422 protein-coding genes, 1 tRNA gene, 2 other RNA genes, 8 pseudogenes and 1 riboswitch (2 of these 434 cut by a window edge) are annotated in these 458,147 nt (G+C 64.6%); of the genes and pseudogenes, 179 read left to right on the top strand and 254 right to left on the bottom strand.

Translation table 11 applies throughout. The features are described 5' to 3' along the window. From FNV92_RS10340 to FNV92_RS10330, 3 genes are all read right to left on the bottom strand, one after another. Positions 1-33: the 5' end (the start) of a group III truncated hemoglobin gene (locus FNV92_RS10340; RefSeq protein WP_143841069.1), read on the bottom strand. The gene continues 432 nt to the left of window position 1, outside the view; the window shows 33 of its 465 coding nt (coding positions 1-33); the start codon lies at positions 31-33; the stop codon falls past the left edge of the window. Positions 34-170: 137 nt separating this feature from the next. Next, on the bottom strand, positions 171-1,022 hold the full coding sequence (locus FNV92_RS10335) for a 3-hydroxybutyryl-CoA dehydrogenase (protein ID WP_143841070.1): 852 nt from the start codon (positions 1,020-1,022) through the stop codon (positions 171-173). 273 nt (positions 1,023-1,295) lie between these two features. Beyond that, positions 1,296-2,774: an FAD-binding oxidoreductase gene (locus FNV92_RS10330; RefSeq protein ID WP_143841071.1), complete on the bottom strand. Its 1,479-nt coding sequence runs from the start codon at positions 2,772-2,774 to the stop codon at positions 1,296-1,298. A 227-nt stretch (positions 2,775-3,001) separates the two neighbouring features. Here FNV92_RS10330 and hisC point away from each other — a divergent pair, with 227 nt between their 5' ends. From hisC to FNV92_RS10310, 4 genes are all read left to right on the top strand, one after another. Further along, on the top strand, positions 3,002-4,054 hold the full coding sequence (hisC, locus tag FNV92_RS10325; protein WP_143841072.1) for a histidinol-phosphate transaminase: 1,053 nt from the start codon (positions 3,002-3,004) through the stop codon (positions 4,052-4,054). 258 nt (positions 4,055-4,312) lie between these two features. Then, positions 4,313-5,392 (top strand): NAD(P)/FAD-dependent oxidoreductase, encoded by a 1,080-nt coding sequence (locus FNV92_RS10320; RefSeq protein WP_416377757.1) that lies wholly within the window; start codon positions 4,313-4,315, stop codon positions 5,390-5,392. A gap of 86 nt (positions 5,393-5,478) precedes the next feature. Beyond that, positions 5,479-6,789 carry an Nramp family divalent metal transporter gene (locus FNV92_RS10315; protein WP_143841073.1) on the top strand — a complete coding sequence of 437 codons (1,311 nt, stop codon included), beginning with the start codon at positions 5,479-5,481 and terminating at the stop codon, positions 6,787-6,789. A gap of 189 nt (positions 6,790-6,978) precedes the next feature. Beyond that, on the top strand, positions 6,979-7,677 hold the full coding sequence (locus tag FNV92_RS10310; RefSeq protein ID WP_143841074.1) for an ABC transporter permease: 699 nt from the start codon (positions 6,979-6,981) through the stop codon (positions 7,675-7,677). On the opposite strand, the gene FNV92_RS10305 is transcribed toward FNV92_RS10310, so the two are convergent. Next, on the bottom strand, positions 7,651-8,460 hold the full coding sequence (locus FNV92_RS10305; RefSeq protein WP_168213272.1) for an ABC transporter substrate-binding protein: 810 nt from the start codon (positions 8,458-8,460) through the stop codon (positions 7,651-7,653). The two genes, FNV92_RS10310 and FNV92_RS10305, sit on opposite strands and share 27 nt — an antisense overlap. 199 nt (positions 8,461-8,659) lie before the next feature. Here FNV92_RS10305 and FNV92_RS10300 point away from each other — a divergent pair, with 199 nt between their 5' ends. Continuing rightward, the gene (locus FNV92_RS10300) at positions 8,660-9,787 is read left to right on the top strand and encodes a hypothetical protein (protein WP_143841076.1); all 1,128 of its coding nucleotides are present in this window, start codon (positions 8,660-8,662) and stop codon (positions 9,785-9,787) included. Positions 9,788-9,848: 61 nt separating this feature from the next. After that, positions 9,849-10,118 (top strand): TonB-dependent receptor plug domain-containing protein, encoded by a 270-nt coding sequence (locus tag FNV92_RS10295; RefSeq protein ID WP_015684604.1) that lies wholly within the window; start codon positions 9,849-9,851, stop codon positions 10,116-10,118. A gap of 20 nt (positions 10,119-10,138) precedes the next feature. Here FNV92_RS10295 and FNV92_RS10290 read toward each other — a convergent pair whose 3' ends face one another. After that, a complete protein-coding gene (locus FNV92_RS10290) occupies positions 10,139-11,455 on the bottom strand; it encodes an alpha/beta hydrolase (RefSeq protein WP_143841077.1) in 1,317 nt (438 codons plus the stop codon). A gap of 264 nt (positions 11,456-11,719) precedes the next feature. Here FNV92_RS10290 and blaBJP point away from each other — a divergent pair, with 264 nt between their 5' ends. Next, positions 11,720-12,604: a BJP family subclass B3 metallo-beta-lactamase gene (gene blaBJP, locus FNV92_RS10285; RefSeq protein ID WP_143841078.1), complete on the top strand. Its 885-nt coding sequence runs from the start codon at positions 11,720-11,722 to the stop codon at positions 12,602-12,604. 339 nt (positions 12,605-12,943) lie between these two features. After that, the gene (locus tag FNV92_RS10280) at positions 12,944-14,953 is read left to right on the top strand and encodes a putative bifunctional diguanylate cyclase/phosphodiesterase (RefSeq protein WP_143841079.1); all 2,010 of its coding nucleotides are present in this window, start codon (positions 12,944-12,946) and stop codon (positions 14,951-14,953) included. Positions 14,954-14,959: 6 nt separating this feature from the next. Here the strand turns inward: FNV92_RS10280 and FNV92_RS10275 are convergent, their stop codons facing one another. From FNV92_RS10275 to FNV92_RS10240, 8 genes are read right to left on the bottom strand one after another with little or no spacing between them, the layout of a single operon-like run. Beyond that, positions 14,960-15,679, bottom strand: coding sequence for an ABC transporter ATP-binding protein (locus FNV92_RS10275; RefSeq protein WP_015684600.1), 720 nt, complete (start codon positions 15,677-15,679; stop codon positions 14,960-14,962). Continuing rightward, positions 15,672-16,427 (bottom strand): ABC transporter ATP-binding protein, encoded by a 756-nt coding sequence (locus tag FNV92_RS10270; protein WP_143841080.1) that lies wholly within the window; start codon positions 16,425-16,427, stop codon positions 15,672-15,674. Before FNV92_RS10270 ends, FNV92_RS10275 begins: the two co-directional genes overlap by 8 nt. Beyond that, a complete protein-coding gene (locus FNV92_RS10265; RefSeq protein WP_143841081.1) occupies positions 16,424-17,422 on the bottom strand; it encodes a branched-chain amino acid ABC transporter permease in 999 nt (332 codons plus the stop codon). The genes FNV92_RS10270 and FNV92_RS10265 overlap by 4 nt, the downstream gene beginning before the upstream one ends. After that, positions 17,419-18,294: a branched-chain amino acid ABC transporter permease gene (locus FNV92_RS10260; protein ID WP_143841082.1), complete on the bottom strand. Its 876-nt coding sequence runs from the start codon at positions 18,292-18,294 to the stop codon at positions 17,419-17,421. The genes FNV92_RS10265 and FNV92_RS10260 overlap by 4 nt, the downstream gene beginning before the upstream one ends. An 11-nt stretch (positions 18,295-18,305) precedes the next feature. Continuing rightward, complete coding sequence (locus FNV92_RS10255; protein WP_143841083.1) at positions 18,306-19,547, bottom strand: ABC transporter substrate-binding protein; 1,242 nt, start codon at positions 19,545-19,547, stop codon at positions 18,306-18,308. 23 nt (positions 19,548-19,570) lie between these two features. Then, positions 19,571-21,946 carry a xanthine dehydrogenase family protein molybdopterin-binding subunit gene (locus tag FNV92_RS10250; RefSeq protein ID WP_143841084.1) on the bottom strand — a complete coding sequence of 792 codons (2,376 nt, stop codon included), beginning with the start codon at positions 21,944-21,946 and terminating at the stop codon, positions 19,571-19,573. Beyond that, complete coding sequence (locus FNV92_RS10245) at positions 21,943-22,467, bottom strand: (2Fe-2S)-binding protein (protein ID WP_143841085.1); 525 nt, start codon at positions 22,465-22,467, stop codon at positions 21,943-21,945. Before FNV92_RS10245 ends, FNV92_RS10250 begins: the two co-directional genes overlap by 4 nt. Further along, a complete protein-coding gene (locus tag FNV92_RS10240; RefSeq protein ID WP_143846041.1) occupies positions 22,464-23,324 on the bottom strand; it encodes an FAD binding domain-containing protein in 861 nt (286 codons plus the stop codon). Before FNV92_RS10240 ends, FNV92_RS10245 begins: the two co-directional genes overlap by 4 nt. A gap of 252 nt (positions 23,325-23,576) precedes the next feature. On the opposite strand from FNV92_RS10240, the gene FNV92_RS10235 reads away from it, so the two are divergent. Beyond that, positions 23,577-24,197 (top strand): TetR/AcrR family transcriptional regulator, encoded by a 621-nt coding sequence (locus FNV92_RS10235; RefSeq protein ID WP_168213273.1) that lies wholly within the window; start codon positions 23,577-23,579, stop codon positions 24,195-24,197. Here FNV92_RS10235 and hutU read toward each other — a convergent pair whose 3' ends face one another. From hutU to hutI, 3 genes are read right to left on the bottom strand one after another with little or no spacing between them, the layout of a single operon-like run. After that, positions 24,198-25,868 (bottom strand): urocanate hydratase, encoded by a 1,671-nt coding sequence (gene hutU, locus FNV92_RS10230; RefSeq protein WP_143841087.1) that lies wholly within the window; start codon positions 25,866-25,868, stop codon positions 24,198-24,200. It lies immediately after the preceding gene. A gap of 24 nt (positions 25,869-25,892) precedes the next feature. Then, positions 25,893-27,452: a histidine ammonia-lyase gene (gene hutH / locus FNV92_RS10225; protein WP_143841088.1), complete on the bottom strand. Its 1,560-nt coding sequence runs from the start codon at positions 27,450-27,452 to the stop codon at positions 25,893-25,895. Further along, on the bottom strand, positions 27,449-28,663 hold the full coding sequence (gene hutI / locus FNV92_RS10220; RefSeq protein WP_143841089.1) for an imidazolonepropionase: 1,215 nt from the start codon (positions 28,661-28,663) through the stop codon (positions 27,449-27,451). Before hutI ends, hutH begins: the two co-directional genes overlap by 4 nt. Positions 28,664-28,747: 84 nt before the next feature. On the opposite strand from hutI, the gene FNV92_RS10215 reads away from it, so the two are divergent. The 6 genes from FNV92_RS10215 to FNV92_RS10190 all read left to right on the top strand — a co-directional run bounded on the left by FNV92_RS10215 (position 28,748) and on the right by FNV92_RS10190 (position 34,740). Further along, a complete protein-coding gene (locus FNV92_RS10215) occupies positions 28,748-30,106 on the top strand; it encodes a formimidoylglutamate deiminase (RefSeq protein WP_143841090.1) in 1,359 nt (452 codons plus the stop codon). Beyond that, complete coding sequence (gene hutC / locus FNV92_RS10210) at positions 30,103-30,831, top strand: histidine utilization repressor (RefSeq protein ID WP_015684587.1); 729 nt, start codon at positions 30,103-30,105, stop codon at positions 30,829-30,831. Before FNV92_RS10215 ends, hutC begins: the two co-directional genes overlap by 4 nt. A 106-nt stretch (positions 30,832-30,937) precedes the next feature. Further along, the gene (locus FNV92_RS10205; RefSeq protein ID WP_143841091.1) at positions 30,938-31,882 is read left to right on the top strand and encodes an ABC transporter substrate-binding protein; all 945 of its coding nucleotides are present in this window, start codon (positions 30,938-30,940) and stop codon (positions 31,880-31,882) included. A 77-nt stretch (positions 31,883-31,959) separates the two neighbouring features. Beyond that, the gene (locus FNV92_RS10200) at positions 31,960-32,733 is read left to right on the top strand and encodes an ABC transporter permease (RefSeq protein WP_143846042.1); all 774 of its coding nucleotides are present in this window, start codon (positions 31,960-31,962) and stop codon (positions 32,731-32,733) included. Further along, positions 32,730-33,515 carry an ABC transporter ATP-binding protein gene (locus FNV92_RS10195; RefSeq protein WP_168213274.1) on the top strand — a complete coding sequence of 262 codons (786 nt, stop codon included), beginning with the start codon at positions 32,730-32,732 and terminating at the stop codon, positions 33,513-33,515. The genes FNV92_RS10200 and FNV92_RS10195 overlap by 4 nt, the downstream gene beginning before the upstream one ends. Next, entirely contained in the window at positions 33,508-34,740 is a 1,233-nt protein-coding gene (locus FNV92_RS10190; RefSeq protein ID WP_143841093.1) for a Zn-dependent hydrolase, read from the top strand. The genes FNV92_RS10195 and FNV92_RS10190 overlap by 8 nt, the downstream gene beginning before the upstream one ends. Here FNV92_RS10190 and bamA read toward each other — a convergent pair. Beyond that, positions 34,737-37,214 (bottom strand): outer membrane protein assembly factor BamA, encoded by a 2,478-nt coding sequence (gene bamA / locus FNV92_RS10185; protein WP_416377756.1) that lies wholly within the window; start codon positions 37,212-37,214, stop codon positions 34,737-34,739. The two genes, FNV92_RS10190 and bamA, sit on opposite strands and share 4 nt — an antisense overlap. A 332-nt stretch (positions 37,215-37,546) precedes the next feature. Between bamA and FNV92_RS10180 the strand changes: the two genes are divergently transcribed. The 7 genes from FNV92_RS10180 (at position 37,547) to FNV92_RS10150 (ending at position 47,095) form a co-directional block, all read left to right on the top strand. Then, on the top strand, positions 37,547-37,915 hold the full coding sequence (locus FNV92_RS10180; protein ID WP_143841095.1) for a hypothetical protein: 369 nt from the start codon (positions 37,547-37,549) through the stop codon (positions 37,913-37,915). Between the two features lie 1,171 nt (positions 37,916-39,086). Then, complete coding sequence (locus FNV92_RS10175) at positions 39,087-40,562, top strand: efflux transporter outer membrane subunit (RefSeq protein ID WP_143841096.1); 1,476 nt, start codon at positions 39,087-39,089, stop codon at positions 40,560-40,562. Beyond that, the gene (locus tag FNV92_RS10170) at positions 40,559-41,794 is read left to right on the top strand and encodes an efflux RND transporter periplasmic adaptor subunit (protein WP_143841097.1); all 1,236 of its coding nucleotides are present in this window, start codon (positions 40,559-40,561) and stop codon (positions 41,792-41,794) included. The genes FNV92_RS10175 and FNV92_RS10170 overlap by 4 nt, the downstream gene beginning before the upstream one ends. Positions 41,795-41,807: 13 nt before the next feature. Continuing rightward, positions 41,808-43,769 carry a MacB family efflux pump subunit gene (locus FNV92_RS10165; protein ID WP_143846043.1) on the top strand — a complete coding sequence of 654 codons (1,962 nt, stop codon included), beginning with the start codon at positions 41,808-41,810 and terminating at the stop codon, positions 43,767-43,769. 90 nt (positions 43,770-43,859) lie between these two features. Continuing rightward, positions 43,860-44,573: a response regulator gene (locus FNV92_RS10160; RefSeq protein WP_015684577.1), complete on the top strand. Its 714-nt coding sequence runs from the start codon at positions 43,860-43,862 to the stop codon at positions 44,571-44,573. Continuing rightward, entirely contained in the window at positions 44,570-45,898 is a 1,329-nt protein-coding gene (locus FNV92_RS10155) for an ATP-binding protein (protein WP_143841099.1), read from the top strand. The genes FNV92_RS10160 and FNV92_RS10155 overlap by 4 nt, the downstream gene beginning before the upstream one ends. Before the next feature lie 57 nt (positions 45,899-45,955). Beyond that, positions 45,956-47,095: an MFS transporter gene (locus FNV92_RS10150; RefSeq protein ID WP_143841100.1), complete on the top strand. Its 1,140-nt coding sequence runs from the start codon at positions 45,956-45,958 to the stop codon at positions 47,093-47,095. Positions 47,096-47,102: 7 nt separating this feature from the next. On the opposite strand, the gene FNV92_RS10145 is transcribed toward FNV92_RS10150, so the two are convergent. Then, positions 47,103-48,092: a Bug family tripartite tricarboxylate transporter substrate binding protein gene (locus FNV92_RS10145; protein WP_143841101.1), complete on the bottom strand. Its 990-nt coding sequence runs from the start codon at positions 48,090-48,092 to the stop codon at positions 47,103-47,105. 212 nt (positions 48,093-48,304) lie between these two features. Here FNV92_RS10145 and FNV92_RS10140 point away from each other — a divergent pair, with 212 nt between their 5' ends. Beyond that, positions 48,305-51,142, top strand: coding sequence for an ATP-binding protein (locus tag FNV92_RS10140; RefSeq protein ID WP_143841102.1), 2,838 nt, complete (start codon positions 48,305-48,307; stop codon positions 51,140-51,142). A gap of 19 nt (positions 51,143-51,161) precedes the next feature. On the opposite strand, the pseudogene FNV92_RS10135 reads toward FNV92_RS10140, so the two are convergent. The 3 genes and pseudogenes from FNV92_RS10135 to FNV92_RS10125 all read right to left on the bottom strand — a co-directional run bounded on the left by FNV92_RS10135 (position 51,162) and on the right by FNV92_RS10125 (position 54,658). Continuing rightward, positions 51,162-52,087, bottom strand: a pseudogene (locus FNV92_RS10135) (aldo/keto reductase). Positions 52,088-52,181: 94 nt separating this feature from the next. Beyond that, the gene (locus tag FNV92_RS10130) at positions 52,182-53,678 is read right to left on the bottom strand and encodes an MDR family MFS transporter (RefSeq protein WP_143841103.1); all 1,497 of its coding nucleotides are present in this window, start codon (positions 53,676-53,678) and stop codon (positions 52,182-52,184) included. Further along, complete coding sequence (locus FNV92_RS10125) at positions 53,675-54,658, bottom strand: HlyD family secretion protein (RefSeq protein WP_244623729.1); 984 nt, start codon at positions 54,656-54,658, stop codon at positions 53,675-53,677. The genes FNV92_RS10130 and FNV92_RS10125 overlap by 4 nt, the downstream gene beginning before the upstream one ends. A gap of 300 nt (positions 54,659-54,958) precedes the next feature. Between FNV92_RS10125 and FNV92_RS10120 the strand changes: the two genes are divergently transcribed. Continuing rightward, positions 54,959-55,582 carry a TetR/AcrR family transcriptional regulator gene (locus FNV92_RS10120; protein WP_143841105.1) on the top strand — a complete coding sequence of 208 codons (624 nt, stop codon included), beginning with the start codon at positions 54,959-54,961 and terminating at the stop codon, positions 55,580-55,582. Positions 55,583-55,840: 258 nt separating this feature from the next. Here the strand turns inward: FNV92_RS10120 and msrA are convergent, their stop codons facing one another. The 7 genes from msrA to FNV92_RS10085 form a co-directional block, all read right to left on the bottom strand. After that, positions 55,841-56,359 (bottom strand): peptide-methionine (S)-S-oxide reductase MsrA, encoded by a 519-nt coding sequence (gene msrA, locus FNV92_RS10115; RefSeq protein ID WP_041748766.1) that lies wholly within the window; start codon positions 56,357-56,359, stop codon positions 55,841-55,843. 29 nt (positions 56,360-56,388) lie between these two features. Continuing rightward, entirely contained in the window at positions 56,389-56,784 is a 396-nt protein-coding gene (locus FNV92_RS10110) for a cupin domain-containing protein (RefSeq protein WP_244623730.1), read from the bottom strand. Between the two features lie 81 nt (positions 56,785-56,865). Further along, on the bottom strand, positions 56,866-57,288 hold the full coding sequence (locus FNV92_RS10105) for an OsmC family protein (protein WP_015684566.1): 423 nt from the start codon (positions 57,286-57,288) through the stop codon (positions 56,866-56,868). Positions 57,289-57,489: 201 nt separating this feature from the next. Beyond that, positions 57,490-58,338: an enoyl-CoA hydratase/isomerase family protein gene (locus tag FNV92_RS10100; RefSeq protein ID WP_143841106.1), complete on the bottom strand. Its 849-nt coding sequence runs from the start codon at positions 58,336-58,338 to the stop codon at positions 57,490-57,492. Positions 58,339-58,398: 60 nt separating this feature from the next. Further along, positions 58,399-59,712 (bottom strand): epoxide hydrolase family protein, encoded by a 1,314-nt coding sequence (locus FNV92_RS10095; RefSeq protein ID WP_143841107.1) that lies wholly within the window; start codon positions 59,710-59,712, stop codon positions 58,399-58,401. 257 nt (positions 59,713-59,969) lie between these two features. Next, positions 59,970-60,659 (bottom strand): VOC family protein, encoded by a 690-nt coding sequence (locus FNV92_RS10090; protein WP_143841108.1) that lies wholly within the window; start codon positions 60,657-60,659, stop codon positions 59,970-59,972. Positions 60,660-60,791: 132 nt separating this feature from the next. Next, the gene (locus FNV92_RS10085) at positions 60,792-61,460 is read right to left on the bottom strand and encodes a sensor histidine kinase (protein WP_143841109.1); all 669 of its coding nucleotides are present in this window, start codon (positions 61,458-61,460) and stop codon (positions 60,792-60,794) included. Between the two features lie 329 nt (positions 61,461-61,789). Between FNV92_RS10085 and FNV92_RS10080 the strand changes: the two genes are divergently transcribed. The 6 genes from FNV92_RS10080 to FNV92_RS10055 all read left to right on the top strand — a co-directional run bounded on the left by FNV92_RS10080 (position 61,790) and on the right by FNV92_RS10055 (position 69,300). Next, positions 61,790-64,633, top strand: coding sequence for an ATP-binding protein (locus FNV92_RS10080; protein ID WP_143841110.1), 2,844 nt, complete (start codon positions 61,790-61,792; stop codon positions 64,631-64,633). A gap of 118 nt (positions 64,634-64,751) precedes the next feature. Next, entirely contained in the window at positions 64,752-65,459 is a 708-nt protein-coding gene (locus tag FNV92_RS10075; RefSeq protein WP_143841111.1) for a hypothetical protein, read from the top strand. A gap of 195 nt (positions 65,460-65,654) precedes the next feature. Next, the gene (locus tag FNV92_RS10070; protein ID WP_143841112.1) at positions 65,655-66,356 is read left to right on the top strand and encodes a type 1 glutamine amidotransferase domain-containing protein; all 702 of its coding nucleotides are present in this window, start codon (positions 65,655-65,657) and stop codon (positions 66,354-66,356) included. 80 nt (positions 66,357-66,436) lie between these two features. Further along, entirely contained in the window at positions 66,437-67,393 is a 957-nt protein-coding gene (locus FNV92_RS10065) for an alpha/beta fold hydrolase (RefSeq protein ID WP_143841113.1), read from the top strand. A 39-nt stretch (positions 67,394-67,432) separates the two neighbouring features. Continuing rightward, complete coding sequence (locus FNV92_RS10060; RefSeq protein WP_143841114.1) at positions 67,433-68,476, top strand: alpha/beta fold hydrolase; 1,044 nt, start codon at positions 67,433-67,435, stop codon at positions 68,474-68,476. Positions 68,477-68,580: 104 nt separating this feature from the next. After that, positions 68,581-69,300 carry a hypothetical protein gene (locus FNV92_RS10055; RefSeq protein ID WP_143841115.1) on the top strand — a complete coding sequence of 240 codons (720 nt, stop codon included), beginning with the start codon at positions 68,581-68,583 and terminating at the stop codon, positions 69,298-69,300. A 6-nt stretch (positions 69,301-69,306) separates the two neighbouring features. Here FNV92_RS10055 and FNV92_RS10050 read toward each other — a convergent pair whose 3' ends face one another. Beyond that, a complete protein-coding gene (locus tag FNV92_RS10050) occupies positions 69,307-72,183 on the bottom strand; it encodes an ATP-binding protein (RefSeq protein WP_143841116.1) in 2,877 nt (958 codons plus the stop codon). Between the two features lie 350 nt (positions 72,184-72,533). Between FNV92_RS10050 and FNV92_RS10045 the strand changes: the two genes are divergently transcribed. Then, positions 72,534-73,502, top strand: coding sequence for a helix-turn-helix domain-containing protein (locus FNV92_RS10045; protein ID WP_168213277.1), 969 nt, complete (start codon positions 72,534-72,536; stop codon positions 73,500-73,502). A 136-nt stretch (positions 73,503-73,638) separates the two neighbouring features. Here FNV92_RS10045 and FNV92_RS10040 read toward each other — a convergent pair whose 3' ends face one another. Together FNV92_RS10040 and FNV92_RS10035 are read right to left on the bottom strand one after the other, a co-directional pair. After that, on the bottom strand, positions 73,639-74,139 hold the full coding sequence (locus FNV92_RS10040) for a Dps family protein (protein ID WP_015684553.1): 501 nt from the start codon (positions 74,137-74,139) through the stop codon (positions 73,639-73,641). A gap of 229 nt (positions 74,140-74,368) precedes the next feature. Continuing rightward, positions 74,369-76,681: pseudogene (locus FNV92_RS10035) on the bottom strand (molybdopterin guanine dinucleotide-containing S/N-oxide reductase); the annotation flags it as partial. A gap of 213 nt (positions 76,682-76,894) precedes the next feature. Here FNV92_RS10035 and FNV92_RS10030 point away from each other — a divergent pair. Further along, complete coding sequence (locus FNV92_RS10030; RefSeq protein WP_143841118.1) at positions 76,895-77,248, top strand: RidA family protein; 354 nt, start codon at positions 76,895-76,897, stop codon at positions 77,246-77,248. On the opposite strand, the gene FNV92_RS10025 is transcribed toward FNV92_RS10030, so the two are convergent. The 11 genes from FNV92_RS10025 to FNV92_RS09975 all read right to left on the bottom strand — a co-directional run bounded on the left by FNV92_RS10025 (position 77,245) and on the right by FNV92_RS09975 (position 86,650). Beyond that, positions 77,245-78,288, bottom strand: coding sequence for a uroporphyrinogen decarboxylase family protein (locus FNV92_RS10025; RefSeq protein ID WP_210248041.1), 1,044 nt, complete (start codon positions 78,286-78,288; stop codon positions 77,245-77,247). The two genes, FNV92_RS10030 and FNV92_RS10025, sit on opposite strands and share 4 nt — an antisense overlap. Before the next feature lie 38 nt (positions 78,289-78,326). After that, positions 78,327-79,181, bottom strand: a complete 855-nt coding sequence (locus FNV92_RS10020; protein WP_143841119.1) for a fumarylacetoacetate hydrolase family protein — start codon at positions 79,179-79,181, stop codon at positions 78,327-78,329. Between the two features lie 3 nt (positions 79,182-79,184). Further along, positions 79,185-79,844 (bottom strand): polysaccharide deacetylase family protein, encoded by a 660-nt coding sequence (locus FNV92_RS10015; protein WP_143841120.1) that lies wholly within the window; start codon positions 79,842-79,844, stop codon positions 79,185-79,187. A gap of 9 nt (positions 79,845-79,853) precedes the next feature. Further along, entirely contained in the window at positions 79,854-80,675 is an 822-nt protein-coding gene (locus FNV92_RS10010; protein ID WP_015684547.1) for an ABC transporter permease, read from the bottom strand. 7 nt (positions 80,676-80,682) lie between these two features. Continuing rightward, entirely contained in the window at positions 80,683-81,489 is an 807-nt protein-coding gene (locus FNV92_RS10005) for an ABC transporter ATP-binding protein (RefSeq protein ID WP_015684546.1), read from the bottom strand. Next, on the bottom strand, positions 81,468-82,223 hold the full coding sequence (locus FNV92_RS10000) for an ABC transporter permease (RefSeq protein WP_015684545.1): 756 nt from the start codon (positions 82,221-82,223) through the stop codon (positions 81,468-81,470). Before FNV92_RS10000 ends, FNV92_RS10005 begins: the two co-directional genes overlap by 22 nt. 5 nt (positions 82,224-82,228) lie before the next feature. After that, a complete protein-coding gene (locus FNV92_RS09995) occupies positions 82,229-83,191 on the bottom strand; it encodes an ABC transporter substrate-binding protein (RefSeq protein ID WP_143841121.1) in 963 nt (320 codons plus the stop codon). Between the two features lie 47 nt (positions 83,192-83,238). After that, complete coding sequence (locus tag FNV92_RS09990) at positions 83,239-83,967, bottom strand: GntR family transcriptional regulator (RefSeq protein WP_143841122.1); 729 nt, start codon at positions 83,965-83,967, stop codon at positions 83,239-83,241. Positions 83,968-84,060: 93 nt separating this feature from the next. Beyond that, positions 84,061-84,870, bottom strand: coding sequence for an N-acyl homoserine lactonase family protein (locus tag FNV92_RS09985; RefSeq protein WP_143841123.1), 810 nt, complete (start codon positions 84,868-84,870; stop codon positions 84,061-84,063). 9 nt (positions 84,871-84,879) lie between these two features. Continuing rightward, positions 84,880-85,269 carry a carboxymuconolactone decarboxylase family protein gene (locus tag FNV92_RS09980; RefSeq protein WP_008557256.1) on the bottom strand — a complete coding sequence of 130 codons (390 nt, stop codon included), beginning with the start codon at positions 85,267-85,269 and terminating at the stop codon, positions 84,880-84,882. A 28-nt stretch (positions 85,270-85,297) separates the two neighbouring features. Further along, entirely contained in the window at positions 85,298-86,650 is a 1,353-nt protein-coding gene (locus FNV92_RS09975; RefSeq protein ID WP_244623732.1) for an MmgE/PrpD family protein, read from the bottom strand. Positions 86,651-86,928: 278 nt separating this feature from the next. Here FNV92_RS09975 and FNV92_RS09970 point away from each other — a divergent pair, with 278 nt between their 5' ends. The 13 genes from FNV92_RS09970 to FNV92_RS09910 all read left to right on the top strand — a co-directional run bounded on the left by FNV92_RS09970 (position 86,929) and on the right by FNV92_RS09910 (position 100,298). Further along, on the top strand, positions 86,929-87,822 hold the full coding sequence (locus tag FNV92_RS09970) for an NAD(P)-dependent oxidoreductase (RefSeq protein WP_143841125.1): 894 nt from the start codon (positions 86,929-86,931) through the stop codon (positions 87,820-87,822). A 30-nt stretch (positions 87,823-87,852) separates the two neighbouring features. Beyond that, positions 87,853-89,247 (top strand): MmgE/PrpD family protein, encoded by a 1,395-nt coding sequence (locus FNV92_RS09965; protein WP_143841126.1) that lies wholly within the window; start codon positions 87,853-87,855, stop codon positions 89,245-89,247. A gap of 113 nt (positions 89,248-89,360) precedes the next feature. Next, positions 89,361-90,296, top strand: coding sequence for a branched-chain amino acid ABC transporter permease (locus FNV92_RS09960; protein WP_143841127.1), 936 nt, complete (start codon positions 89,361-89,363; stop codon positions 90,294-90,296). A 2-nt stretch (positions 90,297-90,298) separates the two neighbouring features. Further along, positions 90,299-92,071, top strand: a complete 1,773-nt coding sequence (locus FNV92_RS09955; protein WP_186355494.1) for a branched-chain amino acid ABC transporter ATP-binding protein/permease — start codon at positions 90,299-90,301, stop codon at positions 92,069-92,071. Then, positions 92,058-92,765, top strand: coding sequence for an ABC transporter ATP-binding protein (locus tag FNV92_RS09950; protein WP_143841129.1), 708 nt, complete (start codon positions 92,058-92,060; stop codon positions 92,763-92,765). The genes FNV92_RS09955 and FNV92_RS09950 overlap by 14 nt, the downstream gene beginning before the upstream one ends. 32 nt (positions 92,766-92,797) lie before the next feature. After that, positions 92,798-94,048 (top strand): ABC transporter substrate-binding protein, encoded by a 1,251-nt coding sequence (locus FNV92_RS09945; protein WP_015684535.1) that lies wholly within the window; start codon positions 92,798-92,800, stop codon positions 94,046-94,048. A 33-nt stretch (positions 94,049-94,081) separates the two neighbouring features. Then, positions 94,082-95,320, top strand: a complete 1,239-nt coding sequence (locus FNV92_RS09940) for an ABC transporter substrate-binding protein (RefSeq protein WP_015684534.1) — start codon at positions 94,082-94,084, stop codon at positions 95,318-95,320. Positions 95,321-95,338: 18 nt separating this feature from the next. After that, complete coding sequence (locus tag FNV92_RS09935; protein ID WP_143841130.1) at positions 95,339-95,719, top strand: carboxymuconolactone decarboxylase family protein; 381 nt, start codon at positions 95,339-95,341, stop codon at positions 95,717-95,719. 15 nt (positions 95,720-95,734) lie between these two features. After that, complete coding sequence (locus tag FNV92_RS09930; protein WP_143846047.1) at positions 95,735-96,505, top strand: SDR family oxidoreductase; 771 nt, start codon at positions 95,735-95,737, stop codon at positions 96,503-96,505. A 24-nt stretch (positions 96,506-96,529) separates the two neighbouring features. Further along, positions 96,530-97,270: an SDR family oxidoreductase gene (locus tag FNV92_RS09925; protein WP_143841131.1), complete on the top strand. Its 741-nt coding sequence runs from the start codon at positions 96,530-96,532 to the stop codon at positions 97,268-97,270. 23 nt (positions 97,271-97,293) lie between these two features. Then, the gene (locus FNV92_RS09920) at positions 97,294-98,010 is read left to right on the top strand and encodes a GntR family transcriptional regulator (protein ID WP_015684530.1); all 717 of its coding nucleotides are present in this window, start codon (positions 97,294-97,296) and stop codon (positions 98,008-98,010) included. A gap of 26 nt (positions 98,011-98,036) precedes the next feature. Further along, on the top strand, positions 98,037-99,011 hold the full coding sequence (locus tag FNV92_RS09915) for a tripartite tricarboxylate transporter substrate-binding protein (RefSeq protein ID WP_143841132.1): 975 nt from the start codon (positions 98,037-98,039) through the stop codon (positions 99,009-99,011). A gap of 126 nt (positions 99,012-99,137) precedes the next feature. Continuing rightward, positions 99,138-100,298 (top strand): acyl-CoA dehydrogenase family protein, encoded by a 1,161-nt coding sequence (locus FNV92_RS09910; protein WP_143841133.1) that lies wholly within the window; start codon positions 99,138-99,140, stop codon positions 100,296-100,298. A 21-nt stretch (positions 100,299-100,319) separates the two neighbouring features. Here FNV92_RS09910 and FNV92_RS09905 read toward each other — a convergent pair whose 3' ends face one another. Together FNV92_RS09905 and FNV92_RS09900 are read right to left on the bottom strand one after the other, a co-directional pair. After that, positions 100,320-101,888: a GMC family oxidoreductase gene (locus tag FNV92_RS09905; RefSeq protein ID WP_143841134.1), complete on the bottom strand. Its 1,569-nt coding sequence runs from the start codon at positions 101,886-101,888 to the stop codon at positions 100,320-100,322. 32 nt (positions 101,889-101,920) lie between these two features. Further along, a complete protein-coding gene (locus tag FNV92_RS09900) occupies positions 101,921-103,045 on the bottom strand; it encodes a metallophosphoesterase (RefSeq protein ID WP_143841135.1) in 1,125 nt (374 codons plus the stop codon). A 287-nt stretch (positions 103,046-103,332) separates the two neighbouring features. On the opposite strand from FNV92_RS09900, the gene FNV92_RS09895 reads away from it, so the two are divergent. Both FNV92_RS09895 and FNV92_RS09890 read left to right on the top strand, forming a co-directional pair. Beyond that, positions 103,333-104,277, top strand: a complete 945-nt coding sequence (locus FNV92_RS09895; RefSeq protein WP_244623733.1) for a Bug family tripartite tricarboxylate transporter substrate binding protein — start codon at positions 103,333-103,335, stop codon at positions 104,275-104,277. Positions 104,278-104,326: 49 nt separating this feature from the next. Beyond that, positions 104,327-104,563, top strand: a pseudogene (locus tag FNV92_RS09890) (LysR family transcriptional regulator); the annotation flags it as partial. A gap of 405 nt (positions 104,564-104,968) precedes the next feature. On the opposite strand, the gene FNV92_RS09885 reads toward FNV92_RS09890, so the two are convergent. From FNV92_RS09885 to FNV92_RS09860, 6 genes are all read right to left on the bottom strand, one after another. After that, a complete protein-coding gene (locus FNV92_RS09885) occupies positions 104,969-105,427 on the bottom strand; it encodes a hypothetical protein (RefSeq protein ID WP_143841138.1) in 459 nt (152 codons plus the stop codon). Then, positions 105,411-106,325 (bottom strand): DUF2950 domain-containing protein, encoded by a 915-nt coding sequence (locus FNV92_RS09880; protein WP_143841139.1) that lies wholly within the window; start codon positions 106,323-106,325, stop codon positions 105,411-105,413. Before FNV92_RS09880 ends, FNV92_RS09885 begins: the two co-directional genes overlap by 17 nt. After that, entirely contained in the window at positions 106,322-108,016 is a 1,695-nt protein-coding gene (locus FNV92_RS09875; RefSeq protein WP_168213278.1) for a DUF3300 domain-containing protein, read from the bottom strand. Before FNV92_RS09875 ends, FNV92_RS09880 begins: the two co-directional genes overlap by 4 nt. A gap of 134 nt (positions 108,017-108,150) precedes the next feature. Next, positions 108,151-110,046, bottom strand: a complete 1,896-nt coding sequence (locus FNV92_RS09870; RefSeq protein ID WP_143841141.1) for a sensor histidine kinase — start codon at positions 110,044-110,046, stop codon at positions 108,151-108,153. A gap of 95 nt (positions 110,047-110,141) precedes the next feature. Continuing rightward, positions 110,142-111,374, bottom strand: coding sequence for an HlyD family secretion protein (locus tag FNV92_RS09865; protein ID WP_143841142.1), 1,233 nt, complete (start codon positions 111,372-111,374; stop codon positions 110,142-110,144). Continuing rightward, positions 111,367-111,801 carry a hypothetical protein gene (locus FNV92_RS09860; protein ID WP_143846048.1) on the bottom strand — a complete coding sequence of 145 codons (435 nt, stop codon included), beginning with the start codon at positions 111,799-111,801 and terminating at the stop codon, positions 111,367-111,369. The genes FNV92_RS09865 and FNV92_RS09860 overlap by 8 nt, the downstream gene beginning before the upstream one ends. A 174-nt stretch (positions 111,802-111,975) precedes the next feature. Here FNV92_RS09860 and FNV92_RS09855 point away from each other — a divergent pair, with 174 nt between their 5' ends. Both FNV92_RS09855 and ppk2 read left to right on the top strand, forming a co-directional pair. Then, complete coding sequence (locus FNV92_RS09855) at positions 111,976-112,428, top strand: hypothetical protein (protein WP_015686079.1); 453 nt, start codon at positions 111,976-111,978, stop codon at positions 112,426-112,428. Between the two features lie 32 nt (positions 112,429-112,460). Next, the gene (gene ppk2 / locus FNV92_RS09850) at positions 112,461-113,261 is read left to right on the top strand and encodes a polyphosphate kinase 2 (protein ID WP_143841143.1); all 801 of its coding nucleotides are present in this window, start codon (positions 112,461-112,463) and stop codon (positions 113,259-113,261) included. A 45-nt stretch (positions 113,262-113,306) separates the two neighbouring features. Here the strand turns inward: ppk2 and FNV92_RS09845 are convergent, their stop codons facing one another. The 5 genes from FNV92_RS09845 to FNV92_RS09825 form a co-directional block, all read right to left on the bottom strand. Further along, entirely contained in the window at positions 113,307-113,741 is a 435-nt protein-coding gene (locus tag FNV92_RS09845; RefSeq protein ID WP_143841144.1) for a hypothetical protein, read from the bottom strand. A 17-nt stretch (positions 113,742-113,758) separates the two neighbouring features. After that, positions 113,759-115,459, bottom strand: a complete 1,701-nt coding sequence (locus FNV92_RS09840; protein ID WP_143841145.1) for an aspartate:alanine exchanger family transporter — start codon at positions 115,457-115,459, stop codon at positions 113,759-113,761. 17 nt (positions 115,460-115,476) lie between these two features. Continuing rightward, complete coding sequence (locus FNV92_RS09835) at positions 115,477-118,230, bottom strand: decarboxylase (RefSeq protein WP_143841146.1); 2,754 nt, start codon at positions 118,228-118,230, stop codon at positions 115,477-115,479. A 105-nt stretch (positions 118,231-118,335) separates the two neighbouring features. Beyond that, positions 118,336-120,045 carry a SulP family inorganic anion transporter gene (locus tag FNV92_RS09830; protein WP_143841147.1) on the bottom strand — a complete coding sequence of 570 codons (1,710 nt, stop codon included), beginning with the start codon at positions 120,043-120,045 and terminating at the stop codon, positions 118,336-118,338. Beyond that, positions 120,042-120,722 (bottom strand): YoaK family protein, encoded by a 681-nt coding sequence (locus tag FNV92_RS09825; RefSeq protein WP_143841148.1) that lies wholly within the window; start codon positions 120,720-120,722, stop codon positions 120,042-120,044. The genes FNV92_RS09830 and FNV92_RS09825 overlap by 4 nt, the downstream gene beginning before the upstream one ends. 136 nt (positions 120,723-120,858) lie before the next feature. Between FNV92_RS09825 and FNV92_RS09820 the strand changes: the two genes are divergently transcribed. From FNV92_RS09820 to FNV92_RS09810, 3 genes are all read left to right on the top strand, one after another. After that, positions 120,859-122,547, top strand: a complete 1,689-nt coding sequence (locus FNV92_RS09820; RefSeq protein ID WP_143841149.1) for an aspartate:alanine exchanger family transporter — start codon at positions 120,859-120,861, stop codon at positions 122,545-122,547. An 11-nt stretch (positions 122,548-122,558) separates the two neighbouring features. Continuing rightward, on the top strand, positions 122,559-123,437 hold the full coding sequence (locus FNV92_RS09815) for an alpha/beta hydrolase family protein (RefSeq protein WP_143841150.1): 879 nt from the start codon (positions 122,559-122,561) through the stop codon (positions 123,435-123,437). Between the two features lie 131 nt (positions 123,438-123,568). Then, positions 123,569-124,033 carry an invasion associated locus B family protein gene (locus FNV92_RS09810; protein ID WP_416377749.1) on the top strand — a complete coding sequence of 155 codons (465 nt, stop codon included), beginning with the start codon at positions 123,569-123,571 and terminating at the stop codon, positions 124,031-124,033. Positions 124,034-124,069: 36 nt separating this feature from the next. Here the strand turns inward: FNV92_RS09810 and FNV92_RS09805 are convergent, their stop codons facing one another. Further along, the gene (locus FNV92_RS09805) at positions 124,070-124,693 is read right to left on the bottom strand and encodes a response regulator transcription factor (RefSeq protein ID WP_143841152.1); all 624 of its coding nucleotides are present in this window, start codon (positions 124,691-124,693) and stop codon (positions 124,070-124,072) included. 287 nt (positions 124,694-124,980) lie between these two features. Here FNV92_RS09805 and FNV92_RS09800 point away from each other — a divergent pair, with 287 nt between their 5' ends. Continuing rightward, the gene (locus FNV92_RS09800; protein WP_143841153.1) at positions 124,981-125,664 is read left to right on the top strand and encodes a helix-turn-helix domain-containing protein; all 684 of its coding nucleotides are present in this window, start codon (positions 124,981-124,983) and stop codon (positions 125,662-125,664) included. 35 nt (positions 125,665-125,699) lie between these two features. Here the strand turns inward: FNV92_RS09800 and FNV92_RS09795 are convergent, their stop codons facing one another. From FNV92_RS09795 to FNV92_RS09755, 9 genes are all read right to left on the bottom strand, one after another. After that, positions 125,700-126,143 carry a potassium channel family protein gene (locus tag FNV92_RS09795; RefSeq protein ID WP_143841154.1) on the bottom strand — a complete coding sequence of 148 codons (444 nt, stop codon included), beginning with the start codon at positions 126,141-126,143 and terminating at the stop codon, positions 125,700-125,702. A gap of 22 nt (positions 126,144-126,165) precedes the next feature. Further along, positions 126,166-127,248 carry an AI-2E family transporter gene (locus FNV92_RS09790; protein ID WP_143841155.1) on the bottom strand — a complete coding sequence of 361 codons (1,083 nt, stop codon included), beginning with the start codon at positions 127,246-127,248 and terminating at the stop codon, positions 126,166-126,168. A gap of 464 nt (positions 127,249-127,712) precedes the next feature. Next, a complete protein-coding gene (locus FNV92_RS09785) occupies positions 127,713-128,393 on the bottom strand; it encodes a YoaK family protein (RefSeq protein WP_015684524.1) in 681 nt (226 codons plus the stop codon). 1 nt (position 128,394) lies between these two features. Continuing rightward, on the bottom strand, positions 128,395-129,816 hold the full coding sequence (locus FNV92_RS09780; protein ID WP_143841156.1) for an alginate export family protein: 1,422 nt from the start codon (positions 129,814-129,816) through the stop codon (positions 128,395-128,397). 14 nt (positions 129,817-129,830) lie between these two features. After that, on the bottom strand, positions 129,831-130,763 hold the full coding sequence (locus FNV92_RS09775) for a glyoxalase (RefSeq protein ID WP_143841157.1): 933 nt from the start codon (positions 130,761-130,763) through the stop codon (positions 129,831-129,833). Then, complete coding sequence (locus tag FNV92_RS09770; RefSeq protein WP_143841158.1) at positions 130,760-131,227, bottom strand: DoxX family protein; 468 nt, start codon at positions 131,225-131,227, stop codon at positions 130,760-130,762. The genes FNV92_RS09775 and FNV92_RS09770 overlap by 4 nt, the downstream gene beginning before the upstream one ends. Position 131,228: 1 nt before the next feature. Beyond that, entirely contained in the window at positions 131,229-133,115 is a 1,887-nt protein-coding gene (locus tag FNV92_RS09765; RefSeq protein ID WP_143841159.1) for an amidohydrolase, read from the bottom strand. Then, on the bottom strand, positions 133,112-133,402 hold the full coding sequence (locus FNV92_RS09760) for a XapX domain-containing protein (protein WP_143841160.1): 291 nt from the start codon (positions 133,400-133,402) through the stop codon (positions 133,112-133,114). Before FNV92_RS09760 ends, FNV92_RS09765 begins: the two co-directional genes overlap by 4 nt. A gap of 25 nt (positions 133,403-133,427) precedes the next feature. Beyond that, entirely contained in the window at positions 133,428-134,078 is a 651-nt protein-coding gene (locus FNV92_RS09755; RefSeq protein WP_143841161.1) for a hydrolase, read from the bottom strand. Between the two features lie 292 nt (positions 134,079-134,370). Between FNV92_RS09755 and FNV92_RS09750 the strand changes: the two are divergent. Further along, positions 134,371-134,681: pseudogene (locus tag FNV92_RS09750) on the top strand (alpha/beta fold hydrolase); the annotation flags it as partial. 143 nt (positions 134,682-134,824) lie between these two features. Here the strand turns inward: FNV92_RS09750 and FNV92_RS09745 are convergent. Both FNV92_RS09745 and FNV92_RS09740 read right to left on the bottom strand, forming a co-directional pair. Then, the gene (locus FNV92_RS09745) at positions 134,825-135,529 is read right to left on the bottom strand and encodes an alpha/beta fold hydrolase (protein WP_143841162.1); all 705 of its coding nucleotides are present in this window, start codon (positions 135,527-135,529) and stop codon (positions 134,825-134,827) included. 170 nt (positions 135,530-135,699) lie between these two features. Continuing rightward, positions 135,700-136,626, bottom strand: a complete 927-nt coding sequence (locus FNV92_RS09740) for a helix-turn-helix domain-containing protein (protein WP_015684514.1) — start codon at positions 136,624-136,626, stop codon at positions 135,700-135,702. A gap of 261 nt (positions 136,627-136,887) precedes the next feature. Here FNV92_RS09740 and FNV92_RS09735 point away from each other — a divergent pair, with 261 nt between their 5' ends. After that, complete coding sequence (locus FNV92_RS09735) at positions 136,888-137,877, top strand: LysR family transcriptional regulator (protein WP_143841163.1); 990 nt, start codon at positions 136,888-136,890, stop codon at positions 137,875-137,877. Here the strand turns inward: FNV92_RS09735 and FNV92_RS09730 are convergent. Further along, positions 137,811-138,734, bottom strand: coding sequence for a ring-cleaving dioxygenase (locus FNV92_RS09730; protein WP_143841164.1), 924 nt, complete (start codon positions 138,732-138,734; stop codon positions 137,811-137,813). The genes FNV92_RS09735 and FNV92_RS09730 overlap by 67 nt on opposite strands. 291 nt (positions 138,735-139,025) lie before the next feature. Here FNV92_RS09730 and FNV92_RS09725 point away from each other — a divergent pair, with 291 nt between their 5' ends. Continuing rightward, positions 139,026-139,898: an alpha/beta fold hydrolase gene (locus FNV92_RS09725; protein WP_051026514.1), complete on the top strand. Its 873-nt coding sequence runs from the start codon at positions 139,026-139,028 to the stop codon at positions 139,896-139,898. Positions 139,899-140,266: 368 nt separating this feature from the next. Here FNV92_RS09725 and FNV92_RS09720 read toward each other — a convergent pair whose 3' ends face one another. The 3 genes from FNV92_RS09720 to FNV92_RS09710 form a co-directional block, all read right to left on the bottom strand. Then, entirely contained in the window at positions 140,267-140,614 is a 348-nt protein-coding gene (locus tag FNV92_RS09720) for a hypothetical protein (RefSeq protein ID WP_143841165.1), read from the bottom strand. Between the two features lie 358 nt (positions 140,615-140,972). Continuing rightward, entirely contained in the window at positions 140,973-141,344 is a 372-nt protein-coding gene (locus tag FNV92_RS09715) for a hypothetical protein (RefSeq protein ID WP_143841166.1), read from the bottom strand. Between the two features lie 630 nt (positions 141,345-141,974). Further along, on the bottom strand, positions 141,975-143,018 hold the full coding sequence (locus FNV92_RS09710) for a SphA family protein (RefSeq protein WP_143841167.1): 1,044 nt from the start codon (positions 143,016-143,018) through the stop codon (positions 141,975-141,977). A 452-nt stretch (positions 143,019-143,470) separates the two neighbouring features. On the opposite strand from FNV92_RS09710, the gene FNV92_RS09705 reads away from it, so the two are divergent. From FNV92_RS09705 to FNV92_RS09675, 7 genes are all read left to right on the top strand, one after another. Further along, positions 143,471-144,907: a DUF1254 domain-containing protein gene (locus FNV92_RS09705; RefSeq protein ID WP_143841168.1), complete on the top strand. Its 1,437-nt coding sequence runs from the start codon at positions 143,471-143,473 to the stop codon at positions 144,905-144,907. A gap of 635 nt (positions 144,908-145,542) precedes the next feature. Beyond that, a complete protein-coding gene (locus FNV92_RS09700) occupies positions 145,543-148,227 on the top strand; it encodes an arylsulfatase (protein WP_168213279.1) in 2,685 nt (894 codons plus the stop codon). A 92-nt stretch (positions 148,228-148,319) separates the two neighbouring features. Then, complete coding sequence (locus FNV92_RS09695) at positions 148,320-148,583, top strand: hypothetical protein (RefSeq protein WP_015684504.1); 264 nt, start codon at positions 148,320-148,322, stop codon at positions 148,581-148,583. Between the two features lie 32 nt (positions 148,584-148,615). Beyond that, on the top strand, positions 148,616-151,102 hold the full coding sequence (locus tag FNV92_RS09690; RefSeq protein WP_143841170.1) for an arylsulfatase: 2,487 nt from the start codon (positions 148,616-148,618) through the stop codon (positions 151,100-151,102). A gap of 217 nt (positions 151,103-151,319) precedes the next feature. Continuing rightward, the gene (locus FNV92_RS09685) at positions 151,320-152,801 is read left to right on the top strand and encodes a DUF1254 domain-containing protein (protein ID WP_143841171.1); all 1,482 of its coding nucleotides are present in this window, start codon (positions 151,320-151,322) and stop codon (positions 152,799-152,801) included. 26 nt (positions 152,802-152,827) lie between these two features. Then, positions 152,828-153,280 (top strand): DUF2721 domain-containing protein, encoded by a 453-nt coding sequence (locus FNV92_RS09680; protein ID WP_015684501.1) that lies wholly within the window; start codon positions 152,828-152,830, stop codon positions 153,278-153,280. 76 nt (positions 153,281-153,356) lie between these two features. Beyond that, positions 153,357-155,726 carry a cytochrome c3 family protein gene (locus FNV92_RS09675; protein WP_168213280.1) on the top strand — a complete coding sequence of 790 codons (2,370 nt, stop codon included), beginning with the start codon at positions 153,357-153,359 and terminating at the stop codon, positions 155,724-155,726. A gap of 462 nt (positions 155,727-156,188) precedes the next feature. On the opposite strand, the gene FNV92_RS09670 is transcribed toward FNV92_RS09675, so the two are convergent. From FNV92_RS09670 to FNV92_RS09635, 8 genes are all read right to left on the bottom strand, one after another. Then, on the bottom strand, positions 156,189-158,258 hold the full coding sequence (locus FNV92_RS09670; RefSeq protein ID WP_244623734.1) for a hydantoinase/oxoprolinase family protein: 2,070 nt from the start codon (positions 158,256-158,258) through the stop codon (positions 156,189-156,191). Then, on the bottom strand, positions 158,233-159,903 hold the full coding sequence (locus tag FNV92_RS09665; protein ID WP_143841174.1) for a hydantoinase B/oxoprolinase family protein: 1,671 nt from the start codon (positions 159,901-159,903) through the stop codon (positions 158,233-158,235). The genes FNV92_RS09670 and FNV92_RS09665 overlap by 26 nt, the downstream gene beginning before the upstream one ends. A gap of 86 nt (positions 159,904-159,989) precedes the next feature. After that, positions 159,990-161,306, bottom strand: a complete 1,317-nt coding sequence (locus tag FNV92_RS09660) for an aspartate aminotransferase family protein (protein ID WP_143841175.1) — start codon at positions 161,304-161,306, stop codon at positions 159,990-159,992. Positions 161,307-161,326: 20 nt separating this feature from the next. After that, entirely contained in the window at positions 161,327-162,034 is a 708-nt protein-coding gene (locus FNV92_RS09655) for an ABC transporter ATP-binding protein (protein WP_143841176.1), read from the bottom strand. Beyond that, positions 162,021-162,758, bottom strand: coding sequence for an ABC transporter ATP-binding protein (locus FNV92_RS09650; protein WP_143841177.1), 738 nt, complete (start codon positions 162,756-162,758; stop codon positions 162,021-162,023). Before FNV92_RS09650 ends, FNV92_RS09655 begins: the two co-directional genes overlap by 14 nt. After that, positions 162,755-163,729, bottom strand: a complete 975-nt coding sequence (locus tag FNV92_RS09645) for a branched-chain amino acid ABC transporter permease (protein WP_168213281.1) — start codon at positions 163,727-163,729, stop codon at positions 162,755-162,757. Before FNV92_RS09645 ends, FNV92_RS09650 begins: the two co-directional genes overlap by 4 nt. A gap of 11 nt (positions 163,730-163,740) precedes the next feature. Beyond that, a complete protein-coding gene (locus FNV92_RS09640; RefSeq protein ID WP_143841179.1) occupies positions 163,741-164,616 on the bottom strand; it encodes a branched-chain amino acid ABC transporter permease in 876 nt (291 codons plus the stop codon). Between the two features lie 67 nt (positions 164,617-164,683). After that, positions 164,684-165,835, bottom strand: a complete 1,152-nt coding sequence (locus tag FNV92_RS09635; RefSeq protein WP_143841180.1) for an ABC transporter substrate-binding protein — start codon at positions 165,833-165,835, stop codon at positions 164,684-164,686. Positions 165,836-166,058: 223 nt separating this feature from the next. Here FNV92_RS09635 and FNV92_RS09630 point away from each other — a divergent pair, with 223 nt between their 5' ends. Together FNV92_RS09630 and FNV92_RS09625 are read left to right on the top strand one after the other, a co-directional pair. Further along, positions 166,059-166,802 (top strand): IclR family transcriptional regulator, encoded by a 744-nt coding sequence (locus tag FNV92_RS09630; RefSeq protein ID WP_168213282.1) that lies wholly within the window; start codon positions 166,059-166,061, stop codon positions 166,800-166,802. 12 nt (positions 166,803-166,814) lie between these two features. Next, a complete protein-coding gene (locus FNV92_RS09625) occupies positions 166,815-166,952 on the top strand; it encodes a hypothetical protein (protein ID WP_168213283.1) in 138 nt (45 codons plus the stop codon). 45 nt (positions 166,953-166,997) lie between these two features. Here FNV92_RS09625 and FNV92_RS09620 read toward each other — a convergent pair. The 5 genes from FNV92_RS09620 to FNV92_RS09600 form a co-directional block, all read right to left on the bottom strand. After that, positions 166,998-167,073: transfer RNA gene (locus tag FNV92_RS09620), tRNA-Lys, on the bottom strand. Positions 167,074-167,240: 167 nt separating this feature from the next. Continuing rightward, positions 167,241-167,840 (bottom strand): Spy/CpxP family protein refolding chaperone, encoded by a 600-nt coding sequence (locus FNV92_RS09615; RefSeq protein ID WP_143841182.1) that lies wholly within the window; start codon positions 167,838-167,840, stop codon positions 167,241-167,243. 229 nt (positions 167,841-168,069) lie between these two features. Beyond that, positions 168,070-169,068, bottom strand: a complete 999-nt coding sequence (locus FNV92_RS09610; protein WP_015684439.1) for a TRAP transporter substrate-binding protein — start codon at positions 169,066-169,068, stop codon at positions 168,070-168,072. A gap of 226 nt (positions 169,069-169,294) precedes the next feature. Further along, positions 169,295-170,860 carry a 2-isopropylmalate synthase gene (locus tag FNV92_RS09605; RefSeq protein ID WP_143841183.1) on the bottom strand — a complete coding sequence of 522 codons (1,566 nt, stop codon included), beginning with the start codon at positions 170,858-170,860 and terminating at the stop codon, positions 169,295-169,297. A 536-nt stretch (positions 170,861-171,396) separates the two neighbouring features. Then, a complete protein-coding gene (locus FNV92_RS09600) occupies positions 171,397-171,660 on the bottom strand; it encodes a hypothetical protein (RefSeq protein WP_015684437.1) in 264 nt (87 codons plus the stop codon). A 304-nt stretch (positions 171,661-171,964) separates the two neighbouring features. On the opposite strand from FNV92_RS09600, the gene FNV92_RS09595 reads away from it, so the two are divergent. The 5 genes from FNV92_RS09595 (at position 171,965) to FNV92_RS09575 (ending at position 179,194) form a co-directional block, all read left to right on the top strand. Next, positions 171,965-173,197: an SMP-30/gluconolactonase/LRE family protein gene (locus FNV92_RS09595; RefSeq protein ID WP_143841184.1), complete on the top strand. Its 1,233-nt coding sequence runs from the start codon at positions 171,965-171,967 to the stop codon at positions 173,195-173,197. A 167-nt stretch (positions 173,198-173,364) separates the two neighbouring features. Beyond that, a complete protein-coding gene (locus tag FNV92_RS09590) occupies positions 173,365-174,465 on the top strand; it encodes an NAD(P)/FAD-dependent oxidoreductase (RefSeq protein WP_143841185.1) in 1,101 nt (366 codons plus the stop codon). Positions 174,466-174,680: 215 nt separating this feature from the next. Beyond that, the gene (gene uvrA / locus FNV92_RS09585; protein ID WP_143841186.1) at positions 174,681-177,191 is read left to right on the top strand and encodes an excinuclease ABC subunit UvrA; all 2,511 of its coding nucleotides are present in this window, start codon (positions 174,681-174,683) and stop codon (positions 177,189-177,191) included. 152 nt (positions 177,192-177,343) lie between these two features. Beyond that, positions 177,344-178,654, top strand: coding sequence for an ABC transporter substrate-binding protein (locus tag FNV92_RS09580; protein ID WP_143841187.1), 1,311 nt, complete (start codon positions 177,344-177,346; stop codon positions 178,652-178,654). A 354-nt stretch (positions 178,655-179,008) separates the two neighbouring features. After that, positions 179,009-179,194, top strand: a complete 186-nt coding sequence (locus tag FNV92_RS09575; protein WP_168213218.1) for a hypothetical protein — start codon at positions 179,009-179,011, stop codon at positions 179,192-179,194. Positions 179,195-179,350: 156 nt separating this feature from the next. Here FNV92_RS09575 and FNV92_RS09570 read toward each other — a convergent pair whose 3' ends face one another. Together FNV92_RS09570 and FNV92_RS09565 are read right to left on the bottom strand one after the other, a co-directional pair. Then, on the bottom strand, positions 179,351-180,520 hold the full coding sequence (locus tag FNV92_RS09570; protein WP_143841189.1) for a Gfo/Idh/MocA family protein: 1,170 nt from the start codon (positions 180,518-180,520) through the stop codon (positions 179,351-179,353). 48 nt (positions 180,521-180,568) lie between these two features. Then, on the bottom strand, positions 180,569-180,880 hold the full coding sequence (locus FNV92_RS09565; protein ID WP_143841190.1) for a septal ring lytic transglycosylase RlpA family protein: 312 nt from the start codon (positions 180,878-180,880) through the stop codon (positions 180,569-180,571). A 245-nt stretch (positions 180,881-181,125) separates the two neighbouring features. Between FNV92_RS09565 and FNV92_RS09560 the strand changes: the two genes are divergently transcribed. Then, a complete protein-coding gene (locus FNV92_RS09560) occupies positions 181,126-181,401 on the top strand; it encodes a hypothetical protein (RefSeq protein ID WP_143841191.1) in 276 nt (91 codons plus the stop codon). A gap of 78 nt (positions 181,402-181,479) precedes the next feature. Here the strand turns inward: FNV92_RS09560 and FNV92_RS09555 are convergent, their stop codons facing one another. The 7 genes from FNV92_RS09555 to FNV92_RS09525 all read right to left on the bottom strand — a co-directional run bounded on the left by FNV92_RS09555 (position 181,480) and on the right by FNV92_RS09525 (position 188,768). Beyond that, positions 181,480-182,325 carry a CmcJ/NvfI family oxidoreductase gene (locus FNV92_RS09555; protein ID WP_143841192.1) on the bottom strand — a complete coding sequence of 282 codons (846 nt, stop codon included), beginning with the start codon at positions 182,323-182,325 and terminating at the stop codon, positions 181,480-181,482. A 325-nt stretch (positions 182,326-182,650) separates the two neighbouring features. Beyond that, complete coding sequence (locus FNV92_RS09550) at positions 182,651-183,589, bottom strand: ABC transporter substrate-binding protein (RefSeq protein WP_143841193.1); 939 nt, start codon at positions 183,587-183,589, stop codon at positions 182,651-182,653. Then, a complete protein-coding gene (locus FNV92_RS09545; RefSeq protein WP_143841194.1) occupies positions 183,586-184,686 on the bottom strand; it encodes an LLM class flavin-dependent oxidoreductase in 1,101 nt (366 codons plus the stop codon). Before FNV92_RS09545 ends, FNV92_RS09550 begins: the two co-directional genes overlap by 4 nt. 21 nt (positions 184,687-184,707) lie before the next feature. After that, positions 184,708-185,880, bottom strand: coding sequence for an acyl-CoA dehydrogenase family protein (locus tag FNV92_RS09540; RefSeq protein ID WP_143841195.1), 1,173 nt, complete (start codon positions 185,878-185,880; stop codon positions 184,708-184,710). After that, positions 185,874-186,674: an ABC transporter ATP-binding protein gene (locus FNV92_RS09535; protein WP_143841196.1), complete on the bottom strand. Its 801-nt coding sequence runs from the start codon at positions 186,672-186,674 to the stop codon at positions 185,874-185,876. Before FNV92_RS09535 ends, FNV92_RS09540 begins: the two co-directional genes overlap by 7 nt. Then, the gene (locus FNV92_RS09530) at positions 186,668-187,690 is read right to left on the bottom strand and encodes an ABC transporter permease (protein WP_143841197.1); all 1,023 of its coding nucleotides are present in this window, start codon (positions 187,688-187,690) and stop codon (positions 186,668-186,670) included. The genes FNV92_RS09535 and FNV92_RS09530 overlap by 7 nt, the downstream gene beginning before the upstream one ends. Beyond that, positions 187,668-188,768 (bottom strand): ABC transporter substrate-binding protein, encoded by a 1,101-nt coding sequence (locus tag FNV92_RS09525; RefSeq protein ID WP_143841198.1) that lies wholly within the window; start codon positions 188,766-188,768, stop codon positions 187,668-187,670. The genes FNV92_RS09530 and FNV92_RS09525 overlap by 23 nt, the downstream gene beginning before the upstream one ends. 476 nt (positions 188,769-189,244) lie before the next feature. On the opposite strand from FNV92_RS09525, the gene FNV92_RS09520 reads away from it, so the two are divergent. Further along, a complete protein-coding gene (locus FNV92_RS09520) occupies positions 189,245-190,225 on the top strand; it encodes an ABC transporter substrate-binding protein (protein ID WP_143841199.1) in 981 nt (326 codons plus the stop codon). A 126-nt stretch (positions 190,226-190,351) separates the two neighbouring features. Here FNV92_RS09520 and FNV92_RS09515 read toward each other — a convergent pair whose 3' ends face one another. Further along, complete coding sequence (locus FNV92_RS09515; protein ID WP_015684422.1) at positions 190,352-190,801, bottom strand: hypothetical protein; 450 nt, start codon at positions 190,799-190,801, stop codon at positions 190,352-190,354. A 390-nt stretch (positions 190,802-191,191) separates the two neighbouring features. On the opposite strand from FNV92_RS09515, the gene glgC reads away from it, so the two are divergent. Genes glgC through FNV92_RS09500 form a run of 3 tightly spaced genes read left to right on the top strand, consistent with a single transcriptional unit; the run spans position 191,192 to position 194,198 of the window. Further along, complete coding sequence (gene glgC / locus FNV92_RS09510) at positions 191,192-192,454, top strand: glucose-1-phosphate adenylyltransferase (protein ID WP_143841200.1); 1,263 nt, start codon at positions 191,192-191,194, stop codon at positions 192,452-192,454. Further along, positions 192,451-193,908 carry a glycogen synthase GlgA gene (gene glgA, locus FNV92_RS09505; protein ID WP_143841201.1) on the top strand — a complete coding sequence of 486 codons (1,458 nt, stop codon included), beginning with the start codon at positions 192,451-192,453 and terminating at the stop codon, positions 193,906-193,908. The genes glgC and glgA overlap by 4 nt, the downstream gene beginning before the upstream one ends. A 29-nt stretch (positions 193,909-193,937) precedes the next feature. Further along, positions 193,938-194,198 carry a SemiSWEET transporter gene (locus FNV92_RS09500; protein ID WP_015684419.1) on the top strand — a complete coding sequence of 87 codons (261 nt, stop codon included), beginning with the start codon at positions 193,938-193,940 and terminating at the stop codon, positions 194,196-194,198. Positions 194,199-194,389: 191 nt separating this feature from the next. Here the strand turns inward: FNV92_RS09500 and FNV92_RS09495 are convergent, their stop codons facing one another. Then, on the bottom strand, positions 194,390-195,184 hold the full coding sequence (locus FNV92_RS09495) for a DODA-type extradiol aromatic ring-opening family dioxygenase (protein WP_143841202.1): 795 nt from the start codon (positions 195,182-195,184) through the stop codon (positions 194,390-194,392). 157 nt (positions 195,185-195,341) lie between these two features. On the opposite strand from FNV92_RS09495, the gene FNV92_RS09490 reads away from it, so the two are divergent. Then, positions 195,342-195,521 carry a hypothetical protein gene (locus FNV92_RS09490; protein WP_015684417.1) on the top strand — a complete coding sequence of 60 codons (180 nt, stop codon included), beginning with the start codon at positions 195,342-195,344 and terminating at the stop codon, positions 195,519-195,521. 7 nt (positions 195,522-195,528) lie between these two features. On the opposite strand, the gene FNV92_RS09485 is transcribed toward FNV92_RS09490, so the two are convergent. Both FNV92_RS09485 and FNV92_RS09480 read right to left on the bottom strand, forming a co-directional pair. After that, positions 195,529-197,001: a carboxylesterase/lipase family protein gene (locus tag FNV92_RS09485; protein WP_143841203.1), complete on the bottom strand. Its 1,473-nt coding sequence runs from the start codon at positions 196,999-197,001 to the stop codon at positions 195,529-195,531. 80 nt (positions 197,002-197,081) lie between these two features. Further along, on the bottom strand, positions 197,082-197,327 hold the full coding sequence (locus tag FNV92_RS09480; protein WP_015684415.1) for a hypothetical protein: 246 nt from the start codon (positions 197,325-197,327) through the stop codon (positions 197,082-197,084). A 188-nt stretch (positions 197,328-197,515) separates the two neighbouring features. On the opposite strand from FNV92_RS09480, the gene FNV92_RS09475 reads away from it, so the two are divergent. From FNV92_RS09475 to FNV92_RS09465, 3 genes are all read left to right on the top strand, one after another. Beyond that, complete coding sequence (locus FNV92_RS09475; RefSeq protein ID WP_143841204.1) at positions 197,516-200,206, top strand: flavin-containing monooxygenase; 2,691 nt, start codon at positions 197,516-197,518, stop codon at positions 200,204-200,206. 130 nt (positions 200,207-200,336) lie between these two features. Next, entirely contained in the window at positions 200,337-200,609 is a 273-nt protein-coding gene (locus tag FNV92_RS09470) for a hypothetical protein (protein WP_143841205.1), read from the top strand. A gap of 125 nt (positions 200,610-200,734) precedes the next feature. Continuing rightward, the gene (locus FNV92_RS09465; RefSeq protein ID WP_041748130.1) at positions 200,735-201,040 is read left to right on the top strand and encodes a hypothetical protein; all 306 of its coding nucleotides are present in this window, start codon (positions 200,735-200,737) and stop codon (positions 201,038-201,040) included. Positions 201,041-201,169: 129 nt separating this feature from the next. Here FNV92_RS09465 and FNV92_RS09460 read toward each other — a convergent pair whose 3' ends face one another. The 6 genes from FNV92_RS09460 to FNV92_RS09435 form a co-directional block, all read right to left on the bottom strand. Then, positions 201,170-201,334 carry a hypothetical protein gene (locus tag FNV92_RS09460; RefSeq protein ID WP_168213219.1) on the bottom strand — a complete coding sequence of 55 codons (165 nt, stop codon included), beginning with the start codon at positions 201,332-201,334 and terminating at the stop codon, positions 201,170-201,172. A gap of 25 nt (positions 201,335-201,359) precedes the next feature. Further along, the gene (locus FNV92_RS09455; protein WP_015684411.1) at positions 201,360-201,515 is read right to left on the bottom strand and encodes a hypothetical protein; all 156 of its coding nucleotides are present in this window, start codon (positions 201,513-201,515) and stop codon (positions 201,360-201,362) included. A gap of 102 nt (positions 201,516-201,617) precedes the next feature. Next, positions 201,618-202,136, bottom strand: a complete 519-nt coding sequence (locus tag FNV92_RS09450; RefSeq protein ID WP_143841206.1) for a septal ring lytic transglycosylase RlpA family protein — start codon at positions 202,134-202,136, stop codon at positions 201,618-201,620. Between the two features lie 272 nt (positions 202,137-202,408). Beyond that, positions 202,409-204,004, bottom strand: coding sequence for an NAD-dependent malic enzyme (locus FNV92_RS09445; protein WP_244623803.1), 1,596 nt, complete (start codon positions 204,002-204,004; stop codon positions 202,409-202,411). Positions 204,005-204,405: 401 nt separating this feature from the next. Beyond that, the gene (locus FNV92_RS09440; RefSeq protein ID WP_143841208.1) at positions 204,406-205,401 is read right to left on the bottom strand and encodes a tripartite tricarboxylate transporter substrate-binding protein; all 996 of its coding nucleotides are present in this window, start codon (positions 205,399-205,401) and stop codon (positions 204,406-204,408) included. Between the two features lie 103 nt (positions 205,402-205,504). Continuing rightward, a complete protein-coding gene (locus FNV92_RS09435; protein ID WP_143841209.1) occupies positions 205,505-207,892 on the bottom strand; it encodes a mechanosensitive ion channel domain-containing protein in 2,388 nt (795 codons plus the stop codon). Between the two features lie 706 nt (positions 207,893-208,598). Here FNV92_RS09435 and FNV92_RS09430 point away from each other — a divergent pair. Then, positions 208,599-209,489: an MBL fold metallo-hydrolase gene (locus tag FNV92_RS09430; protein ID WP_143841210.1), complete on the top strand. Its 891-nt coding sequence runs from the start codon at positions 208,599-208,601 to the stop codon at positions 209,487-209,489. Between the two features lie 298 nt (positions 209,490-209,787). Here FNV92_RS09430 and FNV92_RS09425 read toward each other — a convergent pair whose 3' ends face one another. The 8 genes from FNV92_RS09425 to FNV92_RS09390 all read right to left on the bottom strand — a co-directional run bounded on the left by FNV92_RS09425 (position 209,788) and on the right by FNV92_RS09390 (position 217,228). Beyond that, entirely contained in the window at positions 209,788-210,711 is a 924-nt protein-coding gene (locus tag FNV92_RS09425; RefSeq protein WP_143841211.1) for a polyphosphate kinase 2 family protein, read from the bottom strand. Next, positions 210,671-211,690 (bottom strand): branched-chain amino acid ABC transporter permease, encoded by a 1,020-nt coding sequence (locus FNV92_RS09420; protein ID WP_143841212.1) that lies wholly within the window; start codon positions 211,688-211,690, stop codon positions 210,671-210,673. The genes FNV92_RS09425 and FNV92_RS09420 overlap by 41 nt, the downstream gene beginning before the upstream one ends. Then, complete coding sequence (locus FNV92_RS09415) at positions 211,687-212,568, bottom strand: branched-chain amino acid ABC transporter permease (protein WP_015684403.1); 882 nt, start codon at positions 212,566-212,568, stop codon at positions 211,687-211,689. Before FNV92_RS09415 ends, FNV92_RS09420 begins: the two co-directional genes overlap by 4 nt. A 5-nt stretch (positions 212,569-212,573) precedes the next feature. Further along, the gene (locus FNV92_RS09410; protein ID WP_143841213.1) at positions 212,574-213,278 is read right to left on the bottom strand and encodes an ABC transporter ATP-binding protein; all 705 of its coding nucleotides are present in this window, start codon (positions 213,276-213,278) and stop codon (positions 212,574-212,576) included. Then, positions 213,278-214,048: an ABC transporter ATP-binding protein gene (locus FNV92_RS09405; protein WP_015684401.1), complete on the bottom strand. Its 771-nt coding sequence runs from the start codon at positions 214,046-214,048 to the stop codon at positions 213,278-213,280. Before FNV92_RS09405 ends, FNV92_RS09410 begins: the two co-directional genes overlap by 1 nt. 15 nt (positions 214,049-214,063) lie before the next feature. After that, a complete protein-coding gene (locus FNV92_RS09400) occupies positions 214,064-215,374 on the bottom strand; it encodes an ABC transporter substrate-binding protein (RefSeq protein ID WP_143841214.1) in 1,311 nt (436 codons plus the stop codon). A 94-nt stretch (positions 215,375-215,468) separates the two neighbouring features. Then, a complete protein-coding gene (locus FNV92_RS09395; protein WP_143841215.1) occupies positions 215,469-216,173 on the bottom strand; it encodes an NUDIX hydrolase in 705 nt (234 codons plus the stop codon). A 29-nt stretch (positions 216,174-216,202) separates the two neighbouring features. Beyond that, positions 216,203-217,228 carry an ABC transporter substrate-binding protein gene (locus FNV92_RS09390; protein ID WP_168213284.1) on the bottom strand — a complete coding sequence of 342 codons (1,026 nt, stop codon included), beginning with the start codon at positions 217,226-217,228 and terminating at the stop codon, positions 216,203-216,205. A 138-nt stretch (positions 217,229-217,366) separates the two neighbouring features. Here FNV92_RS09390 and FNV92_RS09385 point away from each other — a divergent pair, with 138 nt between their 5' ends. Continuing rightward, on the top strand, positions 217,367-217,816 hold the full coding sequence (locus FNV92_RS09385) for a cupin domain-containing protein (protein WP_015684397.1): 450 nt from the start codon (positions 217,367-217,369) through the stop codon (positions 217,814-217,816). 73 nt (positions 217,817-217,889) lie between these two features. On the opposite strand, the gene FNV92_RS09380 is transcribed toward FNV92_RS09385, so the two are convergent. The 6 genes from FNV92_RS09380 to FNV92_RS09355 form a co-directional block, all read right to left on the bottom strand. Beyond that, positions 217,890-218,663, bottom strand: a complete 774-nt coding sequence (locus FNV92_RS09380; RefSeq protein ID WP_143841216.1) for an anti-sigma factor family protein — start codon at positions 218,661-218,663, stop codon at positions 217,890-217,892. Next, a complete protein-coding gene (locus FNV92_RS09375) occupies positions 218,660-219,178 on the bottom strand; it encodes a sigma-70 family RNA polymerase sigma factor (protein ID WP_143841217.1) in 519 nt (172 codons plus the stop codon). Before FNV92_RS09375 ends, FNV92_RS09380 begins: the two co-directional genes overlap by 4 nt. Positions 219,179-219,218: 40 nt before the next feature. Then, a complete protein-coding gene (locus FNV92_RS09370) occupies positions 219,219-220,688 on the bottom strand; it encodes a YncE family protein (protein WP_143841218.1) in 1,470 nt (489 codons plus the stop codon). Between the two features lie 9 nt (positions 220,689-220,697). Next, positions 220,698-221,228, bottom strand: coding sequence for a DUF305 domain-containing protein (locus FNV92_RS09365; RefSeq protein ID WP_168213285.1), 531 nt, complete (start codon positions 221,226-221,228; stop codon positions 220,698-220,700). Positions 221,229-221,334: 106 nt separating this feature from the next. After that, positions 221,335-222,120, bottom strand: coding sequence for an ABC transporter permease (locus tag FNV92_RS09360; protein WP_143841220.1), 786 nt, complete (start codon positions 222,118-222,120; stop codon positions 221,335-221,337). After that, positions 222,120-222,938, bottom strand: coding sequence for an ABC transporter ATP-binding protein (locus FNV92_RS09355; protein ID WP_143841221.1), 819 nt, complete (start codon positions 222,936-222,938; stop codon positions 222,120-222,122). Before FNV92_RS09355 ends, FNV92_RS09360 begins: the two co-directional genes overlap by 1 nt. Before the next feature lie 134 nt (positions 222,939-223,072). On the opposite strand from FNV92_RS09355, the gene FNV92_RS09350 reads away from it, so the two are divergent. Continuing rightward, positions 223,073-223,855, top strand: coding sequence for an ATP-binding cassette domain-containing protein (locus FNV92_RS09350; protein ID WP_041748747.1), 783 nt, complete (start codon positions 223,073-223,075; stop codon positions 223,853-223,855). Next, the gene (locus FNV92_RS09345; protein ID WP_143841223.1) at positions 223,852-225,411 is read left to right on the top strand and encodes a glycine betaine ABC transporter substrate-binding protein; all 1,560 of its coding nucleotides are present in this window, start codon (positions 223,852-223,854) and stop codon (positions 225,409-225,411) included. Before FNV92_RS09350 ends, FNV92_RS09345 begins: the two co-directional genes overlap by 4 nt. Before the next feature lie 5 nt (positions 225,412-225,416). Here the strand turns inward: FNV92_RS09345 and FNV92_RS09340 are convergent, their stop codons facing one another. The 10 genes and pseudogenes from FNV92_RS09340 to miaA all read right to left on the bottom strand — a co-directional run bounded on the left by FNV92_RS09340 (position 225,417) and on the right by miaA (position 236,457). Beyond that, entirely contained in the window at positions 225,417-227,129 is a 1,713-nt protein-coding gene (locus FNV92_RS09340; RefSeq protein WP_143841224.1) for a sulfatase-like hydrolase/transferase, read from the bottom strand. 295 nt (positions 227,130-227,424) lie between these two features. Beyond that, the gene (locus FNV92_RS09335; protein ID WP_143841225.1) at positions 227,425-228,276 is read right to left on the bottom strand and encodes an SDR family oxidoreductase; all 852 of its coding nucleotides are present in this window, start codon (positions 228,274-228,276) and stop codon (positions 227,425-227,427) included. Between the two features lie 533 nt (positions 228,277-228,809). Beyond that, positions 228,810-229,829 carry a ketol-acid reductoisomerase gene (gene ilvC, locus FNV92_RS09330; protein WP_015684386.1) on the bottom strand — a complete coding sequence of 340 codons (1,020 nt, stop codon included), beginning with the start codon at positions 229,827-229,829 and terminating at the stop codon, positions 228,810-228,812. 134 nt (positions 229,830-229,963) lie between these two features. After that, positions 229,964-230,134 (bottom strand): annotated as a pseudogene (locus tag FNV92_RS34605) (LysE family translocator); the annotation flags it as partial. 74 nt (positions 230,135-230,208) lie between these two features. Continuing rightward, on the bottom strand, positions 230,209-231,084 hold the full coding sequence (locus FNV92_RS09320; RefSeq protein WP_143841226.1) for an EamA family transporter: 876 nt from the start codon (positions 231,082-231,084) through the stop codon (positions 230,209-230,211). Between the two features lie 70 nt (positions 231,085-231,154). Beyond that, positions 231,155-231,844 carry a class I SAM-dependent methyltransferase gene (locus FNV92_RS09315; protein WP_143841227.1) on the bottom strand — a complete coding sequence of 230 codons (690 nt, stop codon included), beginning with the start codon at positions 231,842-231,844 and terminating at the stop codon, positions 231,155-231,157. 3 nt (positions 231,845-231,847) lie between these two features. Next, complete coding sequence (ilvN, locus tag FNV92_RS09310; protein WP_015684382.1) at positions 231,848-232,390, bottom strand: acetolactate synthase small subunit; 543 nt, start codon at positions 232,388-232,390, stop codon at positions 231,848-231,850. A gap of 23 nt (positions 232,391-232,413) precedes the next feature. Next, positions 232,414-233,385, bottom strand: a complete 972-nt coding sequence (locus FNV92_RS09305; RefSeq protein ID WP_143841228.1) for a threonine dehydratase — start codon at positions 233,383-233,385, stop codon at positions 232,414-232,416. A 9-nt stretch (positions 233,386-233,394) separates the two neighbouring features. Beyond that, positions 233,395-235,170 (bottom strand): acetolactate synthase 3 large subunit, encoded by a 1,776-nt coding sequence (locus tag FNV92_RS09300; protein ID WP_143841229.1) that lies wholly within the window; start codon positions 235,168-235,170, stop codon positions 233,395-233,397. A 330-nt stretch (positions 235,171-235,500) separates the two neighbouring features. Beyond that, positions 235,501-236,457 carry a tRNA (adenosine(37)-N6)-dimethylallyltransferase MiaA gene (miaA, locus tag FNV92_RS09295; protein ID WP_143841230.1) on the bottom strand — a complete coding sequence of 319 codons (957 nt, stop codon included), beginning with the start codon at positions 236,455-236,457 and terminating at the stop codon, positions 235,501-235,503. 11 nt (positions 236,458-236,468) lie between these two features. Between miaA and serB the strand changes: the two genes are divergently transcribed. Then, positions 236,469-237,374, top strand: coding sequence for a phosphoserine phosphatase SerB (gene serB, locus FNV92_RS09290; protein WP_143841231.1), 906 nt, complete (start codon positions 236,469-236,471; stop codon positions 237,372-237,374). Between the two features lie 95 nt (positions 237,375-237,469). Here serB and FNV92_RS09285 read toward each other — a convergent pair whose 3' ends face one another. From FNV92_RS09285 to FNV92_RS09230, 12 genes are all read right to left on the bottom strand, one after another. Then, positions 237,470-238,966 (bottom strand): Do family serine endopeptidase, encoded by a 1,497-nt coding sequence (locus tag FNV92_RS09285; protein WP_143841232.1) that lies wholly within the window; start codon positions 238,964-238,966, stop codon positions 237,470-237,472. A 171-nt stretch (positions 238,967-239,137) separates the two neighbouring features. Then, positions 239,138-239,344 carry a DUF2065 domain-containing protein gene (locus FNV92_RS09280; protein WP_015684376.1) on the bottom strand — a complete coding sequence of 69 codons (207 nt, stop codon included), beginning with the start codon at positions 239,342-239,344 and terminating at the stop codon, positions 239,138-239,140. A 72-nt stretch (positions 239,345-239,416) separates the two neighbouring features. Next, the gene (hflC, locus tag FNV92_RS09275) at positions 239,417-240,313 is read right to left on the bottom strand and encodes a protease modulator HflC (protein ID WP_015684375.1); all 897 of its coding nucleotides are present in this window, start codon (positions 240,311-240,313) and stop codon (positions 239,417-239,419) included. Beyond that, complete coding sequence (gene hflK / locus FNV92_RS09270; RefSeq protein WP_143841233.1) at positions 240,310-241,446, bottom strand: FtsH protease activity modulator HflK; 1,137 nt, start codon at positions 241,444-241,446, stop codon at positions 240,310-240,312. Before hflK ends, hflC begins: the two co-directional genes overlap by 4 nt. A 159-nt stretch (positions 241,447-241,605) precedes the next feature. Beyond that, on the bottom strand, positions 241,606-242,115 hold the full coding sequence (locus FNV92_RS09265; protein ID WP_143841234.1) for a dihydrofolate reductase: 510 nt from the start codon (positions 242,113-242,115) through the stop codon (positions 241,606-241,608). Next, positions 242,115-242,600 carry a GNAT family N-acetyltransferase gene (locus tag FNV92_RS09260; RefSeq protein WP_143841235.1) on the bottom strand — a complete coding sequence of 162 codons (486 nt, stop codon included), beginning with the start codon at positions 242,598-242,600 and terminating at the stop codon, positions 242,115-242,117. The genes FNV92_RS09265 and FNV92_RS09260 overlap by 1 nt, the downstream gene beginning before the upstream one ends. Positions 242,601-242,605: 5 nt before the next feature. Continuing rightward, entirely contained in the window at positions 242,606-243,400 is a 795-nt protein-coding gene (locus tag FNV92_RS09255) for a thymidylate synthase (RefSeq protein ID WP_143841236.1), read from the bottom strand. A gap of 170 nt (positions 243,401-243,570) precedes the next feature. Further along, complete coding sequence (locus tag FNV92_RS09250; protein WP_143841237.1) at positions 243,571-244,554, bottom strand: tripartite tricarboxylate transporter substrate binding protein BugD; 984 nt, start codon at positions 244,552-244,554, stop codon at positions 243,571-243,573. Positions 244,555-244,671: 117 nt separating this feature from the next. Next, positions 244,672-246,186: a tripartite tricarboxylate transporter permease gene (locus tag FNV92_RS09245; RefSeq protein WP_015684369.1), complete on the bottom strand. Its 1,515-nt coding sequence runs from the start codon at positions 246,184-246,186 to the stop codon at positions 244,672-244,674. Between the two features lie 7 nt (positions 246,187-246,193). Further along, on the bottom strand, positions 246,194-246,955 hold the full coding sequence (locus FNV92_RS09240; protein WP_015684368.1) for a tripartite tricarboxylate transporter TctB family protein: 762 nt from the start codon (positions 246,953-246,955) through the stop codon (positions 246,194-246,196). Positions 246,956-247,051: 96 nt separating this feature from the next. Continuing rightward, positions 247,052-247,582 carry a chromate transporter gene (locus FNV92_RS09235; protein WP_015684367.1) on the bottom strand — a complete coding sequence of 177 codons (531 nt, stop codon included), beginning with the start codon at positions 247,580-247,582 and terminating at the stop codon, positions 247,052-247,054. Then, complete coding sequence (locus tag FNV92_RS09230; protein ID WP_143841238.1) at positions 247,579-248,184, bottom strand: chromate transporter; 606 nt, start codon at positions 248,182-248,184, stop codon at positions 247,579-247,581. Before FNV92_RS09230 ends, FNV92_RS09235 begins: the two co-directional genes overlap by 4 nt. A gap of 96 nt (positions 248,185-248,280) precedes the next feature. Here FNV92_RS09230 and ssrA point away from each other — a divergent pair. From ssrA to feoB, 7 genes are all read left to right on the top strand, one after another. Further along, positions 248,281-248,656: a transfer-messenger RNA gene (gene ssrA, locus FNV92_RS09225) on the top strand. A gap of 114 nt (positions 248,657-248,770) precedes the next feature. After that, complete coding sequence (locus FNV92_RS09220; RefSeq protein WP_143841239.1) at positions 248,771-249,289, top strand: SspB family protein; 519 nt, start codon at positions 248,771-248,773, stop codon at positions 249,287-249,289. Between the two features lie 87 nt (positions 249,290-249,376). Then, a complete protein-coding gene (gene fumC, locus FNV92_RS09215; RefSeq protein ID WP_143841240.1) occupies positions 249,377-250,825 on the top strand; it encodes a class II fumarate hydratase in 1,449 nt (482 codons plus the stop codon). A 278-nt stretch (positions 250,826-251,103) separates the two neighbouring features. Then, positions 251,104-251,292, top strand: a complete 189-nt coding sequence (locus FNV92_RS09210) for a DUF4169 family protein (protein ID WP_015684363.1) — start codon at positions 251,104-251,106, stop codon at positions 251,290-251,292. Continuing rightward, on the top strand, positions 251,289-251,543 hold the full coding sequence (locus FNV92_RS09205) for a ribbon-helix-helix domain-containing protein (protein ID WP_014493044.1): 255 nt from the start codon (positions 251,289-251,291) through the stop codon (positions 251,541-251,543). The genes FNV92_RS09210 and FNV92_RS09205 overlap by 4 nt, the downstream gene beginning before the upstream one ends. Positions 251,544-251,659: 116 nt before the next feature. Next, positions 251,660-251,935, top strand: coding sequence for a FeoA family protein (locus tag FNV92_RS09200; RefSeq protein WP_015684362.1), 276 nt, complete (start codon positions 251,660-251,662; stop codon positions 251,933-251,935). A gap of 21 nt (positions 251,936-251,956) precedes the next feature. Then, a complete protein-coding gene (gene feoB / locus FNV92_RS09195) occupies positions 251,957-253,828 on the top strand; it encodes a ferrous iron transporter B (protein WP_143841241.1) in 1,872 nt (623 codons plus the stop codon). A 236-nt stretch (positions 253,829-254,064) separates the two neighbouring features. On the opposite strand, the gene FNV92_RS09190 is transcribed toward feoB, so the two are convergent. The 13 genes from FNV92_RS09190 to soxC form a co-directional block, all read right to left on the bottom strand. Further along, a complete protein-coding gene (locus FNV92_RS09190; RefSeq protein ID WP_015684360.1) occupies positions 254,065-254,349 on the bottom strand; it encodes a hypothetical protein in 285 nt (94 codons plus the stop codon). A gap of 30 nt (positions 254,350-254,379) precedes the next feature. Next, positions 254,380-255,531, bottom strand: a complete 1,152-nt coding sequence (locus tag FNV92_RS09185) for an FAD-dependent oxidoreductase (protein WP_015684359.1) — start codon at positions 255,529-255,531, stop codon at positions 254,380-254,382. Further along, a complete protein-coding gene (locus tag FNV92_RS09180) occupies positions 255,531-256,049 on the bottom strand; it encodes a cupin domain-containing protein (RefSeq protein WP_168213286.1) in 519 nt (172 codons plus the stop codon). The genes FNV92_RS09185 and FNV92_RS09180 overlap by 1 nt, the downstream gene beginning before the upstream one ends. A 110-nt stretch (positions 256,050-256,159) precedes the next feature. Next, a complete protein-coding gene (locus tag FNV92_RS09175; RefSeq protein ID WP_143841244.1) occupies positions 256,160-256,834 on the bottom strand; it encodes a TetR/AcrR family transcriptional regulator in 675 nt (224 codons plus the stop codon). Continuing rightward, positions 256,815-257,519 carry an ABC transporter ATP-binding protein gene (locus FNV92_RS09170; protein WP_143841245.1) on the bottom strand — a complete coding sequence of 235 codons (705 nt, stop codon included), beginning with the start codon at positions 257,517-257,519 and terminating at the stop codon, positions 256,815-256,817. The genes FNV92_RS09175 and FNV92_RS09170 overlap by 20 nt, the downstream gene beginning before the upstream one ends. 3 nt (positions 257,520-257,522) lie before the next feature. Continuing rightward, positions 257,523-258,254 (bottom strand): ABC transporter ATP-binding protein, encoded by a 732-nt coding sequence (locus FNV92_RS09165; protein ID WP_143841246.1) that lies wholly within the window; start codon positions 258,252-258,254, stop codon positions 257,523-257,525. Beyond that, a complete protein-coding gene (locus tag FNV92_RS09160) occupies positions 258,242-259,216 on the bottom strand; it encodes a branched-chain amino acid ABC transporter permease (RefSeq protein ID WP_143841247.1) in 975 nt (324 codons plus the stop codon). Before FNV92_RS09160 ends, FNV92_RS09165 begins: the two co-directional genes overlap by 13 nt. Continuing rightward, on the bottom strand, positions 259,216-260,100 hold the full coding sequence (locus tag FNV92_RS09155; protein WP_015684353.1) for a branched-chain amino acid ABC transporter permease: 885 nt from the start codon (positions 260,098-260,100) through the stop codon (positions 259,216-259,218). Before FNV92_RS09155 ends, FNV92_RS09160 begins: the two co-directional genes overlap by 1 nt. A gap of 29 nt (positions 260,101-260,129) precedes the next feature. After that, a complete protein-coding gene (locus tag FNV92_RS09150) occupies positions 260,130-261,392 on the bottom strand; it encodes an ABC transporter substrate-binding protein (RefSeq protein ID WP_143841248.1) in 1,263 nt (420 codons plus the stop codon). A 497-nt stretch (positions 261,393-261,889) separates the two neighbouring features. Then, positions 261,890-262,207, bottom strand: coding sequence for a hypothetical protein (locus tag FNV92_RS09145; protein WP_143841249.1), 318 nt, complete (start codon positions 262,205-262,207; stop codon positions 261,890-261,892). Positions 262,208-262,239: 32 nt separating this feature from the next. After that, the gene (locus tag FNV92_RS09140) at positions 262,240-262,710 is read right to left on the bottom strand and encodes a DUF302 domain-containing protein (protein ID WP_143841250.1); all 471 of its coding nucleotides are present in this window, start codon (positions 262,708-262,710) and stop codon (positions 262,240-262,242) included. 11 nt (positions 262,711-262,721) lie between these two features. After that, positions 262,722-263,270 (bottom strand): c-type cytochrome, encoded by a 549-nt coding sequence (locus tag FNV92_RS09135; RefSeq protein WP_143841251.1) that lies wholly within the window; start codon positions 263,268-263,270, stop codon positions 262,722-262,724. Then, positions 263,257-264,528, bottom strand: coding sequence for a sulfite dehydrogenase (gene soxC, locus FNV92_RS09130; protein ID WP_143841252.1), 1,272 nt, complete (start codon positions 264,526-264,528; stop codon positions 263,257-263,259). Before soxC ends, FNV92_RS09135 begins: the two co-directional genes overlap by 14 nt. Before the next feature lie 214 nt (positions 264,529-264,742). Between soxC and FNV92_RS09125 the strand changes: the two genes are divergently transcribed. Together FNV92_RS09125 and FNV92_RS09120 are read left to right on the top strand one after the other, a co-directional pair. After that, positions 264,743-265,249: a GNAT family N-acetyltransferase gene (locus FNV92_RS09125; RefSeq protein WP_168213287.1), complete on the top strand. Its 507-nt coding sequence runs from the start codon at positions 264,743-264,745 to the stop codon at positions 265,247-265,249. A gap of 29 nt (positions 265,250-265,278) precedes the next feature. After that, a complete protein-coding gene (locus FNV92_RS09120) occupies positions 265,279-265,884 on the top strand; it encodes a class I SAM-dependent methyltransferase (RefSeq protein WP_143841253.1) in 606 nt (201 codons plus the stop codon). Positions 265,885-265,899: 15 nt separating this feature from the next. Here the strand turns inward: FNV92_RS09120 and FNV92_RS09115 are convergent, their stop codons facing one another. From FNV92_RS09115 to FNV92_RS09095, 5 genes are all read right to left on the bottom strand, one after another. After that, on the bottom strand, positions 265,900-266,385 hold the full coding sequence (locus tag FNV92_RS09115; protein WP_143841254.1) for a DUF417 family protein: 486 nt from the start codon (positions 266,383-266,385) through the stop codon (positions 265,900-265,902). Between the two features lie 204 nt (positions 266,386-266,589). Beyond that, a complete protein-coding gene (locus tag FNV92_RS09110; protein ID WP_015684345.1) occupies positions 266,590-266,823 on the bottom strand; it encodes a hypothetical protein in 234 nt (77 codons plus the stop codon). A 34-nt stretch (positions 266,824-266,857) separates the two neighbouring features. Next, positions 266,858-267,976 (bottom strand): DUF2336 domain-containing protein, encoded by a 1,119-nt coding sequence (locus tag FNV92_RS09105; protein ID WP_041748127.1) that lies wholly within the window; start codon positions 267,974-267,976, stop codon positions 266,858-266,860. Between the two features lie 352 nt (positions 267,977-268,328). Then, complete coding sequence (locus FNV92_RS09100; RefSeq protein WP_143841256.1) at positions 268,329-272,009, bottom strand: AsmA family protein; 3,681 nt, start codon at positions 272,007-272,009, stop codon at positions 268,329-268,331. Between the two features lie 139 nt (positions 272,010-272,148). Beyond that, entirely contained in the window at positions 272,149-273,381 is a 1,233-nt protein-coding gene (locus FNV92_RS09095; RefSeq protein WP_168213288.1) for a cytochrome P450, read from the bottom strand. A gap of 128 nt (positions 273,382-273,509) precedes the next feature. Between FNV92_RS09095 and FNV92_RS09090 the strand changes: the two genes are divergently transcribed. Beyond that, entirely contained in the window at positions 273,510-274,121 is a 612-nt protein-coding gene (locus FNV92_RS09090) for a TetR/AcrR family transcriptional regulator (RefSeq protein WP_143841258.1), read from the top strand. A gap of 15 nt (positions 274,122-274,136) precedes the next feature. Here the strand turns inward: FNV92_RS09090 and FNV92_RS09085 are convergent, their stop codons facing one another. Beyond that, positions 274,137-275,354 (bottom strand): MFS transporter, encoded by a 1,218-nt coding sequence (locus tag FNV92_RS09085; RefSeq protein WP_244623737.1) that lies wholly within the window; start codon positions 275,352-275,354, stop codon positions 274,137-274,139. Between the two features lie 224 nt (positions 275,355-275,578). Here FNV92_RS09085 and FNV92_RS09080 point away from each other — a divergent pair, with 224 nt between their 5' ends. From FNV92_RS09080 to FNV92_RS09055, 6 genes are all read left to right on the top strand, one after another. After that, positions 275,579-276,496 carry a LysR family transcriptional regulator gene (locus FNV92_RS09080; RefSeq protein WP_143841259.1) on the top strand — a complete coding sequence of 306 codons (918 nt, stop codon included), beginning with the start codon at positions 275,579-275,581 and terminating at the stop codon, positions 276,494-276,496. Positions 276,497-276,670: 174 nt separating this feature from the next. Beyond that, a complete protein-coding gene (locus tag FNV92_RS09075) occupies positions 276,671-277,717 on the top strand; it encodes a carbon-nitrogen hydrolase family protein (protein WP_143841260.1) in 1,047 nt (348 codons plus the stop codon). A gap of 44 nt (positions 277,718-277,761) precedes the next feature. Continuing rightward, positions 277,762-279,450, top strand: a complete 1,689-nt coding sequence (locus FNV92_RS09070; RefSeq protein WP_168213289.1) for an MOSC and FAD-binding oxidoreductase domain-containing protein — start codon at positions 277,762-277,764, stop codon at positions 279,448-279,450. Positions 279,451-279,513: 63 nt separating this feature from the next. After that, entirely contained in the window at positions 279,514-280,485 is a 972-nt protein-coding gene (locus FNV92_RS09065) for an ABC transporter substrate-binding protein (protein WP_168213290.1), read from the top strand. Then, positions 280,482-281,267: an ABC transporter ATP-binding protein gene (locus FNV92_RS09060; RefSeq protein ID WP_143841263.1), complete on the top strand. Its 786-nt coding sequence runs from the start codon at positions 280,482-280,484 to the stop codon at positions 281,265-281,267. Before FNV92_RS09065 ends, FNV92_RS09060 begins: the two co-directional genes overlap by 4 nt. Before the next feature lie 7 nt (positions 281,268-281,274). Continuing rightward, positions 281,275-282,051, top strand: coding sequence for an ABC transporter permease (locus FNV92_RS09055; protein WP_143841264.1), 777 nt, complete (start codon positions 281,275-281,277; stop codon positions 282,049-282,051). 16 nt (positions 282,052-282,067) lie between these two features. On the opposite strand, the gene FNV92_RS09050 is transcribed toward FNV92_RS09055, so the two are convergent. From FNV92_RS09050 to FNV92_RS09040, 3 genes are all read right to left on the bottom strand, one after another. After that, complete coding sequence (locus FNV92_RS09050; protein WP_143841265.1) at positions 282,068-284,653, bottom strand: EAL domain-containing protein; 2,586 nt, start codon at positions 284,651-284,653, stop codon at positions 282,068-282,070. A 157-nt stretch (positions 284,654-284,810) separates the two neighbouring features. Further along, positions 284,811-286,106, bottom strand: coding sequence for an MFS transporter (locus tag FNV92_RS09045; protein ID WP_143841266.1), 1,296 nt, complete (start codon positions 286,104-286,106; stop codon positions 284,811-284,813). A 90-nt stretch (positions 286,107-286,196) separates the two neighbouring features. After that, positions 286,197-288,626: a bifunctional diguanylate cyclase/phosphodiesterase gene (locus FNV92_RS09040; RefSeq protein WP_143841267.1), complete on the bottom strand. Its 2,430-nt coding sequence runs from the start codon at positions 288,624-288,626 to the stop codon at positions 286,197-286,199. A gap of 285 nt (positions 288,627-288,911) precedes the next feature. Between FNV92_RS09040 and FNV92_RS09035 the strand changes: the two genes are divergently transcribed. After that, a complete protein-coding gene (locus FNV92_RS09035; RefSeq protein WP_143841268.1) occupies positions 288,912-290,078 on the top strand; it encodes an ABC transporter substrate-binding protein in 1,167 nt (388 codons plus the stop codon). 389 nt (positions 290,079-290,467) lie between these two features. Here the strand turns inward: FNV92_RS09035 and FNV92_RS09030 are convergent, their stop codons facing one another. The 7 genes and pseudogenes from FNV92_RS09030 to FNV92_RS09000 all read right to left on the bottom strand — a co-directional run bounded on the left by FNV92_RS09030 (position 290,468) and on the right by FNV92_RS09000 (position 297,859). Continuing rightward, positions 290,468-290,734, bottom strand: a complete 267-nt coding sequence (locus FNV92_RS09030; RefSeq protein WP_143841269.1) for a hypothetical protein — start codon at positions 290,732-290,734, stop codon at positions 290,468-290,470. A 236-nt stretch (positions 290,735-290,970) separates the two neighbouring features. Beyond that, a complete protein-coding gene (locus FNV92_RS09025) occupies positions 290,971-291,783 on the bottom strand; it encodes an aminoglycoside phosphotransferase family protein (RefSeq protein WP_143841270.1) in 813 nt (270 codons plus the stop codon). A 112-nt stretch (positions 291,784-291,895) separates the two neighbouring features. Continuing rightward, positions 291,896-292,198, bottom strand: a pseudogene (locus tag FNV92_RS09020) (site-specific integrase); the annotation flags it as partial. 640 nt (positions 292,199-292,838) lie between these two features. Next, positions 292,839-293,741: an alpha/beta fold hydrolase gene (locus FNV92_RS09015; RefSeq protein ID WP_143841271.1), complete on the bottom strand. Its 903-nt coding sequence runs from the start codon at positions 293,739-293,741 to the stop codon at positions 292,839-292,841. Positions 293,742-293,976: 235 nt separating this feature from the next. Further along, a complete protein-coding gene (locus FNV92_RS09010; protein ID WP_143841272.1) occupies positions 293,977-294,954 on the bottom strand; it encodes a hydroxyacid dehydrogenase in 978 nt (325 codons plus the stop codon). Positions 294,955-294,966: 12 nt separating this feature from the next. After that, positions 294,967-296,826: a TRAP transporter large permease gene (locus FNV92_RS09005; protein ID WP_143841273.1), complete on the bottom strand. Its 1,860-nt coding sequence runs from the start codon at positions 296,824-296,826 to the stop codon at positions 294,967-294,969. A gap of 1 nt (position 296,827) precedes the next feature. Continuing rightward, positions 296,828-297,859 (bottom strand): TRAP transporter substrate-binding protein, encoded by a 1,032-nt coding sequence (locus tag FNV92_RS09000; RefSeq protein ID WP_015684327.1) that lies wholly within the window; start codon positions 297,857-297,859, stop codon positions 296,828-296,830. A 440-nt stretch (positions 297,860-298,299) separates the two neighbouring features. Here FNV92_RS09000 and FNV92_RS08995 point away from each other — a divergent pair, with 440 nt between their 5' ends. Together FNV92_RS08995 and FNV92_RS08990 are read left to right on the top strand one after the other, a co-directional pair. Then, the gene (locus FNV92_RS08995; protein ID WP_143841274.1) at positions 298,300-299,796 is read left to right on the top strand and encodes a caspase family protein; all 1,497 of its coding nucleotides are present in this window, start codon (positions 298,300-298,302) and stop codon (positions 299,794-299,796) included. 201 nt (positions 299,797-299,997) lie between these two features. Continuing rightward, on the top strand, positions 299,998-301,665 hold the full coding sequence (locus FNV92_RS08990) for a SulP family inorganic anion transporter (protein ID WP_143841275.1): 1,668 nt from the start codon (positions 299,998-300,000) through the stop codon (positions 301,663-301,665). Between the two features lie 181 nt (positions 301,666-301,846). Here FNV92_RS08990 and FNV92_RS08985 read toward each other — a convergent pair whose 3' ends face one another. After that, the gene (locus FNV92_RS08985) at positions 301,847-302,209 is read right to left on the bottom strand and encodes a hypothetical protein (RefSeq protein WP_143841276.1); all 363 of its coding nucleotides are present in this window, start codon (positions 302,207-302,209) and stop codon (positions 301,847-301,849) included. Positions 302,210-302,258: 49 nt separating this feature from the next. Beyond that, complete coding sequence (locus FNV92_RS08980; protein WP_015684323.1) at positions 302,259-303,683, bottom strand: FAD-binding oxidoreductase; 1,425 nt, start codon at positions 303,681-303,683, stop codon at positions 302,259-302,261. A 134-nt stretch (positions 303,684-303,817) separates the two neighbouring features. Between FNV92_RS08980 and FNV92_RS08975 the strand changes: the two genes are divergently transcribed. After that, the gene (locus FNV92_RS08975) at positions 303,818-304,270 is read left to right on the top strand and encodes a thioesterase family protein (protein ID WP_143846054.1); all 453 of its coding nucleotides are present in this window, start codon (positions 303,818-303,820) and stop codon (positions 304,268-304,270) included. Between the two features lie 28 nt (positions 304,271-304,298). Here the strand turns inward: FNV92_RS08975 and FNV92_RS08970 are convergent, their stop codons facing one another. Then, positions 304,299-304,472, bottom strand: a complete 174-nt coding sequence (locus tag FNV92_RS08970; protein WP_015684321.1) for a DUF1328 domain-containing protein — start codon at positions 304,470-304,472, stop codon at positions 304,299-304,301. Positions 304,473-304,711: 239 nt separating this feature from the next. On the opposite strand from FNV92_RS08970, the gene FNV92_RS08965 reads away from it, so the two are divergent. The 9 genes from FNV92_RS08965 (at position 304,712) to FNV92_RS08925 (ending at position 312,921) form a co-directional block, all read left to right on the top strand. Continuing rightward, positions 304,712-307,294: an ATP-dependent helicase gene (locus tag FNV92_RS08965; protein ID WP_143841277.1), complete on the top strand. Its 2,583-nt coding sequence runs from the start codon at positions 304,712-304,714 to the stop codon at positions 307,292-307,294. Between the two features lie 7 nt (positions 307,295-307,301). Further along, positions 307,302-307,592: a type II toxin-antitoxin system HicB family antitoxin gene (locus FNV92_RS08960; RefSeq protein ID WP_143841278.1), complete on the top strand. Its 291-nt coding sequence runs from the start codon at positions 307,302-307,304 to the stop codon at positions 307,590-307,592. Positions 307,593-307,680: 88 nt separating this feature from the next. Continuing rightward, the gene (locus FNV92_RS08955; protein WP_015684316.1) at positions 307,681-308,097 is read left to right on the top strand and encodes a hypothetical protein; all 417 of its coding nucleotides are present in this window, start codon (positions 307,681-307,683) and stop codon (positions 308,095-308,097) included. Next, a complete protein-coding gene (locus FNV92_RS08950) occupies positions 308,097-308,777 on the top strand; it encodes an OmpA family protein (protein WP_168213291.1) in 681 nt (226 codons plus the stop codon). The genes FNV92_RS08955 and FNV92_RS08950 overlap by 1 nt, the downstream gene beginning before the upstream one ends. Before the next feature lie 167 nt (positions 308,778-308,944). After that, complete coding sequence (locus FNV92_RS08945) at positions 308,945-309,463, top strand: Mpo1 family 2-hydroxy fatty acid dioxygenase (RefSeq protein ID WP_143841280.1); 519 nt, start codon at positions 308,945-308,947, stop codon at positions 309,461-309,463. 28 nt (positions 309,464-309,491) lie between these two features. After that, positions 309,492-310,523: an NAD-dependent epimerase/dehydratase family protein gene (locus FNV92_RS08940; protein WP_143841281.1), complete on the top strand. Its 1,032-nt coding sequence runs from the start codon at positions 309,492-309,494 to the stop codon at positions 310,521-310,523. Positions 310,524-310,554: 31 nt separating this feature from the next. Further along, positions 310,555-311,181 (top strand): methyltransferase family protein, encoded by a 627-nt coding sequence (locus FNV92_RS08935; protein WP_143841282.1) that lies wholly within the window; start codon positions 310,555-310,557, stop codon positions 311,179-311,181. A gap of 107 nt (positions 311,182-311,288) precedes the next feature. Further along, positions 311,289-311,498, top strand: coding sequence for a hypothetical protein (locus FNV92_RS08930; RefSeq protein ID WP_015684310.1), 210 nt, complete (start codon positions 311,289-311,291; stop codon positions 311,496-311,498). A 118-nt stretch (positions 311,499-311,616) separates the two neighbouring features. Further along, positions 311,617-312,921: a PQQ-dependent sugar dehydrogenase gene (locus FNV92_RS08925; RefSeq protein ID WP_143841283.1), complete on the top strand. Its 1,305-nt coding sequence runs from the start codon at positions 311,617-311,619 to the stop codon at positions 312,919-312,921. Between the two features lie 4 nt (positions 312,922-312,925). Here FNV92_RS08925 and FNV92_RS08920 read toward each other — a convergent pair whose 3' ends face one another. Together FNV92_RS08920 and FNV92_RS08915 are read right to left on the bottom strand one after the other, a co-directional pair. Further along, entirely contained in the window at positions 312,926-313,750 is an 825-nt protein-coding gene (locus FNV92_RS08920) for an aspartate dehydrogenase (RefSeq protein WP_168213292.1), read from the bottom strand. Positions 313,751-313,788: 38 nt separating this feature from the next. Beyond that, positions 313,789-314,706 (bottom strand): LysR family transcriptional regulator, encoded by a 918-nt coding sequence (locus FNV92_RS08915; protein ID WP_143841284.1) that lies wholly within the window; start codon positions 314,704-314,706, stop codon positions 313,789-313,791. Between the two features lie 173 nt (positions 314,707-314,879). On the opposite strand from FNV92_RS08915, the gene FNV92_RS08910 reads away from it, so the two are divergent. Next, positions 314,880-315,953: a tartrate dehydrogenase gene (locus FNV92_RS08910; protein ID WP_143841285.1), complete on the top strand. Its 1,074-nt coding sequence runs from the start codon at positions 314,880-314,882 to the stop codon at positions 315,951-315,953. A 124-nt stretch (positions 315,954-316,077) separates the two neighbouring features. Here the strand turns inward: FNV92_RS08910 and FNV92_RS08905 are convergent, their stop codons facing one another. Beyond that, on the bottom strand, positions 316,078-316,605 hold the full coding sequence (locus FNV92_RS08905; protein ID WP_143841286.1) for an Hsp20/alpha crystallin family protein: 528 nt from the start codon (positions 316,603-316,605) through the stop codon (positions 316,078-316,080). Positions 316,606-316,905: 300 nt separating this feature from the next. Here FNV92_RS08905 and FNV92_RS08900 point away from each other — a divergent pair, with 300 nt between their 5' ends. From FNV92_RS08900 to FNV92_RS08890, 3 genes are all read left to right on the top strand, one after another. Beyond that, complete coding sequence (locus tag FNV92_RS08900) at positions 316,906-317,361, top strand: Hsp20 family protein (RefSeq protein WP_143841287.1); 456 nt, start codon at positions 316,906-316,908, stop codon at positions 317,359-317,361. Positions 317,362-317,481: 120 nt separating this feature from the next. Continuing rightward, positions 317,482-317,799 (top strand): hypothetical protein, encoded by a 318-nt coding sequence (locus FNV92_RS08895; RefSeq protein WP_143841288.1) that lies wholly within the window; start codon positions 317,482-317,484, stop codon positions 317,797-317,799. Between the two features lie 23 nt (positions 317,800-317,822). Further along, a complete protein-coding gene (locus FNV92_RS08890; protein WP_143841289.1) occupies positions 317,823-318,062 on the top strand; it encodes a hypothetical protein in 240 nt (79 codons plus the stop codon). Positions 318,063-318,408: 346 nt separating this feature from the next. Here the strand turns inward: FNV92_RS08890 and FNV92_RS08885 are convergent, their stop codons facing one another. The 3 genes from FNV92_RS08885 to FNV92_RS08875 all read right to left on the bottom strand — a co-directional run bounded on the left by FNV92_RS08885 (position 318,409) and on the right by FNV92_RS08875 (position 321,031). Continuing rightward, positions 318,409-319,344 carry a LysM peptidoglycan-binding domain-containing protein gene (locus FNV92_RS08885; protein WP_041748119.1) on the bottom strand — a complete coding sequence of 312 codons (936 nt, stop codon included), beginning with the start codon at positions 319,342-319,344 and terminating at the stop codon, positions 318,409-318,411. Between the two features lie 143 nt (positions 319,345-319,487). Further along, positions 319,488-319,838: a hypothetical protein gene (locus FNV92_RS08880; RefSeq protein WP_244623738.1), complete on the bottom strand. Its 351-nt coding sequence runs from the start codon at positions 319,836-319,838 to the stop codon at positions 319,488-319,490. Positions 319,839-320,173: 335 nt separating this feature from the next. Next, the gene (locus tag FNV92_RS08875) at positions 320,174-321,031 is read right to left on the bottom strand and encodes a DUF3313 domain-containing protein (RefSeq protein ID WP_143841293.1); all 858 of its coding nucleotides are present in this window, start codon (positions 321,029-321,031) and stop codon (positions 320,174-320,176) included. Positions 321,032-321,218: 187 nt separating this feature from the next. Between FNV92_RS08875 and FNV92_RS08870 the strand changes: the two genes are divergently transcribed. Beyond that, the gene (locus FNV92_RS08870; RefSeq protein ID WP_244623739.1) at positions 321,219-321,881 is read left to right on the top strand and encodes a TetR/AcrR family transcriptional regulator; all 663 of its coding nucleotides are present in this window, start codon (positions 321,219-321,221) and stop codon (positions 321,879-321,881) included. A 39-nt stretch (positions 321,882-321,920) separates the two neighbouring features. Here the strand turns inward: FNV92_RS08870 and FNV92_RS08865 are convergent, their stop codons facing one another. Then, a complete protein-coding gene (locus tag FNV92_RS08865) occupies positions 321,921-322,535 on the bottom strand; it encodes a CGNR zinc finger domain-containing protein (protein WP_143841295.1) in 615 nt (204 codons plus the stop codon). 117 nt (positions 322,536-322,652) lie between these two features. Here FNV92_RS08865 and FNV92_RS08860 point away from each other — a divergent pair, with 117 nt between their 5' ends. Further along, positions 322,653-323,501, top strand: a complete 849-nt coding sequence (locus FNV92_RS08860) for an alpha/beta fold hydrolase (protein ID WP_143841296.1) — start codon at positions 322,653-322,655, stop codon at positions 323,499-323,501. Between the two features lie 18 nt (positions 323,502-323,519). Here FNV92_RS08860 and FNV92_RS08855 read toward each other — a convergent pair whose 3' ends face one another. Further along, complete coding sequence (locus FNV92_RS08855) at positions 323,520-324,509, bottom strand: zinc-binding metallopeptidase family protein (RefSeq protein ID WP_041748116.1); 990 nt, start codon at positions 324,507-324,509, stop codon at positions 323,520-323,522. Positions 324,510-324,873: 364 nt separating this feature from the next. Between FNV92_RS08855 and FNV92_RS08850 the strand changes: the two genes are divergently transcribed. Then, entirely contained in the window at positions 324,874-325,266 is a 393-nt protein-coding gene (locus tag FNV92_RS08850; protein ID WP_143841297.1) for a PRC-barrel domain-containing protein, read from the top strand. 152 nt (positions 325,267-325,418) lie between these two features. Here the strand turns inward: FNV92_RS08850 and FNV92_RS08845 are convergent, their stop codons facing one another. Continuing rightward, positions 325,419-326,135 carry a hypothetical protein gene (locus FNV92_RS08845; protein WP_015684292.1) on the bottom strand — a complete coding sequence of 239 codons (717 nt, stop codon included), beginning with the start codon at positions 326,133-326,135 and terminating at the stop codon, positions 325,419-325,421. A 273-nt stretch (positions 326,136-326,408) separates the two neighbouring features. Here FNV92_RS08845 and FNV92_RS08840 point away from each other — a divergent pair, with 273 nt between their 5' ends. Both FNV92_RS08840 and FNV92_RS08835 read left to right on the top strand, forming a co-directional pair. Then, complete coding sequence (locus FNV92_RS08840; RefSeq protein ID WP_143841298.1) at positions 326,409-327,332, top strand: ABC transporter ATP-binding protein; 924 nt, start codon at positions 326,409-326,411, stop codon at positions 327,330-327,332. Further along, the gene (locus FNV92_RS08835) at positions 327,329-328,090 is read left to right on the top strand and encodes an ABC transporter permease (RefSeq protein ID WP_015684290.1); all 762 of its coding nucleotides are present in this window, start codon (positions 327,329-327,331) and stop codon (positions 328,088-328,090) included. The genes FNV92_RS08840 and FNV92_RS08835 overlap by 4 nt, the downstream gene beginning before the upstream one ends. Before the next feature lie 50 nt (positions 328,091-328,140). Here FNV92_RS08835 and FNV92_RS08830 read toward each other — a convergent pair whose 3' ends face one another. After that, the gene (locus tag FNV92_RS08830; protein WP_083850019.1) at positions 328,141-328,464 is read right to left on the bottom strand and encodes a hypothetical protein; all 324 of its coding nucleotides are present in this window, start codon (positions 328,462-328,464) and stop codon (positions 328,141-328,143) included. 304 nt (positions 328,465-328,768) lie between these two features. Here FNV92_RS08830 and FNV92_RS08825 point away from each other — a divergent pair, with 304 nt between their 5' ends. Beyond that, entirely contained in the window at positions 328,769-329,560 is a 792-nt protein-coding gene (locus FNV92_RS08825; RefSeq protein ID WP_186355495.1) for a L,D-transpeptidase, read from the top strand. A gap of 21 nt (positions 329,561-329,581) precedes the next feature. Here the strand turns inward: FNV92_RS08825 and FNV92_RS08820 are convergent, their stop codons facing one another. The 3 genes and pseudogenes from FNV92_RS08820 to FNV92_RS34685 form a co-directional block, all read right to left on the bottom strand. Continuing rightward, entirely contained in the window at positions 329,582-331,294 is a 1,713-nt protein-coding gene (locus tag FNV92_RS08820; protein ID WP_416377755.1) for a CHAT domain-containing protein, read from the bottom strand. After that, positions 331,271-331,846, bottom strand: a pseudogene (locus tag FNV92_RS34600) (tetratricopeptide repeat protein); the annotation flags it as partial. The gene FNV92_RS08820 and the pseudogene FNV92_RS34600, both read right to left, overlap by 24 nt. Beyond that, positions 331,795-332,184: a tetratricopeptide repeat protein gene (locus FNV92_RS34685; protein ID WP_465038564.1), complete on the bottom strand. Its 390-nt coding sequence runs from the start codon at positions 332,182-332,184 to the stop codon at positions 331,795-331,797. The pseudogene FNV92_RS34600 and the gene FNV92_RS34685, both read right to left, overlap by 52 nt. Positions 332,185-333,010: 826 nt before the next feature. On the opposite strand from FNV92_RS34685, the gene FNV92_RS08810 reads away from it, so the two are divergent. After that, the gene (locus FNV92_RS08810) at positions 333,011-333,946 is read left to right on the top strand and encodes a glycerophosphodiester phosphodiesterase (protein ID WP_244623740.1); all 936 of its coding nucleotides are present in this window, start codon (positions 333,011-333,013) and stop codon (positions 333,944-333,946) included. 80 nt (positions 333,947-334,026) lie between these two features. Here the strand turns inward: FNV92_RS08810 and FNV92_RS08805 are convergent, their stop codons facing one another. Continuing rightward, entirely contained in the window at positions 334,027-336,306 is a 2,280-nt protein-coding gene (locus FNV92_RS08805) for a spermidine synthase (RefSeq protein ID WP_143841303.1), read from the bottom strand. Between the two features lie 235 nt (positions 336,307-336,541). Here FNV92_RS08805 and FNV92_RS08800 point away from each other — a divergent pair, with 235 nt between their 5' ends. Together FNV92_RS08800 and FNV92_RS08795 are read left to right on the top strand one after the other, a co-directional pair. Further along, positions 336,542-338,152, top strand: coding sequence for a phytoene desaturase family protein (locus FNV92_RS08800; RefSeq protein ID WP_143841304.1), 1,611 nt, complete (start codon positions 336,542-336,544; stop codon positions 338,150-338,152). A 166-nt stretch (positions 338,153-338,318) separates the two neighbouring features. Further along, positions 338,319-338,618, top strand: coding sequence for a hypothetical protein (locus FNV92_RS08795; RefSeq protein WP_143841305.1), 300 nt, complete (start codon positions 338,319-338,321; stop codon positions 338,616-338,618). Between the two features lie 117 nt (positions 338,619-338,735). On the opposite strand, the gene FNV92_RS08790 is transcribed toward FNV92_RS08795, so the two are convergent. Beyond that, positions 338,736-338,894: a Flp family type IVb pilin gene (locus tag FNV92_RS08790; protein WP_143846056.1), complete on the bottom strand. Its 159-nt coding sequence runs from the start codon at positions 338,892-338,894 to the stop codon at positions 338,736-338,738. Between the two features lie 164 nt (positions 338,895-339,058). Between FNV92_RS08790 and FNV92_RS08785 the strand changes: the two genes are divergently transcribed. Then, positions 339,059-339,946 carry a 50S ribosomal protein L11 methyltransferase gene (locus tag FNV92_RS08785; protein WP_143841306.1) on the top strand — a complete coding sequence of 296 codons (888 nt, stop codon included), beginning with the start codon at positions 339,059-339,061 and terminating at the stop codon, positions 339,944-339,946. A gap of 2 nt (positions 339,947-339,948) precedes the next feature. Here FNV92_RS08785 and FNV92_RS08780 read toward each other — a convergent pair whose 3' ends face one another. Further along, entirely contained in the window at positions 339,949-340,128 is a 180-nt protein-coding gene (locus FNV92_RS08780; protein WP_143841307.1) for a hypothetical protein, read from the bottom strand. 189 nt (positions 340,129-340,317) lie between these two features. Here FNV92_RS08780 and FNV92_RS08775 point away from each other — a divergent pair, with 189 nt between their 5' ends. Together FNV92_RS08775 and FNV92_RS08770 are read left to right on the top strand one after the other, a co-directional pair. Continuing rightward, complete coding sequence (locus tag FNV92_RS08775) at positions 340,318-342,147, top strand: aminopeptidase P family protein (protein ID WP_143841308.1); 1,830 nt, start codon at positions 340,318-340,320, stop codon at positions 342,145-342,147. 304 nt (positions 342,148-342,451) lie between these two features. After that, positions 342,452-343,726 (top strand): multidrug effflux MFS transporter, encoded by a 1,275-nt coding sequence (locus FNV92_RS08770; protein WP_143841309.1) that lies wholly within the window; start codon positions 342,452-342,454, stop codon positions 343,724-343,726. A 111-nt stretch (positions 343,727-343,837) separates the two neighbouring features. Here FNV92_RS08770 and ligA read toward each other — a convergent pair whose 3' ends face one another. From ligA to rsmH, 19 genes are all read right to left on the bottom strand, one after another. After that, positions 343,838-345,985, bottom strand: a complete 2,148-nt coding sequence (ligA, locus tag FNV92_RS08765; RefSeq protein ID WP_143841310.1) for an NAD-dependent DNA ligase LigA — start codon at positions 345,983-345,985, stop codon at positions 343,838-343,840. Positions 345,986-346,141: 156 nt separating this feature from the next. Continuing rightward, positions 346,142-347,812 (bottom strand): DNA repair protein RecN, encoded by a 1,671-nt coding sequence (gene recN, locus FNV92_RS08760; protein ID WP_015684276.1) that lies wholly within the window; start codon positions 347,810-347,812, stop codon positions 346,142-346,144. A gap of 13 nt (positions 347,813-347,825) precedes the next feature. Beyond that, positions 347,826-348,716: an outer membrane protein assembly factor BamD gene (locus FNV92_RS08755; protein ID WP_143841311.1), complete on the bottom strand. Its 891-nt coding sequence runs from the start codon at positions 348,714-348,716 to the stop codon at positions 347,826-347,828. A 258-nt stretch (positions 348,717-348,974) separates the two neighbouring features. After that, on the bottom strand, positions 348,975-349,937 hold the full coding sequence (lpxC, locus tag FNV92_RS08750) for a UDP-3-O-acyl-N-acetylglucosamine deacetylase (RefSeq protein WP_143841312.1): 963 nt from the start codon (positions 349,935-349,937) through the stop codon (positions 348,975-348,977). Between the two features lie 359 nt (positions 349,938-350,296). After that, the gene (gene ftsZ, locus FNV92_RS08745; protein WP_015684273.1) at positions 350,297-352,090 is read right to left on the bottom strand and encodes a cell division protein FtsZ; all 1,794 of its coding nucleotides are present in this window, start codon (positions 352,088-352,090) and stop codon (positions 350,297-350,299) included. An 87-nt stretch (positions 352,091-352,177) separates the two neighbouring features. Then, positions 352,178-353,500, bottom strand: a complete 1,323-nt coding sequence (gene ftsA, locus FNV92_RS08740) for a cell division protein FtsA (RefSeq protein WP_015684272.1) — start codon at positions 353,498-353,500, stop codon at positions 352,178-352,180. Further along, positions 353,497-354,531, bottom strand: a complete 1,035-nt coding sequence (locus tag FNV92_RS08735) for a cell division protein FtsQ/DivIB (protein WP_143841313.1) — start codon at positions 354,529-354,531, stop codon at positions 353,497-353,499. The genes ftsA and FNV92_RS08735 overlap by 4 nt, the downstream gene beginning before the upstream one ends. 349 nt (positions 354,532-354,880) lie before the next feature. Further along, complete coding sequence (locus tag FNV92_RS08730; protein ID WP_143841314.1) at positions 354,881-355,867, bottom strand: D-alanine--D-alanine ligase family protein; 987 nt, start codon at positions 355,865-355,867, stop codon at positions 354,881-354,883. A gap of 22 nt (positions 355,868-355,889) precedes the next feature. Beyond that, positions 355,890-356,810, bottom strand: coding sequence for a UDP-N-acetylmuramate dehydrogenase (gene murB, locus FNV92_RS08725; RefSeq protein WP_143841315.1), 921 nt, complete (start codon positions 356,808-356,810; stop codon positions 355,890-355,892). Positions 356,811-357,083: 273 nt separating this feature from the next. Continuing rightward, positions 357,084-358,487, bottom strand: a complete 1,404-nt coding sequence (murC, locus tag FNV92_RS08720; RefSeq protein ID WP_143841316.1) for a UDP-N-acetylmuramate--L-alanine ligase — start codon at positions 358,485-358,487, stop codon at positions 357,084-357,086. A gap of 136 nt (positions 358,488-358,623) precedes the next feature. Continuing rightward, positions 358,624-359,724 (bottom strand): undecaprenyldiphospho-muramoylpentapeptide beta-N-acetylglucosaminyltransferase, encoded by a 1,101-nt coding sequence (murG, locus tag FNV92_RS08715; protein ID WP_143841317.1) that lies wholly within the window; start codon positions 359,722-359,724, stop codon positions 358,624-358,626. A gap of 114 nt (positions 359,725-359,838) precedes the next feature. Continuing rightward, on the bottom strand, positions 359,839-360,990 hold the full coding sequence (ftsW, locus tag FNV92_RS08710) for a putative lipid II flippase FtsW (RefSeq protein WP_015684266.1): 1,152 nt from the start codon (positions 360,988-360,990) through the stop codon (positions 359,839-359,841). 213 nt (positions 360,991-361,203) lie between these two features. Beyond that, positions 361,204-362,601: a UDP-N-acetylmuramoyl-L-alanine--D-glutamate ligase gene (gene murD / locus FNV92_RS08705; RefSeq protein WP_143841318.1), complete on the bottom strand. Its 1,398-nt coding sequence runs from the start codon at positions 362,599-362,601 to the stop codon at positions 361,204-361,206. A 10-nt stretch (positions 362,602-362,611) separates the two neighbouring features. Continuing rightward, a complete protein-coding gene (mraY, locus tag FNV92_RS08700) occupies positions 362,612-363,715 on the bottom strand; it encodes a phospho-N-acetylmuramoyl-pentapeptide-transferase (RefSeq protein ID WP_015684264.1) in 1,104 nt (367 codons plus the stop codon). A gap of 167 nt (positions 363,716-363,882) precedes the next feature. After that, the gene (locus FNV92_RS08695; protein ID WP_143841319.1) at positions 363,883-365,262 is read right to left on the bottom strand and encodes a UDP-N-acetylmuramoyl-tripeptide--D-alanyl-D-alanine ligase; all 1,380 of its coding nucleotides are present in this window, start codon (positions 365,260-365,262) and stop codon (positions 363,883-363,885) included. Beyond that, the gene (locus FNV92_RS08690; protein WP_143841320.1) at positions 365,259-366,731 is read right to left on the bottom strand and encodes a UDP-N-acetylmuramoyl-L-alanyl-D-glutamate--2,6-diaminopimelate ligase; all 1,473 of its coding nucleotides are present in this window, start codon (positions 366,729-366,731) and stop codon (positions 365,259-365,261) included. Before FNV92_RS08690 ends, FNV92_RS08695 begins: the two co-directional genes overlap by 4 nt. A gap of 83 nt (positions 366,732-366,814) precedes the next feature. After that, a complete protein-coding gene (locus FNV92_RS08685) occupies positions 366,815-368,569 on the bottom strand; it encodes a peptidoglycan D,D-transpeptidase FtsI family protein (protein WP_015684261.1) in 1,755 nt (584 codons plus the stop codon). Then, positions 368,566-368,958, bottom strand: a complete 393-nt coding sequence (ftsL, locus tag FNV92_RS08680) for a cell division protein FtsL (RefSeq protein WP_011089349.1) — start codon at positions 368,956-368,958, stop codon at positions 368,566-368,568. The genes FNV92_RS08685 and ftsL overlap by 4 nt, the downstream gene beginning before the upstream one ends. A gap of 3 nt (positions 368,959-368,961) precedes the next feature. Further along, complete coding sequence (gene rsmH / locus FNV92_RS08675) at positions 368,962-369,951, bottom strand: 16S rRNA (cytosine(1402)-N(4))-methyltransferase RsmH (RefSeq protein WP_168213295.1); 990 nt, start codon at positions 369,949-369,951, stop codon at positions 368,962-368,964. Positions 369,952-370,463: 512 nt separating this feature from the next. On the opposite strand from rsmH, the gene FNV92_RS08670 reads away from it, so the two are divergent. Beyond that, entirely contained in the window at positions 370,464-371,246 is a 783-nt protein-coding gene (locus FNV92_RS08670; protein ID WP_015684259.1) for an N-acetylmuramoyl-L-alanine amidase, read from the top strand. A 123-nt stretch (positions 371,247-371,369) separates the two neighbouring features. On the opposite strand, the gene FNV92_RS08665 is transcribed toward FNV92_RS08670, so the two are convergent. Beyond that, positions 371,370-372,602 (bottom strand): RNA polymerase sigma factor, encoded by a 1,233-nt coding sequence (locus FNV92_RS08665; protein ID WP_143841322.1) that lies wholly within the window; start codon positions 372,600-372,602, stop codon positions 371,370-371,372. 22 nt (positions 372,603-372,624) lie between these two features. Beyond that, positions 372,625-372,978 (bottom strand): YciI family protein, encoded by a 354-nt coding sequence (locus FNV92_RS08660; protein ID WP_143841323.1) that lies wholly within the window; start codon positions 372,976-372,978, stop codon positions 372,625-372,627. Between the two features lie 150 nt (positions 372,979-373,128). On the opposite strand from FNV92_RS08660, the gene rnpB reads away from it, so the two are divergent. Further along, positions 373,129-373,609: RNase P RNA component class A (gene rnpB, locus FNV92_RS08655), an RNA gene on the top strand. Between the two features lie 228 nt (positions 373,610-373,837). On the opposite strand, the gene FNV92_RS08650 is transcribed toward rnpB, so the two are convergent. Then, on the bottom strand, positions 373,838-374,272 hold the full coding sequence (locus tag FNV92_RS08650) for a DUF983 domain-containing protein (protein WP_244623741.1): 435 nt from the start codon (positions 374,270-374,272) through the stop codon (positions 373,838-373,840). Positions 374,273-374,351: 79 nt separating this feature from the next. Here FNV92_RS08650 and FNV92_RS08645 point away from each other — a divergent pair, with 79 nt between their 5' ends. Further along, entirely contained in the window at positions 374,352-375,722 is a 1,371-nt protein-coding gene (locus FNV92_RS08645; RefSeq protein WP_168213297.1) for an aminotransferase-like domain-containing protein, read from the top strand. 1 nt (position 375,723) lies between these two features. On the opposite strand, the gene FNV92_RS08640 is transcribed toward FNV92_RS08645, so the two are convergent. After that, positions 375,724-375,984: a hypothetical protein gene (locus tag FNV92_RS08640; RefSeq protein WP_143841326.1), complete on the bottom strand. Its 261-nt coding sequence runs from the start codon at positions 375,982-375,984 to the stop codon at positions 375,724-375,726. A 225-nt stretch (positions 375,985-376,209) separates the two neighbouring features. On the opposite strand from FNV92_RS08640, the gene FNV92_RS08635 reads away from it, so the two are divergent. Further along, positions 376,210-376,962 carry a sulfite exporter TauE/SafE family protein gene (locus FNV92_RS08635; RefSeq protein ID WP_143841327.1) on the top strand — a complete coding sequence of 251 codons (753 nt, stop codon included), beginning with the start codon at positions 376,210-376,212 and terminating at the stop codon, positions 376,960-376,962. Positions 376,963-377,037: 75 nt separating this feature from the next. Here the strand turns inward: FNV92_RS08635 and FNV92_RS08630 are convergent, their stop codons facing one another. Further along, positions 377,038-377,406: a DsrE family protein gene (locus tag FNV92_RS08630; protein ID WP_244623742.1), complete on the bottom strand. Its 369-nt coding sequence runs from the start codon at positions 377,404-377,406 to the stop codon at positions 377,038-377,040. Between the two features lie 62 nt (positions 377,407-377,468). Here FNV92_RS08630 and FNV92_RS08625 point away from each other — a divergent pair. After that, a pseudogene (locus FNV92_RS08625) lies at positions 377,469-378,389 on the top strand (AraC family transcriptional regulator); the annotation flags it as partial. Between the two features lie 23 nt (positions 378,390-378,412). Here FNV92_RS08625 and FNV92_RS08620 read toward each other — a convergent pair. From FNV92_RS08620 to FNV92_RS08600, 5 genes are all read right to left on the bottom strand, one after another. Continuing rightward, positions 378,413-379,750: an O-antigen ligase family protein gene (locus FNV92_RS08620; protein WP_143841329.1), complete on the bottom strand. Its 1,338-nt coding sequence runs from the start codon at positions 379,748-379,750 to the stop codon at positions 378,413-378,415. A gap of 71 nt (positions 379,751-379,821) precedes the next feature. Then, positions 379,822-381,225: an MATE family efflux transporter gene (locus tag FNV92_RS08615; RefSeq protein ID WP_143841330.1), complete on the bottom strand. Its 1,404-nt coding sequence runs from the start codon at positions 381,223-381,225 to the stop codon at positions 379,822-379,824. Positions 381,226-381,279: 54 nt separating this feature from the next. Further along, positions 381,280-383,079, bottom strand: coding sequence for an ABC transporter ATP-binding protein (locus FNV92_RS08610; protein WP_168213298.1), 1,800 nt, complete (start codon positions 383,077-383,079; stop codon positions 381,280-381,282). 486 nt (positions 383,080-383,565) lie between these two features. After that, positions 383,566-385,149, bottom strand: coding sequence for a DHA2 family efflux MFS transporter permease subunit (locus tag FNV92_RS08605; protein WP_143841332.1), 1,584 nt, complete (start codon positions 385,147-385,149; stop codon positions 383,566-383,568). A gap of 190 nt (positions 385,150-385,339) precedes the next feature. After that, on the bottom strand, positions 385,340-386,659 hold the full coding sequence (locus FNV92_RS08600; RefSeq protein ID WP_143841333.1) for an HlyD family secretion protein: 1,320 nt from the start codon (positions 386,657-386,659) through the stop codon (positions 385,340-385,342). Positions 386,660-386,854: 195 nt separating this feature from the next. Between FNV92_RS08600 and FNV92_RS08595 the strand changes: the two genes are divergently transcribed. From FNV92_RS08595 to FNV92_RS08585, 3 genes are all read left to right on the top strand, one after another. After that, positions 386,855-387,490 carry a TetR/AcrR family transcriptional regulator gene (locus FNV92_RS08595; protein WP_015684243.1) on the top strand — a complete coding sequence of 212 codons (636 nt, stop codon included), beginning with the start codon at positions 386,855-386,857 and terminating at the stop codon, positions 387,488-387,490. 53 nt (positions 387,491-387,543) lie between these two features. Then, positions 387,544-387,885 (top strand): DUF6665 family protein, encoded by a 342-nt coding sequence (locus tag FNV92_RS08590; protein WP_143841334.1) that lies wholly within the window; start codon positions 387,544-387,546, stop codon positions 387,883-387,885. A 183-nt stretch (positions 387,886-388,068) separates the two neighbouring features. After that, complete coding sequence (locus tag FNV92_RS08585) at positions 388,069-388,410, top strand: DUF6984 family protein (protein WP_143841335.1); 342 nt, start codon at positions 388,069-388,071, stop codon at positions 388,408-388,410. 113 nt (positions 388,411-388,523) lie between these two features. On the opposite strand, the gene FNV92_RS08580 is transcribed toward FNV92_RS08585, so the two are convergent. The 8 genes from FNV92_RS08580 to FNV92_RS08545 all read right to left on the bottom strand — a co-directional run bounded on the left by FNV92_RS08580 (position 388,524) and on the right by FNV92_RS08545 (position 397,082). After that, positions 388,524-389,255, bottom strand: a complete 732-nt coding sequence (locus tag FNV92_RS08580) for a Crp/Fnr family transcriptional regulator (protein ID WP_244623743.1) — start codon at positions 389,253-389,255, stop codon at positions 388,524-388,526. Between the two features lie 69 nt (positions 389,256-389,324). Next, the gene (locus FNV92_RS08575; RefSeq protein ID WP_143841336.1) at positions 389,325-390,680 is read right to left on the bottom strand and encodes an amidase family protein; all 1,356 of its coding nucleotides are present in this window, start codon (positions 390,678-390,680) and stop codon (positions 389,325-389,327) included. A gap of 61 nt (positions 390,681-390,741) precedes the next feature. After that, positions 390,742-391,752, bottom strand: coding sequence for a taurine ABC transporter substrate-binding protein (locus tag FNV92_RS08570; RefSeq protein ID WP_143841337.1), 1,011 nt, complete (start codon positions 391,750-391,752; stop codon positions 390,742-390,744). Between the two features lie 22 nt (positions 391,753-391,774). Further along, positions 391,775-392,593 carry an ABC transporter permease gene (locus FNV92_RS08565; protein ID WP_244623744.1) on the bottom strand — a complete coding sequence of 273 codons (819 nt, stop codon included), beginning with the start codon at positions 392,591-392,593 and terminating at the stop codon, positions 391,775-391,777. 17 nt (positions 392,594-392,610) lie between these two features. Continuing rightward, positions 392,611-393,909, bottom strand: a complete 1,299-nt coding sequence (locus tag FNV92_RS08560; RefSeq protein ID WP_143841339.1) for a M20 family metallopeptidase — start codon at positions 393,907-393,909, stop codon at positions 392,611-392,613. Between the two features lie 231 nt (positions 393,910-394,140). Beyond that, positions 394,141-394,728: a histidine phosphatase family protein gene (locus FNV92_RS08555; protein WP_143841340.1), complete on the bottom strand. Its 588-nt coding sequence runs from the start codon at positions 394,726-394,728 to the stop codon at positions 394,141-394,143. A gap of 1 nt (position 394,729) precedes the next feature. Continuing rightward, a complete protein-coding gene (locus FNV92_RS08550) occupies positions 394,730-395,923 on the bottom strand; it encodes an extensin-like domain-containing protein (RefSeq protein WP_041748105.1) in 1,194 nt (397 codons plus the stop codon). A 322-nt stretch (positions 395,924-396,245) separates the two neighbouring features. After that, positions 396,246-397,082 (bottom strand): DUF2147 domain-containing protein, encoded by an 837-nt coding sequence (locus FNV92_RS08545; protein ID WP_143841341.1) that lies wholly within the window; start codon positions 397,080-397,082, stop codon positions 396,246-396,248. 196 nt (positions 397,083-397,278) lie between these two features. Between FNV92_RS08545 and FNV92_RS08540 the strand changes: the two genes are divergently transcribed. Together FNV92_RS08540 and FNV92_RS08535 are read left to right on the top strand one after the other, a co-directional pair. Next, positions 397,279-398,022 (top strand): DUF2147 domain-containing protein, encoded by a 744-nt coding sequence (locus FNV92_RS08540; RefSeq protein ID WP_143841342.1) that lies wholly within the window; start codon positions 397,279-397,281, stop codon positions 398,020-398,022. A gap of 202 nt (positions 398,023-398,224) precedes the next feature. Further along, positions 398,225-399,637 carry a FecR domain-containing protein gene (locus tag FNV92_RS08535; RefSeq protein ID WP_168213750.1) on the top strand — a complete coding sequence of 471 codons (1,413 nt, stop codon included), beginning with the start codon at positions 398,225-398,227 and terminating at the stop codon, positions 399,635-399,637. Between the two features lie 179 nt (positions 399,638-399,816). Here FNV92_RS08535 and FNV92_RS08530 read toward each other — a convergent pair whose 3' ends face one another. After that, entirely contained in the window at positions 399,817-400,380 is a 564-nt protein-coding gene (locus tag FNV92_RS08530; RefSeq protein WP_143841344.1) for an NUDIX hydrolase, read from the bottom strand. A gap of 66 nt (positions 400,381-400,446) precedes the next feature. Further along, on the bottom strand, positions 400,447-401,310 hold the full coding sequence (asd, locus tag FNV92_RS08525; RefSeq protein ID WP_143841345.1) for an archaetidylserine decarboxylase: 864 nt from the start codon (positions 401,308-401,310) through the stop codon (positions 400,447-400,449). A 35-nt stretch (positions 401,311-401,345) separates the two neighbouring features. Here asd and FNV92_RS08520 point away from each other — a divergent pair, with 35 nt between their 5' ends. Continuing rightward, on the top strand, positions 401,346-403,010 hold the full coding sequence (locus tag FNV92_RS08520; protein ID WP_143841346.1) for an aminotransferase class III-fold pyridoxal phosphate-dependent enzyme: 1,665 nt from the start codon (positions 401,346-401,348) through the stop codon (positions 403,008-403,010). Between the two features lie 305 nt (positions 403,011-403,315). On the opposite strand, the gene FNV92_RS08515 is transcribed toward FNV92_RS08520, so the two are convergent. From FNV92_RS08515 to FNV92_RS08505, 3 genes are all read right to left on the bottom strand, one after another. Beyond that, entirely contained in the window at positions 403,316-403,975 is a 660-nt protein-coding gene (locus FNV92_RS08515) for a hypothetical protein (RefSeq protein ID WP_143841347.1), read from the bottom strand. Between the two features lie 270 nt (positions 403,976-404,245). After that, complete coding sequence (locus tag FNV92_RS08510) at positions 404,246-404,935, bottom strand: class I SAM-dependent methyltransferase (protein ID WP_143841348.1); 690 nt, start codon at positions 404,933-404,935, stop codon at positions 404,246-404,248. A gap of 36 nt (positions 404,936-404,971) precedes the next feature. Then, positions 404,972-406,024, bottom strand: coding sequence for a glycosyltransferase family 4 protein (locus FNV92_RS08505; RefSeq protein WP_143841349.1), 1,053 nt, complete (start codon positions 406,022-406,024; stop codon positions 404,972-404,974). Between the two features lie 275 nt (positions 406,025-406,299). On the opposite strand from FNV92_RS08505, the gene FNV92_RS08500 reads away from it, so the two are divergent. Together FNV92_RS08500 and FNV92_RS08495 are read left to right on the top strand one after the other, a co-directional pair. After that, a complete protein-coding gene (locus FNV92_RS08500; protein ID WP_015684223.1) occupies positions 406,300-407,016 on the top strand; it encodes a L,D-transpeptidase in 717 nt (238 codons plus the stop codon). A 113-nt stretch (positions 407,017-407,129) separates the two neighbouring features. Next, positions 407,130-407,552 carry a c-type cytochrome gene (locus FNV92_RS08495; protein ID WP_015684222.1) on the top strand — a complete coding sequence of 141 codons (423 nt, stop codon included), beginning with the start codon at positions 407,130-407,132 and terminating at the stop codon, positions 407,550-407,552. Here FNV92_RS08495 and FNV92_RS08490 read toward each other — a convergent pair. Both FNV92_RS08490 and FNV92_RS08485 read right to left on the bottom strand, forming a co-directional pair. Next, on the bottom strand, positions 407,480-407,773 hold the full coding sequence (locus tag FNV92_RS08490; protein ID WP_143841351.1) for a hypothetical protein: 294 nt from the start codon (positions 407,771-407,773) through the stop codon (positions 407,480-407,482). The two genes, FNV92_RS08495 and FNV92_RS08490, sit on opposite strands and share 73 nt — an antisense overlap. Further along, a complete protein-coding gene (locus FNV92_RS08485) occupies positions 407,766-408,557 on the bottom strand; it encodes a DUF899 domain-containing protein (protein ID WP_143841352.1) in 792 nt (263 codons plus the stop codon). Before FNV92_RS08485 ends, FNV92_RS08490 begins: the two co-directional genes overlap by 8 nt. Positions 408,558-408,647: 90 nt before the next feature. Between FNV92_RS08485 and FNV92_RS08480 the strand changes: the two genes are divergently transcribed. The 8 genes from FNV92_RS08480 (at position 408,648) to FNV92_RS08445 (ending at position 418,430) form a co-directional block, all read left to right on the top strand. Next, complete coding sequence (locus FNV92_RS08480) at positions 408,648-409,868, top strand: helix-turn-helix domain-containing protein (RefSeq protein WP_143841353.1); 1,221 nt, start codon at positions 408,648-408,650, stop codon at positions 409,866-409,868. Positions 409,869-409,897: 29 nt separating this feature from the next. Continuing rightward, positions 409,898-410,536: a Vgb family protein gene (locus FNV92_RS08475; protein ID WP_143841354.1), complete on the top strand. Its 639-nt coding sequence runs from the start codon at positions 409,898-409,900 to the stop codon at positions 410,534-410,536. A gap of 128 nt (positions 410,537-410,664) precedes the next feature. Beyond that, positions 410,665-412,233 carry a DUF4403 family protein gene (locus FNV92_RS08470; protein WP_143841355.1) on the top strand — a complete coding sequence of 523 codons (1,569 nt, stop codon included), beginning with the start codon at positions 410,665-410,667 and terminating at the stop codon, positions 412,231-412,233. A 128-nt stretch (positions 412,234-412,361) separates the two neighbouring features. Then, positions 412,362-413,471 carry an ABC transporter ATP-binding protein gene (locus tag FNV92_RS08465; protein ID WP_143841356.1) on the top strand — a complete coding sequence of 370 codons (1,110 nt, stop codon included), beginning with the start codon at positions 412,362-412,364 and terminating at the stop codon, positions 413,469-413,471. A gap of 56 nt (positions 413,472-413,527) precedes the next feature. After that, positions 413,528-414,586, top strand: coding sequence for an ABC transporter substrate-binding protein (locus tag FNV92_RS08460; protein WP_143841357.1), 1,059 nt, complete (start codon positions 413,528-413,530; stop codon positions 414,584-414,586). A gap of 258 nt (positions 414,587-414,844) precedes the next feature. Beyond that, on the top strand, positions 414,845-416,107 hold the full coding sequence (locus FNV92_RS08455; RefSeq protein WP_143841358.1) for an ABC transporter permease: 1,263 nt from the start codon (positions 414,845-414,847) through the stop codon (positions 416,105-416,107). Next, a complete protein-coding gene (locus tag FNV92_RS08450) occupies positions 416,104-416,934 on the top strand; it encodes an ABC transporter permease (protein ID WP_168213299.1) in 831 nt (276 codons plus the stop codon). Before FNV92_RS08455 ends, FNV92_RS08450 begins: the two co-directional genes overlap by 4 nt. Positions 416,935-417,221: 287 nt before the next feature. Beyond that, positions 417,222-418,430 (top strand): ABC transporter substrate-binding protein, encoded by a 1,209-nt coding sequence (locus FNV92_RS08445; RefSeq protein ID WP_143841359.1) that lies wholly within the window; start codon positions 417,222-417,224, stop codon positions 418,428-418,430. Positions 418,431-418,660: 230 nt separating this feature from the next. On the opposite strand, the gene FNV92_RS08440 is transcribed toward FNV92_RS08445, so the two are convergent. Both FNV92_RS08440 and FNV92_RS08435 read right to left on the bottom strand, forming a co-directional pair. Continuing rightward, positions 418,661-419,191: a PRC-barrel domain-containing protein gene (locus FNV92_RS08440; protein WP_143841360.1), complete on the bottom strand. Its 531-nt coding sequence runs from the start codon at positions 419,189-419,191 to the stop codon at positions 418,661-418,663. Positions 419,192-419,414: 223 nt separating this feature from the next. Next, positions 419,415-419,981: a hypothetical protein gene (locus FNV92_RS08435; RefSeq protein WP_143841361.1), complete on the bottom strand. Its 567-nt coding sequence runs from the start codon at positions 419,979-419,981 to the stop codon at positions 419,415-419,417. Positions 419,982-420,160: 179 nt separating this feature from the next. On the opposite strand from FNV92_RS08435, the gene FNV92_RS08430 reads away from it, so the two are divergent. From FNV92_RS08430 to thiC, 8 genes are all read left to right on the top strand, one after another. Continuing rightward, positions 420,161-420,901: a response regulator gene (locus FNV92_RS08430; RefSeq protein WP_015684209.1), complete on the top strand. Its 741-nt coding sequence runs from the start codon at positions 420,161-420,163 to the stop codon at positions 420,899-420,901. Positions 420,902-420,915: 14 nt separating this feature from the next. Continuing rightward, positions 420,916-422,241 (top strand): ATP-binding protein, encoded by a 1,326-nt coding sequence (locus FNV92_RS08425; RefSeq protein ID WP_015684208.1) that lies wholly within the window; start codon positions 420,916-420,918, stop codon positions 422,239-422,241. 95 nt (positions 422,242-422,336) lie between these two features. Beyond that, positions 422,337-422,888, top strand: a complete 552-nt coding sequence (locus tag FNV92_RS08420; protein WP_015684207.1) for a lytic transglycosylase domain-containing protein — start codon at positions 422,337-422,339, stop codon at positions 422,886-422,888. A gap of 26 nt (positions 422,889-422,914) precedes the next feature. Further along, positions 422,915-423,060: riboswitch (TPP riboswitch) on the top strand. Further along, positions 423,048-424,073 carry an FAD-dependent oxidoreductase gene (locus FNV92_RS08415; protein ID WP_143841362.1) on the top strand — a complete coding sequence of 342 codons (1,026 nt, stop codon included), beginning with the start codon at positions 423,048-423,050 and terminating at the stop codon, positions 424,071-424,073. It overlaps the preceding riboswitch by 13 nt. Further along, positions 424,064-424,261, top strand: a complete 198-nt coding sequence (gene thiS, locus FNV92_RS08410; RefSeq protein ID WP_015684205.1) for a sulfur carrier protein ThiS — start codon at positions 424,064-424,066, stop codon at positions 424,259-424,261. The genes FNV92_RS08415 and thiS overlap by 10 nt, the downstream gene beginning before the upstream one ends. A 196-nt stretch (positions 424,262-424,457) precedes the next feature. Then, complete coding sequence (locus FNV92_RS08405; RefSeq protein WP_143841363.1) at positions 424,458-425,240, top strand: thiazole synthase; 783 nt, start codon at positions 424,458-424,460, stop codon at positions 425,238-425,240. Beyond that, positions 425,227-425,835 carry a thiamine phosphate synthase gene (locus FNV92_RS08400; RefSeq protein ID WP_143841364.1) on the top strand — a complete coding sequence of 203 codons (609 nt, stop codon included), beginning with the start codon at positions 425,227-425,229 and terminating at the stop codon, positions 425,833-425,835. Before FNV92_RS08405 ends, FNV92_RS08400 begins: the two co-directional genes overlap by 14 nt. Positions 425,836-425,995: 160 nt before the next feature. Further along, the gene (thiC, locus tag FNV92_RS08395; RefSeq protein WP_143841365.1) at positions 425,996-427,894 is read left to right on the top strand and encodes a phosphomethylpyrimidine synthase ThiC; all 1,899 of its coding nucleotides are present in this window, start codon (positions 425,996-425,998) and stop codon (positions 427,892-427,894) included. 134 nt (positions 427,895-428,028) lie between these two features. On the opposite strand, the gene FNV92_RS08390 is transcribed toward thiC, so the two are convergent. Next, positions 428,029-428,481, bottom strand: a complete 453-nt coding sequence (locus FNV92_RS08390; protein WP_143841366.1) for a hypothetical protein — start codon at positions 428,479-428,481, stop codon at positions 428,029-428,031. 119 nt (positions 428,482-428,600) lie between these two features. Here FNV92_RS08390 and FNV92_RS08385 point away from each other — a divergent pair, with 119 nt between their 5' ends. Further along, positions 428,601-429,125 (top strand): mismatch-specific DNA-glycosylase, encoded by a 525-nt coding sequence (locus FNV92_RS08385; RefSeq protein WP_168213300.1) that lies wholly within the window; start codon positions 428,601-428,603, stop codon positions 429,123-429,125. Between the two features lie 15 nt (positions 429,126-429,140). Here the strand turns inward: FNV92_RS08385 and FNV92_RS08380 are convergent, their stop codons facing one another. Beyond that, positions 429,141-429,536, bottom strand: a complete 396-nt coding sequence (locus tag FNV92_RS08380; protein ID WP_143841367.1) for a response regulator — start codon at positions 429,534-429,536, stop codon at positions 429,141-429,143. Between the two features lie 341 nt (positions 429,537-429,877). Between FNV92_RS08380 and FNV92_RS08375 the strand changes: the two genes are divergently transcribed. Continuing rightward, the gene (locus tag FNV92_RS08375; RefSeq protein ID WP_143841368.1) at positions 429,878-430,768 is read left to right on the top strand and encodes a hypothetical protein; all 891 of its coding nucleotides are present in this window, start codon (positions 429,878-429,880) and stop codon (positions 430,766-430,768) included. A 167-nt stretch (positions 430,769-430,935) separates the two neighbouring features. Here the strand turns inward: FNV92_RS08375 and FNV92_RS08370 are convergent, their stop codons facing one another. Then, positions 430,936-431,376: a VOC family protein gene (locus tag FNV92_RS08370; RefSeq protein ID WP_168213301.1), complete on the bottom strand. Its 441-nt coding sequence runs from the start codon at positions 431,374-431,376 to the stop codon at positions 430,936-430,938. A 237-nt stretch (positions 431,377-431,613) separates the two neighbouring features. On the opposite strand from FNV92_RS08370, the gene FNV92_RS08365 reads away from it, so the two are divergent. Next, on the top strand, positions 431,614-432,201 hold the full coding sequence (locus FNV92_RS08365) for a glutathione S-transferase family protein (protein ID WP_244623745.1): 588 nt from the start codon (positions 431,614-431,616) through the stop codon (positions 432,199-432,201). Here the strand turns inward: FNV92_RS08365 and FNV92_RS08360 are convergent. Together FNV92_RS08360 and FNV92_RS08355 are read right to left on the bottom strand one after the other, a co-directional pair. Next, positions 432,195-433,781: an outer membrane protein gene (locus FNV92_RS08360; protein WP_244623746.1), complete on the bottom strand. Its 1,587-nt coding sequence runs from the start codon at positions 433,779-433,781 to the stop codon at positions 432,195-432,197. The genes FNV92_RS08365 and FNV92_RS08360 overlap by 7 nt on opposite strands. A gap of 212 nt (positions 433,782-433,993) precedes the next feature. Continuing rightward, positions 433,994-434,428 (bottom strand): hypothetical protein, encoded by a 435-nt coding sequence (locus tag FNV92_RS08355; protein ID WP_015684193.1) that lies wholly within the window; start codon positions 434,426-434,428, stop codon positions 433,994-433,996. 522 nt (positions 434,429-434,950) lie between these two features. On the opposite strand from FNV92_RS08355, the gene FNV92_RS08350 reads away from it, so the two are divergent. The 4 genes from FNV92_RS08350 to FNV92_RS08335 all read left to right on the top strand — a co-directional run bounded on the left by FNV92_RS08350 (position 434,951) and on the right by FNV92_RS08335 (position 436,975). Beyond that, entirely contained in the window at positions 434,951-435,334 is a 384-nt protein-coding gene (locus FNV92_RS08350) for a RidA family protein (protein WP_143841371.1), read from the top strand. A 155-nt stretch (positions 435,335-435,489) separates the two neighbouring features. Then, positions 435,490-435,750 (top strand): hypothetical protein, encoded by a 261-nt coding sequence (locus FNV92_RS08345; RefSeq protein ID WP_168213302.1) that lies wholly within the window; start codon positions 435,490-435,492, stop codon positions 435,748-435,750. Between the two features lie 241 nt (positions 435,751-435,991). Further along, positions 435,992-436,243: a hypothetical protein gene (locus FNV92_RS08340; protein ID WP_143841372.1), complete on the top strand. Its 252-nt coding sequence runs from the start codon at positions 435,992-435,994 to the stop codon at positions 436,241-436,243. Between the two features lie 93 nt (positions 436,244-436,336). Further along, on the top strand, positions 436,337-436,975 hold the full coding sequence (locus tag FNV92_RS08335) for a hypothetical protein (RefSeq protein ID WP_143841373.1): 639 nt from the start codon (positions 436,337-436,339) through the stop codon (positions 436,973-436,975). A gap of 7 nt (positions 436,976-436,982) precedes the next feature. Here the strand turns inward: FNV92_RS08335 and FNV92_RS08330 are convergent, their stop codons facing one another. Then, the gene (locus tag FNV92_RS08330; RefSeq protein WP_143841374.1) at positions 436,983-437,468 is read right to left on the bottom strand and encodes a J domain-containing protein; all 486 of its coding nucleotides are present in this window, start codon (positions 437,466-437,468) and stop codon (positions 436,983-436,985) included. Between the two features lie 111 nt (positions 437,469-437,579). Here FNV92_RS08330 and FNV92_RS08325 point away from each other — a divergent pair, with 111 nt between their 5' ends. After that, positions 437,580-438,347, top strand: a complete 768-nt coding sequence (locus FNV92_RS08325) for an SDR family NAD(P)-dependent oxidoreductase (protein ID WP_143841375.1) — start codon at positions 437,580-437,582, stop codon at positions 438,345-438,347. A gap of 219 nt (positions 438,348-438,566) precedes the next feature. After that, complete coding sequence (locus tag FNV92_RS08320; protein WP_143841376.1) at positions 438,567-438,815, top strand: helix-turn-helix domain-containing protein; 249 nt, start codon at positions 438,567-438,569, stop codon at positions 438,813-438,815. Here the strand turns inward: FNV92_RS08320 and FNV92_RS08315 are convergent. Continuing rightward, positions 438,790-439,053, bottom strand: a complete 264-nt coding sequence (locus FNV92_RS08315; protein WP_143841377.1) for a hypothetical protein — start codon at positions 439,051-439,053, stop codon at positions 438,790-438,792. The genes FNV92_RS08320 and FNV92_RS08315 overlap by 26 nt on opposite strands. A 157-nt stretch (positions 439,054-439,210) precedes the next feature. Here FNV92_RS08315 and FNV92_RS08310 point away from each other — a divergent pair, with 157 nt between their 5' ends. Next, positions 439,211-439,717, top strand: coding sequence for a collagen-like domain-containing protein (locus FNV92_RS08310; protein ID WP_143841378.1), 507 nt, complete (start codon positions 439,211-439,213; stop codon positions 439,715-439,717). Between the two features lie 9 nt (positions 439,718-439,726). On the opposite strand, the gene FNV92_RS08305 is transcribed toward FNV92_RS08310, so the two are convergent. After that, positions 439,727-439,942: a hypothetical protein gene (locus FNV92_RS08305; protein WP_143841379.1), complete on the bottom strand. Its 216-nt coding sequence runs from the start codon at positions 439,940-439,942 to the stop codon at positions 439,727-439,729. A 98-nt stretch (positions 439,943-440,040) separates the two neighbouring features. Continuing rightward, the gene (locus FNV92_RS08300; RefSeq protein ID WP_143841380.1) at positions 440,041-440,307 is read right to left on the bottom strand and encodes a DUF2277 domain-containing protein; all 267 of its coding nucleotides are present in this window, start codon (positions 440,305-440,307) and stop codon (positions 440,041-440,043) included. Between the two features lie 124 nt (positions 440,308-440,431). Here FNV92_RS08300 and FNV92_RS08295 point away from each other — a divergent pair, with 124 nt between their 5' ends. The 4 genes from FNV92_RS08295 to FNV92_RS08280 all read left to right on the top strand — a co-directional run bounded on the left by FNV92_RS08295 (position 440,432) and on the right by FNV92_RS08280 (position 443,098). Continuing rightward, the gene (locus FNV92_RS08295; protein ID WP_041748096.1) at positions 440,432-441,508 is read left to right on the top strand and encodes an alpha/beta fold hydrolase; all 1,077 of its coding nucleotides are present in this window, start codon (positions 440,432-440,434) and stop codon (positions 441,506-441,508) included. 113 nt (positions 441,509-441,621) lie between these two features. Then, positions 441,622-441,975: a hypothetical protein gene (locus tag FNV92_RS08290; RefSeq protein WP_143841381.1), complete on the top strand. Its 354-nt coding sequence runs from the start codon at positions 441,622-441,624 to the stop codon at positions 441,973-441,975. An 87-nt stretch (positions 441,976-442,062) separates the two neighbouring features. Further along, positions 442,063-442,464, top strand: a complete 402-nt coding sequence (locus FNV92_RS08285) for a DoxX family protein (RefSeq protein ID WP_416377753.1) — start codon at positions 442,063-442,065, stop codon at positions 442,462-442,464. A gap of 31 nt (positions 442,465-442,495) precedes the next feature. Next, positions 442,496-443,098 (top strand): MSMEG_1061 family FMN-dependent PPOX-type flavoprotein, encoded by a 603-nt coding sequence (locus FNV92_RS08280; RefSeq protein WP_015684178.1) that lies wholly within the window; start codon positions 442,496-442,498, stop codon positions 443,096-443,098. A gap of 192 nt (positions 443,099-443,290) precedes the next feature. Here FNV92_RS08280 and bfr read toward each other — a convergent pair whose 3' ends face one another. The 3 genes from bfr to FNV92_RS08265 all read right to left on the bottom strand — a co-directional run bounded on the left by bfr (position 443,291) and on the right by FNV92_RS08265 (position 444,638). After that, positions 443,291-443,779, bottom strand: coding sequence for a bacterioferritin (gene bfr / locus FNV92_RS08275; protein ID WP_092021671.1), 489 nt, complete (start codon positions 443,777-443,779; stop codon positions 443,291-443,293). Between the two features lie 125 nt (positions 443,780-443,904). Continuing rightward, positions 443,905-444,177: a (2Fe-2S)-binding protein gene (locus FNV92_RS08270; protein ID WP_143841383.1), complete on the bottom strand. Its 273-nt coding sequence runs from the start codon at positions 444,175-444,177 to the stop codon at positions 443,905-443,907. Positions 444,178-444,338: 161 nt separating this feature from the next. Further along, complete coding sequence (locus FNV92_RS08265) at positions 444,339-444,638, bottom strand: hypothetical protein (protein WP_143841384.1); 300 nt, start codon at positions 444,636-444,638, stop codon at positions 444,339-444,341. Positions 444,639-444,767: 129 nt separating this feature from the next. Between FNV92_RS08265 and FNV92_RS08260 the strand changes: the two genes are divergently transcribed. Both FNV92_RS08260 and FNV92_RS08255 read left to right on the top strand, forming a co-directional pair. Continuing rightward, a complete protein-coding gene (locus tag FNV92_RS08260) occupies positions 444,768-445,106 on the top strand; it encodes a hypothetical protein (protein WP_143841385.1) in 339 nt (112 codons plus the stop codon). A gap of 239 nt (positions 445,107-445,345) precedes the next feature. After that, a complete protein-coding gene (locus tag FNV92_RS08255; RefSeq protein ID WP_015684173.1) occupies positions 445,346-445,630 on the top strand; it encodes a hypothetical protein in 285 nt (94 codons plus the stop codon). 80 nt (positions 445,631-445,710) lie between these two features. On the opposite strand, the gene FNV92_RS08250 is transcribed toward FNV92_RS08255, so the two are convergent. After that, positions 445,711-446,937: a lytic murein transglycosylase gene (locus tag FNV92_RS08250; RefSeq protein WP_143841386.1), complete on the bottom strand. Its 1,227-nt coding sequence runs from the start codon at positions 446,935-446,937 to the stop codon at positions 445,711-445,713. A gap of 7 nt (positions 446,938-446,944) precedes the next feature. Beyond that, entirely contained in the window at positions 446,945-448,594 is a 1,650-nt protein-coding gene (gene ettA / locus FNV92_RS08245; protein WP_143841387.1) for an energy-dependent translational throttle protein EttA, read from the bottom strand. Positions 448,595-448,829: 235 nt separating this feature from the next. On the opposite strand from ettA, the gene FNV92_RS08240 reads away from it, so the two are divergent. Both FNV92_RS08240 and FNV92_RS08235 read left to right on the top strand, forming a co-directional pair. After that, complete coding sequence (locus FNV92_RS08240) at positions 448,830-449,045, top strand: hypothetical protein (RefSeq protein WP_143841388.1); 216 nt, start codon at positions 448,830-448,832, stop codon at positions 449,043-449,045. Positions 449,046-449,177: 132 nt separating this feature from the next. After that, positions 449,178-450,140 carry a D-2-hydroxyacid dehydrogenase family protein gene (locus FNV92_RS08235; RefSeq protein WP_143841389.1) on the top strand — a complete coding sequence of 321 codons (963 nt, stop codon included), beginning with the start codon at positions 449,178-449,180 and terminating at the stop codon, positions 450,138-450,140. Between the two features lie 58 nt (positions 450,141-450,198). On the opposite strand, the gene FNV92_RS08230 is transcribed toward FNV92_RS08235, so the two are convergent. Beyond that, positions 450,199-451,398: a L,D-transpeptidase family protein gene (locus FNV92_RS08230; RefSeq protein ID WP_168213303.1), complete on the bottom strand. Its 1,200-nt coding sequence runs from the start codon at positions 451,396-451,398 to the stop codon at positions 450,199-450,201. Between the two features lie 365 nt (positions 451,399-451,763). Here FNV92_RS08230 and FNV92_RS08225 point away from each other — a divergent pair, with 365 nt between their 5' ends. Continuing rightward, on the top strand, positions 451,764-452,498 hold the full coding sequence (locus FNV92_RS08225; RefSeq protein ID WP_143841391.1) for a hypothetical protein: 735 nt from the start codon (positions 451,764-451,766) through the stop codon (positions 452,496-452,498). A 2-nt stretch (positions 452,499-452,500) separates the two neighbouring features. On the opposite strand, the gene sseA is transcribed toward FNV92_RS08225, so the two are convergent. The 3 genes from sseA to FNV92_RS08210 form a co-directional block, all read right to left on the bottom strand. Beyond that, the gene (gene sseA, locus FNV92_RS08220; protein ID WP_143841392.1) at positions 452,501-453,355 is read right to left on the bottom strand and encodes a 3-mercaptopyruvate sulfurtransferase; all 855 of its coding nucleotides are present in this window, start codon (positions 453,353-453,355) and stop codon (positions 452,501-452,503) included. Between the two features lie 132 nt (positions 453,356-453,487). Continuing rightward, the gene (locus FNV92_RS08215) at positions 453,488-453,901 is read right to left on the bottom strand and encodes a rhodanese-like domain-containing protein (protein WP_143841393.1); all 414 of its coding nucleotides are present in this window, start codon (positions 453,899-453,901) and stop codon (positions 453,488-453,490) included. 128 nt (positions 453,902-454,029) lie between these two features. Further along, positions 454,030-455,205, bottom strand: coding sequence for a vWA domain-containing protein (locus FNV92_RS08210; protein WP_015684164.1), 1,176 nt, complete (start codon positions 455,203-455,205; stop codon positions 454,030-454,032). Between the two features lie 123 nt (positions 455,206-455,328). On the opposite strand from FNV92_RS08210, the gene FNV92_RS08205 reads away from it, so the two are divergent. Beyond that, on the top strand, positions 455,329-455,574 hold the full coding sequence (locus tag FNV92_RS08205) for a GlsB/YeaQ/YmgE family stress response membrane protein (protein ID WP_015684163.1): 246 nt from the start codon (positions 455,329-455,331) through the stop codon (positions 455,572-455,574). Positions 455,575-455,667: 93 nt separating this feature from the next. Continuing rightward, positions 455,668-456,510: an AAA family ATPase gene (locus FNV92_RS08200; protein ID WP_015684162.1), complete on the top strand. Its 843-nt coding sequence runs from the start codon at positions 455,668-455,670 to the stop codon at positions 456,508-456,510. A 925-nt stretch (positions 456,511-457,435) separates the two neighbouring features. Here the strand turns inward: FNV92_RS08200 and FNV92_RS08195 are convergent. From FNV92_RS08195 to FNV92_RS08185, 3 genes are all read right to left on the bottom strand, one after another. Beyond that, entirely contained in the window at positions 457,436-457,729 is a 294-nt protein-coding gene (locus FNV92_RS08195; protein ID WP_143841394.1) for a BrnA antitoxin family protein, read from the bottom strand. Beyond that, a complete protein-coding gene (locus FNV92_RS08190) occupies positions 457,716-457,976 on the bottom strand; it encodes a BrnT family toxin (protein WP_015684160.1) in 261 nt (86 codons plus the stop codon). Before FNV92_RS08190 ends, FNV92_RS08195 begins: the two co-directional genes overlap by 14 nt. Positions 457,977-458,079: 103 nt before the next feature. Continuing rightward, on the bottom strand, positions 458,080-458,147 hold the end of the coding sequence (locus FNV92_RS08185) for a GMC family oxidoreductase (RefSeq protein WP_143841395.1). It continues 1,579 nt past the right edge of the window; only the last 68 of its 1,647 coding nucleotides appear in the window; its start codon lies beyond the right edge, outside the window — the gene reads right to left on this strand; its stop codon occupies positions 458,080-458,082.

Here is a 458,147-nt window from a genome sequence, read left to right as displayed (position 1 = left end):
AGCTTCGCGCTCGGCCTTCAGTCGATCCGACATATCCTTCGTTTTCCGTTCCGTTGGTCCCGCCAGCCGCCCGTTCGACATTGTCAGGCCAATTGCGAGCGGCGTCTTTGTCGCAGCGCAAATGCGGGAATCAGGCGGCGGACGCTGAACGCCCGCCGCTGGCGCATCGATCAGGCGCCGTAAGTGTAAAAGCCCTGCCCGGTCTTGCGGCCGAGATGGCCGGCATCGACCATTTCCCTGAGCAAGGGGGCCGGGCGGTATTTGGGGTCGTTGAAGCCTTTGTAAAAGACCTCCATCACCGACAGCATGGTGTCGAGGCCGACCAGATCGGCGAGTGCCAGCGGCCCGATCGGATGGTTGCAGCCGAGCTTCATGCCGGCGTCGATCTCCTCGGCGGTCGCGATGCCTTCCTGCAGCGCGAAGATCGCCTCGTTGATCATCGGGCAGAGGATGCGGTTGACGGCAAAGCCCGGACTGTTCTTCGCGGTGATCGCCACCTTGCCGACGCGCTGGGCGAAATCGAGCGCCTTGGCATGGGTATCGTCGGAGGTCTGCAAGCCGCGGATCAGCTCGAGCAGCGCCATTACCGGCACCGGGTTGAAGAAGTGCATGCCGATGAAGCGGTCGGGACGATCAGTTGCGGCTGCGAGCTTGGTAATCGAGATCGACGAGGTATTGGTCGCGAGCAGCGTGCGCGGCGACAGAGTGGCGCAGAGGTCCTTCAGGATCTTGACCTTGAGCTCCTCGTTCTCGGTCGCGGCCTCGATGACGAGATCACAACTGGCAAGCTTCGCCCGGTCGGTGGTGCCGGTGATGCGCTTGAGCGTGGCGTCGCGGTCGGCCGCCGACATCTTCTCCTTCTTGACCAGCCGCTCAAGGCTGCCGCCGACGGTGGCGAGGCCGCGGTTCACCGCCGCATCGGAAATGTCGACCATCACGACCGAAAGACCGGCCGCCGCGCAGATCTGCGCGATGCCGTTCCCCATGGTCCCTGCCCCGATGATGCCAACCGTCTGGATCATTGCCTCAAATCCTTCTCATCCTGCGGCCCGTGCCAGCCGGCCAGGCGCCATTTTCCTGCATCAGGATCTAGCACCGCCACCGGGCTGGTGCGACCTGATCCTGCTCCTTTCCTTAAAGCATCCGAGGCTGGAATAAAGCCGCAAACGGCACGATTTGAGGGCCTCGCAGCCTGTTTGGCCCGAGCGATGTGCCGCATGCGCCCCCAATGAAGCCCCAAGGCTGTGGGGAGCTCCCGGCTCAATCCGCCGGGGCGGCTTGCGGCCCTCCCCGCGTCATCCGAGGCGAAGCACCTTGCCCGGATTCATGATGTTCTTGGGATCGAGCGCCCGCTTGATCGTCCGCATGATGTCGAGCTCGGTCCTGGAACGATAGTGCGAGAGCTCGTCGAGCTTCTCGATGCCGATGCCGTGCTCCGCCGAGATCGAGCCGTCCATGGAGGTGATGAGGTCGTTGACGGCCCGGGTGATCGCCGCGGAATACTGGCCGAGGGCGACGCGATCCATGCGCTTCGGACCCATGAAGGAGAAGTGGACATTGCCGTCCCCGATATGGCCGAGCGGATAGGGACGGATCGTCGGCAGGATGTCGAGCGCCGCCTTGAGGCCCTTGTCGATGAACTCGGGAATCCGGGAGACCGCGACCGACACGTCGTAGCTCAAGCCCGGCCCCTCGGCACGCGATGCCTCGGCCACGCTCTCGCGAATGCGCCACATGTTGCGCGACTGCGCCTCGGTTTGCGCGATCACCGCATCCAGCACCCGGCCGGCTTCAAGCTGGTCGGCCAGAAACTGCTCCATCAGCTCCGACATGCCCGCGCCGCCGTCCTCGCGCGGCCGAGCCGACGACCATTCCAGAAGCAGATACCACTCGGTCTCCGCCTTGAGGGGGTCCTGGGTGCCGGGAATGTGGCGCAGCACCATGTCGGTGCAGGCGCGGCTCATCAGCTCGCAGGAGCCGACATTGTCGTCGGACGCCGCGTGCGCCTCCGACAGGAGCTCGATCGCGGCGCTGGGATCACGGATCGCGAGCCATGCCGTGCAGACGTCTTTCGGCGCGGGCCAGAGCTTCAGCACCGCCCTGGTGATGATACCGAGCGTGCCCTCGGCGCCCATGAACAGGTGCTTGAGATCGTAGCCAGTGTTGTCCTTCTTGAGTGCGCGCAGGCCGTTCCAGACCTCGCCATTGGCAAGCACGACCTCGAGACCCAGCACCAGATTTCGCGCATTGCCATAGCGCAGCACCTGCACCCCGCCGGCATTGGTGGACAGATTGCCGCCGATCATGCACGAGCCCTGGGCGCCGAGGCTGAGCGGAAGGAAGCGATCATGGCGCGCGGCGGCGTCCTGAAGCGTCTGGAGGATGCAGCCTGCTTCCACCGTCATGGCATAGCCGACGGGATCGACACTCAGCACCTGGTTCATGCGACCGAGCGACAGCACGATGCCGCAGTGCGTGGGCCACGGCGTGGCGCCGCCCATCAAGCCGGTGTTGCCACCCTGCGGCACGATTGCAATGCCGTTGTCGTGGCAGAGCCTGACGACAGCGGAGACCTCCGCGGTGCTCGCCGGTCGCACGACCGCCGCGGCCTGCCCCGCCAACTCGCCGCGCCAATCGGTCACGAAAGGCTGCTTGTCCTGCTCGTCCAGGATCAGGCCCTTGTCGCCCACGATGGCCCGCAAGCGATCGACGATGGCTGGCGTCACGGGCGCGGTCGGAATCGAGGGAGCGATGGGAAGGGCTGCACCCGGCATGTATTCCTCTCTTTGCGGCTCTTCTGCGCGGCCTGAGGCGCGCCGGCCTTCGTTGTTGTTTTAAGTCCTGGACGTTTGCGCGATGAGCCTAGCATGAAGGTCACGCGTGCGGGAACGTCCCCCGCTGCGACGCTTGTGCAGACCTGCCGCGACGGCCCGTCGGGAAGCGCACTTCCGCCGCCGCCCGGCGTGCCCTACTGTGCCGCCATCAACCTGGATTGGAGATCATGAACCGCTTCTGGAGTCCGGTCGTCCATACGCTGTCGCCCTACGTCCCCGGCGAGCAGCCGAAGCAGGACGGCATCGTCAAGCTCAATACCAACGAGAACCCCTATCCGCCCTCGCCGCACGTGCTGGCGGCGATCGCCTCGGCCGCGGAACGGCTGCGCCTCTATCCCGATCCGCACGCCACACGCCTGCGCGAGGCGATTGCGGCCGGCTGCGACGTCGCGCCCGAGCAGGTGTTCGTTGGCAACGGCTCGGACGAGGTTCTGGCGCACACCTTCCAGGCCCTTCTGAAGCACGACAGGCCGCTGCTGTTTCCCGACGTCACTTACAGCTTCTATCCCGTCTATTGCCGGCTCTATGGCATCGTGCATGAGGAAGTGCCGCTCGATGCCGCGATGAGGATCGCGCTCGGCGACTACCGGCGTCCCTCGAGCGCCATCCTTCTCTGCAATCCGAACGCGCCCACCGGGGTCGCCCTTCCGCGCGAGGCGATCGCATCCCTGCTCGCCGAAAACCCGGATCGGCTGGTGGTGGTGGACGAAGCCTATGTCGATTTCGGCGCTGAGAGCGCCGTGCCGCTCGTCGCGCACCACGACAATCTGCTCGTCATCCAGACCTTCTCGAAGTCGCGCTCGCTCGCCGGCCTGCGGGTTGGCTTTGCGATCGGCCAGCGGCCACTGATCGAGGCGCTGGAGCGGGTGAAGGACAGCTTCAACTCCTATCCCGTCGATTGCCTCGCCATCGCCGGCGCCGTCGCTGCCATCGAGGACGACGCGTGGTTCCAGAAGACCCGCGCCCGCATCATCGCGAGCCGCGAAATCCTGGCTCGCGATCTCGAACAGCTCGGCTTCGAGGTGCTGCCGTCGCTCGCGAACTTCGTCTTCGCGCGCCATCGGAGCCGGAGCGGAGCCGATCTCGCCGCGGCGCTGCGCGAGCGCGGCGTTCTGGTCCGGCATTTCCGAAAACCGCGCATCGACGACTTCCTGCGCGTCACGGTCGGAACGGAGGAGGAGTGCGGGCGGCTGGTCGAGGTGTTGCGCGGATTGATCTGATCCGAAGACTTTAGAAGCCGCGCCGCCGCGGGAACTTTGCGCATTTCAAGGACGTTGGAACTGGTGACCAGGCGCCTCGTGGCCCCGGCGCCAATTCGACGGAGTTTCGCGATCTTTTCCGATGACCAAGACATCGACCATGGCGACCTCAGAAGTTCGACGACGCCATGGCTTACCAGCGGCGGCCCCGAAATTCGTCCCGTGGCAGGGAGCTTCGCATGTGATGTCCTGGTCGTGGGCGCGGGGATCACCGGCGCCATGGTCGCCGAAAGCTTCACGCGCCGCGGGCATGAAGTCGTCATCATCGACCGGGAAACGCCGGGACATGGCAGCACGGGCGCGAGCACCGCGATGCTGCTGTGGGAAATCGATCGTTCACTGTCCGAGCTCACACAGGCTTACGGTTTCGAACGCGCGGCGCGCTGCTACAACGCTAGCCTCCGGGCCGTCCAGGGCTTGCTGGCGTTGACGCGCCACTATCGCATCCCATGCCATATCAGGGATCGGCTGTCGCTCTACCTTGCGGTCGATGACAGCGGCAAATCCCTGAGAGAAGAGTCCGACCTGCGAGCGCGCGCCAACTTGCCCGGCGTGTTTCTCGACCATGCGTCCCTGCTCCGCCGGTTCGAGATTGCGCGCGCCGGTGCGATCCTGTCACCGCTTGTTGCTGATGCCGATCCGGTTGAGCTCACTCATGAGCTTCTGAAAGTTTCCATCGGACGCGGGGCTTCGATCCGGCAAGCCGACGCGACGGCTTTCGAAAGCGCCGGTGCCAAGGTCATCGTCGGGCTCCATGGCGGCTACGAGATCGAGGCCAACCGCGTGGTGCTGTGTACAGGTTACGTCATGCCCAGCATCGTGCGTCCGACCATCCAGCGCCCCACCTCCAGTTGGGCGATCGCCACACAGCCTCAGCCCCAGAACCTCTGGCCGGAAGACGTGCTGATCTGGGAGGCGAGCCACGACTATCATTATGCCCGCAGCACAGCCGACGGCCGGATCATCTTCGGCGGCGAGGATGATGATTCCGCGATCGAACCGCAGGCGCGCGAGGCGCTCACGCCCGCCAAGCGCGAACGCCTGAGGCAACAGCTTCGGGCGCTGTGGCCGCGGTCCTCCGACAGAATCGACTATTGCTGGTCGGGGGCGTTCGACACGACGCAGGACGGCTTGCCGTTGATCGGCCCGGTCCCCGGACAGAAGAATATCTTCGCCGCCTACGGCTATGGCGGCAACGGCATCACATTCAGCTATCTTGCGGCCGAACTGCTCGCGACCTTCTGCTCCGGAGGCAACTCTCCGTTGCTTGACGATTTTGCCATCGATCGTACCGCGTAAGGCTTCGATCGATCAAAGCGTTCCGCAGCTGGAACTCCTGATGCCCCTGCCCGCTTATAAGGCAAGGCTGCATCTGAGGAACCGCGATGGACACGGCGACGCTCGAACCAAAGGTGCAGAAGCGCGCCACCTTCCGCCTGCGGAATTTCTTTTCCACGCTCGGGCCGGGGTTGATCACCGGAGCCTCGGACGACGATCCCTCGGGGATTGGCACCTATAGCCAGGCCGGCGCACAACTCGGCTTCGGCATCGGCTGGACGATGCTGCTGACCTATCCGCTGATGACGGCGATCCAGGAGATCTCGGCGCGGATCGGGCGGGTAACGGGTCATGGCATCGCCGGCAATGTCTGCCGCAATTTCGGTCCTGCCTATGTCTGGGGCCTCGTGGTTCTGCTGTTCGCCGCCAACACGATCAACATCGCGGCCGATCTCGGCGCGATGGCGGACGCCCTCAAGGTGCTGATCGGCGGTCCGGGCATCCTCTATGTCGTGACCTTCGGCGCCGTCTCGGTGCTCGCCCAGATCTTCTTCGACTACAACCGCTACGTCGCAGTGCTGAAATGGCTGACGCTCAGCCTGTTCGCCTATGTCATTGCCCTTGCCGTCGTGAAGGTCCCCTGGACCGAGGCATTGAAGGGCGTACTCATTCCGCACGTCAGCTGGAACGCCGAATTCCTCACCACGCTCGTCGCCATCCTCGGTACGACGATCTCGCCCTACCTCTTTATCTGGCAGTCTTCGCAAGAGGCCGAGGAGCAACGGATCGACGACAACAAGACCCCGCTGAAGAAAGACACCTCGACAGCGGAGGCGGAATTCCGCCGCATCCGGCTCGACACGCTGATCGGGATGGCATTCTCGAATCTCATCGCACTCTCGATCATCATCACCACGGCCGCGACTTTGCACGCACAAGGCAAGACCGACATCCAGAGCTCAGCCCAGGCCGCGGAAGCGCTGAAGCCGATCGCCGGGCCCTTTGCAGAGCTCATCTTCGCGCTCGGCATCATCGGGACGGGCCTGCTGGCAATTCCCGTGCTCGCCGGCTCGACCGCCTACGCCATCGGCGAAGGCCGCCGCTGGAAGGTCGGGCTGTCCCGCAAACCCAAGGAGGCCATCGCCTTCTACACGGTACTCGGCCTCTCCGGCCTTTGCGGCATCGGTTTGAATTTTACGCCGATCGACCCCATCAAGGCGCTGTACTGGAGCGCGGTCGTCAACGGCGTGCTGGCGGCACCGGTCATGGTGATCCTGATGCTGCTGGTGCGGCGACCGAAGGTGATGGGCGATCTCGTGGTCACCGGCCCGCTGTACTGGCTCGGCTGGGCTGCGACGATCGCGATGGCCTTCTGCATCGTCGGCATGGTCGCCACCATGTTCATGGGCGCATCCTAGAATTTCAGCTCGCCGCTGTCGCCGTCCCCATTCTTGTCGTCTTCCGGATGAATCGAGTTCCCAAATCGCTCCTGCCGGGTATTCTGTGACTGTCGGCAAGACTCGCAAGGGATGATCCGTGAAGCGACTTCGCAGCCTCGATAACGACCTCCCGGAGGCCTGCCGTCCGACGCCCAAGCGTCGGGCCGGATGAACGACTTCGCCCGATCCATTGCCGCAGCCTTCCGGCTGATCGGCGACGCCGATTCCGAGCTGCTGGGCATCGTCGCATTGTCGGTGCGCGTCAGCCTGACGGCCAGCATCGTTGCGCTGCTGATCGGCGCGCCGATCGGGGCCTTGCTTGCGATCAACCGTTTCCGCGGGCAGCAGGTCATCATCGTGCTGACCAACGCCCTGCTCGGCCTTCCCCCTGTCGTGGTCGGGCTCGCGCTCTATCTCGTGCTGTCGCGGTCCGGCCCGCTCGGGGCGGCCGGCCTGTTGTTCACACCGGCGGCCATGATGATCGCGCAAACTCTGCTGGCGACGCCGATCGTGGTGGCGCTGGTACACCGGCCGGCGAGCCTGCTATGGGCGGAGTATGGCGACCTCGCGCGGATCGACGGGCTCTCCGCCTTGCGCAGCATCGCGCTGCTGTTCGCCCTCGGCCGGACCTCGCTGCTGACGGCCTTTCTCGCGGCGTTCGGGCGCGCGATCGCCGAGGTCGGCGCCATCATGATCGTCGGCGGCAACATCCGCGGCTTCACGCGCACGATGACGACCGCGATCGCGCTGGAAACCAGCAAGGGCGACCTGCCGCTGGCGCTCGGGCTCGGCCTGATCCTGCTGGCGCTCAGCGTCGCCGTGTCGACCGTGGCCTTCCTGCTAGTGGGACGCGTTGGGGAAAAATAGCTGCTCGCCGCCGACCTTGTAGCCCGCGATCGCGTCCTGCCCCTTCGGCGAGACCAGCCAGTCGATGAAGGCCTGCCCCTCCTTCGCCTTCACGTTTGAATGCTTGGCGGGGTTCACCAGCATGACGCCGTACTGGTTGAACAGCCGCTTGTCGCCCTCGGTCAGGATGGCGAGTTCGCCGCGATTTTTGAACGACAGCCAGGTGCCGCGATCCGACAGAAGATAGGCGTTCGACGACGAAGCCATGTTCAGCGCGGGGCCCATGCCCTGCCCGATCTCGCGATACCAGCTATCTTTGCCGGCTGCGATGTCGACACCCGCCTCCTTCCACAATCGCAGCTCCGCCGCATGTGTTCCGGACTTGTCGCCGCGCGAGATGAATGGCGCCTTCACCTGCGCAATCCTGCGCAGCGCCTCCGCGACGTCCTTGTGGCCTGCGATCTTCGCGGGATCGCTCTTCGGCCCGACGATAACGAAGTCGTTGTACATGACGTCGAAACGCTTCACGCCCTGCCCCTCGGACATGAATTTGTCTTCCGCCGGCCTGTCATGGACGAACACCACGTCGGCATCGCCGCGCCGCCCGATGTCGAGCGCCTGCCCGGTGCCGACGGCGACGACCTTGACCTCGATGCCCTCGGCCTTCGAGAACAGCGGCAGCAGATAGCCGAACAGTCCCGACTGCTCCGTCGACGTCGTCGACGCCACGGTGATGGTGCGGTCCTGCGCGAACGCGATGGTGGACCAGAGCAGAACCGCTCCAATGGCCGCTATTTTTCTCATGGATCGTCCTCCCCTCGGCTCCGCTCGCACTGATGCATCCTGAATGAAGCATATTAGTTCGCCCGCGTCGCGAACGCTGTGCAGATGTTCTGCAATTGGTCCCATCCACATTGACAGCGATGTGACGGCCGGGGCAGTTTTTCGCATTGCTGACGAATCAGCGATTGCCTCACGCCGAGTACCTCTTGGATAACTCCCTGTGCTTTCGAGACTGATATCGTTGCTGCGCCGCATTCCCGCGGTGAAATGGGCGTTCACCCGGCTTCGGCCTTTGCCGCACAGCGGCAGCATCGACGTCGCCTCGAGTGCCGCAACCGATTCCACCGCTGCCGACATCGCAGAAGCAACGCCGGCTCTCGACAGCATCGTCGCCGAGCCGTTGCAGTGCGACGGCGAGACGGTGGCCGTCGAGGAGGTTTCGGTCTCGACGGTCGAGCGCGAGCCCGTTGATGCTCCCGAGCTCGCCAACGATGATCCGGCCGTGGAACTGCCGGCGAACGGTGAACCTGCCGCCGACGAAGAGGCACCGGCACCGCCTGCCGAGACCGAGAGCGAGCCGTTCGATGCTGCTGAGCCCGTCATCAGCAGCCAACCATCGTTCGAAGCCCCGATCGAGGTCGAGCCCGTCGCCGCAGATGAGGTATCAATCTCGTCGGTCGACGTCGCGATCGCTGCGGTTGATGCTCCTGCTCCCATCGTCAACGATGAACCCTGCTCGGGAGTCGTCGTGGATGTTGAACCGATCGTCGTAGCGGACGCCTGTGTTGCTACCACCGTTGGCGAAGTCTCGACGCCGGCTATCGCTGAGGACAGCATCGAGGCCGATCCCTCCACAAGCGTCGCGGCCGAGATCGAGCCGATCTCCATCAACCCTCCCGCGCCGGTTACCGCACTGACCGCGGAGGCCCCTCCGAGCGCCATCACGCCTGTCGCGCCGGAACCGGTCCTCGTGCCCCCAGCCCCGAAGATCTCCAGCGCGCCGAAGGCGCGCGCCAGGATCGCGGACCCCGTCGATCGCGCCACGCTGATCCGGCAGCGCTGGGCGGAGACCGGGATCAGGATGTGGAATCCGCGGCTTCACGGCACCGGCGATGCCACACTGAACATCCAGGGGCGCGTCGAACTGCTGCCGCCTGCGCCCGGCGAAACCATGCCGCGCTACGACAAGCTGGAATTCAGGGTGCTGGGCGGGCAGATCGTCTGCGAGGGCATCATCGTCGAGGCCCCTGCGTATGCGGGCCAGCGGAGTTTCACGCGGCTCGCCGAGCCCGAAAAGACCGACCGGGTCCGCGAACCGGTGCGGGAACGCCAGGCCGTTCTCGCCTGACATTGTTTTCCTGCGGCGACACCACCATGTGCTAGCTGATATCCTGACCATGGGAGATCGCATGCCCGCAAAAGTGTTGCCATTGATCGCGATCGCCGCCCTCTGCGTCTCGCAGGGAGCCTTTGCCGCCTCCGGCAAGCGGCACCACACCTATGTGACCGATCCGGCTGCGCCCTACAAAGCCGACCGGCTTTCCTCCTCGCGCGGCGAGACGATCCTCGACACGCCCGGCCAGACCACCGTCCTGACGCGGCAGGTGCTCGACGACATGAACGCGAGAAGTCTGCGGGATGCCATGCGCTCGACCGCCGGCGTGACGATCGGGCGTTAGGCGTCCAGCGCCGCTTGTTGTCAGGGAATCGGATAGCCCTTCCAGACCCACTCCAGTGCCGACGGCAGTGTTTGCGCGATGGTCGGCCGGTCAACGTGCTTGGCGTTGCGCACGAACAGGAACTGGTAGTGGTAGCCCCTCTCCGCCAGCACCTTCGCCGTCAGCGCGTTCGACAAGGTCCAGTCGTGCATGCCGTCGGGAATGGTGGGATTCGGATAGAACAGGTCCTGGTCGCCGCCGAAGAACCAGAAGCGGATCGGTTTCACCGGCGCAGCGGCGATCAGCGGCACACCGGGCGGCTCGGCCGGCGTCAGCACGCCGGCCTTCGAGATGAGATTGGGTCCGGCCGGCCCCGTCCACGCGCTGTGATATTCCCAGGCGCCGCCGCGCAGCGACGGATCATGCGGCCATTGCTGGTTGACCATCGTTGGCGAGAAGGCCAGCACGCGGCGATAGAGATCAGGATAGAACCACGCCATGGTGAAGGCGGCCACGCCGCTCGAGCTCAGCCCCATGGTCGCTCGCCCGTCGGGATCCTTGGTCAGCTTGACGTCGGCATTCGCCTCGACAAGCGGCAGCACCTCGCGCTCGACGAACTGCGCGTAGGCGCCTGACACCGCGTCATATTCGCGGCCGCGCTGGCTGCCCTGCGCGTCCTGCCCGCCATTGCCGATCTGGATCGCGATCATCGGCGGCACACGGCGCTGCGCGATGAGATTATCGAGCGTGGTGGCGAGGTCCTTGTAGGCGTTGGAGCCGCCGTCGCCGATCACGATGAACGGCGCTTCGGTCCCGCGCACATATTGCGCAGGCACGTAGACGTCGATCGTACGCGACCAGATTCCGGGGTGGCTTGTGGTGACGATCATGTGCGACTTGTCGTCCGGCGCGGTCACGGTGGTCATGATCGAGGAATTGGTGCAGCCGGCAACGTCGTCACGGATCAGGCCTGGATTGTAGATCGTGCTCTGTTTCGACGAGAGCGTGAACGACTTCGTCGTGCCGCGCGGCACGCCCTCCTTCGCGATCGTCTCCGGCGCTGGGTTGTGGGTCGGGCCGATGATGAAATTGCCTTCGGCTCCCGGTGGCGGCAGCGTTCCGTCTGGCAACTCGGTCGCACGCGGATAGTTGGCGCTGAGAGGATCGCGCGTCGGCGGCGAGGTCTTGAAATCAAGCCCTGTCGTGTCGATGAAGAACGGCGCCGCCCTGTCGGTGGTGTTGGCGCCGGGCGGCACGGCCATGTTCTGGGTGACGCAGGCCGGCTGGGCCAGGGCTATCGAACCGCAGGAAACGAGGCAAATCAGCGTCCCCGCGAGGACGGTCCATGAATCGGTCATTTCAGCTCCCGGTACCGACGAGTCTTTCTGGCCCGTCTTGCCGCAAAGTATGACGGGATGCCCGCACGCGGTCAAACGACGAGGGCCGCGCTGCAACGATGGCCGCCATGCTCAAACCGGGCGGCGACCGCTATTCCGCGCATGCCGTGAAAATTTGATGGCACGAGGCCGTTGCTGCCGCACCGTCCACCACGTAGCTTGCGCACCGGCCGCCGCGCGAAAGCCGTCCGGTCAGAATGACAAGAACACTCCGGGAGGCAACCTATGAAGAAGCTCACGGCCGCGCTGTGTGCGCTGGCATTTTTCGCAACCGGCGCGCAGGCGCAGACGGTCAAGGATTTCATTGCGGCGGTCACCAAGAAATGGACTACGCCGTTCGAGCCGTTCCAGCTGATCGACAACATCTATTATGTCGGCACCGACGGCATCGCCGTCTACGTCATCAAGACCTCGCAAGGCCTGATCCTGATGGACACGGCGCTTCCACAGTCGACCGGCATGATCAAGGACAACATCACGAAGCTCGGCCTGAAGGTGGCCGACATCAAGATCATCCTCAATACGCACGCGCATTTCGATCACACCGGCGGCTTCGCCGAGGTCAAGAAGGAGACCGGCGCGCAGCTCATCGCCGGCGAGCGCGACAAGCCGCTGCTCGAAGGCGGCTACTATCCCGGCGACGAGAAGAACGAGGATCTCGCCTTCCCCGCGGTCAAGGTCGATCGCACCGTGAAGGAAGGCGACAAGGTCACGCTTGGCGACACCACGCTGACGGCGCACGCCACTCCCGGCCACTCGCCGGGCTGCACGAGCTGGGAGATGACCGTCAAGGACGGCGGCCAGGACCGCCAGGTGCTGTTCTTTTGCAGCGGCACGGTGGCGCTGAACCGGCTGGTCGGCCAGCCAACCCATGCCGGCATCGTCGACGACTACCGCGCGACCTATGCCAAGGTGAAGGCGATGAAGATCGACGTCCTGCTTGGACCGCATCCCGAGGTCTACGGCATGCAGGCCAAGCGCGCGGCAATGAAGGACGGCGCACCGAACCCGTTCGTCAAGCCCGGCGAGCTCGCGACCTACGCGACCAGCCTGTCGGAGGACTTCGACAAGCAGCTCGCCAAGCAGACAGCGGCGCTAGAGAAGAAATAGTTTACTCTCTCTGCTGCAAGGCCGCCTGTCGCCTCTCCCTGAACGGGAGGCGATAGGCGCGACGGCCGTCAGCCTGGCCGCGCGGCAATACGCTGCACCGCTCCGTCACGTGCATGGTTAGCACGTCGTAGCTACGGTGATTATCGGCAACTGGTGCCCGAGACGGTACGCCTCGGCCGCCGGATATCCTTAACATGGCCTCACCAATGCACGCGGCCGGAAAATCCGCGGTAGCGTGCAACCTGTGCAGGCTCCTCCCGCGAAGCCCGCCTAACGCGACCTTTACTCCCGCCAGGCAAGATCGCCGATGTTTTGAAGGGATCCGGGGCTCGTATTGCAATGCCTGTCGTCGATTTGAAGTCTCACATTGCCGCCGCGGTGCGTCTGTTTCGCGTTCCCGCCGACAACCCGGACCTGACGCGCGCGCAGTTCAACGCCTTCTCCAAGCAGATCCCGCTGCTCTACTTCATCCTCATGAGCAACACGATCGCGGTCGCCTACACCTATGTGAACGTGGCGCCGGACTGGCTGACGATCATCGTCCCCTCCGTGCTGACCGTGCTCGCCGCGCTTCGAACCTTCTGGTGGCTGCGCCAGCGCCACCTCGTGCGCAGCGATGCCGACATCCTGCGCAACCTGCGCTCCACCAACTGGATGACGCTACCGATCGGCGCCGGCTTCACCGCATGGTCGTTCGCGCTCTACCCTTATGGCGATCCCTTCGCCAAGAGCCAGGTCGCCTTCTACATGGCGGTGACCGTGATCGGCTGCATCTTCTCGCTGATGCATCTGCGCTCGGCGGCGCTGATCGTCACCCTGGTCGTCGACGTGCCCTATGTGCTGTTCTTCTGGGCGACGGGGGAGCCGACGCTGAAGGCGATCGCGGTCAACAACCTCCTCGTGTCCGGCGCGATGGTGACGGTGCTGTTCATCTACTATCGCGACTTCGCCGACCTCGTCGCCAGCCGCAAGTCGCTGCTGGCGCAGCAGGCCGCGACACAGGCGCTCTCGGACGAGAATTTCCGCCTCGCCAATCTGGATTCGCTCACCGAGCTGCCGAACCGCCGCCGTTTCTTCGCCGAGCTATCGAGCGCCTTCGCTGACGCCGAGCGCAGAAAGGTTCGCGTCGCGGTCGGGATCATCGACCTCGACGGCTTCAAGCCCATCAATGACAATTACGGGCACTCGGTCGGCGACCGCGTCCTGATCGAGGCGGGCTGTCGTATCCGCGAGGTCTGCGAGGGCTTTGGTCCGCAGCGGGTAGAGTTCGCCCGGCTCGGCGGCGACGAGTTCGGTCTCGTCGTGTGCGGCGACCCCGATGATTCGGACCTGACGCGGCTCGGCGAACGCATCGGCGACCATGTCAAGCTCCCTTACCAGCTCGATACTGCCCATACCGGCCTGTCCTGCTCGATCGGCTTCGCGCTGTTTCCTCAATCGGCAACGACGGCAGAGGCGCTGTACGAGTGCGCCGACTATTCGCTCTATCACGCCAAGCGCCATCTGCGCGGCCGCACCGTGATCTTCTCGAGCGAGCTCGAAGCCGAGATCCGCAGCCGCGGCGTAATCGAGACTTTGCTGCGGACCGCTGATTTCAACACCGAGATGGACCTCGTGTTTCAACCGATCGTGGACGCCATGAGCGAGCATACCGCCGGCTTCGAAGTCCTGGCACGCTGGCGCAGCCCCCGCCTCGGCCTGGTCTCGCCGGCCGACTTCATTCCGGCCGCCGAGCGCATTGGCCTGATCCGACCACTGACGCAGGCGCTGCTCGGGCGCGCGCTGGCGACTGCCAGGACCTGGCCCGACGAGATCCGACTGTCGTTCAATCTCTCCGCCCACGACGTCTGCGCGGCCGAGGGCATCCTGCCGCTGATCTCCATCATCGAGAAAAGCGGCGTGCCGCCCCGCCGGATCGATTTCGAGATCACCGAGACCGCCGTGACCTTCGATTTCGCGCGTGCGCAGCAATCGATCGCGACACTGAAGGCCATGGGCTGCGGCATTTCGCTGGACGATTTCGGGACTGGCTATTCCTCGCTGAGCCACGTGCACCGGCTGCCGCTCGACAAGATCAAGGTCGACCGCAGCTTCGTCGCGGACATCAACGAAAATCCGGTGAGCCACAAGATCATCAAGTCCCTCGCGGGCCTGTGCGACGACATGGAGATTGCCTGCGTCGTCGAGGGCGTCGAGACCCGCGCCCAGCTCGACAGCCTGCGCCGGCTCGGATGCGACTTCATCCAGGGCTATTATTTCGCAAGGCCCATGCCGGGCGACGCGATTGGCGACTATCTCGCGAACGAACGGCAGCGGCTCGACCACGCCGGTGCCAAGGTCGTGGCTTGAGACCCCTCACACCGCGCAGTAGCGCTCCTGGATGTCCTTGTCGGCCAGCAGCGCGGCGGCGCTGCTCTCATGCACCACTTCGCCCTGATCGATGATCACGGCACGGTCGGCGAGCCGCAGCGCCCATTCGACGTTCTGCTCGACCAGCAGCAGCGTCTTGCCTTCGTCGCGCAGGCGGCGGAACAGCACGCCCATCTCCTCGACCAGGACAGGCATGATGCCTTCCGAGGGCTCGTCGAGCAGGATCATTCTTGGCTTGGCGATCAACGCGCGGGCGATCGCCAGCATCTGCTGCTCGCCTCCCGACAGCGTGACGCCGTCCTGATCAAGGCGCTCCCTGAGGCGTGGGAAGGTCTCGGCAATCTCGTCGATCGCGGCGCGCTCCTCGATATCGCTTCCGGCCGCGACGAGGCCGAGACGAAGGTTCTCGCGCACGGAGAGTCCGGGAACGATGCGGCGCTCCTCCGGCACGTATGCCAGACCGAGATGAAAACGCTGATGGGCGCGGAGCGACAGCAGCTCCCTGCCAGCAAAGCGCACGCGACCCGTGGTCTTCGGCATCAGACCCATCATGGCCCGCAGGGTCGTGGTCTTGCCGGCGCCGTTGCGGCCGACGAGAGCGACCACTTCGCCCGGATTCACGTGCAGGGAGATGCCGTGGAGGATGTGACTCGCGCCGTACCAGGCGTGGAGATCATTGATTTCGAGCAGCGCGGTCTCAGCCATAGCCTTCACTCTGTCCGAGGTAGACCCGGCGGACTTCCGGGTTGCTCCTGATCTCGTCGGGCGCGCCGTCGGCCAGCAGCCGGCCGTGGTGCAGCACCACGACGCGCTTGGACAGGCCCAGCACCATCTTCATCTTGTGCTCGACGAGGAGGACGGTGCGCTTCTCGGCCAGACGTTCGAGCAACGCGACCATGTCCTTGGTCTCTTCAGGCCCCATGCCCGCGGTCGGCTCGTCCAGCAACAGTAGCTCGGGCTCGGAGACCAGCGCGATCGCGATCTCCAGCGCACGCTGCTGGCCGTGCGACAGGAACTTTGCAAGTTCGCCGCGCCTGGAGAGCAGCCCGACGGCGTCGAGCGCAGCATCGGCGCGCGCATTCAGCTCGGTCAGCCGGGCGCGGTTGCGCCAGATGTCGTAGCTCACGGTCAGCGCCTGCGCCGCGACGCGGACGTTCTCGTGCACGGACAGGTCCGGGAAGATGTTGGTGATCTGATAGGACCGTGAGATGCCCTGATGCACGAAACGGTGCTGCGGCAAGCCGCTCAGCTCGTGTCCCCTGAAGTGCAGCTTGCCCGATGTTGGGGTCAACGCGCCGGAGAGGATGTTGAAGAACGTGCTCTTGCCGGCGCCGTTCGGCCCGATGATCGAAGTGAGCTGCCCCGCGGCAAAGGACACCGTGATGCCCTCGAGCGCTGTGAATCCGCCAAAGCGCTTGCCGATCCCCTCGACGCGAAGCAGTTCGCCGTTCATGGCCGCGCCTTTCCGATGCCCAGGGCGTCGAGCATCGTGCCCCAGATGCCCTTGGGCAGGAACAGCACGAACAGGACGAAGATCGCGCCGACGAAGATCTGCCAATGCGGCGTCCAGAGCGAGATGACGTCCTCGAGGATCAGGAAGCTCGCCGCCCCAACGAAGGGCCCGAAGAAGCTACGCGCGCCGCCGAGCAGCACCATCATCACGATCATGCCGGAGGTCTGGTAGTGCAGGAGGTCCAGCGGCACGATCGACAGATGCAGCGCCAGCATGCAGCCGCCGAGCGAAGAGATCGCGCCCGACAGCATGAACACGATCAGCTTGCTGCGTTCGACGTCATAGCCGCAGGCCCGCGCCCGCTGCTCGTTCTCGCGGATCGCCTCGATCACGGCGCCGAACGGCGAATTCAGGATGCGGGACTGGAACCACATCGCCAGCGCCGCGAAGGCCATCAGCACGTAATATTTGTTGACGGGGTCGAGGAAGTTGACCTGAAAGCCGAAGAGACTGATGCGGTCGACCGTGAATCCGCGCAGGCCGTTCTCGCCGCCGGTGAAGGAGGAGGCCTGCAGCGCGACGTAATAGACCAGCTGCGCCAGCGCCAGCGTCACCATGGAGAAATAGATGCCCCGGGTGCGAGTCGAGACCATGCCGATCGCGGCGGCGAGGCAGGTGCTGAGAAGGACGGCGATCGGTACCGCGGCAAACCAGGGCATGCCGTAGCGGCCGATTGCAATGCCGGTGAAGTAGGCGCCCGCGCCGAAGAACGCCGCCTGGCCGAACGACAGCAGCCCGGTGTAGCCGAACAGCAGATTGTAGCCCATCACCACGACACCGTAGATCAGGACGTTGACGGCGAGCGCCTGCGACGGCAGTAGCCAGGGCAGCACGGCCAGCACCGCAATCGACAGCAGCACGCGCTGCTCGAGGAGCCAGGTGAGCCCGCTGGACCCCGGTTTGGCGACCGCTTCGCCGCTCGATGGTGACGTCACGCGGTCCTCCCTCTCACGCCGAACAGGCCCTCCGGACGGATCAGCAGCACCACCGCCATCAGCGCGAACATCACGATGGTCGCCATTTCAGGGGCGAACAGCGCGACCAGGCTGATGGAAATGCCGACCATCAGGCCGGCCACGACCGCGCCGACGATCGAGCCGAGGCCGCCGATCACGGTCACCACGAAAGCCTCCGCCAGCACCAGCGAGCCCATCTCCGGATTGACGCTGCGCATGGGCCCCGCGAGCACGCCGCCCAGCGCGGCCAACCCGACCCCCAGCCCGAAGATCGCAAGCCAGACCCGTCCGATATCGACACCGAGCACCTGCATGATGGTGGGATCGCGAGCGCCGGCGCGCACGATCAGGCCGACGCGGGTCTTCTCCAGCGTGAGCCAGAGCGCCAGCAACACCACGGCGACCAGCGCGATGACGAACAACCGGTAGCGCGGGAAGAAGCCGATGCCGAGATCAAGCACGCCGACCAGCTGCGGCGGCGTCGGAAACGGAATACCGTCGCTGCCGAACACGATGCGCACGCCCTCGACCAGGATGTAGCTGAGGCCGAAGGTGAGCAGCAACGGATCGTCGATCGAGCGTCCATAGAGCCTGCGGATCAGGACGAATTCGATCAGCATGCCGAAGGCGCCGATCAAGATGGGCGCGAGCAGCAACCCCCACCAGAAGCTTCCGGTGAGCGATGCCAGATACAGCCCCGCATAGGCCCCGATCATGAACAGCGCGCCATGGGCGAAATTGACCACCCCCAGCATGCCGAACACGATCGTCAGTCCAAGCGCAGTGATCACCAGGACCGCGCCAAGCGCGATCCCGGAGAGAAGCTGCATGATGATCAGCGACAGGTCCATGGTAACAAGCTTCAGGTCGCGTGGCCGAGCTCGCTGCAGCTGCGCAGCATGTCGTCGGAACCTGCGTCATTGGCCAGGATCGCGAACAGATCGTTGTCGTTGGCCATGGCAGACTTCTTCTTGGATTCCAGTACCAGCACCGACTGCACCGACTGATGGTCGCATTTGCGGTAATGCTGAGGCCCCTTGGTCAAATCATATTGCAACTTCTCCAGGGCATCGACGACCTTGTCTGTGTCGGTGCCGCCGGCGGCCTGCATCGCAGCCAGCAACGATCCGACGCCGGAATAGCCATAGGCGCCGTAGTCGGTCGGGATCGCGCCGCCATTGGCGGCCTTGAACGCCGCGTTGAAGCTGGCAGCCGACTTGCTCTGCGTCTCCAGGCCCCAGAAATAGTTGGAGCCGCCGACGACGCCCTCGAACACGTCGGGGCCGACCGCAAGGCGCTGGTTGTGCAGGATGACGGGCACGACGATCTTCATCTGCTGCTTGACGCCGAAATCCACCGCCTGCTTGATCGCGTTGGCCTGGTCGCGGCCGAAATTGGAAATGCAGAGCACGTCAGGCCGCAACGACATCAGGCGCGGCATGAAGGTGGAATAGTCGGCCGCACCGAACGGATGCAGGATCTCGCCGACGGTCTCGGCGCCGATTGCGGTCTGCGCGCGCTTGAAGCCACGCAGCATCTCGTGGCCATAGGCATAGTCGGCGACGAGATGGGCGACCTTCATGCCCTTCTTCAGGGTCTGGCGCGCCACGGCAGCGGTCGTCATGTGCGGATTGAGCGCCTCGTGGAAGGTGTACTTGCTGAAATCCTTGGCCTCGTTAATGGTGTCGGACTGGCTGATCGAGACGTAGATCACGCCGCGGGCGCGCGTGACTTCGTTGACCGCAAGCTGCACGGCGCTGGAGAGCGCGCCGACTACGGCATGAACCTTGTCCTTCTCGATCAACTCGAGGGTACGGGTCGCGGCTTCGCCCGCGTTGAGCTTGTCGTCCCGCACCAGGAGCTCGACCTTGCGGCCACCGACGCCGCCCTTGTCATTGACGAGCTTGACGGCGAGCTCGGCGCACTTGACCTGATCGCGCGCTTCAGCAGCGAATGGGCCGGTGAGCGGCGTCGGAAAGCCGATGCGGATCGTCTCGTCCGCGGCACGGCCGAGGCGAGGCATGGTGAGCAGGGCCGCACCGGCCGACAAGCCGGCGAGCGCGGTGCGGCGGGTGATCTTCGAAGTCGAACCGGATTTGGGCATGAATTCCTCCAATGGTCTTTTTTCTAGAAACGCTTCAGGGCTTTCAGGACTTTTGTCGGCGTGATCGGAATCGAATTGATCGTCGCATCGAACGGCACGAGCGCGTCGTTGACGGCGTTGAGCACACAGGCGGACGCAGCCGCCGTGCCGGCCTCGCCAACCCCCTTGGCGCCGAGCTCAGTGTCTGCGGTCGGCGTCTCGACATGGCCGATGACGATGTCGGGCATCTCCATCGGCATCGGCACGAGGTAGTCGGCCAGCGAGCCGTTCACGAGCTGGCCGGTCTCGCTGTAGCGGCACTCCTCGAACAGCGCCGCGCCCAGCCCCTGCACGATGCCGCCGCGCAACTGCTCGTCCACCAGCATCGGATTGATGACGCGGCCGCAATCCTCGACGATGAAGTGCTTCAGCACCTTGATGAAGCCGGTCTCGACATCGACCTCCAGCGAGCAGCCCTGGATGCCGTTGGTGAAGGCGAAAGGATAGCCCTGCGGGGCGAAATGATGGCTGACGGTGAGCTGCGCCTGCGTGCCAGGCGGCAGCGTATCGGAGCGGAAATAGGCGATACGCGCGATCTCGGAGATCGGCATGCGCTGGTTCCGCGTCACCGCATCGACGACTTCGCCGTCGATGATGTCGAGCGACGACGGCTGCTCCTGGAGGATCAGCGCGGCGATCTCCAGAATGTTGCGCTTGAGCGCGCGCGTGGCCTGCAGCGCGGTCTCGCCGCCGATGCCGGCACCGCGGCAGGCCCAGGTCGCGCCGCCATGCGGAGTCACCTCGGTATCCCCCGTGATGACCTTGACATGCTCCTGCGCGACGCCGAGCTGGTCGGCCACGATCTGGCTGATGATGGCCTCGGTGCCCTGCCCCTGCTCGGTGACCGAGATCAGGCAGCGCACCTCGCCCGACGGCGTCAGGCTGAGGATCGCGCCGTCCTGCGAGGAGATGCGCGCGCCGCCGACGCCATAGAACGCCGGGCTGGGATTGGTGATCTCGACAAAGGCCGCGATGCCGATGCCACGGTGGATCCCACGCTTGCGCAACTCCGCCTGCTCGGCACGCAGCGTGTCATAGTCCATCATCTCGTGCAGGCGCTTCAGGCAGACCTGATGCGACAGCGCCTCGAAGCGGTAGCCGGTCGGCGAGGTCTGCGGATAGGCGTCGTCGGCGATCACGTTCCGCGCACGGATCGCGAAGGGATCGAGGCCTAGTTTCGCCGCGGCCATGTCGACCAGCCGCTCGGTGACGGCGCAGGCGATGGGATGTCCAACGGCGCGGTACTGGCTGGTCTGGACCTTGTTCTGGAAGATCACCTCGAGCGCGGCGCGATAGTTCTTGAAGCGATAGGGCGCGCCCATCAGGCGGATCACCTGGTTGCCCTCGACCACGCTGGTGCGCGGATAGGTCGAGAACGCGCCGATCGCAGTCAGGTCCACGACGTCCATCGCCAGGATCTCGCCCTTGGCATCGAGCGCCATGCGGGCATGGACGCGATGGTCGCGCGCGTGAATGTCGGAGACGAAGGACTCGATGCGGTCGGCGACGTATTTGACGGGACGGCCGAGCAGGATCGAGAGCCCGACCACCGCCATGTCCTCGTGATAGACATGCAGCTTCATCCCGAAGGAGCCGCCGATATCGGTCGCGATGACGCGAACGCGCGCTTCCGGGATGCCATAGTGGCGCGAATAGAGGTCCTGGAATTGATAGGGCGTCTGTGTGGCGTGATGCACCGTGAGCGCGCCGACGGCGGGATCATAATCAGCGACGATCGCGCGCGGCTCCAGCGTCACCGCGGTATGGCGGCCAAAGGAGAGCTCCTCCTCCACCACGTGGGCGGCATGCGCAAAGGCCTCGTCGACCGCGCCACTGTCCAGCTGGCTGCGGAAGCAGACATTATTGACGCTATCGGGATTGACCAGCGGTCCGCCAGGGTCTCGCGCGCCGTCGATGTCGACAACGAGAGGCAACTCCTCGTAGTCGATCTCAATCAATTCCAGAGCGTCTTCCGCGATCGCCCGGCTGTCGGCGACGACGGCGACCACCGCCTGCCCGGCCCAGACCACGCGATCCAGCGGCAGCGGCAATTGCGGTGCCGAGGTCATCCCCTTGAAATGATCGAGCGTGCCGATCCAGGGTGTGCAGATCTTTGCGAGATCAGCGCCGACGGCGACGAGATGCACACCCTCGAGGGCGCCCGCCTGCTCGACATTGATGGCAACGATCTTCGCATGCGCATAGGGGCTGCGCAGGAAGGCGGCATATAGCATGCGCGGCAGCCGGATGTCGCTGATATAGCGCCCGCGCCCGGCGAGGAGCCGCTTCGCGTTGGGCCGCGGCACGGAGCGGCCAATGTAGGAATTCGGCCGATCGAGCGAGGTCAGCGGCGCACTCATGTAGCGCCTCCCTCTTCGCTGCGTGCCTTGGCGACTGCATCGATGGCGTCGATAATTGCCTCATAGCCGGTGCAGCGGCAGTAATTGCCCGACAGCGCGTCGCGGATCTCTTCGCGGCTCGGCCGCGCGATTTGCGTCAGCAGCTCATGGGCGTTGACCAGCATGCCCGGCGTGCAGAAGCCGCATTGCAGCGCGTTACGGCGATGGAATTCGGCCTGGAGATCGGCGATCGCCCCGCTCTCGGTAAGGCCCTCGATCGTGTCGATCTTCGCGCCATCGGCCTGCACCGCGAACATCAGGCAGGCGTGCACGGCCCGGCCGTCGAGCTGCACCAGACAGGCGCCGCAGGCGCCCATCTCGCAGCCGGCATGCGTGCCCGTCAGTTCGAGCGCGTTGCGCAGGCAATCGACCAGCGTCTCCCGAGGCGCGACCTCGCACGCGACCTTGCGGCCATTGACGATGAAGCGGACGCGCACAGTCTCGTCCACATCATCCAGAAGAGTTTCGTCAGAGCCGTTCATGCGCCCTCACCAAGACGCCCGAGCAGGCGGCCGAGCAGCACGCGTGCGAGATGCAGCCGCATGGCGGGCGGCACTTCATCGCTGTCGGGCGGCGCGAGATCGCCTTCGAGCGCGGCCTGCGCGGCGGCGATACGAACCGGATCAAGGCTGGCGCCGATCAGGGTTGCCTCGGTCCCCTTCACCCGCGTCGGCGTATTGCCGACCGAGAAGAAGGAGATGCGGATATCGTCGATGCGATCGCCGGCGCAAGTCGCGAGTATGCCGCATCCGACCAGCGCATAGTCGCCGCGCCGCCGCGCCAGTTCGTCGAACGCAAAGCGCTGGTCCGCCCTGAACAGGGGGACATGGATCGCGGTGACCAATTCGCCGGGCTGCAACGCGGTCTCGAACAGGTCGATGAAGAAGTCGTCGGCCTTGACGCGCCGGTGGCCTGCGGGGCCCGCGATCTCGATCTCGGCATCGATCGCCAGCGTCATCGCGGGAAATTCGGACGCGGGATCGGCGAGCGCAACGCTGCCGCCGAACGTGCCGCGGTTGCGGATCGCGGGATGGGCGACGAACGGCGCGGCAGCTGCAAGCAGCGGCGCGAATTCCGCGATCAGCGGCTCGCTCAGCATCTCGCAATGGCGCGTCAGCGCGCCGATGCGCAGATAGCTGCCTTCGCGCCTGACGCCGCGCAGCGCGTCGATGTGGGTAATGTCGATCAGAAGCCGCGGTGCCTGCAACCGTAGCGACAGGGCCGGCACCAGGCTCTGGCCGCCGGCAATGAAACGCGCATCGTCGCCGGCGCGCGCATGAGCGTCGAGCGCCTGGTCGATCGTCGCCGCACGAAAATAGCTGAAAGCCCTCGCCTTCACTGCCGTTTCCTCGATATCCATCGGCTCATCAGCCGGGATGCCAGATTTGTAACCATCTGGTCTCAAAATCCTGACACGGCGCCAGGGGGCGGTCAACAGGAAATGACCATTTGGTCACAAATGCGCCTTGAGCTATGAAGGCAGCCAGACGTTCGATTCAGCGACGAAATGGCCCGAAAACCGCACAAACCAGCGAAGCGACCGGTCCGGAAGCGGACCCAGACCGGCAAGTCCGCGCCAAAGCGCCGCAACATGCGCGCCGCCGACCGCGAGCGCGCGATCATGGATGAGGCGATCCGCTTCTTTGCCGAGCGCGGCTTCGAGGGCCAGACTCGCGAGCTCGCCAAGCGCATGGGCATCACGCATTCGGCGATCTATCGCCACTTCCCCAGCAAGGAAGCGCTGATCGAGCGCGTCTACCAGGAGGTCTATCTCAGCCGCTGGTCGCCCGATTGGGGTCCGATGATCCGCGACCGTTCGCAATCGCTGGAGGCGCGGCTGACACGCTTCTATCTCGATTACGTCGAGCGCGTGTTCGAGTACAATTGGGTGCGGATCTTCGTCTTCTCCGGCATGAAGTCTTTCGGCATCACCGGCCGCTATCTCGACATCGTCCGCCGCGAGATCATCGAGCCGGCGGCAGCCGAGCTGCGCCACGATCTGAAGCTCCCGGACGCGAAGGCCCATCCGCTGAGCGAGCGCGAGACCGAGCTGTTCTGGGGCCTGCACGGCCGCATCTTCTATCTCGCCATTCGCAAATTCATCTACGAGACGCCGATCCCGTCCGATCTTGATGCGATCGTCCGCGACGCCGTCCAGACCTTCATGGACGGCGCGAAGATGACGATGCCGAACCTGCTGGAGAGCGGCTAGCTATTTCGCCAGGCTCGGCAGATCGAGCCTCTTGTCGTGGGCGCAATCGATCGCGGTCTCATAGCCCGCATCCGCATGGCGCATTACGCCGCTAGCGGGATCGTTCCAGAGCACGCGCTCGATCCGCTTTGCCGCCTCAGGCGTGCCGTCCGCAACGATCACCATGCCTGCATGCTGCGAATAGCCGATGCCGACGCCGCCGCCATGGTGCAGCGACACCCAGGTCGCGCCGCTGGCGCAATTGAGCAGCGCGTTGAGCAACGGCCAGTCGGAGACGGCATCCGATCCGTCCTTCATCGCCTCGGTTTCGCGGTTGGGACTCGCCACCGAGCCGCTGTCGAGATGGTCGCGGCCGATCACGATCGGCGCCTTGAGCTCGCCGCTCGCCACCATCTCGTTGAAGGCAAGGCCGAGGCGATGACGATCGCCAAGACCGACCCAGCAGATCCGCGCCGGCAGGCCCTGGAACTTGATGCGCTCCCTGGCCATGTCGAGCCAATTGTGCAGATGCTTGTCGTCGGGCATCAGCTCCTTGACCTTGGCGTCGGTCCTGAAGATGTCCTCGGGATCGCCCGACAGCGCGGCCCAGCGGAATGGCCCGACGCCGCGGCAGAACAGCGGGCGGATATAGGCGGGTACGAAGCCGGGGAAATCGAAAGCGTTCTTCAGGCCCATGTCCTGCGCCATCTGGCGGATGTTGTTGCCGTAATCGAGCGTCGGAATGCCCTGCGCATGGAAATCGAGCATGGCCTGGACGTGCTCGACCATCGACATCTTCGATGCGCGCTCCACGGCCTTCGGATCGGAGGCGCGCTTGGCTTCCCAATCAGCCAGCGTCCAGCCCTTCGGCAAATAGCCGTTGATCGGATCATGCGCGCTGGTCTGGTCGGTGACGATGTCGGGCTTGACGCCCCGGCGCACCAGTTCCGGGAAAATCTCGGCAGCATTGCCGAGCAGGCCGACCGAGACCGGCTTTTTCGTCTTCGCGGCCTCCGCCATGATTGCAAGCGCCTCATCGAGCGTTGCGGCCTGACGATCAAGATAGCCTGTACGCAAGCGCATCTCGATGCGGCTCGGCTGGCACTCGACCGCGAGCATCGACGCCCCCGCCATCGTCGCCGCCAGCGGCTGCGCGCCGCCCATGCCGCCAAGACCGGCGGTAAGAATCCATTTGCCGGCGAGGCTGCCGCCATAGTGACGACGGCCGACCTCGACAAACGTTTCGTAGGTGCCCTGCACGATGCCCTGGCTGCCGATATAGATCCACGAGCCCGCGGTCATCTGCCCGTACATCATCAGGCCCTTGCGATCGAGCTCGTTGAAATGATCGAGCGTCGCCCAATGCGGCACGATGTTGGAGTTCGCGATCAGCACACGGGGCGCGTCCGCATGGGTGCGGAACACGCCCACCGGCTTGCCGGACTGGACCAGTAACGTCTGGTCGCCTTCGAGATCGCGCAGCGCAGCAACGATCCGGTCAAAACTCTCCCAGTCGCGCGCGGCGCGGCCAATGCCGCCATAGACGACGAGCTCACTCGGGCGCTCCGCCACATCGGGATCGAGATTGTTCATGAGCATGCGCAAGGGCGCTTCCGTCAGCCAGCTCTTGGCGCTGATCTCGCTACCGCGCGGCGAGCGGATGGTGCGGTCGTTGTCCAGTCGGCGGTTCATGAGGACCTCTTGGGCGAGTCTTGTTCAGTCGAGTTTTGGAAACGGATCGGATGATAGCGCAGCGATCGCCGCGGCCGGCAGTGCGTCAGCCTCGATCAACGCGGCAGCTCTAGCGAGATCGCCTGCCATGTAGCGGTCGGCGCCGAGCGCGGGCACCTCCTTGCGCAGCGCGGCGATGACGGCGACGAGCGGCGCGCTGGTCGCATGCGGAGCGCGCAGCGTGATGCCTTGCGCGGCGACGAGAAGCTCGATCCCCAAAATGGCGGCGAGATTGTCGGCCATATCGGACAAGCGTCGCGCGGCATGCGCGGCCATCGAGACGTGATCTTCCTGGTTGGCGCTGGTCGGCGTCGAATCGATCGAGCAGGCGGCCGCACGCTGCTTGTTCTCGGCGTAGAGCGCGGCCGCCGTCACCTCGGCGATCATGAAGCCGGAGTTGATGCCGGGATCGGGCGTCAGGAACGGCGGCAAGCCGAAATTGAGCGCGGGATCGACCAGCGTCGCGATGCGCCGCTCGCTGATCGCGCCGATCTCCGACAACGCCAGTGCAATAGAGTCAGCAGCAAAGGCCACCGGCTCGGCGTGGAAATTGCCGCCGGAGACGATCTCGCCGGTCTCGACCAGCACCAGCGGATTGTCGGTGACCGCATTGGCTTCAACGACGAGCGTGCGTGCGGCCTGCGTGATCAGATCGAGCGCCGCCCCCGTGACCTGCGGCTGGCAGCGCAGGCAATAAGGATCCTGCACGCGCTCGTCGCCTTCGAGATGCGACAGGCGGATATCGCTGCCGTCGAGCAATGCCATCAACGTTGCGGCCGCGGCGATCTGCCCGGGATGACCGCGCAGCGCCTGGATTTCGGGACGGAACGGCGCCGTCGATGCCATCGCTGCATCCACCGACAGCGCGCCAGTCACGAGGGCGGCGCGAGTCAGGCCAAATGCACGCAGCACGCCGGAGATCGCGTAGGCGGTCGAAAACTGCGTGCCGTTGATCAGCGCGAGCCCTTCCTTGGGACCAAGCGTCAGCGGCAGGAGGCCGGCGGCGGCGAGCGCCTCGTGGCCGGGCACGATCCTGCCGCCGACGATCGCCTGCCCCTCTCCGATCATCACAGCCGTCATGTGCGCGAGCGGCGCGAGATCGCCGGATGCGCCGACCGATCCCTGCTGCGGCACCAGCGGATAGACACCGCGCCCGAGCATGGCCTGCAGCTGTTCGACCACCTCGCGGCGTACGCCGGAAGCCCCACGCCCGAGCGATACGATCTTCAGCGCCATCATCAGCCGGATGATCGGCTCCGGCGTCGCCGCACCGACGCCGCAGCAATGCGAGACGATGAGGTTACGCTGGAGCAGCGCGGTCTGGTCAGGCGGAATGCGCTTTGACGCCAGCTTTCCGAAGCCGGTGTTGATGCCATAGACAGGAAGGCTAGCTTGCGCGGCCTTCGCGACGATCTCGGCTGCGGCGTCGACGCGCGGCCAGAACGATGGATCGAGAACGACAGGGGCGCCCTCCAGCACGCACGCGAGATCGTCGAGGCTGACCGTTCCCGGCTTGACGACGATCGCAGCACCCCGCTCCTTCACTGTCCCCTCCACACTCGCCGGTGCAGCGGATTGAAGCCGATGCGGTAAACGAGTTCCGCCGGCCGCTCGATGTCCCAGATTGCGAGGTCGCACCATTTACCGGCTTCCAGCGTGCCGGTCTCAGCGAGCACGCCGAGCGCCCGCGCGCCTTCGCGGGTGACGCCCGCAAGGCATTCGGCCACATTCATCCGGAACAGCGTCGCCCCCATGTTCATTGCCAGCAGCAGCGACGTCAGCGGGGAGCTGCCGGGATTGCAGTCGGTCGCGAGCGCCATGTGGACGCCGTGCTTGCGAAACGCTTCCACAGGCGGCTTCTGCGTCTCGCGAATGAAGTAGAACGCGCCGGGCAGCAGCACGGCCACCGTTCCAGCCGTCGCCATCGCGGCGGCGTCGGTCTCGTCGGTGTGTTCGAGATGATCGGCAGATAGTGCGGAGAATTTTGCGGCGAGCGCCGCGCCGCCGAGGTTCGACAATTGATCCGCGTGAAGCTTGACCGGCAGTCCAAGCGCCGTTGCGGCCTGGAACACGCGCGCGGTCTGCTCACCGGAAAATGCGATGCCTTCCATGAAGGCATCGACGGCATCGGCAAGGCCGGCCTTTGCAACCGCCGGCAGCATCTCGTTGCAGACGAGATCGATGTAGCGATCCTTGTCGCCATCGGCTTCCACAGGCAGCGCATGCGCGCCAAGAAAGGACGTGCGGATCGCAACCGGCCGCTGACGGCCGAGACTGCGCGCGGCCGCGAGCTGACGGATCTCGGTCTCGGTCTCGAGGCCATAGCCGGACTTGATCTCGATCGTGGTGGCGCCCTCGCCGATCAGCGCATCGAGCCGCGGCAGCGCCTGTGCGACAAGCTCGGCCTCGCTCGCCTTGCGCGTCGCGGTAACCGTCGAGACGATGCCGCCGCCGGCGCGGGCGATCTCCTCGTAGCTCGCGCCCTTCAGGCGCAGCTCGAACTCGTGCGCGCGGTTGCCGCCATAGACGAGATGAGTATGGCAATCGACGAGCCCCGGCGTGATCCAGCGCCCCTCGCAATCGACGCGCTTGATCGCGTCCGCATCAACAGGGAAATCCGCCGCGGCACCCGCATAGACGATGTGGCCGCCACGTATGGCGATCACGCCATGCTCGATCTCGCCGAGATCGGGGCGGTCGGCCCGCATCGTGGCGAGCCGGGCGTTGTGCCAGATCCGATCAAAGCGCTCTGCCATGAAGGTCCCCCTTCGCCTGGGATGCTTGACTTATATGTCTAGACATATAATCGTGGGGCGGTTCTGTCCAGCCGGCGTGTAAGCATGACCCGACTGCATTTTGCCTCCGCGCTCCTGCCCTCGGGCTGGGCCAATGACGTGCAGGTGGTGATCACCGCCGGCGCGATCGCGGAGGTGACGCCGGACGTTGCGCCGGCCGCCGGCGACGAGCGCCACGGAGTAGCGCTGCCGGGACTTGCGAGCCTGCATAGCCACGCCTTCCAGCGCGGCATGGCGGGTCTTGCTGAGCTGCGCGGCGACTCCACCGATACGTTCTGGACCTGGCGCGAGACGATGTACCGCTTCGCGCTGGCGATGACGCCGGATGACGTGACTGCCGTTGCGACGCTGCTATATGTCGAGATGCTGGAACAGGGGTTTACCCGCGTCGGCGAATTCCATTACCTGCATCACGATCGCGACGGCTCGCATTACGCCGACATCGGCGAGATGGCGGCGCGCATCGCACAGGCTGCCGAAGCTTCAAGCATTGCCCTGACGCTGCTGCCGAGTTTTTATGCGCATGGCTCGTTCGGAGGCGCCGCCCCGCATGACGGCCAGCGTCGTTTCATCTGCTCCGTCGATCAATTCGCCGAACTCATGAGCGCCTCGCGCAAGGCGATCGCATCATTGCCGGGCGCCAATATCGGCATCGCGCCGCACAGCCTTCGCGCGGTGACGCCGGATGAGCTCGCAGCAATCATTACGCTCGCCGATGGCGGGCCGGTGCATATCCACGCGGCCGAGCAGGTGAAGGAAGTCGAGGATTGCCTGGCCTGGTCGGGCCGACGTCCGGTGCAATGGCTGCTGGAGCACGCGCCTCTCGATCGGCGCTGGTGCCTCATTCACGCCACCCACACGACCGAGGCGGAAGTCGCTGCGTTCGCGAAGACCGGTGCGGTGGCGGGCCTCTGCCCCATCACGGAAGCGAGCCTTGGCGACGGCGTCTTTCCGGCGCGCGAATTCCTCGCCGCCGAAGGCGGGTTCGGCGTCGGCACCGATTCCAACGTGCTGGTCGGCGCAGCCGACGAGTTGCGCCAGCTTGAATATGGCCAGCGGCTCAAGCATCGCGAGCGCAACGTTCTCTCCGGCGGCGCGGGGCGCTCGACCGGGCGCACGCTGTTCGACTACGCGCTCGCGGGCGGTGCACGAGCGCTGGCGCAGCCGACCGTCGGCCTCACGCCGGGAGCGCGCGCCGATATCGTCACGCTCGACATTTCGCATCCATCACTGGCGGGGCGCTCGCGCGACGCCGTCATCGACGGCTGGATCTTTGCCGCCGGCGGCGGCGTGATCGATTGCGTCTGGGCGGGCGGCGACAAGGTCGTCGAAGGCGGCCGGCACAGATTGCGGCAAGCTGCGCGCGAACGCTTCAACGCATCGGTGCGGAGGCTCGTCGCATGAGCCTCGCGACCGATGCCGCCGACCAGCCGACGCTCTACAAGCGCATCCGCGCCGACATCGAGAAGCGGATCCTGACTGGCGAGTGGCCGCCCGGTCACCGCATTCCGTTCGAGCACGAGCTGGTCGCGCGCTATGGCTGCTCGCGCATGACGGTGAACAAGGCGCTGTCGGAGCTAGCACAGGCCGATCTGATCGAGCGACGTCGTCGTGCCGGCTCCTTCGTGCGTCGTCCGCAACATCAGTCGGCAGTGCTGAAGATCGCGGACATGCGCGCAGAGATCATCTCGCTCGGCCGCAGCTATGGCTACGAACTGATGCACCGCAAGCTGCGCACGGCGACGGCCGCTGACCGTGAGCGTCTTGGCGTGAAGAAGGCCGGCAAGGTGGTCGCGATCGCCTGCCGCCATAGCGCCGACAACGTGCCGTTTGCCGTCGAGGACAGGCTGATCGATCTGTCATCCGTGCCGGATGCCGCGACCGCGGATTTCTCGCGAGAGCCTCCCGGCACCTGGCTGCTTCATCATGTCCCATGGACAGAAGCCGAGCATACGATCAGCGCGATCGTTGCGGATGATCGCACCGCGGAAGCGCTCGACATCGCCGTCGGCGCCCCCTGTCTGGTGATCGACCGCTACACTTGGCGCAGCGCGCGCACCATCACCGCGGTGCGACTGCTCTATCCCGGTGACTCTCACCGCCTTGTCGCCCGATTCAAGGGAGGCTGAGAGGACGATGTCGGCACAAATCGTGCAACGCTTCGGGCAACGGTCCGTATGGACCGGCAATGATCAACAGGACGTCAATCCATCGATCGGCAAGAGGACGACAATCATGCGTAATTCAAAAGTTTTTGCGACAATCATTGCTCTTGCGGCCTCCACTCCGGTGCTCGCCGACGACGTCAAGGTCGGCATCGGCATCTCCGGATGGACCGGCTTCGCGCCGCTGACGCTGGCAAAGGAGGCCGGCATCTTCAAGAAGAACGGCCTCGACGTGACGATCAAGAAGATCCCGCAGAAGGATCGCCATCTCGCGATCGCCTCCGGCGACATCCAGTGCGCGGCTACCACGGTCGAGACCTGGATCTCCTGGAACGCCAATGGCGTTGCCACCAAGCAGATCTTTCAGCTCGACAAGAGCTTCGGCGCCGACGGCATGGCGGTGCGCAACGACGTCGCCGCGATCAAGGATCTGAAGGGCAAGACGGTCGCAGCCTCCGCGCCCGGCACGTCGCCGTACTTTGCGCTGGCCTGGATGCTCAAGAAGAACGGTCTCACCACGAAGGACGTCACCATCGTGAACCTCGAGCCGGCCGCCGCCGCACAGGCCTTCGTGTCCGGCCAGAACGACGCCGCGATGACCTATGAACCGTATCTGTCGACCGTGCGCGCCGCGCCCGATAAGGGCAAGATCATCGCCACGACGCTGGACTACCCGATCGTGATGGACACGTTCGGCTGCACGCCGAAATTCCTCAGCGAGAATCCGAAGGCCGCACAGGCGCTCGCCAACAGCTATTTCGAGGCGCTCGACATGATCGCCAAGGACCAGGCCAAAGCCTACGAGATCATGGGCGCCGACGTGAAGCAGACCGGCGAGCAGTTCGGCAACTCCGCAAAGTACCTGCGCTGGCAGGACAAGGCGGCGAACCAGAAATTCTTCGCCGGCGACTTCCTGACCTTCAACAAGGAGGCCGCCGAGCTCCTGCTCGAGATCGGCATCATCAAGGCCGCGCCGAAGGTCGAGGACCTCTACGACGCCAGCTACATCAAGTAACCTCCTCAACAGACATATGCCGGTCCCGTCTTGCGGCGGGGCCGGCAAGCCTGTTCCCCTCCCGGATAGATCGTTTGATGCGTCCCCTGGATCCCGTGACGTCGAAGCAGCGCGTGGTTTACGGCCTTGCGTTCTTCGTGCTGTTCGTTGCCCTGTGGTCGTGGGCGACCTTCGGCGGCCATGTGTCGAAAGTGTTCCTCGCCAATCCGCTGACCATGGTGCAGGAAGGATACGACCTGCTGGCGAAGCAGGGGTTCGTGTACGACATCGGCATGACGATCTGGCGCGTCGTCGGCGGCTTTGCGCTCGCCGCCATCATCGCGGTGCCGTTCGGCGTGCTGATGGGCGCCTACAAGCCGGTCGAGGCGTTCCTCGAACCCTTCGTCTCCTTCGCGCGCTATCTGCCCGCCTCGGCCTTCATTCCGCTTTTGATCCTGTGGGCCGGCATTGGCGAGCTGCAAAAGCTGCTCGTCATCTTCATCGGCTCGGTATTCCAGATCATCCTGATGATCGCCGTGACCGTGGGTGCGACACGGCGCGATCTGGTCGAGGCGGCCTATACGCTCGGGGCCAGCAACCGCGGCATCATCCGCCGCGTGCTGCTGCCCTCCTCCGCGCCCGAGATCGCCGAGATCCTTCGGCTGGTGCTGGGCTGGGCCTGGACCTATGTCATCGTCGCAGAGCTGATCGGCTCGTCCTCGGGCATCGGCCACATGATCACCGACAGCCAGGCGCTGCTCAACACCGGCCAGATCATCTTCGGCATCATCGTGATCGGGCTGATCGGCCTTATCTCGGACTTCCTGTTCAAGGCGTTCAACGCCTGGCTGTTTCCGTGGAAGCTCGCATGACCACGCTGAAGATCGAGCAGGTCTCGCGAACCTTCCCCGCCCGCCACGGCAACGCGCCGACCCGGGCGCTGGAGCCGACCGACCTCACCATCGGCAACAACGACTTCGTCACCATCCTCGGCCCCTCCGGCTGCGGCAAGTCCACGCTGCTTCGCATCGTTGCCGGCCTCGACCGCCCAACCAGCGGACGCGTGGTGCTCGATGGCCGCGAGGTGACCGGCCCGGGCGCCGATCGCGGCATGGTGTTCCAATCCTACACGCTGTTTCCCTGGCTGACGGTGCGCGAGAACATCGCGTTCGGCCTGCGCGAGCGCGGCGTTTCCGAGGCGGAGCGTAACAAGATCGCCGACGCGTTCATCCGCCAGGTCGGCCTGTCCGGCTTCGAAAACCATTGGCCCAAGCAGCTCTCCGGCGGCATGCAGCAGCGCACCGCGATCGCGCGTGCGCTCGCCAACGATCCGAAGATCCTGCTGCTCGACGAGCCCTTCGGCGCGCTCGACAACCAGACGCGTGCGCTCATGCAGGAGATGCTGCTGGGGATCTGGGAACGCGACCAGAAGACCGTGCTGTTCGTCACCCACGACATTGAGGAAGCGATCTTCCTCGGCAGCCGCGTCATCGTGATGAGCGCGCGTCCCGGGCGGATCAAGGCCGACATTGTGATCGACCTGCCGCATCCGCGCTCCTACAAGATCAAGACCACGCCCGAATTCGTCCAACTGAAGGAACGGCTGGTCGAGGAAATCCGCACCGAGGCGCTGAAGGTTGCCGAGCATGCCTGACACCAAATCACTCGCCGACGGCCAGCGCGTGCTCGCCGACCTCAATGCACTCCGTGCCATCGGCGCCTACGAGACGGGCGTGCACAAGCCGACCTTCTCCGAGCCGCACAAGCGCTCGCTGGACTGGCTGGTGCAGAAGCTCCCCGAGGCCGGCCTCGGCGCAGAGATCGACGGCATCGGCAATGTTCTCGGCACGAGCAGCAAATCCGGACCGAAGCTGCTGGCGGGATCGCATCTGGAGAGCCAGAACTACGCCGGCTGGCTCGACGGCCCGCTCGGCGTCGTCTACGCGCTCGAAGCCGCCCGCGTCCTCAACGCCGATCCCTCGTTCAAGGGCGCGGTCGAGGTCGCCGCCTGGTGCGATGAGGAAGGTCATTTCGGCAGCTTTCTCGGTTCGCGCTCCTATGTCGGTCAAGTGACCGAAGCCGAGATCGACGCCGCGCGCGACCGCACCAACGGCCGCACCATGCGCGATGCGCTCGCCGACATGGGTCTCGCCGGACGTGCGCGAATCGCCGTCGAGAAGGGACGGCATATCGGGTATCTCGAGGCGCACATCGAGCAAGGTGATACGCTCGAGAGCGGCAAGCTCGCGATCGGGGTCGTAACCTCGATCGTCGGCATCTGGCAGTATCGCATCAATTTCGTCGGCGAGCAGAACCACGCCGGCACCACCCGCATGGCCGTGCGGAAGGATGCCGGGCTGGCGCTGGCCAAGTTCTGCGTGGCGATCGACCAGCGTTTCCCCGCCGCCTGCGGGCCGCGCACGGTCTGGACCACCGGCCGCATTACGCTCGATCCGGGCGCGCCGAGCATCATTCCGGGCGGGGCCGAAATGCTGTTCCAGATCCGCGACGACGATCCGTCCGTCATCGCACGGCTGGAGGACCTGTTGCGGATGATGGCGGACGAGGCCAGCGCGAAGGGCCCTTGCGCCGTCACTGTGACGAAGCTGCGCACCGGTGCTCCTGCCATGATGGACGCCGGCTTCCAGGACGCAATCGAAGCCGCGAGCAAGGCCATGGCTGACGGACGATCGATCAGGATGCCGAGCGGCGCCGGCCACGATGCGCAGATGCTTGCGACCGTGATGCCGGCAGCCATGCTGTTCGTGCCGTCGATCGGCGGCATCAGCCACCATTGGACCGAGAACACTGCCGACGCCGACATCGTCACCGGCGCGCAGGTGTTCGTCGATGCCTGCCGGCGGATGCTGAATGGCTAGAACGACGTCCCGCCGCCGAACCTGAACTCCTGAACCGTGTCGTATTTGCCCTTCGACAGCGGCACGGCGTAGTCGAAGCGCAGCGGGCCGAACGGCGAGGCCCAGATCAGGCCGACGCCGACCGACGACCGCACGACGTTGCCGTCGTCATATTGCAAGCCGCAGGTCGGGCAGGCCTTGGTGTTGACTTCGCCGGTGGCCGACCACGACGTCGGCCCCTGATAACCCCAGAGTGAGCCGGCATCGGCGTAGACGGCGCCCTTCAACCCGACCTCCTTGGGCAGGAACCAGAACGGCATCTGCAACTCCATGGAGGCGCCCCAGTACTTCGTGCCGCCGAGCGCATCGCCCGTGGCGCCGTAGTTGAGGTAGGTGATGTCGCGCGGACCGATGCCGTTGGAGGCGAAGCCTCGCACGAGGTTCGGGCCCATCTGGAAATGGTCGAGCATACGCAGATCGTTGTTGCCGATCTTGTTGAGGATGCCGCCCTGAAGATGAATCACGTTGACGATGTCGGAGACGAGCGGGGTGTAGTACTTGGTGTCGATCACCGTCTTCAGGTACGTGACGTCTCCACCCACCCCAGCGAAATCCTGCCTGAAGTCGACCAGCAGACCGCCAGTGGGATTCTTGTTGTTGTCGAGCGTGTTGTAGTTCAGCGTGTAGCCGAGCGCCGAGGTCCAGGTCGCGCCGTTCGCCAGCTCCTTCCGGACCGGCAGGCTCGACTCGCCGTCGCCGTAGCAGCCGTAGCCATAGACGCCTGAGCTCGTCGCGTTGGTCGGATCCACACCGCCGAGAACGTTCTTGATGTAGGAAGGCGTCGGGTTGAAGGCCAGCGAGGTGTTGGCCGCGTTGTTGTTACAGTTGTTGTAGGCGCTGGCGAGCGTAATGCTCTGCTGATACAGCGAATAGCGGAGCTGCAGCGAGAGATCCTCACGCAGCGCGAAGCCGAGGCGCGGGGAGAAGCCCAGCGTCGTCACGCCATAGCTCGTATAGCTGTTCGATTTCTGCTCCTTCCAATAAGTGTCGAATCCAAGCGCCAGCCGGTAGTCGAGCAGATAGGGCTCGACGAACGACAGCGATACGCCGCGCGAATACTGCCCGTAACTGACCGACGCCTTGGCATAGAGCCCCTTGCCGAGCAGGTTGCGCTCGGAGACCGAGACTTCGGCCAGTGCGCCGTCGCTCGTGGAGTAGCCGCCCGAGATCGAGAAGTCGCCGGTCGACTTCTCTTCGAGGTCGACGATCAGGATCACGCGGTCGCTGGAAGAGCCGGGCTCCGTGACGATCTTGACGCTCTTGAAGTAGTCGAGGTTCTTCAGCCGGCGCTCGGCACGGTCGACCAGCGCACGGTTGTAGGCGTCGCCCTCGGAGATGTCGAATTCGCGCCGGATCACGTAGTCCCGGGTCCGCGTGTTGCCGCGAAGGTTGATGCGCTCGATGTAAGTGCGCGGGCCCTCGTCGACGTTGAACACCACGGAGACCGTGTGCGCCTCGAAGTTGCGGTCACCACCCGGCCGCACCAGGGCGAACGCATAACCGCGGCGCGACGCCTCGATCTGCATCTCTTCGGTCGACTTCTCAACCGATTCCACGTTGTAGAGCGAGCCGACACTGACGCGCGACAGGCTTCGCAGCGAGTTCGCGTCAAAATTGGCAATGCTGGAGCGGAAGTCGACGGTGCCGACGCGGTACTGCGAGCCTTCCTCGATCTTGAAGGTGACGTTGAAGCCCTTCTTCTCCGGATCGTATTCAGTCAGCGCGGCCACGACCTGGACGTCGGCGAAGCCGTTCTTGAGATAGAAGCGGCGGATCAGGTCGCGATCGGCCTCGACGCGATCGGGATCGTAGATATCGTTGCTGGCGAGGAAGCTGAGCAGGTTGCTCTCATGCGTCTTGATGACGTCGCGCAGGCGCGCGGCCGAGTAGGCGCCGTTGCCGATGAACTCGACCGACTTGACCGCGGTCTTGGCGCCCTCCTCGACCGTGAAGATCAGGTCGACACGGTTGTTCGGCTGTTCGATGATTTCGGGCGTGACGCGCACGTCGTAGCGGCCTGAACGCCGGTAGATCTCGGCGATGCGCAGCGTGTCGGACTGCACCAGCGCCCGCGAGAAGGTTCCGCGCGGCTTGGACTGGATCTCGGCCGAGAGCTGCTCGTCCTTGATCTTCTTGTTGCCCTCGAAGGCGACGCGACCGATCACGGCGTTCTCGACCACCGACACCACGACGCGGCCGCCGGCCTGATTGATCTTCACATCCTGAAACAGGCCGGTACCGATCAGCGCCTTCAGACCGTCGTCGATCGTGGGCTGATCGAGGCGCCCACCGGGACCGGGCCTGAAGTAGGAGCGAACCGTCTCGGCCTCCACGCGGCGGTTACCCTCGACCACGATCGTCTCCGCGACTTGCGCGGCCGCCGGCTGCGGCAGCAGCACGACGGGAATTGAACTCGCAATCGACATACCGCTCATCGCCACCGCGATCAGCCAGGCCCGCAAAACCGACATTCCACACCTCAAGAGCACGCACCTGCTCTGAAACGAAACGGCTGTGGCCGCGGTGTGGCTTTGAGATTGCTGTACTGTTTCCGGTCGTTGAATTTGATTGGCCGATCAGCCGCGTGGGCGGAGCGGCCAGACCGGCCGCACAAAGCTTCAGCGTCGCGTGGCCAGACCAGGCAGCCATCGCACGCGCGCCGCCTATCCTGGCGCGCAGCAACATCGCGCAACGCGCGAATTCTTTACAGGCGCGCGGGCCGGTGCGAGAGGCCACCACATCAGGAACTCGCACCGGGTATTCGCCGATGAGCACGATTGTCATGACCAGAACGGTGTTGCTTGCCTTCCTCGCCTCGACCTTCGCCGCTGATGCCGCAACCTCCGGCAAGCGGGAGCGGCCGCGGGCGACACCGAATGCCGTTTACGACTACGGCCCGCGCGGCCCCAACCGGACCTACCAATCGGGCCCGCGCACCCGCCTCTATGTGAGCAAGCGGTCGTGGCTGGATGGCGGCACCGAGGTGCTGCCCGGCGAACGCAAGTTCACCGACTACGCCTTCCCGCCCGGCACCTCGTTCGCGCGTGGCAACAACAACCGGCCGCTGGACCGCCAGCCACTCTACCCCGACTCGGATCTCGGCGGATTTGCGCAGAGAATTCCGATTTCGTGGTGAGCGGGCCTTCTGGCGCGCACTCCTCGTCATTGCGAGCGCAGCGAAGCAATCCAGAATCCCTCCGCGGAAAGACTCTGGATTGCTTCGCTGCGCTCGCAATGACGGAGTATGAGGCGACAGCTCGCTCTCCAATTACCGCTGTCGTTCCCCGCGAAGGCGGGGAATCCAGTACGCCGCGGCCGCTCGGTTGAACCACAACTGTCTCGGAGTACTGGATCGTCCGGTCGAGCCGGACGATGACAGTGAGTGTGTGGTTGCAGACACGCCTTCTCATTCTCGCGGCGCGTTTCGCCCGAGCTTTGCTTCTTCTCTATACCCTCCAATCCAAGAGGGCGCAGGGAAGACCGGGTGCCGACAGGCACCCGCGGTCCGCTGCGCGAAGATGTAGCGCAAAAGAACCGCACAGCAGCATACAGGTGTCGCCGATCACTCGGCCTTCCCTGCGCGATGGTCGGACGGCTTATGCCGTGCTCTCCCGGGAGCCGAACTTTCCTTCTGGCCTCCCTCGCTCCCGCGAATTGACGATGCTGTCCGCCCGGTTGGGCTCGCACACACCTCCGCGGCAGCTTGACCGTAGCAACGACGGCCAGGACCACACGGTTTTGCCGTACGCACGGCCCGCCATTTCGCCGCAGTTTTCCCGGCCTTGTCGACGGAGCCGGAAACTTGCCGACGAGACGAACCTGACAGCGCCGCTCGTCCGCACGCGGCCGCGAGCTCACAGGGACTACCCGCCCTGCCCGCACCTCTCATGCCGACGCTGCCGCGTCCACCGCAAGCCCGGCTCGCAACTCGTGACGACGTACGATCGCCCCTCAAGGATGAGCCGGGATGGGCGACACATACGCCGTTTCCGAATTTCGGTAAAGTGGAATCTTTTCGCCGGAAAGGCTTGACAGGCCGGCGAAACAGGGCCGATGTCCTGCCCGGCATGCAGCTTGGCGCCGACGTCGAGACGCCCGGCAACATCTGTTTACATCCAGCAACATTTCACCTGCTGAAAGGCCACGATCGCTGGGCTAATCCATGCCTCGCCCCGCCTCTCGGTGGCCGAGAACGCCGCTCCCCCTGCGGGCGAGGCCAATGGATTTCAGCCGATTTGATGCCGTCACACTCGTTCGTTAATCCCGTGCCATCCGCAAAGGAGAACCATCGTCCAACGCCAGTCCTGTTGCGCAACGCCCTGCCGCGCGCCGGAGCGGCCTGCCTCGCGCTGATGCTGGCCGGCTGCGCGGTTGGTCCGGATTACGCCGGGCCGCCCAGGCTCGATATGCCTGCGCACTGGAGCGCCAAATCGGCGTCCAGGCGGCAGACCGGCACGCTTGATCGCTGGTGGCTGCGCCTGCGCGATCCCCTGCTCAACCGGCTGATCGAACAGGCCGTCGAGGCCAACCCCGATGTTGCCAAAGCCAAGGCGGCCGTGCGCGAGGCGCGAGCAACGGTCCAGCAGACCAGCGCGGGCCTGTTCCCCTCCGTCAGCGGCACCGCATCAGTGACCGACAACAAGGCCAGTTCGGGCTCTGCCTCGGCCGTCGTCGACAGCGCGCCCTACACGCTGCACCAGGGAAGTTTCGATTCCAGCTGGGAGCTCGACCTGTTCGGCGGCACGCAGCGGAACATCGAGGCAGCGGTGCGCGGCGCGCAATCGGCCGAGGAGGACTTGCGCGACAGCCTGGTCACGCTGATCGGCGACGTCGCGGCCTATTACGTGGAGGCGCGCGGCTATCAGGCCCGGATCGCGCTGGCGCAGCGGACGTCTGTCTCGCAGCGCGACACCGAAAAGCTGACCCGCAGCAAATACGATGCCGGCAGCGGCAACGCAGTCGATCTCGCCAAGGCGACGGCGCAAGCCGCCAGCACCGAGGCGAATGTTCCGACCTATCAGGCCGCGCTCGCCGCCGACATTCATCGACTCGGCATCCTGCTCGGTCGCCCCCCCGACGGCGTCGCCTCATCGATGGCGCGGTCCGCGCCCGTGCCGGCTCCGCGCATGCCGCTGCCGACGGGACTGCCTGCCGATCTCCTGATGAGCCGTCCTGATGTCGCCAGCGCCGAACGCAAGCTGGCCCAGGCGACCGCCAAGATCGGCGCGGCCGAGGCGGATCGCTATCCGGCGGTGTCGTTGACCGGCTCGGTCGGCACCTCGGCGCTACGTGCCGGCGACCTCGCCAAATATTCCAGCGTGAGCTGGTCGGTCGGCCCATCGGTCACCGTGCCCGTGTTCGACGCCGGCAAGCGCCTTGCGACGGTCAGGATCGCGGAGGCACAACGCGACCAGGCGTTCGCGACGTTCCACTCGACCCTGCTCACCGCGTTCGAGGACGTCGAGAACGCCCTGGTGTCGTTGTCGCAGGAGCGGGTGCGCGCGACCAAGCTGACGGAGGCGGCGAAGAACTACCGCGAGGCGGCAAAGCTGTCGCGATCGCTGTTCGAGACCGGCAGCGCCAGCTTCATCGACGTGCTGGACGCCGAACGCTCGCTCTATTCGGCCGAGGATTCGCTGATCCAGAGCAAGGTGTCGGCGGCCAAGGATTACATCGCGCTGGCAAAGGCGCTCGGCGGCGGTTGGACCGATCCGGTCGACGTCTCGACGCCGATCATCATCGACACCAATACGGGACCGCATTCGCGGGAGGCGCTGAAGTGACCGGGATCATCACCGTCAAGCGCGTGAAGATCGGCGCTGCAATCATCGCGGTGGTCGTGATCGGCGCGGTCGCGGCCACGCGTTTCACGGGGACGTCGAGCAAGTCGCAATCCTATATCACGGCGCCTGTCACGGTCAGCGATCTGCGCGAGGAAGTGCTCGCCAGCGGAACACTCAAGCCGGCGCGGCTGACCGCGGTCGGTGCGCAGGTATCGGGCCGGATCACCGCGCTCAACGTGCGCGTTGGCGACACGGTCAAGGCCGGCGACGTCATCGCCCAGATCGACCCCATCACCAAGCAGAACGATCTGCGCAGCTCGGAGGCCTCGCTCAAGAACTATCGCGCGCAGAAGACCGAGAAGGAGGCCGCGCTGGTGCTGGCCGAAGCGAACCTGGCACGCCAGCAGGCGACATTGGCGCAGCACGCGACGTCCCGCAGCGATTTCGACAGCGCGGATTCGACCGTGCGCCAGACCCGCGCCCAGATCGCCGCGCTGGACGCCCTGATCGTGGGCGCCGAGGCCAGCGTGGAGACCGCCAGGGTCAATCTCGACTACACCCGCATCACCGCGCCGATCGACGGGACAGTGCTCGCCACGGTGGTTCAGGAGGGGCAGACGGTCAACGCGGTGCAGTCCGCGCCGACCATCGTCGTGCTCGGCCAGCTCGAGACGATGACGGTGCGGGCGGAGATCTCCGAGGCCGACATCGTCAAGGTCAAGCCGGGTCAATCGCTCTACTTCACCATCCTCGGCGACCAGGACCATCGTTATGAGGCCCGGCTGGATCAGATCGAGCCGGCGCCCGAATCGATCAAGACGGACGCCAGCTTCTCCTCGACCACCACGTCCAGCTCAAGCTCGAGCTCGTCGAGCTCGACCAGTACGGCGATCTACTACATCGGCGTCTTCAACGTCCCCAACAAGGACTATGCGCTGCGGACCTACATGACCGCCGAGGTGCACATCATCACGGGCGAGGCCAGGCGCGTGAAGGTCATTCCGGCGCTGGCGGTGATGCGGAAGTCGGACGGACGCAGCACGGTGCGAACGCTCACCGCGTCCGGCGACGTCAGCGAACGCGAGGTCAAGACCGGCCTCAACGATCGCACCACCGTGGAGATCAAGTCAGGCCTCGACGAGGGCGAGCGCGTCGTCACCGGAGAGGCGAGCGAGCAGACCGCATCGCGCGGCATGCAAGGCGGCGGTCCGCCCGGAGGGGGAGGTCCCTGACATGATCGCTCAGTTGGCCGATCCGATCATCGCGCTCGAGAATGTCCGGCGGGAGTTCGCGGCCGGCGACACACGCGTGGTTGCGCTCGACGACGTCTCGCTGAGCATCCAGCCCGGCGAGATGGTCGCGATCATCGGCTCGTCGGGATCTGGCAAATCGACTCTGCTCAACATCCTCGGCTGCCTCGACCGCCCGACATCCGGCACCTATCGCGTCGCCGGCAAGAACGTTTCAGAGCTCGACGCCGATGCGCTGGCGGCGCTGCGCCGCGAGCATTTCGGCTTCATCTTCCAGCGCTATCATCTGCTCGGAGACCTTTCCGCCGCCGCCAATGTCGAGATTCCCGCCGTCTATGCCGGCATCAACGCGCGCGAGCGCCGAACCCGCGCGAACGAACTGCTCGAACGACTTGGCGTGGCGACCCGAAGCGGCCATCGCCCGAACCAGCTCTCCGGCGGCCAGCAGCAGCGCGTCTCTATCGCGCGAGCCCTGATCAACGGCGCCGAGGTGATCTTGGCGGACGAGCCGACCGGCGCCCTCGATCGGCGCAGCGGCGAGGAGGTCCTGAAGATCCTGAAGGAGCTGCATCGCGAGGGACGTACGATCATCATCGTCACTCATGATGCCGATGTCGCCGCACGGGCCGAGCGCATCATCGAATTGCGGGACGGCAGAATCGCCTCCGATCGCCGCACTGAAACTGCCGCCACGGCGGAACCTTCCGCCAGGGCCTCCCGATCCGCACGGGACAGCAGTGTCGGCTGGTTCAGCGCGATGGGACGCCTGAGGGAAGCATCGCGCATGGCGTTGGCCGCAATGGCCGCGCACCGGTTGCGCGCGTTCCTGACCATGCTCGGCATCATCATCGGCATCGCCGCGGTGTCGTCCGTCGTCGCGCTCGGCAACGCCTCCCAGCGCAAGGTGCTGTCCGATATCTCCAACCTCGGCACCAACACGATCGAGGTATTCCCGGGCAAGGATTTCGGCGATGCCCGCGCCAGCAAGATCAAGACGCTGGTGGTCGACGATGCCCGCGCGCTCGACCGGCAGAGCTTCATTGCCGGGGTCACGCCGACGGTCTCGACCAGCACGACGGTCCGCTATCGCGGCAACGAATCCAACGTGCTGGTCAACGGCGTCGGCGAGAGCTATTTCCAGGTGAAGGGGGCCAAGCTCGCGAAGGGCCGCCTGTTCGATGCCGACGCCGTCCGCAACATCGAGCGGCAGGCCGTCATCGACGACAACACCCGCAAGACCTTCTTCTCCGACGACCAGACCTCGGGGATCGGCCGCGTGATCTGGCTCGGCAAGGTGCCCTGCCGCATCGTCGGCGTGATCGCCCAGCAGCAGGGCGGATTCGGCTCGAACCAGAACCTCTCGGTCTACCTGCCCTACACCACCGTGCAGGCCCAGTTCACCGGCGACCGCGCGCTGCGCAGCGTCCTGCTCCGGATCAGCGACGAGGTCTCGACCACGCTGGCGCAGGACGCAGTCACCACGCTGCTGACACAGCGGCACAACACCAGGGACTTCGTCATCCTCAACACCGACGATATCCGCCGGACCATTACCAGCACCACGCAGACGCTCGCCTTCCTCGTGGCGGCGATCGCCGTCATCTCGCTGGTCGTCGGCGGCATCGGCGTTATGAACATCATGCTGGTGTCCGTGTCCGAGCGGATCAGCGAGATCGGCGTCCGCATGGCGGTCGGCGCCCGGCGCAGCGACATCCTCCAGCAGTTCCTGGTGGAGGCGACCCTGATCTCGTCGATCGGCGGCATCGCCGGCATCCTGATCGCGATCCTGCTCGGCGTCATCATCAACATCGCGGTGCCGGGGTTCCAGGTTAGCTATTCCATGTTCTCGATCGGCGCGGCGTTCCTGACCTCGACCGGGATCGGGGTCGCCTTCGGCTTTTTCCCCGCCCGCCGCGCCGCCTTCCTCGACCCCGTAGTGGCCTTGAGCCGTGACTGACCGTAGGATTGCACCATGACCGTAGTTCTTCGGACGAGACAATCGCCCGCAAATGGATCAACGATCGGCACCCCCGATGCGATTTCAGTCATGACAAACAGCACACAGACGGTCCTGGTCATCGAAGACGACCAGCAGACCCGCGACCTCATCGCGCGTTATCTGCGCGAGCATTCGTTTTCGGTTGGCGCGGTCACGAACGGCAAGGAGATGGACCGCTATCTGTCGCACAACCGGGTCGACCTGATCGTGCTCGACCTGATGCTGCCCGGCGAGGACGGCCTCAGCCTGTGCCGGCGGCTGCGTGCAGGTTCATCGACCCCGATCATCATTCTCACCGCAAAGGGCGAGGACCTCGACCGGATCCTCGGCCTCGAAATGGGTGCCGACGACTATCTGCCAAAGCCGTTCAACCCGCGCGAGCTTCTCGCCAGAATCAACGCCGTGCTGCGCCGGCAGTCGAGCGGACTCGTGGCCGGATCTGCTGCAACGCGCCTGACGTTCCAGGGTTGGATGGTCGATCTCCGGATGCGCGAATTGCGCGACCCTGAAGGCGCGCAGGTGCCGCTGACCAGCGCCGAGTTCGACCTGCTGCAGGCCTTCTGCGAAAGGGCCGGCCGTATTCTCACCCGCGACAGCCTTCTCAACATGACGCGCGGCCGTCCGGGCGGCGGTTTTGGCCGCAGCATCGACGTGCTGGTCAGTCGGCTGCGCCGCAAGCTCGACCGGACCGAAGGCACATCCGTGATCCGGACAGTCCGCACCGGCGGCTACATCTTCACGCCGGTGGTGAAGGAAGCATGAGCCGCGCCCGGGATATCGTCGCACTGTTCAGCTTCAGGCGGATCAGCGGCCAGATCGCGGCCCTGATCCTGGTCTCGCTGATCCTGATCCATGTGCTGATCGCCGGATACTTCCTGCTCAACCGGCCGCAACTGTTGGCGGACAGACCTCTTGAGCAGTTCGAATTGATCACGCGGATCATCGCCAATACGCCGGAGGCGGAGCGTGCCACCGTCCTGGACAGCATCAGCCGCACCTATCCGGAACTGAAGCTACAATTGCGGGACAACGTCTCCAGCTCCAGTGTGCCGCTGCCGGAGCGGACGCCTCTGAACATCCCGACGCCGCCCGGCGGCAAGATCGATCTCATTCGCGGATCCGCGCCCGAGGACAATCGCGTCTGGTACTACCTCGCCGGCGACGACGTGCTCGAGGCCACGATCGGATCGCCGAAGATGCCGGCCTTCGTCAGCGGCCTCTGGACCTCGACGCTGCTGTTCCTGGTGGCGAGCATGACGCTGCTGGGCATCTGGGCCGGCCGCGCGCTCTCCTCGCCCTTGTCGGGCTTCGCGCGGGCGGCGGAAAACTTCAGCCTGAACCGGTCGTCGGCGCCGCTGCCCGAAAACGGCCCCGAGGAGATCAGGTCCGCGGCCCGGGCGCTCAACCGGATGCGCGAACGTATCACCACGCTGATGAACGACAGGACGCGCATGCTCGCGGCCATCAGCCACGACCTGCGCACCCCGATCACGCGGCTGCGGCTGCGCTCCGAATATATCGAGGATCCGGCGCAGCGCCTGCAGACCGTGCGCGACCTCGACCAGATGCAGTCGATGCTGGAATCGGTGCTGTCGCTGCTGCGCAACGAGAGCCCCGTCAAGCCGACACTGGTGGACGTCGCCGCGCTGCTGCAGATGGTCTGCGAGCAGTTCTCGGATTCCGGATATGCCGTGACCTATACCGGCCCCGACAGGGCCGCCTTCGTGCTGCGGCCAGACGAGATCATCCGCGCGGTGACAAACCTGGTCCAGAACGCAACGCGGTTCGGAACCCGGGTCGATGTCGCACTGTCGATATCGGGGGACCAGCTTGTCATCGACGTCTCCGACGACGGACCTGGCATTCCCGATGACAGGAAGGCGGCGATGCTGGAGCCGTTCGTGCGGGGAGAAGAGGCGCGCACCATGGACGAGACGGCGGGATTTGGCCTTGGTCTGTCAATCGCGCAGGCGATCGTGACCGCGCATGACGGAACGCTCGTGCTGCTCGACAACGCGCCAAAGGGCCTGCGCGTCCGCTTGCAGTTCGCCGCGACCAGCGACGGCCCACGCGCGCCCCGGACATAAAGTCGCGGCAATCGCAGGGCTAGTCGAACGCCCGCCCCTGCTTCCTCCGGAGTTCCCATGCATTCCGCCGACCGGCCGGCGACGCGCCTTGCGACTCGGCTCGCCTTCCTCGTCGCGGGCTTCGGCATCGCGTGCTGGGCGCCGCTGGTGCCGTTCGCGAAGACGCGGCTCGGCGTGGACGACGGCGTGCTCGGGCTGCTGCTGCTCAGCCTCGGCATCGGCTCTGTCGTCGCGATGCTCATGACCGGCGTGATGAGCGCGCGCTACGGCAGCAAGCCGATCATCATCGCGGGCGGGCTCGGTCTGGCGCTGGTGCTGCCGCTGCTGGCTGTCGCGAGCACGCCGGCCACGCTGGCGCTCGCGCTGCTCGCCTTCGGCGCGGCGCTCGGCTCGATCGACGTCGCCATGAACATCCATGCGGTCGAGGTGGAGCGCGACGCGGGCCGTCCGCTGATGTCCGGTTTCCATGCCCTGTTCAGCATCGGCGGCTTCGCCGGATCGGCGCTGATGACCGCGCTGCTGTCACTGCAAACAGGCGCGCTCGCCTCTACGCTGACCTGCTCGGTCCTGATGCTGATCGCGATGCTGATCAGCTGGCCGCGCCTGCTTTCCTCGGTGCAGGTCCAGGACGGGCCGTTGTTCGTGCTGCCGCATGGCTCGGTGCTGCTGCTGGCGCTGCTGGGCGCCATCACCTTCCTCGTCGAAGGCGCGATGCTCGACTGGAGTGCGCTGCTCGTGATCGGCGCGGGCCTCGTCTCCGAGACGCAGGGCGGGATCGGCTACATCGTGTTCTCGATCGCGATGACGGTGGGGCGGCTCGGCGGCGACGCCGTCGTCGCGCGCATCGGGGACCGCGCGACATTGATCTGGGGCAGCCTCATTGCGATCGCGGGTTTCGTGTTGCTGCTCACGGCGCCCGTAGCCGCGGTCGCCGTCGCGGGCTTCCTGCTGATCGGGCTCGGCGCCTCGAATCTCGTGCCGGTGCTGTTCCGCCGGGCGGCGAGGCAAAAGGTGATGCCGACAGGGCTCGCCGTCGCGGCGATCACGACCGCGGGCTATGCCGGCATCCTGGTCGGTCCTGCCGGTGTCGGCTTCGTCGCACGTCTCGGCGGACTGCCGATGGCATTCTGGCTGCTTGCTGCACTGATGGGTCTCGTCACGCTGTCGGCCCGCATCGTCACGCGCCGGCGCGCCTGAGCCAGTCTCACAATTTGCTCAGCCCGATTGACTTGATCACGGGCGCCAGGCTCGCCGTCGTCGCCTCGACGATGCGCTGGAATTTGTCGGGACTCGAATCGCTGTCGGGCTCCAGGCCCTGGGCGCGATAGCCCGCCAGAAGCGCCGGATCGGACATGGCCAGCCGCGTCGCCTGCGCGATCCGGTCGATGATCGCATCGTCGGTGCGCCTTGGTGCGAAGATGCCGAACCATCCCTCATAGCGAAGATCCGGCATGCCGGATTCGACGGCGGTCGGAATCTCCGGCGCACCGCTGAGCCGCTTCTCGGTGGTGACCGCCAGCAGCCTGACTTTGCCAGCCTCGCCGAGCTCCTTCAATTGAACGGACATCACGCCGATGATGAGCGATATCTGGCCGCTGACGAGGTCGTTGGCGGCCTGCGACATCCCGCGATAAGGCACATGGACGATGTCCAACGCACCCGCCTGCTGCTTGAAGCTTTCGCCGACCAGATGGTTGCCGGTGGCGATGCCGGGCGTCCCGTAGGAGAGCTTCCCCGGATTGGCCTTGGCATAGGCGATCAACTCGCGCAGGTCTGTGACCGGCAGCGACGGATGCACGGCGAAAACCAGCGCGGTGCTGATCAAGCGGTAGATGGCGCGGAAATCGTCGACGGAATAGCCGGGATTGGCCGTGGTCAGGGGAATGATGACCTGCGTGGAGCCGTTGCCGAGCAGCAGCGAGTAGCCGTCGGGCGCCTCGCGTGCGACCGCAGCGGTCCCGATCGCGCCGCCGGCACCGCCGATATAGTCGACGAAGGTCGGCCCGAGCAGCGACGACATCTTGTCCACCCAGGGACGCCCGATCTGGTCCCCCGCTCCGCCGGCCCCGTACGGATGCACAAGGCGAATGGGGCGGGACGGATAATCGGCACCATGTGCGCTACGCGACAGTCCTGCCAGCGCCGCCGCGCCCGATAAGGCATGGACGAACTGCCGGCGCGAGAGAGAAGGCATCATCGAGCTCCGGACGTCGGCGGTCATTGTCGAGGCGGTCACGCGAGGCTAACCCATTCCGTTTCAAGCATTATTTCGACGGATCGGCCGACCCAAGCGATGCGCGCAGGGCTGTCAGCCCTGCCCACTGCTTTCCGCCGGTTTACTGTACGCCTCGTTCTGATAGACCAGAAAGTAATACCTTTGGACTCCCGTTGCGGGGGCAATGGCGCGTGCCAGACCATCACGAAGATCCGGCCATTTCCTTTGGGCCATTTCGACTGTTTCCGAAGTCCCGGCTCTTGGAGAAGGAGGGCTCGCCGCTCCATGTCGGCGGCCGCGCGCTCGACATTCTCATCTTCCTCGCCGAGCGCCCCGGCGAAGTGGTCGACAAGCGCGAGCTGGTCAAGCGCATCTGGGCCGACGTCAATGTCGACGAGGGCAGCCTGCGCTTTCATGTCGCAGCTTTGCGCAAGGTTCTGGGCGATACCGGCAAATCGGCCCGCTATGTCGTCAACGTGCCCGGACGCGGCTATTGCTTTGTCGCCTCGTTGGCTCAGCCGGCCGCGGCCGTCGCGCAGCCGACCGTCGACATCCTGCCGCCCCGCTCCCTCCCCGCACAGCTCGCGAAGATGGTCGGGCGGGAGGAGATCGTCGAAAAGATATCGAACGGGCTGTCGCTGCATCGCTTCATGACCGTGGTCGGGCCGGGCGGCATCGGCAAGACCGCCGTCGCCGTCACCGTCGGGCATCGCCGTTCCCAGGATTTCGGCGGGCGCGTCTTCTTCGTCGACTTCGGTCCGCTCAGAGATGCCAGCCACGTCACCACCACCATCGCCTCCGCGCTCGGACTGACCATCAGCGCGGAAGATCCGACGCCGGCCCTGCTGACATTTCTGAAGAGCGGCCCGACCCTGGTGATCTTCGACAGTTGCGAGCATGTGCTGGACGCGCTGGCGCCGCTGGTCGAGCGTATCGTCCGCGATGCGCCGCAGCTTCGCGTGCTCGCGACCAGCCGGGAGTCGTTCCGGAGCGAGGGCGAGCGCATCTTCCGGCTGTTCCCGCTGGACTGCCCGCCCGAGCGCGAGGGCCTGGATGCCGCCGAGGTGCTCGCCTATCCCGCGGCCCAACTGTTCGTCGAGCGCATCGCACAGAGCTCGGGTCCGTTCCAGCTCAGCGCGGAGGAAGCGCCGCTCGTCGCCAGCATCTGCCGGCGCCTCGACGGCATCGCGCTCGCCATCGAGCTTGCGGCAGGCCGCGTCAACGCCTACGGCATCGCCGGAACAGCATCCTTGCTCGACAGCCGTTTCTCGCTGCAATGGCGAGGGCGACGCACCGCCGTGCCGCGTCACCAGACGCTCGCCGCAGCGCTCGACTGGAGCTATGATCTGCTGTCTCCCGCCGAGAGCGCCACCCTGCGGCGCCTTTCGGTGTTCGCCGGACCCTTCGCACCGGAAGCGGCTGCCACGATCGCGGCCGGCGACGGGCTCAGCACAGCGGAAACGCTCGAGGGGATCGATAGCCTGGTCGCCAAATCGCTGATCGCGCCGTCAGGCTCGCGGACGCTGCGCTATCGCCTGCTCGACACCACGCGCACCTACGCACACGCAAAGCTCAACGAACTCGGCGAAACCAGGCAGGTCGCGCGGCGCCATGCGGAGCATTTTCGGGAGTTCTTCGCGCGCGCCGACGCCGACACGTCGACGCCGCTGCCCGAATGGCTCGGCATCTACGGCGCGGAGCTGGACAATGTGCGGGCGGCGCTGGACTGGGCCTTCGCGCCCGACGGCGACACGGCGCTTGGAATCAGGCTGACGGTTGCCGCGGTCACGTTGTGGGTCCGCCTCTCCTTGTTCGCCGAATGCCGCGAGCGCACCCGGACGGCGCTCGCCGCGCTCGGCGACACCGGCGACGACCGGACCCGCATGCAACTGCTGTCGGCACTCGGCTGGTCGCTGATGTATGGCGAGGGCCGCGCCCGTGAGGCGCGCCCGATCCTCGAGACGACATTTGAACTGGCGGAAAAGCTCGACGACAAGGACTTTCGCCTGCGCGCGCTCTGGGGCCTATCGATCGACCAGTTCAACAACGGACAATTCGGCAAGGCACGAGCTCTGGCCGAGCGCTTTGCCGGCGCCGCCGCGAACTCGCCTGATAGCACCGACGTCATGCTGAGCGACCGGCTGATGGCCGTGGCGCTGCACTATCTCGGCGACCAGAACGACGCGCGCGTTCGGATTGACCGCGTGAACGCCTCGCTGCATGTGCTCGCGGAGAAGCCGAAAATCTTCCCGCTGGACTTGAGAATATCGACGCAATATTTCCGCGCCCGCATCCTGTGGCTGCAGGGCCAGGCCGACCAGGCCCAGGCGCTCGCCGCCAGAAACATCGAGGAAGGCCGCGCCAACGGCCACGCGCTGACTTTCAGCAGCGTGCTCGGACAGGCCGCCTGCCCGATCGCGTTCTGGGCCGGCGACTTCGACGCCGCGGAACGCCACGGCGCCGAGTTGCTCGAACACACCGAGCGCCACGCCATCCGGCTGTGGGGTCTGTGGGCGCGGGCCTTCAACGCCGCAGTCATGGCCAGGCGCGGCGATCTCGCGACCGGCCTGCCGCTGCTACGCGAAGAGCTCAATCGCGCCGGCGATGCACGCTTCCTGCCGCGCTTCCTCCCCCTGCTCGGCGAGCTGGCCGCGTGCTCCGGAGAGGCCGACCAGATCGACCGTGGCCTCGACGTGATCGAGGACGTGCTGACCCGCTGCAACGACAGGCAGGAGCTCTGGTATCTGCCGGAGCTGATCCGGATCAAGGGCGAGTTGATGCTGAGGGGCGCGCGGCATGCAGGCGAGGCCGAAGCGCATTTTCGCGAAGCCATGGCCATTGCTGCACAGCAGGGCGCGCGCTTCTGGGAGCTGCGCTGCGCCACCAGCCTCGCGCGGCTGATGAGCGGGGCTGGTCAGAATGCAGAGGCCCTGGCGATTCTGGAACGCACATGCGCCCCGTTTACCGAGGATGCAGACATCGCCGATATCCGCAGCGCGCGGGCCTTGATCGAGCAGCTCCGGACCTGACGGATCTGCCGGCGACGTTTCATCCAACCCGCGGAATGAATCCTGGCACGCCCGTCTCCACGACCGAATTGAACCGGATGTTGGTCGTGATCTTATCGCGCATCTCCCGCATGGCGTCATCAGGCAGCGTCGAGATATCGAAATTCTCCTGGATACGTCGAGGATTGGTCGAAGTCGTCAGAAAAGCCGTGCCACGCTGAACGGCCCATGCCAGCGCAATCTGGGCCGGAGTCTTGTTCAGGCGTTCCGCGATGGACGTGATGACAGGGTCGGCCAGCAGGTTCGGTTTCATCGCGTGTCCCAGCGCGGCAAACGCCTGCAGGACAATTCCGTGCTCACGGCAGAAGTCGACCAACTCCCATTCAGGAAGATACGGATGCGATTCGATCTGCACCATGGCAGGCCTGATCCGCGCGACCGCAACGATTTCGCGCAGCTTCTCCAGGGTAATGTCCGACAAGCCGATCGACTTGCAGTGCCCCTCGTCGACGAGGCGCTCCATCGCGCCCCAAGTCTCAGCCAGCGTAACCCCGCGATCATAGACAACCCGACCGCGCTCATCTCTCGGGTCCTGCTCGTCTCCGGGTTGAAAGTGTGGATGATGTAGCAGTCGATATCGTCGACTTGCAGCCGCCGGCGGCTCGCATCGAAGGCAGGCTTGACCCGATCCGGCCGGTGATTGGTGTTCCATAGCTTCGTCGTCACGAACAGGTCCCGGCGCTGAAGTGTTCCCGCCTTGAACACTTCCTGCACCGCATCGCCGACTGCCTCTTCATTGCGGTAGCGCTCGGCACAATCGAGATGGCGAAATCCCGCCTCCAATGCAGCCTTGGTGGCCTGCCCGGTCACGAGCGGATCCGGAATGAGCGTGCCAAATCCCACAGCGGGGATTGCCCCGGACGCATGTGTAGAAATCCTGGTGAAGCGAAGCGAATCCGTCGTCATGCTGGTGCTCCTTTGTTTGACCTCGGCTCCCCCACAGGGAGGGACGAGGTGATTGAACCTTGACGATACGGCGCTATGTCGCGGCTCGACGGCTTCAACCCGCGGGACGCGGCTTGCGGAGAAAGAAGACGAGCGGGATCACGACGAGCATCGCGAACATCAGGATCTCGAACTGATCGATGACCGCCACCGTGGCCGCCTGGCGCGTGACCATGCCGTTGAGCGCGGCAAGCTCCGGCTTGCCGATCGAACCTCCCATGTAAGCCGCGACGCGGTACGGGGTGAGATTCTTGGCCAGTGCGACATGCACGGCTTGCGTATTGGCGTAGAAGAACAGCTGGACCACCGCAATGCCGATGGTGCTGCCGTAAAGCCGCGACAGGTTGATCAGCGCGCTGCCTTCCGGGCGAAGCTTCGGATCGAGCGTGCCGAAAGCGGCCCTGGCGAGCGCCGGCAACAACATGCCGATACCGGCCCCCTGCAAGAGGCCCGCCTCCACCACCGGCCGCCAATCCATCGCCGGTGAATAACCCAGCATCAGCCAGTTGGCGTAGACGACCAACGTCATTCCACCAATGAGAAATGGCCGATAGTCGACCTGCGCCGGAACCAGGCTCGTCAGCACCAACGCTCCCACCAGCGCGATGCCGCGCGGAATGGTCATGTAGCCGGTGGTGTCGACCGGGTAGTTGAGCAATTCCTCCAGCATCGGGGACGTCAATGCGAGTGTCGGCAAGAGGACGAAGCCGAGCGCGAAGGAGATCACCGTCGACAGCACGAGATTGCGATCCCTGAACAACGCCGTGCGGAGGAAATGTTCTTTTCTCGTCATGACATGGACGACGAAGAGATAGAATCCCACGACCGAGGCAATTGCTTCGACCCAGATCTCCGTCGAGGCGAACCATTCGAGGCGTTCGCCGCGATCGAGCAGCATTTGCAGCCCGATCATTCCGACGGAGAACGTCGTCAGACCGAAGAAGTCGAAGGTCTGGCTCCGCTCCACCCGCTTCTCGCTCAGTTGCCGGGCGATCGTCAGGAAGACGAAACCTGCCATCGGCAGGCTGAAGTAGAAGATCGATGGCCAACCATAATACTCGCTGAGCCAGCCACCTATCGCGGGGCCGCTGCTGATGCCGAGCAGCGAGCAGACGGTCCATGCCAGGCTGACGCGCGCATGTCGCGGCGGCGTTGTCACCTCGAGCAGAATCGCGAGCGAAAGCGGCGCAAGCGGCCCGCTTGCCAATCCCTGAAGGATGCGCGCCAGCACGAACTGGATCGACGTCATCGCCACCGTGTTGAGGGCGAGACCCACCACGAAGATCATAACGGCGTATTGATAGACCACCTTCCGCCCATAGCGTCCCGCCAGCCATTGCGTGATCGACATGGTCACGGCGCTCGCGGCGATATACGAGGAAAACACCCAGCCGACCTCGTCATTGGCCATCGAGAGGCTCGCCTGAATGTGGGGCAGCGCCGCATTCGGTATCGAAATGTTGACGGCCTGCATATAGGTCGCCATGAGCGCAGCCACGGTGAGCGCTTGATGACCACGCGGTGCGGCGACAGATGGGAGCGGCGTACTCATTTGCCCTCCGTCGCGAGCGCGGGCTGGAGCAGATGCGGCCAAGTGCGGCGATAACCGGTATCGACCCGCGCCGTGACGCTGATGCCAGAGAATAGCGGCCGGCTTGGGTCGAGATCGTCCAGTTCGAGGCGCACCGGCAGGCGCTGCACGACCTTGACCCAGTTTCCGGTCGCATTTTCGGGCGGCAAGAGCGAGAAGTCCGACCCGGTGCCCGGACTCATGCTAACGATATGCGCCTTGAACTTGCGATCCGGATAGGCATCGACGTCGATCATCGCCTCCTGACCCGGGCGCATATGGGTCAAACCGGTCTCGCGGAAGTTAGCTTCAATCCAGATATGCCGGCTCGACATCAGTGAGAACGTCGCTGTACCGGCATTGACGAAACCACCGATCTGCAGATCATCCACCTTCGTCACGATCCCGTCCTCGGGCGCAGTCACGGTGGCATAGGAGAGATCGAGCCGCGCACGGTCGAACTGGGCCCGTGCCGCGCGAACGGTCGGATGGCGATCGACATCAATATCGGCATCGCCATTGAGGGCGACGATCGTATTCGCGATCTGCTGTTCGATCGAGCCGATGCGGTGGCGCGCAATCTTCATGTTCGTCTCGGCCCGCTCATAGACCGCGCGCGGCGTGAAGTCGGACGCGACCAGCATCTTCTTGCGGTCGAACTCACGTTCGTCAAAGGCAGCCGATTCCCTGGCCGATTGCAGTTCGGCCTGCTGCTGACGGTAGGTCGCCTTGAGCGAGTCGATCTGAAGGCGCGCGCTGCCGAGCCGCGCTTCCGCCTGATCGACTGCAATCTGGTAAGGCTCCGGATCGATCCGGAACAGGACCTGGCCCTGCCGAACGCGCTGATTGTCCCGAACGGCGATTTCGACGGCCTGACCGGAAACCCGGGCGTTGATCGTCACCTTGGCGGCGCGGACGAACGCGTCGTCGGTCGAAACGTACTGCTCCTCGGCGAGATGCATGGAGGCTCCGACCGCAGCCACGATCATCGGGACCGCAAGCATTAGGGGCCGTCGCAACCGTCCCCCCAGCTCCGATCCGGGCAACGGCCCGGCTGCTTCGCTCCTGCGGAAGCTTCTGCGATCGCCCCACCAGCCGGCGATTGGCGCGAAATTGAAACGCATCGGAAGGCCTCTATCTTCTTTACTAACGCTCGTTACAAATATTGTACTCGGATGCGGTGATCAAGATGGCGCCCATTGATTTTTATAACGATCCATACAAATATATGTGCGGAACATGGCAACCAGGGTTCTCACGATATGGCACGGAAAAAGAACGAAACGAGCCCCGCACGCCGGGGACGGCCGCCCGCCTACGACGCGGACACGGCCCTCAAGCGGGCAACCGAGACCTTCTGGAAGACCGGCTATTCCGGAACGTCCCTCGACAAGGTGGCGGAAGCGACCGGCATGAGTCCCCCGAGCCTCTACGCGGTCTTCGGCAACAAGCACGCGCTCTATCTCGAAGCGCTCGCACGCTATTGGGAGATCAGCCTGACCGCAACGCGCGAGGCGCTCGCGGGAGACCGTCCCCTGGACGAGGCGCTGATGCTCGCCTACGACGCGGCTCTGTCGATCTATTTCTCGGGCAAGGGACACGCGCGCGGCTGCTTCGTGGTCGGGACCGCAGTCACGGAAACTGCGGAAGATGCAGCGATCAGGAAGAGCGTGGCGACGGGGCTTCGCGCGATCGACGCCGATTTCGAGGCGCGGTTTCGGCTCGCGCAGGACAAAGGCGAGTTGAAGCGCGATGCTGATCCCGCGACGCTCGCCATCCTGGCGTCGGCCACGATGCATACGATCGCGATCCGCGCCAGGGCCGGCGCGTCCCGCGCCGAGTTGAAGGAAGTCGCCCGGAAGGCGGTGAATGTGATCTGCGGATGACGAGCGATTCACCGGGCGGCCACGCGTTCTCGAGACTGGACAACTCTTGCCGGACGCGAAGAGGACATTTCGTACATGCTGCTCCCCGCGCTCCGGTGAAAAGTTGACGAACGCCTCCGAACCGAGCCCAGGCGCTTTCGAGCGCCGTCGGCCCGACGATGACAGCATCGCAGGTTGATCGATGATCTCGGAGGCTTCGATGGCAACTCCGCGCCCGGCGGCAGTATGCCTTTGCCTCAATCAGGCCCGCGCTGGGGTCTATCCGCCTGCGGCCGCCGCCGCGCGGCGCGGCAGCTTCCAGTCGGGCCGGATGAAGTGGCACGTGTAGCCGTCAGGATAACGCTCGAGATAATCCTGATGCTCGGGCTCGGCTTCCCAGAACTCGGCAGCGGGCGCGACTTCAGTCACCACCTTGCCGGGCCACAGGCCGGACGCCTCGACGTCGGCGATGGTGTCCTCCGCGATCCGCTTCTGTTCGTCGCTGGTATAGAAGATGGCCGAGCGGTAGCTCGTGCCGAGATCGTTGCCCTGGCGGTTCAGCGTGCTCGGATCATGGATCTGGAAGAAGAACTCCAGCATGGTCCGGAAGCTGGTCTTGGCCGGATCGAAGATGATCTCGATCGCTTCGGCGTGGCCTTCGTGATTGCGATAGGTGGCGTTCTTCACGTGCCCGCCGGTGTAACCGACCCGCGTCGAGATCACGCCGGGCTGCCTGCGGATGAGATCCTGCATGCCCCAGAAACAGCCTCCGGCCAACACTGCGCGCTCTGTCGTCATCTGATGCTCCATTCGTTTGGTCGAGATATTCAGCGCTGCTCTGCGGTTGCATGCAAGCGTGGATCGTCATGCTCATCATGATAGTCGAGGCCGAGCGGACCGATCGCGGAAACCTGCGTGACGTATTCGCCGGATTTCGCCCAGTGAAAGTGCCAGGTCTCGCCGGGCAGGACAATGACGCTACCCGGCGGATAGGCCTTGACCTTGTCGCCGTCAAAACTCTCGCCGAGCCCGATATAAAACACACCTGACATGACCGTGTAGATGCGGTCTTCCGGATGCTCGTGCGGCATCAGCCTGGTGCCGCCGGGCACCTTCACCCGGACCACATAGGGTCCGGGCTCGGCGGGATGGCCGACCATCACGGCCAGCCGCGCGCCCGGCGGAAATGCCGGGAAAGGCTGCCATGCGATCTCCTCGGGCAATATCGCCCTGAACCTGTCTTCATCCGGCTGATGTTGGCGAGGCAAACCTTGACGAGGCATGGCAGCATTCCCCTTTGTCGGTCAGCCCAGCTTGGCGTCCAGCGTGATCGCGGCGTTGAGCACTTTCGACACCGGACAGTTCTTCTCAGCCTCGCCGGCAATCTTGGCAAAACCCGCATCGTCGAGGTTCGGCACCTTGGCACGCAAGGTCAGGGCGGATTTGCTGATCTTGAAACCCTTGCCTTCGGGCTCGAGTGTCACAGCCGCCTCGGTGGAGAGCTCGTCCGGCGTGAAACCGGCCATCTGGAGGCCGAAGGCCAGTGCCATCGTAAAGCAACCGGCATGGGCCGCCGCGATCAACTCCTCGGGATTGGTGCCCTTCTCGTTCTCGAAACGGGTTTTGAACGAATAGGGCGTCCCGGCAAGCACACCGGATTCGCTCGACAAATGGCCGGTGCCATCGCGACCGGTGCCCTTCCAGACTGCTGTTGCCTTGCGGATCATCTTAATTCTCCTTGTTTGATTTCAGCACCGGCGCTCGGTACCGCGGGAAAACGACATTGGCACGACCGGCTGCTACTGTTCCAACCGGCCGAACGCCGCAGCAGTTCCGTCAAGTCCCGTTCCGATGAAATCGGAACAAGACTTGAGTCTTCTTTGAGGCGTTTTCTTCACGCGAACCGGCATCCACTTCGCTCCAAGGCTTTAGGACCCAATCTGTCCGACGTGGAATCCCAGCCGGTTCTCGACGTCACCGGCGCGGTGGAAGCCGCGCGCCATCAGCGCCTTGAGGCGGGTCTGGCTTGCGGGGCGGCCGAGCGCGGCCAGGAAAGCGTCCCATTCCGGCTTGATCTCGTCATCCGGCGGCAGGCTGGCGACGTCGACGAGGCGCTTGGTCTCGGCGATCGCCTCCTTGTCGAACGAGGCAATGCGCATCGCGAGCGCCTCGACGAAGCCGTCGAGCTCGGCATCCGGCATCGACCGGTTCACATAGCCGTAGCGCTCGGCGAGATCGCCGTGGATGTCGTCGGCGCCGAGCAGCACTTCGAGCGCGCGACCGCGGCCCATCAAACGCGGCAACCGCGCCATCGGGCCGCCGCCGGGCACAAGGCCGGCACCGACCTCCCATTGCGACAGGATCGCCTTCTCACGGCTGGCAAATCGCATGTCGCTCGCAAGCGCAAGCTCGCTGCCGACACCGGTTGCGCGGCCCCGGATCGAAGCGATGGAGACGACAGGCGCGCGGCTGAGGCGCACCAGCATATCAGGCAGCGCCTGCAGGCCGGTCGGCCCCGGTGGAATGCTCAGCGAGTCCTCCAGCGGCGCGAGGAAGTCGTAATGGGTGATGAAGAAGCCTTCGACGGCGCTGTCGAACACGACGACCTTCACCTGCGGATCGGTCTCGATCGCGGTGATGACGTCATTGAGGAGGGGAAGCTGCCTCGGACCAAAGATGTTGACCGGCGGCATGTCAAAGGTGACACGCCAGTAGGTCGGCAGCAAGCGTTCCAGGCGAATCTCGTCGGTCGTGAAGGCGCGTTCGGGGCGATTCATGATTGGCTCCTGATGTAGGGGAAATGAAGGGACGCGCGGCACCGCGTATCCATGCCGGTTTCAGATCGATTGGCGCAGTGGGCGGAATGCGGTGCGCATTTCCGCGGTGAACAGCGCGGGCTGCTCCCAGGCAGCGAAGTGGCCGCCCTTGTCGAGGCGGTTGTAGTGCATCAGCTTCGGATAAGCCTTCTCAGCCCAGCTCCGCGGCGCGGCATAGATCTCGTCCGGGAAGACACTGACGGCGACCGGGATCTTGATGTGCTTGGGTTCGAAGAACACCAGCTTGTTCTCCCAGTAGAGCCGCGCCGACGACACCGCTGTGTTGGTGAGCCAATAAAGCGTGACGTTGTCGATCACATCGTCCCGCGACAGCCCCTCCGTCTTGCCGTCGAAGACGCGCGCAATCATCGCGGCGCTGCGCGCGTCGTGATCGAGCATCCAGGACGCGAGGCCGGACGGCGAGTCCACGAGACCGTAGAGCGTCTGCGGCCGGTTCGACATCTCGATCGCATAGCCAAGGCCGTGCTTGTAGAAATCATCGAGCTGATCGTAGGCAACGCGCTCGTCGGCCGAGAGGTTCGCCGGCCGCGATCCGCCGGGCTGGAGCGCCCTGGCGATATCGTCGGGGACGGTGGCGGGCATGTTGGTGTGAATGCCGAGCAATTCCGGCGGCGCGATCACCGCCATCTGCTCGGTGACGGCATTGCCCCAATCGCCGCCCTGCGCGACGTAGCGGCTGTAGCCGAGGCGCTTCATCAGCACGATCCAGGCGCGCGCGATGCGCTGCGGATCCCAGCCGAGCGCCGTCGGCTTGCCGGAAAAACCGTGACCGGGGAGCGAGGGGATCACGAGATCGAAGGCGTCCGCCGCCTTCGCGCCATGCGCGGTCGGATCGGTGAGCGGGCCGACGATCTTCATCTGCTCGATGATCGAACCCGGCCAGCCATGCGTGACGATCATCGGCAGCGCATTCTGGTGCCTGGAACGGACGTGAATGAAGTGGATGTCGATGCCGTCGATCTCGGTGACGAATTGCGGCAGCGCGTTGAGCCGCGCTTCCATCTTGCGCCAGTCATAGTCGTTCTGCCAATAGCGCACGAGCTGCTGCACCGTCTTCAACTGAATACCCTGCGACTGGTCTGCGACGATCTCGCGATCCGGCCAGCGCGTTGCCGCGAGGCGGCGGCGCAGATCGAGCAGATCTTCCTCGGGCACACTGACATGGAACGGGCGGATCGCGCCGCTGGCTGCTGCCTCTGCCCGATGCAGCGGCAGCAGGCTCGCGACGCCGGCGGCAACCGCGGTCATCGCGGCCTGGCTCAACAGTTGACGGCGGTCGGGGTTCAGAACGTCGGTACGTGCTTGCGTGGTCATGCTGGATCTCCCTGGCTTTGATCGGTGATGCCGACCGATTTCAAATCAACGCGTCGTTTCCTCATGCAGGGAGATTGGCGCAGGCACCGACGGTTTGCTCGTTATGCATTGTTAGGGTGCGTTAACCGTTGCGAGTCTGCGCGATGCAACAATGCAGGCAATGGTGAAAACGCACGCGATCCGATGCGACACGGCGCGCAACGACCATGTCATTGCGCGCCGTGTCAGCCCAAGTCGAAAGATGCGTTCGCTGCCGCTCAGGACGGCAACGGCTGCCCCGCCTGCTCGCGAACGATGTAGTCGGCGTACCAATCCGCCCAGTTCTCGTCGTGTCCGCCTATCCGTTTCTCATGCTCGCCATGCGCCGCCGCCGCGCGGCGCATGGCTGCGGCCAGATCGGTCGTTGACGCGAAGTTCGTGCTGCCGCCCTCGATGCGTCCCGGCAGTCGCGTGGTGATCTCCTGGAGCAGCCAGCCGTTGCCGTCGGGATCGCTGAATGACGCAAACGAACCATAGCTGCCGCGCTTCAGATCAACACCGCTGACCCGGAGGCTGCCGGACAGATACGGCTCGTCAGGCCCGGCGTGAACGTCACCGCCACCGTGGAAGGGGCCGCTGACCTCAATGCCGCGATCGAGCAGATCTTTTCGGGCCAGCTCCAGATCGGACACGATCAGGTACAGCCCGCGCGCCGAACCCGGCGCCGCCGCAGTGACGTTCCTGCCGAAGATCACCGAACAGGCCGAGCCCGGCGGCGTGAACTGGATCACACGCCATTCGTCGCCCGAGGCAAAATCGGCGTCCAGTCGCCAGCCGAGGCGCGTGTAGAACGCCTTGGCGCGGTCGACATCCGACACCGGGATGACGACGACTTCGAGCTTGAGATCAACGCTATGCTGTTTGGAAGGCTTAGCCGCAGTGTCGCGGTCGATGTCTGTCGTGGCCATGTCGAACTCCCTGATGTGAAGCGCGGGCTCGGGCCGATCCCGCTGTCTACACGATCACCTTCATGCAGACCGGGGAAGATTGCTCGTTATGGGATGTTATGGCTCGTTAGCGATTGCGAGCAGAAGCGGTCTTCAAGCGGCGGCCGGCATCACGATGGTCACCCGCGTGCCGCCTTGCCCGGCTTCGCCTTGCAACCGTGCGTGGATGCTGCGGGCGAGCCCTTCGAGGATGCGGCTGCCAGTGCCCTGAAGCGGACCGGTCGCGCCGATCCCGTTGTCGGCCACCGTGCAGAACCAGGCGTCATCATGATTGGCGACCTCGATGCGGATCAGTGCACCATTCCTGGTCGGGAAAGCGTGCTTTGCCGCATTGGTGACCAGCTCTGTCAGCATCAGCGCGAGCCGATGACGTTGCGACGCCGACAGCGTGCCGCTTTCGATCGCAGCTTCACAGCGGATGCCCGCCGGCTCCAGCACCGCGTCCGAGAGCGCTGCGCACAGGTTTTCGAAGAAGGCTTCGACATCCACGGCGGACACATCGTCGCTGTCGGACAAAAGCTGATAGAGCCTGCCGAAGGCGACCAGGCGCCGCTCGAAGCGGTCTACCGCGATCGACACGTCCCTGGCGCCGGCCCGCGTGAAATCGCGGCGGACTGACGCACCCAGCAGCGTCAGCGTGTTCTTCATCCGATGGTGGGATTCCCGTAACACGAGTTCCCAATCACGCGACTGTTCATCGAGACTGGCGAGATACTGGGATCGCACGACGTCGTCGTTGGGCCTGGAGCCGATGGCGGACATGATAGCCTCCCCGTTGAACGTAGGACCTAAGTCGAAGGCTATAGTGGATCCACCGCGCGTGTTTTGCTCGTTAGACGTTGCAAGATTTTGTTATGATCGGCTGCAGCGCAATTTGGCGGCGTGACCGTGGTCTCGACGGTCAGCCAAGCTGACAAATTGTCTCACCGGCTCCGTAAGCCGCTCGCGTTTAAGCAAAATTTATGACGGTTATTGCCGGGGCGGTCGGCCGGTTGCCGCGCGATTTCGCCACTTTCGGCCAGTTTACTCCCGACCTCGTTCTGGTAGATCAATCGACAGACACTAGCCCTTCCACCTGGAATCATTGGCGCGTGCCGGACACTCACGATCAGGATTCGGCCATTTCCTTCGGGCCATTCCGGCTGCTGCCAAAGTCGCGCCTGCTCGAGAAGGACGGCGCTCCGCTTCACCTCGGCGGCCGCGCGCTCGATATCCTCATTTTTCTTGCCGAGCACGCCGGCGAGGTCATCGACAAGCGAGAGTTGATCAAACGCGTCTGGGCCGACGTGACGGTCGACGAAGGCAGCCTGCGGTTCCACATCACGACACTGCGCAAGGCCTTGGGGGATGCCGGCGAAGGCTCCCGCTACGTCGTCAACGTCCCCGGGCGCGGCTATTGCCTGGCGGCTCCGCTGCTTCGGACGGAATCGGCGGGGAAAGGGACGAGCCCGCCTGTCCCGGCCCCGCGTTCACTCCCTTCGCCGCTCGCGAAGATGATCGGACGGGACGATGCGGTTGCCAGGATTCGCGCCGAGCTGGCCCAGCATCGCTTCGTCACAATCGTCGGCCCCGGCGGCATCGGCAAGACCTCGGTCGCCCTCGCCGTCGCGCATGGCGAGCTCCAGGCCTTCGACGGCCACGTGAATTTCGTCGACTTCGGCGCGCTGACGGATACAAGGCTGATTCCCGGCACCATCGCGGCCACGCTCGGGCTGACCGTCAATTCAGACGACCCGATGCCGGGCCTGCTGACGGTGCTGCGCAGCCGGCGAACTTTGCTCGTCTTCGACAGTTGCGAGCACATCCTCGACGAGCTCGCGCCATTGGCCGAGCGCATCGTCCAGGAGGCCCCCGAGCTGCATATTCTCGCCACCAGCCGCGAGTCCTTTCGCTCCGAGGGCGAGCGCGTCCACCGGCTGTTTCCGCTGGATTGTCCGCCTCAGGGGGACGGGCTCAGCATTGCCGATATCCTTGCCTATCCCGCAAGCCAGCTATTCGTCGAACGCATTGCCGAGAGTTTGGGCGAATTCGAGCTGAGTGAAGAGGACGCGCCGCTCGTTGGCGAGATCTGCCGGCGGCTGGACGGGATCGCGCTCGCGATCGAGCTCGCGGCCGGCCGCGTGGACGCCTACGGCATTGCCGGGACCGCCTCGCTGCTCGACAGCCGCTTCTCGCTGCTGTGGCGCGGGCGGCGAACCGCGATCCCGCGGCACCAGACCCTGAGCGCGGCGCTCGCCTGGAGCTACGATCTGCTGCCGGCCGCGGAGAGCGCAACGCTGCGCGGATTGTCGGTGTTCGTCGGGCCGTTCACGCTGGAGGCGTCGCTTGCCGTTGCATCCAGCCAGGGCATCAGCGAGCCCGAGGCGGTCGAGGCAATCTCGAATCTGCTCTCCAAATCCCTGATCGCGACCTCGCCAGCGGAGCGTCGGCTGCGCTACCGCCTGCTCGACACCACGCGCGCCTTCGCCGGCAACAAGCTCGTCGAGCACGGCGAAGTGCCCCGCGTGGCACGGGCGCACGCCAACTACTTCCGCGACGTCCTGCGCGACATTGCGCTGAAATCCTCGGGCATGCAGACCGCGGGCGGCTTCCTTCCCTATGCCGACCACCTGCCCAATGTCCGGGCCGCACTGACCTGGAGCTTTTCGGACGGCGGCGACCGGTCGATCGGCGTGGACCTTGCAGCCTCGGCGGCGCAGTTCTTCCTCGAGCTGACATTGCTGACGGAATGCTATCGCTGGACGCAGCAGGCATTGACGTCCCTCGATACGAGCGCAATCGACAGCCGTCAGGAGATGACGCTGCAGGCCGCGCTCGGCGTCTCCGTGATGTTCACGCAGGGCAATACCGAAGCGGTCCGTGCTGCGTTCACGCGCAGCCTCCAGCTCGCGCAGGAGCTCGAGGATCTGCACTGGCAGCTCTGGCTGCTGCGCGGATTGCACATCTACCTGACCAGGGTCGGCGACTTTCACGGTGCGCTCGGGACCGGTACGCAGGGCGAGAGCGTCGCGCGCAAGCTGAACGACCCCGCCGCCGCGCTGAACGTCGAATGGATGCTGGGCGTCGCGCATCATCTGATCGGCAACCAGGACAAGGCCGTGCAGTTCTGCGAGAGCGCGATGGTGCATAATCCCGGCTCGCAGCGGCTGAATATCGGCCATCTCGGCTATGACGACCGCATCGTCGCGCTGGTGGCGCTGGCGCGCGGTCTCTGGCTCACCGGCCGGCCCGATCGCGCGGTCGAGGCGGCGAGATACACGGTGCGCGAGGCCGAACTGCTCGAACAGCCGCTCACCCTCGGCATCTCCCTGATCTGGACGATCTATGTGTTCCTGTGGGTCGGCGACTGGGCCAATGCGGAAATCCTGATCGAGCGGCTGATCGATCATTCGGCGCGGCACTTCCTCGGCCCCTACCACGCCGTCGGCATCGGCCAGAAAGGCGAGCTGCTGCTTCGCCGTGGCGATATCGCCGGCGGGATCGAGCACCTTCGCCGCGGTCAGGCAACGCTGTACGCAACGCGGCACCGGATCATGACGACGGTGTTCGCGACCGCGCTCGCGGAGGGTCTCGCGGCGCAGAACCAGCCCGATGAGGCCTTGCGCACGATCGACGAGGCCATCGCGGAGGTTCCCGATCACGGCGAATCCTTCGACATGCCGGAGATGCTCAGGGTCAGGGGCGACATCCTGGCCCGGTCGGGCAAGGCGGCGGCGGCCGAGAGCTGCTTGCAGACATCGCTCGATCTGTCACGCCGGCAGTGCGCGCTCGGCTGGGAATTGCGCGGCGCCATCAGCCTCGGCCGGGTCTGGCGCGAGGCCGGAAAAGCCGGCGACGCACGCGCCCTGCTCGCCCCGCTCGTCGCGCGATACCAGGAAGGCCTCCAGACCCGCGATCTGGTCGCCGCCAAAGAGCTGCTTGGCGCGCTGAATTGACAGTATCTTCAACGGGATACCGCCAGAATCCCCGCTCGCAACTCCTAACAACTTCTAACACGCCAAGCCGCATCCGCCCCGCCATGGTGGTTGCAATTCATGGTGGATATGGCGGGACATGGCGCTGCTTGACGACGTAATTGATGCCAGCGGCGGAATCGCCCGCTGGAATAGCTTGAGCCGGTTCACGCTCCACCTCTCCGTTGCCGGAACGCTGTTTTCCAGCGCCGGACATGCCAGCGAATTCAAGGATGTGACCGCGGAAGGTTCGACCCGCACGCAGTCAGTCCGCTTCACCGGCATTACGGGCGGCGAACATTCCGGCTCCTTTCAACCCGACGCGATCACCATCGAAAGCCCGGAGGGCGAAGTGTTGCGGAGCTGGCGCGATCCGAGCCTTGCGTTTCCTGAGGCCGGCTCTGCGTCGCTGGCGGACGAACTGCACCTCGTCTTCTTCTGTGGCGTCGCGATCTGGAGTTATCTGACCAATCCATTCCTGCTCGCCCACCCCGATGTGGTGGTGGAGGAACTGGCGCCGTGGCGCGAGAACGCGGAAACATGGCGACGGCTGCGGGCGCAGTTCCCGCCGAGCGTGATCACGCTCGCGCCCGAGCAGATCTTCTATTTCGACGAGAACGGCCTGCAACGGCGGACCGATCACGATCTCTTCGGGATGAAGGTCGCGCATTACTCCTGGGCGCATGACAGTTTCGGCGGCATCGTCGTGCCGACACTTCGACGTGCGCAAACGCTGCGGCCTGACGGAACCGTGATTGCAAAACCCGTGCTGATGGATGTCGAGATCTTCGACGCCGTCTTCGAGTAGCGACGACGCGGCAGGCGCGGACGCCGGATAACGCTCCCTCCCAACGCCTAACAATACATAACGAGCTAACAGCCGGCCTCGAGCGCAGATTGGGCTCGCGGGCAACGAACCACGTTCGATGCTCGCCAAGGCCGGCGCACCTCCATGACACCGGAGTGCGCTATCGCAGCGAACGTACTCAAAGGAGGAACAGTCATGAAAGTATTGATGGTTATCACCTCGCACGACCAGCTTGGCAACACTGGACGCAAGACCGGGTTCTGGCTCGAAGAGCTTGCCGCCCCCTACTACGTCTTCAAGGATTCGGGCGCGGCGATCACGCTGGCTTCGCCGAAGGGCGGCCGTCCGCCGCTCGATCCCAAGAGCAACGAGCCCGAATTCCGCACCGACCTGACGCTGCGCTTCGAGGCGGACGCCGCCGCGGAAGCCCAGCTCGACAAGACGGTTCGCCTCGACGGCGTCAAGCAGGAAGACTTCGACACCGTGTTCTATCCTGGCGGCCATGGCCCGATGTGGGACCTCGCCGAGGACAAGGACTCAGTCAAGCTGATCGAATCGTTCCTCGCCGCCGGCAAGACGATCGCGGTGGTGTGTCACTCGACCGGCGCGCTGCGCCACGTCAAGACGCCGGACGGCAAGCCTGTGGTCGAGGGCAAGGAAGTGACCGGCTTCACCAACGGCGAGGAAGAGGACGTGGGCCTGACCAAGGTCGTGCCCTTCCTTGTCGAGAACGAGATGCTGAAGCTCGGCGCCGTGTTCTCGAAAACAGCGAACTGGGGCGTGCACGTCGTCAAAGACGGCCTGTTGATCACAGGCCAGAACCCTCACTCGTCAGGGCCGGCCGCCGAGGCTCTGCTCGCTGCCCTCAAGGGCCAGCCGCTGGCGCGCGCTTCGTAGTTTCGGATGCGGCCAGATTTCGAGAGGCGCCCAGCGCGGCGGCGCCTCTCGACGCGACACGCCCACAAGGGAGCGATGACATGAACATTCCAGCCACCCTCGCCCTCTCCGCCGCATTGACCTGCACCACCGTGCAGGCTTCGGCAGAAGATCTGCGATCGAGCCGGCGCTCGATCAGCTATCACACCATCGATATCAAGGGCCTTGAGATCTTCTATCGCGAGGCTGGACCTGCCGACGCGCCGACCGTGCTGCTGCTGCACGGCTTTCCCTCCTCGTCGCGGATGTGGGAGCCATTGCTGCCGCTGCTTGCCGACAAATATCACTTGATCGCGCCTGATTATCCCGGCTTTGGCAACAGCAGCGCGCCGCCACCGTCCGACTTTACCTACACGTTCGACAGCATCGCCGGCGTGATGGGCGAACTCACCAACAGGCTCGGCCTCACCAACTACATCCTGTTCATGCAGGACTATGGCGGGCCGGTCGGCTTCCGCATGGCGCTGGCGCATCCCGAGCGCGTACGCGCCATCGTGATCCAGAATGCCGTCTCGCATGAGCAGGGCCTGAGCCCGCTCTGGGCCGCCCGCAGGAAATACTGGGCGGATCCGGCAAACGAACTCGAAGCACTCAAGGCCAACTTCACTTCCCTGGAGGCAACGCGCCAGCGGCATCTCGGCTCAAGCCCGCGCCCGGAGCGCTACGACCCCGACACCTGGAACGACGAATATTCATTCCTGACGCGTCCCGGCCAGCCCGAAATTCAGACCACACTGTTCCTGGATTACCGGACCAACGTCGCCTCCTATCCGAAGTGGCAGGACTGGCTCCGCAAGACACGGCCGCCGACGCTGGTGGTCTGGGGCAAGTACGACCCGTCCTTCACTGTGGCGGGCGCTTCAGCCTACCGCGACGATGTCCCGGAAGCCGAGGTTCACATTCTCGAAGCCGGTCACTTCGCGCTCGACGAAGCGACCGATGAAATCGCCGCGCGCGTCCGCGACTTCCTTGGGCGGCTGGACGGGCACAACGACTGAACAACGATCTGCGCAATGCTACGACCACAGGAGACTGACATGTCCGACACCGTCAATCGTGAACGCCGCCGCTTCTTCTCTGGCGCGGCAATAACTCTTGCAGCGACCCAGCTTCCGCTGAGCACGGCGGCTGATGCCAAGCCGGCGAAAACCGCCGCGATCATCAAGCCGGGAGCCAACACTTCGTTCGCGTCCCTGAAGCAGATCGACGCCGGCCTGCTCAACGTCGGTTATGCCGAGGCAGGTCCCGCCGACGGCCCACCCGTAATCCTGCTGCACGGCTGGCCGTACGACATCTACGCCTTCGTCGATGTCGCGCCGCTGCTCGCTGCGGCCGGCCATCGCGTGATCATTCCCTATCTGCGCGGCTACGGCAGCACGCGCCTCCTGTCCGACGCAACGATGCGGAACGGGCAGCCGGCGGCGATCGCCGCGGACATCGTTGCGCTGATGGACGCACTCAGGATCGACAAGGCCACGATCGCCGGCTTCGACTGGGGCGCAAGGACCGCCAACGTCATTGCAGCGCTGCGGCCAGAGCGGGTCAAGGCGATGGTCTCTGTAAGCGGCTATCTGATCGGTAGCCAGCAGGCCGGCAAGATGCCGCTGCCGCCGAAGGCCGAGCTGCAATGGTGGTACCAGTTTTACTTCGCGACCGAGCGCGGCCAAGAAGGCTACGACAAGTACCGCCATGATTTCTCGAAGTTGATCTGGCAGCTCGCCTCGCCGCAATGGCACTTCGACGACGCCACTTTCGATCGCAGCGCCAGGGCGTTCGACAATCCGGACCATGTCGCGATCGTAATCCATAATTATCGCTGGCGGCTCGGTCTTGCCGAAGGCGAAGCAAGATATGCCGACGACGAGGCGCGGCTGGCGCAGGCGCCCGTCATCACGGTGCCCACCATCACCATGGAGGGTGACGCCAACGGGGCGCCGCACCCCGAGCCGTCCGCCTACGCCAAGAAGTTCACCGGACGCTGTTCGCACCGGACCATCAAGGGCGGCATCGGACACAATCTGCCGCAGGAGGCGCCGAAGGCCTTTGCCGACGCGGTGCTCGACGTCATGGCAGAGGCTTAGCGGCGGGCCAGCCAACGGCCTTTAACAACGCTTAACGGGCGATCGTTTGCGCGCGGCGGTATCTCCATTGGGGCAACACCACCGATGCGAGAGGGAATGGCCGGATGATTCCGCTGCTGGCGAATGCGATCGAGGCCCATGGCGGCCTCGGTCGATGGAATGCTCATCAGCGGCTCACCGCCACGATCGTGACGGGAGGCGATCTCTGGGCGCTGAAGGGCGTCGACCAGGACCAGGCGCCGCGGACGATGCGGATCGAGCTACAGCGCGAGCGGGCATCGATCGAGCCGTTCGTCAAGCCGGGCCAGCGCGCCGAGTTCAGCCCCGAGCGGATCGCCATCGTCGCCGCGGACGGACGGATCGTCGCAATGCGCAACAATCCACGCGCCGCGTTTGCGCGCCACGACATGCGGACACATTGGGACCTGCTGCATCGCGCCTATTTCAACGCCTACGCACTGTGGACCTACGTGACGACGCCTTTCCTGCTCGCCTTGGACGGGTTCGAGGTCCGCGAGATCGAACCGTGGCGCGAGGGCACCGAAGTCTGGCGCGGATTGCGCGCGACGTTCCCGGCCATGATCGCAAGCCATGGCCGCGAGCAGGACTTATATTTTGGCCCCGACATGCTGATCCGCCGGCACGACTACAGGGTCGAGATCGCTGGCAATTTTCCGGTGGCGCAATATGTGTCCGAGCCCGTCAGTGTTGACGGCTTCAGGCTGCCGACGCGCCGGCGTGTCTATTTACGCGGAGACGACCTGATGCCGCTGCGCGATGAGCTGATGGTGTCGATCGATCTTTCAGATTTTCGATTTGACTGAGCCGGCTCATACAGACGGCTCCTCGAGCATGAGCCGCGCCGCCTTCAGGTCGGCTGTCTCGAATCCTTCCGTGAAGCGCGCATAGGTCGCGGCGAGATCCCTGAGCGGGTTGCTGGCGCCGCGCTGACGTCGAAGCGCTGCAAGCGACATCTCGGTCCGCAGTCGCCAGGACAATGCGCCCTGCTTCTCCGCCAGCGCGAGTGACGAAGCAAAACTCGATTCGGCGGCATCGAAATCGCCGGTGAGCGTCTCGATGTCGCCGCGCCTGCGGAGCAGCTCCGGCATGTCAAAACCGCCGCCACCCTGCTCGACGCGCGCGATGGTCTCGTGCAGGACATCGAGGCCTTCCGCCACGCGTCCCAGCGCGGTCAGTCCCAGCGAAAGGTCCGCAGCGAACGCTGAAGCGTAGAGCTCGTAGCGATCCGCGTGCAGGCGCGGCAGCGCGCTCCGCAGCAAGTCGATGCCGCCGGCCACCTCGCCGCGGGCAATCATGATCTGCGCGCGAAAGCCGGTCGCGACGGCCTCGTAAGGCGCAAGCCCATGCACGTTTGCATGCGTCGCGAGGCGCCCCGTCATGGTCTCGACGGCGGCCCAGTCGCCGGTCCAGCCGAACACCGAGGACGACCAGCATAAAGCGATGCAATGCATCACGACGTCGCGCGGCGCGGCGGCGCCGACCAGCGGGCGGACGCAGTCGAGCGCCCGGTCGGGAAGTCCGCGCAGCCATAATACGCGCGCGAGTGGAATCTGCGGCGTGCGCGCATAGGCGAAATGCCCGGGTTGCGTCCCACGCAGCGCGGCATCGTCACGCACGCCTTCGTCAAGATGGGCCTGCGCCTCGGCCTGGTCTCCGGCGAGATGATAGGATACGCCGAGCAATGCCTTGCTGCCGGCAATGCCCGCGGTATCGCCGATCTGGCGCGCGATGCGCTCGGCTTGAAGCGCGGTCGGCACCAGATGCCGGTAGTCGCCGGTGCGGCGATAGAACATGTTCAGCCGCGACAGCAGCCTGAACGCATTGGCGTGATCGGAAAGTGCTTCTGCGATCTCCAGCCCGCGACGGAGCGCCGCCTCGGCCTGCTCGCTGTTGCGCTCCGTGAACATGAAGGTGTGACCGAGCGTCGATTGCAGCTCAAGCTCCCATCGACCACCCTGATTGGCGTCATCGAGCACGGCAAGCGCACGGCCGGACCAGATCCGCGCCTCGTTGAGCAGGTTGAGCTCGACGAACAGCCTTACGGCACTGCCGGCAAGCGGAACACGCAAGGTGGTGCCGTCCTCGCCGGCATAACTCCATTCCAGCGCCGCGCGGGCATCGGCGAGCAGGCTCGCGCGCTCCGGCAGGCGGGCGGCCGGGTCACCGCCCTGCCCGGCCATGCCAGCTTCGAGTGTGCGTTGAATATAGGCTGCGTGACGACGTGCGATCGCGTCCGCCTCGCCACCGTCGGCCAACTTCTGCATGGCGTAGGCGCGCGTGGCGTCCAGCAGGCGATAGCGCCGCGAGGCGCCATCAGGCTGCGCTGACACCAGCGATTTGGCCACCAGTTGCTCCAGAGCATCGACGACACGGTCAGCCGGTGCGCCATCGTCTGTCGCAACCGCGATCGCGCCCTTGAGCGTGAAGGGGCCCGCGAAGACGGCAAGCCGCTGAAACACCGTGCGTTCGCTCTCGCCGATCAGGCCGAAGCTCCAGTCGAGCGTGGCGCCCAACGTCTGCTGCCGCGGCGGTGCCGTCCGCCGTCCGCGCCATTCGAGCTTGAGCCTGGAGTCGAGCAGCGCGGCCATCTCGCGCAATCCGTAGACGCCGACGCGGACGGCGGCGAGTTCGATCGCGAGCGCAATGCCGTCGAGCTTGCCGCAGATTTCGGCGAGAACCTCGGCATCCTCATCCGTGATATCGCCGCGATGACCCGCGGCGGCGGCGCGATCGACGAACAGGCGTACGGCCGGATAGTCCAGCACCTCATCGGCGCTGAGGCGTGCGCCTTGTGGCGGGCCCGGCAGCGGAACCAGCTCAAAAATCTGCTCGCCCTCCACCAGCAGCGACTCGCGGCTGGTGGCGAGGATCGCGATAGCGGGCGCCTCGCGATAGATGTTCTCCGCCAGACGCGCGACCTCGTCGATGACGTGCTCGCAACTGTCGAAGATCAGAAGCAGCCGCCGCCCGCGCAGGAAATTGATGATGCTGCCTGAGGGATCGTCGTGATGCACGACGAGGCCGAGAGCGGCGGCAACCGTGCTCGAGACCAGCGCAGCGTCCTTCAGCGGACCGAATTCAAGGAAATGAATGTTGCCCTCGAAAGCCTGCCACATCTCGTGGGCGAGCGCGGTCGCAACGGTGGTCTTGCCGATTCCGCCCGGCCCGCGCAGCGTGACGAAGCGGTCGGCGAGCAGACGGGCCGACAACTCCGGCAGCACGTCGTCGCGACCGATCATCCGGTCCAGCCTGTGCGGCAAGGCTGCAGCAGGGACCGTTCTTTCAGGTGCACGCGACGCGGGTGCCGGAGCCGCGTTGCGCTCGCCACGTTGCACGGGCGCGACGAAGCAATAGCCCCGGCTCGGAACGTTGGTGATGTAGCGGGCTCCGTCCCTGCCGTCGCCAAGCACCTTGCGCAGCTCCGCGACATGGACGCGCAGGCTGATCTCCTCGACGGCGAGGCCCGACCACGCGTAGCTCAGGATCTCGTTCTTCGGCACCACTTCGCCGGCGCGGCTGACGAGCAGGCGCAGGATATCCATCGCGCGGCTGCCGAGCTTGACCGGAACACCGTCCTTTTCGAGCAGCCGCGACCGCAAGGAAAACGGTCCAAACGAGACGATATCGAGATCAGGGCTCGCTCCGGCGCCATTGCCAGGGGAGCTATGTCCCGAGAGCTCGGTCACTTCTGACACATCCTGATGACCACTTCATTCAAATGCGTGGCGACTATAGTCGCCATCGATGCGCGGTCCAGCAGGGGAACGGCCGCCCTCACATAGGCGCATCAATCGCCATGTGATCCATTGCAGCGTCCTCACACTGCGCCAATCAGCGCAAATAGTTGAAAAGCTACGCAAAATCAAACGCTCTGCGGCGGGCTGTCACACCATCTGCGTTCGCACAAAATCTAACACCTCCTAATCACCACTAACGGGCTTCTTGTCCGGCTCACGCCTATCCTCTGACCATGGACAGCATGGGTCAAAAGCAATCGCCGGTCGCCGCCAGCGGCCACGAAGAGAGGGGACAAGCGATGTTCAACGACTTGCAAGTGGCGCATGCCTGGATTGAACTTCCGGCTCGGCGGAATCGCGAGGTCTCGCACAAGACGTACCAGATCCCCCGGGAGAGACGATGGCGCGAGGTCAACCACCACCCGGGGGCGGACATCACGATCTCTCACTGGGAGGAGTCCCGAGACACTTCGTCGCATGAGGCGACAACGCCTGAAAACCGCTATTTCGTCGGCATCGCCATGAAGACCACGCGCGCGAAGCTCACCCGAGACCGTCAGATCATCTACGACGGCACGATGCCGGCAGGTACGCTGTATGTCAGCGCACCGTCGAAGCCCCTCCGCGTCCAGTTCCAGGGCCCCTGCGCTTTCCTGCACGTCCACATTCCCGCGGATCATTTCGCAGCGCCTGCTGCGGAAGCATTGAATGACCTCGTCTTGCTGCGCGATCCGCTCGCCGCCGAGCTCGCGAAAGCGCTGATCGAGCATGGCGACGCCACGGACCACGAATTCGCGCGCTGCGTCGGCCAGACTCTTGCGATGCATCTCACCCGGCTCGAGCCGCCGCGCGCCAAGGTCAATGCCTTGCCGAAATGGCGGCTGCGGCGCGTCGAGCAATACATCGGAGATCATTTCGACCGCTGCATCAGCCTGTCCGAGCTCGCCAACGTCGCGGGCCTCTCCAGGATGCACTTTGCGGCACAATTCCGCGCCGCGACCGGCTATCGTCCGCGCGAATACCTGCTCAATCACCGCATCGAGCATGCCAAGCGGATGCTCGCGACGACCGGGCGGCCCTTGGCCGAAATCGCACTCGCCGTCGGCTTCAGCACCCAGGCGCATTTTTCCACCGTGTTCAAGCGCATCAGCGGCCAGTCCCCGGCGCGCTGGCGCCTCGCCAGCAAGAACGAACGGCCGGCCACGGACGTTGCGCCGCGACGGCGTCCCGTTTCGGACAACGACTGGATGGCCGGCGCAGCCGCGTAGCTCACCTGCTTGGGCGCAAGTGCCCCCACTTGCGTCGGCTCGAGCCCTGCTCCTCCCGGGCCTGCGAGCCTCTTGGGGCCGCCCTGCACCCACACAGGACGGCCCCTTTTTCTTTCTTTCATCGCGACGCGCGGCGTTACGCGTGCGGGCCGGTGCGGCCGGACTCGTACAGGAACCAGATGCGTCGCTCGGACTCGTCGATCCAGTTCTCGATCAGGCTTGCGGTGGCGACATCGCCATATTCGTCGCAGAGTTCGTGCACGCGCCGCATCTCCCGCGTCAGTTGCTGGTTGTCGCTGCGCAGCTCCGCCAGCATGTCCTGAGGGTCGACGTAGTCCGCATCGTTGTCGAGGATGCGCTGCTCGCGCGCGATTTGGCCGATCGAACGCAGCGTCGTGCCGCCGATCTTGCGCGCGCGCTCGGCGATGTCGTCGGTCATCGCGAAGATCTGATCGGCCTGTTCGTCCAGCAGCAGATGATAGTCGCGGAAATGGCTGCCGGACATGTGCCAGTGGAAGTTCTTGGTCTTCAGATAGAGCGCGAAGACGTCGGCGAGCAGTGCGCGCAGCGCGGCGGGAATGTCCCGGTTCGCATTGGCGCCGAGATCGGTCGGGCTCTGGAGGTCTGCCTTGGTCATGTTCAGTGTCCTTTGATGAGGTCACGAAGCCTTAGCAGTGCGGCGCGGTGGGGTTCTTTCGCCTTGCGAAGAGGATTTCGAATTCGCACGAGAGCGGAGTATACGGCGCCGTCCCTCTCCATCGTCGTTGCGAGCGCAGCGAAGCAATCCAGCATCCCTCCGCGGAAAGACTCTGGATTGCTTCGCTGCGCTCGCAATGACAGGAGAAAGTGGACGCTCCCCTACACCGGTCGAACGCCCGGATCGGCGGCAGATTCCCGGTGAATTTCTCCACCTCGACCGTCGTCAATTGCCCGGTGCAGCCCTGCGCGAAGGACGAGGTGCCGAGGTCGCGGGTCAGCACGTTCGGATTGCCGTGGACGCAGAGCGGCGCGTCATCCTCGGGGTCCATCGGGTCGTACCACGCGCCGGTCGGAAGCTGCACCACGCCGGCCGCGATGCCGTCCGTGACGTGAACCGCGGCAAGGCAGGCGCCACGCCCGTTGAACAGGCGGATGATGTCGCCGTCCTTGATGCCGCGCGCATCGGCATCAATCGGATTCATGCGCGCGACCTCGCGGCCGCGATGTTTGGCGGCGAGCGAATGGCCGCCGAAATCGAGCTGGCTGTGCAGGCGCGTCACCGGCTGGTTGGCGACGAGGAAGCACGGCGCGCCGGGCGTTGGCATATCGGTCTTGTCGAGCCAGACCGGATGACCGGGACAATCGGCATCGCCATGGCTTGCGATCTTCGCGGAAAAGATCTCGATGCGACCGCTCGGCGTCGGCAGCGCATGGTTGACCGGATCATCGCGGAAAGAGCGCAGCCGGCCGCCGTCGTCGGGCTGTTGCGGCACGACCAGGCTGCCGCGCTGCCAGAACTGTTCGAAGCTTGGGGCTTCGAGCCCGCGCGCTTGGAGCGAGGCGCGGGTCGGCTCGTAGAGATGTTCGAGCCACTCCCTCGACGTGCGGCCCTCGGTGAAGGGCTCGCGCGCACCGAGACGTTCGGCGAGATCGGCAAAGATCTCGTAGTCGTCGCGCGAAAGCCCGAACGGCTCGGCGATCCGGTGCATCGCGACCATGAGAGGGTCGTTGCTGGAATAGCCGATGTCCTCGCGCTCCAGCGTCATGGTCGAGGGCAGCACGATGTCGGCGTGCCGCGCCGTCGCGGTCCAGGCGAGCTCGTGCACCACGAACGTGTCCACTTTCGCAAACGCCTTGCGCAGGCGGTTGATGTCCTGGTGGTGGTGGAAGGGATTGCCGCCGGCCCAATAGACCAGACGGATGTCCGGATAGGTGCGCGTCTCGCCGTTGTAGCGATAGGTGCTGCCGGGATTGAGCAGCATGTCGGCGATGCGCGCCACCGGAATGAAGTTGCGCACGCCGTTGCGGCCCTGCCCCAGCGTCGGCCCAGGTACGTCGTTGACGCGGCGGCCATAATAGCCGATCGCTCCGAGCGAGTAGCCATAGCCGCCGCCGGGCAGGCCGATCTGGCCGAGCGCTGCCGCCAGCACCATGCCCATCCACACCGGCTGCTCGCCATGTTCGGCGCGCTGGAGCGAATGGGAGACGGTGATGAGCGCGCGCTTTCCGGCGAGACGGCGCGCGAGCGTGCGGATCGTGTCCGCCTCGACGCCGGAGATCGCGGCGGCCCATTCGGCGCTCTTCGGCTGCCCGTCGCTCTCGCCGGTGAGATAGCGCAGGAAGACGGGCCAGCCCTCGGTATAGCGATCGAGGAAGGCCTGGTCCTGCAGGTTCTCTGCAACCAGCGTGTGAACGATGCCGAGCATCAGCGCGGTGTCGGTGCTGGGCACGCAGGTCATCCATTCGGCACCGGCCTCGATGGGCAGGTCTTCACGCAAAGGACTGACCAGGATGAATTCGCAGCCGCGCCGGCGTGCGGCTGCCATCGCACCGCGCTCGACATGCTTGCTGATCGAGCCGCCGGCCACCATCGAGTTCTTCAACGCCATGCCGCCGAACGCCAGCACGATCTCGGTGTCGGCAGCGATCTGCTCCCAGGTGACGTTGCGCTTGGTGATGTCCTCGTAGCCCGCCAGGATCTGCGGCAGCAGCACCGAGGAGGCGCCGGACGAGTAGGAGTTCACCGAACGCACATAGCCGCCCATCGCGATGTTGAGGAAGCGATGCACCTGGCTCTGCGCATGATGGAAACGGCCCGCGCTCGACCAGCCATAGGAACCGCCGAACACGGCACCGGGCCCGCGGGTGTCGCGGATGCGGCCGAGCTCGTCGCCGAGCAGGTCGAGCGCCTTTTCCCAGCTGACCGGGACGAATTCGTCGCGGCCGCGGCGATCGTCCGGACCGGGACCGCGCTCGAGCCAGCCGCGCCGAATCGCCGGCTGGGCAATGCGCGCCTGGTGGCGGAGCGCACCGGGAAAATTGTCGATGATGCCGTTCGGATCGGGATCGCCCGCATAGGCCCTGACCTCGAGCCCGGCTTCGCCCTGACGCGCGGAAAACACGCCCCAATGCGAGGTGTGCGGCTTGAAGCCGTCCGACAAGTCGAGGCCGGGGTCGGGGAAGCCAATCGTATCGTCCATCGTCTGATCCTGTTCCAGTCCGAGGCTGGCCGTTTTCATGGTGCTCGGGTGGCAATATACCGATCCACATCCCCATGTCATCGCGGCGAGGTTCACGCAAACGCTGGGCTCCCGTGCGTCGTGCGATCAACGCGGCCCGCCGGTTCCCTATTGGCATCGCCGGTGTTACAGCAAGCGGAGCGGGCCCATGCCCCCAGGAACATCGGACTCACCATGATCAAGCGCGCCTTGCCCTACGAAGGACTTCTCCACGAAGTGGTCGAGCATGACGGTGTGCTCTACATCGGCGGAATCGTCCCCGAAGACACCAGCCTCGACATGTCGGGCCAGGCAAACGACGTCCTCGGACAGCTGTCACGTCTGCTGGAGACTCTCGGCTCCGATCTCGCCCACGTCCTGCAGGTGACGATCTACATGACCAACCTGAAGGAGAAGGCGGAGTTCAACGCGGCCTGGAAGGCACATTTCACGGCAGCCCATCTGCCGGCACGCGCCGCAATCGGCGTCGCCGATCTCGGGCCCGGCGTCAAACTTGAGATGACGGCCACCGCTGCTCGCATTCGCTAGCCGATTTCCTGCCGGACCTTGGCCGCCGCGTCGCACATTGCTTTCAGCTTCCCGAACGCGGTTGCGCGCGGCATGTATTTCATGCCGCAGTCGGGTGCGACAACCAGACGGTCCGGTGAGACGTATTTGAGCCCGTTGCGGATGCGGTCGGCCACGGTGTCCACGCTCTCGACGGAGGGATCGCCGAGGTCGAGCACGCCGAGCATGATCTTCTTCGACGACAGATCCCTGAGCACGCCAAGGTCGAGCTTCGGCTGCGCCGCCTCGATCGAAATCTGGTCGGCAATGGTGTCGTCGAGCTCGGCGAGGAACGAATAGCCAGCCGGCTTGTTCGAGCCCGGCACGACCGCCGCATAACCGAAGCACAGATGCACGACGGTCGGCACGGTGATGCCCTTCAGGGCGCGGTTGATCGCCTTGACGGCGTAGCGCTTGGCCAGATCCGGATTGTTGCGCACCCAGGGCTCGTCGAGCTGGATCACGTCCGCGCCAGCCTTTTGCAGGTCGAGCGCCTCGGCGTTGACGGCCTCGGCGAGCGCCATCGCGAGCTCTTCGTCGTCCTTGTAGAACTCGTTCTTGGCCTGCTGGCTCATCGTGAACGGGCCCGGCAGCGTGATTTTCGCGGCGCGATCGGTATTTTCGCGCAGGAACTGCATGTCGTGCAGCTCCACCGGTCCCTTTCGCTTCACGGGACCAACGACGCGAGGCACCGGGGTCTGGGTGTTGCCGGTGCGCGCCACGATCATCGCGGGATTGTCGCCGTCGATGCCGTCGAGCGCGGTCGCGAAGCGGTTGGAGTAGCTCTCGCGACGGATCTCGCCATCCGTCACGATGTCGATGCCCGCGCGCTCCATGTCGCGGATCGCGACGATGGTCGCATCGTCCTGCGCTTCCTCTAGATGCTCCGCCGGCAGCCGCCACATGTCGTGCAGGCGGGTGCGCGGCACCACCTTCGACAGCATGGCGCGATTCACCAGCCACTCCGGCTGCGGATAGCTCCCGACCACCGTGGTCGGGAGGATGTGCTTTGGCATCGGCATGGGAGTTCTCCTTCTTGTTATTGTTGAGCGCGCGCTGTTCAGGCCGCGCGTCCCTCGTCCTTCACCGGGTTGCGCAGAACGCCGATGCCGGAAATCTCGATCTCCACGACGTCGCCGCCCTTCATCCACAGCGGCGGCGTGCGATAGGCGCCGACTCCGCCGGTCGTGCCGGTGACGATGACGTCGCCCGGAACGAGCTCGGTGAAGGTCGAGCAATAGGCGATCAGGGCCTGGACGTCGAAGACGAGATCGGAGATCGGCGCCTTCTGCACCTCGACGCCGTTGAGCCGTGTGATCAAGGTCTGCTTGGTGACGTCGGTCAGTTCGTCGGTCGTGACCATCCAGGGCCCGAAACCGCCGGTGCCGGCAAAGTTCTTGCCCGGCGCGAATTGCGAGGTGTGGCGCTGCCAGTCGCGGATACTGCCGTCGTTGTAGCAGGCATAGCCGGCGACATGGCCGAGCGCGGCTTCGCGCGAGATCCGGCGGCCGGCCTTGCCGATGATGACGGCCATTTCGCCCTCGTAGTCGAAACGCTCGGATTCCAGCGGCCGGATCATCGGCTGACCATGGCCGACCTGGCTGTTGGCGAAACGGGTGAAGATCATCGGATGCGCCGGCGTCGGATGGCCGCTCTCGGCCAGATGCGTGGCGTAGTTGACACCGATGCAGAAGATCTTGTCGGGATCGGGTATGGTCGGCAGCAGCGTGACATCCTGCAGCGCGTAGTCGGGCTTTTCACCGGCGAGCTTCTTCAGTTCGTCGAGCGATCCCTTCGCAAGCAGTGCCTTCAGCGTCGGATAGGCCTTCAAGCGCTTGCCGGCATCGATGACGCCCTTGTCGGTGACGATGCCGTAGCTCGCGGTGCCGGCGGTCGTGAAGCTCGCAACTTTCATCAGTCAAACACTCTCTTCGATGGTGGAAACATAGTCGGTGATCGGAAGCACAATCTCGCCGCCGCGGACCGGAACGCATTGCGGCGGGAAATCCTGACGGAAGCGGGCGCCGGCCGCTGCCGCGCGGTCGAGGAAGCGCTCCAGATGGTCCATCGCACCGGTCGGCAGATCGTGCAGGACCATCAGCGTCCAGGGCTGCTGGCTGCACTGGTCGAGCGCGCGCTCGGTCCAGCCATCGGGATCGTCCCAGTCACGAGGAATGGAATTCCAGAGCACGCAACTGTGCTTGTTGCGGGTGAGATAATCGACGACGGAGCGCTTCAGCAGCCGTGTATCCAGATTGCCGCCGCCCCCAAACGGCCGGAACCAGCGCTGCGGATGCGCGAGGTCGCCGATCGCGTCCTGGGTGCGACCGATCTCCTTCTCGGCTGTCCTGCGATCCGGCTGCTCGCCGAGCGGAATGCTGTGCGTAAAGGTGTGATTGCCGATCCAGTGGCCCTCACCGTGCGCACGCACCACAAGGCTGCGCCGCGCGGGATCGGCGAGCTTCTCGCCGATGACGAAGAATGTCGCCTTGATGCCGCGCTCGGCAAGGACGTCGAGCACGCGCGGCGTCACATCGGGATCGGGGCCGTTGTCGAATGTCAGTGTCAGATCGTACACGCCAATACCTCAGGTCGCCGGCTGCATCGCGTTCACCGCGATCTCGTCATTGGCCTGGCCTGCGCGGGTGCCGGTCTGCCAGATCGCCGCCTTGCGCTCGATCCCCCGGATCGCCGCGTTGAAGGCGATGGCGAGGAACAGCACGAGCAGCACGCCCGCGAACACGTGCGGACTGTCCAGGATGGTACGGTAGCGCGAGATCAGATAGCCGATGCCGGCCGATGAGATCAGCATCTCCGAGACGACGACGCCGACGATGACAAGCGCGCCGCCGACGCGCAGGCCAGACAGCACCGTCGGGATCGCCGCGGGGATGATGACGCGGACCAGCCGCTGGCTCAGCGTGGCGCCCATGCTGCGCGCGGCGAGCAGGAGCTGCGGGTCGATGGTCTGGATGCCGGCGGCGGTGGCGAGCATGGTCGGCAGGAAGCCGTAGATCGAGGCAAACGCGATCTTGGATTCCGAGCCGATGCCGAGCCACACCGTGAAGACGGGATAGAGGATCACCAGCGGCACAGCATAGAGGCTCGATACCATCGGCATGATCAGGACGCGCGGGCGCGGCAGGCTGCCGACGATGGCGCCGAACAGGATGCCGCCGCCGCAGGCGAACGCCATGGAGACCACCACCTCGTACAGCGTCACCGCGAGCGCGTGACCGTATTCGGCGGCGTCGGTCCATCCGGCGATCAGTGTTGACGACAGCGACGGCAGGAACAGTTCGGGAATGAGACCGGTGCGCGGCAACAGCTCCCACAGCGCGATCAGGCCGACCACGATCAGATATCGCAGGGTCTTCGCACTGATCCTGGTACTCGTCCTTGCGCTCATCTCCGCCTCATGCCGTTTTGCGGATGTGCCGCCAGATGCGGTCGCGCAGGCTCCCGAAGGCATCGCCGCTCAGCATCTCGTAGGTGCGGGGCCGCGGCAGCTGGACCTGGAGATGATCGACGATGCGGCCGGGCCGCGCCGACATCACGATGACCTCGTCGGCGAGATAGACCGCTTCGGTGAGGCTGTGCGTGACGAACACGACGGTCTTGCCGGTCGCAGCCCAAATCCGCAGCAGCTCGTCGCCCATGGTCATGCGCGTCTGCTCGTCGAGCGCGGCGAACGGTTCGTCCATCAGCAGCACCGGCGGGTCCTGCACCAGTCCGCGCGCGATGGAGACGCGCTGCTTCATGCCGCCTGACAGCTCATGCGGATGGCGCCTGCCGAAGCCGTCAAGGCCGACCAGCTTCAGCGCATCCTGCGCCTTGGCCCGCCGCTCCGCCTTCGGCACACCGCGCAGCGCCAGCGGGAACTCGACATTGTCCTCGGCCGTCAGCCACGGAAACAGGCTGGCTTCCTGGAACACGACGCCGACCCTGTCAGGATCGGGCTGCAGGATCGGCGCGCCGCTGATGGTGATGGTGCCCGAGGTCTGCTGGCGCAGCCCCGCCATCATCATCAGAAGGGTCGACTTGCCGCAGCCGCTCGGGCCGACCAACACGACGAAGCGGCCGGGTTTGACCTCCAGCGAGACGTCCTCCAGCGCGACGACGTCCTGCGACCTGGTCTTGAAGACCTGGCCGACATTCTTCACCTCGATCGCGCCGGCGCGCGCGGGAGGCTTTAGCGGGGTCACGTTCGCCAATGGCTGCATCGCGTTTCCACCCATCTGACAAGTTCGTTGAAGGTCATGGCGATCGCCGCAACCATCACGACGCCGGCGAGAAGCTGCTTCATCTGGAAATTCTCGCCCCAGGTCGCGATCTGGTGGCCGATGCCGTCGCGCGAGGCGTACATCTCGGCGAGGATCACGCCGGTGAGGTTGAAGATCATGGAGATCCGCAAGGCCTCGAGCAGCACCGGCAGCATGCTCGGCAGATAGACCCGGAACGCGGTCTGCCATGGCGTTGCGCCATAGGAGCGCGCCACCGTCAGATGCTCGACCTTGACCGATTCCACCGCCGTGGTGGTCGACATGATCACGATGAAGATCGTCGAGAAGAAGCCGAAGCCAACCTTCTGGGCGAAGCCGACGCCGAACACCAGGATGAACATCGGCAGGAAGATCGATTTCGGGATGCTGAAGGCGAAGAACAGCAGCGGCTTGGCGACATCCGCGAAGTAGCGGTTCTCCGCGACCAGGAAGCCGATCACCGCGCCGAAGGGCACCGCCAGCGCGAACGCGGCCAGCACCTCGGTCGCCGTCACCATCAGGTCCTTCCGCACGGCCGCGCGCTGCAAGAGGTCGCCGAGCGTCGCAAACGTATCGGACGCCGACGGCAGGAGGCGCGGATTGACGATGCCGGTACGCGACAACACTTCCCACAGCGCCAGGACCGCGATGATGATCGCGATCCGCGCAAGGTTGATGAGGAGCGAGCTCTGCATCGCAGCTACTTGGTCGGGACCGGCTTGAACTTCGCCGAGATCACATCCTCGACCGGCACGATGTCCTTGAGTCCGCCGAGCTTGGCGAGGTCGAGCGAAAGCTGCACCGCGGCGTTCACGTTGGGCGCACCCATGTCGCCGCTGGTTTCGAGCTTCATGATGGTGTTGTCGTATTCGAGGGCGGCGATCTCAGGCGGCATCTCGTAGATTTCGGCGATCAGCTTGACTGTGGCGTCACGGTTGGCGCGCATGAACGCGACCGCGCCATAGAGGGCATTCACCGCCTTCTGCACCAGTTGCGGCTTGGCGTCGGCGAATTTATCGAGCACGATCCAGCCCGCGGTCAGGTTCGGCGGAACCGCGGTCGCGTAATCGAGGATGGTCTTGGCCTCGCCGGACTTCGCGATCTGGAAGCTCAGCGGCGAATAGACCACGGCTGCCTCGACGTTACCGGCCAGCAGGTTGGGCACCAGGCCGCCGCCGCCGACGGGGACGCGGGTGAAGTCGATCTTCTTGTCCTGGATGGTCCACAGCGCGAGCAGGTCCGAGCCGGAGCCGGCTGCGGTGATCGCGACCTTCTTGCCGTTGAGGTCCTTGACCTCGAGCGTCGACTTGGTCGGGACCATCAACTGCCAGCCGAAATTGCCCATCGCGGCATTGGCCACGATCCGCGACATCACACCCTTCTTGCGTCCGGCGGAGACCAGCGACGGCGGATCGAGGATGATGTCGGCCGCGCCCGCCGCCATGCCTTCGAACGTCTCGGCGCCGCTGCGGTAGATCGTCAGCTCGGCCTGGATGCCTTCCTTCTCGAACAGTTTCTGCCGCACCGCCGTCTCGGCGATGGTCGTTGGCCAATAGGTCTTCGTGGGCAGCCCGACGCGGATGGTGTCGGCGGCGCTCGCAGGGCCCGCAAGAATAGCGGCGGCAACGAACGTCATGAACGCGTGACGGCGATTGATCTTCATGGTTTCCTCCCGGTCTTTCTTTTTTTGTGCCGAATTTCTTGGGATCGTCAGGTCGCGCGGCTCACCTCCGCGATGCGAGAGGCGGCGAGCTCGACGAACTCTTTGGTGATACCGAAGTGCTTTGACAAGGCGCGAACTGCCGCATCCGTATCGCGCTTGATCACGGCGGCGACGATGGCCTTGTGTTCGGCCTCGACATCGCGCGGCTTGCCGCCGACCTCGCGGCGGATCGAGAGCCTGCGATACCGCTCGCTCTGCTCATGCAGCACGTCGCGGAAGCCGAGCAGCCATGGCGAACCGCAGGCGTTGACCAGCGCACGATGGAAAATGCGATGTCGGACCACCCATTCCTCGTAATGCACGGTGGGATCGTCGGGATAGCGATAGGGAACGGCCTTCAGGTCCGTCCAGGCGGATTTCACCGACGCAAGCCAAGCATCGTCACCCCGCTCGATCGACCGGCGGAGCGCAAGGCCCTCGATGTCGATCCGCGTCTGCGTCACGTCGGCAAGATCGGCCAGCGAAACGGGGCTCACCCGGAAGCCACGCTGGTCGGACGCCTGCACGAGGCCGTCGGCAACCAGCCGCGACAGCGCCTCGCGCACGGCTGCAAGGCTTACCGAGAACTGTTTGGCGAGGCCCGCGATATGCAGCTTCTGACCCGGCAGCAGCCGCGTCGCCAGAATATCGGCACGGAGGCGCTCATGCAGCGCCGACGTCAGGCTGCGCGGACCATCCCCGGGGCCTCCGGACAACTGGAACTGAAGCGGACCCATGGTCAGATGATTGCAAGGGAGGGCACAGCGGTCAATAGAAAATCGAAAATCGATTTTTTCTAGTCTAGGTTACGCTGCGTCCTTCTCAGCGTCCTACGAATGAGCAGCGCCGGACGGCGGGACGTCGAGGCGTACGGCAACGCCATCCAGGTTCGGGCTCGGCGCCGGATAACGTTTCATCACCAACGGATCGTGGCCGGGAACGATGTGATCCTCGTCCGGCGCCGCAGCACGCAGCTTGTCGAACCCGACCAGCATGTCGCCGACATGAAACGCCGTCGTGAACGGACGCTCGCTCGTCATGTTCTCGTAGAAATGACTGACGTCGGACGCGAGCACGACCGGACCGCGCCGCGTGTTGACGCGCACGAACTGAAGGCCGGCGGAATGCCCGCCGGCCGCGTGCACCGTCAATCCAGGGGCGATCTCGGCATCGCCATCGTAGAACAGCACCCGGCGCGCATAGTTCAGCCGCACGATCCCGCAGACGTCCTCGACCTCGAAGGAATGCGACAATCGCAGATAGTGCATATAGCGCCCGGTGGCATAGGCGAGCTCGCGCTCCTGGAGATGAAACCGCGCGCTCGGAAACCGGTCGAAATTGCCGGCGTGGTCATAATGCAGATGCGTGAGGATCACGTCCTTGACGTCGGCGATGTCGACATCGAACGCGGCAAGCGTCTCCACCGGGCAGCGCAGGAAAGTTCGCCTGCGCTGCCGTGCGATTTCGGCGTTGAACCCGGTGTCGATGACGAAGGTGCGGCCGCCGCCCCGCGCCAGCCACATGAAATAGTCCATCGGCATCGGCCCGTCATGCGGGTCGCCGCCGATGAAGTGCTCGCTCCGCTGCGCATCACGCGTGGCGTAGCGGATGGCGAAGAGCTCGTAGTCCGGGTCAGCCATGGGTCGCGCTCAGGAGCCTGCCGCATCGACCTCGTTGAACGCCTCGCGCGCGTTGCGGAAGGCATCGATGCCGGCGGGTACGCCGCAATAGACCGCGACCTGGAGCAGGATCTCCTTGATCTCCTCCTTGGTCAGCCCGTTCTTCAGGGCACCCTTCACGTGCAGCTTCAGCTCGTGCGGACGGTTCAGCGCGCCGAGCATCGCCAGGTTGACGATCGAACGCGTGCGCCGGTCGACGCCGGGCCGCGTCCACAGCGCGCCCCAGCAGAACTCGGTGGACCACTCCGCCATCGTGCGCGTGAACTCGTCGGCGCCGGCAATGGACTTGTTGACATAGTCTTCGCCGAGCACCTCTTTGCGAACCTTGAGGCCCTTTTCGAACAGTTCGGTCTTGCTCATGATCGTCCCTTTCAAGTCTTGAGAGAGTCTAGTTGGAAGAAGTGAGGCTCGTCGCCGGTGGCGGGCGCAACGATTTCAGGAGATTGCCGACGTCATCGGCCGCGTCGAGCCGCCAGACTGCATCGATGACCCGGTCCGCATCCCAGTCGCTTCGACCGGTTCGCACGCCCTCGCGCAGCTTGGCTTCAAGGTCGCGATCTCCGAGCGGGGCAGCCTGGCTGCCGCGCGGCGAGACGACGGTCTCGGTGAGAATTTCACCGGACGACAGACGCAAAATGACGCACGCAGCGCCGTCGGGCATCTGAGCATCGAGCTCCGCCCTCACCTTCTGCCGCAGCTGCGCGATATCGGGCCGGACCACGGTCTCATGCGAGAATTCAGGCACGCCGGCTGCACCCAGCAACAGCCCGCAGGCCACGCAGTGATGGATGCTGACGCGCGCATCGCGCTCGTTGTTGACCGGACGATCGCCGCGCGCCAGCAGCAGCGCCGAGCCCTGCACCGTCACCGATTCGATCTGATCGACCTGCCGGCCGATGCGTTCGCGCAGCATAAGGCAGGCGTCGATGACCGAATGGAACACGATGCCGGCGGGATAGGGCTTGTAGGTGTTCTTCGCGATCTCCCAGGTCCTGCCGAGGCCGTCGAGGAGACGGGCGAGATCTGGCTCGTCTCCCATGGTGTGGGCCCAGCCGAGCGGACCTTCGATGGCACGCGGCGCGGCCTCGTAACCCTGCTGCGACAGCAGCGCCGCGAACAAGCCGTTGCGCGCCGCGTTGCCGACGCTGACATTCTTGGCGGCGCTCGGCAGGTTCTCGACATTGCCGGCCGACTGGCTCGCCGCAAGACCGATCGCGTTCGCAATCCCGTCCGCCGGCAGCCCCAGCAATTTCGCGCACGCCGCCGCCGCGCCGAAAATTCCGCAGGTCGAGGTGATGTGCCAGCCGCGCGCGTAATGGCGCGGCGAGACTGAATTGCCGATGCGACACTCGACGTCCACGCCGAGGGTGAAGGCCGTCAGCACCTCGCGCCCGGACAGCTTGCCCCTCTCCGCGAGCGCCAATATCGGCGCCGCCACCGGTGCAGCCGGATGAATGATGGTCTCGGGATGGGTGTCGTCGAAATCGAGCAGATTCGCCGAGACGGCATTGAGAAACGAGGCGCACAACGCGTCCATCGGCTGCGAATGACCGATCACCGTGGATGTCGCGGCCCCGCTGAACGGCGACAGCGTCCGCATCGCAGCCATGACCACGGGATCGCGCGCGGAGCCGAGCGCGGTCGCAAAGAAATTGAGGATGGATCGCCGCGCCTCGAGGCTCTGCGCCGCGACGTCCGCCCATGACGATGCCGCGACGAACTCGGCGAGCGTCCTGCTCACGCCTGGAATCGGGGCTTGTCGAACCTGGTCTTGCGGCACGCGGGGCGTCTTCCTCGTTTTCCCGGACCTTATGCCGATCCGCGGCAAACTGTCGACCCCAAATGTTATGCTTGACAGCTTGTCTGACAATCATAACAATCCGGCCCGTTGGCGCGGACCCCGCGGCGGCGACGACGGCGGCCGATGAGGTCGGCCGGCGAAAACGTTCGACCAGACGATATCGACCACAAGATCAAGAAGGCGCGCCCAGCACGGGATCGCGCAACAGGGAGTAGACGATGGCGGGAGAGATTCTCGGCGTAATCGGCACGGGTCGCATGGGCGGCCCCATGGCGGGGCGATTGATCGACGCGGGCTATTCGCTCGTCGTCTATGACACGCAGGCTGAAGCGGCCGAGGCGCTGGTCAAGCGCGGCGCTCAGCTCGGCAAGTCGCCGGCCGACGTCGCCTCGCGCGCCGATATCGTGCTCGCCAGCCTGCCGACTCCCGACATCGTCAAGGCCGTCACGCTCGGCCAGGACGGCATCAGCAGCGGCACCCGCGCCAAGATCGTGATCGATCTGTCGACCTCGGGTCCGGGCGCTGCGAAGTTCGTCGCGGAAGGCCTGAAAGCCAAAGGCATGACGCTGGTCGATGCGCCCGTGAGCGGCGGCATCAAGGGCGCCATCAACGGCACGCTGGCCGTGATGGTGTCGTGCCCGCAGGCGACCTACGAGACCGTGCAACCGATCCTGAAGAATTTCGGCAAGCTGTTCTACACCGGCGACAAGCCCGGCGTGGCGCAGACCGCCAAGCTCGCCAACAATCTGATGGCGGCCGCAGCGCTCGTCATCACGTCGGAGGCGGTCGCGATGGGTGTCAAGGGCGGCGTCAACGCAAAGGTGCTGATCGACATCATCAACGCCAGCAGCGGCCGCAACAGCGCCTCGGAAGACAAGTTTCCCCGCGCGGTGCTGCCCGGGACCTTCGATTTCGGCTTCACCACCGGCCTGTCCTACAAGGATGTCCGGCTCTGCGTGGACGAGGCCGAAGCCATGGGCGTGCCGATGGTCTGCGGCGCGGTGGTGCGGCAGATGCTCGCGATCACCAATGCCAAATACGGTGCGGCGTCCGACTTCACCTCGATCGCCAAGGTGCTCGAGGAGTGGGCCGGCGTCGAGATGCGCGGCTAAGCGCACCAACGTTCAGGGAGAGCGATTGCGATGACGATCGACCCGACCGGATCAGGCAAGGTATCGCTTGCGCGCCAGATGGCGCGGAGCGTGCTTGCACGCGATCTCGGAGATTTCGGGCCGGAGGTCGTCGCGAAAGCAAAGCTCTGCCTGCTCGACTTCCTGTCCTGCGCCTTCGAGGCTGGCCATCACCCGTGGAGCCGTCAGGCGGTCGCGATCGCACAGGCCGGCGGCGGCATCTCAATCATCGGGACTTCGCAGCACTCCTCAGCGGCCGACGCCGCCTTCGCCAATGCCGTGATGGGACACGGCCTGGTGCGGGAAGACATGCATGCCGCCAGCATCGCGCATCATGGCGTCGTGATCTGGCCGACGCTGCTCGCGCTGTCGGGGCAGACGCCGCTGCACGGAACGAAGCTGCTGGCTGCCGCCATCATCGGCTATGAGACCGGCGCGCGGATCGGCCGCGCGCTCCTGACCTCCGATCTCGCGCGGCTTTATCGTCCGACCGGCCTGGTGGCGCCGCTGGGCGCGGCGCTGGCGGGAAGTTTTGCGCTCGGCCTTTCCGAGGACCAAGCAACCAGTGCCATCGCCATCGCGGCCAACACGTCCAGCGGTCTGAACGAATGGCCGCATGCCGGCGGCTCCGATATGTATTTCCATCCGGGCTTTGCGGCCAGCAACGCGATCAAGGCCATCGGCCTTGCCGCAGCCGGCGCCTTCGGCTCGGAAACGATCATCGAAGGCGAAGCCGGCCTGTTCGCCGCCTACCGCCGCCAAGCCGCGCCCGACAGCATCACGCTCTTCCCCGACGGAGAGAGCGAGATCATGGCCGTCTACAACAAGCCGGTCCCGGCCTGTAATTTCGCGCAGACCGCCGCTCAGGCGGCGCTCCGCGTCTCGCACGAGCTTGCCGGCGCCGAGGAGATCGACCGCGTCGACATTCGCGCGCCTGATGCTGCCGTTCGCTATCCCGGCTGCGACTCCATGGGGCCCTACCGCAACGCGCTCCAGGCCAAGATGAGCATTCCCTTCAGCGTCGCGGCGACGCTGGCGCGGGGCGAGATCGCGGAAGAGAACTATGCCGGACTGGATGATGCCGACATCCTCCGCCTGGTTTCGGTCACCGATCTCAAGGCAGACGCCGGCTTCACCGCCGCCTTCCCGGGCAGGCAGGGCGCGGAAGTGACCGTGCATCTGCGCGGCGGCCGGACGATCCGGCATGCCTTGCCCGATGTCATCGCCGCAACGCCGGCGGATATTCGCGCGCGCTTTCGCGCTGCCGCAGCGAAAGCCCTCGGCGAGGACCGCGCGCATCGGCTCGAGCAACTCATCGACGATTGCGAACAGCTCGGCGACGCCGGCGTGATCGCAGCACAATGCCGTCTGGACGTACCGGAACGGGTTTTACGATCGGCATCATAAGAAGTGCCGGAGAGTAACGGGGGAAACATGGTCGACTTCGAGACCAGTCTAGCATCGTCAGCAGCCGGCGATCGCCGGCAAACCGGCGCGACCACCGCGTGGAGGCGGGGCTGATGGAAGGATTTCTGCAAGCGCTCGCCGCGGGCCTGCTGATCGGCGCCGTCTACGGCCTCATGTGCGTCGGGCTCGGCCTGATCTTCGGCGTCATGCGCGTCATCAACTTCGCGCACGGCGATTTCATGATGCTCGGCATGTATGCCGCCTTCTATCTCTTCACCGCCGCCGGCATCCAGACCCTGTTCGGCAACACGGTGGGCCCGTTCGTGGCCATCCTGCTCGCCGGCCCCGTGCTCGCCGTGTTCGGCTATTTCGTCCACCTGGCGCTGATCTCGCGCGTCTCGGGCACGCGCACCGCCGCGCTGGAAGGCGACGGTCACTACGCCCAGCTCATCCTGACGCTCGGCATCGCGCTGATCCTGCAGAATGGCGGCCTCATCGTGTTCGGATCGGTGCTGGCCTCGATCCGCACGCCGCTGTCGAGCTCGGCGTGGGAGCTCGTTCCCTTTCTCGACATCAGCATCTTCCTCAACAAGGCGCGCAGCATCGACGTGATCGTGTCGCTCGCGATCATGGTTCTGCTTTCGCTCCTGATCACGCGCACGCGGATCGGCAAGTCGCTGCGCGCTGCGGCGGACAATCCGACCGCCGCGACCTATATGGGCATCGACGTCGACCGCGCGCACCGCACCGCCTTCGCGCTCGGCTGCGGCATCACCGCGATTGCCGGCGGCCTGCTTGCCACCAACTATCCGTTCCATCCCTTCGTGGGGCTCGAATACGTCATCGTGATGTATGCCGGCGTCGTGCTCGGTGGCATGGGCAGCATCATCGGCGCGTTCTGGGGCGGCATGACGATCGGCCTCGTCCAGCAGATGTCGACGCTGATCCTGCCGACGCAGTTGCAGAACGCCGCGATCTTCGCCGTTTTCCTCCTCATCATCTTCTTCCGCCCGCAAGGTTTCTTCGGGCGCATGGTCGAGAGGACGTGACCATGCTCCGGATGCGTTCGTTCCTGCCTCCCCTGCTCTTCACGCTCGCCTATGCCGGGATCTCGCTCGGTGTCACCAACTCCTACTACCAGCTCATCCTGACGCTGGTGCCGGTGTGGGCGGTGTTCGGGCTGTCCTGGAATCTGCTCAGCGGCTACACTGGGCTGATCTCGTTCGGCCATGCGGCTTTCTTCGGGATCGGCGCCTATGCGACCGCGCTCGGGCAGATCTATTTCGACATCTCGCCGTGGCTGCTGATCCCGGTTGCCGCCATGCTCGGCGGCATCGCCGGGCTCCTGATCGGCTTTCCGACCTTCCGCCTGCAGGGGCACTACTTCGCGCTGGCCATGCTCGCCTACCCGCTCGCCATTCTCTACGTGTTCGAGTGGCTCGGCTTCCAGGAGGTGACGCTTCCGATCAAGCGCGACGCGCCGATCGCCTACATGCAGTTCAGCGATCCGCACATCTACACGCTGCTGGGGCTCGCCATCATGCTGGCCACGATCGTGCTGACGCAGATCATCGAACGCTCACGCTTCGGCATGGCGCTGCTCGCAATCAAGCAGAACGAGGCCGCGGCCGAAGCGGCAGGGATCAACACCCTGGCCTGGAAGCTGCGCGCGATCATTCTGAGCGGCGCAATCGCCGCTGCCATCGGCGGGTTCTACGCGCAGGTGCTGCTGGTCGTCACCCCGGCATCCGTGTTCGGCATGCTGGTGTCGGCGCAGGCGCTCACGGTCGCGATGTTCGGCGGCGTCGGCACGGTCTGGGGGCCGGTCATCGGCTCGGTGATCCTGATCCCGCTCGCCGAAATCCTGCACGCCGAGGCCGGCGCGCGCATCCCCGGCATCCAGGGCGTGATCTTCGGCTTTGCCATCGTTTGCGTCATCCTGGTCGCTCCGGAAGGCTTGTTCTGGAAACTGCGCGATCTCCTGCGCAAGCGTAATGCGTCCACAGCGACGACCGGCGCCACTCCGGAAACGATCGCAGTCAGCGTCACCCCCCTCAAGCCGGACGCACGGCAGCGCGCCGCGACCGGTGAAGTGGTTCTGGAGGTCCGCAATCTCTCGCGCTCCTTCGGCGGCCTCAAGGCCGTGCAGGACGTCAGCTTCAAGCTGCACAAGAACGAGATCCTCGGCATCATCGGACCCAACGGCGCGGGCAAGACCACGCTGTTCAATCTCCTCAACGGCTTTCTGAAGCCGAGCCAGGGTGAGGTGCTGATCGACGGCCGCAACATGTCCGGCCAGCGGCCGCACGTGATCTGCGAGGCCGGCATCGGCCGCACCTTCCAGGTGATGCGGCCGTTCCTGCGCATGTCGATCCTCGACAACGTCGTGGTCGGCGCCTATGTCCGCGCCCGCACCGACGCGGAGGCCCGCAAGCTTGCCGCCGACGCGGTCGCCCGGGTCGGGCTCTCCGCCGTCGCCGACCGTGTCGCCGGCGAGCTCTCGACCAAGGAGCTGCGACTGATGGAGCTGGCGCGCGCCATCGCCGGCCAGCCAAGCATCCTGCTGCTCGACGAGACACTGGCGGGCCTCGGCCACGGCGAGGCGGACGAGGTCGTCGCCGTGATCCAGCAGTTGGCGCGCGACGGAATGACCATTGCCATCATCGAACACACGATGCAGGCGATGGTTCGTCTGGTCGACAGTTTCCTCGTGCTCGACCACGGCGCCGTCATCACCGAGGGGCTTCCGGAAGTGGTGACGCATGACAGCCGCGTGATCGAAGCCTATCTCGGCAAGAAGTGGGTGGCCCATGCTCCGCATTGAGGGATTGCGCGCGGGCTACTCCGCAAAGCCCGTCCTGAACGACGTGTCGATCAACGTCGGCGCAGGCCAGTTCGTCGCGATCGTCGGCCCCAACGGCGCCGGTAAGACCACGCTGTTCAAGACGATCTCCGGCATCGTGAAGCCGAGCGGCGGGAGAATCACGTTCGACGGCGTCGACCTTCTCGCGGTGCCGCCGCCGCAACGTGCCCATCTCGGCATCGCCCATGTCCCGGAAGGACGCCAGGTCTTCCCGTCGCTGACCGTGATGGAGAACCTGGAAATGGGCGCGATGACCGAGAGCGGCCGGCGCGACTGGCAAGCCAATATCGAACGCATCTTCGAATGGCTGCCGGTGCTAAAGGAGCGCCGCAACCAGTTCGCCGGCACCATGTCCGGCGGCCAGCAGCAGATGCTCGCGATCGGCCGCGGCCTCGCCTCCTCGCCAAAGCTCCTGATGCTGGACGAGCCGTCGATGGGCCTCGCGCCGTCGACCGCGGATTTCATCTTCGAGCGGCTGATCGACATCCGGCGGCAGTCCGGCCTGACCATGCTGCTGGTCGAGCAGCGCGTGGCGGAAGCGCTGGAGTCCGCCGATCACGGTTATGTCCTCGAAGCCGGACATGTCGTGCTCGAAGGCAACAACGACACGCTGCGCGCCGACGACCGGGTGCGCAAAGCCTATCTCGGCATGTGACCAATAAAAACAAAGACCAGGGAGACAACAAAATGAACAAGACATCGAAGGGCAGGATATCGAACGGACTGACGCGCCGTACCGTGCTGTCCGGCGCAGCTGCCGTCGGCCTTGCCGGCGTGGCACGCGCGCAGACACCGGCCGAGGTAAAGGTCGGACTGATCGTGCCGCTGTCGGGCATCTACACGCGCCCCGGCCAGGTCATGAAGATGGGCGCCGAGATGGGCATCGAGCACATCAACGCACAGGGCGGCATCAAGGCGCTCGGCGGCGCCAAGCTGAAGCTGGTGGTGATCGACTGCGGCGACACCACCGAGAAGGCCAAGAACGCGGCGCAGCGCATGGTGGCGCAGGAGCCCGATCTCGTCGCCGCCACCGGCTCCTATCTCTCATCCTTCACGCTCGCGGTCACCGAGGTGACCGAACGCGCCGAATTGCCGATGCTGACGCTGTCCTATTCGGACCTGCTGACCGACCGAGGTTTCAAATACATCTTCCAGACCGCCGCGACCGCGAGCCGCCAGTCCGAGCTTGGTCTGCCGACGCTGATGAAGCTCGCCGAAAAGGCCTCCGGCAAGCGGCCGAAGACCGTGGCGATGCTGATGGACAACACCGCGACCTCGGTCGCCACTGCCAAGGCGCTCAAGGAGAGGCTATTCGCGCAGGAAGGTCTCCAGCTCGTCGTCGAGGAAGTCTGGACCCCGCCGCTGTCGGATGCGACGCCGCTGATCCAGAAGGTGCGCTCCGCCAAGCCCGACCTGCTGCTGTTCATGCCCAACGCAGTGTCGGACGCCAAGCTCGGCCTGGAGAAGATCAGCGAGTTCGGCCTCGGCCAGGGCAAGATCCCGACCGTGTCCTTCAGCATCACCATTGCGGAGCCCGACATGCTCCAGAGCGTGAGCCCCGAGATCGTGCAGGGCATCATGACCATCGTCGCCAGTTGGGGCGCGAAGGGCCACGAGGCCCTGATCGCCGAGCTCAAGGCCAAGTACAAGGAGCCCTGGGCGACGCAGAACGTCATCTCGACCTATGGCGACATGTGGGTGATGAAGGAAGCGCTGGAGAAGGCCGGCAAGGCCGACCGCAATGCGGTCGCGCAGGCGCTTCGGACGCTGGATGCCGGAGATTCGAAATACTATCCCGGCGGTCAGCTCAAATTCGACGAGAAGGGCCGTCGCGTCGGCGCCGGCGTCGTCATCGTGCAATGGCAATCGGGCGTGCCTGTCACCGTTTATCCGCCCGAACTCGCGCAGGCAGAACCGTTCTGGCCGAAGAAGCCGTAAGCGCCGCGCGACTTTTCAGGGAGGAGAATTGTCATGACTGCAAAGAACAAGTTTACGATCTCAAGACGAACGTTGCTGGCCGGCGCCTCCGGCACGCTGATCGCATCCCGCGCCGCATGGGCGCAGCAGCCCGCCGAGGTGAAGGTCGGCCTGCTGGTCCCGATCTCCGGGCTCTACGCCCGCCCGGGAACGGTGATGCGCGAGGGCGCCGAAATGGCGGTGGATCACATCAACGCGCAAGGCGGGATCAAGGCACTCGGCGGCGCCAAGCTGAAGCTGGTGGTGCTGGATTCCGGCGACACTACGGAGAAGGCCAAGAACGCCGCACAGCGCATGGTCGCGCAGGAAACCGATCTGGTTGCCGCCAGCGGCGCTTATCTGTCCTCGTTCACGCTCGCGGTGACTGAAGTCACCGAGCGCGCCAACCTGCCAATGCTCACCCTCTCCTACTCCGACCTCATCACCGAGCGCGGATTCAAATACGTGTTCCAGACCGCGGCCACCGCGGGCTCGCAGGCGAAGCAGGCATTGCCCCAGCTCATCAAGCTGGCAGAGACGGCCTCGGGCAAGCGGCCGAAGACGGTCGCGATCCTGACCGACAACACCGGCGCCTCGATCGCCTCCGCCAAGGCCATGCGCGAAGGCCTGCTGGCGGAGAACCAGTTGCAGCTGGTCGTCGACGAGACATTCACGCCGCCGCTGGCGGATGCGACGTCGCTGGTGCAGAAGATCCGCTCGGCCAAGCCCGATCTGCTGTTCTTCCTGCCGACGGTGATCTCCGACGCAAAACTGCTGCTCGAGAAGATGAACGAGTTCGGCCTCGGCCAGGGCAAGGTGCCCACCATCTCCTTCGGCATCGCGATCGCCGAGCCGGACATGCTTCAGACCGTGAGCCCCGAACTGCTCCAGGGCGTGCTGACCTGCGTCGCCAGCTGGGGCGCCAAGGGCCACGAGGCGCTGATCGCCGAATTGAAGACCCGCTACAAGGAGCCGTGGATGACGCAGAACGCGATCTCCACCTATGGCGACATGTGGGTGATCAAGGACGCGCTGGAGAAGGCCGGCAAGGCCGACCGCGTCGCCGTCGGCGAGGCGCTGCGCACCATGGATGGCGGCCCTTCGAAATACTATCCGCTGGGCGAGATCAAGTTCGACGAGAAGGGCCGCCGCGTCGGCGCCGGCATGACCATCGTGCAGTGGCAGGCCGGCGTGCCGGTGACGGTGTTCCCGCCCGAGCTCGCGCTGGCAAAGCCGTTCTGGCCGAAAAACTGACAAGAAACGGAGCATAACATGGACAAGGCGACTTACGACCGCGGTCTTGAAATCCGCAAGAGCGTGCTCGGCAACGAGTTCGTCGACAAGGCGATCGCATCCGCGGACGATTTCAATCGTCCGATGCAGGACCTCACCACCGAGTATTGCTGGGGTTACGTCTGGGGGCGCGAAGGCCTGACGCGCAAGACCCGCAGCTTCCTCAATCTGGCAATGCTCTGTGCGCTCAATCGCCCGCACGAGCTGAAGACCCATGTCCGCGGCGCGCTCGCCAACGGCGCGACCAAGGAGGAAATCCGCGAGGTCTTCATGCAGGTCGCGATCTATTGCGGCGTACCTGCCGGCGTCGATGCGTTCCGGAACGCGAAGGACGTCTTCGCCGAGCTCGACAAGAAGTAAAGACGCGTGACTGCGATGAAGGGCAAATGGGCACTCGTGACCGGCGCGACCGCGGGCCTTGGCTTTGCCGTCGCTGAAGGGCTGGCCGGCGCGGGCGCCAGCATCGTCCTTCACGATCTCGTTGCGCCGAAGCAGGCCGCGGATGATCTCCGCGCCCGCTTCGGCGTCGAGGTGATCACCGCGGGCGTCGATCTGTCCCAGCGCGATGCGATCGAGGCCATGATGGCCGACCTGCTCGATCGCTGCGGCGCCATCGACATCCTCGTCAACAACGCGGTCGTCAGGCACTTCGCCGCGATCGAACAGTTTCCGCCCGAGCGCTGGGAGCAGGCGCTGGCCGTAAACCTCTCCGCGCCGTTCCACCTCATTCGCCTGGCGCTGCCGGCAATGAAGCAGCGCGGCTGGGGCCGGATCATCAACATGGGCTCGATTTATTCGAGCCGCGCGGTCGAGGACCGCATCGACTACGTCACCACCAAGACGGCGATCCTGGGCATGACCCGCGCGGTGGCGATCGAGACGGCGCGCAGCGGCATCACCTGCAATACGCTATGCCCCGGCACGCTGCCGACGCCCGCCATCCTCAACAAGATCGCTACCATGGCAACGAACAGCAGCCGTGCTGTCGAGGACGTGACCCGCGAATATCTCGGCGAGCGTCAGCCGACACAGCGCTTCATCGAGATGAATGCCGTCGCCGCCATGGTCGTCTTTCTCTGCGGCACGGCCGCAAACGACATCACCGGGGCCAGCCTGCCGATCGACGGCGGCTGGTCGGTCGCGTGAGAGCATTGGAATGGGAGTGTTGCGATGACTGAACAATCGGGCCAGACCGCCGTGCTGACGGGTGCCGCCGGCGGCATGGGACGCGCCATCACCAAGGCGCTGCTGGAGAGTGGCCGCCGTGTCGTGCTGGTCGACCGCGACGCCAAGGCGCTTCAGGAACTGGCGGCGACGGCAGGCAATGCCGTGTTTCCGATCCAGCTCGACATCAGCGACGCAAAGGCCGTGGATCGCCTGCCGGACGCCGTTCCGGCCCAGTTCAAGCCGGTCGATATCCTGATCAACAACGCCGGCCACGACATCGGCGGGCGAACGCGGTTCGATGCCGGCTCGGCCGACGACTGGTCCAACATCATCCAGACCAATCTGATCGGCCTGATGCGCGTGACCCGCGCGATCCTCCCCGACATGGTTCGGCGCAATGTCGGCCATGTCGTCAACATCAGCTCGATCAACGCGGTCCGCATTGTCCCGGATATGGCCGCCTACAGCACCAGCAAGGCTGGCGTGCACATGTTCACCGAGACCCTGCGGGGCGAACTGGCGGAGACCGCGATCCGGGTCACCGAGCTCCAGCCCGGCCTGACCAGGACCAACATCATCCTGACCCGCTACCGCGGAGACAAGCAGAAGGAACGGGACTATTTCGACCAGTTCAAGCTGGCGCTCGAACCTGCCGATATTGCCCGGTCGATCGTCTTCGCCCTCGACCAGCCCGCCCACGTTCAAATTGCCGAAATGATGATTCTACCTGTAAACCGGTACTGACTTTTCCCAACCAGGATCCGGACATGGAAAGACGTAGCGAATTGCAGTCGACGCTCCGCATCGAGGACGTCCCGACCGTCCGGGCGATGGTCGCGCAAAAGCTGCGCGAGGCGATCATGTCCGGAACGCTGAAACCGGGCCAGCGCCTGGTCGAGCGCGAGCTTTGCGAGATGATGGGCGTCAGCCGCCCCTCGATCCGCGAAGCGCTCCGTGCCCTCGAGGCAGACGGACTGATCAACATGGTGCCGCATCGCGGCCCCGTGGTCTCCACGATCAGCCTCGAGGAGGCTCGCCAGCTCTACGCGGCGCGCGCGGTCCTCGAAGGATTCGCCGGCCGCGAATGCGCCAGGCTCCACGACCCCGAGGTGGCGCGCCGGATCGGGGAAGCCCTGACCCGGCTGAAGGCTGCCGCGGCCAGGCAGGACCTGGTCGGGTGTCTCGAAGCCAAGACCGATTTCTACGGCGCGCTGATCGGCGGCTGCCGCAATGCCTTCATCGAGCGGATGCTGAGGCCTTTGCACGACCGGATTCAACTGTTGCGGATCACGTCGATGTCGCAACCGAAGCGGATCAACAAGAGCTTGCGTGAGGTCACCGCGATCTGGCGCGCGATCCAGAGCGGCGATGCAGACCTCGCCGAACGTTGCTGTGTCGATCACATCAACGCGGCCGCGGTGGCTGCGCTCGACATGATCGAAAAATCGTCGGCGGCCAAGGAGGCGGCGCCTACCGACGACTAACAAGAACTGCCGCCAGGGAGTGTTCGATGAGGTTTGTTGTACGATCGCTGGTCCTGTTTTTCCTGCTCTATCCCTGCGGCACCGCAATCGCGGACGACTACCCCTCCCGGCCGGTCACGATGATCGTGCCCTTCTCCGCCGGCGGCCCCGGCGACGTCATTGCGCGCATTCTCGGCAACGCCATGAGCGCGACGCTGAAGCAGTCCATGGTCATCGAGAATGTCGTCGGCGCCGGCGGCACGCTCGGCACCAACCGCGTCGCCAAGGCCGCGCCCGACGGCTATACGCTGCTGCTGATGCATGTCGGCCAGGCCACTGCACCCGCGCTCTACGCCAAGCTGCCGTTCGACCCCGTCGGCGACTTTGCCCCGATCGGGCTGGTCACGGATGTCCCGATGCTTCTCGTGACGCGGCCGAATTTTCCAGCCAAGAATCTCAGCGAACTGATCGCGCATATCCGCAACAACGGCGACAAGACCACCTTCGGCAATGTCGGTCTCGGCTCGGCCTCGCAGCTCTGCGGCCTGATGCTGATGAGCACCACCGATACGAAACTCACGCCGATCTACTACAAGGGCGGCGGGCCGGCGCTGAACGACGTCATTGCCGGTCATATCGACGTCTATTGCGATCCCGCGACGGGACCGACGCCCTATATCCAATCCGGCACCATCAAGGGCTATGCCATCACCAGCAAGGCACGTGTCGCGACGCTGCCTGATGTGCCGACCTCGGCGGAGGCTGGCGTTCCCGAATTCGACGTGACGACCTGGTATGGTCTCTACGCACCGCGCGGCACGCCGAAGCCCGTGATCGACCATCTCGTGGGCGCGCTCCAGACCGCGCTGAAGGATCCCGCCCTGATCAGCCGCTTTGCCGAGCTCAGCATGGCGCCGGTCGAGCCCGACCGCGCAACCCCGCAAGCCCTCGAAGCCTTCCTGAAGTCCGAGATCGGCAAATGGGGACGGATCATCAAGGCCGCCGGAATCGAACCACAGTGAGTGAGGACGGCCGCACCGGCGGCTGTTGCTCATGTCTCGTCCTCCCGTCTATATGGTCTCACCCATCACCGTCTTCGCGGCCCCCACATTCCGCCCAGGCGGAGGTCGACCGGAGTATCTGCATCGATGACTGACCGAGCCGAGACCATTGCCGCGAAGATCGAGGCCTTCATCCGCACCGAGGTGATCCCCTATGAGAAGGATCCGCGGACGGGTCCGCATGGTCCGAGCGACGAACTCGTGCAGGAATTGCGCGCCAAAGCGCGCAAGGCCGGTGTTCTGACGCCGCACATTCTGCCGGATGGATCTCATCTGACGCAACGCGAGACCGCGACGGCCTTGATCAAATCCGGCCTGTCGCCGCTCGGACCGCTGGCGTGCAACACCATGGCGCCCGACGAGGGCAACATGTACCTGCTCGGCAAGGTCGGAACCGCCGAGCAGAAGGCGCGCTTCCTGGAGCCCCTGGTGTCGGGCAAGGCGCGTTCGGCGTTCTTCATGACCGAGCCGGCGGATGAGGGCGGCGCGGGATCTGACCCGTCGATGATGCAGACCACATGCAGGCTCGACGGCAATCACTGGGTCATCAACGGACGGAAGAAGTTCATCACCGGGGCTGAAGGCGCTAAAGTCGGCATCGTCATGGCGAAGTCGGCCGACGGCGCCTGCATGTTCCTGGTCGATCTGCCTGATGCCGCGATCCGCACGCTGCGCGTGCTGGATACGATCGACAGTTCGATGCCCGGCGGGCATGCCGAGATCGAAATCGAGAATCTTCGCGTCTCCGCCGACCAGATGCTCGGCGCGTCCGGCGAAGGCTTCAAATATGCGCAGATCCGCCTCAGTCCCGCGCGCTTGTCGCACTGCATGCGCTGGCTGGGTCTGGCAATCCGCGCCAACGAGATCGCCACTGACTATGCCTGCCGCCGTCACGCGTTCGGAAAACCGCTGGTCGACCACGAAGGCGTCGGCTTCATGCTGGCGGAGAACCTGATCGATCTCAAGCAGTCGGAGCTGATGATCGACTGGTGCGCCGGCGTGCTCGACACCGGCTCGCTCGGGACGACCGAGAGTTCCATGGCCAAGGTTGCCGTGTCGGAAGCCTTGATGCGCGTCGCCGATCGCTGCGTCCAGGTGATGGGAGGCACCGGCGTTTCGACCGAAACGATCGTCGAGCAGGCTTTCCGCGAGATCCGCGCCTTCCGCATCTATGATGGTCCAACGGAAGTCCACAAATGGTCGCTGGCCAAGAAAATCAAGCGCGACTGGAAAGCCGGACAGCATTGAGCGGCTGGCGTTGCGGCGCCCTCACCTCGTGCTCTTCAGCCGATCCGCCATGCGCTCGGCGATGGCGACCGTGGTCAGATGAGTGTTGGCGCGCGGGACCTCCGGCATGATCGAAGCATCGATCACCCGTAATCCCGTGCATCCGATCAGCCGGCACTCGTGATCGACGACCGAACGCGCATCGTCCTCCGCACCCATGCGGCAGGTGCCGCTGGCGTGCTGGGCGTCGCTGCACTCGGCGAACAGCCAGTCATCCAGCTCTGCGTCGCCAAGCGCTTCGTCTATCGAGCGTCCGCTGGCGCCGTAGTCGACGCGGTGAGCGATATCGGTCACCGCAGGCTGCAGGCAGATATCACGCAGACGGCGAACGCCATCGCGCAGGCGCGCCAAATCGCGAGAATCGGACAGCATGCGCTCCTCGACGGCCGGATCGACCTCGGGGTCCGTCGTCGTGATGCGGACGTGGCCCTGGCTGAAGGCCTGATAGACGGAGACGGCGATGCGTCCCAGCGTGACTTCCGCCATCGATTGCTGCGAGCGGGCAAGATTGCCGGCGATCATGATCATGTCGTTGTCGCCGGCATCTGCAAGGCCAGATGAATAGCGCAGGCAGCAATTGGTGTGCCGGTGCATCAGCGTATTGACCTGGCTGCCGTCGCGCAAATGCAGCAATGCGTTGACGATGGGGTGGTCGAGCAGGTTCTCGCCCACCGGCAAATTCGCGCGGATCGGGATGCCGAGCCTCTCCAGCAGGGCGGCAGGCCCGATGCCGGAGCGCTGCAGGATGGCCGGCGAATGGATGGCGCCGGCGCAGAGGATAACCTCACGCGTCGCGCGAGGCGTGTAGGATTGGCCGTTCACGCGGACCAGGACGCCGCTGGCGTGCAGCCGGTTGCCTTCAAAGGTGATGGTGTCGACCAGGGCATGACCGACGATGTCGAGGTTGGCCCGACCGCGCGCCGGCTCCAGGTAGCCGTCATTGGTGGAGATCCGCAGCCCGCCCTCGCTGTTGATGGCATAAGGCGAGACGCCGGTACCATCAGGCGCGTTGTGATCTTCGCACCAGCCATAGCCGAGGCTGAGTGCCGACGAGCGCAGTGCCCGGTCGACATTGCCCCAATCCGGGATCGGAGCCCGATACACCGGGATCGGACCGCGATCGCCGTGATAGGGTGCGTCCGGGAAATTCTTGTCGGTTTCGAGCTTGCGGAAATAAGGCAGCATCTCGTCCCACGACCAGCCGGTGCAGCCCGCGGCCGCCCAGCGGTCAAAGTCGTCGGGAACAGCGCGGATCGCGATCTGACCATTAATCGTCGAACTGCCGCCCATGGCGCGGCCACGCCAGAGCAGCAGCGGCTGCTGCCGCTCGGTGCGTCGCGCCAGCAGCTTTGGCCAGCGGAAGTCGTCATCGCCGATGGCGCGCATCGGGTTCGGAATCCGAATGTGCTCCGGCGTGGTCGCGGTTCGCAGATCCTGCCCCGCCTCCAGCAGCAGCACACGGTGACCGGGGTCTTCGCTGAGGCGCGCCGCCAGCGTCGCTCCGGCGGAACCTCCGCCGATGATGATCGTGTCGTATTCCTGTTCAATCACGTCTGGTCACATCCCTTGATCGCTATCGACGGTCAGTTGCCAGCTATGTGGCGCAACGTGATCCGCGTCAACTCGGATGGACGTCCAAGCCGCAGCGCAAAGCCTGGCCACAGCGCGGTGCCATTGTTCACGTAGAGCGTCATCCCGCCGACATCGTAACGGCCCGAGACGAAGCCGGCGTTTTCGCGTGCAGCCAATCGATCGATTCCCCAGATCAGCCCTCCGTGCGTATGCCCCGACAGTTGCAGTGCCACGCCGAGTTTGGCGGCGTGCCGCGCGTCGCTCGGCTGGTGGTCGAGCAGGATGACAGGGCCGTCGCTGGGGACGCCTTGCAGGACCGCGCCAAGGTCGCGTACGGGATGCGTACCGCGGCGCGACGCCCGGTCGGTGATGCCCGCGAGGACCAGCTTGCCGCCGTTTCGCTCGATGACGATATGCCTGTTTTCGAGCGACAGCAGGCCCAACGTCGCGAAGTGCGCCATCCAGCCGTCGTAGCCGAAGATGTATTCGTGATTGCCCGAGATCACGAAGACGCCATCAGGCGCGTTCAAATCCCGCAACGGCTCGATGTCGGTGCGTCGCGCATCGGGCGTTCCGTCGATCAGATCTCCCGTGATCGCGATCAGGTCAACGCCGAGCTTGTTCGATCGCTCGACGACGGTGCGTGCCCAGGACGCGGGAAACAACCGGCTGATGTGAAGATCGGTCAGTTGCAAAATGGTGTAACCGTCGAATTGCCGCGGAAGTCCGGCGATCCCGATTTCGATGTCTTTCAGCGGCGGAATCCGCATGGCCTGATGAACGCCGATCGCGGCCGCGACGGCGGCCAACCCAGCCAGTCCGTAGCGGACGTCGTCGGGCGCGCTCACGACGCCACCATTGAAGGGGATTCCGAGCAGAAGTCCCACATCGAGCGCCAGTTGCAGCAACGCCAGCAGAACGATTGCGCCGAACGCCCAATTGAAGAGGGCAACCACCGGTCGTGGAAACTCGGGGGAAAACACCGAGCCCGACGAGAGCTTGCTCCACCGGTGAAACTGCAATGCGACCAACGCGAGCGCGGCCGCCACGATCTTGGCCCAGAGCGGCAAATCCATCGGCCATAGGAAGCGGGTCAGGATCAGCAGATAGATCAGGCCGAATATGAGTTGGGGAATCGGTCCTCTCCGCAGGAGATTGGTATGCCGCGGCCCCTCTAGACGCTTCTTCTCGCGATCGGGGATCGGACAGCGACAATCATCTATTGACCGCCGCGCATTTGCAACGGGGTTCCATTGCCGCAGGCTCGGCTGAAGAACATCTATTCAGTGCTCTCCATGGCAAGTGACGCCAGCGACGTCCCGGCGAAAGGGACGTGCGGCCGACTTGCCGACATCACCGAGGATTACTGAGGATTCCTGCCGTGCGCTTCGTCCGATCTCTTCGTTTCTTCGCCGCGTCCGTTTTGACCGTATCGTTGCTGATGAGCGCGAGCGGCGCGAGTGCCGGTGCCTGGCCAAGCCGGACGATCAAGCTGGTCGTGCCGTTTCCTCCTGGCGGCGCCGCGGACACCGTTGCCCGCGTTTACGCCGACAAGCTGAGCGAAGCGCTCAAGCAGCCGGTCGTGATCGAGAACAAGGCCGGCGCAGGCACCGCAATTGCAGCCGAAGCCGTCGCCAGCGCGGATCCCGATGGCTATACGTTGTCGCTGGCTCCCGCCGGCCAGCTCACCATCCTGCCGCACATCAACAAGGAGATCAGGTACGATCCCTTCAAGAGCTTCGCGCCGGTCTCGAACCTGGCGACGGTCCCCTACGTGCTGGCAGCCAGCCCGGACACGCCGGTCTCCACCGCCAGGGAACTCGTCGCCGCGGCGAACAAGGATCCCGGCAGGCTGACCTATTCGTCCTGCGGTCCCGGGACGCTGTGCCATCTGAGCGGCGAGCTATTCCAGCGCCAAACCGGAACGAAGCTGCTGCACGTGCCGTTCAAGGGCAGCGCCCCGGCGGTGAATGCCCTGTTGGGCAACGTCGTCAATCTGTCGTTCGACACCCTCACCGTGCTCGCGCCGCAGATCCGCGACGGCAAGGTGAAAGGCCTCCTCGTCACCAGCCGCGAGCGGTCGCCGCAGCTTCCCGACGTCCCCACCGCTGCCGAAGCCGGCGTGTCGGACTTCGTCGTCGATTCCTGGTTCGGCCTGGTCGCGCCCGCAGGTACGCCGGCTGAAATCGTCCAGCGCTTGAATGCCGAGATCGTCCGCATCGGAGCCGAGCCCGATGTTCGTGCTCGGTTGGAGGCTCAGGGACTGCTTGTAACCACCTCAACGCCCGAGGGCTTCACCGACACCATCAAGGCCGACTACGGCCGCTGGGGCAAGGTCATCAGAGATTCGGGCGTCGAAGTCTTTTGAAGTCCGTTGTGACGCCACAGTACGAACCCAGGCAAAGACGCAGGCATCGGTGCGTCTTTGCGGCGCACTCGGCTTCTTCCTTGCCGTCGCGAACACTGGAGGCATTGGTCGCGCCGCAGACGATCTCCACACCGCCCAATCGAACGTGACCCAACGCATCCGTGGGATCGAGCTCGAACTTGGCGTACAGCTTTTCCATAGGTCGAAGCGGGGCGTGACCCTCACGTCGATGGGAAGCCGGCTTCTGCCTTATGCCGAGCGGATCCGCGATCTGCTGCAGGAGGCGCAGCGCGCGTGAAAGACGAGATCGCACCAGGCGCTGGCCGCAGGCGTAGCGGCCGATCGCTCCGAGTGTCGAATTTTATCTAGCGTCTTTCGGACTGATAAGCTTTGTCGGTTTTCCTTATCAGTCCACGAACTGACTCCGTTTGTGGTCGCCAGCTGATTCCACTTGCGACCAAAGCTTATTAGCCCGGGCAATACGGCCTTGTTCAGCCCTGTCGGCGACGGGCTGGAAGCATCCATGCGTTCGGATACAGGGGTGTCTGTCAAACCATTTTGATATCGCACGCTTTTTCGGGCGATGCCGGGCGACATCTACGGCCCTCGCCACGTCACCTTGCGGGGATGGAATGCGCTGTTGCTAGTCCAAAAGCGGAAATCGCCGCGTCCGGAAGCGTGTAAAACGTGCCTACCTCAACGAGATCGTGACCTGGCTGATATTGGCCGCAAGTTCGAGCCCTGCTTTCGGGCCTTGCAGCACGATGGTGATGCCCTTCTCGTTGCGGAGATGGACGCCGTTGAGGCCGCCGACGAGCGCAAAGCCGCCGCCGACGGAGCTGTAGGTGCCGGCGAAGTCACCGACCTCGCGGATATCGGAGGCCCAGCCGTCGAGGCGACCGATCGTAGCGCCGGCCGTGATGCCGAAGCTCAGGCCGGTGATCCTGAATGGGTAGGTCTTGCCGCGATAGGTCAGCACGCCACGGCCGGCGCCGCCGCCGAGCAGGAGGCCGGCCTTGACGATCTTGACCCGGACGTGGCCGGCCGCTTGCGCGAAGGACGGCGTCACCGGCGAGGCGAGCCCGAGGGCCAGCAGGAGGACCGCAAGCAGGCGGAGCCCGCGCCCGCGCCGTTCAGGGTTTTGCCGCATCGACCTTCTTCCAGGTCTCGTCGGGATCGAACAGCGTGGTGCGCTCGGCGATGAACTCGGTGCGCTTGCCGAGATCCTTCTGGTAGACGGTACCGGCATGATTGACCAGGAAGGTCATCACGCCGGAATTGCCGTATTCGGCAGGCCAGGCGATCAGCGCGAAGCCGCCAATCATCTTGCCCTTGACGACATAGTTGAGCGCACCGCCCGGCGCATCCCGGCCCTGCCCCTTGAGGATGCGGAAGTAGTAGCCGTGATAAGGCGCGGGCCCGACATCACCTGATTTGTAGCCCTCCTTCGAGGCTTCGGCCGCGAGCGCCCCGAGCGGACTCGGATCGCTGTCGTCGCGCCAGAACAGCCCGTCTTTTTTGCCGGGCGACGAGACGATACGCTGGGCGTAGACACCGGCGCCTTCACCGCGGTCCTTGTCGGCATATTCGTTTTGCGCGTCGACATAGGCGAGCGCGGTCTGGATCGCGTCGAGCTCGTTGCGGCCGATGCGGCGGCGAAGCACCTCGATGCGTCCCTCGGCGGTGTCGAACTCCCAGCCAGTCCTGGTGTTGACCAGCGGAATCGGGAACGGGAAGTCATCCGGCCCCAGCATGAGGGTCGCGGTCTTGTTGCCCTCCGCCTTGATGCCATGCCTGGCGTCGTACATCGAGGTGAAGCGCGCGCGGATATCGTTGTCGGCGACCTCGTCCCCCGACGAGACGATGTCCTCAGCGGCCCTGCCGAGCACTTTCAGGATGTCGGCGGGTCCGCTCTTGACGGCGGCGGCCAGCGCGGCTGCCGCATCCTCCGGCGACTTGTAGGACTGCTGCGCGTAGGACGGATTTGGCAGTACCAGCGTCAGCAGGCCGAGCAGAGCCGCATGCCGAAGCCATTTCGGTCCGTTCATGGCATCACCTCCGCAGGGATCTTCGCACCGCCAGCGAGCCAGTCGCGGTAGGTCCGGAATGTCAGTCCAAGCTTCTCGTAATGGACGCGCAGATAACCGTCGCCGCCGAGGGTCACGGCACCAGGCATCACCTGCTCGACCTCCTGCGCCATCACGCCGACATAGACTTTCTCGCTCCCGATGTAGCTGAAGCGGTAGTAGCCGAGACCACTGGCGAGATGGCCGAGCAGGACAATGTCGTGCTTCAGCGCGATATCGGAGCGCCGGCCACCGCCGCCGCCACCACGGAAGCCACCACCACCACCGCCACGCGCGGCCATTCCGCCACCGCCGCCGCGCCCGGCGAAACTCGGCCCACCACCGCCCCCCCGCGGCATGCTTGCCATGCTCGATCGTCCGCGGGCGGATGCCGCGGCCGCCGCCCGGCCCGAGGAGACGTTCATCGCGCCGCCACGATTGCCGCCACCAGCGCGGTTGCCTGCGCCTCCGCCGGCCCGGTTCGCAGCCTTGGCCCGGTCGCCGCCGCCCTTGGCGCGATCACCACTGCCCTTGGCGCGATCGCCGGCACCAGCACGATCGCCACCACCCGGTCGATCGCGCGTCCCTGCGCTGGGACGATTGCCTGCACCCGGACGATCTCCGCGATTGCCGGCGCGATCGCCAGCTCCGCCGCGATCACCAGGTCCGCCACGATCACCCGCGCGATCGCCAGCTCGATCTCCCGGGCCGCCCTGATTGGGACGCAGCACCTGGTTGCCGTCACGCCCGCGGAAATCCATGCGGTCCGAGGCCCCCGCGCGGACGTTGTTGTTGCCGAAGCGCTGCTGGACGCTGGTGTTGTTGTAGCGCACGCCCTGGCGATGCGCCGGATTGTGCTGCCAGCCGTTGTTGATGTTGGTGGTGCGATGATTGACGTAGACGTTGCGACTGCCCCAGTTGCAGCCGCCGCCCCAGTAGTTGCCCCAGCGTCCGATCGCCCAGGCCGTGCCGAAGGCGATACCGGCTGCGACCACGCCCGCGCCGATATAGGAGGGATAGCCCCAATAATACGGCGGATATTCCGCATAAGGCCACGTGCCGTAGACGGTGGCGGGATCGTAATAGGGCACGTACATCGTCGAGGGGTCGGCCTGCTGGATCACGATGGCCTGCTTGCCTTCCTGGCTCTGCACGCTGACCTTCTGCTGCTTGGTGGTGACGAGCTTCTTGTTGTCATAGGCCTTGCTGCGCAGACGCTGGATCGCATCCATCACGTCAGGCTGCTGGGCCAGAAAGGCATCACCGAGTTTCTGGGTCCATTCGAGCTTGTCGCTCATCATGGTGAGGACATCGGCCGTGCTTGCGAGCGCCTTGATGCTGTCGTCCCAGCCCTGCTTGTCGACTTCGGTCTTGAGCGCATCGCCCTTCAGGGTCTTGCGCTCCTTCAGAAAGCGGTCAGCCTGAACCACCTCGAGCGGATAGGTCGAGGCCGCCAAGACATTGGCCAGCAGTTCGTCGGGATAGAGCGCGATCGGCGCGACCAGCGCTTCGAGCTGCGCCGGCTTCAAGAGCTCGGCAGTCGGAGCCGGTGGAGTTACGGACTGCGCCTGAGTGCCCGGGCTCGCCGGCGCGGCGGTCTGCGCCGGCGCCGCGACCGGAAGCGCCAACATCAGCGCAAGCGCCATCAGGGTCGTCTTGCCGCAGCGAAACATCACACCCTCCATCGGACTTTGCGTCGGCGAGAATCCGGCCGGTGCGAGGGGGTTTGTTGATCGAGATCAAGGAACGGCAGCTTCGCCCGATTGTTGCGGCGCGAGAGTGCCATGATCGAGCGTGATGTCGGCCGCTATCCGATGATCGGATACCTGATCGTGAAAAGCGCGCCGCCCGACGGCTGGTTCTCGGCAACAATCGTTCCGTGATGGGCCTCGACAATGGTCCTGACGATGGCAAGTCCCATACCCATACCCTGCGGCTTGGTCGTGAAAAACGGCTTGAAGACGTTGGCAAGGTCGCCAGCCGCAATCCCGGAACCGGTATCGGCGATCTTGATCTCGGCCTGATTGCCCACGCGCGATGTCGATACGCTCACCTCGCGCCTCTGCGTGTCGGCATCGGAAACCGCATCCATCGCGTTGATGATCACGTTGAGCACGACCTGCTGGAGCTGTACGGGATCACCCTTGACGCGAAGATCGCTCAGGATGGGCAGATAGATCAACATAGTGCGCCGCCCGTGGGCAACCGCGGCCACGAGGTCGATCGCTTCCCGTACCGTGTTATTCAGTTCGATGTCCTTGATCTCGAACGGCGACTTCCTCAGGACACTGCGCAGCCGGCGGATCACCTCGCTCGCGCGCTGGTCGTCACGTCGGATGTCAGCCAGAATCAGACGGATCTCGTCGATGTCGGGCGAAGCGCCACTGAGCATGAGCTCGGCCGTCTCGGTGTTGGTCAGGATCGACCCCAGCGGCTGATTGAGCTCATGCGCGATCGAGGTCGTCAGTTCGCCGACGGCCGAATAGCGGTTGGCGTGAGCGAGCTCGGCCAGACGTTGGCGCGATTCGACCTCGGCGACCCGTCGGCGTTGACGCTCGTGGAGCAAGCCGCTGATCAGGCCGGCCTGCACCAGAATGATCGCGGCGATCAGCACGATCTCCCGGTGGTAGACCTCCCACATCGTCGGCGTCCGAAATACGACTTCACTGTCGGCAGGCAGACTGCTTTCGCTGATGCCCCAGCGCTGCAATTCCCGCCAATCGTATCGCGGCGGTCCGAACTCGATCGTTTCGTATTTGATGCTGGCCGGCTTTTCGCCGCCAAGGATGCGCGTGACGGCATCGACAGTCCTCCGGCTGGTCTCGCCGGTCAATTGCATCGGGCCACCGACGGTGCCGTCACCGAAGAAGGCCTCCTGATAGGAAAAGATCGGGGCGCTGGCGACCGCGCGCAGCCTGCGCAGCGCGAGGTCGCCTTCGTGAACAATGCCGGCTGCATCGACCGACATCAGGCCCCAGAACAGCACGGTATCGGACGGAAGCTTCGCGGCGTGCTTGAGGATCTCCTCGAACGGCAGGTCCGAATACCAGACGAACTCGACGCGATCGCTCAGCGGCTTCAGCTCCCGCTTCACCTCGTCGATCCAGAATTTCTCCAGCGGCGAGGCGCCGATCACCATGCCGACGGTCTTGGTGTCCGGCCTCACGCGCAGAATATTGCTGAACGCGGCCATGAAATCATTGCGGACCGCGACGACGACGTCGTTGTCAGTGAGATCGTCCCGCTTGAGCAGCCGCTGCTCGACCACGGTCAACACCATGGGCGTATCGGGAAAGAGCTTTGCGCGGTATCGCTGCACGAACCGCGCGGCAGGCGCGCCGATGCTCAGTACGATGTCGGGCGGCGCGCCCTGGTAGAGCGAGTCCAGGTAGTCCACGAAGGGCGCTTCCGGGCCCGGATTGTTGAAGCGTGCGGAGAGCAAGGTGTGCTCCTGGATATCGAGCGGCCAGGGCGATTGGCGCTCGAGCCCGGCCTTGATGCTCCGCGCATATTCGCTCCAGGGCCGAAATTCGCGGCCGAAGGAATGCAGCATCAGCACGCGCTTGAGCTCGCCGCGCGGGTCGCGCTCGACCGCGTCAGCGGGACCGGAAAGGATGCAGGCGGCGAGCAAAAGGCCAAGGCCCAGCCACGCGGCCGCAAGCGGCCACGTCTTCACCGACGCAATGAACATGCGCCCGCTCATCCTCGTCCCCCGACGGCTCTCTTCGGCCGCTTCGAGGCGCAATCCTAGCGGGGGCTGCGCCATTGTGACAGCCCTGAGGACGTCGTTAGGGGCCGTTAATGACCGCTCAGCACCAGCGTCTGAATGGGCAGCAGCAGCGCCTGGATGCGTAGCAGCAGCGCGTGGACCAGACCGACTCCGTCGACGACGTGCAGCGCGATCTTTCGGCTGGTCGGCGTGTCCCTGGCAGCGATCTCCTCGTGATTGCTGGTATAGGCGTTGACAATACAGCTTGACCCCGGTGTCACGCCCTCGAGGCCACCCTTGTAGAGCGGCTCCAGGAACACCAGAATGGTGCCGGGCCGCACCGCGTTCTGCGCCTCGAGCAGTTGCTCGCCGGAACGGAACTGGCCGGCCGCGATGTAGTCCTGCACCGTCGTGATCACCATCGGAATGATGACCCACGGCTTCGAGATGCAGGTCGCCTCCGCCACCATCCCGGTCTTCATCACCTGCGCCTCGATCTGACCGAAGCCAGCCTGAAGGACGGATCGGCCGGCTTCCGCCGGAATCAGGATACCCGCCGGCCGCATCAACTGGTTGACGACGTCGCCGGGACGGACAAGGAACTGCTCGACGCGCCCGTCAATGCCGGCGCGAACCTGTGTCTTGTCGAGATCGACCTGAGCTTGATCAAGCACCGCCTCGGCACTCGCCTTCTGCGCCGGAAGAGAGGTCGAGACCTGTAACGCCGCCGACTGCCGCGCGGCGGTCACGGCATCGATCCCGGACTGACGCTGATCGACCAGCACCTGCAACTTCTCGATGTCGCGCTGCGGCACGATGCCGGGATTGCGGCGCTGCAAATCGATCTTGACGTCGAGCTCGTCCTTGGCCTGCTGGTAATTTGCCTTCGCTTCGCCAATCTGCGCCTCGGCCTTGACCACGTCGGCCTGGGCCGACTGCATGGTGGCATCCACCTCGGCGATCTTGCGCCTGGCGGTCTCGACCGCAGCCTGTTGCTTCGAGGCGTCGAGCGTGAACAGGACGTCGCCCTTCTTCACCTCCGCGCTGAATCCGACCTTGACTTCTGCTACGCGGCCGGAGCCCTCGGGCAGGATCGGCACGGTACGGAAATAGAGCGTCGCGTTCGACGTCGTTGGATGGAAATAGAAGATCATGGTGATCAGGGAGACCGTCAGCATGAGGCAGCCGGTAATGCCCCAGCGCAGCTCATACCAGATCGAGAAGAAAGTGATCTCCTTGCCAAAGCGCTTGCCCTGGACGTAGCGGCGGTAGAGATAGTCTGGCAGGATCGTCAGCAGCGAGCAGAACATCAGCTCAAACATGGCTGTGCTCCTTCTCCTTGGCAGGCCCCGGCTCGTCCGTCGGCGGCGGCGCATCACCGCCCGCGGGCAGCGGGCTGGTCGCCGCCGCGTCGCCGTCTTCGGGCGTCGCATCAGCGATCTTCTCGACGGAATCGGCGATGCTGCGTAGCGGGCCGCCGAAGTCGGGAATGTCGATCATGGCCAGCAGCAGACCTGCGATCCAGAAGATGTGCATGTGCGTGAAAAGCGAGATCAGGCCGAGCACGGCGACGAACTCGAATTGAAGCTTCTGCGATTTGTGCGCCATGCGCTCGGGCAGACTGTGCAGCTTCCAGTACAGCGTGCCGACCCAGAGCACGGTGCCGATGAGGAAGATCCCCATCACCACCATCAGCGTATCGATCCCGCTTCCGGGCGCCAGATAGAACGGCAGGTGATGCGGCGCCATTGGATGAAGCTGTTCGCTCAAGCGTCTCTCCCCATCACGGGCGCAGCCGGTGCTGCGTTGCTGCGCGACTGTGGTCAGGTGGATCGCGGCTTTGCTTGATTTGGATCAAGGGAATGCCCCCGGCCCCGCCTAGCCTTCGGGAAACGCGCAGTCCAGAGATGGGAGCCGTCAGCCATGCCCGGCATCGATAATCTGATCCCCAGCGCCACGCAGCTCCGGAAAGAGTCCGCGCTCAAGGAGGCCGAAAAGGCCGATGAGTATGTGCGCCTGGCCGCCGCCGCCGACGCCGAGAAGCGCGCGCTGATCGAGCGGCTGAGCAAGCCCTCCGGCAAGAGCGAGGAGGAGAAGATCAAGCTCGCCGCGACCATCATTCAGCGCGCCGTGCGAAACGGCCTCACCGAGGTCATGGTCTATCGCTTTCCCAATTCGCTCTGCACCGACAAGGGGCGCGCCATCAACCAGATGGAAAAGGGCTGGGAGGCCACGCTGACCGGAATACCGAAGGAAATCTTCCAGCTCTGGACTGACTATCTGAAGCCGCGCGGCTATCGCATAGCCTATCAAGTGATCGATTTCCCGGGCGGCGTGCCCGGCGATATCGGCGTGACCATCTCGTGGGACGAGTGATTGCCGACGGACGCAACGGTGAATGGACGAGCATGGCCAGGAACGCGTCTGCAGAAAAGATGAAGCGGAAGGACTACGAGAAGGAGCTCCAGAAGCTCCAGGTCGAGCTGTGTCATCTCCAGGAGTGGGTCAAGGCCCACAAGCTCAAGGTGATCATCATCTTCGAGGGGCGCGATGCCGCCGGCAAGGGCGGCACCATCAAGGCATTGACCGAAAAAGTGAGCCCGCGGGTCTTCCGCGTCTGCGCCCTGCCCGCACCATCGGACCGGCAGAAATCCCAGCTGTTCCTGCAACGCTACATCGAGCAATTCCCGGCCGGCGGCGAAATCGTGATCTTCGACCGCAGCTGGTACAACCGCGCGGGCGTCGAATATGTCATGGGCTTCTGCTCGCCGGCCGACCACGAGCGCTTCCTGGAATTGTGCCCGCTGGTCGAGAAATTCGCCGTCGACGCAGGCATCATCCTGATCAAGCTGTGGCTCGAGGTCGGGATGGAGGAACAGGAACTCCGCTTCAGAGCGCGGATCGAGGATCCGCTGCGGCAATGGAAGCTCAGCCCGATGGACACCGAGTCGTTCGGGCGCTGGTACGACTACTCGCGCGCCCGCGACATGATGTTCGAGGCCACAGATACCAAGCATGCGCCATGGCGGCTGATCCGTTCCGACGACAAGCGGCGCGCGCGACTCAATGTCATTGCGCACATCCTCAAGACCATCCCCTTCAAGACGATCGCGCGGCCCAAGGTCAAAATGCCGAAGCGCTCCAGCAAGGGACGCTACGACGATCAGGCCAGCCTGCGCAGGATGAAGTTCGTCGAGGAGCGATATTAGGTCTCATCAGGCCCGCCGGGAGCGCGGGCCTGATGAACTCAGCGTTCATTTCAGGCGGATCGTCACGCCACCGACCGCGGCCGACACCTCCGCGCCGACCTTCGGGCCACTGAGCTGCAGGATGACGCCATTGCCGTTCTGCAACTGGACGGCGCCGGCACCTGCCGCAACGGCACCACCCGCCCCGCCGGCTGCATAGGATCCTTCGATCGACTGCGGCCCCTTCAGATTGAGAGCGCGGCCGACCAGCTTGGTCGTCGATGCGCCAATCGTAAAGCCGACGCTCATGCCTGAGACCGTGAAGGGATATTTGTGGCCGCGGTAGAGCAGAACACCCTCCCCGCCGCCCACGCCGACGATGAATCCGCCCTTGGTGAAGACGACGGCCACCTGGCCGGTGTCGGCGCGCGAGGACGTACTGAAGCCGGTCACGGCTGCAAGCGAAGCCGCCAGGGCCGCTCCGATGGTCAATCTTCTCATGGCGTTGTCCCCTCTGTTTATTGTGCCAGCAGCATGGCGAAGTAGCCGAAGATCGTGAGCAGGATGCCCGAGACGGCATAACCGACCGGGAATCCGATCCAGGGCACGGAGCTCTGGATTTCGACCGCGGCCTCGCGGCACGGGCCGGAATGCGACCGCGCACCGGCAACGCCCCCCATCAGCACGGCCGGGTTGATCTTGAAGATGTGGAAGCCGATCGCCCAGACGATGAACGGCGGGATCGTGCAGGCGATGAAGCCGACGATGAAGATCTTCAGCGCAATGGCTCCGGTGAGTTGCGACAGCAGTCCGGCGCCGGCATTGACGCCGACGATGGCGACGAAGACGACGAGGCCGAGATCCTCGAGCACGTTGCGGGCGGCATTCGGCGTGTTGCCGAAGAACCGCAGACGCGACACGATCGAGGATACGATCACGCCCGACAGCAACAGCCCGCCGGCGTTGCCGAGGCCGACCCTGGCGCCGAACGCGGGGAAGTCGACCATGCCGATCAGGAAGCCGAGGATCATGCCGACAGCGAGCGTCAGCAGGTCGGTCGACGTGTTGGTCCGCGCAATGCGGCCCCACATCTCGCCGAGCTCGTTGACAGCTCCTTTGAGGCCGACCACGGAGACGATGTCCATCCGCTCCAGCTTGGTCTTGAGACCAGCCGGGATCTGCACGCCGCCACGTTCGACCTTGGTCACCTGCAACTGGCCGGCGATCGCGGTATCGCGGAAGGACTCGAAGGTGCGCCCCACGATCTCCTTATTAGTTACAAGGATATCGGCCTGGTCCATGGGAATGCCAAGCGTCTTGTGGTCAGCGACTTCGGGGCCGATCAGGCCCATCTTGTCGGTGAGATGCTCGGTCGAGCCGCCGAGCGCAACGATGTCGCCTCTTTGCAGCACGAGGTCGGGATCGGCGCCTTGCGGCTCACCGCTACGTCCGACATTGACGATGCGGTATTCCGGATTCATCGCGCGGAACTTGCCGATGGTCGTGCCGATCTGTGCCGGATTTTCCAGCCGGTAGGCGCGCAGGCCGAACTGGCGATAGCCAGTCAGGCCGCCACCCTCAAGATCCTTCACGCCGAACTCCTGCTCGTACGCTCGGGCAGCGGCCTTGGCATCGACGCCCCACCAGCGCGGCAGATATTTGCAGATCAGGATGATGCCGACGGTGCCCCAGATGTAGGTGATGCCATAGGACAGCGCGATCATGCCCGAGGCCTGCTCGGGCTTCATGCCTTCCGGCAGCTTGACGACGCCCGACGTGATCGCCTGCTCGGCCGACCCGATCGCCGCCGACATGGTCTGCGAGCCCGCCAGCATGCCGCCGGCGGCACCAACCGGCAGATCGAATAGCTTCGCGCCGAGCACGACCAGCCCGAGGCCGAGCACGCTCGACACCAGCGCCAGGATGCAGAACTTCAGACCATCGCCCTTCAGGCTGTTGATGAAGGACGGACCGACACGCAGGCCCACGCCGTACATGAAGAGATAGTAGAACAGGCTCTTGGCGAAATTGTTCAGCTCGAGCTTCACGCCATAGGTCGATGCCCATACCGACAGGCCCGCACCGACCACGATGGCGCCGGCGACCATACCGAGGCCATAACCCTTGATGCTGGCCCGGCCGATATAGACGGCGAGGCCGACGACGAAGAACAGCAGCAGATACGGGTTCTGCTGCAGGAACGTGAAAAAGCCCTGCATGTTCGTCCCCTCTCGCCTTATGACGCGGCCTTGAGCTTCGGTTGAGCACCCGGCTTGGGCCGCCCGAGCTTCGCCAGGGCTTCGGCGCGCACGAGCTTCAGCCCCTCCTTGGCGTCGTATCCGTGGATCTCTTTCACATCGAGCTTGCGCATGAAGTCGATGGTTTCCTGGGTGATGACCTGGCCGGGCACCATGATCGGGAAGCCAGGCGGATACGGGATCACGAAATTGGCAGAGACGAGCTCAGGCCCAGCCTTCAGCCGCCGGTCGATCTCGGGATCGCCAAGGCGGATGTGTTCGCAACCCGCCACGTCATAGGCCGCGTAGAAGCCGGTGCGGATGTCGCCCTCGTTGGTCTTGGCACCGGCATCGCCGCGGAAGCTCGGGTGGAAATGCGAGAAGTTCGGCAGGTCGGGGACGTCCTTCATCAAGCTCGTCACCCGCGCTTCAAAGGTTTTCTTCGCGTTGGCGCCGCCTTGCGACAGCCCGCGATCGACTTCACCCGCAATTTCGGCGAGCACGCGGATCAGATGGGCAACGTCGCTGCGGGTGTTGTTGATGTTGGATTGGAGCAGGACCGAATTGCGCGAGGTCTTGTTGACCTGGATGTTGTAGTCGTTGGCCAGGATCCCCTTGAACTGGGTGCCGTCGTAGCCCGCCGTGCCGCAGACCAGCGTCATCCGGCTCGGATCGAGGCAGAACTCGTCCTCGTCGAGGCTCTTGAGCGTATTGGCCCAGTTCACGCCGGCCGCGAGATAATCGGTGAAGCCGCTCTGGCGATATTGCGCCGGCACCATGGCATCGGCGCCGAGGACGCGGAAATATTTCGAGATCAGAGGATTGGAGTTGACCGCGTGGCGAATTGCGAGCGCGATCTCCATGGCGTTGGCGACGAGCCCATAGCCTTCCAGCTCCATCTGGCGTCGTGAGACGTCGAGACTGGCGATCAGCTGCTGGTTCGGGCTGGTGGAGGCGTGCGTAAACACGGCCTCCTTGAACTGCTGCTCGACCGTGTGGAAGTCGACGTCCTTGACCGACAGCATGGAGCCCTGCCGGATCGCCGACATCGATTTGTGGGTCGAGTTGGTCTGATAGACGCGCAGACGGATCTGGCGCGGATCGGGCATCAGCCGGGTCTTGAGGAGCAATTCGTCGGTCGGGTTCTTGCCCAGCTCAGCCTGCTGCTTCTCGTAGGCTGCGACCGACTTGGGATCGTGCATCCAGGCCTCGATCTCGTTGGCGGCGCCCATCGCGGTCCGCCGCCGCAGGAACGGCGAGAAGCGCGCGAAGCCGAACCAGGCCTCGTCCCACAGGAAGATCAGGTCCGGCTTGATCGCGAGACATTCCTCCATGACCCGGCGGGTGTTGTAGATGTGGCCGTCAAAGGTGCAGTTGGTGAGATCGACCATCTTGACGCGGTCGAGCCGGCCGTCGGCCTTGGCGCCAAGCAGCGCCTGCTTGATCGTCTTCAGCGGCACCGCGCCATACATCGAATATTCCGTCATCGGAAAGGCTTCGACATAGAGCGGCTGGGCGCCGGCGAGCACCATGCCGTAATGATGCGATTTGTGGCAGTTGCGATCGACGATCGCGATGTCGCCGGGCGCGAGCAGCGCCTGCACCGCCATCTTGTTCGAGGTCGAGGTGCCGTTGGTGACGAAGAAGACACGATCGGCACCGAGCGCCCTCGCCGCCTTGTCCTGCGCCTTCTTGATGTTCCCGGTCGGCTCCAGCAGGCTGTCGAGCCCGCCGGTGGTGGCGCTGCTCTCGGCCAGGAACAGGTTCAGGCCGTAGAATTCGCCCATGTCACGGATCCAGTCCGACTTGAAGACGGACTTGCCGCGGGCGATCGGCAGCGCGTGGAACGTCCCGATCGGACGCTGGGCATATTTCTTGAGATTGTCGAAGAAGGGCGTGTCGTAGCGATCCTGTACGCCTTCGAGGATCGACAGATGCAGCTCCAGCAGGTCCTCGACCGAATAGAAGATGCGGCGAGCGACATTGGCCTCGGGATTGCCGGCCATCTCCTCCACATTGCGATTGGACATCAGATAGAGGTCGAGCTCCGGGCGAACCTTCTTGATGATGTGGGCGAGCCGCAGCGCAGAGGCATCGGATTCGTCATTCAATCCGGCCGACGACGTCATCGTACGCAGCACGGGTGCATCATGGCGGGAACGCAGCACAAAACCTTCGTTGATGACGACGGCGGCGAGATTGGGATTGAGGATGGTGGCGCAGAATGCGTCCTCGAGGCTGCCGACGATCACCGGCTCGTAGATGAACTGATCGACCGGCCGCCGCAGCTTGCGCCATTCGGCGGCGAGCGCCGGCCAGCTCCCGCCGGAGAGGCCCGTGACGATCAGAGTCTCGAAATAAGGACGACGCGCGGTGTGCTGCCCGAACATTTGAGGCACCAGATCTGGTGCCTCACCACTGCCTTCATCGTTCACGTTCCAGTCGCCGGCGTGCTGGCGGAAAGACCGCGTGGTCAGTGCATGCGCAATCCGCGTGGCGAGGGCCAGTGACCCTGCCGCATCGCCGGCCGACGCAGCCTCGCGCAGGGCCGCCATCAATTGCAGGCCGGGATAGCCGTGATATTCCTCCGTGACGGACAAATCGGCGAGCGCGGCGTCATATTTCGCGCGGTCCCCGCCCCGGTCCCACAGCTTTGCGGCCTCCACCAGGTCGCGCCAGTCATCAGCTCGCCCTCCGGGCCCGGAAAAGAACTGATCGATGCGCTTCTGAGCGGGCTTCGTATCCTTGGACATATGTCTCTCCCGATCCCCGTCCGCCGATGGCATGGCTGATTGGCGGATCGTGGGTGGGGTACCGGGCGCTCCATTGATCCAAGTCAACGGTCGGGTGCATTCTGATCAGGCCGACGCCGACCGGTTGGTCGGGTCGGGATGATGTTCCCCGAGCACGCTATCGAGTGACCGCAGCCACTGGCCGCTGTCGGTCTTCTCCGCCAATCCCTCCGCCCGCAGCAGATCGCGCAACTGCGCGTGCGCGCCGACGATGCAGAGCGTGATCCGGCGCGAAGCAAGCTCGTCATGGAGATCATGCAGCATGCGCGCGCCGGCAAGATCGATATAGGGCGACGCCGACAGATCGCAGGCAACGAGACGGACATCCGCCGATGTCCGGAGCGAAGCCAGCACCGTATCGAGAATCGTCTCGGCATTGATGTAGAGCAGCGAGGCTTCGGGACGGAATGCAATGACACCGGCGAGCGGCTCGACATCCTTATGCCTCGCGCTGTCGGAATAGCGGCCGGTCCCTGGCAGACGACCCAGGAATGCTACGTTCGGCTTCGAGGCCCGCGCCAGCAGCAGCAAGATCGAGGCGATCGAGGCGAGCAGAATGCCCTGGAGGATGCCCAGCAGCAGCACCGACACAAGCGCGATCGCGGCCGCGTAGAAATCGATCCGGCTGACCTGCCACATCCGCATCAGCGCCCGGATATCGACCAGCCTGTAGACCGCGGCAAAGACGACGGCTGCGAGCACCGCTTTGGGCAAATTGGTCAACAGTCCCGTAAAGAACAGCAGGGACAGCCCAAGCGCTGCGGAGCAGATCACCAGGGCCAGCGGTGTCCGTGCGCCGGCGCTGTCGTTGACCGCCGATTGCGACAGGCCACCGGCGACGGGGTAGCCGTGACCCAAAGCGGCAGCCAGGTTTGCGGCGCCCAGTCCCAGGAACTCCTGGCGCACATCGAGCCGATAGCCATGCTTCGCAGCAAAGCTGCGGGCCGCGGAAACGCCTTCGATATAGGCCAGCAGCACGCAACCGGCCGCGAGCGGAAACAGCTCGTCGAACTCCAGGAGACCGAAGGTCGGGATGCCCAGCACCGGCAACCCCTCCGGTATCTTCCCGGTAACGGGCACACCCATCGCCGGCAGCCCGAGGATCGTTGCCACCGCGATGGCCAGCGCCACGGTTGCGATGCCGACCGGCTTGCCCGGCAGCCACCGTTCCCCGATCAGGAGCAACACCAATGCAGCCGCTCCCATCGCCAGAACCAGTGGTGCGGTATCGCCGAGTTGCCCGATCAGCTTGAACGCGCGCTCGAAGAAATTGTGGCCGCCGCCGGCAACCCCGAGCAGGCTCGGCAACTGGCTCATGATGATGGTGAGGCCCGCGCCGGCCTTGAACCCGACCAGGATGCTGTCGCTGACGAGCCGCACGAGCACGCTGAGCTTGAACAGCCAGGCGATGCAGCACAGCACCGCCACCGCGAAGGCCGCAAGGCTTGCGATTTGCGCATAGCGATCGGCATCGCCGCCGGCGAGCGCGCCGACGGTCGCGGCGATCATCAGCGAGATCGCCGAGGTGGGACCGATCGCGAGTTGCCGGGACGCGCCGAGCAATGCGTAACCGATCCCGCCCAGCATGTAGCCGTAGACGCCGACCTGCGGCGGCAGGCCGGCGAGCGCCGCATAGGCCAGCGAAACCGGAATGGCGTAGGCTGCGAGCGTGATGCCGGCCACCGCGTCGGATGCCAGCCATTCGCGCCGATAGGCCGAGAGCCAGCCGACAGGTGGAAAGAACCGCGTCCAGCTCTGTTCGGACGGAGGATTCATTGCTCTCCCTCCTGACGGGCAACTTCGCAACGCAAGAGCACGATCACAAGTGCAACCACGGGAATTCCGAGCGCGAGATCTGGAATGCTCTTGGTGGCGAAGGCTCCGACCGCGGCGCCAAGGCCAAACACCGCACACAAGGCGGCGAAGATGCCCGACCGGCGCAACGTTTCCGGCGGCGCTCCTCCGGACACGACTAAGAAGACGCTCTCGATCGCTTGGCGCAAATTGCCGGTCGCCATCACGGTGTTGCAGACGACCCCCTCGACCTTGGTGAAGATCGCGGTCTGCATGGCCGCAACGCAGGAAATGCCGAGCGTGCCGGCGAGATCCGGCAGGCGATTGTGCAGGATCCCGATCGCGATCAGCAGCAGAATCTCGATCAGGGTGCTGATCGTGCAGGCCCGCTCGCCGGTCGCGCGCCGCAGCCAAGCCGCAATCACGATCCCGAAGGAAAAGGCCAGCAGAGACGGCACAAAGTGAAGTGCCCTGGTCCAGTCGCCGGCGGTCGCATAGACCCAGAGGAAGATCAAATTGGCGGTCTGGGCATTGGCCATCACACCGTGGATGATCCAGGTGTAGGCATCGATATATCCTCCCGCAAAGGCAAGCAGCAGCACGGTCTCGACCGTTTCGTCGCGACGGACCGCGCCGGCAGCGACGTCAAGGCTACTCATGACGGCAATGCCGGCTGTCGCAGGATGTCCATCACGTCATAGGCGCAACCCTGTCCGTACCAACGCTTGATCTGGATCAAGCAATCTCCTCTCGCCACCAATCAAATCGCGGCAGCGCGCCGGGGGACATGAGACCATGGGCACCGTCAGGTCGATCATCACCACCGCACCGGAGATCTTCCTGCTGCTGGCGATTGCGATCGGCACTGTCCTCGGCCGCCTCAAGATCAGCGGCTTCTCGATTGGCACCACGGCCTGCATCCTGATCGTCTCGGTCCTGATCGGACAGCTCGGCAGCTTCGCCTTCCCACCGATTCTCCGTGCGATCCTGTTCAGCCTCTTCGTCTTCACGATCGGCTACCGCTCAGGGCCCGAGTTCTTTGCGTCCCTGAGCGTCCGAACCCTGGCGCAGGTGGTCCTGGCGCTGGTGATCGGCAGTACAGGCCTCGTGCTCGTGCTCATCTTTGCCCATATGTTCAAGCTCGATACCGGGACAGCCGCCGGGCTTACCGCCGGCGCGCTGACACAGTCTTCTGTGATTGGCACCGCATCGGGCGCGCTGGCGCAGCTTGGCCTTCCTGCCGAAATGTTGAAGCAGCAGGAAGCCAATATCGCCGCCGGCTATGCCGTGACCTATGTGCTCGGCTACATCCTGACCTTGCTGTTCGTGCCGTTCGTTGCGCCGCGGCTGATGGGGATCGATCTGAAGGCGGAAGCAGCGAAGCTGGAGGCGGAGTTAGCCGGCGGCACGCCGGCAAAGGCGGACAATCTGTCCTATCGCAAGTTCCAGGCGCGTGCCTATCGCGTCTCGGCGGCCGCGGGCCGCACGGTCGAGGCCATCGAGGCGGAGATCGGCGGCCGCACCGTCATTGAGCGGATCGTCCGAGATGGCGCCGACATCCCGCCGAACCGCGCCTCCATCCTCGAAGCCGGTGACGATGTCGTCCTGACCGGCCCGACCGCGGCGATCGTCGACGCCGAGCCCGTCATCGGCCCGGAGGTCGACTCTGACGAGTTGTTGCGCAGCCTCCCCGGCAACGTGATCGAGGTGCTCGTGGAGAACCGCAGGCTGCACGGCCGCTCGATCAGGGACGTCGCCGAGATCGTCGGTGATGGCGCGCGCGGCGTCTTCCTGCGTTCCCTCACGCGGATGAGCCGGGAGGTCCCGCTCGGCCCCGAGACGCGCGTCTATCTCGGCGATGTCATGACGCTGGTCGGCAGCACCGGCAATATCGCGCGCGCGACAAAGCAAGTCGGTCACGCCCTCAACACCAGCGACCGCACCGACATCGCGTTCCTCACCATCGGCGTCGCCGCAGGTCTTCTGGCCGGCCTTGTCAGCTTCAAGGTCGGTACGGTCGCGCTGACTCTGGGCGGCGGCGGTGGTGCGCTGATCGCGGGCCTCGTCTGTGGCTGGCTGCGTTCCCGCAATCCCGCCATGGGTGCACTGCCGCCGGCGGCACAGCAAACCCTGAGCGATCTCGGGCTCGGCGGCTTCATCGCGGCCGTCGGGCTCGGCAACGGGCTCGCTGCGTGGTCGGCGATCCAGGCCCATGGCCTGCTGCTGGTCGGTATGGGTGTCGTGGTCACACTGGTTCCGCTGACGGTCGGAACGCTGGTCGCCTTCTATCTGCTGCGCATGAATCCGGTCGTGACCTGCGGTGCGCTGGCCGGCGCCATGACTGTGGATGCCGCCGTCACCGGTGCCTGCGACGTCGCCGAGAGCAAGACCCCGGTGCTGGGTGTTGCCGTGCCCTACGCGGTCGGCAACGTCGTGTTGACGGTGCTCGGACCGATCGTCGTCGCTGCGACCTCCTCAGGCTGAAGGAACATGCGATGCGCCGGATCCTGGCAATGATCCTCGCGACAGTCCTGCTGCTTCTCGCCGCGTTCGAGGCGCCTGCACGCGCCGAGGATGACGTCCGCATCCAGGAGGAGATCTGGGCGCTCCCGTTGCCGCTGCCGATGTTTGCTTATCTGGTCCGCCCCGTCGGTGATGGCCCCTTCCCGCTGGTGATCATGAACCACGGGGTATCGCTCAATCCGACCGACCGCAGCTTCTTCCCGCTGGTGGAATTCCGCGATGCCGCAAAGTGGTTCGCCAGACGCGGCTATCTGGTGGTCGCACCGGTCGGCAGCGGCTATGGCGCGGCGGCGATCGACATTCCCGAGCGCGGTATCTACGGCCCGTTCTTTTCGAAGGTCGGCAAGTGCGCCAATCCCAATTTCCACGATGCGGGTCTTGCCGTCGCGCAGGTCGATCTCTGGATCATCGACTACATGGCGGCCGAGAGACGCATCATCCCGAAGGACGTAATCGTGGTCGGCCAGTCCGCCGGCGGCTGGGCTTCGATCGCATTATCGAGTGTGAATCCGCCGCAGGTGAAAGCCATCATCACGTTCGCCGCCGGTCGCGGCGGGCGGGTCGGCGGCAAGCCGAACAACAACTGCGCGCCCGACAAACTGGTCGAGGCTACCGCCGATTTCGGCCGGACCGCGCGCGTGCCGATGCTGTGGATCTACATCGAGAACGATACGTTCTTCGGCCCGGAGCTGTCGAAGCGCATGCATGCGGCATTCACGGCCGCCGGCGGCCGGGCCGAATATCATCTGATGCCGCCGTTCGGCAACGAAGGGCATTTCTTCATCGGCTCGCCGGATGCAATTCCGCTCTGGTCGCCGCTGGTGACGAAATTTCTGGACGCGCAAAGATAGAGCCCGGTGACGGAGATGCGACCATGCCCAGCGCCCGCCGCGACTGTATCGCAGCCCTTCCATTCGCCCTCATCGCCACGATCCCAGCGTTATCTTGTCTCGCTGCGCAAGCCGATAAACCTGCCGAAGTCATGACAAGGGGTCAGCGCGACGCGAAGGACATCACCTACGGCGATTGGCAGAAACTCTGCTTCAAGGCGGGTGGCGCGCCCATGCTCTGCCGAACCTCGATATCAGGCAAGTTCCCGACCGGCCAGATGGCCGTGCGCATCGACCTGATCGAGCGAGAGGGCGCTGCGGCGCGACTGCAGCTCTTCGTGCCCGTCGGGATGTACCTGCAACGGCCGGCCAAGCTGACCGTCGATCGGGGCAGTCCCGTCCGCCTGCCCTACAGCTGGTGCCTGACCAATGCCTGCATTGCCGCAGACGTCGCACCGGCAGCGATCGTCAAGCAGATGGAGTCAGGCAAGACGCTGGTCCTGGAGACCGTCGACTCCAACCTGCTTGCATTGACGACATCGGTGCCGCTGGCCGAGTTCGCGTCCGTCCGCAAGGGTGCACCGGCCAGGACGCTGGAGCAATATGTCGATGAATGAGCGGCTCACACAGGGCACGCGACTGCAGCGCGCCAGCTAATCGCCGTTCGGATCGAGCATGCCAAGCCGCTCCGCGATCGAAACCAGCTCCGCGAGCGATTCAACCTGCATCTTCTCCATGACCTGGTGGCGGTGCGCTTTGATGGTGCGTTCGGTCGTTCCGAGCTCGTGGCCGATCTGCTTGTTGATCTTGCCGCGCACGATGAAATCGAACACCTGTCGCTCGCGCTGTGTCAGCGAGGCGATGTTTGTGCGGAACGCCTCGAGCCTGCCGCGCTGCCCGCGTGCCGCGTGCTGCCGCGCGAGCGCGCGCTCGATTGCGTCGAGCAAGACCTCCGACGAAACCGGCTTGGTCAGAAAATCCTCGGCACCCGCCTTGATCGCCCGCACCGTGGTCGCTGTGTCGGCATGCCCGGTCAGAAAAATGATCGGCAGTGTCGAGCCCGAGGCGATCAGATGGCTCTGCAACTCGGGACCACTCAGGCCGGGGATCTGCACGTCGAGCAGAATGCATCCAGGCTGATCGTTACATGGCGGGCCGTCCAGCAGATCCTGCGCCGATGCGTAGGTCGCTACGTCATAGCCGGCGAGCTTCAGCCGGCGCTCGATCGCCGTCCGGAACGATGCGTCGTCATCGACCACGTGGACAAGGCCCGGCACCCCTTCACCTCTCGCTCAGAGTTCAACGATGGCTGCCGAATGACCGAAACGGTACTCCGTAAAGTAGTCCTAAAATCGAAACGACGCTTGCAAACGACACGCCTCCCGAAGGCTTGTCCGGGCAAAGATCGCTCAACGTGTCCATTGGTACAATGATCCTTAGGACAATGGAATGGAATACCGCTTTGGTCATAAATCAACCCCGGCGGGAGTTAGATAGCGCGGCGCATCCGCTGTGAGATTTCTGTTCGACAGACCAATTCGGCGTTCAGCTGAGGAGTTGGCCTATGTTCGTTCGTACCACCACGGATTCCGCACAGCGCCCAAATTCTCTCCGCGACCTCGGCATGACCAGCCAATCGAACCCGCTCGTCAGCCTGAGCGAATTCTCCTATAAGAAAGGCACCGAAGTCTACGGCGAGAAAGAGCCCGCCGAATACGTCTATCAGGTCAAATATGGTGCGGTGCGAAGCTACAAGCTGCTCTCCGATGGCCGCAGGCAGATCGGCGCCTTTCACCTGCGCGGCGATATCTTCGGGCTGGAGAACGGCAGCGAGCACCGGTTCACGGCGGAGGCGATCGTCGACACCACGGTCCGTCTCGTCAAGCGGCAGAGCCTTGAATTGGTAGCCGAAAGCGACGCCGCGGTCGCCAAGAACCTGCTCAGCATGACCACGAACAACCTCCAGCACGCGGAAGATCATATGCTGCTGCTCGGCCGCAAGACATCGCTGGAACGGGTCGCGGCGTTCCTGCTCGAGATGGACAAGCGATTGACCGCCGCGGGCGTCATGGCATTGCCGATGTCGCGGCGCGATATCGCTGACTATCTGGGCCTGACGCTGGAGACGGTCTCCCGCGCCCTGTCACGGCTGCACGAGCTCGGCGTCATCGGCTTCATCGGCAACACCCAGCGCCAGATCGTGCTGCTGGATCGGCACGAGCTCGCGGTGCTCGACCGGCCGGCCTGAGGCATCCCATCGTCGGTGTGCCTGCCTGCGCGGGATCATTTCCCCCCCGACACCTCGGTCATTCCGAGGTGATCGAGCGTCTTGCGCAGGACCTCGAACAGGATCGCGGCCGACCAACCGAACAACAGGACGCCGTTCATCGCGGTGAGCGGGCCGATGAGCCGCCATTCCCGCACTGGCGTGATATCGCCATAGCCGAGCGTGGTGTAGTTGACGAAGGCGAAATAAAGCAGACCGCTGTCGGCCGCGGCGGCCTGAACAACGCCATACGCCCCTGCCCACACCAGGACCTCCAGCGTGTGCGCGATCTGCAGCACCGCGGCGGTCGCGACCATCACACCCATCAGGTGCAGCCCCGGCCGCCCGGTCGGACGCAGACCGGCCGTGCGGGCAATCGAGACGGCGACGACGGTTACGAGCGCGTGGATGCCGATGTTGATCGCGCTGACCAGGGCGCCAACGAAATACTGCATCAGCATGAGGGTCGTCCTGTTCTCTCTTCTATCGCGGCCGACTGCCGGACCCATCCTGGTCGCGACCGATCCACGCGGCAGCTAGTTCCCAGGCGACTGACAGGATGATCGGCCCAATAAAAAGGCCGATGATTCCGTGCGCAAGTGTCCCGCCGATGACCCCGAGCAGGATCACCAGCGTCGGTGTGGTCAGCCCGCGTCCCATCACCAATGGCTTCAGGATATTATCGAGAAGACCGACGACGCCGAGGAAGACCGTCAGGAGCAGCGCCGTCGGCACGTCCTTGTCCATCCAGATCCAGACCAGCACGGGAATGAAGACGATGGCCGCGCCGATCTGCACGATCGAAAGCAACAGGACGACGATCGCGAGCAGACCCGCGCTCGGAACGCCCGCCAGCTTCAGCCCGATGCCGGCTAGCAGCGCCTGGATGATCGCCACGCCGATCACGCCTTGCGACACCGCCCGAATGGTCGCACCTGCCAGTCCGAGAAAGTGCTCGCTCTGCTCGGGCACGATGCGAGACAAAAATCCACGAACCGCGGCAACGAGCTGCGGCCCATACGGAAACAGGAAGCCGGCGATGAGGACCGACACCAGGAACTGAAGCGTGCCGACGCCGGCGCTGCCGGCAAACGACAGCATCACGCCTGCAAGCGGCTTCAGATATGGCGCCACCTCGCGCAGCACGGCGCGGATATTGGTGTAAGCCAGATTCCAGAAATCGTGGAGCTGGGGGCCGATCAGCGGCCAACTCTTGATCTGCTCGGGGGCGGCCTGGAGCGCGAGATCACCGGATCCGATCTGGCTCGCAAGGTCCCTGACGCCTTCGACCGCGCTCAGCCCGAGCCATGCCGCGGGCCCGAGAACGATGCCGAGCGTGATCAGGGTGAGAATGGCAGCGGCGATCCGCGGGCGCCCCCCGAGGCGTTTGGCGAGCCAGCCGAACGCCGGATAGAACGCCACCGCAAGCACCGCACTCCAGGTCAGGATCGGCACGAACGGTCTGATGATGATGAAGGTCCAGACGATCAACAGCGCCAGCAGCGCCAACCGGATCAAAAGCTGGACAATGCCTTCGGCGCTGAAGAGATCGCGAGGAAGCTTCAAGGCTCGACGCTCATGAATCGTAAAGTGGCGCGCCTAGACAGCGTCGGCCTCCAGCCGTGGGCTTGATCCAGGTCAAGCGGTCGCGGAGATTCTGCCGCAGCTGCAGTGGTGATCAGGCCAAACCGGCGGGCGGTGAGGTAACTAAGGGCCTCGACCGTAAGCTACCAACCGTAGCTAGCAATATTCGCGCTCGGGAAAGCACAAAATACGTCACGATTTCAAACGCTAAGGGTCCATGAGTTGGAGGAGCGGTGATCCCCCAGAATGTTCGGCCGCGCCTTCAGCACCCGCAACCCCGGTCGGTCGATTTTGCGAGCTGTGGCTTCGCTTCTCGAAGAGCTGGCAGGGCTCACGCCTCTCGATAAGTGCCTTCGTTGCGCGGGACCAGGACTGCCCGTTAGAGCAATCGGAAGTCATATCGCGCGATTGTCTGGCCGTTGAAAGTTTCCGACGATGCACAGGGGTCACTTCGGCTCGGCCTTGGCCAGGAACACCGCGGGCAATGCTATCAGGGGAGGCAGTAGAAAACACCAGGTCCCAAACCCCGCATAGAGACAGGCGCCGCCGGCACATCCCAGTGCGAAGGCGACCACACTCGCAGCCATCTTGCCAAGGCGCGGTCGGGCTATGGTCAACACGGAGGCTGGCGCACCGCGCAGGACGTCGGCGACGTCGATCATGATCTGGGTCGTTGTCCCGGTCATGAGCGTGCTGGGAGGTTCCGTGCTCATATGAATGCGATGGGCGGCGTTCTGGATGGCCATGGCGGCGACCAGGATCATTCCCGTAAGGATTGCTTGCCAGCTATCGCCTTGCGCGAACGGACCGAAATGAACGGCACACGCTCCCCCCGCTGCCAGCAGCGCGGTCTTGATGATGAGCATCGACCGGAAAATCGGCAGGCCTAACCTCGGCAGCAGGAAGCTGAACATCCGCGTGGTCACGACAACCAGGCAGAACACGGGAAGCGCGAGCAGCTTTGCCAAACCGCCTGATGTTCCGTTGACCATGGCCGCACCAAACGTCACGAAATTGCCTGTGACATGCGCCGTAAAGAGACCCTGAAGCGCAAGGAAGCCGGCGGTATCGACGAAACCGGCATTCAGGCTCATTAAAAGCGGAAGCGCGAGGATGTTGCGTGGCATGTCACCAACCGTATTGAAGCTGAACGCCGAGATAGTTGCTGGTGTGCCCGCCAGCACGGATGATCGTATCACCGACGTCGAAATGCACCGCTTCGATGGCGCCCGTCAGGTGATCGCTGAACGCGTAGTCGATACGAAGCTGACCGTAGGCCCCGGTCCAGTTGCTGCCCGTCCCGGCGGTACCGGCGATCGGCACGTTCGGCTGGACGTAGATAGCGTCGGCCGTCGTTTCCCGCCATTGCAGGCCGATCGCAGCCATCACCTTCAGACGGTCCGCCGGACTTAGTGTGATGGAGGGTTTGAGATGAACGATGTTCGCGTAGCCGGTATAACCGGCCAGCGTGAAATAATAGCCATTCGGGAACAGCGGATTGAACGTTCCCAGCGTTCCGTCTCCGGAGTGATGGTCGCCCGATGCAGCGTCGAACTGGAGGCCGATGCGCGGCAGCCAGGGAACACCGGTCAACGTGTATCCAATCCGCGTGCCGACGGCCCAGGCACGGATATCCTTCGCCCCCACCTGGCCCGCCTGCCCCATGGCCTCGAGATCCCAGTCGAACTGTTGGGATTTTCCCGCGAATCTCGCATCCAGAATGTGACGGCTTTCGTCACCCACCGCGTCGAGATATCTGGCGCCCTTCCGCTCGTACAGCGAGTAATAGCCCGACAGCTCGTTGTCACCCATGACCTTCCGTTCGACCCTGAGCGTGCTGAAGCGGAAATTGTCGTTCGAGGTGTCGTCGAAAGGGCGAACGTCGAAGTACTGGACGGGGCGGCTGACGAAGCCGATGAAGCGCCAGACGCCGGTTTCCCAGTCGGCCCAGATCGCATCAAATGACTGTCTGACGTTGGGTCCATCCCGCGACGATACGAAGCGCTGCAGGTCGAAAGCGAAGTCCTGCCGTCCGATGCGCGCCTTCAGGGTCCCGCCCGAGAACGTGTTGACGTACTCGAGGAAGGCGAGACGAAGATCGGCGCGGTCCTGGTCGACCGGAGAGATGCTCAGCTTGTCGAAGGCTCGATCGTCCTCGAGTTGAACGAAGGCGCGCCAGTTCTCGTTGAAGTGAATGTCGGCGTGGACCTGCAAACGCTGGATGAGATAGCTGTCCGAGGACGTGTTGCCGGTGCCGAACGCCGATGAGCCATTGGTCTCGAATCGTTCACGCAGCGTGGCGCCCAGCGAGACGTAGCTTTTCGGATCGGTGGCCCAAAGCGGGATGTATTTGAGCGCGTCGAACGGTTCGGTCCGCAACCTCGGATCAGCAAGGACCGACCAGTCCTCGGCCCAGCGGTTCGCCTGGATCGCGGGCCTCTTGGCGACCGCAACGTCCCCGTCTTCCGCTCGCGCCAACCCGACGCCGGCGCCAAGTGTCGCAAGCGTCAGGACGATCCAGAAGTTGCGCATATCGCCCCGTGCCAGCATCGGCGGACGTCACCTCATTTGCCGTCCGACCGCGATGCACTCTTCGGGCCAAGCGCATGGATCTCGGCGACATACCCGCCGGGGAACATGACAAAAGCTGCGGAGCGGCCGCTCGAGGCGTAGGATTCGACTAGCACCGTTGCACCGGCGTCCTTTGCCTTGCCGAGAGTCGAGGCGAGGTCGGCCACTTCATAACCTGTCGTCTCCCGACCGTAGGGATAGGGCAGATGACCGTCGGTGACCAGGACAACCATCTTCCCGAACGGGGACTCGATCCGGATGCGCCTGTAGGTCGCATCGGGTCTTCCGATCTCGACACCAGGCGCCTTCGTCTCGTCCGAGAGGACCTTCCCGCGGGAGAATGCAAGAAAACTCCGGATAAAAGCGGCGGCCCTGTCGGGCGAAACGTATACGCGATTTTCCGGAATCCGCTCGAAGGGAGCATAGTCGGGTTTCGTCGTATGCCAGTAGAGCTGGAGATTGACCCCGCCGGGCCACTGGACCACGGCATCGCGCCCGATGGGATCCGGGAAGGTCGACACGATTACGTCAGCGCCCGCACCGCGCGCCGCCTTGATTGCCTCGTCCATGTCCGCAACCAGATAGCCGTTGCGTTCGGCGCCAAACGGATACGGGATCGGCGTCTTGAAGCCGAACAGCGAGACGGTGCCGACCGGCGTCTGCAACAGCTGCGACGTGCTGCTGCTCGGCGTCGGCGTAACTGTCGCCACCACCTGCTTGGTGCTCTTGCCGCCGAAGGTCGCCAGAAAGCTCGACACGAACTTGTCCACATCCTCCGGCGCCACGTAGACGTGCGTCGTGTCGTATTGGGGCGCGACGGCGATCCCCGTCTCTCTGGACTTCGTTGCTTCCTTTGCCGAGACCGGCGTTATCGCAGCAACGGCCGCGGCGAACGCCAGCAGCGTGAAAATCCTTGTCGATTTCATCGAGAAACTCCTTGGACGGTCTGAGATCGCACCACGTGGCCAGAACAAGGGCGCGCCTCGCCGGACACGATAGATACGACGATGAGCCCCCCGATCAAGCCGAGGTGTTCGAAGAAGGCATTCGTGGCCATGAACCTCTCATGGCCACCCATGGTCCAGAAAGCGTTTGCGGTGAGCATCGCGACGAACGTCAGGACGCCGAGCCCGCCGACCCCCAGCCACACGAAACGATTCACGACGACCAGAAGAGACCCGCCGAGTTCGACCACGATCGCGGCGGCCGCCCACAGCCAGCCCGGATACAGGCCGAAGTGTTCCTGCTCAGCCACCGCGCCCGCGAAATCGAGCAGTTTGGTCAAGCCGCCGAGCAGATAAGCCGAGACCAGGGCCAGCCTGGCCGCATGCCACAGCAGCGGCCAGCGCAGGATCGCCGAGATCCAGTTCGGTGTCGCTGCGTCAGGCATGTCAGACCGCCCAGCAGGCGCATCCCAGCGCCCCCCAAAAGCTTCGCAGGTCTGAAACCGGCAACCGGCTCGACCAGGCCGTCGCGTGATCGTGTCCGTGGACGCCGCAGGAATTGGCGCAGCCGCACATCTGCATGGCCTTCATGGCCAGATTTGTTTCCTTCGCCTTTGCCTTGTCGTCGGCCCAGGCCGCGTACCCGCCGAAGCGACGGACCGGTGACCAGTCCGGCATGGCGGGCGGCGGCGTGACGCTCTCCAGCCTGGAGAAGTCTCCAACGCCATAGACGATCCTGCCTCCGACCATGGTGAGTAGCGAGGTCGTATCGGCGATCTCGGCCTCGCTACAGGAGAAGTAGTCGCGATCGGGGACGATGAGGTCGGCGAGCTGGCCGACCTGGATCCGGCCCTTGTTACCCTCTTCGTTCGAGAACCACGTCACGTTCTCGGTCCACATCCGCAGCGCCGTCTCGCGATCCAGACAATTGCGCTGGGGCGTAATCCGCAATCCGCCGACGGTCCGGCCGGTGACGAGCCAGGACAAAGAGACCCACGGATTGTAGGAAGCCACGCGCGTCGCGTCGGTCCCGGCCGACACCTTGACACCCTTGTCGATGATCTTCTTGACCGGCGGCGTGGCCTCGGCGGCTCCCGCCCCGTAGCGTTCGACGAAGTATTCGCCTTGATAGGCCATCCGGTGCTGCACGGCGATGCCGCCGCCGAGCGCCGCGATGCGATCGATCGACTGGTCCGAAATCGTCTCGGCGTGATCGAAGAACCAGTGCAAGCCTGCCAGCGGCATGTCCTGGTCGACCCGCTCGAACACGTCCAGCGCCCGTGAGATCGTCTCGTCGTAGGTCGCGTGAAGCCGCCACGGCCATTTGTTCTGAACGAGGACGCGAACGACCTCCTCAAGCTCGCCTTCCATCTCCGCAGGCATGTCCGGACGCGCGACCCGGAAGTCCTCGAAATCAGCTGCCGAGAACACCAGCATCTCGCCGGCACCGTTGTGCCGGAAATAGTCGTCGCCCTGCTTGTACTTCGAGGTTTTCGTCCAGTTCAGGAAGTCCTCCTTCTCGCCCTTGGGCTTCTGGGTGAAAAGGTTGTAGGCCAGCCGTATCGTCAGGAGGCCTTCGTCGCTCAACTTCTGGATGACCGCGTAGTCGTCGGGATAGTTCTGGAATCCGCCGCCGGCGTCGATCGCGCCGGTGACGCCGAGCCGGTTCAGTTCGCGCATGAAATGACGCGTCGAATTGACCTGATAGTCGAAGGGAAGTTTCGGCCCCTTGGCGAGGGTCGCATAGAGAATGTTGGCATTGGGCTTTGCGAGCAGCAGGCCGGTCGGATTGCCCATGGCATCGCGCGTGATCTCGCCCCCCGGCGGTTCCGGCGTATCCTTGGCATAGCCGACGGCGCGCAGAGCCGCGCCGTTGAGAATGGCGCGATCGTACAGATGCAACAGGAAGACCGGCGTATCCGGCGCGACGGCATTGAGCTCGTCGATGGTCGGAAGCCGCTTCTCGACGAACTGGTGCTCGGTGAACCCGCCGACCACCCTCACCCATTGCGGCGGCGGCGTGACGGCGACCTGGCGCTTCAACATGTCCATCGCATCCGCGAGCGAGCGCACGCCGTCCCAGCGGAGCTCCATGTTGAAGTTCAGGCCACCGCGAATGATGTGGAGGTGATTGTCGATCAGACCGGGCAGCACCCGCCGCCCTCTCAGATCGACGATCCTGGTCGAGGGACCGGCGAGCTTCATCACGTCGTGATCGTGTCCGACGGCGACGAAGCGTCCGCCAGCGATCGCGACTGCCGAAGCCGTCGGGTTCGAGCGATCGAGCGTCGTGAACAGACCACGATGCAGGATGATATCGGGGGCGATGCTCATAAATGTTTCTCCACGCCGTCCACCGAGGCGGCATTTTTCGATTGGCCGTTTTGACGACCGGGCAGCATGCCGAACATGTGCGGAGCGCACTTGGCTTGCTCCCACGCCGAGGCCAGTCCGTGTCCGGACAGCAGCTGTCGGGCCACCGGAACGATCTGCTCACCGGCGAGGATACCGAGAAGCCCGACCAGCGCGACCAGCGGAGGCGCGGGCGAGCGCACGTTGAGAAGGCTGTAGATGACGCCGACCAAAAGGCCGGCGCCAAGCGACAACAGATAGATTTTCATCACGGCGATCCGCGATTGGAGGAGGTCAGCCGGCTTTCGTGCCCCCTTCGGAGGCGTGCTCGCCGAGTGCCCATTTCGAGAAGCGGATCTGGATTCCGTAGGGCGAATGCGCGCGTTGAATGTCCATCATTCCTTCGTAGGTCTCGCTGCGCGCCCAGTCCTGCTGAAGCTCGTAGGCGTATTGCGACGAGGTGATGGGGACCGCCCCTGCCTGGATGGCGCGCTCCATGGCGCGGTTGTGTGCTTCGAGCGAAAGGTCGCCGCAGGCATCGGCGGCAATGTAGATCTCGTAACCTTCCTTGAGCATGTCCAAGGTCGGAAAGATCACGCAAGCCTCGGTCCAGAGACCGGCAATCACGAACTTCTTGCGGCCGGTGGCAGCCACAGCCTTGCGGAAGTTCGCATCGAGCCACGAATTCATCGACGTGCGGTCGATGATATCGTGCTTCGGAAACAGCTCGGCGACCTCCGGCATGAAAGGTCCGGAAAACGAATCCCGCGCCACCGTGGTCAGCACGGTCGGGATTTTGAAGAGCTTGGCGGCCTTTGCCAGGATCTGGACGTTGTTAACCGTGACCAGGCGGTCATGCGATTGAACGCCCTGGAACATGGCCGGCTGATAGTCGATCAGTGCGATCGCGCTGTTGCCAGGGGTGAGCATATCGAGTTTCGACATCGAGAAATTCTCCTTGCGATCGGCATGAGCGATCGAGCGAAAGGGGATGGACGGGCGGCTGCATCGTGAACCCTGAACGCCGGCCAACGCTTGGACGATTTCGTCGCCGCTTGGATTTCGGCACGATGATCACTCAGGTGCGGCGAATTGCCGGGCGCAGGTCCGCCGTGCCGGTCGGAGATCGCCAGCTTGTCCAAACGACGCGCAGATCGTGCAAGCCAAGCTCCTTCTCATCCGCAACCTTGCACGCGAACCACGGCGGCTCCGCGAGTTTCGCCTGTGACAGAATCGTGGCGCGCAGCCGGTCGAGGAAATCATCCAGAACTGGTGGCGGCAGTGCATGACGGGTAGTGCCAAGGCGCACTATGATGGAGACGTCGCCTTCTCGCAGACCGACTTCACCGAGGATTTGAAGAAGATCGAGCTTCCCGTCCTGGTGATGCATGGCGACGACGATCAGATCGTCCCGTACGCGGATTCCGAACCACTTCGTGCCAAGCTTCTGAAGAGCAGTACGCTAAAGACAAGGGCTTTCCGCACGGAATGCCGACGACGCAGGCCGAAACAATCAACGCCGATCTTCTCGCCTTCATCAAGGGCTGAAGGCGGCGAGGCGAGATGCTCCTTCGGGTGACGGCGCCGCGGCTTCGTTTTGCGCTGCACCGTCACCCGAAAATCCCGCGGCCATCGCGGCGGGCGAGTTCTCCCACATGAGATCCAGCCCGCCGCGTTTACCGGCCGGAGTTTCAGGTCTGCGCCGCCGTGACGCTCACCGCGTCAAGAACGACATCGGCGACTGCCGCCGGCATCGACAGCAAGGAGAGATGGCTGGCCTTGAGTTCAGTGGTCTTGGCGTTCATCCTGACCGCGAACTGCCGCTGAAGCTCGATGCTGACGACGCGATCCTCGGCGGAAACGATGTACCAGTTCGGACGGGTCGACCAGGCCGCTTCGGTGATCTTTTCGCCAAACGTTGTCGCCGACAGCGGGGGCTGAAGGACGGCCAGCATGCGCGCTTCGTCCGCCGGCAAATCCTGTCCGACATCATTGATCCATCCATCGACGCTCAATTTGAGGTAGCCGGAGCCATCGTCGATGATCTGGGCCAGCCCCGGCGGCGGCGGATACGATCCCACGAGATCGCCGACCGATTCGCCGACCTTCGGCGCAAAGGCCGCGACATACACCAGGGCCTTCACTTTCGGATCGTTTCCCGCCTGGGTGATCACGGCGCCGCCCCAGCTATGGCCGACGAGAACCACCGGTCCAGCGATCGCGTTCAGCGCGCGGTTCGTCGCGGCAACATCGTCGGCGAGCGAACTCGTGGGATTCTGGACCGCCACCACCGGAATATTCTTCTTGAGCAGATATGGGATGACGAGCCGCCAGCTCGAACCGTCCGCCCACGCGCCGTGGACAAGGACAACAGTCGGTGGGGCGGACTTATTCATGATGTCGAGCTCCTTTGATTGAGCTCGCACCGTAGGCCCAACGCCAGGCCGGTTCTTGTGACCTTGGACGACGTCTAGGATTTTCTTGCTGTTGGAGCGGGCCGTCTTTCAGCCATCCGCAACCCCTTACGAGGAGAACGCCACAAGCCGAGGCCCGCGGCGCCGGTTGCTCAGCCCTCGGAGCGGGCCCTTCGCCAGGCTCCGGGGCTGGCCCCCACATTGCGGGAAAACACCCTGGTGAAGTAGCTCTGGTCGCCAAAGCCGCAAATGAGCGCAATGTCCGCCAGCGGAAGCTTCGTGCTCAACATCAGGCGCTTCGCCTCATCGATGCGAAGCTGGGACAGGAATTCGTGCGGGGCAACGCCCGTGCTGCGCCGGAACGATCTGGCGAAGTGGCTCGGCGTCAACTTGCATTCCGTGGCGACGTCGGCAATCGTCAGATTGCTGGCGAGACGCGCTCGCATGATTTCCTTCGCGCGACGCTCCTGCCAGGGAGCAAGGCCACCACCCGCAGCTTTCTCCTGCGACCGCATTCCGCCGTAGGTCTGGGCGAAATGGGCCAGGACACTCAACCCGATCTGATCGACGAAGAGCTGGTTGCTCGTCGGATCCTGCTCCACGGCGCTGAGCAGAACGCTGGACAGGGTCGAGAGGAAGGGATCACGCTGATCCCTGCTCCATTTGAGCGTCGAGATCGGCTTGGCGCCGTGCTCTCTGGCGAACTCGTCGAGGGCCGTCTGGGGCACGTAGTACTGGACGGCATCGAACGGGCCCTTGAACTCACATTGGGGGTTGTCCATCAGGTTGATAACGCTGACGCTCCCCGCACCGAAAGCGCCCGAATATCTCGGCCGTCCCGCGAGCCAGCAGGAATGCCGTTCGAGGTCGCCCAGCTGGTGCAAAATGCTGTAGGCCGGCTCGGAAGGAATCGGCGCGGTTCGCTCCCGAATGAATTGGGAGCAGGTCAGCCGGGTCATCGCCAGGGCCAATTGCCCTTCGCGCTTGACGCTCAGCAGGCAGTCACCCTCCATTCCCAGGTGCTGGCTGAGGCGACGCCCATAGAAGCCGGCCGCCGTGCTATCAGACTCTTCCATCATCGGGGGTGTTCAAAGCTATCCATCGTCGGATACGCGGCCATCGTGAGTCCGAAGGACCACGTGCAGCTCACGTCCACCGCATCGATTTTCCTCATAGAGCGATAGTCGTCCTTGTTCAAGTCACCGTCCCGACGACGATGTGTCGGCGGGAAATTCGATCGCAAAAGGAAACGATGGCACAGGATAGGTGACATTTGGCGGACTTGATAATCCGCTCCAGTTCCATCTTATCTGTGAAACGATTTCATAGATGGATGCGCGATGGATAATCGCATCGGCGAAATGCAGGTTTTCCTCCGGGTGGTCGAAGCCAAGAGCTATTCGGAGGCGGCCCGTCGACTGTTGATGACGCCGTCCACCGTCAGCAAGCTCATCGGGAGGATCGAGGCACGGCTCGGCGTCAGGCTGTTCGAGCGCTCGACGCGGCGGCTGGCGCTGACATCCGAAGGGCAGACATACCACGACAAGAGCGTTGCGCTGCTGGCCGAGCTCGATGGCATCGAACGCGGAATCTCTCAGGGCGCAGCGGCCGCGGGCGGAACGATCCGGGTCAACACCACGATTGCCTTTGGCATTCTCGGCCTTGAGCCCCTGCTCCCCGCCTTCTGGCAAGCTCACCCGGAGATCGTGGTCGACATCTCGCTCTCCGACGAAATCGTCGATATGTACCTCGACCGGACCGATGTAGCCTTCCGCGTCGGTCCCTTGCAGGCCTCCGCAATGGTCGCCCGGCGCATCGGGGTCGTCAAACGAAGGATCGTCGCATCTCCAGACTACATAAATCGCCTGGGTGAGCCGAAGAGGGTTCAGGACCTTTCACGTCACAATTGCTTGGGATTCAATTTCCGACGCTCTGCCCCGGTCTGGCCCCTGAAGGAGAGCGGGCGAATTGTCGACCGCGCGATCAGCGGCTCGCTGCTTGCAAACAACGCACAGAGCCTGCGGCGAATGGCAATCGCGGGCATTGGCCTCGCAAGGCTCGCCGATTATCACGTTCGCGACGACATATCGGCTGGCCACCTGGTCGAAGTGCTCGAGGGCACGGCAGGCGACGAAGAGCAAATACACGCGCTCTATCACGGCGGACCGCGGCTGCCCTTTCGCGTGAGAGCATTCCTTGACTTCATGTGCCCGCGACTGACCGATTTCATGGACGGTCGGGCTCGCAACGGTCGACAGGCAGTTCAAGCGAGCGGAGGCAGGATCGCCGCCAATTCGGCGCGACGCTCTTCGAGAAAAGAGGGAAGCTGAAGTTGCTGGCCTAACCTCTCCGGCGCCTCGTCGACCGCGAAACCCGGGCCGTCGGTCGCGATCTCGAAAAGCACGCCGCAAGGCGCGCGAAAGCCGACTGCATTCAGGTAGGTTCGCTCGATGGGTTCGCTCACCACGATGCCGTACACCGACCGGAGTTTTTCGACCATCTCCGATCGATGATCGAGATTGCTCGCGCGAAAGGCGACGTGCCGGATGGTGCCACCGCCAAGGCGCCCCCGCGATGACTTTCCGATCATGCGCAAGGTGATGGTCCCGCCCGGGCCGTCGTGAGCCACGAAGCGCATGGCGCCGTTTCGCTGAGAGACCAGCTGGAAATCGAAAACCTTCTGAAGGATGTCGATGGTCTCGTCCTCCTCGCGGACGCTCAGCGTGACACTATGAAGACCACGTAGCGCACGATCGGCCGTCGAGTCTTGGCCGGTTCGCGCTGGTTGCTTTTCCCACGCCTCGACCAACGACAGCGCCGTGCCATCGGGATCGGAAAAGCAGAGCATGCGCTCGCCGAACGGCGACACGTCCAATCGATTGGGGACCCCTGAGGAGTTGAGCCGATCCACCCATCCATCGAGCGAATCCGGAGCGACGCGGAAGGCGGTCTGGACGACCTCGCCGACGCCGCTGAGCCCCGGCGTCACACAATTCCAGGCGAGCGTGCTGATTACGGCACCCGGATTGCCGACGTCGTCGCCGTAGTAGACGTGGTAACTGCCGGGATCGTCATAGCAGACGGTCTTCTTGACCCGCTTGAGCCCCAGCACACCCGCGTAGAAGTCGGCGGCGCGGTGTACATCGCCGATGATCGCTGTGACGTGATGAAGTCCCCGTGCGTTCACGCAATTGCTGCCTAATCCTTGGTCCCGAGGCCGTCCGTTCGGAGCACCATCTCCGCGCGCGGGTCCTCGTTCTCCCTTCGGTTGCTACTCGTTTCGAACAGACAATCCCGAACATCGCCGCGCGTCTTGGACTTTCTCCCGATCCTGGAACCGCCGCCAGGGTAAAATTCGGCACCTGACCGGGCGTTCCCGCAGCTGCAGCGATGCAATCGTGCAAAATGCCGTGAAAACCTGCAATCAGTTACCTCCGACTTGACGAAGGATCGCGCCCGAAAACCTCGCACCCAGGGCATGAGATCGGTGACCACCATTCGTCGGGCAACCTGCCGAGCAAACGGCATCCGCCAGTTCTATCTGGAGGCCGGGGCCGGCCCCCCGGTCGTGCTACTGCACGGCTTCCCGGAAACCAGCTTCGCCTGGCGTTTCCAGATACCGGCGCTTGCCGCCCACTACCGGGTGATCGCGCCGGACCTGCGCGGATACGGCGAGACCGACAAGCCGCCGAACGGCTACGACAAGCGGACGATGGCCAACGACATCGTCGAGCTGTTGAAGACACTCGGCGTGGAGCGCGTGGCACTGATCGGACACGATCGCGGCGCGCGGGTCGCGACCCGCCTGGTCAAGGACCACCCGGATCTGGTCGATCGTCTCGTCGTCATGGACAACGTTCCGACACGCATCGTGGCGCGCGAGATGAACGCGAAAGTCGCCCGCGAATACTGGTTCTTCATGTTCCACCAGATCCCCGACCTGCCGGAAGCACTGATCGCGGGACGCGAGGACATCTGGCTTCGTCACTTCTTCTCCGACTGGTGCCACGACCCAATGACGATCTCCGGCGAGGCGTTCGAGACCTACGTAAGATCCTACAGCGCGCCTGGCGCCGTACGGGGCGCGATGGCCGACTATCGCGCCGGCGCAGAAGACATCGCGCAGGATCTCGAGGACGCCGAGCAGAAGATCCGGTGCCCCGTGCTTTCCCTTTGGGGTGAAGACTTCGGCGCTGTCGGCCGCCTCTTCGACATGAAAGCGGTCTGGAGCGAGATGGCAGAAAACCTCTCGGTCGCCCCGATCGAACGTTGCGGCCATCTTCCGCAGGAAGAACAGCCGGGACGGGTCAACGAGCTTCTTCTCGATTTTCTAAAGGGATGGAAGGGTTGAGAGTCGGAAGGCAACTTTCCGACCGTGCGGCGGAAGTCGAACAGAGGTCTTGAACCCAAGGGAGCGAAGATGAACTCGATCTACACCGGCACGACCTTGGCCCTCGTAGCTCAGGCGTTCGGGGGCCAGGCAAGCGCTGCCGCTCCCCAGGTTCGGACGCAGGCGCCGGGCTTCTATCGGATGATGTTGGGGAGGAAAAATGTGTAGTTTCGTGCGCCCTGCCCGGACAGCACTGGCCCACTCCGCCGAAAATGACTCCGAGCGGAAGTTCAAACGTCGATCCTGCTCAGCTCGGCGCAGATGCTCTTATTCGTCTCGTCGCACCCGCCCCACTTCATGGCCCGTCGTCGATGCGATCTCGTACATACTTATCGGCGCCGCCGCACAGGCGGCGAAAGCGGGGGCACGTCGCGCTGCCAGATGGTCCCATTGTCAAACTGGATGAGCATCCCGTCAGGTGAATAGACCGCGCTTTGATTGAACGCATCGATCCAGATCCGGTTTGCCGGAGAGTACCAGTCGGGCCAGGCACGGGACGGCACGCCTGCTTCGGTCAACAGGTTGAGTTCAGTCCCATTCTGCGTGACGTAAGCCGGCAAGTCTCCGCGACACATCTGAACGCATTTGTAGACCCCTGTGAGATTGGCCGGCTGTGCCAAAGCACCAGTCGTCGCAAAAGTCGCGGCGACGCATATAACGATCGATAAATGCTTCATATAATCTTCTCCTGAAAAGACGGAGCCGGGGATACCCGGCTCGCCAAGCTACCGACAGACCCATACTCCATTCACCAGGACGCGGGCGCAGGCGGGTGCCACAACTGCCGCTGCGCCCGCCGCGGCGGCAGCGCCGCCCACGACTGCGCGGCGCGTCGTCCGACGCGCAACGCCTGCAGCACTCACAGGAGTTGCGGGACGCCCTACCCGAGCCTCGGCCCGGTCGATCGAAACGGAGTAGCCGCCTTCGCGCGACCACTGCACAGAGGTTGCTGTTGCACAAACTACGACCGCAGCAATCAACCAAGATCTTGCGCTGATGCACTTCATGATGAGCCTCCTTGAATGTATGCGTCGGCTATTTCTTACTTCTGCTCTTGCTGGCGCCTCTCAATCCGGACGGGTTCGGTAGCGAGTTCGCTATTTCCTCCATCTGGATACAGGTGAGAAGATCAACATAGCTCTGAGCTCCGGCCGAGGTGGCCTCGCCCTCGCAGCGGTCACGAAGGGAAGGAGCGGTCCCCTGCCATATCGCCTGGAGCTGCTGCTGTGCGGTTGTTTCATCGCGCATACAGTCGGCGAGGCTTTGGGCTTCGCTCAGCCCCATCGCTTTATCGATGGCCGTCGTGGCCTGGCACAGCGCCTCCACTTTCAATTCGGGCATGCGATCAGCGACCGGTATGGACGAATTGCTTCCGAGCAGCGCGAGCGACAACAGAGCGGCCTTCATCTGCTAAATCCCTTCTAGAACTGCGCAGGTTGGAAAGGCGGAGCAGGCCAATCCGTCCTGACGTTGTTCGGGTTTCTCCGGTCAAACAAATCCTGCCGAAGCACCGTGCTCCTGGCGGGAGGCAGCTCACCCACTCGGGCATTGGTCTGAGCCGCAGGGGGCGTCGTTGTCACGCGCCTGCTCGCGGCGGGGACAGCAGTCACCACGACCGCGTTAAGAATGCAGGTTAGAACAAGCAATCGCGCGATCATCATCTGACTCCGGCGTCTCGCACCCCGCAATTGGATGCTGTCAGCGAGCCACGCGGCTTCGCGCCGCGCGTTGATGCAAATCAATTTCCGCGTTTCGGAGAAAGCGGCGCGCGTGACGCATAAGCCGCCGCCAACAAGTCGTTCTGTCGAACCAACTCAATCACTTGGCGGAAACGATCGAGCCGCGATCGCCGTAGGTCAGCGGTGCTTACAGTATTAAGACGGTCATACATTGCCAACACAGCGCGCATATTGAGGCCGACAATCCTGCTCTGCGCGAGATCACCACGTCAGAACTCATTATCGCTGTTGGCGTCCTAGATATCGTGCCGTCTTCTTCGGCGAACGTCACTTCGCCTGCTGCGGCTTGCCGGAGCCCCTACTTCGTGATCATCCGCTTCGGCGGCGCGGTCGGCGTTGGCGCCGCCGGCGAGATGACAAACGTCACCCATGCATTCCACCCGTCAGGCCGGTTCTCCGCGGCGAATTCCTTGTAAGCCTTGAAGTTGAGGTAGCCCTGCATGTCACCGACCGGGAAGATGAACCCGACCTGCGGGCCGACGCCCGCGACCTGCGAGCGGAAGCAGCCGACGCGATCGCCGGAGCCGCTATCGCAGCCGAGCTGCTTGTAGACGTAGCCCACCAGACCGACCTGGACCTGCTTGCTCAGGAATTGAGAAGCGCCCCAGTCGAAGTGCATATCGACGCCGCTCTGATACTGCGTGTCAGGATTCGTGAAATTGTAGGTAAAGCCGAGCACACCGGAGAGCTCATGTCCGGTCTGTGGATTGAAATAGGTGTAGCCGCCGCCCGCATCGATCGTCCCATGCCCGATCCCGATATTGGCGAGGCGCGTGGACTGGTAGGCACCGACAGGGATGTCACCCATGACGTAGGCCATGTAATTGTTGACGCCAGCGTTCCAGCGCATTGCGAATTGAGGGATCAGATCACCGAAGCCGGTGACGGAGTCGCTGATGGAATCAAAGCGCGAGAACGGAATCGAGCCGCCCGGTGTCGAAAGTGAGCCCGTCACCAATCCGTTAAGCGAGGTCGCATTTGCGCCGTAGATCCCGATCAGGCTGGCAGATGCCTGACCACCGAGAACCGGCGTTGCAAAAACGTAGGTCGCATTCAGCAGGCCGAGATCCACGTTCGCATTGACGTTTGCGTTCAAGGTCGCTGTCAAGTTCACGGGAATGCGGCCGATCTGAATCTCGCGGGCGCGCGCCACGTCCGCACCGGCAGATACTGAAGTATGATAATAGATTGATGCGGCCGACCAGCCGGGCTGCTGAGGTGTGGCCGCGAGGCTACCGAATGTGCCCGGAATCCAGAAGCTGATGCCACTCTCATCTGCCTGGGCAATCGTCGGTACTGATGCAACGGCCGCAAATGCAATGGCGGCAAGCGCTTTGGTCATTCTCATGGCAATCCCCTGCAAAGACCACGAGCCACGGCGCAGAATGAGCGCCGAGTATGATGCAAACAATATGACAGGGCATCCTGCGCCGGGCGATAGCCGTCACGACGTCAGGAACAATTGGCAACCGAATGTAGCAAACGGAGCACAGTACACTACTATAGTGCCACTTTGATGGCTTACGCTTCCGGGATTATACGGCAACAACGCCCCCCCGGGATGCAATGCTCGTGTCTCCTTTGACCGAGATAGAGGGAGGCCACGTCGCCCAGGGTCGCACTTCATGAATCGGGGGACGCCGTTGAACGTCCGCTATGCCCCTAACAGGGGGACATCGCGGGACTTCTGCGCTCGATCGATCAGCGGCATTGGATTGGTTCGGGGGCTTGACTTGGATCAAGGAGGCCATGTCCGCTCATGCGAGCGTTGACCATTCGTCTCGGGAGCAGACCATGTTCACAAAACGCCAACTTCTTCGCGGCAGCGCGGCAGTTGCCATTGCTGCAGCGGGATCCAAGTCTACTCCGATATTGGCTCAGGTAAATCAGCCCAGCTTCTTCGCTGCGAAAGACATCGCCGAAGAAGGCTTCATTTACGGTTTGCCTATCGTGATGAATTACGCGGTCATGTATGAATATGCTATCGACCGCTCCTCAAGCCAGTATAAGGCGCCCTTCAATCAGATCCACAATGAGGCGAGAGTCTTCACCTACAAGGATACGGCTGTCATCACTCCCAACAGCGATACGCCCTATTCCATGCTCTTCATGGATTTGCGGGCCGAGCCGATTGTTCTTGCCGTTCCGGCGGTCGATCCGAAGCGCTACTATTCGGTCATGCTGTGCGATGCCAACTGCTACAATTACGGATATATCGGCAGCCGTGCCACGGGAAGCGAGCCCGGCGACTACATGGTCGTTGGCCCTAACTGGCAAGGCGAAACGCCGCGCGGCATCAAGAAGGTTTTCCGGTCCACCACCCAGTTCTCGGCCGCAGCCTATCGCACTCAACTGTTCGGCCCGGACGACATCGAAAACGTCGCGAAAGTTCAGTCCGGTTACAAGGTGCAGCCGCTCTCCAAGTACCTGAACCAGCCGCCACCGCCGCCTGCGCCGGAAATCAAATTCCCGAAGATCAACAAGGAATTGGTGAAGACGAATTTCTTCGAGTACCTCGATTTTGCCCTCCAGTTCGCCCCGGCCGAGCCGGTCGAAACAGAGGTTCGCGCAAAGCTCGCACGCATTGGCGTCGGACCCGGGAAGACCTTCGACTTCAAAACCCTCTCCTTGAAGCAGAAGGCAGAAATTGCCTTGGGCATGAAGGAGGGAGAGCGCAAGGTCGATGAGTATCTCGCCAAAGCCGGCACGGACGTGGACGGTTGGCGCGTCGCTTCGTACTTTGGCGATAGCGCCTTCTACAACGGCAACTGGCTGCTCCGCGCCGCTGGTGCCAAGGGTGGGATCTACGGCAACGATGCAGTTGAGGCGACATATCCGATGACGCGCGTTGACAGCGAAGGGAGGACGCTCGATGGCAGCAAACATGCCTACACCCTCACCTTTGCCGCAGGTCAGCTACCGCCGGTCAATGCATTCTGGTCGGTGACGATGTATGATAGCAAAACCCAGCTATTGATCAAAAACCCGATCGATCGCTATCTGGTCAATTCGCCGATGCTGGCCAACCTGAAGAAGAATGCAGACGGATCGCTGACCATCTACATCCAGAACAAATCACCCGGTCCTGATAAGGAATCTAACTGGTTGCCTGCTCCGAATGGTCCGATCTATCTGGCCATGCGGCTGTACTGGCCGAGGTCGGAGCCACCTTCGATCCTCCCGGTGGGCAAAGGAACTTGGCGGCCTCCCGGCGTGAAGCGGATCTCCTAGAGCCGCTTTCGGTAAAACGCGGTGCTCTGACCAAGCTGAACATTTCCGCTCGACGAGACAGGACGCCTCGCACGTGATCATGCGAGAAACAAAAGCAATCCCCGCCGCCGTTTAGGGAAGTGCCTCCTTGTTTCTCGTCCTTCCGGAGGCGATTGCCAGCCGCATCCATAGGGCCACACGGCCCGCGCACAGCCCACATCCAGGTCACGACGATCGCTCTGCTCGAGACGATCGCTCTTGATCGCAAGCTGATGGTCCGCAGAAGGTCTCCGCCAGGATGCGAACGATATTGCTGCAACCAAGGTGACCGCGAGCGCGGCGCCGGCGACAGGATGATTGAGCTTGTGAGCGAGCATGGTGTGTCGCGGTCGATCCCAGGCAAGATCATGAATGCTTATTTGCAAGCTTGAGACCCACGGAATTCTTCCCGTTGATTTCGCTCAAGGTCCCGTTGTTCAGCTCGGTCGGCGCAGCGTTGCTGCCGTTCAACGTGACGGCATGTCACAGATGCGGACCAGTGCGACGCCGGGTGCGATCAATCGCGCGGGTTGATCTACGTCAACGTCGCACTTTGCATTCCCCTCAAGAATGACAAATGCTTGCGCAATTGCGCGCACCTCTCGGGAGGGCTTGCAATGAATTCTCGTGCAACTGTTTCCATACTGTTTTTGACATCAGCGATATCCGGTCCGGCGTTTGGACAGCAAGCGCAACCGACCACGCCGCCACTGGGCTCTCCGGCCGCGACCATCACCATTCCGGGCGACCAGCTTCCACCGCCGCCGCAGAAATTCGGCGGCAAGATCGAGCGCGACGCGACGAAATCGACGCCCTTTTGGCCTGCGCGTGTCGTTCCTCCCAAAGGCGCGCCGAACGTTCTTCTGATCATCACCGACGATTCCGGCTACGGCGTGCCGTCGACGTTCGGCGGAGTGATCCCGACCCCGGCGCTCGATCGGATCGCGAAGGACGGCCTGCGCTACACCAACTTCCATTCGACGGCGCTGTGTTCGCCGACCCGTGCGGCTCTGATCACCGGCCGCAATCATCATTCGGCCGGCTACGGCGTCGTTGCCGAACAGGCGACCGGCTATCCGGGCTACGACAGCGTCATCGCCAAAGACAAGGCCACGATCGGCCGCATATTGAAGGACAATGGCTACCACACCGCGTGGTTCGGCAAGAACCACAATACTCCGGAATACCAGGCCAGCCAGGCCGGTCCGTTCGATCAGTGGCCGACCGGCATGGGCTTTGAATATTTCTACGGCTTCATGGGCGGCGACACCAATCAGTGGGAGCCAGGCAATCTCGTCCGCAATACCACGGCGATCTATCCCTATGTCGGCAAGCCCGGCTGGAATTTGATGACAGCGATGGCCGATGAGGCAATCGACTACGTCAACCGCATCAATGCTCTCTCGCCGGACCAGCCCTTCCTGATCAAGTTCGCGCCGGGCGCCACCCACGCGCCGCATCATCCGACGAAGGAATGGGTCCAGAAGATCAGCGAGATGAAGCTGTTCGACGACGGCTGGAACAAGCTGCGCGATACGATCTTCGCCAACCAGAAGAAGCTCGGCGTCATCCCCCAGGACGCCAAGCTGACGCCGTGGCCGAAAGACCTGATCAAGGAGTGGGACCAGCTCAACGCCGACGAAAAGAAGCTCTTCATCCGGCAGGTCGAAATCTTCGCTGCCTTTGTCGCCTACGCCGACAACGAGATCGGCCGCGTGATCCAGGCGATCGACGACCTCGGCAAGCTCGACAACACCCTGGTCATCTACATCAACGGCGACAATGGAACAAGCGCCGAAGGCCAACCAAACGGCACGCCGAACGAAGTCGCGATGTTCAACGGAGCCAATCCTGGGGTTGAGGAGCAGCTGAAGTATTTTTATGACGCTTGGGGCACCGACCGCACCTACAACCACATGTCGATCGGCTGGGCCTGGGCGTTCGACACGCCATTCTCCTGGACCAAGCAGATCGTTTCGCACTTCGGCGGCACCCGCCAGGGCATGGCGATCTCCTGGCCGAAGGGCATCACAGACAAGGGGGGGATTCGTAATCAATTCCACCATGTCATCGACGTCGTGCCGACGATTCTCGAAGCCGCCCAAATCAAGCAGCCCGATATGGTGGATGGAATCAAGCAGAGCCCGATCGAGGGTGTCAGCATGATGTATACCTTCGGCAACGCGAACGCACCCTCGACGCACAAGACCCAGTACTTCGAGATGTTCGCCGATCGCGCGATCTACGACGACGGCTGGATCGCCAGCACCAAGGTACTGCGGCCGCCGTGGGTGACGGGTGGTATCAAGCTGCCGGACCCGGCCGATTATCCGTGGGAGCTCTACGATCTCAAGAACGACTGGACGCAGTATGAGGATGTCGCGGCCAAGAATCCTGTCAAGCTGAAGGAGATGCAGGATTTGTTTTGGAAGGAGGCGCAGAAATATCAGGTCCTGCCACTGGATTCCTCGGTCGCTGGCCGGCTGGTCATACCACGGCCGAGTCTCAGTGCCGGCCGCACTTCTTTCACCTGGACGCGGCCACTCACGGGCACGCCGAACGGTGACGCGCCGAGCGTCCTCAACGCCTCCTATAGCTTCAAGATCGATGTCGAGATTCCGCAAAGTGGCGCCGAAGGCATGCTGATCACCCAAGGCGGACGTTTCGGCGGATACGGCTTCTATATCCTCACGAACAAGCCGGTGTTCACGTGGAACCTGGTCGACCTCAAGCGCTTGCGCTGGGAGGGACCCGAGCTGACGCCGGGCAAGCATGTAATCGAGTTCGATTTCAAGTATGACGGCCTCGGCGCGGGAACGATGGCCTTTGGCGACTATAGCGGTATCGGCCGCGGCGGCACCGGAGTCCTCAAAGTCGACGGCAATGCAGTCGCGACAGAGACCATGGAGCACACGCTTCCCTTCATCCTGCAGTGGGATGAGGCGCTGGACATCGGGTCTGACACCGGCACGCCTGTCGACGACAACGACTACAGCACGCCGTTCACCTTCACCGGCACGCTCAACAAGATCACGCTAAATATCGACCGGCCGAAATTGAGCCCGGAAGACATCAAGCGTCTTGAAGCAGCGGCAAGGGCCGCTGGCGATGGGCCATCCGCCGATGCCAGCAAATCCGCGGCCGAGGCCGCTGCGCCGCAGGTCTCGGGCGATATCGGCCTCAGCCTGCTGCAAAAGGTCGAGCTGCGCCTTGATAAGCGCGAGGGCTGTCGCAAGCAAGCGCAGGCTCGAGATCTCGGAATTGTTGAAAGACTTCAATTCGTCCGTGACTGCATGAAGTGAGGCCGATCCGACCATTGTCGCGGGTGCGGGGTTCGTCCCCCGCACCCGCTCGAGGGAGAAGGGCAAACGTCATGTGCAGACCGATAGCTTCGATGTTGCTGGTCGCCGCCGCTGCATTCTTTTGTGCACCCGTCAAGGCGCAGCAAGCAACCGCGATCAAAGACGAAACGCAGCAGGGGATGCTGGCCGCGCAGATCCGCACGCAGGGATTTACCTGCGACAAGCCACTTGGAGCGCGCAAGGACCAAAAGCTCTCCAAGCCTGACTACGCTGTCTGGGTTCTGAAATGCAGCAATGCCAATTACCGGGTCAGCCGCGCGCCGGACATGGCCGCGAAAGTCGAACCGCTGCGATAGCGCAGGCTACGCACCTTTTGGGAGGGGTTGTAATGATTTCTCGTGCGATTGTTTCCCTACTGTTTTTGACATCAGCGATAGCCGGTCCGGCGTTTGCACAGCAAGCGCAACCAACCACGCCGCCGCTCGGCTCCCCGGCCGCGACCATCACCATTCCGGGTGACCAGCTTCCACCGGCGCCGCCGAAATTCGGCGGGACAATAACGGAAGACGCCAAGACCTCGAAGCCTTGGTGGCCGCCGACCGTCGTGCCACCAAAAGGCGCGCCGAACGTGCTGCTGATCATGACGGACGACTCGGGCTTCGGTGTACCGAGTACCTTCGGCGGCGTGATCCCAACGCCGACGCTCGACCGCGTCGCCAAGAACGGGCTGCGCTACACTCAGTTCCACTCGACGGCGCTTTGCTCACCGACGCGAGCGGCGCTGATCACCGGTCGCAATCATCACTCGGTCGGCTTCGGCCAGATCAGCGAATTGGCGACAGGCTATCCGGGCTATGACTCGGTCATCGGCCCCGAGAACGCGACCATCGGAAGGATTCTGTCGGACAACGGCTATGCCACGTCGTGGTTCGGCAAGAACCACAACACGCCCTCTTACCTGTACAGCGCGGCCGGTCCGTTCGACCAATGGCCAAGCGGGATGGGCTTCCAGTATTTCTATGGCTTTATGGGCGGCGAGTCAGATCAGTGGACTCCGTACCTGTTCCGCGACCACACCCCCGTGTATCCATGGGTCGGCAGGAAGGACTACAACCTCGTCACCGACATGGCGGACGACGCGATCCGCTACATGAAGGAACTCGACGCCGCGGCACCCGACAAGCCGTTCTTCGTCTACTACGTGCCTGGCGCGACCCATGACCCGCACCAGCCTACCAAGGAATGGATCGACAAGATCAGCAAGAAGCACCTGTTTGACGAGGGCTGGGAGAAACTGCGCGAGCAGATCTTCGCCAACCAGAAGCGCCTCGGCGTGATCCCCGCAAATACGCAGCTCACACCCTGGCCGGATGTCCTGCCGAAGTGGGATTCGCTCTCCGACGTGAAGAAGAAGATCGTCATTCGCGAGGCCGACGTGTTCGCGGCCTACACCGCATACGTAGACAACGAGATTGGCCGGGTGATCCGGGCGGTCGAAGATATGGGCAAGCTCGACAACACGTTGATCATCTATATCAACGGCGACAACGGTACGAGCTCGGAAGGCTCGATGATGGGCACGCCAAACTGGCTTACGGTCGCTAATGGCGTGCTCGATTTGCCAGAGGTCGAGTATCTCCGATATTACGAATCCTGGGGTTCGGACCAGACCTATCCCCACATGGCAGTGCCGTGGGCATGGGCGTTCGACACGCCCTTCAAGTGGACCAAGCAGATCGCGTCACATTTCGGTGGGACGCGGCAGGGCATGGCCATTTCATGGCCTGGCCACATCAACGATGCCGGCGGCATACGCACCCAATTTCACCACGTGATCGACATCGTACCCACGATCCTCGACGCGGCTGGGATCAAGGCGCCCGACATGGTCGACGGCATCAAGCAGAAGCCCATCGAGGGCGTGAGCATGGCGTACACGTTCGACAAGGCAAATGCCGACGCACCGTCGAAGCGCACGACCCAGTACTTCGAGATGTTCGCCAATCGCGGCATCTACCATGAAGGCTGGTATGCAGCGACCACGCCGCCCGAGCCGCCGTGGCTCGTCGGCACGAAGGCGCTGCCGCCGATCGAACAGTACAAGTGGGAGCTCTACAACATCGCCGAGGACTTCTCGCAGGCGAACGACGTTGCAGCGAAGAATCCCGAGAAGCTCGAGGAACTGCAGGCGGTATTCGTGGCGGAGGCGAAAAAGTACCAAGTCTTCCCGCTGGATAATTCGGTGCTCCCGCGACTTCTCACGCCGCGGCCCAGTGGGACGGCAGGGCGAACGGAGTTCACCTATGTTGGTGAGAACGCCGACATTCCGATTGCCAATGCTCCCAGCCTTCTGAACAGGAACTACACGATCACAGCGGAGATCACTGTACCAAGTGGTGGTGCCGAAGGCATGATCGCTACAATGGGCGGGAGGTTCGGCGGCTATGGCCTTTACCTGCTCAAGGGGAAACCGGTCTTCGTCTACAATCTTCTCAATCTCAAGCGTTATCGCTGGGAAGGCGGTGTTGGAGCCGAAGACTGGCTGGGCCAGTCGCTCAGTCCGGGCAAGCACAAGATCGCGTTCGACTTCAAATACGATGGGCCCGGACTCGGGAAAGGCGGCACCGGTGTCCTTTCGGTCGACGGTCGAGTGCTGTCGCAACAGAAGATGGAACACACGATTCCATTCATGATGGCGATCGATGAATCCATGGACGTTGGGCTTGATACCCGCACCGCGGTCGACGATAGCTATACGCTGCCATTCCGATTCACCGGCACGATCGACAAGTTGACCTTCAACATCAAGCCAGAACAGTTGGCTGAGGAGGATCGCAAAGCCATACAGAAGGCCGTGACCAAAGCAAACGACTAGCCTTGGTCATTCACAGCAGAACAGCGGGGAGCGAACGCTCCCCGCTCCCAAGATCGAAATGTTTTAGGCTTCGCGTCGGGGACCATCGCTCATCTGCCATCTGCGTCATCTGCAATGGCCTCGCCCCTACCACGGGCTTGCGCCGAAAGATGGACGTTTCGAGCTTAGCTCAAATAGGTAGGGTCGAGCGGCGCGCTAGTAAAAAGGGAGATCGACCATGGATTCATCTGCTGGACAGGAAAGCATTTCGATTCATCGCCGCGACCTGATCACGACCGCATTCGGCGCAGGCCTCGGCACCGTATTCGCGCCGACCAACAGCCAAGCCGCAGGCCCCCTTCTGCGGGCACTGGGCGACCTGAAGGGCGACGTTGAGGAAGAGCTGGCGTACGTTCTCGCGCTTGAGTGCTATGTCTACGGCTTTCCGCTTGTCATGATGGATGCAACCCGAGCGGTGATGACGGCCGCCTCGAAATCCGAGCAATACAAGGCGCCCATCAACCAGTTCGGCAGGATGCGGACCTACGTCGATCCGGATTTCAAGGATTGCGTCCGCATCAGCGTCAACTCTCTCTGGGCGTTTTCGTTCATCGACCTGGACAAGGAGCCTTTCGTCTATTCGCAGCCCGATACCCAAGGGCGCTACATCGTCATGCAGGCGCTCAACATGTGGACCGACGATTTCGCCTCGGCGGGCAGTCGGACGACGGGGACTCGCGCCGGAGATTTCCTCATCGTTGGCCCCAAATGGAACGGTGTTGCGCCCAACGGCATCAAGCAGACGTTCCGCTCGACAACCCGCTACGCCTCGGTGTTGGTCCAGATCGCATGCAACAGCTCAACGGAGTTTGCTGCGGTCAACAAGCTGCAGGATCAGTTGCAATTGACGCCGCTCAGCGCCTGGGGCAAGCCCTACACGCCGCCGTCAGATGTGCCGATCGACACCAGTGTCGATACAACGGCAACGCCGTACGATCAGGTCCGGCTCATGACCGGCGAGATGTTCTTCAAGCGCCTCGCCGCTGCGTTGAAGGACAACCCGCCCTACCCTGACGACGCCAAGACTATCGACAAGCTCAAGCGTATCGGGATCGAGGTCGGCAAGGACTTTGAACCTTCCGAGCTCGATCCGGCCATTCTGCGTGGAATCAACCGGGCGCCGGCCGAGGTCTGGTACAAGCTGGAAACGGGCCCCTACACTGCGCCGACCGTGAACGGCTGGCAGGGCGCGCTCAATATCGGCCGCTTCGGCACTGACTACACCACGCGGGCATTTATCGCCTGGTTTGGATTGGGCGCGTTGACGTCGGATGATGCGGTCTATCCAACCGCCTTTGTCGACGGCGACGGCAACGTTCTGGACGGCGCGGCGAAATACGTTCTCCATCTGGAGAAGGACGAGATATTCCCCTCCGAAAGCGGGATATGGTCAGTCTCGCCCTATCGCGAGAATTTCTATGTTCGAAACACGATCAATCGCTACGGGATAACTTCGGCGATGCCGATCAAATACAATCCGGACGGCTCGCTCGATATCTACATCCAGGCGCAATCACCAGGCGCGGACAAGGAAGCGAATTGGCTTCCGTGTCCACCAAGCTTGCCGTTCAATCTCAGCGTCAGGGTCTATCAACCCAAGACCGCCCTAAAGGACGGCACATTCATGATCCCGCCTGTTCGGCGCGTCCGGAGCAGCTGAGGAGCCTCGAAGGATCGGGCGAAGAAATGGAGAACGTGATTCAGCTGGTGCCGGTAACGCCTTCAATCGACCAACTGGCCCGGATCATCGGTAACGTGGCGGCTCCGGCTTTTCTGCTGGGAGCCGTTGCGTCCTTCATTTCGGTCCTTGTTTCCCGCATCAACCGGGTCGTCGACCGGGCCCAGTTTCTTCACGGCATCACCGATGACGATGTCTCCAAGGCTTTCCTCAAGGGCGATATACCCCGGCTGCGGTACCGGGCATCGCTTCTGAATAGATCGCTATTCTGCTCCATCCTCTCTGCGATCCTCACCGCCCTCATCATCATCGTTGCCTTCATCAGCGCGCTATTCAATGTCGCCCACGAATATGGCGTTGCGCTTCTGTTCATGGCCGCGCTGTTGACGTTCTGCGCTTCGCTCGTCGACCTCGCCCGCGAAACCCGAATTGCCCTTCACGACAACGACCTGCGCATGTAAATCTGCTTGGGCAGCACGCGATGGGTGACCGAACGTGACGAAGGGTCGGAAGAGCCGCAGGCACCAGAAGGGCCCCATGAAGGCCCGACCTGAACAAGACCGTTCGGCTCCCGCTCAACGCCCCGCGCCAACATTCCGCTTGCGAACTGCCGCTCTGCTGGCAATCGGATCGGGTGCGCTATTCTTTCTGGTCGCAAGCGGGCCGTCCTGGCTCAAGACGTCCGACATCTCGTCTAAACCGACCCGTGAGGCAGAGCTTAGCTTTATCGGCAGCCGGGCGTGCAGCGGCTGCCACCAGGCGGAGACAAGGCTGTGGCAAAGCTCGCAACATCGCCATGCCATGGATCACGCGACCGACACGTCGGTCCGCGGCGACTTCAACGGCGCGACTTATGACTACGCAGGCACGCGCTCGCGCTTCTTCCGCAAGGACCAGAAGTTTCTGGTTGAAACAGACGGTCCGGACGGCAAGCTTGCGACGTTCGAAGTCAAATACACTTTCGGTGTCGATCCCTTGCAGCAATATCTGGTCGAATTTCCAGATGGTCGCATCCAGGCCCTGTCGATTGCCTGGGACACGCGGCCGAAGGATCAGGGCGGCCAGCGCTGGTTTCACCTCTATCCCGATGCCGCCGTCACCAGCAACGATGCTCTGCACTGGACCAGACTCAATCAGAACTGGAATTTCATGTGCGCCGAGTGCCACTCGACGGACGTGCACAAGAATTACGACGTGGCGAAGGATCGGTTTGCCACCAGCTTCTCCGAAATCAGCGTCGGCTGCGAGGCCTGCCACGGCGCAGGCTCGCGACATATTGCATGGGCGAACCAGAAGCCTGGAGCCCGCGGCCCGGACAACGGCCTGCTTGTCCGATTCGACGAACGCTCGGGCATCACCTGGCCAGCCGATGCCGGAACCATGGCTCCGAAGCGTAGCGCGCCTCCGGCAACGTTGCGCAAGGAAGTCGAAACCTGCGGGCGCTGCCATGCGCGACGTGGACAGCTCTCCGAAGACTGGGTGCCCGGCAGGTCCCTGTCGGAGACGCATCGGGTGTCGCTGCTCGATCGCCAACGCTTCCATGCCGACGGCCAGATGCGCGACGACGAGGAGGCCTACAACTACGCCTCGTTCAAGCAGAGCAATATGTTTGCCAAAGGTGTCACCTGCAGCGACTGCCACGATCCGCATAGCGCAGCGCTCAAGGCGCCCGGCGATGGCGTCTGTGCGCAATGCCACGCGCCGGCCAAGTATGAGTCTACCGCGCATCGGCAGCACGCCAATCTGTCGCCGCCGCCAGGTTGCTCTTCCTGCCACATGCCTGAACGTCGCTACATGGTCGTCGATCGCCGGCACGATCACGGCTTCCGCATCCCCCGCCCCGATCTCTCGGTGCAGCTTGGCACACCGAATGCCTGCAACGACTGCCACCGCGACAAGCCCGCCGCGTGGGCGGTACAGCAGATCGAAACCTGGTTCGGTCCGGAGAGCCATGGTTTTCAGACCTATGCAGGGGCATTTCATGCGGCATGGAGCGAGACGGCCGATGCACAGGCTCTCCTTGCAGCCGTCGTCGGCTCAAGCGGCACCCCCGGAATTGTCCGCGCCAGCGCGTTGGCCGAGCTGCCCGCGCCCGACGCCGACCTGATCCGCCGCGCTCTCTCCATCCCCGATCCGCTCGTGAGGCTGGGCGCGCTCGATGCGCTGGAGGGAATTCCACCCGACCAGCTCTGGACGCTTGCATCTCCCCAATTGACGGACCCGGTGCTCGGCGTGCGCATCCGCACCGCCGAGCTTCTTGCATCCGTTCCGCCATCGCGACAACCGACAGCCGATCGCAGCAAGTTCACGCAAGCCGCCGCCGAATTCGTGGCCGCGCAAAAATTGAATGCAGATCGTCCGGACGCCCGGACTGCGCTCGGTAACTTCCTTGCACGACAGGCAAGCGCCGCTGAGGCCGAGGCCGAATATCGGGCAGCCCTCAGGCTTGACCCATCGTTCTCGCCGGCCGCCATCAATCTTTCCGATCTCTACCGGCAAACGGGGCGCGACGAAGATGGCGAGCGAGTCCTTCGCGCAGCCCTATCCTACTCGGGGCAGAATGCCTCACTTCACCACGCGCTCGGCCTCGTGCTCGTGCGGGAAAAGCGCGCCGGCGAGGCGCTCGATGAATTGCGTCAAGCAGCAGAGCTGGACCCCGGTCAACCCCGCTATGCCTACGTCTATGCCGTGGGGCTGAACTCCTCTGGCCGCCGCGACGGCGCTCTTGCCGTTCTACGAAACAGCTTGCAAGCGCATCCCAATGATCGTGACACTCTTTCTGCGGCACTCGCGCTAAGCCGTGAAAAAGGAGATCTCGCATCCGCCTTGGGCTATGCTGAGCAACTCTCGCGCTTGATGCCGGGCAATCGCGAGATTGAAGATCTGGTCAAGCAGCTCAAGCAATAGAGGGCTGCGATGAAGATCTGCGGCGCGGCTAGACTAATTTCGGTCGCTCTGAGAACGGCCGACAGCCCCGCTTGATGTCCGCTGGATTGAATCTGAGATCCATGGTCTGTTCCTCTTCGCTCGAAGGGAACAAAATAAGCACAAGAACGCAAGGCCAAGAAGAATTTCGACGCATACCGACTCTGCGTGGCGATGAGGCAGCGATTTGCCCTCGGGAGGATAGCTCACTAGGAGCGTGACCCGCAGCTTGTCGAACAGTTTAAGCGAAGGCGACGTCTTGCCACGCTCGATCGATAGTTCGCAGCCGCATTCATTCCGCAACGCGGCTGCGAGTCCGACGACGGCAATTTGGATCATTCAATCGAATGACGCGGGCTAGTTCACGCCGGGCGCGACGAAAGACTTCGCAGTTCTCGACAACGAATGCGGATTCCGCCCTGGCGCCCAGCGTGCCCGCTTTCGCTACGCCAGCGCGATATCGAGCCAGCCGAGATCATTGACCGTAATACGGTCGCCGGCGTTGACCACCACCGTGGTGGTTTCCGCTTCAACGATCGCAGGTCCCTCGATTGCATGTCCTGTCTTCAGCGTGTCCACCGCATAGACCGACACCTCGCGCCATGTCCCGAAATACGCCATGCGCTTGCCTGAAGGGACGCAGGCCGAGGTCGTGGCGGCACCACGCGGCACGCTCGCACCTTGCGGGATGATACCGACCGCGGCGACGCGCGCATTCACGAACACGACTTCCTGATCCGGCGATGCATATGTGTATAGCTCCTCATGGCGGCGATGGAAACGCTGCTCAATACGATCGACGATATCGTCGGAATTCCAATCGAGATCGGTTAGCGGAACGTCGATCTCGAAAATCTGCTCGCCATAGCGCATTTCGGCCGAGCGCTCGAGCACGACCTTGCCGCCGAACCACGACGTCAATCGACCGGCGGCCTGCTGTTCGAGGTCGGCAAAGATCGTTCTGACTTCTTCCGGTGTGATGCGCGATCCAGCGCTGTAATAAGTACTGCTGACTTCGTAACGCAGATCGCTTGTCAGCATGCCCCAAGCCGACAACACCGATGCCGCAGTCGGCACAATGATGCGCTTGATCTCCAGTTCGCGCGCCACTTCGGCAGCGTGCAGGCCGGCGGCACCGCCGAAGCTCAACATCGCATAGCGGCGCGGATCGACACCGCGGCGCAAGGTCATCAGGCGGATACCATCGGCCATACGCAGATTGACCATGCGATAGATGCCTGCGGCCGCTTCATCACGCGACAGTTCGAGCGATGCGGCGAGACGATCGACGGCCGCCTCAGACGCCGCGCGATCCAATGGCCGCCGACCTCCCATGAATGCCGCAGCGTCTAGATAGCCGAGAATGACATTGGCATCGGTCACCGTCGCCTCGCTTCCGCCATTGCCGTAGCATGCGGGTCCGGGAACAGATCCGGCGCTTTCCGGCCCAACCCGGAGTGTACCTCCGACATCGAGTGACGCAATCGAGCCGCCACCGGCAGCGATACTGGCAATGTCGAGACTTCGCAACGCAATGCGCTGATCGGCAAGTCCCCCATCGGCCGAAAGCGATGCCCGGCCTGCGGTGATCAACGAAATGTCGGTGCTGGTACCCCCCATGTCGAACGGCACGAGATCGGGAATGCCGAGCAGATCGGCGCAGCGGCGGCAACCGGAAATGCCACCGGCCGGACCGGAGAGCACCGTGCCTGCGGCCAGCCGCGCGGCCTCCTCGACCGGCGCCATTCCGCCATGGGACAGAATGACGAACAGGCCACTGGCGAGGCCAGCCTCTTTCAGTCGCATATCCAGATTGTTGAGATAGTGCCGTACCGCTGGGCGGACATAGGCATTGACGATGGTGGTCGAGACGCGCTCGTATTCCTTGATCTGTGGCAACACGTCGCTAGACCGGGAAATGCTGACATCGGGCAGCTCCCGCTGCAGACGCTCTACTGCTGCGATCTCGTGAACTGGATTGCGGTAGGCATGCAGAAAGCACACCGCAACCGATGTCGCCCCTGAGGCGCGGATCGCGGCAATCGCTTCGCCGAGCGAGTCTTGATCGAGCGGGATCAGCACCTCGCCATCCGGCTTGATGCGCTCGCGCACACCAAACCGCAACTCTCGCGGTACCAGGGGCTCGGGCGGCGCCATACGAAGATTGTATCGATCACCCTTGAGACCCTCGCGCATCTCGATCACATCGCGATGCCCCCGCGTCGTCAGTAGTGCGACCTTCGCGCCCTTGCGCTCCAGGAGCGCATTGGTCGCGACCGTCGTGCCATGCACCAGGCGGTCGGTCCGCCCGAGCATGTCGGCACGAGACAGACCGAGCCGGCGCGCGAGCTCCTCAAGCCCGGTCATGACTCCGACCGACTGATCAGACGGCGTCGAAGGCGACTTCGCGAATACAGTGCGCCCTTCGCGATCGATCGCAACCAGGTCGGTAAAGGTGCCGCCGACATCAACTCCAATCGTATACATCTCAAGAACCCTGCCTGGTCGTGACAACACCGGTCGTAAGGCCCTGCAGCAGATCGCGCGCGCGGGCGTCCTGTGCACGCTGCTCCGCCGGGCCCCATCCACCACCGCCGGCCGAGCGAATTTCAAAGCAGTCACCGGGCAGCACCTCGATGCCCACCTCCTTGGTACGGAGCACGCGCGGCGCGCGGTTCTTTGAGATCAGCACGTAGTGATGCGGCTTGCCGTCGCTACCGCCCAGCATGCCGCAGGCGCCGTGCCGGGTGCCGTCGCCCGCGGTGTTGGCGCGCGCGGGCTTCTCCGTCTCCATCACCAAGTCGAGCGAAACACCGAGGCCACCGCGATACTTGCCATCACCGCCGGAGTCCGCACGGAATTCGTGGTGACGGAAATGCAACGGAAAGCGCGCCTCGGCCACTTCGATGCTGCCGAACTTGATGCCGCCCACCGTGTGCCACTCGCCGATCGACGACCATCCATCGCCCCCCGACGATGCTCCGCCGCCGGGCCGCGCCTGGAACATGTGCCAGATGAAGCCGCGGCCGGTGCGCGGGTCCTCGCCCTGGATGGCAATACGAAAGCGCCGGCTCCAGCCCGCCATGGCCCGCTCCGGACAGGAGCCCGACAGGGCCTTGACGATGGCCTCGACGATCTCATTAGAGGGATGGCTGGTACACATGGTCACTGGCAGGCCCGGATCGGCCCAGACGATGGTACCCTGCTTCGCAACCACCTTGAGCGGCCGCAGGGCACCTGCGTTCTTGGGAATGTCGGCGTCGATCAGATAGGCGAACGCCATCACGACCGCGGCTTGCATGTTGGCGTGCGAGGAATTCACGAAGCTCGTTGTCTGCGGATCAGATCCCGATAGATCGACCTCGATATCGCTGCCCTGCTTGGTGACCTTCGCGGCGATCCTGATATCGCTACGGCCATGGCCGTCATCGTCGAGGAACGCCTCGCCGTAGAACACGCCGTCCTTCCAGGTCGACAGCACCGCGCGCGTCTGCCGTTCCGCGGTATCGAGAATCGTCTCGACCGCCGCCTCCACCGTCGCTCCGCCGAATTCGGTGAAGAGGCGCTTCATGCGGCGTTCGCCGAGATGCGCAGCGCCGACCATGGCAGCCAGATCGCCGCGGAAATCGCGCGGGTTGCGCACGTTGAGCGCCAGCATGTCGAGCAGATCGTCGCGCAGCCTGCCGGCCTCGTAGAGCCGGATCGGCGGCACGCGCAGGCCTTCCTGCCAGATATCTGTCGCGCCCGGGTTGTAGCCGCCGTGCGTGGCGCCGCCGATATCGCTCTGATGCGCGCGCACGATGGTCCAGTAAAGCCGCCGTGCGCCGTCGAAGACCGGCACGAAGGCAGTGAGATCGGGCAGATGACTGCCGCCGTGATAGGGATCGTTGAGAAGCAGGACGTCGCCCGGCTTGACGTCCTTGAAGCGTTGCTCGACGGCGAGAGTCGCCCATGACAGCGCCCCGACATGTACTGGGATGTGATCGGCCTGCGCGATCAACCGCCCCTGGACGTCGCAGATGCCGAGCGAGAAGTCACGGCTGGAATTCAGGATCTGCGAGTAGGACGTGCGCAGCATCGCTTCTCCCATCTCGTTCACGATCGAACTGAGACGATGCTGCACAACGGAACGGGTGATGGGGTCAGTCTTCGAGGTCATCGCGAGCCTCCTTTTCGGGATGAGGAAATCCGCGCCGGGCCCATCTGAGCGCCGGCCGGAACAGTCATCGACGTGAAACGATCCGGTCAGCCGAGCGCGGCGACCTCTTGCAACGATGCGCCTGCCGCGGCGACGATGGCGTCGATATCCGCATCGGCCATCGGCAGCGACAGCGCCATCAGGCCGTAATTGGCCGCGAAGATTCCGCGATTGAGCAGGCCGGCGTTGAACACGGCCTGCCGCTTCGCTTCGGCCTCGGTCAAATAGGCCGAGCGATAATCACGGATCCGGCGATCGGTGAAATGGATCTTCAACAGCGAGCCGAGGCCTACCGTGCCGCCGGGAACGCCGGTCTTGCGAAACGCCGCATCTATTCCGTCGCGCACCGCCTGGCCGATCGTGTCGAGACGCGCGAAGGCTGCCTTATCGAGCAGTTCCATGGCCGCCAGTCCCGCGCGCATGGTGACCGGGTTGGCCGAGAACGTGCCGCCATGCGGCAATGCCGGCTTGCCCGGTGATGGATCGAACACCGACATGAATTGTTTGCCACCGGCGATTGCGCCGACCGGGAAGCCGCCGCCGATGATCTTGCCGAGCGTGGTGAGATCCGGATCGATGCCCCACAGGCCTTGCGCGCCATGATAGCCGAGCCGAAACGTGATGACTTCATCGAAGATGAGCAGCGCACCGACCTCGCGGGTCACCTCACGCAACGCCTCCAGGTAGGCCCTGTCGGCCGGCACCAGGCCAGCCCGGTTCGGCATCGGATCGACGAGAACGCATGCGAGCTCCGGACCATGTTCGCGGATCAGGCTCACCGCCGCTTCGAGATCGTTGAAGGGAATGGTCACGACATCGGCAAGCACGTTCTGCGGCGTCCCCTTGGCATAGGCGACCGAGACCGGTGCGTTGCCGCCCCACGCCGACGGCGTCGGATCGAGACTGACCTCGGCATAGTCGTAGGAGCCGTGATAGGCGCCCTCGCATTTCGCGATCTTCGGACGGCCGGTATAGGCACGCGCAGCCTTCAGCGCCATCATCACGGCTTCGGTACCGGAATTGGCGAAGCGAACCTGCTCGACCGACGGCAGCCGGCCCACGAGGAGCTCGGCGAGATCAACCTCGGATTCCGTCGGCATGCCGAACGCGGACCCGAGCGCGAGCTGCTTGGTGGCCGCCTCGATCAAGGTAGGATGCGCGTGACCATGGATCAGCGAGGTGAAGTTGTTGATGCAGTCGATGTACTCGTTTCCGTCGACGTCCCATATGCGGCAACCCGAGCCACGCGCCGCGTAGATCGGGAACGGTTTCATGAATACTGTCGTACGGGTGTTTCCACCCGGCAGGCTGTTCAATGCGCGCGCGTAAAGTTCGCGCGATTGCGGATGAGATTCGGGATACATGTTGCCTCCTCGCTCCGGGTCTAGCGGCCCAGATAAGCTTCGCGCACGCGCGCATTGTGTTTGAGTTCGCTCGCCGGCCCGTCGAGCACGATGCGGCCGGTCTCCAGCACGTAGGCGCGATCGGCCACCGACAGCGCCAGCACGGTGTTCTGCTCGACGACGAGAATCGTCAGACCGGTCTTGCTGATCACCCTGACACGCTCGTAGACTTCCTCGGCGAGCCGTGGCGCCAGGCCGAGCGAGGGCTCGTCGAGCAGCAGCAGCTTCGGCCGCGCCATCAACGCCCGCCCGATGGCCAGCATCTGCTGCTCTCCGCCGGACAGCGACCAGCCGAGCTGCTTGCGCCGCTCCTTCAGCCTGGGAAACAGCTCGAACACGCGATCGAGATCGGCCATGATGGATTGCCCCCAGCGACGCCAACTCACGGTGGCAAGCGTCAGGTTCTCCTCCACCGACAGACCTGGAAAGATCCGTCGTCCCTCCGGAGCCTGCGAAATCCCCTTCGCCACCCTGCGATCCGTGGACCAGCCGCCGATAGGTGCGCCTTCGAACCTGATGTCGCCTGACGACACCCGGTTGAGGCCGGAGATCGTATGCAGCAGCGTGGTCTTGCCGGCACCGTTGGCGCCTATCAGCGCGACCGTTTCGCCGGCATCGACCCTCAACGTCACGCCCTGCAGCGCAACGATGTCGCCATGCGCGACCGCGAGCTCGTCACACGCCAGCATGGACATATCCTTCGCCCAGATAGGCCGACAGCACGGCGGGGTCCGCCTGGATCTCGGCCGGCGTTCCCTCGGCAATCCTGCAGCCGAAATTGAGGACGAAGATGCGCTCGGCAAGCCGCATGACCATGCCCATATTGTGCTCGATCAGCACGATGGCGAGCCCGTGGGTAGCGCGCAGTGCCGTCAACCGCTCGATCAGCTGGTCGACCTCACCGGAATTCAGGCCCGCGGCCGGCTCGTCCAGCAGCAGGACATGCGGCCGGCAAGCCAGCGCACGGGCAAGCTCCACCATGCGGCGACGGCCATAGGAGAGCGAATCGATCGCGTCGAAGGCCACGTCGGCGAGTCCCATCTGCTCGATGATTTCCATCGCAGCGTCGCGAAGACCGGCCTCGTTCAGGCCGCGGCGGATCGCCGCGCCGGTCATGACGTTTTCCAGGACGTTCAGCCGCGCAAAGACACGCCCGTGCTGGAACGTGCGACCGAGCCCGGCGCGGATGCGCCTGTTGGTGGCCATGCGCGTGATGGTTTGGCCGTCGAGAACGACCTGGCCCTCGTCCGGCAAGACCAGGCCGGTCAGCACGTTCAGCAGTGTCGATTTGCCGGCACCGTTCGGTCCGATCACCGCGACGAACTGCCCTTTCGCAACGGTCAGATCGACATCGTCCAGCGCAGCGAGACCGCCATAGCGTTTGTGAATACTGCGCGCCTCCAACACGTTCATGACGTCATCTCCGGTACGCCAACCGATGTTGATGGTGCCGTCTTGCGTGAGCGGGGACGCATGCGCCGGCCGAGACCGACCAGGCCGGTCGGCAGGAACACCAGGATGCAGAGCATCAGCAGGCCGAAGAAGAGAAGGTAAGCGGTGCCGAGGAAGCGCAGCCACTCGGGCAGGAAGGTGAGCAGGATCGCGCCGAGGATCGCTCCCACGATGGTGCCCTCCCCACCGACGATCAGCATCGCGAGATACGTGATGGAATGCGCATAGGTGAAGTCCTCCGGCGCCACGAAGCGTACATGCAGGGCGAACAGGCAGCCTGCGACGGCGGCGCAGATCGCCGACAGCACGAAGGCCGTGATCTTCACGCGCGTGACGTCGATCCCGATCATTTCGGACGCGATCTCGTCGTCGCGCACCGCCATCATCTCGCGGCCATGGCGCGACGCGTGCAGCATCGCCGCGAGCGCGGCGACCACCGCAAGCGTCACGAGTGCGACGCACAGGAACCGGTGTTCGCCGGAAAGCGCCAGCGAGCCGATGGCCAGTTCCGGAATTCGCGCGATGCCGTTGGTGCCGCCCGTCAGCCCGATCCAGTTCGACGTCACGATATAGAACGAGACGTTGAGACCCAGCGTGGCCAGCGCGAGGTAGTGGCCACGCAGGCGCAGCAGAGGATAGCCGATCAGGGCCGCGAGCGCCGCGGTTGTCGCGATCGCGGCCGGCATTGCCAGCCACGGCGACCAGCCCCAGGCTGTGGTCAGGATCGCCAGCCCATACGCACCCATGCCGACAAACGCTGCGTGGCCCAGCGAGATCAGACCGGCATAACCGAACGCGAAATTCAGGCCGATGACGGCGACCGCCGAGATCGCCGAGAGATTGAACAGCCGGAGGTAATATTCCGGCAGAACGCTGGCGATGAGGCCGCCAAGCACGAGGATCGCTGCAGCGATCGCCAATGGAGCGCGCATCGCCATCGCGATCAACCCCGATCCTGGATCTTTTCGCCGAACACGCCCTGCGGACGCACGAGCAGGAAGAGGATCATGATGCCGAACGAGATCAGATCCTTGTAGGCGGATGACACATAGGACGCACCGAGCACCTCGCTGAGACCAACGAACAGCCCGCCGACGATCGCACCCGGCAGGCTGCCGAAGCCTCCGATGATGGTCGCCGCAAAGGCCTTCAGGGCGATCGGGTCACCCATATTGACGTCCGCGAACCACATCGGCCCGAGCATGAGGCCGGCGACACCGGCGAGAACGGCGGCAAGCACCCACGACAGGGCCAGCAGCCGGTTGACCTTGAGACCCATCAGCTTGGCGGCCTGAAGGTCCTGCGCCACGGCCCGCATGCCGATGCCGACGGAGGTGCGATTGAACAGCACCCAGAGTCCCGCAACCATGAGGGTGGTGACGCCGACCACGCCCAAAGCATGGGTCGAGATGATGGCGCCACCCAGATTGACCACCCGGTCCTCCAGGGGAGACGGCAGGCGGAACGGCCACGATCCGAACGACAGCAGCGCCGCATTCTGCATGATGATGCCGACGGCGACGGTGCCAATGATGATCGTAACGATCGACCCGCGCCGCAGCGGCAGATAGACGGTGATGAAGAACAATGCTCCGAACAGCGCCATGATCGCAAGCGCAGCGCCATAGGCGACGGACCATGGCAATTGGGCATTGATCAGCGTCACGACACCGGCAAAGGTTCCGAACATCACGAACTGGCCGGCCGCGAAATTCACGACGCCGGTTGCGGAGTAGACGATGACGAAGCCGATCGCCGCCAGCGCATAAACGCTTCCGATCGCCAGTCCGTTGACCAGAAGCTGAATGAAATCCGCCATGATACCCCTGCTCGCTCGCACCTCGCGGCCGTGCTGGCCGGCCGCGAGGCCAATCCGTCCGATGTGATCAGTTGAGAGTGACCGGCTGCACCAACTCGAGCGTCTTGGTGCCGGCCTTCGCCTTCACGACAGCAAGATCGCGCACGCCATTGCCCTTGGCATCGTAGGAGTAGACGTGACCGATACCCTGCCAGCCATTGACCGCCGCCAGCCATTCCCGCAACGCCTTGGCGTCCGTACCGACCTTGCGCATGCCTTCCGCCATCAGGAACGCACCGTCGTAGTAGGCAAGGCCATACGGATCGGGATCAATGCCGAACTTCGCCTTGAAACGCTCGACGTAATCCTTCATCCGGCCGCCGACGCTCGCGTCCATGAACGCATCCGTGACGCCCCAAACGCCTTCGAGATCGGCGGGCGACAGCAACTGCAGGGCGGCCGGCACCAGCGCCGCCGATGACGTAACCAGCGGCATCTTGAAGCCCAGCACCTTGGCCTGGCGCAGCACCAGTGCGCCGTCCTGCGGATAGTTGAAGATCAGGATCGTATCGGCGCCCTTGCTGCGGAGGCTGAGCAACTGCGCCGAGAAGTCCTTGTCGTTCTGGCCATAGGCTTCCATGCCGACGACCGGAATACCTGCGGCTTCGAGGCGCTTGGCGGCGGTCTGGGCCCCTCCCTGGCCGAAATCGTTCTGGATGTAGAGAATGCCCGGCTTCTTCGCCTTGATGACGTCGACCGCAGCCTTGACCATGCCCTCTGCGGACACGCTGTCGGCCGGCCGGATCCGGAACATCCATTCATTGCCGCCATCGGCCACGGCATCGGCGCCGCCGGCATACATGGCGGGCACCTGCACCTTCTTGAGCTCCGGCGCAACCGCGAGATTCTGCGTCGAATAGCTCGACAGAAAGAAGAACGACGGCTTGGTTTCCTGAGCCAGCTTGACGAAGGCGTTCACGGCGGTGCCGTTCGACGCCTGGGTATCCTCGAACACGATCTTGATCGGGCGGCCGTTGATGCCGCCGGCCTTGTTGATGTCCTCTTCGGCCATCGTCAGTGAGTTCTGGTACTGCTTGCCGGTCAGCGACAGCGGCCCCGTCATCGGAACGGTCGCGCCGATCAGGACAGGCTCCGCCTGTTGCCCATGCGCAGCCCCGGTAAGCGACAGCATCGTCGCCGCAATCATCGAACCTAGAAAGTCCTTCCGCGTGAACCCCACGTCGCCACTCCTCTACAACACCAATGCCGCGTCAGCGAACTGATCGGATCTGACCACTTGACAATCGTTCCGTTTTCCGGAACGATATTCCGAATATTGAAACGGTAAACGGCAAGCCGCCGCCGAGTCAAGCCGTACAAATTGGCGCAGGCCGCCCAGGAACTGGTCAACTTCGATGACAACAGACGACGTTTCTCCCGGCCCGCTCGCGCGCTACATCGACGTGCTGGAGGTCGTCGCTGCATTTTCCGGCACGATCACGCTGGCGGACGTTTCGGCCATGCTCGATCTGCCGAAAACCACCGCACACCGATTGCTGAAGGGATTGGTCCGTGCCGGCATGGCGTCGGAGGGAGAGGCAGGACGGACCTACCATGTGGGCGAACGCCTCACCCGCCTGCTTCACGCCGGCGCGGACGACGGATGGTATGCATCACTCGCCGGACCACATTTGCTGTCCCTGACCGAAGCCAGCACGGAGACGTGCTACCTCGCGCGACTGGTCGGAAAGCGCGTAGTGGTCGCCGTTTCGCATTCGCCCGACGTGCGTTGGCGCGGCTATGTGCAGCCCGGCATCGAGATGCCGGTCAATGCCGCGGCGACGGGCAAGGCCATCATGGCCTTCCAGAGCAAGGCATTGATAGACGCGGCCCTGTCCGAGGATTTGCCCAAGCCGACAGTCCATTCGCATACCAGCCGAAAATGGATCGAGCAGGAATATGCCAAGGTTCGCAAGCTCGGCTACGCGACTTGCATCGGCGAGATCGACGAGGGTCTCGCCGCCATCGCCGTGCCGGTGAGATTGCCGGACGGCGCCGTGCTGCATTCGGTCGGCATGACCGGACCGCTGGAGCGAATTATGAACAAGCAGTTGCCCACGCGAATTGCGGCGCTGAATGCCACCGCGGCGACCTTGGCAAAGGCTTTGTCACTCGGCACGAGCATGCGAGCTCGAAACCTGCCCTGATCGTGAGATCTGATGTTTACATTGGAAGCGGCTCTACCGGGCGGCATTCGAGTCGCCAAGGCCTCCGCCGAGACCAGTGGTGCAGACCACAATGCCGAGCGTGAACTCGCCGAACGGCCGCCAAAAACACCGTTTGAAAAACCGTTTTAGTCCGGCCTTCTCAATCGGTTTCTCGCGCTAAGGTCTCGATTTAGGTGGTGGGCGCACCAGGGCTCGAACCTGGGACCCGCTGATTAAGAGTCAGCTGCTCTACCAACTGAGCTATGCGCCCGAAAGGCGGTCAAAGCCTTGCGAGGTCGGTCGTTTAGCAAAGCGATCCGGGGATGGCAAGCGATGCGGTAAAGGTTTTTCCAAAGTCCCCAGAAAGCGAAAAGCCGCTGGATTCCAGCGGCTTCGCCGAGGTCAATGCGGTTGATCCCCCGCAAAATCCCCGAGGGCTCAGAGCCGGCCCTCGTGGTCCCGGTCCGGACCGCCGTCCCGGTCGAAGCGATCGCCATGGAAACGGTCCATGCCGCGCTCCATCATGCGATCCATGCCCCGTTCCATGAATTGGCGGGGCGGGCCGTCCTCACCGCCGCCGAACGGGCCGCGGTGGCGGGTCAGCGCGGCGAGGCGCCGCTTCTGGCCGTCGTCCAGCGTCTTGTAGAGGGGATCGGCGGCATCGGCGATCTTCTTCAGCGCCGTGGAGGTGGCGCCCATGTCGTCGGCGCGCTGGCGCAGGCGGGCGACCGGATCCTCCGGCTTGTCGGCATCACCGGGGCCGGCATTCATCCGCGCGTTGGCGCGGTCGATGCGCAGCTTGGCGAAGTCGCGCACGGCAGCCTCGACCGGCGGCCACAGCTTCTCCTGGTCGGCATTGAGCTTCAGGCCGGCGTGGACGGCGGCGATCCGCGCGTCGACGAAGGCGGCGCGATCCTCCGGGTTCATGCGCATGTGGCGCATGTGCTCGTGCATCCACGGGCGATGGTATTGAGCATAGACCGCGCCCGAGCCGGCGATGCTGAGCACGGCGATGGCGGCGATGGTGAACTTCCTCATGCGAACTCTCCTCTGGAAGGATGCCGCGAAGATGGGCGCCGCACGGCTGACACGCAACTTACAACTTGGACAGAGAGGGCATCCTTACCAAGATGTAACCCCTGATCTTACCGCCAGTCGCAATCAGAAATCACTCGCAACAAAAAGGGCTTCCGCGCCCGGCACGGAAGCCCTTTCATTCAGCGTTCGTCGAGATTGGCTGATCGCGCTCCCAAGTTGGGTCGCGCTCTCAATTGGTGCTCTTGGCTTCCTTCTGGAACTCGTCGATCAGCGGCTGGCCGACGCGGCCTGCGGCGTCCTTGTAGACCGGCTCCATCGCCTTGCGCATCGCCTCGTCCTGCTCCGGCGTGAGCTTGATGATCTCGCTCTTGCCGCTCTTCCTGATCTCGGCGAGCGCGTCGTCGTTTTCCTTCTGCGACTGCGTGTTGTTGAAGTCGGTCGCTTCCTTCATCGCCTTCGACAGCTGGTCGCGGATGTCGGCCGGCAGATCGTCCCAGAACTTCTTGTTCACGATCACGACGTAGCCGATGTAGCCGTGGTTGGTCTCGGTGATGTACTTCTGCACCTCGTGCATCTTCTGGGTGTAGATGTTCGACCAGGTGTTCTCCTGGCCGTCGACGACGCCGGTCTGCAGCGCCTGGTAGACTTCGCCGAACGCCATTACCTGCGGCAGCGAACCGAGCGCCTTGAACTGGGCCTGGAGCACGCGCGAGGACTGGATGCGGAACTTGACGCCCTGGTAGTCGGCGGGCGCGACCAGCTTCTTGTTGGCGCTCATCTGCTTGAAGCCGTTGTCCCAATAGGCAAGGCCGGTGATGCCCTTGGAGTCCAGCAGCTTGAGCAGCCGGAGGCCGAGCGGGCCTTCCGTCACCTTCCGCAGCGTCTTCAGGTCGGGAAGGATATAGGGCAGATCGAACACCTCGAATTCGCGGATGCCGAGCGGGCCGAACTTGGAGTTGGACGGCGCCAACATCTGCACGCTGCCGAGCTGAAGCGCCTCGAGCTCTTCCTTGTCCTTGTAGAGCGTCGAGTTCGGGTAGATTTCGACCTTGACCTTGCCGCCGGTGTACTTCTCGGCGAGCTCCTTGAATTTTTCCGACGCCTTGCCCTTCGGCGTGTCGGTGGCCACCACATGGCTGAACTTGATGATGATCGGCGCCTGGGCCGATGCCGGCCCGGTCAATGCCAGAGCCGCAACCGATGCCGCAGCCAAAATGAGTTTCCGCATGCTTCCTCCTAAACGTCCTTGTGGGGCCGGAGCGCCGGCCTCAAGACTTTAAGTCAAGACTTGAAGGCAGCTTTATAGGGAAGCAGACTGAGGCGCCATTGCCCCTTAGCAGGGGTCTCCTTGCAAAAATGCGGTATCCGGACAGGAAATCCCCGCGAGTCCGGCCAACGAAAAACGCGGCGCCTGAGGCGCCGCGTTTGACCGATGAGCCGTGAGATCGCGCGCGTCAGCTCGCCGCCGCCGACGTCGTCACCGTATCGCGCTGGCGCTTCATGACGATCTTGTTGAGCGCGCCGAGATAGGCCTTGGCCGAGGCCACCAGCGTATCCGGATCCGCCGCGCGTGCGGTCATCGCGCGCCCCTCATGAGAGAGGCGGACCGAGACTTCGGCCTGCGCGTCGGTGCCTTGGGTCACGGCGTGGACCTGGTACAACTCGAGCTTGGCCTCATGCGGCACCAGGCGCTTGATGCAGTTGAACACCGCATCGACCGGACCATTGCCCTCGGCCTCCTCGATCTTGATCTGGCCGTCGACGTCGAGCTTCATGGTCGCGCGCTGCGGGCCATGGGTGCCGGCGATCACGGTCAGCGAGGTCAGCTTGATGCGGTCGTGCGACGCCGCCATCTCCTCGTCGACCAGCGCCTCGATGTCTTCGTCGTAGATGTCCTTCTTGCGATCGGCGAGCGCCTTCATCCGCGTGAACGCATCTTCCAGCTGGTTCGGGCCGAGCTTGTAGCCCATCTCTTCCAGCTTGTGCACGAAGGCGTGGCGGCCGGAATGCTTGCCCAGCACCAGCGAAGACTGCTTCAGGCCGACCATCTCGGGCCGCATGATCTCGTAGGTGGAGGCGTCCTTCAGCACGCCGTCCTGATGGATGCCGCTCTCATGCGCGAAGGCGTTCCGGCCGACGATCGCCTTGTTGTACTGGACGGGAAACGAGGTCGCCGCCGACACCACTTTCGAGGCGCGGGTGAGCTGCGTGGTGTCGATCTTGTTCCAGTACGGGAATTTGTCGTTGCGGACGTTGATCGCCATCACGACCTCTTCGAGCGCGGCGTTGCCGGCGCGCTCGCCGATGCCGTTGATGGTGCACTCGACCTGGCGTGCGCCGCCGATGATGCCGGCCAGCGAGTTCGCAACCGCCATGCCGAGATCGTTATGGCAGTGCACGGAGAATACCGCCTTGTCCGAGTTCGGCACGCGCTCGATCAGCGTCTTCATGAAGTGGGTGTATTCCTCCGGCACCGTGTAGCCGACGGTATCGGGAATGTTCACCGTGGTGGCGCCGGCCTTGATGACGGCTTCCACGATGCGGCACAGATAGTCCATCTCGCTGCGGGTGCCGTCCTCGGCCGACCATTCGACGTCGTCGATCTGGTTGCGGGCGCGCGCGACCATCGCGACCGAGGTCTCGAGCACCTGCTCCGGGGTTTTGTTCAGCTTCACCCGCATGTGCAGCGGCGAGGTGGCGATCACGGTGTGGACGCGGCCGCGCTTGGCAAATTTCACCGCTTCGGCGCAGCGGTCGATATCGGCCGGGTGCGCGCGCGACAGGCCGGCGATGACGGCGTTCTTGGAGCGGCGGGCGATCTCGCTGACCGCCTGGAAGTCGCCCTCGGAGGTGATCGGGAAGCCGGCTTCGATGACGTCGACGCCCATATCGTCCAGCATCTCGGCGACCTCGAGCTTCTCCTCGAAGGTCATGGTGGCGCCGGGGCATTGCTCGCCGTCGCGCAGCGTGGTGTCGAAAATGATGACGCGGTCCTTCTCGGACTTGTTCACGGTGGCCATTGTCAGATTTCCTTTTGAGCTTTCGCGCCGTTCATTGGTCTGGGCGCTTGAGGTGTCCGGTGATCTCGACCAACCCCTGAGCGCCCAGGCGCGTCGCGCCCAGCCGGCCCTCAGGGGCAGCTAAGAAGAAGCCCGCCAATCAGGAGGGTGGACAGCCGCGCGGCCGGGATCGTGGCGGCGGCCAGAGCCACCTCCCCCGAAATCCCATCGATTTGGCCGCGAATCAGCATTGCCAGACCCTTTTGAGCCCTCAAATCCTCGGTCAAAACCGTTGACGGTTGGTTGCCGGGAGGCTCGGTGCACCGTTTCTAGACGAGAAACAGGAGCAACTGCAACGCCAAAAGATGGTCAGGGGAGCTGACCCGGTTGCGGGTCGAGGCTTCCCTGGACGCGCCGATGGCGTCGCGGCGACGCGACCGCAACAAGGCAGGACCGGCCCCTAAAAGTCGTCGCGCGCAAAATTCCGAATTTCGGTAAACTGGAATACCTTGGGTGCGACGGACCCAGCGCTCGCTTGTTCGCCGCTCGAGGATTTACTATCCCGCGCGGCGGGCGCGGGCTCGGTTTTCCCAGCGGTCCAGCATCTGGCCGAGTTCGCCGGTCGCCGGAGGCACAGCCGCGTTGGTGTTCGCAGCCTCGTTGGTGTTGGCGGGCGCAGCGGCGCGGAGCCAGCCCGGCTCGGTATAGTCGCGCCAGCGGCGCGCCTGCGCGCGTCGTTTGCGGGAGATGAGATCGCGGGTGACATAGCCGGCGGCGAACGCGATGGCGAGCGCTATGACCAGTGCAACAACGGCTAACACGGCGAACTCCGGGTAATGCTCCGGAGACGTTCTGCCATCATCGCGCGCGAGGTCAAGGCTTGACACGCCCTAAAAACCATTCCGGCTTACTCCCAAGGCCCGACCGGCAAGCTCCGAACGACGAGGCCGGGACGGATTGTCGCTTGTGCCCTTGCCTCGCCGCAATGTGGCCGCGTTCCAGCCTCTACCGGCCTAGCATCGCGTAGAGGATGCGAACCTGCCTCTCGCAACCGGGCGCAGACCAGACTAACCTTCGCACCGCTCGGCCGGATCAACCGGCCAGCGAAAGAACCGGGAGGACGCGATGACACGCCAGCAGGCTCGTGACCACGAGCAGCGTGACCAGGATGCTGCGCTTTCACGACGAACACTTGTCCGGGGACTTGCGCTCGGCGCCGCCGCCACGATGGCCGGCCCCGCGCTGGCCCAGACCGGACCCGCCGCCCCGCCGACGACGATCACCACCCCGCCGCGCGATTTCGGTCCGGGCGGTGCACCGACCACTTATTTCTGGGATCCCGACATCATCGCGGTCGATCCGTCCTTCAACGATCTGGCGCAGCCCAACACCGCGATCAAGCGGCTGCACACCGGTCTACTGTGGGCCGAAGGCCCGGCCTGGAGTGCGCAAGGCCGCTATCTGCTTTGGAGCGACATTCCCAACAACCGGCAGATGCGCTGGACCGAGGACGACGGCCGCGTCAGCGTGTTCCGTTCGCCCTCCAACAACTCCAACGGCAACTCGTTCGACTTCCAGGGCCGTCAGCTTTCCTGCGAACATCTGACCCGGCGGGTGACGCGCTACGAGCACGACGGCACCGCGACGGTGCTGGCCGAATCCTATCAGGGCAAGCGGCTGAATTCGCCGAACGACATCGCCGCGCACCCCGACGGCAGCTACTGGTTCACCGATCCGCCCTATGGCGGCCAGCTTTACGAGGGCGAGCCCGACGTCGCGGGTGGCCCGAGCAATGCCGGCGGCAAGCTCAATCCGCGGATCGGCCAGCCGGCCGGCTTCGTGCCGGGCAAGCGCGAACTGCCGACCAACTGCTATCGCATCGACCCCAGTGGGCGCATCGATCTCGTCGTCACCGAGGAGCAGGTGCCCGACCCGAACGGCCTGTGCTTCTCGCCCGACTACAAAAAGCTCTACATCGCCTCGACCGGCAAGGGCCCCGGCGACACCGGGCCCGGCGGCAAGGGCGAGATCTTCGTGTTCGACGTCGGCACGGACAACAAGCTGTCTGGCCTCAAGAAGTTCAGCGACTGCGTGATCGACGGCGTGAAGTGCGGGCCCGACGGCCTGCGCTGCGACGTCAACGGCAATGTCTGGGCCTCCAGCAATGCCGGCCGCGCCGTCGGTTATAGTGGGGTGACGGTGTGGTCGCCGGAGGGCAAGCTGCTCGGCCGCATCCGCCTGCCGGAAGTCTGCGGCAACATCTGCTTCGGCGGCCCCAAGCGCAACCGCCTGTTCTTGGCCGCGAGCCAGTCGCTCTACGCCGTGTACACGGCGACGCAAGGCGCAGGGCCGGGCTGAGGCGGCGCAGGCCCGATCGCGACACGGCATCGGCGTGACTCGCCGGCGCCGTTTTCTTGAGGGTCTCCTCGTGCGCCATGCAATGGTAACAACAGCGGCATGCCCTGGAACGAGGCCATTTGAGCTAGGGTGGTTCTTCAGCAAGTATCTCGGTCAGGAAGCGGACCATGCGCGTCGTGATCTGCGGTGGCGGCGTGATCGGCGCCTGCACGGCGTATTTTCTCTGCCGCCACGGGGGCGATGTTGTCGTCGTGGAACGTGTCGAGGCGGCTGCCGCCGCGTCCGGTAAGGCCGGCGGCTTCCTGGCGCGCGACTGGTGCGCCGGCACGCCGCTCGACGCGCTGGCGCGGCGCAGCTTTGCGCTTCATGCGCAACTGCCGGAAGAGATCGGAGGCGATTGGGGCTACCGCCCGATGACAGCCCATAGCGGCTTTGTCGCGGCCGATGACGATCCGCGCCGGGATGCACCGACCGCGCTCGGCTGGCTCAGCAAGGGCGTTGTGCTGGAGCAACGGATCGGCACGAAGGAGACCACTGCGATCGTTCATCCTTACAAGTTCACGTCAGCCGTGATGAACGCGGCGCTCGCGCAAGGCGCCGAGCTTCGCGTTGGATGTGTCACCGGCATCAGGCGCGATGCGGATGGGACGACCGTAAAGGGCGTGGAGGTCGGCAAAAGCGTCATCGAGGCGGACGCCATCGTGATCGCCATGGGGCCGTGGTCGCTGCTCGCCGCGCAATGGGTGAACCTACCCGCTATCAATGGCCAGCTTGGTTCGAGCATCGTTTACGACACAGGTACGGAGGTGTCGGCCGACGCGCTATTCCTCGAGTCGGATTTCCACGGCACGTCGGTGCCGATCGAGGTTTTTCCGCGTGCGGACGGCACCACATATGTCACCGCGGTTTTAGGAAACACCTCGTTCCCCACTGATCCGGCGGCCGTTGATCCCGAACCGTACGGGTCCAAAGTCGTTCAAATGGTATCCGAGCGGCTATCGCCACTATTTCGGCCCGAGAACATCATCGCGTGGCAGTCCTGCTTCCGCCCGCGGACAGAGGACGGCCTTCCGCTGATCGGTCGAGTACCAAACCATGGAGGTGTCTATATTGCGACCGGACACGATGTCTGGGGCATCCTCAATGCGCCCGCGACCGGCGAGGCTCTGGCACAACTGATCGTCATGGGCGCAACGCGTGGGGTCGACCTCACGCCATTCGATCCCGCGCGGCTCAGCCCAATGGATGCAGTGCTGCAAGCGCGCTGATTGCTCTTTCGGCAACACGGTCACCGCACCCGCATACGGCAAGCCTCGCCCACGCGTGGGCACCTGGGGCGCCTTCGTCTTGTGCAGAACGCAGCTGACATGCTGGCACGAAGGACCCTTCCTGCGATCTTGCCGTTAAGCTCCCGCCGGAACCGCGGTCTGCGGTGCGGCATGCGCCTCACGGATATTTTGCCGTGCGGGCCTGGAGGAGCAAGATGGATAATCGACCAACCCGACCGGACGGGCCGACACGGGACGACGGCTTCGTTCGGGTGCGCGGCGCGCGGGAGCACAACCTCAGAAACGTCGATGTCACGATTCCGCGCAACGCCCTCGTCGTGTTCACGGGCGTGTCCGGCTCCGGAAAGTCCTCGCTCGCCTTCGGAACGATCTACGCCGAGGCGCAGCGGCGGTATCTGGAATCGGTGTCGCCCTACGCGCGGCGCCTCTTCCACCAGATGCAGATCCCCGAAGTCGACGACATCGAAGGCCTGCCACCCGCCGTTGCGCTCCAGCAGCAGCGCGGCGCGCCGACGACGCGGTCGTCCGTCGGCAGCGTGACAACCATATCCAACCTGATCAGGATGCTATATTCCCGGGCCGGCGACTATCCGCGGGGGCAACCGATGCTCTACGCGGAGTCGTTCTCGCCGAACACGCCGGAGGGTGCCTGCCCGACCTGCCACGGGATCGGCAGGATGCTCGACGTCACTGAGAAATCTATGGTGCCTGACGACAGCAAGACGATCCGCGAGCGCGCCGTCGCGGCCTGGCCGAGTGCCTGGCAGGGACAGAACCTCCGGGACATCCTGACGACCCTGGGCTACGACGTCGACAAGCCCTGGCGGGAGCTACCCAGGAAGGATCGTGACTGGATCCTGTTCACGGACGAGCAGCCGACCGTGCCGGTCTATGCCGGCTACGACGCGGCCGAAGTCAAACGGGCCCTGCGCCGCAAGGAGGAGCCGAGCTATCAGGGCACCTTCACCGGTGCCAGGCGCTACGTGATGCAGACCTACGCCAAGTCCGAGAGCGCGATGATGAAGCGCCGCGTCGCGCAATTCCTGATCACCCGCGACTGCCCCACATGCCATGGCAACCGGCTGAAGCCCGAGGCGCTCAAGGTGAAGTTCGCGGGGCTCAATATCGCCGAGATGTCGCATCTGCCGCTCAAGCAATTGCAGGATCTGATCCAGCCGTTCGCAAAAGCCTCGGCGGACAAGTCGGAGAAGACTGTCGTTGCCCGGCGCATCTGCGAGGACCTGTCGGCGCGCCTCGCCGTCCTGCTCGACCTTGGCCTTGGCTATCTCGCCTGCGAGCGCAGCACGCCGACGCTGTCACCGGGTGAACTGCAACGCTTGCGGCTGGCAACGCAGGTCCGCTCCAACCTGTTCGGCGTCGTCTACGTGCTCGACGAGCCCTCCGCCGGCCTGCATCCCGCCGACACCGAAGCGCTGCTGCGGGCGCTAGACAGACTCAAGCACGCCGGAAATTCGATCTTCGTGGTCGAACACGAGATCGAGGTCATAAAACATGCCGACTGGCTGGTGGACGTCGGGCCCGACGCCGGCGAAAGCGGCGGACTCATTCTCTATAGCGGGCCGCCTGCGGGGCTCGGCGAGATCGAGCAATCGCGAACCGCCCGCTATCTCTCACATCCAAGAGAGCCGTTGCCGACGATCCATCGCGAGCCGATGGGGCATCTAAAGATCAGAGGTGTGACCCGCAACAATCTTCGCGGCCTCGACGTCGACATCCCGCTGGGCGTGCTCGCCAGCGTCACCGGCGTGTCGGGCTCCGGCAAGTCGAGCCTGATCAGCCAATTCCTCGTCGATGCCGTGGCCGGCCATCTCGGCCACACGCTCGCCGCTGATACCGACGACGACAGCCTTGCGCCCGCGATCGCGACATTGGGCGGCAAGATCGTCGCCGGCCTCGACGAGGTCGATCGCCTCGTCGTGGTGGATCAGAAGGCGATCGGCCGCACCCCGCGATCCAACCTTGCGACCTACACCGGCTTGTTCGACCATGTGCGAAAATTGTTCGCGGCGACGCCCCAGGCGAAATCTCGCCGCTACGACGCCGGACGCTTCTCGTTCAATGTCGCAAAAGGCCGATGCAGCACCTGCGAGGGCGAGGGCTTCGTCAGCGTCGAGCTTCTGTTCCTGCCCAGCGTCTATGCGCCCTGCCCGACCTGCAAGGGTGCTCGCTACAACGACAAGACGCTCGAAGTGAAAATCCGCGGCCGATCGATCGCGGACGTGCTGTCCATGCGCGTCGACGAGGCCTTCGATTTCTTCCGCGACGATTCCTCGCTGAACCGGTCGCTCTCGGTCGTCCGTGAGGTCGGCCTCGGCTATATCCGCCTCGGTCAATCCGCCACCGAACTGTCCGGTGGCGAGGCCCAGCGGATCAAGCTGGCGACCGAGCTCATGCGTCCGCAGCGGGGGCACACGCTGTATGTGCTGGACGAGCCGACCACGGGTCTTCATCCGCAGGACGTCGAACGGCTGATCGCCCAGCTCGAGCGGATCGTGGATGCCGGCAACAGCGTCGTCGTGGTCGAGCATGACATGGACGTCGTCTCTCACAGCGATTGGATCATCGATCTCGGCCCCGGCGCCGGCGACGAGGGTGGCCGTATCGTCGCATCGGGAACGCCACATCAAGTCGCCGGGGCCGGCGGGAAGACAGCGCGCTATCTTGCGCGCCGCTTGAAACAGTAACCGCCCGCTATTTCATGACTCATCTCGCAATTGCGTTCTGCGCCGGGAGGACAGAGCCAGACTTTAGCGATGTTGACTTTCCGCCGGCCCGCTCCCCATACTTCGCAAAAAAATAACCGGACGATCAACAGACGGTTTTGAGGGAGGATAGGATGCCGACTTCACGCAGGCAGCTGCTGAAGAGCTCGGCGGCTGCCGCCGCTGCACTCAGCCTCGATTGGACACGGGCCCAGGCCCAAGCCGAGACATTGCGCATCGGCCTGATCTACGACCTCACCGGCCCCTTCGCCGCCGGCGGCTCGGTCGCCTCCTCGGTTGGCGCGCAGATCGCCATCGACCTCGTCAACGAGAAGGGCGGCATCGGCGGCAAGACCAAAATTGTCCCTGTCGCCGCGGACTCGCAGAGCAAGGCCGACGTCGCCATCAACGAGGCCGAGCGGCTGATCAACCAGGAAAAGATCGACATCATCAACGGCGTCTATTCCAGCGCGCATGCGGTGCCGATGGCGGCGAAGGTCGAGCAGCAGAAGAAGATCCTCTGGATCACGACCGCGGTCTCGACCGCCGTGTTCAAGGACAAGAACCTGCAATACGTGTTTCGCGCGCAGATCCATTCCGACCAATATGGCCAGGCCTTTGCCGGCTTCATCGCCGAACACGCAAAGACAAAACTCGGCATGGAGCCGGGCGAGGTCAAGGTCGCGCTGATCCACGAGGACGGCCCCTATGGCGTCGGCGTCGCCGCGGCCGACGAAGCCTATGCCAAGCAGGCCGGCATCCAGGTGGTGATGCGCGAGGGTTATTCGGCGTCCGCGCCCGACCTCTCGGTGCTCGTGACCAAGCTCAAGCGGGCCAAGGTCGATGTGATCTCGCATGCCGGCTACAACCCCGATATCACCCTGTTCCTGCGCCAGGCGCGCGAGAGCGGATTGCGCTTCAAGATGTTGTTCGGCGCCGGCGCCGGCTACAGCCAGCTCGACAAGCTGCGCGCCACCTTCGGCCCCGACATCGACAATTTCTGCAACATCGATCCGGTGCCGGCGCAGCTGCTCGATCCGGCCAAGCTCGCGCCGGGCATCGGCGACCTCACCAAGACCATGGTCTCGCGCTACCAGGCCAAGACCGGCGCCACCGACGTGCCGCCGCACTGCTCGATGGGTTTCAACCAGACCTGGCTGCTGCTCAACAACGTGCTGCCGGTCGCCAGGGAGAAGTACGGCAGCTTCGAGCCCGAGGCGATTCGCAAGGCCGCACTCGACGTCGACATTCCCGCCGGCGGCACCATCCAGGGCTATGGCGTCAAGTTCTTCCCGCCGGGCACGCCGATGTCCGGCCAGAACGAGCGCTCGACCCCGGTGGTGATGCAGAACGCCGGCGAGCACATCTCGGTGGTGTGGCCGACCAACATCCGCACACAGGACCCGGTGTTTCCGCTGCCGAAGGGATCGACTTACGGGGCGTGATGGCCGAACGCGTCACAGCGCGCTTGCTTACCCTCCGGTGGAGGGTAAGTCGCCGTCCCTGCAGAGCCGGCGCCAATCGCGTTGCAGCCGGATTTACACTTGCATCCTCCGGTAAGCCTTTTCACGCTGTGGTTGGAACTTCGACCACGAAGGAGCGCGCGCAGGTTGCGGGACGAAGTCTGATTGAAACAAAAGCCTTCTACAGTGTGATCTAGATGATCAGCCCTGCTGCATTTTCGGGCGTACAAGCCGATCAGCCAGTGGATCGCCAGCGTCGGTAAAGGGGCTCGTATGATGAGCCGCCCAGCGGGGATCGGAATTTTCACAACGTGAATTCCAACGATGGGGGTGCCAATGCCCGCCATATTCGAATTGCTCTACAAGGAATTCTGCCGCGCCCGCCTTGCTGAAATGCGCAAGCAGCTTCTGCTCACGGGCAAACATCCTGAGCTGTTCCAGCAGGCCGACGATGCATGCGATCCGGAGCGTGCTGGCGACATGGACCCCCGCGACGAAGCAGAGTTGAAGCGCGTCAGGTAGTTGGGTCTCCTCGCGGCAGCCGCATTTTGGAAAGGCGGCACTTTTTCAGGAGGCAACATTGAATACGCCCGAATTCTATACGGCATCGATTGCCTGCCTCTCGTGCATGACCATTGCTGTCATGATAGCCGTCGGGGCCTGGTAGGCAGAAGCTCGCTAAAGCACCACCCGCCGTCCCTCCTCCGCCGCCCAATAGCCGGCGTAGTTCACCTTGATCGTCTCATAGGCCAGCGCGAGGTCGGACAGCGGTTGCCGCCCGGTCGCGGCGCATTCCATGAAATCCTGGATCTCCTGCAGATAGCCGCGCGTCCATTCCTCCTCGAGGCAGACATATTGCCATCCGGTCTTGCGGTCGACCTTCTCGGTGATGTAGACGCCGGCGAGTTTCTCCTCGCTGGTCTGGTAGCTCATCAGATGCGTGTTTGGGGTGATGTTGGCGAATAGCGAGCCGCCGGACGTATAGGTCTCGATCAGATTGCGCACGCCACCCATGATCATGTCGCCGGAAAACACGGTCGCCTTGGTGCCGTCCGAGAAAGTCGCGCTGAGCGTGCCCCAATCCTCGACGTCGACCGGATTGGCCTTGATGTAGCTGCGCTCTTCAGGCTTCAGGCAGGCGGTGACGTTACCGACATCCCCGGTGACGCTGGCGACGCGGATGGTCTCGCCGCGCGCCCTCGCCTCGACCTGCTTGAGATAGAGCACCGCCGAGAGCGGATGGCAGCCCATGCGGATCAGCGAGCCGCCCCCGGTCATCGCCCATTGCGCCGCATGCGCCGCGTGCGAGCCGGAATGGCTCTCCTCGCCCTTCATGAACAGGATCTTGTCCTTCGTCGCCTTGATGATCTCCGCGGTCTTGGTCACCGCGGGCGCGTAGATCCAGTCCTCGGCATACATGAAGAGTTGTCCGGTGCGTTCGATCGCGGCGCGGGTGGCGTCCATCTCTTCCAGCACGCGCTCATACATCAACGCCTTCGGCACGTGCTTGCCGATTGGCTGCCGGTCACCCTCACGGCCGAAATAGCCCGCGAACGGCTTCTCGCAGATCACATGCTTGCCGGCCTGCATGGCTGCGACGATCATTCCGGCGTGGAGGTTGGGCGGCGTGCAGATGTCGATGACGTCGAGCTCGCGGTCCGCGATCAGCTCGACAAGACTGCGATAGACGCGCGGAATTCCGTGATGGCTTGCGAACGCGACGACACGATCACCGCGCGCGGCAACCGCCGCGACTTCGACGTCAACGCCATAGACGCGCCGGAACGCATACATGTGCAGCTCCGACACGAAGCCGCAGCCGACGAGTCCCACCCGAATCCTAGCCATAGCACCCCTCACCCATGCATTGGGCGGCACTATAGCGTGACGGCAGTCCTATTCCACCGAGACCCGCACCACGCCAGCGCTCATCATGCCGAGTGCACGGGCGGCCGGCACGGACAGATCGACGATGCGCCCTCGGATGAAGGGGCCGCGATCATTGACGCGGCACTGGATCGTGCGACCGCTCCAGGACACCGTGAGCACGCTGCGGAACGGGCGCGTGCGGTGAGCGCAGGTCAGCTCGCCTTTGCCGGCCTTTCCATATCCGTAATATGAGGCAAGCCCGCTCTCAGCGTTGGCAACGGAGATGAATGCGAGAGATGAAGTCGTAAGACAGGCCAATAATGTGGTTTGCGCTCGCAAGGCACCGCTCCCGGTTCGCCCTGCCCCGCCAGAAAACGTCTCTCTGTTCCCCAGAGTTCCAGGAACTGCCGGGCGCTCCCCCCGCAGTTCCATCACTCATTGTTACGGCTTTGGATATCGGTAGCGGCAACACACCGCCGCACTTTCGCGGCTCTGGCGCCGACTGATCTGTTGATCCTGATCAATGGTCTCGAGGTCCAGCCATGGGCTGATGACCTCTCATTCTGAAACGACGGGAGGTCAGCATGACATATCGCAAGCCGACAATGCTGCTACTGGCTGCATTGATAGCCGGCCTTGGACTATCAGGTTCATTTGAGTGGTCGCCGACCGAAGGATTCGCGGTGTCGGTCAGCAGCGCAGATGCCAGGGTCGGACGTCCCCTGACACCTGTCAGCGTGGCCGGCGTTGCGCGTCGCACCACACGACGTGCGGTCGTAGGCGGCGCAGCCGTTGGCGCGGCGGCAGTCGGCACCGGATGCGTTCGCGTGCTTATTAACGGAACCTATGTCTGTCGATGACGGATGAGGCCGAAACTTACCTGAGCAGACAGATTGCCGCCGTGTCGGGTTGCCAGGCCCGACACGGCCGAAAGCGCCTCAGCGCTTGTGGAACACCAGCGTCCGCACTTCGATGCTCTCGCGCGGCGCAGCGTCCGCCGGTGTGGTCGGATCGACGAAGGCCGTGTGCGGCCCAAACCGTGTGCGGCCGTCGGTTGCGGAATCGTAGCACTTGAGCAGCAGCGCCTCGTCCGGTGTCATCTCGGGGAAATAGAACCAGCGGTGGTTCGGATTGTATTTCACCGAATAGGTCTCGCCGCGACGGTTGGGATAGATCAGGTCGGAGGCAACGAGATCATCGGGCGCAACACTGGTGCCGTCAGCCATCGCGAGCGGTGAATCGCGCAACGGTCCGCGGATCGGCCGCCACAGATTGATCACCTGCACGCGGCCCTTCAGCAGCTCCTCGGCCTCGTCAGGCAGATGCTCGCGCACGCGGTTGGCGCCGGAGACGGCGGTCTGGTCGACATGGACGCGCGTCGCGGGCTGCCGCGGGCCGCCGTCGCGGATATCAGCGGCGCCCTCGACACGCTTGCGCACCGTGTGATCGAAGATGAAGACGCGGTCGGCCTTCAGCGTCGCGCGCAGGAACGCCTCGACCGCGGGATAATAGGCCGCCCTCACCTCCGCGTCGTCATAGAAGTTCTTGACCCGCGTCGGATGGCGCACCAGCGCAAAGCCCTCGCGGTCGAGCGAGATGTTGTTGGCGATCAACCGCGCATCGAAGATCGGCACCTGATGCGGCTCCGGCAGCGACGTGCTCTTGGGCTCGCCCGGCGGCGGATCGAACGCATAAGTGCGTGGCTTGCCCGAAACGGGCGCGAGATAGTTGAGTTCGGCGGTGACGAAGGGAAGCGATTCGATTTTTGTTTCTTGCAGGCCCATGGCCGGTCTCCCGATGAGGTCGTTCGTTTGATTTTTGCGGGGGAACAGCGTGGTGCAAGAGGTGCGAGGCAAATAGCAATGCGGGTGTTGTCGGGAGTGGCGAATGCAGAAGGAATGTTTCGAGAATGGAGATCGCGCTGGAACGTGATCTCCGCGCTTCACGGATGCTTGAGCACTCGCGAGGTCTCGTGCCCCGGACGCAGCGCATCACGAAGTGGTGCACGGCTGAGCCGGGGCCCATCTAACCGAGAGCATTCCGTGTGACATGGGTCCCGGCTCTGCGCAGCAGCGTTGCGCGCTGCAGCGCGTCCGGGACACGCCGTCATTACAATCCCGCCTTCGCAATCGCATCCGCAAACGAACGATCCACGATCTCCGCCGCATCGAGCTTCTGCTTAATCAGGCCCCAGCGGAAATAGAGGTCGATCGTGCTCTGCTCATCCGCAACCACGCCGTCGTCGATCGGCGCAATACGAATTTTTGCGCGCGACAGCCAGCTCAGCGGAACGGCCGTCGGGATGTTCATCAGCTTGCCCCAGGTTGCGGCATAGCTGTCGACATTGCTCAGCGACCAGGCTCGCGCCGCGGTCAGGCGCCGGATGAAGTCTGTCAGCTCGGCGCGCTTGTCGCGGATGGCATCGGGTCGCGCTACCTGAAAGCTCAGGCCCGGTGTCAGGCCTTCCGAGCTGATGACGCGGCGCGATTTGAACAGCACCTCTTCCTGGCTGACATAGGGCTCCCAGGTCGACCAGGCATCGACAGACCCTTGCGTGTAGGCGATCTTGGCATCGGACGGCGCGAGGAAAGCGATCTGCATGTCGCTCGCGCTCCAGCCGTTCTTCTCGAGTGCCGCCAGGATCAGCTGATGGCCGATCGAACCGCGGCCGGTCGCGATTTTCTTAGCCCGCAAATCGGCGAAACTCCTGATCGGCGAATTCTCCGGCACGAGGATCGCGAGCCCTTCACGCGTCTGGCGGATCGCAGCGATCGCCTTCACCGGCGCGCCGGAGGCGGCGGCGAAGGTGAACGGCGCATCGCCCACGAGCCCGGTCTCGATCGCGCCGGCGCTGAGCGCCTCGAGCAATGGCGCGGCCGCCGGAAACTCCTTCCACTCGATCTTGTACGGCACGTCCTTGAGCACGCCGGCCGCTTCCATCACGGCCTGCGCATTGCCCTTCTGGTCGCCGACCCGGAGCGTTGTCTGCGCTGCCGCGAGTTCAACAGAACCGAACAGCAGCGCGCCGGCCAGCATCAGGCGGATCATTCCGCAGCCTCGCCGCGAACGGCCTGACGCTTGGCGACCAGCTCGCGCGTCAGCGGGATCAGCTCGCGACCGTACTCGATGGCGTCGATCAGGGGATCGAAGCCGCGGATCAGGAAGTGGCTGATGCCGAGTTCGTAATAGTCGCCGAAGACCTCCGCGACCTGCTCGGGCGTACCGACCAGCGCGGTGGTGTTGCTGTTGGCGCCGGTGAGCTTGGCGATCTCGGTCCACAGCCGCTTGTCGATGCGGCTGCCCTGGTCGGCGAGCGCGAGCAGGCGGCGCGCGCCGGCGGTAGCATGGCCGTCGGCAGGCTTGCGATAGCCGGTCTTGTCCTGCAGCGCGGTGGCGCGGGCCAGGATCTCCTCCGCCTTCTCCCAGGCCTGCTTTTCGGTCGGCGCGATGATCGGGCGCACCGAGAGGCTGAAGCGCGGCGTCGGCCGGCCCTGCCGGATCGCGGCGTTGTGGACGCGGGAGGTGATGTCCCGCACCTGCGCGTAGGATTCGCCCCACAGCGCGAAGGTGTCGGCGTGCCGGCCGGCAGCATCGATGGCCGCATCCGAGGCGCCGCCGAAATAGATGCGGATGCCTTCGGGACGATACGGCTTCACCTGCGAGAAGCCGTTCTCGACCTGATAGTACTTGCCCTTGTAGGTGAACGGCTTGTCGCTGGTCCATTCCAGACGGACCACGTCCAGAAACTCGGACGTACGCGCATAGCGCTCGTCCTTGTCGTCCAGCGTGTTGCCGTCCTGCCGCAGCTCGGTGGCGTTGCCGCCGGTGATGACGTGCAGCGCGACCCTGCCGCGGGAAAACTGGTCGAGCACGGCGAACTGGCGCGCCAGCAGCGTCGGCGCCGTGAAGCCCGGCCGCTGCGCGATCAGCACGTTGAGGCGGGAGGTCGCGTTGAGGACGTGCTGGGCGACCTGGAGGCTGTCCGGCGTGGTCGAATGAAACGCCAGCAGCGCGCGATCGAAGCCGGCGTTCTCGTGCGCCTTTGCCACCGTCTCGATGTGGGTGGGGTCGAGGATAGGACCATCCCGAACGATGGTTTCCGACGAATTGTTGTTGCTGATGAAGCCGATGAACTCGATCGACATGATCGTCTCCCTGATGATGACCTAAATTCCGAGCGCCGCGCGGCCGAGACCGGTGCGCGTGGCATCGTCCTGCGGCGTGTGCACGCGGCCGCACAGCACGTCGCGATAGTGCCGCTCCAGCGGATTGGTGCGGGACAGGCCGTGATTGCCGGTGAGCGACAGCGCATCCTCGACCACGGCGACGGCGTTGTTGGTCACCGTGAGCTTGATGGCGTTGGATTCGCCGGTGGAGGGATCGACCCCGTCGTCGAAATCGCGGGCGAAGGTCTCGATCAGCCGCGCATTGACCGCGAGCCTGGCCTCGATGGCACCGAGGATCTCCTGCGCGCGCGGCAGGGTTGCCAGCGGCGCGCCAAGGCTGGCGGGCACGCGTTGGTTCAGGAACGAGATCAGCCAGTCGCGCGCGGCACGGGCGATGCCGTCATAGATCGCGGCGACGAACACCGTGTGGACCGTCGCCTGCGCAATGTCGGGCGCACGCCACTCCTGCGGCTTGCGGACATCGACCTCGGCGTCGAGCGGGATCACGACGTCGTCGAAGGTGACGTCATGGCTGCCGCTGGCGCGCAGGCCGTGATGATCCCAGGTCTCGACGATGCGGGTGCCCGGCAGGCCCGCCGGCACCAGGAACAGTCCGACGCGGGGCTCGGCCTCGTCCGTGCGCGCCCAGACCAGATACCATTTCAGGATCGGCGAGCCCGTCGAATAGATCTTGTGACCGGTCAGGCGCCAGCCGGTCTCGGTGCGCCGCGCGATCGTCGCCGGCAGGCCCCCGCGCGATGGCGAGCCGAGTTCAGGCTCGACGCGCAGCGCGTTGACCAGCGCGACGCCTTCAACCGTCTCGCGCGCGAGCTTGCGTGCCAGCTTCGCCGGCCAGGTCGGGCTTCGCCCCATCACCAGATGGTTGATGTAGTGCATCGCCAGCACCAGCGCCGTCGATGGATCGGCCTTGCCGATGATGCCGATCACCCGCGCGGCATAGCGTGCGCCGGCGCCGGCCCCGCCATGAACGGCCGGCACCGTCAGCGACAGCAGGCCCGCCTCGGACAACTCGCGAAAGTTCTCGAAGGCAAAGCTGCCGGTTCGGTCGTGTTCGGCCGCACGCGCGGCAAAGCCTTCGGCCAGCGCCTCGGCGCGCGCGATGTAGTCGGGCTCGCTACGGGCGGCGAGCCCTTTGGCTACGGACGTCACCATGTGGCATCCAATCCCAACAGGCCGAGAATCTGGCGGCGAAGATCGGCCAGATAGGGATCGCCGCGATGGCGCGGATAGGGACGATCGACGCGGATGTCGGCCTTCACGCGCGCCGGACGATCGCTGAAGACGATGACGCGGTTGGCGAGCACCAGCGCTTCCTCGGCATCATGCGTCACCAGCAGCGTGGTAAAGCCCTTGCGCTGCCAGAGCGAGACGAGCTCGGCCTGCATGGTGATGCGGGTGAGCGAGTCCAGTTTTCCCAGCGGCTCGTCGAGGATGAGGATCTTGGGATCGTTGACCAGTGCCCGCGCCAGTGCGACACGCTGCGCCATGCCGCCGGAGAGCTGATGCGGATAGGCGTTGCGGAACGACGACAGCCCGACGAGATCGAGCGCGGCATCGACGCGGTGCCGCTGGCTCTTGAGTATGCCCTGCGCTTCCAGCCCCAGCGCGACGTTGTCCCAGACCGAACGCCAGGGAAACAGCGTCGGATCCTGGAACACGACGACGCGCGAGGGATGCGGCCGGGTGATGCGCGCCTCGTCCTCGCGCAACGTTCCGGCCTTGGGCTTGTCCAGGCCGGCGACGAGCCGCAGCAAGGTCGACTTGCCGCAGCCGGACGGGCCGAGCAGCGCGACGAATTCACCCGGCTCGACCGAGAGGCTGACGTCGCTGAGAACAGGCAGCTCGGCGCCGTCGATGTCGAAGGCGTGGCTGACCTGCTCGATGTCGAGCGCGGCGCCGGCGGCGGGATGCGTGGCGATCTCGGCCAGTGCGGCTGCTGCTACCATTTCACGGTTCCCTTCTGCCAGACCAGCAGGCGGTCGCGGACCGAAAACAGCAGCGTGATCGCGCCGGAGCAGAGCAGCGACATCACGATCAGCGCCGCATACATGTTGGCGTAGGCCGCCCAGCCCTGCGCCCATTGCAGGTACCAGCCGAGACCGGCCTTGACCCCGATCATCTCGGCGACGACGAGCACGGCGAAGGACGAGCCGAGGCCCATGAACAGGCCGACGAAGACGTGCGGCAGTGCGGCGGGGATCGCCACCTTCAGCACCAGGAACGACGGCTTGGCGCCAAGCGTGCGCGCGACGTCGCAATAGGCGTTGCTGACGCTCGCCACGCCCGACCAGGTCAGCACCGTGACCGGGAAGCCGGTCGCCAGTGCGATCAGGAAGGTCGAGGCGCTCCAGCTCGACGGGAACGTGAAGAAGGCGATCGGCAGCCAGGCCGTCGCCGGCAGCGGGCCGATGAAGCGCAGCACCGGATGCACCCAATAGCCGACCGCGCGCGACCAGCCGATCGAAACGCCGGTGAGGAAGCCGACCGTCGCGCCGATCAGATAGCCGCCGAGCTGAAGCTTGACCGAGGCAAAGACGCTGTCGAGCAGCTTTGGCAGATCGTCGGTATAGACCTCGATGATCGACTGCGGCGGCGGAAAGAACGGCAGCGGCAGCCACGCAAACTTCGCGGTGGCGAGCTCCCACAGCGTCAGCAATGCACCGAGCGCCACGAGCCATGGCGCGCGCTGGCGCAGACCACGGCCTGCCGAACCGAGATAGTCGGCGCCGACGGTTCCGAATAAGGCGATCGCAGCGATGACGAAGGCGGCGATGCCGAGCGAATGCGTGCGCGACCAGTCGCCGACATCCTCCCACCACAGGCAGGACAGGCCGAAGGCGATCCAGACGACGCTGGCGAGCACGCCAACTCCGGAGTCCCGGAGCCAACCCGCAAGCCATGGCGCGCGCGAAAGGCGCGGTGCGCCGGACGCGAGACCGTCAGACAGCGAATACGTCGACATAGATGCGCTCCGCGAATTTGGCCGTATCGGTGCTCTGCTTGAAGACCTGCACGCTCTTGAGATCGTCGGCATAGGACTTGAGCTCGCGCTTCAGCACCTCGCCGACGGGATGATGATGGTGGGTGTGGTAGCGCACCATGCCCTCGATGTCGGCGATGGTCGCCGCCTTGGGCGCGTAGGGCTGGAACGCCTTCGCCGCGACGGACGGATTCTGCGACGTGAACATGGCGGCGTCGAGCAGCGCCTGCGTGAGCGCACGCGCGACCTGCGGCTCCTCGCGCACGAGGCTGCCGCGCAGGCCGACGATGCAGCAGCTCTTGTCGCGATATTCGCCGTCGAGATTGGAAGCGACTTCCTTGTACTGGGTATCCTTCAGCCAGAGATAGGCGAGCGGATCGGAGGCCAGGAAGGCCTGCACCTCGCCCTTCTGGACCGCGACGTCGAGCAGATTGCCCGGATAGGCGCGCCAGTCGACATCCTTGATGGGATCGATACCGAGCTTGGAGAGCTGGATCGAGAAGAAGTTCTTGTCGGGACCGCCGAGATCGCCGACCGCGACGATCTTGCCCTTGAGATCGGCGAGCTTGTCGACGCCGGAATTGGTGCGGGTCAGCACGCGCATGCAGCCGCCATGGGTGCCGGCAGCGATCTTGACGTCAAAGCCCTGCTCCAGCGGCTTCAGCCAGCGCAGTGCCATGCCGAGGCCGGCGTCGCTCTTGCCGGTGGCGATCGCCTCGAGCAGTTGATCGGTCGAACCGGAATAGTTGATGAGCTCGACGTCGAGATTCTGCTTCTGGAAGAAGCCGTGCTCGATGGCGACGGGAAGCGGCGTGAGGCAGACCGCGCCGGCATTCCACGACAATTTCAGCTTGCGCGGCGCGCCGGTGAGCGCGGGGCCGCCCGCCGCCGTGCGGCACAGCGGAAATTCCGAGAGGTCGACGCCCGGCGCGATCGCCTGCGGCGCAAATGCCTGCGCGCCCAGCGCGCCGAGCGGCGCGGCAAAGGCCGCGGCAAGCCCCGCCTGAAGCAGATGGCGACGGTCGAGATGTGACCCACCGCGTTTGTTGCCGTTGCTCATCAGTCCCCACTCCTGCGCTGGAACAGCTCCGCCATTGGCGCAACGCTTCGCGTTGCGCATGTTCCGTTCGGAGCTGCGTTGAAAGAATATTTTCCGCCGGCGCTCACCGCGCCACCCTTGATGCGATGCGCAAATCATGCGGCGCGCCCGCCGCATCGTCAATGAAATGGAATTTCGAATGTGACGCGAAGCGGGGTCATTCTCTCCATCAGCGCATGCGGGAACGATGAAACGATTTCCGCTGATGCATCATGCTGCAAAGCTGCGCCGCGACTCCCTCTTTGCATCAAGAGTCGCGCCATGATGCGCAGGCACACGCCGCGTTCTCAAAACAGGACGTTCTCTGAAACGTCCTTGCCGATCGCGCACGCAATACGGTCGGCCATTTCATTGACTGCAGAGTGCGCGATCATAGACTTGATCGTCCGCTGCATCGTTCGCTCACGCGTCGTGAGCCAGACAACAAGTCAGATCACATGAGCATCAATTCCCACGACCATCCCATCACCCGCCGGCTCGCCGCATCGCTGCTCGCCGCCGCCATCACGCTGTCGACCGCTGCAGCCTCCTTCGCTGCCGACGCCGTCGTGCTGCGCGTCGGCGACCAGAAAGGCGGCAACCGCTCGCTGCTCGAAATCTCCGGCTACGCGAAGGACCTGCCCTACAGGATCGAATGGTCGGAATTTCCGGCGGCTGCTCCGATCCTGGAAGCTCTCAACGCCGGTGCGCTCGACGTCGGCTATACCGGCGATCTCTCGTTCCTCTCGGTTTACGCGGCCGGAGCGTCGATCAAGGCGATCGGCGGCACCAAGTCGGATGCAAAGACGCAGGCGATTCTCGTGCGCCAGGATTCGCCGATCAAGTCGGCCGCCGATCTCAAGGGCAAACGTCTCGCCGGCACGCGCGGCGGCTGGGGCCAGTTCCTGATCGACGCGACGCTGGAGAAAGCGCAGATCAGACTGGAAGACGCGACCTTCGCTCCGCTCGGCCCGGTCGATGCCAAGGTCGCGCTGGTGGCCGGCTCGATCGACGCCTGGGCGGTGTGGGAGCCCTACATCTCGTTCGCGACGCTGAAGGACAAGGCCCGCGTGATCGCGGACGGTGAAGGCCTGACGCCGACCATCACCTTCATCGTCGCGACCGACAATGCCATCGCCACCAAGCGCGCGGCGGTGCAAGATTTGTTGCAAAGGCTGAACAAGGCACGGCTGTGGTCGCTCGATCACATCAGTGAATACGCCAGGAGCACGGCCGAGCTGACCAAGCTGCCGGAAGACGTGCTGCTGTCGGCCTACACCGCACAGCGCACCAGCCCGATCGTGATCGACGAGAAAGTCGTGAAGGAAGTGCAGGAAGCGTCCGACCGCGCGACGCGTTACGGCATCCTGCCGAAGACGCTCGACGTCAGCAAAGCCGTCGACCGCAGCTTCACCGCTGCGGCCGCGGGATCGAACTAGCGCGGAGCGGCGGGATGTACAGGCCTTGCCTCAAGGCCGGCCCGCTACATCTCGCCGCGATCGTGCTCACGCATTTTGCCTGCATGAGCCTGATCGTGTGGCTCTCGCTCTAGCTCGGCAACACCGTCACCAATATCCGCGATGATAGGCCCGGTACGGCCGGTAGTAGCCGTAGCGAGGGCCGTAATAGGGGCGATAGACCCGATAACCGTAGTAGCGGGGACGCGCGTAGTACGGAGCATAACCATAGCTCGGCCCATAGCCGTAATAAGCCGGCGCATAACCATAGCCATAGCCCGGCCCATAACCATAGCCGCCGTAATACGGGCCGCCGCCATAGTAACCATAAGGCGCGCTGCTGGCGATGGCCCCGCCGATGATCGCGCCGGCGAGGAGGCCTCCGCCGCCCCATCCCCAACCCCGCCCGCGCCAATGCACCTGCGTGACATCGTCGCCGACGGCGGCCTTCATGGTCGCGACGTTGGTCGGCAGCGGGGCGGCCACCGCCTGCTCGATTTGGCCGGCCATCACCGCGCTCGCCAGCGAACAGGCAATTGCCGTTGTCCAGAACCTCATCATCTTGCTCCCTGTCTGACGTTTGACTTGAAAAAGCATCGCAGGGCCATGATCGGGCATCCTTGCGCCAAATCAAAGCCTCCGAAAGTCAAAGCCGCCCATTGCGTGCGGCGCACAAAGAGAGCCAATTACGTTTCAAATCACGCTTGCCTCAATTGTGGTCAAGCAGCCCCTCACGCTTCCCGGATGTGACACCGGCACGACGAAGCCCGGGGGCAGCGCGACCACGACAAAGCATTAAGCTTCCCGTGCGTTCGCAACCAACAAGCACCTTCCCGATTTACTATTCGTATCGTTACTATCGGTTCCAATGGTGCGCGGCCGGGGCGTCTCGTGAAGGCCTTGGCTTACGCCGGAATTTGGCTTGCGCCAGAGTGTGGGAGGATGAACATGAGTGCCGCCGGAAATGAGCCGCTCGCCCGCCAGGCCCTTGCCTTCGTCCTGGCTGGCGGCCGCGGCAGTCGGCTGCTGGAGCTGACCGACCGGCGCGCCAAGCCCGCGGTCTATTTCGGTGGCAAGTCCCGCATCATCGATTTTGCGCTGTCGAACGCGGTGAACTCAGGCATCCGCCGTATCGCGGTCGCGACACAATACAAGGCGCACAGTCTGATCCGGCATCTCCAGATGGGCTGGAACTTCTTCCGCCCCGAGCGCAACGAGAGCTTCGACATCCTGCCGGCAAGCCAGCGCGTGTCGGAGAACATGTGGTATGTCGGCACGGCCGATGCCATCTACCAGAACATCGATATCATCGAGGCGCATGCCTGCCGCTTCATCGTGGTGCTCGCCGGCGACCACATCTACAAGATGGACTACGAGGTGATGTTGCGGCAGCACGTCGAGAGCGGCGCCGACGTCACGGTGGGCTGCCTCGAGATGCCGCGTGCGGAATCCTCCGGTTTCGGCATCATGCATATCGACGAGAACGGCTGGATCCAGGAGTTCCTCGAGAAGCCCACCGATCCGCCGCCGATGCCGGGCAAGCCCGACGTCTCGCTCGCCAGCATGGGCATCTACGTGTTCGACGCGAAATTTCTGTTCGACGAGCTGAAGCGCGACGCCGAGGATCCGAACTCGAACCACGATTTCGGCAAGGACATCATTCCCTACATCGTCAAGAACGGCCGGGCCATCGCTCACCAGTTCTCGACCTCCTGCGTGCGGACCGGGACCGAACCGCGCTCCTACTGGCGCGACGTCGGAACGGTCGACGCCTATTGGGCCGCGAATATCGACCTCACCGACGTCGTTCCGGAACTCGATTTGTTCGACCGCGCCTGGCCGATCTGGTCCTATTCGGAGATCACGCCGCCCGCCAAATTCGTCCATGACGAGGAGAGCCGGCGCGGTTACGCCGTGAGCTCGCTGGTCTCCGGCGGCTGCATCATTTCCGGCGCATCGCTGCGTCGCTCGCTGCTGTTCACCGGCGTGCGCATCAATTCCTACGGCAATGTCGAGAACGCGGTCATCATGCCCTACGTCAACGTCGGCCGCGGTGCGCGGCTGAAGAACGTCGTGATCGACCGCGGCGTCGAGATCCCCGAGGGGCTCGTCGTCGGGGAGGATCCCGAACTCGACGCAAAGCGCTTCCGCACCACCGAGCAGGGCATCTCGCTCATCACCCAGCCGATGATCGACAGGCTCAATACATGACGCCTGTTCGCGTCCTCGCGGTCGCCTCCGAAGTCTACCCCATCGTCAAGACCGGCGGCCTCGCGGATGTCGCCGGCGCGCTGCCGCTGGCGCTGAAGGCGCACGGCGTCGAGATGCGCACGCTGATGCCGGGCTATCCCGACGTGATGCGCCGGCTTGCCGGCGCCGACGAAATCCGGCGCTGGCCGGATTATTTCGGCGGACCGGGACGCCTGCTCGCCGGCTCGCATGACGGGCTCGATCTGTTCGTGCTTGATGTGCCGCATCTCTATGCGCGGCCGGGCAATCCCTACGTCACCCCGGAAGGCACCGACTGGCCCGACAACGGCCTGCGCTTCGCCGCGCTGTCGCGGATCGCGGCCGATATCGGCCATGGCCTCGTGCCTGCCTTCGTGCCCGACATCGTGCACGCCCACGACTGGCAGGCCGGGCTCGCGCCGGCCTATCTGCACTATGACGGTCGCCCGCGCCCCGGCACCGTGATGACCATTCACAACATGGCCTATCAAGGCAAGTTCGACCGCGATCTGGCAAGCGCGATCGGCCTGCCCCGGGATGCCACGTTCGATGTCCACGGCCTCGAATATTTCGGCGGCATCAGCTTCCTCAAGGCAGGACTGCAACTCGCCGATCGCATCACCACGGTATCGCCGACCTACGCGCGGGAGATCCAGAGCGACGAAGGCGGCATGGGATTCGGCGGGCTGCTGCGCGAGCGCGCCGGTGTGCTGAGCGGCATCCTCAATGGCATCGACACCGAGGTGTGGAATCCGCAAACCGATCCGCACATCGCCTACCGCTTCGGCACGAACGACCTGACGTTCCGGGCCGCGAACAAGGCCGTGCTTCAGCAGCAGTTCAATCTCGATTGCTCGGACGAGGCGCCGCTGCTCGGCGTCATCAGCCGCCTGTCCTGGCAGAAGGGTCTGGACCTTCTGCTCGAGACCGTTCCCACGATCCTGGGAGAAGGCATGCAGCTCGCCCTGCTCGGCAGCGGCGACCGCGATCTGCAGGATCGCTATCAGGCCGTCGCCCGTGCCAACCCCGGGCGGATCGGAGTCGTGATCGGCTATGACGAAATCCTGGCGCATCTGATCCAGGCCGGCTCGGACGCGCTCATCGTGCCGTCGCGCTTCGAGCCGTGCGGCCTAACCCAGCTCTGCGCGCTGCGTTATGCGGCCGTGCCGATCGTGTCCCGTGTCGGCGGTCTCGAAGACACCATCATCGATATCGGCGAGGCCGACGCATCGGACCGGGACGCCACCGGTTTCAAGTTCACCCCCGTCACCGCGGATGCTCTCTCCGGCGCGCTGCGCAAGGCCAACGCCGCCTTCCGCAACAAGGGGGCCTGGCGCCGGCTGCAATTGAGCGGCCTTGCCACCGACGTCTCCTGGCGCAACCGCGCCGGCGACTATGCCGCGCTCTATCGCGATCTCATCGCGCGACGGGGCTGAGGCTGTCGAATCCATGTTATAAAGCCGGCATGGACCCATTCGCGATCAAGCTGATCGGCTTTGCCGCCGCCACCTGCACCACCATCGCCTACGCGCCGCAGGCCATCAAGGTGTGGAAGACCCGCTCGGCGCGCGACATCTCGCTCGGCATGTTCCTGATCATGGTGCTGGGCCTCGCGCTGTGGCTGATCTACGGCCTGCTCAGCGGCGACGCGCCGCTGGTCGCCGCCAACGCCATCACCATGCTGCTCGCCGGCGGGATCCTGTTCATGAAGCTGAAATACGGGTGAGGCTTTCTTCGCCTCTCCCCGCGTGCGGGGAGAGGCCGGAATGCGCGCTGTAGGCGCGGATTCCGGGTGAGGGGGACTCTCCGCGAATCCGACTCTCACCTTCCTCGCGGAGACTCCCCCTCACCCCAACCCTCTCAGCGCGAGCGAAGCTCGTCGCGGCCCCGCAAGCGGGGAGAGGCGAAGAACGATCGTCACCCAAACACATACGACGCCATCGCCACATTCGCGACCTCGTCGACGAAGACGCGTTTACCAACATCGCTGCCGGCGGCACCGGCGGCCACCATCAGCGGCAGCAGATGGTCCTCGCGCGGATGCGCAAGACGCGCGCTCGGCGCTTTCTCCCAGTCGACCAGCATCGCGTTGCGCCGCGCCGCATCCGGATTGCTGATCGCCTCGTTCAGATAGGCCTCGAAATCATACGAGACGGGTTTTGACTCCGCCCGTCCGAAGCCGCGCATGTTGTGATAGGTGAGCCCGCTGCCGACGATCAGGATGCCCTCGTTGCGCAGCGACGCGATCGCCTGCCCGACCTTGATGTGCTCGGCCGCATCGTAACTCGACTTCAGCGACAGCAGCACGATCGGCATGTCGGCGTTCGGATACATCAGGCCGAGCGGCACGAAGGTGCCGTGATCGAAACCCTGGTTGGCATCCTCACGACAATCGAGGCCCACACCCATGAGCAGCGCCTTCACTATAGCTGCGAGCTCGGGCTTGCCCGGCGCCGGATATTTGAGGTGATAGGTATGCTCGGGGAAACCGTAATAGTCGTACACCATCGGCGGATGCGCCGAGGTCGACACCGTGAAGGCCTCGGCCTCCCAATGGCCGGTGATGACGAGCACAGCCTTGGGCTTCTCGGGGAGAAGCTGCGGCAGCCGGCCGAACTCCGCGGCGGTCCTGGCATATTGCACGCGCCGATCCTCCATGAACGGCCAGGGACCGCCGCCATGCGACAAGAAGAGAGTCGGTAATCGGGTCATGGCTGCAGGCTCGCTTCAAGGACGACATGCGCGTGGTGCAACCACGCGATCGGCGGGAGCATAGGCAACCCGGCATGGTTAGCAAGTCGTTAACGATTTGCCGCCCACAATCCGGCCATGGCCGAAGGAGTCGGCCTGAAGACAAGCGAGACGTGAGATGAAGAAGTTTGCGCTGGGGGACGTCGTCAACAGTGACAAGGGCCGCCGCGGCGTCGTTCGCGCCGCCTACAGGTCCCGGGAAGGCCAGCAGTTCTATGCCGTCGAGAAGGACGGCGCGATCGACCATCTGGAAGAAGACCGGCTGAGCCTGGCGCCGCGCGTCGAGCTCGCGGCTTAAGTCCAACTCATTTTCTGCTCCCACCTGCGAGCCGGTCGAGACGCTCCGACCAGGGGTCGTCTCCGCTCGCGATGCCATCGTTCGTGACCAGCAGCAGCCGATCGCGGTCTGCGGCCCTGTCCCAACGCGGCAGGTCCGGACCGTTCGGATCGCCCGTCCGCGCGAAATTGGTCCAGTAGGCGCGCATGCGGCGTGCGACCTCGCGATCGCCTCGCGAGAGCAGGCCCGCACCGGGCACGCCTTCCACGCCAAAGATGAACTGCAACTCGCGCCCGTGCCCTTCGTCGGGATTTTTCCGCCGGGCCTCGGGCACGTAGGCGAAGCGATAGCGAAAGACGGCTGCGCCGGTTGCGGCATGCAGGCGAGCCAGCAGTCGCGCCGGCTCGGAAAACACCTTGTCCGTGTAGAACCTCGCCGCGAGGTCCGAAGGACTGGCAAGGCCCGGATAGAGCCTGCGCAGCTCGTCGATACTCTCGCCCGAAGACGCCAGCGCCGCCTTGATGTCGAGCTCGCCGTCAAAGCCGGTCTCATCGTCGTTCGAGCCAATGATCACAGGAATCCGGCTTTCGTGTCCGGCCGCAAAGCCGGCGGCAACGTCCGCGGTCACCAGACGTCCATCGATCGCCGGGGCGACGCTGCGCGGCGATTCGTCGAGCAGACGGTTTTCGGCAGCAAGGAGCCGCGACGTCTCGACGGCGCGCAAGTCGGCGGGCTCCCCAAGCATGGCGACGAAGTGCCGCCCCATAGCCTCCGCCTCCTGCGCCGGGCGCAGCCGCGCACGACCGGGTATCGATTGCAGAATGGCTTTCTGAAACAGATCGCGCGACTGCGCACACAGCATCAGCAGCGCGATCGACGTGGCGCCGGCGCCGCTGCCGAACAGGGTGACGTTGCCGGGATCGCCCCCAAAGGCCGCGATGTTGTCATGCACCCATTGCAGCGCCGCGATCTGGTCCATCAGGCCGTAATTGCCGGAGCCGCCATCCGACAGCGCCGGATCGGCAAGCCAGCCAAGCACGCCGAGGCGATAGTTCACGGTGACCACGATGAGCCCGGCCTGCGCCAGCTTGGCGCCGTCGAACACCGGATCGTTCGCCGTGCCTCTGACGAAGGCGCCGCCATGGATGAACACCATCACCGGCAGCGGGCCGTCGACCCCGAAGGGACGGAACACATTCAGCGTAAGGCAATCCTCGCTGGCGCCCGGCAGCGACGGCTGAAGACACGGCGCGCCATACTCGTAGGCGGTGCGCATCTCCGAGTTCTCGGCCGTCGGCTGCGGCGGACGCCAGCGCAACGCGCCGACCGGCGGAGCGGCGTAGGCCAGTCCCTTGAAGGACGCCACCTCGCCCTCGACCGCGCCGAGCATCTGGCCTTCACGCGTCAATGCGAATGGAAACTGCCCGACCGCCTGCGCGACGGCCGCACCGTCACCGCAGAGCAGGGAGAAGGCCGCAAGGAATGCAAACAGCGACCGCATCCTGGGAGATCCCGATGCGCGGAAAGGTTCCCGAGCAGGTTACGTCCGCGGACCGAGGCGAGGCAAGCGCTCCCGCAGACCTAGCCGCCCTTGCCGATGATCTCCGCCAGCGCGCGGCGCGCGACGATGCCGAGTTCGCCGAGGGTGGAGCGGCCGGACTGCGCCGCTTCGATCAGCCGCTCGGCAATGAATCTGCGGCTGTCATGATCGCCGCCGTGCGGCAGCTGGCGGCACGTCTCCTCCAGGACGACGTCCATGTTCGCTTTGGTTCGCTCACTCAACTCTGTCATGACGCCCGGGCACGCGTGGCTTGTAGCCGCAAGCATACACAGACCGATGTGGTCTGATTAGACCGGACTATCACGGCGTTGTGCATCGCACTGCGTGTATCGCCGCAACCTTCGCGCGGTCACGATCGCGCCGCAAACGACTACCGAAGATTGCACCTGCTCTGATGACAAGCCGAGCCTGCAGCGCTAGCCTGCCGGCAAAACAAAAGCACGGGAGGAATGCCATGTCTGACGCAATGGTCGCCGCACGTGAGTCCAGCACGGCGAATGGAACAGCCCAACAGGTCGACGTCGCCGTGGTCGGCGCCGGATTTTCCGGCCTCTATCTTCTGCATCGCCTGCGCAAGGCCGGGTTCACCGCGGTCGCGCTAGATGAGGCCGGCGATGTCGGCGGCACGTGGTACTGGAACCGTTATCCGGGCGCGCGCTGCGATATCCAGACCATCGACTACAGCTACACTTTCGATCCGGAACTCGACACGGCATGGACCTGGTCGGAGAAATACGCGGCCCAGCCCGAGATCCTGCGCTATCTCGGCTTCGTCGCCGACCGCTACGATTTGCGCCGCGACATCCGCTTCAAGACCAAGGTGACCGAAGCCAGATGGGACGAGAAGACCGAGCGCTGGCAGCTCATCACCGACAACGGCCCGCCGGTCTCCTGCCGCCATTACATCATGGCCACGGGTTGCCTCTCCGCGCCAAAGCCGCCGGAAATCGACGGCGTCAAGGATTTCAAGGGCGAGGTCTATTTCACCGGCCGCTGGCCGCATGACGGCGTCAATCTGGCGGGGAAACGGGTCGCCGTGATTGGCACAGGCTCGTCGGCGATCCAGTCGATCCCGCTGATCGCCGAGCAGGCCGCGCATCTCACCGTGTTCCAGCGCACGCCGAATTTCGCGCTGCCCGCGCATAACGGCCCGCCCCCTGCCGATCGCAAGGAGCTGTTCGAGAGCGACCGCGCCGCCTATCGCGAGCAGGCGCGACAATCGATGGCCGGCGTGCCCTATCCGCAGCAGACGGTCGTGAGCTGGCAATTGAGCGATGCCGAGCGTCGTGAGCGGTTCGAGCGCGCCTGGGCCGCCGGCGACCTCGTCCACATCCTGACGCAGCTCTGGGCCGACCAGGCGGTCGATGTCGACGGCAACAGGATCGTCCAGGACCTGATCCGCGAGAAGATCCGCGCTGCCGTCAAGGATCCCGAGACTGCTGCGGCGCTGATGCCGGACGACCATCCGTTCGGCGCCAAGCGTCCCTGCCTCGACACCAACTACTACGCCACCTACAACCGGCCGAACGTCACGCTGGTCAATCTGCGGCAGGAGCCGATCAAGGCGATCACCGCGAGCGGCATCACGACGGCCAGGCGCAACGTCGACGTCGACATCATCGTGTTCGCCACCGGCTTCGACGCCATGACCGGCGCGATCCGCGCCGTGCATCCGATCACGGGACGCGGCGGCAGGTCGCTCACCGACGTCTGGGCGCAGGGGCCGCAGACCTATCTCGGGCTCACGGTCGAGGGCTTCCCGAACTTCTTCATGATCACCGGCCCCGGCAGCCCGTCGGTGCTGTCGAACATGGCGGTGTCGATCGAGCAGCACGTCGACTGGGTCGTCGATCGCCTTGCCGCACTGCGCGACGCCGGCTTCACCACGATCGAGCCGACCGCGACGGCGCAGGCCGGCTGGAACAGGCACATGGCCGACTGCTCGATGGTGACGCTGCACCGGCTCGCCAACACCTGGTACACGGGCGCCAACGTGCCCGGCAAGGTGCAGGGGCTGATGCCCTACACCGGCGGCGTCGGTCCCTATCGCAGCATCTGCGACGAGGTCACCAGCCGTGGCATGCTCGGCTTCAGGCTGACAGGCCCGAACGTCGCCGCGCAATGCAATGACGGCGAAATCGTGCGTCTGCAGCCTGATGTGCGGCTGGTGCTGAACCTGCTCGCGTCGCTGAACCTGCCGCCGATCGAGTCGATGGGTGCGCAAGGCGCGTGTGCCTTCGTCAATGAGTTCAACAAGGGCCGTCCCGCCGGACGGCCGATCGGCGAGATCGTCGACGGCACGCTGCCGGGCCCCGACGGACCGCTGCCCTATCGCGTCTACAAGCCTGCGATATCAGGACCGCATCCGGTCGTGGTCTATTTCCACGGCGGCGGCTGGGTGCTCGGCGACGAGCAGTCGGACGAGCCGTTCTGCCGCGACATGGTGCGGCGGACCGGCATGATGTTCGTCAGCGTCGGCTATCGTCACGCGCCGGAGCATCGTTTCCCGGCGGCGGCCGAGGACGGCTATGCGGCGACGCGCTGGATCGCCGAGCATGCCACCGAGCTCGGCGGCAAGCCGGGCCCGGTGCTGGTCGCCGGCTGGAGCGCAGGCGGCAACGTCGCCGCCGTCACCTGTCAGCTCGCGCGCGACCGCGGCGGGCCGCAGATCGCGGGCCAGTTGCTGGTGTGCCCCGTCACCGACTGCAGCTTCGATCGTCCCTCCTACAACGACAATGCGACCGGCTATTTCCTGACGCGTTCGCTGATGTACTGGTTCTGGGATCTGTACTGCTCGCCGGCCGACCGCACCGATCCGCGCGCCTCGCCGCTGCGCGGCAAGGTCTCGGGCCTGCCGCCCGCTTTCGTGGTCACCAGCGAGTTCGATCCGCTACGCGACGAGGGCATCGCCTATGCCGAGGCCATGGCCGCCGCGGGCGTCCCGGTCGAGCAGCTCAAGGCGCGCGGTCATTTCCACTCGTCCTTTGCGATGGTGGACGTGGTGATCACCGGCGTGCCGGGCCGAGTGCAGATGGCGCAAGCCTTGCGGCGCTTCGCCGGGCTTCCGCCGGAGATCAGTCGCGATGACGAGTACAGCCAGGGTCAACCCAGCCCGGGGCACAGAATCGCGGCGGCCGCGAGCTGAGGACGAACAGGCTGCCGGGAACCTTTTCCCGGCAGCCGCGTTAGGCGCTCGTGGCATTGAGATGCAATGAGGTTGTGAGCCCCGGCTCGTGAGTGTGCGTGCTGGGGTTCTTTTTGCGTGAGGCGTTGCGATGGGTAACATGGTGACGGATTCAAAGGTCGATTTCGGTGCGCTCGCGGTCCTGCATAAATGGCCGTCGCTAGCGAACCAGCGCCAGCCGGACCGGGAGCCCTACCAGGTCAGCCAGGGCACGCTCGACCAGTGCATCTCGGCCTTCATGGAAAAGCCGGCGACGACCAGGCATCTCTATGAAATCCACACCGCGGCGCAGCCGCCTCTGGTCACGGACATCCTCTCATCAGAGCACGTCACCGAGCTATCGCGATTAAGAGAATTTCTCTGACAGCGTGGCCGGACGCTGGGTGCGCACAGGCGACAAGCTTCTCACCTGCTTTCCGACTTCGGCTGGAACCTTCGTCAGGTTCTTCCCGTTAACCGGGATCGGAAGCCAAAGCGTGAGTGTCTGAGATGCTTGGAGCTGGCGTGCCAACCCCGGTCGTGCCCTATGGCGCAGACCAGACCCTGTTCGTGGTGATTGATCGCCTCGGCAAGGCCAACGAAATTCGCATCGAGCGCAGCGATCTCGAAGCCACGATCGGTGAGCTCGTCGCCGGCTGCTTCAACGATCCGATCAAGGTGATCTCGTTCAACACGCTCGAGCACTGGACCAGGGATATCTCGACCGATGTCGCGGGCGAGATCCGGGCGCGTTGCGACATCGACGGCGTGGCCCTGCCCGACTACCTCAGCGATTTCGTCCAGAACCACACCTGATCGCGCGTCGTTCGCCATAAAGCGCAGGCAACAAAAAAGCGCCGCTTCCGCGGCGCTTTTCGTGTGGCAACACTATCGTTTGGGCATGATCTTATCGGGAAACCGCTTAACGCTTTTCCGGATCATGCTCTAGTGATGCCAGAACAATGCCAGCAGCAGAACGATCGGCAGCGGCACACCAAGCATCCAAAGCAAAGCACCTTTTCCAAAGCCCATGACTTCCTCCTCTTCAATCATATTCATGACGCAGAAAAAGGAGAGAAGTTCCGCGCCTGGAAGCGAGGGGGAATGCACTCAGAGCATGGTTCTTACGGAACTTTCATGCGCGACGGGGGCTGCCGGCGATGAGCTCGATCTCGCGGCGGCGCTCGCCGGCAAAGCTCAGGAGTCTCTCGATAGTCAGCGTATCCGTGATCCGTTTGGCGAGCCGCTCGGCGCGCGCGGCCTGATCTTCGAGATACTGGATCGTGTTCAAACGCCGCCTCCCCCAAGAGCCCAAATCGTTCGGGCATCCATGGTGCGACAGGGCGGCTAACAGGCGGTTAAGCGCGCCGTCTCGATGACCATGACGATCGAATTATTGCACGACGTCGAGCCGGACATTGGTGATGCCCTTGTCCATCATGCCGAGCGCCTCGGCTGCGGACGGCGAGATGTCGACGACGCGTCCGCGAACATAGGGCCCGCGATCGTTGACCCTGACGGTCACGAAACGGCCGGAGGAAACGTCGGTGACGCGCAGCTTCGTGCCGAACGGCAGTGTCGGATGCGCGGCGGTCAATTCGTTCTTGTCGAACCTCTCGCCACTCGCGGTCTCCGTGTCCGAATAGAAGCTGGCGACACCGTGCGACACGCCTTGCTTGGCGTCACCGTCAGGCACCCGCACCCGGCTGATCGGCCGCGGGTGCAGCGCCGCCACCCGGTGCGGCCGCTCGACGGCGGCCTGACGGTTGGTGCCGGCAAGATCGGCCTTCTGGCGGCCGACCGGTGATTGCGCGCAGGCGGCGAGCGACGCCGCAGCGGTGACCGCGAGCAGCAACCGGCTCGAGGTTGCCAGCGAACTCCGGGCAGTTTCGGCACGTGCAAAGCGAGACATGATGCGCCCTCCGAACACGCCTCAAGTTTCGGTGGGCAATCAGGGCAGAACCTTGGCTGAAGAACAGCAGGGCTGAGGCCAAGGCCAGAGCCAAGCCGTTTCGCGCCGCCTGTGACGATTCCACCACAGTGACGTGTCCCGAATCGAGACAGATAGCCGCCTACAAAGCTGCCGTGCCGTCTTGCTGGGGAAGGATGAGTCGCTCAACCAGGAGCCGGCGAGCTCCTGGGGACTGTCTTGTTACGCCGCCGCAGTCCGGTATGTCTGACGGCCTAGTATTTCGGCTCGTACATCTGCGACTGGACCAGGCCCTTCACGTCGTTGGGCGCGGGTCCGTCCGCCAGCCCGCGCTGGAAGGCCACGTCTGCGACGGCGGCGGCGATGCGAACCGAAACCTCGCGGATGCGCGGGAGCGCCGGATAGAGGCTTCCCTGCGCGAGATCCTCCTTGCCGACGCAATCGGCGAGCGTATGGGCGGCGGCCATGAACATCTCGTCCGTCACCAGCCGCGAGCGGCTCGCGATGACGCCGAGGCCGACGCCGGGGAAGATGTAGGAGTTGTTGCCTTGGCGCGGCACGAAGGTGCGTCCGTTGAGCTTCACGGGGTCATAGGGGCTGCCGCAGGCGAACAGCGCGCGGCCCTCGGTGTAGCGGTAGGCATCCTCCGCCGAGCATTCGGCCTTCGAGGTCGGGTTGGAGAGCGCGAACACGATCGGCTGCTCGTTGAGCGCGGCCATCGTCTTCAGCACCTCGGGCGTGAAGGCGCCGCCGACCGCGGCGACGCCGATGATCGCCGTCGGCTTCAGCGTCTTGATCGCGGTGAGGAAGTCGGCGATCGGCGCCTGGTCGGAATGGGCATAGCGGAGCTTGTGGCCATGGAGGCCTTCGCGACTGCCGACGACGAGGCCGCGGGAATCCACCAGCCAGTTGCGCCGAAGCGCTTCCGCCTCGGAGAGCCCCTCGGCCATCATGGCGGAAACGACGAGATCGGCGATGCCGGTCGCGGCCTCGCCCGCGCCGAGGAACAGGATGCGCTGGTCCTTCAGCTTGCCGCCGTTGACGCGCAGCGCCGAGAACAGGCCTGCGAGCGCCACCGCCGCGGTGCCCTGGATGTCGTCGTTGAAGACGCAGGCATCGTCGCGGTACTTGTGCAGCAGCTTGAATGCCGAGTGATTGGCGAAATCCTCGAACTGGATCAGCACGCCCGGGAACGTCTTTCGCGCGGCCACCATGAATTCGTCGACGAAGCTGTCATACGCCTCGCCGGTGAGCCGCCGCTGGCGCAAGCCGAGATAATAGGGATCGCTCAGCAGCTCTTCGTTGTTGGTGCCGACGTCGAGCACGATCGGCAGGCATTGCTCGGGATGCACGCCGGCGCAGGCCGAATAGAGCGAGAGCTTTCCGACCGGAATGCCCATGCCGTTGGCGCCGAGATCACCAAGCCCAAGGATGCGCTCGCCGTCGGTGACGACGATGAGCTTTGCGGGATTGGGCCAGTTCTTCAGAATGTCCGCGATCTGGCCGCGATCGCGCGAGGAGATGAACATGCCTCGCGGACGCTGGTAGATCAGGCCAAATTTCTGGCAGGCAAGCCCGACCGTCGGCGTGTAGATGATCGGCTGGATCTCGTCGATATTGTCGACCACGACGCGGAAGAACAGCGCCTCGTTGCGGTCATGCAGTGCGTTCAGCGCGACGAATTTCTCGAGGTCCGTCGGCAACATGCGCAGGTTGGTGAGCACGCGCTCGACCTGCGTCTCCATCGTCAGCACACAAGGCGGCAGCAGGCCGCGCAAGCCCAGCGCGGCGCGCTCAGCTTCCGTGAAGGCGGTGCCCTTGTTGAGCAGGGGATCGCGCAGCAGCGTCATGCCGTGCGCGGTGTCGGATGATGTCGGATGGGCACTGACCCGAGCAGGTCTATTCACGAATTCCCCCAGGGAGCTTCTCATTGAACCGCTGGCATTGTCGGCCAGTGGTCCCCTTATATCAAGGATGCAGCCTCTCGGGCATTGATTGTGATCTCGCACCGCAGCGAGAATGGCGCGCGAGAAAAGGTTAACGGCGAAATCGCTGGCTCCCCATGGTGAGAGGGCGAGAGCAGAGTCCGCTCTCTCCTCGTCATTCCGGGGCGCGCGTCAGCGCGAGCCCGGAATCCATTGCACGGCGGTCTCTGCAGCCCGATGGATTCCGGGCTCGCGACTTCGTCGCGCCCCGGAATGACGAGAGAGCTTTGCATTCTGCGGGCGTGAGAGAGTGTGGTGCGACAGCACTATTCCGGCTTGATATCCGCAGCCTTCACGATCGGCCACCACTTTTCAGTCTCGGCTTTCTGGAAAGCTCCGAGCGCCGCGGGCGTTTGCTGGTCCGGCGGCGGTATCTCCTGCCCCAATTCGCCGAAGCGCGCCTTGACGGCGGGATCGGCAAGCACGGTGACGATCGCCGCGTTGAGCTTCGTGACGATGTCCTTGGGCGTATTCTTCGGTGCCCAGATGCCGTGCCAATAGGAAATATAAAGCCCGGGCAGCCCCGCCTCGTCCACGGTCGGCACGTCGGGCGCGGAGGCCAGCCGTGTCGGCGAGGTCACCGCGAATGCCTTGATCGCGCCGTTCTTGTATTGCGGCAGCGAGTTCGAGGCCTGGTCGAACATGATGTCGATCTGGCCCGCGACGAGATCGATCATGGCGGGCCCCGCGCCGCGATAAGGCACGAACTGGAAGTCGGTGCCGGTCTTCTCCTTGAAGAAGACGCCGGCGACATGCGCGCCGGTGCCGGCCCCGGCCGTGCCCGCGGTCGCCTTGCCGGGGTTGGCCTTCAGCCAGGCGATCATCTCCTTCAGACTGTTGGCCTCGAGCGACTTCCGGCCGACGATGAGCTGCGTACCCATCGCGATCGTCGCGACCGGCTCGAAATCGGCCAGCACGTCATAGGGCAGCTTGAAGATCGCGCCGTTCAGCACATGCGTGCCCCAATGGCCGATCGTGATCGTCGTGCCATCAGGCGTCGCACGCGCGACACGGGCGCCGGCGATGGTGCCGGAGGCGCCGGCCACATTCTCGACCACGATCGTGGTGTGCAACTCGGCCGCGATCCGTTCCGACAGGATCCGAGCCAACGTATCGGTGGGCCCACCTGCCGAAAACGGCACCACGAGGGTGATGGGGCGCGACGGAAATGGCTGGGCTCCCGCCGATGCAGTCCATACGCATCCGAGCAACGCGCAAATGACGATCACATGGCCGCGCAATCCGGCCCACAGCCCCCGCATTCGCCTCTCCCTACCCTTTTTGTCGCCCGCATGTCGTCAGCAGGCTGGAAGTGGAGTGAACGATGTGGGGTGCGCGGAGGCAAGCGGTAAGTTTACCGGGCCGCTATCCGGCCGCGCGCCGCGGCGTCATACTGGCGGCATGATCGGCGGGCGGCGCGATCTGCATCAGGATAGTCTGAACCGGAGATGCGACCTCGATGCCGCTCTGCTGGAAGCGCAGCTTCATGCGGCGGTTGAACTCGCGCTGGACCGGCCAGCGGCCGGCCTCGGTGCAGCGGATCTGACCGACGATCGACACCATGGCGCCGTCGACCTTGTCGATGCCCCACAGATCGAGGTCACCGCGGATCAGGGCCCGGAATTCAGGCTCGCGGCGCATCTCCTCGACGATGTCCTTGAGGATCTGGCCGGCGCGGTCGGTATCCTCCTTGTAGGCGACGTTGACGCTGACGGACGCGTTGCCGGCGCCGCGGCTGGCGTTGGTGATGGTCGTGACCGCGCTGAACGGCACGATGTGTACGGCGCCGTCGCCGGCGCGCAGGCGAATGGTGCGGATCGAAACATTCTCGACGACGCCTGACAGCCCCGAGACGCTGACGCTATCGCCGACCTGCACCGTGTTCTCCAGCAGCAGGAACAGGCCAGTGATGAGATCCTGCACCAGCTTCTGCGAACCGAAGCCGATGGCGATGCCGACGATGCCGGCGCCCGCCAGCAGCGGGGCGACATTGACCCCGATCTCGCTCAGCGCGGTCAGTCCGACGACGGTGGCAATCAGGCACAGCAGCGCCGTCCGCAGCATCGGCTGGAACGTGCGCAGGCGCGCGGCGCGGGCATAGTGGCCGTCCCGCGACAGCGTATTGATCTGGCGGTCCAGCAGCGCATTGCTGGCCTCCCAGATTGCCGCGGCGATGAACACGGCGATGCCGATCGTCGCCACGGCCGAGATCAGCCGGCTGCCGATCTGACCGCCATAGAACCAGACGATGGCGTCGACGCCCCAGACCTCGAGCACCGCCACGAAGCCGATGAAGGCGATCACGCCGGAGACGATCCTGCGCAGCAGCGGCAAATAGCGGTTGGCGCGGATCTCGAGACCCGGAAAACGCTGCAGGATCTCCGGCTTGATGCGGAAGCCGCGATCGATCAGGCTCAGCGTCACCATGATGGCGACGCGGGTGATCAGCACCACAGCGATCGTGCCGACGAAATATTGCAGCAGCAGCGAATAGCCATTGCGGATGTTGAGGGCCCAGACCGCCCACAGCGCGATGTCGAGCGCGATGGCGGGATAGTGCCAGCCGGCGGCGATGCGATTGCGGAGCCGGGCCGTAATGCCCTGCCGGTCGGCCGGCGCGCGGATCGCCTCGGCGACCTGACGGCGGCATTGCAGGATGATGACGACGACGAACAGATGCACCACCAGCATCACCATGCGCAGCAGCGCAGCGTAGCCGGCGCGGTGCAGGCCGAGCAGCAGCGCCACATTGGCAAACGCAATGCCGGAGACGCCGACGCCGACGATGCGACGCGCCCAGATCTCGATATAGGCAGCCGTTTCCGGGCGAACTGGAAACAGGCCGTAAGGTCCGGCCAGCGCACGGACGATACATATGAGCCCGCGCGAGAACGCATAGGCGTTGACCACTGCGAGGATGACGAGGCGGACGATGCCGGCATCGCCGATCTCCGTTCCAAGCAGCGCCGTGGCCACACCGACGAAGACGAGCACGGGAAGCAGTTCGAGCACGAGCCGGCCGAGCACGAAGGGCAGCCGCAGCAGCAATTGCCACGCGCGCGCCAGGCTGACGCGGCGCCGGTGCTGTTCGGGCTGGGCGGCGACGCCGGACGCGGATGCCGGCGGGTCGCCGACGGCGAGCGCCTGCACTGGCACGTGCACGGTCTGCGGCACGCGCGCTTCGAGGAAGATGACGGGTCGACGGATCAGCCGGAAGATCACCCACTCCGCCGCGAGGGCGCAACCGAACACCAGCGCAAGCTTCCAGGCGATCTCGATCAGGAGGTTGTAGGCGGCCGGATCATTGGCGGTGCGGACGATCCAGTAATAGAACGCCGGAAAATGCGTGAGCGTGCGCGCGACATCCGCGACCTCTCGCGAAATCTCTCCGATCTCTTCGGACACGGTGAGCAGAAGCTGCGCACCGAGGCCGTCGGCCGCGAGCGGAATTGGCGATTTCTGCTCAGGCGCGGGCTGCTGCGGACCGGACGCAGTCGCGATCGCGCGCAACGTGTCGATCATTTGCGCGCGCTTCTTGTCGTCCTGGAGGGTCTCCAGCGCGCGTTTGGCTTCGTCAGGCGACAGTGCGGCCGCGCTGCCGGCAACGGGCGCAGCCGGTTCGGCACGAGCCGGGCAGAGAGACAGGATGGCGAGGAAGAGCGCCGTGAAGAGCGCGGAGGCAAGCTTGTGCGACACGAGGATTCCCTGAAACAATAGATGCGCCACGGCGGAATCGTCACCGCCGAAGCGCATGCGTCATGTCGGATGGACGCTATTCGCCCGCGCCCTGTGTCGGAAGTTTGCCGCTGAGGCGACCATCTCTTGGCATTTGCCGCAATGCAGGATCGGGAACCACGACTCTGGCAGTGACATGCGCGTGTTGAGATGCGACGTGCAAGAAGCTCTCCCGTCATTCCGGGGCTTGGACCCGGAATGACGATGGAGAGGAGGAGGAGGAGAGATGCGGATATCAGGACATTCGCGCCGGCGGGTCCGTCAGGGCGCCCGACGCGATCAGCGGCCTGCAAAACGCACAGCGCCGGGCAGGCAGGGGCCATGCCACACTGATGCAGCCCACTAGACCTTTACCCGGCGTGCCGTTCGCGGTTTCTGCCGCTATGCGATAGTCCGAACGAGCTCCATCGCACTTAACGCGGCTGGATTTGCGGAGGTGGAGTCATAGACCTCCCCTTGCTCTGGATGTGGACGTTGCGCGTCGCGTATTCGCGACCAAGCTAATGGTCCTCCTGTGACACAAAACTGTCAAGCGGGATCGATGCTTCAGGCATCACATTTGGATGCGCGAGTTCCTCGGCGGCTACGCACAGCAGCATGAATTATCCCGCTGCGACGCCCCTGCGACTCAATGCAGCGGAATAAACTCTTCCCGGCAGCGTTTGTGATGACGAGGATATTCGCCTCTCCTCTCCCGCTCTCGATCATTTCCAGAAAGCCAGACATGAAGAAATCGATTTGCCTGACCGCACTTGTCGCGCTCGTCGCCGGACTTGGGCCTGCCACGGCGCAATCCCCGCCGCAAACCTCGACCAGGAAGGTCGACGGCACCGAAAACGTCTACGTCTTTCGCTATGGCGGCCATCAGTCGATGTTCGTCGTGACGCCGCAGGGCGTGATCGCGACCGATCCGATCTCCTATTTGCGTCCCGCCAAGCCCTATATCGACGCGATCAAGGCTGTCACCGACAAGCCGATCAAATACGTGATCTACAGCCATCATCATTACGACCACATCGCCGGCGGCCAGCCGTTCAAGGATCTCGGCGCCACCTTCGTCGCCCACCGGCGGACCAAGGAACGCCTGCTCGAATTGAAGAAGCAGAATTCGCTGCTCGCCGACGTCGTGATGCCGGACCAGGTGGTCGACGACAAGAAGGCCATCACGCTCGGCGGCACCACGCTGGAGCTGAACTATGTCGGCCGCAACCATTCCGACAACTCGCTGGTGATGCGGCTGCCGAAGGAGAAGATCGTCTTCGTCGTCGACTTCGCCCCGATCGAATCCGTGCAGTTCCGCAACATTCCCGACAACGCCTCGCCACTGGAATACATCGCCTCACTGAAGAAGCTCGCCTCGCTCGACTGGGAGCGGATGATCCCCGGCCATCCCTATGCCGGCGGCCGCTTCGGGACCAAGAAGGACATCGAGGACGACGTCGCCTACATGGAGGAGCTCTCAGCAGAGGTGAAGAAGGCGGCCGATGCCGGCAAGTGCTTCGACACCGCGATGAAGGAAGTGAAGCTGCCGAAATACGAGAAGTGGGCGAACTACGAGGCCAGCCTTCCCGCCAATGTCGAGCGCTTCTGCTACTGGTGGGGCCGCGGATACTGAGGGGCGGGGTTGCGCTGAAATAGCGGGGTGGGCAAAGGCGCGTTTTCGCGCGCCGTGCCCGCCACCCCTATCGTCATGAAAATTGGTGGGCACGCTTACGCTTTGCCCACCCTACGGCATCCGTGATCTGGCTGCTATGGATGCGACAAGCGGCACGTCGCAATGATGACACCATACCCCTGTTTTGCCCGACGAGTCAAACGAAATTCCAAAAATCCGAATCCCCATCCACGATAACGGCCAAGCCCTTGATTTCATTATCACCGGCTACTGTGCATGGGGTTGTTTTCGCTTTTGTTCATTTTGCCCGCTTCTTCCCCTCCTCCTTTTCCAGCGCCTTGCGGATTTCCTTGAACTCCTCCAGCGAGGACTTGTCGGCGCGGGGGAAGCGCAGGTCGAGCTTGTCGAGCGCCGCGACGATCGCAGAGCCGATCACGACACGCGCGAACCATTTGTGATCGGCGGGCACGACATACCAGGGCGCATGGGCCGTCGCGGTGTGGCGGACGATGTCCTGATAGACCGCCTGGTAGCGCGGCCACAGCGCGCGCTCCTTGATGTCGCCCATGGAGAACTTCCATTGCTTGGCCGGCACCTCCAGCCGCTCGAGAAAGCGCTGCCGCTGCTCCTCCCTGGAGACGTTGAGGAAGAACTTCAGGACGATAGTGCCGTTGCGCGCCAGGTAGCGCTCGAAAGCCGTGATGTCCTCGAATCGCTCCCGCCAGATGTTCTTGGTGATGAGCTTGGGCGGCAGCTGCTCCTTGGCAAGGATGTCCGGATGCACGCGCGTGACCAGGCATTCCTCATAGTGTGAGCGATTGAAGATGCCGATATGGCCGCGCGCGGGCAGCGCAACCACGTGACGCCAGAGGAAGTCATGGTCGAGCTCGTGACTGGTGGGCTGCTTGAATGCATGGACGTCGCAGCCTTGCGGGTTGATGCCTTCGAACAGCGCCTTGATGGCACTGTCCTTGCCGGCGGCGTCCATGCCCTGGAAGATCAGGAGCAGCGACCAGCGGTCCTGGGCGTAGAGTTTCTCCTGGAAATCGGCGAGGCGACCCTTGTTGGCCTCCAGGATGTCCTGCGCCTTCTCCTTGTCGAGATCGCCCTTCTCGTTGGTCTTGTGGTCCTTGAGGTGAAACTTGCCCGACCCGTCGTAGCGAAACGGCGTGATGTAGCGGTCAAGCTCCTGGGCGAGCGATTTGGACGGCTTCTTGTTCATGAGCGCGGGGAACCTTGCGTTGCGGCTTCAGTCGGTCGAGCACGCTACCAAGGATACCCTTGGGAAGGAATATGATGAAAAGGACGAGCAGCACGCCGTAGACGAGATTGTCCCAGCCGACCGCCTTGGTGCCGAAGCCGATCCGCAGGGTTTCCGCCAGCAGGATGGTGATGACGGCACCGAAGGTCGGACCGAGCGACACGAACAGTCCGCCGACGATCGCAGCGAACACCATCTGGAGCGACACCGCGATGCCGCTGACGGTGTCGGGCGTGATGAACATCTGGTACTGGCAATAGACCGCGCCCGCCAGCGCCGTCATCACCGCGCTGAGCAGCGTGATCTTCAGCTTCTCGGCGGTGACATCGACGCCGGCCGCGGCAGCGGCGTCCTCGTCCTCCGAGATCGCCTCCAGCGCGTAGCGCGCCATGCTGCGGTCGACCCAGTGCCAGACCACGATGCCGAGCAGCCAGACCCCGAGCGCGATCAGGTACCAGGTGATCTTGTCGTCGAACTGCAGCGCCAGCAGCTTGTTGCCCGAGGCCCGGTTCGGCGTATAGCCGAGCGAGCCGCCGGTGTAGTCGCGCGTGGCCGTGATGACCTGGAGCACGATGCCGGACAGCGCCAGTGTCACCAGCACGAAATAATGCCCGGTGATGCGGAAGCGGAAGCAGGGATAACCGACGATCAGCGCCAGCACGCCGGCCGCGGCCATGCCGATGGGAATGCCGATCCAGGGCGACCAGCCGAGATGATTCCACAGCAGCGCAGTGACGTAGGCGCCGATCCCCATGAAGCCGCCATGGCCGAGCGAGACCAGGCCAAACCGCCCCATCATCGACCACGACGTATAGGCGAACGACCAGATCAGGATCAGCACCAGGATGTGCAGATGATAGGGATCGCGGTAGACGAAGGGCAGCGCAACCAGCGCCGCCAGCCCGACCGCCCATGCTGCAAGCCGCCCCTGCCCCGTCATCGCCGCCTCGCAAGCAGGCCCGCGGGCCGGATGAACATCATGACGATGAAGAAGGCGAAGGCCAGCACATAGCCCCATTCGAGATCTGAGAACAGGCCGCCGAGCGAGATGATCTCGGCAAACACGAAGGCGGCGATGAAGCCGCCGATGAAATTGCCGAGCCCGCCGAGCACGCAGATCAAGAAGGTGATCGGCCCGAACGAGAGGCCGACGAAGGGATGCACGTCATATTGCAGCACGAGCAGGCAGGCGGCGAGCCCGGCCAGCCCACCGCCGATCGCGGACGTGATGAGATAGATCCGCCTGGTGTCGACGCCCATCAGCGCCATGATCTGCCGGTCCTGCGAGATGGCGCGGATCGCGGTGCCGGTGAAGGTCCGGGTCATGAACAGGTAGACCGCGACCATGCCGACCAGCGCCGCCAGGAACGAGAGCAGCCGGGCGTAACTGAAATTCATCTCGCCGAAGGCGAGCACCGGCAGGCGGATGCCGAGATTGCGAAAGTCGATGCCGAAGGCGACGGTGGCAAAGCTCTGGAGCACGAACAGCACGCCGCCGGTCGCGAGCAGCTGGTTGATCGGCGGCGCCGTGAGCAGCGGTGCGATCACGAGATAATGCAGCGCCGCGCCGAGGATCGCGACCAGCAGAATCGTGAGTGGTGCGGCGACGAAATAGCTGAGGCCATAGACCTGCACCAGGAAATACATCGCGTACATGCCGATCATCACGAGCTCAGCGTAGCAGATCCAGGTCACGTCGATGACGCCGAAGATCAGATTGAGCCCGAGCGCGAGCAGCGCCAGCACGCCGCCGAGCAGGATGCCGTTGATCACGGCCTCCAGCAGGTAGATGTCGAATACGTCCAGGATCGCCTGCATGAACCTCACACCCCGAGATAAGCTTCCTTGACCGTGTCGCTCGCCAGCATCTCGGCCGACGTGCCCGAGGAGCGGATCGTGCCGGCCTCGATCAGATAGGCGCGATCGACCACGCGCAGCACCTGCTGCACGTTCTGCTCGACGATCAGCACCGTCAGCCCGCTGGCACGGATCCGCTTCACCAGTTCGAACACCTGCTGCACCACGACGGGCGCAAGTCCGGCCGACGGCTCGTCGAGCAGCAGGAGTTTCGGATTGGACATCAGCGCGCGGCCGATCGCGCACATCTGCTGCTCGCCGCCGGACATGGTGCCGGCCATCTGGTGGCGGCGCTCCTTCAGGCGCGGAAACAGGTCGAACACGACCTCCAGCCGCTCGGCGTAGTGGCCGCGCGCCTCCTTCATGAAGGCGCCCATCTTGAGATTGTCGTCGACCGAAAGCTGCGGAAACAGCCGCCGGTTCTCCGGCACATGCGCGATGCCGAGGCTGACGATCTTGTGCGGCGGCGTCGCCACGACGTCGACACCCTCCATCCTGATCGACCCGCGCGAGGGCCGGATCAGGCCGGAGATGACACGCATCAGGGTGGTCTTGCCGGCACCGTTGGGACCGATGACGCCGACGGCCTCGCCGGCCCTGACGTCGAGACTGACGTCGAACAGCGCCTGGAAGGTGCCATAGCCGGCATTGACGCCTCGGAGCTCCAGCATCACTGCACTCCCGCGCGACGCCGCGCCGCGGCCGCTGCGGCCTGCGTGGTCTCGGCATCGGTGCCGAGATAGACCTCGATCACGCGCGGATCGCCGGCGACCGCGCTCGGCAATCCCTCCGAGATCTTCTCGCCGTGATCGAGCACCATGACGCGATCGACGACGCGCATCAGCACGCCCATGATGTGCTCGACCCAGATGATGGTGATGCCGAGCTCGTCGCGAATGTTGCGCAGCATGTCGGCCGCCTGCCCCATCTCGGCCTCGTCGAGGCCGCCGAGGCTCTCGTCGGCGAGCAGAAGCTTTGGCGCAGTGGCGAGGGCCTTCGCCAGTTCGAGCTTCTTCAGGCCCGCCGCCCCCAGACCATCGACGCTGGCGTGACGATCGGTCGGCAGGCCCACCATCGCAAGCGAACGCTCGGCCGCCTCTTCCGCCTTGATACGGCTGTGGCGGCCTTGCCCGTAGAAACCCGCGAGCGCGACATTCTCGAAGATCGTCAAACGGCGGAACGGCCGCGGAATCTGGAAAGTGCGCCCGACACCGCAGTTGATGATCCGGTGCGGCGCGAGGCCTGCGATCTCACGCCCGTCGAACAGGATCGAGCCTGCGGTCGGCGCCAGCGTGCCGGAGAGCATGTTGAAGATCGTGCTCTTGCCCGAACCGTTGGGCCCGATCAGGCCGAGGATCTCGCCCTGATCGACCCTGAACGACACGTTGTTGACAGCGGTGAAGCCACCGAAGCGCTTCACCAGCCCGCTGACTTCCAGCACCGCCCTGCTCCGCCGCTACTGGTTGCTGTAGGTGGTGCCCTTCGGCAGCGGCAGCACGGCCTCGCGCTGCGCCTGACTCTTGGGCCACACCACGGAGGACTTGTCGTCGATGTACTGGATCACGACCGGGAATGACCGCTCGTTCTGCCCGGCCATCGGCGTGCCCTCGCCGTAGAACTTCACGCCGAAGCCGAGCATGGTGCCGCCTTCAGGGATGTCGGTGTCGAGCGCAGCCTTGCGCAGCGCGTCGGGATCGACGCCGCCATACTTCTTGATCGCGCGCGGCAGCACATCGGCCATGAAGACGTAGGTATTGGACGCGCCGATGCCGACATGGGCCGAGCGGATGGCAACACCCGGCCGGATCTTGTCGAATTCCTCGCCGACCATCTTGATTACGGCCGGGAGTTTCGGGTCCATGGTCTTCTGGTTGGCGAGCCAGATCGAGATCGGATCGGTGTTGAAGATGTAGGTGGCGTCAGCGCCCATGCCCTCCTTCAGCTTCTCGTAAACGCCGTAGCCCGCGCCATGCCCCATCAGCGCGCCGAACCTCAGACCCTGCTCGCGGGCCTGACGCAGCAGCAGGGTGATGTCCGGATTGTAGCCGGTGTGGAAAATGACATCGGGTTTTGCGCGCTTCAGCTTGGTCACGAGCGCCGACAGATCCGGCGCGGTGGCCGAATAGCCTTCCTTCATCACGACGTTGAAGCCCGCCTTCTTTGCACCGGCCTCGTTGCCCCTAGAGACGTCGACGCCATAGGCGCCATCCTCGTGGATGATAGCGACGCGCAGGTCCTTCGGTTCCTTGTCGAACTTCGCCTTGGCGTTCTGCGCGATGAAATCCATCGTCATCATGCCGAACTGGTCGCCGCTCGCTTGCGGGCGGAAGACGTATTTGTAGCCCTTGTCGTTGAATACGGCCGACGAGATGCAGGTCGTCATCCACATGAACTTCTTGAGCTGCTCGACGCGGGCCGCCACCGGAACGCATTGCGCCGAGGAGAAAAAGCCGAGCACCATGTCGACCTTCTCCTGTTCGAGCAGACGAACGGATTCGTTGATGGCGATGTCGGGCTTGCTCTGCGCGTCGGCGTAGACCGCCTCGATCTTGTAGCCTTCGACGCCGGTCTTGGCGAAATGGTCGAGGATGATTTTTGCGCCGATATAGCCGAGCTCAGAGCCGCCGCCTGCGAGAGGCCCGGTCAGGTCGAAAACAACGCCGATCTTGATCTTCTTCTCCTGAGCCTCGGCCGAAGCCATCAAGCCCGTCGCGGCAAACGCGACCAACAGCCCACGTACCAAGCGGGCAGCCATGCGCAGACGCATCAAAACCTCCCTGGACGATTGTGCATTGCATTCTTTTTGCTTTTGCTTTTTGCCCATCACATGGGCTGAGCGCAGCGATGTCAAGCCTCGCGCGTCAGCGCGAAGCGAACTGCTGCTTGATAAAGGCCGTGACAAATCGCGGCATGGTCGGCGTCAGATCGCTCATCCCGCGCACAAGATGAATGGCCGACAGCTCGGGCTCGGCCTCGCGCGCGAGATTGGCCTCGATCCGGACCCGGGCGGCCTCGCCCGGCATATGCAAGTTGAGCACCTGCATCATTGCAATCGACGGCCCGGTGACGACACAGTGCCATCCAGGCTCGGCCTGATAATCGCCTTCTGTCAGGCCGGTCTCCTCGCCGAGCTCGCGCACGACGCTGCCGGGAATGTCGAGTGCACCATCCCTGACGTCGTCGAGGTCGGGCGTGCCAGAAGGGAAATAGATGCGCCCTGCATTGGCGGTGTGCTGCGCCATCTCGCCCATGATGAAGGCGCCGTCGGAGGCGCGCAGCGCGCCCATGCCGAAGCCGTTGAACACCGCCTTGTCGGGAAACCCCCAGTCGCGCCAGGCGAGGAAGCTCGCAAAGTCGGTTTCGAAATAGGTCGCGGCAAGATGGCCGTCCGTGAAGACCGCGTCGCGCCCGAGCAGGACGCGGCCGTTCCAGATCTTGGGCCGCTCGCGCTGCTTCTCGGCGAAATGCGCCGCGATCTCGGCGCGCCGCTCCTCGGCGAACGGCCAGACGATCGGCCGCACCGCGAGATCAAGTGTCGTGACGCGATGAATGACCAAAGATGTCATGACGCCGGCCTACCGAGCGATAGCGTCAGCTATTTGGCGCTCCCCGTGGTCTTCTTGGCCTGCTCGACATACTTGTTGGTAAAGGTCTTGCTGACGTCGATCTTGGCGTTGGCCACCTCCGGCGAGCCGACGCTGAACACCGAGAGCACGGCGTCCGCGCCCTTCGGGTCCATCTTGCCGGTCTCGGAGAACATCGGGATCGTGTTCTTCAGCGCCGCGAGATAGAGGTCCTTGTTCTTGCCGACCGTCTCCTCAGGCATCTTCGCCATGATCTCCTCGGGCGAGTGCGAGTGAATCCAGGCGAGCGTGGCGAGGATCGCGTCGGTGAGCGCCTGCGTCTCCTTCTCGTGCTTGGCAACCCATGCCGCGGTCGAATACAGCGCGCCGCCCGGATATTCGCCGCCGAACGTCTCGAGCGTGTCCTTCTGAGTGCGGGTGTCGCTGAGGATCCGCAGATCCTTGTGGCTGCCCTGGAGCACGGTGACGGAGGGGTCGAGCATCACGGCCGCATCGATCTGGCCCTGCTCCATCGCGGCAACCGCGGTGGCACCTAAGCCGACGCCGATCACGGCGGTGCCGGCGGGATCGAGCCCGTTCTTCTTCAGCTGGTATTTGAGGAAGAAATCGGTGGAGGAGCCGGGCGCGCTGACGCCCACCTTCTTGCCGGCAAGATCCTTGATAGACTTGATCTCATTCGTGTGCGCGGGCGACACCACCAACACGAGGCCGGGATAGCGGTCATAGACCACGAAGGCCTGAAGCTCCTGCTTCTTGGCGGCGAGATTGACGCAGTGGTCGAAATAACCGGAGACCACGTCGGCGCTGCCGCCGAGAACGGCCTTCAGCGCGTCCGAGCCGCCCTTGAGGTCCACCAGCTCGACATTGAGGCCGGCCTTGTCGTATTCGCCGAGCTGCTTGGCCAGCACCGTCGGCAGATAGCACAGGCAGGAGCCGCCGCCGATTGCGATGGTCACCTTGCTTTGCGCCGCGGCAAATCCTGTGGTGAGCGTCAGCGCGAGCAGCGCGCCGGCGAGCCTGGCAATCGTGTTCTTCATTGGTTTCCTCCGTTCGGCTGGCGGCACCATAGAGCAGCCGGACTGGCTTGAGAAGCACTGCCTAAGTGCACTGGTCATCGGCCTTTCGGCGCAATAGCATCAGCCCACAACAACAATTCTTGATGGGGAGGATCAACCATGAATCGCCTTGCAATCGGGCTATCGATCGCCGCCGCCTTTGCCGCCGGGTGCGGCGCCAACCAGCTGCTCCGCCCGGCCCTGGCCGCGGAAAACGTCACGGCGCAGATCATCCATACCGGCGAGATGGAGGGCGACGCGCTCGGGCCCGCCAACAACGTCGGCTACCGCTCAAAAATGTTCGCGAGCGCCGACGGCGCCACCATCTCGATCCAGGTCGGCAATGTGCCCAAGCACATGCATCCCAACACCAACGAGATCCAGTACATCCTGGACGGGACCGGCACGATCTGGCTCGGCGATAAGGAAGTGACGGTGAAGCCGGGCGACCTCGTCATCATCCCCAAGGGCACGCCGCATGGCGGCACCAAGCCGATCAGCGGCCAGGTCAAGGCGATCGCGATCAAGACGCCGCCGCAGGCGCCGGACGATACCAAGCTGCTGGATTGAGACGCACTCCGTCAAGGCGGGGCGAATGTTCGGGCTCGCGCCGCTGCGCGGGCCCGCTTCGTGAATTCCGGCGCTAGATCGGGCGCGCCTGCTTCCGGATTTCGTTCGCGATCGGCTTGAGGGTCTCCCCCGGAAGCTGGCCGACCAGCGTGTAACCCATGCCGCCATCCGCCCACACGAAGCCCGCGACATCGCCGGTCGATTGCGGCATCATCGGCGTATCCAGATTGCGGTTGCTCATCGGACGCGTCAGCACGACGAGGCGGTCACCGCGATCGTCATCGTACATGAACATTGCGGCCGGGCCATGGGACGTCGCAACCAGGCGCCCCCCCATCAGCCTGTAGCCCGAGACAGCGAGGTCCGGCACCTTCACCGGCTGCTTCAGTCGGCTGGAGACCCATCGCGTGAGCTCCGCACTCTCGGAGGCGCGTATCTCGACCGGCCGCACCCGGTCCGGTGCGTAGACGCCATAGGAATAGGCCGCCTCCTGTGCCAGCGCAGACAGTCCGTTCGAGCCTTCCTGCAACACGCTGCGCATGGTCCACCCGCCGAGACCGCCGAGACCGAGGAGCAACATCGCAGCGATCGCTCCCCACGTTCGCAAGGGACGCCGCTTTCGGCTCTCGATGATGCGCGACAAGTTCAATTCTGCCGGCAGCGGCTCATCGGCGATCGACGCAAGCGCGCCGCGCAATTGCTCACGCTGGGCAACGAAGCTCGCAACGCGTGCGGCAACATCCGGATGATCGTCCAGATAGGATGCGACCTCCGCGCGACGCTCGGGCTCGAGCGCCTGGTCCACATAGGCGTGGAGATCATCCTCGGTGATCGGCCGCTGGTTCATTTCACGCTCCGCAAAGCCACGACATTTCCCGTCGCAACGCCATCCATCTCCTGTTGCAGTCTCTCCCGCGCACGCGACAGGCGAGACATCACGGTCCCGATCGGGATGTTCAGCACGTCCGCGGCATCCGCGTAAGAGAGATCCTCGACTGCAACCAGTAACAAGACGGCCCGCTGCTCCTCCGGGAGTTTCGCAAGCTTGCCCAGGACGTCCTGATAGATCAGCCTGTGCTCCTGCTCCGCCGCGCTGACCAGTTCCCGCTCGCCTGCATCGTCGATCGGCATGTGCCTGCCCCGCGCTGTCGCCTGGCGAAACTGAGTGACAGCCAGGTTGTGAAGAATGGTGAACAGCCAGGCGCGGACACTGCCGTCGCGCCGCTGGTGCCAGCGGCTGACGGCGCGCTCCAGGCAGTCTTGAACCAGATCGTCGGCGGCCGCGCGTTCGCGCATGAGCGCGCGCGCATAGCGGCGAAGCGCGGGGATCAGCGGCTCGACCTGAACCAGCATGTCCTTCATGAAACGCTCCGCCACCTCTCCATTGCCGTTCGAACCGCCGTCATTGAGCCTCGATCTGGACGGCCTCGCCCGGCATCGCCGCGTCGCCGGATGCTATCACCAGATAGCGCCTTGCGGCCGCGGCAGACTGGTCGACGATCTGCCGGATCGGACCAGCCGCGTTGACGATAGCGGATCCGGCCGGATTGGTCATGAAAGCTGCCAGCGGCTGCAATGGTCCGCCCCCGTCACTGCGTTCCGCAAATGCCAGCACATATTTCTGCTTGGGCTGAAGTCCCGTCACCGAAGCCTGCAGGATCTGGATCAGGCCCTGATCGAACAGTGAGACGCTGGTCGGCGCCGTGCCGTGCTTTGTGCCGTCTTTCGACGCGAGTGCCAGATGAGCGACCTGGCCGGCCACGCCGAGCGCCTGCAGATTCTGGCGGTCATCCGGGTCAGGCGCAGCATTCGGAACATAGACTATCGCCTGCGGCGCCTGGCCGATCGGAACGTTCCCGATCACCTTGTTGGTTGCCGTATCGATCGCCGCAAGCGCGTCGGCGTTTTCCAGCCCCACATAGATGCGGGTGCCGTCACCGGACGGCCACACGCCGTGCGGCAGATTGCCGACGGGGATCGCGGCAACCTGCGAGAAGTCGTCGGTGCGGAACACCTTCACTTCGTTCAGACCACCGATGGTGACATAGGCGAATGTTCCCTTGGCGGTGTGCGCGAAGTTGACGTGATTGGTAATCGGCCCGGTGTCGATCGTCCTGATCGCGTTGAACGGAGGTCTCGCGTTGAACACCTGTGTCCGGCCGACGTCCTTCAGTGTGAACCACACCTGGTTTCCATCCGGCGTCGCCGCGATGTTCGGACAGAATGGGCTCTCCTGCTTCACCTTGGCGATGATCCTGTGCTCGGCCACCGAGACGACGTCGGTCTCGGGATTGAAGGACGAGCAGATGTAGCCGTACTTGCCGTCGGGCGAGAAAATCTGCATGCCCGGGCCGTTCGGCGTCGTGATGCGGGTTGTCTCCTTGAAGCTGATCGGATCGATGACGGAGATGTAGTTTTCGCCGCGGACGGTAACCCATACCTCCTTGCCGTCAGGCGTAAAGAACGCCTCGTGTGGCGACCGCCCGACATAGGTCACTTGCTTGACCGCGTTGGTTGCGGTGTCGATGAAACTGACTGAATTCGAGCCGATCGACACCACGGCGAGCGTCTTGTGATCGGGCGAGAAGCCCATGCCGTGCACGAGCACCTGCCCCTTGTAGAGCGGGCTGAAATTGCCGGGCTGCGGGTCGCCCAGCCGGATGACGCCAAGCAGTTTGTTATCCACGGGGTCTGTCACCGAGACCGTATTCGAGAATTGTTCCGCAGCGTAGACGCGGTCGTGGTGGCTGATCGGAACATCCGGGGCGGACAGCGCGCCCGGCGCCTGCCCTGCCCAAGCGAGAGACCCCGTCGCAAGCATCGTCGCGGCCAGGAAAATGCTCTTCATCATATTGCTTCGAAATGTCGTCATCTGCGGCTCCTACTTCTTCATTCCAGCGGACATGTCCATCTGCATCCCCGGATGGTGATGAACGGCTGCGATGGGAACAGATGGCGATTGCGTCGGAGCAGGCGTGGTGTCGGTCGCCGACTCGCCGATCGCGAGCTTCATGGCGGCGATCTCCTGCATCTGCTCGACAATGATCTCCTGCGCGATGCGCCTTAGCTGCTCATTCTTGCCATAACGCAGCTCGATCACCGCCATGTCGATCGCACCCTGATGGTGCGGGCTCATCATCGCGACAAAGTCGCGATCGATGTCGCCAGTCGGTTTGGCCGCCATGTCATTCATCATCTTGGTCATCGCGGCATCGTTCTCTTCCAGGAATGCACGCTCCTCCGCGCTTGGCGCGGCTGGAGGGCTGGCCGGATGGGACTCATGCGCGAACACGAGCGGAGGGAGCGCGAACGCGACCAGAATGCGCGCGGCAAGAAACGCCGTGCCAAGGCCGGGCCTGGGCCATCGGCCTGCGAGCGCCGCTACCGCGCGGCGAAACTGTGAGGGGGGCATCCTGAACTCCCATGCAGGTGGTTGCATGGGGGTTTGACGCGTGGGCGCGCGTTCTATTCCGGCCGGTCGATCACATAAACGTCAGCAGTCAGGCGCGGCGGCCTACCTAGCCGCGCCCGTCCACGGTCGGCCGCCACACCAGCAGGCGTCGCTCCACCAGCGTAACCCCATAGTCGATCAGGATGACAAAGGCCGATAGCACGAACATGCCGGCGAACACGCCGGCGACGTCGAACACACCTTCGGCCTGCTGAATGAGGTAGCCGAGCCCGGCCGCCGATCCCAGATATTCGCCGACGACCGCGCCGACCACGGCGAAGCCGACCGAAGTATGCAGCGAGGAGAACATCCAGGACAGTGCCGACGGCCAATAGACGTGCCGCATCAGCTGCCGCTCGCTCATGCCCAGCATGCGTCCGTTGTCGAGCACGGTGCGGCTGACCTCTTTCACACCCTGATAGACGTTGAAGAACACGATGAAGAACACCAGCGTCACGCCGAGCGCGACCTTCGACCAGATGCCGAGGCCGAGCCAAAGCGCGAAGATCGGCGCCAGCACGACGCGCGGCAACGCGTTCACCATCTTGACGTAGGGGTCGAACACCGCGGCGACGAGCGGCTGGCGAGCGAACCAGAACCCGACCAGCACACCGCCGGCCGATCCAATCACGAAGGCCAGGATTGATTCCGTCAGCGTGATGCCGAGATGCTTCCAGATCACGCCGGACGAGAACCACTTGACGATCTGGGCGAGGACGTCGACCGGATTGGAGAAGAAGAACGGCGGCAGCAGGATCTTGCCGAACACCGGCACGGTCGACAGCAACTGCCACAGCGCGATGCAGACCACGGCGACAAGGACTTGAAGCGCAAGCAGCGTGACGCGCGACATCAGACCGCCTCCGCCGCCTGGGTGGACTGCGCGTAGCCCTTCATCACCTCGTCTTTGAGCACGTTCCAGATCTCGCGGTGGAGCGCGTGGAACTCCTTGTCGATCCGCACCTCGAAAATGTCGCGCGGGCGCTGCAAGCTGACGCGCCAGTCGCCGATGATGCGCGAGGAAGGCCCCGCCGACATGATCACGACACGGTCGGCGAGCGCGATCGCCTCTTCGAGATCGTGGGTGACGAACAGCACCGCCTTGCGGTCGGCATTCCAGAGGTCGAGCAGCAGATTGCCCATCACCTGGCGGGTCTGAGCATCGAGCGGCCCGAACGGCTCGTCCATCAAGAGGATTTTGGGATCGCGGATCAAGACCTGCGCCAGCGCCACGCGCTTGCGCTGGCCGCCGGAGAGCATGTGTGGATAACGATTGGCGAAAGCGCCGAGGCCGACGGCTGTGAGCCATTTCTGCGCGCGCTGAACCGCCTCGGCACGCGGCGCCCCCATGATGTCGAGCCCAATGGCGACATTGTCGAGCGCGGTCTTCCACGGGAACAAGGCATCGGCCTGGAACAGGTAGCCGGCATCCCGGTTCAGCCCCGAGAGCGGCCGGTCGAATATCCTGACGCTGCCCGCCGCCGGCGTCAGCAGTCCGGCCGCGACGTTGAGCAGCGTGGATTTTCCGCATCCGGTCGGGCCGACAATGGCGACGAACTCGCCCTGGGCGACCACCAGATGCGCCTTCTCCACCGCCGTATAGATCCGTCCGTCCCCGAGCCGGAACGCGACCTTGGCATCTTCCAGCGCCACCGCTGTGGGCGTCGTCATGTATTCCCTCCGAACTTGGCCCGATGCCTTAGCCGCTCGCGCGGCCAAGTTCAATCAAGCCGCCAAGCGTGCTACGCATGGGCCTCGTCATCCCCTCCCTCGGTGGGCGGGTCAGCGAAGTGAGCTCCCGCCCGATGCCGTCCAGGACGATGATTGGCTACTCCCATGTCAGCAAGAGCTTCGGTCACCTCAAGGCCGTCGACGATGCGTCGCTCGACATCGCCGAGGGCGAGTTTTTGGCTGTTGTCGGTGGTTCGGGATCTGGCAAGACCACACTGCTGCGGCTCGCCAACCGGCTGATTGAGGCTGACGGCGGCACCATCACGGTCGAGGGCGAGGAGGTGCGGAATGTCGACCCTGTCGCGCTGCGGCGGCGAATTGGCTACGTCTTCCAGAGCGGTGGACTGTTCCCGCATTTGAGCGTTGCGGACAATATCGGGATTACGCCAAAGCTGCTGGGCGTAGCGACGGCGGAGATCGACGCCCGAATCGACGAGTTGCTGGCGCTCGTGCAACTCGACCGAACCGCGCATCGCGACAGGCTGCCCGAAGCACTCTCGGGCGGTCAGCGGCAGCGCGTCGGCGTGGCACGGGCGCTCGCGGCAAAACCACGCATCGTGCTGATGGACGAGCCGTTCGGCGCGCTCGATCCCCTCACCCGTGATGCGCTGGGCGACGATTATCGGGCCCTGCATCGCAGCCTCGGGCTGACCACGGTGATGATTACGCATGACATGACGGAGGCGATCCTGCTCGCCGACCGCATCGCGGTGATGCGCGGCGGAAGGATGCTCGCGCAGGGCACGCCGGTGGAGCTCTCGAAAAGCGACGACGCCTATGTGCTGGAGCTGCTGCGCACGCCGCGGCGCCAGGTCGAGCGGCTGAACGCGCTGCTCCCGCAGAGCGGTGCGGCATGAGCCTCCTCTCCGATCCGCGTTGGGGCGAGGCGCTGTCGCATTTGCCCGACTATCTCGGCAACCATGTGAGGGTGAGCCTCGCCGCGCTGGCGCTTGGCCTCACCGTCAGCCTGCCGCTGGCGATCCTGACCCGCAACCGTCCGGCGCCGCGGAGCATCCTGCTCGCGCTTGCCAGCATCGTGCAGACAGTACCGGGACTGGCGCTGCTCGCGCTGTTCTATCCGCTGCTGCTCGCAGCGGCTTCGCTGACACTCGCCTGGTTCGGCGTCTCCTTCTCCGCCTTCGGATTCCTGCCGGCGGTGCTGGCGCTGGCGCTCTATTCGATGCTGCCGGTGCTGCGCAACGGCATCACCGGGCTGAACGGCATCGATCCCGCGCTGATCGAAGCCGCGGAAGGAGTCGGCATGACCGCGCGGCAGTCGCTCGTGATGGTCGAGCTACCGCTGGCGCTGCCGGTGATGATGGCGGGCATCCGCACCGCCGCGGTGTGGGTGATCGGCACTGCGACGCTGTCGACGCCGATCGGGCAAACCAGCCTCGGCAACTACATCTTTGCGGGATTGCAGACCCAGAACTGGGTGTTCGTGCTGTTCGGCTGCTTTACATCGGCCGCGCTCGCGCTCGCCGTGGATCAACTGCTCGGACTGATCGAGAGTGGCCTGCGCCGCCGCAGCCGCTTGCGCAGCGGGCTCGGCGCCGCCGGGATCGCGGCGCTGGTCGCAGCGACCCTGGTGCCCTCGATGGGCCGCTCGTCATCAGGCTATGTGGTCGGTGCCAAGACATTTGCCGAGCAATATGTGCTCTCGGCCTTGCTCAGGGATCGTCTCCAGGCCGCCGGCCTGCCCTCCACTGCGAGATCGGGTCTTGGCTCGAGCGTGATCTTCGAGGCGTTGAAGGCAGGAGATATCGACCTCTATGTCGACTATTCCGGCACGCTCTGGGCCAACCAGCTTCACCGCACGGACATCAAGCCGCGTGCGGAATTATTGGCGGAACTGAAGACGGCGCTCACCAAGGACAACGTCACCCTGCTCGGCGAGCTCGGCTTCGAGAATGCCTATGCGCTGGTGATGCCGAAGACGCGCGCCGAAGCACTCGACATCCGTACCATCGCCGATCTCGCGGCGCATGCTCCGAAGCTGTCGATTGCCGGCGACTACGAGTTCTTCTCGCGCCCCGAATGGGCGGCGCTGCAAAAGGCCTATGGCCTTTCGTTCCGCGCCCAGCGTCAGATGCAGCCGGACTTCATGTATGCGGCAGTCGCCAGCGGCGAGGTCGACGTGATCGCCGGCTACACCAGCGACGGCCTGATCGCGAAATACGATCTCACGGCGCTGGACGATCCCAGGCACGCGATCCCGCCCTATGATGCCATCCTGCTGCTGGCGCCGAAACGCGCCGGCGACGAACGGCTCAAGACGGCGCTCACTCCGCTGCTCGGCAAGATCGACATCGCCACGATGCGCGAGGCCAATTTGCGTGCCGCCGGCAACGATGCGAATTCCTCACCGGATGCGGTGGCGAAGTGGCTGTGGGAGAAGGTGGGCAAGCGGTAGGCCGGCTACAGTCCCCGGATCATCCCTGCGTCGATCAGCAGCCGGTTGAGCCGTCGCGCCTCCGCGCCGTCCTTGCAGCCGTAGAAGATGCCTTTGCAGCGGAGCATGATCTCCTTCTGCTCGGCGAAGGACGGATCGAGCGGAATGCCGGCGGCTTCCTGGATCACCAGCGGCAGATAGGGACCGTCGACCGTGTCCATCACGGCCTCGCTCTTCACCGGCTCGAAATTGACGGCGTCGATCGCGTAGTAGGTCGCATAGAGGCGCGGATCGTAAGCATCGAGCTTCTTGCCGAGAGCGCCCTCGTCGAGCCCGGGCTCGAGGATAGCCGGCGCGAACTCGGGCTGATGATCGCCATAGCGCACGATCAGGAAGGGTTCTCCCGGAAAATTCTTTTTCAGGCCGGCCAGGAAGGCCTTGTACTGCTCTGCGCTCATCGCCTGCCGGCGCAGATATTCGTCGATCGACGGCACGTTGCCCGGCGCGCGCCAGTTCGGCAGCAGGTCCGGGCGGAAGCGCGTCTCCCAGGGGAAATGATTGGCGCCGAGATAGATGAAGGTGAACAGCGGCTTGTTTGGCGGCTGCTGCCCCATCAACTTGAGGGCCTTGTCGTAGAAGAAGCTGTCAGGCTCGACATCCTTCGCGCCAAGATCCTTGGAGTCGAGAAAACGTTCGACGCCGGTCGTCATCTGAAAGCTGCGCGCAGCCATGAAGCCGCCATAGGCGGGATAGAGCGACAGGGTGTCGTAGCCGCAGCGCCGTAGCGCCAGCGGCAGGCCGCGCTCGACGCGGCCAGTCGCGATGCGCGTCACGAAATAAGCGAAGCGGCCGAACGAGCGCGACGACAGCCCGGCGAGCACGTTGTATTCGGTGAACCAGCTCGGGCCGCCATTGCTCTCGGCCAGGAACGCGCGCTGCTTGCCATCCCAGGATTTGAAATGATTGCCATATCCGGCCGGCACCTTGATGCCCTGGGCGGCGCGGATGTCGAAGCTCGATTCATCATGGATCATGATGATGTTCGGCCGGCGGCCGGCGGGATGGCAGGCATCGACCAGCGGCATGTTGAGCCGTTCGTCGGTCGCGGCGGCCGATTCCATGAAGCCGTATTGCGCAAAGTCGGAGACCGCGCTGACGCCGGAGCGGAAGAATTTCGAGAGATAGCCGTCGTCGTAATAGCCGCGCCAGGCCTCGTCGGGGTGGTAAAGCGAATAGCCGACCAGTGCGGCAAGACAGGCGAGCTTGCACGCGAGCGCCGGCAGCCTGCGGATGCGGAACGGATCGAGCCACCACAGCGCATACATCAGCGGCAACGTGACGAGACCGGCCAGGATCACCGACCAGCGCAGATTCGGGAAGATCGTGAACAGGAACGCGACGGTGTCGCGGTCGATCATCATCAGATCGATGAAGTTGACCGTCATCTGCACGACGTCGTGCTTGAGCCGCGACAGCAGCACCAGCACCACGACCATGGTCAGCGACAGCGCGCCCGACAATGCGGGCCGCCGCAGCAGCGTGATCCAGAGGAAGTTGAGGATACCCCAGGCGAGCGCGAAGGACAGCCGCGAGCCGAAATCCGTCTCGGTCTCGTACATCAGGCCGAGCGCCGCCAGATGTGGTGCGGCAACCGCAAGCAGCCGCCAGATTCCGAGCGCGGCGACGCTCGCCAGCACGGCGGTGGCAGCGGAAGGACCTGGATTGGGCGCGGACGCCATCGACGACACGCAACTGCTGGTCCGGCGCGATGAATACCCAGCCGTCGGGCCAGCCTGCGGCGTTCGGCGCAGCCGGAAGCCTGCACCGTGTCATAAAACTGTAATTGAACGGTCACCGACAAGCAACGCGTGTCGCGGTCCGACCTTCGCTTAATGTTAGTGGACGACGAACGGCCGCGCGGCACCGGCCGGGCGGCCCTGGGCGAACCGGCAACCTTGATTCCCCCAGTGGTGCCGTTGGGGCCGATCGCGGCCCATCCGCGCGGACGGACGGCCGTGGCGCGCTGAACGTCGATCAACCCTGCGGCAGCAGCCCCAGCCGCTTGGCGATGATGCGGTCGAGCGTCCGCTTCGGCAGCACGGCACCAATCAGATGGCGCATGCGGTCGGGTGTGATCTGGTAGCGGACCTTGGGATTTGGGCTGGTCAGCGCCTCGAACACGATTTCGGCGATACGCTCGGCCGGCAGGCCGTTCGCACCGAGATCCATCATGAACGCCATGACCTTGTTGAGTGCCGGCAGATAGGGCGAATTCCGGTAGACGGAGAGATCGATCTGCTCGGCCTTGCTCCAGATCGGCGTCCTCACCGCCCCGGGGGCGACGATGATGACGTCGATGCCAAACAGCATCAGCTCGCGGCGCATGCTCTCCGACAGCCCCTCGATGGCGTGCTTGGAGGTGCTGTAAGGCGCCGACAGCGGATTCGCGTTGTTGCCCGCCACCGAGCTGATCATGACGATCCGTCCCTTCGGCCCCTTCAGTGACGGGTCGGCGCCGAGCAGCGGCCCAAAAGCCTGCGTCGCAATCACCGGGCCGATGACGTTGATGTCCATCTGGCGGCGGAAGTCGTCGGCCGACAATTCGAGCACGGGGCTTGCGACCGCGATGCCGGCATTGTTGACGAGACCCGCCAGCGTCTCGCCGCCCAGCACAGCGCGGACCTCGCGCGCCGCCGCCAGCACGGCAGCCTCATCGGTAACGTCGAACAGAAGCGGCGTGAAGTTCGTGCCGAACTCACCCTTGAGCCGGTCGGCATCGGCCTGCTTGCGGACACTGCCGAAGACGCGATAGCCGCGCCCGATCAGGAATTTCGCAATGGCCCAGCCAATGCCCGTGGACGCGCCGGTGACGACGACAGATCTCATGGTCGTTCCCCCTCAAGTTTCCCCAGGTGATCATGTAGGAGAGACGCCGTGTCGTGCAATGCTACCCGTTTCTCAGGCTGCGCACCGACGACATTTCTTGGCTGGCCGTTCTGCCGCGGGGGGCTGCAAGCAAGTGTTGGTTCTCAGGATAAGGCGGCACGCGAACCTCGCGCGACCAGACCGTTCTGATGCTGAGAACGCGGATGAAGAGCCTGGGCTTCGACTCTGAAGACGCTGACGTTTCGGAGCCGGGGAGTTTACGGGAAATTCCGAGAAACGACGCGAGGTCAAGAATGTGGTTTAAGTGTCAGTTCTTGCTGCTCGGAGAGCACTTCAACTCGCGAAGAACTTGAATGAAGCAGCAATGCTTCGCGCGAGATGAAAAGAGCGAGACCGCTGTTCGCGATCCCGCTCAGATATAGTCGCGAAGGTTTAAGATTTGGTTTGGCGAGCCAAGCTTGTGTTCTGCTCTCCTGTCCCGGCGATGCAGCGCACCACTTGCGTGGTGCGCTGCGCGTCGGGGAGCGCAAAGCTCAGTTCTTGCTCTTGTCGACCAGCGCGCCCTTCTTGATCCAGGGCATCATGTCGCGCAGCTTGGCGCCGACTTCCTCGATCGGGTGCGCGGCGAGCTTGGCGCGGGTTGCCTTGAACGAGGTCTGGTTGACCTTGTTCTCCAGCATCCAGTCGCGGGCGAACTTGCCGCCCTGGATGTCGGCGAGAACGCGCTTCATCTCGGCCTTGGTCTCGGCGGTGACGATGCGCGGGCCGGTGACATATTCGCCATACTCGGCGGTGTTGGAGATCGAGTAGTTCATGTTGGCGATGCCGCCTTCATAGATCAGGTCAACGATCAGCTTCACCTCGTGCAGGCACTCGAAATAGGCCATCTCCGGCGCATAGCCGGCTTCGACCAGGGTCTCGTAGCCGCCCTTGATCAGTTCGACCAGGCCGCCGCAGAGCACAACCTGCTCACCGAACAGATCGGTCTCGCACTCTTCCTTGAAGGTGGTTTCGATGATGCCGGCGCGGCCGCCGCCGACGGCGGAAGCGTAGGACAGGCCAAGGTCATGGGCGTTGCCCGAGACGTCCTTGGCGATCGCGATCAGGCAGGGCACGCCGCCGCCGCGCTGATACTCCGAACGCACGGTGTGGCCGGGGCCCTTCGGCGCGATCATCAGCACGTCGAGGTCGGCACGGGGATCGAGCAGGTTGAAGTGGACGTTGAGACCGTGCGCGAAGACGAGCGCTGCGCCCTTCTTCATGTTGTCGTGCAGGTGCTCGCGGTAGATGTCGCCCTGGAGCTCGTCCGGGGTCAGCATCATGACGAGGTCGCCCCATTTGGCGGCTTCGGCGACTTCCATCACCTTGAAGCCGGCGGCTTCGGCCTTCTTGACCGACCCTGAGTCCTTGCGCAGCGCGATGGCGACGTCCTTGACGCCGGAGTCCTTCAGGTTGAGCGCATGGGCGTGGCCCTGGCTGCCATAGCCGACGATGACGACCTTCTTGCCCTTGATCAGGTTTAGGTCGGCGTCGCGATCGTAATAAACACGCATGGTCGTTTCCTCGTTCAGATGGCCAGAATCGGCCGTTGGTCAGGTCTCGGACGGTGAAATTTGCGGATTTCGGGGGCTGTCTAGAGCATTTTCAGCCCCCTGGGAAACCCGTTTCTGCATGGAAAACTGCGGCATCATGCATCCATGAAGATGGGGTAGAGCGACGCCCGCAGCAGGATCGCCATCAGCATATTGAAGGCCCGCACCGGCCGCTCGGAGGTCAGGACCGGCCGCAGTGCGGTGTCCAAGAAGGCCCGGACCACGGTCGAGGCCGTGCCCGCCAGCAGGCTGACCAGTGTCTGGAGGAACCGGCCGTCCCCCTCGCCCGCCTTGGCCGGGCATGATGGAGGCAACGAGCAGCAACTGGGTCATGCTCGCCTCACGCCGTCTTTGGCAGCGGCTGCGGGCGCCGCGCCAGCACCATCACGGCGATGCCGCCGACCACGGTCAGCATGCCGGCGAACCGCAGCGGCCCGAATCGCTCGCCGAATACGATGCTGGAGGCGGCCGAGCCGACGAACGGCACCAGCAACGCGAACGGCACCACCTGGGCAGCGGGATAATCGCGCAACAGCCGGCCCCACAGCCAATAGGCGATGCTGGTGGAGAGGGCGCCGATTACCAGCAGGCAGACGAGGCCCGTCGGCGACATGTGGATCAGCGAATGCCACGTCGGCGCCGGCCCGTTGACGAGCAGCGCCAGCGCGAACAGCGGCACTGCGGTGGCAAGGCAAAGCCAGGCAAACAGATCGAACATCGGCACGCCGCGGGCGCCGCGCAACAGAACGTTGCCGACGGCAAAGCTCACGGGAGCAATCATCAGCACAGCGAAAGCGCCGATGCTGAAATCATATCCGACGGTGCCGCAGATCATCAGCAGACCCGCCGCTGCGATGACGACGCCGAGCGTCTGCACCGGCGTCGTCCGCTCGCCGAATGCGATCGCCGCAAAGCCAATGGTGAACAGCGCCTGGCTCTGCACGACGACCGAGGTCAGGCCCACCGGCACACCATGGGCGATGCCATAGGCCTGACTCAGGAACTGGCCGAGGAACAGCGTGAAGCTGATTGCGATCAGAAGCGACCAGGCAATCTTGGGCTTGCGGATGAACAGGCACGGCACTGCGGCGATGGCGAAGCGCATCGCCGTCATCAGCTCCGGCGAAAATTCGTCGAGCGCGATCCGGCTCGCCACGAAGGCAAGCCCCCAGATGATCGCCACCATGAGGGCGATGAGGACGTCGGCCGGCTTCATCGTTGTTTCCGGTTCTGCTCTGTCGTGCAGCCCTGCTTGTTGTTCCGCTCTAGCCCCTGCGCGCTGGCCATTACGTCGAAGGATTGGGTTTGCGCAGCAGATAAGTGCCGTGCATCGGCGCGTGGTAGTCGGCCGAGACCAGCGTGAAGCCGACGTCGGTCAGCATCCGCTCCATTACCCAGCCGAAGGTGGAATATTCGTCGCGCATATGCGTCACCACGCTCTCGCGCGAGAAATCGTGGTTCTTGATCTGGCAGTCGGCCCATTGCTCGACGTCGCGTTCGACGGCATCCGGCATCGACGCGTAGACGATGTCGCGAAGATAGAAGGTCGCACCCGGCTTCAGCGCGCGATAGATCCGCGCCATCGCCACAGCCTTCCAGAAATCCGGCAGGTGATGCAGCGTGAACTCGCTGACGATCAGATCGTAGGATTCCGGCTGGTAGGCGAAGCTGAGCAGGCCCGCCGACTGCGTCGAGACCTTGGCCTTGCGGTCCCGCGCGTAGATTTCCGCCAGCGCCAGCATCGCCGGCGAGATGTCGATGGCGTCGACCTGCGCACCCATCAGCGAGGCTTCCGTCGCCAGCACGCCGTTGCCGCAGCCGATATCGGCAATCCGCCAGCCCCGCTGGACGCCCAACATTTTCAGCGCGGCGCGCGCACGCAGATCGGCATCGTCGTGGGAGTCGTAAATCGACGCCACCGTGGGCCCGATGCCCATCCGGTTCCGCTCGTTATAGTACCAGTCGCGCGCCAGCATGGTTCACATCCCTTCAGGCCCGCGACCGATCGCGGCCACGCCGGTGCGCGAGACCTCGACAAGGCCGAGCGGACGCATCAGGTCGATAAACTGGTTGATCTTGTCGGTATTGCCTGTGATCTCGAACACGAAGCTTTCGGTGGTGGCGTCGATCACGCGGGCGCGGAACGCGTCCCCCAGCCTGAGCGCCTCGACGCGGTGCTCGCCCTGCCCGCGCACCTTCACCATCGCCAGCTCGCGCTCGATCGAGCGCTTGGTCAACGTCATGTCGACGACGCGGTAGACCGGAATCATGCGATCGAGCTGATGCTTGATCTGCTCGATCACCATCGGCGTGCCCGTGGTGACGATGGTGATACGCGACAGATGTTTCTGGCTCTCGGTCTCGGAGACCGTGAGGCTCTCGATGTTGTAGCCGCGCCCCGAGAACAGGCCGATGACGCGCGCGAGCACGCCCGGCTCGTTCTGCACGAGCACCGAAAGCGTATGCGTCTCGTTGGGATCGTGGCGCTCTTCGATGAAGTAGGCGGATGCGGGCTGGTTCATTGTCGTCCCCTCTATTCTCGTCGTTACGCCGTCGCTGGCGTGTCCATTCCGACCCAACTGCGGAACAGATCGAAATCGATATTGCCACCGGACAGCACGAGACCGACGCGTTTGCCCGACAGTTTTGCCTTTTCCTGAAGGGCCGCGGCGAGCGCGGCTGCGCCGGCGCCTTCGGCGAGGTTATGCGTATCGGTCCAGTAGGCGCGGATCGCCGCGGCCACTTCATCATCGGTGACCTGCACGATGCGCGCAGCGCCCTTCCGGATCAACGCGACGGCTTCCGCGTCGGGAAAGCGCGTTGCCATGCCGTCGGCCAGCGTATTGCTGGTCTCGGTTGTCACGACGTGGCCTGCCGCGAACGACAGTGCGTAGGACGGCGCTTCGGTCGACTGCACGCCGACGATCTCGGTCTTCAGGCCGAGCAGATCGCGGACCAGAATGCAGGCGCTGATGCCCGAGCCCTGCCCGATCGGAACGTAGAGGACGTCGAGATCAGGCGCCGCGCGGAACAACTCCAGCGCGTAGGTCGCCACCCCCAGAACGAGGTCGGGGTGGAACGACGGCACCATGTGCAAGCCGTCGAACTGCGCACGGCGCCCGGCCTCCTCCCGCGCCAGCTGGAAATCGTCGCCATGCTCGACCAGATCGGCGCCGAATGCACGCATGGCATGATTCTTCTCGGCCGAATTGCCTTTGGGCACATAGATCACCGCGGGCACGCCGTGACGCCGCGCCGCGAAGGCAAGACTCTGGCCGTGATTGCCGCGGGTGGCCGAGATGATGCCCGGCACATTCGGCCGCTCGCGTTTCAGCCGATCGAGGTACACGATGCCGCCACGCACCTTGAACGCCCCGGTCGGCGTGTGGTTCTCATGCTTGACGACGACGTGCGTCCCCAAGCGCTGGCCAAGCAACGGCCAGGTGTGCGCCGGCGTCGGCTGCATGGCGGTGCCGACCATCTCGTGGGCGCTTTCCAGCTCCTTGAGATCAAACACTTCGAAACCTCACACCAGCGCCTTGCCGCCGGCGAACGCCTTGGCGGTGGCCTCGTCGTTGGCCTGCTCCGGCAACAGCATCTCGTTGTGCGCCTTGCCGGATGGGATCATCGGGAAGCAGTTTTCGAGCGCGGCGACACGGCAGTCGAACAGCACCGGACGCTTGACCGAGATCATCTCCTGGATCGCGCCGTCGAGATCCGAAGGCTTGTGCACCTGGAAGCCGACGCCGCCATATGCCTCCGCGAGCTTGACGAAATCCGGCAGCGCCTCCGAGTAAGAATGCGACAGGCGGTTGCCGTGGAGCAATTGCTGCCACTGCCGCACCATGCCCATGTACTGGTTGTTCAGGATGAAGATCTTGATCGGCAGCTCGTACTGGACCGCCGTCGACATCTCCTGGATCGTCATCTGCACCGAGGCGTCGCCCGCGATGTCGATGACGAGGCTGTCCGGATGGGCCACCTGCACGCCGACCGCGGCCGGCAGGCCGTAGCCCATGGTGCCGAGACCGCCCGACGTCATCCAGCGGTGCGGCTCCTCGAAGCCGAAGAACTGCGCCGCCCACATCTGGTGCTGGCCGACCTCGGTCGTGATGTAGGTATCCTTGCCGCGCGTCGCCTCGAACAAGCTCTGGATCGCGTGCTGCGGCAGGATGACGTCGTTGCTCTTCTTGTAATAGAGCGAGTTGCGGGCGCGCCATTGCGCGATCTGCTGCCACCACCCCTTGATGTCGGGCTTCTTCGCCTCCGCCTTGAACACCTGGAGGATGTCGCCGAGGATATTGCCGCAGTCGCCGATGATCGGCACGTCGACGCGGATGTTCTTGTTGATCGAGGACGGATCGATATCGATATGGATCTTCTTCGAGCCCGGCGAGAACGCATCGACGCGTCCGGTGATGCGGTCGTCGAAGCGCGCGCCGACGCACAGCATGACGTCGCAATCATGCATTGTCATGTTGGCTTCGTAGGTGCCGTGCATGCCGAGCATGCCGAGCCAGTTCTTGCCCGACGCGGGATACGCGCCCAGACCCATCAGCGTCGAGGTGATCGGGAAGCCGGTGACCTCGACCAGTTCGCGCAGCAGCTTGGTCGCTTCGGGGCCGGAATTGATCACGCCGCCGCCGCTGTAGATCACGGGACGTTTGGCATTAGCGAGCAGCGAGACCGCCTTGCGGATCTGCGTCGCATCGCCCTTCACGCGCGGGGCGTAGGAGCGGTGCACGTCGGACTTGCGCGGCGGATGATAAGTGCCGGTCGCGAACTGCACGTCCTTCGGCACGTCGACCAGCACCGGACCCGGACGGCCGGTGGTCGCGACGTAGAAGGCCTCGTGCAGGACCTTGGCGAGATCGTTGACGTCGCGCACCAGCCAATTGTGCTTGGTGCAGGGGCGCGTGATGCCGACCGTGTCGCATTCCTGGAACGCGTCGTTGCCGATCAGGTGCGTCGGCACCTGGCCCGAGATGCAGACCAGCGGGATCGAGTCCATCAGCGCGTCGGTCAGCGGCGTCACCATGTTGGTGGCGCCGGGGCCGGAGGTCACCAGCGCAACGCCCGGCTTGCCAGTCGAGCGCGCATAGCCCTCGGCGGCATGGCCCGCGCCCTGCTCGTGGCGGACCAGGATGTGCTGGACCTCGCTCTGCTGGAAGATCTCGTCATAGATCGGAAGCACCGCGCCGCCGGGATAGCCGAAAATGTCGGTCACGCCGTGGTCGATGAGCGCGCGGACGATCATCGCGGCGCCGGTCATCTGGTTCGGATCGTGGCTCTTGTCGGTCATTGGCTTGCTCCGGATGCGCTGTTGTCAGCGGCTTCGTTCGTGTCTGGTTCGGGAAATAAAAAAGGCCCCGAAGAGGGACCCATGCACACCGCCTGTCATGTGGATGGCAGCTAGCCACCCCCGGCGGTGTGCCTGGGTACGACGGCGATAAGGAGTTTGGTAATAATGTTACGCATTGCAGGCGCTCGGCTTCCCAAAGGTTGCGCGAAACATAGCGGCCAAAGCCCGGATGTCAAGGCGATGCGGCCGTCCCTGCGCGATTTTGGCAGTCTAGCGGTGTTCCCGGGGTTCGGCGAGAGGTAAATGCAGGAACCCCGGCACAAAAGCGCGTCAACCGGGATCCCGGGGTGCGCTTACGTCCGCCGCTAGCCGCCCCCTCGCCTCCTCCGGTTTCACCCACTCGAATTCGGGCAATTGGTGCCGGAACCAGGTGAATTGCCGCTTGGCGTAGTGGCGGGTGTCGGCCCGGCCGATCGCAGCGGCGTCCTCCAGGCTGAGCTCCCCGCGCAGATGCCGGATCAGGGCCGGCACGCCATGGGCCTTCATGGCCGGCAACAGAGGATCGAGATGCCGGGCGGCAAGCCGTGCGACCTCATTCAGCGCGCCCGCACCTAACATGGCGTCAAAGCGGGCATCGATGCGGGCATAGAGCTCGTCGCGCTCGGGGGCGAGAAACACGGCGCGAAAACTGTCCTTGGGCAACAGCGGCGGCTGGCCCTCCTGGTGCCAATCGAGCAGCGAGCGGCCGGTCGCTTCGATCACCTCGAGCGCGCGTGCGATGCGCGTGCGGTCGCGCAGATTCAATCGCTCGGCCGCCCGTGGGTCGCGAATTGCAAGTTCCGCATGTAGCGCCTCGACGCCGTTCCGCTCCAGCCGCGCCCGAACGTCCTCGCGTACTTCCGCGGGGATTGGCGGCACCACGGAAAGCCCCGCCGTCAGCGCCTTGAAATAGAGCCCGGTGCCGCCGATGAAGATTGGCAGCCGGCCTTCGGCTTGCGCCGCTTCGAGCGCCTTCGCCGCGTCGCTCACCCAGGCGCCGGCCGAGAAGTTCACGGCCGCATCGACATGGCCATAGAGATGATGGGGCACGAGCGCTTCGTCGGCCGGCGTGGGACGCGCCGTGATGATGCGGAGGTCACGATAGACCTGCATGGAATCGGCATTGATGATGGCGCCACCCGCGCTGAGGGCAAGTTCAAGCGCCAGCGCCGACTTGCCGCTGGCGGTCGGGCCTGCGATAAGCACGGCCTTGCCAATAGGCCTTCTGCCGACTTGCCCCTCGCTCACGAAAACCTCAAATGTCCCTCGTCGCCACGCTGATCTGCAATCCCGATAGTCCCGCGCTCGACAGCACCATCGTCGACGGCGCCCGCACTGTGCTGCCCCAGGCGCTACCCGCGCACTGGCTGTTCGACGGGGTTGCGGTCGACATCCCCTTCGGCGCCGACAGTAACCTCGAAGGCGACCGTCACGCCATCGAACAGCGGCTCCGCGAGCTTCGCGGCGACCTGCCGATCGACATCGTGGTGCAGCCAGTCGGCTTCCGGCGCAAGAAGCTTTTTCTCGCCGACATGGATTCCACCATGATCGGCCAGGAATGCATCGACGAGCTGGCCGATTTCGCCGGTTTGAAGGCGCATGTGGCCGCCATCACCGAACGCGCGATGCGCGGCGAGATCGAGTTCGAGCCGGCGCTACGCGAACGCGTTGCGCTGCTGAAGGACCTTCCCGCCAGCGTCGTCGACAAGGTGCTGGCCGAACGCATCACGCTGACGCCGGGCGGCCGCGAACTGGTCGCGACCATGCGCGCCCACGGCGCCTATACCTGTCTCGTCTCCGGCGGCTTCACGCTGTTCACGACCGCGGTCGCCGCCAGGATCGGGTTTCAGGAGAACCGCGCCAACGAACTCGTCGTGCGCGACGGCAAGTTCACCGGCGAAGTGAAGGAGCCGATCCTGGGCCGCGCGGCGAAGTTGGCGACGCTGGTGGATTTGATGGAATCGTTCGATCTGGACGACATCGACTCGGTCGTCGTCGGCGACGGTGCCAATGATCTCGCCATGATCCAGGCCGCGGGGCTGGGCGTGGCGTACCACGCCAAGCCGGCGGTGGCGGCTGCGGCCGCGGCGCGGATCGATCATGGCGATCTCACCGCGCTGCTGTATGCGCAGGGGTATCGGCGCGACGAGTTCGTGGAGGACTGACTCATTCGTCGTTCCGGGGTGGTGCGAAGCACCAGACCCGGAAGCTCGAGATTCCGGGTTCGATGCTTCGCATCGCCCCGGAATGACGGATGAAGTTACTGCACGCTCAGCGCCACGAAGCGCAGCTCGCCGTCGGCATTCGAGACCAGCAGCAGCACCGACTTCTTGCCGTCCTTCTTGAGCTGGTCGACGCGCTTCTGGATGTCGGCCCCGCTCGATACCGCCTCCTGCGCCACCTCGACGATGACGTCGCCGGCGGAAAGCCGCTTCTCGGCGGCGTCGGAATTGGCGTCGACACTCGTGACGACCACGCCCTTGACGCTGTCCTTGATCTTGTAGCGCGTGCGCAGATCCTTGTTCAGCGCGGCGAGATCGAGACCGAGCGCCTTTTGCGTCACCGGCTTCTCGGGCGCGGGCTCATCGGTCTTCACCGCGGCCTGCACCTTGTCGGGATCCTGCAAGCGGCCCAGCGTGACCTTCTTGGTCTCCTCCTGGCCCTTGCGGATGACGATGACGTCGACCTCCTTGCCGACCGCGGTATCGGCGACGACGCGGGAAAGGTCCTTCGGGTCCTTGACGTCCTTGCCGTCGAACTTGACGACGACGTCGCCCGGCTCGATGCCGGCGGGCTTGGCCGGGCCCTTGTCGTCCACGCCGGCAACCAGCGCGCCGCGCGGCGGCTTGATGTTGAGGCTCTCGGCGATCTCGTCGGTGACGCTCTGGATGCGCACGCCCAGCCAGCCGCGGCGCAGCTCGCCGAACTGACGGAGCTGGTCGACGACACCAGCGACCGTCTTCGACGGCACGGCGAAGCCGATGCCGATCGAGCCGCCGGAGGGCGAGATGATCAGTGTATTGACGCCAATGACGTCGCCATCGAGGTTGAACAGCGGACCGCCGGAATTGCCGCGGTTGATGGAGGCGTCGGTCTGAATGTAACTGTCGTAGGGACCTGAGGAGATGTCACGGTTCTTGGCCGAGACGATGCCGGCGGTCACCGTGCCGCCGAGGCTGAAGGGATTGCCGATCGCGACCACCCATTCGCCGAGGCGCAGCTTGTCGGAGTCGCCGAACTTCACCGACACCAGCGGCTTCGGCGGCTTGAACTTCAGCACGGCAAGGTCGGTCTTCTTGTCGACGCCGACCAGCTCGGCCTTGATCTTGGTGCCGTCGTTGAGGATGACGTTGATCTCGTCGGCATCCGCGATGACATGGTTGTTCGTGACGACGACGCCCGATGTGTCGATGATGAAGCCGCTTCCGAGCGAATTGGTCTTGCGTGGCGGGCCGTTGTCGCCGCCCTTGCTGCCGCCGCCGGGACCCTTGCGGTTCTTGAAGAAGTCATCGAAGAACTCCTCGAACGGCGAGCCGGGCGGCAGTTGCGGCATGGCGTTGCTACCGCCGCCGCCCTTTGCCTCGACGGTCTGCGAGGTCGAGATGTTGACGACCGCGTCGATCACCTTCTCGGCGACGTCGGCGATGCCCTCCGGTCCGCGCGCCTGAGCCGGCGTACCAAACGCGCTGAATGCACTGACGGCGAGCGCGGCCAGCCCTAAGCGCAACCGGGTCGGGGCAATGGTGGCAGCGGTCATAGGGTTCTCCAGAGAAAAGGATTCGGCTCCAAGCCTTCGACTTGAAGCCTTCGACTTCAAGACTGCGCTCGAACCGGGGGACGGCGCAAGCACGGAGCTTAACGGGCCTCAAGACCCGGACAATACGGCGAAAACCGGCCGCTCGCCTTCACTTTGGCGTTGGCGGGACGGTTAAATCGGGCGCCGCATCACCCAGATCAGGACCAGGCCGGCCACGGCCGAACCGATCCCGACCGCCCGCAGGATATTGTCCGGCGTGGCGATGGCGCTCTTCATGGCCTTGCGCATCCAGGCCGGACTTGCCGCAAACATCAAGCCTTCGAGCACGAACAGGATGCCTAGGCCGATGAGGAAGTCGGCGAACGCAATGGACCTCATCGGATGGGAACCTCCCGTTATGCTGTTCTTGTCTGGACGAAGGGGCGGCAGACCTGCCGCCCCTTGTCAGGCTTATGGCTTGGCAGGCGCCGCGGCGGGCATCCTGCCGGACGGGTTACCAAAGAACCGGAAGAAATCCGAGTCCGGACGGAGCAGGAAGCGGGTATCGCTGGACTTCAACCCAGTCTCATAGGCCGCCATCGACCGGTAGAAGGCAAAGAAGTCGGCGTCCTTGCCGTAGGCTTCCGCAAACAGGCGGTTGCGCTCGGCATCGCCGACACCGCGAGTCTGCTCGGCCTGTGACCTCGCTTCCGCCTCGATCACGGTCGCCTCGCGGTCGGCCTTGGAGCGGATTTCCTGTGCCTTCTGGCCACCCTGCGCGCGGAACTCGGCAGCCTCGCGCTCGCGTTCCGTCTTCATGCGCTGGTAGACCGCCTGGCTGTTCTGCTCCGGCAGATCGGCGCGCCGGATCCGGACGTCGACGACCTGGATGCCGTAGCCGTCGGCCTCGCGGTCGAGTTGGTCACGGATGCGCTGCATCAGCTTCTCGCGGTCGTCGCGCACCACGTTGATGAAGGTGACCTCGCCGAGCACGCGGCGCAGCGCCGCGTTCAGGAGCGTGGTGAGCTGGATGTTGGCGGCCTGGATCGAACCGATGCTCTGGTAGAAGCGCAACGCGTCCTTGATGCGGTAGCGCGCAAAGGCATCGACCACGAGCCGCTTCTGGTCGGATGCGATCGCTTCCTGCGACGGATTTTCCAGATCGAGGATCCGCTTGTCGATGTTGATCACCGAATTCCACGGCGCCTTGAAATGCAGACCGGGGTCGGTGACGACGTCGACGGGGCGGCCGAACTGCAGCACGATGGTCTGCTCGGTCTGCTGCACCGTGAACAGCGACATGTAGCCGACGATCACGACGAGCAGGAGCCCGAGCAGCGTGACCATACCTGTGACCGGAGACCTCATCGGGTACCTCCGCTCGATTGCTGACCGGTGGTAGGCGGCCGCTTCGTCGTCAGTTCGCCCAGCGGCAGATAGGGCACGACGCCCTGGCCCGAGGGGCCGCCGTCATAGACGAGCTTGTCCGCGCCGCCGAGCACGCGCTCCATCGTCTCCAGATAGATTCGTTCACGCGTCACGTCGGGCGCCTTCTTGTATTCCTCGTAAACCTTCAGGAAGCGCGAGCTCTGGCCCTTGGCCTCGGCGACCGTTTGCTCCCTGTAGCCTTCCGCGGCCTGCAGGATCTGCGCAGCACGTCCGCGTGCCTGCGGCACCACCTGGTTGGCGTAGGTCTGCGCCTCGTTCTGCAACTGCTCGAGGTTGGCGCGCGCGGCCTGAACGTCGCGGAACGCGTCGATCACCTGCGCCGGCGGATCGACCTTCTGCATCTGCACCTGGCTGATGACGATGCCGGCGCCGTAGCTGTCCAGGGTCTTCTGGATCAACTCCTGCACGCCCTGTTCTGTGACGTTGCGTGCGCCCGTCAGGATCGGCTGGATCTGCGAACGGCCGATGACTTCGCGCATCGCGCTCTCGGAGACCGCCTTCACGGTGCCTTCGGGATTCTGGATGTTGAAGAGGAAGTCGCCGACGCCGTCCGGCTTGATGCGCCAGAGCACGGTGAAGTCGACATCGACGATGTTCTCGTCGCCAGTCAGCATCAGACTCTCTTCCGGCACGTCACGGATGGAACGGCCGCGCCGCGCCGGATCGTCGATCAGCGTCATGCCGATCGAGATGGTCGAGACGCGCAGCGCCTTCGGCAGCAGCACGGTCTCGATCGGATAGGGCAGATGATAATTCAGGCCGGGCTGCACGGTGCGGACGTGCTTGCCGAAGCGCAGCACGACGCCGAGCTCTTCGGACTGCACCCGGAAGAAGCCCGACAGCAGCCAGAATGCGATGATGAGCAGGATGATCAGCGTGATGCCGATGCCGGAGAAATAACCGCCGGGCATGATCTGCTGGAGGCGATCCTGGCTGCGCCGCAGAAGGTCTTCCAGATCCGGCGGCCTCGGCCCGACGGGTTGCGGGCCTGTGCCCCATGGTCCCTTCGGACCCGAGCCCCATGGGCCACCGCCCTGATTCTTCCACGGCATTCGACGTTCTCCTCGGCAGACCGGGACTAGAACTCATCCGGTCCGCATTGTCCGGTCCGGCTTTATAGGGGACCGGCAGGTCCCTTACAACGCAGCCCTCGCCGTCCTTCGAGCTAAGCTCGGGGCCGGAAAAGTCAATGTTAACATTGGCAAATGCGGTTAATGGGAGGCCCGCCGACGATATGTCACATAGGAGAAGTCGGCGCTGTCCTCGGGTCCGGCAGAATGACGAATGCGCCCGACCTCATCCCATTCCGCCCTGTCGATGTCGAAATACGTGTCGCCGTCGGGCCGCGCATGCACTTCGGTGATTTCGAGGCGGTCGGCGCGATCGAGCCATTGGCGATAGATCTCAGCGCCGCCGATCACTGCGATCTCGGCGACCGAACGCCGCAGGGCATCGCCAAGCGCAACCGCGCCCGCATCCGCGGACGATGTCGTGACGACGGCGCCGGCGGCGCGATAAGCCGGATCGCGCGTGATCACGATGTTGGTGCGGTTGGGCAGCGGACGCCGCAGGGATTCGAAGGTCTTGCGGCCCATGATTATGGGCTTGCCGATCGTGAGCGCCTTGAAGCGCGCCATGTCGGATTTCAATCGCCACGGGATCGCGTTGCCGGCGCCGATGACGCCGTTCTCCGCGACCGCCACCACGAAGACGATCTCCATCAGATCGCGCTCCCGGCGAGGCGCGTCAACGCAGGACCAGTGACGCGGCACAGCGTCCAGTCGTCCATCATGACGGCGCCGAGCGATTTGTAGAACGCGATCGACGGCGCGTTCCAGTCGAGCACCGCCCATTGCAAACGCGACCAGCCGTTGTCGACGCATTCCTTCGCGAGATAGACCAGCAGCTCCTTGCCGAGCCCCCTGCCCCGGTGGGATGGCCGCACGTAGAGATCTTCGAGATAGATGCCGTGGCGGCCGCTGAAGGTGGAGAAATTGACGAACCAGACGGCAAAGCCGACCGGCTCGCCGTTCCACTCGGCGATGGCGCAATGGAGTTGCGGTCTCTCGCCGAACAACGCATCGCCGATCATCGCCTCGGTCGCGTCGACCTCGTGCGAGAGCTTTTCGTATTCAGCGAGCTCGCGGATGAAGGCGAGAACGAGTCCGGCTTCGCCCGGGCGAACGCGGCGGATGTTGAGCGACATCTGCGTCAGACCGCAACTTCCGCCTTGATGTGAGGATGCGGATCGTAGCCGACGAGCTCGAAATCCTCAAAGCGGAAGGAGAAGATGTCCTTCACATCGGGGTTGACCCGCATCACCGGCAGCGCACGCGGCGCGCGGGTGAGCTGAAGCTTCGCCTGCTCCAGATGGTTGGAATAGAGATGGGCGTCGCCGAACGAATGCACGAAGTCGCCAGGCTTCAGACCCGTGACCTGCGCAACCATCATGGTGAGCAGCGCATAGGAGGCGATGTTGAAGGGCACGCCGAGGAAGACGTCGGCGGAGCGCTGGTAGAGCTGGCACGACAGCTTGCCGTTGGCGACGTAGAACTGAAACAGGCAGTGGCACGGCGGCAGCGCCATCTTGTCGACTTCGGCCGGATTCCAGGCCGAGACGATCAGGCGGCGCGAGTCCGGGTTGCGCTTGATCATGTCGACCACGTTCGTGATCTGATCGATGCTGCGTCCGTCCGGCGCGGGCCAGGAGCGCCATTGATGGCCATAGACCGGGCCGAGATCGCCGTTTGCGTCCGCCCACTCGTCCCAGATGGTGACGCCGTTGTCGCGCAGATATTTGATGTTGGTGTCGCCCTTCAGGAACCACAACAGCTCATGCACGATCGCCTTTAACGGCAGCCGCTTGGTGGTCAGCATCGGGAAGCCGGCGGACAGATTGAAGCGCATCTGATGGCCGAATATCGATAGCGTCCCGGTACCGGTCCGGTCGGTCTTCTCGGCGCCGTCTGATAGAATCCGCTCGAGCAGGTCCTGATACTGGTGCATGTGCCATAGAGCCTTTGGGGAGGCGGCGAACTTAACGGCCACCTCCGCGCTGCGACAGCATCGATTCGCTGCCTGCATCGATTATACCCGGAAAAATGAGTGTTTCCTGCGCAAACGACAAGGGGCGGAACCCGCGTCCCGCCCCTTGGCTATCGGCTTGATCCTGCTTGCTAACTTGCCGGCTTGAGCACCGGTGTCCACTTCGCGATCTCGTTCTTGACGAGGGTGGCGAGCGCTTCCGGCGTCCGTTCCGCGGGGGCCGGGATGACACTCCCGAGTTCGAGCAGGCGTTTCTTCACGGTGTCGTCGTCGAGCGCCTTGATCGCCGCGGCGTTCAGGCTTGCAACGATCGCGGGTGAAGTTCCCTTCGGCGCGAACATCGCGTTCCAGGCCTGGGCCTGGAACGCCGGCAGGCCGGCTTCCGCCGTGGTCGGAACGTTGGGCAGCGACGGATTGCGCTCCGCCGTTGCGATCGCATAGCCCTTGATGGTGCCGGCGTTGATCTGCGGCACCGCGTTGACGATCTGGTCGCACATGTAGTCGACCTGCCCGGCCACCAGCGCGTTCATCGCAGGGCCGGTGCCGTTGAAGGGCACGCCGACCGGCTTGATGTCGAGGATGGCGTGCAGCAGTTCGCAGGACACGTGCGAGACCGAGCCGATTCCGGCATGCGCCGCGTTCACCTTTTCGGCGTTGGCCTTCACGTAGGTCACGAACTCCTTGAGGTCCTTCGGCGGAAAGTCCTTGCGCGCCAGGATCAGGATCGGCGTGCCCGCGAGCAGCGCGATCGGCTCGAAGTCCTTTTCGGGATGATAGGCGAGCTTCGGATAGAGCGGCACCGACGCCGCATGTGTGCCCATATGCCCGGTGATGAGCGTATAGCCGTCATTGGCCGCCCGCGCGGCGCGCGTGGTCGCGGTCGTGCCGCCCGCGCCGACGACGTTCTCGATGATGATGCTCTGCCCGAGCGTCTGCGCCATATGCGAGGAGACGATCCGCGAGATCACGTCGGTCGGACCGCCGGCGGCGAACGGCACGATCATGGTGATGCCGCGCGTCGGATAGGTCTGCGCCTCTGCCGGTGCGACAAAGGAACACAGCGACGCCAGCACTGCTGCATATGCGCCCGCAGCAAGCGTGCGAATGGAAGTCATCTCGATCCCCCCGGACACGAAAAAAAATGCCGGCCAAAAAGGCCGGCATTTTCATTTCACGAAGACATCACACAAGTCGATTCGACTTCCGAATGCGGCGCGCCGACGCAGGCGCGCTCAGTTCTCGGATTCGGTGAACACCTCGTCGCGCTTGGAACGCAACGCGGGCAGCACCGTGAGCACCAGAAGAAAGGCCGCGATCCCCAGCAGCACCGCCGACAGCGGACGCGTCAGGAACACGCTCCAGTCGCCGCGCGAGATCAGCAGCGCGCGGCGCAGATTCTCTTCCATCAGCGGCCCCAGCACCATGCCGAGCAGCAGTGGAGCCGGCTCGAAATCGTGCTTGATCAGCCAGTAGCCGACCAGACCGAACACGCCTGCGAGAATGACGTCCACCGGCGCGTTGTTCACCGAGTAGATGCCGATCGCGCAGAAGATCACGATCGAGGGGAACATCAGCCGGTAAGGCACGCGCAACAGTCGCACCCAGATTCCGACCAGCGGCAGGTTGATGATGATCAGCATCAGGTTGCCGATCCACATCGAGGCGATCATGCCCCAGACGAGGTCGGGCTGCTTCTGCATCACCTGTGGGCCCGGCACGATGCCGTGAATGGTCATCGCACCGACCATCAGCGCCATCACCGCGTTCGGCGGGATGCCGAGCGTCAGCAGGGGAATGAAGGACGTCTGCGCCGCCGCGTTGTTGGCGCTTTCCGGCCCCGCCACGCCCTCGATTGCGCCGCGGCCGAACCGCGACGGGTCCCTGGCGAGCTTCTTCTCGAGCGTGTAGGCCGCAAACGACGCGATCACCGCGCCGCCGCCCGGCAGAATGCCGAGGATAGAACCGAGCGCGGTGCCGCGCAGGATCGCGGGCGCCGAGTCCTTCAGGTCCTTCCTGGTCGGCATCAGGCCGGTGATCTTCTGCTGCACGAGATCGCGATTCATCTCGGCGCCGGCGTCGAGATTGCGGATGATCTCGGCAAAGCCGAACACGCCCATCGCCACCGTCGCGAAGCCGAGACCGTCGGCAAGCTCCGGAATGTTGAAGGCCATGCGCGAAGCACCGGTCTCGATGTCCGAGCCGACCATCGACAAGAGCAGGCCGAACACGATCATCGCGATCGCCTTCAGCACCGAGCCCTTGGCCAGCACCACCGCAAAGATCAGGCCGAGCACCATCAGCGAGAAATATTCGGCCGGGCCGAACGCCAGCGCCAGCTTGGTGAGCGGCGCGCCGAGAACGGCAATGAGCACGGTCGCAACGCAGCCGGCGAAGAACGAGCCGATCGCCGCGATCGCCAGTGCCGGACCTGCACGGCCCTGCTTGGCCATCTGGTGACCGTCGATGGCGGTGACGACCGATGTCGCCTCACCAGGTATGTTGACCAGGATCGACGTGGTCGAGCCGCCATACTGGGCGCCATAATAGATGCCGGCGAGCATGATCAGCGCGCCGACCGGCGGCAGACCAAAAGTGATCGGCAGCAGCATCGCGACCGTGGCGATGGTGCCGATGCCCGGGAGAACACCGACCAGCGTGCCGACGAGGGCACCGATCAGGCACATCAGGAGGTTGATCGGGGAGAACGCGACGGCGAAGCCGTGAGCGAGGTTGGCAAAGAGATCCATTACGCCCTCACTGAATCAGGAAACGCGGGAACATCGGCATCGGCAGCCCGAGCACGTAAGGGAACAGCAGCGCGCAGCCGAGCGTCAGGCAGGCACCGACGATCACGGCCTCCAGCCAGCGCGTCTCGTGCGATCCCGTCGCCGCGATCATGAAGCTGGCAAAGGCCGAAACCACGACGCCGAGCGGCCGGATCGCCAGCGCGAAGAAGACGATCGCCGCCATCACGAACAGCGGCCCACGCCAGGAATAATGCGCCATCGACGGTCCGTCGGTCAGCAGTCCCGTCAACGCGATGGCGGCGCCAAGCGCCACGAGCAGCCCGCCGAACATCCGGGGCGCCGTGCCCGCGCCGAAGGAGAAGCCGCGCATCCCCTGCAGATCGCTGGAGGCCCACAGCGCGAACAAGGCGAGCGCCATCAGAACGATCCCGCCGACATAGTCCTGCGCCGACCGGATGGTCATGAACAGGGTGACGATCGCCACGGCAAGTATCGGATAGGAATAGATCAGGGCCAGCAGCACATCGGATGACGCCTTCTTGGTATCACCGCCGATCGATCCGATCAGCACCGCGGGGGCGCCCGCGACCAGCGCGGTAGCGTGGCTGATCAGGACGGTGGCCGGGCCGCGTCCCGTGCCCCACCCGAAAATCGTCCCGATTGACCAGATGAATTCGAAAACCTGCGGCGCTACGGCCAGCAGACAAAAGCTGATCGCCACCGAGGTGTTTCGGGTGGCTGTCGCTGAGTGGCCCATCGTATCGGCCATGCATGTCTCCTCCGCGACTCTTAAGTCACGAGCGCTGTTGTTCTAATCGGCTTGGAAGTTGATCCCCTTGCCCGGACCACTGCCTAGCGATTTTCATCACACAATGCCAGCAAAACCCAACAGCCCCCCGGCGAGCAAAAGCCATAGTGGATTGATGCGCGAGACCGAGGCGATCACTGCAACCGTCGCGGTCAGAAGCAGTGCAGCAATGGTGCGATCGGTCGACTGGGCCAGGATCAGGGCGCTCGCCGCCATCAATCCGATCGAGAGCGGAACCAGTGCAGCCTGAATCAGCCCGGGCCAGCGTGATCGGCTCGGCCGGTTCAGGAGACGGCTGACATAATAGGCAAGCAGCGCCGTCGGCAGGCACATCGCCAGCGTTGCCGCCAGCGCTCCGGGGATGCCGGCGACGGCATAGCCGATTAACGTAACGATAAGCACGTTTGGACCTGGCGAGAGTTGCGCGATCGCGTAGGCGTCGGCGAACTGCTTCTCGGTCATCCAGTGGTGCACGTCGACCGCGATGCGGTGCATCTCGGGGACGGCTGCCGCAGCGCCGCCGACCGCGAACAGCGACATCAAACCAAAGGTGGAGATCAGCGCCCAGATCGGATTCTGGTTGTTCATGCTGCTACCTTCCGCCGCATCAGGAAGGTCACGCCGATACTGACGGGGACCGCGACCAGCAGCACCGCCTGAAGCGGCAGGCGGAGCACGCCGATGGCGGCGAATACGCCGGTCATCAGGATGAGCGCGACGACATCCATTCGCCTGAACAGCGGCGTCATCATGCGGAAGACCACCGCGATCAAGAGGCCGACCGCCGCGCAGGAGATGCCCGCGAGGATGCGGCGCAAGACGTCCACGTCGCCGAACCGGGCATAGGCGATGGCGAGCACGGTCATGATCAGCGTCGGTGGCAGCAACAGCCCGGTAAAGGCGGCAACCCCGCCGGCAATCCCGCGCAGCCGCGACCCGAACACCATCGACAGATTGACGATGTTGGGCCCGGGCAGGAAATGGCAGAGCGCAAAGGTCTCGTTGAACTCGTCCGCCGTCATCCAGCGATGCTGATCGACGATGGCGTGCCGGGCAAACACCAGGACCCCGCCGAAACCGGCCAGCGACATCCGGGCAAAGGCCAGGAACAGTGCCGGCAAGCCAGGTGGTGGGGCTGGGATGGCGGGGATACCCAGCTCTTGAGCGGCCGATGCTGAATCCGTGGACATGTCAGGAGCTTAGAACGCGGACGGCTGCAGGGCCAAGATCAGACCGAGGACCGTGCGGAACCTATCCAAAGGGAACCTCGCCAAGGCTGCTCGAAACACCTGTCATTTGAAACCTTTGCCCCCTATATTGGGGGTGCCGGTTCGCCGGCTATGGAAATAAACGGTCGTCGCAATAAACCATTCGGACCCGGGGGCGGTACCCGGCGCCTCCACCAAAGCCCACCGATCTTCGGGCTTCAGCCTGCCGCAAGGCGGGTTTTGGCGGGGGCGAAATAGGATCGACGAGGGCGTAAAGGGCGAACTTTTTCCCGGTATTGTTCCGCCGTTATCGGGCTATGCAATAGTTGCCAACGACAACTTTGCTCCGGTTGCTCAGGCTGCGTAACGCAGTTTGAAAGACCATTCTGAAGTCCTAACGGGTTAAGCTCCGTTAGGCGGGGTTCGGAGGCACCTGGCAACAGAAGCCTCCACTTACCTTTTAATTCATTCCCGGCGGGGACTCCTGCTGACCCGTCAGGCGCGGTACTATTGCGGCTTGGCGAGTCGGGCCGGCAGGGCCCAGCTCCTGGAATGCAACAGGACCACCATGGCGACCGATCATATCCGATACGATGTGCTGGCCCGCGACGCGCTGCGCGGCGTGCTGCGGAAGGTACTGACCGATGCCGCGGCCCATGGGCTTCCGGGCGAGCATCATTTCTTCATCACCTTCGTATCGAAGGCCGACGGCGTGAAGATCTCGCCGCGACTGCTCGCACAGTACCCGGAAGAGATGACGATCATTCTTCAGCACCAGTTCTGGGACCTGACCGTGCTCGAGGACCGCTTCGAGGTCGGCTTGTCCTTCGGCGGCATTCCGGAGCGGCTGATCGTGCCGTTCAGCGCCATCAAGAGCTTTCTCGACCCGTCCGTGAAATTCGGCCTCCAGTTCGACACCTCCGACGTCGCCGAAGTGGCGCCCGAGACATTGCCGGCCGCTCCCGCGCCGTCGGCCGTGGCGGTGCCCGCAACTGCGACCGATCCCGCTGACAGCACGGAAGAGCCGCCGGCCCCGAGCCAGGGCGGCGCCGAGGTCGTGCGGCTCGATCGTTTCCGCAAGAAATGATCTAGGTTGGGCGCGAGGCCGTCGCGCCCGGCCAAACTGCCTATATAGAAGAGCACATCAACAGGCCGTGGCGTTTCGCGCGGCAGAATGGATGTGCTCATGGCCAAAGCTGCCCGCTCCAATCCGACCAACTCGAAGACCGCCCGCCCCGCCACCCGCATCGAGACCGACAGCTTTGGTCCGATCGAGGTCCCCGCCGATCGCTATTGGGGGGCGCAGACCGAGCGCTCGCGCCAGAATTTCCGCATCGGCATCGACCGCATGCCGATCTCGCTCGTGCACGCGCTCGGCATCGTCAAGCTCGCCGCCGCACAGTCGAACCTCGAGCTCGGCCTGCTCGACCAGCGCCGCGCCAACGCCATCATCCGCGCCGCCCGCGAGGTGATCGAGGGCAAGCTGGACGACCATTTTCCGCTCGTGGTGTGGCAGACCGGCTCGGGCACGCAGAGCAACATGAACCTCAACGAAGTGATCGCCAACCGCGCCAACGAGTTGCTCGGCGGCGAGCTCGGCGCCAAGAAGCCGGTGCATCCCAACGATCACGTCAACATGAGCCAGTCGTCGAACGACTCGTTCCCGACCGCCATGCATATCGCGGCCGCAAGCCGCATCCATGCCGATCTCGTCCCTGCCCTTGGCGAGCTGCTCCGCGCGCTGCGCAAGAAGGAGAAAGAGTTCGCCAAGATCGTCAAGATCGGCCGCACCCACACCCAGGACGCGACGCCCCTGACGCTCGGCCAGGAGTTCTCCGGCTATGCCGCGCAGGTCGAAAGCGGCATCGCCCGGCTCAAGGTCGCGGTGAAGGAGCTCTATCCGCTGGCGCAGGGCGGCACCGCCGTCGGCACCGGCCTCAATTCGAGCCCTCGCTTTGCAAAACTGTTCGCAAAGCACGCTGCCGGGATCACGAAGCTCCCCTTCACCAGCGCTGCCAACAAATTCGAGGCGCTGGCCTCGAACGACGCCTATGTGCTGGCGCACGGCGCCATCAACTCGGTCGCGACAGGCCTGTTCAAGATCGCCAACGACATCCGCCTGCTCGGATCGGGCCCGCGTTCGGGCCTCGGCGAGTTGATCCTGCCGGAGAACGAGCCGGGCTCCTCGATCATGCCGGGCAAGGTCAACCCGACGCAGTGCGAGGCAATGACCATGGTGTGCTGCCAGGTGTTCGGCAACCACACCGCCATCACGGTCGCCGGCAGCCAGGGCCATTTCGAGCTCAACGTCTACAAGCCCGTGCTGGCCTACAACATGCTGCACTCGATCCGCCTGATGGCCGATGCCGCACGCTCCTTCACCGAGCATTGCGTCAGCGGCATCCGCGCCGACGAGAAGCGCATCAAGGAGCTGATGCAGCGCTCGCTGATGCTGGTGACGGCGCTCGCCCCCAAGATCGGCTACGACAACGCCGCCAAGGTGGCCAAGACCGCGCATGCCAACGGGACCACGCTGAAGGAGGAGGCGCTCCGTCTCGGCTTGGTCTCCGCAGAGGAGTTCGACCGCCTGGTGCAGCCGGAGAAAATGACGCGGCCCGGGTGAACTCCGAATTCCGATAGCCATCCGTAATGATACGGAGCCCCGGGGCACACAAATGTGAGGCCTGGGGGGTAGGATTTGATTACCGTCAATGTCGCGGCGGGACGGCGTGCTACGCAGGTCCATCCGCCCTTGACGGGGCGAAATTCATCGTTTGATGGCCCGAGGGGCCGATTGACGAGGACAAGCGAATGGCGATCAAGTCTTGTGGGGCGCAACGCGGCGCCTTGTTTCTGGAAGTTTCATCCTGCCTGAAGAGGAGCGGATGATGGAGACGCGGCATGGGGAACGTCATCAACCTGAATCGTTTCAGGAAGCGCGCCGAACGGGAAACCTCGGCGAAGCAGGCGGACGCCAATCGGGCGAAGTTCGGCCGCACCAAGGCGGAGCGGTCGGCGGAGGAGACCCGCGCGGACAGGGCGAAGGAGCACCTGGACCAGCATCAGATCGATCGCGAGGAGCAGCCATGAAATCGCCCGTCGTGAAACGGTCGATCGTCGTCGCAGGCCACAAGACCAGCGTCAGCCTGGAAGAGGCATTCTGGAACGGCATGAAGGAGATCTCGGGCCTGCGCAACATGACGCTGTCCGAGCTCGTCGGCGAAATCGACGGCAACCGCCAGCAGGGCAACCTGTCCTCGGCGATCCGCCTGTTCGTGCTCGACTACTTCAAGAGCCGCGCCATGGCCGCCATCCAGCCGGAAAAGGTCCCGGCCCAGTAGCCGCCGGGGCGTTTTCCCGCAGCACCCCGCCGTCTGCACTTTAAAATCACTCTAAGGTGCGGCCTCGGCGCGCGAAGCGAGCTTGACCTCAATGCCCTGCATTGAAAATACAGGGCATGACCGACAGCAATGATACGCGTTCGCAAATGCCGCTGGGCCTGGCCCAGCGCGGCTATACCGGTGTCATTCAGCACCTCTCCGCTGGGGATGCGGGTTCGGCCCTCTCCGACATCGAGCTGGAGAGCCGCCTGATCGAGCTCGGCTTCGTCGAGGGGGCCCGGGTCGAGGTCCTGCACGAGGGGCTGGTCGGGCGCGACCCGATTGCCGTGCGGGTCGACAACATCACGATCGCGGTCCGCCGTCGTGAAGCCATGGCCATCATCGTCGCCTGACGCGACCGGATATTTGATTCCATGGAACTGCCCCTGCTGCATCTCGCCCTGGTCGGCACGCCAAACAGCGGCAAGACGTCGCTGTTCAATGCCCTGACCGGCAGCCGGCAAAAGGTCGCGAACTATCCGGGCGTCACCGTCGAGCGCAAGGAAGGCTTCTTCGTCACGCCGCTCGGACGCCAGGTCTCCGTGGTCGACCTGCCCGGCACCTATTCGCTGCGCGGCCGCAGCCCGGACGAGGAGATCACCCGCGACTTCGTGCTCGGCAAGGCCAGCGGCGAGACGGTGCCCGACCTCGTGCTGTGCGTGGCGGACTCCACCAATCTGCGCCTGACCATCCGCCTGCTGCTGGAGCTCAAGCGCACCGGCCGGCCGATGATCCTGGTGCTCAACATGTTCGACATCGCCGCCCGCCGCGGCGTCACTGTCGACGTCGAGCGGCTCGCCAGGGAGCTCGGCGTGCCCGTGGTCACCTCGATCGCGGTGCGCAAGGGCGGCACGGCCGACCTGCTGGCGCTGACCGACGAGATCGCGGCAAAGCTCGCCGCCGAGCCGCAGGAGAACAGCTGGCGCGCGCTCAGCGTCGCCGAACTGCGCGCCACCCAGCGCGAGGCCGACCGCATCATCGCCGATTGCGTCAGCCTGCCAAGCCGGCCCGACACATGGACCGCGCGGATCGACGCCGTGGTGCTGCACCCCGTCGGCGGGCTGATCGTGCTCGCGCTGATCCTGTTCGTGATGTTCCAGGCGGTGTTCGCCTGGGCGCAGCCGCTGATGGAGCTGCTCAACTCCGGCTTCGATGCGCTCGGCGAACTGGTGCACGCTACCCTGCCCGCCGGCCTGCTGCAGAGCTTCCTGCAGAACGGCGTCATCTCGGGCGTCGGCAGCGTCATCGTGTTCCTGCCGCAGATCATCATCATCTTCCTGTTCATCCTGCTGCTGGAAGATTTCGGCTACATGGCGCGCGCCGCGTTCCTGATGGACCGCATCATGGGCGGCGCCGGCCTGCACGGCCGCGCCTTCATTCCGCTGCTGTCGAGCTTTGCCTGCGCCATTCCCGGCATCATGGCGACGCGCGTGATCGACAACAAGCGCGACCGGCTGACCACGATCCTGATCGCGCCGCTGATGACCTGCTCGGCGCGCATTCCGGTCTACACGCTGATCATCTCCGCCTTCATTCCGGCGAAGGAGATCTGGGGCTTCATCAACCTCCAGGGCCTCGTGATGTTCGGCCTCTACGCCGCGGGCATCACCAGCGCGCTTGCCGTCTCGTTCCTGATCAAGTTCTTCATGCTGCGCGACTATGCGCCGGCGCCGTTCATGCTGGAGCTGCCGGACTACAAGATGCCGCGGCTGAAATCGATCGCGATCGGCGTCTACACGCGGGCCAAGATGTTCCTTTACCGCGCCGGCACCACGATCTTCTCGATGATGGTGCTGATCTGGTTCCTGGCCTCGTTCCCGCAGCCCCCGGCGGGCGCGACCGAGCCGGCCATCGACTTCAGCCTCGCCGCCATCATCGGCAAGGCGCTCGAGCCGCTGCTCGCACCCGTGGGCTTCAACTGGCAGATCGCGGTGGCGCTGATCCCGGGCATGGCGGCGCGCGAGGTCGCGGTCGCCGCTCTCGGCACCGTCTATGCGATCGAGGGCGGCAAGGAAGCGGCCGAGCAGATCGGACAGGTGCTGGCGACGAAATGGTCGCTCGCCACCGCGCTGTCGATGCTGGCCTGGTACATCTTCGCCCCGCAATGCGCCTCGACGCTGGCGGTGATCCGCCGCGAGACCGGAAGCTGGACCTGGATGGCGGTGACGTTCGGCTACATGCTGGTGCTGGCCTATGCGGCGAGCTTCCTGACATACAATGTCGCAGTGGCGCTCGGGGCGGGGTAAAGCTCCTCCGAACCAAAGACCTCCAAAACAACCCCATGCACAGTAGATGGGGGTTGTGAAATCAATGGCTTACGTGCGTGCGAAAATCACCCGACCTTAGCTCGGATGGAGCGCAGCTCGCAGGATGGGTTTCGCCACGCACCCACCATGAGACTTCGGAAAATCCGTTGACCCGTCGGGCAAAACAGGTGCATGATAGCATCATCCCGAAATCAGCAACGACACCGCTTCTCCCCTCACGAGCTCCGTAGCGCCTGCTCGTGCGCGACGGCCTGCTCCAGCGAATTGAGCAGGTTCTGCACATCCGCGATGTCCTGCGCGCGACCGAGGAAGACGACGGGATAGACCATCGCGTCCTGGGCCAGATAGCGGCGCTTGTCGATCAGCATCTGCCGCAATTTCTGCAGGTTTTCGAGCGGATCGCCGATCGTCACGTCACCGAAATCATCGGTGGGCTTGGCGTAGCCGGACGTATCGGCCAGCGTATCGTATTGTTCGGGAGCAGGCGGTTTCTGAAACATGGGTGACCCTTTCGTCGAAGTTGGATGGCGTCAGGCGAGGCCGCGCGACGGAGCGTTCACTGCGTTCATGTCCGGCATGTCGAAGCGCATGTTGGGAATATCGGCGCTCAGCAAGGGGCGGAGCGCGGGATCGCTGAAGAAGATATCGTTCCTGGGATCGAGCCGTCCCTCGGTGATCCCTTCGGCGAACTTCTGGGTGAAGTGCACGAGGGGACGGATCTTCGCTTCCCACGCAGTGAGAGCATCCGACAATGATCCCTTCAGGAGATCGCTCGACCCAAGCGAATAGGCCGTCATCATCGCCGAGTTCGCGCCCTGCCCCAGCGCCGGCGTCATGCCGTGCGCGGCGTCGCCGACCAGAACGCATTTGCCGTAGTGCCAGGCCGGCGGGAAGACGGAATGATATTCGTCGTAGTGACCGGCCGTGCCGACGCGGTCGATATAGCGGCCGAGCGTCGGGAAGGTCTCCTTCCAGAGCTCCGGATCGATCGGCATCTTCAATGCATCGGAATCCGAGAGCAGCCCCACCAGGATCATGTACATGGTCTGTGACGAGCACGGCAGAAGCCCGATGCGTCGTCCGCCGGGATCGTTGTACTCGATGGCGACGCGGTCGTTGCCGTCAGGGAAATCGCCCGGATGGATCGGGATCAGCAGGCGGATCGCACCCTTGCGGTGCTTGCCGAGGGGAAGCACGCCCGCCACCGATTTTCTCACGACCGACTGGATGCCGTCGGCGGCGACGACGAGGTCGGCCTCGAGCCGGCGCCCGCCGTCCAGATGAAGCACACCGTCACGCTCGGCGCCGATGACTCGCGAGCCGACCTCGATGGTCACGCCCGCCTTGACGGCCGCTTCAGCCAGAGGATCGACCAGCGCCTGCCGCTGGAACATCACGATTCGGCCGCCCGTTGCGGCAAACGGCTCGTACTCATGCGTCGTCTGGCCGGTGCTCAGCCGGATGATCCACTTGTTGAGTTGATGTCCCCGCGTCTTGATGACGTCGCCAAGCCCCATGGCTTCGAGGACGCGCAACCCGTTTTCGAAGATCGGCAGTCCATTGCCACCGGCGCGCAAGGCGTCGCTACGCTCGTGCAATCTGACGGACCAACCGTTCCGGGCAAGCTGGATGCTCGCGACAAGGCCCGCGATGCCGCCACCTGCGATCTCAGCCGAGGGCATCAGTGGATCCCTCCGAGCGCATCGTGCCATATCTGCGGGAGCGAGCCCGACGCACCTTCGAGCGGATCGAACACAGGAACGGCGACGCGCCTGCTGCGTTCGACCATGCGCGCATATTCGTCGACATAGCCGAGCCTGAAGTCGTGAATGGCGTGGCCGAGCGGAAACGCACCCGTCAGGCGCAGATCTTCGGTGATCGACTCGCCGAAATGCCCGACCCCCGCAGGGATCACGACGAAGTCGCCCTTCGTCATGGTGACGGATACGCCCTCCGGCCCGCCGAAACGGCCGACCAGTGTGCCGCGGGTCACCGCGATCAATTCATGCGTGTCGCTGTGAAAATGATGCCGCGGATACATGCCAAACGAGCTGTGCCAGTCCGTCGGCCATTCGTTCCTGCGGAATAGGTCCTCGATATCGAGGGGCCGCATGTCGAAGGCTTGGCGATAGATCAGGACCGGCAGGCGCGAATTCGGGATGCGCCCGTTACCCTTCAACACATGTGTTTCGATCTTCATTGGTGGATTTCTCCCAAAGCATTCGCGCGCCGTTCGCGCCTTGCGGCAAGTCCGTTGCTGGATCGACAGGCTCGACCGCATTCCGTTTCGAACGGGACCGGTCGCGTCGTTCAGGTGGGATTGCGCATCGTGAGACCCTCGAGAAAGATATCGATACCATCGGCGTAAACCTGTTCGATCGTGCGCTCGTAGAACGACGTGCGACCGGCCACGGCAAGATACGCATTGCCCATCCACTGCCCCCACAGGGAGAGCGTCGCGGCCCGCGCGTCGATCGGCCTCGCTTCACCGCGCGCGATTCCAAGCTTGATCGCTTCCTCGATCGCGAGAATGCCGTCGTTCAGCCGCGAGCTGATCTTCGCGGCGGCCTCGGCGGGCAACGTTTCCTTGCGGCCGGGCATGAAGAAGAACGACAGCGTCGTGAAGTATTCGGGGTGGACACGGAAGAAGTTCATATAGCCGGTGGCCATCCGAAACAGATTGTTGCGAACCGAGTCGTTTCGGTCGAACGAGGTGGTCAGCACCGTGATCATCTCGTCGAGGTCGCGGAACAGCAGTTCTTCGTACACTTCCTGCTTGCTCTTGAAGTACAGGTAGATCGTCGCTCGCGAGATGCCCGCGACATCGGCGATATCGTCGATCGTCACCGACGCGTAATCGCCGGCAAGAAAGATCGTCTTCGCGGCGTCGAGAATCTCGGCGCGCCTCCGCACGATGCGCTTCGAGCGACGTCGTTCCTTGACCGCTTCCGGGTCGTGTTTGCCGTCAGATTCCAAGATAGGCACGCCTCAATCCATCATCCCGCAGAAGGGTGGCGCCAAGCCCATGCATGGCGCCCCTGCCGCTTTCCAGCACATAAGCGTAGTCGGCCGTCTCGAGCACGTGGACGACCTGTTGCTCCACGATCAGAATCGGGACGCCCTGATCCCGGATCACTTTCACCAGCCTGAAGACTTCCTCGACCAGCATCGGTGCGAGACCGAGGGTCGGTTCGTCCAGCATCAGCAGGCGCGGACAGGACATCAGTCCCCGCCCAATCGCACACATCTGCTGCTCGCCGCCCGACAGGGTCCCGGCAAGCTGGTCGCGGCGTTCGGCCAGGCGCGGCAGGAGGTCGAAGATGAATTCGAGCTGCTGCCTGCGCCGGCCGCGTGCCGCCTTGCCATAGGCGCCGATTTCCAGATTCTCCAGCACGCTCGTGAAGGGAAACAGCCGCCGTCCCTCCGGCACGTGAATGAGACCAAGCTCGACGACCTTGTGCGGCGGCAGCCGCGAAATGTCCTTGCCGTCGAGCTCGATGCGCCCGCTGCGGTTCTTCACCAGCGCAGATATCGCCGAGAGCGTCGTGGTCTTGCCGGCACCATTGCTGCCCACCAGTCCGACGATCTGCTTCTCGCCGACATCGAACGAGAGCTGCTCGACGGCCTGCACGTCTCCGAAGCGAACACTGAGATCACGGACACGCAGCATCGGTCAGGTCCCCGCTGCCGCGAAATTGGCGCCGAGATACGCCGACAGGACGACCGGATTGCGCGTGATCTCCTGGGGCGTCCCCGTCGCGATCGGCTCGCCGTTCTGGAGAACCAGGATGTGATCGGAGAGCTGCATGACCGCACTCATGTGATGCTCGATGACCACGACGGCTATTCCCCGCTCCTTGAGCCGCTGGATGAAGCCGATCATCCGCTTCACCTCGATCGGAATGAGACCGCCCATGACCTCGTCGAGCAGAAGCGCGCGAGGACCAGTCGCGAGCACCTTGGCCATCTCCAGGCGCTTGCGATCGCCGATCGGCAGTTGTCCGGCGGAGACGTCGCAAAGGGCGGACATGTCGAGGTCGCTCAGCACCTGGCGGGCGACGTCGCGCGCCATCTCGATCGACCGCGCCCGAAGCATCGCTCCCATCACCACATTATCGAGCACGCTCAGGCCGCGAAAGGGTTGCACGATCTGAAACGTCCGCGCCAGACCGACCCGGCACCTACGCTCGGGCGACATGCCGCCGAGATCGCCGTCGTCCAGCGACACCGAGCCGGCGTCCGGCGTGATGAATCCGGTCAGCAGGTTGAAGACTGTCGTCTTGCCTGCCCCGTTCGGGCCGATGATCGACAATATCTCACCCGGGCGCGCGGTGAAGCTGACGTTCTTGACCGCGGTCAAGCCGCCGAACCGCTTGGTCAGGCCCGTTGCGGTCAGGACCGCCATGCCAGCCTCCGTTTCAGGAACGCGTGGGTCGACGGTCCGATGCCCGTCGGGGCGGCAAGCAGCACCAAAATCACGATGACGGCGTAGGCGAGTTGCGTCAGGCCGGAGATCTGGTCACCGAGGTAGACCTGCATGACGACGGATACGACCGACACCAGCAGTGCGCCGACAATTGGACCATAGGCCGTGCCGAGCCCTCCGAGGATCGCCATCAGTGCGAAATTGAGCGACAGGTTCAGACCCATGACACTGTCGGGGTCGATATAGAGATAGTACTGCGCGTGCAGCGTTCCGCAGATGCTGACGAGGCCGGCGGACAGCGCGAACACGCCGATGCGCAACGGCAAGGTACGAATGCCCAGCGCACGTGCGGCGTCGTGGTTCTCCCGGAAGGCCACCAGCGCGTAACCGACCTTGCTCGCGGCGATGACCCGCGTGATGACGTAGAAGAGAACGACGAGGCCGAGCGCGAGATAAGTGTAGACCAGCTTCTTGGCGAAGATCAGATTTTCGGGGCTTGGCCGCAGCGGAATCGCGAGGCCCGACGATCCGCCGGTGACGTCCCGCAGATTGATGGCGCTGATGTGAACGACGGCACCGAAGGCAAGAGTCGACATCACGAAGAACGAGCCCTTCAGCCGCATCGTGACGGCGCCAAGCAGCACCGCAAGCACCGCACTGAGAAGGGCGCCCAGCCACATGCCGATGAGCGGACTGATCCCGGCCTTCAGGAACAGGATGGTCGAGACATAGGCGCCGATGCCGTAGAAGGCCGCATGTCCGAGCGACAGCTGGCCCGCATAGCCTCCGCTCAGGTTCCAGGCGAGCGATGCCGCGGCGCCGAGGAACGCGAGCGTGACGGCCGCGACGACGAACGCGTCGGAGAATATCAATGGCAGCGCGGCCAGGACGACAAATCCGGCAATCGGCAACCCAAGACGAAGCGCGGAAGAGTTTTTCATCAGGTGACGTCCATCACTTCTGCGCCCTTCCGACCGAAGAGACCGTTGGGACGCACGGCAAGGACGATCATGAACAGCACGAAATAGACGAGCTGCTTCAACTCTCCGCCGGCGAAATATCCGGTGAACGACTCCACCAGGCCGATCAGCAAACCCGCCGTCACCGCGCCGGCGATGCTGCCCATGCCGCCGAGGACGACGATGACGAAGGAGATCAGGATCATGTCGGCCCCGGTGTAGGGATTCACCGGAAACAGCGGCGAGAGAAGGATGCCCGCCGCCCCCACCAGCGCACAGCCGAGCGCAAATGTGACCGCATAGACCCGGTCGACATTGATGCCGACCAAACGGGCCGACCGGCGGTCCTGCGCCGTCGCGCGGATCGCGCTTCCGACATAGGTATATTTCAGGAACGCCGCCAAGCCCCCCGCCAGGGCCAGCGCCACGACGAAGACTGCAACGCGCAGCCAGGACACATACAGGGGACCGATCTGAAAGGCCGCCGTCGCATAAGGCGTCCTGACCGTGCGGAAGTCGGACGTGAACAGCGACAGCAGGAGATTTTGCAGAAACAGGGACAGGGCGAAGGTCACGAACACCTGCACCACATGAGGGGCTTCGAGCGTCGGGCGGATCAGCAAGCGCTCGGTGAGGAGACCGAGGCCGAACATCAGCGGTACGACGGCGACGCTGGCGACGAACGGATCGATTCCGACGCGCTGGAACATGAAATAGGTCAAGTACATCGCGATCGTCAGATACTCACCATGGGCAAAGTTCACGACGCGCAGGACGCCGAAGACCAGCGTCAGGCCGACGCTGATCAGCGCGTATACGCCGCCGATGAACAGGCCCGACAGCGCGAGCTGGACAATGATATCCATGGTTCTGGTCCGCTCGAATCCGACCGGCCTTACCGTGCATTCCAGGCGGGCAGCGGCACCATGATGGCGTCGCGGACCTTGTTGGCCTGCGGATAGACCGAGACCATCTTCTCGCCCTGCCACTGGATGACGCTACCGACGGCGCGCTGGTTCTGGCCCTTGTCGTCGAACTTCAGGCCCCAGCCGTTGATATACGATCCGACGGGAACGTCGGCCTTGAGCGAGGCCTCGCGGAGATCGGCGGCATTGTCGGACGCCGCCTTCGCAAGAATATCCCGGGCCAGCGCGATGCCCACGACAAACCCCAGCGATTCCTGGACGGCCGGCGCCACCTTGTATTTTGCCTCGTAGCGCTTGACGAATTCATCGCGGTCCGCGCGCGCCTCGGCGGAGAGAGAGTTGACGTTGGCTTCGAGCGGGAACGACGACGAGAAGATGCCGTTGACGTCCTTGCCGATGGCCTCGGCCAGCGACAGCGTCGAGTGGCCCGCACTGGTCCCCACGAACGCCCTGGGGCCGTAGTTCATCTCCTTCATCTGCCGCTGCAGCAGGATGGCGTCGTTGATGAACTGGGTCGCGATGATCACGTCGGGGTCGAGCGAGCGCAGCTTCAGCACCAGTGGCGACAAATCGGTGGACTTGGCGGAATAGAGCTCGCGTAGTCCGATCTTGATGCCGAGCTTCTCGGCCTGGTCGATGGCGGCCTTGGAGACGTCGACACCGAACGCCGAATCTTCGGCAATGACGGCGACCTTGAGGTTCTTCGGCTCGATCTTCAGCATCGGCGCGATCACTTCGGCGGCGTAGAGCGGAGCAGGCTGTCCGAGTCCTGCCGCGCTGAGGCCCATGCGAAACACGCTCTTGAAGTCACGTTCCGTGTAGTTGTTGGCGACCGCCATGCCTTCCCAGTAGAACGCGCCGTTGCGCTCCGCTTCCTGGCTCGCCACCATGCCGACGGCGCTGGTCGAGCTGCCGGTGAAGATGCGCACGCCTTCACGCGATGCAAGACGATTGGTCTCGCTGATGGCGGCTTGCGGGCTGTTCCCATCGCCCTTGAACAGCTGGATCTTGCGGCCCTTGATGCCGCCGCGGTCGTTCACCAGATCGATCGCCGCTTCGACGCCTTGGAAATTCTGATTGCCGAAGACGGAATTGCCGCCAGTCAGCGGAAAGATGCCGCCGATCTTGATCGGCTCTTCCGCGAAGGCCACGCGAGATGACAGAACCGCCGGCGCTGCCGCGAGAAGGCCGAGAACCGTTCGGCGCGAAGCGTAATGCTTGGACTTAGACATTGCCTACCCCCTTATGAAGCCGCGATCGGCGCAGCCGAAATTCCCGGCCTGCGTGGTGATGAAATATCCGCGCGCGTATCTGCCCCGGCGGGCACGGATCGAAGCGATGGCGAGATGCGTTGAAATCCGGAGGATGATCGCTCCCCTGGCCTGGGATCCCTGCAAAAGTTCTCTTGTCCCGCCCACCGGCCAGATTCGAGTTCCACGAGCCCTGTTTTTCCTGCGCAAGTCACGAGTAACCATCCATTTATTGGATGAATTTGACTTATAGTTCATAAATCAGACGCGTAAACAATAATTGTCTAATTTTTATGGTGACGAGCTGTCGCACCTTCGCGACCGGCGGCTCTCGCCTGCGCGTTGATCTCGTCCGTGTCAGGAAATGCTGCATCACACCGCGCCCCCGAGACACCGATGACGGGCTCAAGCGAAACGCGAATGATCACGACGAAGACGTCGCGCTCGACTGCATCAGAGGGCGAGATGCGCGCGCGCCGTCAGCGCTGGTCGCCGCGTCCGTCGTCCGGATCGCTCTCCGGCTCCGGGATCAGCACGGCGGGTTCGTCATAGCCTTTGCGGCTGCTGTAAAACACCAGCGCCATCAAGCCGACGCCGACGACCAGGGAGAACACGACGCCGAGCACCAGCGCGACATAGCCCGACGCCGGCACGCTGGTATCGGTGCTGGTCCAGCCGAGATAGCCGAGAACGCACGCCGCGACGAGCATCGCGCAGAGCACCGCAATGACAGTCCATCTGGCGAGCCTGCCGCCTTGCGGCACGGATGATGCCGGCTGTCCGTCAGTGCTGTTCATGGAGCTCTCCTCAGGCGGCCGTCGCGTCACGCTCACGGTGCGGTGGCCTTGGTCGCGATCGCATGCAGGGCCCCGGTCATCGCAGTCACGGCAACCTTGGCCGGCTCACCGACACCATGACGCCCGGCGAGATAGGCGGGGTCGTTGTAGCTGAGCCAGGTTACGCCTTGCTCGTCCTGCCAGACCAGCGCCTTCAACGGCAAGTCGATGCCGACAGTCTGCGCTTGCTGCATCAACGGCGTTCCGCCCTTGGCGTTGCCGAAGATGATGAGATCGGTCGGCCGCAAGGCGAGGCCGACAGCGCTGGCACCCGCGGCATGATCGACATGGGCAAACACCGTGAGGCCCTTGGACTTCACTTCGGCTTCCAGCCGTTTCATCGTATCTTCCGGCCCGAAACTGCTCTTGATGGTGATGAGTCCGTCTGCGGCCATCGCCTGTGTCTCCCATGAACATGTCGCTGCAATCACAGCGAGGATTTTGATCAGCACCGAAAGCTTCATGCCCCGCTCGCTCACTTCTTGCGGAACAGCTTCGCCGGGTCGAATTCCGGCTGCGGAATGAAGCCGTCGCGATTGGGCATCCTGATTCTCGGCAAGGACTCCCTGTCGACCTTCCCGTCGGCGGGAATGATGCCGTTGAGACTGAGGATGTAGGCGGTGACGGCGTAGGTCTCGTCGATGCTGAGCGAGCCCGGCGTCGGATACGGCATCGCGCGATGAATGTAGTCGTACAAGGTCGTCGCATAGGGCCAGAAACTGCCGACGGTCTTGACCGGCATGCTGGATGCGAGCGTGCCCTGACCACCGGCGAGACGATCCTTGATGCCGCCCTGGCCGTTCTCGCCGTGACAGACCGCGCAATTGTCGGAAAAGACCTGCTTTCCCTGCACGGCCGTGCCGCTGCCGTCTGGCAGGCCCTTGCCGTCGGGCCCGACGTCGATGTCCCACAGCTTGATCTCCTCCAGCGTCGCTGGTCGCCCGAAATCGAAAGCCAGCGCGGGCGCAGCGAGCAGGCCGGCGACGAACAGGCCCGTGAGAAACAACTTGCTATGCGAGGACATTGCGGACCCTCCCGGCCTCGTCGATGCTCCAGGTCTGCTGGGCGTTGTAGTGGAACAGCGCATTGGTCCCCATCGCGGCGATGAAGGACTGCCGGTCCGGTTGAACATTGCCCTGATCGTCAGTCGAGCGGCTCACGATTTTGGTCGGCTTGCCGTCCCAGACCCAGTCCATCTGGAAGCGCACCTGCGCCTTGGACAGCACCGGCTGGCTCAATTGCGCCTGCTTCCATGTCCTGGCGCCGTCGGTCGAGATCTCGACCTTAGCGATCCTGCCGTGGCCGCTCCAGGCCAGACCCGAGATGCGGTTGTCGCCCGGCTGGATCTGCATCATGCCCGAGGGCTGGGTGATGACGGAGTTGGTCTCCATCCGCAACTGGAACTGCCGCGCCTTGCCGTCCGCAAGCAGTTGCGTGTAGCGCGCCGTCTCCCAGCGCGTCATCCAGGGCGCGTTGCCGAACTTGAGGCGGCGCAGCCACTTGATGTTTAGGTTGCCCTCGAATCCCGGCATCACCAGCCGCATCGGAAAGCCATGCGCGGGCCGCAGCGGCTCACCGTTCTGCCCATAGGCGACGAAAGCCTCGTTCATGATCTCGTCGGTGAGGGGAATGCTGCGATCGACGCCCGCGCCGTCGCCGCCTTCTGCCAGCATCCAGTTCGAGCCCTTGTCCTTGCTGACGAGGTCGATCAGGAATTTGAGCGGCACGCCAGTCCATTCATTGGTGCTGACGAGGCCATGCGTGTTCTGCACCGTGAGATCGGGATCGGCCTTCTTCCAGTTCTCCCATCCGTTGCCGGTGCATTCGATGAAGACCACGCGCGTGATCGACGGCATGCGCTTGAGATCGTCGACGCTGAAGACCAGCGGCTTGCGAACCATGCCATGGATGAGAAGCCGGTGCTGCGCGGGATCGATATCGGGCACGCCGGAATGGCTGCGCTCGTAATGCAGATCGGTCGGCGTGATGTTGCCCACCAGCTTCTGGTGCGGAGTCTTGGAATTGATGGCATCGCCGGGATCGACGTTGCGCTTTCCCGGAGTGGCCTCGGGAATGCGGTCGATCCTGGCGAAACGGGAACGGTCGCTGTGCGCACTAAGATCAGCGCCGGGCCCGCGATCGGGAACATCGGCCAGCGTCTCGGCGCCGGCCGCCTCGGTCGCAACCGCGCCAAGAATGCCTGCCGAGAGGCTTCCCACGAAGCCACGGCGCGACAGGTTCGCAGGCCGCGGCAACAATTCGACTGGCGCCTTGAACGTCATATCATCTCCCGTTGATATCGTGCTTTTCTGGAAATCGCGGTCGTTTTCCTGCCTCGACATTTAGCGGACGCCGCGCGAATTGCTCGTTAGGTTGTGTTAGAACTCATGAGGAGCCACCGGACGTGCGGTTGCGCCCGGTTGACCCGTCGTGCAAAACACGGGCACAATGACCTCAGCGCCATCAAGATCGCGATCAGAGCGACTGCCTGCCTCCATGGACCACTTCGGCACGACGAGCCTGACCGCCGAGAGGCTGAACGAAAGCCACCTCGCCGACCTGGTCGCGCTCCACCTCGATCCGGAAGTCTCTCGCTATCTCGGCGGCGTGCGGGCACCCGAGGTCACGACGACCTATCTCGCGACCAACATGGCGCATTGGGATCAGCATGGTTTTGGGCTGTGGGTGCTGCGAACGAAAGACGGCACTTTCGCCGGACGGGCCGGCATCCGGCATATCCTCGTGGACGACATCGACGAGATCGAGATCGCCTATGCCTTCAAGCGCGAGTTCTGGGGCCGGGGATTAGCGAGCGAGGTCGCAATCGCGCTGACGGACATCGGGCTGTCGCACCACGAACTGCCGTCCCTCATCGGCCTCGTCTATGTCGATAACGGCGCATCCCGCCGCGTGCTGGAGAAGGCGAATTACACCCTCGAGAAAAGCACGATGCGTCATGGCGAGGACGTGGTGATCTATCGCATCCGGAGACGAGAGGCGTAGGTCTTTAGGACGGGCTGGACTGATGTCGAATGAATTCTGATGCGGATAACATCGTCGGACTGTATCGCCGGCACGCGGCCGCCTGGTTGCGCCAGCGGGGCCGGCATCTGACGGAGCGCAAGTGGTTCGACCGGTTTGTCGCGCTTCTGCCTGCCAAGCCGAAAGTGCTCGATATCGGTTGCGGCCCCGGCGAGCCGATCGTGCGCTATTTGCTCGAAACGGGGTGTGCCGTCACGGGGATCGATGCCGCTCCCGAAATGATCGACATCGCAAAAGGCTATTTTCCCGACGCGACCTGGCTCGTTTCGGACATGCGCTCACTGACCTTGAACGCGACGTTCGACGGCTTGCTCGCCTGGAACAGCTTCTTCCATCTGAGCCCTGAGGACCAGCGCCGGATGTTTCCGGTCTTCCGGCGGCATGCCGCTGCAGGCGCAGCGCTGATGTTCACCAGCGGCCCATCTTTTGGGGAAGCCATCGGGAGCTTCGAGGGCGAGGCGCTCTATCATGCCAGTCTTGACGCGACCGAGTACCGCCAATTGCTCGACAGCAACGGTTTTGACGTCGTCGATCATGTGGTCGAGGACCCCGAATGCGGGCGGCTCACCGTCTGGCTCGGACGGTTGCGGCGGTGAGCGGCAACAGAGCGATCAGCCAGTGCGCAACCGCATGACCGATTGCGGCAACGACGCCAGAAACAGCACCGAGCAAACAGCGAGCAGGACGATGTCCTTGAACAGGAATTCGCCGGTCAAATTCCACGCCATGGGATCGGATGAAAGGCTCCATTTGACGACGCCCGGTGTCGTGAAGAAGAACGACCACGTGACCGCGAAGGTCACCATGCCCATCAGTGAGCCCAGCGCCGACAAGACCGGGCTGTATGCACCCGCCGCCAGCAGCGCCGCAATCAAGAACTCGGCAACACCGAGAAAATAGGCCTCTCCTCTCAAGCCGAATATCGACAGCCAGGAGACGAACGGACTGTTGCTGATGAACTGAGCGATGCCCTGTGCGGATTGCAAAGTGAACTTCTGCATTCCAAACGAGATGAAGATGATCACCATGACCCAGCGGAGTATGGCGAGCGGACGATAAGAACCGCCGCCATTCTCGGCGACGTTGAAGCCTCTCATAGGATGTGTCTCCCTGATTGCACGTGCAATTGTTGGCGAACGAAATGTTCGCTACGGGCTGTACGTAAGGGAGGGTTGGTCGTTACGTGGGGGGCGATGGCTCCACCGATCACAGTTGCGTGCAACGCGCGTGTTTGCGCCGCGATCGCGACGCAGATCGATTGTAGGCACGACTCAAATGAGCCCTGCCGGCCTTACGGAATCCTACCTGAAATAGCCCAGCACGAGATCGGTATCCGAACTGCCGGCGACGGTGCCGTTCAGCTCGGCGTCGATGACGCGGCGGCAGGCTTCGATCGCGGCGTGGTCGCCGAGATCGTTGGCGGCTTCGAGCACCAGCCAGGCGACATCGACCGTGGCCTTCTCCGGAGCCGACCCGCTCGTCTCGGCGGTGAGGCTTTTGGACTTGCGAACCGCGGTGCCGAATTGAGGCAACATTGCAAATACTCCCCTTCGAATTCCGGGATGATGCTCAGTGCACCTGTTGGAGTTCGGGCTGACGGCCCGCGTCGGCACCCGCCGTCTTGCGGGACTGGTAGAATTTCAAGACGCTGCGCGAGGTCTCAATCTTGAGCCGGCCGAACTCCCGCTCGCTGTCGTGGAGCTCGCGCGCCGTGATCAGATGATCCTTGGCGCCGAGGAACAGCAGCGACATCGTCGTATCCCACGAGAAATCGAGCGCCTTGCACAGCACCAGAATCATCTCGCGGTTGCGGTCCATCATCGCGCGCTCGATCACGTCGACGGGCAGCGACGACAACAGCGACAGGCCGATCTGCACCTCGTCGAAACGGTGCTGGCGCGCATAATTCGAGATCGAATCCTGGTTGAGGTTGCCCTGCCGGTACTGCGTCGTCACCACGCGCTTGGCGACGAAATAGCTGCGCGAGGACGGACCGAACTTGGATTGCAGATCGCCCGTGACCTCGGTCACCGAGCTCTGGATCTGCGACATCATCTCGGGGCGCTCGCTCTCGAGCCGGCGGCGGACGTCTTCCGACGCCTTGGAGATGAGCTGCTGGAAGACGTGACGCGGCACGTCCTTGCGCAGGCCGAGCTGCTCGGCGAGGATCGAATCGCCCTCGGCACGCCTGACCATGTGAAGCAGGCCCGAGCCTGAAAAGCGCGCGCCCTCGTTCCTGGCGACGGAGGTCACGACCTCCTGGTCGCCGCGCTTGACCAGCACGTCGGTAACGGCCTCGCCGATTGACTTTCGCTGGGCGATCGCCAGCAGGTGGGACTGGCCCTTGGTCAGGGCGCTCTCGACCAGCATCTTCTCGTCGATACGATTGGAGTCGCGCAGCACGGGACCGGCGACATCGATCTCGTCGTCGAGGGCGAGCTTGGCGATGACGTTGAGCGGGGCGTGATCACAGCCCGCCATCAGTTCGGAGAGCTGCGCCCGCGCGGCAACCTCGATCTCGTCGGCGAGACGCCCGATGACCTCGCCGAACGTGCTGATCTCGTTTTCGCTGTAGCGGCCGGTGATCAGGATGTCGGTCGCATGCCACAACGCCTTCACCCGGCTCTCATCGGTGCCGCGCGCGATCGCGTCGTCCAGATCCTGTAGAAGCGATTTCGCCCCGTTCATGTCGTTCACCCCAGTTCTTCCCAGTTCTTGGCGAGCCCATCCTGCTTGTGCTGGCAGGATGCCGAATTCCTATGGGAACAAACACTACGGAACAAACGCTGGGATCCGGTAAAGTCGGCAGATCAGTTTTGCTGACGAGAATTCATTCAAATGCGAGGGAATGGGTTTACCGGCGGGTAAGCGTAGGCAACGGCACGGGAGGCGTGCTCCCTCTCCCGCCTGCCGATGAAGCTGGAGGCCCTGACGCCTCCCCGGCGTCATGGCCGGGCGCGTCCCGGCCATCCACGCCTCACCGCACGCGCCTAAGAACGTGGATGCCCGGGACAAGCCCGGGCATGACGACCTATTTGCCTTACGGATTCTGTGGCGTCAGGACCAGCGGCGGTTTCGGCTTGGGCTTTGCCGGCGGCGGGCCGGGGGCAGGCCTCACCTCGATCGGGGGTGGCAGCGGCGCGACCTGGCTTGCCAGCGGCGGATTCGTCAGCGGAGGGTTTGTGATTGAAGGACTTGCGATTGAAGGACTTGTAATTGAAGGACTTGGCGCGGCGGGGGCTGCTTGCGGCGCCTTCGGCGTCGGCGCGGCTTTGGGCTTCGGCGGGGCGCGACGCGGATCGCGGCCTGGCAGCGGCACGTCGGTCAGCGACGGCTCCGGCGCGGGGTCCGGCGAGACCAGCGTCGGCAGCGCGGCGGTCGCCGGCGGCGGCTCGCCGCGCTCGATCGCATCCAGCCGGCGGGTCTCGCGATCGATCGTGCGCACCGCAAGCCATGACGACAGCGGCGACAGATCGACGGTGCGGCTCAGCCTGTCGGGGGGACCCGCCGCGAATAGCTGGATCTCCGGCGGAGCGCCGGACAGCCCGGTCATGATCGGCGTCAGGCTGGCACGGATGTCGGCCTGGTCGGCGGGAATGTCGTAGCCGCCGGACACGATGGCGCGGGCATTCTTCGCCTCGAGCGGTGTCGCACCGACGCGCAGGCGTCCGTCGCGGATCGTGAACGGGATCTGTGCCGAGGCGACCGCGATCGGCGCGGCGGCAAGCGCGGGCTCCACCAGTTGCCGCAGTCGGTTGTCGTCGGCGACCTGGCCGCCGTCGCTGGCGCGGATGGCGATCTCGAAAGCACGCGGATTGAGGCCGGCGATCTCGGCGGACTCCAGCGTCACCGTGCCGTTGCCGGCGAGTGCGCCGGTCAATGCCGCAACGCTGCGGCCCTGGCTCGTCAACGCCATCTGGATCGAGGCGCGTCCCTTGGGCAGCGCGAGATCGCGGTAACGCAGCGTCGTCGCATCGACATTGCTGAGATCGATGCGCGTATTCAGCGCGAGGCCGTTGGCGCCATTCCGCGCGTCAAGGCTTGCCGACATCTCGCCGCCGCCGATGCCGCCCTTGAGCGCATCGAGCGCGAGCGACTGGCCGTCGCTCCGGATAATCCCACCGACAGGGCGCAGCTCGATGCCGCCTGGCAGCGTCCCGCGCAACGCCTGGAATGCGACGCGGCCGCGCCAACCGCCGAGAAGCCCGGGACTCAACGCCTCGCCGGCATCATGTCCGGCAGCGCCAATCGCCATCGCGAGCGCCGGCATCAGGTCGAGCGTGTCGAGGCCGACTTCGCCGTCAACGCCCTTCTCCTGATCCAGCGTTACCGACAGATGACCGCGCAGATGAGAGCCGGCCGCGCTGCTGTCGAGATCGTCGAAGGTCAGGCGGTTGCCTGACAGCCCGACGCGCGAGGACAGGCTGACATTCCGGGTCGATTTGTCGGTCGGGCTGGTGCCGAACAACGGCGCCAGATTGGCGTTGCGCACGCGCAGGTTCACGCTGGCCTTTGGCTCCGGCGCGGACAGATCGACGCTGCCTTGCGCATCCGCATCCAGGCCGCCGCCGCCGCCGAGCTTCGCGGTCAATTGCAGCGGCCGGCGCCAGGCGCCGGTGACCTTGCCTTCGAACTGCGAGGCACCCTCGCCTGCGGCCACCACCCGATCGAGCCCGAGCAGCGCCAGCAATGCACCGGCCTGCGGTGTCGAGGCTTTCGACTCCAGCGTGAAGTCGCTGTTGCGCAAGCGGTCGATGTCGATGCCGTCGACGGCAGCGGCTGGCGTTTGCGCGACCAGCGTCGCGGTGGCCTTGAGCTGCGGCGCGTCGAGGTCGAGCACGGCGCGGGCGTCGCTGCGATCGGCATGCTCCGCATTCCTGTCGAGGCTGAGGTCGAACTTCAGGCGGGTCGCGCCGGGCAGCGGAGGGAGGGTATCGAAGCGTGCGCGCACCGCAGGCGCAAACGGCTCGAGCAGCGCGGTGAGCTCGCGCAGCGAACCGGCGGAGGATTTCAGCGCGAGCCTGCCGGTGGCCTTGACGCGGTCGAAGCCGCCGCTCGCCTCGGTGGTCACGCCGCTGGCCTGGCCGAAGCGCAACTGCTCCAGCGACAGCGCCGCCGGGCCGTAGCCGAGCTTTGCCGTGAACGGCCGCAGCTCCTGGCCCGCGGAGATCGCGCGGCCGACATCGAGCGACAGCTTTGCCTCCTCCGGCCATTCGCCTTGCGGGCCGCCGAGCGCACGGACAAAGCTCGCGGCGGCGTCGAGATCCAGACGGTCGGCCTTGAGCTCGGCGTCGATCCGCGAGCCTCTGCTTGCGCCGGTCTGGACGAAGGCGATGCGGCCCTCGACCGCGCCGCCTTCGATATCGGCCTTCAGCTTGTCGATGGCGAGATGGTTGGCGGCGATCGTCACGTCGCCCGCAAGCCGCAGCGGCCGCGTGCTGCGGCGGTTGACCTCGCTGCGGCCCTGGAGCCACGCCACCAGCGTATCCGGGTCGGCCGACTCCACGCTGAGACGGCCGCTGAAACTGTCGGCGCCGGGCGTGGCGCCGTTGAGCGACAGCTGCGTCATGCCGGGCGCGCGCAGCTCGAGCCGCTGGAAGGTCCAGGACCGGCCGTCGGTCTGAAGCTCCGTCGTGATGTTCTGGAGCGGACGGCCACCGAGCATGATTTGGTCGGAGTTGAACTCGATCTGCGCCGGGATCGGCGCCTGCGGGATCGCGGCGAGGCCCGCGCGCAGCGCCGGCAGGATCCGCAGCGGCTCGGCATCGCCCTTGCCGGCGAGCTTGTCGGCGTCGACCTGGCGCGCCGACAGCACCGCGCGCAGCAGCGGCGAGGCGCCGAACCTGAGATCGCCGACGCCGCCGACTTTCAACGCGTTGTCATCCGCGCCGAAGCTCACATCGACCTGATCGAACTTGGCCCCGGCCGGATCGGCCTTGAGCTTTGTCGTGAGCTTCCACGGCGTCGGCCCCGCCTCACCCGCCTTCCTGGTCGCCGGCACGGCGAGCGTCAGCGCCCCGTCGAATTTCGGCAGGCGGTTGTCGAAGGCGAGCACGCCTTCGACATCGGCGAGGATGGCGCGCTCGCCGGGATCGATGTTGAGGTGGAGACGGGTGGCGCTGCCGTCGGCGCTCGGGCCGGAAGAGACGCGAAACGGGTAGCGGACCCCGGCGGCGGTGAATCGACCGTCGCCGCGCACCGAGCCCGCCAGCGAGCGCACGTCGCCGGAGAAGGCGATGTCGTTGAGCTCCAGCGTCGAGCGGCTGGCGGCGTCGTGCAGGGCGATGCGGCCGGTGAGGTTGAGCCGTTCGATGGCCAGCGAGGCCAGATTGAAGGTGCCGCTCGCGGTGGACGGCAGATCGACCCGGCCCCTGGCGTCGAGGCCGAGATCCACCGCCATGCCGTTGACGGTCAGCTCGGTGGCGCGCCACTCGCCGCGCATCAGGGAGCTGAGGCTGAACTCGACGTCGAGCTTGTCGGCGCGCAGGCGGCCGAGATCGTTGTTGCCGCCGAAGGTAACCGCGCGCAGCCGCAGGGTCGGCGCCGGCAACAGCCGCGCGTCGAGCTCGCCCGCCACCCGCACCGGCACGCCGATGATCCGGCCGGCCTCCGCTTCGAACTGGGGCCTGAACTGGTTCCAGTCGATGTAGTAAGGCCCGATCAGCGCTGCGAGCAGCGCCAAGATGAAGGCAATCGCCAGTCCGAGCAGCGTCGTCTGCACGGGTCTCCCCTCGGCCAAACCGTGACCCGGGCCAAACCTTGACCTGGAAGGTTTCAGGCGCGCCGGAACAGCCCCTTATATATGGGGAAGTGTGGCGAAGTCACAGCGACTGTTGCGCGCGGAGGTTAACGGCCCCGGCCTACCAGCTGGCGGGGAGCTCCGTCAGGCCGCGCAGCACGAAGGTCGACCGCCATTTGGGGTTCTCGACGTCGTCGATGCGCAGATCGGGCAGGCGCCGCAGCAGCGTCGCAATGGCGATCTCGGCCTCGATGCGCGCTAATTGGGCACCCAGGCAGAAATGGATGCCGCCTCCGAATGACAGCGGCCTGACGTTCTGCCTGAGGACGTCGAGCCTGTCGGGGTGATCGGGGTAGACCGCGGGATCCCGGTTGGCCGAGCCCAGCAGGCAAAGCACGGTCTCGCCCTTCGGGATTTTCTTGCCGCCGAGATCGTCGATGTCCTCCAGCGCGACGCGGCCGGTCATCTGCACCGAGGAATCGTAGCGCAGGAACTCCTCGATGGCACTGACCATCAGTTCCGGCCGCGCCTTCAGCAGCGCGAGCTGGTCCGGATTGCGGTGGAGCGCCAGGGAGCCGTTGCCGATCAGGTTGACGGTGGTCTCGTGGCCGGCGCCGAACAGCAGGATGATGTTGGCGGTCAGCTCTTCGTTGCTGAGCTTGTTGCCGTCTTCCTCGGCCTGCACCAGTTGGGTGATGAGGTCGTCCCCGGGAGTCTTGCGGCGCAGCTCGAACAGCTGCTGGAAGTACATCTGCGCCATCATGTTGCCGGCGTTGCCCTTGGCGATCTCCTCCTTCGAGAGCGGCACGGGATCGAGCAGCCGGCCGCCGTCGCGCGAGCTCTTGTAAAAGACCTCGCGATGATCCTCGGGGATGCCGAGCATGTCGCAGATGATGGTCACGGGCAGGCGGAAGGCGAAATCCTCGATCAGGTCCATGTGGCCGCGATCGATCACGGCATCGATGGCCTGATCGACGATCTCCTGGATGCGCGGTCGCATGTCCTCGACCCGGCGCGCCGTGAAAGCTTTGACGACGAGGCCGCGGAGGCGGGTATGGTCGGGCGGATCGGCCTGCAGCATCCAGTGGCTCATGCTGCGGAACACCGGCTCGTCCATGATGGCCGGGCTGTAGCGGCGCTTGGAGCGCTCGACGAAGTCCTTGCCGAAGCGCCTGTCGCGCATCACGAGGCTGACGTCGGCATGGCGGCTGGCGACGAACTGGCCGAACGGCGTCACATGGATCGGATCGAGCGTGCGCAGCCGGTCGTAGTGCGGATAGGGATCGCGGATGAAGTCCGGCGCCAGCGGGTTGAACAGCGGATCGCCGCCTGCGGGTTGCGCTTGCTCGTTCATGGTGACCTCACATCGGTTGCCGCATGACACGAATACGCCGGCCGCCCCCGATGCCCGCGTAACCATCCCTGAAATTATCAACACGATACATTGTTGTATCGAGTTGCATTCTGCCCTAGCCTGCGCCGATGTCAAGGGTGAGAACCAGACCGACACGGGACGACACACGCGACAGACTGTTCGAGGCCGCGGCGCACGTGTTCGAGGCCGACGGCATCGGCGGCGCCAGCATCGAGGCGATCGCGGCCGCCGCGGGGTTCACCCGCGGCGCGTTCTATTCGAATTTCAGGAGCAAGGACGAGTTGATCATCGCCATGCTCGAAGACCATGTCGAGCAGTCGATCCGGCGCAACATGGACATCCTGGCGCAGCACGACAATCTCGACGATTTCATCGCGGCGCTGAAGGCGATGGACCGAACCAGGCAGGACCCGCTCGGCCGCTCGCCCCTGCTCCACATGGAGATGATCCTGTTCGTCGCGCGCGCCGAGAAGCGTCGCCCGGAACTCGCAAAACGCCTGCGCGCCCGGCGCAAGCTGATTGCCGACATCGTCGAGGCGACGTTGAAGGGCAACGGCAAGAACGGCTCGCTGAACCCGCCCTGGATGGCCTCCGTCGTGCTGGCGCTGGAAGACGGCTTTCGGCTGCACCGGCTGATCGATCCGGAGACCACGCCGGCGGACAGCTTTCTGCGCGCGATCACGGATTTGCGGCGGAGGACGGGGCTGGCGGCGGAGTGAACGGCACCTGAAGCTTCAGGTCAACGCACTCGCAGCAGCCGGCAGATTGCGACGATGCGAGAGCACCAGCAGCGTCATCACAAGAGCCAAATTCAGAACACCGGCCGCAGAGCCGATCGCGAAAGCCGTCGTATAGCTGCCGGTCAGATCGAACGTCGCGGCGCCCTGATATCCGCCGAATGCGTGGCCGATCCAGGCAAAGGCCAGGATGATTCCCATCAGCGCTCCGCGGCGCGCGGGCGGAGTCAGAGCCCGCGCAGAGACCAGCACGCTGGTCATGACCCCGGCGTAAGCGAACCCGTACACGATGGAGAAGATCAAGAACCCGCGAAACGATGCGAATTGCGTGAATGCCAGGACTCCGGCGGTCTGGAGCGACGACGCCACCGCCCACGATGAAAGCGGGCCGATCATGTCGCACAGCTTTCCGTATGCGATCCGGCCGACGATGGCGGCAAGCAGCATGGCGAGCATGACGCCGCCCGCATCGGTCGCGGGGATGCAGAGGCCCTGAATCATCGGCATCAGGTGCATGAGTGGGACCGCCATACAGGCGCAGCAGAAGAAGACCGCGACACTGAGGATGGGAACGGCGACGCTCGGTCGGATCTGAGGGATCTGTGCTGCTGCACCGCTGGCGGTGGCCGCCGGCGCGTCGCGCATGAACGCAGCCAATGGCAGCAGCGTCACAAGGATCGCCGTTCCCAATGCGATCATCGCGCCGCGCCAGCCGAAGCGCTCGATGAGATAGGCGGAGAGGAAGGGCACACCACCCTGGCCAACGGCCTGCCCTGCGGCGGCGACCCCGATGGCGAGGCCGGCTGACGTCGGGAACCAGTTTCCTACCGTCGCAAAGATCGGGGCGAAGAGCGCGCCTCCACTGAGTGCTCCGGCCAGAAAGAAGATTACATAAAGCTGCCAGGGCGCATCGGCATAGGCGGTCAGGAGCAGACAGGCGCCCATGACGGCCACTGCGATCAGACAGATCGGCCTGATGCCAAGACGGTCGGAGACGAATCCCATGATCACGCTTCCGGCCGCGATACCGAGCAGTCCGAAGCTGTTGATCGCGGCTATTTCAGAGCGGCCCCAACCTTCGGCCGCCTCCATTGCGACAAAAAACGCCGTGAGACCGTTGACCAGGGTGCCCATGATCATCGCGAGCATCAGCGCCGCGGATCCCGTCGTGTACCAGGCGCGATATCGCAACATCTGACGAGCTTTCTGCCTCATGGGTCCGGTTTCGCGCAATGATGACACGCGCGCGGCAGAAGACTTTGAGAAAACCTTGATTTGTCGCTGAGGCGCCCCTGATAATTGCTTCCCGGGCGCGGCCGGACCAAGTCCTCCAATCGGCGAATGTCCGCTGCCGGGGGATCGGGCAGAGCGTGGCCGAACGCCTACTTGATCGCCGCATCGATCGTCGCCAGACTATGCCGGGCTTTTCGGAGATCGGCGTGCAACTCAAGCACCTTCAATATCTGGTCACTTTGGCGAAAGAGCGGCATTTCGGCCGTGCGGCGAGTGCCCTGGCGATCAGCCAGTCTGCGCTTTCGCAGGCTATCCAGCATCTCGAAAAGCATTTCAGCACGCCCATCGTGCTCCGGCACCAGAGCGGATTTCAGGGGTTCACGCGGGAGGGAGAGGCAATCCTCAGCTGGGCGAGGCAATCGCTTGCCGACCATGACCGGCTGCTGAACGCGAGCCAGCACGACAACGACACCGAATTGAAGGGCAGCCTGCGCCTCGCTCTGTCGCCGGTCGCGATGTCGATCACGTCGCTGCTGACGGCGCCGTTCGCCGAACGCTATCCGGGCATCACGATCTCCGTACTCTGCAAGACGATGCCGGAGATCGAACGCGGCCTGAAGGAGTTCGAATACGACGTGGGCGTGACCTATCTCGACGGGATCACCCTCGGCGGCCTGAGACCCTACACGCTCTACGACGAAAATTATTATCTGCTGGTCCCGAAGGATCACTTCCTGAGCGACAGGACATCGATCGACTGGGCCGAGGTCGGCGAGCTGCCGCTATGTCTGCTCAGCCCGAACCTGCACAACAGGATCATCATCGACCGGATCTTTTCGAGCGTCGGCGTCACGCCAAAGGCTGTGATCGAGACCAATTGCAGCCTGGGATTGTTCGCCCACATGCGGACCGGCAATTGGCTGACCATCGTGCCACATTCCTATTTCTACCTGCTCGGCGACTGGCTGTTCATCCGCTCCATCCCGATCGTCAATCCCGCGACCACCGCGACGATCGGTCTCGTAATTCACGAGCGTGACCCGATCTCGCCGAACGTCCGGGCGTTCGTCGAGGTCGCGCAAGAGGCACTGATCGGAAAGCAGCTCGACCGCTACCGAACCTGACCGATTGTCGCAGGTCTTCCCGGCCGGCGAGCCGTCGGCTGATAAGCAAAATTGACCGCGTCATAAGGCGTTTGTGCCCAACAAAGCCGCCCGGCCAGTGAACTATTTGGACTTGAGAGTCCGCCTCCGTTCCCTCGATAAGGACGCATCTTCAATGGAAAAGGAAGCGTCGCGATGCGGACCTACCCCAAGTTCAAAGTCGCGGCCATGCATGCGAGCCCGGTCTTCCTCGACACTGCGAAGACCGTGGACAAGGCCTGCTCCCTGATCGAGGAGGCTGCCAGCAACGGCGCCAGCATGGTCGTGTTCCCCGAGGCGTTCATTCCGTGCTTCCCGATCTGGCACTCGCTGCGGGCTCCGGGCTTCAACCACGACTATTTCCGCCGTCTCGCGGCTGCGGCCGTGCACGTCCCGGGCCCCGAAGTGCGTCGTCTCGCCGAGCTTGCCAAGCGACGCGAAATCGTGATCTCGATGGGGATCAACGAGGGTACGACGGCCAGCATCGGCTGCCTCTGGAACACGAACATCCTGATCGGAAGCGACGGCCGGCTGCTCAATCACCATCGCAAGATCGTTCCGACCTACATGGAGAAGCTCACCTGGGCGAACGGCGATGGCGCGGGCCTGCGCGTCGTCGACACGCCGCTTGGACGTATCGGTGCGCTCATCTGCGCGGAGAACTGCAACCCGCTGGCCCGTCATGCGCTGATGGCGCAAGGCGAGCAAGTTCACATCGCGACCTATCCCTCGACATGGCTGAACGGCGGTAACATGAGCCTTGCGGAAGGCGTGCGCATCCGCACCGAGGCCCATTGCACCGAGGCCAAGGTATTCACGATCGCCGCCTCGATGTTCCTCACGGAGACCGCGAAGGACATCCTCGCGGAAGGCGACAAGGAGCTCCGCGCCAGAATGGATGCGGGCGAACGCAACCCGACCATGATCATGGGGCCGAGCGCCGAGCTGAAGGCTCCGGTGCTAAGGGACGAGGAAGGCATTCTCTACGCCGATATCGATATCAACGATTGCATCGTGCAGAAGCAATTCCACGACCTCGCCGGCTACATGAACCGCTTCGACATCTTCAACCTGACGGTCGATCGCTCCACCAACGATCCCGTGACGTTCGCGCCTGCCCGCGGCCGGCGCGAGCATCTGGACCTCGATCTCACCGAGGATCCGGCGGGTGCCTGGTCGCGCGCGCCCCAAGCGGCGGAATGAAGACGTCCGGACCGCCGCGCGGCGACTAGGCAATGGATAGGCCTGTGATTAACGCTCGAATCGATGGAATTTTCGTCGGCCGCTCTGCGCCGCTGGGCAAGGGCAGTGTGCCCAGTGCGTTCGTGAAGACGCGCGTGTCCGGCGCAATCGAAGCAGGCGTTTCGGGCTTCACCGGCGACGAACAGGCAGACCTGCGGGTTCACGGCGGCCCTGACATGGCGATCTACGCCTATGCGCTGTCGCACTACCGGGATTGGACGACAGAATTTCCGGAGCATGCCGGGCTCTGGGATGCGGGAGCATTGGGCGAAAATCTCGCGATGGACGGCTGGGAAGAGACCAACGTCTGTATCGGCGATATCGTTCAGATCGGCCAGACGCTGCTTCAGGTCACGCGCCCCCGGAAACCGTGCTTCAAGCTCGCATTGCGATTCAACGATCTGCGTTTGCCGCGCCGGCTGGTCGAGGCCGGCCGGTGCGGATGGTACTATCGCGTCCTGAAGAGCGGTTCGATCGCCACAGGCGATGACGCAATCCTGGTGCGCCGGCTGTATCCGGACTGGAGCATCCGCCGCGTCAACGACCTGAGCATCGCCCCGGACGCCGACCTCGCCGATTTGCGCGAGCTCGCGGGCTTGCCGGAGCTTGCCGGCAACTGGCGCGCCCAGGTCCAGGCGGCAGCCCTTGCGAGGGAAGCCGTGGCCAAGCAGAACGCGTTCCGGGAGTTCACCGTCGTCGGGGTCCGGGACGAGACAGCGCAGATCCGCTCGTTCGAACTCGCTCCCGCCGACGGCAACGGAACTCCCGTTGCGGTGCCCGGCCAGCATCTCGTCGTTCGCAGCGGACAGAGCACATCGCGGCCCTATTCGATCTCCGCCATTGCCGCAACAGTTCTTCAGATCAGCGTGAAGCGCGAGACCGGCGGCTTCTCGGAATGGCTGCATGACTCCGTCAAGGCCGGCGACCGGCTCAGCGTGCTCGGCCCGCGCGGCTCGTTCAGGCTGGACACATCGAGCGATGCGCCGCTTGTCCTGATCTCAGCAGGTGTCGGCATTACGCCCGTTATGGCGATGCTGCAGGCAGCGACGACCAACAATGGAGCGAGAATCGTCCCGGCCAGCGTGTCGTTCGTCCATTGCACCAGGAACTCCCATCACCAGGCGTTCAAGACGCCATTGTCCGACATCGGCGCGAGGCATCCCTCGGTCCGGTTTCACACGCGCTTCAGCCGGCCGCTGGCGACCGATCGGATCGGTGTCACGCATGATAGCGTCGGCCGGATCGACAAGGACCTGATCCGCAAGATCGTCGCTCCGCTCGGCGCGTGCAATGTCTATGTCTGCGGCCCCCTCGCCTTCATGTCCGACGTTTCCAGCTGGATCAACGACATCGGGGCGCCCGGTATTCGCGTGATGACTGAGGTTTTCGGGCCTGCGGCTGGAAAAACGCCGGCCGCAGGACCGCCAAAAAGGCCCCGGCATTCGCGCGTCGTGTTCGCACGGTCGGAACGATCCTTGCAGATGAACAGCATCGGCTCGCTGCTCGAACTGGCGGAAGCGGAAAACGTGCCTGTGAATAGCGACTGCCGTTCCGGTGTCTGCGGCGCCTGCGTTGCAAAGGTGATCTCCGGCGAGGTCGGTTACGAATTCGAGCCGGTCGCCGCGCTGGCCGAAGGAGAAGCGCTTCTATGCTGTGGTTTTCCTCTCACCGAAGACCTCGTTCTCGATCTCTAGGTCGCGCGGCCATCAATGACGCGCGCGATGCCGGCCGGATTTCTGCTTGTCAAGGGATGCACCATGAACCTGAACATCACACGACGTCATGCGACCGCAATGCTGATCGCCGCGCTCGGAAGCGGCCTTCGCTCCGCTCACGCCGACGATCCTGCGCCGCTGCGCATTGTTCATGATCTGCCGATCGCGTGGCTGCCGCTTTACGTCGCCTACGAGCGCAAGCTGTGGCAGGCCGAAGGCATCGCACCGACCACCATCCCGTCACCCCACGGAACTGCAACCCTCATCTCGGTCTCGGGCGGCGCTGCGGATATCGGCGTGTCGACCGAGATGTCGGTCTGCGTCGGGGCCTTCAGCAAGACGCCGGTCAAGATCATCGCGGCGTTCAATCAGGTCGAGAACATGGAGCTCGTCTGCTCGACCGCGATCAAGACCCCGGCAGATCTGAAGGGGAAGCGGATCGCGGTGGTTCAGGCGAACCCGTCGCAATATTACTTCTCGTTGCTGCTGAAGAAATACAATCTCGGTCCGTCCGATCTTTCCATCGTGCGGCTGGGCCCGGCGGAAATGATGTCGGCCCTGAGCGGCGGCTCGATCGACGGCTTCGTCTGGCAGGAGCCGTTTCTGACCCAGGCGACCAAGCTCCCAGGGAACAAATTCCACCGCCTCAGCGAGCCCGGCCTCAACAAGATCTTCGCCTCGATCATCGTCAACGAAAAGACCTTGCAGGAACGGCGACCTGCCCTGGTGAAGGCGCTGAGGGCGCTGGACCAGGCCTGCGCCTTCATTCGCGGGAATGGCGAGGAAGCGGTGCGCATCGGGGCGCAGTTCTCGCAGATGGATGCGGCGGTCGCAGCCGATGCGATCGGCCGCATGCAGATCGGCCTGTCGCTGGACCCGCAAGTGATGATCGCCAAGATGACCGATGAGGCCAACTGGGCGCTTGCCGAAGGCATCGCGCGGCCGGGCTCCCCCATACCCGACTACGCCAGTTATCTCGATCCCACCGTGCTGGCCGACGCGAGGCGATCATGATTGGGCAAGCGCTCCAGAGACAGGGCTTCGTCCCGATTCCCGATTTCATCAACGTCGATTCCGTCTCGTTCCGGTTCGACGCAAGGCAATTGGCGCTGGGCAACGTCAAGCTGACGATTCCGCTCGGCCAGTTCGTCTGCCTGCTGGGCCCGAGCGGATGCGGCAAGACCACGCTGCTCAACCTGATCGCCGGCTTTCTGGCGCCGACCGACGGCTATGTCTTCGTCAACGGCAAGGTGGTGGACGGCCCCGGCCCCGATCGCGGCATGGTGTTCCAGGACTACTCGCTGTTTCCCTGGCTCACGGTGCTCAAGAATATCGAGTTCGGTCCCGATATCGCCGGCATGCGCGCGTCCGCACGCCGCGAGCGCGCCATGCACTATCTCGATCTGGTCAATCTCGGACATATTGCCGACAGCTATCCGACGCAATTGTCGGGCGGCATGAAGCAACGCGTCGCGATCGCCCGCGCCCTCGCAGCCGGGCCGAAAGTGCTGCTGATGGACGAGCCTTTCGCCGCACTCGACGCCATGACGCGAAGCAAGCTCCAGCTCGAACTGATCCGCATCCACGAGCTCGAGCGGCCCACGATCCTGTTCGTAACGCACAATATCGACGAGGCGATCAGGCTCGCCGACCGCGTCCTCGTGATGTCACCCAACCCGGGCCGCGTCGTGTCCGACGTGACGATTGATATGGAGAAGCCTCGTGCTCGCACCTCCGTCGAGTTCTCTCGCCTCTACGACCGTTTCGAAGCCGAAATCGGTCTTGAGAGTTCCTAGGATCAGGATGGACACCAGGCGGGTCAGAAGCGCCGTCATCAGCGTCCTCGGCATCGGCGGCTTCTTCCTGCTCTGGCATCTGATCGCCGTCAGCGGCCTGGTCGACCGGGTCATGCTGCCCTCGCCTGCCGAGGTGTTCTGGTCTGCCTTGGCCATCGCCAGGACCGGGGAGCTGCAGGACCACATCCGCGCCAGCATCTTCCGGATGGCGCTCGGCTACGCCGCCGGATCGAGCCTCGGGATTCTCATGGGCGTCCTGCTCGGCCGCAGCACGTTCCTGGAATCGCTGGTCGGGCCCATCCTCCAGATGGCGCGCGCGATCCCTCCGCTCGCGCTGGTGCCGCTGATCATCTTCTGGTTCGGCGTCAACGAGGGAGCCAAGATATCCCTGATCGGATGGGCGACATTCTTTCCGGTCTGGATCAACACGCTGCTCGGTGTGAAAGGCGTCAATCCGTTGTTCATTCGCGCAGGGCAAAGCCTAGGCGCGCGACGCGCCACGCTGCTGCTGAAAGTCGTCATTCCCGCGGCGCTCGCGCCGATATTCTCGGGAATGCGGGTGGCCCTGTCGATGTCGTTCACGGTGCTGGTGGCCGCGGAATTGGCCGGGGCGCTCGCCGGCCTCGGCTACCTGATCCAGATGTCGGCGCTGTCGTTCCGCGTCGATACCATCTTCGTCGGCGTCGTCGTGCTCGCCATCCTTGGCTTCATCGCCGATACGCTCTTCGTGCAGTTGCTGTATCGGCTGTTCCCCTGGTATCGCAGCGAGCAGACCGGGAAATAGCCGCCATGCATCGGCCTCAGGCCGACCGCTTCACCTCGTCGCGCCCCGCCGTCCCCATATCCAGCCGCGCCAGCATCGCCCTCGCCTGCTCGGCGCAATGCTCGATCAGCCAGCGCTCGAACGCGACGGGGGGAAGCGCGGGGGCGTAGAGGAAACCCTGGACGACGTCGCAGCCGAGCTCGGCCAGCACCTTGCGCTGACCTTCCGTCTCGACGCCTTCGGCGACGACGGTCATGCCGAGGCCTTGGCCGACGCGCACCACGGCGGTGGCGATCGCAACGGCGCCGGCGTCACGCTCGATGTCGCGCATGAAACTGCGGTCGATCTTGAGCTCGCGGATCGGCAGATGGGCGAGCCGGCTGAGGCTGGAATAGCCGGTGCCGAAATCGTCAACGGACAGGCCGACGCCGAGCGCGCGGATCGCATGCATCGTCTCCAGCGCGGCGGCGCCGTCCTGCATGAAGGTGCCTTCGGTAATCTCGAGCATCAGCGCGTCCGGGGGCAGCGCGTTTTCGGCGAGGATGTCCTTGAGCCGCGCGGCGAGCGTGACGTTGCGGAAATTGATCGGCGACAGGTTCACCGACACGCTGTGGATGTTGAGCCCGGCAGAGCGCCAGCTCGCCATCTGGCGGCAGGCCTCGCGCACCGACCAAAGGCCGATCTGCTCGATCAGGCCGCACTCCTCGGCGAGCGGGATGAATTTTGCCGGCGAGACATCGCCGAGCGCGGCATCGTGCCAGCGCGCCAGCGCCTCGACGCCGTGGATCGCGCCGTCGCAGCTGCGGATCTGCGGCTGGTAGTTCAGCGTCAGCGCGCCCTCGGCGACGGCGCGGCGGAGCGCCGCGATCAGCGCCAGCCGCTGCTCGGCGAGCCCGTTCATCTCGGCGCTGAAGATGCGATGTGTCGAACGCCCCGCCTGCTTGGCCATGTACATGGCGGCATCGGCCTGCTGCATCAGCGTGTCGATGTCGGTGGCATGATCTGGATAGAGGCTGATGCCGATGCTGGCCGACATCGGCATCAGCTTCGATCCGAGCCGTAAAGGTGCGGCGAGCGCCTCCATGATCCCGGCCGCGACGCGCTCGGCGCTCTCGGCGTTACGCTGCGGCAGCAGGATGACGAATTCGTCGCCGCCGAGCCGGCCCAGCATGTCCTCGGGACCGATATGCTCGCGCAGGCGCTGCGCCAGCTGGACCAGCAACTCGTCGCCGGCGGCGTGACCGAGCGTGTCGTTGACGTCCTTGAAATGGTCGACGTCGAGGAAGGCCAGCGCGACATGGCTGCCGTTCGGACAGGCATCGATCGCCGTGGTGATCAGGTGCCGCAGCTGCGCGCGGTTCGGCAGGCCGGTGAGGATGTCGTGATAGGCGAGCCGCGCGATCTCGGCGCGCGCCTCCTTGCGCTCGATCGCGAAGGCGCCGAGGTTGACGCAGGCCTCGACGATGCGCCGGTGCCAGTTGCTCGGCGCACGCGGCTCGCGGAAATAGAAGGCGAAGGTGGCGATGACCCGGCCGTCCTTGGCCTTGATCGGCGTCGACCAGCAGGCGCGTAGACCAACCCCAAGTGGACCAGCCTTGTAAGGCTGCCAGCGTGGATCGGTGTCGAGATCGGTCGCCAGCACCGGTATGCCGTAGAAGGCGGCAGTGCCGCAGGAGCCGACATTGGGGCCGATCGCAACGCCGTCCAGTGCGCGGGAATAGTCTTCGGGCAGGCTGGGGCCACCGAGCGGATGGATCAGTCCGGCGGAATCGATATGGAGCAGCGAGCAGACGACGTCGGGCGCGATCTCCTCGACCCGGCGGCACAGCCGGTCGGCGATCTCGGCGATCGGAATTTCATCAGCGAGCGCGCTCATGATGAGCTGCTGGAGCGAATGCAGCTGCCGCGTTTCGGTGATGTCCTCGATCAGCGCAAAGATGTGTCTGGCGCGGCCCTTCTTGTCGCGGAAGGCGTCGATCCTGGCACAGACCCAGATCTCCTCGCCGTCCTTGTTGTAGACCAGCGTCTCCACCTTGCCGCGGCGACCGCCGTCGATCAGGCGTTTGAAGAGCTTGGCGATGGCCGTGCGGTTGGTATGGCACCCGGCGATGAGCTCTCCCGCACGCCGCCCCTCCGCTTCCTCGCTGGTATAGCCGAACAGCGCCGTGAAAGACGCGTTGACGTAGCGGATGTTCTGCTCGGTATCGGTGATGATCACCGCGCGGTTGGTCTGGTCCGAGACCGCGTTGAGAAGCCCGATCCTGACGCGGCGCTCGGCTTCAGCGGTGACGTCGCGCGCGAACAGGATGTGATGGGTCGCACCGCCGACGGTCGTGGACGACAGCGACACCGACGCCCTGATCCGGCTGCCGTCGGGCCGCACGAGGCTGATCTCGTCGCGGAAATCCGCGACCGGATCGGCCTGAAGGAATGCGAGGCCGAGGACGCCTGCGTCGCGGCCGAGCACCTCGGCGCGCGCAAGCTTCCATATCCTCTCGGCGCTCGCATTGAAATGCGTGATGCGGCGTGCGTCATCGACGACGACGATACCATCGTCGGCGCATTCGAGCGCAGCGCGCAGCACATCCGGAATTTCGGTCACTGGGTAATCGGAAGCAAACATCGGTAGACCCGGCAGCATCGGGAAGAAGCGGCAATCGCTCCGACGCTAACGGTCCGATGGTGTCCAAGACGTTTTTGCAACCGGGTTACGCCCTGCCAAGACGCGACATGCTTAACATTCCGCGAAAGAAGCGAAGGTATTTTGATGCACGCGAGACCTAGTCAGCTCCGGCTTTGAGCGTGTGCAGCCGGCCGGCCACGGCCCGCACCTTGCGGGGCGAGGCCTGCCAGATCGACAGCGCCGACAAGCCGCTCACGACCATCGCGATGACGAAGGCGAGCGTGTAATCGCCGGTGCGATCATAGAGGAAGCCGGTCAGCCAGGGCCCGGCCGCGCCGCCGGCCAGCGCCGCCAGCATGATCGTGCCGAAGATGCTGCCCTGGTGCTTGCCCTGAAAGATCTCGAACACCACCGCGCCCATGATCGAGGTGAGCCCGTAGCCGAGCGCGCCCTGCGTGAGCACCATCAGATAGACGAGCCAGAGCGAGGGGTGATACTTCAGCGCCATCAGCGCCGCGAAGCAGATGACAAAACCCGCGCAGCTGATCGCCCACACCCACTCCCGTCCGATCCGGTCGGAGACATGGCCCAGCACGATCTGGCCGGGAATGCCGAGCAGGCTGACGGTGCCGAGCGCCCACACCGCAACATTTGGGCTGAAGCCGATGTCGAGCAGGAATTTGGTCTGGTGCACCTGCACCGCGTACCAGATATACAGGCCGCAGAAATAACCGAGCGCGATCCACCAGAACCGCGCCGTCGCAACCGCCCGCCTCAGCGTCCAGTCGGTACCGACCCAGACGGGATCGACGATGTTGGAAACCGGCTTTGCCGCACCTGCCGAAGGCGCGGCGTCGCCGTCGGGTTGAAGGCCGATGTCCTCCGGCCGCCTGTGCAGGAACAGATTGATCGGCGCCAGCACGACCAGGATGAGCAGGCCCATCGCGGTACAGGCGGTACGCCAGCCGGTCTGCTCGATCATGTGCTGCACCCATGGCAGCAATGTCACCGAGCCGATGCCGACGCCGGCAAAGGCGATGCCGATGGCAAAGCCGCGCTTGCGGATGAACCAGTTCGGCAGGAACAGCGACTGGCCGGAATAGCCGAGACAAACGCTGCCCGCGCCGACCATGACGCCGATGGTCACGTAGAGATGCCAGGGCGCGCTGGTGAGCGGGGCGAGCAGCAGTCCGCCGGCCATCAGCACCACGCCGAGCTCCATCACCGCGCGCGGCCCGGCGCGATCCATCAGGCGGCCGATCAACGGGCTGACGATGCCCGACACCACGAAACCAAAGGAAAAGGCGCCCGCGGTGACGCCGCGCTCCCAGCCGAACTCGGAAATGATGGGAGGAAAGAACAATGAAAAGGCGGTGCGCGCGTTGACCCCGATGGCCATGGTGACGAACGTCACGGCGACCACGACCCAGCCGTAGAAGAACGGAAGACGCATGATGTGATTGTTTCATCCCTAGATGGTGCTAACGACCATCCGGAGCCGCCCGGGTCAAGTGATTTTCGTGGCCGCGTTTGGGCGGGATGCTCAGGCCGCGTCGCGCTGCGATCGCCGGGCGGGAGCGTCGAACGCGATCTGGTCGACCGGCTGCGGACGCCCGAACAGATAGCCTTGGGCGAAATTGACGCCGAGTGCCGTCAGCCGCTCGAACTCCTCGGCTGTCTCGACGCCTTCGGCGGTCACCGACATGTCCAGCCCGCGCGCCAGCGTCACGATCGAGGAGATGATGGCGGAGCTGCGCGGTTGATGCGTGAGACTGCGGATGAACGACTTGTCGATCTTGATCTTGTCGAACGGGAACGCGGTGAGATAGCTCAGCGACGAATAGCCGGTGCCGAAATCGTCGAGCGCAAGCTCGATGCCGATATGCTTCAGCCGCTCCATGAAGGCGTGGTTCTCGACGCCGCGTTCCAGCAGCACCGATTCCGTGATCTCGATCTCCAGCCGCTGCGGCGGCAGGCCGGAATCGGCCAGTGCCGCGCAGATCGTCTCGAACAGCTCGGCTTCCTTGAACTGGATCGGCGACAGGTTCACGGCGACCATCAGATCGGACGGCCAGGCGGCGGCGTCCGCGCAGGCGCGTCGCAGCACGAACTCGCCGAGCGGCACGATCAGCCCGGTCTCCTCCGCAAGCGCGATGAACTGGTCCGGCGGGATCAGGCCCCGGCTCGGATGCCGCCAGCGCACCAGCGCCTCGAAGCCGCGACGACCGCCGCTGGCGACGTCCACGAACGGCTGATAGTGCACCTCCAGCTGGCACAGCGCGATGGCGTCGCGCAAATCCCCTTCCAGCGTGTTGCGCGCCTCGAGCTCGGCCGACATCACCTCGTCGTAGACGGTGAAACAGTTGCGGCCGGCCGATTTCGAGCGATAGAGCGCAAGATCCGCCTTCTTCAGCAGTTGCTCCTGGTCGCTGCCGTGGTCCGGCGCGATCGCGATGCCGATGCTGGTCCCAATCTCGACGCGATGGCCGGGCAGCAGGAACGGCTCGGCCACAAGCTTGGCGATCCGCGCCGCGAGCTCGGTCGCGCTGCCGCGCTGATTCTCGCAGGCTTCCTGGATGATGGCGAACTCGTCGCCTCCGAGCCGCGCCAGCACGGCGGTGGCGCGCAGCGCGGATTTCAGGCGCAACGCCACCTGGCGCAGCAGCGCATCCCCGGCGCCGTGACCGAGGGAGTCGTTGACGTTCTTGAAGCGGTCGAGATCGAGCATCAGGATCGAGAACGGCAGGCCCTTCACGCTCAACTGGCTGTTCATCATGTCGAGCCGGGCGAGGAAGAACGCACGGTTCGGCAGCCCGGTCAGGACGTCGGTCTGCGCGAGCTCGAGCACGCGCCGGTTCGCCAGCGACAGCCGGCGCGAATTGCGGCTTGCCAGCATGAGATAGGTTGCAAGCGACAACGTGAGCAGCATGCCGACGATGATGACGGCAACGGCGCGGTCGTAGACCGTCTCCAGCGAACCGCCGGCCGCGGGCACCGCGCGCACCTGCCAATCGGCGTCCCCGATCCTGAGAATGCCGGACCAGTGCCGGCCTTGCGCGACGTCGCGCATCGACTGGGGAGCGGAGGCCGAGGACGCGAAATCCGGCAGCGCATGCGCCATGCTGACGATCCGCCCGGTGAAGGGCGGATAGATGTTCACGCTGACCGCCGGGCTCGCTCCTGTCGTCACGCGAATCGATTGCATCAGCAGCGGCAGGTCGAACACCCCGACGACGTAGCCCGCGAGATTGCGGCGCCGGTCCGCGATGGTCTCGCGCGAGGTTCCCTTGGCATAGACGGGGACGCCGACGATGACGTTGGGCAAGCGGCTGCTTTCGCGCGGCTCGTAGAGTCGCCCACGGATTGCGGTAATCCGGTCGCTGTCGCGCGCGCGCTCGAGTGCCACGCGGCGTTCGGGAATGCTCGCATAGTCCATGCCGTAGACCGGTGAGGTCTTCGGCTGCGTCGAGTAGAAGATCGGGAAATATTCGTCGCCCTGCGGCGCCGGTGCAAAGTCGTCGCCTTGCAGCGACTTGATGCGATAGCCGGACACCCCGTCCGTGATCGCAGCGGCTTCGTATTCGGCGCGCTCCTTGCGGTTGACGCGCGGCAGCCAGGCGACGCGCAGCATGCCGGGATGGCGCTCGAACAGGCGCGTGCTGAAGGTCTCGAATTCGCTGCGGGTGATCTCCTCGTTGGTCGATTCGAACAGCGTACGCAGCGCGACGAGCCTGCTGATGTACTCGCCCATGCCGTTCTGCATGACGATTGCTTCGGTTTCGGCCGCGTTCTCGAACTCGATCTTGTTGACCCGATCTTCCCATCGCGCCACGGCGGCCGCGCCCGCGATCGAGAACAGCAGGCCGACGCCAGCCGCGACGAGCGCAGGGCGATAGAGTCCGAGCAACGGCGAGGCACGCCACCACGCCGCTACACCCTTCCGATCCTGATCCTTCTGATCGTGATCGCCCATCGTGATCCGCACGTTCCCCTTGGCCCGGCCGGCCGAACTTCTGGTTGAGATGCCGCAACTGCTATCGGTCAAGGATCGCGGTTAAGAACTGCAAAATTTCGGAACCCGGCCGCCTCACAATGCGCGGCTTAGTTAACGATTGACCCACAAGTTGCGTCAGTCTGGCAGCAACTTGCCGGTCTTCCCCGGAGTTCTACGGGCCATCGTTGCCGGGCGGATTAGCGGCCTGTTCAGCGCGCAGAGCTATCCTTTCCGCAATTCGTCCTGCATCTGGCCGGCGCCCGCATGACACGATCGCGACCCGCGACCTACCTCGCCTTGATCCTCGCACTGCTCGCCCTGTCGCCGCCCTCCGCGAAAAGCGACGAGGCCGGCGTCAGCGACGACGCGATCCTGTTCGGCCAGGCCGCCGCCCTCGAAGGCCCCTCCGCGGTGCTCGGGCAGCGCCTGCGGCAAGGCATCGTCACGGCGTTCACCGAGATCAACGCCAAGGGCGGCGTCCACGGTCGCAGGCTTCAGCTGATCAGCCGCGACGACGGCTACGACCCCGACCGCTCGGTGGCGCAGACGCTGCGGCTGATCGACGAGGACAAGGTGTTCGCGCTGATCGGCGCGGTCGGCACCCCGACTGCGATGGCGACGATTCCGATCACCAGCGCGAGGAACGTCCCTTTCATCGGCCCGTTCAGCGGCGCCGAATTCCTGCGTGACCTCGAACTGCCGAACGTCGTGAACATCCGCGCGAGCTACGACGCCGAAGCCGAATCGTTCATCAAGCACCTGACCGAGGATCGTGGCTTCACCCGGATCGGCATCTTCTACCAGGACGATTCCTTCGGTCGCGACGTTCTCGCCAGCGTCAAGCGCGCGCTTGCGATGCGCAATCTCGAGCTTGCGGCCGAAGGCACTTATGAGCGCAACACGCGCGCGGTCGGTTCGGCCTGGCGCATGATCAAGCGGGCCGACCCCGAGGCCGTCGTCATGGTCGGGACCTACGGTCCCTGCGCGGAGTTCATCAAGCTCGCGCACCGCAGCGGCTCCCATCCAACCTTCGCCAACATCTCCTTCGTCGGCGCCACCGCGCTTGCCGGGGAACTCGGGTCCGATGGCGAAGGCGTGGTCGTTGCGCAAGTGGTGCCGTTTCCCTGGGATCGTTCGCTCAAGCTCGTCAGCGACTACCAGGCGGCGCAGAAGGCGCTCGACCCGACGCTGACACCGGACTTCGTGTCGCTCGAGGGCTATCTATCCGGACGCCTCGCGGCGTCTGCGCTGGAAAAGACCGGACCGAAACCGACGCGGGTAAGCCTCTTGCGTACCATCAACGATATCGGCCGCTTCGACATCAGCGGCAGCATCGTCACCGTCGGCGTTCGCGCGATCGACGCGCCGCCGAAAGTGTTCCTGACGGTGATCCAGAAGGACGGCACGTTCAAGGCGGTCGATCGGCTCTAGGGCGTGTACACATAGATGGCTGGAAGTCTGCTTCCGGGAGCACAGCAGACCAATTGTGCTCAACCTGAGTTCTTCGCATTTTGACCCAAAGCGGCCCACCAGCATCTAGTCAGGGGGCGGGTGCAGCTTATGCCAATTTGCACGAGCGGTTTCCGCTGATCCGCCGCGCCGTACTTCATCTTCTCTAAAAACTCTCCAATACCGATAGGTGCAATATAGCCCGCACAGCCAAAGGAAAGCGAAAAGCAGAACAAGGGCACTAATAAAGCTCTTCGCGAACTCGATTGGATCGAGAGCCTTCACCACGAAAATCAAGGCGAGACATACAGCTCCAGCAACCGTAAAGCCGCGCACTCGAAGCCGCCAAAATCGGACGCCCTCTGAAACAGTCATCCCTCTTCCTTCAGGGTACGTACGCTCTCGCGCTCAATGACTCTGCGGCTTTCGTCTTCCATCCGGGGACGACTGAGATGTCTCGTGAGCCGTCCTTCAGCGCCCCATCCGCGCCGCCTCGCAATCGGGGCCAACAGCAGGCAGGCCAAGTTTAAAGCAATCAGCGCGATCAGTAGATAGAGGCCGTAAAACACGAAAATGCAGGACGCGCCGCCGACGATAAGGAAGAGCAGCACGGTGGGCGGGATTTTGATGCGAAACATGCTCACCATGGTAGCACAACGTCGCCTAGGTTCGCGCCCGCCCACGAACAAGGTTTGCAGACCGTTTAAGTACGCTGTTGGCCCCTGAACCGAAGCTCGATTGAGCGCGCGTCATGTCGGCTGTCAGGGGGTAGACCCGACGCTGATCCAACTTCGCATCCACTGCTGCTTACGACCCAAAGAAAACACTGCCCCGCTTGGAGGGCCTGTTGGCTCGCGCGCGCGACTAGAACGGTTCAGTCTTTCGAGCGCAGCCCCGTTTCGATGCGTTGAATCAGCTGCGGCCGCAAGGAAGGCACCACGTCGCCGAGGACGACGAAGGTGCGGACGATGGGCAAATACGGCTCCATGGCCGCCGCAAGCTCCGCGAACGACATGCCGGACAGCCGCGCGTATTCGGATTGCGCCGCCGCATTGGTCGCGCGCGGACGCTCCGGATTGTCAGCTATTTCCGGGGCGAGTTCGGAAAGGATGACATGCAAGAAACCAAGATCGAGGGCGGCCGGCGCGCGCATCGCGAAAGTCCAGTCGACGAGCTTTGGGCCTTCCGCCGTCATGATCACGTTGCCGGGGCTAAGGTCGCAATGGCAAAGCCCGTTACCGATCGGCAGGTGATCAATCAGGGCGAGGATATCCGCGGCGATGCGCTTCGGGACCTTGCCGTCGTCGTGCTGCAACTCGGTCTCCATATAGTCGCGCATGGAAGGCATCTCAGGCGGCGCGGATGTCTTATGAAGAGACATGGCCAGAGCCGCGACGATTGCGCCCGCCTGTCCGAACGTGACCGTGCCGGTCCGCGAGAGATGCAACAGGGTTGGTCCGTCAAGACGCTCCAGCACGATGCCGAAGCGCCCGTCCAGCGTCAACTCGCCGAACACCTCCGGCACCGGAAGACCGGCAGCGAAGACAGCGCCGATCATGCGCATTTCATGCCGACCGAACTCACGAGAGACGCCGGCCTTGAACAGCTTCACCACTTGACCGGGCGCCCAAGCATAGGCTTCCGAGAAGGCACCTTCACCAATCTTTTCCCCCAGGGGTCCCTGCATGCCCGTTCTCCGCCGTGCAGAGGAAACACCAGCGGCGAGCAAAAAGGAACCCCTTCCGTCGCGGCGTCGCTTCGTCCTACGCTAAATGGTCGTAGTCCGGTTGTGGCCCTGATTCCGTCAGTTCAAACTTGACTGGTCGGCCGGTCTTCTTCTGCCGGACGGTCGCGCGGTCGGCCGAATACCCGCTCGGCGCAAGGTCTTCAACTTTCAAGGCTACGACGTCGCAGCCGCGCAGCTTGCTATCGATGGCGACGTTGAACATTGCCAGATCGCGCGTTCGGCCTTCGACCTGCAGCTTGGTTCGGATTGACCAAACGTGCTTTGGACGGAACGGCGGTTTTGCGCCGACGATCTTCCCCTTGTTCCAAGGAGCGTGCTTCGAGACGGCAGGGACAGTATTTCGAACAATGGTCATGTTGACCTCCTCAGCTAGTGAGGCTGGTCATTTCTTCAGTCCGGAGCCCTTCCAATCCGGCGTCCGCATTGGGCCGGAGCGTCTCGCAACGTGCCTATGAAGACGTCTTACTCTCGTTGCGATCCGACGAGCAGAGCGCGGTAGTCGTCTCCGACGAGGGTGAACATCTTGCGCTGCGTCAGGTCTTGGTCAATTTGATCGCCGCCCGCCGCCTTCCTGCAAGCTATCCCTTTCGCGATTTCGTCGAAGCCGGAGGTGTTATGTCTTACTCAGTCGATCTTGGAGATCTCTTTCGGCTTATGGCTGGACAAGTTGCTGACATTTTGAAGGGTAAGAAACCGAGTGTACCAGCCAACTAAATTTGAATTGGTCATCAATGCGAAGACTGCCAAAGCCCTCAGCCCCGACCTATCACCATCCTTCCTTGCTCGCGCAGATCAGGTAATAGATTAGCGCCTCTTATTTGTATTTGACCGCGAAGCGAATGGGCGACGTCTCCTGTTGGCGCGAATGCGAAGTCTGTGCAGCGTCCCGGGTGATCGGCTCATAAGGTAACCGGAAACAGCCGACCAGCACTCCGAGGGGCGCTCATGACCCGAAGCAGCCATTGTTCGGTTCGAGGAAATCGGTCAACGCGGCATCAATGCTTCGACAGGAAATCCAACATGACCTTATTAAAGACGTCAGCATTCTGTCTCTGCATACCGTGCCCTGCATTTGGTATAACCACCGTTGCAGGAAACTCCCGACACTTGCGCATTTCATTGTAAAAAAATTCGAATTTCTTTGGACTCTTGTCCCCCGTCATGAACAGCACTGGAAAATCAAATTTCGTGACGTCGGCGCATGCGCTGATCGGGCGGTCTTTGTCCCCCAAAGCCGTGTAAATATTTGCCAGAAACATCTGCTTCGTTGGTTCGGGAAACTTTTGCCATGTGCCAGGGCCATTCAACATATCAACGAACACCTCCGCAGCGTTGGCTGGTTCTCCTGCTTCCAGGTTTTTCTGGAGGGTCCCAATCACCTTTTTTGTGAAATCTCCGGCTGCTTTGCCCTCGGCAGTCTCAGGCACCAACATCTCGATGCTGGCATCCGGCAGCACCAGTGTTCGAATGAGGTCGGCGTGCGATTTCGCTACCTCGACTGCAACCGCGCCTCCCCGCGAATGCCCGACGAGGTGCACCTTCCCGAGGTTCAATCTCTTGATCAGCGCAGCAACATCCTGAGCGTGCTGTTCGACCGAAAAGTCGGTGCCAGCGCCGTCCCAGCGTTCCGGGTAAAAGTGCCTTAGACTAACCGCGACCACTCTGTAGGATGCGCTGAAAACTCTGAATTGGACGTCCCAAATGCGGTAATCGGCCGTTGACCCGTGCACCAGAACGATCGACGTACCCTCGCCCGCGTCCCGGTAATCCATGGGATATCCGTTGATTGCTTCCCATTTCAGTTCCGGGGGAATCGGCCAGTTGGGCTTGACCTCTTGTGCCCACAGCTGTGCGCTCGTGCACACGGCAAATAAAAACGACACCACGCCGCGCCGCATTTCAAATCCCTCCTCAGGCAGTTCTCCGAGAGGATCAGGCTTGCCGCAAGCATAGTTATCCTAAAGGCGCATGGTAGCAAGCTATGAACCCAAGGGCGCATAGCTTTCTTGACTCAACAGAGTCCGTTCATGGCCCGTAGCGGACCTCCCGGCATGTCTGCTTTTGGACCGCTACCGGGGCACAAACGGACATTAGGCGCCGGCCCGCTTTCTCGATTATGAGTGCACGCCCGCTCTAGGGCCGCCGCGTCCAGCGCTCGGCGTTGACGGCGCCCTGCGGGACCTCGCCTTTGACGATCGCCTCGACCTGCCGCACCGTTTCCAGTGACTGGTATTCGATCGCCTGCGGCGTGAGACCGCCGACATGCGGCGTTGAGATAACGTTGGGCAGCTTTGCCAGCTCCGGGGTCGGCATCTGATCGGGCGCGCGGCCGACATCCATGGCGGCGCCTGCGATGCGGCCTTCGCGCAGCGCGCGTGCCAGCGCCGCCTCGTCGACGAGATTGCCGCGCGAGAGATTGACGAACACGGCATGCGTCTGCATGCGCGCCAGCGCCGCCTCGCCGATCATATTCTCGGTCTGCTCGTTGGCAATGGCGAGGCAGACGACATAGTCGGACGCAGCGAGAAGCTCGTCGAGACCGACCTGCCGGATGGCGCCGTCGCTGACATCAGCGAAGGGATCGCAGACCAGCACCTCCATGCGCATCACCTTGGCAATCTCGGCGAGATAGCGCCCGATGCTGCCGTAGCCGATGATCCCGATCCGGCTGCCGGCGAGCTGGCGGCCCATCCGCGCCTCGGGCTTGCGGCCGGCCTGGTAGTCGGCCGTCGCCCGCGATACACCGCGGGAAAGATCGACCATGAAGCCGACCGCGAGCTCGGCAACGGCCTGCACGAAACCGGGCCCGGCGCGGGTCACCAGCACGCCGGCTTGCGAGGCCGCTTCGACATCGACGTTGCGGATGTCGACGGCGCAGCGAACGAAGGCACGCAGGCGCGGCAGCTGCGCGAAGATCTCGCCGCGCCCTTCGGTCATGCGGTCGGCGACGATGATGTCGACGTCTTTCGCCGCGCGCACGAGGCTGGCCGCGTCCAGGGTGTCATCGCTCTCGTGCAGGATCACGTCGGCGGCCGCGCGCAGGCCGGTCAGACTGCGGTCGCCATAGTAATTGCGACGCATTTCCGGCGTATGGGCGAGCACGACTTTCACGACGGAACTCCTTCAATAGCCGAACGCCCGCGGCAGCGCGGTCGAGAGCCATGGCACGAAGGCAATGACGAGCAGGCAGAGGAACAGCAGGCCGAGATAGCCCATGATCGGCTTCACCGTCTGCTCGATCGGCACATTGCCGATCAGGCAGGCGCCATAGAGCCCGAGCCCGAGCGGCGGGGCAAACAGGCCGATGCCCATCGCGATGACCAGCACGACGCCGAAATGGAGGGGATCGACGCCGAGCTGTACCGCGACCGGCAGCAGCAGCGGCCCGAAGATGATGAGCGCGGCGGCGCCTTCCAGCACCGAGCCCATCACGATCAGCACGGCGATGGCGAGCAGGATGAACAGCCAGACGCCCGAGGTCTTGGACAAGCCGAGCATGAAATCGCCGACCGCGTGCGGCACCTGCTGCAAGGTCAGCGTGAACGCCAGCGACTGGGCTGCGGCGACGATGAACAGCACGAGCCCGGAGCGTGTCGCCGCCTGCACGAAACTGTGTGCTGCCGACTTGAAGCCGAGTTCGCGGAACACCACGCTGCCGACGATCAACGCATAGGCCACCGCGAAGGCGGAGATTTCCGTGGCCGTGGCAAAGCCGCTCTTGAAGCCGAAGAAGATCATGAAGATCAGGCCGAACGAGGCGATCGCACCGCTCCACAGACCCGACACCGGCATCTGCGGCGCGACGTCCTCGGCTTCAGCCGGCTGCTTGCCGAAGATGATGGACACCGCGATCAGCACAGCTGCCATCAGCGCCGCCGGCAGCAGGCCGGCGACGAACAGGCCGCCGATCGACAGGTTCGCGACGAAGCCGAGGATGATCAGGTTGATGCAGGGCGGGATGGTCTCCGCCATCACCGCGGACGCCGCGAGCAGCGCCACCGCGCTGCCCGGATTCTGCCTTGAGCGGCGTGCGGCCGGAATCAGCACGGAGCCGACCGCGGCGACGTCGGCCATCTTCGAGCCTGATATGCCAGAGAACAGCACCATCGAGGCGACCATCACGACGTTGAGGCCGCCGCGCATACGGCCGACCCCGCGTTGCAGCAGCTCGATCAGGCGCACAGACATGCCGTTGGCTTCCATGAGGTAGCCGACGAGGATGAAGAAGGGAATCGCGAGCAGCACGAAATTATCGATGCCGCGCGCCATCTGCTGAGCGAAGATGACGCCGGGCAGCGCGCCTTCGACCCAGATGAAGATCAGCGCGGCCAGCGCCAGCGCAAAGCCGATCGGCAGCCCGCCGAACAGGGTCGCGAAGAAGCCGATCAGCATCAGCGTACCCGCCGACGGCACCGATGACGGCGACAGATAATCCCAGGCGAGATAGAGGCCGGCGACGATGACGACAGCGATGAGACCCCTGACGATGTCAGGAAGCGGCCTTGCGCAGAGCTGGTCGATCGCGAACACCGTCATGAACAGCGCGCCGGCGCCCATCGGGTAGAAGGTCAGCTCCAACGGCAGACCCGAGCCGGTGGTCTGGCCCGCAGTCAGCGAACCCAGCTTGATGGCGTTATAGGCGACATAGCCCGAGATCAGCACGACCAGCACCGCGCTCGCAGCATCGACCAGCGTCCGGAAGCGCAGCGGCAGCAGGTCGCGAAAGAACGAGACGCCGACATTCTCGCCGCGCGCGAGCGCGCTGGCCGCGCCGAAGAAGGCGGAGCCGACCATCAGGCCACGCGCGACGTCATCGGACCATTCGACCGGTGCATTGAAGAAGAAGCGCAGCAACACCGAGCCGCAGACCACGACGAGATCGGCGGCCAGCAGGACGGCCGCGATCGCGTCACTCAGGCGAAGCAAAAGGGTAACGCCCCCGTGGCGCTCGCCCGAGAGAGACATTGCGCCGGTTATCGCCATCTCAGGCCTGTGTCGCGCGGATGATGTCGATGACGGCCTTGGAGTCCGGCCGCGCCTTGATGAAATTCTCGTGCTGCGGCGCCACGCGCTTCTTGAACGCCTCGCGATCGCATTCGGCGACCGTCACGCCCTTCTCGGTCAGGGCCGCCAGTGCCTCCTTCTCGACCGCAAGCCCGTGGGCGCGCGTGTCGGCCGCGGCCTTCTTCGCGGCATCGAGGAAGCCGTCACGCAGCTTCGGGTCCATGCGGTTGTAGGTCATGTCGCTGAAGTAGATCGCGAGCGGCGAGAAATTGTGCTGAGTCAGCGCGTAGAACTTTGCGGTCTCGAAGAACTTGCTGGCGAGGATGGTCGGCGGATCGTGCTCCAGGCCATCAAGCACGCCGGCCTGCAGCGCCGTGTAGATCTCGCCGAACGCCAGCGGCGTGGCGGCGGCGCCCATCAGCCGCAGGCATTCCGTGATGACGGGATTGGGCAGGGTCCGGATCTTGAGGCCGGCGAGGTCTTCCGGCGTCTTTACCGGCTTCTTCGCGAAGACGCTGCGCGAGCCGAAATTATAGGCCCAGGCGATGATGCGGATGTTGCTGCCCTTGAGCAGCGCGTCCTCGATCGGCTTGGCGGCGCCGGACTCGAACGCCTTGGTCTGCTGCGGAAAGCTCGAGAACAGGAAGCCGAGGTCGAAGGTGCCGACCAGCGGCGTCAGATTGGCCGAGATCGAGGAGCCCGACACCATGAGATCGATGACGCCGAGCTTCACCGAATTGATGACGTCGATTTCCTGGCCGAGCTGGTTGTCGGGGAAGAAGGCGACCTCGACCTGCTCGCCGAGCCCGTTTCCCTTCAGATTCTTGACGAGGTTGTCGTAGTAGACGCGGCCATTGGCGAATTTGGGATCGTTCGGCAGCGAGGAGGAGCATTTCAGCTTCAGCGTCGCGGCTTCGGCGCGGCCGATGATGGCGGGAGAGAGCACGAGGCCGGCGGTCACCGCCGTCGACGACTTGATGAACGTGCGACGGTTGACGGGCACGATGGTCATGCTTCTCTCCCCAGTCATTTTTGTTTACGGCCGCGATCGTTGTCGCGACCTGTTGCCGCGGACTGTATGGCCAAAGCGACGGAGCAGGCAAGGAGCAGACAAGGGACGCGCCCGGCCAGCACAGGGCCGCGCGCGGCGACCATCCACAAGGCACGTGCGCAGCGGAACGGTCGCGTTTTTCCGGGATTCTCGCTGCGTATCGGCCTGCAGCCTCGCTGTGCGAATGGGCATGCTTGCACGCAGCAGTCGACATCGATCCAATTGGCGCATGGATCAATGCGCGATTCACATGGATGGCCTGCGAACGATGCTGCGCCGGCTCTGGCAGACACCCTGCCCCATTTTGCCGCACGCTCACCGTGATCCAGTGCACAGACAGACTCTCAACGGCGACCTAGAAGAAGTGATATCCTCGCCTTATTGCCGATGAAGGTGACACCATGCGCCGTCCATTTCTTTCCAATTTGGCCCTTGCATCAGGCCTTCTTGCCCTCGCACAGCTGATGACGCCGACGGAGGCCGCCGCCGAGGCGCGGCTCGCACTCGTAATCGGCCAATCGGCGTATCGCACCGTTCCGGAACTGCCCAACGCCGCCAACGACGCCAAGGGCATGACGGAGCTGCTCGGCAATGCCGGCTTTACCGTCACCACGGCATCCAATCTGGTGCAGAACGACATGCGCCAGGCGATCTCCGATTTCGCCGGCAAGGTCAGCGCCAGCGGCGCCGACACCGTCGCGCTGGTGTTCTATGCCGGCCACGGCCTGCAGATCGACGGCGAGAATTATCTGGTTCCGGTCGATCTCGATCCCAAGCGCGAAGCCGACATTCCGCTTCAAGGCGTGCGGCTGAACGACCTGCTCAACACGCTCGGCGCACTGCCGACGCGGGCGCGCATCTTCATGCTCGATGCCTGCCGCAACAATCCGTTCCCGGCGCTCAGCGGCGCCGGACATGGACTTGCGATCGTCGACACCAAGGCGGGCGCGCCCGGCTCGTTCATTTCCTATTCGACCTCGCCCGGCGCGGAAGCGGAGGACGGGTCCGGCGCCGACAGCCCGTACACCACCGCGGCGCTCTCGGTCGCGCGGCAGCCGAACCTGCCGATCGAGGAAGTGTTCAAGCGCATCCGCGTCGCCGTGGCGCAATCGACCGACGGGCGGCAGATCCCCTGGGAAAGCTCCTCGCTGACGACCGACTTCAAGTTCTTCGGCGAGAGCAGCGGCAGCACGCCCGCACTTCCGGGCGCGTCGTCGATGGCACTCGCCAGCGGCACGCGCAGCGTCGCGGACTGGCGCAAGGATCTGCAGGGCAAGGACGCCAAGGCCGCCTATGAGCTCGTGATCGCCGACGACACGGTCGAGGCGTATCAAGCCTATGTCGAGCTCTATGCACAGGCCTCGTTCACGCCGCGCCTGCGCACGATCCTGGAGCGCCGGCGCCAGATGCTGGCGTGGGAGCGCGCCACCGCGATCAACACCCGTGCCTCGTTCGAGGCCTATCTCAACAATTGGGACAACAGCGATCTGGCCGCGACCGCGCGCAGGCTGCTGCTCCGCGTACAGAACCGCAATTATGCCGTGCCGGTTGCGGCCGCGGCGACACCCGCGCCGGTCGCGGTCGCGATGGCTCCGACCTGCCCCTGCTCGACGCCGACGCCTCCGGCAACCCCGGCGAACCCGGCGGTGGCGCCCGTCATCAAGAAGCGCGTCGACGACACGCCGCCGAAGCGCAAGGTGGTCGAGACACCGCCGAAGCCGCGCCGGCCGCCGCCGCCCGACGAAGTGGTCGTCTACGAACGCGCCCCGCCTCCGCCACCGCCCGTAGGTGTCGGCATCGGGATTGGAATCGGCCGCGGCGGCTACGGCGGGGGCGGTTACGGAGGTGGCGGCTACGGCGGTCCGGTACGCGGCGACAATTATCGCAGCAGGTATTGAGGCCACTTCCGCGATACGGAGGACAGATTTGTCCTCCGTCATTGCGAGCGTAGCGAAGCAATCCAGACTCTTTCCGCGGATGCATTCTGGATTGCTTCGCTACGCTCGCAATGACAACGGAAAGGCCGCCGCCCCGGGACACGCGCTCCATCCGAAAATGCTGTAGTGTGATCGGCCGAGACACGCTTTCCGGGGACCTCGATGCCGCACGACTCTCGCGCCAGGAGCTCCTGGCCGCTCTTCCGGTCGCTCGCGTCCTATTCCCTGCCCGGCGACCTCCTGGCGGGATTGACGCTGGCGGCGATCGCGATCCCCGAGCAGATGGCCACCGCGCGGCTCGGCGGCTTCGCGCCGCAGATCGGCTTCTTCGCCTTCATGGCGGGCTCGCTCGGCTTTGCACTGCTCGGCGGCAACCGCTTCCTGTCATGCGGCGCCGATTCCACGATCACGCCGATCTTTGCCGGCGGGCTTGCAGCGCTCGCCGCGACAGGCTCGCCGGACTATCAGGGCCTTGCGATCGCGCTTGCGCTGATGGTCGGCGCGATGATGCTGGCCGGCGGCGCCTTCCGCCTCGGCGGCATCGCCAACCTGTTGTCGGTGCCGGTCATGGTCGGCTTCCTCGCCGGCATCTCCGTCCACATCATCGTCTCGCAATTGCCGGGCGTGCTGGGACTTCAATCGCCTGATGGCCCGACGCTCGATCGCATCGTCGTGCTCGCCGGCCAACTCGGCCGTGCCAATCCGTTCACGCTGTGCATCGGTTTCGGTGTGCTGGCCGTGGTCTTCGTCTCCGAGACGATCAGCGCCAAGATTCCCGGCGCGCTGATCGGGCTCGTGGCCGCGACGCTCGCCGCGATCGCACTTGGCATCGATAGCAGGGGCATCAGCGTCGTCGGCACGGTGCCGGGCACGCTGCCGCGGCCGACCCTGCCCGACCTCGCGCCGGAGCAGTGGGTTCGCCTGGTGCCGCTCGCCTTCGTGATCACTGTGGTGGTGATGGTGCAGACCGCGGCCACGACGCGGTCGTTCCCGTCCGATCCCGACACGCCCGCCGATGTCGACCGGGATTTCCTCGGCGCGGGCGCCGGCAGCTTGCTCTCAGGCCTGTTCGGCGCGTTTCCGGTCAATGCCAGCCCGCCGCGGACGGGGATCGTCGCCGAGACCGGCGGACAATCGCAGCTCGCCGGCCTTGCGGCGGCGGGAATCGTGCTGGCGCTGCTCGCGTTCGGAACCGGACTTCTGCAGCACGTCCCTGACGCGGCGCTCGGCGGCATCCTGCTGTTCGTGGCGCTGCGGATCGTCCGGATCAAGCAGATCGTCACGATCTATCGCCAGTCCCCAAGCGAATTCCTGCTGATCGTCGCTACCGCCGCGCTGATCATCATCCTGCCGATCCAGCAGGGCGCGTTCCTCGGCATCATGCTGTCGCTGCTGCACGGCATCTGGAGCACGACGCGCGCGCGGCTCGTCAAGTTCGAGCGCGTGCCGGGCACCACGATCTGGTGGCCGGCGCATCCGCACATCACCGGCGAGCGCATCGACGGCGTCGCGGTGATCGGGCTGCAAGCGCCGCTCTCGTTCCTCAACGCCCCCGGTTTCCGCAGCGACGTGAACGAGGTTCTCACGACATCGACGCCGCAACTGCTGGTGCTCGAGGCAAGCGGCATGGTCGAGATCGATTTCACCGCCGCGCAGATCCTGCTCGAAATCTTCAAGGCGTGCAGCGAACAGGGGGTCACGGTGGCGCTGGCGCGGCTGGAATCGGTGCGCGCACAGGACGCGTTCGAACGCTTCAGACTGTTCGACGCCCTGCCCCGCGAGCACGTCTTCCACAGCGTGGACGAGGCCGTACACAAGCTGGCGAAATAGCAGTTGGGTCACACAGGCAGAGCCGCGTACTCGCTGTAACCTCTCCCGCTTGCGGGAGAGGTCGGCGCGGAGCGCCGGGTGAGGGCTTTCTCCTCTAGGGGATTGTCCCATTGCGGAGACACCCTCTCCCCAACCCTCCCCCGCACGCGGGGGAGGGAGCGCGCCGTCCTCGCGGCAACCTTCACTGCATCAGCGTCGGATGATCCCGCTGCACCGTCTCGCGGATCCAGCTGGCATGGATCGCGCGGAACAGGATCTGCGCGGTCTTGAGGTCGTTCGCCGCCATGCAGAGATCGACGATGCGGCGGACCGCGTCGTCGCGCATCAATCCATCCGAAATCTTCATTGCGATTTCCATCGCGACCTTGGCCGCGCGCTCGTAGCGCTCGCTGTCGCTCTCGTCGTTGCGCCCAGAGCCTGCCGCGCTCGCAGCAGCAGCGTCACAGATCGCGCGGATGCGCTCGGCAGCCTCGATATCGCCTAGCGAGCCTTCGATCGCCTCATCCCAGATGTCTTGTCGCGTCTTTCGCGCGAACCAGCGCATTGCCCGCTCCGTTTGATGGAGCGAGCATAAACGGCGGTCAGCCTGCGCGCTACGCCTCCGGCACGATCTTGCCGGGGTTAAAGATGTTCTGTGGATCGAGCGCCTTCTTCAACGCGCGCATGGCGTCGATCGCCTCGGGACCGAGTTCCGCCTTGAGATATTTCTGCTTGCCCTGGCCGATGCCGTGCTCGCCGGTGCAAGTGCCGTCCATCGCCTGCGCGCGCTCGACCAGGCGATGCATGAATTCCTCGCCGCGCGCCATCTCGTCGGCATCGTTGGTGTCGCAGACCAGCGAGCAATGGAAATTACCGTCGCCGACGTGGCCGACGATCGGCGACAACAGATTGAGACGCTTGAGGTCTTCCTCGGTCTCGCCGACGCAATCGGCAAGCCGCGAGATCGGCACGCAGACGTCGGTTGCGACCACGCCGATGCTGTCGCCGGGGCGGAGCGCCTTCACGGACCAATAGGCATCGTGCCGCGCCTGCCACAGCTTAGTGCGGTCCTCGGGCTTGGTGGTCCAGGAGAAGTCGCCACCACCGCAATCTTTCGCAATCTCGCCGAAGGCCTTGGACTGCTCGGCAACCTCGATCTCGCTGCCGTGGAATTCCATCAGGAGCAGCGGCGTCTCCGGCAGCGTCAGCTTCGAATAGGCGTTGCAGGCCTTCACCTGCGCGGCATTGAGCAGCTCGATGCGCGCCACGGGAATGCCGGTCTGGATCGCCAGGATCACGGCCTGACACGCCCCGTGCACGGTCTCGAAAGACACCGCGCCGGCGGCAATCGTCTCGGGAATGCCGCGCAGGCGGATGGTCAGCTCCGAGATGATGCCGAGCGTGCCTTCGGCGCCGACGAACAGATGCGTCAGGTCATAGCCGGCGGAGGATTTCTTGGCACGCGTGCCGGTCGTGATGATCTCGCCGTCGCCGCGCACGACCTTGAGCGCCAGCACGCTGTCGCGCATGGTGCCATAGCGCACCGCATTGGTGCCGGAGGCGCGGGTCGAGGCCATGCCGCCAAGCGAAGCATCCGCGCCGGGATCGATCGGGAAGAACAGGCCCTGGTCGCGCAGATGCTCGTTGAGCGCCTTGCGGGTGACGCCGGGCTGGATCACGCAGTCGAGGTCCTCGGCGTGCACGGCCAGCACCTTGTTCATGTCGCGCAGGTCGATAGAGATACCGCCGGCCGGCGCGTTGACCTGGCCCTCCAGCGAGGTGCCGGTGCCGAAGGCAATGACCGGCACACCGTTCCTGGCGCAGATCCGTACCACGTCCTGGATGTCGGCGGTCTCCTGCGCCATCACCACGCCATCGGGCGGCTGGTTGGGGATCCACGTGGTGGTATGGCCGTGCTGCTCGCGGACGGCCTGCGAGGTGATCAGGCGGTTTCCGAAGCGTGCGGCAAGCTGCTCCAGCGCGCTCGCGAGGGCTTTCGGCTCCGGCCGCGGCGGATTATTGGTGATGGTGGTACCCACGGAAATTCCTCCGACAGAAGAACCGTGGCAAAGGACATAAAACCGGTCAAGTCAAGCGACCGGACGCATAGCTGGAAGGAAACCTGCCCGTGACTACCACTGCGCCAACAGCCGAGCCATTCCGCGCCTCGATCATGCAGATCGAGCCGCAATGGATCGACTATAACGGCCATCTCAACATGGCCTATTACAACGTGATGTTCGACCGGGCGATCGACCAGATGTGGCTACAGCTCGGCATCGGGCCGGGCTACATGAAGGAGCGAGGCGGATCGACCTTCACTGCCGAATGCCATGTGCGGTATTTGCGCGAGATCCATCTCGGCGATCCCGTGCAGGTCTCGGTCTGGCTGCTGGAGGCCGACGACAAGCGGCTGCACACATTCCAGCAGCTACGACACGCGACCGAAGGATGGCTGTCGGCCACCTCGGAAAACATGTCGCTCCACATCGACATGGGCTCGCGCAAGGTGGCGCCGTTTCCACCCGATATCAGCGCCCGCATCCAGACCGTCGTCGCGACCCACAGTGCCGTGCCGCGGCCCGAGGGCATCGGCCGAAACGTGGCGATGCCCTCGAAGCGGTAGTGCTGATCATGCACCAATCATAACGTCGCTAGATCCTGCTACGGCCGCGGGCCAGGCCGACCACGGCCGAGACCAGGAACAGGACGATCGCGATGAAGAAGATGATCTTGGCGATTTCGATCGACGCGCCGGCGATGCCGCCAAAGCCCAGAATACCGGCGATCAGTGCGATAACCAGAAACGTCACAACCCAGCTCAGCATGGCAGAACCTCTGTTTCGATGACTGTCTGCGATCGGCGCGGCTGAGGCGCCTCACTTGCCCAAACAATCTCCAAAGCGGAACATTGGTTCCCGCCCGTTCCCGCCGGAAATTCGCCCGTCCAGGAGGAACAAATCGCCCCGCCGCGCACGTGGAAAACCCCGCCTCGGCGCCCCATATAGGGATCAATCCCTGTTATGAAGGCTCCCTTCCGCCACCCCGCGGTGCCATCGTGGGGCCAATGATTCGCATGACCGAGCCAAGCAAGATCACCTCCGAGAGCGTCCCCGACCACCAGCCAGCGGCCGGCGGCATCGCCGCGCGTGCGCGCGCCTCGGTGGGCCCGAAATATCTGGCGGGGCTCAATCCCGAGCAGCGCGACGCCGTGGAGACCCTGGACGGCCCGGTCCTGGTGCTTGCCGGCGCCGGCACCGGCAAGACCCGCGTGCTGACCACGCGCATCGCCCACATCCTGAGCCAGGGCCGCGCCCGCCCCGCCGAGATTCTGTCGGTGACCTTCACCAACAAGGCCGCGCGCGAGATGAAGCACCGGCTCGGCCAGATGCTCGGCCACGCCGTCGAAGGCATGCCGTGGCTCGGCACCTTCCATTCCATCGGCGGCCGTATCCTGCGCACCCATGCCGAGCTGGCGCAGCTCAAGTCCAATTTCACCGTGCTCGACACCGATGATCAGGTCCGGCTGCTGAAGCAGCTGCTGCAGGCCGACAACATCGACGACAAGCGCTGGCCGGCGCGCATGCTGGCCGGCCTGATCGACGGCTGGAAGAACCGCGGCCTGACGCCGTCGCAGGTGCCCCCAGGCGAAGCCGCCGTGTTCGCCAACGGCAAGGGCGGCAAGCTCTATGCGAGCTACCAGGAGCGCTTGAAGATTTTGAACGCCGCCGATTTCGGCGACCTGCTGCTCGAAGACATCCGGATCTTCCGCGAGCACCCGGATATTCTCAGGCAGTACCAGCAGCGCTTCAAATACATCCTGGTCGACGAGTATCAGGACACGAACGTCGCGCAATATCTGTGGCTGCGGCTGCTGTCGCAGGCCCCTTCTCTCACATCTCCCCGCGTGCGGGGAGAGGTCGCATCGCAAGGCGATGCCGGTGAGGGGGACTCTCCGAGCGCCGCGCTTGTGGAGACTTCCCCGCTGCCCACAAGCGAGGCGAAGGAGAAGTCACCCCACATCAAGAACATTTGCTGCGTCGGCGACGACGACCAGTCGATCTATGGCTGGCGCGGCGCGGAGGTCGACAACATCCTGCGCTTCGAGCACGATTTCCCCGGCGCCAAGGTGATCCGCCTCGAGCGCAACTACCGCTCGACCGGCCATATCCTCGCCGCCGCCTCGCATCTGATCGCGCACAACGAAGGCCGGCTTGGCAAGACGCTGCGCACCGAGGACCAGGACGGCGAGAAGGTCACGGTCACGGGCTCCTGGGATTCCGAAGAGGAAGCCCGCGGCATCGGCGAGGAGATCGAGCAGATCCAGCGCAAGGGCGAGAAGCTGAACGAGATCGCCATTCTCGTGCGCGCCTCCTACCAGATGCGCGAGTTCGAAGACCGCTTCGTCACGCTCGGCCTGCCCTACCGCGTCATCGGCGGCCCGCGCTTCTATGAGCGCGCCGAAATCCGCGACGCGCTGGCTTATCTGCGCGTCATCAATTCGCCCGCCGACGATCTCGCCTTCGAGCGCATCGTCAACGTGCCCAAGCGCGGCCTTGGCGATGCGACCGTGCAGATGCTGCACGACCATGCCCGCAAGCGGCGCATCCCGCTGTTCGAAGCGGCGCGCGCCGTGGTCGACACCGACGAATTGAAACCGAAGGCGCGCGGAAGTCTGCGCGAGGTTGTCGCCCAGTTCGACCGCTGGCGCGCCCAGCGCGAAGTCACCGCGCATACGGACCTCGCCCAGATCGTGCTCGACGAGAGCGGCTATACCGAGATGTGGCAGAAGGACCGTTCGGCGGACGCCGCGGGCCGGCTGGAGAACCTCAAGGAGCTGGTGCGCTCGATGGAGGAGTTCGAGAACCTGCAGGGGTTCTTGGAGCACATCTCGCTGGTGATGGACCGCGACAGCGGCGCCGACGAAGACGCGGTGTCGCTGATGACGCTGCATTCGGCCAAGGGGCTCGAATTCGACAACGTGTTCCTGCCGGGCTGGGAGGAAGGCCTGTTCCCGAGCCAGCGCACGCTGGACGAACAGGGCCGCGCCGGCCTGGAAGAAGAGCGTCGGCTCGGCCATGTCGGCCTGACCCGCGCCCGCCGCCGCGCCATGATCTATTTCGCGACCAACCGGCGCATCCACGGCACCTGGTCGACCACGATCCCGTCGCGCTTCCTCGACGAACTGCCGGCCGCCAATGTCGAGATCACGGAATCCAAGGGCGGCTCGGCCTGGGGTGGCACCGGCGGCTACGGCGCCTCCCGCTTCGACGACATGGAGGCATTCGGCTCGACCTATTCGACCCCGGGCTGGCAGCGCGCACAGGCCAACCGCAACCGGGGTGGCGGCCGCAATGGCGGCGGCGGAAGTGGCGGCTTCGAGGAACAGACGTCGTCGTTCACATCCTCCGCGTCACCCGGGCCCGATTTCGGCAGCTTCTCCTCGCGCCGCCGCGGGCCGATGACGATCGAGGGCGAGCTGGTGGCCAAATCCACCGGCACGACCTCGGAATTCTCGCTCGCCGACCGCGTCTTCCACCAGAAGTTCGGCTACGGCCGCGTCACCAAGGTCGACGGCAACAAGCTCACCATCGCCTTCGACAAGGCCGGCGAGAAGAAGGTCGTGGACAGCTTCGTGCAGCCGGCGTGAGGCCTGCGTGGCTCACTACATCGCCATCATCGAGAACGCCGGTCCAGATGAGGCCGTTGGCGTCTGGTTTCCGGACCTGCCCGGCTGCATTTCCGGCGGCGACGACGTCGATGAAGCCATGGAGAATGCGCCCGAGGCGCTCGCGTTCTATGCACAGGAACTGGTCGAGGACGGCCGCCAGCTTCCGCCGCCGCGGACCTTGGACGAGCTCAAGGCCGACCCTGCCGTGGCCGAGGACCTGGCGAAACATACCGTGGCCCTGATCGAATGGCCGCCCCTCACCGAGGGCACGGAGTGAGGACCGTTCGCCGCACGGGTCGAACTCTCGACAGTTCTGGTCCGAACGCCTCTTGACCATCGCGAACTTCCCCGTATCAGATGCGCCCATGGTCCGGGGCTCCATCACACTGATCTTGCTGGCATTGGGGATGCCGTCGCTTGCGGCGGCGGAGACCATGAGCTTTGGCGATTCGATCGGGCTCTTGGCCAAGAGCTGCGGCGCGGAGATCGTCGCCAATTGCCGCGGCGTCAATCCGGACTCGACCCGACTGAAAGAGTGCCTGTCGCGCAACCGCGACGTGCTGTCCCAGCAATGCCAGAGCGACTATCTCGGCGCCTTCGACGCCATCCAGAAGCGTGTCGCCGCCCGTGTCACGGTCGCGAACGCCTGCCAGCGCGAGATCGTCAAGGTCTGCAACGGTTCGACCAAGGAGACCAGCAAGTCGATCCCCTGCCTGGTCTCGACCCCCAAGGGCATCAGCAACAACTGCCTGAAGGCCGTCGACGACGCGGGGTATCGGTGATGCAAGCGAACAGGCTGTTCACCGCCGGACCCGTCATCGCGCTCTGTATCAGTCTTGGCCTCGCACTGCTCGCGGGCGCGGCAGGCGCGCAAACCGCGGCGCCGACCCGCGACGACATCGTCGGCAAGCTCAACCATTTCGAAGAGGCCGCCGAGGTCGACCTTCCCGCGCTGAAGCAGCAGGTGATGGAGCGGGCCAAAGCGAGGATCAAGAACGACCCCGGTCCGGTGAACCGGCCGCTGATCGCGCCCGATCTGGCCAAGCTGCCGACCTTCAATGCTGCGATCCAGTTCGACGCCGACACGCCGATCATCCAGCCGGCCTCCTACCAGACCGTTGGCCGCATCGCGGACGCGCTGGTTCACTCCTCGCTGCTGCCCTACACGTTCCTGATCGTCGGCCACGTCGAATCCAATGCGAAGACGCGCGAGGCCAATGCGATCCTGAGCCAGCGCCGCGCCGATGCGATCCGTGACGTCCTGGTGAACACGTTCAAGATATCGACCAAGCGGCTGCATCCGATCGGCCTCGGCGAGGAGCAGTTTCTCGACCGGGCCAGGCCGACCTCGGCCGTCAACAGCCAGTTGCAAATCGCAACCTATGCCAAGCTGCCGGAGGAGACACCCGCGCATCCGGCGGCGCCTGCGCCTGCGGCGAAAAAGCCCGCCAAGAAGCGCTGAGCGGGCCCGGCTTGGGCTGACGGAACCCGTTGAAGTTCTTTCATTTTGTGACCTGTCTCACAGCGCGAAAGCACGGTCTTGCGCGACAATAGTGCCGGTTTGTGCACTGCCCGGTCCGGTGCTATAGCCATTCTTCGTTGTCCCCGACCGCAATGCACGAGACCGAGATGGGTGGCTATTTTCAGCGCCAACTTGCTGTTTATGTTGAGTACCATCGCGATCCCCGGAACACGGCGATGCATGTGATCGGCATCCTCCTGCTCTTCACCGGCGCCGTGCTGCCGCTGACGCTCGTGCATGTTCCGGTCTTCGGGATCGAGGTCAGTCTGGCGGTGATCCTGGCGCTGCCGGTTCTCGTCTATTGGCTGCTGCTGGACACGGCGTTGGGGATCGGCATTCTGGCCGTCTCCGTCGTGCTGTTTTCGATCGCGACGACCATTTCGTCGCAGGCCAGCACCGCATTGATGTGGGCGATTTTCGCCGCGCTGGTCGGACTCGGCGTCGCCGCGCAGACCATCGGCCACAAGGTTTTTGAGGGGCGCGAAGCCTCATTGTTCACATTTCCGTCGCATCTGTTGCTTGGGCCGATGTTTGTCATGGCGAAATTGTTCATTGCGCTGGGTTTCCGCCGTGACCTTGCCGCGATTCTGGCGCCTCTTCCGACCAATTCCCTTTCAACCCGATAATTCTAGAAGCGAAACAGCAACCTTCTGCATGGCTCTCGTACTGGTTACCGGTGGCAGTGGTTTCATCGGACATCACCTCGTAGAAGCGCTCCGCGCCCGTGGGCAGCGGGTGCGTGTTCTCGATGTCCGGCCCCCGGCCGCGGCAAACACGGACGTTGAACATGTCCAAGGCTCGGTGCTGGATGGTGCCGCGGTGGATGCTGCGATCGCAGGCGTCGATCAGGTCTATCACCTCGCCGGCCTGCCGGGCATGTGGGTCGCCAACAAGCAGGACTTTCACGACGTCAATTGCCGCGGAACCGAGATCGTGCTCGCGGCCGCAATGAAACGCGGCGTGTCGCGCTTCCTGCATTGCTCGACGGAATCGATCCTGTTTCCCTATTGCGACCTCAAGGGCGTTCCTGCCGAAGAGGCGCTGCAGCCGGCCGATGCGATGCCAGGCGCCTATACGCGCTCGAAATCGCTCGCCGAGCATTGCGCCGCGAAGGCCGCGGCCGCCGGCTTCCCGCTCGTGATCGGCACGCCGACCATGCCGATCGGCGCCGCCGACCACAATCTGACGCCGCCGACCGCGATGCTCTGGTACTTCCTCCAGAAGAAGGTGCAGCCGCATCTCAACTTCCTGGTCAACCTCGTCGATGTCCGCGACGTCGCGATGGGCCTCGTGCTGACGATGGAACGCGGCCGCATCGGCCAGCGCTATATCCTCGGCGGCGACTGCGTCCCTCTCGGCAACATCCTGCGGATGATGTCGGCGATGAGCGGACGTCGGCAGTATCCGGTCGTCGTGCCCGGCAGGATCGCCGAGCTCTCCGCGATCATGCTCGAATACATCTCCGACAATCTCACGCACCGGCCGCCCAACGGCACCGCGGAGGGCGTTCGCATCGCGCTGGCCGCGAGCGATCTTTCGATCGACAAGGCCCGCAACGAGCTCGGCTATGCGCCGCGCCCGATCGAGCCGGTGCTGCGCGAAACCATCACCCATCTGCTCGCCCGCGGCGGCGAAGCACCCTCCGGCGCCATCGAGCATCACGCGCTGTCCTCGCGCGCGAGCTGACCGCTCCGCCCAACGCAAAGAACATTTCGGCATGTCCTTCGATTTCAGCAAGCTTCTCTCCGTCGCCTGGGGCGGCTGGACCACGGCCTGGCCGACCGAACTGCTGGCTCTGATCTGGCTCGCCTTTCTCATCAGCTGGGTGGGCGCCTCGTTCTGGCAGGGCCGGACTAAGAAGCAGGTTATGACGCTGGAGTCGCAGCGCTATAGCCTGCCGATCCTGATCGGCGGCATCCTGTACACCCCATGGGTTGCGGAGCTCCTGGGCTGGAAGCCCCTCTGGGTGCTCGGCAACGGCGGCATCTATGTCGCCGCGGTGCTCTCGATCGCCGGCATCGCCTTCGCCTGGTGGGGCCGGCTGCATCTCGGAAAGTTCTGGTCCAACACCATCACCCACAAGGAAGACCACCGCGTCATCGACACCGGCCCCTACGGCATCGTGCGTCACCCGATCTACACCGGGTTGATCTTCGGCATGCTCGTCACCGGGGTAGCGATCGGCCTGGTCACGACGATCCTCGGTGCGATCCTGATCTCGCTCGGCATGTGGCAGAAGGGCCGGATGGAAGAGGTGTTCCTGTCCAAGGAGCTCGGCGAGGACGCCTACGGCGCCTATTGCCGCCGCGTGCCGATGATCATCCCGTTCCTGTCGCCGCGGTAAGGGCCTAGCAGCTCTGCGTTCTCGTATCCCGGTTCGCTGGGATCAGGAACCGCCTCTCCTCGAGCCCGTTACTCCCGACACCTGCATTGATCGCAGAGCATCTAGCCATGTCGGACGCCTACGATTATTTCCGCGAACATGCGATTGCCGCAGCCCGCAAGGCGCGCGGGTTGCCGCCCGGCCGGACGAAGCAGAAGCAGCGGACCGTGGCGCGGGTCTATCACCTGCTTGCGCGAGAGGCCGCGCTAGCACCGAACGTCCATCACATGGACGACTTTCGCGCGGCACGACGGCTGGAGCGGCAGATCAGCCGCTGATTTCTCCATGCAAATTTGGTCGGCAGCCATTCCGACGGAATAAGCCCTGCTGGTGCACCGCACAGGTTGACGTCTGCCCCGGCAACCAGTTGGATGCGCCCGCAATCGGGGGCTCATCATGACCTTTTCCAGCATCTTTGCGCAGTTCGTCGCCTTCGTCGGCGGCATCGCGCTGCAATGGCGGAAGCTCTCGGGCGCCGCGCCGGCGCCCGCATGGGGCCAGGCCCCCGCCATTCCCCAAGCGAAGCCGCAAGGCGCGCTGCCCACATTGAAGATGCCGACGGCACGGGGCTGGAGCGAGGGACAGAAGCCGACCGCAGCGCCCGGGCTCAAGGTCAATGCGTTCGCAACCGGCCTCGACCATCCGCGCTGGATCGAGGTGCTGCCAAATGGTGATGTGCTGATCGCCGAAGCGACGCAGATCGCGGGGCCCCCACGGTCCGTGTTTCATTACGCGATGCAGGCGACGATGCGGCGCGCCGCGGCGCTCGGTGTTTCCGCCAACCGCATCACGCTGCTGCGCGACAAGGACGGCGACGGCGTCGCCGAGCATCGCGGCGCCTTCATGGAGAATCTCAGCCAGCCGTTCGGCATGGCGCTGGTCGGCGACACCTTCTATGTCGGTAACACCGACGGCGTGATGGCCTTCCCTTATGTCGCCAATGCCGACCGCATCATCGCGCCGGGAAAACGGCTCACCAATTTCAAGCCGAGCGGCCACTGGACGCGCAGCCTGCTCGCGAGCCCCGACGGCAAGAAGCTCTATGCCGGTGTCGGCTCGCTCAGCAACATTGCCGAGATGGGCATGGAGGTCGAGGAAGGCCGCGCCGCGGTCTACGAGCTCGACCTCGTTGCCGGCACGCATCGCATCTTCGGCGCCGGCCTGCGCAATCCCGTTGGATTGGCCTGGGAGCCGAACACGAACGTGCTCTGGACCGTCGTCAACGAACGCGACGGTCTCGGAGACGAGACGCCGCCGGACTACCTGACCTCGGTGCGCGACGGCGGCTTCTATGGCTGGCCGTACTGCTACTGGGGCAAGACCGTCGACGATCGCGTGCCGCAGGATCCGGCGATGGTTGCCAAGGCCCTCACGCCGGACTACGCGCTCGGCGGCCACACCGCATCGCTTGGCCTGTGCTGGATGCCGGCGGGCACCCTGCCCGGCTTCCCCGACGGCATGGTGATCGGCCAGCACGGCTCGTGGAATCGCAGCACATTGTCCGGTTACAAGCTGGTGTTTATCCCGTTCGAGAACGGAAAGCCCTCCGGTCCCGGCCGCGACATCCTGTCGGGCTTCCTCGCGCCGGACGAGAAGGAATCCTACGGCCGCCCGGTCGGCGTCGTGATCGGCCCCGACAAGAAGTCCCTGCTGATGGCCGACGACGTCGGCAACGTGATCTGGCGCGTCACGGGCGCCTGAAACTTTACGTCCCCACACACAGCGTGGCGCGCTGCTTGCGGAGCAGCGCGATCACGGACAGCGCGGTGATGATCCCGGTCTTGGGATTTTCGGACGGGATGTTCTCGATGCCCATCGAGAACCGCGCCGAATCCGCTTCGACCTCGATGCGATGAACATTGCGCGTTACAGTGGGGTCCGCCCAAACCTGGATCTGGGTGCGATCGGGCCCGATGCCCGCCAGCGACAGCGCAACTGCGACATTGACGTTGGCCGGAAAGCCCTTCGCCGCTTCGCGCGCGCTACCCTCAAACAGTTTCAGAGGCTCGCGCAGATTGTCGATGTCGATCTTGTTCTCGACGATGAACGGAGCTCCCTTCAGGCCGTCGATCGGCTTGCGCGTGACCATCTTCACGGAATGAATGGTGCCGACCGCGGCGGCGTTGACCGCATCGAGCCCGATCAGCGCGCCGGTCGGCACGATGATGCGGCCGCCATTGGCGCGGGCAAGATCGACGAGATCGAAATTGTCGAGCAGTCCGCCGACGCTGACGACGACCGCGGCCCTGCCGCGTTTCACTGCCGGCTCGACGATCGCGCGGAGCTGACTGCTCGGCGCGCACTCGACCACGATATCGGCGGCATCGCCGAGCTGGTCGATCGGCATGATCTGCGGCGGGCTGCGCAGGCTCGCGATGAAGGCCTGATGCTTTGCGGGATCGCGTACGGCGACAGCCGACAGCGTCAGCCCTTCGATGCCCTGATCGAGCGCGGTCGCCATCTTGGTGCCGATCGAGCCCAGTCCGGCAATGGCCACCCGCAATTCGCTCGAAGCTTTCTGATCCGTCATCACCTTCCACCTTCTGTCCAGGCCAGTGTCATAGCTGCTCAGGCCTCGCGCGCATAGCTGCGCAGGCGCGCTTCGAGCACCGCCAGCATCGCGTCGCGGGCGGGATCGCGCGAGCCGCGCAGCCAGGCCGCCGCCAGCGGCAACCGGCCGACGGGGCCGCTCTGCTTCGGCCGGAGCGGCACGAAGCGCACGCCAGACACCGCCATCCGGGTCGTCCAGCGCGGCACGATCGCGACGCCGAGCTTCGTGGCCACCAGATGAATGATGGTCTGCTTCTCGTCGGCGACCTGCACGATGCGCGGCGTGAGCCCGGCCTGTTCGAACAATTTGATGGTGAGGCCGTGGCTGTGCGGCCGCGAACGGCGATCCGGCACCAGCATCGCCTCTTCGGCGATCTCCGTCAGCGTGACCGACTTGCGTCCGGCGAGCGCGTGGCGCTGCGGGAACGCCACGATCGCCGTTTCCTGCAGCAGATCGCGGAATTCGAGCCGCTTGTCGGCATTGTCGGGCGGGCGGACGAAGGCGAGATCGAGGGCACCGGTCAGGATCTTCGGCAGCAGCCGCACCGTTTTGTCCTCGAGGAGCTGCACTGCGATCTCCGGATGCCTGTCGCGGAAATCGCGCAGCAATGGCGGCAACAGCCCGGCCGCCGCGCTGTCGATGGCGCCGATCCGCAGCCGCCGCGCGGTGCCGGCGCGCGAGCGGTTGCGCAGATTGCTCTCGACCGCCTCGACCTTGGCGAGGATGGCGCGTGCGTCGCGCAGCAGCGTCGTGCCGTCTTCCGTGAGCGACACCGCCCGCGTCGTCCGCGCGAACAGCCGGGTGCCCAGATCTTCCTCGAGCAGCCTGATCTGGCGCCCCAGTGCGGAGGGCAGCATCTTGAGCTGCTGCGCCGCATGGCCGAAATGCAGCTGCTCGGCCGCCGCCACGAAGCATCGCAACTGATGCAATTCCATCCAATATCCTCTCGCCTCGCCCCGGAGGATTATATCATTTTTTTGTATAAACCAGCGCCAATTGAGTCCACCTCGCAACCTGGCCTAAGCTCGCTGCACACAATCCCCCGCGCACAGATCGCGCCCGCCGAACCCGTCCCGCAATCGCACTGACATCTCTACGGAGCATCTTCATGCGCACCCATTCGATCGCAGCGATTCCCGCCGACGGCATCGGCCCCGAGGTCATCTCGGCCGGAGTGCGCGTGCTGGAGGCGCTGGCCAAACGCAGCGGCGACATCGCCTTCACCGTCAAGACGTTCGACTGGGGCTCGGACTATTACAGGAAGCACGGCGTGATGATGCCGGCGGACGGCCTCGCGGAATTGAAGAAATTCGACGCGATCTATTTCGGCGCGGTCGGCGCGCCTGATGTCCCCGACCACATCACGCTGTGGGGCCTGCGCCTGCCGATCTGCCAGGGCTTTGACCAATACGCCAATGTACGGCCGACCAAGATCCTGCCAGGCGTCGCCTCGCCTTTGCGCAATGTCGGCGTCGGTGACCTCGACTGGGTGATCGTGCGCGAGAACTCGGAAGGCGAATATGCCGGCATGGGCGGCCGGGCGCACAGGGGGCTCCCCGAGGAGGTCGGCACCGAGGTCGCGGTGTTCACCCGCGTCGGCGTCACGCGGATCATGCGCTATGCGTTCAGGCTTGCGCAATCGCGTCCGCGCAAGTTCTTGACCGTGGTGACCAAGTCGAACGCGCAGCGTCACGGCATGGTGATGTGGGACGAGATCGCCGCCGAGGTCGCGGCCGAATTCCCCGACGTGACCTGGGACAAGATGCTGGTCGATGCCATGACGGTGCGCATGACGCTGCACCCGAAGAGCCTCGACACCATCGTCGCGACCAACCTCCACGCCGACATCCTCTCGGATCTCGCCGGCGCTCTTGCGGGCAGCCTCGGCGTCGCGCCCACCGGCAACATCGATCCGGAACGCCGCTTCCCCTCGATGTTCGAGCCGATCCACGGCTCGGCCTTCGACATCACCGGCAAGGGCATCGCCAACCCGGTCGCGACGTTCTGGACCGGCGCGCAGATGCTGGAGCATCTCGGCGAGAAGGAGGCGGCGGGCCGGCTGATGGCGGCGGTCGAACGCGTCTGCGCGGCCGGCGTGCTGACGCCCGACGTCGGCGGCAAGGCGACGACGAAGGAAGTGACGGACGCCGTGATCGAGGCGATCCACGGCTCGAACGTCTGAGCGACACAACAAAGGACGCGCCGCGACGAGGATAAGCTTGAACGCAACCCCTCTGCGTCGCGTGATATCGGCATCACTTGAACGAAGGCCGCCGTGACGCGGCAGCCCTCGTTCGCGGCATCGTTCAAGCCGCCTTCACTTCGATCTTCTTGGCAGGCTTCTGCGCCTCCGCCGTCTTCGGCAATGTCACCCTGAGCACGCCGTTCTTGAATGCTGCTTCGATCTTGCCGGCATCGACGCCATCGGGCAGCTCGAAATAGCGCTCGAACGAACCATAGCGCCGCTCCGAGACGTAATAGTCCTTCTGTTTCTCCTCCCTCTCTTCCTTCTTTTCGCCCTTGATGGTCAGGGCACCGTTGGCGACATTCACCTCGATGTCCTTCTCGTCCATGCCGGGCAGTTCGGCCGTGATCTCATAGGCCTTGTCGCTCTCGGACACGTCGACGGCCGGCACGGCCGCGAACTGCTTCGCCATATTCCTCTCGATGCCGGCGAGCGAGCGGAGAGGCCGGCGCCAGAAATCATCGCCGGAGAAATCTTCGAACAGTCGGTCGACTTCCTTGCGCAGCGCCTCAAGCGGCCTCCAAGCGTCCTGCGCTGGAACCGGTGCGAGCGTTTTCCTGGTGACGGGGAGTTTGGTTTCATTGGCCATGATCTCTCTCCTTTGAGGTAAGACCTGCAACGGAGCCACGCTGCGCCGGTATGTACGACGCGGCATTGACCCTTATCAAAGTGTCCGGATTGGCAGTGCTCCTGGGCTTGTCGCCGGGATCCGTAGGGCACTGAAATTTTTCTGCCCTCCCCTCTTGAAACCAAAACGGTGTTTTTTTATTTTTTTCGTTGCCGCCGAGAGGTGGCGTTCCCGGCGCCTGACGGGTCGGGAAAGACTGAGACGGGCACCGGTCGTGTCCGGTGCCGCTCGTATCCATTTTGCTCCTTGGAGGATCTGGCTATGCGCACTTACGACTTCTCTCCCCTTTGGCGTTCGACCATTGGTTTCGATCGCCTCTTCGACCTCGTGGAGACGGCACAGCGTGCCGGCGAGGACAACTATCCTCCCTACAACATCGAACGCGTCAGCGAGGATCGCTACCAGATTTCGCTCGCGATCGCGGGCTTTTCACCCGACGAGATCTCGGTGACGGCCGAGCAGAACGCGGTGATCGTCGAGGGCAACAAGGCGGAGAAGACCGAACGCGAATATCTGTACCGGGGCATTTCCGCGCGGCCCTTCAAGCGGCAATTCAACCTTGCCGACTATGTTCAGGTACAGAGTGCCGCGTTCGAGAACGGCCTGCTCAGGATCGAGCTGATCCGGGAAATTCCAGAAGCCATGAAGCCGCGGCGAATTGCCATCAAGGGTGCGCCGTCCGGCACCGTGCACCAACTCGAAGGCAAGGCCGCCTGAACTTCTTTCGTCGGAAGCCTGGTGATCCCACCCGCTCGTCGGGTGGGATCGACCACGGCCTTCGATCGCACCCCCGAATGCAAATCAGAGGTTTTATCGAAAGGAGAAGGAGGACCTCTCATGATCGATCATGCTGACAACATCATCGACCTGAAAGCGATCTTGCACCCCGGCTCCGTCTACGATCATCCGCGCGACGTCGTCACGGATCCGGTTTTGTCGACCGGCGAGAAGCGGGCGATCCTGGCATCCTGGGCCTCGGACGCAGCCAGCGTCGCATCAAACCCGGCGCTGAGAGAACTCCCCGGCTCGGGCCGAGCCGTCACCATCGACGAGATTCTCGAAGCGCTCGCCACGCTCGATCCCCATCCGAAGGGGCCTCCGGGTGGCAAACCGGTCCGCACGCGATCCGTCTCGCGAACCGGCCTCGCAGCCTAGGCAACACGCGCTCCGGGACCACGATGATGATTGATGACGAACTGGCCTTGTTGCGCGCGCACCGCAACAACATCGGCCGATACCAGCGTTTGCTCAAGACCGAGCTGACGGAATTCGAGCGGCGGTTCATTGAGCGACGGCTGTCGGAAGAGCGCTCCGCGATCGAAAGGCTTTCAGCCTCCACCTTTCCGCTCGTCTTCAAAACTCCGAACAGGACGATCGAGAACGCAACCGCGCTTCTGACAGCAAGCGGCCAGGGCTGACGGACATGTCCGACGACCTCCCGACCTTCGAAGTGTTTCTGAAGAAGTGCGGCCGAAGGACGTGGCGGTGGCGTGTCTGCACGACGGAAGGACGCCTCGTCATGCACGGGTCCGGAAATGGCCGGCCCGCTGCGAAATATGCGGCTGAAAGGGCATTGTTTCAAATGCTTCTGGCCGCGCCCTATCGACCGGCGAGCCAGGCTTCCGCCCTGGCTCGCTCCAGCCTGGCGACTGCTGCATCAACAAGATGGCTGCCGCGGCACCGATTGCGTAAATGAGACGACAAGGCACGGATGGTGTCCGGCGTCGGGCAATGCCCGGGCCGACCATCTGCCCTTCTGACCGCCTACCGCCGGCCCGGCGCGGGCGCCGCCATCGCGGCCACCGGTTCGGGCGGCGTCAGATGGCGCGGGACGATGATGGTTTGGCCGGGGGTGAGCGGCGCGTTCTCCGCCAGTGAATTGCTCTGGGCGAGCGTCCACAGCGGCACGCGATTGGCGGCTGCGATGCTCGCCATGGTGTCGCCGGCGCGCACGGGGAGCCGCACGCCGCTGTCCCACAGCTCGACCAGCGTATTCCCGGGCACGAGGTAGCGCAGCGGCACGGCATCGGCCTGGGTTTGCACGGGGATGCGCGGCAACTGCGTCACCATGTCGACGATCTGGCGATGGATGTCGTCCGACTTCTCGATGTTGATGTGCGAGACGCGGCTGTTCTCCTTGAGGTCGTAGCTCGCGTAGTGGCCGCGAAAGCCGGGCACGGCCACGACGTCGCCGCCACCGAGCACGCTGTCGGACAGGAAGATGTTGATGAAGCGCTCGACGTTGAGCGGTACGTCGCCGGTTGCATGCGCGGGATCGATGGCGATGACGAGGCTGATCGGGATGTTCTCCTTGGCCGCCATCTCGGAGATGACGATCGAGCACAGACCGCCCATGGAGTGGCCGATCAGCACGATCGGCGCCGGGCTCTCCTTGTAGCTGGCGATGGCACGATCGCCGATCCATCGGCAGATGGTGAATTCGTAGACGTTGGCCGAGAAGCCCGCCTGCGTCAGCTTTTCTTCGAGCCGGTCCATGCCGGTCGAGAAGATCGGCCCCATGGCGCCGCGGAACAGGTAGATCTTCGGCGGCGGCAGAGGCTCGATCGGAGCGGGAGGTGGCGGCGCGGCGGTCGCAACCGCTGCGCGCTTCGACTTGGCCGGTGAGGCAGCGGCCAGGCCGGGGCCCAGGGCGAGCAGCGCAACTGCTGCCAGCACGACAATTCGCCTTGGATCAAGCATCAGTCCAGCAGTCCCACCACGAGAGGCAGAGGCCTCCCCCGGGCGCTTAGTGACCACCGATTGGGTGGAATTTGGGGCACGGAACCCGGTTCGGGATGCCCGTGGGGCCAGAGGATGCTTCTGGTCGCGCCGGAAGCGCGGCATCAGTTAAAAGGAACCCATGGTTCGGCTTCGCAGGCGTCGGAAATCACCGAACTCTGGATTCCCTTATAGCTGTCATCGTCGAAAAAGACCGAATAGGCGGTGCGTCCGCCCGCTGACGGACCGCGCTGCCTCAGGCAGACGAAATACGATCCCGGACCGTGGTCGGAATGGCGGACGGCGGATGTCTCCAGCCCTCCGGTCAGCTTGATTTCGGCGGCCGCTTTCGTCACGCCTTCTTTCACTGCCTTGGCGCTGGGCGGCCGTGGAGGATGATAGACGGGCGGGAGATTTGCGCTCGACGCGCAGCCCGCCAGCAAGAGCGCCAAGGCTGCGGAAAAGGCTGCGGGCAAGGCCGCTGTGCTCGATGCGCGCCTCATCCCTGGGTCAGAAAGAGATAGAGGCAGCCTGCGACCGTGGGCAGAAACGCAACCATCGCCGTCATCCAGAAACCGGGTTCGAGCAGCGCCTCCTGGGCATCCGTCTCGTCGGTGACACGCCGATCCGAATTTGCCCGGCTCCACGCCTCATCGGCCGTGAACAGGGGAGCGCTGGCCGCGTTCGCACGCGCTACGCTTTGGCACAGAGGGCGAGTTGGCACTTGGGTCTGCGTTCGTTGGGTCGGCATGTAGTTGACTCGGGTCGGCTACGAAGTTGTCGGGATCGGACGCAACGAACTCATCCGCGATCATTGCGTGAGCGACTGCTCTGAATTCGGCTGGGGCGCCGGGGACGGGTTGTCGGTCGAACTCTCCTTGGCGCCCGAATCCGTCCAGGCCGGCGGCAAGCCGAGCCCCTGCCCCGCGAAACCGGTGATGCCCGGAAACCGTCCGAACGCTTCGCAGGCGACATATCTGGGCGCACCGCCGAACCGCACGGGAATGCTGTCCATCGGAGGCAGCGCAGGAATGCCGCCGAACGGCGATTCTCCTGTCGTGACCAGCTTGGCGAAGTCGGCGCCGAAATCGGCCGCGAGATCGTACGCATCGCCCTCGTTGGCAACCCGCGGAGAATTCGTGATGGAGTTGGCGTTGCGCGCCCAGACCATCGCCGCCTTCTGAAATCCGGCGAAGTCGCGCGCTTCCGCCTCGACCGACAGACCGCCGAGCCCGACCGGAAGCCGTGGCACAGGAACAGGCACGCCAGGAAGCGCGACAGTCTTGGCAATCGACAGCGCTTTCGATGCACCCGAGGCGGTCGGGTTGGTCGGCGTCGCATGCGTCACTGTCGCCTGCACGGTAAGGTCGGCTTCGTCATCGGAGGCAACGATGCGGAAGCGCTCGCTCAAGCGCAGACACAGCTCGCGGCTGATCGCGTTGGCAACCAGGCGCCGCTCCTTTTCATTAAAGGGAACGTCGGTGCGTGCGGGAAAGACGGTCGATGCGATCCGGATCGTTTTCGCCGCCAGCACGTCCTTCTTGTTCACGCGGATCTGCGATCGCGTCACCAGACCGTTCGCGTCAGACATCCGGTCGTAGCTCCTGAGCGAGCCTGCGCGTTCGAGCGGCGCGGCTGCGCAGCCACCGAGAGCCAGCGCGACACTCATCAGGGCCGTCCGTGGAAAGCGCATGGTCCCATTCCCGCATCGGCCGACTTATTAGATCGATCTCTCTAATAATTATTGTCACGCACCGCAACATCCGTCAATATAAATAGATGGAACTCTCTAATTTTGATTTTATCGTGGCGAATCGTCGTGCTAAGCGAGGCGGAGTGTGAATGGAGGTGTCCGGTTGAGGAAAGTCGACCCCGTCAAGCATGAGCAGAAGCGCGGCGAGATCCTCGGCGCGGCGATCCGTTGCTTCACCAGGGACGGCTTCCGCGGCGCCAGCACGACCGACATCTGCCATGAGGCCGGGATCAGTCCGGGGCACCTCTATCACTACTTTCCAAGCAAGGTGGCGATCGTCGAGGCGATGATCGATCTGGGTCTCGCCCATGCAGCGGAGCGGTTCGAAAAGATTCTCGCCGCCCCCGACGTGATCAAAGCGCTGCTCGCCGATATCGAGGAAACCAGCCTGCGGTTTCGTCCCGCGCAGATCCTCAGTCTGGATGGCCTCGCGGAGGCCGCCCGCAATCCGGAATTCGCTGAGATCATCGAGCGCCACACCGAGGCGGTCCGCCGCATGTGGAGCGACTTCCTGCGGAAGGCGCAGAGCCAGGGACGGGTCGATCAAGAACTGGATCCGGACGCGACGGCGGACATCCTGATCGCGATCATCGACGGATCCCGCGCAATGCCGATCCGCAATCCGAAGCTGGATATCAAGCGGAGCGTGGCGCATCTGGAGACGATGCTCGTCCGCTTCCTCAGTCCGCCCGATGCGCAGGGTGCAGCGATCAAGCCGCGCCCCCAGAGGACTGGTCGCGCCCTCAAGCTGGTCAGAAAGCGATAAGAGGCCGACTTGCTACGGAGACGACGGAATGCCGTCGGATTATTGCTGGCCCTTGAGCCGGCTGCGGTGCGCGGCCTGTTTGGCACGGTTGCCGCAGACCGCCATGATGCACCATCGCCGCGCCCGCCTGCGCGTGTGGTCGACGAACAGCATCGTGCAGTTATGACCCTCGCACTGCTTCACGTCGGTGAAGTCTTCCTCGCAGACGAACTTTGCCAGCGCCTCACCGACCGGCAGCAGCATAGCTTGCGGCGTTCGCCAGCGCCGCTTCGTTCGCAGCGACAACGCGCCGCCGCGATGCCCCGACTCGATCCGGCTGAAGGCTTCGTCGCGCTCCAACAGACTGTTCAGCGGACCGAGCTCCTTCAGCGACGCCGCCGTGAGCGGCCGGCCGGCATGCTTGCGCACGAATTTCCTGAACCACTCACGCAAGGCCCGGGCCTCGTCCGCGACCTTGTCCAGTTCGCCTGGCGTCGCGCGCGCCTTCAGCGCGTGTAGTTCATCCGGCGGCACCAGCCTCGCCTGGGCCAGCCAGTCGATCAGGCCATCGCCATCGTTGATCCAGTCGACCGGCGTATCGTCCGGGGTCGCGACCGAATTCAGGAAATCGAGGCCGAGCGAGTCGGCGATGAACATCGCGGGCGGGCGGTCCATGAGCGGTCCTCGGTAGGCGGCATTGGCTAAGTAACCTGTAAAATGGCTATTGACAAGTTACGAACGCAAAACGTAACCTCTATATTAGCTTTTAACAGGTTACTACGGAGAACCTCCATGGCCCCCAACTACCGCACCGCCGACGTCGATGGCTTCAAGGTGTTCTATCGCGAGGCCGGCCGCACCGGGGCACCGAAACTTCTCCTACTGCACGGCTTCCCGAGTGCAGGTCATATGTTCCGCGACCTCATCCCGCTGCTCGCAGACAGATTTCACATCGTGGCACCTGACCTTCCCGGCTTTGGGCAATCCGACATGCCCTCGCGCGAAGCGTTCCGCTACAGCTTCGACAACGTCGCACACGTGATCGAGCGCTTCACCGAAGTCATCGGCTTCGATCGCTTCGCGGTCTACGTCTTCGACTACGGCGCGCCGACCGGCTTCCGGCTCGCGCTCAACCATCCCGAGCGGATCACGGCCATCATCTCGCAGAACGGCAACGCCTATGAGGACGGCCTCAGCGATGGCTGGACTCCGATCAAGGCTTATTGGCAGGACCCCTCGCCCGCCAACCGTGACACGTTGCGTGCTTTCCTCACACCGGAAGCGACGCGCTGGCAGTACACGCACGGCGTTCCCGATACGACCCTGGTGTCGCCGGACGGCCAAAACCTCGACAATTTCTATCTCGCACGCCCGGGCGCGGACGACGTGCAACTCGATTTGATGGGCGACTACAAGAGCAACGTGGCGCTGTATCCGTCATTTCAGAGCTATTTCCGCACGCACAAGCCGCGCTTCCTAGCGGTCTGGGGCAAGAACGATCCGTTTTTCATTCCACCTGGCGCCGAAGCGTTCAAGCGCGACAATCCCAACGCCGTGGTGCAGTTCTTCGACACCGGCCATTTCGCATTGGAGACGCATGCGAGCGAGATCGCGGCCAGCATCCGCGCCTTCCTGACGTAGCGGAAGCTGTCCGCCGCGCTACGCCGCCAACCTCTGCTGCTCGCGAAACGCGACGATCGCCATGTGCACGAGATGCAGCTTGCCCTTCACCGCTGGCGATATGTCGAACGGATAGGCATCGTTCATCCCAAGCGAGCGGTTGAGCTCGTTGAGGCCGCGGGACAGCGGGCTCCACAACGCCAGCAGCGCCTCGAAGTCGCTCTCCAGATAGGGATCCGTCAGGGTCTGCCGGGCGCGCTCGTCGAGGGACAACGGCAGACCCGCCAGCGAGTCCAGCGTCGACAGGATATGGAGAAAATGCGCAAACGTCTCCGCCCAATCCTCCCAGGGGTGGGAGGTGGCGTATTCGCTGATGAAGCCGCTCCGGTCGTATGAACGATCGGTGCGGCCGTAGTAGCTGCTGATCGCCGCTTGATAGTCCTGCGTCTCGTCACCGAAGATCAGCTTGAACGGCGCCTGGAATGTCGTGCTGTTGACCAGCAGGTCCCAGTAGAAATGGCCGATCTCGTGCCGGAAATGCCCGAGCAATGTGCGGTACGGCTCCCGGAACGCCACGCGGCGGGCCTCGCGCTCGACATCGTCGGCTTCCGCGAGGTTGAGCGTGATCACGCCCGACAGATGCCCCGTCAGGATCGGATTGATCTCGTCGGAGAGAATGTCGAATGCCACACGGTCGCCGCTGCGGGAGACCAGCGGCAGTCCGAGGCGACGAAGATCATAGAGAAGACGGCGCTTGGCTTCCTCGACTCGCCGCCAGAGCATGACGTTCCTGGTGCTACCGAGATGCGGGATGGTGCGCGTGAGGCGACAGGAGTCGCAGTACCAATCCGCGCCCTTGACGCACCAATTGCAGCCGATGATCTCGCGGTTACGGCAGGACTGATTGAATGCGAGTTTGGTCAGGTTGATGCTCGACGGATCGAACACCAACTGGGTGCCGCAGTTCGTGCACGCGGTGTGCTCGAACGAGACCGGCTGCCGGCACGACGGACACTGGAATAGCTTCACGTGCTCTGGTCCCAAACATACGGCACGCCGGACAACCGGCTCGTCACTTCGGCGAAAACTTGCGACCGTCGCTCTTGCCGGCGAGCAGCGCACGCTGCATCCGCAGTGCCTGCTGCCTCAACAAGCCTGCTCGCTTCGCGCTTAAGCGATTTAGTCGTAAGCGGGGCTTGTCGGCCGGCGCACTCTCGCCGACCGGCACGGCAGACCAGCATCGCTCGGGCTGAACCGACATCGGTCCGGCATTTCGTTTCTGAGCCATGATGCAACAACACCGGATCGAACACCAGGTTCCTCCGGCCTCCCTCAGGGAACCTTTGCCAATTTATCCCGTTGGCACCTCGATCAACGGTTGAGGAGGACCAAGATGAATAAACTCGCTTTGGCATGTGCTCTCGCGGTTGCGGCCGCTACCGCCGCGCATGCAGCAACGACCACGGTGAAATCTGCGCCGGCGGAAAGCTGGACGGTGACCAACTACTACAAGCAGGCCGTCTACGATCCCAAGGAAAGCAAGATCGGCGACATCGACGACGTACTCGTCGACAAGTCCGGCAAGATCACCGGCCTCGTCCTCGGCGTCGGCGGTTTCCTGGGCGCTGGTGAAAAGGACGTCATCATTCCCTTCAGCGCGGTCAAGACCGCCAAGAAGAACGACAAATGGTGGCTGACGATTGACGAGACCAAGGACACGCTCAAGGAGGCCCCGGGCTTCAAGTACGACAAGGCGAGCACGACTTGGGTGCCCGAGAAGAAATAAGGCGTTCAGGCCGACATTTGCAGGGCTCGCCGCGATTGCGGCGGGCCCTTTGCATATTCGGCGCTCACGTCTTGACGGCTGAAAAGACAACGACGCCGCCGACCATGAGGTCGACGGCGTCGTGAACAGATTGGATCTTGCAGGCTAGTGCTTCAGTTCCTGGCGGGTGCCGTCGCCGCTGCCGACCGCGCCTGACGCGGCGCGCCGGGTTCGGCGACCGGGGTTGCCGGTGCGCGCGAGCGCATGATCGCGGCGTCGATTTCGGCGATGACGCGGCGCTGGATCGCCTCGTTCTTGTCGATCGAGATATGACCGACGCCGGTGCCGCGCACGTCGACATTGTCGAGCTTGCCGCGGAAACCGTCGGCGGCCCTCACCGGCTCGCCCGGGCCGTCACCGATGTAGATGTTGATGTAGCGTTCCGCACCGGTCGTGAGCTTGGTCTTGAATACGGAATCGAGGCCGATCGCGAGCTTCACGGGAACGCCGAGTTGCTTGAGCTTGGCGATCATGTCCGGCAGCGCTGTGGCACCCGAGGAGTGTCCGACCAGCACGATGGTCTTGAGCCGGCCGGCCCTGTAATTGGCCGCGGCCTCATCGGCGAGCGAGGACCACGACACGAAGTTCGCGACGGTCACCGGGATGCCCTGCGCCTGGAGCCGGGAGCCGATCGTGTCGAGCCCGAGCGAGAAGATGTTGAGCACGCCCCGGAGCAGGTAGACATGCGTCGTGGCGGCGGCCTGGCTTGGCGCGGCCCTGGCGGGGGTTGGGTTGATGGCAACAGCTGACAGCAGCAGCAGGCAGATCGCCCACACGCGGATGGCGGACAACTGGCTGGCGCCGGCGGTGTGACGGCCGTTCGGTCTCATCGATCTTTTCCCTGGGGACACTACGCTTTGCGATTGGCCGGAATCGTAGCCATGGCCTGCTCGCAGACGCAACAAAGAGCCGCGTGAACCGCAATCTTAGCAGCAGGCCGTGACCATCGCGCAACACTTGCCCGAAACCAGCCACCGAACGGCCTGTTTTGAGACCATTTTTCTCCCGGCAATTGCGGCCGGGCAAGTGCATTCCTATTTCAGGGCTCCGCTGACCACCCTCCCGGGACGGTTCCAGCCTCCCTCCCCAATCTGCCGGCCATCATGTCTTCCATCATCTCCGTCGCCAATTTGTCGAAGACCTATGGGTCCGGCTTCAAGGCGCTCAAGAACGTCAATCTCGATATCAAGCCAGGCGAGATCTTTGCGCTGCTCGGCCCGAACGGCGCCGGCAAGACCACGCTGATCTCGATCATCTGCGGCATCGCCAATCCGAGCGAGGGCCGTGTCCTCGTGGGCGGCGAGGACATCCGGACCTCCTACCGCAAGGCGCGCTCGCTGATCGGGCTGGTGCCGCAGGAATTGCACACCGATGCGTTCGAGAGTGTATGGGCGACCGTGAGCTTCTCCCGGGGGCTGTTCGGCAAGCCGAAGAACCCTGCGCACATCGAGAAGGTGCTGAAAGACCTCTCGCTCTGGGACAAGAAGGACAACAAGATCATCACGCTTTCCGGCGGCATGAAGCGCCGCGTGATGATCGCGAAAGCGCTGTCGCACGAGCCGCAGATCCTGTTCCTGGACGAGCCCACCGCCGGCGTCGACGTCGAGCTGCGCAAGGGCATGTGGGAGGTGGTGCGCACGCTGCAGCAATCCGGCGTCACCATCATCCTGACCACGCACTACATCGAGGAAGCCGAGGAGATGGCTGACCGCATCGGCATCATCAACAAGGGCGAGATCGTGCTGGTCGAGGATAAGGCGACCTTGATGGAGAAGCTCGGCAAGAAGCGGCTGACGCTGCATCTGCAGAACAGGATCACCTCGCTCCCCGACAGCCTTGCCCATTACGAGCTCGACCTCAGCGAGAATGGCGCGATGCTGGTCTACGACTACGACACCAAGGGCGATCGCACCGGCATCACCAGCCTGCTCAGCGACCTGCGCAACGCCGGCATCCGCTTCAACGATCTCGACACGACGCAATCGTCGCTCGAGGACATCTTCGTCGACCTCGTGAGGACGTCATGAACTATCGCGCAGTCCGCGCCATCTATCTGTTCGAAATGGCACGCACCTGGCGCACGGTGCTGCAAAGCATCGTCTCGCCGGTCGTCTCGACCTCGCTGTATTTCGTGGTGTTCGGCGCCGCGATCGGCTCGCGCATTAGCCAGGTCGAGGGCGTCAGCTACGGCACCTTCATCGTGCCGGGCCTGATCATGCTCTCGGTGCTGACGCAGAGCATCGCCAACGCGTCCTTCGGCATCTATTTCCCGAAGTTCACCGGCACGATCTACGAGATCCTGTCGGCGCCGATTTCCTATGTCGAGATCGTGCTGGGCTATGTCGGCGCCGCCGCGACAAAGTCGATCATTCTCGGGCTTATCATCCTCGCCACGGCCGGCTTGTTCGTGCCGCTGCACATACATCACCCGGTCTGGATGCTGACCTTCCTGGTGCTGACGGCGGTGACGTTCAGCCTGTTCGGCTTCGTCATCGGCATCTGGGCCGACGGGTTCGAAAAGCTCCAGATGATCCCGATGCTGGTGGTGACGCCGCTGACATTCCTAGGCGGCAGCTTCTATTCCATCGACATGCTGCCGCCGACCTGGCGCACGGTGGCGCTGCTCAACCCGGTCGTCTACCTGATCTCCGGCTTCCGCTGGAGCTTCTACGAGATCGCGGATGTCAGCGTCGCCGTCAGCATCGGCATGACGCTGACGTTCCTGGTGATTTGCCTCGCCGTGATCTGGTGGATTTTCCGAACAGGGTACCGTTTGAAGAATTGAGCTGTCATTCCGGGTGCGCGTAGCGCGTGCCCGGATGACGACGGTGGACGTCACCTGTAGCAGTGGAAGCGATTGTGGCCGTCATAATAGCCGCGGCAGCGGCGATGGCCGCGATGGGGAATGCCAAACACGCCCTCGACCGCGCCCACGGCACCGCCTACGCCAGCGCCGACGACGCCTCCGACCGCGCCACCCACCGGGCCGGCGATGCGGTTGCCTTCATAGGAGCCTTCCTGGGCGCCCCGCACGATACCCTGGGCGTGACCGGGCTGAGGCAGGCACGAAAGGCCGAGCAGGATGGCGGCGCCTGCGAAGAGCAGGCGGGCAGAACGACCGGCCGGCAACGAAGCGGCGGCGACACGAACTCTGTTCATTGGATTTCCTAAGGGTGAGCCGGCCGCGATGGCCGCTGGCCGAGAGATCAGCGCTGCACTAACGCAGATGCGGCCAATTGGTTGCGTCTTCATGACAAATTGGCGCCATCATGAACGGGTCCGCTCGCGAAAATGTCAGCAGGGCCGCGGCCTGCGCGGCACAAAGCGGCCTTGCTTACGCCCGGCATCACGTTAACGATGGCTGAGCAGGCCGCTGGAACGAATGCCGGATTGCAGGCATATTGCACGCCGGGGACGGAGAGCCGCGGCGCCTAGCGTGAACAGGCCGGAGGCCAGAATCCAAATGCGTTTCCAGATGCGTTCTTATTTCATCGCTTTTGCATCATTGATGCTTTTGAGCGCCGGCACGGCGCAGGCCAAGGTCGAGATTACCGTCGACAAAGACAATCAGCAGATGACCGTCGCCGTCGACGGCGTCGCGCGCTATCGCTGGCCGGTGTCGACCGGCATCCCCTCGCGCGAAACGCCGAACGGCGCGTTCCGCACCTTCCGCATGGAAGAGGATCACTACTCCAAGGAGTTCGACGACGCGCCGATGCCGCACGCGATCTTCTTCACCAAGGTCGGGCACGCCATCCACGGCACCGACTCGGTCGGCCGGCTCGGCTCGCCCGCCTCGCACGGCTGCGTGCGGCTGTCGCGCCAGAACGCCTCGACGCTCTATGCGCTGGTGCAGCAGCAGGGCGTGCTCAACACCACGGTGACCCTGACCGGCTCGGCGCAGGTGGCGCTCGCCCGCAATCCGCGCGGCCGAACCAACAACGCGGTCGCCCGTGCGCCGCAGCCGGCCGAGGAGCAGTACGCCACGTCGGGAGATCCGGTGAATCTGGCGCCGCCGACGCAGCCCGCCCGCCGCTACATGCCGCAGGACGACAACTACATCTATCCGGCCGACGGCAGCGACACCGGCGCGCGCTATCCGGCGCCGCGCGGCAACCGCCCGCTCTATGACGCGCAGGTCTATCAGCAGCAGCCGCAGCAATATTACAACCAGGGCTACGGCCAGCAGGGCTCCTATTATCAGCCTCAGCCGCGGCAGGTTTATCAGCCGCGCGGCTATTACTACCAGAACTGAGGCAATTGAGCGCGATCAGCGTCAACCGCCCTCGCCCACCAGCACGAACGGCGCCCACACGGCAGGATCGGCGTTGCGCGACGACGACCGGTCGGCAATCAAGGCTTTCATCGACCGGCGCAGCGCTTCGGCACGGCCGATGCCGGGATGCGCTGTGAGCTCGGAGAAGGCGCCCGTGGTCAACCGCACCGCCGCATCGGAATCGACCGGCCAATGCGAGACGAGAAGCGCCCGCGCGCCGGCGTAGAAGAACGCGCGCGCAAGGCCGGACAGGCCCTCGGCGCCAGGCTTGTCGCCGGCTGCCGTGTTGCACGCCGAAAGCACCGCCCAGTCCGCATCCAGCTTGAGTTTTGCGATGCGGCTTGCCGTGAGCAGGCCGTCATCGTCGCTGGTCGGCTTGTCCGGCAATGTCAGCACGAGCGCGGGCTCGCTGAGGCCGCTGACCTCGCCGGCAACGAGGCCGTGAGTGGCGAAATCGATGACACGGTATTGATCGAGCGGCAGCGTGCTGACGCTGGTCACGGTCGCGGCTGAGCCGAGCTTGACGTCGTCCTGCGGCGAGGCGCCGAGCGCACGCGCCACGGCCTGGAGCTCGCCCGCGGTTTCCGGCAGCGAAGGCAGCCCCGTGCGCAGGCGCTCGATATCAACGGAAGTGCCGTCATAGTAGCTCTGGTATGGCTGCACGTTGCGTCCCGCGCGCTTGTCGCTCGGCAAACGCCGCAACACCGGATCGCCAAATCCGATGAACGGCTTCTGCGCGCGTGAGTCCCTGGCAAGGCTGCGCAGCGCGCGCAGGCTCGGCACCGATGGCAACACCGTGATGGCGCGCTCATTGAGCAGCCATGCCGCCTGTCGAAAGCGGTCGGCAGACGCCGTGTCGGGCTTCTTGGTCACCAGCACATGAAACGGCAGGCTGGTGAGCGCACCGGCCGGGACGACCAGCAGTTTTGGCTTGCCGGCGATGTCGGCCGATATCGGGCCGAACAGCGCATTGTAGAGTTCGAAGGACGCATCGAGGTCGAATGACGATTGGACTGCCTCGGGATTGGCGAGCCCGAGCCGGAGATGAGCAACACGGTCGCCGATCTCGCGGCTGCCGAGCGCAATCTGACGCAGCGCGCTTGCCTCACGGGTCACCGCCAAGGCGTAGGTCTTGTCACCGCGCACGATGAACGCCACCAGAGTCTCGTCGGGCTTCAGCAGCCCCTGCGTTTGCGCGATGGACAGCGGTTGCGGATTGGACAATTCAGCATAGGCCGGAAAGCTACGGTCGAGCTGGGCCGAGACGTCTTCGAGCAATTTACGCGTTTGCGCCGTCTGCGCGCGCAGGCTGGCGATCAGTGCGTCGTTGCGCTTGCCGTCCGCCTGCCCGAGTTCGGAGGTGACCCGCTTGTCGAGCGTTTCGAGGCTGGTTTTCAGATCCTGCTGCCGCCTCACCAGTCCGGCGATCGCATCGTTGCCGGCGCCGAACCGGGCCGCCATCTGCGACAGCGCGGCACCCGCGCTGGTCTCGTGCGCGCGCTGAGCGGCGCCGAAGGCCTCGTCCTTTGCGGCATTGTCGGGCTTGCCGTCGGAGACGCGCCAGATCGCATCGATCAGCCAGGGATCGATCTCGGGAAAACGGACGAACTGCGTATTCTTCTCGGCGTTCAGCGCGGCTGCAGCGAGCCGTAGCCGCGCCAGGGCATCCGGCCACTTACCCTCGCGGCGGTCGGCGTCGGCCAGGTTGATCATCGTGGCGATGGAATCGTGATGCCGTGGCCCGAGCCTGTCCTGCGCGATCGCAAGCGCGCGACCAAGCCGGCTGCGTGCATCGATCATGTTGCCAGTCTTGAGGTCGAGAAGCGCGATGCTGCGCAGGTCCTTGACGAGTTGCGGATGCGTGCCGCCGAGCACGCGCTCGTCGATCTCCAGGCAGCGCACCAGATATGGCCGGGCCTCATCCATGCGGCCAGCGTCCATCAGGGCCTGTCCGAGCGAGCCCGCCGCCAGTGCAGTCGGGCCGCTGCCTTCCCCGAACTTGCGCTCCATGGCGGTCAGCGAGCGCCGGTAGAGATCGAGCGCCTGCGCATTGCGTCCCAGATCCCCGTAGCTGTTCGCGAGATTGTTCAGGGCACGACCGGCGTCCGGGCTCTCCGGGCCGAACGCCTTTTCGTAGATCGCGAGCACCCGCTCCTGGAGGCCTGCGGCCGCATCGTGCTTTCCTTGCGCCGAGTAGACGTTGGCGAGGTTGTTCAGCCCGATCGCGGTCGTCGGGTGATTGGGACCGTAGAGCCTCTCGTAGACCTGAAGGGTCTGCTGATAGAGCTTTCGGCCTCGGCATGGCGCGCCTCGTGTTTGAGCACGGTGGCGAGATTACCCATTGTGGCCGCGACATTCGGATGCGCGTCGCCGTTTCGTGCTCGCGTGATGGCAAGCGCCCGCCGCATCGCCGCCTCGGCATCGGGCAGTCGACCGGCGTCCAGATAGAGGTTGCCGAGATCGTTGAGCATCTTGTCGTAGTTCGGCGTGGTCTCGGCATTCTTGCCAAAACTGCGATCGAGCAGCTCGATCCCCTGCTTCAGCAGTCGCTCGCCGTCGTCGAAGCGCCCGAGCAGTCCGTAGACATCTCCAAGATCGTCCATCGCGGAAGCGACATCCAGGGGCGGCGCGTTGGCAGCTTGCAAGGCCGAGAGCGCCCGTTCGAGATAGCCGGCCGCTTCCTTGAAGTTCTCGTTGTCGCGCGCTAGCCCGCCGAGCGCCGACAGCGTCCCGGCAAGCCTGCCGTCGTTGGCGCCAAAAGCACTGGTGCCGAGCGCAAGCGCCCGCTCGGCGACCGCGGTCGCCTCCGCCCGGCGCTCGAGCATGCCGAGCGATCCGACCAGGATGTTCGAAGTGCGTAGCGTGGAGGCGACGTCGTTGTTGCGCAGCTTGATGGCGAGCGCTGCGTTGAGCTTGTCGACGGCTTCCGGGAAGCGGCCGAGATCGTGGAGGAACATGCCCTCGTTGTGCAGCACGCCGGCATAGTTCATGTTGTCGGCGCCCTGCCGGCGGCGCACCAGATTTTCCAGCTTCTGGGCAGCAGCCAGCCCCTCGGCCCAGTGGCCGGCCTGCGTTGCCGCGTTCATCTGAGCGACCAGCGAATCAAAATCGTTGCCGCGCTGGGTGAAAGCCGGCCCGGACAACAGGGCCATGACCAGAAATGCGACAAACAAGCGGGCGCGGTTCATGCGAAAATCCCGTCACGCGCGTCAAATGGCAATCCGCGGAAGATACGGGCAGGCACCGCAGCTGTCGACAACAGGAAAATGCGCCGGCTTGGGAATGAATTGAGGCAGGAAAGCCTTTAGAATGGGCCCGGCGCGCAGAATGCGTTTTAATGCCGTGCTTTCCACCGCCTCTCGGACTGTGATGACATCACGTGCAGCGATAATACTGACCGCGCTCTCGGTTCTGGTTGCGGGAGATGCCATGGGATCCGACCTGGCCTTTGACCTTGAGGCGCATCGCGGCGGGCGGGCGCTGCTGCCGGAAAACACCCTGCCTGCTTTTGCCAACGCGTTGACAATGGGCGTGGACACGCTGGAGCTTGACGTCGGCATCACCGCCGACGGCGAGGTGATCGTGTCGCATGAGCGTGGTCTCAACCCCGATCTCGCGCGAGATCGAAACGGCGGCTACATCGCTGCGCCAGGGACGCCATTCATCAAGCTTCGGCTTGAAGACGTCAGGACCTATGACGTCGGCCAGATCCGGCCGGACAGTTCTTACGCGAAACAATTCCCCGACCAACGCGCAATGCCGGGAACGCGCATTCCCACCCTCGGCGAGCTGTTCGCGCTGGTGCGCAAGTCCGGCAACACCCGCGTGCGCTTCAACATCGAGACCAAGATAAATCCGAAGCACCCCGACGAGGCGCTCGATCCGCAGGCTTTTGTCGCAAGACTGCTCGGGTTGATCGAGGCCGAGGGATTTTCCGATCGCGTCATGATCCAGTCGTTCGACTGGCGGACCCTGCGTCTGGTCCAGCAGCAGGCGCCCAAGATTGCGACCGTGTACCTGACGCTCCAGCGCGGCTCCGCGCCGACCATCGCGCTCGACAAGGCCACCAGCTGGACGGCAGGCTTCAGTCCGGCCGATCACGGTGGCTCGCTGCCGCGGACGATCAAGGCTGCGGGCGGCGCGATCTGGTCGCCCTATCTTGGCGATGTCACGGAGGCGCTGATCACCGAGGCCCACACGCTCGGACTGCGCGTCGTGGTGTGGACGGTCAACAAGCGCGACGACATGGCGCGCATGATCGAGCTCGGCGTCGACGGCATCATCTCGGACCAGCCGGACCTGCTGCGGCAGGTCGCGGGCGAGAAGGGCATTGCGTTGCCGGCGGGGACGCCGGTGGAGCCGTAAGCCTCAGTCTCGTGTCCCGGATGCAGCGCACCGCTGAAGAAGCGCTACGCTGCGGCCGGGGCATGAGAGATCGAAACGCCCTACTCTCCATCCCTCAAACGCCGATACAGCGCGCCGAGTATGTTGGAATAATCGTCGGTCCAGACCCGCACCCTGTCGTCGGCTTCGGTCAGCTCCCATGATTTGGATGAAACGAGCTTGCCGACATCTTCCTCTTCGCGCGCCGAGATGACGACGTCGGTCGAGAAGATGTAATCGGAATCGCGCCCGGAATCCTCGTTGAAGACCCAGCTCTTCAGATCGTTGGCATCGGCGATGCCGACCACGACAGTCTCGAGATCGAGGTGCCGGTTGGAGACGTGCATCACCACGGCGCCGTGCGGGGCGAGCTTGTCCTTGTAGATCTTCATCGCCTCTTCGGTGGCGAGATGGATCGGGATCGCATCCGACGAATAGGCATCGACGATGATCAGGTCATAGACACCGTCGGGCTCCTTCGCGAAGGTGAGGCGGGCATCGCCAATCACCGGCTTCAGGCCCGGCATGCAACTCGATATGTAGCGGAAGTTCTTCGGGTCACTGGCCGCGTCGACCATGGACTGGTCGATCTCGAAGAATTTCCAGTCCTCACCCGGTTCGGCCGCGCAGGCGAGCGTACCCGATCCGACGCCGATCGCAGCCACCTTCAGCGGTACGCCCTTGCGCTCGCGGATGGCCGTGATGGCCTGCCCGATACCGCCGTCCTTGTGATAATAGGTGATCGGCTCGGGCCGGCCGGTAACAGGCGTGCCGTCATTGTTGCGGAAGCGCTCGGCGCCGTGAATGGTGGTGCCGTGCATCAGCACGTGGAAATAGCCGCCGGGCGTCACCACGATCTTGTGCACGCCGAAGAAGCTGCGCACCGTCGTGACGCGGCCCTCGTCCGCGGGATAGACGCGGATCAACGCCAGCGCGAGCGCCACGGTGGCAAATATCTTCCAGCGACCGGCATTGAGCGCGAGCGCCAGCAAGGCGGCGAGAACACCGACGGCACCGGCCACCCAGACGCGGTGATCCTCGAACCAAGTCGAGAGGCCGCCCGTCATGGTGGACGGCACGACGAGCGCCACCGCGAGCGCTGCGAGCGCCAGCCAGTACCATTTGACGATGCCCGCCAGCCGCTCGTTCGCGGGCGGCCGGCACAGCGCGGCGAGCGCGACCAGGATGGGATATTCGGCGATCCACGAGAAAGTGAACGGCGCCACCAGGCCCGCGAACAGCCCACCGACCATGCCGCCGAACGACAGCGCGACATAGAATCCTGTGAGATATCTGGCCGCCGGCCGGGTCCGCGCCAGCTCGCCATGGCAGGCCATGGCGATGACGAAGAAGCAGAGCTGGTGACCGCCGAGCGTGAGCAGCAGGTTCTGCTCGCCGCCGAACGCCAGCAGGACAACGACGCCCGCGATCGCGACCGGCTGCAGCATCAGCATCCATTTGTGCGGCAAGAGCGGCCGCGACTGGAACACCACCACCCAGGTCAACAGATACAGCGACAGCGGCAGCACCCACAGCAGCGGCGCGGCCGCGACGTCGGTCGAGATGTGTGCGGTCACGGCGATGAGCAGGCCGGACGGCGCCGCGGCCAGGAAAATCCAGCGCAGCCGCGTCAACAGGCTTGGAGCGGGCGCATCGACGTCCGCGGTTTGCGCATCGACGATCGCGAGCTTCGGCGAGCGCAGCAGAAGCGCGCCGCAGGCGGCGATCAGGAGGATCAGGACGCCATAGCCGCCGGTCCAGAGCCGGTTCTGCGTGTGCAGCGTGAAGATCGGCTCCAGCAGGAACGGATAGGACAACAGCGCGAGGAAGCTGCCGATGTTGGAGGAGGCATAGAGGAAATAGGGATCGTGCCCGGCGGGATGGCCGGTGCGGACGAACCAGGCCTGCAGCAGCGGATTGTTGGCGGCGAGTGCGAAGAACGGCAGTCCGATCGAGACCACGAACAGTCCGAGCAGCCAGAACGCATAACCCGACGCCGGCGGCTCGCCGTAAGCAGAGGCGATGCCGAGCGGCAGGGTCACGAAGGCCAGCACCAGAAGCAGGAGATGCACCACCACCGGGATGACGCGATTCCTGGTCTGCATCAGCAGATGCGCATAGGCATAGCCGGCCAGCAGCAGCGACTGGAAGAACACCATCGCCACCGACCACACCGCCGGCGAGCCGCCGAGCCGCGGCAGCACCATCTTCGTGAACAGCGGCTGCACCGAGAACAGCAGCAGCGCACTGACGAAGATCGCAGCGGTGTAGACCGTCAGCAGCAGCCGGTTGCGCGACGACGACGGCTGCTCCGTGGCGGCGGGTTGCACGATCGAATCCATGGAAGCTCCGGCAAGCAATTCCCCGGCGGGCGCCGGACGCGCGCGCAATGGAGCACAAGGCGCCCGAACGGGCAATAAAGGGGCTCGTGATGTTGCAGCAACGATTGCTTGATATAGAGATGTCATTCCGGGATGGTCCGAAGGACCAGACCACAGGTGCGCAATTGCGCACCGGGGAATCTCGAGGTTCCGGGTTCGATGCTTCGCATCGCCCCGGAATGACGCCAGGGAGATCATGAGCGAAACCGACGTCGTCATCATCGGTGCCGGCCACAACGGCCTCACCTGCGCGGCCTATCTCGCCATGGCGGGCCTGCGCGTGCGCGTGGTCGAGCGCCGCCAGGTGGTCGGCGGGGCGGCCGTGACGGAGGAGTTTCATCCGGGCTTCCGCAACTCGGTGGCGGCCTACACCGTGAGCCTTCTCAATCCGCAGGTGATCCGCGACCTCGGGCTGGCCAAGCAGGGCCTGCGAATCGTCGAGCGGCGCGCGCAGAATTTCCTGCCCGCCCCCGACGGCAGCTATCTCCTCACCGGCGAGGGGCGGACGAAGGCCTCCATCGCGCGGCTGAGCCCCCATGACGCCGTCGCGCTCGACGGGTTCTCGCGCGAGTTGGAAGACATCGCCGACGTGCTCAGGCAATTCGTGCTGCGCGCGCCGCCCAACCTGCTGGCGGGCATCGGCACGGCTGCGATCCGCGAGGCCGTGAACGCGCTCCAGAGTGCCAACATCCTGCGCGGGCTCACGCTGGAGCAGAGCCGCAGCCTGCTCGATCTCTTCACCCGCTCGGCCGGCGAGATGCTGGACGAGCGTTTCGAGCACGATCTGGTCAAGGCGCTGTTCGGCTTCGATGCGATCGTCGGCAACTACGCCAGCCCCTACGCCGCCGGCTCGGCCTATGTGATGCTGCATCACGCCTTCGGCGAGGTGAACGGCAAGAAGGGCGTCTGGGGTCATGCCATCGGCGGCATGGGTGCGATCACACAGGCGATGGCGCGCGCTGCAGGCGAGCGGGGCGTCGTGATCGACACCGGTGCCGGCGTGCGCGAGGTGATCGTCGAGCGCGACCGCGCCGTGGGCGTCGTCCTGGAGAACGGCGAGACGATCCGCGCGAAATATGTCGCGGCCAACGTCAATCCCAAGCTGCTTTATACGCGGCTGATCGCGGCCGACGCGCTGCCCGCCGACTTCTTAGCCCGCATCCGCAATTGGAAGAACGGCTCCGGCACCTTCCGCATGAACGTGGCGCTGGACCGCCTGCCCTCCTTCACGGCGCTGGCGGGCGACGGCGATCATCTCTCCTCCGGCATCATCCTGGCCCCTGATCTCGGCTACATGGACCGCGCCTGGCTCGATGCGCGCGCACAGGGCTGGAGCCGCGAGCCGGTCGTCGAGATGCTGATCCCCTCGACGCTCGATGACACGCTGGCGCCCGAAGGCAAGCATGTCGCGAGCCTGTTCTGCCAGCACGTCGCGCCGGAGTTGCCGGACGGCAGGTCCTGGGACGACCATCGCGACGAGGTCGCCGATCTCATGATCGCGACGGTGGACAAATACGCGCCGGGCTTTGCCGGCAGTGTGCTTGGCCGCCAGGTTCTCTCGCCGCTCGATCTCGAACGGCAGTTCGGACTGTTGGGCGGCGACATCTTCCACGGCGCGCTGTCGCTGAACCAGTTGTTCTCGGCGCGGCCGATGCTGGGCCATGCCGATTATCGCGGGCCGCTGAAGGGCCTGTACCATTGCGGCTCCGGTGCCCATCCCGGCGGCGGCGTCACCGGCGCCCCCGGCCACAACGCCGCGCAGGCGATCTTGAAGGATCACCGCGGCCTGTTCGGAAGCCGTGGATAACGGCGTGGACAGGCTGTGGAGAAGCCTGTCACTAACATGGAGAAAAGGCTCACGAGGACCCTTCACAGCCAGCCCAAAAGGCTGTGGAGAAGGCTGGTAAATCCCTGCGGACAACCCTGTGGATTAGCGGTGTGAAGGATAGCGGCAAGGGGAGGGGAACTAAGAGATGAAAGACGCGTGGATTCCAATTATTGGCGCGGCAGCCGTGGCGATTATTTCGCTAGGGGCTGCCGTTTACCTTCGCTCATCAAAGCAAGCGGGTGAGATCGGTGCCCGGTGGAATCAGGCCGCCGCGATCATCGTCGGTGCGGCCGTCGCGATTTTGGCTACTCGTCTTGGGAACCTTGACTGGTATTTCGCGATTCCCTTAGGGGCTCTCGCTTTTGGCGCTATTCGCCTCCCGGCTTACGTGCGCCACGGCAAGAATGCGAGTAGCGATCAAAATCGCAAAGAAATTTCAAACTGAGACACTACCGGAGCTCCAGATGCGACTTCGCCCGCAAGGAAATCGCTTTCCTTTGCGGGCGCGCGCCAAAATAGCTGCTATGAAGAAATGCTTCCTGCTGGGATCAGGAAACCGGGATCAGTTGCCCAACTTGGTGCTGATCGAACCGAACTTCTCGTTCATGCTGGTGCCCAGGCTGTTCACCACGGTGATGATCGCCAGCGCGATGCCGGCTGCGATCAGGCCGTACTCGATCGCGGTTGCACCGGACTCGTCCGACCAGAACTTCTGAACCATGCTCTTCAAGACTCGCCTCCATTTCAATTTTCAAGCCGTGTTGGCTGGATCCAACAGCCGAAAATCTACGGAGTACAACCTACGGTCAGGTTAACCCGGGAACCACAAGTTGTGCGGAAATTTGGATACAAAAGTTCCAAAAATTGAGATCAACGGAATTCTGAATGCAGCCTTCGCCCACTCATCGCGCCAGCTTTTCAATCGGCACCGAGGCCGCGGCCAAGCGCGTCGTCGACGTGCTCACCGAAGTCTTTTTCGAGGGCGACGCGGCGGTTGCCGCGTTCGAGCAGCCGGACGGACGCTGGGACGTCACGCTGCATTTCGCCGAAGCGCCGGACCAGGCGTTGCTGCGTGAACTCATTGCAACTTCGGCAGGAAACGACATTGCCGAGACGCTTCTGTTCGACACCATCGAGGCCAAGGACTGGGTCAAGGCGAGCCTCGAAGACCTCGTCCCGGTGCCGGCGGGGCGCTTCGTCGTGCACGGCAGCCACGATCGCGACCGCGTGGCGCCGAACAAGCTCGCCATCGAGATCGAAGCGGCGCTTGCCTTCGGCACCGGGCACCACGGCACCACCCGCGGCTGTTTACTGTTGCTTGACCATGTCCTGAAAAGCGCCCGGCCCGCACGCGTCCTCGACCTCGGTACCGGGACAGGCGTGCTGGGAATAGCGGCGGCGAAGGCGCTGCATCGCGCCGTGCTCGCCTCCGACATCGACCCGCCTTCGGTACGGGTCGCGGCCGAGAACGCGGTGCTGAACGAAGCTGGCAATCTGGTCCGGGTAATCCGCGCCACCGGCTTCGCCGCGCCGGATTTTGCCAGATGCGGCCCGTTCGACCTGGTGCTGGCCAACATCCTTGCCAATCCGTTACGGCAATTGGCAGGTCCGATGGCGCGGCACCTCGCCCCCGGCGCCCGCGTCATCCTCTCCGGTCTGCTGACCCACCAGGCCCCCGCCGTGATCGCCGCCCACCGCGCGCGCGGCCTCGTGCCGCTGCGGCACCTGCGGATCGAGGGATGGAGCAGTCTGCTGCTGAGGAAGGTGGGGTAATTCTACTCCGCCGGCTTGTCGTCCCGTTGCACTGCGCGCTCGCCTTGCAACGCGCGCCTGGCGCGGCGCTCGGCGAAACGGTCGATCACCTGGCTGATGAGGCCGCGCGGCTTCTTCGGTGTCGTGGCGGCCGGTGCGCGGCGGACCGGCGGCGAAATCTTCTCAAACGTGAACGCTGGCATCGTGTGTCCCCTCGCCGTTGAGATGAACCACTTGCTCGAATTTCCCTGTTATCCGGACGAAGCGCAACTGCTGCATCCTGTACTCCACTCAATTCGAATGGAACTTTTTCAAGCACAGTCCGTGCCAGATACGACCTCAATTGCGTCTACATTGCGGACTGATCCCCATGATCCTAAACTGAGTCCATCATGTTCGAAGCGCACTTCCAGACTTTCGAGGAGCCCGAGGCCGGCGTCGCACTGACGGCGCGCCTGGCAGCGCTCCGCGAAGAACTCGCCCGCCGCAAGCTGACCGGCTTCGTCATTCCGCGCGCCGACCAGCAGCAGAACGAATATGTGCCGCCCTCGGAAGAGCGGCTGGCCTGGCTGAGCGGTTTTACGGGCTCGGCGGGATTGGCGGTGGTGCTGATCCATGAAGCCGCGGTCTTCGTCGACGGCCGCTATACGATTCAGGCCGGCAAGCAGGTGGACGCAAGGGTCTGGGCGGTGGAATCGCTGATCGATCCGCCGCCGGAAAGCTGGGTCTCGGCGCACCTGAAGGCCGGCGACCGCCTCGGATTTGATCCATGGCTGCACACTTTTGCGGCAGCCGAGCGCCTTGCCGCCGCCTGCGCCAAGGCCGGCGCCGAACTGGTCGCGGTCGACAGCAATCCAGTCGATGCGATCTGGCAGGACCGGCCGCAGCCGCCGCTCGCTCCCGTCGCCGTGCATAGCCTGCAGAATGCCGGCGTCGCCGAGGCCGAGAAGCTCACGCAGATCAGAAGCGAAATCGCCAGGCTCGGTGTCGATGCGCTGGTGCTGTCCGACAGCCATGCCGTGGCCTGGACCTTCAACATCCGCGGCGCCGACGTCGCGCACACGCCGCTGCCGCTGTCCTACGCGCTGGTGCCCAAGGACGGCCGCCCCACCATCTTCATCGACCACCGCAAGCTTTCGAACCTGACGCGCGATCACCTCGAACAATCCGCCGACGTGCGCGAGCCCGATGCGATGGCGCCGACGCTGATGGCGCTGGCCAAGAGCGGCGCGGCGATCGCGCTCGACAATGCCACCGCGGCCGACGCCCTCAGCCGGCTGATCGCGGGCGCCGGCGGCAAGCCGGTCCGCGGCAACGATCCGATTGCGCTGCTCAAGGCCGTCAAGAACGCGACCGAGATCAAGGGCACGCAGACGGCGCACCGGCGCGACGCGATCGCGCTGGCGCGCTTCCTCGCCTTCATCGACAAGGAGGCGGCAAGCGGCAAGCTCACCGAGATCGACGCGGTCGAGGCGCTGGAGACGTTCCGCCGCGACACCGGCGCACTGAAGGACGTGTCGTTCCCGACCATCTCCGGCACCGGCCCGAATGGCGCCATCGTGCACTACCGCGTCACCCGCAAAAGCAACCGGCGGATCGTGCCCGGCGATTTGCTGTTGATCGATTCCGGCGCGCAGTATGAAGACGGCACCACCGACGTCACCCGCACCATGGCCGTGGGCGAGACCACGGCCGAGATGCGCGACCGTTTCACCCGCGTGCTGCGCGGCCATATCGCGATAGCGCGCGCCATCTTCCCCGACGGCACCACCGGCGCGCAGCTCGACACGCTGGCGCGGCAATATCTGTGGGCCGCCGGCGTCGATTTCGAGCACGGCACTGGCCACGGCGTCGGCAGCTATCTCTCGGTTCACGAGGGGCCGGCGCGGATCTCGAAGCTCGGCACCACGCCGCTGAAGCGCGGCATGATCCTTTCCAACGAGCCCGGCTATTACAAGACCGACGGTTTCGGCATCCGCATCGAGAACCTCGAGCTGGTGGTTGAAGCCGAGATCAAGGGCGCCGAGAAGCCGATGAACGCGTTCGAGACGCTGACGCTGGCGCCGATCGACCGCCGGCTGATCGATGTCACGATGCTGGGCAAGGACGAACTCGACTGGCTGAACGCCTACCACGCCCGCGTGCGGGCCGAGGTGCGGCCGGCGCTGGACGAGGCGACCAGGGCCTGGCTCGATCAGGCCACGGCGGAGCTGAAGCCTTAGCGCGCATGGCGCTACGCGATTTGCGCAAGGCTGTTTCCTCACACTGGTTGTCATGCCCCGCGAAGGCGGGACATCCCGTATTCCAGAGACGGAAGACGTATGCGGAGAGGCCGCGGCGTACTGGATTCCCCGCCTTCGCGGGGAATGACACCGTCGTTGTCGCACAAACATCGCGCCCAATCGGTCGCCATCGTGCCCTCATCATAACCGTCCCGGAATCCGTATAGCCGCATTCCGAAACGCCGATATCCGTCTTGCGCGAGCAAGCTACAGTCCGATTCGGATTTCGACGAAACGGACACGCATGCACGGCATGATCAGCAAACCGCCGGAAACGGCGAAAAACATCGCGACCTCGCGCGTGGTGTTGCTGCTGCTGGTCGTCATGACCGGCATCGCGCCGATTTCGCTCTACATGCTGGTTCCGGCGCTGCCGGTGCTGGCGACCAATTTCGGCAGCGACATCTCGATCGCGCAGATGACCGTGTCGCTCTACATGGTCGGCATCGCGCTGTCGCAGCTGATCATGGGGCCTCTGTCGGACAGGTTCGGGCGGCGCCCGGTGCTGCTGGGCGGCCTCGCATTGATGGTGGCAGCCAGCGTCGGCTGCATCTTCGCGCAAACCCTGCCGCAACTGATCGCCGCGCGCTTCTTCCAGGCGCTGGGCGGCGCCGCCGGCATGGTGGTGAGCCGCGCGATCATCCGCGACATCTACGAGCGCGACCGCGTCGCCTCCATGATCAGCCTCGTGGTCGCCGCGCTGATGATCGGGCAGATGGTCTCCCCGCTGACCGGCGGCCTGATCGAGACCGCATTCGGCTGGCGCGCGATCTTCTACGCCATCACCATTGCCGCGATCATCGTCGCCATCGGCATCGCGGTCGCGCTGCCGGAGACGCGCCGCACCCGCGCGGCCGGCAGCGGCTTTCGCGGCGACGTCGGCATGCTGATCCGCAACCGCGCCTTCGTCGGCTATGTCATGTGCCAGGTGCTGGCCTCGCAGATCATCTTCACCTTTGCCGGCGGCGGTCCCTACGTCGTGGTGACGCAGATGGGGCGGACCAGCGCCGAATACGGCGCGTGGTTCGCGACGACAGGTTTCGCCTACCTCGTCGGGAACCTGCTCTGCGTGCGCTTCGCGCCCAGGCACTCGCTCGAGAAGCTGATCTGGCTCGGGCTCGGATTGCAGCTCTGCGGCAGCCTGCTGAACCTGCTCTGGAGCTTTACGGGGTGGAACGAAGCGCCCGCCTGGCTGTTCGGCACGCAGATGATCGTGATGGCCGGCAATGCCTTCGTGATGGCGAACTCGGCCGCCGGCGCGATCAGCATCCGCCCCGAAGCCGCCGGCACTGCGTCAGGCGCGATGGGCTTTCTCCAGCAGGGCATCGGCGCGCTGATGTCGCAGTTCGGCGCCTATCTCGGCGGCCACTCCGCCACCACGCTGCCGCTCACGTCCGCCGTGCTGGCGATCTCGCTGCTCTGCGCCTGCATGATGATCTTCGTCGTGCCGCGGCGGGAGGTGGTGGTAAGCGAGGAGCTGATCGAACGGGCGGAAGAGGAAGAGGGCGGGATGATGTAGGGGCGGCGCGTCCTCTCCCCGTCATTGCGAGCGCAGCGAAGCAATCCAGACCGTCACCGTGGGTCTGGATTGCTTCGTCGCTTCGCTCCTCGCAATGACGCCGAGAGCCCCTCACTCCCCGATCAGCGTCAGCCACTCGTCCTCGGTCAACACCTTGACGCCGTGCTTGTTGGCCTCAGCGAGCTTCGAACCTGCACCAGGTCCTGCGACGACGAGATCGGTCTTCTTGGAGACCGATCCCGAGACCTTCGCGCCGAGCCGCTCTGCGGTCGCCTTGGCCTCGTCGCGTGTCATCTTTTCCAGCGAGCCCGTGAATACCACGGTCTTGCCGGCGACGGCCGAGTTGCTCTTCGGCTTCTCGGCGTCGACGATCTCGACCTCCCTGGTCAGCCGCTCGACGATGCCGCGGTTGTGGCTCTCGCCGAAATAGTCCGCGATGCTCTTGATCACGGTCTCGCCGATCTGGTCGAGCGCGTCCATCTCCGCCATCGCCTCCTCGTCGCCCTTGGCGACCTTGAGGCAGGCGTCGTGGAAGGCATTCCAGGAGCCGTAGCCGCGCGCCAGCGCCAGCGCCGTGGTCTCGCCGACATGGCGCATGCCGAGCGCGTAGACGAAGCGCTCCAGCGCGATCCTGCGGCGGCTCTCGATGGCGCCGAACAGATTGCGCACCGAGGTCTCGCCGTAGCCCTCGATCTCCTCCAGCTTGAGCTTCGAATTGCGCTTCTCGAGCGTGAAGATATCGGCGGGCTCGTTGACCCATCCTTCGTCGAAGAAATACTGCAGCTGCTTCTCTCCGAGACCGTCGATGTCGAAGGCGCGCCGCGACACGAACAGCTTGAGATGCTCGATCTTCTGATAGGGGCAGGCGAACTCGCCGGTGCAGCGGGCGCGGGATTCTTCCTCGCCGGCGGCCGTCGCCCCGCGCACGACGTCGGTGTGCAGCGGGCACGGGCACTTCTTCGGGAAGTGATACTCCCTGGCGCTCTTCGGCCGCTTGTCGAGGACGACGTCGACGATTTGCGGAATGACGTCGCCGGCACGCTGGATCACGACGGTGTCGCCGATCCGGATGTCGCGGCCCTCGCGCAACACCTCGCCCTTGTTGCCGACGCCCTTGATGTAGTCCTCGTTGTGCAGCGTGACGTTCTGCACGATCACGCCGCCGACGCCGACGGGCTCGAGCTTGCCCACCGGCGTGAACGAGCCGGTGCGGCCGACCTGGATCTCGATGTCACGCAGCACCGTCATGGCGCGCTCGGCCGGGAATTTATGCGCGATGGCCCAGCGCGGCGTGCGCGAGACGAAACCGAGCCGCTCCTGCCAGTCGATGCGGTCGACCTTGTAGACCACGCCGTCGATGTCGTAGTAGAGCTTCGCGCGCTCTTCCTCGATGCTCTGATGGAACGCGATCAGCTCCTCGACCGAATGGCACAGCTTCGTCAGCGGATTGGTCCTGAAGCCGCAACGCTCGAACCAGTGGATCATGCCGCTTTGCGTCTCCTCCGGCATCGCGCTCATCTCGCCCCAGGCGTAGGCGAAGAACCCGAGCGGGCGCGAGGCCGTGATGGTCGGATCCTTCTGCCGGAGCGAGCCAGCGGCCGAGTTGCGCGGATTGGCAAAGATCGTGCTGCCTTCGGCCTTCTGTCGCTCGTTGAGCGCAAGGAACGCCTTCTTGGTCATGTAGACCTCGCCGCGCACCTCGCAGACATCAGGAACGTTGCGTCCCTTCAGCTTCTGCGGCACGTCCTCGAGCGTGCGAATGTTGGCGGTGACATCCTCGCCCTCCGAACCGTCGCCGCGCGTCGCCGCGGTGACGAGTTCGCCGCCCTCGTAGCGCAGCGACATCGAAAGGCCGTCGATCTTCGGCTCCGCGGAGAAGTCGACCTTGTCGTCGTCGAGCTTCAGGAAGCGCACGATGCGCCCGACGAAGTCGCGCACGTCCTCCTCGGCAAAGGCATTGTCGAGCGACAGCATGGGAGCGGAATGCCGCACCTTCCTGAAACGCCCCGACGGCGCCGCGCCGACCTTCTGCGAGGGTGATTCCGCGCTGACGAATTCCGGGAAGCGCTTCTCGATCGCGTTGAAGCGCTGGCGCAACGCGTCGTATTCCGCGTCGGTGACGGTGGGCGCGTCCTCCTGATAATAGCGTTCGTTGTGACCCTCGATCTCGAGCGCCAGCCGCATATGCTCGACCTTGGCTTGCGCCTTGGTGAGGTCGGCGACGTCACGGAGCGGTTTTGATTTTGCTGCTCTTGCCATGGTGCTTGGATACGACGGAGCGGGCGGGAGGGTAAAGACGTTACAGTTTGGTGCCCCGGACGCAGCGCAGCGCGGAGCGTTACGCTGCTGAGCCGGGGTCCATTGGGCGAAAAGCCTGGGTCCCGACTCGCGCTTCGCGCGTCCGGGACATGAAGTCTAGCTTGCCGCCTTGAGCAACCGGTCCGCGGCCGCCCTCGCCTCGGCGGTGATCTCGGCGCCGGCGAGCATGCGGGCGATCTCTTCGCGGCGGTGGTCGGCGGCCAGTGTGTTGACGCGGGTGGCGACGCGCTTGCCCTTGTCCAGCGCGTCCTTCGAGATCAGCAAATGCTGGTCGGCACGGGCGGCAACCTGAGGGGCATGGGTGACGGCCATCACCTGCACCTTGCCGGCCAGCCGCGCCAGCCGGGCGCCGATGGCATCCGCGACCGCGCCGCCGACGCCGGTGTCGATTTCGTCGAAGACGAGCGTCGGCGCCGAGCCGCGGTCGGACAACACGACCTTGAGCGCCAGCAGGAAGCGCGAGAGCTCGCCGCCGGAGGCGACCTTCATCATCGGACCCGGCTTGGTGCCCGGATTGGTCTGCACCCAGAACTCGACGCGGTCGAAACCCTGCGGGCCCGGCGCCGCCTCGTCGGTCGCGACCTGGGTCATGAACCTGGCGCGGTCGAGCTTGAGCGGCGCGAGTTCGGCATTGACGGCCTTGTTGAGCTTCTCGGCCGACTTCTGCCGCGCCAGCGACAGCTTCTTGGCGGCGGCCGCATAGCGGCCATCTGCCTCGATCGCGGCCTGCTCCAGCTTCTTCAACCGCGAGGCGCCGGCATCGATCAGCACGACATCGGCGGCGTATTTGGCGGCAAGCGCGGCAAGCCCATCGACCGGCGTCGAATATTTGCGCGAGGCGGCGCGCAAGCTGAACAGCCGCTCCTCGATGCGCTCGAGCTCGGACGGATCGAAATCGGTCGCGGCGAGCGCGGCCTGGAGATGCTGGTCGGCTTCCTCCAGCGCGTTGATCGCGATGTCGATCGCCTTCACCGCGGGCTCGACCAGCGCCGGCGAATTGACGCCGCGGCGCTCCAGCCGGCGGACGGCGGCCGCGAGGGCCGCAACCGGCGAGTTGTGGCCGCCGACGACCTCCTGCGCCTCGCGCAGGTCGGAGGCGATCTTCTCGCCCTGCATCATGGTGGTGCGGCGGGACGCCAGCGAGGTCTCCTCGCCATCCTTGGGCGCGAGCTGCTTCAGCTCGTCGGAGGCGTGGCGCAGATAGTCCGCCTCGCGCGCGGCGCGCTCCATGCCGGCGCGATGCTCTTCCAGCGCGGTGTTGGCGGTGCGGCGCGCATCCCAGAGCGATTCGACGGCAGCAACGTCCTTTTCGAGCCCGGCAAAGGCATCCAGCAGGCGGCGGTGGGTGGCGGCATCGACCAGCGCGCGCTCGTCGTGCTGGCCGTGGATCTCGACCAGAGCGGTGCCGACCGCCTTCAGCGTCTGCACGCTGATCGACTGGTCGTTGATGAAGGCGCGGGTGCGGCCGTCGGCGAGCTGCACCCGGCGGAGAATCATCTCACCGGTGTCATCGAGGCCGTTCTCGGCCAGAATCGTCGTCGCGGGGTGATTCTTGGGGATATCGAACACGGCAGTGACCTGCCCCTGCTCCGCGCCGTGGCGCACGAGTCCGGCGTCGCCACGGCCGCCGAGCGCCAGCGCAAAGGCATCGAGCAGGATGGATTTGCCCGCACCGGTCTCGCCGGTCAAAACCGCAAGTCCGGTGGCGAATTCGATATCGAGCCGTTCGATCAGGACGATGTCACGGATCGACAGACGCGCCAGCATGGAATCAAATTTCCTAGCCGAGACCAATCTTCTTGAAGGTCCGGCTTATCCAGGACCCCTGATTCTCGCTCGGTTCGAGACCGCCGGATTTTACAAGATTATAGGCGTCCTTGTACCAGCGGCTGTCAGGAAAATTGTGCCCAAGCACGGCGGCCGCCGTCTGCGCCTCGCCGACGATGCCGATCGCCATATAGGCCTCGGTCAGCCGGAACAGCGCTTCCTCGACGTGGCGGGTGGTCTGGTACTGCGTCACGACGGCCTTGTAGCGGTTGATCGCCGCCGTGTAGTCGCGCTTCTGCATGTAGTAGCGGCCGACGTTCATTTCCTTGCCGGCGAGCTGGTCGCGCGCGCCTTCGATCTTGGCCTTGGCCGAGGTCGCATATTCGGACGTCGGATATTTGCGCACCACCTCTTCGAGCGCGGCGATCGCTTTCTCGGTGCGGGCCTGGTCGCGGCTGATGTCCGGGATCTGGTCGTAATGCGAGGCGGCGATCAGGTATTGCGCATAGGCCGCGTCCGGGCTGCCGGGATGCAGCGTGACGTAGCGGGTCGCGGCGCCGATGCAGCCGTCGAAGTCGCCGCCCTGGTAAGACGCGTAGGCCGACATCAGCAGCGATTTGCGGGCCCAGTCGGAATAAGGATGCTGGCGGTCGACCTCTTCGAACTTCTTGTTCGCCGCCTTCATGTCCTTCTTCTCGTTCATGAGGTACAGGCCCTCATTGTAGATCTTGTCGGCGGGCTCCTCGACGAAGGTGTCGTCCTTGGCGGTGAACTTGTCCCAGAGCGAGCCGGTGCCGCAGCCGGCCAGCGGCAGCGCGAGCACGACAAAGATGGCGGCCTGAAGCAGCCCACGGGCTCGCGAGGAGACCGACAGATATCCGCGCGTCATACGCTGTGCCGACATGAGTTTAAGCCCTGACGCCCTGTGGTGCGGTGCTCGCCTGCCCATGACCCCGTCATGGGCGCGAAATGTAACCGTGGTGCCTGCCATGCGACCACGCCGCTGTAACCGAAAAACGATCTCTAACCAACCGGATAGGCAGGCATTTCGCCCGGATTAAGGCGAACGCGCCGCAATCCTAGCCGATCATCGTTACCAGGAGTTTCCCGGGTTAATTCCGCAGCCGTGCCGGGGGCAGCGGATGCCGGGACAGCAGAGCTGTCAGGACACGTCCGGGCCGTAGGCCGCAGCGATCCGGCCGCCGACGATGCTGCGACCGGTTTCGGCCACGGGACGCGTGGTGCGGCGGGCTGCCTCGCCCTCAACCACCCGCCAGGCGGTACGATCGGCGAGCAGCGCGGTCAGCACAGCATGGTTGAGCTTGTGGCCGCCACGGCGCGAGCGGTAGGCGCCAAGCAGCGGCAGGCCGGCCAGCGCGAGGTCGCCGATCACGTCCAGCACCTTGTGGCGAACGCATTCGTCGGCGTAGCGCAGGCCCTCGGTGTTGAGCAGCCGCTCGTCGTCGAACACGACGGTGTTGTCGAAGGAGGCGCCGAGGGCGTAACCCGCGCTCCACAGCCGCGCGACGTCGCACATCAGTCCAAACGTCCGGGCGCGGCCGACTTCGCGGCGGAAGCGTTCCGGGCTCAGGTCGATATCGTAGCTCTGCTGGCCGATCACGGGATTGGTGAAGTCGATCTCGACCTCGGCGCGGAACCCATTGGCATAAGGCCGGATCTCGCCGAAGGAGTCGCCGATCTTGACCGAGACCGGCTTCAAAACCTGAATGAAACGGCGCTGCGCCGGCTGATTGACGATGCCCGCCTGGTCGATCGCCGCAACAAAGGCAGCGGCGCTGCCGTCCATGATCGGCACTTCCGGGCCGTCGATCTCGATGGTGGCGTTGTCGACGCCCATGCCACGCAGCGCAGCGAGCACATGCTCGGCGGTGGACACCAGCGGACCGCTGCGATCACCGAGGACGGTGGCAAAATCGGTCGCGATCACCTGATCGGCGGTCGCCTGGACTTCGCGGTCACTTCCCTCAAGGCCGGTGCGGACAAAAATAAAACCTGCGTCAACAGGTGCAGGTCCCAGCGTGAGGGTGACGGGAAGACCGGAATGAACGCCGACGCCGGCCACGGTGGCTTGCGCACGAAGCGTTGTTTGCCGGCTAAATTTCATCAGGAACCCGCCCCACTACGACCCACTGCGACTTATACTGAACCCGACTGATCGAGATCGACCGTCCGAATCTCAGTATCCCCAAGTCACGGCAAACCATAATCACTGCCTCAAACAGCGCCAACTCACGCTTTTTTACCGATTGTTACCCCAAACCTGCCGTATTCGCGCCAAGGCTTAACCAAATTGCGCCGAGTTTCGGGGCCGATATCAGCAGCTTTACTGAACCACCGAACCAGTAATTAATGATTTAAAATCAGTTGCTTGAGCGCGCCATCCGGATATTTGCGAGACCAAAGGAAAGGTCCCGGCAAGCTTCCCGCCGGGACCTTTTTTCGTCTGCCTTATTGTAACAATCCTCAGGTCGCCTGACGCCGCAGGAAGGCCGGGATATCAAGATGGTCGTCGCCCTGTGGCGCCGGCGCAACAGGCGCCGGGCGGCCATGCATGTCCAGGCCCTGCGGCGCGGGACGACGGGCATACTCTGATACCGGCTCGGTGGCTGCGATCTGCTGCGCCACGCTCTTCTGCGGCCGGCGATCGGGCAGCGGCGGCATCGCGGGACCGGCGGTGCGGGCAGCGATCGGCGCCTCGCTCTCCTCGTCGCGGCGGCCGAGGCCGACATTGGCGAGGCGCTGGAGCAGCGACAGGCGGCTCTTCTGCGGGGTCTCTTCTTCAACCTCGCCGCGGGCCTGACGAAGCTCGGCCTGGGCCGGCATCGGCAGTTCCTCGATCCGCGGCATCCGCGGCGTACGCATCGGCGCACGCTCGGCCTGCGGCGGAATGAAGGTTTCTGGCGTCATCGGCTCATGCATGGCCATCGGCGCCTGCTCGGGCTCCGGGAACAGCGTCGGCTTCTGCGCAATCGGGCGCACGGTGACGTCGCCATAGGTCTGCATCGGCGCGGGCGCCTGCGGAACGTCCGCAACCGCGGCGGCGATCGCCGCGAGCGCCGCACGCTCGACATTCGGACGCGGCGCAACAGGCGCGGACGTGGCGGCCGGGATTTGACCTTCCAGTTTCTGGGCACGCTCGGCCAGCCGCTGGTTGTCGGCGCGGAGCCGCGCGGTCAGGTCGGCAAGACGGCTCTCGGCGGCAACCGCCGGAGCTGCGGGAGCCTGCTGCACCTGCGGCGCCGCCGCGTTCGCAACCGGAGCGCTGGTGGCCTGGCTGTTGCGGGCGATCGCAGCCTGCTCGATGCCGGTGGCAACGACCGAGACGCGGATCAGGCCGTCGAGCGCTTCGTCGAAGGTTGCGCCGACGATGATGTTGGCATCCTGGTCGACTTCCTCGCGGATGCGGGTCGCGGCTTCATCGACCTCGAACAGCGTGAGGTCCTTGCCGCCGGTGATGGAGATGAGGAGGCCCTTGGCGCCCTTCATCGAGCTGTCATCGATCAGCGGGTTGGCGATCGCAGCTTCAGCGGCGGTCAGCGCGCGCTTGTCGCCGGACGCCTCGCCCGTCCCCATCATCGCCTTGCCCATTTCCTTCATCACCGCTCTCACGTCGGCGAAGTCGAGGTTGATCAGGCCTTCCTTGACCATCAGGTCGGTGATGCAGGCAACGCCGGAGTACAGCACCTGGTCGGCCATCGCGAAGGCGTCGGCGAAGGTGGTCTTCTCGTTGGCGACCCGGAACAGGTTCTGGTTCGGGATGATCAGGAGCGTATCGACGACCTTGTGAAGCTCGCTGATGCCGGCTTCAGCGGTGCGCATGCGGCGCTGGCCTTCGAAGTGGAAGGGCTTGGTCACGACACCGACGGTGAGGATGCCCATCTCGCGCGCGATCTTGGCGATGACGGGAGCAGCACCTGTACCGGTGCCGCCGCCCATGCCGGCGGTGACGAATACCATGTTGGCGCCGGAGAGATGGTCGCGGAGTTCGTCCATCACCTCTTCGGCCGCGGCCGCGCCGACCACCGGCTGCGAGCCTGCGCCAAGGCCCTGCGTTGCCGCCGTGCCCATCTGCACGATGCGCTGCGCCTTCGACATCGTCAGCGCCTGCGCGTCGGTGTTGGCGACCACGAAGTCGACGCCCTGCAGGCCCGCCGTGATCATGTTGTTGACGGCGTTGCCACCGGCGCCGCCGACGCCGAACACGGTGATCCGGGGCTTCAGTTCGTGAATATCAGGAACATTGATGCTGATGGTCATGTTTGCCTCTCGATCACGCGCGCGTGGGTTCGCCCCGGCCGGCGGCCGCGGGAGTTGATGAAAGTCGGGAATTGCGGAAATCGGTCATCAGAAGCCCTCGCGTAGCCATCGTCCGACCTTTCCGAAATAACCGCCGGTCCCTGTCCTGACCTGCTGCCGCGTATGCCGCGGTTCGACATGTTCCTGGTGAACATATTGCGGGTAGACAAGGAGACCGGCCGGCACCGCGAACGCGGCGTTCTTCGCCTCGTTGGGCAGCCGACCAAAACCGAGCGGACGTCCGACCCGCACGGGCCGGCCGAGAATTTGCGTGCCGAGTTCGACGAGGCCGGTGAGCTGGGAGGCGCCGCCCGAGAGCACGACGCGGCCGTTCGGCTCTGAGGCGAAGGGCGAATCCTTCAGCTTGTCCCGAACCATTTCGAAGACTTCCTCGGCACGGTGCTTGACGATATTGGCGATGGTCGCGCGGGAGACGATCTGTGGCAGATCCTGCTCGTCACCGGCTGTCGGTACAGACATCAGCTCACGCGAGTCCGATCCGCCGGTGATGACGGTCCCGTATAACGTCTTGATTCGCTCGGCATCGGCAATGGTCGCCGAGAGTCCGCGCGCGAGATCCATCGTGATGTGTTGCCCGCCGACCGCAAAACCCGCCGCGTGCACGAAACGGCCGCCGGCATAGACCGCGATGGTGGTGGTGCCTGCGCCCATCTCGACGACGGCGGCGCCGAGATCGGCCTCGTCGTCGGTCAGCACTGACAGGCCGGCCACATAGGGGCTCGCCGCCATGGCTTCGACGTTGATGTGGCAGCGTTCCACCGCCAGCATCAGATTCCGCGCCACGGTGGCGTCGCAGGTGACGACGTTCATGTCGACGCCGAACTGGTGGGCGACCATGCCGCGGGGATCGCGGATGCCCTTGACGCCATCGAGCGTGTAGCCGACCGGCAGTGCGTGCAGCACGGTGCGGCCTTCGCCGGTGGCGTGGCGCATGCCGGTGGAGGTGACGCGGCTGACGTCGGCCGGCGTCACGGCGCCGCCGCGAATGTCGGCCGCGGCTTCGACCAGCTGGCCGGAGAGCCGGCCACCGGACACCGACAGCAGCACGGAATCGACCCGCACCTTGGCCATTTTCTCAGCAAGTCCAACGGCCTGGCGGACCCCCTGCTCGCATTCGGCAAGATCCACCACCGCGCCGGCCTTCATGCCGCGCGACTGGATCTGGCTGTAGCCGATCAGTTCAACCGCATGGGTGCGGCCGCGCAACGCGTCGCTCGGCGCCGACGGCTTCAGCCGCGCGATCATGCAGGCGATCTTGCTGGTGCCGATGTCGAGACAGGCGACCAGGCCGCCGCGCTTGTGCGGCATCTGGCGTGTCTTCGGCGTCTGGGTGCGATCAAGACCGGTCATGCAGCGTCCCCGGCCTTTTTCTTCTTCTTGTCCTTGAACAGATCTTCGCGCGCCTTGGCGGCGTCGTCGGACAGCTGCACCACCAGGCGATCCGGCAGGCGCATGTCGACGGCGACGATGTCGCGCGAGAACAGCCTGTCCTCCTTGTCGAGCCTGGACAGCATCGCGAGCGCGTTGCCGACGTCCTGCTCGGGCAGGCGGATATCGAGACCGTCCTTGAGCCTCAGGTTCCAGCGCCGCTCGCCGACATAGATCGCGGCCTTGGTCACCGAATTGACCTGCGGATAGCGCGCCAGCAGAGCCAGGAAATCGCGTGCCTGCGTGTCGGCTCCCTTGCCGACCACGAGCGGCAGCGACAGGAACCGGCGCGACACATATGGTTCGAGCACGGCGCCGTCATCGGCGATGACGGAGAGCCGGCCGGCCTCCTGCCACAGCGCAAACGCCTGACGCTCGGTGATGTCGATCATCAGCCGGCCCGGATAGAGCTTCAGCACGGTCGCATCAGCGATCCAGGGATTGGCCTTGAGCTTGTCGCGCACGGCGTCGGCGTCGAGGAACAGCAGCGAGGAACGGCCGCTGACGCCGCCGACCGCGAGGATCTCGTCCTGGCTGAGCTGCTTGCGGCCGTTGATCACGACGGAGGTGATGCGGAAGCCCGCGGAATTGGCCATCGCGTTGCGGGCATCGCTGACCGCCGTGATGAAATCCTGAAGATGACCGCCCTTGACGATGCCGAAGCCGCAGCTTCCCAGCAGCAGCAGCACGGTCATGGTGATCCCGACCCGGCGCGGCGCATAGCGCTCGACCAGCGCAACCAGCCGCGGCGGCTGCTCGCGCTCGACCACGGGCCTGGCTTTGGTGCTGGACCTGCTCTTGGCTCGGGCGGCAGCGCGGTCACGCTTGGAGTCGAGCTTCTCCTGAACCCACTCGCGCAGAAGCACGACCGCTCCGATAGCGGCCGCTTTCAGGTCAGCTTGGGGCCTCAGCGATCTGAAGAACGACCGGGTGAGGCTTCCTGCTCCATCCATTGCACGAGCTCGTCAACAGTTTCCCCGCGACACCGCGCGGATCCTGGCGAACATGACGTCTCGAACTTGCCGGGCCGGGTACTGGTCTTCAGCAGAAGAAGCCTCTCCCGTTCAAAGCGTTCGCTGGAGGTGACATCACCCGAAACAGCTCACGCGCCGGCAGCCAAAACGCCATATGCGCCGCCAGCGTTAACCTTCGGATGTCCTGGTAAACAAAAGGTAAAGTTCGTTAACGCGGGATGCTTTTTGCTGAAGCCAGTGAGGTATTTATGCCGCAATGTCCGGCATTTTACCGGATTTGGACCCCAAACCGGGTCGTTTCGCCGGTTTGGCCGTTAACCAGTCCTAACTATTTACGCACGCCGCGCACGGCGAGGTCGACCAGGCCGCGCAGGAAGTCGACGAACTCGATGCCCTCGGCTTTCAGCGCCTTGGGGTAGAGCGAGGACTTGGTCAGCCCCGGCAGCGTGTTGGTCTCGAGATAGACCAGCCCCTTGTCCGAGACGATGAAGTCCGAGCGGGAATAGCCGGTACAGGACATCGCCCGGTGCACCAGCATCGCCTGGTCCTTCAGCGCGGCGGTGATCTCGGGGGCGAAACGGCCGGGGCAGATCTCCTGGGTCGACTTCAGGAGATATTTTGCCGCGTAGTCGAAATTGCCCTCGCCCGGAATGATCTCGATCGGCGGCAGCGAGACGATCGAGCCATCGGGGCGCTCCAGCACGCCGCAGGTCGCCTCGACGCCGGCGATGTAGGGCTCGATCACATAGTCTTCGTGCTTGGCCGCATTGCGGACGGCGACGAGGTCCTGCCTGGCGTTGACGAAGATCAGTCCGTAGCTCGATCCGTCGCGTGCCGGCTTTGCGATCAGCCGGCCATATTCGGCGAAGGCCTCGTCGATCTCGTCCAGCGCGACGTTTGCCGGCGGGGTCACGCCGCCAAGCGCGGCGAAACGCTTGGCCGCGACTTTGTCGAAGGCAAGATGCGAGGAGGCCGAGCCCGAGCCGGTGAAGGGTACGCCGCGCGTCTCGCACATCACCTGCAATTCGCCGTTCTCCGCCCGTCCACCATGCAGGCCGAGCACCAGCACGCGGCCTTCGGCCTTGGCCTGGTCGAGCGCCTGCGCCAGCGGAATGCCCGATGTGCCCGGCTTGAACTCGTCCTCGAAGGGACGGGCATGGTCGAGCAGCTGCTTCGACTGCACCACATGCACCTTGTCCTCGACGTCCCACCACCACAGATCGGCCTCGGGCAGCGCCTGATGCAGAGCCTGGGCCGAGGCGACCGAAACCAGACGTTCGCGGTTGGTGCCGCCGAAGAGGATGGTGATGCGCATGTTCTCTCGTCGCTTGTCCAGGTTAGCCGTGAATTCCGATCCGCTTGATTTCCCAGTGTAGCTCAATTCCCGAATTTGCCTTCACCCGTTCGCGCACGGTCTCGCCGAGCGTCTCGATATCCTGCGCAGTGGCATCGCCCGTGTTGATCAGGAAATTGCAGTGCATCTCCGAGACCTGCGCGCCGCCGACGCGCAGGCCGCGGCAGCCGGCGGCATCGACCAGCTTCCAGGCGGAATGGCCCGGCGGATTCTTGAAGGTCGAGCCGCCGGTCTTTTCACGGATCGGCTGCGCGGTCTCGCGATGGGCCTGTACCTCCGCCATGCGCGCGCGGATCGTCTCGGCATCCCTGATCTGCCCACGAAAGCGCGCAGACGTGAAGATGATGGAGGGATCGACGCCGCTGTTGCGGTAGACGAATTTCATGTCGGCGTTGGAGAAGATTTGTTTCGTACCATCACGACCGACGCCTCGCGCCTCGATCAGCACGTCCTTGGTCTCGCCGCCATTGGCACCCGCATTCATGCGCAGCGCGCCGCCAATCGTGCCGGGAATGCCGAAATAGAATTCGAGCCCGCCGATATTGGCGGATGCGGCGACTTCCGCCACACGCTTGTCGAGCGCGGCAGCGCCCGCCGTGACGACCGCGCCGCTTGCGCTCGCCTCGCCAAAGGCGCGCGGCGCGAGACGGATCACCACGCCCGCAATGCCGCCGTCGCGCACGATCAGGTTGGAGCCGACGCCGACGACATGAACGGGGATGTCGTGCGCAAGGTGTGCGAGGAAATAGGCGAGATCGTCCTCGTCCGCGGGCGTGAACAGCACCTGCGCGGGACCGCCGACGCGAAACCAGGTCAGCTCGGCAAGCGACTGGTTCGCGAGCAGTCGGCCGCGGAGATCAGGCATCGCGGCTTTGAGAGCGGGCGTGATGTCGGGAAAGGTCATCGTGCGTCGACCGACATGCGACCTGGGTTCAGACTGCGCCGTGTGAAGTTGTCCGCCAGCGCCCTGGGCTTACCCCTCTCCCCAACCCTCCCCCGCAAGGGGGGAGGGAGCCTGACCAGCGTGCTCACCCCGCCGAGCGTCGCAGCTGCGCCCTGGTCTTTTGCGAGAGTCAGGGGCGCACCGGTGGAAGGGTTCCCTCCCCCCTTGCGGGCGAGGGTTAGGGAGAGGGGTGGCCACACGGGCGGTGATCGACGATGACGCGACATCCGCTCCCTACCCCAGCGCCTTCAATTCGCCGGGCAAGGCATACGCCCACTGCGTGATGTTGCCGGCACCGAGGCACACGACGAGATCGCCCGACTTGGTGAGTCCCTTGACGATACCCGCGAGCTCCGACGCGGCGGGCAGCGGCACCACCTCGCGATGGCCGTGCGCGCGCAGGCCCGCGACGAAATGATCGCGGTCGACGCCGTCGATCGGCGTTTCGCCGGCGGCATAGACGTCGGCGACAACAACTGCATCGGCGTCGTTGAAGCAGGTGCAGAATTCCTCGAACAGCGATTGCAGACGGGTGTAGCGATGCGGCTGCACCACGGCGATCACCTTGCCGTCATAGGAATCACGCGCCGCCTTCAGCACGGCCGCGATCTCGACGGGGTGATGGCCGTAATCGTCGATCACGGTGATGCCGTTCCACTCGCCGGTCTTGGTGAAGCGGCGCTTGACGCCGCCGAATCCCGCCATGGCGCTGCGGATCTTGTCGTCGGAGACACCGAGCGCGTGCGCGACCGCAATCGCCGCCGTCGCGTTCGAGGCGTTGTGACGGCCGGGCATCGGCAGCGAGATGTCGGCAATCTCATGCACGGTGCCGGCCTTGCGATCGCGGATGACGACCTTGAATTTCGAACCGCCGCCACCCGCAATCAGATCGACCAGCCGCGCATCGGCCTGCGGATTCTCGCCGTAGGTGATGATGCGGCGATCCTCGATCTTGCCGACGAGGCTCTGCACCACGGGGTGATCGATGCACATCACGGCAAAGCCGTAAAACGGCAGGTTCTCGACGAAGTGGCGGAAGGCGTCCTGCACGGCCTCGAAGGTTTTGAAGTGGTCGAGATGTTCGGGGTCGACATTGGTGACGATCGCGACATCGGTCGGCAGCTTGAGAAACGTGCCATCGCTCTCGTCGGCCTCGACCACCATCCAGTCACCGGCGCCGAGGCGAGCGTTCGAGCCATAGGCGTTGATGATGCCGCCGTTGATGACGGTGGGATCGAGCCCGCCGGCATCGAGCAGCGTTGCGACCATCGTGGTCGTCGTGGTCTTGCCGTGCGTGCCGGCGATGGCGACGCAGCTCTTCAGCCGCATCAGCTCGGCCAGCATCTCGGCGCGGCGCACCACGGGGATGCGCCGTTCGCGCGCCGCCATCAGTTCCGGATTGTCGCGCTTGATCGCGGAGGACACCACGACGACCTCGGCACCGTCGACATTCTCGGCCTTGTGGCCGACCGAGACCTTGGCGCCCGCCTTGCGCAGACGGTCGAGATTGTAATTATCGGAGGCATCCGAGCCCTGAACGGCATAGCCGAGATTGACCAGCACCTCGGCGATGCCGCTCATGCCGATCCCGCCGATCCCGACGAAGTGGATGGGTCCGATCTCGCGCGGCAGTCTCATGCTCTATCCCGTCGTTCCGTCGTCATGCCGGGCTTGTCCCGGCCATCCACGAATCCTTACCACTTCTTGCAAGACGTGGATGGCCGGGACAAGCCCGGCCATGACGGCAAAAGTAGGAAATTTGGCCGGTTTCGCGTCAGATTCCCGCGACTTTGACCACCAGATCGGCCAGCCGCTCGGCGGCATCGAGCCGGCCTGCCCCTTTCGCCGCGGCAGCCATGGCCGCGAGACGCGCGGGCTCGGCGGCAAAGCCGGAGATCTCGGCGGCGAGACGGTCGGAGGTGAACTCGGTCTGCGGAATCCGGATGGCGCCGTCGACCTTGGCCAGCACGCCGGCATTGGCGAACTGGTCCTGGTCGATCGCACCCGGCAACGGCACCAGGATCGAGGGCCGGCCGATTGCGGCAAGTTCGGCGACCGTACCGGCGCCGGAGCGCGACACTACCAGATGGTTGGACGCGAGCCGCGCCGGCAGATCGGTGAAGAACGGCGCGAGCTCGGCATTGATCTTGAGCTTGTCGTAGACGGCGCGCACGCGGGTCATGTCCTCGTCCCGGACCTGCTGGGTGAGGACGAGCCGGCTCCACAACGAAGACTCGAGCCGTTCGATGGCGCCCGGTACGATGTCGGCCATGATGCGCGCGCCTTGGCTGCCGCCGACGACGAGCAGGCGCAGCGGGCCATTCACTTCGGGTTCCGCATACGGCACCGCTGCCGCGGCGAGGACTGCCGGGCGCATCGGTGTGCCGACCGTCGTCGTCTTGCCTGATAGTGCGGGATCGCGATCGAGCACGCCGGGCAACGATGTCGCGATGGCGCGGACGCGTTTCGACAGAAACCGGTTGGCGCGGCCAAGCACGGCGTTGGCGTCATGGATGATGCCGGGCACGCCGGCGAATTTTGCCGCGACCAGCGGCGGCAGCGTCGGATAGCCGCCGAAGCCGACGACGGCCGCAGGCTTCAATCGCTTGATCAAGTTGTAGGCGGACAGCGTGCCGGTGGCGAGCGTGAGGCCCGCATAAGCGATCTGCAACGGATTGCGGCCGCGCGCGGTCTCGCTCGCGACCACATCGATCATGTCCTTCGTGAACAGCCCGCTATAGCGCAGTGCGCGCTCATCCGTGACGAGGCGGACGCGAAAGCCGCGCCGGATCAATTCGACGCCGAGCGCCTCGGCCGGAAACAGATGACCGCCGGTGCCGCCCGCGGCGAGAAGAATCAAGGGGGAGGTGTCCATGGAGAGGCCTTTTACAAGGTCTTTCCCGTCATTGCGAGCAAAGCGAAGCAATCCAGAATGCCCACGCGGGGGCAGCCTGGATTGCTTCGTCGCTTCGCTCCTCGCAATGACGGCTTAAGCGTAGCTCCGCATGGCCTCGGCGTGGCCGCTGGCCTCGACCTCGGTGCGCGGGCGCAGCCGCGTCAGGGCCAGCATCATGCCGACGCCATAGGCCAGCGACACGATCGAGGAGCCGCCATAGGAGATGAACGGCAGCGTCATGCCCTTGGCCGGAATGAGCTGGAGGTTGACCGACATGTTGATGGCGGCCTGCACCCCGAACAGGATCGCAAGGCCGGACGCGGCGAAGCGCGAGAACATGTCCTCATTGGCATAGGCGCGCGATAGCGTGCGCAGGACGACGAAGGCGAACAGCGCCAGCATGGCGAGGCACAGGATGATGCCGAACTCTTCGGCGGCGACCGCGAACACGAAATCGGTGTGGCTATCCGGCAGGCTGCGTTTTGCAATTCCCTCGCCCGGTCCGAGCCCGAACCAGCCGCCGTTGTAGAAAGCCTCCATGGCCGTATCGACCTGGAATGTGTCGCCGGAGGCCGGATTCATGAAGCGCTTGATGCGGCCCGCAACGTGCGGAACGAACAGATAGGCGCTGAACAGGCCGGCAGCGCCAAGGCCGGCGAGCCCGAACACCCAGATCATGCGCATGCCCGCGATGAAGAACAGCGAGCCCCACACCATCAGGATCAGCATGGTCTGGCCGAAATCCGGCTCCATCACCAGCAGCGAGACCAGCATCAACAGCAGCACCAGCGCCATCGAGGTCGCCGGCATCTCCGGCCGCCTGGTCGATTCCGCAAACAGCCATGCGGCGATCACGACGAACGACGGCTTGGCGATTTCGGAGGCCTGGATGTTGAGGCCGAGCAGCGTGATCCAGCGCCGCGAGCCCTTCACTTCGGGCCCGATGGCGAGCGTCAGCACGATCAGGATGATGCTGGCCGCGAAGATGATCAGCGCGCTGCGGCGGATCGCGCGCGGCGACAGGAAGGATACCCCGAGCAGCACCATGAAGGACGGCGCCAGGAACATCACGTGCCGGCTGAAGAAGTGGAAGGGATCGAGGCCGATGCGGGTCGCGACCGGCGGGCTCGCCGCCAGCGACAGAATCACGCCGGTCAGCATCAACACCAGGATCGCGCCGAACAGCGGCTTGTCGACAGTCCACCACCACTCGGAAAAGGGGGTGCGTTCTTCACGGGAGAGCATGGGCGGCCGCTTTCGGACGGAGGTCAGCCCATTGGTCGCCGAGGTTGGTTACCGGGGGGTTAAGGGGACGGATCAAGTTGTGGAGAGTCTCGTGCCCCGGACGCAGCGCAGCGCCCTTGCGATGGGCTGCAGAGCCGGGGCCCGGCGGCTTTCTGGGTCCCGACTCTGCGCAGTAGCGTTACACGCTGCAGCGCGTCCGGGACACGAGAGGCCCTACACCACCGGCTTCACGCCCTGCAGCGCCTGCACCAGTTCGCGGAACTTGGTACCGCGGATCTCGAAGTTGCGGTACTGGTCGAAGGAGGCGCAGGCGGGCGACAGCAGCACGACCGCGTCGGTGAGGCCTGAGGCTTCCGCATCGCGCGCGGCGTGCTCGACGGCGACGTCCAGCGTCTGGCTGATCTCATGAGCGACCGAGCCGAGCGTGCCGGAAAATTCCTGCGCAGCCTCGCCGATCAGATAGGCCTTGCGGATACGGGGAAAGAAGCCCGACAGACTGGTGATGCCGCCCGCCTTCGGCTTGCCGCCGGCAATCCAGAAGATCTCCGAAAAGGACGACAGCGCATGCGCGGTGGCATCCGCATTGGTACCCTTGGAGTCGTTGACGAACAGCACATTGCCGCGGCGGCCGACCTGCTCCATGCGGTGCGCCAGGCCGGGAAAGCTGCGCAGGCCGCTCTGCAAGACGTCCGGACTGATGCCCATCGCGAGCGCGGCAGCGGCAGCGCAGGCCGCATTCTGTGCGTTGTGCTGGCCGCGCAGCGAGCCGATGCCGCCAAGCTTTGCGACCTCGCTGCGCGCGCCGCCCGCGGTGCGCACGATGGTGCCGTGCTCGACATGAATGCCGGTGGCCAGCGGATTCTTGACGGAGATGCGCACCACGTTCTTGCCGGCACGATCGAGCCGGTCGGCGATGTCGCGGCAAAAGCCGTCGTCGACGCCGACGATCGCGGTGCCGCCGGCCTGCACGCCCGCAACCAGCCGCTCCTTCACCGCGGCGTAGTGGGCGATGGTGCCATGACGGTCGATGTGGTCTTCGCTGACGTTCAGCAAGATGCCGACGGAGGGATCGAGCGAGGGCGTCAGGTCGATCTGGTAGGACGACATCTCGATGACGTGGACGCGGCCCATCCGCGGCGGCTCCAGCGACAGGATCGCGGTGCCGATATTGCCGCCCATCTGGGTGTCGTAACCCGCGACCTTGGTGAGATGCGCGATCAGCGCCGTCGTGGTCGACTTGCCGTTGGTGCCTGTGATGGCGACGAACGGCGCATCCGGCGCATGCCGGCGCCGCTCGCGGCAGAAAAGCTCGATGTCGCCGATCACCTCGACGCCCGCTTCGCGCGCCTTCAGCACGCTCCAGTGCGGCACCGGATGGGTCAGGGGCACGCCCGGCGCGAGCACGAGGGCTGCGAAATTCGCCCAGGAGACCTTGCGCAGATCGGCGGTGATGAAGCCCGCCTGCGCCGCCTTGGCGACGTTCTCGGCATTGTCGTCGGCTGCGATCACCTCGGCGCCGCCCGCCTTCAGCGCGTGGCAGGAGGCGAGCCCCGAGCCGCCGAGACCGAACACCGCGACCGTCTTGCCGGCGAAGGAGGTGACGGGGATCATGGTGTGACCGTCAACGCAGCTTCAGGGTGGAGAGGCCGGCGAGCGCCAGCATCACCGAGATGATCCAGAAGCGGATCACGATCTGCGGCTCGGTCCAGCCGAGCTGCTCGAAATGGTGATGGATCGGCGCCATGCGGAAGATGCGCTTGCCCGTCAGCTTGAACGACACCACCTGCACGATGACGGAAACCGCCTCCAGCACGAACAGGCCGCCGATCACCGCGAGCACGATCTCGTGCTTCACCGCGACCGCGATCGCCCCCAGCATGCCGCCGAGCGCGAGCGAGCCGGTGTCGCCCATGAAGATCGAGGCCGGCGGCGCGTTGAACCAGAGGAAGCCGAGGCCGGCCCCGAGCAGCGCGCCGCAGAGCACCGCGAGCTCGCCGGTACCGGCGACATATTTGATCTGGAGATAGTCGGCGAACACCGCGTTGCCGGCGAGATAAGCGATCATCGCAAAACTCGCGGTCGCGATCATCACGGGCACGATGGCGAGGCCGTCGAGACCGTCGGTGAGGTTCACCGCGTTGCCGGCACCGACGATGACGAAAGCGCCGAACACGACGAAGAACCAGCCGAAATGCAGCACCGTGTCCTTCAGGAAGGGAATCGTCAGCGCGGTCGACGCGGGATCGCGGTTCAGGCGCACCAGCGCATAACAGGCCACCAGCGCGATCGCCGCCTCGATGAGCAGGCGAAGCTTGCTGCCGAACCCGCTCGTGGTCTGCTTGGTCACCTTGAGGTAGTCGTCATAGAAGCCGACGAAGCCGAAGCCGAGCGTCACCGCCAGCACGATCCAGACATAGGGGTTGAGCGGATTGGCCCACAGCACCGTGCCGACCGTGAGGCCGGACAGGATCATCAGCCCGCCCATGGTGGGCGTGCCTTTCTTGGCGAGATGCGATTGCGGACCGTCGGCCCGGATCGGCTGGCCCTTGCCCTGGCGGAGACGCAGATGGTCGATGATCCAGGGCCCGAACAGGAACACGAACAGTGCCCCGGTGACGACGGCGCCGCCGGTGCGGAAGGTGATGTAGCGGAAGACGTTCAGGAAGGTGCGAACGGCACCGAAGCCCGGAAATGTGTTGGAAAGCTCGATCAGCCAGTAAAACATTCAGACGGTCCTATGGCGCCTTTGCACGCGGCCTTGGCCTCGATCTTGGCCTTGTCACCGCGCGTCACGCGCATTCGCTGGTCTTCATCATGGGGTCGGGCGACCCTTGGAAAACGGACGGCTTCGCGCCGCAAGGAGGGATTCGGGAACAGCGCCTTCCAAGCAGTTTACGCCTTTGTCTGCAAGGCGGCCACCAGCCCCGGCACAAACTTGTTGACCCAGAACATCTTCTTGCTGCCCTTGACAACCACGACATCGCCCGCCTTCAGCAGATTTGCCACCTCGGCCGGCTTCAGCGTCGCGGGATCGTCGTGCCAGCCGAGGCCCTTGCCCGCCGGCAGGACGTCGTAGAGATGACGCATCAGGGGGCCGACGCAGTAGACGCCGTCGATGCCGTCGAGATGGCTGGCGAGGCCAGTGTGATAGTTTGGCGCGTCATCGCCCAGTTCCAGCATGTCGCCGAGCACCGCAATACGGCGGCCGCCGGTGACGTTGCGCGCCTGCAGGCTCTGCAGCGCAGCCGCCACGCTGGCGGGATTGCCGTTGAAGCTGTCGTCGATCACGGTGACGCCGCCGACCGCCTGCTCGACGCCGCGGCCGGTCATGATGCCGACCCGATCGAGCTTGATCGCCAGCGTCGATGCGTCGAGGTTCGCGGCGCGGATCGAGGCGAGCGCGGCCAGCGCATTCTGGACCCGGTGCGGCGCGCCCGGCGTCAGGCTGAAGGCGATCTCCTTCTTGCCGATCATGGCCACGACCTGCCAGCTCTCGCCATGCGGCGCGTGCGCGACCTCATGCACCTCGGCATGCTCGCCGAAGCGCACGACCTTGCCCTTCCATTCGGACGCCTTGAGCCCGGCGGGCAGCACCAGCACGCCGTCCTCGGGCAGGCCGAACGCGATCGACACCTTCTCGCGCCGGATGGCTTCGAGCGAGCCGAGCTTTTCCAGATGCACCGGCTGTACGTTGACGACGAGCGCGACGGTCGGTCGCGTCAATTCGCTGAGCCGCGCGATCTCGCCGACCTGGTTCATCCCCATCTCGACGACCCAGAGGCTGGCATCGGGCCGCGCATTGCACAGCGTCAGCGGCACGCCCCAGAAATTGTTGAAGCTCGACGGGCTGGCATAGGCGCCCGGATAAGCCGCCAGGAATTCCTTGGTGCTGGTCTTGCCGGCACTCCCGGTGAGGCCGATCACCGGTCCGTGGAAGCGCGCGCGTGCCGCGCGCGCGAGAGCCCAGAGGCCGTCGATCAGCGTGTCCTCGACGATGATCTGCGGAATCCGGATGCCCGCGATCTGACGCGGCACGATCATCGCGACCGCGCCGGAGGCTTCCGCCTTGTCCGCAAACTCCCAGCCATCACGGGCGCTCGCGAAGGCCGAGATGAAGCCGCCGCTCGGCGTGCCTGATAGCGCGACGAACAGGCTGCCCGGCTTCACCAGGCGGCTGTCCTGCGTGACGAAGTCGATCGGCGTGTCCGGAAATGACCCGGCAACGCCCAGCGCGCGCGCCACTTCGGCAACCGTCCATAGTGGCCCGCTCATGCAACCCTCGACGCTAATGCGGCGGCGACCGCCTCGTGATCACTGAAAGGCAGCACCTCGCCGCCCACGATCTGCCCGGTCTCGTGGCCCTTGCCGGCGATGAGCAGCGCATCGCCGTCTTCCAGTTCCTCGATCGCGGTGCGGATCGCCGCGGCACGGTCGCCGATCTCGCGGGCGCCCTTTGCTGTCGCGAGGATCTCGGCACGAATGACTTCCGGCTTCTCGCTGCGCGGATTGTCATCGGTGACGATGATTCCGTCGGCGTTCTCCGCCGCGATCTCGCCCATGATCGGACGCTTGCCGGCATCACGGTCGCCGCCGGCGCCGAACACGACGACCAGCCTGCGCCGCGCGTAGGGCCGCAGTGCCTGCAACGCCTTCGCCAGCGCATCGGGCTTGTGCGCGTAGTCGACAAAGATCGGCGCGCCGTTGCGCTCGCCAACGCGTTCGAGCCGACCCTTGGCACCTTCGAGGTGTTCGAGGCTCGCGAACACGTCGGCCGCATCGCTGCCGGTGCCGATGGCAAGGCCGGCCGACACCAGCGCATTCTCGATCTGGAATTCGCCGACCAGCGGCAGCCGGATCGCATGACGTCTGCCGCAATGCTCGAGTGCAAGCACTTGCGAAAAACCTTCGACCGTGGCGCCGCCAAGGCGGATGCCCTCGCCTGCCCCATCACCGTTGCGGCCGACCGCCAACACGCGCAGGCCGCGCGACGTCGCCGCCTCGATCGCTTCGGCCGAGCAATCATGATCGGCCGAGATTACGGCCGCGCCACCGGGCGGAACCAGCTCGCGGAACAGACGAAGCTTCGCCGCAAGGTAATGCGCGACGGTCGGGTGGTAGTCCATGTGGTCGCGCGAGAGGTTGGTGAAGCCGCCGGCCGAGATGCGCACGCCGTCGAGGCGGTACTGATCTAGCCCGTGCGATGACGCCTCGAACGCAAGATGCGTCACGCCCTCGCGCGCGATCTCGTCGAGCTGCCGGTGCAGTGCGATCGGATCCGGCGTCGTCAGCGAGCCGTAAACCGTGCGCTTCGGCGAGACGAGACCGATGGTGCCGATGCTGGCGGAGGCGTGCCCCAACCGCTCCCAGATCTGGCGCGTGAATGCGGCGACCGAGGTCTTGCCGCTGGTGCCGGTCACCGCGGCAATGGTCGCGGGCTGCGCGGGGAAGAATCTGGCTGCGGCCAGGGCCAGCGCGCGGCGCGGATTGGCGGCCTCAATGAACGGCACCTTGCTCGCCCCCGGCCCATGGTCGCCGACCACCGCCACCGCGCCTGCGGCAATCGCGGCATCGATGAAGCGCGCGCCGTCGGTCTTGCTGCCCGCGAGCGCGAAGAAGAGATCGCCCGGCTTGACCACGCGGCTGTCGAGCGCGACGCCAGTCACCTCGAGCGCCGAGACAGCGGGCTCGATCGCGGCATCATTGCCCAGAACGTCCTTGCTGAGTAGGTCGCGCAGCTTCATGGTCTTCCAGTCGACATGCCGTGCCGGAAAGCCGAATCTCGGAAAAGCCCCGACTCATCGGCGGCAACGGCTTACCCAGTTGATTACTGGGTTGTCCTGGATGCTGCAAGAATAAGGCGCTCGGACGGCGGCAGGTCGAACCGCGGCTCGACGCCCAGAAGCGGCGCGATCCGCTCGATCACCTTGCCGCCGGTCGGCACCGCGTTCCAGCCCGAGGTGATGAAACCCTTCGTTTCAGGAATCGCCTGCGGCTCGTCCAGCATGATCAGGATCTGATATTTCGGATCGTCGCAGGGCATGATCGCGGTGAAGGAGTTGAGCACCCGCTTCTTGGCATAGCGGCCGTTGATGACCTTCTCGGACGTGCCGGTCTTGCCGCCGACATAGTAGCCCTTGACGTCGGCGGTCTTGGCGGTCCCGATTTCGGCATTGAGCCGCATCAGGAACCGCATCTTGTCGCTGGTCTCCGTCTTGACGACGCGCTTGGCCATCGCCGCTGCTTCAGCTTCGGTGCGCTTCATGAAGGTCGGTGGAATCAGATAGCCGCCGTTCACGAGCGCGTTGATGCCCATCACCGCCTGGAGCGGCGCCACCGACATGCCCTGGCCGAACGCAATGGTGACCGTGTTCAGCTCGCCCCAGCGTCGCGGCACAAGCGGAGCCGCGCTCTCCGGCAGCTCGGTGCGCAGCCGCGTCAGCTGGCCCATCTTGGCGAGGAACGCCTTGTGCGCCTCGACACCCTGGCTGAGCGCGATCCGCGCCGCGCCGATGTTGGACGAGAAGGTGAACACTTCCTTGGTGTTGATGAACCGTCCGAGCGGATGGCTGTCGTGGATGGTGAACTTGCCGTAGTGCAGGTTTCCGCGCGCATCCCACGACGAGTTCAGATTGATCTTGCCGGAGTCGAGCGCCATGGCGAGCGTGAACGCCTTGAAGGTCGAGCCCATTTCGTAGACGCCGGTGGTCAGGCGGTTGATGCGGTCGGGATCGTGCGCTTCCTTGGGATTGTTGGGATCGAAATCGGGAAGCGAGACCATCGCAACGATCTCGCCGGTCTTGACGTTGGAGACGATGCCGGACGCCGCCTTGGCGTGGAACTTCTCCTTGGCCTTCAGCAATTCGTCGCGCAGCGCGTGCTCAACGCGCAGATCGACCGAGAGTTCGATCGGCTTCTGCAGCCGGTCGGTGGCGAAGCCGGCGCGATGGAGATCTGCGAGCCCTTGATTGTCGAGCCACTTCTCGAGCCCGGCGATGCCCTGGTTGTCGATGTTGACCAGACCGATGAGGTGGGCGACCTCGTTGCCGGTCGGGTAGACGCGCTTGTTCTCACGCAGGAACCCGATGCCGGGAATGCCGAGCTTGTGGATGTCCTGCTGCTGCTTCGGCGTGATCTCGCGCTTCAGCCAGACGAAGCCCTTGCGCGTTTTCAAGCGGTCGCGCACTTCGGCCTCGTCCAGATCGGGCACGGTGGCGGTCAGAAGCTCGATCGCCTCGTCCTTGTCGATGATGCGGCGCGGCTCGCCGAACAGGCTCGACGCCTTGACGTCGGTGGCGAGAATCGCACCGTTGCGGTCGACGATGTCGGGCCGCGCGGTCGCGACCACTTCCTGCGCCGCGGCACGCCGCGCGCTGTGGGCGTCGGCGCCGATCGCGAACATCACGAGCCGGCCCCCGATCAGAACATAGACCGAGGTGAAGGCCAGCATCGCAAGCCCGATGCGCGCCCGCGCCTTCGCGGCGCGGTCGACATTGCGCCCGTAGAGCAGGCTGCGGATCAGCCGCTGCCCCCAGGGTTCGGTCGGCTTTCCTGTCGGTTTGGCCGGGGTCGGCGCGCTCATTGCTTGTCCTCGGGCTGAGGCACGGAGCCCGTCACGGTGTCAGGGTCGCTCGCAGCTTCGATGGTGTTGAGCATGGCGCCGATCGGGTCGGGCTCGCCCGGCCTGAACATCCGCGGCGGACGCTCCGGCAGGTTCTTCAGCGAGTCATATTGCGTGCCGTTGACCGGCTTGAGCGGCAGATGCCGCTCCGACAGGCCTTGCAGGCGCAGGGGCGCATCGAGCTTGGCCCATTCCGAGCGCAGCGATGCGATCGCATCGCGCTGCTCGCGGATCTCCGCATGCAGCCGCAGCACCTTCTCGGTGCGGGCCGTCGAATCCATCTTGATCCGGTAGACATAGGCCGCCGCGAAGATCAGCGCGCCGATGACGAGGAGGTGGATGAAGCGCATGGGCTAGCCTCCCCTCAACACGTCGGAGAGCTTTGGCCAGGACGATTGCTCGCCATCGTCATGCGCGGGCGCAGCGGTACGCTCGGCAGCGCGCAGCTTGGCCGAACGCGCGCGCGGGTTATGCGCGACTTCCTGTTCGCCGGCGACCACCGGCCGCCGGGTCAGAAGCTGGAAACTCGGCGCGGTTTGCGCCACTTCCGGCAGATGCCGGGAGCCGCCGCCGGTCTTGCTGCGCTCGGCGAGGAAATTCTTGACGATGCGGTCTTCCAGCGAATGGAACGAGACCACCACGAGCCGGCCACCCGGCCTGAGCATACGCTCGGCAGCAGCCAGCGCGGCCTGAAGCTCTTCGAGCTCTTCGTTGACGAAGATGCGCAGAGCCTGGAACGTCCGCGTCGCCGGATGAATGTCGCCTGGCTTGGAGCGCCCCACCCGGCCGACGAGATCGGCGAGCGCGCGCGTGGTCGTGAACGGCGTTTCCTGCCGGTCCGCCACGACGGCACGGGCGATGCGGCGCGAATGCCGCTCCTCGCCGAAGAGATAGATGATATCGGCAAGATCGGCTTCGGAGGCGCGGGCAACAACGTCCGCGGCGGTGGGCCCCGTCTGCCCCATTCGCATGTCGAGCGGACCATCGAGGCGGAACGAGAAGCCGCGACCGGCCTGGTCGAGCTGCATCGAGGACACCCCGACATCCATCACCACGCCGTCGACGGCTTCGACGCCTTGCGCCGCGCAGACCTCGGCGAGATTGGAGAAGCGGTCCTCGACCAGCGTCAGCCGGCCCGCGGAGCCCTCGACCAGCTCGGCGCCGCCCGCGATCGCCGTGCGGTCACGATCGATCGCGATCACGCGGGTTCCAGGCACGGCGAGAATGGCGCGGCTGTAGCCGCCGGCGCCGAAGGTGGCGTCGATATAGAGTCCGCCCTCGCGCGGCGCGAGATGGTCGATCGCCTCGCGGCCGAGAACGGGGATGTGCGGAACCGAGCTCATGCGCCAGGCCCGCCGAGCGTCCATGCAAGATCTGGGGCGAGCGAGCCCATTACGCCTCGAATAATTCCGCGTCGCGGCGGTTCCACGACACAACCCCTGTGCAGCACCGTATCCGGGCCCGGTCGCCCGGAGCGGCAAACCCAGTGTTCCCAGTGGAATTTGTCGGGCAGCCATGGGATTTCGAGCCAAAATACGCTTTGGCCGCCTCCGGACGCGGGTCGGCTCTTCATCCCTCAGTAACGGCCCTTAGCGTTAAGAAAGCGTTGATCGGCTGGTTACAAGTCGAAAAGGTGAAGCGGCGGTGATGCCTCATCCACACACCCGCCCCAAATGCATCCGTTAACCGCGCCGCGCGATTGCGCCCAAGGGACGGTAAAGGAATAGTAAAGAGAAGGGCTTGGCCCACTCTCCCATTCCGACTTGAGCTGTCTATGTCGTCCGGTTCGTCCACACCGTCTGGGTCTGATTCGAAGCGTCAACGCGTTCTCCCGGTTCCCAAGGCCGCGGCGAACATGCGGACGTTCGACCCGGATTCCTCGATCGTCTCCGACATCATCCCCTCGCCCAACCATGGCGAGCGCAACAAGGGACGGCAGGCGGACATGATCGTGCTGCACTACACCGGCATGCCCGATGTCGAGGGCGCGCTGGCGCGGCTGTGCACGGCGGGCACCGAAGTGTCGGCACATTACGTCGTGCTTGAGGACGGCCGCATCGTGCAATGCGTGCCCGAGGCCAGGCGCGCCTGGCATGCCGGCGTCTCGTCCTGGGCCGGCGAGGACGACATCAACTCCTGCTCGATCGGCATCGAGATTGTCAATCGCGGCCACGACTGGGGCTATCCGGAGTTTCCGCTGCGCCAGATCGCCGCCGTGATCGCGCTGTGTCGCGGCATCATGCTTCGCCGCAAGGTGCCGGCGCACCGGGTGCTCGGCCATTCCGACGTCGCGCCCGCGCGCAAGAAGGACCCCGGCGAAAAATTCCCATGGCATTCGCTGGCGAATTCAGGCGTCGGCCACTGGGTAACGCCCGCGCCCGTCGTGCGCGGCGAGAGCCTGATGCTGGGCACTATCAGCGACGAGGTGCTGAGCCTGCAGCAGGCGCTGGCCAGATACGGATATGGCGTGCCGCTGACCGGCAAATACGACGCGGCGACGATGGAAGTCGTCACCGCATTTCAACGCCACTTCCGCCCCGCACGGCTGGACGGCGTCGCGGATCATTCGACGCTGTCGACATTGCAGGCGTTGCTGGCGAGCTTGCCGGCGGATACGACGGCGATCGCGTCGAAATAGCAGACGTCTTCGAGAATGTGACCTCTTGCTCCGTCATGCCCGGGCTTGTCCCGGGCACCCACGTCGTTGTCTCCGCGCGCGACGAACGTGGATGGCCGGGACAAGCCCGGCCATGACGGAAACTCAATCCATCTCCCGCATCCTTCGCGCATACAGCCGACGCAGCGGCTCCAGCTGCGTCGCCTTTGTCGCCGCAACATACGCCTCGCGCGCGTCCTGCTTCCGACCCAACCTTCGCAACAGATCCGCGCGCACCGCGGGCAACAGCTCATAGCCATTCAGCCCGCCGCGCGCGGCGATCGCATCGACGAGATCGAGCGCGCGCGCAGGCCCGTCGACCATCGAGACGGCCGCTGCGTGATTGAGCTCGATCACCGGCGACGGGTTGATGCGCAGCAGCACCTCGTAAAGCCCGGCGATCTGCGGCCAGTCGGTCTCATCAAAACTCGGCGCGCGCGCATGCAGCGCGGCGATCGCGGCCTGCACGGCATAGGCTTGCGGCCGGCCGGGCGTGCGAAGCGCATCATCGACCATACGCAAGCCGTCCTCGATCTGCGCGCGGTCCCAGAGCGTACGGTCCTGTTCCTCCAGCAGCACGATATCGCCGGCCGAATTCGCGCGCCCGGCGCGTCGCGCATCGTGCAGCAGCATCAGGGCCAGCAGGCCCTTGATGCCGGCACGGTCGGGCATCAGCCGATCGAGCAAGCGGCCGAGCCGGATCGCCTCGGCCGCGAGATCGAGCCGCATCAGATCCGCGCCCGAGGTTGCGACATAGCCTTCGGTGAAGACCAGATAGACCACGGCAAGCACGCCATCGAGCCGCGGCGCCAGCGCGTCGCGTTCGGGCACTTCATAGGGGATACCGGCGAGCCTGATCTTCTGCTTGGCGCGGACGAGCCGCTGCGCCATCGCCTCCTCACTGACGAGAAAGGCGCGCGCGACCTGCGCAGTCGAGAGCCCGCAGATGGTCCGCAGCGTCAGTGCGACCTGAACCTCGGGCGAGAACGCAGGATGGCAGCAGGTGAAGATCAGGCGCAGTATGTCGTCGTCGAGCATCGCCGGCGGCTCGTCGGCGGCTTGCGCGTTCAGCTCGAGCTCGTGCACGAGCAGCTGCTGCTTGCCGCGGAAGACGGTCTGGCGGCGAATCCGATCGATTGCCTTGTGCCTGGCGACATTGACCAGCCAGGCGCGCGGATTGTCAGGCAGTTCGCACGCCGTCCAGCGCTCCAGCGCAACGGCAAAGGCGTCCTGCAGCGCGTCCTCGGCGAGATCGAAATCACCGACGAGGCGGATCAGCGTGGCCAGCGCCCGCCCTGCCTCGTCGCGGAATATGTTGTCGATCTCGCCCAGGTTCATGCGTCGATGTACGGCTGGGCCGTCACTTGTCGTAGACCCAGATCGGCCGCACCTCGATCGACCCGATACGCGCGCTCGGAATGCGCGCGGCAATCTCGATCGCGGCGTTCAGGTCCTTGGCCTCGACCAGATAGTAGCCGCCGAGTTGCTCGCGCGTCTCCGCGAACGGGCCGTCGATCGTGAGCGTCTTGCCGTCGCGCACGCGCACGGTGGTCGCGGTCGTGGTCGGCTGCAAGCGGTCGCCGGCCTTGAAATTGCCGCTCTGGACGATGCCTTGCGTGAAGGCCTGGTATTCAGCCAGCATCTTCTGGCTCGTCGCCGCGTCGTTCTTCGCGTACTCGACCTCGTTCTGGTAGATCATCAGCAGATACTGCATCGCTTAACTCCCGTTGTTCGGCTGTGTCGCCGACATCCAGTCGAACGAGCCAGACTCCAAACGACATCTTCAGGATAAATTATTCCGGGCAGACCGTGCGCGGCGATCTCAGCTTGACGAAACCGTCATAAATGCCCATGCCTGCGCCCGTCAGTCGGCCGGACGGCCGCTCCGGCAACGGTCGAAAGGCCGCCGGGGAGGAAAGTCCGGGCTCCCTTGACATACGGTGCCGGATAACGTCCGGCGGGGGCAACCCCAGGGAAAGTGCCACAGAGAACGAACCGCCCGCCGTCGCCCCTTCGGGGCTATGGCGCGACAAGCCCGCAAGGCTCGCCGCGCCGAAGCTGCGCAAGCAGCGTAGGCGGGTAAGGGTGAAAAGGTGCGGTAAGAGCGCACCGCGGCTCCGGCAACGGAGCCGGCATGGTAAACCCCACCGGGAGCAAAACCGAATAGGGACGGCATAGCGGGCTGTTCGCGCAAGCGATAACGCCGCGGGGCGATGTCAGGCCCGCCGTCCGGGTAGGTTGCTCGAGGCCATGTGCAAACATGGTCCCAGAGGAATGGCCGTCACGTATCGTGCGCGCAAGCGGACGGTGCCTTACAGAACCCGGCTTACAGGCCGGCTGATATTCTAAAGCGTTTTCGAGCGAAGTGGTTTTCCGGTTCGCGTGAAGAAAACGCGGCTTGCGAAAGTGACGAGGGGTTCGATGCTGACAGCATCGGACCCCTCACCATTTCAAGCCACCGCCGTCATTACGGGGCTCGCGAAGCGAGAGCCCGGAATCCATAGGGCTGCAGGAAAGGTGGAAAAATGGATTCCGGGTTCGTGCTGCGCACGCCCCGGAATGACAGCGACGGACTAAGCCGCGCGCGTGTCCGCCTTCACGAAGACCGGTGCAAACTGACCTGCGTCGCGCCGCAGCTTGGCCGCCTCGAAGCCGTGCATGCCGATCTGCCATTGCAGGCCGACGATGGCGCCCTTGGTCGGCTGCAGCAGCGCGAGCGACGCAAACAGCGTCACCGGCAGCCACACCGCCAGTTGCAGCCAGATCGCCGGAGCATAGGCGGTCTCGACCGCGAGGATCGCCGGCACCACGAGGTGGCCGACCACGACCATCACGAGATAGGCCGGAAAATCATCGGCGCGCTGGTGGAACAGCTCCTCGCCGCAGTGGTCGCAGCTGTCGGCCACCTTCAGGAAACGGCCGAACATATGGCCTTCGCCGCAGTTCGGACACTTGCCCAAAAATCCGCGCCACATCGCCTTCGTAAGAGAAACTGAACCGGTTGCCATGACAGCACCTCTTCCTTTTCGGTAATCCATACAATAATATCTTGCATCCATACATTCAAAGGACATGGACCTGAATTGCATGGACTGGACCCCTACAATCTCGGAGCTATCAGGGCCGCGCTACCAGCGCATCGTCGATGCCATGGAAGCCGACATTGCCTCCGGCCGGCTGGTGCGCGGCCAGCAACTGCCGACCCAGCGCGCCCTCGCAAAAGCGCTCGACATCGATTTGACCACCGTGACACGCGCCTACACCGAGGCGCGGCGCCGCGGAATTCTGGAGGCCCGCGTCGGACAGGGCTCGTTCGTGTCGGAGACCAGCGCGCGCCGCGCAGTCGACCTGCCGCATCCCGTCGCGATCGACCTCTCGATGAACGTGCCGCCGCATCCGCTCGAGGCGCAGCTCGACGAACGCATCATCGCCGGGATGGAAGCCATCCGCGCGCAATCGGGCCTGACGGCGCATCTCAACTACCAGCCGCCCGGAGGCAGCGCGCACGAGCGCGAGGTCGCGGCGCGCTGGATGCGTGCGCGCGTTCCGCACGCGCACGCCGACAGGCTCGTGATCTTTCCCGGCACGCAGACGATCCTGTTCAACCTGCTCGCTGATCTCGCCCGGCCCGGCGACGTCGTGCTGACGGAGGCGCTGACCTTCCCGGGCATCAAGGCCGCCGCCGCGCGGCTCGGCGTCAAGTTGGTCGGCGTCGCGATGGACGACGGCGGCATCTTGCCGGATGCACTAGCGCGAGCTTGCCGCACGCATAGCCCTAAGGCCGTCTACTTGATCCCGACGCTGCATAATCCAACCACCGCGACGCTGTCCGCCGAGCGCCGCAGCGCCATCGCAAGGATTATCAGCGATGCCGATACGATTCTGATTGAGGACGACGCCTACGGACTGCTCGATCGTTCAGCCTCACCGATCGCCAACCTCATTCCGGAGCGGACCTATCTCGCGACCACGCTGTCAAAATGCATCGCGCCGGCCCTGCGGGTCGCCTATCTCGTGACGCCCGACAGCGCCGCGCAGCAGGAGATGCGCAGCTATTTGCAGGCCACCGTGCAGATGCCGGCACCGCTGATGGTCGCACTGGTCACGCATTGGATCGAGACCGGCATTGCCGATCGCATCATCACGGCCATACGCAACGAGGCGATCGGCCGCCAGCAGCTCGCGCAGCGCGCACTGAAGGGCGTTCAGTTCCTGGCCAAGCCTGCGGCCCACCATCTGTGGCTGCGTCTGCCGGAGGGTCGTCCCGACGTCGCGGCTCATCTGCTACGGAATGGGCTGGCCGTCGTCGCGGGCGACGCCTTCACCGTGGACGGAACGGCGCCACATGCAGCACGCGTTTCGCTCGGCGCCGCGCGCAACAGGGCGGAATTGACGGAAGCCCTGCGCATCCTCGTCGGCGCGCTGCATAGGCCCGCCGATACCAGGCAGATCGTCTAGATCAATGGTGATGACGGCGATGGCGGGAGCGAACGACCGGCGCGACGCCTGACGGATAGGCCGCGTAGGCCTCGCTCGGCGTCACCGTCTCGCCACGGGCCGCGCGCCCGGCAGGCGTCAGCTGACCGCCATTGAGCACGTCGCGGTCGGGATGGGCGGCCTGATAGGCCGCAGGCTCGGAAAACTGCGCCTGCGCCATTGTCGGCATCAACGCCGCCGCCGATAGCAGCGCAGCCGCGACGGCGGTCTTCGTGCGGGTCATGGTTCTTCTCCATCATCTGGTTCGGGGGACAGGCGAAACGCATGATGGCGTCGGGCGGCCCCCGCTTGAAGTACGACCACCATGTAGGCCCGTCTTCCGCGAACGCCCGTCTCTGGGGATCACGCTCGCGTGCGGTTTTGAAATTGACCTCCAAGGCCGCAGCCGTGCTATGCGGACAGTCGCGATCAACAGTTCGGGATCGCCCATTGCGACAAGGACGATCTGTTGGAAACGAGCACCTACGCGCTGCTGCTGTTCGGCGCCTTGGCCGGCGGCTTCGTCTCGGGCCTCGCAGGCTTCGGCACGGCGCTGATGGCGCTTGGCATCTGGCTCTACGTCCTGCCGCCATCGCTGGCGGTGCCGCTGGTGCTGATCTGCTCGGTGATCGCGCAGACCTCGACGCTGCCGTCGATGTGGAAGAGTTTCGATCTCTCGCTGGTTTGGCCGTTCCTGATCGGAGGACTGATCGGCGTTCCGCTTGGGACCATGATGGTCGCCTCCGCCGATCCGAAGGTGTTCAAGCTGAGCGTCGGCATCCTGCTGCTGATCTTTTCGAGCGCGCTCTATCTGAACAAGAAGCCGCTTGCCATCAAGTTCGGCGGCCGGATCGCGGACGGCGCGATCGGCTTTGCCGGCGGTATTCTTGGCGGCCTTGCCGGACTGTCGGGACCGCTGCCGATCCTCTGGGCCAACATCCGCGGCTGGAACAAGCATGAGCGGCGCGGCATCTTCCAGCTGTTCAATTTCACGGTGCTCGCGACCGCGCTGATCGTGCAGACCGCGTCAGGCCTCGTCGCGTTCAAGGTGGTCTGGCTCGCGCTGATCGCCTTTCCGGGCACGCTGATCGGCGCATGGACCGGCGCGCGCGTCTACCACGCGCTGAGTGACAAGCATTTTGGCGATGTCGTGCTCGGCCTGCTGTTCCTGTCGGGCCTCGGCCTCGTCTGGAACAGCTTCAACAGTTTCGCACCCCACTGACGAGTGTTCGCCGGTCGAGCCGCATCCCCCGATCGGAGGATGCGGCGAGCCGGAAACATTCTTATTGATTCCGGCTCAGAAGCTCAAGGTGGCGGCACCGCCCTTGATCAATTCGTGCATCACGCTCGCACCGGAAATGACAACGCCATCCAGCAGGTCCTCTTGCGCGTAACCGCGGCTCTTGACGCAGGGCGTGCAGGCCCAGAGCTTGCCGCCCCTGTTCATGAAATCGCGCAGCATGGCGGCGAGCCCATCGAGCGGCTTGACCTGCGTGAGATCGGCGGCGCCGTGCCGCACGATGTCGACACCGGCACTGGTCAGGAAGATCGAGACCTTCAGGCCGGCCGTCATCCCGCCGAGCGCGATGGTTACGCCAACCGACGACAATTCGTGGTCGATGCCATGCGTGATGACGACGACCAGATCACGTGCCTCATTGTTCAAGTTGCCTACCTCTTCAATCGTTTTGCGAGGTTTCATCCTATGTCTCTGTGGATCGGCCGAACATGACCAGGACCCCGCAAGTCTTGCCCGAAACGCCGGCTGACCTTCTCTCCGAGGTGCTGGGCAGCATGCATCTTGCCGGCACCGTGCTGTTCCGCGCCGAGTTTCGCGAGCCCTGGGCGATCACGACGCCGCAAGCATGTCAGCTTGCCAGGCTGTTGCCGCTGCGCACCGAGCGGATCATCCCCTTCCACATCATCGCATCGGGCGGCTGCACGATGGAGCTGGACGGGCTCGCGCCGGTGCGGTTGAACGAGGGCGACGTCATCGTGCTTCCCTACGGCGACAGTCATCGACTCCGCGGGCGCGAGCCGATCGTACCCATGCAGGTCGGCGGCCTGCTGCCGCGCCCGCCGTGGACGGACATTGTCGTCCTCGAGCATGGCGGCGCCGGTCCCAGCACGAGGATCATCTGCGGATTTCTTCAGTGCGACGAACTGCTCTGTCACCCCGTGCTGCGTCATTTGCCCGTATTGCTGCACGTCAGTCCGGAAGGCCCCGCCGACGAATGGCTGGCCAGCACGATCCGGCACACCGCCGCGGAAGCAAGCACGCCGCGGCCGGGCTCGCGCAGTCTGCTGCATCGTCTGGCGGAGTTGATGTTCGTCGAGATCCTGCGCAACCACATTCAAGGGCTGCCCGCGAACGAAATCGGCTGGTTCGCCGCCATCAACGACCCGATCGCCGGCGCGGGCCTGCGGCACCTGCATGCCATGCCGCTCCACGACTGGACGGTCGATAGCCTGGCGCGCCGGATCGGGGTCTCGCGCACCGTGCTGGCCGAGCGCTTCAAGCACTTTCTCGATCAGCCGCCGATGCAATACCTGGTTCACTGGCGTTTGCGGCTGGCCGCTCACGCCCTGACCTCAGGGGCGACGCCGATCAAGTCGATCGCCTGCCAGACCGGCTACGAATCGGAAGCGGCGTTCAGCCGGGCCTTCAAGCGTCACTTCGGGGTGCCGCCGGGAGTCTGGCGCAGACGGGGGCCTTCGAGCCCGTCGGTCGCCGCGGCCGCCCCGCCGCGCTTTCCGCCAAGCGCCATGCCGCCGGCGACGCCGACGCCGAGCACGTAGATCCAGCCCGACGTGAAATCGAACAGATGCGTGTTCAATAGCGAGGACAGCATGTTCTGCACGACCACCAGCAAGCCGATCCAGCAGGCCAGCCCGTCGCCGCGAAACATCAGCAGATGCGAAAACCACAGCGCATAAAGGATCAGCACGCCGACGGCGCCCCACTGCACGGCAACGCTGAGCGTCTGGTTGTGCGGGTTGCTGACGATCTCGCCCCGCAGCGGATCGACGTGCGCATCGACGGCGACGCTCGCGAACAGGCCGCGGATCGACCCAGTGCCGTGACCGATCAGCGGCGCGTCCGCGACGAACCCCAGGGACTTCCGCCAATATTCCAGCCGCGAGCCCATCCCGCTGACCTTCCTGTCCTGCATGCTCATCTCGTAGTCGCCCCGGAATTTCGCGATCGTCGCGCGCAGGGGCGGCGAGACGGTCCAGAGCAGGACGGCCGCCAGCAACATTGCGCCGGCGGCGATCAGCGCCGTGCGGCGGCGCAGATGCAGCAGCGCGAACGCCATGAGCAGGAGCGGCAGCGTGACCAGTGCCGTGCGCGAGACCACCACGAACATCATGTTGGCGAGGAACCCGACCGCAAGCAGCGCGAACAGCGCGGCGATCCGAACGCGGCCCTGCCGGAACAGCATCACGGCAGGATAAAGCACCGCGATGGCACAGAGCGCGAACTCCTGGCTCTGGTCGATATAGTTGCGCACGGCGATCCCGCTCTCGACCTTGTAGGGTCCACGCGACAGATAGAGTTTGAGCGAGAGGCCGGGGTCGAGCGCGACGACGAAGGAGTAGAGCATCAGCAGCGCGCAGGACGCCAGGAACGCCGAGAACACCCAATTGCCGTAGGGCCAGCGCTCGAACTGGTAGATCAGGAGCGGGATCACCAACAGCTTTGCCGCCGGCGCGAGGGCATGGATTCGCTCCGGCCAGGGCGCATCCGACCAGAGCGTACCGAGAGCGGCGAGCGCGACCAGCGCGATCGGCAGCAGGCAGACCGGGCGAAGCAGCGAGCGCGGAAACGCGCGGAGATCGAGAAAGGCAAAGGCGATCAGCCAGGGGATCAGCGCAAATGTCAGCCCCGTCGTGCTCCACGGCAGCAGCAGCGCGATCAGCGCGACGAAGCGGGCCGGCGTGCGGTAGCGCGCCGCCCAGATTGCCGCGAGCCAGGACACCGGCTTCTGCTCGTTCGTCGCTCCGTTCATTCAGCCCTTCTGCCACCCATCCCCACGGCGCGGCAAGTTAGCCGGAGCCGCGGGGATGGAACAAGCCGTCGTCACGCGGGCTCACGGAGCGGCGCGGCCGGCTCGACGACCAATGGCTCCACAGCCGTCTCCTGCGGCGACAATGCAAGGCGCTTGTCGAACTCGCGGCGCAGCGACCAGACACTCAGGGCGGCCTGCAGCGTTGTCGTTGCGATCGACAAATACCATACGTGCTCCATCCGGAAGCCTGGCCACGTCGAGAGCCAGATCGACGGCAGGGAATACGTGAGGACCCGCGTTGCCGAGGTCCACAACACCGGCTTGGTATTGCCGAGCCCCTGGAACATGCTGGAGCAGGTGAAGATCAGCCCCTGCGCCACCATGTTGAGCGAGACGATCCGCAGAAACAGCGAGGCGACCGCCATGGTCTCCCGATCGTTCGAGAAGCCGGCCAGCAGCAGACCCGGCGCGAGCTGCGCGGGGATCAGCAGAGCGACCATCACGGCGGTGGCGATAAGCGCGGCCTTGACGAAGGTCTCCCGCACCCGCACGCCATTGCCGGCGCCGAAGTTCTGGCCGGCAATCGGCCCTGCGGCGAGGGCGACGGCGAGCGCCGGCATCTGGATCAGGCCAAGGACACGCATCCCGATGCCAAATCCGGCCTGCGCCGCCGGGCCGAAAACGCTCAGCACGTAATAGCCCACTGCCACGATGATGAAGACCATCACGAACTCGCCGCCCGCGGGCAGGCCGACATTGAGGATTCTCTTCCACTGCCGAAGCTGCGGACGCCATTGCGCGGCATGGAAAGCGACGTAACGCTCCAGCCTGAGGAAATACCCGAGCAGCATCAGCACGCCGATGAACACGGCGATCGAGCTGGCAAGGCCCGCACCGGCGACGCCGAGCGCATACCCGGTGCCCCAGCCCGAAATCAGCACCGGCGCCAGCGCGATGTTGATCGCTACGGCCAGCGCCTGCACCAGCATGCTCGGACGCACGATGCCGGTCGCCCGCAACGCGGACGCCATCACCTGCGAGGCGAATTGCAGAGCCAGCGCGGGCATGAACCAGAGCAGATAGACGGTTCCGGCCTCGACCGTGGCTTCGTCGGCCGCTACCGCGCGCATATAGGGGCGCGACAGCGCAAAACCCGCGACCAGGGTCAGCAGCCCGAACAGCACCGACAGGGCGACCGACTGGTTGAAGATCAGATTGGCATCGCTGCGGTCCTTGCGCCCCACGGCATGCGCCATCAGCGCCACCGTGCCGACGCCGAGCACCTGCATCAGGGCGTTGACGAGAAAGCCGGCATTGCCGGCCGCGGCGACGCCTGCGACCGCCGCATCGCCCAGCCCCGAAACGAAGTACAAATCGACCAGCTGGCAGATCATGATCGTGACCATGCCGGCCATGATCGGGGGCGACATCTGCAGGATATGGCTCACGATGGAGTCGCGTGTCAGGTCCTTCATCTCATTCCATTTCCGGCGAGGTCGCGACGGGACTTTCGTCCCGCCGCCCGCGCCTCATTCCGCCGCTACGATGCGTCCGAGCTCCACGACCTGGCGCTCGAACAGGCCGCGATAGAGTCCCCCTGGCTTGCCCGCGAGCATGGCATGGGTGCCCTGCTCGACGATCTCGCCGCGGTCGAACACCAGGATCCGGTCGAGGCTGCGCACCGTCGACAGCCGGTGCGCGATCACGATCGAGGTGCGGCCCTTCATCAGCCGCTCCATCGCCTGCTGGATCAGCGCCTCCGATTCCGAATCGAGACTCGAGGTTGCCTCGTCCAGGATCAGCACCGGCGCGTCCGCCAGGAAGGCACGCGCCAGCGCGACGCGCTGCCGTTCGCCGCCCGACAGCTTCACCCCGCGCTCGCCAACCAGGGTGCCGTAGCCCTTCGGCAGGCGCAGGATGAAGTCGTGCGCGTTTGCCAGCCGCGCCGCCTGCTCGATCGCCTCGAGGCTGGCGCCGGGCCGGCCGTAAGCGATGTTCTCGGCGAGCGTCCGGTGGAACAGGATCGGGTCCTGCTGCACGATCGCGATCTGGCTGCGCAGCGATTGCTGCGTCGCCAGCGCGATGTCCTGCCCGTCGATCAGCACGCGGCCGCCGGAGACGTCGTAGAGCCGCTGCACCAGCTTGACGAAGGTCGTCTTGCCGGAGCCGGAGCGGCCGACGAGGCCAACCCGTTCGCCGGCGCGGATCGTCAGCGACAGCCCGTCGTAGAGCGGCGCGCGATGGCCGCCATAGTGGAACGTGACGTCGTCGAACACGATCTGGCCGCCCTCGATGACGATCGGCCGCGCGTCGGCCGCATCGGCAATGCCGATCGGCTCGTCATGAATCGACACCAGCTCCTCCATGTCGTTGACCGAGCGCTGGAGGTTGTTGAAGTGCATGCCGACGTCGCGCAGATAGGCGTGAATGACGTAATAGCTCGTCAGCACGTAAGTGACGTCGCCGGGCGAAGCGTGCCCGGACATCCACAGCAGCACCGCCCCGCCGATCACGGACCCCCGCAGGCATAACAGCATCGAGAGCTGCGCCATGGCGGTGTAGTTGTAGCGAAACCACGTCCGCCGCACCCGCACGCGCCAGCGATTGATGACGTGCGCGAGCCGCGAATCCTCGCGCATTTCGGCACCGAAGGATTTCACCACGGCGTTGCAGGTCAGCGCATCCGCCAGCGTGCCGCCGACCTTGGTGTCCCAGGCATTGGAGATTCGCGCAGCCGGCGCGATGTATCGCGTCGAGAACAGCACCGTCATCGTGACATAGGCCAGCGCGCCGAGCGCGATCACCGCGCCAAGCGAGGCCCAATGCGCGCCGAGCAGGATCACCGACCCGATCAGCACGATCAGCGAAGGCAGCAGCGCCAGCAGGATGGTGTCGTTGAGCAGGTCGAGCGCCCACATGCCGCGCGTGATCTTGCGCACGGTGGAGCCGGCGAACGAGTTGGCGTGCCAGTCGGTCGAGAAGCGCTGCACGCGCACGAATGCGTCCTGCGCAACCTCGGACATGATCTTCAGCGTGAACGGCACGATCGCCTGCAGGCCTGCCAGCCGCAGCACCATCGACGCCGCGCCCAGCGCCACGATGGCGCCGAACGCGACCAGTGCCGCGTGGCGCGCATCCGGATCGGACGGACCGTGCGTCAGCGCGTCGATCAAATGTCCGGAGAACACCGGCATGAACAGGTCGGCGGCGGTCGCCCCCAACACGCTGCCGACGATGACGAGCGTGCGCCCCGGCTGCTTCAGCCAGTGCCGGAACACGAAAGGCAGCACCACGCGTATCGCCGCGGGCTTTTTTGACAGAGCGGTCATGGCATCATCCGGCCGCTTTTGGCGCGGGCCGGCTCCATCGATGGACACAGGCCGGCCACGAGGGCCGAAACGGCGTCACTTGAGACTGATTTTGACTTGGGAAGCGGAGCGATCGGGACTTGGAGCCCAATCGAAGCTGGCGGAAAGGACCTCTAGGAGGTCGAGCAGATACCGAGCCAGAACATCATCGAGCGCGGGCGGACGATCTGCGAATGCGACGAAATCATGCAAATCTCCTCTCGGTTCGAATGAATGAGGTGCGCTTTATAGATGTGTCGTTTTCGGTTTGCAACGGGGCCGGCGCAAGATCACGGACGAGTGTTGCAATTTGGTCCGCTCCTTCGAACGGAGGACCTCGCAAAGCGCCGCTGTCATTCCCCGCGAAGGCGGGGAATCCAGTAGGCCGGGGCTTCTCGGTTCTGATCGCGCTGTCTCGGCGTACTGGGTCGCCCGGTCAAGCCGGGCGACGACACCGATCGTGTCGCCTCAATGCGCGTCGCCGCCGCCGGTCAGCGACGCCGGCTTGTTCAGCAGCGTGACCAGGAGGCTGAGGCCGAGATAAAACACCGTGAGCACGAAGAACGCATCGCCAAAGCCCATCACCACGGCCTGGCGGTGCACGATCTGGCTGAGCTGCTTCATCGCCATCAGCGAGGCATCGCCGAGACCCTGGAACTTCTGCTGCAGCATGGTCAGGGTTTCGGTCGCGGTCGTATTGCCCCAGGTGACGCGCTCCTGGAGGCGGGTGATGTGCAGATCAGTACGGTCGTTGAGCACGGTGTTGATGACGGCCAGGCCCACGGCGCCGCCGAGATTGCGCATCAGGTTAAAGAGGCCGCTCGCGTTCTTCACCCTGTCCGGCGCCAGCGTGCCGAGCGCGATATTGTTGGTCGGGACCATCGCGAACATCATGCCGACGCCGCGCAGGATCTGCGGGATCAGCAGCTCGTAGAAATCGTAGTCCCGGGTGATCCATGTCATCTGGTAGGAGCCGATCGCGAACACGATCAGCCCGAACGCGATCATGTAGCGCATGTCGACCTTCACCATCAGCCGGCCGACCAGCGGCGCGATCAGGAACATGGTGATGCCGGAGACGAACATGGTCTCGCCGATCATCAGCGCGCTGTAGCCGCGCACCTCGGCGAGGTAGCGCGGATAGATGTAGGTCAGGCCGTAGAGACCGATGCCGATGCAGAACTGCAGCACGCAGCCGATCGCAAAATTGCGATTGGAGAAGGTGCGCAAATTCACGATCGGCTCGGCCGCCGTGAACACGCGCCAGAAGAAGGCGATCGCCGAGATCGCGCAGATCCAGGCGCAGATCGCAACGGACGTATCCTGCATCCACGCATGGAGCGGACCTTCCTCCAGCACGTATTCCAGCGTGCCGAGGAAGCCGGCCATGAACGTCAGGCCCCACCAGTCGAAACGGTCGAGCAGTTCGAAATGCGGCTCGTCGAAATCAACGAGCGCCAGCACGCCGATGGTGATGCCGATGCCGGGCACGACGTTGATGAAGAACAGCCAGTTCCACGACATCAGGTCGGTGATGTAGCCGCCGACCGTCGGCCCGATGGTCGGCGCGAGCGTCGCAACGAGGCCGATGATGGGACCTACGATATGGAATTTGGAGCGCGGGAACACGGTATAGGCCGAGGCGAACACCGTCGGGATCATGCCGGCGCCCAGGAAGCCCTGCAGCGCGCGCCAGAGGATCATCTCCTCGATAGTGGTGGCAAAGCCGCAAAGCAGGCTCGAAACCGTGAAGCCGGCCGCCGAGATCGCGAACAACAACCGGGTGCCGAAAGCGCGCGACAGGAATCCCGACAGCGGGATCGCGATGACTTCGGCGATCAGATAGGCGGTCTGGACCCAGGCGACTTCGCTGGAGCTGGCCGACAGTCCGGCCTGGATTTCGCTGAGGGATGCCGAGACGATCTGGATGTCCAGGATCGACATGAACATCCCGAACACCATGATGATGAAGGCGAACAGCCGCTTCGGCGCGATGCGCTCCGAAGCGGGGTTCGCCATCATGTCAGGCGAGGCGGTGGTGGCGGTGGCCATTGTTCAGCTCGGGTTAGAGCACGCTGCGGATTGGATGCACCTCTCCCGCAAGCGGGAGAGGTCGGCGCGAAGCGCCGGGTGAGGGTTCTTTCCGCTTGGGGATTGTCCCAATGCGGAGACACCCTCTCCCGCAAGCGGGAGAGGGTGCGCACCTGCATTCGACGCGGCGGCGCGGCTCATGTCACAGCGCTTATTGCGGATGGACCATGGTGGGATCGTCGAGATCAATCTCGCTGTCTGCGTCGGCTGCGCCCTTGTTGGTGTCGACCGTCGCATAGACCGACATGCCCGCACGCAGCAGGTTCTGCCTGGCGACCGATTTCGGCACGCGGATGCGGACCGGCACGCGCTGCACGATCTTGGTGAAGTTGCCGGTGGCGTTGTCGGGCGGCAGCAGCGTGAACACCGAGCCCGAGCCCGCCGCGATGCTGTCGACGACGCCGGAGAACTTGCGCATGCCGTAGGCATCGACCTTGATCGTCACGGGCTGACCGGGACGGATGCGCTTCAACTGCGTTTCCTTGAAGTTGGCGTCGATATAGACATTGTCGAGCGGCACGACATTGCCGAGCCGCTGACCGACAGCGACGAAGTCGCCGGCACTGACGAGACGGTTGGAGAAGACACCGTCGACCGGCGCACGCACGGCGGTGAAGGCAAGATCGCGCTCGGCCTTGGCGAGCGAGGTCTTGAGCTCGGCGAGCTGCGCCTGCGCTTCGGCCTGCTGTGCCTTGGCGACATCGACATTGCTGACGGCGACATCGTAAGCGGCCTGCGCGGCCTTGACCGCGGCGGCGCCCTGGTCGCGTCCGGCTTCCGAAGTTTCGAACACCGCCCGCGAGGCAAAGCCCTTGCTGTTCAGTGCCTGCTGGCGCTCATAATCGAGGTCTGCGCGCTTGAGGCCCGCCTCAGCCGAGACCAGCTGCGCCTTGGCCTGCGCGACCTGGCTGTCGAGCGCGGCGACCTGTCGGCCGATGCGATCGATGGTGGCCTGCTGGGTCGCGATCTTCGTCGTGGCGGCATCGACGGCGATCTTGTAGTCGCCGTCGTCGATGCGCAGGACGATGTCGCCCGCGCGCACCGACGTGTTGTCGCCGGCGAGGATCGAGGAGATGTGGCCGGCGACACGCGCGCCCAGCATGGTGTTGTTGGCGCGGACATAGGCGTCGTCGGTCGAGACATAGAAGCGGCCGACCAGCGTGTAATAGCCGGCATAGCCGGCTGCCGCGAGCGCCAGCACGAGGCCGATGCCCATCATGACGAATTTGCGCTTGCCGGACTTGCCGGCGGCAGGCGCGCCGGGCGCGGCTGCATCGGGGGCCGGCTTGTCGGTCACGGGCTTCTCCGGCGCCTCGCCGCGGCGCTTGGCTTCCTCGGCCACATGAGAGCGCAACTGCTCGGCAAGCGCGGCGGACTTTCCGGTTGTCACGTCACTGCCCGCCTGCTCCGCCGTCGTCTCCACCGCTTCCTGGCGAAGAACGCGCGCAGCCTGGTCTCTCGATACGGCCATAAAGGCCTCCCCAAAAATAGCGCGATCAAGGACGGCCGTTATGCGGCCGGTTTCCCTCTCGCCTATCCCAAATACCATTGACCGAACGGTTCGGTCAATATAGATAATATACCCGAGCGGACCGTACTGGCCCGAATCCTTTATTTGGGTTTCATGGTTTGGGCCCGATCCAAAACCTTCCGAGACGCTGAACCAATGGTTGTAGCCGGCCGCGAACATCTGCACGTCCTCCAAGAGGAGGACAGCTCCAAGCGCCGCCAGATCCTGGACGGGGCCCGCAAGGTGTTCATGGATCTCGGTTTTGACGGCGCCAGCATGGGCGAGATCGCGCGCGCGGCCGCCGTCTCCAAGGGTACGCTCTACGTCTACTTCGCCGACAAATGCGCGCTGTTCGAAGCCATCCTCGAACAGGAGGCGCTCGATTACGGCCAGGTCGCTTTCAATTTCGACCACGCTCGCGATGCCGAGACGACGCTGACGGATTTTGGCCGGGCCTACATCCACCTGCTCTGCCGGCCCGGCGGCGGATCGGCGATCCGCACCGTCATGGCGATTGCGGAGCGCATGCCTGACGTCGGCCGCCGCTATTATGGACGCGTGCTGGACAAGACCATCAACCGTCTGTCGGACTATCTCAAAGCCCATGTTGCCTCCGGCGATCTCACCATCGACGATTGCGATCTGGCGGCCTCGCAGTTCATGGAACTGTGCAAGGCCTCGCTCTTCCTGCCTTTCGTGTTCCAGGCCGCGCCCGCGCCGTCGGAGGAGCGCATGACCGAAGTGGTGGACAGCGCGACGCGGATGTTCCTGGCGGCGTATCGGCCGAAGTAGCGACAAGCCGGCCGTGCGTTGCAGGCCATTCGGGCGACGCTATATTTGGGCTCATGTCCCGTGATCTTCGCCCGCCCGTCGATATCCTCCACTACGAGATCGTTCAGGAACAGGCCTCCGCGCTTGGACGGATGGGCCGCACGCTCGAACAGGCGCTCACACGCTTGCGCGAGTTCGACGCCGCCCATGCGCTCCCGGAGGTGCCGGCCTCCATGCAGGCGGCGAGGCGCAAGCTGGTAATGGAAGCAGGGCAAGCGCTCTGGATGTTGGTGGTGCAACGGGAGTCATCCGGCCTCCGCGACAGCCGCCACATCATGCGGACCTACAACGTCCCGGCCGAGGTGCAGCGTTGCATGGGGCTGGTCCCCGCACCGTCGAAGCCGACCTCGACATGACTTTGCGCAGCAGCCTGCGCCAGGGCTTGTACCCATAAATCGGGAATGCCGTCTGACGCCTGCTATGCCCCGATAGCGGCGCGAAAGCGAAACGTCGCAGGACTTCCGCCTTGGGGTCAGAAGCGGGCATCGCGAGCGACGGTGTGATATAGCCAATGCACGCTAGCCTCTGGGAAAAAGAAGATGCCACGCCCCCTCACCCCCAAAGAGCGTGATTTGGTTGCTTTTATTCTAGGTCAGCATTCACCCTTGCAGGGACATTTTGGCCTCGTAGAGGACATGAACGACGGTGGGATGGGTAGCCTTCTCTTCGCCGGTGCCGCAGACCGGCGTCTTGGCCGATGTATTGGCGAAGCCGAATTTGACGATGCCGATGGAGTGCTAGTATCGGTCGCCTTGAACCTCGATCAGCGCGACGAGCTGTTTGAACTTGATCTTTGGAAAGTCGACTTTTCGCCACTACAAAGGATCCCCGCCATAGGTGATGTCCGACCTCCACGCGGGTCGGCACAGAAGCTCAGATAGCCCGACTTGAAGCCGCTCGAACTGGCTCGGCTAGGGGTCATAAGCAGTCGATGCCGACCAAGCGGGGCAACTTCTGCTTGGCCCTCGGAATCTGACGTCTATAAGTACAAGCCCTAGTCCGTCACCTGCCTCCTCAGCGCCGTGAGATCGTTGACCACCATCTTGGTCGGACCGGTCGCGATGATGCCGTCGTCCTGGAGGCGATTGAGGATCAGGCTGATCGACTGCCGCGTCGCGCCGATCATGCGCGCGAGATTGGCCTGCGTCACGCGGCCGAGCGAGATCGGGCCGCTCTCGTCCTGCGCCGCGTTCTCGCACAGCTTGACCAGAAGCAGCACCAGCCGTTCGGCCGCCTTTTGCCCCGCCAGCGTCTGCGCCAGCATCGAATAGGTCTCGCCCTTGAAGCCCAGGCATTCGATCAGTGCGACCGCAAACGACGGCGACTGCGCGATCAGCGTGCGGATCGCATCCTGGTCGAGATGCAGGGCCTCGACGCGCCCAAGCGCGCGGGCCGACCAGCTGTGGCGGTGATCGCCGAGAATGTAGGGAGCTCCGACGAAATCGCCGGCCTCCCAGGTCGCCAGCATCAGCTCGCGCCCCTGCGTGCCCGCATGGGTGCTTTCGACGACCCCGTTCAGGATGATGTGGATGCCGTCCGCGGGCTCGCCTTCCCGCAATAGATATTCGCGGTTCTGGTAGGTGGCCAGCCTGCCGGTGCGCATCACCAGGTCCAGATCGGGCTTGTCCAGCGCCTTCAGCACGTAACGTCCGGTCCCGGCCCTTCGCAGCTCGGCGCACGGCTCACCTGGATCGGCCACCTCATGCGCATGACTGCGCTCCACCATCGGTCTCCCTTCGAGTGACGGCTCGAAGGCTAGGAGTTCCCGGATCGGATTGCAACGCGCCGCGAAAGCTCAAGGCCGGGCCGCCGCTCCTGTGAATGCGCAGGCCAGGTCGGTGAGCAGGCGCTCCCGCCCGGCCGGCGCCAGAAAGGTGACGCCGTAGGGCACGCCGGCCCCGGTCACCGCATTCGGCACCGCGATGGCGGCGAGCCCGAGCGGATTGGCGTAGTTGGTATAGTAGCCGTTGTTGAAATTCGCCGTCAGCGGATCACGCGCAACATCAGCGATGCTGAGGATGGTGCCGACCGTCGGAACAACCAGCGCGTCGTGCCTCTCCCAGAACGCGCGAAGCGAACGCTGGACGTCCTTCACCTCATAAAGAGCGCGGTAGGTATCAGCGGCCGTGAACTTCCGGCTGCCAATGACGAGATTGCGCACGATCCTGACGCCGGCATCGGGATTGGCATCGAGGAAGGCGCCGACCGAGACATCCCGCTCGGCCAGGAACGGCCCGAAGAACATCAGATCGTTGATCGAGGTGAACGGCGAGAAATCGACCGGCGTGACCGGCAGATCGAGCCGACGCAGCCTGTGAAGCGCATCGCCGAACAGCCGCTCCGTCTCTACGTTGCCGAAGAATTTGAGCTGATCGAGGAGCGGCGTCGCGATCTTCAGCGGGCGCGCCGGCGACGCCTGCTCCGTCCAGCCGGCAAAATCGACCGGCGAAAAGCAGTCCTCTGGATCGTGCCGCGCCAGCACGCGATAGATGTCGTAGGCATCGTCCGGCTGCTGCGTATAGAGCGATATGGTATCGAAGCTCCGGCACGCATAGACCATGCCGCGCTGGCTGAAGGCCCCGGGCGCGGGCTTGAACCCGGTGACGCCGCAATAGGACGCCGGCACCCTGCCCGATCCGCCGGTGTCGGTGCCGAACGCAAAGGACGACGTCCCGGTCGCGACCGACACCGCCGCGCCTGAGCTGGAGCCGCCGGGAATATAATCGGGATTGTGCGGGTTGCGCGCGATGCCGTAGGGCGAGCGCACACCGACGAGCCCGGTCGCGAACTGGTCCATGTTGGTCTTGCCGACATAGATCGCGCCGGCGGCGATGGCGTCGGCCACCACGGGACTCGTATCCTTTGCGACATAGGCAAATTCCGGACAGGCCGACGTGGTCTGCTCGCCCGCGACGTCGATGCAGTCCTTGACCGAGAACACGAGGCCATAGAGCGGCAGCGCGTCGATCTCGCCGATCCGCGCCTCGAGCGCGCGGGCGGCGGCGATGACGCTCTCGGGTTTCGCCGTCGAGATCCAGACGCCGCTCTGGTCGGCGGCGTTCAGGCGGGACAACACATGCGCAGCCACGTCGGATGGCCTGAGCACGCCACCGCGGTAGGCGGCACGAAGGTGCCGGGGGGAGATATCCATGTCGGTCACATGCTTGCGGGAACGGGAGGTGCCGGCGAGGCAAGCCCGCCGGCAGCCGGCCTCAACGGCCGACCACTTTCTCCAGATAGACAGGCTGGATGAAGGCTTCGAAGTCGGCGCGCGGCAGCAACCTCGGCAACCGCTCCTGCTTCACCAGGAAGTCCGCAGTCGAGATCAGCGTATCGACGAACTTGCCCTTCTTCGCGGATGTGCCGAGATATTCCTCCGTAAGCTGCTTGCTGCACGGAACCATGCCGGTGCCCTTCATCATCCGTGTCGCGTCGGGAAGAGGAAGCGACAGCTCCTCCGCGATGATCTCGGCCGTCTTCTCCGGGTTCTTCAGCCAGAAATCGATCCCCTCGCACTCGGCCTTGATAAACTTCTCGACATAGGACGGATATTTCTCCGCGAACGCGTTCATGACGACGCCGATATCCCAGGTCGGATAGCCGCGCTTGGTCATCTCGCCCGAGGTAATGAGGATCTTGCCGCCGTTCTTGACGGCCTTGTCGAGGTTGGGCTCCCAGAACCAGGCGGCATCGATGTCGCCGCGAAGCCATGCCGCCGCGATGTCCGACGGAGCGAGGTCCAGTATCTTCAGCGAGGCAGGATCGACGCCCTCGTCCTTCAGGGCCTGCAGCAGCAGATAATGTGTCGTCGATCCGAACGGCGCGGCGACCGTCTTGCCCTTGAGGTCTTTGAGAGACGTAATGTTCTTGTCGGTGCGGACCACCAGCGACTCGACGTAGTCGAGCAGGTTGATCACCAGAATGCCCTTGATCGGCAGCGCCCGGGTCGCGCCGATCGCGGTCGGCGGATTGCCGAGGCCGCCGAAGTCGACGTCGTTGCCGGCGATCGCCCGCAGCATGTCGCCGCCGCCACCGACCTTGACATATTTGATGTCGACGCCCGGCATCTCCTTGGCGAGCAGGCCGAGATGCTTGGTGACGAGCTGCGCGTTCACGAGGTTCAGATAGCCGACGGTCACCTTCGCCGGCTTGTCCTCGGCACGCGCCATCGCCGTGAGCGCAAGCGTGGAAACAACAAGGGTCGCAATCAATCTCTTCATCATATCGGTCTCTCCTCGGTCAGGATCAGGTTCGGGCCCACGGCATCAGAAGTCTTGCGATGCCGCGCATCATGAGGTCGAGCACGACGCCGGTGAGGCCGAGCACGATCAGGCCCATGATGACGACGTCGGACAGCAGGAATTTCGCGGCGTCCCAGATCATCCAGCCGATGCCGGCTGAAGCCGCGACGATCTCGGCGGCGACGAGAACGGTGTAGGTGAACCCCAGCGAGATGCGCATGCCGGCGAGGATCAAGGGTCCCGCCGCGGGCAGATAGACATGGAACAATAGATGGCGCCTGTTTGCACCGAGCGACTGCGCGGCGCGCACATAGACGGGATCGACGCTGGCGACAGCCTGGATCGTCGAGATCACGATGCCCGGCAGGCCGGCGAGGAACAGCAGCGACAGTTTCGAGCTCTCGCCGATACCGAGCCACATCACCAGCAGCGTGTAGAGCCCGAGCGGCGGCAGCGGCCGGTAGAACTCGATCAGCGGATTGAGCAGCGCGCGCGCATTGCGCGACACGCCCATGAGAACGCCGAGCGGAATGCCGACGAGACAGGCCAGCGCGAACGCGGTGAGGATGCGATAGAGGCTGGCACCGAGATGCTGGAGCAGCGTCGCGCCCTGATATCCCCTGGTCATGGTCTTGACGAACGCGGCCCACACCGCCTGCGGCTTCGGCAGGAACAGCTCGTTGGCCCAGCCCATCTCCGTCACGATGGCCCATGCCGCCAGCAGCATGGCGACGGTGAGCGTCGAGAGCAGCATCGATCGCGAGACCTTTGGCAGCCGCAGGCTGCCCCGTCGCGTGCGATCGGCCGGGATCGGAAGGGCCATGGGGCTTGCCTCGGCGCTCATGCGCGCACGCCCAGAATCTGCATGATGGTCAGCGCGTAGATCCGCGTCGCCATCACCGACTTGGTGATCGAGATGTTCTCGTTGTCGACCGCCCATCCGTCCTCGCCGGGACCGAAGGTCACGGCATTGATGCCGGCCTCGCGAAAACGGATGGTGTCGTTGAAGGCGTTCTTGCGGTTGACGCCGGGCTCGCGGCCCATCATGCGCTTGTAGACGTCGCGCAGGGAGCGGCACGGCTCTTCCTCGACCGGCACCGGCTCGGTCGCATTGACGAACAGCGAGCCGGGCACCTGGCGCACCCCGACCTTGACGTCGTTGACGCCCGCGAACGTCTGCTGCCCGAGCCGCTCGATGTCGGAGATCACGCTGCCAAGCGTCATGCCCGGGACGATGCCGACCACCGCGAGCGTGATGGTGCAGGCATCCGGCGAGAACTGCATCTCGCCGGGCAGGCCGCCGCGGATGCGCACCACCGAGCAGCAGGGCGGCGTGTGTCCCATGAACGTGCTCGGCACGTGCGTGAACGCCATCTCCTTCAGCTTCGGCAGCAGCTTGGCCGCCTCCATGATGGCGTTGACGCTGATGTCGGGGCGCCAGATATGCGACTTGATGCCCTCGACCGTGACCTCGACCAGGCAGTGTCCGGAATTGGCCACCGAGAGGTTCATGCCCCAGTCCTTGCCGACATCGCCCCACGCGGTCGGCTCGGCGGTGATCTCGTAGTCGGCGGTGAGGCCGACCTTGTTCAGCATGTAGATCGAGCCCTCGGTGCCGTTGCGCTCCTCGTCGACGGTGTAGCAGCACATCAAGGTGCCATCGAATGTCACGCCTTCTTCGACCAGCACCTGCACCGCGAGCAGCGACGCCGCGAGATTGCCGCGCGTGTCGGAGGTGCCGCGCGCGTAGAGCAGGTCGCCGTGACGCGTCGCCTTGAACGGATCAAAATCCGTCATGTGCCACTTGTGGGGCTCGACGGCCGGATAGGTGTCGAGATGATCGTTGAGGATCAGCGACGGCGCGCCCTCCCGCCCCTTCAAGACGCCGAGCACGTTCGGCCGGTGCGGCTGCGCGCTGTGTTTTGTCACTTCCATGCCGAGAGCTTCGAGCTTGCCCGCGACCAGCATGGAGATGGCTTCCTCCTCGGCTGGCGGCAGATCGGGATCGAGCGGATTGCCGGAGCGCGGCTGTCCGGTGCGGATCAGCTCCGATGCCAGCTCAAGCCAGCGCGCCTCCGTGATGCGCGACAGCACGCGCTGCTCGAGATCGGAGGTAGGCGGGGTGACGGACATCTGCATGACGGGTTCCGATGGCTCACAGCGCCGGCCGCGCCGCTTCGTTGCAGCAGTCTCATTGCAGCGACTGTGCCAACCGCCGTCGAACCCCGTCAGGTTGCGATTAGCGGCGACAATTCAATGCCTTGGAGGAAAATCCCGGCTGCGCAAATTTTTGCGCGCAAGATTTGCATTGCCGAAGACGCAGCGCTCGCTGCCTGCGGCCGGCCTCGCAATCGCGGGCCATCCGTCACATCAGGAGGCGATCTCTTCCATTCTGCACCACGCGTGCAGGATGCTCCTGTCCTGCCTTGCAAGCGCAAAGCAATGACCCCCTCCGGCCGGCTGATCGTGGACGCGATTGATCGGATGCCCGGCATAGTGGCAAAGCAGCAGCGTGCCGACGGCACCGTGGCCGACGAAGAGAACATCGCCGTGACGATCTCGCGCCAGCACCGCCTCGACCTCGCGCACGATGCGCGCCTGCGCGTCCACCGCGCGCTCCCAGCCGCGGACGCTCAGATGCGGCTCTGCGAAGAACCGGTCGGCGACCTGCTCGAACTCGGCCGGCTTCAGGAAGCCGGTCGCCGAACGGTCGTTCTCATGCATGGCCGCGCGAATTTCGATCATGATCCCGAGTGGGCCTGCAATGATCCCCGCGGTCTCCACCGCCTTGCGCTCGCCGCTGGAGATGATCTGCGTGGTGTTCGCAAGCCAGGGCGCCTGCGCCAATGTCTCGGTCCGCGCGCGTCCGACCGGGCTCAGGCCCCATTGCGGCACGGGCACATCGGGGTCGATCTGCACCTGCGGATGGGTGAGATAGCGGACGATGCGGGCGGTCATCTCAATCGTCCGCGTACTCGTCCTCTTCCTGCTTGCGCGTCGTGCTCTTGCGCGAGCCGAGCGAGCCGGTGACATAGGGATCACGCCGGCCGGCGTAAGGGTTGCGCTGCTGGGCCCGCCCGGCGACCTCTTCGCCGGAGACGGCGGCGGGCTGACAGATCAGGCGGCGGCTGGCGCGGCGCATCAGGTCCACGTGGATGTGATCGTAGTGGTAGACGTTGGAGCCGGGCGCGAGCACCGTGGTGAAATGCACGCACGCGCCGGACTGCACGTCGCGCAGGAAGCCCTGTTCTTCCGGCACGCCGCGCCAGCCATCCTTCACGGTGACGCGGCGGCCATCGGCGAGCACGAAGGCGGCGATATCGAGCGCATTGCCGAAGGCATGCTCGGAGATGTGGGCGCGCGAGTTGCCGTTCATGCCGCGGCATGAATAGGCGGAGATCTGCTTGATCTCGGCGACGCGGACGCCGAACCAGCGCATCGCCGAGGGCTGCACGGTGTCGGCGAGCCAGCGGTCGAGTTCGGACACGATCGGACAGGCCAGCGTCGCGGTCGGCTTGATTGCCACCGGGCCGACGGCGGTGACGGGATTGCCCTGTGCAGGGCCGAGACGCGGCAACGGTTGCTGCGCCGGCGGCTGCGAATAGGGCGCCGCCGATCGCACCGGATAGCTCGGCGAATTCATGTAGCGCGCGGCGCCCGCAGCATCGGTGCCCTCGGGCGGCAGGTCGATCTCGTCTTCCTGGGGCGCCACGCCGGGTGCGTTCAGCGACACCGGGCCCGATGGCGCGCCATAGCCGGAGGGCTGGCGCACCGCGCTCTCGGGATAGTTCGAGCGTTGCGGATAGTTTTGGCTCTGCGGATAATTCGAGCGCGGCTGCGTCACCGGCCAGCGCGGCTGGTTGCCGACGCTCCCCGGCGGACGCAATTCTTCATCGGCAAAGCCGTAGCTGCTGGAGCCTTCACCGAGGGCGGCAACCTTCAGCGGATACTCGGCGCCACACATGCCGGGTCCGGAGATCGGCTCGATGCGGACGATATCAGGGCTTTCCTTGACCGCGCCGGACTTCAGACAAGCGGCTTCGGCCTCGGCCCGCCACGGTTCGCGCTCGGCCTGGAAAAAGCCGCGTCCGCAACCCGCAAGCGAAACAAGGACGATGGAGCCGACGAGATACAAACGAACTCCGCGCGTCATGCACGCACGTTGGGTGAATTTACTTAAAGACTCTTCAACATGTTGATTTCACCGTTCTTTAACCATAGCGGGCCGCGCGCGCCCGAATGCCCCCGGCGCCGCGCGACAGCAAGGCTGACTTTTTCGGAAAGAGACTCTCTGTTAACCATAAGTCGCGCGTAGGGCGGTGCGCGTGGGGGCAAGCCCAGGAGCAGCGTCATGACGTTCGCCGGGAGACTGAGCGTTGTCACCGCGTATCTCGCCATGGCTTTTGTCGGCGCCATCGTGCTCGGCATGATCTAGCAACGACGATCGACCAGATCACCCCACAGGCTGCGCGGATCTACGACCGCGCTCCACTCCATTGCCGTGAGGTCGTCATCAACTGCTCCCGGTGCTCCTCGACCCGCGTCCAGTCGTTGCCGGTGCACCAGAAGTAGCCGAGCGCACAGGCTTCGACGCGAAGTTTGCCGGAGGCCGTCAACGTCATCCTGCCGTAATAGGTGCTGCCGCTGGAGCGGCTGTAGATGCTGCCGGTCCAGACGTCGTGCGTCTTCGGCTTCATGTTGACGAGCACGCTCTCGCCCCGGTTCGATGCTTCGGTGAGCACGAAACCACACAGCGCGGGGCCGCAGCGTTCGATGCGAACCGTGCCCTTGGCACCAGTGCTCTCCCATTCGCCGAGCGGCGAATAGGCCGGCTCCTCGTCGCCGCGCTGTGCGATCGTCGTGCCCTGCTTGATCTCGGGTTGCGGGGCAACGACCGGCGGCTCCAGACGCGGCGGGGCGAGCGCAACAGTCTTCGGTGCATCGAGGCGCGGCAGATCCACCCGCGGAGGAGCAGGCGGCGCGACGGGCTGCGAGTTCGTGGCGGCAAGGACGGGGGCCGGCGGAGCTGGTGGCGGAACCACGACAACAACTGGCGCCGGCCTGATCGGAGCGATCGGCTGCGGCGCCTGCACGACCGGTGCAGGCGCAGGCACCGGTGCCGTCCCGGCATCCTCCGTCGTCCGCAGGCTGCGGCCGTAAATCGAAACACAGGAACTGGACCGGCAATTGCGGGGCGCCTCGACTTGGAACCGGTGGCCGCCGATCGAGAAGGCGTAGGAACCGGCCTGCGCCGCGGGCGCACTCGCCGCCAGTGCGATCACCATGCCAAGCGAAGCCACAAGCCGCGTCATCGACCCCTCCCCTCCGTGTCGCGACGAGATTACCCGGGATGCACGGCGGCCGAATGTGCGCCGCCTCACGCAGGGACGACAGCCTCCCGTGACGTCCATCACGGAAGGCGCGGCCGGCCGGGCGTAGGGTCGAACCACGCTTCATCCACCGGCGACACCAGTCCATACCGGGACCACGCCATATCAGGAGGTTGTCATGAACAAGCTCACCATCGCCGCCACCGCGCTCTTCCTGGCTTCGACCGCCGCAGCCCATGCCGGCAATACGATCTCGTTCCAGATCGAAGGCCAGCACATCCGCATCGAGACGCCGCGCAACTGCGCCTCGCTCAATTGCGTCACCATCGTCGCGCCGGGCCTGTCCGACAAGCCGATCAAGCTGAACAACATCAACCTCAAGGGCCTCGGCGGCTCCAAGGACGATGACATCGACACCACGCCGGCTCCGGCGACCACGACCGCGCAGCCCGCCCCGGCTCCCGTGCAGCAGGCACCGGTGCAGGCGACCGCGCCCGCCGCGCCTGCGGTTGCTCCCGCTGCCCCGGCGGCGACGGTTGCCGCCGCTCCGTCCGTTGACACGACGACACAGCCTGCGCCCGCTCCCGTCGCGGTTGCTCCCGCGCCGGCTCCGGTTGCCGCCGCGCCCGTGGCGGTTGCCAACACGCCGATCGGCATCTGGGCGACCGAAGAGAACAAGGGCAATGTCCGCGTCGAGCAGTGCGGAGCCAACCTTTGCGGCTACGCCGAGAAGACCAACGAACGCATCCTGATCAACATGAAGCCCGAGGGCTCGAAGTGGAGCGGCCGCATCCATGATCCCGACTCCGGCCGCAACTACGACTCGACGATCGCGATGAAGGGCCCGAACACGATGCGTGTGCAGGGTTGCGCCTTCGGCGGCATGTTCTGCGGCGGCCAGACCTGGAAGCGCGTGAGCTGAGGCGAAGGTGTCATCCCGGGCGATGCCAAGCATCGACTCGGGATCTAGCACGACAACTTGAAAACGCCATGTCCTTCGCCGGACGTGGCGTTTGAACATTCACCCCTCCCGTGCGACACATGTTCATCCGCCATTCAGCTGACCCCGGCTGATATCGACGGATCTCGCCTCGCGTTCTCACCGGGACATCCTCGTGACTTCATTGGTGGCTTGGCGCCGCTTCGTGTTTGCGCTCGTGCTGCTGGCATTGCCGCCGGCCGGCGCGCGCGTGGCACTCGCGGCCGAAGCGATCGAGCTTGCACAGGCCCAGCCGCAAGCACAACCGGCGCCCGCCCCCTCGCCGGCGCCGTCGGCTTCGCCGGCACCGGCCACCGACGCGCAACCCGCCGCCGTAGAGCCGATCGGCAATGTCGCGACCGTGACGGGGATCGCGACCGTGATCCGCGACAAGAACTCGTATCCGCTGCGCGTGCGCGACGACATCTATCTCAACGACGTCGTGCAGACCTCGTCGAACTCCTCGCTCGGCATCACCTTCAACGACGCCACCACGTTCAACCTCTCCGCCGGCGCGAAGATCACCATCGACACTTACGTCTACGAGGACGGCGGCAAGCAGAACGCAGGCGTCTTCGATATCGGCAAGGGCACGGTCGCGTTCGTCGCGGCGGCGGTGGCCAGGACCGGCGACATGAAGATCACCACGCCGACGGCAACACTCGGCATCCGCGGCACCACCGGTGTCGTCGACGTGCCCGAAGGCGCAGCCGCCAACCGCACCAGCAACGTCAACATCAAGCTCTACCCCGACGCGGACGGGCGGGTCGGTCACATCGACGTCGACGACCGCACCAGCGGCACGCGGCTCGGCGCGCTGACGCAGGCATCGAGCGGCTTTGCGATCCGGCCCGGCGCCGGCATGCGCTTCGCGGCCGTGCCGATCACGATCCCCGCACAGCAGATCGCGCGCGACCGCGGCTTCGTCAGCCAAGTGCATCTGGCGCAGAGCACGGGCCGGCAGATCGTCACCGAGCAGCGCGACTTCCGCCGCGCCAATCCGGCCGCGAGCCCGCGCATCCCGCGGCCGTTCCAGCCGCCGCAACAGCAACAATTGCGCCCGAGCCCAACCCCGGGCCAACAGCCGCAGCGGCCGAACGGCCAGCCCGGTCAGAACAATCGCCCGGGTCAGCAGCAACCGGGCGCACCGGGACGCCAAGGCGCGCAGCCCCCGCAGCGGCAGGGCCAAGGACAAGGCGGCGCGGTGCAGTCGGGTGGCCCGCGCGCGGGCCAGGGGCAGCAGCAACAAGGCCAGCAGCAAGGTGCGGGACGTCCAACAGGCCGGCCGCGAGCCGGGCAAGGCACCCAGCCTAACGGCGCGCCGCAAGCCCAGCCGCAGCGCGGCGGCCAGATTCCAACGGGGCCCGGGGGAGTCGTGCCTTCGCAGCCGCAAGCACCGCACACCGGATTGCAGCCCGGCCAACCGGCACTGCCGCCTGCGGCTCAAGCGCCCGGCCTGCAGCGCCCTGGCGGATTGCAGCAGCGCCTCCCCGCCGCGCAACGCCCCGCACCCCCGCGCAAACCGGCGCCGGCTCCGAAGGAGAAGGAGCGGCGGTGACCGTCAACGCGGCGGCCGCGTTCGCCCGGTAGTGCTGGAGAAGCACCACTCTCTCCTCCGTCATTGCGAGCGCAGCGAAGCAATCCAGAGTCCCTCCATGGAAAGATTCTGGATTGCTTCGCTACGCTCGCAATGACGGCTTGGAGGGAGCTTGCGCTCTCAAGCGGCGTGAAAAAATCTCACGCCTCGCCGCGCAGCCAGGCCTTCACCTTCTGCAGCAAACCATGCCGCAGCTCATCGACGGAATCGGCTTCGGCCGGTGTCAGCGACTGCAAGGCCGTATCGATGTCGTCGGCTGCGAGCGGCGGTGTCGGCTCGGACGACGACACCAGCCCCGCCGCCGCGAGCGCGATTGGGCCGATCTGCGTCAGGAACACGCGCTCATATTCGCGCGACAACCGCGCGAGCGCATCGTCCAGCGTCAGCCAGTCCACCGCCTTGATGTCGTTCATCAGCTTGCGGACGGGGCCGCCCTCGGCCTCCATACGCCAGAAATGCACGACCTTGGAGCGCCCGCCCGACTGATAGACGAGCGTGCCGAGGAATTCGTGGATGGCGACCTCATGGCCGGTCTCTTCCAGCACCTCGCGGTGCGCGGCCTGCTTCGGCGTCTCGCCGTCGTCGAGCTTGCCCTTGGGCAGGACCCATTCGTTGCGTTTGCGCTGGCGCACCACCGCGATCAGCGGCGGCTCGCCACGCCGCAGCACAATACCACCCGCCGCCATCACCGGCGCCCGCGCCATCACCAGATCCGTGTCGTCGATTCGTCCCCGCAGACGATATAGGCGGCGGGGACGGCCGATTGAAGGCTAGTTTTTTCTCAGCAGCGCTTGACCGGCGCGGATGCGGGTGCCTTCGGCGATGCCGTCGCAGAACGAAAAATCGCCGGGCGCAAGAATGATGATGGTCGAGCCGTGCTCGAACCAGCCGAGCTCCTCGCCTTTGCTCACGTTGACATCGCACGGGAAGTTGACCGGCCCCCGGGTCTGCGCGTTCAGCACCATGTCGAGGAAGTGCAGTCGGATGCTCGCGACCAGGATCGCAGCGACCGGCACCAGCGTCACGGCCTCGCCGCTCGACAGATGCGTGCGGATCACCGCGCGCTCGTTCTTGCAGAACAGGCGCTCGACGCGCTTCAGCGCGATCGGGTTGACGTTCCAGACGTCGCCATGGATCAGCGTGACGCGCTCGATATGCGCGTCAAAGGGCGCATGGAAGCGGTGATACATGCTCGAAGTCAGCCGCAGCGTGACGAAGCTTCCGTTGCGGTGCTGGTCGACCAGCGCGGAATCACCGAGCAGATCGAGCAGCGAATAGGGCGCGCCCTTGACCTGGAACAGCTCGGTGTCCGCGATCCGGCCATGGGCGCCGACGATGCCGTCGGAAGGGCTGGCGACGACGGAAGGATCGGGATCGAACGGCCGCAGGCCCGGCTTGAGCTCCCGGGTGAAGCAGTCGTGCAGGCTCTTGAAATGGGTCTTTCGCGCCTCCGACAGATCGAGGTCGGAGAACAGCTTCCACAGCGCGATCGAGCCGTCCCGAATGAGCGGGTTCTCGATCTTCGAGAACCAGCCCATGAAGCGGGTCAGCGCGGCGCGGGGGATGCGGTTGGTCAACAGGAAGTTGAGGTCTTCCTGCTGGGTGAAAGAGGCGATGAGGGTTTTGACTGTCATGAATCTGTCAGCTCGCAGTATTAGCGCTTGTTGTCATGGAAACGACACTCCCGATTCTCTCATTTTCCGTGGCCGCCGCAGCGTCCGCTGCCGCCGTCCTTCCGAAGATCAAAGCGCGGGTCGAATTGTCCCGCGCCAAGCACCGCTCGCTCGCCGGCCACTCCAAGATGTCGCGCCGGGTGGCCAAGCTGCTCCCGTTCTACGAATTCGAAGGCGACGACTACTTTGCCTGTGACGGCGCGCCGGCGGACATCGCGGCCCGGCGTAAGGACGGCTTCTTCCGCCTCGCCAAGTTCTACGCCGAGCGCTACCCCAGGGGCCGCGCGATGACGAAGGAAGCGGCGGAAAGGATCTCCGACCTGCGCTTCACCGAGACCTACCGCGTGCCGTTCCAGTTCTCGCGTCTGGTCCGCGAGCATCTGGGCACCTCGACCTTCATGGAATCGTCGAGCGGCGTCACCGTCACGGATGTCGACGGCAACACCTCCTACGACCTCACGGGGTCCTACGGCGTCAACATCTTCGGCAACGACTTCTACAAGGAGTGCATCGAGGGCGCCGAGAAGCGGGCGCACGCGCTCGGCCCGGTGCTCGGCCCTTACCATCCTTCCATCCTCGATAACGTGACAAGGCTCTGCCAGATCTCTGGCCTCGACGAAGTCTCGTTCCACATGTCCGGCACCGAAGCCGTGATGCAGGCCGTGCGGCTCGCGCGCTACCACACCAGGCGCTCGCATCTCGTCCGCTTTGCGGGGGCCTATCACGGCTGGTGGGGCGACGTGCAGCCCGGTGTCGGCAATCCTATCCCTGCGCACGAGACCTACACCCTCGCCGAGATGTCCGAGAAGACCCTGCATGTGCTGCGCACGCGCAAGGACATCGCCTGCGTGCTGGTCAATCCGCTGCAGGGCCTGCATCCCAACGGCAACGCCCCCGGCGATTCCTCGCTGGTCGACAGTTCCCGCGGCGGAAATTTCGATCGCGCTGGCTACACCGAATGGCTGAAGAAGTTGCGCGACGTCTGCACCGAGCGCGGCATCGTGCTGATCTTCGACGAAGTCTTCGTCGGCTTCCGCCTCGCCGCCGGCGGCGCCCAGGAATACTTTGGCGTCAAGGCCGACATGGTGACCTACGGCAAGAGCCTCGCCGGCGGCCTGCCGGTCGGCGTGGTCTGCGGCAAGAAGGAACTGATGCGCCGCTTCAATGACGACCGTCCCGCCGACATCTGCTTCGCCCGCGGCACCTTTAACTCGCATCCCTACGTCATGACGGCGATGGACGAGTTCCTGAGCCGGCTCGCCAGCCCGAATTTCCGCGCCATCTATGACGGGCTGGACGCGACCTGGAACGGCCGCGCGCAGAAGCTCAACCAGATGATGACGGAAGCCGGCCTGCCGGTGCGGTTCGCGAACTTCTCGTCGATCTGGACGGTGAAGTACGACACGCCGTCCCGCTACAACTGGATGCTGCAATACTACCTGCGCGCCGAAGGCCTGTCCTTGAGCTGGGTCGGCACCGGCCGGCTGATCTTCAGCCTGAACTACACCGACGCCGATTTCAGCGAAGTTGCCGACCGCTTCGTCCGCGCCGCCACGAAGATGAAGGCCGACGGCTTCTGGTGGCACGACGGCGTGCTCACCAACAAGCAGATCAAGCGGCAGATCTTGAAAGAGATGCTGGCCAAGCGCTTCGGGCGCTGAGGCTTCGTCACACTTAGCCCCGATCTCCGCGCGCCCTTCTCCCTCGCCCCGCTTGCGGGGAGAGGGTTGGGGTGAGGGGGACTCTCCGCGAACGCGGTGAGAGTTGTTGAGCAGCCCGCTAGCAGCGCCCCCGCGGAGAGCCCCCCTCACCCGAATTTGCGCTAGGCGCAAATTCGACCTCTCCCCGCGCGCGGGGAGAGGTGAAAGAGACACCGCCTTCGCGGCCCCCAAGACGTGGATGCCCGGCACGAGGCCGGGCATGACGCAACCATCAGACATCGGAGTGTTGTATGTACGCGGCGCGCTCAGGCGTGCTGCTCTTCGAGCGTGGGCTCGTCGATGAAGCCCAGCGTGTGCTCGGGGTTGAGATGCAGGCCGGGATCCATCAGCTCGCCGCGCATCAGCGCCAGCGGCGCATTGCGGTAGAGCATCAAATCGTGGAAGGGGTCGGTCAGGATCTTGGTCATCCAGACGAGGCCGGTCTCGACGTCGCGGATGAAGAACAGATGCACGGTGCGGAACAGAAGACCGCCGCCGCCCACCACGAGCCAGATCTTGGCAACCTGCCGCATGAAGTCGGTCGCGCTGGCCCAGGGCGTGAACAGGCCGAACAGCGTGGGATCGACGAACAGCACCAGCGGCGACAGCGCCCAGATCGACATCAGCACGACCTTGCGCTGAAGGTTGTAGCCGACCTTGATCTCTTCCTTGTGCTCGTGCGTGGCCTGGTTGATGTGGTCGTAGCCGTGCGGCTCGAAGAAGAAATGACCGGCCTGGCGCGAGGTCATCGAGACCAGCCAGCCCACCAGCCCGGAGACCACCGGATCGATGAAAAGCCAGACATAGGCGAACAGAAAGCTCAGCGCGCTGACGAAGTGCAGGCTCTGATTGATACGGCTGTGGTGATAGTAGCGATGGTCGTCCCAGCGCTGGATCCGCAGCTGCTCGAGATAATTCTTGATCATGCTCTCCCCCAAAATGCTTTCGGGTACGGGATTACAGGGATTCGATGTAGGCCGTATGACATCATCATTTTGTCATATGACGATGTGCAGCGGCGCGATGACGCACGGATTACTCTCTCCCCTCATCCTGAGGAGCGCGCTCTTGCGCGCGTCTCGAAGGATGAAGGCCGAGGTGCAGCAGCACGGGCCTTCATGGTTCTCCGAGCGACGCGAAGCATCGTCCAGGAGACGGCGCTTCGCGCCTCCTCACCATGAGGAGCAACGACGACGCTAGGCCGCCTTGGTGACGTCGACCTTGCGGAAGCGCACCAGCGAGAAGTGGCCGAGCGGCGGAATCAGGCGGCGCTCGGCGAGCTCGATGCCCTTCGCACCGGCGAGCCACTTCGCATAACGCGACCAGGCGAACTCGGCGGTGCGGAAGCCGAGCGGACGCACCACCGGCTGGAGCTTCTGCTCGATGAAGCGGCGGACGCCGGCATCGGCGCTGACGCGGGTCAGGATGATCAGCTCGCCGCCGGGGCGCAGCACGCGAGCGAATTCGTCGAGCGCGACTTCCGGATTCGGCACGGCGGTGACGACGTATTGGGCCATCACGACGTCGAAGGAATCATCGGGGAATTCGAGCTTCTCGGCGTCCATCACCGCAAGGCCCTCGACGTTCTTCAGCTTGCCCTCGGTGACGCGCTGGCGCGCCTTGTCCAGCATCGCTTCCGAGATGTCGGTACCGAAGATGCGCAGGTTCGGCGCGTAGAGCGGCAGCGAGATGCCGGTGCCGACGCCGACCTCGAGCACGCGGCCGCCGATCTTGTTGGTGGCCGCGATCGCCGCCTGCCGGCCCTTGGCGAACACGCCGCCGAACACCAGGTCGTAGACCGGCGCCCAGCGGTCATAGGCCTGCTCGACGGTGCCGCGGGTGAGGTCGAGCTGCTGGGTGCCGTCAAGGTTCATGATCTTAGCCATCGATGTGGTTCTCGCTGTGGTTCAAGACGTATGGGATCAACCGCGCACTGGCCGCCGCGCCATGCGAGGCGAGGCACGCAGGACGCGGCTGGGCTGGAGTGAGGTGAGGTTGCCGACGAACTGGCGCGCGCTGTTCTCCCAAGACCGCTCCAGCGCGAAGTTGCGGCAGGTCTCGCGCGACATGGTGAGCGCGCGCAGGCAGGCCGCGCGCAGATCGTGGTCGATCGCGCCGATCGGGTGATCGGCGATGACGTCCTTGGGTCCGGTGACCGGAAACGCCGCAACGGGCGTGCCGCAGGCAAGCGCCTCGAGCTGCACCACGCCGAACGTGTCGGTCAGGCTCGGGAAGACGAAGACGTCGGCGACGGCGAGATGCGACGTGAGATCCGCGCCCTTCTTCTCGCCGAGGAAGACGACGTCCGGATATTTCTTTTCGAGCGCAGCTTTCTGCGGACCGTCGCCGACGACGACCTTGGTGCCGGGCAGATCGAGCGAGAGGAACGCTTCGAGATTTTTCTCCACCGCCACGCGCCCCATGGTCATGAAGATCGGACCCGGCAGGTCGAGCTTGGCGGGATGATCGGGATGGAACAGCTCGGTGTTGACGCCGCGCGTCCAGAATCCCAGCCGCTTGAAGCCGCGCTCGGAGAGCTCCTGCCGCAGCGAGGGCGTCGCCACCATCGTCATCGCGGCAGCATCGTGGAAGTGGCGCAGCACGGCATAGCCGACGCTCGCGGGGATGCCGGTCCGCACCGAGACGTATTCCGGAAAGCGCGTCGTATAGGAGGTGGTGAAGGCGAGGCGGTTGCGACGGCAATAGGCGCGCGCGGCCCAGCCGATCGGACCCTCGGTCGCGATGTGGAGCGCGTCCGGCGCGGCCTTCTCGATCCGCCGCGCGATCTCCTTTCCGCTCGGCAGCGCGATGCGCAGGCCCGGATAGGTCGGCAGCGGCCACGACGGAAAGCCTTCCGGGGTCAGGAAGTCGATCTCGACGTCGAGGGCCTTGGCCGCGTTCGCCAGCGAGGTCAGCGTCCGCACCACGCCGTTGACCTGCGGATGCCAGGCGTCAGTCGCGATTAATACCCGCATCGGAAAATCCCGAGAGTTTGATGATTCTCGGCTTAGGACCATCAACGAAGGATATTTCAGGCGTGTGACGTCACAGAAGTGTCGGCCGGTTGTTTTGTTCGTTAACGGACCCCTGCGGCCACGAAACTGTCATGAAACAATCCTTTCCGCGACGAAACTGTTTTCGCTTCTCCGCGCAAACGTCCCGAAACGTTTTGCCGTTAGTGATCTAGGCAACAGAGCACCGGACATGGTGCCGCGGTGGCCGAGACCACCAATCAAACAGGGGCGATCACATGTTCAATCTGGATAGTTTCAAGACATTTTCGCGCGCCGCAGCTGTTGGCGCAGTTGCGATCTCCGCAATCGCGTTCGCCGGATCGGCCAAGGCCGCGCCGGTGCAGATTTTCCCGTTCTTCCAGCCGCTGCCGCCGATCGCCGCGCCACAACCGTTCCAGCCATATCAGCCCTATCAGGCGCCGACGTACCAGACCGAACCGTCCGAGGATCAGGACGTGGTCGAGACGCCGGCCCGTTTCCGCCGCCAGACCGTTGCCTACGCGACGCGTGAAGCGCCGGGCACCATCATCATCGATACGCCCAACACCTATCTCTATTACGTGCTCGGAGGCGGCCAGGCCCTGCGCTACGGCATCGGCGTCGGGCGCGACGGTTTCACCTGGTCCGGCGTGCAGTCGGTGACCCGGAAGGCCGAGTGGCCGGCCTGGACCCCGCCGGCGGAAATGATCGCCCGCCAGCCCTATCTGCCCCGCCACATGGCCGGCGGCCCCGGCAATCCGTTAGGGGCCCGCGCCATGTATCTCGGCGGCACCATCTACCGCATCCACGGCACCAATGCCCCCGAGACCATCGGCAAGCGCGTCTCGTCCGGCTGCATCCGCCTGACCAACGACGACGTCACCGACCTCTATTCCCGCGTCAACGTCGGCACCAAGGTGATCGTGCTGCCGATGACGGAGCGCAGAGCGGATCTCGGCGCCGCGACGCGGTAACGCGACAGGACATTGTGACGCAAAACGGCCTCGGAACTCACCGGGGCCGGTTTCGTTTGCTCTCGTCATCCCGACGCGCGCTGGTTGCAGCGCGATCCCCGATGGAGGCGCAGATGCAATCACACTCGCAGACATCGCCAGGCATATGGCTGCGCGCGATCGCAGGCGCCGGAGCATTGACGCTGCTCCTCTCCGCGCCCGCCTCGCTCGCGCAGCAGCCGGCGAGCGACGAGGGCGCCCAACAGGCCTTCAACAATTCCTGCCGCACCTGTCACTCGGTGAAGGAGGGCGACAACCGCCTCGGCCCCAACCTCCACAACATCGTCGGCCGCAAGGCCGGCGCGCTGCCGGACTACAACTACTCGCCCTCGATGAAAGAGGCCGGCTTCGTCTGGGACCAGGACAAGCTCACGCGCTTCATGGTCAAGCCGGACGAAATCGTGTCCGGCAACAAGATGCAGCCCTATGGCGGCATCTCGGCGGATGAAGCGGCGAAGGTGGCTGCATATCTACAGGCGGCGGGCGGCTCGCAATAGCGGCCCCTTCGCTCCGCAATGAGCCTCAACCACGCCGCCGAATGAACCGCGCTCATCAGCAGATACATCGGCACCATCCCGCCGAGCGAAAACCCACGCTCGGCGGCGCACAGCATGTCCGTCTGACCGCTGCCGATCACGGTCGTCAACACGGCCATGATCGCGAAGGCCGGGCTGGCTGCGAGGCCGAGCCATCTGGCAAGGCTGGCGGGATTAGTCACGTCCTTCCGCGGCCTCCCGACGGAACGCCTTCTCGCCGGCGTCCGAGATCTCCACCCATGTCTGGTCGGGCGCCGCACCCGCGTAGCTGTCGTGCCAGTTCCACCATTTATAGGTCGGCGTCTGCGGATAGCCTTTCGGCGAATCCTCCCAGACCTCCTGGCGGCCGAGCGGGGTGATGTCGAGATAGTTCCAGGTGCCGCCCATCTGCTCGTCGCCGCGGCTCTTGACGAAATAGGTGCGGAAGATGCGTGTGCCGTCGCGGAAGAACACGTTGGTGCCGTGCCATTCATCGACACCGAAATCGGCGTCGAAACTGTCGGTGATGGTGACCCACGGCATGGTCCAGCCCATTCGCTGCTTCAGCCTGATGATGTCGGCCTGCGGCGCGCGCGAGGCGAACACCAGCGTGGTGTCGCGCGCGTTCAAATGAGCGACATGGGCGACCTGGTCGGCCACCATGGAGCAGCCGCGACAGGCGTGATCGGGCCAGCCGAACACGCCGGGCTCGAAGAAGGCGCGGTAGACGATCAGCTGCCGCCGGCCCTGGAACAGATCGGCCAGACTGACCTTGCCGCCGGGCCCCTCGAACGCATAGGTTTTGGCGACTGCCATCCACGGCATGCGCCGGCGCTCGGCGGCGAGCGCATCGCGGGCACGGGTATGCGCCTTTTCCTTCACGAGCAGTTGCTGACGGGCGGCCTCCCAGTCCTGCGGCGACACCACCGGCGGTGTCTGCATGGCGGTCTGTCCGTTCGTCCCTGCGTTGTCTATTGATGTCATCATGGCTCTCCAAACCTCTCGGCTGACGTCCTGCCAACGATTTCTGGCACCAACCGGTTGCGCGGTGGGAGTAACAAGTGTGGCGGGATTTGAATGGAGTCGCTGATCACCGCTGCCGCGCGTGCGCTCGAGGCCGGCGATCCGCTCGGCGCGCTGAACCGCGTTGCGCTGCGCAACGACGCGCCGTCGCTGGCGCTGCGTGGCATCGCGATGGCGCAGCTCGGCGATCTTCCGAGGGCGAAGACGCTGCTGCGGAGCGCCGCGCGCGCCTTCGGTCCACGCGAGGCGGTGGCGCGCGCCAGATGCGTCGTGGCCGAAGCCGAGATCGCGCTGGTCTCGCGCGACCTGAGCTGGCCGGCGAAGACACTCGCGGCGGCGCGGGCCACGCTCGAACAGCACGGCGATCTCGCCAACGCGGCGCATGCCGGCCACATCGAGGCGCGCCGCCTCCTCCTTGTCGGGCGCCTCGACGAGGCCGAGCGCACGCTGGCCGAGCTGGTCACCTGCCCGCTTCCGCCGGCGTCGCAAGTCGTGCGCGAGCTCGTGCGCGCGGGCATCGCAATCAGACGCCTCAAGACGAAAGATGCGCGCGCAGCGCTTGGCCGCGCGGCGCGCGCCGCACGGCAGGCCGGCATCCCCGCGCTCGAAGCCGAAGTCGAAAGCACAAGGCTCGTTCTCGACACGCCCGCCGCGCGCTTGATCGCGCGCGGCGAGGCACGGCCGCTACGGCTCGAACAGGTCGAGGAGCTGGCGGCCTCCGGGGCACTCGTCGTGGACACGTTCCACAACGCCGTTCGCCAGCGAAGCACCGTCGTCTCGCTCGGCACGCGGCCGGTGCTGTTCGCACTCGCCCGCATCCTCGCGCAGGCATGGCCGGCGGATGTCTCGCGCGAGGCGCTGATGTCAGGGGCGTTTCAGGCCAGGCACGTCGATGACTCCCATCGCGCGCGCCTGCGGGTCGAGATCGGCCGCCTCCGCGCCAAGCTCAGGCCACTCGCCGATGTCAGCGCGACCAGGCAAGGCTTTGCGCTGGCACCGCGCAAGACGCGAGACGTGTTCGTGCTGGCACGGCCGGTCGAGGAGAAGCACGCCAGCGTCCTCGCCTTTCTCTCCGATGGCGAGCCGTGGTCGAGCTCGGCGCTCGCGTTGGCACTCGGCAGCAGCGCGCGCACGGTGCAGCGGGCGCTCGACGAGCTGGCACGCGCGAACAAGGTGCAATCGTTCGGACAGGGCCGCGCGCGGCGCTGGATGACCCCGCCCGTCCCCGGTTTCCCGACAGGCTTGTTACTCCCCGGACCGCTGCTGAAGACGTAAGATAAGTGCACATCACAGGGACCAGGCACATGAAACGTTCAGCCGCCGAGATCGTCAGGGAGTACGGGCCGTTTGCCGGCGTCGAGGCCGTGCATGGCGTCACCTATGACGGCACCCATCTCTGGTTCGCGTCCGGCGACAGACTGAACGCGGTCGATCCGGACAGCGGCAGGATCGCGCGCTCCATCGACGTCGCCGCGCATGCGGGAACGGCGTTCGACGGTCGTCATCTGTTCCAGATCGCCGAGGACCGCATCCAGAAGATCGATGCGGCGACCGGCAAGGTGCTCTCCACGATTCCGGCGCCGGGCGGCGGTGGCGATTCCGGATTGGCCTGGGCCGAGGGTTCGCTCTGGGTCGGTCAATATCGCGAGCGCAAGATCCACCAGGTCGATCCCGAAACGGGAAACATTCTCCGCACCATCGAAAGCAGGCGCTTCGTCACCGGCGTGACCTGGGTCGACGGCGAACTCTGGCACGGCACCTGGGAGGGCGAGGAAAGCGATGTCCGCCGGATCGACCCTGAGACCGGCAAGGTGCTCGAGCAGCTCGACCTGCCCGCCGGCACGATGGTGTCAGGATTGGAATCCGACGGCGCCGACCGCTTGTTCTGCGGCGGCGGCAGTCGCGGGAATGTGAGAGCGGTCCGCCGTCCGCGGCGCGGCTGACCCGCGCTAACCCGCCGCAACGCGCGTTCGCAGCCGTTAACCTGTTCGCCGCAATTCCACCCCATCGGTGCGCTCTAGCGCCCTCCTTGCCTGCCCTGTAGACTTCGCCCGGGCGGCCTGGGGGAGTGATGCGACTCGCGTTGAATCTGAAGACTGTTCTGATCGCCGTGGCTGTGCTCGCGGTGTCGTTCTTCGTCAGCCTGAAGGCGATGGACTGGCTGGCGCCGCGCGCGACGAATTCGGCGCCGCCGGTCGCGCAATTGCCGCCACTGCCCCCGGCTGCGAAGAGTTCGATCGTGGTCGCACCGGTCGCGATCGCGCTGTCGGCGATCCGCGAACAGGCGGAGAAAGCAGCGCCGCGCAATTTCGCCGGCAAGGCCGACAATCCGATCTCGCAGATCCTGGAGAATGCCGACATCGGCTGGTCCGCCGTGCGCGGGCCGATGGCAGCTGCCGGCGACAAGGACGTGCTGACGATCTCGACGCCGCTCAACGGCAAGCTGAACGTCACGGGCTCGCTGTCGTCGAAAGCCACCGGCGCGCTCGGCGACGCGCTCGGCAGCGTGCTCGGCGGCGACGCCGCGAAACGGATCGGCGCGATCAACATCAAGAACTTGAACGCCAGCGCCGAGATCAGGGGCAACGTCATCGTCACCTCGCGCCCGAAGCTCGCGGCGAACTGGCATCTCGAGCCCAATCTCGGGGCGCAGGTCAATCTCGGCGACACCAACCTCAACGTCTCCGGCGCCAAGGTCAACGTGCCGGCGCAGGTGAAGCCGCTGATCGACAAGAATGTCGGCGAGCAGATCAACATCGTCTCCGAGCGCATCCGCAACGATCCCTCGCTGCGTGAGAATGCGAAGCTGCAATGGGCCAAGGCCTGCCGCTCGATCGCGCTGCAGGGCTCCGGCGCCTCCGCCGCGCTGCCGCCGCTCTGGCTGGAGATGAAGCCGGTCCGCGCCATCGCGGCGCAGCCGCGCGTCGACGCGCAGAACGTGACGCTGCTGCTCGGCCTCGAGCTCGAGACGCGCGTGACCTCGACACCGACCAAGCCGGACTGCCCGTTCCCCGACAAGATTTCGATCGTGCCGCCGACCGGCACCGGCGTGAACATCGGCGTGCCGATCGACGTCCCCTTCACCGAGATCAACAAGCTGATCGCGGCACAGATGGTCGGCCACACCTATCCCGAGGACGGCTCCGGCCCGGTCGACGTCACCGTGAAGAGCGTCAACGTGGTCCCGTCGGGCGAGCGTCTGCTGATCTCGCTGCTGGTGCGCGCGAAGGAAAAGAAGAGCTGGCTCGGCCTTGGCGCTGAAGCCACCGTGCACATCTGGGGCCGGCCGATGCTCGACCAGGCACAGCAGACGCTGCGGCTTGCTGACATCCAGCTTGCGGTGGAATCCGAGGCGGCCTTCGGCCTCTTGGGCGCCGCCGCGCGCGCCGTGGTGCCGCAGCTCCAGCAGACGCTGGTGCAGAAGGCGACGCTCGACCTGAAGCCGATTGCCGCCAACGCCCGCGAAAAGATCGCAGCCGCGATCGCCGACTATCAGAAGAGCGAGGACGGCCTCAAGGTCGATGCGAAGATCGACAGCCTGACGCTCGCCGACATTGCCTTCGATTCCAAGACGCTGCGCGTGGTCGCCGAAGCCGGCGGCACGCTGAATGTGTTTGTGACGAAGCTGTCGGGGATGTAGCGCGCCCTCACCCGCCGGGCCGGCGCGGTCGCTTGCACCGCTGGCATTCTCGCGCGAGGATGCTAAGCTGTCTTTCGCAACCTCGGACGAGGTCCGGACGACACTATAGCTGATCACGCGAGGACAACATGGACGCCGGCATGGTCACGCCTTCGCCGGCACTGGTACGGTTTTCCGGCATTCAGAAGACCTATGATGGCGAGCACCTCGTGGTGAAGAACCTCGATCTCGACATCAGGAAGGGCGAGTTCATCACCCTGCTCGGCCCATCGGGCTCGGGCAAGACGACCACGCTGATGATGCTGGCTGGCTTCGAGGTTCCGACCCAGGGCGAGATCTACCTCGCGGAACGGCCGATCAGGAACGTGCCGCCGCACAAGCGCGACATCGGCATGGTGTTCCAGAACTATGCCTTGTTCCCGCACCTGACGATCGCGGAGAACATCGCCTTCCCGCTGTCCGTTCGCAACACGAGCAAGGCCGAAGTGCAGGAGCGCGTCAGCGCGGCGTTGCGGATGATCAAGATGGAAACCCTGGCGCACCGGCGCCCCGGGCAGCTGTCCGGCGGTCAGCAGCAGCGCGTGGCGCTGGCCCGCGCGCTGGTTTTCAATCCGCAACTCGTGCTGATGGACGAGCCCCTTGGCGCCCTCGACAAACGCCTGCGGGAGCAGATGCAGCTGGAGATCAAGCAACTGCACGAGACGATGGGCATCACGATCGTCTATGTCACCCACGATCAGAGCGAAGCGCTCACCATGTCGGACCGCATCGCCGTGTTCAACGACGGCGTCGTGCAGCAGATCGACAGGCCGGACGCGCTGTATGAGCATCCGGTGAACAGCTTCGTCGCCCACTTCATCGGCGAGAACAACGTGCTGGCCGGAACCGTCGAGACGGTCGACAACCAATTTTGTCGCGTCGCGTTGGCCGCTGGCGGCACCGTTACTGCACGGGCGGTCAATGTCTCGGCCGCGGGCGCATCGACCTCGCTGTCGGTACGGCCGGAGCGGATCGCCATCATCCCCGACAGCGTCTCCAGCGATGGACCGAACCGGCTGCCGGCCAAGGTGCGAAACACCATCTATCTCGGCGACCACGCGCTTGCCGTGCTCGATGTCGCCGGCAACGGGGAGTTCATGGTCAAGCTTCAGCCGGGGGCGCATGGCGAATTGAGACATGGCGAGAACGTGTTCATCACCTTTCGTCCCGAGGACTGCCTGGCCCTCGACCCAGTCTGATCCGCACCGGCATCGATCAAGTTCAACGCAACGCATATGAAGAAGGAACCAAGACCATGCTGAAGCGCAAGACTGGCAGGATTGCTTTGGGATTCGCCGCGGCGTTCGTCGCCAGCGCGGCACTGGCCAATGTCGCGCAGGCGCGTGACCTGACCGTCGTCTCGTGGGGCGGCGCGTATCAGGATGCCCAGAAGAAGGTCTATTTCGAGCCGTTCAAGAAGGCAGCCGGTATTGCGATGAACGACGAGTCCTGGGACGGCGGTGTCGGCGTGTTGCGCGCCAAGGTGCAGGGTGGCGCCGCCACCTGGGACGTCGTTCAGGTCGAGAGCGACGAACTCGCGGTCGGCTGTGAAGAGGGCCTGTACGAGAAGCTGGATTATTCCAGGATCGGAGGCGAGGCCGCCTATATCCCGCCGTCGGTCAACCCCTGCGGCGTCGGTGCCATCCTCTATGATTTCGTGCTCGGCTACGACAAGGACAAGCTGAAGCAGGCCCCGGGCGGCTGGGCCGATTTCTTCGACACCAAGAAGATTCCGGGCAAGCGCGCCCTGCGTCAGGGCCCGAAGACCACGCTGGAGATCGCCCTCATGGCCGACGGCGTCGCGCCGAAGGACGTCTACAAGGTGCTGGCGACCGACGAGGGCATCGAGCGCGCGTTCAAGAAGCTAGACACCATCAAGGGCGACATCGTCTGGTGGAAGGCCGGCGCCCAGCCGCCGCAATTGCTCGCCTCCGGTGAGGTGGTGATGACGTCCGTCTACAATGGCCGCATCGACACCGCGAACAAGAACGACAAGAAGAATTTCGGCATGGTGTGGGACGGCGCGCTCTTCACGCTCGACAGCTGGGTCATCCTGAAGGGCAGCCCGAACAAGGACGCCGCCTACAAGTTCCTCGACTTCGCGGGCAAGGCGGAGAACCAGTCAAAACTGTCGGAAAACATCGCCTACGGCACCTCGAACAAGGACGCAGCCGCCAAGCTGCAGCCAGCCGTCCTGAAAGACCTGCCGACCGCGCCTGACAACATCAAGAACGCGGTCGAGATCAACGTGGCCTTCTGGCTCGAGAACATCGATCGGCTGACCGAGCGCTTCAACAAATGGGCCGCGAAATAACGCGCGATCGAACTGGCGTGCGGTGCGCATTGAAGGCAGTTTCGTTGCGGCCATCCTTCGAGACGCCCGCCTTTGGCGGGCTCCTCAGGATGAGGTTTGAGTCTGTGGCAGCGACGACAGGCACTCGTGTCGGAGAGCCTCATCCTGAGGAGACCGCGAAGCGGTCGTCTCGAAGGACGAAGCGCTTGCTCAGGCCCCTCCACAAGGCCATTGCGATTGCCCCACTCGAAATGGGGATGAGTCAATGAGACGCATCTCATGACAGCAGCGTCCCTCACCGGCGCCGATGCCAAGCCCGAGGTGTCGCTCAGGCGGCGCCTGAAGCAGGCTGAACGCGCGCGCCAGCTCAAGGCGTTCGCGCTCGTTGGGCCGCTTCTCGTCTTCCTGCTCTTCACCTTCGCGGGCCCGATCGCCGGCATGCTGTGGCGCGCGGTTGACGACCGCGAGGTGCGTCAGGTTCTGCCTCGGACGGTCGCGGCTCTCGCGGACTGGGACGGCAGGGACCTGCCGGACGAAAAGGCCTACGCGGCGCTGGCAAGCGACATCATGGCAGCGCGTGCCGCCGGCACCCTCGCCATCGCGGCCAAGCGGCTCAACTACGCAACGAACGGCTTTCGTACGATCCTGACCGGCACGGCACGCAATCTGAAGGCGGCGCCCGAGCCCGGCACGGCCAGGGAGACGCTCGGCAGGATCAACCCGGCCTGGCGCGAGCGCACCACCTGGACGACGATCAAGGACGCCGGCGGCCCGGTGACCGGCTTCTACCTGCTCGCGGCGCTCGACCTGACGCGGAACGTGGACGGCGCGATCGTCTCGGCCTCGCCGGATCAGGCCATCTACCGCGACGTCTTCGCCCGCACCTTCCTCATCAGCCTCAGCGTCACGGCCCTGTGCCTGATCCTCGGCTTCCCGGTCGCTTACTTGCTGGCGACGCTGCCGCCCGGCCGGTCAAATCTGTTGATGATCTTCGTCCTGCTGCCGTTCTGGACATCGCTTCTGGTCCGCACCTGCGCCTGGATCGTGCTGTTGCAGAGCCAGGGTGTCGTGAACGACAGCCTGCACTGGCTTGGCATCATCGACGCACCGCTGCGGCTGATCTACAACCGCTTCGGTGTCTGCGTGGCGATGACCCACGTTCTCCTGCCGTTCATGATCCTGCCGCTGTACAGCAGCATGAAAGCGATCTCGCCCGCCTATATGCGTGCCGCCGCCTCGCTCGGTGCGCCTCCGGTCACCGCCTTCCTGCGGATCTACCTGCCGCAAACCCTGCCCGGCATCGGCGCGGGAAGCCTGCTCGTCTTCATCCTGGCGCTCGGCTACTACATCACGCCCGCACTCGTCGGCGGCGCCGCCGATCAGATGATCAGCTATTTCATCGCGCTCTACACGACGGAGACAGCCAACTGGGGACTCGCATCGGCGCTGGGTGCGGTGCTGCTGCTGGCCACTCTTCTCCTCGCTCTCGTCTACGGCAAGCTGGTGCAGGGACAGCAGGTCACGGGAGGCATGAAGAATTGAGCAATCATTCTTCGCTCCGCACGCCCAGCCAGCGCATCGCGTGGACCGCGACCATCGTCATCTCCACGCTGGTGTTCATCTTCCTGATCGCGCCGATCCTCGCGATCATGCCGCTGTCCTTCAGCTCGGGCTCGTACCTCGCCTATCCGCTGCCCGGCCTCTCCTTGCGCTGGTACGACGATTTCATCAATTCGCCGCGCTGGATGAATTCGCTGAAGAACAGCATGATCATCGGCGTCGCCGCGACGCTGCTGTCGATGCTGCTTGGCACGCTGGCCGCGCTGGGGCTGGCGCAGTGGAAGAGCCGGTTCAAGCCGCTCGTGCTGGCTTTCGTGCTGTCGCCTGTCGTCGTGCCCGGCGTCATCACCGCCGTCGGCCTCTATTTCTTCTTCGCGCCGATTGGCCTCACCGGCAGTTATCTCGGCCTGATCCTGGCCCACACCGCGCTGGCGACGCCCTTTGTGGTGATCACGGTCGGCGCGACGCTGCAAAGCTTCGACACCAATCTGGCACGCGCCGCGGCCTCGCTCGGCGCCTCGCCGCTTCAGGCGTTCCGCCGCGTGATCCTACCGCTGATCCTGCCTGGCCTCGCGTCGGGTGCGCTGTTCGCCTTCGCGACCAGCTTCGATGAGGTGGTGATCGTGCTGTTCATGGCAGGTCCCGAGCAGCGCACCCTGCCCCGCGAGATGTTCAGCGGCATCCGCGAGAACATCAGCCCGACCATCACGGCAGCAGCGGTGATCTTGACGACGGTATCCGTCATCCTCCTCGCCACCCTGGAAGGCCTGCGCCGGCGCAACGAACGGCTCAAGGGCAGCGAAGGCTGAGCAGCGGTCTATCTTCCCCCTCTCCCCGCTTGCGGGGAGAGGGTTGGGGTGAGGGGGAGTCTCCGCAAGGACGGCAACAGTTAGACTCGCGGAGAGTCCCCTCACCCGCATCGCTACTTCGTTGCGCTGCGGCCTCTCCCCGCAAGCGGGGAGAGGCGACGGAAACACCGCAGCGCCCTGCTTATTTCTCCACCCCCTCACGCATCTTTGGCTTAGCTGCCGCGACCGATTGTCGCTAGAACTGCCCCAGCAACAACGCCCCAACAACAACACACAGGGAGAAACACATGCAAAAACTCATCGCCGCGGTTGCGGCAGGCCTCGCTCTCGCCGCCTCGTTAGGCGCCGCGCAGGCGCAGATCTCCGACGATGTCGTCAAGATCGGCGTGCTCACGGATATGTCGAGCCTCTATGCGGACGCGACCGGCAAGGGTTCTCTCGCTGCCGTCGAGATGGCGGTCGCCGATCACGGCGCCAAGGTCGCGGGCAAGCCCGTGCAGGTGGTCGCCGCCGACCACCAGAACAAACCCGACGTCGGCGTCAACATTGCCCGCAACTGGTACGACAACGACAAGGTCGACGCGATCTTCGATGTTCCGACATCCTCGGTCGCGCTGCCGGTCTCGGCGCTGACGCGCGAGAAGAACAAGATCAATATCAATTCCGGCGGCGGTTCCTCCGACATCACGGGCGCGCAATGCTCGCCCAATACCGTGCACTGGACCTACGATACCTACGCGCTATCGAACGTCGCAGGCAAGGCGATGGTGAAGCGCGGCGAGGACACCTGGTTCTTCGTCACCGCCGACTACGCTTTCGGCATGGCGCTGCAGCGCGACGCCGCCAACGTGGTCAAGGAAAGCGGCGGCAAGGTGCTCGGCGAGGTCCGCCATCCGCTCAATTCGTCGGACTTCTCCTCCTTCCTGCTGCAGGCCCAGGCCTCCAAGGCCAAGGTGGTCGCGCTCGCCAATGCCGGCGGCGACACCACCAACGCGCTGAAGCAGGCGTCCGAGTTCGGCCTGACGCAGGGCGGCCAGAAGATGATCGCGCTGCTGCAGGAGATCACCGACACCCACTCGCTCGGCATCAAGGCGACGCAGGGCCTGATCGTCACCGACGCGTTCTACTGGGACATGAACGAGGAGACGCGCGCCTTCTCGAAGCGCTTCAACGACAAGGTCGGGCACATGCCGACCATGATCCAGGCCGGGCTCTATTCGGCTACCATGCATTATCTCAAGGCGATCGAAGCCATCAAGACCGACGAAGCACCGAAGGTGATGGAGCAGATGCGCGCCACGCCGGTGAACGACTTCTTCGCCAAGAACGGCAAGATCCGCATCGACGGCCGCATGGTCCACGACATGTATCTGTTCGAGGTCAAGAAGCCCGAAGAGTCGAAAGGCGAGTGGGACCTCTACAAGCTGATCGCCACCGTCCCCGGCGACGAAGCCTTCCGTCCGCTCGACAAGGGCGGCTGCCCGCTAGTGAAGTAGAGGGTCCTCTTCCTCTTCCCGATTGCACCGCCGATTCCTCATCCTGAGGAGCTTGCGAAGCAAGTTTCTCGAAGGATGAAGGCCCGGCCGGTGGCCTCGCCCTTTCGAGACGCGCGCAAGAGGCGCGCTCCTAAGGGTGAGGGTCACATTCCGCAATGATGATGGAAAACAGACACGACAGCGAGCCCGGAGAAAACCGGGCGCGCCTCGTTTAAACATTTAGAAGTGCGTTACTCCGAGTACTTGAACTCGGGCATGTTCTTCAGCTCGTCCTTGCTCGCGTTGAACACGGCATGGTCCGGATACCACTTCGACGTAGACGAGGTGGTCGTCGCGGTCGTCGTCGTGGTGGTCTTCTCGGTGCCGGTCGCAGCGCCCGTCGTGGTGGTCGCCGCGGGCTTGGCGCCCGTGCCGGTGTAGGCGACGGCCTCGTTGACGAACTTCAGCTTCTCATAGGGCACGGCGACGAGATGCTCGCCCAGGCCGAGGAAGCCGCCGACGCCGATCACGGCGATCTTGATGTCACCGTTCTTGTCCATCAGCAGGTCGTTGATCGAGCCGATGTTCTCGTTGGCGTCGTTGTAGACCTTCAGGCCGTCCATCTTGGACGTGCGCCACTGGCCGGAGGCCGTCGTGGTCGTCGTTGTCGCGGTGGCCGCGGGCGCCGCCTTGTCGGTGGTGACGGTCGGCGACTGGGCAAACGCAACGGTCGCAAGCAACGCGGTGCCGGCAAGACCGGCGGCGATCGATTTCATCAACATGGTTGTCCTCTCCTTCAGCAAAAAACTTGTGCGGAGAGAACAGCGCTGAGCACCTGCAGTTCCAGAGTTGCGGCAATTTCGTCGCGCGATCATGGCGCTGCATCGCGACGAAGTTCCTGAGTGACGGAGGAACGTTCCGGATGCACGGTTCCCCGCCGGCGATGATGCGCCCTGGTAAGAAGCATCATCGCGGCGAGGACCGCGCCGACCCGCGTCGCTCAGGTCAGCTCTTGTAGTCGATCAGAAGTGCGGAGAGGTCCGAGCTACTGGACGCGCTGCCGTTGGCGCCATAGGACGAGCTCGACGATTGCGACTGCTGCAGCGCCTGAAGGAACTGCTGGAGGATCTCCGCCGTGGTGGAGGCGGTCGAGGTGGTGCTGGTCGAGTCCGTGGACGACGACGAATCCGAAGAGCTGTCGTCCGACGGCGGCGGACCGGGCGGTGGTCCGCCCGCACCACCGGCGCCGCCGGGTCCGTTCGCGAAGGCGGACTGAAATACGTTCTTCAACGCGTCAGCCTGGTCCGAGGTCAGCGTACCGTTCGACACCTCGTTGGAGATGAGGTCGTCGATCTTCGACTTCATATCGTCCTTGGAGGGACGCGTGCCGCTCGACTGGTCGCTCGACCGGCTCTGCTGGAGCGCCGTGTCGATGTCTGTCAGCGCGGTGGAGAGCGCAGACTGGTCCGACGACGAGATCGTGCCGGCGGAGACTTCCGATTGCAATTCCTGCTGCAGCCGCTGCAATGGCGACTGGTAGTTACCGGCGGACGCCGCCGAAATCGAGGTCATGATGGCTCCGTGGTTCTTGCGGGTTTCCTGTGTGGCGTCACCACGGTATGGTTAACGGCCTTAACGAGACCTTGCCGCACCACTGCCGAGCTGTTGCCGGGTGTTGCACCCGGTCATCCGGAAACATACCGAAACAAAAATCTTCGCCTTTTGGCCCGAATCTTGGACAAACAAAGCGCATGGCCAATCCCTCTCCCAACATCCTGGTTGTCGAAGACGACCGCGAAACCCGGACGTTGATTGCGAAGTACCTGCGCAACAACGCCTGCAACGTCACCGCCGTGAGCGATGGCCGCGAGATGTCGCGCGCCATGGCGGATCATCGCGTCGACCTCATCATCCTCGACGTCATGCTGCCCGGCGAGGACGGCCTGAGCCTGTGCCGTAAGGTGCGCTCGGAGACACAGACGCCGATCATCATGCTGACCGCGCGCGGCGAGGACGTCGATCGCATCGTCGGCCTCGAGATGGGCGCGGACGACTATCTGTCAAAGCCCTTCAACCCGCGCGAGCTGCTCGCGCGCATCAACGCGGTGCTGCGCCGCCAGGCCGCTGCACAGGCGGCGAGCTCGATCGAGGGCGCAAGCACGCTCGCCTTCGAGGGCTGGCGCATCGATCTGCGGCTGCGCGAGCTGCGCAATCCGGAGGGCGCACGCGTCGCGGTGACCAGCGCCGAGTTCGACCTGCTCAGGACGTTCTGCGAGCGGCCCGGCCGCGTGCTGTCGCGCGACAGCCTGCTCGACCTCACCCAGGGACGTAACACCGGCTCGTTCGAACGATCCATCGACGTGCTGGTCAGCCGCATCCGCCGCAAGATCGAACCGAATCCCGCCGATCCCACCATCATCAAGACGGTTCGCTCCGGCGGTTATCTCTTTACGCCCAGAACGGAAGCAGTTACGACGCCCCTCGGCAATTGACAGGGCGTGCGACGATGAGGCCGTTCGGGTTCTTCCACCTCAAGGGCATCGGCGGGCAGATCGCCGCGCTGGTGCTGGCCTCGACCGTCGCGCTGCATCTCGTCGTCACCACCGCCTTCCTGATCAGCCGTCCGGACCGCCCGGACACGCCGCCGGACGGCGCGCCCCAATTGATGGATGCCGCGCTGCTGCTCGGTTCGGCCAAGCCTGACGACCGCCCTCGCCTGATCGCGGATCTCGCGCGCGCCTTCCCCAAGCTCAGCATCGAGGCGCACGCGCCGGGCACGGCGACGGTGGTCGAGGACAGCGAAAGCCAGCACCTGCACGGGCTCCGCCGCCATCTCGGCCGTGGTTACAAGGTGGTGCAGCTCGCGCCCGAGGGCGGCGCCCATCGCATCGGCGTGGAATTGCCTGACGGCACCATGATCGCGGGCCATGTCGAGAGCGGCCCGCGTCCCTGGTTCTGGGGCGCGCCGTGGCTGCTGACGCTGATGACCGCCTTCATCTGCATCAGCGTGCTCGGCCTGTGGGCGGCGCGCGCGCTGGCTACGCCATTGTCGTCCTTTGCCCAGGCGGCCGAGAATTTCAGCCTCGACGGCACCTCCGAGCCCCTGCCCGAGCGTGGCCCGGAGGAGATCCGCTCGGTCGCGCGCGCGCTCAACCGCATGCATGAGCGGATCGGTCGGCTGATGTCGGATCGCACGCGAATGCTGGCGGCGATCAGCCATGATCTGCGCACGCCGATCACGCGGCTGCGCCTGCGCGCCGAGTTCATCGAGGACGAGGGCCATCGCAAGCGCATGCTGATCGATCTCGACCAGATGCGCTCGATGCTGGAATCCGTGCTCTCGCTGCTGCGCAACGACCGCAAGATCGAGGCGGTGACGCTTGTCGACATCGCCAGCACGCTGCAACTGATCGCCGACCAGTTCGGCGACATGGGTCATGTCGTGCATTATGACGGGCCGGCTTCGGCGACAGCCGCCGGGCGTCCCGACGATCTGCATCGCGGCGTCACCAACCTGGTCGAAAACGCGGTGCGCTTCGGCGCCGAGGTGACGATCCGCCTCGACGTATCGGGCACCAGGCTCGTCATCGACGTCGAGGACGACGGCCCCGGCATCTCGGACGCGCGCAAGCAGGAGATGCTGGAGCCGTTCGTGCGCGGCGACGACGCGCGCACGATGGACGATTCCACCGGCTTCGGCCTCGGGCTGTCGATCGCGCACGCGATCGCGCTCGCCCATGGCGGCGAGCTGTCGCTGCACGATCGCGTGCCGCACGGGCTGATCGTGCGCATGCAATTGCCGATCTGGCAGCAGCCGCGGCTGGCGGCGTAGGTTCCCGCGCACGCAGGTTCCGCTTCGCCACATCATCGCCGTCTTCGGCCGCCTTAAGAGTCTGGGCGCAGGTCACGGGACCTCGAGGATATCTGATGAAAATTTTACGCATCGCCGCGCTGCTCGCGGCCGGACTGACCTTGCCGCAGGCCGCATTCGCAGGCGAAGCCGAATATGCCGAGATGGTCGCGACCCACGCGCGCGCCAACGGCGTGCCGGAAGCGCTGGTGCATCGCGTCATCATGCGCGAGAGCCGCTACCAGCCCGGTCTCGTCGGCCACGGCGGCACCATCGGCCTGATGCAGATCAAGCTCGCGACCGCCCGCGGGCTCGGCTACACCGGCGATGCCGCGGGCCTGCGCGATCCCAACACCAACCTCACCTACGCGGTCAAATACCTCGCCGGCGCCTATCGCGCCGCCAATGGCGACCACACCCGGGCCGTGCGTTATTTCGCGGGCGGCTATTACTACGCCGCAAAACGACAACGTCAGGAGATGGTTCAGCAGGCCAGCGCCGACACCAGCTCCCAGACCTGGCTGGAGCCGAACGGCAACCCGCAGCCGATGTTCGGCACCCCGCCGCACCGGAAGCTCGCCCAGCGCGTCCGCAACGCCCGGGCGCAGGTTCCCGGCAACATGCGTTGACACCAGCCGTCACAAGCCTACATTAGAGCCGTTCCGAGGGGTGCTCCGAGGAGGAGCTGAGATACCGCTAAATGGGCAAAGCTTGCAAATCGGCAGGCCTTCCCAGGACCGCGGTGACCCTTTGAACCTGATCCGGGTCATGCCGGCGAAGGGACAGGGATGTTGCAGACGACCAAGCGACCGGATTCCCCGGTATCCATCATCGGCGCAGGCATTGCCGGCGCCTGGCAGGCCCTGTTGTTCGCGCAGGCCGGCCATCCCGTCACGCTGCACGAGCGCGGCGACGCCGCCATGGCCGATTCCACCAGCCATTGGGCCGGCGGCATGCTCGCGCCCTGGTGCGAGGCGGAGGTCGCCGAACCCGTCATCTCCCGGCTCGGCCAGCGCTCGCTCGACATCTGGCGGCGCGAGCTGCCCGACACGCCCTTCAACGGCTCGCTCGTCGTCGCCCATCCGCGCGAGCGCAACGATTTCGAGCGCTTCGCGGGGATGACCGAGGGCCATCGCCGGCTCGATGCAGCTGGCCTTGCCGAGCTCGAGCCGTCGCTGGAGGGCCGCTTCCGCGATGCGCTGTTCTTTCCCAGCGAAGGCCATGTCGAGCCGCGCCGCGTGCTGCCGAAGCTGCACGAGCGCATCATCGCGGCCGGCGGCACCATCAAGTTCGGCAGCGACGTGTCCGCGAAGGAGCTCGCAGAACTTGATCCTAAAGGCATCGTGATCGACTGCCGCGGCCTTTCCGCACGCGACGAGCAGAAGGAGCTGCGCGGCGTCAAGGGCGAGATGATCCTGATCGAAACCAGCGAGGTGCAGCTGGCCCGCCCGGTGCGGCTGATCCATCCGCGCTGGCCGCTTTACGTGATCCCGCGCGAGGCCGGCCTGTTCATGCTCGGCGCGACCTCGATCGAGGCCGAGGACACTGGCGTCAGCGTTCGCTCGGCGCTGGAGCTGCTCGGCGCCGCCTATACGGTGCATCCGGCGTTCGGCGAGGCGAGGATCGTCGAATTCGGCTCGGGCCTGCGCCCCGCCTTTCCCGACAATCTCCCGCGCATCGGCATTCGCGGCGGCCAGATCAGCGTCAACGGCCTCTACCGCCACGGCTTCCTGATCGCACCGGCGCTCGCCGAGCTGACGCTGCAATACGTCCAGCGCGGCCAGATCGACAACGAGGTGATGCAATGCGCGTGATCGTGAATGGCGAGCAGCGCGAGGTGAGTTCCGCCAGCGTCGACGCGCTGCTGTCGGAGCTCGACTACGAAGGCACCCATTTCGCCATCGCGCTGAATTACGACGTCGTGCCGAAGAGCCGCTGGGCTGAGACCAGCCTGAAAGCCGGCGACGAGATCGAGATCATCACACCGCGGCAGGGAGGGTGAGCATGAACGACGCTGTCGCCTTTCTTCACCTCGCCCCGCTTGCGGGGAGAGGTCGAAATTCGCGCCTGCGCGAATTTCGGGTGAGGGGGACTCTCCACGAGTCCAACTCTCACCGCCTCCGCGGAGGCTCCCCCTCACCCCAACCCTCTCCCCGCAAGCGGGGCGAGGGAGCAGACCGCGATCCGCGGAGACACTGATGGTCAATTTCTACGGCAAAACCTTCGCCTCCCGTCTCCTCATCGGCAGCGCGCTCTATCCCTCACCCGCAATCATGCAGGCGGCGATCCGCGCCTCGGGCTCGAACATCGTCACGGTGTCGCTGCGGCGCGAATCCGCCGGTGGCAAGACCGGCGATGCGTTCTGGAACCTGATCCGCGAACTCGACGTCGCCGTGCTGCCGAACACCGCCGGCTGCCGCACCGTGCGCGAAGCCGTCACCACCGCCAAGCTCGCGCGCGAGCTGTTCGGCACGAACTGGATCAAGCTCGAAGTGATCGCCGACAACGACACGCTGCAGCCCGACGTCGTCGGCCTGGTCGAAGCCGCCGCCATCCTGATCAAGGACGGCTTCGAGGTGTTCCCCTATTGCACCGAGGATCTCTCGGTCGCCAATCGTCTGGTCGATGCCGGCTGCAAGGTGGTGATGCCGTGGGCTGCTCCCATCGGCAGCGCGAAAGGCATCACCAACCGCGACGCGCTCAAGCTGCTGCGCGAGCGGCTGCCCGACATCACGCTGGTGGTCGACGCCGGCCTCGGCGCACCGAGCCACGCGGCGCAGGCGCTGGAGCTCGGCTACGACGCCGTGCTGCTCAACACCGCGATCGCAAAGGCCGCCGATCCCGTCGCGATGGCGAATGCCTTCCGCCTCGGCATTGAGGCCGGCCGCACCGCTTATGAAGCCGGGCTGATGAACGCCCGCGACTTCGCTTCCCCCTCCACCCCTGTCGTTGGGACCCCGTTCTGGCATGCCGTATCCTGATCGCTTTTATCCCGTCGTCGACAGCCTTGCCTGGGTCGAGCGCCTGACCAAGCTCGGCGTCGGCACCATTCAGCTACGCGCCAAGGACCTCGACGACTCCCAGGCCCTGCAGCTCGTCACCGACGCGCTCGCCATCACGAATGGCACGCAGGCCAGGCTCGTCGTCAACGACTATTGGCGCGCGGCGATCGTCGCCGGCGCAAAATATCTGCATCTCGGCCAGGAGGATCTGGCCGAGGCCGACCTCGAGGCTATCCGCGAGGCGGGCCTCTCGCTCGGCATCTCCACCCATGACGACGCCGAGCTTGAAACCGCGCTCGCGGCCAAGCCCGATTATGTCGCGCTCGGCCCGATCTTCTTCACCACCTTGAAGTCGATGCGCTTCGAACCGCAGGGCATTCCGAAGATCACGGACTGGAAGAAGCGCATCGGCAGCATCCCGCTGGTTGCGATCGGCGGCATCAAGTTCGAGCACGCCGCGGAGATCTTTGCGGCCGGCGCGGATTCCATCGCCGTGGTGTCCGACGTGACGCAGAACGCCGACCCGGATGCGCGGGTGCGGCAGTGGCTCGGCCTTTCAGCGGAGGCCGCGTGATGCATGTCCGCCCCTATTCGACCCGTCACCCTGAGGTGGCCGCGCAAGCGGCCCTCGAAGGGCGACGGCCCGGCTCGTCCATCCTTCGAGGCTCGCTCCGCGAGCACCTCAGGATGACGAGATCAAACATTGCACAACAGAATTAACCCGGAGGATTCCCATGAACATCCGCTCCAATCCTGAGAAAACCGTCCCCGCCGTCACCACCGGCCCGCTGCCGTCCTCGCGAAAGATCTTCGCCTCGCCCGACGCTGCGCCCGAGCTGCGTGTGCCCCTGCGCGAGATCATCCTCTCCGAAGGCGCCGGCGAGCCGAACCTGCCGGTGTACGACACCTCCGGCCCCTACACCGATCCGTCCGTGACCATCGACGTCAACGCCGGCCTGCCGCGCGGTCGCAAGGCCTGGGTGCTGGAGCGCGGCGGCGTCGAGGAGTATCAGGGCCGGCAGATCAAGCCGGAGGACAATGGCAGCGTCTCCGCCGACAAGGCCGCGCGCGCGTTCAGCGCCTATCACCAGCCGCTGCGCGGCCTCGACGGCCACAAGATCACCCAGCTCGAATTTGCCCGCGCCGGCATCATCACCAAGGAGATGATCTACGTCGCCGCCCGCGAAAATCTCGGCCGCAAGCAGCAGCTCGAGCGCGCGGAAGCAGCCCTCGCCGACGGCGAAAGCTTCGGCGCATCGGTCCCCGCCTTCATCACCCCGGAATTCGTGCGAGCTGAGATCGCGCGCGGCCGCGCCATCATCCCCTGCAACATCAACCACTCAGAACTCGAGCCGATGATCATCGGCCGCAACTTCCTCACCAAGATCAACGCCAATATCGGCAACTCCGCCGTGACCTCGTCGGTCGAGGAGGAGGTCGAGAAGATGGTGTGGGCGATCCGCTGGGGCGCCGACACCGTGATGGACCTCTCGACGGGCCGCAACATCCACACCACCCGCGAATGGATCCTGCGCAATTCGCCGGTGCCGATCGGCACCGTGCCGATCTACCAGGCGCTGGAAAAGTGCGACGGCGATCCGGTCAAGCTGACCTGGGAGCTCTACAAGGACACGCTGATCGAGCAGTGCGAGCAGGGCGTCGACTATTTCACCATCCACGCCGGCGTGCGCCTGCAATACATCCACCTCACCGCCAGCCGCGTCACCGGCATCGTCAGCCGCGGCGGCTCGATCATGGCGAAGTGGTGCCTGGCGCATCACAAGGAAAGCTTCCTCTACACCCACTTCGACGAGATCTGCGACCTCATGCGCAAGTATGACGTCTCGTTCTCGCTCGGCGACGGCCTGCGCCCGGGCTCGATCGCCGACGCCAACGACCGCGCGCAGTTCGCGGAGCTCGAGACGCTCGGTGAGCTGACCAAGATCGCGTGGGACAAGGGCTGCCAGGTCATGATCGAAGGCCCCGGCCACGTGCCGATGCACAAGATCAAGATCAACATGGACAAGCAGCTCAAGGAGTGCGGCGAAGCGCCGTTCTACACGCTCGGGCCCCTGACCACCGACATCGCGCCGGGCTACGACCACATCACGTCAGGCATCGGTGCCGCCATGATCGGCTGGTTCGGCTGCGCCATGCTCTGCTACGTCACCCCGAAGGAGCATCTCGGCCTGCCCGACCGCAACGACGTCAAGGTCGGCGTCATCACCTACAAGATCGCCGCCCACGCCAGCGATCTCGCCAAGGGCCACCCCGCCGCGCAGCTGCGCGACGACGCCCTCTCCCGCGCCCGTTTCGACTTCCGCTGGAGCGACCAGTTCAACCTCGGCCTCGATCCCGAGACCGCGAAAAACTTCCACGACGAGACGCTGCCGAAGGAAGCCCACAAGGTCGCCCATTTCTGCTCGATGTGCGGCCCGAAATTCTGCTCGATGAAGATCACGCAGGACGTGCGGGATTATGCGGCGACGCTGAACGACCCGAACAGCATCGGCATGTCGCTGAGCGGCACGGCCGAAGACGGCATGAAGCAGATGAGCGCGAAGTTCAAGGAGATGGGCGAGAGCTTGTATCTGGATGCGGAGAAGGTGAAGGAGAGCAATCGGGTGTTGTGAGGAACTGCTCCGCACCCCATAACCGCATCGTGGATGCGTAAGAGGCCGGGCGAAAGCCCGGCCTCTTTTTTTTTGGCACGACGTCAATCAAACATGACGCTGGAAAGCATGCCCCCTTTTTAATAGGCTCGGGCTCATAAGCTGCGCCGATCTTGGTACTCTTGCTCTGTGAGGTCCTCCGGATCTCGATCTCCAATACCAAGTGACCAACTAGCTCTCTGGATAACCGGATCATTTTGGCGACCGCCCAGGAACCACCAGGATCTGAATTCCGGATTATCGTAGATTGACAGCACGTCGCCGTTTTCAAAAACAAGATCGAGCTGCTCCTTGCTCACGATCGACGTTTCGACAATCTTCGTTCGTAGAATGCGATCAACATTCAAGGACTTATGATTGCCATAGATTTCGTAAGAGAAATTAACCGCACCATCGGAGGATCGGAACGAGAAGCGGTCCGCGACATTCAACAAGGCATGCTCGTCCTCAAACCAAAACATGATGTGATACTTGTCGATCGTCACCTGATAGAGTTCCCATCCTATGATGGGACCAAAATCAAAGCGCTCGCTAAATCCAATTGCCATTCCTATCGTCTTCCTGTTTTATCGCCGGTAGGCAAAGCTGCATAAGCGTAGCGAGGTCTGGTCTCTTTGTCGTCCCACATATCGCTCCGCTCACGCGGGCTACACGTGGATCATTGACATTGCCCGGTCCCACCCCCCACCACCTCCCCGACCAGCTCCGTCCCAACCTCCGCCTAATCTTCGTCGGCACCGCCGCCTCGACGCGCTCGGCCGAGCTCGGGCACTACTACGCCCATCCCGGCAACCGCTTCTGGCGCGCGATCCATGAGGCCGGGATCACGCCGCGGCGCTATCTGCCGGGCGAGTTCGCGTCGCTGATCGAGCTCGGGATCGGCTTCACCGATCTCTCCAAGTCGGGCGCCGGGATGGATCACCAGATCGCGGCGGAGACGATCGACGTATCAGGCTTCAGGGCCAAGATCGAAACCTATCGGCCGCAGGCGGTTGCGTTCACGAGCAAGAAGGCGGCGAGCTTGTTCTATGGCAGGCCGTCCAACGCGATTGCGCTGGGGCGGCAGCCGCGCGACGAAAGCTTGCCGGAGATCTTCGTGCTGCCCTCGCCGTCCGGTGCCGCGTCCGGGCATTGGACGCTGGAGCCGTGGCGCGAGCTTGCGATGTGGATCAACGGCGCATCAATGAACTGATGTCGCCGGGACGCCTCAACCTGTCGGCGTGCCCGCGTTGAGAAGTTGGGACAAAGCCGTCACGAGTTGCGCGGGGGCGAATGGCTTGGCCAGCAGAATGCTGCCGGGTACGCCCTTCGAGGGCCACTCGTCGCCTGCGGCGCCGGTCATGTAGATGATCGGAAATGCAGCATCGATTTCCCGCCCGACGCGGGCAATGTCCCAGCCGTCGACGGGGCCGCTCAGGTTGATGTCGGTTACGAGGGCGCGGTAATCGTTGGTTTCGCCCTTGAGCAAGGCGATGGCTTCCTCGCCCGAGCTCACGATCACGGTGCCAAATCCGCCGTCGGCCAGTGCTTCTTCAACCAGCCCGCGAATGAGCGGATCGTCCTCGACGACCAAAATCTTCGGTAGCCCTTGCCCCTGCTGCACGGATGTTCACCTTGGCTTGCCGCCAAGTGATGTTGACGACATGAAATGAATGTCGCAGGGGCGAAAACGTTCCGCGCCAATGTGAAAAAGTGAACTTAAGGATGAGGTTGCGGGGAGCCGATCGCGAAGGGCGGCGCGATCTCACACGCATGGCGGGCAAAGCGCCTGATGTTCTGCTTTGCAGCATTGTCCCGGAATAGGAACTTTGACGGGCAGGCACAATTGACGCCGACAACGTAATGGAGGCGACAATGAACGGTTTGATTTATCTGGTTGGCTTGGTGGTGGTGATCCTGGCTGTGCTGTCCTTCTTCGGCTTGCGCTGAGCAAGGATGATGGAAATGTCCATGGAAGCCCTTCCCTCGGCGCCGCGCGCCGATGTCGAGGCGTACCGCGCCGATCGCGGTTCGCGCTATCTGCAATGGTCTCCGATCCTGCTCGGCGCGTTCGCGGCCACCGCGCTGTCGTTCGTCATGGTGACGTTCGGCGCAAGCGTCGGGCTCGGGGTCACCTCCGCTGCGCCGACCTGGCGCGACGCCTCCGCGGCGCTGTGGATCCTGTCCGGCATCTATCTCATCCTCCAGGCGATCCTCAGCTTCGGCCTGGGCGGCTATATCGCCGGCTGGGTTCGCACGCCGGCCGCTCCGGGCGGTCCGGTCGAGCACACCGAGCAGGCGGACGGCCTGCATGGTCTGGCAGTCTGGGCGCTGGCGGTGGTGATGGGCGCGATCCTGGCGACGCTGCTCGGCGCGGCGACCCTGTCGCGCACGCCAACCGGCGCCACGTCGGCGCGCACCAGTGCCGCCGAGCCGCTGCTCAGCTACGAGCTCGACCGTCTCTACCGTGCCGGGCGCCGCGCGCCCACGGTCGACCTCAGTTCGGAACGCGCTGAAGCCGGCCGCATCCTGCTGACGACGTCGGGCCATGACGGTCTCAGCGCGGATGACCGGACCTATTTGATCCAGCAGGTCGTCGGCACCACCGGCCTTGCGCCGGCTGACGCGGAACGCCGCGTTGATACCGTCATCGCCAACGCCAAGACGGCGATCGCGCGGTCGCGGCGAAGCACGATCATCCTGGCGTTCTCGGTGGCCACGGCTGTTCTGCTCGGCGCCATCGCGGCCTGGGCTGCGGCGTGTGCCGGTGGCCGCCATCGCGACGGCGCACCTTTGCCGGAGTGGATGGCCCATTCGAATGCGCTGGACCGGCGTCGCACCGCCGTGCTGCCGTAACGGATTGTAGGGTCGGCAAAAGCCTACTCTGAGCTCTCGTGTCCCGGGCAAGCGCAGCGCAGACCCGGGACCCAGACGCTCCGATGCGCGCTCGGCATGGGCCCCGGCTCTGCAGCGCACCACGTCGCGAAGAGCGACGCGCTGCGTTGCGTCCGGGGCACCGTCACTCATCCCCCCGCATACGCCTTGTCCAGATCCGCAATCACGATCTTCTTCATCCCCATCATCGCCTGCATGACGCGGTTCGCCCTGGTGCGATCGGGGTCGCCTAGGTAGCGGGAAAGCGCTGACGGGATCACCTGCCAGGACAGGCCGAACTTGTCCTTGAGCCAGCCGCATCTGGACTCTTCGCCGCCGTCTGCGGTGAGCCTCACCCAGAAATAGTCGACCTCGGCTTGCGTCTCGACGCTGATGAAGAACGACACCGCCTCGTTGAACTTGTATTGCGGCCCACCATTGAGCGCGTTGAAGCGCTGGCCTTCGAGCTCGAACACCGCCATGAAGTCGCTGACGGTCTCAACTTTAGCGTTGGGAAACACCGATTTGTAGAAGGCGACGGCCTGCGGCAAATTGTTGTCGAACCAGAGAAACGGCGTGATTGACGGCATGAAATGGCATCCTTTCGCCCGGGACCGGGTGGGCAATACCCGCATTGTCGCTCCAAGGACGAGTGGCGGAACGATGGCCCGACACGGGCGCAGGATTCTTTGCGTCGGCCCCTGTCGGAACCCGGGCCGGTCATTCGTTCCTTGACTGCAATGCCGATCACCCGGAGTTCCTCCAATCCCCCCACCATCACCGCCTTCGAATCCTCACCCGACCGCGGCCGGGGGCAGGCGCGCGACATGCGCCTGCGGTGGGCGCTGGAGGAGGTCGGCCAGCCCTACGACGTTCGGCTCGTGTCGTTCGCGGCGATGAAGCAGCCGACGCACCTGGCGCTGCATCCGTTCGGGCAGATCCCGACCTATGAGGACCGCGACCTCGCCTTGTTCGAATCCGGCGCGATCGTGCTGCATCTCGCCGAGCGCCATGATGGGCTGCTGCCGCGCGAGGCCAACGCGCGGGCACGCGCGATCGCGTGGATGTTTGCCGCGCTGAACACGCTGGAGCAGCCGATCGTCGAGCTCGGAATGGCGATGCTGTTCGAGCGCGACAGGAGCTGGTACGCGGAGCGGCTGCCGATGTTGCAGGATCGCGTCCGTGTCAGGCTCGGCGAATTGTCCCGCCGCCTCGGCGGTGCCGACTGGCTCGACGGCGCGTTCAGCGCCGGCGACCTGATGATGGTGACGGTGCTGCGGCGGTTGAGCGCGTCGGGGCTGCTGGACGAGTATCCCGATCTCGCCGCCTATGTCGCCCGCGGCGAAGCACGTCCGGCGTTCAAGCGTGCGTTCGCTGCGCAGCTGGCGGTGTTCAGGGCTGCATCGCCTCACTGAAACCGGTACGTCACCCCGAACGTCGCCAGATGCGCGCGCATCGCGACATCATACGTGTTCGCGGATGGATCGTGGTCAGCCCTTCCGCTCGACCGCGCCACGGTGAAGCCGGCCTTGCCGTAGTCGGCGTAGCGATATTCGGCGCGCGCCAGCCAGTTGCCCCACAGCACGGTCTCGAGGCCGCCACCGAGCGTCCACCCGGTCTTCGTGGTGGACTGGCTGATGATCGCCGGCGACAGTGCGAAGAAGCCGGTGCAGGGGCCGCTGGTGCAGGTCGAGGTCAGCTCGAAATTCTGCCAGGCCACGCCGCCGGTGGCGTAGAGCATGGTGTGCGGATTGACGAGATAGCCGCCGCGCAGCCGCAACGACGCGTCCCACCGGTTGCGGATCGACAGGCTTTCGCCGGGCGACTGGGAGTCCGCGAGGAAGATGGTGGTGAAGCCTTCGCGCGTGGTGGTGCGATCGGCGAAGCCAAGATCGCCCTCGACGCCCGCTGTCCATTGCGAGGCAAGCTGCCAGAGATAGCCGGCATAGGGGCTGGCTCGGAACGCGACGTTGTCCATCGGGCGGTTGTTGGCGCGGTCCTCGAGAACATCATCCGTGAAGCCTCCAACCGATTCCGATGTTGCCGTGAGATCGGTGCGCGTGGCGCGCGCACCGAGGCCAAGGCCGACATAGGCGCCCGTCCAGGACGGCAGTATCGCGGCCTGTGCCTGCAACGGATGCGAACGGCCGCCGGTGACGGGCTCGCCGAATCTGTAAGCGAGTCCGACGGTGGCCGTGTGGGTCCGCAGCCTGGTGTTGAAATTGTCGATCGTGAGCGCGGGCCCTGCGCCGCTCTGCGTGCGCGCGATCGCCATCGGCGCGGTGCCGAAATCGGCGTAGCGATATTCGCCGCGCAGCAGCCAGTTGCCCCACAGCGCGGTCTCGACGCCGGCACCCAGCGTCCAGCCGGTCTTCGTCACCGCGTTCGTGACCGTGGTCGGCGTGGCATCGTTGCAGGTCGCGCCGACGCAGACCGACGTGACGTCGAAATGCTGCCAGGCGAGGCCGCCGGTGGCATAGACCAGCGTCGCCGGCGTCAGCAGATAGCCGGCGCGGCCGCGCAGGCTCGCATCCCACGTGGTCTTCACCGAAAGGCTGTCGACCGCGAACGTGGACGAGCCGGCCCGCGGCGAGGCGCGAAATCCCGGCAGTGCCGTGGTCTGGTCACCGAAGCCGATATCGCCTTCAATGCCGACGACCCAACTGGGAGCGACCTGCCAGCTGTAACCGGCATAGGGATTGACGCGAAAGCCGGTGCCGTCGAACGGCTGGGTGAGGACCCCGCGGCTGATATCACGCGGCACGCCGTCTTCCAGCACCGACGTGGTGGTGAGGTCGGCGCTGGTCGATCGAAAGCCGAGGCCGAGGCCGGCATAGAATCCGGTCCACGACGACGCCATCAACGGCGGCGCCTTCACGAACGGTTTTGGCGCGAGGTCCGCGGCCTGCGCCGGTGCGGCGAGCGCCAACCCGGCCAGAAGCGCACCGCCGCAAAGCCATCCCGGCATGTTTCGGCAGGTCGATGAACGTCGCATGTCGGGCCCCGGTGCAAAACTTCTGCCCGAAGCCGTAGTCCAATTGGGTGATGTTCAGCGTCATGCGATCGAATGACATCTCGCCGAATGCGCGCGACTGTTGCAAGCGCGTCACGGCGACGGCACTCTGATGGAGAGATCGGTAGGGCGGGTTAGCTCTGAAGACGCGCGAAGCGCATCTGCAGAGCGTAACCCACCCTGCAGACCGCGTCCTATCGCATCGTGATCGCAAGTCCGCTCAGATCCGCATTCGCCATCAGGCCGGTCTGGGTGCCCGACAGTTCGAGCACCGCGCCCTTCTGGTTGCTCAGCACGATGGCGCGGGCGCCGCGGCCGATCGCAAGGCCCGCACCTGCGGCGCCGTAGACGCCGGCGACATCGGAGGGACGGTTGATGTTGGAGACGCGGCCGCGCAGCACGGTCTTGGAACCGCCGAAAACGAGACCGTAATCGAGCCCGCCGGTCGAGAGCGCATAGGAGCGGCCGCGGAAGTTCAGCGTGCCGGAGCCGCCGGAACCGCCGATGATCCAGCCCGCCTTGTAGATCGTCAGCACCACGGTGCCGCTGTCGGCCAGCGCCGACGTCGTGAGGCCGGCAAGCGCGGCTATGGCGACCAGCGCGGCGCGTAACGAGGAAGCGATCTTCATGGCAGTCTCCGGGGGCTATTTTTCAAGGAGGGATCGAATCAGACGCAGCGAATCTATCCGATGGATGAGGGCGGCAACATGATGGAGGGACGCTTCCGCAAGGACGGTAGCGGCTGGACCCGCAGAAGGTCCCCATTCTCCGTCATTGCGAGCGCAGCGAAGCAATCCAGAATCTTTCCGCGGAAACAGTCTGGATTGCTTCGCGGAGCCTGTCATCGGGCCGCGCTTTGCGCGGCCCCGGTGGCTCGCAATAACGGGGTGGATGGATTCCGGCCCCTGCTGCCAGCGGCCGCACGCGGGGAAAGGCGAACCACTACCCTCGCCGCCACCATCCCCACCATGCCATTGTGCCCCTGTTTTGCCCGACGGAGCAAGCAAGAAATTCGACCTTACCGAATTCTAGAATACCTCAATGATTCCGGTCCGCTCCCTACTGTGCATGGGGTTGTTTTCGCGTTTCCTGTTGGAGCAGGCCCGGCCTGTCGCTACGCTATGACATTCCATCCCGTCCGAGGTGATCCCATGACGATCCAGCATTTCGCGCCCCCGCCGCACGTCAAGGCGCCGCCGCTGTCCTTTGCCACGCGCGTCGGCGACCTTCTGTTCGTCTCCGGCATTCCCGGCTTCGACGCCAACGGTGCGCTGCCCGACGGCTTCGAGGCGCAGTTCGCCAATGTCGCCGTCAACATCAGGCGCGTGCTGGACGAGGCCGGCGCGACCTTTCGCGATCTCGCCAAGGTCAACGTGCTGCTGACCCGCGCCTCCGACGTCGCCGCCATGAACGCGCTCTATGCCGGCGCCTTCGGCCCGCCGCCCTACCCCGCGCGCACGACCTGCGTGGTGCACGCGCTGCCCGATCCGAAGATGCTGATCGAGATCGAGGCAGTGGCGTCGCTGGCGAAGTGATCCACGCCTCGCCCGTGTGTCTTGCAGGGCACGCGACCCAACCAATTGGGCGCGCCGGTCTGACATATCCGTGAAACGGTCGCTCCCCGGCTTGCAAAGGACCGGCTTTTACCGCACGAATTTTCGAGGCCTACTTCCCCATCAGGAGATATTTCATGCGTCGCGTTCTCGCCCTCTGTGCCTTTGCCGGCATCGCCAGTTCCGTGCTTGCCATGCCCGCATCCGCAGCGCCCGGCTATTACGTGATCCGCTGGGACAACACCGGCATCTGCCAGGTTTGGAACGAGGAGCTGAAGTACAAGCCGTTCCAGTGGGGCGCGTCGACCTACAAGGTCGTCAGCAAGCCGCTGCCGACCTTCACGGCCGCCTCCGACCTGCAGATCAAGCTGCGCGCGGAGCGCCGCTGCACGCTCTGAGCGTCGCGCGACGAGACGGATTTTGAGGGCGGGTCGCGCAAGCGATCCGCCTTTCTTCTTTGTGGCGCGCGGCCCTCGTTTTCCAGCCGGTATCCCGCATGTCCGGCCCACGCGGTTTGAACCTCACCCGCAGGCGGAACTACTCACACCTTGTCCGGGGCGCCCCGTCCCAAAGCGTCCCGCACCACCCCTCCCCTCATTGTCGGGAGGCGCATCACAACTTTCATTTGAGGAGCTGATCATGCGTCGTATTTCCGTGCTGTGTGCTGCCGCCGGTCTTGCCATTGCGGCCTTCGCCGCCACCAGCCCGGCCGAAGCCGGCTATCATCTGATCCGCTGGCAGAATGGCGGCTTCTGCCAGATCTGGGACGAGAGCATCCCGACCACGCCGTGGCCCTCCGACTACACCCGCGTCAGTGCGACCGTGCCGACCTTCCTCGACGCGCTGGTGCTGAAGGACCACGCGTTGAAGGACGGCCACTGCTCCTGGTAAAATTCGATCGGCGGACGACAAGGGCCAGGCAAGGATGCGATGCGAGCATCCTTGCCTGCTCGCGTTTCCATCCAGTCCCTGTGGGGTCAATCGATGCGCACGCTCACGACGGCTGCAGCCGTCTTCACTGTATCGCTCGCACTCGTCTCGGCAGCACCGGCGCAGGCCCCGGAATCCATCCGCGTGATCTCGCCGATCTTCGGCCAGCTCGTCAGCTTTTCGATGCCGTCAAACTTCGTCGCGGTGTTCGAGAACACCAAGGGCGGTCACTACATCCGCGAGGCCGTGCTGAAGGGCGAGACGCCCGAGCGCTGGACCCAGATGATCACCGTCACCGGCGAGAAGGGCATGACGCTGACGCCGGGTAGCTCACCCGAGAAATTCGCAGGCTCGATCGCCGGCGGCTTCAAATCGGCCTGCCCCGACAGCTTTGCGGCAAGACCTTTCGGTGTCCTGAAATTCGGCCGCTTCGAAGGGTTCGGCGCCGTGATCGGCTGCGGCCGCGTCGACAGCGGCCCGACCCGGCACAGCGAGACCGCGCTGCTGATCACGCTGAAGGGCGCGAGCGACTACTACACCATCCAGTGGGCGGAACGCGGCCCCGAGACTGACGAGCCGCCCGTCAACGACGACCTCTGGCAAGCGCGCCTGCGTGAGCTCAGCCCGATCGATCTCTGCCCGATCGTCGCGGGAGAAGCCGCGCCCTATCCAAGCTGCGTCAGCAAGAGCTGAGTGCGCTTCAGGCCTCCTTGTAGGCGCCGGGGTGGATGAGAATGTCGCGCGCGGCGGCGAGGTCGATGAAGGCCTGCGCGTTGCCGCCCTGGTCGGGATGCGTGCTCTTGGCCGCGCGTCGATAGGCCTGGTTGATGTCCTCGCAGGTGAGCTGCACGGCGAGCGGCAGGCCGAGCATCCTGCGGGCGCGATCCTCGCTGGACAGTTTCTTCGGCATGGCGTTGCGGCGGCCGAAGCGCGGCGCGGTGAGATCATGGACGACGTCGAGGACCACGCCGACGCGGCGCCGGGCCGCCAGCGTGACGCTGTGATCGTCATTGTCGACGGCCTGGCGCAGCACAGGAAGCGCCTGCTCGGCCGCCAGCCGCAGCGTGACATCCGTGCTCATGCGCGCGATCTCGGCCACGAGCCGGCCCGCCTCGGCCCAATCGCCCGATTGCGCCGACCGCAGGCGCTCGAGCGCCAGTTTCCAGGATTCAAGCCGTTCCATCATGCGCGCAACGTTTAGCAATGAAGATCAGTATGCCAAGGCGGCCGTTTCCGACCCCTTAATTTCGAGTTAGCCTTTCATGAAACTTAGAAACGAATCCGGGAGGAAATCGTCATGGCACTGCTCGCAAACCACATCGCCGTCGTCACGGGCGCCGGCTCCGGCATCGGCCGGGCGATCGCCGCCGGCTACGCCCGCGAGGGCGCGCAAGTGGTGCTGCTCGACGTCAACGCCGACACCGTGGCGGAAGCCGCCCAGGAGATCCGCAAGGCCGGCGGCAAGGCCGAAAGCTTCGCACTCGACGTGACCAGGCGCGAGGATTGCTTCGCGCTGGCCAAGCAAATCGCGGACAAGGTCGGGCAGGTCTCGATCCTCGTCAACAATGCCGGCATCACCCGCCGCAACGCCTTCACCGCCGAGACCGAGACGGTGGCGAAGGACTGGAACGACATCATCTCGCTCAATCTCAACGGCGTCTTCAACGTGACGCAGGCATTCCTTGGCCCGCTGCGAGCAGCCAAGGGCCGCATCGTCAATATCGGCTCGATCCAGTCCTTCGTGCACCTGCGCACGCCGAGCTCGGCGGCGTATACGACGTCGAAGCATGGCGTGCTCGGCTTCACCAAGGCGCTCGCGGCCGAGCTCGGCAAGGACGGCGTGCGCGTCAACGCGATCGGGCCCGGCTTCATCGAGACCAACATCAACGCCAATGTGCGCGCAACCAATCCGGCGCTGGTGCAGGCCTTCGTCGATCACACCCCGCTGGCGCGCACCGGCAAGCCCGAGGACATCGTCGGACCCGCGATCTTCCTGGCCTCGGACCAGTCGGCCTATGTCACGGGCACGATCCTGATGGTCGATGGCGGATACCGGACGGTGTGACACGCGCCGGCGAATTTGCGGGGCGAGATCGGCCCGCATCGCTATGCACCTCGTGCCAATCGCGGCGCCTTCGCGGCATTCCCGAGGTCATCTTGTGCGATGACCCGCAATTAACCTTTCGTTAACCAAACCCGCCCACCGTAGATCTACGGCTTGGGGGTCGTTTGTTCTCGATCCGCTTCCAACGATGGAAGCGGGCGTTGATCGGGGAGTATCTTGATGACCACTGTTCATGTCGCCGCGTCAGGGCCGGGCGCGCAATTCCTCAGCCCCAACCAGATCGTTCCGCTGCTGATCGGCGCGACCGTCGACGAGGTCGAGCGCGAGCTCGTGCTCCAGACTCTGGCACGCTGCGACGGCAATCGCACCCGCGCGTCACGCGTGCTCGGCCTGTCGGTGCGCACGCTGCGCAACAAGATCAGGATCTATGCGGCCTCCGGCATCAACGTGCCTGCGTATCACGACTAGCACGCGACCAGGCAACGTAGAGCGGAATGCCGGCGAGACCTGCAAGCGAGATGATCGCGACCGCTGCCGCGATCATCTCGATGGCGCGGAGCATGAACGCCATCATGACGGCCCATGCCGGCTGCGGCTCCTCGGCGAACGCGACCGGCACGACATCGGGCACGAGCAGATGAGCAAGGCCGAGCGACGCCGCAAGGATGGCTGCCGACAGGCAGAAGAGTTTCCACGCCGCGCGCATCGGTCTCTCCCAGTAAATTTGTCGCCGCGTATCATTCAGTGACACGGCGCTTCCGGAGGCCGATTGATGTTGATCAAGCGCGCCGCGATGCGCGGGCGGAATTGCTGCTGTCGTCAAACGCCGCTAAGTAGTTTGCTTCCGGTCAAGGGAGCATGGCGTGGCAGACGAACAGAAAAGGCAGGGACCTCAGGGACCGCGCGGGCGGCAGGGCGAGCCGGGACGGCCTGGACCGCAGGGGCATCCGGGCAAGCGGGGGCCGGACGGCTTGCGTGGCAAGCCGGGGCCGCAAGGCAAGCCCGGCGCAGCCGGAAAGGCCGGCCCGCAAGGCAAGCCTGGCCTGCCGGGCAAGGCCGGCGAAGCCGGTGCGCCGGGACCGGTCGGGCCGCAAGGGCCGGCGGGGCCGCAGGGCCCGCGCGGCGAGGCCGGGCCGCCCGGCCAGCTACCGTCGATCGAGCAGGTGCTTCCTTGGCTGGAGCAACTCTTCGACGCCTGGGACGAACGCCGCCGCCAGCGCGAGCGTGAAGCCGCCGAGCGCGAAGCGCTGGAAGCCGCGGTGCTGGAACCCGACGACACGTTCGTCGACGACGAGAGCGACGACGGCGAAGGCGAGGGCGACGAGCACCGGAAGAAGAAGAAAAAGAAGAAGCACGGCCACAAGGACTAGCGGTCACGCCTACCTCGCCTGATCCTCCCGTCGGGGCAGCATGCCCATGCGCTCGAACTGCCAGCGCATGGCGCGGTACCAGAGATAGCCGACCGCTGCGCCGCATAGCGCGAGGATCGCGACGTTCGCGCTGCTGAACGAGCCGCTCCACCACATCATCCATGCGGTCCACAGCAGCGTGAAAACGACGGCACCTGCTTTGAGGGGAATAAGAGGGCGGCTCATGATCGTGCTCCGGGCTGTCAAAACCCCGGCGGACATCATCGCAAGTTCATACGCCCCATACCGTGAGCCAGATCACGGAACGGCCGGTTGAGACCGGACTACCCGAACCGCAACCGCGAACGTTCCCTCGCCTTGTCCGCCTCGACCTCGCGATCCCGCGCCGGCGCATGCGTATGCAGCGAGGTCAGGAGCTTTCGCGCGGCCTCCGAGACCTCGGCCACTGCGCGGTCGAAGGCTTCCTCATTGGCTTGCGACGGCTTGTTGAAGCCGGACAGTTTGCGCACGAATTGCAGCGCGCTTGCGTGGAACTCGTCTTCCGTCGCCGGCGGCTCGAAATTGAACAGCGTCTTGATATTGCGGCACATGCAGCCACTCCCGTTGTTTCCCTTTAAGACGATTGGCGGAGCCAAAATTCTACATCGGTCCGGACAGTTCTGCTAAGGTTCCCGCAACGCGGCCCCCCCCTATGAGCCGCACGGGGAGAGAAACATGAGAGCCTCTTGCGTGGCGCTGTCCGCCATCCTTCTGTCCATCGCGATGCCCGCCGTGGCCGCCGACTATCCGGCGCCGAAACAGGGCGACTGGGTCGCCAAAGATTTCAAGTTCCACACCGGTGAGACCATGCCGGAATTGAAACTGCACTACACCACCGTTGGCGAGCCCAATGGCGAGCCAGTGCTGGTGCTGCACGGCACCGGCGGCTCCGGCGCGAGCATGCTTTCGCCCGCCTTCGCAGGCGAACTGTTCGGCACCGGCCAGCCACTCGATGCGTCCAAATATTACATCATCATCCCCGATGCGATCGGCCACGGCAAATCGTCAAAGCCGTCGGACGGCATGAAGACGAGCTTCCCGAAATACAATTACGACGACATGGTCGAGGCGCAGCATCGCCTCGTGACGGAAGGCCTCGGCGTCAAGCATTTGCGGCTCGTGATCGGCAATTCGATGGGCGGCATGCAAACCTGGCTGTGGGGCGAGAAATATCCGCAGGCAATGGACGCACTGGTGCCGATGGCCTCGCAACCGACCGAGATGGCGTCGCGCAACTGGATGATGCGGCGGATCATGCTCGACACCATCCGCAACGATCCAGATTACAATGGCGGCAATTACACCAGCCAGCCGCGTATGATGAAATACGCCATCACCGCCTACGGCATCGCCAGCATCGGCGGAACGCTGGCCTACCAGTCGCAAGCGCCGACGGCGGCCCGGGCCGACAAGATCGTCGACGAGCGGCTGTCGACGCCGATCACAGCGGATGCGAATGACTTCGTCTATCAGTGGGAGTCCTCGCACGACTACAATGCCGCCGAGAAGCTGGAGAAGATCGAAGCGTCGCTGCTGCTGATCAATTCCGCCGATGACGAGCGCAACCCGCCCGAGACCGGCCTCACGGACGCCGCGATGAAGCGGGTCAAGAACGGCAAGGTGTATCTCATCCCCGCAAGCACCGAGACGCGCGGTCACGGCACAACCGGCAATGCAAAGTTCTACAGCGAGGAGGTGCGGCAATTTCTGCAAAACGCACCGCAACAAACGTTTGAATCCGTGCGCCGCTGATTTTGCATCGCATCAACCGCCACCGAAGCCGCATATTATTTGAGCATGCATTGAACTGACAGCTCGGGCTTAATTGCGTCAACGATACGAATCGGCGCGCGACGGAGGATCGCATGCACAGGCTTGCGCTGTGCGTTTGGCTTGCAGCAATGATGGCGCTGACGAGCGCCGCGTTCGCGTTCGACAATGGCCAATACGACCATGTTCCGCCCGACATCCGCGCCTGGTTCAAGAGCGTGATCGCGCCGAACGGCGTGCCCTGCTGCGATGTCTCCGACGGCCATCGCACCGAATACGATGTGCGGGGCGGCGCTTATTGGGTACCGATCGAAGGACAATGGATGGAGGTGCCCGAGCGCGCCATCATCCGCGACCGCGGCAATCCGGTCGGTCAGGCCGTGGTGTGGTACGTCCATCACCGCGGCGCGATCATCATCAGCTGCTTCGTGCCGGCGGACGCCGTCTGAGTTCGCGCGTGCGATGGCGCCTCGGTGCCGCGCGTGCTAGTTCGGCTGATGGCCTCAGCTCCTGCAAGCGATCTGACACGCACGGTAATGCGCTGCGTGCTTGCTGCATTTTACCTGACGGCGGGCATCGCGCACCTCTGGGTTCCGGAGAAGCTGCTCGCGATCACGCCGTCCTGGGTTCCGTTCGCGACGCAGGTCGTCCTCATCACCGGGGCCTGCGAGATCGCAGGCGCAATCGCGCTGGTGACCAGGCCGCTGCGCTGGTGGGCAGGCGTCGCATTCGCGCTCTATGCACTTTGCGTATGGCCGGCGAACATCAAGCACGCCCTGGAGGGCATCGACCTTCCGCCTCTCCCCAATAGCTGGCTCTATCACGGGCCGCGGCTGGCGCTTCAGCCGGTCCTGATCTGGTGGGCGCTGTACTGCACCGGCGTGATCGACTGGCCGTGGCGGCGCAAGCAAGGGGGTAGCGCTCCGATCGGGGACTGATATCCTCGCCCCCTCAATCAAGGAGACCTTCGTGACTGATCTTTGCGCCGAAGACCTCGCCACCATCTATGCGAAGCCAACCCCTCGCGTGATTGCGAAAGCGCGTCCTGCGATCGATACGCATGCGAGGAAATTCATCGAGATGTCGCCGTTCTGCGTGCTCGCGACATCGGGCACCGACGGCAGCGTCGATGCCTCGCCGCGCGGCGGCGGCATTGGCTTTGTCCATGTGGCCGGCCCCAACCAGCTGCTGATGCCCGACCGCGCCGGCAACAACCGGATCGACAGTTTTCGCAACGTCGTCGAAGGCTCCGGCTTCGTACATCTGTTGTTCTTCGTGCCGGGGATCGACGAGACGCTGCGCGTCGGCGGACGTGGCACGCTGTCGGCCGATCCGGATCTGCTCGCCTCGATGGTCGAATTCGGCAAGCCGCCGCGCGCGGTGCTGAGCGTTGCCGTCAGTGAGGTCTATTTCCACTGCGGCAAGGCGCTGATGCGCTCGAAACTGTGGGCGCCTGAGAAGGTGCAACGCTCGGTGATGCCGAGCATCACCGAGGTGATCCACGAGCAAACCGGTCTTGGTGAGCCGCAGAGCCAGGACGTCGTGGAAGCACTGTACAAGACGCAGCTGTAGTGGCGCGGCGATAGTGGTGTCGTCCCGGACAAGCGAAGTGCGAACGGGACCGGTAGCCACAAGGAGCGGTTTGACGAAGACTCGGAGGTGCCGCCTCGCACCACACTTCTCCCTGGGATTATCGGTCCCGGCTCCCGTGCGCAATTGCGCACTAGGCCGGGACGACATGGGAGTGTGTGGCGACGTCAGTGCTTAGTGCCCCTCGCCCTCGAGCCCGCCGACGTGCTTCTGGGTGTAGAGTTCGAGGCCGATGCGGCCGATCAGATCGAGCTGGGTTTCGAGGAAGTCGATGTGGTGCTCCTCGTCGCTCATGAGCTTCTCGAACAGGTCACGCGTGACGTAGTCCTTGGCGCTGTTGCAATAGCCAGCCGCCTCCTGGTAGAGCGCCCGCGCGCTCATCTCAGCCGCGAGATCGCACTCGATGATCTCCTTGACGTTCTGTCCGATGCGCAGGGGATCGAGCACCTGCATGTTCGGGAAACCGTCAAAGAACAGGATCCGCTCGGTAAGCTTGTCGGCGTGCTCCATCTCCTCGATGGATTCCTTGCGCCAGACCTTGGCCATATCCCGCAGGCCCCAATTGTCGAGAAAGCGGTAGTGCAGCCAGTACTGGTTGATCGCAGTCAGCTCGTGACGCAGCGCCTTGTTGAGGTAGTCGATGACTTTTGCGTCGCCCTGCATGATGCACTCCAAATATGCCGGTAAATCGGCTTGCGCCGAATTTAGAACGTTTCTAAGTCAGTTTGCTGGTCAGGGCAACCAGCTACGAGGACGCAGTCGGGGAAAAGCTCGGATATGCAAGATTTTCAGCAGGCCGCGAGGGCGAACTGGGCGGGCTCAGCAATCTCGTCATTGGCGGCCACGGTGTGGTTGTGCGGGCAGCCCGAACAGCAGGACTTGGCACAGGGGCCGAGCGCTTCGTCGATGATGGTCTTGATCGTCCGCGCACAGCGACCGCATTCGGCGCTGCAGCCGAGGCATCCATAGACCTGCTTGGCATGCCGCACAGCGTCGTCGGACTCGGCGACGGCGGCGCGGATGTCGTCATCGCTCAGCACGTTACAGGAACAAACGATCATGGAAGCGGCAGGCCCTTCGGTGATGCGCCATCATCGATATTTAAGCGGCCGTCCGGATGCAAAAGGAAAAACTGGTATTTGAAGCTATTCCAAACTGGCCGGGAAACAGCCTAGAACGGCTCTAAAATAGGGAGTTGCGCTGGATCAAGATTGCGGCAGACCTAGTCGCCGCCACCGCCTCCACCACCATCGCCGCCGCCTCCGCAATCCCCGCCACTGCCGCCGCTATCGCTCGTGGAGCAGCTTCCAGCGTCGCTTGAGCTCCCCGAGCCGCCGCTGGAAAACCAGCTCCCCAGGGAGAAGCTGTCGCTGGTTCCCGAATAGCTGTCGCCGCCTCCCCCATCGCCTCCGGTCGCAGCGCGCGAGCGCCGGCCGCGGTTCTGGATATGGGTGAACCAGCCGAAGCCGATCGCAAAGACGATCCCGGCAGCAATCAGAGTATTCATCAGCGCGTCGCCCATCATCGCCTCCCTGGCGGGGCTCGATTCAGAACGATTGGTCGCCGCCGCCCAAGGGGCCGTTCATTGATCATTCAAACGAAGTATGGAACTCTGGTTCCCAAACAGTTCCCGTGCGTGAAAGGTCAAGCAATGAAGAGATCCCTCCTGGCAGTTGCCGCTGTCGTCACCTTGGCCCTGACGGCCGGAACACCGGCCCATGCTCAGCGCGGTGTCGCTGCCGGCGTGGCCGCCGGCATCATCGGCGGCGCCATTGTCGGCGGCGCGTTGGCCTCCCCGTATTATTACGGACCCGGTCCCGGCTACGCCTATGGTCCGGGCTATGGCCCCGGTTACTACCCGCCCCGCTACTACGCACCGAGTCCGGGCTATGTCGCCGACGACTATTACGGCGGCGGCTGTGTCTGGCAGAAGCAGCGCTTCTGGGACGGCTATGCCTGGCGCATCCGCCGCGTCCGCGTCTGTGGCTGAGGCGCCGCGAAACGGTTCACTGCGACTGATTCATTTGAGCCGGTTCACGACGGAGGCGCCGTTCATCTCCGGGCCTGAAAAAGACCGCTTTTTCTCATCACAGCTCTGCGTGCGTTTACTGCGGGTTGACCATTTGCGCGCTTCCTAGCTGCAAGGCCAATTCCATCAGAGTCTGCGTGAACCTTTGAACCCCGGGTGCTCCTAACAAGGAGCGTCCATCTCTCAGGAGAGCCAAGAGTATGAAGAAGACTTTAGTTGCCGCCCTCACGGTTGCGATGGTCGCCGGTTCGCTGGTGACCGCCACGCCGTCCGCCCAGGCCCATGACGGCGTGGGCGTCGGCATTGCTGCCGGCCTCCTCGGCGGCGCGATCATCGGCGGCGCCATCGCGTCGAGCCGTCCCGCCTATGGCGGCCCCGTCTATGTGGCCGAGCCCGGCCCGCCGCCCCCGCCCTGCTACTGGCAGCGCCAGCGTTATTGGGATGGCTACGGCTGGGTGATCCGCCCGGTTCGCGTTTGCTACTGATCTGATCGCTCGGCGCTCATGAGCGCCGCGATCGAAGCCCGGCCGAGACCATCGGCCGGGCTTTTTGTTTTGATCCGGCGCTATCGCGCCGCCTGGATCGAACGCAGCACCTCTTCGCTCGGCCAGCAATCGACCTTGAGGCCTGCCGACTTCTGATAGGCGCCGAGGGCAGCGCGCGTCTGCATCCCGGCCTTGCCGTCGATCTTGTCCTTGTAGAGCCCAACGCGGGTGAGCCCGCGCTGCATGGTCTCGACATCCCTGGTGCGCAACTGCTTCGAGGCCGCCCACGATGTGGCGAACGGCAACGGACTGGTCATGCGATCGCTGAGATGGCCGACGAACAGCACGTAGAGGTCGGAGAAATTGTATTCCTTGATGACGAAGTAGTTCTTCGTAGTCAGGAACGCCGGACCGTAGATGCCTTCAGGCTGGAGCAGCGAGGCCGGTTGCGCCTGCTCGGCGGCGCTGAGCTTTTGTCCGCGCACCGGCACGAAGCCTTCCCGCAGCCACTGGCTGATCGGCTTGGTCACCTCTGGCACGCCGGCGGTGCAGTCGACCTTCGCCGGCGCCTGCACCTCGTAGGCCCAGCGCACGCCGGTCTGCCAGCCCTTGTTGACGAGCTGCTGCGCGGCGGACGCCAGCGCATCCGGCACCGAATGCCAGATGTCGATGCGGCCATCGCGATCGAAGTCGACGCCGTGCTTGTAATATTCGGACGGCAGGAACTGGGTGAGCCCGGTGGCGCCCGCCCAGGACGACCGCATATCCTTGCGCGTCACCACGCCGTCGCCGAGGATTTTCAGCGAGAGGATGAACTCGTTGCGATAGGTATCCTTGCGCCGGCCGACATAGGCCTGCGTCGCCAGCACGCGGACCAGATCATAAGGCAGCGTGTAGCGACCATAGTCGGTCTCGCGTCCCCAGATCGCGAGCATCACTGTGGCCGGCACGCCGGAGCTTTTCTCGATCTCGGTCAGCGAGGTGCGATATTTCTGCAGCAACCGCTGCCCCTCGCCGGCGAGCCGCGCGATCGAGGCTTCCTTGACGTAGTCGGCAGGCACCTGCACGAACTCGGCCTGCGAGGGCGCGCCGGTCACGGGGCGTCCGGGCAGGATCAGATCGGGCAGCTTGTAGTCCGGCTCGAGCCCGCGCGTCTCTCGATCGAATATCGCACGCGAGACGCCAGCGGCCTGCGCTTCCGGCCAGAGCGAGGCGATGAACTGCGTGAAGGCGGCATCGGCGGCGCGGGCGGACGACCAGCCGCAGGTAACGACAATCACCGCAGCGATGAGCGCCCGCCGCATCATGCCGGCATCACCGCGTCAGCTTCTTGTACTTCACGCGGTGCGGAATGATGCTGTCCTGGCCGAGCCGGCGCATCTTGTCCTTCTCGTAGTCCTGGAAGTTGCCCTCGAACCATTCGACATGGCTGTCGCCTTCGAAGGCCAGGATGTGGGTCGCGATGCGGTCGAGGAACCAGCGGTCATGGCTGATGATCACGGCGCAGCCGGCGAAGTCCTCCAGCGCCTCTTCGAGCGCGCGCAGCGTGTCGACGTCGAGATCGTTGGTCGGTTCGTCGAGCAGCAGCACATTGGAGCCGGACTTCAGCATCTTAGCGAGATGCACGCGGTTGCGTTCACCGCCGGAGAGCGCGCCGACCTTCTTCTGCTGGTCGGCCCCCTTGAAGTTGAACGCCGAGCAATAGCCGCGCGAGTTGACTTCCTTCTTGCCGAGCAGGATCAACTCGTTGCCGCCGGAGATCTCCTCCCACACATTCTTGTTGCCGTCGAGCGCATCGCGAGACTGGTCGACATAGCCGAGATGCACGGTCTCGCCGACCGTGATGGTGCCCTTGTCCGGCTGCTCCTGCTTGGTGATCATCCTGAACAGCGTGGTCTTGCCGGCGCCGTTCGGGCCGATCACGCCGACGATGGCGCCGGGCGGCAGCTTGAAGGTGAGATCGTCGATCAGCAGGCGATCGCCAAAACCTTTGCTGATGCCGTCGAAATCGACGACGTTGGCGCCGAGCCGCTCCGCCACGGGAATGATGATCTGCGCGGTCTGGGTCTGTTTCTCGCTCGCCTGCTTGAGCAGATCCTCGTAGCGCTGGTAGCGCGCCTTGGACTTGGCCTGACGTGCCTTCGGCGACGAGGCCACCCATTCCTGCTCGCGCGCCAGCGTCTTCTGGTGCGCTGCGTCCTCGCGGCCTTCCTGCTCCAGCCGCTTCTGCTTCTGAACCAGCCAGGACGAATAATTGCCCTCGTAAGGAATGCCCTTGCCGCGGTCGAGCTCGAGAATCCAGCTCGTGACGTTGTCGAGGAAGTAGCGATCGTGGGTGACGATCAGGATCGCGCCGGGATAGTTGCGCAAGTGGCCTTCCAGCCACGACACCGACTCGGCGTCGAGATGGTTGGTCGGTTCGTCGAGCAGCAACAGTTCGGGCTGGTCGAGCAGCAGCTTGCACAGCGCGACGCGACGGCGCTCACCGCCGGAGAGTTTCGTGACGTCGGCATCGTCGGGCGGGCAGCGTAGCGCGTCCATGGCCTGGTCGACCTTGCTGTCGAGATCCCAGAGGCCCTGGGCCTCGATCTCGTCCTGCAGCTTGGTCATCTCGTCGGCGGTCTCCTCGGAATAGTTCATCGCCAGCTCGTTGTAGCGATCGAGGATGGCCTTCTGCTTGGCGACGCCCAGCATGACGTTCTCGCGCACGGAAAGCTTGGCGTCGAGCTGCGGTTCCTGTTCGAGATAGCCGACACGGGCGCCCTGGGCGACCCAGGCCTCGCCGTTATACTCCTTGTCGAGGCCGGCCATGATCTTGAGCAGCGTCGACTTGCCCGAGCCGTTGACGCCGAGCACGCCGATCTTGGCGTCGGGGTAAAACGACAAATGGATGTTATCGAGCACCTTCCGGGTCGGGTAGCTCTTGGTCAGGCCCTGCATGAAATAGATGAACTGGCGCGCCATCGGTCCCGTGAAACCTTCAATTTGAGGAGATTTGCTTAGCCAGCGATGTAGCGATCCCGCCCCCAAAGGGCAATGTTTTCCCTCCGTTCACCACGGATGAATACTGGATCGACACCATCCGGACCCCCGATCGGGACAATTGAAACCTTCTTTTAATAAATCAGGCCAAAGCTCGGTTTTCGCGCGGAAACAGCGCCGCCCGCTCAGAACGAACGGGAGCAAAGCGAGGTCCGTCATGGCTCTGGTCGAAACCAACTCACTACCCGTTCCGGCAGAGGCCGGCAGCAGCTCCGCGCTCGTCTCGGAGATCAAGGGATTCTGGAAGCGCTTCTTCGCCACTGCCTTCAATCCCTACCGGCCCGAGCTACACTACATGCGCGGCCCCGGCCCCGCCTGGCGCGCCAAGCACGGCATGGATGCGCCGGTCCGGCTGAAGCGCCGCGACCTCTGAGCCCTTCTCTCCTGTCGAATTTTTGAAGACGCGAGCGGCTTGCGCGCAAGTGTGATTGCGCGCAACCATGGCCCAGTTCCGACGATGGCGCCCCCGCCTGGCGCCGTCAGCTCTCGCCATGGATGAACGCTGATGACGCGGCTGCGCTGTGCAATTCTCGACGACTATTTCGACCTCGCCCTCAACGTCGCCGACTGGCCGAAACTGTCCGACCGCGTCGATGTCACCGTGTTCAGCCATCCCTTCGCCTCCGAGCAGGCCGCCGCCAGCGCCCTGGCTGATTTCGAGATCGTCTGCGCGATGCGCGAGCGCACGGCATTCCCCAAGAGCCTGTTCGAGAGCCTGCCGAAGCTGAAGCTGCTGCTGACGTCAGGCATGCGCAACGCCTCGATCGACATGGAGGCCGCGAAGGCACGTCACGTCGCCGTCGGCGGCACGCAATATTCGCGCGATCCGACCGCCCCGCTCACCATGGGCCTGATCCTCGAACTGACTCGCGGCATCGGCCGCGAGAATGCGCGCATGCATGCGGGCGAGCCCTGGCAGACTTTTGCCGGTGTCGAGATCGAGGGCCTGACGCTCGGCGTCGTCGGGCTCGGCAAGCTCGGCAGCAAGATGGCAGGCATCGCGAAAGCCTTCGGCATGAACGTGATCGCCTGGAGCCCGAACCTGACGCCGGACAAGTGCAAGGAGGCCGGGGTCGGCTACGCCACCAAGGAGGAGCTGTTCGCCAAGGCCGACATCGTCACCATCCATGTGGTGCTGAGCGAGCGCTCGCGCGGACTGGTGGGAGCTGCGGACCTGGCACGGATGAAGCCGACAGCCTTCCTCGTCAACACCGCGCGCGGTCCGATCGTGGACGAGCAGGCGCTGCTCGAGGCCTTGCAGCAGCGGAAGATCGCGGGCGCCGGCATCGACGTGTTTTCGGTTGAGCCGCTGCCGGTCGACCATCCGTTCCGCAAGCTCGACAACCTCGTGCTGACGCCGCATCTCGGCTACGCCACCGAGGATGGCTTGCGCATCCATTACGGCCAGATGGTCGAGGCGATCGACGCCTTCACCAAGGGCGGCGAGCTGCCGCGCAAGCTGGCCTGAAACGAAGAAGGGCGCGCCACCGGCACGCCCTTTCGCAATCTGGGTTTTCGCGAAGCCCTCAGCGCACGGTGACCGGCGCGGGCAGCGGCGGCACCACGGTCGGCTGGGTGCCCGGGACGGGGCCAGCCTGGGCGGCCATCGGAGCCGGACCGGCGGCACCGGGCACGGGGGCCGCGGACGCAGTTGCCGTTCCCGGCGGCGGGCCACCCGGCATCACCACCACGCGGGTGCCGACCTTGGTGCGCTCGAACAGATCCGAGACGTCGTCGTTCAGCATGCCGATGCAGCCGGAGGAGACGAACTTGCCGATCGTCGAGGGCTGGTTGGTGCCGTGAATGCGGTACACGGTCGAGCCGAGATACATCGCGCGGGCGCCGAGTGGATTGCCGGGGCCACCAGCCATGAAGCGCGGCAGATAGGGCTGGCGCTCGATCATCTCTGTCGGCGGATGCCAATCCGGCCACTCGGCCTTGCGGGTGATCTTCTGCACGCCGGTCCAGGTGAAGCCGTCGCGGCCGACGCGGACGCCGTAGCGGATCGCGCGGCCGTTGCCGAGCACGTAGTAGAGATAGGTGTTCGGGGTATCGACGATGATCGTTCCGGCCGGCTCCTTGGTCGCAAGCGAGACTTCCTGACGGCGCAGGTTCGGCGGCAATTGCGCCGGTGCGGCATCGGGCTGCTCCTCGGGCGGCAGCGAGGCGATCGCCATCGGGCGGCCGTCGGCGCCGACGGGCGGCTGCCCTGGCTGAACCGTTCCGGTCGCGGCGGGACCACCGACCGCCTCCGGCGGACGCAGGCCGTCCCTGCCGGGGGCCTGCTGAGCCGGACGATCGGCATAAATCACCGCAGGCGGGCCGGCGGGGCGGCCGTAACGGGGATCATCGGGTGACATCACGGGGCCCTGTGCCGGTGCCGCCGAATAAACCGGCGGAGCACCAGCCGGGCGGCCATAACGCGGATCATCCGGGGACATCACCGGACCCTGCGGCGGGGCGGCCGAATAGACCGGTGGAGCGCCGGCCGGACGGCCGTAGCGCGGATCGTCGACCGGACCGGGCGGCGGCAGCGACGCCTGCGGCATTGCGTCGTCCTCGTCTTCCAGCGCGTCGAAATTCGGGGTGCGGTCGCCGGGGCGATATTCGGCCGGAGCGCCATAGCTCGGCGCCTGCTGGACCGGATAGCTCTGGGCCTGTGCGAGCGAGGTTCCCGCCGCAGCGACTGTTGCGGCAGCGCATATCGTCAGAAAATGTTTGATCATCATCGCTCTTGTATAGTCCCCGGGCCCATCCGGACCGTTAACGGCCAGATGACCGAAGATAGCGGCACATTCAAGACATGACAGGCCCATTTGCGCCCGATTTTCCGATTTGTGATCCCCTGAGCACCGTTGCCCCGTTGCATCACGGGGTGGAAATCAGCGCATGCCGTAGATCGCCGGAGTCCGCAGCCCCGTTTTTTAAGGAGCGGCCCGGAATCGTTGCGGTATGTTCGAATCAGCCTGATTCGCCGTCGCTTTGAGCTCCGATTCCGCACGGCGAACGCGGCAATCAGTACCGTCACCGCGTTCATATGGCTCATGGGTCCCGGCCGCCACCCGCCGGGGCGGAAATTCGTAACCCTTCGATGCTTCCCGGCTTTCGCTTCCTGTTTGCCGCGATCCTGCTGTCAACCTCCATCCTGGTGTTCGGCCTAGGGGCCGCCGCGCTGCTGCGGGCGAGCCATGAGCAGTATGTCAGCAACCCCTCCTGGCGGAACGGCCCGCAGGAGCAGGTCTTTGCGCAGGCCCCAGAGCCGGCCACACCGGTGCTCGCGGCCCTTCGCGCCGAGCCTGATGTCGTCGAGCCCGCACCGTCGGTGCGCGACCAGATCCCGACCATCGGGCTGCCGGCGAATGAGCCCGAGCAGGTCGCCGCAGCCACGACCGAGGCTGCCGCGCAGCCACCGCTCGCCGAGGCCGCCACTCCGATCGCCGAGCCGGCCAAGGCCGACGCCCCGACGGACGCCGCGGCGCCAGCGCCCGCCGACACGCTCACGCCGGCCGACACCACGGCGTCCATGCCCGAGGCCAGGCCCGCCTCGACCGAGATGACGACCGCCGCGGCACCGCCCGCGCCCGATACGTCGCCGGCCAAATTCGCCGCGCTGAACGATCCCGCGACCACGGCCTGGAAGGATCCGCCCGCGAAGGCCAAGGCCGACACCAGCACGCCGGACGCCAAGGCGACCAAGCGCAAGGCGAAGTCCAAGAAGCGCCATCGCATCGTCCGGCGACCGCCGCCTCAGCAGCTGCAGCAGCAGCTCGATCCGTTCGGACAGCAGACCTTCGCGACGACGACGGCGACGCGCACCCGTCAGTAGGATTACGCCGGCCCGGTCGCGATCGGCGGGCCTTTTTCCTGGCCCCATTCCGACCACGAGCCGTCGTAGAGAGCGGTGTCGGTCATGCCGAGGCGATAGAGCGCGAGCGTCAGCACGCCGGCGGAGACGCCGGAGCCGCAGCTGGTCACGATGGGCGCATCGAGCTTGACGCCGGCATTGGTGAAGGCGGCGCGCAGATCGTCCAGCGGCTTCATCGTGCCGGTCGCAGCATCGAACAAGAGATTGTAAGGCACGTTGCGAGCGCCGGGGATGTGGCCGGAGCGGATGCCCGCGCGCGGCTCGGGCGCGCGGCCCTCGAAACGGTCGGCGGCGCGCGCGTCGATCACCTGCTCGGCGCGGCTTTCGACGTTGGCGATCAGTTGCTGCATGCTGCGCACGCGCTTTGAATCGTAGCTCGCCTTGAAGCTCGCGGGCTTCGGCTTCACCTCGCCGCTCTCGACGGGACGTCCCTCGGCGCGCCACTTCTTCAGACCGCCATTGAGGATGCGCACGTTGCTGTGGCCGAAGGCCAGGAACATCCACCACGCGCGAGGCGCGGCGACCCAGCCGCCGGCATCGTAGAGCACGACCGTGTCGGCATTGGAGATGCCGAGATTGCCGACGTCACGGCCGAACTGCTCGGCGCTCGGATACATGTGCGGCAGCGGGTTGGAATGATCCGACACCGCATCGACGTCGAAGAACGCCGCGCCCGGCAGATGCGCGGCGAGATAATCGTCCTTCGGCAGCGGCAGCACACCCGGCAGCTTGAAGCTGGCGTCGAGCACCTTGACGTTGGCGTCGTTGATGTGGGCGGCGAGCCATTCGGTGGAGACGAGGGGGTCGGTGGCGGTCATGGGCATGCTCCGGCAATTGTCTCAGTCGTCATGGCCGGGCTTGTCCCGGCCATCCACGTTCTTCGTTACGGCTAAGACGTGGATGCCCGGGACAAGCCCGGGCATGACGCGTGGTGATAGCTTTCGTCCAATCTAAGCTTTCTTCTTCGGCTCCCACTGCTCCGTCGGGCCGCCGGCATCGCGCCAAGCGGCATAGCCGCCTGCGATGTGGGCGACGGGCTTCAAGCCCATGTCCTTTGCGGTCTTGGCCGCGAGCGCGGAGCGCAGGCCGCCGGCGCAGTGGAACACGAACTTCTTGTCTTCCTGGAAGATCGGCTTTGCGTACGGGCTCTGCGGATCGATCCAGAATTCGAGCATGCCGCGGGTGCAGGCGAATGCGCCGGGGATGCGGCCGTCGCGCTCGATCTCGCGGGGATCGCGAATGTCGACGATGACGACGTCGCCGTTCTTGGAGATCTCGATGGCCTCCTTGGCATTGAGCGTCTCGATCTCGGCATTGGCCTCGTCGATCAGCGCCTTGATGCCGCGGGTGATGTTTTGGGGCATGGGTCTTCCCTTCTCTTTCGTCATTCCGGGGCGATGCGCAGCATCGAGCCCGGAATCCATTTGTCGACGAACATTGCGGCCCGATGGATTCCGGGTTCACGCTACGCGCGCCCCGGAATGACGAGAAGCTAGTGCGTCAATTCCTTCATCGCACCTTCGAGACCCTCGATCGTGATCGGGAACATGCGATTGGCGAAAATACGTTTGATGATCGTGGTCGATTCCGAATAGTCCCAGTGCTTCTGGGCGACCGGATTGAGCCACACCGCATGCGGATAGGTGCGGATGATGCGGTCGAGCCAGACCGAGCCGGGCTCCTCGTTGACATGCTCGACCGAGCCGCCGGGCACCATGATCTCGTAAGGGCTCATCGAGGCGTCGCCGACGAACACGATCTTGTAGTCGTGCGGATATTTGTGCAGCACGTCCCAGGTCGGGGTGCGGTCGGTGAAGCGGCGCTTGTTCTGCTTCCATACGCCTTCATAGAGGCAGTTGTGGAAGTAGAAATACTCCATGTGCTTGAACTCGCTCTTCGCCGCCGAGAACAGCTCCTCGACCTGCTCGATATGCGCGTCCATCGAGCCTCCGATGTCGAAGAACACCAGCAGCTTGACCGCATTGCGCCGCTCGGGCCGCATGTGCACGTCGAGGTAGCCGTGATTGGCGGTCTCGCGAATGGTGGTGTCGAGATCGAGTTCGTCGGGCGCGCCGGTGCGCGCGAACTTGCGCAGGCGGCGCAGCGCCACCTTGATGTTGCGGATGCCGAGTTCGACATTGCCGTCGAGGTCCTTGAACTCGCGCTTGTCCCACACCTTCACGGCGCGGTTGTTGCGGTTCTTGTCCTGGCCGATGCGGACGCCTTCGGGATTGTAGCCGTGGGCGCCGAACGGCGAGGTGCCGGCCGTGCCGATCCACTTCGAGCCGCCCTGGTGACGGCCTTTCTGCTCCTCGAGGCGCTTCTTCAACGTCTCCATGAGCTTGTCCCAGCCCATGGCCTCGATCTGCTTCTTCTCTTCCTCGGACAGGTACTTCTCGGCGAGCTTCTTCAGCCACTCCTCGGGGATCTCGGCCTTCTCCATGGCGTCGAGCAGGCTTTCCAGCCCCTTGAACACCGTGCCGAAGACCCGGTCGAACTTGTCGAGATTGCGCTCGTCCTTCACCAGCGAGGTGCGGGACAGATAGTAGAAATTCTCGACCGAGTAGTCCGCGAGGTCAGCGTCGAGCGCCTCCATCAGCGTGAGGTATTCGCGCAGCGTCACGGGGACCTGCGCATCGCGCAGAGACGTAAAGAATTGCAGAAACATGGGTGACAGATTGCCCGTCGGGGGGCCGACGTCAAGGGGCGGAAGCCGCCGCCGGGTGCTGGACCGGGAGGCTTTTTGCTCTAGAATTAGCTGCTTCACGGGGTTGTTTTGGGGACGTTTGTAATGGGAATTCTCGCAGCGCTCATCATCGGCGCGATCGCAGGCTGGCTTGCCGGCAAGATTGTCCATGGGGCGGGATTTGGGCTGGTAGGCAACATCGTGGTCGGCATCATCGGTGCCCTCGTTGCGAGCTATGTGCTGCCTCAGCTGCACATCGGGCTCGCCACCGGCACGGTCGGCGCCATCGTGGACGCCACGATCGGCGCGGTGATTGTGCTTGTCATCCTTTCGCTGATAAAACGGGTCTGAAAGCCTGACCGAACCAGGAACGGCCGCCATGCGCGGCCGTTCCCATGTCGCGACCAGGGCCGAACCTGGGACGACGACCAACAAGGACGCGCGATGAAATTTACCGGCACCAAGGACTATGTTGCGACCGACGATCTCAAGGTCGCCGTCAATGCCTCGATCGTGCTGGAGCGCCCGCTGCTCATCAAGGGCGAGCCCGGCACCGGCAAGACGGTGCTGGCGGAAGAAGTGGCGAAGGCGCTGAACGCGCCGCTGCTGACCTGGCACATCAAGTCCACCACCAAGGCGCAGCAGGGCCTCTACGAATACGACGCGGTGTCGCGCCTGCGCGACAGCCAGCTCGGCGATGCCAGGGTCTCGGACATCAGGAATTACATCAAGCGCGGCAAGCTGTGGGAGGCCTTCGCCGCCGAGCAGCGCCCGGTGCTCCTGATCGACGAGATCGACAAGGCCGACATCGAATTCCCGAACGATCTGCTGCTCGAGCTCGACCGCATGGAATTCCATGTCTACGAGACCGGCGAAACGATCAAGGCGAAGCAGCGCCCGATCATGATGATCACCTCCAACAACGAGAAGGAGCTGCCTGACGCGTTCCTGCGCCGCTGCTTCTTCCACTACATCAAGTTTCCCGACGCCGACACGATGGGCCGCATCGTCGACGTCCACTTCCCCGGCATCAAGAAGCGCCTCGTCGAGGAAGCACTGCGGATCTTCTTCGAGGTCCGCGAGGTGCCCGGCCTGAAGAAGAAGCCGTCGACGTCGGAGCTTTTGGACTGGCTGAAGCTGCTGCTCAACGAAGACATGAGTGTCGAGCAACTGCGCGAGCGCGATCCGCGCAAGCTGATCCCGCCGCTGCACGGCGCGCTGCTGAAGAACGAGCAGGACGTGCATCTGTTCGAGCGGCTGGCGTTCTTGAGCCGAAGGGAAGTGTGAGTTCGCTGCTATCAGTCCCGTCATCCTGAGGTGCGAGTGGCGCGATGCACAGCATCGCGCCGGGAGCCTCGAAGGATGCACGGCCAAGATGCAGCCGGGCCGTCGCCCTTCGAGGGCCGCTGAAGAAGCGGCCACCTCAGGGTGACGGTGAGAGATTTTGAGCACGCTGCCTCCACGTCGTCATTGCGAGCGCAGCGAAGCAATCCAGAATTCCTCCGCGGTGACAGTCTGGATTGCTTCGTCGCAAGGGCTCCTCGCAATGACGGAGCAAGGGGCAGCGTCGCCTTCTCCCATTCTCGTCTGAAATCGCAGACACACCTTCGCGTCCTCGCGGCGCGTTTCGCCCGAGCTTTGCTCTCTCCATCGCCCCAAGCAAAGAGGGCGCAGGGAAGGCCGGGTGCCGGCTTGGCACCCACGGTCTGCTGCGCGAAATGTAGCGCAAAGAGACCGCACAGCAGCATACAGGTGTCGCCGATCACACGGCCTTCCCTGCGCGATGGTCGGACGGCTTATGCCGTGCTCTCCCGGGAGCCGAACTTTCCTTCTGGCCTCCCTCACCCCGCGAATTGACAATGCCGTCCGCCCGGTTGGGCTCGCGCACATCTCCGCAAAGGCTTGACCGTAGCAACGACGGCCAGGACCACACGGTTTTGCCGTACGCGCTCAGCGCCGTCCGTCTGCACGCGGCCGCGGACTCACAGGGACTACCCGCCCTGCCCGCTACCGATCGTGCCAACGCTGCCGCGTCCACCGCAACCCGGCCCGCGCTTCGAACGACTCGCGAACCGCCCCTCTTCGTCGGGCCGGGCTGCGTGGATATATGCCGCAATTCCGAATTTCGGTAAAGTGGAATATTTTTGCGGGGAGGGGTTGACGGGGTGCAGGGTGTTTTGCCCGACGGGACGCGTCAACCCAATTCCAGGTCTCACGACGCCTTGCGCTTCACCGCCTTGCGCAAGGTCTCGTCGATCCGCGATTGCCAGCCCGGTCCGGTCGATTTGAAATGCTCGACCACTTCCGGGCTGAGGCGGAGGGAGACGAGCTTCTTTGTCGGCGCCTTGTTCGGCCCCCGGCCCTTGCGGATAGATGCACTGAGATCAGGGAAGACTTCAGAGAAGGGCCGCGCCTTGGCGAAATCGGCCTTGGTCAGCTCCGGATTATCGCTGACCGCGCGCAGGTCCTTCTTTGTATAGTTCGACTTCTTCCTAGCGTTCGGCATAGAGTTTCCTTTCGCTGCGGCTTGCCGGTCGCATGCTGATGATGCTGACGCCTTCGCGTCCCAGCCGGGCGAATACGACGACGATGACGCCACGGATACTCGCGCCGACCGCGATCCAGCGCTTGCTGTTGCTTTGTGACGGAATGACCAGCGCGGTGTCGAAGAAGGCTTCGTCGAGATCGGCAAAATCCAGCCCATGCTTGTCGAGGTTGGCGAGCCGCTTCGGTTCATCCCAGACGATTTTCATTATTTTTAATGTAGCTACGATTTAGGTGGCCGTCAATATCTTGTAGCTACAGAATAAGAAACCTCAGGGCGGGGTGGGTGAGCATCACCCACCCGACGAAACCTCACGCCACCGCAGCGTCCGGGATGCGCGCGGCTTCCATCGGGGTCTTGCCGCGGATGAGGTCCGAGG

The sequence above is a fragment of the Bradyrhizobium cosmicum genome (assembly GCF_007290395.2).
Taxonomy (GTDB): Bacteria; Pseudomonadota; Alphaproteobacteria; order Rhizobiales; family Xanthobacteraceae; genus Bradyrhizobium; species Bradyrhizobium cosmicum.
Note: the sequence above shows the minus strand (reverse complement) of the source record. Positions and strands in the feature narration are given on the sequence as shown.

Bases quoted from the DNA above. Each gene is read 5' to 3' on its own strand.
- FNV92_RS09050 (WP_143841265.1), bottom strand. From the start codon at position 284,653: ATGTTTGCTTCCGATTACCCAGTGACCGAAATTCCGGATGTGCTGCGC.
- FNV92_RS09140 (WP_143841250.1), bottom strand. From the start codon at position 262,710: ATGAAGCTTTCGGTGCTGATCAAAATCCTCGCTGTGATTGCAGCGACA.
- FNV92_RS09035 (WP_143841268.1), top strand. From the start codon at position 288,912: ATGACACGATCGCGACCCGCGACCTACCTCGCCTTGATCCTCGCACTG.
- FNV92_RS09250 (WP_143841237.1), bottom strand. From the start codon at position 244,554: ATGACTTCCATTCGCACGCTTGCTGCGGGCGCATATGCAGCAGTGCTG.
- FNV92_RS08615 (WP_143841330.1), bottom strand. From the start codon at position 381,225: ATGAAGGACCTGACACGCGACTCCATCGTGAGCCATATCCTGCAGATG.
- FNV92_RS08340 (WP_143841372.1), top strand. From the start codon at position 435,992: ATGCGTCGTATTTCCGTGCTGTGTGCTGCCGCCGGTCTTGCCATTGCG.
- FNV92_RS10020 (WP_143841119.1), bottom strand. From the start codon at position 79,181: ATGAAAGTTGCGAGCTTCACGACCGCCGGCACCGCGAGCTACGGCATC.
- FNV92_RS10280 (WP_143841079.1), top strand. From the start codon at position 12,944: ATGCCTGTCGTCGATTTGAAGTCTCACATTGCCGCCGCGGTGCGTCTG.
- FNV92_RS10320 (WP_416377757.1), top strand. From the start codon at position 4,313: ATGGTCGCCGAAAGCTTCACGCGCCGCGGGCATGAAGTCGTCATCATC.
- FNV92_RS08935 (WP_143841282.1), top strand. From the start codon at position 310,555: ATGTCCTTCGATTTCAGCAAGCTTCTCTCCGTCGCCTGGGGCGGCTGG.
- FNV92_RS10205 (WP_143841091.1), top strand. From the start codon at position 30,938: ATGCGTAATTCAAAAGTTTTTGCGACAATCATTGCTCTTGCGGCCTCC.
- FNV92_RS09695 (WP_015684504.1), top strand. From the start codon at position 148,320: ATGTTGCTGGTCGCCGCCGCTGCATTCTTTTGTGCACCCGTCAAGGCG.
- FNV92_RS09090 (WP_143841258.1), top strand. From the start codon at position 273,510: ATGTCAAGGGTGAGAACCAGACCGACACGGGACGACACACGCGACAGA.
- hutI (WP_143841089.1), bottom strand. From the start codon at position 28,663: ATGGCAGAGCGCTTTGATCGGATCTGGCACAACGCCCGGCTCGCCACG.
- FNV92_RS09095 (WP_168213288.1), bottom strand. From the start codon at position 273,381: ATGAACGAGCAAGCGCAACCCGCAGGCGGCGATCCGCTGTTCAACCCG.
- FNV92_RS09860 (WP_143846048.1), bottom strand. From the start codon at position 111,801: ATGGCGCCGCATCACCTGCCGTTCTATCTGGCGCCCGGAAGCGGGATC.
- FNV92_RS08210 (WP_015684164.1), bottom strand. From the start codon at position 455,205: ATGTTTCTGCAATTCTTTACGTCTCTGCGCGATGCGCAGGTCCCCGTG.
- FNV92_RS09220 (WP_143841239.1), top strand. From the start codon at position 248,771: ATGGCGACCGATCATATCCGATACGATGTGCTGGCCCGCGACGCGCTG.
- msrA (WP_041748766.1), bottom strand. From the start codon at position 56,359: ATGACGACAGAGCGCGCAGTGTTGGCCGGAGGCTGTTTCTGGGGCATG.
- FNV92_RS08830 (WP_083850019.1), bottom strand. From the start codon at position 328,464: ATGAACAGAGTTCGTGTCGCCGCCGCTTCGTTGCCGGCCGGTCGTTCT.
- FNV92_RS08955 (WP_015684316.1), top strand. From the start codon at position 307,681: ATGGTCCGGGGCTCCATCACACTGATCTTGCTGGCATTGGGGATGCCG.
- FNV92_RS09350 (WP_041748747.1), top strand. From the start codon at position 223,073: ATGCCGTCCAGGACGATGATTGGCTACTCCCATGTCAGCAAGAGCTTC.
- FNV92_RS09655 (WP_143841176.1), bottom strand. From the start codon at position 162,034: ATGCTGGCGTGTGACGAGCTCGCGGTCGCGCATGGCGACATCGTTGCG.
- FNV92_RS08885 (WP_041748119.1), bottom strand. From the start codon at position 319,344: ATGCTTGATCCAAGGCGAATTGTCGTGCTGGCAGCAGTTGCGCTGCTC.
- FNV92_RS08370 (WP_168213301.1), bottom strand. From the start codon at position 431,376: ATGCCGTCAATCACGCCGTTTCTCTGGTTCGACAACAATTTGCCGCAG.
- FNV92_RS09555 (WP_143841192.1), bottom strand. From the start codon at position 182,325: ATGGGCCTGCAAGAAACAAAAATCGAATCGCTTCCCTTCGTCACCGCC.
- FNV92_RS08840 (WP_143841298.1), top strand. From the start codon at position 326,409: ATGTCTTCCATCATCTCCGTCGCCAATTTGTCGAAGACCTATGGGTCC.
- FNV92_RS09580 (WP_143841187.1), top strand. From the start codon at position 177,344: ATGCCGACTTCACGCAGGCAGCTGCTGAAGAGCTCGGCGGCTGCCGCC.
- FNV92_RS09475 (WP_143841204.1), top strand. From the start codon at position 197,516: ATGTCTGACGCAATGGTCGCCGCACGTGAGTCCAGCACGGCGAATGGA.
- FNV92_RS09955 (WP_186355494.1), top strand. From the start codon at position 90,299: ATGCTCCGGATGCGTTCGTTCCTGCCTCCCCTGCTCTTCACGCTCGCC.
- hutC (WP_015684587.1), top strand. From the start codon at position 30,103: ATGAGCCTCGCGACCGATGCCGCCGACCAGCCGACGCTCTACAAGCGC.
- FNV92_RS09925 (WP_143841131.1), top strand. From the start codon at position 96,530: ATGACTGAACAATCGGGCCAGACCGCCGTGCTGACGGGTGCCGCCGGC.
- FNV92_RS09445 (WP_244623803.1), bottom strand. From the start codon at position 204,004: ATGACGCTGCTGCGCGATCCCCTGCTCAACAAGGGCACCGCCTTCACG.
- FNV92_RS09760 (WP_143841160.1), bottom strand. From the start codon at position 133,402: ATGAAAATCTATCTGTTGTCGCTTGGCGCCGGCCTTTTGGTCGGCGTC.
- FNV92_RS08605 (WP_143841332.1), bottom strand. From the start codon at position 385,149: ATGGCCACCGCCACCACCGCCTCGCCTGACATGATGGCGAACCCCGCT.
- FNV92_RS08200 (WP_015684162.1), top strand. From the start codon at position 455,668: ATGAAATTTACCGGCACCAAGGACTATGTTGCGACCGACGATCTCAAG.
- FNV92_RS09170 (WP_143841245.1), bottom strand. From the start codon at position 257,519: ATGCTGCGTGTCCGTGATCTCAGTGTTCGCTTCGGAGACGTGCAGGCC.
- FNV92_RS09530 (WP_143841197.1), bottom strand. From the start codon at position 187,690: ATGTCGACGTATTCGCTGTCTGACGGTCTCGCGTCCGGCGCACCGCGC.
- FNV92_RS08265 (WP_143841384.1), bottom strand. From the start codon at position 444,638: ATGGGCGACGCGCTGATGAATACTCTGATTGCTGCCGGGATCGTCTTT.
- FNV92_RS08990 (WP_143841275.1), top strand. From the start codon at position 299,998: ATGCCGCACGACTCTCGCGCCAGGAGCTCCTGGCCGCTCTTCCGGTCG.
- FNV92_RS08685 (WP_015684261.1), bottom strand. From the start codon at position 368,569: ATGAGCGCGCCGACCCCGGCCAAACCGACAGGAAAGCCGACCGAACCC.
- glgC (WP_143841200.1), top strand. From the start codon at position 191,192: ATGAGTGCCGCCGGAAATGAGCCGCTCGCCCGCCAGGCCCTTGCCTTC.
- FNV92_RS08260 (WP_143841385.1), top strand. From the start codon at position 444,768: ATGAAGAGATCCCTCCTGGCAGTTGCCGCTGTCGTCACCTTGGCCCTG.
- FNV92_RS08795 (WP_143841305.1), top strand. From the start codon at position 338,319: ATGAAAGACGCGTGGATTCCAATTATTGGCGCGGCAGCCGTGGCGATT.
- lpxC (WP_143841312.1), bottom strand. From the start codon at position 349,937: ATGAAATTTAGCCGGCAAACAACGCTTCGTGCGCAAGCCACCGTGGCC.
- FNV92_RS09985 (WP_143841123.1), bottom strand. From the start codon at position 84,870: ATGGCTGACCCGGACTACGAGCTCTTCGCCATCCGCTACGCCACGCGT.
- FNV92_RS09190 (WP_015684360.1), bottom strand. From the start codon at position 254,349: ATGTTTCAGAAACCGCCTGCTCCCGAACAATACGATACGCTGGCCGAT.
- rsmH (WP_168213295.1), bottom strand. From the start codon at position 369,951: ATGAGCTCGGTTCCGCACATCCCCGTTCTCGGCCGCGAGGCGATCGAC.
- FNV92_RS09715 (WP_143841166.1), bottom strand. From the start codon at position 141,344: ATGAAGGCCGCTCTGTTGTCGCTCGCGCTGCTCGGAAGCAATTCGTCC.
- FNV92_RS10335 (WP_143841070.1), bottom strand. From the start codon at position 1,022: ATGATCCAGACGGTTGGCATCATCGGGGCAGGGACCATGGGGAACGGC.
- FNV92_RS09755 (WP_143841161.1), bottom strand. From the start codon at position 134,078: ATGTCGAAACTCGATATGCTCACCCCTGGCAACAGCGCGATCGCACTG.
- FNV92_RS08425 (WP_015684208.1), top strand. From the start codon at position 420,916: ATGAGGCCGTTCGGGTTCTTCCACCTCAAGGGCATCGGCGGGCAGATC.
- FNV92_RS10120 (WP_143841105.1), top strand. From the start codon at position 54,959: ATGGCACGGAAAAAGAACGAAACGAGCCCCGCACGCCGGGGACGGCCG.
- FNV92_RS08545 (WP_143841341.1), bottom strand. From the start codon at position 397,082: ATGACGCGGCTTGTGGCTTCGCTTGGCATGGTGATCGCACTGGCGGCG.
- FNV92_RS09855 (WP_015686079.1), top strand. From the start codon at position 111,976: ATGCCCGGCATCGATAATCTGATCCCCAGCGCCACGCAGCTCCGGAAA.
- FNV92_RS08480 (WP_143841353.1), top strand. From the start codon at position 408,648: ATGGAGTCGCTGATCACCGCTGCCGCGCGTGCGCTCGAGGCCGGCGAT.
- FNV92_RS08195 (WP_143841394.1), bottom strand. From the start codon at position 457,729: ATGCCGAACGCTAGGAAGAAGTCGAACTATACAAAGAAGGACCTGCGC.
- FNV92_RS09435 (WP_143841209.1), bottom strand. From the start codon at position 207,892: ATGCGCTTCGGCGGTGACGATTCCGCCGTGGCGCATCTATTGTTTCAG.
- FNV92_RS08755 (WP_143841311.1), bottom strand. From the start codon at position 348,716: ATGTCGGCACAGCGTATGACGCGCGGATATCTGTCGGTCTCCTCGCGA.
- FNV92_RS10125 (WP_244623729.1), bottom strand. From the start codon at position 54,658: ATGCATCTCGCCGAGGAGCAGTACGTTTCGACCGACGACGCGTTCGTC.
- FNV92_RS08965 (WP_143841277.1), top strand. From the start codon at position 304,712: ATGATTCGCATGACCGAGCCAAGCAAGATCACCTCCGAGAGCGTCCCC.
- FNV92_RS08975 (WP_143846054.1), top strand. From the start codon at position 303,818: ATGCAGATCGAGCCGCAATGGATCGACTATAACGGCCATCTCAACATG.
- FNV92_RS08995 (WP_143841274.1), top strand. From the start codon at position 298,300: ATGCGCCGTCCATTTCTTTCCAATTTGGCCCTTGCATCAGGCCTTCTT.
- FNV92_RS09280 (WP_015684376.1), bottom strand. From the start codon at position 239,344: ATGAGGTCCATTGCGTTCGCCGACTTCCTCATCGGCCTAGGCATCCTG.
- FNV92_RS09785 (WP_015684524.1), bottom strand. From the start codon at position 128,393: ATGCCACGCAACATCCTCGCGCTTCCGCTTTTAATGAGCCTGAATGCC.
- FNV92_RS08190 (WP_015684160.1), bottom strand. From the start codon at position 457,976: ATGAAAATCGTCTGGGATGAACCGAAGCGGCTCGCCAACCTCGACAAG.
- FNV92_RS10070 (WP_143841112.1), top strand. From the start codon at position 65,655: ATGAAAGTATTGATGGTTATCACCTCGCACGACCAGCTTGGCAACACT.
- FNV92_RS08445 (WP_143841359.1), top strand. From the start codon at position 417,222: ATGCAAAAACTCATCGCCGCGGTTGCGGCAGGCCTCGCTCTCGCCGCC.
- FNV92_RS10180 (WP_143841095.1), top strand. From the start codon at position 37,547: ATGAGCACGATTGTCATGACCAGAACGGTGTTGCTTGCCTTCCTCGCC.
- FNV92_RS09355 (WP_143841221.1), bottom strand. From the start codon at position 222,938: ATGACGACGCCCACAGCGGTGGCGCTGGAAGATGCCAAGGTCGCGTTC.
- FNV92_RS08825 (WP_186355495.1), top strand. From the start codon at position 328,769: ATGCGTTTCCAGATGCGTTCTTATTTCATCGCTTTTGCATCATTGATG.
- FNV92_RS09150 (WP_143841248.1), bottom strand. From the start codon at position 261,392: ATGTCTAAGTCCAAGCATTACGCTTCGCGCCGAACGGTTCTCGGCCTT.
- hisC (WP_143841072.1), top strand. From the start codon at position 3,002: ATGAACCGCTTCTGGAGTCCGGTCGTCCATACGCTGTCGCCCTACGTC.
- FNV92_RS09645 (WP_168213281.1), bottom strand. From the start codon at position 163,729: ATGCGCGCTCCATTGGCGATCGCTGCAGCGATCCTCGTGCTTGGCGGC.
- FNV92_RS08570 (WP_143841337.1), bottom strand. From the start codon at position 391,752: ATGATGAAGAGATTGATTGCGACCCTTGTTGTTTCCACGCTTGCGCTC.
- FNV92_RS08285 (WP_416377753.1), top strand. From the start codon at position 442,063: ATGCGCTGCGTGCTTGCTGCATTTTACCTGACGGCGGGCATCGCGCAC.
- FNV92_RS09005 (WP_143841273.1), bottom strand. From the start codon at position 296,826: ATGGCGATAACCGGCGCAATGTCTCTCTCGGGCGAGCGCCACGGGGGC.
- FNV92_RS10250 (WP_143841084.1), bottom strand. From the start codon at position 21,946: ATGAGTGCGCCGCTGACCTCGCTCGATCGGCCGAATTCCTACATTGGC.
- FNV92_RS09045 (WP_143841266.1), bottom strand. From the start codon at position 286,106: ATGCGTCTTCCGTTCTTCTACGGCTGGGTCGTGGTCGCCGTGACGTTC.
- FNV92_RS09675 (WP_168213280.1), top strand. From the start codon at position 153,357: ATGAAGGCCCGACCTGAACAAGACCGTTCGGCTCCCGCTCAACGCCCC.
- mraY (WP_015684264.1), bottom strand. From the start codon at position 363,715: ATGTTTTACTGGCTGATCGAGCTTTCCAACACATTTCCGGGCTTCGGT.
- FNV92_RS10025 (WP_210248041.1), bottom strand. From the start codon at position 78,288: ATGCCGATGCCAAAGCACATCCTCCCGACCACGGTGGTCGGGAGCTAT.
- FNV92_RS09570 (WP_143841189.1), bottom strand. From the start codon at position 180,520: ATGGCTAGGATTCGGGTGGGACTCGTCGGCTGCGGCTTCGTGTCGGAG.
- FNV92_RS09470 (WP_143841205.1), top strand. From the start codon at position 200,337: ATGGGTAACATGGTGACGGATTCAAAGGTCGATTTCGGTGCGCTCGCG.
- FNV92_RS09575 (WP_168213218.1), top strand. From the start codon at position 179,009: ATGCCCGCCATATTCGAATTGCTCTACAAGGAATTCTGCCGCGCCCGC.
- FNV92_RS08295 (WP_041748096.1), top strand. From the start codon at position 440,432: ATGAGAGCCTCTTGCGTGGCGCTGTCCGCCATCCTTCTGTCCATCGCG.
- FNV92_RS09520 (WP_143841199.1), top strand. From the start codon at position 189,245: ATGAGCATCAATTCCCACGACCATCCCATCACCCGCCGGCTCGCCGCA.
- FNV92_RS09185 (WP_015684359.1), bottom strand. From the start codon at position 255,531: ATGCCCTCGGCTGAGATCGCAGGTGGCGGCATCGCGGGCCTTGTCGCG.
- FNV92_RS09320 (WP_143841226.1), bottom strand. From the start codon at position 231,084: ATGAAGCCGGCCGACGTCCTCATCGCCCTCATGGTGGCGATCATCTGG.
- FNV92_RS08330 (WP_143841374.1), bottom strand. From the start codon at position 437,468: ATGATGGAACGGCTTGAATCCTGGAAACTGGCGCTCGAGCGCCTGCGG.
- FNV92_RS09210 (WP_015684363.1), top strand. From the start codon at position 251,104: ATGGGGAACGTCATCAACCTGAATCGTTTCAGGAAGCGCGCCGAACGG.
- ilvC (WP_015684386.1), bottom strand. From the start codon at position 229,829: ATGCGTGTTTATTACGATCGCGACGCCGACCTAAACCTGATCAAGGGC.
- FNV92_RS08305 (WP_143841379.1), bottom strand. From the start codon at position 439,942: ATGAGCCGCCCTCTTATTCCCCTCAAAGCAGGTGCCGTCGTTTTCACG.
- FNV92_RS10295 (WP_015684604.1), top strand. From the start codon at position 9,849: ATGCCCGCAAAAGTGTTGCCATTGATCGCGATCGCCGCCCTCTGCGTC.
- FNV92_RS09880 (WP_143841139.1), bottom strand. From the start codon at position 106,325: ATGAACGGACCGAAATGGCTTCGGCATGCGGCTCTGCTCGGCCTGCTG.
- FNV92_RS08495 (WP_015684222.1), top strand. From the start codon at position 407,130: ATGCAATCACACTCGCAGACATCGCCAGGCATATGGCTGCGCGCGATC.
- FNV92_RS08585 (WP_143841335.1), top strand. From the start codon at position 388,069: ATGCCACGCCCCCTCACCCCCAAAGAGCGTGATTTGGTTGCTTTTATT.
- hflK (WP_143841233.1), bottom strand. From the start codon at position 241,446: ATGCCGTGGAAGAATCAGGGCGGTGGCCCATGGGGCTCGGGTCCGAAG.
- FNV92_RS08970 (WP_015684321.1), bottom strand. From the start codon at position 304,472: ATGCTGAGCTGGGTTGTGACGTTTCTGGTTATCGCACTGATCGCCGGT.
- FNV92_RS08440 (WP_143841360.1), bottom strand. From the start codon at position 419,191: ATGTTGATGAAATCGATCGCCGCCGGTCTTGCCGGCACCGCGTTGCTT.
- FNV92_RS09625 (WP_168213283.1), top strand. From the start codon at position 166,815: ATGTTTACATTGGAAGCGGCTCTACCGGGCGGCATTCGAGTCGCCAAG.
- FNV92_RS09990 (WP_143841122.1), bottom strand. From the start codon at position 83,967: ATGGGTCCGCTTCAGTTCCAGTTGTCCGGAGGCCCCGGGGATGGTCCG.
- FNV92_RS09105 (WP_041748127.1), bottom strand. From the start codon at position 267,976: ATGAACGGGGCGAAATCGCTTCTACAGGATCTGGACGACGCGATCGCG.
- FNV92_RS09230 (WP_143841238.1), bottom strand. From the start codon at position 248,184: ATGTCCACGGATTCAGCATCGGCCGCTCAAGAGCTGGGTATCCCCGCC.
- FNV92_RS09650 (WP_143841177.1), bottom strand. From the start codon at position 162,758: ATGAACGTGTTGGAGGCGCGCAGTATTCACAAACGCTATGGCGGTCTC.
- FNV92_RS08930 (WP_015684310.1), top strand. From the start codon at position 311,289: ATGTCGGACGCCTACGATTATTTCCGCGAACATGCGATTGCCGCAGCC.
- FNV92_RS09120 (WP_143841253.1), top strand. From the start codon at position 265,279: ATGAATTCTGATGCGGATAACATCGTCGGACTGTATCGCCGGCACGCG.
- FNV92_RS10330 (WP_143841071.1), bottom strand. From the start codon at position 2,774: ATGCCGGGTGCAGCCCTTCCCATCGCTCCCTCGATTCCGACCGCGCCC.
- FNV92_RS08950 (WP_168213291.1), top strand. From the start codon at position 308,097: ATGCAAGCGAACAGGCTGTTCACCGCCGGACCCGTCATCGCGCTCTGT.
- FNV92_RS08515 (WP_143841347.1), bottom strand. From the start codon at position 403,975: ATGATCAAGAATTATCTCGAGCAGCTGCGGATCCAGCGCTGGGACGAC.
- FNV92_RS09415 (WP_015684403.1), bottom strand. From the start codon at position 212,568: ATGCAGGCGATCCTGGACGTATTCGACATCTACCTGCTGGAGGCCGTG.
- FNV92_RS09945 (WP_015684535.1), top strand. From the start codon at position 92,798: ATGAACAAGACATCGAAGGGCAGGATATCGAACGGACTGACGCGCCGT.
- FNV92_RS09765 (WP_143841159.1), bottom strand. From the start codon at position 133,115: ATGAGCATCGCCCCCGATATCATCCTGCATCGTGGTCTGTTCACGACG.
- FNV92_RS08595 (WP_015684243.1), top strand. From the start codon at position 386,855: ATGGTTGTAGCCGGCCGCGAACATCTGCACGTCCTCCAAGAGGAGGAC.
- FNV92_RS08810 (WP_244623740.1), top strand. From the start codon at position 333,011: ATGGGATCCGACCTGGCCTTTGACCTTGAGGCGCATCGCGGCGGGCGG.
- FNV92_RS10045 (WP_168213277.1), top strand. From the start codon at position 72,534: ATGTTCAACGACTTGCAAGTGGCGCATGCCTGGATTGAACTTCCGGCT.
- ftsZ (WP_015684273.1), bottom strand. From the start codon at position 352,090: ATGACCATCAGCATCAATGTTCCTGATATTCACGAACTGAAGCCCCGG.
- FNV92_RS10075 (WP_143841111.1), top strand. From the start codon at position 64,752: ATGGCGCTGCTTGACGACGTAATTGATGCCAGCGGCGGAATCGCCCGC.
- FNV92_RS09395 (WP_143841215.1), bottom strand. From the start codon at position 216,173: ATGACATCTTTGGTCATTCATCGCGTCACGACACTTGATCTCGCGGTG.
- FNV92_RS09605 (WP_143841183.1), bottom strand. From the start codon at position 170,860: ATGGCCACCGTGAACAAGTCCGAGAAGGACCGCGTCATCATTTTCGAC.
- FNV92_RS08805 (WP_143841303.1), bottom strand. From the start codon at position 336,306: ATGGATTCGATCGTGCAACCCGCCGCCACGGAGCAGCCGTCGTCGTCG.
- FNV92_RS09245 (WP_015684369.1), bottom strand. From the start codon at position 246,186: ATGGATCTCTTTGCCAACCTCGCTCACGGCTTCGCCGTCGCGTTCTCC.
- FNV92_RS09135 (WP_143841251.1), bottom strand. From the start codon at position 263,270: ATGTCCTCGCATAGCAAGTTGTTTCTCACGGGCCTGTTCGTCGCCGGC.
- FNV92_RS09495 (WP_143841202.1), bottom strand. From the start codon at position 195,184: ATGACCCGATTACCGACTCTCTTCTTGTCGCATGGCGGCGGTCCCTGG.
- FNV92_RS09065 (WP_168213290.1), top strand. From the start codon at position 279,514: ATGAACCTGAACATCACACGACGTCATGCGACCGCAATGCTGATCGCC.
- FNV92_RS08405 (WP_143841363.1), top strand. From the start codon at position 424,458: ATGGTCAATTTCTACGGCAAAACCTTCGCCTCCCGTCTCCTCATCGGC.
- FNV92_RS08940 (WP_143841281.1), top strand. From the start codon at position 309,492: ATGGCTCTCGTACTGGTTACCGGTGGCAGTGGTTTCATCGGACATCAC.
- FNV92_RS09155 (WP_015684353.1), bottom strand. From the start codon at position 260,100: ATGGATATCATTGTCCAGCTCGCGCTGTCGGGCCTGTTCATCGGCGGC.
- FNV92_RS08770 (WP_143841309.1), top strand. From the start codon at position 342,452: ATGCACGGCATGATCAGCAAACCGCCGGAAACGGCGAAAAACATCGCG.
- FNV92_RS08620 (WP_143841329.1), bottom strand. From the start codon at position 379,750: ATGAACGGAGCGACGAACGAGCAGAAGCCGGTGTCCTGGCTCGCGGCA.
- FNV92_RS09165 (WP_143841246.1), bottom strand. From the start codon at position 258,254: ATGGCGGTCCTGACCGCAACGGGCCTGACCAAGCGGTTCGGCGGCTTG.
- FNV92_RS08430 (WP_015684209.1), top strand. From the start codon at position 420,161: ATGGCCAATCCCTCTCCCAACATCCTGGTTGTCGAAGACGACCGCGAA.
- FNV92_RS08800 (WP_143841304.1), top strand. From the start codon at position 336,542: ATGAGCGAAACCGACGTCGTCATCATCGGTGCCGGCCACAACGGCCTC.
- FNV92_RS08500 (WP_015684223.1), top strand. From the start codon at position 406,300: ATGTTCAATCTGGATAGTTTCAAGACATTTTCGCGCGCCGCAGCTGTT.
- FNV92_RS09770 (WP_143841158.1), bottom strand. From the start codon at position 131,227: ATGCCTGACGCAGCGACACCGAACTGGATCTCGGCGATCCTGCGCTGG.
- FNV92_RS09970 (WP_143841125.1), top strand. From the start codon at position 86,929: ATGGCGGGAGAGATTCTCGGCGTAATCGGCACGGGTCGCATGGGCGGC.
- FNV92_RS08455 (WP_143841358.1), top strand. From the start codon at position 414,845: ATGACAGCAGCGTCCCTCACCGGCGCCGATGCCAAGCCCGAGGTGTCG.
- FNV92_RS08900 (WP_143841287.1), top strand. From the start codon at position 316,906: ATGCGCACTTACGACTTCTCTCCCCTTTGGCGTTCGACCATTGGTTTC.
- FNV92_RS09410 (WP_143841213.1), bottom strand. From the start codon at position 213,278: ATGCTGGAGCTCCGAGGCGTCAATGCCGGCTATGGCACCTTCCAGGCG.
- FNV92_RS08575 (WP_143841336.1), bottom strand. From the start codon at position 390,680: ATGGATATCTCCCCCCGGCACCTTCGTGCCGCCTACCGCGGTGGCGTG.
- FNV92_RS09300 (WP_143841229.1), bottom strand. From the start codon at position 235,170: ATGACCGACAAGAGCCACGATCCGAACCAGATGACCGGCGCCGCGATG.
- FNV92_RS10100 (WP_143841106.1), bottom strand. From the start codon at position 58,338: ATGAATCGCCCCGAACGCGCCTTCACGACCGACGAGATTCGCCTGGAA.
- FNV92_RS10065 (WP_143841113.1), top strand. From the start codon at position 66,437: ATGAACATTCCAGCCACCCTCGCCCTCTCCGCCGCATTGACCTGCACC.
- FNV92_RS09960 (WP_143841127.1), top strand. From the start codon at position 89,361: ATGGAAGGATTTCTGCAAGCGCTCGCCGCGGGCCTGCTGATCGGCGCC.
- fumC (WP_143841240.1), top strand. From the start codon at position 249,377: ATGGATGTGCTCATGGCCAAAGCTGCCCGCTCCAATCCGACCAACTCG.
- FNV92_RS09440 (WP_143841208.1), bottom strand. From the start codon at position 205,401: ATGCGGGGGCTGTGGGCCGGATTGCGCGGCCATGTGATCGTCATTTGC.
- FNV92_RS08780 (WP_143841307.1), bottom strand. From the start codon at position 340,128: ATGCCAGCGTTCACGTTTGAGAAGATTTCGCCGCCGGTCCGCCGCGCA.
- FNV92_RS08355 (WP_015684193.1), bottom strand. From the start codon at position 434,428: ATGAAGATCGCTTCCTCGTTACGCGCCGCGCTGGTCGCCATAGCCGCG.
- FNV92_RS08890 (WP_143841289.1), top strand. From the start codon at position 317,823: ATGATGATTGATGACGAACTGGCCTTGTTGCGCGCGCACCGCAACAAC.
- FNV92_RS08270 (WP_143841383.1), bottom strand. From the start codon at position 444,177: ATGATCGTTTGTTCCTGTAACGTGCTGAGCGATGACGACATCCGCGCC.
- FNV92_RS08925 (WP_143841283.1), top strand. From the start codon at position 311,617: ATGACCTTTTCCAGCATCTTTGCGCAGTTCGTCGCCTTCGTCGGCGGC.
- FNV92_RS08690 (WP_143841320.1), bottom strand. From the start codon at position 366,731: ATGAAGCTGCGCGACCTACTCAGCAAGGACGTTCTGGGCAATGATGCC.
- FNV92_RS08435 (WP_143841361.1), bottom strand. From the start codon at position 419,981: ATGACCTCGATTTCGGCGGCGTCCGCCGGTAACTACCAGTCGCCATTG.
- FNV92_RS09515 (WP_015684422.1), bottom strand. From the start codon at position 190,801: ATGAGGTTCTGGACAACGGCAATTGCCTGTTCGCTGGCGAGCGCGGTG.
- FNV92_RS08895 (WP_143841288.1), top strand. From the start codon at position 317,482: ATGATCGATCATGCTGACAACATCATCGACCTGAAAGCGATCTTGCAC.
- FNV92_RS09480 (WP_015684415.1), bottom strand. From the start codon at position 197,327: ATGCTTGCGGCTACAAGCCACGCGTGCCCGGGCGTCATGACAGAGTTG.
- FNV92_RS08350 (WP_143841371.1), top strand. From the start codon at position 434,951: ATGACGATCCAGCATTTCGCGCCCCCGCCGCACGTCAAGGCGCCGCCG.
- FNV92_RS08375 (WP_143841368.1), top strand. From the start codon at position 429,878: ATGTCCATGGAAGCCCTTCCCTCGGCGCCGCGCGCCGATGTCGAGGCG.
- FNV92_RS09025 (WP_143841270.1), bottom strand. From the start codon at position 291,783: ATGCAGGGACCCCTGGGGGAAAAGATTGGTGAAGGTGCCTTCTCGGAA.
- FNV92_RS09465 (WP_041748130.1), top strand. From the start codon at position 200,735: ATGCTTGGAGCTGGCGTGCCAACCCCGGTCGTGCCCTATGGCGCAGAC.
- FNV92_RS09965 (WP_143841126.1), top strand. From the start codon at position 87,853: ATGACGATCGACCCGACCGGATCAGGCAAGGTATCGCTTGCGCGCCAG.
- FNV92_RS08820 (WP_416377755.1), bottom strand. From the start codon at position 331,294: ATGATCAACCTGGCCGACGCCGACCGCCGCGAGGGTAAGTGGCCGGAT.
- blaBJP (WP_143841078.1), top strand. From the start codon at position 11,720: ATGAAGAAGCTCACGGCCGCGCTGTGTGCGCTGGCATTTTTCGCAACC.
- FNV92_RS09345 (WP_143841223.1), top strand. From the start codon at position 223,852: ATGAGCCTCCTCTCCGATCCGCGTTGGGGCGAGGCGCTGTCGCATTTG.
- FNV92_RS08565 (WP_244623744.1), bottom strand. From the start codon at position 392,593: ATGGCCCTTCCGATCCCGGCCGATCGCACGCGACGGGGCAGCCTGCGG.
- FNV92_RS09265 (WP_143841234.1), bottom strand. From the start codon at position 242,115: ATGGAGATCGTCTTCGTGGTGGCGGTCGCGGAGAACGGCGTCATCGGC.
- FNV92_RS09590 (WP_143841185.1), top strand. From the start codon at position 173,365: ATGCGCGTCGTGATCTGCGGTGGCGGCGTGATCGGCGCCTGCACGGCG.
- FNV92_RS09560 (WP_143841191.1), top strand. From the start codon at position 181,126: ATGACATATCGCAAGCCGACAATGCTGCTACTGGCTGCATTGATAGCC.
- ilvN (WP_015684382.1), bottom strand. From the start codon at position 232,390: ATGAACCAGCCCGCATCCGCCTACTTCATCGAAGAGCGCCACGATCCC.
- FNV92_RS09610 (WP_015684439.1), bottom strand. From the start codon at position 169,068: ATGCGGAAACTCATTTTGGCTGCGGCATCGGTTGCGGCTCTGGCATTG.
- FNV92_RS09875 (WP_168213278.1), bottom strand. From the start codon at position 108,016: ATGTTTCGCTGCGGCAAGACGACCCTGATGGCGCTTGCGCTGATGTTG.
- FNV92_RS10290 (WP_143841077.1), bottom strand. From the start codon at position 11,455: ATGACCGATTCATGGACCGTCCTCGCGGGGACGCTGATTTGCCTCGTT.
- FNV92_RS09550 (WP_143841193.1), bottom strand. From the start codon at position 183,589: ATGATCCGCCTGATGCTGGCCGGCGCGCTGCTGTTCGGTTCTGTTGAA.
- FNV92_RS08360 (WP_244623746.1), bottom strand. From the start codon at position 433,781: ATGCGACGTTCATCGACCTGCCGAAACATGCCGGGATGGCTTTGCGGC.
- FNV92_RS08645 (WP_168213297.1), top strand. From the start codon at position 374,352: ATGGACTGGACCCCTACAATCTCGGAGCTATCAGGGCCGCGCTACCAG.
- FNV92_RS09780 (WP_143841156.1), bottom strand. From the start codon at position 129,816: ATGCTGGCACGGGGCGATATGCGCAACTTCTGGATCGTCCTGACGCTT.
- FNV92_RS09725 (WP_051026514.1), top strand. From the start codon at position 139,026: ATGAGATCGGTGACCACCATTCGTCGGGCAACCTGCCGAGCAAACGGC.
- FNV92_RS08865 (WP_143841295.1), bottom strand. From the start codon at position 322,535: ATGGACCGCCCGCCCGCGATGTTCATCGCCGACTCGCTCGGCCTCGAT.
- ettA (WP_143841387.1), bottom strand. From the start codon at position 448,594: ATGGCGCGCCAGTTCATCTATTTCATGCAGGGCCTGACCAAGAGCTAC.
- FNV92_RS09030 (WP_143841269.1), bottom strand. From the start codon at position 290,734: ATGTTTCGCATCAAAATCCCGCCCACCGTGCTGCTCTTCCTTATCGTC.
- FNV92_RS09205 (WP_014493044.1), top strand. From the start codon at position 251,289: ATGAAATCGCCCGTCGTGAAACGGTCGATCGTCGTCGCAGGCCACAAG.
- FNV92_RS10105 (WP_015684566.1), bottom strand. From the start codon at position 57,288: ATGATCCGCAAGGCAACAGCAGTCTGGAAGGGCACCGGTCGCGATGGC.
- FNV92_RS09815 (WP_143841150.1), top strand. From the start codon at position 122,559: ATGCGCCGGATCCTGGCAATGATCCTCGCGACAGTCCTGCTGCTTCTC.
- FNV92_RS09775 (WP_143841157.1), bottom strand. From the start codon at position 130,763: ATGAAATCGACAAGGATTTTCACGCTGCTGGCGTTCGCCGCGGCCGTT.
- FNV92_RS09375 (WP_143841217.1), bottom strand. From the start codon at position 219,178: ATGAAGGACATGCTGGTTCAGGTCGAGCCGCTGATCCCCGCGCTTCGC.
- FNV92_RS09370 (WP_143841218.1), bottom strand. From the start codon at position 220,688: ATGACGACATTTCGAAGCAATATGATGAAGAGCATTTTCCTGGCCGCG.
- FNV92_RS09640 (WP_143841179.1), bottom strand. From the start codon at position 164,616: ATGGCGGATTTCATTCAGCTTCTGGTCAACGGACTGGCGATCGGAAGC.
- FNV92_RS08345 (WP_168213302.1), top strand. From the start codon at position 435,490: ATGCGTCGCGTTCTCGCCCTCTGTGCCTTTGCCGGCATCGCCAGTTCC.
- FNV92_RS08390 (WP_143841366.1), bottom strand. From the start codon at position 428,481: ATGGCAATTGGATTTAGCGAGCGCTTTGATTTTGGTCCCATCATAGGA.
- FNV92_RS09840 (WP_143841145.1), bottom strand. From the start codon at position 115,459: ATGCAGGGCTTTTTCACGTTCCTGCAGCAGAACCCGTATCTGCTGCTG.
- FNV92_RS09260 (WP_143841235.1), bottom strand. From the start codon at position 242,600: ATGTCGCTCAACATCCGCCGCGTTCGCCCGGGCGAAGCCGGACTCGTT.
- FNV92_RS09015 (WP_143841271.1), bottom strand. From the start codon at position 293,741: ATGCGGCGCGGCGTGGTGTCGTTTTTATTTGCCGTGTGCACGAGCGCA.
- FNV92_RS10130 (WP_143841103.1), bottom strand. From the start codon at position 53,678: ATGAGTACGCCGCTCCCATCTGTCGCCGCACCGCGTGGTCATCAAGCG.
- FNV92_RS08600 (WP_143841333.1), bottom strand. From the start codon at position 386,659: ATGGCCGTATCGAGAGACCAGGCTGCGCGCGTTCTTCGCCAGGAAGCG.
- FNV92_RS09665 (WP_143841174.1), bottom strand. From the start codon at position 159,903: ATGACCTCGAAGACTGACCCCATCACCCGTTCCGTTGTGCAGCATCGT.
- FNV92_RS09000 (WP_015684327.1), bottom strand. From the start codon at position 297,859: ATGACCATCGTGCCCGTCAACCGTCGCACGTTCATCAAGTCGTCGACG.
- FNV92_RS08910 (WP_143841285.1), top strand. From the start codon at position 314,880: ATGCGCACCCATTCGATCGCAGCGATTCCCGCCGACGGCATCGGCCCC.
- FNV92_RS09800 (WP_143841153.1), top strand. From the start codon at position 124,981: ATGTTCGTTCGTACCACCACGGATTCCGCACAGCGCCCAAATTCTCTC.
- FNV92_RS10005 (WP_015684546.1), bottom strand. From the start codon at position 81,489: ATGCAGCCATTGGCGAACGTGACCCCGCTAAAGCCTCCCGCGCGCGCC.
- FNV92_RS10030 (WP_143841118.1), top strand. From the start codon at position 76,895: ATGATCAAGCGCGCCTTGCCCTACGAAGGACTTCTCCACGAAGTGGTC.
- FNV92_RS08580 (WP_244623743.1), bottom strand. From the start codon at position 389,255: ATGGTGGAGCGCAGTCATGCGCATGAGGTGGCCGATCCAGGTGAGCCG.
- FNV92_RS08250 (WP_143841386.1), bottom strand. From the start codon at position 446,937: ATGATGCGGCGGGCGCTCATCGCTGCGGTGATTGTCGTTACCTGCGGC.
- FNV92_RS10145 (WP_143841101.1), bottom strand. From the start codon at position 48,092: ATGCCTTCTCTCTCGCGCCGGCAGTTCGTCCATGCCTTATCGGGCGCG.
- FNV92_RS10190 (WP_143841093.1), top strand. From the start codon at position 33,508: ATGCCTGACACCAAATCACTCGCCGACGGCCAGCGCGTGCTCGCCGAC.
- FNV92_RS09425 (WP_143841211.1), bottom strand. From the start codon at position 210,711: ATGAACAAGAAGCCGTCCAAATCGCTCGCCCAGGAGCTTGACCGCTAC.
- FNV92_RS08650 (WP_244623741.1), bottom strand. From the start codon at position 374,272: ATGGCAACCGGTTCAGTTTCTCTTACGAAGGCGATGTGGCGCGGATTT.
- FNV92_RS08225 (WP_143841391.1), top strand. From the start codon at position 451,764: ATGCTTCCCGGCTTTCGCTTCCTGTTTGCCGCGATCCTGCTGTCAACC.
- FNV92_RS08415 (WP_143841362.1), top strand. From the start codon at position 423,048: ATGTTGCAGACGACCAAGCGACCGGATTCCCCGGTATCCATCATCGGC.
- FNV92_RS09380 (WP_143841216.1), bottom strand. From the start codon at position 218,663: ATGAACCAGCGGCCGATCACCGAGGATGATCTCCACGCCTATGTGGAC.
- FNV92_RS08235 (WP_143841389.1), top strand. From the start codon at position 449,178: ATGACGCGGCTGCGCTGTGCAATTCTCGACGACTATTTCGACCTCGCC.
- FNV92_RS09540 (WP_143841195.1), bottom strand. From the start codon at position 185,880: ATGGTGACGTCCGTAGCCAAAGGGCTCGCCGCCCGTAGCGAGCCCGAC.
- FNV92_RS10060 (WP_143841114.1), top strand. From the start codon at position 67,433: ATGTCCGACACCGTCAATCGTGAACGCCGCCGCTTCTTCTCTGGCGCG.
- FNV92_RS08920 (WP_168213292.1), bottom strand. From the start codon at position 313,750: ATGACGGATCAGAAAGCTTCGAGCGAATTGCGGGTGGCCATTGCCGGA.
- FNV92_RS08325 (WP_143841375.1), top strand. From the start codon at position 437,580: ATGGCACTGCTCGCAAACCACATCGCCGTCGTCACGGGCGCCGGCTCC.
- bfr (WP_092021671.1), bottom strand. From the start codon at position 443,779: ATGCAGGGCGACGCAAAAGTCATCGACTACCTCAACAAGGCGCTGCGT.
- FNV92_RS10000 (WP_015684545.1), bottom strand. From the start codon at position 82,223: ATGCAGAGCTCGCTCCTCATCAACCTTGCGCGGATCGCGATCATCATC.
- FNV92_RS08230 (WP_168213303.1), bottom strand. From the start codon at position 451,398: ATGATCAAACATTTTCTGACGATATGCGCTGCCGCAACAGTCGCTGCG.
- FNV92_RS10310 (WP_143841074.1), top strand. From the start codon at position 6,979: ATGAACGACTTCGCCCGATCCATTGCCGCAGCCTTCCGGCTGATCGGC.
- FNV92_RS09885 (WP_143841138.1), bottom strand. From the start codon at position 105,427: ATGCGGCAAAACCCTGAACGGCGCGGGCGCGGGCTCCGCCTGCTTGCG.
- FNV92_RS09920 (WP_015684530.1), top strand. From the start codon at position 97,294: ATGGAAAGACGTAGCGAATTGCAGTCGACGCTCCGCATCGAGGACGTC.
- FNV92_RS09735 (WP_143841163.1), top strand. From the start codon at position 136,888: ATGGATAATCGCATCGGCGAAATGCAGGTTTTCCTCCGGGTGGTCGAA.
- FNV92_RS09040 (WP_143841267.1), bottom strand. From the start codon at position 288,626: ATGGGCGATCACGATCAGAAGGATCAGGATCGGAAGGGTGTAGCGGCG.
- ftsA (WP_015684272.1), bottom strand. From the start codon at position 353,500: ATGACCGGTCTTGATCGCACCCAGACGCCGAAGACACGCCAGATGCCG.
- sseA (WP_143841392.1), bottom strand. From the start codon at position 453,355: ATGACCGCCACCGACCCCCTCGTCTCCACCGAATGGCTCGCCGCCCAC.
- FNV92_RS08205 (WP_015684163.1), top strand. From the start codon at position 455,329: ATGGGAATTCTCGCAGCGCTCATCATCGGCGCGATCGCAGGCTGGCTT.
- FNV92_RS08660 (WP_143841323.1), bottom strand. From the start codon at position 372,978: ATGCAGTATCTGCTGATGATCTACCAGAACGAGGTCGAGTACGCGAAG.
- thiC (WP_143841365.1), top strand. From the start codon at position 425,996: ATGAACATCCGCTCCAATCCTGAGAAAACCGTCCCCGCCGTCACCACC.
- FNV92_RS10090 (WP_143841108.1), bottom strand. From the start codon at position 60,659: ATGGCCACGACAGACATCGACCGCGACACTGCGGCTAAGCCTTCCAAA.
- murD (WP_143841318.1), bottom strand. From the start codon at position 362,601: ATGATCCCCGTCACCTCCTTCGCCGGCAAGACGGTCGCGGTGTTCGGT.
- FNV92_RS09940 (WP_015684534.1), top strand. From the start codon at position 94,082: ATGACTGCAAAGAACAAGTTTACGATCTCAAGACGAACGTTGCTGGCC.
- FNV92_RS09125 (WP_168213287.1), top strand. From the start codon at position 264,743: ATGGACCACTTCGGCACGACGAGCCTGACCGCCGAGAGGCTGAACGAA.
- FNV92_RS09930 (WP_143846047.1), top strand. From the start codon at position 95,735: ATGAAGGGCAAATGGGCACTCGTGACCGGCGCGACCGCGGGCCTTGGC.
- FNV92_RS08695 (WP_143841319.1), bottom strand. From the start codon at position 365,262: ATGAGCGGGCCACTATGGACGGTTGCCGAAGTGGCGCGCGCGCTGGGC.
- FNV92_RS08300 (WP_143841380.1), bottom strand. From the start codon at position 440,307: ATGTGCCGCAATATCAAGACGCTGTTCAATTTCGAGCCGCCGGCGACG.
- FNV92_RS08420 (WP_015684207.1), top strand. From the start codon at position 422,337: ATGAAAATTTTACGCATCGCCGCGCTGCTCGCGGCCGGACTGACCTTG.
- FNV92_RS09255 (WP_143841236.1), bottom strand. From the start codon at position 243,400: ATGCACCAGTATCAGGACCTGCTCGAGCGGATTCTATCAGACGGCGCC.
- FNV92_RS08540 (WP_143841342.1), top strand. From the start codon at position 397,279: ATGAACAAGCTCACCATCGCCGCCACCGCGCTCTTCCTGGCTTCGACC.
- FNV92_RS08520 (WP_143841346.1), top strand. From the start codon at position 401,346: ATGGAAACGACACTCCCGATTCTCTCATTTTCCGTGGCCGCCGCAGCG.
- FNV92_RS09285 (WP_143841232.1), bottom strand. From the start codon at position 238,966: ATGACCGCTGCCACCATTGCCCCGACCCGGTTGCGCTTAGGGCTGGCC.
- FNV92_RS09980 (WP_008557256.1), bottom strand. From the start codon at position 85,269: ATGAGCAAGACCGAACTGTTCGAAAAGGGCCTCAAGGTTCGCAAAGAG.
- FNV92_RS09700 (WP_168213279.1), top strand. From the start codon at position 145,543: ATGAATTCTCGTGCAACTGTTTCCATACTGTTTTTGACATCAGCGATA.
- FNV92_RS08735 (WP_143841313.1), bottom strand. From the start codon at position 354,531: ATGGATGGAGCAGGAAGCCTCACCCGGTCGTTCTTCAGATCGCTGAGG.
- FNV92_RS34685 (WP_465038564.1), bottom strand. From the start codon at position 332,184: ATGGACGATCTTGGAGATGTCTACGGACTGCTCGGGCGCTTCGACGAC.
- FNV92_RS09835 (WP_143841146.1), bottom strand. From the start codon at position 118,230: ATGTCCAAGGATACGAAGCCCGCTCAGAAGCGCATCGATCAGTTCTTT.
- FNV92_RS10150 (WP_143841100.1), top strand. From the start codon at position 45,956: ATGCATTCCGCCGACCGGCCGGCGACGCGCCTTGCGACTCGGCTCGCC.
- FNV92_RS09820 (WP_143841149.1), top strand. From the start codon at position 120,859: ATGGGCACCGTCAGGTCGATCATCACCACCGCACCGGAGATCTTCCTG.
- FNV92_RS09740 (WP_015684514.1), bottom strand. From the start codon at position 136,626: ATGATGGAAGAGTCTGATAGCACGGCGGCCGGCTTCTATGGGCGTCGC.
- FNV92_RS09745 (WP_143841162.1), bottom strand. From the start codon at position 135,529: ATGAATAAGTCCGCCCCACCGACTGTTGTCCTTGTCCACGGCGCGTGG.
- FNV92_RS08610 (WP_168213298.1), bottom strand. From the start codon at position 383,079: ATGACCGCTCTGTCAAAAAAGCCCGCGGCGATACGCGTGGTGCTGCCT.
- FNV92_RS08240 (WP_143841388.1), top strand. From the start codon at position 448,830: ATGGCTCTGGTCGAAACCAACTCACTACCCGTTCCGGCAGAGGCCGGC.
- FNV92_RS08985 (WP_143841276.1), bottom strand. From the start codon at position 302,209: ATGCGCTGGTTCGCGCGAAAGACGCGACAAGACATCTGGGATGAGGCG.
- FNV92_RS09525 (WP_143841198.1), bottom strand. From the start codon at position 188,768: ATGAGCAACGGCAACAAACGCGGTGGGTCACATCTCGACCGTCGCCAT.
- asd (WP_143841345.1), bottom strand. From the start codon at position 401,310: ATGACAGTCAAAACCCTCATCGCCTCTTTCACCCAGCAGGAAGACCTC.
- FNV92_RS09110 (WP_015684345.1), bottom strand. From the start codon at position 266,823: ATGTTGCCTCAATTCGGCACCGCGGTTCGCAAGTCCAAAAGCCTCACC.
- FNV92_RS08470 (WP_143841355.1), top strand. From the start codon at position 410,665: ATGCGACTCGCGTTGAATCTGAAGACTGTTCTGATCGCCGTGGCTGTG.
- FNV92_RS09180 (WP_168213286.1), bottom strand. From the start codon at position 256,049: ATGAAGATCGAAACACATGTGTTGAAGGGTAACGGGCGCATCCCGAAT.
- FNV92_RS10245 (WP_143841085.1), bottom strand. From the start codon at position 22,467: ATGAACGGCTCTGACGAAACTCTTCTGGATGATGTGGACGAGACTGTG.
- FNV92_RS09915 (WP_143841132.1), top strand. From the start codon at position 98,037: ATGAGGTTTGTTGTACGATCGCTGGTCCTGTTTTTCCTGCTCTATCCC.
- murG (WP_143841317.1), bottom strand. From the start codon at position 359,724: ATGGACACCTCCCCCTTGATTCTTCTCGCCGCGGGCGGCACCGGCGGT.
- FNV92_RS09865 (WP_143841142.1), bottom strand. From the start codon at position 111,374: ATGTTTGAGCTGATGTTCTGCTCGCTGCTGACGATCCTGCCAGACTAT.
- FNV92_RS10270 (WP_143841080.1), bottom strand. From the start codon at position 16,427: ATGAACGGCGAACTGCTTCGCGTCGAGGGGATCGGCAAGCGCTTTGGC.
- FNV92_RS08465 (WP_143841356.1), top strand. From the start codon at position 412,362: ATGGACGCCGGCATGGTCACGCCTTCGCCGGCACTGGTACGGTTTTCC.
- FNV92_RS09680 (WP_015684501.1), top strand. From the start codon at position 152,828: ATGGAGAACGTGATTCAGCTGGTGCCGGTAACGCCTTCAATCGACCAA.
- FNV92_RS09450 (WP_143841206.1), bottom strand. From the start codon at position 202,136: ATGTCTCGCTTTGCACGTGCCGAAACTGCCCGGAGTTCGCTGGCAACC.
- FNV92_RS09385 (WP_015684397.1), top strand. From the start codon at position 217,367: ATGAATCGCCTTGCAATCGGGCTATCGATCGCCGCCGCCTTTGCCGCC.
- FNV92_RS09995 (WP_143841121.1), bottom strand. From the start codon at position 83,191: ATGAAGATCAATCGCCGTCACGCGTTCATGACGTTCGTTGCCGCCGCT.
- FNV92_RS10095 (WP_143841107.1), bottom strand. From the start codon at position 59,712: ATGACCACGCAAGCACGTACCGACGTTCTGAACCCCGACCGCCGTCAA.
- FNV92_RS08320 (WP_143841376.1), top strand. From the start codon at position 438,567: ATGACCACTGTTCATGTCGCCGCGTCAGGGCCGGGCGCGCAATTCCTC.
- FNV92_RS09615 (WP_143841182.1), bottom strand. From the start codon at position 167,840: ATGAGGAAGTTCACCATCGCCGCCATCGCCGTGCTCAGCATCGCCGGC.
- bamA (WP_416377756.1), bottom strand. From the start codon at position 37,214: ATGAGCGGTATGTCGATTGCGAGTTCAATTCCCGTCGTGCTGCTGCCG.
- FNV92_RS09060 (WP_143841263.1), top strand. From the start codon at position 280,482: ATGATTGGGCAAGCGCTCCAGAGACAGGGCTTCGTCCCGATTCCCGAT.
- FNV92_RS08875 (WP_143841293.1), bottom strand. From the start codon at position 321,031: ATGAGTGTCGCGCTGGCTCTCGGTGGCTGCGCAGCCGCGCCGCTCGAA.
- FNV92_RS09335 (WP_143841225.1), bottom strand. From the start codon at position 228,276: ATGAGATCTGTCGTCGTCACCGGCGCGTCCACGGGCATTGGCTGGGCC.
- thiS (WP_015684205.1), top strand. From the start codon at position 424,064: ATGCGCGTGATCGTGAATGGCGAGCAGCGCGAGGTGAGTTCCGCCAGC.
- FNV92_RS10215 (WP_143841090.1), top strand. From the start codon at position 28,748: ATGACCCGACTGCATTTTGCCTCCGCGCTCCTGCCCTCGGGCTGGGCC.
- FNV92_RS09660 (WP_143841175.1), bottom strand. From the start codon at position 161,306: ATGTATCCCGAATCTCATCCGCAATCGCGCGAACTTTACGCGCGCGCA.
- FNV92_RS09830 (WP_143841147.1), bottom strand. From the start codon at position 120,045: ATGAATCCTCCGTCCGAACAGAGCTGGACGCGGTTCTTTCCACCTGTC.
- FNV92_RS10260 (WP_143841082.1), bottom strand. From the start codon at position 18,294: ATGGACCTGTCGCTGATCATCATGCAGCTTCTCTCCGGGATCGCGCTT.
- FNV92_RS08555 (WP_143841340.1), bottom strand. From the start codon at position 394,728: ATGACCGCCCGCATCGTCCGCTATCTCACCCATCCGCAGGTGCAGATC.
- FNV92_RS10275 (WP_015684600.1), bottom strand. From the start codon at position 15,679: ATGGCTGAGACCGCGCTGCTCGAAATCAATGATCTCCACGCCTGGTAC.
- FNV92_RS08290 (WP_143841381.1), top strand. From the start codon at position 441,622: ATGCACAGGCTTGCGCTGTGCGTTTGGCTTGCAGCAATGATGGCGCTG.
- FNV92_RS10055 (WP_143841115.1), top strand. From the start codon at position 68,581: ATGATTCCGCTGCTGGCGAATGCGATCGAGGCCCATGGCGGCCTCGGT.
- FNV92_RS08505 (WP_143841349.1), bottom strand. From the start codon at position 406,024: ATGCGGGTATTAATCGCGACTGACGCCTGGCATCCGCAGGTCAACGGC.
- feoB (WP_143841241.1), top strand. From the start codon at position 251,957: ATGGAACTGCCCCTGCTGCATCTCGCCCTGGTCGGCACGCCAAACAGC.
- uvrA (WP_143841186.1), top strand. From the start codon at position 174,681: ATGGATAATCGACCAACCCGACCGGACGGGCCGACACGGGACGACGGC.
- FNV92_RS09365 (WP_168213285.1), bottom strand. From the start codon at position 221,228: ATGCCCCCCTCACAGTTTCGCCGCGCGGTAGCGGCGCTCGCAGGCCGA.
- FNV92_RS08400 (WP_143841364.1), top strand. From the start codon at position 425,227: ATGCCGTATCCTGATCGCTTTTATCCCGTCGTCGACAGCCTTGCCTGG.
- FNV92_RS09535 (WP_143841196.1), bottom strand. From the start codon at position 186,674: ATGGTAGCAGCAGCCGCACTGGCCGAGATCGCCACGCATCCCGCCGCC.
- FNV92_RS10315 (WP_143841073.1), top strand. From the start codon at position 5,479: ATGGACACGGCGACGCTCGAACCAAAGGTGCAGAAGCGCGCCACCTTC.
- FNV92_RS09075 (WP_143841260.1), top strand. From the start codon at position 276,671: ATGCGGACCTACCCCAAGTTCAAAGTCGCGGCCATGCATGCGAGCCCG.
- FNV92_RS09115 (WP_143841254.1), bottom strand. From the start codon at position 266,385: ATGAGAGGCTTCAACGTCGCCGAGAATGGCGGCGGTTCTTATCGTCCG.
- FNV92_RS09160 (WP_143841247.1), bottom strand. From the start codon at position 259,216: ATGAAAAACTCTTCCGCGCTTCGTCTTGGGTTGCCGATTGCCGGATTT.
- FNV92_RS09315 (WP_143841227.1), bottom strand. From the start codon at position 231,844: ATGCTGGCGCGCGACTGGTACTATAACGAGCGGAACCGGATGGGCATC.
- FNV92_RS08590 (WP_143841334.1), top strand. From the start codon at position 387,544: ATGTCCCGTGATCTTCGCCCGCCCGTCGATATCCTCCACTACGAGATC.
- FNV92_RS08730 (WP_143841314.1), bottom strand. From the start codon at position 355,867: ATGCGCATCACCATCCTCTTCGGCGGCACCAACCGCGAACGTCTGGTT.
- FNV92_RS08335 (WP_143841373.1), top strand. From the start codon at position 436,337: ATGCGCACGCTCACGACGGCTGCAGCCGTCTTCACTGTATCGCTCGCA.
- FNV92_RS09085 (WP_244623737.1), bottom strand. From the start codon at position 275,354: ATGAGGCAGAAAGCTCGTCAGATGTTGCGATATCGCGCCTGGTACACG.
- FNV92_RS08915 (WP_143841284.1), bottom strand. From the start codon at position 314,706: ATGGAATTGCATCAGTTGCGATGCTTCGTGGCGGCGGCCGAGCAGCTG.
- FNV92_RS08560 (WP_143841339.1), bottom strand. From the start codon at position 393,909: ATGCAGATGTCCGTCACCCCGCCTACCTCCGATCTCGAGCAGCGCGTG.
- FNV92_RS10010 (WP_015684547.1), bottom strand. From the start codon at position 80,675: ATGAGCGCAAGGACGAGTACCAGGATCAGTGCGAAGACCCTGCGATAT.
- FNV92_RS08255 (WP_015684173.1), top strand. From the start codon at position 445,346: ATGAAGAAGACTTTAGTTGCCGCCCTCACGGTTGCGATGGTCGCCGGT.
- FNV92_RS10235 (WP_168213273.1), top strand. From the start codon at position 23,577: ATGCGCGCCGCCGACCGCGAGCGCGCGATCATGGATGAGGCGATCCGC.
- FNV92_RS10040 (WP_015684553.1), bottom strand. From the start codon at position 74,139: ATGACCAAGGCAGACCTCCAGAGCCCGACCGATCTCGGCGCCAATGCG.
- FNV92_RS10305 (WP_168213272.1), bottom strand. From the start codon at position 8,460: ATGAGAAAAATAGCGGCCATTGGAGCGGTTCTGCTCTGGTCCACCATC.
- FNV92_RS09950 (WP_143841129.1), top strand. From the start codon at position 92,058: ATGCTCCGCATTGAGGGATTGCGCGCGGGCTACTCCGCAAAGCCCGTC.
- FNV92_RS09235 (WP_015684367.1), bottom strand. From the start codon at position 247,582: ATGAACAACCAGAATCCGATCTGGGCGCTGATCTCCACCTTTGGTTTG.
- FNV92_RS08790 (WP_143846056.1), bottom strand. From the start codon at position 338,894: ATGGTTCAGAAGTTCTGGTCGGACGAGTCCGGTGCAACCGCGATCGAG.
- FNV92_RS08530 (WP_143841344.1), bottom strand. From the start codon at position 400,380: ATGGCGCGGGCGCCGGTGATGGCGGCGGGTGGTATTGTGCTGCGGCGT.
- recN (WP_015684276.1), bottom strand. From the start codon at position 347,812: ATGCTGGCGCGTCTGTCGATCCGTGACATCGTCCTGATCGAACGGCTC.
- FNV92_RS10155 (WP_143841099.1), top strand. From the start codon at position 44,570: ATGAGCCGCGCCCGGGATATCGTCGCACTGTTCAGCTTCAGGCGGATC.
- FNV92_RS09690 (WP_143841170.1), top strand. From the start codon at position 148,616: ATGATTTCTCGTGCGATTGTTTCCCTACTGTTTTTGACATCAGCGATA.
- FNV92_RS09910 (WP_143841133.1), top strand. From the start codon at position 99,138: ATGACTGACCGAGCCGAGACCATTGCCGCGAAGATCGAGGCCTTCATC.
- FNV92_RS09360 (WP_143841220.1), bottom strand. From the start codon at position 222,120: ATGTCGCGCGTCACGCTGCTTGCGCTTCAAGTCCTTGTCGCCGTGGTC.
- FNV92_RS08860 (WP_143841296.1), top strand. From the start codon at position 322,653: ATGGCCCCCAACTACCGCACCGCCGACGTCGATGGCTTCAAGGTGTTC.
- FNV92_RS10195 (WP_168213274.1), top strand. From the start codon at position 32,730: ATGACCACGCTGAAGATCGAGCAGGTCTCGCGAACCTTCCCCGCCCGC.
- FNV92_RS09825 (WP_143841148.1), bottom strand. From the start codon at position 120,722: ATGAGTAGCCTTGACGTCGCTGCCGGCGCGGTCCGTCGCGACGAAACG.
- FNV92_RS08905 (WP_143841286.1), bottom strand. From the start codon at position 316,605: ATGGCCAATGAAACCAAACTCCCCGTCACCAGGAAAACGCTCGCACCG.
- FNV92_RS09430 (WP_143841210.1), top strand. From the start codon at position 208,599: ATGAAGAAATCGATTTGCCTGACCGCACTTGTCGCGCTCGTCGCCGGA.
- FNV92_RS08365 (WP_244623745.1), top strand. From the start codon at position 431,614: ATGCGCCTGCGGTGGGCGCTGGAGGAGGTCGGCCAGCCCTACGACGTT.
- FNV92_RS08215 (WP_143841393.1), bottom strand. From the start codon at position 453,901: ATGCCCCAAAACATCACCCGCGGCATCAAGGCGCTGATCGACGAGGCC.
- FNV92_RS08845 (WP_015684292.1), bottom strand. From the start codon at position 326,135: ATGAGACCGAACGGCCGTCACACCGCCGGCGCCAGCCAGTTGTCCGCC.
- FNV92_RS08475 (WP_143841354.1), top strand. From the start codon at position 409,898: ATGAAACGTTCAGCCGCCGAGATCGTCAGGGAGTACGGGCCGTTTGCC.
- FNV92_RS09340 (WP_143841224.1), bottom strand. From the start codon at position 227,129: ATGGCGTCCGCGCCCAATCCAGGTCCTTCCGCTGCCACCGCCGTGCTG.
- FNV92_RS09935 (WP_143841130.1), top strand. From the start codon at position 95,339: ATGGACAAGGCGACTTACGACCGCGGTCTTGAAATCCGCAAGAGCGTG.
- FNV92_RS09485 (WP_143841203.1), bottom strand. From the start codon at position 197,001: ATGCGGTCGCTGTTTGCATTCCTTGCGGCCTTCTCCCTGCTCTGCGGT.
- murB (WP_143841315.1), bottom strand. From the start codon at position 356,810: ATGACCTTTCCCGACATCACGCCCGCTCTCAAAGCCGCGATGCCTGAT.
- hutU (WP_143841087.1), bottom strand. From the start codon at position 25,868: ATGAACCGCCGACTGGACAACGACCGCACCATCCGCTCGCCGCGCGGT.
- FNV92_RS09200 (WP_015684362.1), top strand. From the start codon at position 251,660: ATGACCGACAGCAATGATACGCGTTCGCAAATGCCGCTGGGCCTGGCC.
- FNV92_RS08785 (WP_143841306.1), top strand. From the start codon at position 339,059: ATGCAGCCTTCGCCCACTCATCGCGCCAGCTTTTCAATCGGCACCGAG.
- FNV92_RS08315 (WP_143841377.1), bottom strand. From the start codon at position 439,053: ATGCGCGCGGCGTGGAAACTCTTCTGCCTGTCGGCAGCCATCCTTGCG.
- serB (WP_143841231.1), top strand. From the start codon at position 236,469: ATGTCCCTCGTCGCCACGCTGATCTGCAATCCCGATAGTCCCGCGCTC.
- ligA (WP_143841310.1), bottom strand. From the start codon at position 345,985: ATGGCAAGAGCAGCAAAATCAAAACCGCTCCGTGACGTCGCCGACCTC.
- FNV92_RS08945 (WP_143841280.1), top strand. From the start codon at position 308,945: ATGGGTGGCTATTTTCAGCGCCAACTTGCTGTTTATGTTGAGTACCAT.
- FNV92_RS09795 (WP_143841154.1), bottom strand. From the start codon at position 126,143: ATGCTGATGCAGTATTTCGTTGGCGCCCTGGTCAGCGCGATCAACATC.
- hflC (WP_015684375.1), bottom strand. From the start codon at position 240,313: ATGAGGTCTCCGGTCACAGGTATGGTCACGCTGCTCGGGCTCCTGCTC.
- FNV92_RS09810 (WP_416377749.1), top strand. From the start codon at position 123,569: ATGACAAGGGGTCAGCGCGACGCGAAGGACATCACCTACGGCGATTGG.
- FNV92_RS09500 (WP_015684419.1), top strand. From the start codon at position 193,938: ATGGACCCATTCGCGATCAAGCTGATCGGCTTTGCCGCCGCCACCTGC.
- ppk2 (WP_143841143.1), top strand. From the start codon at position 112,461: ATGGCCAGGAACGCGTCTGCAGAAAAGATGAAGCGGAAGGACTACGAG.
- FNV92_RS09145 (WP_143841249.1), bottom strand. From the start codon at position 262,207: ATGAACAGCACTGACGGACAGCCGGCATCATCCGTGCCGCAAGGCGGC.
- FNV92_RS09545 (WP_143841194.1), bottom strand. From the start codon at position 184,686: ATGTCGATCGAGTTCATCGGCTTCATCAGCAACAACAATTCGTCGGAA.
- FNV92_RS09710 (WP_143841167.1), bottom strand. From the start codon at position 143,018: ATGACCAAAGCGCTTGCCGCCATTGCATTTGCGGCCGTTGCATCAGTA.
- ftsW (WP_015684266.1), bottom strand. From the start codon at position 360,990: ATGCTCTCCCGTGAAGAACGCACCCCCTTTTCCGAGTGGTGGTGGACT.
- FNV92_RS09705 (WP_143841168.1), top strand. From the start codon at position 143,471: ATGTTCACAAAACGCCAACTTCTTCGCGGCAGCGCGGCAGTTGCCATT.
- soxC (WP_143841252.1), bottom strand. From the start codon at position 264,528: ATGACGTTCAAGGCGCCAGTCGAATTGTTGCCGCGGCCTGCGAACCTG.
- FNV92_RS09845 (WP_143841144.1), bottom strand. From the start codon at position 113,741: ATGAGAAGATTGACCATCGGAGCGGCCCTGGCGGCTTCGCTTGCAGCC.
- FNV92_RS09595 (WP_143841184.1), top strand. From the start codon at position 171,965: ATGACACGCCAGCAGGCTCGTGACCACGAGCAGCGTGACCAGGATGCT.
- FNV92_RS08460 (WP_143841357.1), top strand. From the start codon at position 413,528: ATGCTGAAGCGCAAGACTGGCAGGATTGCTTTGGGATTCGCCGCGGCG.
- FNV92_RS08835 (WP_015684290.1), top strand. From the start codon at position 327,329: ATGAACTATCGCGCAGTCCGCGCCATCTATCTGTTCGAAATGGCACGC.
- FNV92_RS08640 (WP_143841326.1), bottom strand. From the start codon at position 375,984: ATGACCCGCACGAAGACCGCCGTCGCGGCTGCGCTGCTATCGGCGGCG.
- FNV92_RS08550 (WP_041748105.1), bottom strand. From the start codon at position 395,923: ATGACGCGCGGAGTTCGTTTGTATCTCGTCGGCTCCATCGTCCTTGTT.
- FNV92_RS09240 (WP_015684368.1), bottom strand. From the start codon at position 246,955: ATGGCCGATACGATGGGCCACTCAGCGACAGCCACCCGAAACACCTCG.
- FNV92_RS10255 (WP_143841083.1), bottom strand. From the start codon at position 19,547: ATGCCCAAATCCGGTTCGACTTCGAAGATCACCCGCCGCACCGCGCTC.
- FNV92_RS09055 (WP_143841264.1), top strand. From the start codon at position 281,275: ATGGACACCAGGCGGGTCAGAAGCGCCGTCATCAGCGTCCTCGGCATC.
- FNV92_RS08775 (WP_143841308.1), top strand. From the start codon at position 340,318: ATGTTCGAAGCGCACTTCCAGACTTTCGAGGAGCCCGAGGCCGGCGTC.
- FNV92_RS08850 (WP_143841297.1), top strand. From the start codon at position 324,874: ATGAATAAACTCGCTTTGGCATGTGCTCTCGCGGTTGCGGCCGCTACC.
- FNV92_RS08510 (WP_143841348.1), bottom strand. From the start codon at position 404,935: ATGGCTAAGATCATGAACCTTGACGGCACCCAGCAGCTCGACCTCACC.
- FNV92_RS10200 (WP_143846042.1), top strand. From the start codon at position 31,960: ATGCGTCCCCTGGATCCCGTGACGTCGAAGCAGCGCGTGGTTTACGGC.
- FNV92_RS09400 (WP_143841214.1), bottom strand. From the start codon at position 215,374: ATGCGTCTGCGCATGGCTGCCCGCTTGGTACGTGGGCTGTTGGTCGCG.
- FNV92_RS08665 (WP_143841322.1), bottom strand. From the start codon at position 372,602: ATGAACCTGGGCGAGATCGACAACATATTCCGCGACGAGGCAGGGCGG.
- glgA (WP_143841201.1), top strand. From the start codon at position 192,451: ATGACGCCTGTTCGCGTCCTCGCGGTCGCCTCCGAAGTCTACCCCATC.
- ftsL (WP_011089349.1), bottom strand. From the start codon at position 368,958: ATGCGCTTCATCCACCTCCTCGTCATCGGCGCGCTGATCTTCGCGGCG.
- murC (WP_143841316.1), bottom strand. From the start codon at position 358,487: ATGAGACTGCCGCGCGAGATCGGACCCATCCACTTCGTCGGGATCGGC.
- FNV92_RS09390 (WP_168213284.1), bottom strand. From the start codon at position 217,228: ATGAAGAACACGATTGCCAGGCTCGCCGGCGCGCTGCTCGCGCTGACG.
- FNV92_RS09870 (WP_143841141.1), bottom strand. From the start codon at position 110,046: ATGAGCGGGCGCATGTTCATTGCGTCGGTGAAGACGTGGCCGCTTGCG.
- FNV92_RS09420 (WP_143841212.1), bottom strand. From the start codon at position 211,690: ATGACGGGGCAGGGGCGGCTTGCAGCATGGGCGGTCGGGCTGGCGGCG.
- FNV92_RS08485 (WP_143841352.1), bottom strand. From the start codon at position 408,557: ATGATGACATCAATAGACAACGCAGGGACGAACGGACAGACCGCCATG.
- FNV92_RS10085 (WP_143841109.1), bottom strand. From the start codon at position 61,460: ATGTCCGCCATCGGCTCCAGGCCCAACGACGACGTCGTGCGATCCCAG.
- FNV92_RS10160 (WP_015684577.1), top strand. From the start codon at position 43,860: ATGACAAACAGCACACAGACGGTCCTGGTCATCGAAGACGACCAGCAG.
- FNV92_RS08670 (WP_015684259.1), top strand. From the start codon at position 370,464: ATGCGGACGTTCGACCCGGATTCCTCGATCGTCTCCGACATCATCCCC.
- FNV92_RS09685 (WP_143841171.1), top strand. From the start codon at position 151,320: ATGGATTCATCTGCTGGACAGGAAAGCATTTCGATTCATCGCCGCGAC.
- FNV92_RS09720 (WP_143841165.1), bottom strand. From the start codon at position 140,614: ATGAAGCATTTATCGATCGTTATATGCGTCGCCGCGACTTTTGCGACG.
- FNV92_RS09490 (WP_015684417.1), top strand. From the start codon at position 195,342: ATGAAGAAGTTTGCGCTGGGGGACGTCGTCAACAGTGACAAGGGCCGC.